The sequence below is a fragment of the Blautia massiliensis (ex Durand et al. 2017) genome, assembly GCF_051861785.1.
Taxonomy (GTDB): domain Bacteria; phylum Bacillota; class Clostridia; order Lachnospirales; family Lachnospiraceae; genus Blautia_A; species Blautia_A luti_A.
Genome location: NZ_CP146725.1, coordinates 3,313,357 through 3,774,729 on the forward strand (window position 1 = coordinate 3,313,357; position 461,373 = coordinate 3,774,729).

Annotated in this window: 419 protein-coding genes, 9 tRNA genes, 1 other RNA gene, 25 pseudogenes and 2 riboswitches (2 of these 456 cut by a window edge); of the genes and pseudogenes, 354 read left to right on the forward strand and 100 right to left on the reverse strand. The window is 44.0% G+C overall.

The window, feature by feature from the left end; genetic code table 11:
* On the reverse strand, nucleotides 1-286 hold the start of the coding sequence (locus V9W66_RS15540) for a sensor histidine kinase (RefSeq protein ID WP_144095115.1). Its footprint begins 896 nt before the window's first position; the window shows 286 of its 1,182 coding nt (coding positions 1-286); its start codon is at nucleotides 284-286; its stop codon lies beyond the left edge, outside the window.
* Between the two features lie 345 nt (nucleotides 287-631).
* On the opposite strand from V9W66_RS15540, the gene V9W66_RS15545 reads away from it, so the two are divergent.
* The 8 genes from V9W66_RS15545 (at nucleotide 632) to V9W66_RS15580 (ending at nucleotide 7,164) form a co-directional block, all read left to right on the forward strand.
* Nucleotides 632-1,561 carry an ABC transporter ATP-binding protein gene (locus tag V9W66_RS15545; protein WP_144095121.1) on the forward strand — a complete coding sequence of 310 codons (930 nt, stop codon included), beginning with the start codon at nucleotides 632-634 and terminating at the stop codon, nucleotides 1,559-1,561.
* Between the two features lie 12 nt (nucleotides 1,562-1,573).
* Nucleotides 1,574-2,698 (forward strand): ABC transporter permease, encoded by a 1,125-nt coding sequence (locus V9W66_RS15550; RefSeq protein WP_144095113.1) that lies wholly within the window; start codon nucleotides 1,574-1,576, stop codon nucleotides 2,696-2,698.
* On the forward strand, nucleotides 2,685-3,830 hold the full coding sequence (locus V9W66_RS15555; RefSeq protein ID WP_144095111.1) for an ABC transporter permease: 1,146 nt from the start codon (nucleotides 2,685-2,687) through the stop codon (nucleotides 3,828-3,830). The genes V9W66_RS15550 and V9W66_RS15555 overlap by 14 nt, the downstream gene beginning before the upstream one ends.
* A 71-nt stretch (nucleotides 3,831-3,901) precedes the next feature.
* Nucleotides 3,902-4,882 (forward strand): D-2-hydroxyacid dehydrogenase, encoded by a 981-nt coding sequence (locus V9W66_RS15560; protein ID WP_144095109.1) that lies wholly within the window; start codon nucleotides 3,902-3,904, stop codon nucleotides 4,880-4,882.
* Nucleotides 4,883-4,911: 29 nt separating this feature from the next.
* On the forward strand, nucleotides 4,912-5,511 hold the full coding sequence (locus tag V9W66_RS15565) for an NUDIX hydrolase (protein ID WP_144095107.1): 600 nt from the start codon (nucleotides 4,912-4,914) through the stop codon (nucleotides 5,509-5,511).
* 48 nt (nucleotides 5,512-5,559) lie between these two features.
* Nucleotides 5,560-5,754 carry a PF20097 family protein gene (locus V9W66_RS15570; protein WP_118609050.1) on the forward strand — a complete coding sequence of 65 codons (195 nt, stop codon included), beginning with the start codon at nucleotides 5,560-5,562 and terminating at the stop codon, nucleotides 5,752-5,754.
* Between the two features lie 153 nt (nucleotides 5,755-5,907).
* Nucleotides 5,908-6,699 (forward strand): uridine phosphorylase, encoded by a 792-nt coding sequence (udp, locus tag V9W66_RS15575; protein ID WP_144095105.1) that lies wholly within the window; start codon nucleotides 5,908-5,910, stop codon nucleotides 6,697-6,699.
* 36 nt (nucleotides 6,700-6,735) lie between these two features.
* Nucleotides 6,736-7,164, forward strand: a complete 429-nt coding sequence (locus V9W66_RS15580) for a cytidine deaminase (RefSeq protein WP_144095103.1) — start codon at nucleotides 6,736-6,738, stop codon at nucleotides 7,162-7,164.
* A 173-nt stretch (nucleotides 7,165-7,337) separates the two neighbouring features.
* Here V9W66_RS15580 and V9W66_RS15585 read toward each other — a convergent pair.
* Nucleotides 7,338-7,408 (reverse strand) — tRNA-Trp (locus V9W66_RS15585).
* 127 nt (nucleotides 7,409-7,535) lie between these two features.
* Nucleotides 7,536-7,623: transfer RNA gene (locus V9W66_RS15590), tRNA-Ser, on the reverse strand.
* A gap of 156 nt (nucleotides 7,624-7,779) precedes the next feature.
* Here V9W66_RS15590 and epsC point away from each other — a divergent pair.
* The 5 genes from epsC (at nucleotide 7,780) to V9W66_RS15615 (ending at nucleotide 9,154) form a co-directional block, all read left to right on the forward strand.
* Nucleotides 7,780-8,700 (forward strand): serine O-acetyltransferase EpsC, encoded by a 921-nt coding sequence (epsC, locus tag V9W66_RS15595; RefSeq protein ID WP_144095101.1) that lies wholly within the window; start codon nucleotides 7,780-7,782, stop codon nucleotides 8,698-8,700.
* A 125-nt stretch (nucleotides 8,701-8,825) separates the two neighbouring features.
* Nucleotides 8,826-8,896, forward strand: a tRNA-Gly gene (locus V9W66_RS15600).
* 3 nt (nucleotides 8,897-8,899) lie between these two features.
* Nucleotides 8,900-8,972 (forward strand) — tRNA-Gly (locus tag V9W66_RS15605).
* Nucleotides 8,973-9,007: 35 nt separating this feature from the next.
* Nucleotides 9,008-9,078: transfer RNA gene (locus V9W66_RS15610), tRNA-Gly, on the forward strand.
* Nucleotides 9,079-9,081: 3 nt separating this feature from the next.
* Nucleotides 9,082-9,154: transfer RNA gene (locus tag V9W66_RS15615), tRNA-Gly, on the forward strand.
* A 107-nt stretch (nucleotides 9,155-9,261) separates the two neighbouring features.
* Here the strand turns inward: V9W66_RS15615 and V9W66_RS15620 are convergent.
* Nucleotides 9,262-9,477 (reverse strand): DUF378 domain-containing protein, encoded by a 216-nt coding sequence (locus tag V9W66_RS15620; RefSeq protein WP_144093885.1) that lies wholly within the window; start codon nucleotides 9,475-9,477, stop codon nucleotides 9,262-9,264.
* Nucleotides 9,478-9,688: 211 nt separating this feature from the next.
* Complete coding sequence (locus V9W66_RS15625) at nucleotides 9,689-10,852, reverse strand: DUF5067 domain-containing protein (protein ID WP_243121672.1); 1,164 nt, start codon at nucleotides 10,850-10,852, stop codon at nucleotides 9,689-9,691.
* Nucleotides 10,853-11,092: 240 nt separating this feature from the next.
* On the opposite strand from V9W66_RS15625, the gene V9W66_RS15630 reads away from it, so the two are divergent.
* The 3 genes from V9W66_RS15630 to V9W66_RS15640 all read left to right on the forward strand — a co-directional run bounded on the left by V9W66_RS15630 (nucleotide 11,093) and on the right by V9W66_RS15640 (nucleotide 14,139).
* A complete protein-coding gene (locus tag V9W66_RS15630) occupies nucleotides 11,093-12,031 on the forward strand; it encodes an alpha/beta fold hydrolase (protein WP_144093884.1) in 939 nt (312 codons plus the stop codon).
* A gap of 97 nt (nucleotides 12,032-12,128) precedes the next feature.
* The gene (gene malQ / locus V9W66_RS15635) at nucleotides 12,129-13,673 is read left to right on the forward strand and encodes a 4-alpha-glucanotransferase (protein WP_144093883.1); all 1,545 of its coding nucleotides are present in this window, start codon (nucleotides 12,129-12,131) and stop codon (nucleotides 13,671-13,673) included.
* A gap of 37 nt (nucleotides 13,674-13,710) precedes the next feature.
* Nucleotides 13,711-14,139, forward strand: a complete 429-nt coding sequence (locus tag V9W66_RS15640; protein ID WP_144093882.1) for a hypothetical protein — start codon at nucleotides 13,711-13,713, stop codon at nucleotides 14,137-14,139.
* Nucleotides 14,140-14,268: 129 nt separating this feature from the next.
* Here the strand turns inward: V9W66_RS15640 and V9W66_RS15645 are convergent, their stop codons facing one another.
* Complete coding sequence (locus V9W66_RS15645) at nucleotides 14,269-14,799, reverse strand: VanZ family protein (protein ID WP_144093881.1); 531 nt, start codon at nucleotides 14,797-14,799, stop codon at nucleotides 14,269-14,271.
* Nucleotides 14,800-15,021: 222 nt separating this feature from the next.
* On the opposite strand from V9W66_RS15645, the gene thyA reads away from it, so the two are divergent.
* Nucleotides 15,022-15,870: a thymidylate synthase gene (gene thyA / locus V9W66_RS15650; RefSeq protein ID WP_144093880.1), complete on the forward strand. Its 849-nt coding sequence runs from the start codon at nucleotides 15,022-15,024 to the stop codon at nucleotides 15,868-15,870.
* Between the two features lie 23 nt (nucleotides 15,871-15,893).
* Entirely contained in the window at nucleotides 15,894-16,388 is a 495-nt protein-coding gene (locus V9W66_RS15655) for a dihydrofolate reductase (protein WP_144093879.1), read from the forward strand.
* 146 nt (nucleotides 16,389-16,534) lie between these two features.
* Here the strand turns inward: V9W66_RS15655 and V9W66_RS15660 are convergent, their stop codons facing one another.
* Complete coding sequence (locus V9W66_RS15660) at nucleotides 16,535-17,560, reverse strand: branched-chain amino acid aminotransferase (RefSeq protein ID WP_021651824.1); 1,026 nt, start codon at nucleotides 17,558-17,560, stop codon at nucleotides 16,535-16,537.
* 149 nt (nucleotides 17,561-17,709) lie between these two features.
* Here V9W66_RS15660 and V9W66_RS15665 point away from each other — a divergent pair, with 149 nt between their 5' ends.
* The 6 genes from V9W66_RS15665 to V9W66_RS15690 all read left to right on the forward strand — a co-directional run bounded on the left by V9W66_RS15665 (nucleotide 17,710) and on the right by V9W66_RS15690 (nucleotide 28,642).
* On the forward strand, nucleotides 17,710-18,945 hold the full coding sequence (locus tag V9W66_RS15665; RefSeq protein ID WP_144100409.1) for a 5-bromo-4-chloroindolyl phosphate hydrolysis family protein: 1,236 nt from the start codon (nucleotides 17,710-17,712) through the stop codon (nucleotides 18,943-18,945).
* A 71-nt stretch (nucleotides 18,946-19,016) separates the two neighbouring features.
* The gene (locus V9W66_RS15670; RefSeq protein ID WP_144093877.1) at nucleotides 19,017-20,165 is read left to right on the forward strand and encodes a toxic anion resistance protein; all 1,149 of its coding nucleotides are present in this window, start codon (nucleotides 19,017-19,019) and stop codon (nucleotides 20,163-20,165) included.
* A gap of 84 nt (nucleotides 20,166-20,249) precedes the next feature.
* On the forward strand, nucleotides 20,250-21,314 hold the full coding sequence (ispG, locus tag V9W66_RS15675; RefSeq protein ID WP_015524339.1) for a flavodoxin-dependent (E)-4-hydroxy-3-methylbut-2-enyl-diphosphate synthase: 1,065 nt from the start codon (nucleotides 20,250-20,252) through the stop codon (nucleotides 21,312-21,314).
* Nucleotides 21,314-25,807: a PolC-type DNA polymerase III gene (locus tag V9W66_RS15680; protein WP_144100407.1), complete on the forward strand. Its 4,494-nt coding sequence runs from the start codon at nucleotides 21,314-21,316 to the stop codon at nucleotides 25,805-25,807. The genes ispG and V9W66_RS15680 overlap by 1 nt, the downstream gene beginning before the upstream one ends.
* Before the next feature lie 99 nt (nucleotides 25,808-25,906).
* Entirely contained in the window at nucleotides 25,907-27,865 is a 1,959-nt protein-coding gene (locus V9W66_RS15685; RefSeq protein WP_144093875.1) for a fructose-1,6-bisphosphatase, read from the forward strand.
* 60 nt (nucleotides 27,866-27,925) lie between these two features.
* Nucleotides 27,926-28,642: a hypothetical protein gene (locus V9W66_RS15690; RefSeq protein WP_144093874.1), complete on the forward strand. Its 717-nt coding sequence runs from the start codon at nucleotides 27,926-27,928 to the stop codon at nucleotides 28,640-28,642.
* A 147-nt stretch (nucleotides 28,643-28,789) separates the two neighbouring features.
* On the opposite strand, the gene V9W66_RS15695 is transcribed toward V9W66_RS15690, so the two are convergent.
* Entirely contained in the window at nucleotides 28,790-29,005 is a 216-nt protein-coding gene (locus tag V9W66_RS15695) for a helix-turn-helix domain-containing protein (protein WP_015524345.1), read from the reverse strand.
* 185 nt (nucleotides 29,006-29,190) lie between these two features.
* Between V9W66_RS15695 and V9W66_RS15700 the strand changes: the two genes are divergently transcribed.
* The 11 genes from V9W66_RS15700 to V9W66_RS15750 all read left to right on the forward strand — a co-directional run bounded on the left by V9W66_RS15700 (nucleotide 29,191) and on the right by V9W66_RS15750 (nucleotide 42,174).
* Complete coding sequence (locus V9W66_RS15700) at nucleotides 29,191-30,762, forward strand: YifB family Mg chelatase-like AAA ATPase (RefSeq protein ID WP_243121671.1); 1,572 nt, start codon at nucleotides 29,191-29,193, stop codon at nucleotides 30,760-30,762.
* A 25-nt stretch (nucleotides 30,763-30,787) separates the two neighbouring features.
* Nucleotides 30,788-31,675, forward strand: a complete 888-nt coding sequence (gene dprA, locus V9W66_RS15705; protein WP_144093872.1) for a DNA-processing protein DprA — start codon at nucleotides 30,788-30,790, stop codon at nucleotides 31,673-31,675.
* A gap of 75 nt (nucleotides 31,676-31,750) precedes the next feature.
* Nucleotides 31,751-33,823 (forward strand): type I DNA topoisomerase, encoded by a 2,073-nt coding sequence (topA, locus tag V9W66_RS15710; protein WP_144093871.1) that lies wholly within the window; start codon nucleotides 31,751-31,753, stop codon nucleotides 33,821-33,823.
* A 145-nt stretch (nucleotides 33,824-33,968) separates the two neighbouring features.
* Complete coding sequence (gene codY, locus V9W66_RS15715) at nucleotides 33,969-34,754, forward strand: GTP-sensing pleiotropic transcriptional regulator CodY (RefSeq protein WP_015524350.1); 786 nt, start codon at nucleotides 33,969-33,971, stop codon at nucleotides 34,752-34,754.
* A 297-nt stretch (nucleotides 34,755-35,051) separates the two neighbouring features.
* Nucleotides 35,052-35,336 carry a co-chaperone GroES gene (groES, locus tag V9W66_RS15720; RefSeq protein WP_015524351.1) on the forward strand — a complete coding sequence of 95 codons (285 nt, stop codon included), beginning with the start codon at nucleotides 35,052-35,054 and terminating at the stop codon, nucleotides 35,334-35,336.
* A gap of 47 nt (nucleotides 35,337-35,383) precedes the next feature.
* Entirely contained in the window at nucleotides 35,384-37,003 is a 1,620-nt protein-coding gene (gene groL, locus V9W66_RS15725) for a chaperonin GroEL (protein ID WP_022426640.1), read from the forward strand.
* 113 nt (nucleotides 37,004-37,116) lie between these two features.
* A complete protein-coding gene (locus V9W66_RS15730; RefSeq protein WP_144093870.1) occupies nucleotides 37,117-37,620 on the forward strand; it encodes a DUF6106 family protein in 504 nt (167 codons plus the stop codon).
* A gap of 68 nt (nucleotides 37,621-37,688) precedes the next feature.
* Entirely contained in the window at nucleotides 37,689-39,143 is a 1,455-nt protein-coding gene (guaB, locus tag V9W66_RS15735; protein ID WP_015524354.1) for an IMP dehydrogenase, read from the forward strand.
* 112 nt (nucleotides 39,144-39,255) lie between these two features.
* Nucleotides 39,256-39,972, forward strand: coding sequence for a peptidoglycan recognition protein family protein (locus V9W66_RS15740; protein ID WP_242872606.1), 717 nt, complete (start codon nucleotides 39,256-39,258; stop codon nucleotides 39,970-39,972).
* A 97-nt stretch (nucleotides 39,973-40,069) separates the two neighbouring features.
* Nucleotides 40,070-40,151: riboswitch (ZMP/ZTP riboswitch) on the forward strand.
* 86 nt (nucleotides 40,152-40,237) lie between these two features.
* On the forward strand, nucleotides 40,238-40,951 hold the full coding sequence (locus V9W66_RS15745) for an IMP cyclohydrolase (protein ID WP_144093869.1): 714 nt from the start codon (nucleotides 40,238-40,240) through the stop codon (nucleotides 40,949-40,951).
* Between the two features lie 38 nt (nucleotides 40,952-40,989).
* Nucleotides 40,990-42,174: a phosphoribosylaminoimidazolecarboxamide formyltransferase gene (locus V9W66_RS15750; protein ID WP_144100405.1), complete on the forward strand. Its 1,185-nt coding sequence runs from the start codon at nucleotides 40,990-40,992 to the stop codon at nucleotides 42,172-42,174.
* A 164-nt stretch (nucleotides 42,175-42,338) separates the two neighbouring features.
* Here the strand turns inward: V9W66_RS15750 and V9W66_RS15755 are convergent.
* Nucleotides 42,339-42,411 (reverse strand) — tRNA-Gly (locus V9W66_RS15755).
* A 166-nt stretch (nucleotides 42,412-42,577) separates the two neighbouring features.
* Complete coding sequence (locus V9W66_RS15760) at nucleotides 42,578-43,267, reverse strand: lysozyme family protein (RefSeq protein ID WP_144093867.1); 690 nt, start codon at nucleotides 43,265-43,267, stop codon at nucleotides 42,578-42,580.
* Between the two features lie 162 nt (nucleotides 43,268-43,429).
* Between V9W66_RS15760 and V9W66_RS15765 the strand changes: the two genes are divergently transcribed.
* Nucleotides 43,430-44,509 carry a 3D domain-containing protein gene (locus tag V9W66_RS15765; RefSeq protein WP_092071426.1) on the forward strand — a complete coding sequence of 360 codons (1,080 nt, stop codon included), beginning with the start codon at nucleotides 43,430-43,432 and terminating at the stop codon, nucleotides 44,507-44,509.
* A 102-nt stretch (nucleotides 44,510-44,611) separates the two neighbouring features.
* On the opposite strand, the gene V9W66_RS15770 is transcribed toward V9W66_RS15765, so the two are convergent.
* Nucleotides 44,612-44,684 (reverse strand) — tRNA-Phe (locus V9W66_RS15770).
* A 130-nt stretch (nucleotides 44,685-44,814) separates the two neighbouring features.
* On the reverse strand, nucleotides 44,815-45,999 hold the full coding sequence (locus V9W66_RS15775) for an iron-containing alcohol dehydrogenase (RefSeq protein ID WP_144093866.1): 1,185 nt from the start codon (nucleotides 45,997-45,999) through the stop codon (nucleotides 44,815-44,817).
* Between the two features lie 312 nt (nucleotides 46,000-46,311).
* On the opposite strand from V9W66_RS15775, the gene V9W66_RS15780 reads away from it, so the two are divergent.
* From V9W66_RS15780 to V9W66_RS15790, 3 genes are all read left to right on the forward strand, one after another.
* Entirely contained in the window at nucleotides 46,312-47,214 is a 903-nt protein-coding gene (locus tag V9W66_RS15780; protein WP_144093865.1) for an NAD(P)/FAD-dependent oxidoreductase, read from the forward strand.
* A 49-nt stretch (nucleotides 47,215-47,263) separates the two neighbouring features.
* The gene (gene trxA / locus V9W66_RS15785) at nucleotides 47,264-47,563 is read left to right on the forward strand and encodes a thioredoxin (RefSeq protein ID WP_021651804.1); all 300 of its coding nucleotides are present in this window, start codon (nucleotides 47,264-47,266) and stop codon (nucleotides 47,561-47,563) included.
* A 102-nt stretch (nucleotides 47,564-47,665) separates the two neighbouring features.
* Nucleotides 47,666-49,489 carry a DUF6020 family protein gene (locus V9W66_RS15790; RefSeq protein WP_144093864.1) on the forward strand — a complete coding sequence of 608 codons (1,824 nt, stop codon included), beginning with the start codon at nucleotides 47,666-47,668 and terminating at the stop codon, nucleotides 49,487-49,489.
* On the opposite strand, the gene V9W66_RS15795 is transcribed toward V9W66_RS15790, so the two are convergent.
* Nucleotides 49,486-50,166, reverse strand: a complete 681-nt coding sequence (locus V9W66_RS15795; RefSeq protein ID WP_144093863.1) for a Crp/Fnr family transcriptional regulator — start codon at nucleotides 50,164-50,166, stop codon at nucleotides 49,486-49,488. The two genes, V9W66_RS15790 and V9W66_RS15795, sit on opposite strands and share 4 nt — an antisense overlap.
* A gap of 376 nt (nucleotides 50,167-50,542) precedes the next feature.
* Here V9W66_RS15795 and V9W66_RS15800 point away from each other — a divergent pair, with 376 nt between their 5' ends.
* The 3 genes from V9W66_RS15800 (at nucleotide 50,543) to trmL (ending at nucleotide 53,517) form a co-directional block, all read left to right on the forward strand.
* A complete protein-coding gene (locus V9W66_RS15800) occupies nucleotides 50,543-52,228 on the forward strand; it encodes a B12-binding domain-containing radical SAM protein (protein WP_144093862.1) in 1,686 nt (561 codons plus the stop codon).
* A 104-nt stretch (nucleotides 52,229-52,332) separates the two neighbouring features.
* Nucleotides 52,333-52,944, forward strand: a complete 612-nt coding sequence (locus V9W66_RS15805; RefSeq protein WP_110103447.1) for an AIR synthase-related protein — start codon at nucleotides 52,333-52,335, stop codon at nucleotides 52,942-52,944.
* A 72-nt stretch (nucleotides 52,945-53,016) separates the two neighbouring features.
* Nucleotides 53,017-53,517: a tRNA (uridine(34)/cytosine(34)/5-carboxymethylaminomethyluridine(34)-2'-O)-methyltransferase TrmL gene (trmL, locus tag V9W66_RS15810; protein WP_015524365.1), complete on the forward strand. Its 501-nt coding sequence runs from the start codon at nucleotides 53,017-53,019 to the stop codon at nucleotides 53,515-53,517.
* A gap of 101 nt (nucleotides 53,518-53,618) precedes the next feature.
* On the opposite strand, the gene V9W66_RS15815 is transcribed toward trmL, so the two are convergent.
* From V9W66_RS15815 to V9W66_RS15825, 3 genes are read right to left on the reverse strand one after another with little or no spacing between them, the layout of a single operon-like run.
* Complete coding sequence (locus tag V9W66_RS15815) at nucleotides 53,619-55,028, reverse strand: sensor histidine kinase (RefSeq protein ID WP_144093861.1); 1,410 nt, start codon at nucleotides 55,026-55,028, stop codon at nucleotides 53,619-53,621.
* The gene (locus V9W66_RS15820; RefSeq protein WP_015524367.1) at nucleotides 55,025-55,726 is read right to left on the reverse strand and encodes a response regulator transcription factor; all 702 of its coding nucleotides are present in this window, start codon (nucleotides 55,724-55,726) and stop codon (nucleotides 55,025-55,027) included. The genes V9W66_RS15815 and V9W66_RS15820 overlap by 4 nt, the downstream gene beginning before the upstream one ends.
* 15 nt (nucleotides 55,727-55,741) lie before the next feature.
* Nucleotides 55,742-58,123, reverse strand: coding sequence for an endonuclease MutS2 (locus V9W66_RS15825; RefSeq protein ID WP_144093860.1), 2,382 nt, complete (start codon nucleotides 58,121-58,123; stop codon nucleotides 55,742-55,744).
* A gap of 307 nt (nucleotides 58,124-58,430) precedes the next feature.
* Here V9W66_RS15825 and V9W66_RS15830 point away from each other — a divergent pair, with 307 nt between their 5' ends.
* The 12 genes and pseudogenes from V9W66_RS15830 to V9W66_RS15885 all read left to right on the forward strand — a co-directional run.
* A complete protein-coding gene (locus V9W66_RS15830) occupies nucleotides 58,431-59,378 on the forward strand; it encodes a 3'-5' exoribonuclease YhaM family protein (protein ID WP_022426377.1) in 948 nt (315 codons plus the stop codon).
* A 3-nt stretch (nucleotides 59,379-59,381) separates the two neighbouring features.
* A complete protein-coding gene (gene rlmD / locus V9W66_RS15835) occupies nucleotides 59,382-60,749 on the forward strand; it encodes a 23S rRNA (uracil(1939)-C(5))-methyltransferase RlmD (protein WP_144093859.1) in 1,368 nt (455 codons plus the stop codon).
* Between the two features lie 176 nt (nucleotides 60,750-60,925).
* Nucleotides 60,926-61,207, forward strand: a pseudogene (locus tag V9W66_RS15840) (ParB/RepB/Spo0J family partition protein); the annotation flags it as partial.
* Nucleotides 61,208-61,429: 222 nt separating this feature from the next.
* Nucleotides 61,430-61,795 (forward strand): TnpV protein, encoded by a 366-nt coding sequence (locus V9W66_RS15845; protein ID WP_334296073.1) that lies wholly within the window; start codon nucleotides 61,430-61,432, stop codon nucleotides 61,793-61,795.
* A 121-nt stretch (nucleotides 61,796-61,916) separates the two neighbouring features.
* Entirely contained in the window at nucleotides 61,917-62,681 is a 765-nt protein-coding gene (locus V9W66_RS15850; protein ID WP_243121670.1) for a hypothetical protein, read from the forward strand.
* Nucleotides 62,675-63,733 carry a DNA primase family protein gene (locus V9W66_RS15855; protein WP_243121669.1) on the forward strand — a complete coding sequence of 353 codons (1,059 nt, stop codon included), beginning with the start codon at nucleotides 62,675-62,677 and terminating at the stop codon, nucleotides 63,731-63,733. Before V9W66_RS15850 ends, V9W66_RS15855 begins: the two co-directional genes overlap by 7 nt.
* A 196-nt stretch (nucleotides 63,734-63,929) precedes the next feature.
* Nucleotides 63,930-64,874: a ParM/StbA family protein gene (locus V9W66_RS15860; protein ID WP_186290043.1), complete on the forward strand. Its 945-nt coding sequence runs from the start codon at nucleotides 63,930-63,932 to the stop codon at nucleotides 64,872-64,874.
* Complete coding sequence (locus V9W66_RS15865; protein ID WP_144093856.1) at nucleotides 64,871-65,323, forward strand: hypothetical protein; 453 nt, start codon at nucleotides 64,871-64,873, stop codon at nucleotides 65,321-65,323. Before V9W66_RS15860 ends, V9W66_RS15865 begins: the two co-directional genes overlap by 4 nt.
* A gap of 223 nt (nucleotides 65,324-65,546) precedes the next feature.
* Nucleotides 65,547-65,744, forward strand: a complete 198-nt coding sequence (locus V9W66_RS15870; protein ID WP_181989027.1) for a hypothetical protein — start codon at nucleotides 65,547-65,549, stop codon at nucleotides 65,742-65,744.
* A 403-nt stretch (nucleotides 65,745-66,147) separates the two neighbouring features.
* The gene (locus V9W66_RS15875; protein ID WP_167544874.1) at nucleotides 66,148-66,528 is read left to right on the forward strand and encodes a plasmid mobilization protein; all 381 of its coding nucleotides are present in this window, start codon (nucleotides 66,148-66,150) and stop codon (nucleotides 66,526-66,528) included.
* Nucleotides 66,477-67,708: pseudogene (locus tag V9W66_RS15880) on the forward strand (relaxase/mobilization nuclease domain-containing protein). The gene V9W66_RS15875 and the pseudogene V9W66_RS15880 overlap by 52 nt, the downstream one beginning before the upstream one ends.
* Nucleotides 67,709-67,721: 13 nt before the next feature.
* Nucleotides 67,722-68,353: pseudogene (locus tag V9W66_RS15885) on the forward strand (DUF6040 family protein); the annotation flags it as partial.
* Between the two features lie 214 nt (nucleotides 68,354-68,567).
* Here the strand turns inward: V9W66_RS15885 and V9W66_RS15890 are convergent.
* A complete protein-coding gene (locus V9W66_RS15890) occupies nucleotides 68,568-69,557 on the reverse strand; it encodes a helix-turn-helix domain-containing protein (protein WP_101885093.1) in 990 nt (329 codons plus the stop codon).
* A gap of 192 nt (nucleotides 69,558-69,749) precedes the next feature.
* Here V9W66_RS15890 and V9W66_RS15895 point away from each other — a divergent pair, with 192 nt between their 5' ends.
* From V9W66_RS15895 to V9W66_RS15905, 3 genes are read left to right on the forward strand one after another with little or no spacing between them, the layout of a single operon-like run.
* Nucleotides 69,750-70,334: an MptD family putative ECF transporter S component gene (locus V9W66_RS15895; protein ID WP_005333775.1), complete on the forward strand. Its 585-nt coding sequence runs from the start codon at nucleotides 69,750-69,752 to the stop codon at nucleotides 70,332-70,334.
* A complete protein-coding gene (locus tag V9W66_RS15900) occupies nucleotides 70,334-71,071 on the forward strand; it encodes an energy-coupling factor transporter transmembrane component T (protein WP_144093855.1) in 738 nt (245 codons plus the stop codon). The genes V9W66_RS15895 and V9W66_RS15900 overlap by 1 nt, the downstream gene beginning before the upstream one ends.
* Nucleotides 71,072-71,082: 11 nt before the next feature.
* Entirely contained in the window at nucleotides 71,083-72,573 is a 1,491-nt protein-coding gene (locus tag V9W66_RS15905) for an ABC transporter ATP-binding protein (RefSeq protein ID WP_144093854.1), read from the forward strand.
* On the opposite strand, the gene V9W66_RS15910 is transcribed toward V9W66_RS15905, so the two are convergent.
* The 5 genes from V9W66_RS15910 to V9W66_RS15930 form a co-directional block, all read right to left on the reverse strand.
* A complete protein-coding gene (locus V9W66_RS15910) occupies nucleotides 72,530-72,766 on the reverse strand; it encodes a helix-turn-helix transcriptional regulator (RefSeq protein WP_243121668.1) in 237 nt (78 codons plus the stop codon). The genes V9W66_RS15905 and V9W66_RS15910 overlap by 44 nt on opposite strands.
* Nucleotides 72,767-72,949: 183 nt before the next feature.
* The gene (locus V9W66_RS15915) at nucleotides 72,950-73,498 is read right to left on the reverse strand and encodes a LuxR C-terminal-related transcriptional regulator (RefSeq protein WP_330575317.1); all 549 of its coding nucleotides are present in this window, start codon (nucleotides 73,496-73,498) and stop codon (nucleotides 72,950-72,952) included.
* Nucleotides 73,499-73,532: 34 nt separating this feature from the next.
* Entirely contained in the window at nucleotides 73,533-75,098 is a 1,566-nt protein-coding gene (locus V9W66_RS15920) for a sensor histidine kinase (RefSeq protein ID WP_144093852.1), read from the reverse strand.
* Nucleotides 75,099-75,204: 106 nt separating this feature from the next.
* On the reverse strand, nucleotides 75,205-77,211 hold the full coding sequence (locus V9W66_RS15925; RefSeq protein ID WP_144093851.1) for an ABC transporter permease: 2,007 nt from the start codon (nucleotides 77,209-77,211) through the stop codon (nucleotides 75,205-75,207).
* Nucleotides 77,212-77,224: 13 nt separating this feature from the next.
* Nucleotides 77,225-77,974: an ABC transporter ATP-binding protein gene (locus tag V9W66_RS15930; RefSeq protein ID WP_144093850.1), complete on the reverse strand. Its 750-nt coding sequence runs from the start codon at nucleotides 77,972-77,974 to the stop codon at nucleotides 77,225-77,227.
* A 121-nt stretch (nucleotides 77,975-78,095) separates the two neighbouring features.
* On the opposite strand from V9W66_RS15930, the gene V9W66_RS15935 reads away from it, so the two are divergent.
* Both V9W66_RS15935 and V9W66_RS15940 read left to right on the forward strand, forming a co-directional pair.
* Entirely contained in the window at nucleotides 78,096-78,413 is a 318-nt protein-coding gene (locus V9W66_RS15935; protein WP_144093849.1) for a GntR family transcriptional regulator, read from the forward strand.
* Between the two features lie 102 nt (nucleotides 78,414-78,515).
* Nucleotides 78,516-78,698 (forward strand): hypothetical protein, encoded by a 183-nt coding sequence (locus V9W66_RS15940; RefSeq protein ID WP_144093848.1) that lies wholly within the window; start codon nucleotides 78,516-78,518, stop codon nucleotides 78,696-78,698.
* Nucleotides 78,699-78,782: 84 nt separating this feature from the next.
* Here the strand turns inward: V9W66_RS15940 and V9W66_RS15945 are convergent, their stop codons facing one another.
* From V9W66_RS15945 to V9W66_RS15955, 3 genes are read right to left on the reverse strand one after another with little or no spacing between them, the layout of a single operon-like run.
* Entirely contained in the window at nucleotides 78,783-79,586 is an 804-nt protein-coding gene (locus V9W66_RS15945) for an ExeA family protein (protein ID WP_243125600.1), read from the reverse strand.
* A gap of 2 nt (nucleotides 79,587-79,588) precedes the next feature.
* Nucleotides 79,589-80,842 (reverse strand): DDE-type integrase/transposase/recombinase, encoded by a 1,254-nt coding sequence (locus V9W66_RS15950; protein ID WP_243121639.1) that lies wholly within the window; start codon nucleotides 80,840-80,842, stop codon nucleotides 79,589-79,591.
* Between the two features lie 52 nt (nucleotides 80,843-80,894).
* Nucleotides 80,895-81,416 (reverse strand): hypothetical protein, encoded by a 522-nt coding sequence (locus V9W66_RS15955; RefSeq protein ID WP_242828381.1) that lies wholly within the window; start codon nucleotides 81,414-81,416, stop codon nucleotides 80,895-80,897.
* Between the two features lie 423 nt (nucleotides 81,417-81,839).
* Between V9W66_RS15955 and V9W66_RS15960 the strand changes: the two genes are divergently transcribed.
* From V9W66_RS15960 to V9W66_RS16030, 15 genes are all read left to right on the forward strand, one after another.
* Nucleotides 81,840-82,067 (forward strand): uracil-DNA glycosylase family protein, encoded by a 228-nt coding sequence (locus tag V9W66_RS15960; RefSeq protein ID WP_144095886.1) that lies wholly within the window; start codon nucleotides 81,840-81,842, stop codon nucleotides 82,065-82,067.
* Nucleotides 82,068-82,181: 114 nt separating this feature from the next.
* Complete coding sequence (locus V9W66_RS15965) at nucleotides 82,182-83,282, forward strand: glycerol dehydrogenase (RefSeq protein ID WP_144095888.1); 1,101 nt, start codon at nucleotides 82,182-82,184, stop codon at nucleotides 83,280-83,282.
* Between the two features lie 157 nt (nucleotides 83,283-83,439).
* Nucleotides 83,440-84,375, forward strand: a complete 936-nt coding sequence (locus V9W66_RS15970; protein WP_243121835.1) for a helix-turn-helix domain-containing protein — start codon at nucleotides 83,440-83,442, stop codon at nucleotides 84,373-84,375.
* 87 nt (nucleotides 84,376-84,462) lie between these two features.
* The gene (locus V9W66_RS15975; protein ID WP_144095891.1) at nucleotides 84,463-84,975 is read left to right on the forward strand and encodes a hypothetical protein; all 513 of its coding nucleotides are present in this window, start codon (nucleotides 84,463-84,465) and stop codon (nucleotides 84,973-84,975) included.
* A 319-nt stretch (nucleotides 84,976-85,294) separates the two neighbouring features.
* Nucleotides 85,295-86,584, forward strand: coding sequence for an ABC transporter substrate-binding protein (locus tag V9W66_RS15980; protein ID WP_144095893.1), 1,290 nt, complete (start codon nucleotides 85,295-85,297; stop codon nucleotides 86,582-86,584).
* Between the two features lie 90 nt (nucleotides 86,585-86,674).
* The gene (locus V9W66_RS15985) at nucleotides 86,675-87,574 is read left to right on the forward strand and encodes a carbohydrate ABC transporter permease (protein WP_022426329.1); all 900 of its coding nucleotides are present in this window, start codon (nucleotides 86,675-86,677) and stop codon (nucleotides 87,572-87,574) included.
* Nucleotides 87,567-88,397 carry a carbohydrate ABC transporter permease gene (locus V9W66_RS15990; protein WP_173723223.1) on the forward strand — a complete coding sequence of 277 codons (831 nt, stop codon included), beginning with the start codon at nucleotides 87,567-87,569 and terminating at the stop codon, nucleotides 88,395-88,397. The genes V9W66_RS15985 and V9W66_RS15990 overlap by 8 nt, the downstream gene beginning before the upstream one ends.
* 172 nt (nucleotides 88,398-88,569) lie before the next feature.
* Nucleotides 88,570-90,594, forward strand: coding sequence for a beta-galactosidase (locus V9W66_RS15995; RefSeq protein WP_144100545.1), 2,025 nt, complete (start codon nucleotides 88,570-88,572; stop codon nucleotides 90,592-90,594).
* Between the two features lie 89 nt (nucleotides 90,595-90,683).
* On the forward strand, nucleotides 90,684-91,799 hold the full coding sequence (locus V9W66_RS16000) for a phosphotransferase enzyme family protein (protein WP_144093259.1): 1,116 nt from the start codon (nucleotides 90,684-90,686) through the stop codon (nucleotides 91,797-91,799).
* 33 nt (nucleotides 91,800-91,832) lie between these two features.
* Nucleotides 91,833-93,995, forward strand: coding sequence for a 1,3-beta-galactosyl-N-acetylhexosamine phosphorylase (gene gnpA / locus V9W66_RS16005; RefSeq protein WP_144093257.1), 2,163 nt, complete (start codon nucleotides 91,833-91,835; stop codon nucleotides 93,993-93,995).
* Nucleotides 93,996-94,188: 193 nt separating this feature from the next.
* Entirely contained in the window at nucleotides 94,189-94,440 is a 252-nt protein-coding gene (locus V9W66_RS16010; RefSeq protein ID WP_243121613.1) for a YitT family protein, read from the forward strand.
* On the forward strand, nucleotides 94,427-94,789 hold the full coding sequence (locus tag V9W66_RS16015) for a YitT family protein (protein ID WP_439362788.1): 363 nt from the start codon (nucleotides 94,427-94,429) through the stop codon (nucleotides 94,787-94,789). Before V9W66_RS16010 ends, V9W66_RS16015 begins: the two co-directional genes overlap by 14 nt.
* Before the next feature lie 151 nt (nucleotides 94,790-94,940).
* Nucleotides 94,941-95,801, forward strand: coding sequence for an alpha/beta hydrolase (locus V9W66_RS16020; RefSeq protein ID WP_144093255.1), 861 nt, complete (start codon nucleotides 94,941-94,943; stop codon nucleotides 95,799-95,801).
* Nucleotides 95,802-95,884: 83 nt separating this feature from the next.
* Nucleotides 95,885-96,874 (forward strand): guanosine polyphosphate pyrophosphohydrolase, encoded by a 990-nt coding sequence (locus V9W66_RS16025; protein WP_144093254.1) that lies wholly within the window; start codon nucleotides 95,885-95,887, stop codon nucleotides 96,872-96,874.
* 11 nt (nucleotides 96,875-96,885) lie between these two features.
* Nucleotides 96,886-98,217 (forward strand): MATE family efflux transporter, encoded by a 1,332-nt coding sequence (locus V9W66_RS16030; protein ID WP_144093253.1) that lies wholly within the window; start codon nucleotides 96,886-96,888, stop codon nucleotides 98,215-98,217.
* Between the two features lie 145 nt (nucleotides 98,218-98,362).
* Here V9W66_RS16030 and V9W66_RS16035 read toward each other — a convergent pair whose 3' ends face one another.
* Nucleotides 98,363-98,854, reverse strand: a complete 492-nt coding sequence (locus V9W66_RS16035; protein ID WP_144093252.1) for a DUF2798 domain-containing protein — start codon at nucleotides 98,852-98,854, stop codon at nucleotides 98,363-98,365.
* A 649-nt stretch (nucleotides 98,855-99,503) separates the two neighbouring features.
* Here V9W66_RS16035 and eno point away from each other — a divergent pair.
* A complete protein-coding gene (gene eno, locus V9W66_RS16040) occupies nucleotides 99,504-100,799 on the forward strand; it encodes a phosphopyruvate hydratase (protein ID WP_144093251.1) in 1,296 nt (431 codons plus the stop codon).
* Between the two features lie 233 nt (nucleotides 100,800-101,032).
* Here the strand turns inward: eno and V9W66_RS16045 are convergent, their stop codons facing one another.
* Nucleotides 101,033-102,781, reverse strand: a complete 1,749-nt coding sequence (locus V9W66_RS16045) for an IS1634 family transposase (protein WP_439362789.1) — start codon at nucleotides 102,779-102,781, stop codon at nucleotides 101,033-101,035.
* A gap of 305 nt (nucleotides 102,782-103,086) precedes the next feature.
* Between V9W66_RS16045 and V9W66_RS16050 the strand changes: the two genes are divergently transcribed.
* The 19 genes from V9W66_RS16050 to rlmD (V9W66_RS16140) all read left to right on the forward strand — a co-directional run bounded on the left by V9W66_RS16050 (nucleotide 103,087) and on the right by rlmD (V9W66_RS16140) (nucleotide 125,729).
* On the forward strand, nucleotides 103,087-103,863 hold the full coding sequence (locus tag V9W66_RS16050) for an ABC transporter permease (RefSeq protein WP_144092736.1): 777 nt from the start codon (nucleotides 103,087-103,089) through the stop codon (nucleotides 103,861-103,863).
* Between the two features lie 12 nt (nucleotides 103,864-103,875).
* On the forward strand, nucleotides 103,876-104,613 hold the full coding sequence (locus V9W66_RS16055) for an ABC transporter ATP-binding protein (RefSeq protein ID WP_144092738.1): 738 nt from the start codon (nucleotides 103,876-103,878) through the stop codon (nucleotides 104,611-104,613).
* A 149-nt stretch (nucleotides 104,614-104,762) separates the two neighbouring features.
* A complete protein-coding gene (gene larB, locus V9W66_RS16060; protein ID WP_144092740.1) occupies nucleotides 104,763-105,506 on the forward strand; it encodes a nickel pincer cofactor biosynthesis protein LarB in 744 nt (247 codons plus the stop codon).
* Nucleotides 105,507-106,898: a nickel pincer cofactor biosynthesis protein LarC gene (gene larC / locus V9W66_RS16065; protein WP_144092742.1), complete on the forward strand. Its 1,392-nt coding sequence runs from the start codon at nucleotides 105,507-105,509 to the stop codon at nucleotides 106,896-106,898.
* A 138-nt stretch (nucleotides 106,899-107,036) separates the two neighbouring features.
* The gene (locus tag V9W66_RS16070) at nucleotides 107,037-108,065 is read left to right on the forward strand and encodes a LacI family DNA-binding transcriptional regulator (protein ID WP_144092744.1); all 1,029 of its coding nucleotides are present in this window, start codon (nucleotides 107,037-107,039) and stop codon (nucleotides 108,063-108,065) included.
* Between the two features lie 410 nt (nucleotides 108,066-108,475).
* Nucleotides 108,476-109,510 carry a 5-dehydro-2-deoxygluconokinase gene (gene iolC, locus V9W66_RS16075; RefSeq protein WP_144092746.1) on the forward strand — a complete coding sequence of 345 codons (1,035 nt, stop codon included), beginning with the start codon at nucleotides 108,476-108,478 and terminating at the stop codon, nucleotides 109,508-109,510.
* Between the two features lie 18 nt (nucleotides 109,511-109,528).
* Nucleotides 109,529-111,460: a 3D-(3,5/4)-trihydroxycyclohexane-1,2-dione acylhydrolase (decyclizing) gene (gene iolD, locus V9W66_RS16080; protein WP_144092748.1), complete on the forward strand. Its 1,932-nt coding sequence runs from the start codon at nucleotides 109,529-109,531 to the stop codon at nucleotides 111,458-111,460.
* Between the two features lie 16 nt (nucleotides 111,461-111,476).
* Nucleotides 111,477-112,262, forward strand: coding sequence for a 5-deoxy-glucuronate isomerase (locus V9W66_RS16085; protein ID WP_118513342.1), 786 nt, complete (start codon nucleotides 111,477-111,479; stop codon nucleotides 112,260-112,262).
* Nucleotides 112,263-112,400: 138 nt separating this feature from the next.
* Nucleotides 112,401-113,552 (forward strand): iron-containing alcohol dehydrogenase, encoded by a 1,152-nt coding sequence (locus V9W66_RS16090; protein ID WP_144092750.1) that lies wholly within the window; start codon nucleotides 112,401-112,403, stop codon nucleotides 113,550-113,552.
* 119 nt (nucleotides 113,553-113,671) lie between these two features.
* Nucleotides 113,672-114,619, forward strand: coding sequence for a substrate-binding domain-containing protein (locus tag V9W66_RS16095; protein WP_144092752.1), 948 nt, complete (start codon nucleotides 113,672-113,674; stop codon nucleotides 114,617-114,619).
* 304 nt (nucleotides 114,620-114,923) lie between these two features.
* The gene (locus V9W66_RS16100; protein ID WP_243121595.1) at nucleotides 114,924-116,291 is read left to right on the forward strand and encodes an MFS transporter; all 1,368 of its coding nucleotides are present in this window, start codon (nucleotides 114,924-114,926) and stop codon (nucleotides 116,289-116,291) included.
* Nucleotides 116,292-116,425: 134 nt separating this feature from the next.
* Nucleotides 116,426-118,165, forward strand: coding sequence for a cache domain-containing sensor histidine kinase (locus V9W66_RS16105; RefSeq protein WP_144092756.1), 1,740 nt, complete (start codon nucleotides 116,426-116,428; stop codon nucleotides 118,163-118,165).
* Nucleotides 118,165-119,751, forward strand: coding sequence for a response regulator transcription factor (locus V9W66_RS16110; protein ID WP_144092757.1), 1,587 nt, complete (start codon nucleotides 118,165-118,167; stop codon nucleotides 119,749-119,751). The genes V9W66_RS16105 and V9W66_RS16110 overlap by 1 nt, the downstream gene beginning before the upstream one ends.
* A 15-nt stretch (nucleotides 119,752-119,766) precedes the next feature.
* Nucleotides 119,767-120,810 carry a LacI family DNA-binding transcriptional regulator gene (locus V9W66_RS16115; RefSeq protein WP_144092759.1) on the forward strand — a complete coding sequence of 348 codons (1,044 nt, stop codon included), beginning with the start codon at nucleotides 119,767-119,769 and terminating at the stop codon, nucleotides 120,808-120,810.
* A gap of 352 nt (nucleotides 120,811-121,162) precedes the next feature.
* Nucleotides 121,163-121,423 carry a hypothetical protein gene (locus V9W66_RS16120; RefSeq protein ID WP_144092761.1) on the forward strand — a complete coding sequence of 87 codons (261 nt, stop codon included), beginning with the start codon at nucleotides 121,163-121,165 and terminating at the stop codon, nucleotides 121,421-121,423.
* Between the two features lie 139 nt (nucleotides 121,424-121,562).
* A complete protein-coding gene (gene iolG, locus V9W66_RS16125; RefSeq protein ID WP_144092763.1) occupies nucleotides 121,563-122,576 on the forward strand; it encodes an inositol 2-dehydrogenase in 1,014 nt (337 codons plus the stop codon).
* Between the two features lie 26 nt (nucleotides 122,577-122,602).
* Entirely contained in the window at nucleotides 122,603-123,502 is a 900-nt protein-coding gene (gene iolE / locus V9W66_RS16130; protein ID WP_144092765.1) for a myo-inosose-2 dehydratase, read from the forward strand.
* A 106-nt stretch (nucleotides 123,503-123,608) separates the two neighbouring features.
* Nucleotides 123,609-124,454, forward strand: a complete 846-nt coding sequence (locus tag V9W66_RS16135) for a class II fructose-bisphosphate aldolase (protein ID WP_144092767.1) — start codon at nucleotides 123,609-123,611, stop codon at nucleotides 124,452-124,454.
* A gap of 102 nt (nucleotides 124,455-124,556) precedes the next feature.
* Complete coding sequence (gene rlmD, locus V9W66_RS16140; protein ID WP_144092769.1) at nucleotides 124,557-125,729, forward strand: 23S rRNA (uracil(1939)-C(5))-methyltransferase RlmD; 1,173 nt, start codon at nucleotides 124,557-124,559, stop codon at nucleotides 125,727-125,729.
* Here rlmD (V9W66_RS16140) and eutJ read toward each other — a convergent pair.
* Nucleotides 125,726-126,550 carry an ethanolamine utilization protein EutJ gene (gene eutJ, locus V9W66_RS16145; protein WP_144092771.1) on the reverse strand — a complete coding sequence of 275 codons (825 nt, stop codon included), beginning with the start codon at nucleotides 126,548-126,550 and terminating at the stop codon, nucleotides 125,726-125,728. The genes rlmD (V9W66_RS16140) and eutJ overlap by 4 nt on opposite strands.
* A 61-nt stretch (nucleotides 126,551-126,611) precedes the next feature.
* Nucleotides 126,612-128,744: a glycogen debranching protein gene (locus tag V9W66_RS16150; RefSeq protein WP_144092773.1), complete on the reverse strand. Its 2,133-nt coding sequence runs from the start codon at nucleotides 128,742-128,744 to the stop codon at nucleotides 126,612-126,614.
* Between the two features lie 153 nt (nucleotides 128,745-128,897).
* On the opposite strand from V9W66_RS16150, the gene V9W66_RS16155 reads away from it, so the two are divergent.
* The 3 genes from V9W66_RS16155 to V9W66_RS16165 all read left to right on the forward strand — a co-directional run bounded on the left by V9W66_RS16155 (nucleotide 128,898) and on the right by V9W66_RS16165 (nucleotide 131,632).
* The gene (locus V9W66_RS16155; RefSeq protein WP_021650714.1) at nucleotides 128,898-129,587 is read left to right on the forward strand and encodes a Crp/Fnr family transcriptional regulator; all 690 of its coding nucleotides are present in this window, start codon (nucleotides 128,898-128,900) and stop codon (nucleotides 129,585-129,587) included.
* A gap of 100 nt (nucleotides 129,588-129,687) precedes the next feature.
* Nucleotides 129,688-130,431, forward strand: coding sequence for an ATP-binding protein (locus tag V9W66_RS16160; protein WP_144092775.1), 744 nt, complete (start codon nucleotides 129,688-129,690; stop codon nucleotides 130,429-130,431).
* 19 nt (nucleotides 130,432-130,450) lie between these two features.
* Nucleotides 130,451-131,632, forward strand: coding sequence for an ATP-binding protein (locus V9W66_RS16165; protein ID WP_144092777.1), 1,182 nt, complete (start codon nucleotides 130,451-130,453; stop codon nucleotides 131,630-131,632).
* Between the two features lie 20 nt (nucleotides 131,633-131,652).
* On the opposite strand, the gene V9W66_RS16170 is transcribed toward V9W66_RS16165, so the two are convergent.
* The gene (locus V9W66_RS16170) at nucleotides 131,653-132,021 is read right to left on the reverse strand and encodes a hypothetical protein (protein WP_015524421.1); all 369 of its coding nucleotides are present in this window, start codon (nucleotides 132,019-132,021) and stop codon (nucleotides 131,653-131,655) included.
* A 269-nt stretch (nucleotides 132,022-132,290) separates the two neighbouring features.
* On the opposite strand from V9W66_RS16170, the gene pap reads away from it, so the two are divergent.
* A complete protein-coding gene (pap, locus tag V9W66_RS16175; RefSeq protein ID WP_144092818.1) occupies nucleotides 132,291-133,763 on the forward strand; it encodes a polyphosphate:AMP phosphotransferase in 1,473 nt (490 codons plus the stop codon).
* A gap of 64 nt (nucleotides 133,764-133,827) precedes the next feature.
* Here the strand turns inward: pap and sigG are convergent, their stop codons facing one another.
* Together sigG and V9W66_RS16185 are read right to left on the reverse strand one after the other, a co-directional pair.
* Nucleotides 133,828-134,607 carry an RNA polymerase sporulation sigma factor SigG gene (gene sigG, locus V9W66_RS16180; protein WP_015524423.1) on the reverse strand — a complete coding sequence of 260 codons (780 nt, stop codon included), beginning with the start codon at nucleotides 134,605-134,607 and terminating at the stop codon, nucleotides 133,828-133,830.
* Nucleotides 134,608-134,873: 266 nt separating this feature from the next.
* Nucleotides 134,874-135,128, reverse strand: a complete 255-nt coding sequence (locus tag V9W66_RS16185; RefSeq protein ID WP_015524424.1) for a YlmC/YmxH family sporulation protein — start codon at nucleotides 135,126-135,128, stop codon at nucleotides 134,874-134,876.
* Nucleotides 135,129-135,266: 138 nt separating this feature from the next.
* On the opposite strand from V9W66_RS16185, the gene nrdR reads away from it, so the two are divergent.
* The gene (gene nrdR, locus V9W66_RS16190; RefSeq protein WP_021976805.1) at nucleotides 135,267-135,716 is read left to right on the forward strand and encodes a transcriptional regulator NrdR; all 450 of its coding nucleotides are present in this window, start codon (nucleotides 135,267-135,269) and stop codon (nucleotides 135,714-135,716) included.
* 191 nt (nucleotides 135,717-135,907) lie between these two features.
* Here nrdR and gdhA read toward each other — a convergent pair whose 3' ends face one another.
* Nucleotides 135,908-137,242 carry an NADP-specific glutamate dehydrogenase gene (gdhA, locus tag V9W66_RS16195; RefSeq protein ID WP_118063057.1) on the reverse strand — a complete coding sequence of 445 codons (1,335 nt, stop codon included), beginning with the start codon at nucleotides 137,240-137,242 and terminating at the stop codon, nucleotides 135,908-135,910.
* Nucleotides 137,243-137,462: 220 nt separating this feature from the next.
* On the opposite strand from gdhA, the gene V9W66_RS16200 reads away from it, so the two are divergent.
* The 5 genes from V9W66_RS16200 (at nucleotide 137,463) to efp (ending at nucleotide 141,967) form a co-directional block, all read left to right on the forward strand.
* Nucleotides 137,463-138,680, forward strand: a complete 1,218-nt coding sequence (locus V9W66_RS16200) for an aminotransferase class I/II-fold pyridoxal phosphate-dependent enzyme (RefSeq protein WP_129974430.1) — start codon at nucleotides 137,463-137,465, stop codon at nucleotides 138,678-138,680.
* A gap of 247 nt (nucleotides 138,681-138,927) precedes the next feature.
* Entirely contained in the window at nucleotides 138,928-140,289 is a 1,362-nt protein-coding gene (locus V9W66_RS16205) for a citrate/2-methylcitrate synthase (RefSeq protein WP_144092780.1), read from the forward strand.
* Between the two features lie 21 nt (nucleotides 140,290-140,310).
* Nucleotides 140,311-140,817 (forward strand): YqeG family HAD IIIA-type phosphatase, encoded by a 507-nt coding sequence (locus V9W66_RS16210; protein ID WP_144092782.1) that lies wholly within the window; start codon nucleotides 140,311-140,313, stop codon nucleotides 140,815-140,817.
* Nucleotides 140,814-141,323 (forward strand): shikimate kinase, encoded by a 510-nt coding sequence (locus tag V9W66_RS16215; protein WP_144092784.1) that lies wholly within the window; start codon nucleotides 140,814-140,816, stop codon nucleotides 141,321-141,323. Before V9W66_RS16210 ends, V9W66_RS16215 begins: the two co-directional genes overlap by 4 nt.
* 86 nt (nucleotides 141,324-141,409) lie before the next feature.
* The gene (gene efp / locus V9W66_RS16220; protein ID WP_118368419.1) at nucleotides 141,410-141,967 is read left to right on the forward strand and encodes an elongation factor P; all 558 of its coding nucleotides are present in this window, start codon (nucleotides 141,410-141,412) and stop codon (nucleotides 141,965-141,967) included.
* Nucleotides 141,968-142,019: 52 nt separating this feature from the next.
* Here the strand turns inward: efp and V9W66_RS16225 are convergent, their stop codons facing one another.
* Nucleotides 142,020-143,534 (reverse strand): response regulator, encoded by a 1,515-nt coding sequence (locus V9W66_RS16225; RefSeq protein WP_144092786.1) that lies wholly within the window; start codon nucleotides 143,532-143,534, stop codon nucleotides 142,020-142,022.
* Between the two features lie 74 nt (nucleotides 143,535-143,608).
* On the reverse strand, nucleotides 143,609-145,444 hold the full coding sequence (locus tag V9W66_RS16230) for a sensor histidine kinase (RefSeq protein ID WP_144092788.1): 1,836 nt from the start codon (nucleotides 145,442-145,444) through the stop codon (nucleotides 143,609-143,611).
* Nucleotides 145,445-145,654: 210 nt separating this feature from the next.
* Here V9W66_RS16230 and V9W66_RS16235 point away from each other — a divergent pair, with 210 nt between their 5' ends.
* The 33 genes from V9W66_RS16235 (at nucleotide 145,655) to feoB (ending at nucleotide 178,683) form a co-directional block, all read left to right on the forward strand.
* Nucleotides 145,655-146,923, forward strand: coding sequence for an ABC transporter substrate-binding protein (locus tag V9W66_RS16235; protein WP_144092790.1), 1,269 nt, complete (start codon nucleotides 145,655-145,657; stop codon nucleotides 146,921-146,923).
* Nucleotides 146,924-146,998: 75 nt separating this feature from the next.
* Nucleotides 146,999-147,868 (forward strand): carbohydrate ABC transporter permease, encoded by an 870-nt coding sequence (locus tag V9W66_RS16240; protein WP_144092792.1) that lies wholly within the window; start codon nucleotides 146,999-147,001, stop codon nucleotides 147,866-147,868.
* Between the two features lies 1 nt (nucleotide 147,869).
* Nucleotides 147,870-148,691 (forward strand): carbohydrate ABC transporter permease, encoded by an 822-nt coding sequence (locus V9W66_RS16245; RefSeq protein WP_144092794.1) that lies wholly within the window; start codon nucleotides 147,870-147,872, stop codon nucleotides 148,689-148,691.
* 185 nt (nucleotides 148,692-148,876) lie between these two features.
* Nucleotides 148,877-149,222: a transfer-messenger RNA gene (gene ssrA / locus V9W66_RS16250) on the forward strand.
* Nucleotides 149,223-149,338: 116 nt separating this feature from the next.
* Nucleotides 149,339-150,499, forward strand: coding sequence for an FtsW/RodA/SpoVE family cell cycle protein (locus V9W66_RS16255; protein WP_144092796.1), 1,161 nt, complete (start codon nucleotides 149,339-149,341; stop codon nucleotides 150,497-150,499).
* A gap of 141 nt (nucleotides 150,500-150,640) precedes the next feature.
* Nucleotides 150,641-150,874 (forward strand): acyl carrier protein, encoded by a 234-nt coding sequence (gene acpP, locus V9W66_RS16260; RefSeq protein WP_015524431.1) that lies wholly within the window; start codon nucleotides 150,641-150,643, stop codon nucleotides 150,872-150,874.
* 173 nt (nucleotides 150,875-151,047) lie between these two features.
* Complete coding sequence (gene gltX / locus V9W66_RS16265) at nucleotides 151,048-152,502, forward strand: glutamate--tRNA ligase (protein WP_015524432.1); 1,455 nt, start codon at nucleotides 151,048-151,050, stop codon at nucleotides 152,500-152,502.
* Nucleotides 152,489-154,351, forward strand: a complete 1,863-nt coding sequence (locus tag V9W66_RS16270) for an ATP-dependent helicase (RefSeq protein ID WP_330575220.1) — start codon at nucleotides 152,489-152,491, stop codon at nucleotides 154,349-154,351. Before gltX ends, V9W66_RS16270 begins: the two co-directional genes overlap by 14 nt.
* Entirely contained in the window at nucleotides 154,348-154,896 is a 549-nt protein-coding gene (locus tag V9W66_RS16275; RefSeq protein ID WP_138277301.1) for a 4'-phosphopantetheinyl transferase family protein, read from the forward strand. The genes V9W66_RS16270 and V9W66_RS16275 overlap by 4 nt, the downstream gene beginning before the upstream one ends.
* Before the next feature lie 17 nt (nucleotides 154,897-154,913).
* The gene (locus V9W66_RS16280) at nucleotides 154,914-156,128 is read left to right on the forward strand and encodes a YncE family protein (RefSeq protein ID WP_144092798.1); all 1,215 of its coding nucleotides are present in this window, start codon (nucleotides 154,914-154,916) and stop codon (nucleotides 156,126-156,128) included.
* Nucleotides 156,129-156,145: 17 nt separating this feature from the next.
* Nucleotides 156,146-157,078 (forward strand): stage III sporulation protein AA, encoded by a 933-nt coding sequence (spoIIIAA, locus tag V9W66_RS16285; RefSeq protein ID WP_138277303.1) that lies wholly within the window; start codon nucleotides 156,146-156,148, stop codon nucleotides 157,076-157,078.
* Nucleotides 157,063-157,581 (forward strand): stage III sporulation protein AB, encoded by a 519-nt coding sequence (locus tag V9W66_RS16290; protein WP_021650701.1) that lies wholly within the window; start codon nucleotides 157,063-157,065, stop codon nucleotides 157,579-157,581. The genes spoIIIAA and V9W66_RS16290 overlap by 16 nt, the downstream gene beginning before the upstream one ends.
* Before the next feature lie 58 nt (nucleotides 157,582-157,639).
* The gene (gene spoIIIAC / locus V9W66_RS16295) at nucleotides 157,640-157,834 is read left to right on the forward strand and encodes a stage III sporulation protein AC (RefSeq protein ID WP_021650700.1); all 195 of its coding nucleotides are present in this window, start codon (nucleotides 157,640-157,642) and stop codon (nucleotides 157,832-157,834) included.
* A gap of 15 nt (nucleotides 157,835-157,849) precedes the next feature.
* Nucleotides 157,850-158,236, forward strand: coding sequence for a SpoIIIAC/SpoIIIAD family protein (locus V9W66_RS16300; protein ID WP_021650699.1), 387 nt, complete (start codon nucleotides 157,850-157,852; stop codon nucleotides 158,234-158,236).
* Nucleotides 158,233-159,375, forward strand: coding sequence for a stage III sporulation protein AE (locus V9W66_RS16305; protein ID WP_144092802.1), 1,143 nt, complete (start codon nucleotides 158,233-158,235; stop codon nucleotides 159,373-159,375). The genes V9W66_RS16300 and V9W66_RS16305 overlap by 4 nt, the downstream gene beginning before the upstream one ends.
* Nucleotides 159,372-159,944 (forward strand): stage III sporulation protein AF, encoded by a 573-nt coding sequence (locus tag V9W66_RS16310; RefSeq protein WP_158526435.1) that lies wholly within the window; start codon nucleotides 159,372-159,374, stop codon nucleotides 159,942-159,944. The genes V9W66_RS16305 and V9W66_RS16310 overlap by 4 nt, the downstream gene beginning before the upstream one ends.
* The gene (locus tag V9W66_RS16315) at nucleotides 159,910-160,224 is read left to right on the forward strand and encodes a hypothetical protein (protein WP_243121596.1); all 315 of its coding nucleotides are present in this window, start codon (nucleotides 159,910-159,912) and stop codon (nucleotides 160,222-160,224) included. Before V9W66_RS16310 ends, V9W66_RS16315 begins: the two co-directional genes overlap by 35 nt.
* 11 nt (nucleotides 160,225-160,235) lie before the next feature.
* Nucleotides 160,236-161,060: a SpoIIIAH-like family protein gene (locus V9W66_RS16320; protein ID WP_129974434.1), complete on the forward strand. Its 825-nt coding sequence runs from the start codon at nucleotides 160,236-160,238 to the stop codon at nucleotides 161,058-161,060.
* 87 nt (nucleotides 161,061-161,147) lie between these two features.
* Nucleotides 161,148-162,737, forward strand: coding sequence for a peptide chain release factor 3 (locus tag V9W66_RS16325; RefSeq protein ID WP_144092804.1), 1,590 nt, complete (start codon nucleotides 161,148-161,150; stop codon nucleotides 162,735-162,737).
* Between the two features lie 80 nt (nucleotides 162,738-162,817).
* Nucleotides 162,818-163,204: an Asp23/Gls24 family envelope stress response protein gene (locus V9W66_RS16330; protein WP_144092806.1), complete on the forward strand. Its 387-nt coding sequence runs from the start codon at nucleotides 162,818-162,820 to the stop codon at nucleotides 163,202-163,204.
* 32 nt (nucleotides 163,205-163,236) lie between these two features.
* Complete coding sequence (gene nusB, locus V9W66_RS16335; RefSeq protein ID WP_015524454.1) at nucleotides 163,237-163,713, forward strand: transcription antitermination factor NusB; 477 nt, start codon at nucleotides 163,237-163,239, stop codon at nucleotides 163,711-163,713.
* The gene (gene xseA / locus V9W66_RS16340) at nucleotides 163,710-164,915 is read left to right on the forward strand and encodes an exodeoxyribonuclease VII large subunit (protein ID WP_144092808.1); all 1,206 of its coding nucleotides are present in this window, start codon (nucleotides 163,710-163,712) and stop codon (nucleotides 164,913-164,915) included. The genes nusB and xseA overlap by 4 nt, the downstream gene beginning before the upstream one ends.
* A complete protein-coding gene (gene xseB, locus V9W66_RS16345; RefSeq protein WP_021650691.1) occupies nucleotides 164,915-165,133 on the forward strand; it encodes an exodeoxyribonuclease VII small subunit in 219 nt (72 codons plus the stop codon). The genes xseA and xseB overlap by 1 nt, the downstream gene beginning before the upstream one ends.
* Nucleotides 165,123-166,010: a polyprenyl synthetase family protein gene (locus V9W66_RS16350; RefSeq protein WP_144092810.1), complete on the forward strand. Its 888-nt coding sequence runs from the start codon at nucleotides 165,123-165,125 to the stop codon at nucleotides 166,008-166,010. The genes xseB and V9W66_RS16350 overlap by 11 nt, the downstream gene beginning before the upstream one ends.
* A 22-nt stretch (nucleotides 166,011-166,032) precedes the next feature.
* Nucleotides 166,033-167,919: a 1-deoxy-D-xylulose-5-phosphate synthase gene (gene dxs, locus V9W66_RS16355; RefSeq protein WP_186289982.1), complete on the forward strand. Its 1,887-nt coding sequence runs from the start codon at nucleotides 166,033-166,035 to the stop codon at nucleotides 167,917-167,919.
* Between the two features lie 84 nt (nucleotides 167,920-168,003).
* Entirely contained in the window at nucleotides 168,004-168,813 is an 810-nt protein-coding gene (locus V9W66_RS16360) for a TlyA family RNA methyltransferase (RefSeq protein ID WP_144092812.1), read from the forward strand.
* A gap of 23 nt (nucleotides 168,814-168,836) precedes the next feature.
* The gene (locus tag V9W66_RS16365) at nucleotides 168,837-169,697 is read left to right on the forward strand and encodes an NAD(+)/NADH kinase (protein WP_015524460.1); all 861 of its coding nucleotides are present in this window, start codon (nucleotides 168,837-168,839) and stop codon (nucleotides 169,695-169,697) included.
* 16 nt (nucleotides 169,698-169,713) lie between these two features.
* Entirely contained in the window at nucleotides 169,714-170,175 is a 462-nt protein-coding gene (argR, locus tag V9W66_RS16370) for an arginine repressor (protein WP_021650687.1), read from the forward strand.
* 42 nt (nucleotides 170,176-170,217) lie between these two features.
* Nucleotides 170,218-171,903: a DNA repair protein RecN gene (gene recN, locus V9W66_RS16375; protein WP_144100332.1), complete on the forward strand. Its 1,686-nt coding sequence runs from the start codon at nucleotides 170,218-170,220 to the stop codon at nucleotides 171,901-171,903.
* A 150-nt stretch (nucleotides 171,904-172,053) separates the two neighbouring features.
* Nucleotides 172,054-173,259 carry a SpoIVB peptidase gene (gene spoIVB, locus V9W66_RS16380; RefSeq protein WP_144094421.1) on the forward strand — a complete coding sequence of 402 codons (1,206 nt, stop codon included), beginning with the start codon at nucleotides 172,054-172,056 and terminating at the stop codon, nucleotides 173,257-173,259.
* 324 nt (nucleotides 173,260-173,583) lie between these two features.
* A complete protein-coding gene (gene spo0A, locus V9W66_RS16385) occupies nucleotides 173,584-174,390 on the forward strand; it encodes a sporulation transcription factor Spo0A (RefSeq protein WP_144094423.1) in 807 nt (268 codons plus the stop codon).
* A 58-nt stretch (nucleotides 174,391-174,448) separates the two neighbouring features.
* Nucleotides 174,449-175,894 carry a glycogen synthase GlgA gene (glgA, locus tag V9W66_RS16390; RefSeq protein WP_015524465.1) on the forward strand — a complete coding sequence of 482 codons (1,446 nt, stop codon included), beginning with the start codon at nucleotides 174,449-174,451 and terminating at the stop codon, nucleotides 175,892-175,894.
* 410 nt (nucleotides 175,895-176,304) lie between these two features.
* A complete protein-coding gene (gene feoB / locus V9W66_RS16395; RefSeq protein WP_144094427.1) occupies nucleotides 176,305-178,683 on the forward strand; it encodes a ferrous iron transport protein B in 2,379 nt (792 codons plus the stop codon).
* A gap of 10 nt (nucleotides 178,684-178,693) precedes the next feature.
* On the opposite strand, the gene V9W66_RS16400 is transcribed toward feoB, so the two are convergent.
* Nucleotides 178,694-179,110, reverse strand: coding sequence for a hypothetical protein (locus V9W66_RS16400; RefSeq protein ID WP_243121764.1), 417 nt, complete (start codon nucleotides 179,108-179,110; stop codon nucleotides 178,694-178,696).
* A 21-nt stretch (nucleotides 179,111-179,131) separates the two neighbouring features.
* Complete coding sequence (locus V9W66_RS16405) at nucleotides 179,132-179,275, reverse strand: LysR family transcriptional regulator (protein ID WP_243121765.1); 144 nt, start codon at nucleotides 179,273-179,275, stop codon at nucleotides 179,132-179,134.
* A gap of 171 nt (nucleotides 179,276-179,446) precedes the next feature.
* On the opposite strand from V9W66_RS16405, the pseudogene V9W66_RS16410 reads away from it, so the two are divergent.
* Both V9W66_RS16410 and V9W66_RS16415 read left to right on the forward strand, forming a co-directional pair.
* Nucleotides 179,447-179,845, forward strand: a pseudogene (locus V9W66_RS16410) (UbiD family decarboxylase); the annotation flags it as partial.
* A gap of 19 nt (nucleotides 179,846-179,864) precedes the next feature.
* Nucleotides 179,865-180,212 carry a hypothetical protein gene (locus V9W66_RS16415; protein ID WP_243121766.1) on the forward strand — a complete coding sequence of 116 codons (348 nt, stop codon included), beginning with the start codon at nucleotides 179,865-179,867 and terminating at the stop codon, nucleotides 180,210-180,212.
* A gap of 154 nt (nucleotides 180,213-180,366) precedes the next feature.
* Here V9W66_RS16415 and V9W66_RS16420 read toward each other — a convergent pair whose 3' ends face one another.
* Entirely contained in the window at nucleotides 180,367-181,740 is a 1,374-nt protein-coding gene (locus tag V9W66_RS16420; protein WP_144094429.1) for an MATE family efflux transporter, read from the reverse strand.
* 277 nt (nucleotides 181,741-182,017) lie between these two features.
* Here V9W66_RS16420 and V9W66_RS16425 point away from each other — a divergent pair, with 277 nt between their 5' ends.
* The 3 genes from V9W66_RS16425 (at nucleotide 182,018) to V9W66_RS16435 (ending at nucleotide 185,356) form a co-directional block, all read left to right on the forward strand.
* Entirely contained in the window at nucleotides 182,018-183,508 is a 1,491-nt protein-coding gene (locus V9W66_RS16425) for an AAA family ATPase (RefSeq protein ID WP_015524474.1), read from the forward strand.
* A gap of 225 nt (nucleotides 183,509-183,733) precedes the next feature.
* Nucleotides 183,734-184,765: a LacI family DNA-binding transcriptional regulator gene (locus tag V9W66_RS16430; protein ID WP_021650674.1), complete on the forward strand. Its 1,032-nt coding sequence runs from the start codon at nucleotides 183,734-183,736 to the stop codon at nucleotides 184,763-184,765.
* A gap of 87 nt (nucleotides 184,766-184,852) precedes the next feature.
* Nucleotides 184,853-185,356, forward strand: a complete 504-nt coding sequence (locus V9W66_RS16435; RefSeq protein ID WP_144094433.1) for a gamma carbonic anhydrase family protein — start codon at nucleotides 184,853-184,855, stop codon at nucleotides 185,354-185,356.
* Between the two features lie 107 nt (nucleotides 185,357-185,463).
* Here V9W66_RS16435 and V9W66_RS16440 read toward each other — a convergent pair whose 3' ends face one another.
* Complete coding sequence (locus V9W66_RS16440; protein WP_144094435.1) at nucleotides 185,464-186,846, reverse strand: alanine/glycine:cation symporter family protein; 1,383 nt, start codon at nucleotides 186,844-186,846, stop codon at nucleotides 185,464-185,466.
* 294 nt (nucleotides 186,847-187,140) lie between these two features.
* Between V9W66_RS16440 and V9W66_RS16445 the strand changes: the two genes are divergently transcribed.
* On the forward strand, nucleotides 187,141-188,607 hold the full coding sequence (locus V9W66_RS16445) for a sensor domain-containing diguanylate cyclase (protein WP_144094437.1): 1,467 nt from the start codon (nucleotides 187,141-187,143) through the stop codon (nucleotides 188,605-188,607).
* Nucleotides 188,608-188,696: 89 nt separating this feature from the next.
* Here the strand turns inward: V9W66_RS16445 and V9W66_RS16450 are convergent, their stop codons facing one another.
* The gene (locus V9W66_RS16450; RefSeq protein WP_144094439.1) at nucleotides 188,697-190,082 is read right to left on the reverse strand and encodes an MATE family efflux transporter; all 1,386 of its coding nucleotides are present in this window, start codon (nucleotides 190,080-190,082) and stop codon (nucleotides 188,697-188,699) included.
* 571 nt (nucleotides 190,083-190,653) lie between these two features.
* On the opposite strand from V9W66_RS16450, the gene V9W66_RS16455 reads away from it, so the two are divergent.
* From V9W66_RS16455 to V9W66_RS16475, 5 genes are read left to right on the forward strand one after another with little or no spacing between them, the layout of a single operon-like run.
* The gene (locus tag V9W66_RS16455; protein WP_015524484.1) at nucleotides 190,654-192,120 is read left to right on the forward strand and encodes an aminotransferase class I/II-fold pyridoxal phosphate-dependent enzyme; all 1,467 of its coding nucleotides are present in this window, start codon (nucleotides 190,654-190,656) and stop codon (nucleotides 192,118-192,120) included.
* A gap of 5 nt (nucleotides 192,121-192,125) precedes the next feature.
* Nucleotides 192,126-192,980 carry a polyamine aminopropyltransferase gene (gene speE / locus V9W66_RS16460; protein ID WP_144094441.1) on the forward strand — a complete coding sequence of 285 codons (855 nt, stop codon included), beginning with the start codon at nucleotides 192,126-192,128 and terminating at the stop codon, nucleotides 192,978-192,980.
* Nucleotides 192,981-192,983: 3 nt separating this feature from the next.
* The gene (gene speB, locus V9W66_RS16465) at nucleotides 192,984-193,841 is read left to right on the forward strand and encodes an agmatinase (RefSeq protein ID WP_144094443.1); all 858 of its coding nucleotides are present in this window, start codon (nucleotides 192,984-192,986) and stop codon (nucleotides 193,839-193,841) included.
* Nucleotides 193,842-193,883: 42 nt separating this feature from the next.
* Nucleotides 193,884-195,143 carry a saccharopine dehydrogenase family protein gene (locus V9W66_RS16470; RefSeq protein ID WP_144094445.1) on the forward strand — a complete coding sequence of 420 codons (1,260 nt, stop codon included), beginning with the start codon at nucleotides 193,884-193,886 and terminating at the stop codon, nucleotides 195,141-195,143.
* Entirely contained in the window at nucleotides 195,143-196,360 is a 1,218-nt protein-coding gene (locus V9W66_RS16475) for a carboxynorspermidine decarboxylase (protein ID WP_144100330.1), read from the forward strand. The genes V9W66_RS16470 and V9W66_RS16475 overlap by 1 nt, the downstream gene beginning before the upstream one ends.
* A 392-nt stretch (nucleotides 196,361-196,752) precedes the next feature.
* Here the strand turns inward: V9W66_RS16475 and V9W66_RS16480 are convergent, their stop codons facing one another.
* The 11 genes from V9W66_RS16480 to V9W66_RS16530 all read right to left on the reverse strand — a co-directional run bounded on the left by V9W66_RS16480 (nucleotide 196,753) and on the right by V9W66_RS16530 (nucleotide 204,892).
* Nucleotides 196,753-197,946, reverse strand: a complete 1,194-nt coding sequence (locus tag V9W66_RS16480) for a site-specific integrase (protein ID WP_055152828.1) — start codon at nucleotides 197,944-197,946, stop codon at nucleotides 196,753-196,755.
* A gap of 79 nt (nucleotides 197,947-198,025) precedes the next feature.
* The gene (locus tag V9W66_RS16485; protein WP_009905235.1) at nucleotides 198,026-198,229 is read right to left on the reverse strand and encodes an excisionase; all 204 of its coding nucleotides are present in this window, start codon (nucleotides 198,227-198,229) and stop codon (nucleotides 198,026-198,028) included.
* Between the two features lie 431 nt (nucleotides 198,230-198,660).
* A complete protein-coding gene (locus V9W66_RS16490; protein ID WP_005933821.1) occupies nucleotides 198,661-198,921 on the reverse strand; it encodes a helix-turn-helix domain-containing protein in 261 nt (86 codons plus the stop codon).
* Nucleotides 198,902-199,342, reverse strand: coding sequence for an RNA polymerase sigma factor (locus V9W66_RS16495; protein WP_021421424.1), 441 nt, complete (start codon nucleotides 199,340-199,342; stop codon nucleotides 198,902-198,904). The genes V9W66_RS16490 and V9W66_RS16495 overlap by 20 nt, the downstream gene beginning before the upstream one ends.
* Before the next feature lie 463 nt (nucleotides 199,343-199,805).
* Entirely contained in the window at nucleotides 199,806-200,543 is a 738-nt protein-coding gene (locus V9W66_RS16500) for an ABC transporter permease (RefSeq protein WP_005933814.1), read from the reverse strand.
* A gap of 8 nt (nucleotides 200,544-200,551) precedes the next feature.
* The gene (locus V9W66_RS16505; RefSeq protein ID WP_021421426.1) at nucleotides 200,552-201,283 is read right to left on the reverse strand and encodes an ABC transporter permease; all 732 of its coding nucleotides are present in this window, start codon (nucleotides 201,281-201,283) and stop codon (nucleotides 200,552-200,554) included.
* Nucleotides 201,276-202,199 (reverse strand): ABC transporter ATP-binding protein, encoded by a 924-nt coding sequence (locus tag V9W66_RS16510; RefSeq protein WP_021421427.1) that lies wholly within the window; start codon nucleotides 202,197-202,199, stop codon nucleotides 201,276-201,278. Before V9W66_RS16510 ends, V9W66_RS16505 begins: the two co-directional genes overlap by 8 nt.
* Nucleotides 202,200-202,214: 15 nt before the next feature.
* Complete coding sequence (locus V9W66_RS16515; protein ID WP_021421428.1) at nucleotides 202,215-202,982, reverse strand: ABC transporter permease; 768 nt, start codon at nucleotides 202,980-202,982, stop codon at nucleotides 202,215-202,217.
* Between the two features lie 105 nt (nucleotides 202,983-203,087).
* Complete coding sequence (locus tag V9W66_RS16520; protein ID WP_144094449.1) at nucleotides 203,088-204,011, reverse strand: sensor histidine kinase; 924 nt, start codon at nucleotides 204,009-204,011, stop codon at nucleotides 203,088-203,090.
* Between the two features lies 1 nt (nucleotide 204,012).
* A complete protein-coding gene (locus V9W66_RS16525) occupies nucleotides 204,013-204,711 on the reverse strand; it encodes a response regulator transcription factor (RefSeq protein WP_005933804.1) in 699 nt (232 codons plus the stop codon).
* Nucleotides 204,704-204,892, reverse strand: a complete 189-nt coding sequence (locus V9W66_RS16530) for a helix-turn-helix domain-containing protein (protein ID WP_025578756.1) — start codon at nucleotides 204,890-204,892, stop codon at nucleotides 204,704-204,706. The genes V9W66_RS16525 and V9W66_RS16530 overlap by 8 nt, the downstream gene beginning before the upstream one ends.
* Before the next feature lie 160 nt (nucleotides 204,893-205,052).
* Here V9W66_RS16530 and V9W66_RS16535 point away from each other — a divergent pair, with 160 nt between their 5' ends.
* The 5 genes from V9W66_RS16535 to V9W66_RS16555 all read left to right on the forward strand — a co-directional run bounded on the left by V9W66_RS16535 (nucleotide 205,053) and on the right by V9W66_RS16555 (nucleotide 207,980).
* Nucleotides 205,053-205,406 (forward strand): helix-turn-helix domain-containing protein, encoded by a 354-nt coding sequence (locus tag V9W66_RS16535; protein WP_005933802.1) that lies wholly within the window; start codon nucleotides 205,053-205,055, stop codon nucleotides 205,404-205,406.
* A gap of 264 nt (nucleotides 205,407-205,670) precedes the next feature.
* On the forward strand, nucleotides 205,671-206,000 hold the full coding sequence (locus tag V9W66_RS16540; protein WP_105309328.1) for a plasmid mobilization protein: 330 nt from the start codon (nucleotides 205,671-205,673) through the stop codon (nucleotides 205,998-206,000).
* Nucleotides 205,961-207,310 (forward strand): relaxase/mobilization nuclease domain-containing protein, encoded by a 1,350-nt coding sequence (locus V9W66_RS16545; protein ID WP_105309327.1) that lies wholly within the window; start codon nucleotides 205,961-205,963, stop codon nucleotides 207,308-207,310. The genes V9W66_RS16540 and V9W66_RS16545 overlap by 40 nt, the downstream gene beginning before the upstream one ends.
* A gap of 60 nt (nucleotides 207,311-207,370) precedes the next feature.
* Complete coding sequence (locus tag V9W66_RS16550; RefSeq protein WP_144094451.1) at nucleotides 207,371-207,640, forward strand: helix-turn-helix domain-containing protein; 270 nt, start codon at nucleotides 207,371-207,373, stop codon at nucleotides 207,638-207,640.
* A gap of 46 nt (nucleotides 207,641-207,686) precedes the next feature.
* Nucleotides 207,687-207,980, forward strand: a complete 294-nt coding sequence (locus tag V9W66_RS16555; RefSeq protein ID WP_021423282.1) for a hypothetical protein — start codon at nucleotides 207,687-207,689, stop codon at nucleotides 207,978-207,980.
* A gap of 144 nt (nucleotides 207,981-208,124) precedes the next feature.
* Here V9W66_RS16555 and V9W66_RS16560 read toward each other — a convergent pair whose 3' ends face one another.
* The 4 genes and pseudogenes from V9W66_RS16560 to V9W66_RS16575 form a co-directional block, all read right to left on the reverse strand.
* Nucleotides 208,125-208,490 carry a cysteine-rich VLP domain-containing protein gene (locus tag V9W66_RS16560; RefSeq protein ID WP_105309325.1) on the reverse strand — a complete coding sequence of 122 codons (366 nt, stop codon included), beginning with the start codon at nucleotides 208,488-208,490 and terminating at the stop codon, nucleotides 208,125-208,127.
* Nucleotides 208,487-208,699: a transposon-transfer assisting family protein gene (locus V9W66_RS16565; RefSeq protein WP_005933795.1), complete on the reverse strand. Its 213-nt coding sequence runs from the start codon at nucleotides 208,697-208,699 to the stop codon at nucleotides 208,487-208,489. The genes V9W66_RS16560 and V9W66_RS16565 overlap by 4 nt, the downstream gene beginning before the upstream one ends.
* The gene (locus V9W66_RS16570) at nucleotides 208,696-209,640 is read right to left on the reverse strand and encodes a hypothetical protein (protein WP_105309324.1); all 945 of its coding nucleotides are present in this window, start codon (nucleotides 209,638-209,640) and stop codon (nucleotides 208,696-208,698) included. The genes V9W66_RS16565 and V9W66_RS16570 overlap by 4 nt, the downstream gene beginning before the upstream one ends.
* Nucleotides 209,641-209,643: 3 nt before the next feature.
* Nucleotides 209,644-211,506, reverse strand: a pseudogene (locus V9W66_RS16575) (YodL domain-containing protein); the annotation flags it as partial.
* A gap of 291 nt (nucleotides 211,507-211,797) precedes the next feature.
* Here V9W66_RS16575 and V9W66_RS16580 point away from each other — a divergent pair.
* The 3 genes from V9W66_RS16580 to V9W66_RS16590 are packed head-to-tail and all read left to right on the forward strand — an operon-like array spanning nucleotide 211,798 to nucleotide 215,691.
* The gene (locus tag V9W66_RS16580; RefSeq protein ID WP_118699676.1) at nucleotides 211,798-213,699 is read left to right on the forward strand and encodes a tyrosine-type recombinase/integrase; all 1,902 of its coding nucleotides are present in this window, start codon (nucleotides 211,798-211,800) and stop codon (nucleotides 213,697-213,699) included.
* Complete coding sequence (locus V9W66_RS16585; protein ID WP_118699675.1) at nucleotides 213,696-214,664, forward strand: tyrosine-type recombinase/integrase; 969 nt, start codon at nucleotides 213,696-213,698, stop codon at nucleotides 214,662-214,664. Before V9W66_RS16580 ends, V9W66_RS16585 begins: the two co-directional genes overlap by 4 nt.
* Nucleotides 214,654-215,691, forward strand: a complete 1,038-nt coding sequence (locus tag V9W66_RS16590) for a tyrosine-type recombinase/integrase (protein ID WP_118699674.1) — start codon at nucleotides 214,654-214,656, stop codon at nucleotides 215,689-215,691. The genes V9W66_RS16585 and V9W66_RS16590 overlap by 11 nt, the downstream gene beginning before the upstream one ends.
* Nucleotides 215,692-215,731: 40 nt before the next feature.
* On the opposite strand, the gene V9W66_RS16595 is transcribed toward V9W66_RS16590, so the two are convergent.
* From V9W66_RS16595 to V9W66_RS16670, 16 genes are all read right to left on the reverse strand, one after another.
* Nucleotides 215,732-217,675, reverse strand: coding sequence for an antirestriction protein ArdA (locus V9W66_RS16595; protein ID WP_439362790.1), 1,944 nt, complete (start codon nucleotides 217,673-217,675; stop codon nucleotides 215,732-215,734).
* Between the two features lie 217 nt (nucleotides 217,676-217,892).
* Entirely contained in the window at nucleotides 217,893-219,983 is a 2,091-nt protein-coding gene (locus V9W66_RS16600; RefSeq protein WP_054344402.1) for a DNA topoisomerase 3, read from the reverse strand.
* Between the two features lie 15 nt (nucleotides 219,984-219,998).
* A complete protein-coding gene (locus V9W66_RS16605) occupies nucleotides 219,999-220,184 on the reverse strand; it encodes a hypothetical protein (protein WP_015529206.1) in 186 nt (61 codons plus the stop codon).
* Nucleotides 220,181-220,906: a DUF4366 domain-containing protein gene (locus V9W66_RS16610; protein WP_162496218.1), complete on the reverse strand. Its 726-nt coding sequence runs from the start codon at nucleotides 220,904-220,906 to the stop codon at nucleotides 220,181-220,183. Before V9W66_RS16610 ends, V9W66_RS16605 begins: the two co-directional genes overlap by 4 nt.
* Complete coding sequence (locus V9W66_RS16615) at nucleotides 220,896-221,165, reverse strand: DUF4315 family protein (protein WP_105309321.1); 270 nt, start codon at nucleotides 221,163-221,165, stop codon at nucleotides 220,896-220,898. The genes V9W66_RS16610 and V9W66_RS16615 overlap by 11 nt, the downstream gene beginning before the upstream one ends.
* A 31-nt stretch (nucleotides 221,166-221,196) precedes the next feature.
* Complete coding sequence (locus V9W66_RS16620; protein ID WP_439362997.1) at nucleotides 221,197-222,984, reverse strand: CHAP domain-containing protein; 1,788 nt, start codon at nucleotides 222,982-222,984, stop codon at nucleotides 221,197-221,199.
* A gap of 152 nt (nucleotides 222,985-223,136) precedes the next feature.
* A complete protein-coding gene (locus V9W66_RS16625; RefSeq protein ID WP_035394372.1) occupies nucleotides 223,137-225,566 on the reverse strand; it encodes a VirB4-like conjugal transfer ATPase, CD1110 family in 2,430 nt (809 codons plus the stop codon).
* A complete protein-coding gene (locus tag V9W66_RS16630; protein ID WP_105309320.1) occupies nucleotides 225,514-225,918 on the reverse strand; it encodes a PrgI family protein in 405 nt (134 codons plus the stop codon). Before V9W66_RS16630 ends, V9W66_RS16625 begins: the two co-directional genes overlap by 53 nt.
* 21 nt (nucleotides 225,919-225,939) lie before the next feature.
* Entirely contained in the window at nucleotides 225,940-226,809 is an 870-nt protein-coding gene (locus V9W66_RS16635) for a VirB6/TrbL-like conjugal transfer protein, CD1112 family (protein ID WP_015529210.1), read from the reverse strand.
* A gap of 18 nt (nucleotides 226,810-226,827) precedes the next feature.
* Nucleotides 226,828-227,043 (reverse strand): Maff2 family protein, encoded by a 216-nt coding sequence (locus V9W66_RS16640; RefSeq protein WP_009906233.1) that lies wholly within the window; start codon nucleotides 227,041-227,043, stop codon nucleotides 226,828-226,830.
* Between the two features lie 185 nt (nucleotides 227,044-227,228).
* Complete coding sequence (locus V9W66_RS16645; protein ID WP_179860393.1) at nucleotides 227,229-227,399, reverse strand: hypothetical protein; 171 nt, start codon at nucleotides 227,397-227,399, stop codon at nucleotides 227,229-227,231.
* The gene (locus V9W66_RS16650) at nucleotides 227,392-229,182 is read right to left on the reverse strand and encodes a VirD4-like conjugal transfer protein, CD1115 family (protein ID WP_144094008.1); all 1,791 of its coding nucleotides are present in this window, start codon (nucleotides 229,180-229,182) and stop codon (nucleotides 227,392-227,394) included. Before V9W66_RS16650 ends, V9W66_RS16645 begins: the two co-directional genes overlap by 8 nt.
* Nucleotides 229,179-229,661, reverse strand: coding sequence for a PcfB family protein (locus V9W66_RS16655; RefSeq protein ID WP_074430170.1), 483 nt, complete (start codon nucleotides 229,659-229,661; stop codon nucleotides 229,179-229,181). The genes V9W66_RS16650 and V9W66_RS16655 overlap by 4 nt, the downstream gene beginning before the upstream one ends.
* 93 nt (nucleotides 229,662-229,754) lie before the next feature.
* A complete protein-coding gene (locus V9W66_RS16660; RefSeq protein WP_004611927.1) occupies nucleotides 229,755-229,973 on the reverse strand; it encodes a DUF5348 domain-containing protein in 219 nt (72 codons plus the stop codon).
* A gap of 24 nt (nucleotides 229,974-229,997) precedes the next feature.
* Nucleotides 229,998-230,966, reverse strand: a complete 969-nt coding sequence (locus tag V9W66_RS16665; protein ID WP_105309316.1) for a DUF6017 domain-containing protein — start codon at nucleotides 230,964-230,966, stop codon at nucleotides 229,998-230,000.
* A 703-nt stretch (nucleotides 230,967-231,669) separates the two neighbouring features.
* Nucleotides 231,670-232,125 carry an Rrf2 family transcriptional regulator gene (locus tag V9W66_RS16670; RefSeq protein ID WP_110102406.1) on the reverse strand — a complete coding sequence of 152 codons (456 nt, stop codon included), beginning with the start codon at nucleotides 232,123-232,125 and terminating at the stop codon, nucleotides 231,670-231,672.
* Nucleotides 232,126-232,516: 391 nt separating this feature from the next.
* Here V9W66_RS16670 and V9W66_RS16675 point away from each other — a divergent pair, with 391 nt between their 5' ends.
* A complete protein-coding gene (locus V9W66_RS16675; protein ID WP_144094007.1) occupies nucleotides 232,517-233,143 on the forward strand; it encodes a DUF3786 domain-containing protein in 627 nt (208 codons plus the stop codon).
* On the opposite strand, the gene V9W66_RS16680 is transcribed toward V9W66_RS16675, so the two are convergent.
* Complete coding sequence (locus V9W66_RS16680) at nucleotides 233,065-233,712, reverse strand: TetR/AcrR family transcriptional regulator (protein WP_144094006.1); 648 nt, start codon at nucleotides 233,710-233,712, stop codon at nucleotides 233,065-233,067. The genes V9W66_RS16675 and V9W66_RS16680 overlap by 79 nt on opposite strands.
* Nucleotides 233,713-233,880: 168 nt before the next feature.
* Here V9W66_RS16680 and V9W66_RS16685 point away from each other — a divergent pair, with 168 nt between their 5' ends.
* Both V9W66_RS16685 and V9W66_RS16690 read left to right on the forward strand, forming a co-directional pair.
* A complete protein-coding gene (locus tag V9W66_RS16685; protein ID WP_144100460.1) occupies nucleotides 233,881-235,110 on the forward strand; it encodes an ATP-dependent nuclease in 1,230 nt (409 codons plus the stop codon).
* The gene (locus V9W66_RS16690) at nucleotides 235,110-235,946 is read left to right on the forward strand and encodes a UvrD-helicase domain-containing protein (RefSeq protein WP_144094004.1); all 837 of its coding nucleotides are present in this window, start codon (nucleotides 235,110-235,112) and stop codon (nucleotides 235,944-235,946) included. Before V9W66_RS16685 ends, V9W66_RS16690 begins: the two co-directional genes overlap by 1 nt.
* Nucleotides 235,947-236,181: 235 nt before the next feature.
* Here the strand turns inward: V9W66_RS16690 and V9W66_RS16695 are convergent, their stop codons facing one another.
* Nucleotides 236,182-236,406 carry a hypothetical protein gene (locus tag V9W66_RS16695; RefSeq protein WP_144094003.1) on the reverse strand — a complete coding sequence of 75 codons (225 nt, stop codon included), beginning with the start codon at nucleotides 236,404-236,406 and terminating at the stop codon, nucleotides 236,182-236,184.
* Nucleotides 236,407-236,792: 386 nt separating this feature from the next.
* Here V9W66_RS16695 and V9W66_RS16700 point away from each other — a divergent pair, with 386 nt between their 5' ends.
* The 42 genes and pseudogenes from V9W66_RS16700 to V9W66_RS16905 all read left to right on the forward strand — a co-directional run.
* Nucleotides 236,793-237,683 (forward strand): Fic family protein, encoded by an 891-nt coding sequence (locus V9W66_RS16700; RefSeq protein WP_144094002.1) that lies wholly within the window; start codon nucleotides 236,793-236,795, stop codon nucleotides 237,681-237,683.
* A 20-nt stretch (nucleotides 237,684-237,703) separates the two neighbouring features.
* The gene (locus tag V9W66_RS16705; RefSeq protein ID WP_144094001.1) at nucleotides 237,704-238,786 is read left to right on the forward strand and encodes a Fic family protein; all 1,083 of its coding nucleotides are present in this window, start codon (nucleotides 237,704-237,706) and stop codon (nucleotides 238,784-238,786) included.
* A gap of 105 nt (nucleotides 238,787-238,891) precedes the next feature.
* Nucleotides 238,892-239,455 (forward strand): annotated as a pseudogene (locus V9W66_RS16710) (IS1634 family transposase); the annotation flags it as partial.
* 180 nt (nucleotides 239,456-239,635) lie between these two features.
* Nucleotides 239,636-239,800: a CD1871A family CXXC motif-containing protein gene (locus V9W66_RS16715; RefSeq protein ID WP_015541225.1), complete on the forward strand. Its 165-nt coding sequence runs from the start codon at nucleotides 239,636-239,638 to the stop codon at nucleotides 239,798-239,800.
* Nucleotides 239,793-240,761, forward strand: coding sequence for a 4Fe-4S binding protein (locus V9W66_RS16720; protein ID WP_144094000.1), 969 nt, complete (start codon nucleotides 239,793-239,795; stop codon nucleotides 240,759-240,761). Before V9W66_RS16715 ends, V9W66_RS16720 begins: the two co-directional genes overlap by 8 nt.
* A gap of 13 nt (nucleotides 240,762-240,774) precedes the next feature.
* Complete coding sequence (locus tag V9W66_RS16725) at nucleotides 240,775-241,743, forward strand: TlpA family protein disulfide reductase (protein ID WP_118513285.1); 969 nt, start codon at nucleotides 240,775-240,777, stop codon at nucleotides 241,741-241,743.
* Between the two features lie 257 nt (nucleotides 241,744-242,000).
* A pseudogene (locus tag V9W66_RS16730) lies at nucleotides 242,001-242,246 on the forward strand (ATP-binding protein); the annotation flags it as partial.
* A 205-nt stretch (nucleotides 242,247-242,451) separates the two neighbouring features.
* Nucleotides 242,452-242,922 carry a helix-turn-helix domain-containing protein gene (locus V9W66_RS16735; protein WP_144093999.1) on the forward strand — a complete coding sequence of 157 codons (471 nt, stop codon included), beginning with the start codon at nucleotides 242,452-242,454 and terminating at the stop codon, nucleotides 242,920-242,922.
* 130 nt (nucleotides 242,923-243,052) lie between these two features.
* Nucleotides 243,053-243,154 (forward strand): putative holin-like toxin, encoded by a 102-nt coding sequence (locus tag V9W66_RS16740; RefSeq protein ID WP_015524590.1) that lies wholly within the window; start codon nucleotides 243,053-243,055, stop codon nucleotides 243,152-243,154.
* Between the two features lie 199 nt (nucleotides 243,155-243,353).
* Nucleotides 243,354-248,436, forward strand: a pseudogene (locus V9W66_RS16745) (DEAD/DEAH box helicase family protein); the annotation flags it as partial.
* 339 nt (nucleotides 248,437-248,775) lie between these two features.
* On the forward strand, nucleotides 248,776-249,453 hold the full coding sequence (locus tag V9W66_RS16750) for a response regulator transcription factor (RefSeq protein ID WP_055056588.1): 678 nt from the start codon (nucleotides 248,776-248,778) through the stop codon (nucleotides 249,451-249,453).
* The gene (locus V9W66_RS16755; RefSeq protein ID WP_055056589.1) at nucleotides 249,437-250,858 is read left to right on the forward strand and encodes a HAMP domain-containing sensor histidine kinase; all 1,422 of its coding nucleotides are present in this window, start codon (nucleotides 249,437-249,439) and stop codon (nucleotides 250,856-250,858) included. Before V9W66_RS16750 ends, V9W66_RS16755 begins: the two co-directional genes overlap by 17 nt.
* A 114-nt stretch (nucleotides 250,859-250,972) precedes the next feature.
* On the forward strand, nucleotides 250,973-251,533 hold the full coding sequence (locus V9W66_RS16760) for a hypothetical protein (RefSeq protein ID WP_055056590.1): 561 nt from the start codon (nucleotides 250,973-250,975) through the stop codon (nucleotides 251,531-251,533).
* The gene (locus V9W66_RS16765) at nucleotides 251,530-252,744 is read left to right on the forward strand and encodes an FtsX-like permease family protein (RefSeq protein ID WP_055056591.1); all 1,215 of its coding nucleotides are present in this window, start codon (nucleotides 251,530-251,532) and stop codon (nucleotides 252,742-252,744) included. The genes V9W66_RS16760 and V9W66_RS16765 overlap by 4 nt, the downstream gene beginning before the upstream one ends.
* Before the next feature lies 1 nt (nucleotide 252,745).
* Nucleotides 252,746-254,185 carry an ABC transporter permease gene (locus tag V9W66_RS16770; protein ID WP_055056592.1) on the forward strand — a complete coding sequence of 480 codons (1,440 nt, stop codon included), beginning with the start codon at nucleotides 252,746-252,748 and terminating at the stop codon, nucleotides 254,183-254,185.
* A gap of 45 nt (nucleotides 254,186-254,230) precedes the next feature.
* Nucleotides 254,231-254,866, forward strand: a complete 636-nt coding sequence (locus V9W66_RS16775; protein ID WP_055056639.1) for an ABC transporter ATP-binding protein — start codon at nucleotides 254,231-254,233, stop codon at nucleotides 254,864-254,866.
* A gap of 68 nt (nucleotides 254,867-254,934) precedes the next feature.
* Nucleotides 254,935-255,348 carry a winged helix-turn-helix domain-containing protein gene (locus tag V9W66_RS16780; RefSeq protein ID WP_179979061.1) on the forward strand — a complete coding sequence of 138 codons (414 nt, stop codon included), beginning with the start codon at nucleotides 254,935-254,937 and terminating at the stop codon, nucleotides 255,346-255,348.
* A gap of 111 nt (nucleotides 255,349-255,459) precedes the next feature.
* Nucleotides 255,460-255,618: a hypothetical protein gene (locus tag V9W66_RS16785; RefSeq protein ID WP_154108127.1), complete on the forward strand. Its 159-nt coding sequence runs from the start codon at nucleotides 255,460-255,462 to the stop codon at nucleotides 255,616-255,618.
* A gap of 9 nt (nucleotides 255,619-255,627) precedes the next feature.
* Nucleotides 255,628-255,969 carry a type II toxin-antitoxin system RelE/ParE family toxin gene (locus V9W66_RS16790; protein ID WP_055056593.1) on the forward strand — a complete coding sequence of 114 codons (342 nt, stop codon included), beginning with the start codon at nucleotides 255,628-255,630 and terminating at the stop codon, nucleotides 255,967-255,969.
* Between the two features lie 219 nt (nucleotides 255,970-256,188).
* The gene (locus V9W66_RS16795; protein ID WP_144093997.1) at nucleotides 256,189-257,016 is read left to right on the forward strand and encodes a hypothetical protein; all 828 of its coding nucleotides are present in this window, start codon (nucleotides 256,189-256,191) and stop codon (nucleotides 257,014-257,016) included.
* Nucleotides 257,003-257,146, forward strand: a complete 144-nt coding sequence (locus tag V9W66_RS16800; RefSeq protein WP_186290054.1) for a hypothetical protein — start codon at nucleotides 257,003-257,005, stop codon at nucleotides 257,144-257,146. Before V9W66_RS16795 ends, V9W66_RS16800 begins: the two co-directional genes overlap by 14 nt.
* A gap of 75 nt (nucleotides 257,147-257,221) precedes the next feature.
* Entirely contained in the window at nucleotides 257,222-257,470 is a 249-nt protein-coding gene (locus V9W66_RS16805) for a hypothetical protein (protein WP_055056595.1), read from the forward strand.
* The gene (locus V9W66_RS16810; protein WP_055056596.1) at nucleotides 257,451-257,741 is read left to right on the forward strand and encodes a hypothetical protein; all 291 of its coding nucleotides are present in this window, start codon (nucleotides 257,451-257,453) and stop codon (nucleotides 257,739-257,741) included. The genes V9W66_RS16805 and V9W66_RS16810 overlap by 20 nt, the downstream gene beginning before the upstream one ends.
* 186 nt (nucleotides 257,742-257,927) lie before the next feature.
* Nucleotides 257,928-258,335 (forward strand): hypothetical protein, encoded by a 408-nt coding sequence (locus V9W66_RS16815; RefSeq protein ID WP_070102271.1) that lies wholly within the window; start codon nucleotides 257,928-257,930, stop codon nucleotides 258,333-258,335.
* Between the two features lie 283 nt (nucleotides 258,336-258,618).
* On the forward strand, nucleotides 258,619-260,316 hold the full coding sequence (locus tag V9W66_RS16820; RefSeq protein WP_243121693.1) for a MobA/MobL family protein: 1,698 nt from the start codon (nucleotides 258,619-258,621) through the stop codon (nucleotides 260,314-260,316).
* A gap of 167 nt (nucleotides 260,317-260,483) precedes the next feature.
* On the forward strand, nucleotides 260,484-260,648 hold the full coding sequence (locus V9W66_RS16825; RefSeq protein WP_155512691.1) for a hypothetical protein: 165 nt from the start codon (nucleotides 260,484-260,486) through the stop codon (nucleotides 260,646-260,648).
* 120 nt (nucleotides 260,649-260,768) lie between these two features.
* A complete protein-coding gene (locus V9W66_RS16830; protein WP_055056598.1) occupies nucleotides 260,769-262,394 on the forward strand; it encodes a recombinase family protein in 1,626 nt (541 codons plus the stop codon).
* A 28-nt stretch (nucleotides 262,395-262,422) separates the two neighbouring features.
* Nucleotides 262,423-263,190 (forward strand): annotated as a pseudogene (locus V9W66_RS16835) (DNA methylase); the annotation flags it as partial.
* The gene (locus V9W66_RS16840; RefSeq protein WP_001129922.1) at nucleotides 263,171-263,545 is read left to right on the forward strand and encodes a TnpV protein; all 375 of its coding nucleotides are present in this window, start codon (nucleotides 263,171-263,173) and stop codon (nucleotides 263,543-263,545) included. The pseudogene V9W66_RS16835 and the gene V9W66_RS16840, both read left to right, overlap by 20 nt.
* Before the next feature lie 366 nt (nucleotides 263,546-263,911).
* Nucleotides 263,912-265,831, forward strand: a complete 1,920-nt coding sequence (gene tet(O) / locus V9W66_RS16845; protein WP_000691758.1) for a tetracycline resistance ribosomal protection protein Tet(O) — start codon at nucleotides 263,912-263,914, stop codon at nucleotides 265,829-265,831.
* Between the two features lie 54 nt (nucleotides 265,832-265,885).
* Nucleotides 265,886-266,056, forward strand: a complete 171-nt coding sequence (locus V9W66_RS16850) for a cysteine-rich KTR domain-containing protein (protein ID WP_004614788.1) — start codon at nucleotides 265,886-265,888, stop codon at nucleotides 266,054-266,056.
* Nucleotides 266,057-266,545: 489 nt separating this feature from the next.
* Entirely contained in the window at nucleotides 266,546-267,055 is a 510-nt protein-coding gene (locus tag V9W66_RS16855) for a sigma-70 family RNA polymerase sigma factor (RefSeq protein WP_105116765.1), read from the forward strand.
* A 94-nt stretch (nucleotides 267,056-267,149) separates the two neighbouring features.
* Nucleotides 267,150-267,575, forward strand: a complete 426-nt coding sequence (locus tag V9W66_RS16860) for a sigma-70 family RNA polymerase sigma factor (RefSeq protein ID WP_000323895.1) — start codon at nucleotides 267,150-267,152, stop codon at nucleotides 267,573-267,575.
* An 83-nt stretch (nucleotides 267,576-267,658) separates the two neighbouring features.
* A pseudogene (locus V9W66_RS16865) lies at nucleotides 267,659-268,133 on the forward strand (RNA polymerase sigma factor).
* A gap of 154 nt (nucleotides 268,134-268,287) precedes the next feature.
* Nucleotides 268,288-269,320: pseudogene (locus tag V9W66_RS16870) on the forward strand (AAA family ATPase).
* 517 nt (nucleotides 269,321-269,837) lie between these two features.
* Nucleotides 269,838-270,803: a MobV family relaxase gene (gene mobV, locus V9W66_RS16875; RefSeq protein WP_001820668.1), complete on the forward strand. Its 966-nt coding sequence runs from the start codon at nucleotides 269,838-269,840 to the stop codon at nucleotides 270,801-270,803.
* Between the two features lie 8 nt (nucleotides 270,804-270,811).
* Nucleotides 270,812-271,666, forward strand: coding sequence for a ParB/RepB/Spo0J family partition protein (locus V9W66_RS16880; RefSeq protein ID WP_000743700.1), 855 nt, complete (start codon nucleotides 270,812-270,814; stop codon nucleotides 271,664-271,666).
* A gap of 45 nt (nucleotides 271,667-271,711) precedes the next feature.
* Nucleotides 271,712-271,942, forward strand: a complete 231-nt coding sequence (locus V9W66_RS16885; RefSeq protein WP_001206986.1) for a YdbC family protein — start codon at nucleotides 271,712-271,714, stop codon at nucleotides 271,940-271,942.
* Between the two features lie 71 nt (nucleotides 271,943-272,013).
* Nucleotides 272,014-272,205, forward strand: a complete 192-nt coding sequence (locus V9W66_RS16890; RefSeq protein ID WP_001820669.1) for a hypothetical protein — start codon at nucleotides 272,014-272,016, stop codon at nucleotides 272,203-272,205.
* A 54-nt stretch (nucleotides 272,206-272,259) separates the two neighbouring features.
* Nucleotides 272,260-274,116 (forward strand): recombinase family protein, encoded by a 1,857-nt coding sequence (locus V9W66_RS16895; protein ID WP_001820670.1) that lies wholly within the window; start codon nucleotides 272,260-272,262, stop codon nucleotides 274,114-274,116.
* A gap of 109 nt (nucleotides 274,117-274,225) precedes the next feature.
* Nucleotides 274,226-275,197 carry a helicase gene (locus V9W66_RS16900; RefSeq protein ID WP_243121689.1) on the forward strand — a complete coding sequence of 324 codons (972 nt, stop codon included), beginning with the start codon at nucleotides 274,226-274,228 and terminating at the stop codon, nucleotides 275,195-275,197.
* 54 nt (nucleotides 275,198-275,251) lie between these two features.
* Nucleotides 275,252-275,995 (forward strand): annotated as a pseudogene (locus V9W66_RS16905) (ArdC-like ssDNA-binding domain-containing protein); the annotation flags it as partial.
* A 52-nt stretch (nucleotides 275,996-276,047) separates the two neighbouring features.
* Here V9W66_RS16905 and V9W66_RS16910 read toward each other — a convergent pair.
* The 3 genes from V9W66_RS16910 to V9W66_RS16920 are packed head-to-tail and all read right to left on the reverse strand — an operon-like array spanning nucleotide 276,048 to nucleotide 279,941.
* Nucleotides 276,048-277,085, reverse strand: coding sequence for a tyrosine-type recombinase/integrase (locus V9W66_RS16910; RefSeq protein ID WP_439362791.1), 1,038 nt, complete (start codon nucleotides 277,083-277,085; stop codon nucleotides 276,048-276,050).
* Nucleotides 277,075-278,043 carry a tyrosine-type recombinase/integrase gene (locus V9W66_RS16915; RefSeq protein ID WP_118254733.1) on the reverse strand — a complete coding sequence of 323 codons (969 nt, stop codon included), beginning with the start codon at nucleotides 278,041-278,043 and terminating at the stop codon, nucleotides 277,075-277,077. Before V9W66_RS16915 ends, V9W66_RS16910 begins: the two co-directional genes overlap by 11 nt.
* Nucleotides 278,040-279,941 carry a tyrosine-type recombinase/integrase gene (locus V9W66_RS16920; protein ID WP_118699676.1) on the reverse strand — a complete coding sequence of 634 codons (1,902 nt, stop codon included), beginning with the start codon at nucleotides 279,939-279,941 and terminating at the stop codon, nucleotides 278,040-278,042. The genes V9W66_RS16915 and V9W66_RS16920 overlap by 4 nt, the downstream gene beginning before the upstream one ends.
* A 150-nt stretch (nucleotides 279,942-280,091) precedes the next feature.
* Between V9W66_RS16920 and V9W66_RS16925 the strand changes: the two are divergent.
* From V9W66_RS16925 to V9W66_RS16945, 5 genes and pseudogenes are all read left to right on the forward strand, one after another.
* Nucleotides 280,092-283,258 (forward strand): annotated as a pseudogene (locus V9W66_RS16925) (LPD16 domain-containing protein).
* Nucleotides 283,255-283,500 carry a transposon-transfer assisting family protein gene (locus tag V9W66_RS16930; protein ID WP_118252643.1) on the forward strand — a complete coding sequence of 82 codons (246 nt, stop codon included), beginning with the start codon at nucleotides 283,255-283,257 and terminating at the stop codon, nucleotides 283,498-283,500. The pseudogene V9W66_RS16925 and the gene V9W66_RS16930 overlap by 4 nt, the downstream one beginning before the upstream one ends.
* Before the next feature lie 724 nt (nucleotides 283,501-284,224).
* The gene (locus V9W66_RS16935; RefSeq protein ID WP_138277355.1) at nucleotides 284,225-286,327 is read left to right on the forward strand and encodes a penicillin-binding transpeptidase domain-containing protein; all 2,103 of its coding nucleotides are present in this window, start codon (nucleotides 284,225-284,227) and stop codon (nucleotides 286,325-286,327) included.
* A gap of 40 nt (nucleotides 286,328-286,367) precedes the next feature.
* On the forward strand, nucleotides 286,368-287,525 hold the full coding sequence (locus V9W66_RS16940; protein WP_118012902.1) for a DUF6070 family protein: 1,158 nt from the start codon (nucleotides 286,368-286,370) through the stop codon (nucleotides 287,523-287,525).
* Nucleotides 287,512-288,750: a DUF6070 family protein gene (locus V9W66_RS16945; protein ID WP_144095783.1), complete on the forward strand. Its 1,239-nt coding sequence runs from the start codon at nucleotides 287,512-287,514 to the stop codon at nucleotides 288,748-288,750. Before V9W66_RS16940 ends, V9W66_RS16945 begins: the two co-directional genes overlap by 14 nt.
* 27 nt (nucleotides 288,751-288,777) lie before the next feature.
* Here V9W66_RS16945 and V9W66_RS16950 read toward each other — a convergent pair whose 3' ends face one another.
* Both V9W66_RS16950 and V9W66_RS16955 read right to left on the reverse strand, forming a co-directional pair.
* Nucleotides 288,778-290,574, reverse strand: a complete 1,797-nt coding sequence (locus V9W66_RS16950) for a BlaR1 family beta-lactam sensor/signal transducer (RefSeq protein WP_138277357.1) — start codon at nucleotides 290,572-290,574, stop codon at nucleotides 288,778-288,780.
* A gap of 10 nt (nucleotides 290,575-290,584) precedes the next feature.
* Nucleotides 290,585-290,959, reverse strand: coding sequence for a BlaI/MecI/CopY family transcriptional regulator (locus V9W66_RS16955; RefSeq protein ID WP_138277358.1), 375 nt, complete (start codon nucleotides 290,957-290,959; stop codon nucleotides 290,585-290,587).
* A 118-nt stretch (nucleotides 290,960-291,077) separates the two neighbouring features.
* Between V9W66_RS16955 and V9W66_RS16960 the strand changes: the two genes are divergently transcribed.
* Nucleotides 291,078-291,491 carry a winged helix-turn-helix domain-containing protein gene (locus V9W66_RS16960; protein WP_138277359.1) on the forward strand — a complete coding sequence of 138 codons (414 nt, stop codon included), beginning with the start codon at nucleotides 291,078-291,080 and terminating at the stop codon, nucleotides 291,489-291,491.
* A 23-nt stretch (nucleotides 291,492-291,514) separates the two neighbouring features.
* Here the strand turns inward: V9W66_RS16960 and V9W66_RS16965 are convergent, their stop codons facing one another.
* Both V9W66_RS16965 and V9W66_RS16970 read right to left on the reverse strand, forming a co-directional pair.
* Nucleotides 291,515-292,894, reverse strand: a complete 1,380-nt coding sequence (locus tag V9W66_RS16965) for a relaxase/mobilization nuclease domain-containing protein (protein WP_144095781.1) — start codon at nucleotides 292,892-292,894, stop codon at nucleotides 291,515-291,517.
* Entirely contained in the window at nucleotides 292,843-293,184 is a 342-nt protein-coding gene (locus tag V9W66_RS16970) for a plasmid mobilization protein (protein WP_005426517.1), read from the reverse strand. Before V9W66_RS16970 ends, V9W66_RS16965 begins: the two co-directional genes overlap by 52 nt.
* Before the next feature lie 400 nt (nucleotides 293,185-293,584).
* Here V9W66_RS16970 and V9W66_RS16975 point away from each other — a divergent pair, with 400 nt between their 5' ends.
* A complete protein-coding gene (locus tag V9W66_RS16975) occupies nucleotides 293,585-293,944 on the forward strand; it encodes an MmcQ/YjbR family DNA-binding protein (RefSeq protein WP_138277361.1) in 360 nt (119 codons plus the stop codon).
* Nucleotides 293,945-293,997: 53 nt separating this feature from the next.
* Here the strand turns inward: V9W66_RS16975 and V9W66_RS16980 are convergent, their stop codons facing one another.
* The 3 genes from V9W66_RS16980 to V9W66_RS16990 form a co-directional block, all read right to left on the reverse strand.
* Nucleotides 293,998-294,336, reverse strand: a complete 339-nt coding sequence (locus V9W66_RS16980) for a type II toxin-antitoxin system RelE/ParE family toxin (protein ID WP_019162149.1) — start codon at nucleotides 294,334-294,336, stop codon at nucleotides 293,998-294,000.
* Nucleotides 294,323-294,496, reverse strand: a complete 174-nt coding sequence (locus V9W66_RS16985; protein WP_005426514.1) for a hypothetical protein — start codon at nucleotides 294,494-294,496, stop codon at nucleotides 294,323-294,325. Before V9W66_RS16985 ends, V9W66_RS16980 begins: the two co-directional genes overlap by 14 nt.
* A gap of 94 nt (nucleotides 294,497-294,590) precedes the next feature.
* A complete protein-coding gene (locus V9W66_RS16990; RefSeq protein ID WP_015541275.1) occupies nucleotides 294,591-294,854 on the reverse strand; it encodes a helix-turn-helix domain-containing protein in 264 nt (87 codons plus the stop codon).
* Nucleotides 294,855-295,025: 171 nt separating this feature from the next.
* On the opposite strand from V9W66_RS16990, the gene V9W66_RS16995 reads away from it, so the two are divergent.
* Nucleotides 295,026-295,361 carry a hypothetical protein gene (locus V9W66_RS16995; RefSeq protein ID WP_022214380.1) on the forward strand — a complete coding sequence of 112 codons (336 nt, stop codon included), beginning with the start codon at nucleotides 295,026-295,028 and terminating at the stop codon, nucleotides 295,359-295,361.
* Nucleotides 295,362-295,424: 63 nt separating this feature from the next.
* On the opposite strand, the gene V9W66_RS17000 is transcribed toward V9W66_RS16995, so the two are convergent.
* Nucleotides 295,425-295,784 (reverse strand): helix-turn-helix domain-containing protein, encoded by a 360-nt coding sequence (locus V9W66_RS17000; RefSeq protein WP_015524620.1) that lies wholly within the window; start codon nucleotides 295,782-295,784, stop codon nucleotides 295,425-295,427.
* Between the two features lie 504 nt (nucleotides 295,785-296,288).
* Between V9W66_RS17000 and V9W66_RS17005 the strand changes: the two genes are divergently transcribed.
* The 6 genes and pseudogenes from V9W66_RS17005 to V9W66_RS17030 all read left to right on the forward strand — a co-directional run bounded on the left by V9W66_RS17005 (nucleotide 296,289) and on the right by V9W66_RS17030 (nucleotide 300,875).
* On the forward strand, nucleotides 296,289-296,726 hold the full coding sequence (locus V9W66_RS17005) for an RNA polymerase sigma factor (RefSeq protein WP_005426505.1): 438 nt from the start codon (nucleotides 296,289-296,291) through the stop codon (nucleotides 296,724-296,726).
* A pseudogene (locus V9W66_RS17010) lies at nucleotides 296,713-296,985 on the forward strand (helix-turn-helix domain-containing protein). Before V9W66_RS17005 ends, V9W66_RS17010 begins: the two are co-directional and overlap by 14 nt.
* A gap of 424 nt (nucleotides 296,986-297,409) precedes the next feature.
* On the forward strand, nucleotides 297,410-297,631 hold the full coding sequence (locus tag V9W66_RS17015) for an excisionase (protein ID WP_021650362.1): 222 nt from the start codon (nucleotides 297,410-297,412) through the stop codon (nucleotides 297,629-297,631).
* Between the two features lie 104 nt (nucleotides 297,632-297,735).
* Nucleotides 297,736-298,950: an integrase DNA-binding domain-containing protein gene (locus V9W66_RS17020; RefSeq protein WP_144095777.1), complete on the forward strand. Its 1,215-nt coding sequence runs from the start codon at nucleotides 297,736-297,738 to the stop codon at nucleotides 298,948-298,950.
* A 215-nt stretch (nucleotides 298,951-299,165) separates the two neighbouring features.
* Nucleotides 299,166-299,636, forward strand: a complete 471-nt coding sequence (locus V9W66_RS17025) for a low molecular weight protein-tyrosine-phosphatase (RefSeq protein WP_144095775.1) — start codon at nucleotides 299,166-299,168, stop codon at nucleotides 299,634-299,636.
* A gap of 306 nt (nucleotides 299,637-299,942) precedes the next feature.
* Nucleotides 299,943-300,875 (forward strand): DUF5688 family protein, encoded by a 933-nt coding sequence (locus V9W66_RS17030; RefSeq protein WP_129975279.1) that lies wholly within the window; start codon nucleotides 299,943-299,945, stop codon nucleotides 300,873-300,875.
* Between the two features lie 124 nt (nucleotides 300,876-300,999).
* Here the strand turns inward: V9W66_RS17030 and V9W66_RS17035 are convergent, their stop codons facing one another.
* The 3 genes from V9W66_RS17035 to V9W66_RS17045 form a co-directional block, all read right to left on the reverse strand.
* Complete coding sequence (locus V9W66_RS17035) at nucleotides 301,000-301,794, reverse strand: ABC transporter ATP-binding protein (RefSeq protein WP_118515603.1); 795 nt, start codon at nucleotides 301,792-301,794, stop codon at nucleotides 301,000-301,002.
* A 2-nt stretch (nucleotides 301,795-301,796) separates the two neighbouring features.
* Nucleotides 301,797-302,711 (reverse strand): ABC transporter permease, encoded by a 915-nt coding sequence (locus tag V9W66_RS17040; protein WP_144095773.1) that lies wholly within the window; start codon nucleotides 302,709-302,711, stop codon nucleotides 301,797-301,799.
* A gap of 89 nt (nucleotides 302,712-302,800) precedes the next feature.
* Nucleotides 302,801-303,778, reverse strand: a complete 978-nt coding sequence (locus tag V9W66_RS17045) for an ABC transporter substrate-binding protein (RefSeq protein WP_144095789.1) — start codon at nucleotides 303,776-303,778, stop codon at nucleotides 302,801-302,803.
* Nucleotides 303,779-304,004: 226 nt separating this feature from the next.
* Between V9W66_RS17045 and V9W66_RS17050 the strand changes: the two genes are divergently transcribed.
* The 16 genes from V9W66_RS17050 (at nucleotide 304,005) to V9W66_RS17125 (ending at nucleotide 323,668) form a co-directional block, all read left to right on the forward strand.
* On the forward strand, nucleotides 304,005-304,769 hold the full coding sequence (locus tag V9W66_RS17050; protein WP_144095771.1) for an N-acetylmuramoyl-L-alanine amidase: 765 nt from the start codon (nucleotides 304,005-304,007) through the stop codon (nucleotides 304,767-304,769).
* Nucleotides 304,770-304,913: 144 nt separating this feature from the next.
* A complete protein-coding gene (locus V9W66_RS17055; RefSeq protein ID WP_144095769.1) occupies nucleotides 304,914-305,507 on the forward strand; it encodes a YdcF family protein in 594 nt (197 codons plus the stop codon).
* A 208-nt stretch (nucleotides 305,508-305,715) separates the two neighbouring features.
* On the forward strand, nucleotides 305,716-307,437 hold the full coding sequence (locus tag V9W66_RS17060) for a hypothetical protein (RefSeq protein WP_144095767.1): 1,722 nt from the start codon (nucleotides 305,716-305,718) through the stop codon (nucleotides 307,435-307,437).
* A gap of 56 nt (nucleotides 307,438-307,493) precedes the next feature.
* Nucleotides 307,494-307,844: a TIGR04086 family membrane protein gene (locus V9W66_RS17065; RefSeq protein ID WP_021650373.1), complete on the forward strand. Its 351-nt coding sequence runs from the start codon at nucleotides 307,494-307,496 to the stop codon at nucleotides 307,842-307,844.
* An 82-nt stretch (nucleotides 307,845-307,926) separates the two neighbouring features.
* Complete coding sequence (gene scfA / locus V9W66_RS17070) at nucleotides 307,927-308,067, forward strand: six-cysteine ranthipeptide SCIFF (protein WP_015524633.1); 141 nt, start codon at nucleotides 307,927-307,929, stop codon at nucleotides 308,065-308,067.
* Between the two features lie 143 nt (nucleotides 308,068-308,210).
* Nucleotides 308,211-309,575, forward strand: coding sequence for a thioether cross-link-forming SCIFF peptide maturase (scfB, locus tag V9W66_RS17075; RefSeq protein ID WP_129975275.1), 1,365 nt, complete (start codon nucleotides 308,211-308,213; stop codon nucleotides 309,573-309,575).
* A gap of 15 nt (nucleotides 309,576-309,590) precedes the next feature.
* Nucleotides 309,591-312,017, forward strand: a complete 2,427-nt coding sequence (secD, locus tag V9W66_RS17080) for a protein translocase subunit SecD (RefSeq protein WP_144095765.1) — start codon at nucleotides 309,591-309,593, stop codon at nucleotides 312,015-312,017.
* A gap of 167 nt (nucleotides 312,018-312,184) precedes the next feature.
* On the forward strand, nucleotides 312,185-313,903 hold the full coding sequence (gene recJ, locus V9W66_RS17085) for a single-stranded-DNA-specific exonuclease RecJ (RefSeq protein WP_144100387.1): 1,719 nt from the start codon (nucleotides 312,185-312,187) through the stop codon (nucleotides 313,901-313,903).
* 202 nt (nucleotides 313,904-314,105) lie between these two features.
* Complete coding sequence (locus tag V9W66_RS17090; RefSeq protein WP_021650378.1) at nucleotides 314,106-314,630, forward strand: adenine phosphoribosyltransferase; 525 nt, start codon at nucleotides 314,106-314,108, stop codon at nucleotides 314,628-314,630.
* Between the two features lie 78 nt (nucleotides 314,631-314,708).
* The gene (locus V9W66_RS17095) at nucleotides 314,709-317,033 is read left to right on the forward strand and encodes a RelA/SpoT family protein (protein ID WP_015524639.1); all 2,325 of its coding nucleotides are present in this window, start codon (nucleotides 314,709-314,711) and stop codon (nucleotides 317,031-317,033) included.
* Nucleotides 317,034-317,055: 22 nt separating this feature from the next.
* Complete coding sequence (locus V9W66_RS17100; protein ID WP_144095762.1) at nucleotides 317,056-317,685, forward strand: MBL fold metallo-hydrolase; 630 nt, start codon at nucleotides 317,056-317,058, stop codon at nucleotides 317,683-317,685.
* Entirely contained in the window at nucleotides 317,657-319,186 is a 1,530-nt protein-coding gene (hemZ, locus tag V9W66_RS17105; protein ID WP_144095761.1) for a coproporphyrinogen dehydrogenase HemZ, read from the forward strand. Before V9W66_RS17100 ends, hemZ begins: the two co-directional genes overlap by 29 nt.
* Before the next feature lie 21 nt (nucleotides 319,187-319,207).
* Nucleotides 319,208-319,843, forward strand: coding sequence for an HD-GYP domain-containing protein (locus V9W66_RS17110; RefSeq protein ID WP_021650382.1), 636 nt, complete (start codon nucleotides 319,208-319,210; stop codon nucleotides 319,841-319,843).
* Nucleotides 319,776-321,029 carry a histidine--tRNA ligase gene (gene hisS / locus V9W66_RS17115; RefSeq protein ID WP_144095760.1) on the forward strand — a complete coding sequence of 418 codons (1,254 nt, stop codon included), beginning with the start codon at nucleotides 319,776-319,778 and terminating at the stop codon, nucleotides 321,027-321,029. Before V9W66_RS17110 ends, hisS begins: the two co-directional genes overlap by 68 nt.
* A 77-nt stretch (nucleotides 321,030-321,106) precedes the next feature.
* Complete coding sequence (aspS, locus tag V9W66_RS17120; protein WP_144095759.1) at nucleotides 321,107-322,906, forward strand: aspartate--tRNA ligase; 1,800 nt, start codon at nucleotides 321,107-321,109, stop codon at nucleotides 322,904-322,906.
* Nucleotides 322,907-322,912: 6 nt separating this feature from the next.
* Nucleotides 322,913-323,668: a TSUP family transporter gene (locus V9W66_RS17125; RefSeq protein WP_186290120.1), complete on the forward strand. Its 756-nt coding sequence runs from the start codon at nucleotides 322,913-322,915 to the stop codon at nucleotides 323,666-323,668.
* Nucleotides 323,669-323,737: 69 nt separating this feature from the next.
* Here the strand turns inward: V9W66_RS17125 and V9W66_RS17130 are convergent, their stop codons facing one another.
* Nucleotides 323,738-324,871 carry a hypothetical protein gene (locus tag V9W66_RS17130; RefSeq protein WP_144095758.1) on the reverse strand — a complete coding sequence of 378 codons (1,134 nt, stop codon included), beginning with the start codon at nucleotides 324,869-324,871 and terminating at the stop codon, nucleotides 323,738-323,740.
* On the opposite strand from V9W66_RS17130, the gene V9W66_RS17135 reads away from it, so the two are divergent.
* From V9W66_RS17135 to tsf, 19 genes are all read left to right on the forward strand, one after another.
* Nucleotides 324,854-325,282, forward strand: a complete 429-nt coding sequence (locus tag V9W66_RS17135) for an LCP family glycopolymer transferase (protein ID WP_144095757.1) — start codon at nucleotides 324,854-324,856, stop codon at nucleotides 325,280-325,282. The genes V9W66_RS17130 and V9W66_RS17135 overlap by 18 nt on opposite strands.
* An 80-nt stretch (nucleotides 325,283-325,362) precedes the next feature.
* Complete coding sequence (locus V9W66_RS17140; protein ID WP_279231858.1) at nucleotides 325,363-325,629, forward strand: Ig-like domain-containing protein; 267 nt, start codon at nucleotides 325,363-325,365, stop codon at nucleotides 325,627-325,629.
* A 166-nt stretch (nucleotides 325,630-325,795) separates the two neighbouring features.
* Nucleotides 325,796-327,238 carry an efflux RND transporter periplasmic adaptor subunit gene (locus V9W66_RS17145; RefSeq protein WP_144095756.1) on the forward strand — a complete coding sequence of 481 codons (1,443 nt, stop codon included), beginning with the start codon at nucleotides 325,796-325,798 and terminating at the stop codon, nucleotides 327,236-327,238.
* Nucleotides 327,235-327,906 carry an ABC transporter ATP-binding protein gene (locus tag V9W66_RS17150; RefSeq protein WP_114002605.1) on the forward strand — a complete coding sequence of 224 codons (672 nt, stop codon included), beginning with the start codon at nucleotides 327,235-327,237 and terminating at the stop codon, nucleotides 327,904-327,906. Before V9W66_RS17145 ends, V9W66_RS17150 begins: the two co-directional genes overlap by 4 nt.
* Nucleotides 327,907-327,910: 4 nt before the next feature.
* A complete protein-coding gene (locus tag V9W66_RS17155) occupies nucleotides 327,911-329,983 on the forward strand; it encodes a hypothetical protein (RefSeq protein WP_144095755.1) in 2,073 nt (690 codons plus the stop codon).
* A 21-nt stretch (nucleotides 329,984-330,004) separates the two neighbouring features.
* Nucleotides 330,005-331,267 (forward strand): ABC transporter permease, encoded by a 1,263-nt coding sequence (locus V9W66_RS17160; RefSeq protein WP_144100389.1) that lies wholly within the window; start codon nucleotides 330,005-330,007, stop codon nucleotides 331,265-331,267.
* Between the two features lie 269 nt (nucleotides 331,268-331,536).
* Nucleotides 331,537-333,153, forward strand: a complete 1,617-nt coding sequence (ptsP, locus tag V9W66_RS17165; protein ID WP_144095753.1) for a phosphoenolpyruvate--protein phosphotransferase — start codon at nucleotides 331,537-331,539, stop codon at nucleotides 333,151-333,153.
* A 296-nt stretch (nucleotides 333,154-333,449) separates the two neighbouring features.
* On the forward strand, nucleotides 333,450-334,319 hold the full coding sequence (locus V9W66_RS17170; protein ID WP_015524658.1) for a DegV family protein: 870 nt from the start codon (nucleotides 333,450-333,452) through the stop codon (nucleotides 334,317-334,319).
* A 39-nt stretch (nucleotides 334,320-334,358) separates the two neighbouring features.
* Entirely contained in the window at nucleotides 334,359-336,125 is a 1,767-nt protein-coding gene (argS, locus tag V9W66_RS17175) for an arginine--tRNA ligase (protein ID WP_059085563.1), read from the forward strand.
* A gap of 249 nt (nucleotides 336,126-336,374) precedes the next feature.
* Nucleotides 336,375-337,640 carry a serine/threonine protein kinase gene (locus tag V9W66_RS17180; RefSeq protein ID WP_243121829.1) on the forward strand — a complete coding sequence of 422 codons (1,266 nt, stop codon included), beginning with the start codon at nucleotides 336,375-336,377 and terminating at the stop codon, nucleotides 337,638-337,640.
* Nucleotides 337,618-338,526 (forward strand): hypothetical protein, encoded by a 909-nt coding sequence (locus V9W66_RS17185; protein ID WP_144095752.1) that lies wholly within the window; start codon nucleotides 337,618-337,620, stop codon nucleotides 338,524-338,526. The genes V9W66_RS17180 and V9W66_RS17185 overlap by 23 nt, the downstream gene beginning before the upstream one ends.
* 46 nt (nucleotides 338,527-338,572) lie before the next feature.
* Nucleotides 338,573-339,220 (forward strand): HAD family hydrolase, encoded by a 648-nt coding sequence (locus V9W66_RS17190; protein ID WP_144095751.1) that lies wholly within the window; start codon nucleotides 338,573-338,575, stop codon nucleotides 339,218-339,220.
* 32 nt (nucleotides 339,221-339,252) lie between these two features.
* Nucleotides 339,253-340,047 (forward strand): CPBP family intramembrane glutamic endopeptidase, encoded by a 795-nt coding sequence (locus V9W66_RS17195; protein ID WP_243121828.1) that lies wholly within the window; start codon nucleotides 339,253-339,255, stop codon nucleotides 340,045-340,047.
* Between the two features lie 279 nt (nucleotides 340,048-340,326).
* Nucleotides 340,327-340,701: a GntR family transcriptional regulator gene (locus V9W66_RS17200; protein WP_144095750.1), complete on the forward strand. Its 375-nt coding sequence runs from the start codon at nucleotides 340,327-340,329 to the stop codon at nucleotides 340,699-340,701.
* Nucleotides 340,694-341,596 carry an ABC transporter ATP-binding protein gene (locus V9W66_RS17205; protein ID WP_144095748.1) on the forward strand — a complete coding sequence of 301 codons (903 nt, stop codon included), beginning with the start codon at nucleotides 340,694-340,696 and terminating at the stop codon, nucleotides 341,594-341,596. The genes V9W66_RS17200 and V9W66_RS17205 overlap by 8 nt, the downstream gene beginning before the upstream one ends.
* On the forward strand, nucleotides 341,571-343,754 hold the full coding sequence (locus V9W66_RS17210) for a DUF6449 domain-containing protein (RefSeq protein WP_144095746.1): 2,184 nt from the start codon (nucleotides 341,571-341,573) through the stop codon (nucleotides 343,752-343,754). The genes V9W66_RS17205 and V9W66_RS17210 overlap by 26 nt, the downstream gene beginning before the upstream one ends.
* Complete coding sequence (locus tag V9W66_RS17215) at nucleotides 343,754-344,521, forward strand: pseudouridine synthase (RefSeq protein ID WP_144100390.1); 768 nt, start codon at nucleotides 343,754-343,756, stop codon at nucleotides 344,519-344,521. The genes V9W66_RS17210 and V9W66_RS17215 overlap by 1 nt, the downstream gene beginning before the upstream one ends.
* A gap of 179 nt (nucleotides 344,522-344,700) precedes the next feature.
* A complete protein-coding gene (gene rpsB, locus V9W66_RS17220; protein WP_044960678.1) occupies nucleotides 344,701-345,444 on the forward strand; it encodes a 30S ribosomal protein S2 in 744 nt (247 codons plus the stop codon).
* A gap of 36 nt (nucleotides 345,445-345,480) precedes the next feature.
* On the forward strand, nucleotides 345,481-346,419 hold the full coding sequence (gene tsf / locus V9W66_RS17225) for a translation elongation factor Ts (RefSeq protein ID WP_144093623.1): 939 nt from the start codon (nucleotides 345,481-345,483) through the stop codon (nucleotides 346,417-346,419).
* 290 nt (nucleotides 346,420-346,709) lie between these two features.
* A riboswitch (FMN riboswitch) is annotated at nucleotides 346,710-346,824 on the forward strand.
* 117 nt (nucleotides 346,825-346,941) lie between these two features.
* Here the strand turns inward: tsf and V9W66_RS17230 are convergent.
* Nucleotides 346,942-347,184: pseudogene (locus V9W66_RS17230) on the reverse strand (DUF6783 domain-containing protein).
* On the opposite strand from V9W66_RS17230, the pseudogene V9W66_RS17235 reads away from it, so the two are divergent.
* The 25 genes and pseudogenes from V9W66_RS17235 to V9W66_RS17355 all read left to right on the forward strand — a co-directional run.
* Nucleotides 347,134-347,259, forward strand: a pseudogene (locus tag V9W66_RS17235) (DUF6783 domain-containing protein); the annotation flags it as partial. The pseudogenes V9W66_RS17230 and V9W66_RS17235 overlap by 51 nt on opposite strands.
* A 2-nt stretch (nucleotides 347,260-347,261) precedes the next feature.
* The gene (gene ribD, locus V9W66_RS17240) at nucleotides 347,262-348,389 is read left to right on the forward strand and encodes a bifunctional diaminohydroxyphosphoribosylaminopyrimidine deaminase/5-amino-6-(5-phosphoribosylamino)uracil reductase RibD (RefSeq protein WP_144093626.1); all 1,128 of its coding nucleotides are present in this window, start codon (nucleotides 347,262-347,264) and stop codon (nucleotides 348,387-348,389) included.
* The gene (gene ribE / locus V9W66_RS17245; protein WP_144093627.1) at nucleotides 348,371-349,024 is read left to right on the forward strand and encodes a riboflavin synthase; all 654 of its coding nucleotides are present in this window, start codon (nucleotides 348,371-348,373) and stop codon (nucleotides 349,022-349,024) included. The genes ribD and ribE overlap by 19 nt, the downstream gene beginning before the upstream one ends.
* Before the next feature lie 18 nt (nucleotides 349,025-349,042).
* On the forward strand, nucleotides 349,043-350,260 hold the full coding sequence (locus V9W66_RS17250; RefSeq protein ID WP_118515669.1) for a bifunctional 3,4-dihydroxy-2-butanone-4-phosphate synthase/GTP cyclohydrolase II: 1,218 nt from the start codon (nucleotides 349,043-349,045) through the stop codon (nucleotides 350,258-350,260).
* 29 nt (nucleotides 350,261-350,289) lie between these two features.
* Nucleotides 350,290-350,763 (forward strand): 6,7-dimethyl-8-ribityllumazine synthase, encoded by a 474-nt coding sequence (ribH, locus tag V9W66_RS17255; protein ID WP_006427673.1) that lies wholly within the window; start codon nucleotides 350,290-350,292, stop codon nucleotides 350,761-350,763.
* Between the two features lie 15 nt (nucleotides 350,764-350,778).
* Nucleotides 350,779-351,429, forward strand: coding sequence for an HAD family hydrolase (locus tag V9W66_RS17260; protein WP_119247934.1), 651 nt, complete (start codon nucleotides 350,779-350,781; stop codon nucleotides 351,427-351,429).
* A 104-nt stretch (nucleotides 351,430-351,533) separates the two neighbouring features.
* A complete protein-coding gene (locus V9W66_RS17265; protein ID WP_144095596.1) occupies nucleotides 351,534-352,613 on the forward strand; it encodes a tetratricopeptide repeat-containing glycosyltransferase family 2 protein in 1,080 nt (359 codons plus the stop codon).
* A 122-nt stretch (nucleotides 352,614-352,735) separates the two neighbouring features.
* Nucleotides 352,736-353,368 carry a collagen-like protein gene (locus V9W66_RS17270; RefSeq protein WP_144095597.1) on the forward strand — a complete coding sequence of 211 codons (633 nt, stop codon included), beginning with the start codon at nucleotides 352,736-352,738 and terminating at the stop codon, nucleotides 353,366-353,368.
* Nucleotides 353,369-353,488: 120 nt separating this feature from the next.
* Nucleotides 353,489-354,874, forward strand: a complete 1,386-nt coding sequence (locus tag V9W66_RS17275) for an MATE family efflux transporter (protein WP_144095599.1) — start codon at nucleotides 353,489-353,491, stop codon at nucleotides 354,872-354,874.
* Between the two features lie 269 nt (nucleotides 354,875-355,143).
* Nucleotides 355,144-355,626, forward strand: a complete 483-nt coding sequence (leuD, locus tag V9W66_RS17280; protein WP_144095601.1) for a 3-isopropylmalate dehydratase small subunit — start codon at nucleotides 355,144-355,146, stop codon at nucleotides 355,624-355,626.
* A 3-nt stretch (nucleotides 355,627-355,629) separates the two neighbouring features.
* On the forward strand, nucleotides 355,630-356,880 hold the full coding sequence (locus tag V9W66_RS17285) for a 3-isopropylmalate dehydratase large subunit (RefSeq protein WP_138277378.1): 1,251 nt from the start codon (nucleotides 355,630-355,632) through the stop codon (nucleotides 356,878-356,880).
* A 135-nt stretch (nucleotides 356,881-357,015) separates the two neighbouring features.
* Nucleotides 357,016-357,507: a 3-isopropylmalate dehydratase small subunit gene (locus tag V9W66_RS17290; protein WP_015524680.1), complete on the forward strand. Its 492-nt coding sequence runs from the start codon at nucleotides 357,016-357,018 to the stop codon at nucleotides 357,505-357,507.
* Nucleotides 357,508-357,528: 21 nt separating this feature from the next.
* Nucleotides 357,529-358,773, forward strand: a complete 1,245-nt coding sequence (locus tag V9W66_RS17295; protein ID WP_144095603.1) for a 3-isopropylmalate dehydratase large subunit — start codon at nucleotides 357,529-357,531, stop codon at nucleotides 358,771-358,773.
* 215 nt (nucleotides 358,774-358,988) lie between these two features.
* On the forward strand, nucleotides 358,989-360,428 hold the full coding sequence (locus V9W66_RS17300) for a L,D-transpeptidase family protein (RefSeq protein WP_144095605.1): 1,440 nt from the start codon (nucleotides 358,989-358,991) through the stop codon (nucleotides 360,426-360,428).
* A 374-nt stretch (nucleotides 360,429-360,802) separates the two neighbouring features.
* A complete protein-coding gene (locus tag V9W66_RS17305; RefSeq protein ID WP_144095607.1) occupies nucleotides 360,803-361,597 on the forward strand; it encodes a CoB--CoM heterodisulfide reductase iron-sulfur subunit B family protein in 795 nt (264 codons plus the stop codon).
* Nucleotides 361,594-361,983, forward strand: a complete 390-nt coding sequence (locus tag V9W66_RS17310) for a 4Fe-4S dicluster domain-containing protein (protein WP_144095609.1) — start codon at nucleotides 361,594-361,596, stop codon at nucleotides 361,981-361,983. Before V9W66_RS17305 ends, V9W66_RS17310 begins: the two co-directional genes overlap by 4 nt.
* A gap of 4 nt (nucleotides 361,984-361,987) precedes the next feature.
* The gene (locus tag V9W66_RS17315) at nucleotides 361,988-363,976 is read left to right on the forward strand and encodes a CoB--CoM heterodisulfide reductase iron-sulfur subunit A family protein (protein ID WP_114002620.1); all 1,989 of its coding nucleotides are present in this window, start codon (nucleotides 361,988-361,990) and stop codon (nucleotides 363,974-363,976) included.
* Complete coding sequence (locus V9W66_RS17320) at nucleotides 363,967-364,410, forward strand: hydrogenase iron-sulfur subunit (protein ID WP_015524686.1); 444 nt, start codon at nucleotides 363,967-363,969, stop codon at nucleotides 364,408-364,410. Before V9W66_RS17315 ends, V9W66_RS17320 begins: the two co-directional genes overlap by 10 nt.
* Nucleotides 364,398-365,372 carry a 4Fe-4S dicluster domain-containing protein gene (locus V9W66_RS17325; protein WP_144095611.1) on the forward strand — a complete coding sequence of 325 codons (975 nt, stop codon included), beginning with the start codon at nucleotides 364,398-364,400 and terminating at the stop codon, nucleotides 365,370-365,372. Before V9W66_RS17320 ends, V9W66_RS17325 begins: the two co-directional genes overlap by 13 nt.
* Nucleotides 365,373-365,375: 3 nt before the next feature.
* Entirely contained in the window at nucleotides 365,376-366,413 is a 1,038-nt protein-coding gene (locus V9W66_RS17330) for a 4Fe-4S dicluster domain-containing protein (RefSeq protein ID WP_144095613.1), read from the forward strand.
* Nucleotides 366,406-367,260, forward strand: coding sequence for an FAD/NAD(P)-binding protein (locus V9W66_RS17335; RefSeq protein ID WP_144095615.1), 855 nt, complete (start codon nucleotides 366,406-366,408; stop codon nucleotides 367,258-367,260). The genes V9W66_RS17330 and V9W66_RS17335 overlap by 8 nt, the downstream gene beginning before the upstream one ends.
* Nucleotides 367,261-367,447: 187 nt before the next feature.
* Nucleotides 367,448-368,125 (forward strand): 4Fe-4S dicluster domain-containing protein, encoded by a 678-nt coding sequence (locus V9W66_RS17340; protein WP_144095621.1) that lies wholly within the window; start codon nucleotides 367,448-367,450, stop codon nucleotides 368,123-368,125.
* A 13-nt stretch (nucleotides 368,126-368,138) separates the two neighbouring features.
* Nucleotides 368,139-369,749 carry an FAD-dependent oxidoreductase gene (locus V9W66_RS17345; RefSeq protein WP_144095617.1) on the forward strand — a complete coding sequence of 537 codons (1,611 nt, stop codon included), beginning with the start codon at nucleotides 368,139-368,141 and terminating at the stop codon, nucleotides 369,747-369,749.
* Between the two features lie 55 nt (nucleotides 369,750-369,804).
* Entirely contained in the window at nucleotides 369,805-370,647 is an 843-nt protein-coding gene (locus tag V9W66_RS17350; protein ID WP_144095619.1) for a fumarate hydratase, read from the forward strand.
* Nucleotide 370,648: 1 nt separating this feature from the next.
* Complete coding sequence (locus V9W66_RS17355) at nucleotides 370,649-371,212, forward strand: Fe-S-containing hydro-lyase (RefSeq protein ID WP_022426051.1); 564 nt, start codon at nucleotides 370,649-370,651, stop codon at nucleotides 371,210-371,212.
* Between the two features lie 399 nt (nucleotides 371,213-371,611).
* On the opposite strand, the gene V9W66_RS17360 is transcribed toward V9W66_RS17355, so the two are convergent.
* A complete protein-coding gene (locus tag V9W66_RS17360) occupies nucleotides 371,612-372,178 on the reverse strand; it encodes an IS630 family transposase (RefSeq protein ID WP_439362792.1) in 567 nt (188 codons plus the stop codon).
* Nucleotides 372,105-372,572 (reverse strand): IS630 transposase-related protein, encoded by a 468-nt coding sequence (locus tag V9W66_RS17365; RefSeq protein WP_439362793.1) that lies wholly within the window; start codon nucleotides 372,570-372,572, stop codon nucleotides 372,105-372,107. Before V9W66_RS17365 ends, V9W66_RS17360 begins: the two co-directional genes overlap by 74 nt.
* Nucleotides 372,573-372,711: 139 nt before the next feature.
* Between V9W66_RS17365 and V9W66_RS17370 the strand changes: the two are divergent.
* From V9W66_RS17370 to V9W66_RS17460, 19 genes and pseudogenes are all read left to right on the forward strand, one after another.
* Nucleotides 372,712-373,557, forward strand: a pseudogene (locus tag V9W66_RS17370) (DUF4368 domain-containing protein); the annotation flags it as partial.
* 26 nt (nucleotides 373,558-373,583) lie between these two features.
* Nucleotides 373,584-373,910 carry a TnpV protein gene (locus tag V9W66_RS17375; RefSeq protein WP_439362794.1) on the forward strand — a complete coding sequence of 109 codons (327 nt, stop codon included), beginning with the start codon at nucleotides 373,584-373,586 and terminating at the stop codon, nucleotides 373,908-373,910.
* Nucleotides 373,911-374,157: 247 nt separating this feature from the next.
* On the forward strand, nucleotides 374,158-374,778 hold the full coding sequence (locus V9W66_RS17380) for a TetR/AcrR family transcriptional regulator (RefSeq protein WP_005341829.1): 621 nt from the start codon (nucleotides 374,158-374,160) through the stop codon (nucleotides 374,776-374,778).
* A gap of 126 nt (nucleotides 374,779-374,904) precedes the next feature.
* On the forward strand, nucleotides 374,905-376,686 hold the full coding sequence (locus V9W66_RS17385; RefSeq protein WP_420313815.1) for an ABC transporter ATP-binding protein: 1,782 nt from the start codon (nucleotides 374,905-374,907) through the stop codon (nucleotides 376,684-376,686).
* Entirely contained in the window at nucleotides 376,680-378,398 is a 1,719-nt protein-coding gene (locus V9W66_RS17390) for an ABC transporter ATP-binding protein (RefSeq protein WP_144092615.1), read from the forward strand. The genes V9W66_RS17385 and V9W66_RS17390 overlap by 7 nt, the downstream gene beginning before the upstream one ends.
* A 39-nt stretch (nucleotides 378,399-378,437) precedes the next feature.
* Nucleotides 378,438-379,025: an MptD family putative ECF transporter S component gene (locus V9W66_RS17395; RefSeq protein WP_005341835.1), complete on the forward strand. Its 588-nt coding sequence runs from the start codon at nucleotides 378,438-378,440 to the stop codon at nucleotides 379,023-379,025.
* A 1-nt stretch (nucleotide 379,026) separates the two neighbouring features.
* On the forward strand, nucleotides 379,027-379,767 hold the full coding sequence (locus V9W66_RS17400; RefSeq protein WP_144092616.1) for an energy-coupling factor transporter transmembrane component T: 741 nt from the start codon (nucleotides 379,027-379,029) through the stop codon (nucleotides 379,765-379,767).
* A complete protein-coding gene (locus V9W66_RS17405) occupies nucleotides 379,764-381,257 on the forward strand; it encodes an ABC transporter ATP-binding protein (protein ID WP_144092618.1) in 1,494 nt (497 codons plus the stop codon). Before V9W66_RS17400 ends, V9W66_RS17405 begins: the two co-directional genes overlap by 4 nt.
* Nucleotides 381,244-381,616 (forward strand): annotated as a pseudogene (locus V9W66_RS17410) (metal-dependent transcriptional regulator). Before V9W66_RS17405 ends, V9W66_RS17410 begins: the two are co-directional and overlap by 14 nt.
* A gap of 437 nt (nucleotides 381,617-382,053) precedes the next feature.
* Entirely contained in the window at nucleotides 382,054-382,467 is a 414-nt protein-coding gene (locus tag V9W66_RS17415) for a sigma-70 family RNA polymerase sigma factor (protein WP_144092620.1), read from the forward strand.
* 103 nt (nucleotides 382,468-382,570) lie between these two features.
* A complete protein-coding gene (locus tag V9W66_RS17420; RefSeq protein ID WP_144092622.1) occupies nucleotides 382,571-382,912 on the forward strand; it encodes a hypothetical protein in 342 nt (113 codons plus the stop codon).
* Nucleotides 382,891-383,106 (forward strand): hypothetical protein, encoded by a 216-nt coding sequence (locus V9W66_RS17425; protein ID WP_186289976.1) that lies wholly within the window; start codon nucleotides 382,891-382,893, stop codon nucleotides 383,104-383,106. The genes V9W66_RS17420 and V9W66_RS17425 overlap by 22 nt, the downstream gene beginning before the upstream one ends.
* Nucleotides 383,083-383,490, forward strand: a pseudogene (locus tag V9W66_RS17430) (SpaA isopeptide-forming pilin-related protein); the annotation flags it as partial. The gene V9W66_RS17425 and the pseudogene V9W66_RS17430, both read left to right, overlap by 24 nt.
* A gap of 246 nt (nucleotides 383,491-383,736) precedes the next feature.
* Entirely contained in the window at nucleotides 383,737-384,219 is a 483-nt protein-coding gene (locus V9W66_RS17435) for a hypothetical protein (RefSeq protein WP_144092624.1), read from the forward strand.
* A 188-nt stretch (nucleotides 384,220-384,407) separates the two neighbouring features.
* A complete protein-coding gene (locus tag V9W66_RS17440) occupies nucleotides 384,408-385,025 on the forward strand; it encodes a DUF6088 family protein (RefSeq protein ID WP_117658865.1) in 618 nt (205 codons plus the stop codon).
* Nucleotides 385,022-386,020 carry a nucleotidyl transferase AbiEii/AbiGii toxin family protein gene (locus V9W66_RS17445; protein ID WP_144092626.1) on the forward strand — a complete coding sequence of 333 codons (999 nt, stop codon included), beginning with the start codon at nucleotides 385,022-385,024 and terminating at the stop codon, nucleotides 386,018-386,020. The genes V9W66_RS17440 and V9W66_RS17445 overlap by 4 nt, the downstream gene beginning before the upstream one ends.
* Before the next feature lie 82 nt (nucleotides 386,021-386,102).
* Nucleotides 386,103-386,420 carry a hypothetical protein gene (locus tag V9W66_RS17450; RefSeq protein WP_144092638.1) on the forward strand — a complete coding sequence of 106 codons (318 nt, stop codon included), beginning with the start codon at nucleotides 386,103-386,105 and terminating at the stop codon, nucleotides 386,418-386,420.
* A pseudogene (locus V9W66_RS17455) lies at nucleotides 386,416-386,727 on the forward strand (FAD-dependent thymidylate synthase); the annotation flags it as partial. The gene V9W66_RS17450 and the pseudogene V9W66_RS17455, both read left to right, overlap by 5 nt.
* A 143-nt stretch (nucleotides 386,728-386,870) precedes the next feature.
* A pseudogene (locus V9W66_RS17460) lies at nucleotides 386,871-387,851 on the forward strand (transposase); the annotation flags it as partial.
* Between the two features lie 607 nt (nucleotides 387,852-388,458).
* Here the strand turns inward: V9W66_RS17460 and V9W66_RS17465 are convergent.
* Nucleotides 388,459-389,735 (reverse strand): annotated as a pseudogene (locus tag V9W66_RS17465) (chloride channel protein).
* A 186-nt stretch (nucleotides 389,736-389,921) separates the two neighbouring features.
* On the opposite strand from V9W66_RS17465, the gene V9W66_RS17470 reads away from it, so the two are divergent.
* The 6 genes from V9W66_RS17470 (at nucleotide 389,922) to V9W66_RS17495 (ending at nucleotide 398,185) form a co-directional block, all read left to right on the forward strand.
* On the forward strand, nucleotides 389,922-391,715 hold the full coding sequence (locus V9W66_RS17470; protein ID WP_144092628.1) for a sigma-54 interaction domain-containing protein: 1,794 nt from the start codon (nucleotides 389,922-389,924) through the stop codon (nucleotides 391,713-391,715).
* Between the two features lie 317 nt (nucleotides 391,716-392,032).
* Nucleotides 392,033-393,241, forward strand: coding sequence for a diaminopropionate ammonia-lyase (gene dpaL / locus V9W66_RS17475; protein ID WP_144092630.1), 1,209 nt, complete (start codon nucleotides 392,033-392,035; stop codon nucleotides 393,239-393,241).
* 183 nt (nucleotides 393,242-393,424) lie between these two features.
* Nucleotides 393,425-394,609 (forward strand): YgeY family selenium metabolism-linked hydrolase, encoded by a 1,185-nt coding sequence (locus V9W66_RS17480; protein ID WP_144092632.1) that lies wholly within the window; start codon nucleotides 393,425-393,427, stop codon nucleotides 394,607-394,609.
* Nucleotides 394,610-394,646: 37 nt separating this feature from the next.
* Nucleotides 394,647-396,122, forward strand: a complete 1,476-nt coding sequence (locus V9W66_RS17485) for a sodium:solute symporter family protein (protein WP_144100643.1) — start codon at nucleotides 394,647-394,649, stop codon at nucleotides 396,120-396,122.
* A gap of 81 nt (nucleotides 396,123-396,203) precedes the next feature.
* On the forward strand, nucleotides 396,204-397,808 hold the full coding sequence (locus V9W66_RS17490; protein ID WP_144092636.1) for an N-acyl-D-amino-acid deacylase family protein: 1,605 nt from the start codon (nucleotides 396,204-396,206) through the stop codon (nucleotides 397,806-397,808).
* On the forward strand, nucleotides 397,808-398,185 hold the full coding sequence (locus V9W66_RS17495) for a RidA family protein (protein WP_117448303.1): 378 nt from the start codon (nucleotides 397,808-397,810) through the stop codon (nucleotides 398,183-398,185). The genes V9W66_RS17490 and V9W66_RS17495 overlap by 1 nt, the downstream gene beginning before the upstream one ends.
* 127 nt (nucleotides 398,186-398,312) lie before the next feature.
* Here V9W66_RS17495 and rpoN read toward each other — a convergent pair whose 3' ends face one another.
* Entirely contained in the window at nucleotides 398,313-399,632 is a 1,320-nt protein-coding gene (gene rpoN / locus V9W66_RS17500) for an RNA polymerase factor sigma-54 (RefSeq protein WP_144100641.1), read from the reverse strand.
* Between the two features lie 206 nt (nucleotides 399,633-399,838).
* Between rpoN and V9W66_RS17505 the strand changes: the two genes are divergently transcribed.
* From V9W66_RS17505 to V9W66_RS17535, 7 genes are all read left to right on the forward strand, one after another.
* Nucleotides 399,839-400,204: a TlpA disulfide reductase family protein gene (locus V9W66_RS17505; protein ID WP_186290041.1), complete on the forward strand. Its 366-nt coding sequence runs from the start codon at nucleotides 399,839-399,841 to the stop codon at nucleotides 400,202-400,204.
* Between the two features lie 169 nt (nucleotides 400,205-400,373).
* Nucleotides 400,374-400,661 (forward strand): CD1871A family CXXC motif-containing protein, encoded by a 288-nt coding sequence (locus V9W66_RS17510; RefSeq protein ID WP_144093828.1) that lies wholly within the window; start codon nucleotides 400,374-400,376, stop codon nucleotides 400,659-400,661.
* A 541-nt stretch (nucleotides 400,662-401,202) separates the two neighbouring features.
* Nucleotides 401,203-402,597 carry a magnesium transporter gene (gene mgtE, locus V9W66_RS17515; protein WP_144093827.1) on the forward strand — a complete coding sequence of 465 codons (1,395 nt, stop codon included), beginning with the start codon at nucleotides 401,203-401,205 and terminating at the stop codon, nucleotides 402,595-402,597.
* Nucleotides 402,598-402,845: 248 nt separating this feature from the next.
* Nucleotides 402,846-404,237, forward strand: a complete 1,392-nt coding sequence (locus tag V9W66_RS17520) for an alanine/glycine:cation symporter family protein (protein WP_144100639.1) — start codon at nucleotides 402,846-402,848, stop codon at nucleotides 404,235-404,237.
* A 135-nt stretch (nucleotides 404,238-404,372) separates the two neighbouring features.
* A complete protein-coding gene (gene thrH / locus V9W66_RS17525; RefSeq protein WP_144095093.1) occupies nucleotides 404,373-404,975 on the forward strand; it encodes a bifunctional phosphoserine phosphatase/homoserine phosphotransferase ThrH in 603 nt (200 codons plus the stop codon).
* A 16-nt stretch (nucleotides 404,976-404,991) separates the two neighbouring features.
* On the forward strand, nucleotides 404,992-405,840 hold the full coding sequence (locus V9W66_RS17530) for an alpha/beta hydrolase (protein WP_118752953.1): 849 nt from the start codon (nucleotides 404,992-404,994) through the stop codon (nucleotides 405,838-405,840).
* A gap of 193 nt (nucleotides 405,841-406,033) precedes the next feature.
* On the forward strand, nucleotides 406,034-407,140 hold the full coding sequence (locus tag V9W66_RS17535; protein WP_144100637.1) for a DUF362 domain-containing protein: 1,107 nt from the start codon (nucleotides 406,034-406,036) through the stop codon (nucleotides 407,138-407,140).
* A gap of 165 nt (nucleotides 407,141-407,305) precedes the next feature.
* On the opposite strand, the pseudogene V9W66_RS17540 reads toward V9W66_RS17535, so the two are convergent.
* From V9W66_RS17540 to V9W66_RS17550, 3 genes and pseudogenes are all read right to left on the reverse strand, one after another.
* Nucleotides 407,306-407,440: pseudogene (locus tag V9W66_RS17540) on the reverse strand (relaxase/mobilization nuclease domain-containing protein); the annotation flags it as partial.
* On the reverse strand, nucleotides 407,401-407,730 hold the full coding sequence (locus tag V9W66_RS17545) for a plasmid mobilization protein (RefSeq protein WP_144093951.1): 330 nt from the start codon (nucleotides 407,728-407,730) through the stop codon (nucleotides 407,401-407,403). The pseudogene V9W66_RS17540 and the gene V9W66_RS17545, both read right to left, overlap by 40 nt.
* Nucleotides 407,731-407,792: 62 nt before the next feature.
* A pseudogene (locus tag V9W66_RS17550) lies at nucleotides 407,793-408,050 on the reverse strand (helix-turn-helix domain-containing protein); the annotation flags it as partial.
* A gap of 162 nt (nucleotides 408,051-408,212) precedes the next feature.
* On the opposite strand from V9W66_RS17550, the gene V9W66_RS17555 reads away from it, so the two are divergent.
* The 11 genes from V9W66_RS17555 to V9W66_RS17605 all read left to right on the forward strand — a co-directional run bounded on the left by V9W66_RS17555 (nucleotide 408,213) and on the right by V9W66_RS17605 (nucleotide 415,611).
* Entirely contained in the window at nucleotides 408,213-408,410 is a 198-nt protein-coding gene (locus tag V9W66_RS17555) for a helix-turn-helix domain-containing protein (protein WP_005340875.1), read from the forward strand.
* Nucleotides 408,403-409,104, forward strand: coding sequence for a response regulator transcription factor (locus V9W66_RS17560; RefSeq protein ID WP_144100635.1), 702 nt, complete (start codon nucleotides 408,403-408,405; stop codon nucleotides 409,102-409,104). Before V9W66_RS17555 ends, V9W66_RS17560 begins: the two co-directional genes overlap by 8 nt.
* Before the next feature lies 1 nt (nucleotide 409,105).
* Nucleotides 409,106-410,029: a sensor histidine kinase gene (locus tag V9W66_RS17565; RefSeq protein WP_005340878.1), complete on the forward strand. Its 924-nt coding sequence runs from the start codon at nucleotides 409,106-409,108 to the stop codon at nucleotides 410,027-410,029.
* 127 nt (nucleotides 410,030-410,156) lie between these two features.
* The gene (locus V9W66_RS17570) at nucleotides 410,157-411,080 is read left to right on the forward strand and encodes an ABC transporter ATP-binding protein (RefSeq protein WP_144093949.1); all 924 of its coding nucleotides are present in this window, start codon (nucleotides 410,157-410,159) and stop codon (nucleotides 411,078-411,080) included.
* A complete protein-coding gene (locus tag V9W66_RS17575; RefSeq protein ID WP_439362795.1) occupies nucleotides 411,064-411,801 on the forward strand; it encodes an ABC transporter permease in 738 nt (245 codons plus the stop codon). Before V9W66_RS17570 ends, V9W66_RS17575 begins: the two co-directional genes overlap by 17 nt.
* A gap of 12 nt (nucleotides 411,802-411,813) precedes the next feature.
* Nucleotides 411,814-412,545, forward strand: coding sequence for an ABC transporter permease (locus V9W66_RS17580; protein ID WP_144093948.1), 732 nt, complete (start codon nucleotides 411,814-411,816; stop codon nucleotides 412,543-412,545).
* Between the two features lie 170 nt (nucleotides 412,546-412,715).
* Nucleotides 412,716-412,949 (forward strand): hypothetical protein, encoded by a 234-nt coding sequence (locus tag V9W66_RS17585; RefSeq protein WP_005340882.1) that lies wholly within the window; start codon nucleotides 412,716-412,718, stop codon nucleotides 412,947-412,949.
* A gap of 66 nt (nucleotides 412,950-413,015) precedes the next feature.
* Nucleotides 413,016-413,330 (forward strand): sigma-70 family RNA polymerase sigma factor, encoded by a 315-nt coding sequence (locus tag V9W66_RS17590; RefSeq protein ID WP_330575325.1) that lies wholly within the window; start codon nucleotides 413,016-413,018, stop codon nucleotides 413,328-413,330.
* A gap of 105 nt (nucleotides 413,331-413,435) precedes the next feature.
* The gene (locus V9W66_RS17595; protein WP_186290049.1) at nucleotides 413,436-413,645 is read left to right on the forward strand and encodes a helix-turn-helix domain-containing protein; all 210 of its coding nucleotides are present in this window, start codon (nucleotides 413,436-413,438) and stop codon (nucleotides 413,643-413,645) included.
* 535 nt (nucleotides 413,646-414,180) lie between these two features.
* Nucleotides 414,181-414,384, forward strand: a complete 204-nt coding sequence (locus V9W66_RS17600) for an excisionase (RefSeq protein ID WP_118349998.1) — start codon at nucleotides 414,181-414,183, stop codon at nucleotides 414,382-414,384.
* Between the two features lie 30 nt (nucleotides 414,385-414,414).
* Nucleotides 414,415-415,611 carry a tyrosine-type recombinase/integrase gene (locus tag V9W66_RS17605; protein ID WP_144093946.1) on the forward strand — a complete coding sequence of 399 codons (1,197 nt, stop codon included), beginning with the start codon at nucleotides 414,415-414,417 and terminating at the stop codon, nucleotides 415,609-415,611.
* A 201-nt stretch (nucleotides 415,612-415,812) separates the two neighbouring features.
* On the opposite strand, the gene V9W66_RS17610 is transcribed toward V9W66_RS17605, so the two are convergent.
* The gene (locus tag V9W66_RS17610; RefSeq protein ID WP_144093945.1) at nucleotides 415,813-416,400 is read right to left on the reverse strand and encodes an AAA family ATPase; all 588 of its coding nucleotides are present in this window, start codon (nucleotides 416,398-416,400) and stop codon (nucleotides 415,813-415,815) included.
* Nucleotides 416,401-416,700: 300 nt separating this feature from the next.
* Here V9W66_RS17610 and V9W66_RS17615 point away from each other — a divergent pair, with 300 nt between their 5' ends.
* The 11 genes from V9W66_RS17615 (at nucleotide 416,701) to V9W66_RS17665 (ending at nucleotide 428,415) form a co-directional block, all read left to right on the forward strand.
* Nucleotides 416,701-417,075 (forward strand): hypothetical protein, encoded by a 375-nt coding sequence (locus tag V9W66_RS17615; RefSeq protein WP_144096024.1) that lies wholly within the window; start codon nucleotides 416,701-416,703, stop codon nucleotides 417,073-417,075.
* A gap of 69 nt (nucleotides 417,076-417,144) precedes the next feature.
* A complete protein-coding gene (locus tag V9W66_RS17620) occupies nucleotides 417,145-419,190 on the forward strand; it encodes a M28 family peptidase (RefSeq protein WP_243121843.1) in 2,046 nt (681 codons plus the stop codon).
* Nucleotides 419,191-419,210: 20 nt separating this feature from the next.
* Nucleotides 419,211-419,846 (forward strand): GNAT family N-acetyltransferase, encoded by a 636-nt coding sequence (locus V9W66_RS17625; protein WP_015524714.1) that lies wholly within the window; start codon nucleotides 419,211-419,213, stop codon nucleotides 419,844-419,846.
* 11 nt (nucleotides 419,847-419,857) lie between these two features.
* Nucleotides 419,858-421,576: an alpha-glucosidase gene (locus tag V9W66_RS17630; RefSeq protein WP_144096026.1), complete on the forward strand. Its 1,719-nt coding sequence runs from the start codon at nucleotides 419,858-419,860 to the stop codon at nucleotides 421,574-421,576.
* A gap of 80 nt (nucleotides 421,577-421,656) precedes the next feature.
* Nucleotides 421,657-422,469, forward strand: coding sequence for an FAD binding domain-containing protein (locus V9W66_RS17635; protein WP_144096028.1), 813 nt, complete (start codon nucleotides 421,657-421,659; stop codon nucleotides 422,467-422,469).
* A complete protein-coding gene (locus V9W66_RS17640; RefSeq protein WP_015524717.1) occupies nucleotides 422,466-422,936 on the forward strand; it encodes a (2Fe-2S)-binding protein in 471 nt (156 codons plus the stop codon). The genes V9W66_RS17635 and V9W66_RS17640 overlap by 4 nt, the downstream gene beginning before the upstream one ends.
* Nucleotides 422,933-425,227 carry a xanthine dehydrogenase family protein molybdopterin-binding subunit gene (locus V9W66_RS17645; RefSeq protein ID WP_144096030.1) on the forward strand — a complete coding sequence of 765 codons (2,295 nt, stop codon included), beginning with the start codon at nucleotides 422,933-422,935 and terminating at the stop codon, nucleotides 425,225-425,227. The genes V9W66_RS17640 and V9W66_RS17645 overlap by 4 nt, the downstream gene beginning before the upstream one ends.
* 1 nt (nucleotide 425,228) lies before the next feature.
* Nucleotides 425,229-426,293, forward strand: a complete 1,065-nt coding sequence (locus tag V9W66_RS17650) for a DUF6077 domain-containing protein (protein WP_144096032.1) — start codon at nucleotides 425,229-425,231, stop codon at nucleotides 426,291-426,293.
* A gap of 34 nt (nucleotides 426,294-426,327) precedes the next feature.
* Complete coding sequence (locus V9W66_RS17655; protein WP_144096034.1) at nucleotides 426,328-427,158, forward strand: hypothetical protein; 831 nt, start codon at nucleotides 426,328-426,330, stop codon at nucleotides 427,156-427,158.
* A gap of 207 nt (nucleotides 427,159-427,365) precedes the next feature.
* Nucleotides 427,366-427,437, forward strand: a tRNA-Arg gene (locus tag V9W66_RS17660).
* 57 nt (nucleotides 427,438-427,494) lie between these two features.
* Nucleotides 427,495-428,415 (forward strand): SH3 domain-containing protein, encoded by a 921-nt coding sequence (locus tag V9W66_RS17665; RefSeq protein ID WP_243121844.1) that lies wholly within the window; start codon nucleotides 427,495-427,497, stop codon nucleotides 428,413-428,415.
* Nucleotides 428,416-428,480: 65 nt separating this feature from the next.
* Here V9W66_RS17665 and V9W66_RS17670 read toward each other — a convergent pair whose 3' ends face one another.
* A complete protein-coding gene (locus V9W66_RS17670) occupies nucleotides 428,481-429,017 on the reverse strand; it encodes an N-acetylmuramoyl-L-alanine amidase family protein (RefSeq protein WP_144096037.1) in 537 nt (178 codons plus the stop codon).
* Between the two features lie 112 nt (nucleotides 429,018-429,129).
* Here V9W66_RS17670 and V9W66_RS17675 point away from each other — a divergent pair.
* The 8 genes and pseudogenes from V9W66_RS17675 to V9W66_RS17710 form a co-directional block, all read left to right on the forward strand.
* Nucleotides 429,130-429,780: pseudogene (locus V9W66_RS17675) on the forward strand (pseudouridine synthase); the annotation flags it as partial.
* A gap of 85 nt (nucleotides 429,781-429,865) precedes the next feature.
* Nucleotides 429,866-431,827 (forward strand): NAD-dependent DNA ligase LigA, encoded by a 1,962-nt coding sequence (gene ligA / locus V9W66_RS17680; RefSeq protein WP_144096039.1) that lies wholly within the window; start codon nucleotides 429,866-429,868, stop codon nucleotides 431,825-431,827.
* Nucleotides 431,828-431,918: 91 nt separating this feature from the next.
* The gene (metA, locus tag V9W66_RS17685) at nucleotides 431,919-432,851 is read left to right on the forward strand and encodes a homoserine O-acetyltransferase MetA (protein WP_144096041.1); all 933 of its coding nucleotides are present in this window, start codon (nucleotides 431,919-431,921) and stop codon (nucleotides 432,849-432,851) included.
* A 326-nt stretch (nucleotides 432,852-433,177) separates the two neighbouring features.
* Entirely contained in the window at nucleotides 433,178-433,996 is an 819-nt protein-coding gene (locus tag V9W66_RS17690; protein ID WP_144096043.1) for a methyltetrahydrofolate cobalamin methyltransferase, read from the forward strand.
* Nucleotides 433,997-434,039: 43 nt separating this feature from the next.
* Nucleotides 434,040-434,672 carry a corrinoid protein gene (locus tag V9W66_RS17695; RefSeq protein WP_144096045.1) on the forward strand — a complete coding sequence of 211 codons (633 nt, stop codon included), beginning with the start codon at nucleotides 434,040-434,042 and terminating at the stop codon, nucleotides 434,670-434,672.
* A gap of 91 nt (nucleotides 434,673-434,763) precedes the next feature.
* Nucleotides 434,764-436,464 carry an ASKHA domain-containing protein gene (locus V9W66_RS17700; protein ID WP_243121845.1) on the forward strand — a complete coding sequence of 567 codons (1,701 nt, stop codon included), beginning with the start codon at nucleotides 434,764-434,766 and terminating at the stop codon, nucleotides 436,462-436,464.
* A gap of 16 nt (nucleotides 436,465-436,480) precedes the next feature.
* Nucleotides 436,481-437,020 carry a DUF2284 domain-containing protein gene (locus V9W66_RS17705; protein ID WP_144096049.1) on the forward strand — a complete coding sequence of 180 codons (540 nt, stop codon included), beginning with the start codon at nucleotides 436,481-436,483 and terminating at the stop codon, nucleotides 437,018-437,020.
* A 15-nt stretch (nucleotides 437,021-437,035) separates the two neighbouring features.
* A complete protein-coding gene (locus tag V9W66_RS17710; RefSeq protein WP_144096051.1) occupies nucleotides 437,036-437,818 on the forward strand; it encodes an arylamine N-acetyltransferase family protein in 783 nt (260 codons plus the stop codon).
* Between the two features lie 21 nt (nucleotides 437,819-437,839).
* Here V9W66_RS17710 and V9W66_RS17715 read toward each other — a convergent pair whose 3' ends face one another.
* The gene (locus V9W66_RS17715) at nucleotides 437,840-439,420 is read right to left on the reverse strand and encodes a PucR family transcriptional regulator (RefSeq protein WP_144096053.1); all 1,581 of its coding nucleotides are present in this window, start codon (nucleotides 439,418-439,420) and stop codon (nucleotides 437,840-437,842) included.
* 261 nt (nucleotides 439,421-439,681) lie between these two features.
* Here V9W66_RS17715 and V9W66_RS17720 point away from each other — a divergent pair, with 261 nt between their 5' ends.
* From V9W66_RS17720 to ybaK, 9 genes are all read left to right on the forward strand, one after another.
* On the forward strand, nucleotides 439,682-441,082 hold the full coding sequence (locus V9W66_RS17720; protein WP_144096055.1) for an MFS transporter: 1,401 nt from the start codon (nucleotides 439,682-439,684) through the stop codon (nucleotides 441,080-441,082).
* Nucleotides 441,083-441,136: 54 nt separating this feature from the next.
* Nucleotides 441,137-442,168, forward strand: coding sequence for a uroporphyrinogen decarboxylase family protein (locus tag V9W66_RS17725; RefSeq protein WP_144096057.1), 1,032 nt, complete (start codon nucleotides 441,137-441,139; stop codon nucleotides 442,166-442,168).
* 74 nt (nucleotides 442,169-442,242) lie between these two features.
* The gene (locus V9W66_RS17730; protein WP_144096059.1) at nucleotides 442,243-442,503 is read left to right on the forward strand and encodes an IS110 family transposase; all 261 of its coding nucleotides are present in this window, start codon (nucleotides 442,243-442,245) and stop codon (nucleotides 442,501-442,503) included.
* A gap of 104 nt (nucleotides 442,504-442,607) precedes the next feature.
* Nucleotides 442,608-442,799 carry a hypothetical protein gene (locus V9W66_RS17735; protein ID WP_186290126.1) on the forward strand — a complete coding sequence of 64 codons (192 nt, stop codon included), beginning with the start codon at nucleotides 442,608-442,610 and terminating at the stop codon, nucleotides 442,797-442,799.
* A gap of 160 nt (nucleotides 442,800-442,959) precedes the next feature.
* Nucleotides 442,960-443,556, forward strand: coding sequence for a zinc dependent phospholipase C family protein (locus tag V9W66_RS17740; protein WP_022426477.1), 597 nt, complete (start codon nucleotides 442,960-442,962; stop codon nucleotides 443,554-443,556).
* A 262-nt stretch (nucleotides 443,557-443,818) separates the two neighbouring features.
* Complete coding sequence (locus tag V9W66_RS17745) at nucleotides 443,819-445,768, forward strand: NlpC/P60 family protein (protein ID WP_144096061.1); 1,950 nt, start codon at nucleotides 443,819-443,821, stop codon at nucleotides 445,766-445,768.
* Nucleotides 445,769-445,853: 85 nt separating this feature from the next.
* Nucleotides 445,854-447,062, forward strand: coding sequence for a transglutaminase domain-containing protein (locus tag V9W66_RS17750; protein ID WP_243121846.1), 1,209 nt, complete (start codon nucleotides 445,854-445,856; stop codon nucleotides 447,060-447,062).
* A 49-nt stretch (nucleotides 447,063-447,111) separates the two neighbouring features.
* Nucleotides 447,112-448,377 (forward strand): DUF4203 domain-containing protein, encoded by a 1,266-nt coding sequence (locus V9W66_RS17755; RefSeq protein WP_243121847.1) that lies wholly within the window; start codon nucleotides 447,112-447,114, stop codon nucleotides 448,375-448,377.
* Nucleotides 448,378-448,400: 23 nt separating this feature from the next.
* Nucleotides 448,401-448,880, forward strand: coding sequence for a Cys-tRNA(Pro) deacylase (gene ybaK, locus V9W66_RS17760; RefSeq protein ID WP_144096063.1), 480 nt, complete (start codon nucleotides 448,401-448,403; stop codon nucleotides 448,878-448,880).
* Nucleotides 448,881-448,965: 85 nt separating this feature from the next.
* On the opposite strand, the gene V9W66_RS17765 is transcribed toward ybaK, so the two are convergent.
* Entirely contained in the window at nucleotides 448,966-450,606 is a 1,641-nt protein-coding gene (locus tag V9W66_RS17765; protein ID WP_144096065.1) for an ABC-F family ATP-binding cassette domain-containing protein, read from the reverse strand.
* A 341-nt stretch (nucleotides 450,607-450,947) separates the two neighbouring features.
* Here V9W66_RS17765 and V9W66_RS17770 point away from each other — a divergent pair, with 341 nt between their 5' ends.
* The 8 genes from V9W66_RS17770 to cobS form a co-directional block, all read left to right on the forward strand.
* Nucleotides 450,948-451,361, forward strand: coding sequence for an RrF2 family transcriptional regulator (locus tag V9W66_RS17770; RefSeq protein WP_015524747.1), 414 nt, complete (start codon nucleotides 450,948-450,950; stop codon nucleotides 451,359-451,361).
* Nucleotides 451,362-451,605: 244 nt separating this feature from the next.
* Entirely contained in the window at nucleotides 451,606-455,151 is a 3,546-nt protein-coding gene (nifJ, locus tag V9W66_RS17775; protein ID WP_144096069.1) for a pyruvate:ferredoxin (flavodoxin) oxidoreductase, read from the forward strand.
* 113 nt (nucleotides 455,152-455,264) lie between these two features.
* Nucleotides 455,265-458,039 (forward strand): YfhO family protein, encoded by a 2,775-nt coding sequence (locus V9W66_RS17780; RefSeq protein ID WP_144096071.1) that lies wholly within the window; start codon nucleotides 455,265-455,267, stop codon nucleotides 458,037-458,039.
* Entirely contained in the window at nucleotides 458,036-458,983 is a 948-nt protein-coding gene (locus V9W66_RS17785) for a glycosyltransferase family 2 protein (RefSeq protein ID WP_144096073.1), read from the forward strand. The genes V9W66_RS17780 and V9W66_RS17785 overlap by 4 nt, the downstream gene beginning before the upstream one ends.
* The gene (locus tag V9W66_RS17790; RefSeq protein WP_144096075.1) at nucleotides 458,964-459,392 is read left to right on the forward strand and encodes a GtrA family protein; all 429 of its coding nucleotides are present in this window, start codon (nucleotides 458,964-458,966) and stop codon (nucleotides 459,390-459,392) included. Before V9W66_RS17785 ends, V9W66_RS17790 begins: the two co-directional genes overlap by 20 nt.
* Nucleotides 459,392-460,444 (forward strand): nicotinate-nucleotide--dimethylbenzimidazole phosphoribosyltransferase, encoded by a 1,053-nt coding sequence (gene cobT / locus V9W66_RS17795; protein ID WP_144096132.1) that lies wholly within the window; start codon nucleotides 459,392-459,394, stop codon nucleotides 460,442-460,444. Before V9W66_RS17790 ends, cobT begins: the two co-directional genes overlap by 1 nt.
* Nucleotide 460,445: 1 nt before the next feature.
* On the forward strand, nucleotides 460,446-460,973 hold the full coding sequence (locus V9W66_RS17800) for a bifunctional adenosylcobinamide kinase/adenosylcobinamide-phosphate guanylyltransferase (protein ID WP_144096077.1): 528 nt from the start codon (nucleotides 460,446-460,448) through the stop codon (nucleotides 460,971-460,973).
* Nucleotides 460,970-461,373 carry the 5' portion of an adenosylcobinamide-GDP ribazoletransferase gene (cobS, locus tag V9W66_RS17805; protein WP_144096079.1) on the forward strand. It continues 373 nt past the right edge of the window, so the window shows 404 of its 777 coding nt (coding positions 1-404); the start codon lies at nucleotides 460,970-460,972; its stop codon lies beyond the right edge, outside the window. The genes V9W66_RS17800 and cobS overlap by 4 nt, the downstream gene beginning before the upstream one ends.

The following is a 461,373-nucleotide window of genomic DNA, read 5'->3' on the forward strand; positions in this document are numbered from 1 at the left end:
ACAGCAGCAGCGGGAAAAACAGAAGAAGATCCGAAAACCACAGGGAACATAATCCAAAGATCACATAGCTTCCTGCAAGAACCGGAATGATATTTCCGGCGGGTTTCAATACTGGCAAAGAATTGTGTGAACAGGATTCTGTTTTACATACCCTGCACAGATAAGTAATGCAGCAAAGGATCACCGCAAAAAGGAGGGCAAACACAAGAGCCTGATCTGCAGGCACATAAAAAAATGTTAAAGTACTGTATAAAAGCAATAGTATGGAATCTGTAAAATAACGCATAAAAAATATACCCTCCTTTCTCAGAATTACAGCATTTTCCGAAAGTCAGGCAGATAACCGGCTAAAATTATCGTATTCTGTTCCGGGAGAACCCCTTTTGCTGCACAAATTTCTGAAATCAATGTGCCTTTATTATAATATACCGGTTCCTTCCCTGTAAAGAAAATCTATCCTTCTGAAAAAGACATGACATTTGTCATTCGCAGGTGGTGACATTCAACACTTGGAGCAGACAGAAGAAAAGGATATAATGGCATCATAGAAGAAATATAAATTTCTGCAAAAAAGACATAAAAGTCCTGTTTAACGGACTGTAAAAAAGGAGGAAAACATATGCCACAGAGTATGGTCCACATAGAAAATCTGGTAAAACGATACGGTGATCTTACCGCACTGAATCATCTGGAACTGGATATCCGGGAGGGTGAGATCTTCGGATTACTTGGTCCCAACGGCTCGGGAAAGACAACGGCCATCAGCTGCCTCTTGTCACTTCTGAAATATGACAGAGGTGAAATAAAGATATTCGGAGAAGAGATGAAGCCGGACAGCTATAAGCTCAAGGAACAGATTGGGATCGTGCTTCAGAATGTAGCCGTTTTTGATGAGCTGACAGTGCAGGAAAATATCGATTATTTCTGCGGTCTTTACATACGGGACAGGAAACGGAGAAAAGAGCTGGTGGAGGATGCCATTGAATTTACAGGTCTTGAAGATTTCCGCAAAATGTACCCGAAGAAGCTTTCCGGGGGTCTTTTACGAAGATTGAACATTGCCTGCGGGATCGCCCACAAGCCAAGACTGATCATTATGGATGAGCCGACGGTAGCTGTAGACCCACAGAGCAGAAACAAGATTCTGGAAGGGATCCAGACGCTGAACAACCAGGGCTCCACCATTATCTACACATCCCATTACATGGAAGAAGTGGAGCAGATCTGTACCAGGATCGCCATCATGGATCACGGAAGAGTCATCGCTCAGGGAACAAAGGAAGAATTGAAGCAGATGATCAAAACAGGAGAGACCATCACCGTAGAAGCCATTGCCCTGGAAGAAAAAAATCTCCGGGATATCCGCACACTGGCGCATGTGTTTGATGTGCAGTATGAAAAACAGGTGCTGGTCGTGCGCTGTACCGATGCGAAGCATAACCTGATCCGTCTTCTTAATTATCTGCAAAGCCAGGATATTTCTTTTGGAAGAGTCTTTTCCGAACTGCCTACATTAAATGATGTCTTTCTGGAGATCACCGGAAAACAGCTGAGAGATTAGGAGGGATGGGAGATGTTGCATTTACTGAAATACAGTTTTCTTTCCAAGATCCGGAATTTTAACATTGTATTCTGGCCGCTGGTCTTTCCACTTGTGCTTGGAACCTTTTTTTACTTTGCATTCGGAAATATCAATGAGGCAGATTTTCAGACGGTTCCGGTGGCAGTGGTGAAGGAAGCTTCTGCGGATACGTTTTTTATGACCTATCTGGATGAAGTGGAAAAAAGCAGTCCGGATCTTTTAAAAGCAGAAGAAATGTCGGAAAAGGAAGCGCTGGAAGCACTGCAGGATAAAAAAGTAGAAGGGATTTATTATGTGGGAGAAGAGCCTTCCCTTACAGTAGCAGGAACCGGAATAGAAGAAAGTATCCTTCAGACAGTTCTCGACAGCTGCGAAAACACCAGAACGACCATCACCAATATCATGAAAAAAAATCCGCAGATGGATATGGAAAACATGAAACTCTTGTTAAGTTCCGACAGCCTGGTAAGGGAAGTCTCTCTTGGTGGCCGGACCATTGACGGAAATATGCAGTTCTTTTACGCACTGATCGCCATGGCCTGCCTGTATGGATGCTTTATCGGATTTGGCTCTGCGATCGGGATCCAGGCCAATATCACACCTCTGGCAGCCAGACGGTGTGTAACGCCGACCCACAAGCTGAAGCTGATCCTTACAGACCAGCTGACATCTTTTTCTCTGGGCTATGTGGATGTGATCATTCTGCTCCTGTATCTCCGATATGTTCTCAAACTGGATTTTCAGGGGCAGATGGGGAAAATGCTGGTGATATCTTTCTTCGGAAGTCTTATCGGCGTATCTATGGGAATGTTCGTTGGGAGTCTTGGAAAAATGCAGGAAGGTGCCAAGATCGGGATCATACTGGGAATTTCCATGGTAAGCAGTTTCCTCGCAGGATTGATGAACGGAAATATGAAGGATATCGTGGAAAAAAGTTTTCCGATTGTGAACCGGATCAATCCTGCATCACTGATCTCAGATGCATTTTACTGTATCAATGTATATGATGATATGACCAGATATTATAGAAATCTGATCACACTGGCGGTAATGTGTGTGGTGCTGGTGCTGGCATCCTTTTTCATGGTCAGGAGGGAACGTTATGACAGTATTTAAAGGCTATATGAGAATCATGAAAAAAAATACAGGGCTGATCCTTCTGTATCTGGGGATTTTTTTCGGAGTGACAATGGCATTTCAGGCAGCGGCCGGTAAGGAAACTTATACCAGCTATGAAAGCGAAAAAATAAAGATCGGAGTGGTGGATAAAGATAACGGACCACTTGCAGAAGGACTGGTAAAATGGCTTGAAGGCACGCATCACGTGACAATGCTGGAGGATGACAGGGAGAAGCTTCAGGAAGAGCTTTTTTACAGAAATGTAGAGTACATTGTGGTGATCCCTGAGAATTTTTATGAGAGCTGTATGGTAAACGGAGAAAGTATTTCTGTGACAAAGGTGCCTGGATCTTATTCGGCATATTATGTGGATCAGCAGCTTGAGAGCTGCCTGAATACAATGCGGACATATCTGAAAGCCGGTTTTTCCCAGAAGGAAGCGGCAACAGCGATCCTGGATAAAAAAAGAGGAGAAGTCACCATGCTGGATACAGATGAAAACAGTGGTACGTCCGGATGGCTCTATTATTTCCGATATATTCCATATCTGTTTCTTGCATTACTTTGCTATGTGATGGGATATGTTCTGATGGCTTTTAAAAAAGACGATATACCAAAGAGAATGCAGGCATCTGCGATCTCTGCAAGACGACAGAGTCTGGAAGGGCTTCTGGCCATGTTTATCATGGGCGGGGGCTTATGGGGAATCGGTATGGCTGGAGCCATCCTTATGTATGGAAAAATATTTCTCGGTTCAGAAAATTTCGGATACTATGTACTGAACACTCTGGTAATGATGGCAGTGGCACTTTCACTTTCCTATCTGATCGGTCTTTTTGTAAAAAACAGCAACATGTTAAGCGGGATCGCAAATATCCTGTCTCTTGGAATGTGCTTTCTGTGTGGTGTGTTTGTTCCCATGAATATTATGGACAGAAACGTCCTGAAGGTGTCTCAGTTTCTTCCTGTTTACTGGTATGAAAACGTAAATGAGACTCTTGGAAGTTATAGCCACCTAACAGGTGAGGCAGCTGTATCGGTGTGGAAAGGCATTGGACTGGAAGCTATGTTTGCGGTAGTTTTTGTCTGCATGATCCTGGCAGTGACCAGGTATCAGCGGCAGAAATAACAGAAAATAATAGCAGATGGCTGTTAATTATGGTAGGATATAGCTGATAAAGATGATTTGCGGAGAAAAACATGAAAAAAATACAAGTTTTACTAAAACCACAATGCAATGAAGAAATTCAAAATCAGTTTGCAACAAAATTCGGAGATCAGTGCGAATTTACATTTCAGGGCAAAGAAACTGAGGATGCGATCGCAGCAGCAGAAGTAGTGATCGGAGAGCCAGAGGAAGAAGAAATCCTGAAAGCAGAAAATCTTCGCTGGATCCAGCTGACCTGGGCCGGTGCGGACAAATATACAAAAATGAAAGCATTCCCGACAGGAGTTACATTAACCAATGCTTCCGGCGCTTTTGGAAAGATTATATCAGAATATGTGATCGGGAATATCATTGCACTGTACCGTGAACTTCCGAACTACTGGAAGAACAAACAGAAACACCTCTGGGTACAGAAGCGATCATCAGAAACCATATATGGAAAAAACATTCTCATCCTGGGAACCGGGGATATAGGAAGAAATATTGCCTATAGAATGAAAGCGTTTGAAACGCATGTGACTGGAATAAAAAGAACTGCAGTCCCGGAGCATTTGCAGCAGATGAAAGAGTTTGATGAGGTATATGATCTGACAGCGCTGGATCAGCAGCTCCAGAAAGCGGATATTGTGATCGGCTGTCTCCCGGGAACACCGGAAACAAAAGGCCTTCTGAATTACGAACGGCTGTATTCCATGAAAAAAGATGCAATTCTGGTTAATGTAGGAAGAGGAAGCCTCATTCCAACAGAAGACCTGATCAGAGTACTGGAGGAAGGCAACTTAAAGGGAGCGGTCCTGGATGTATTTGAAACAGAACCATTGCCGGAGACATCACCTCTTTGGAATATGGAAAACGTCCTTATCACTCCCCACATTGCAGGTCCGAGTTTCGGTGGAAATGCTGGAAACGCTGAAGTCCAGGCCATGATCTGGAACATCTGCATGGAAAATATGGAACGATATCTGAATGGAAAAAAATTAAAAAATATTGTCCGGTTAAAGGATGGGTATTAAATAAATTTAAGAAAGGGGCAGGGCGCATAATGATAACACGCCAGAAACTGATCGATCAGATAGAGAAATACAAGCCCTATAATGAGCAGGAAGAAAAAGATAAAATTCTGATCCTGGACTGGATCAGAAATAATGAGAATGCTTTTTCCAGGGAAAATGCAGTAGCCCATATGACAGCTTCTGCCTGGGTAGTAAACAGAGAACGGACGAAAATCCTTATGGTATATCACAACATATACAATTCCTGGTCCTGGCTTGGAGGACATGCAGATGGTGAGACGGATTTACTGTCCGTTGCTGTCAGAGAAGTAAAAGAAGAGTCAGGGATTTCCAATGTTCGTCCGGTGTCAGAAGAGATTTTTTCCCTGGAATCCCTGACTGTAGACGGCCATATGAAAAAAGGAAAATATGTATCCAGCCATCTGCACTTTAACCTAACATATTTCCTTGAGGCAGATTCAGAAGAGGCTGTTTCCATAAAAGCAGATGAAAACAGCGGTGTAGCCTGGTTTTCACCGGAAGAAGCATTGATGAGATCAACAGAACCGTGGTTTGTGGAACATGTTTATATTAAGCTTTTGAAGAAAATGAATCTATGTTATAATGGGATAAAGACAAAAGAGGTTTGACATTGACTGAGCAAATACGAAAAGCCGGAGGAGGAATAGAAAAATATGATGAAATGTCCATATTGCGGAGGCGAAATGTGTGAAGGCCAGATCCATTCCTTCAATTCAGGAATAGAATGGAGGAGCAGAGGTGAATCTATGCGATTAAACACCGAAAAAGGCCTGTCGAAAATGCTATATGGTGATCGGATCGAGGCTTATCGCTGCGAGCATTGTAAGAAGATCCTTATATCTTATGAATGATCTTCTGATTGTAATGCAGGATATAGTTTTGCAGAGATCGACGGGAAGCAAGGTTAAAATAAAAGAATAAAGGACTGGATTGTATGAAAATGCAGTCTTTTTTTTATTCATAATGAACAGGGAAACTGTTAGCTGAGAAAGGGGGAAACAAACATGAAAAATTATTCAGAGGATGCGGACAGACAGTATCACATTCAGGTAGCAAAAGGAGAAGTGGGACGTTACGTTATTTTACCGGGAGATCCGAAACGCTGCAAAAAGATCGCACAGTATTTTGATGATCCGGTTTTGGTAGCAGATAACCGGGAATACGTAACATACACCGGAACACTGGACGGAGTGAGGGTAAGTGTGACATCTACCGGAATCGGCGGACCGTCCGCTTCTATCGCAATGGAAGAGCTTTATCGGTGCGGGGCTGATACATTTGTACGCATCGGAACCTGCGGTGGAATGCAGCCGGAGGTAAAAAGTGGTGATATTGTTGTTGCAACGGGCGCGATCCGTATGGAGGGCACCAGTAAAGAGTATGCACCTATTGAATTCCCGGCAGTGGCAAATCTGGAAGTGATCAATGCACTTGTGGAAGGAGCAAAGAAAGAAGGATGTGAATTCCACACAGGTGTGGTACAATGTAAGGATTCCTTTTATGGCCAGCATGAGCCGGAAACCAAGCCGGTCAGCTATGAACTGATGAATAAATGGGAAGCGTGGAAACGTCTCGGCTGTCTTGCGTCGGAGATGGAATCCGCTGCTCTTTTTATAGTGGCAAGCCATTTAAAAGTACGTGTGGGCTCCTGCTTCCTGGTGCTTGCAAATCAGGAAAGAGAAAAGCTGGGTCTGGATAATCCGGTGGTACATGATACCGATAAGGCAATCCAGGTTGCAGTACAGGCGATCCGTGAACTGATCCGTGCAGAACAGGCACAGAAAAAAGAAGAATAACGTATACATGCCTGATTCAGGAAAGGTGGGAAAACTATGGAAGAAAAACAGATCAAAGAAATGATCGATCTGGCGATCAGACAGATGGACTATTCCTATGCGCCATACTCACATTTTCATGTAGGGGCGGTACTTCTTGCAAAAAACGGTACCTGTTATACCGGGTGTAACATAGAAAATGCTGCCTATACTCCAACAAATTGTGCGGAAAGAACTGCTTTTTTCAAAGCGGTCAGTGAAGGCATGAGAGACTTTCAGGCAATCTGTATCGTTGGCGGCAAGGATGGTGTTCCTACAGAGTATGCAGCACCCTGTGGAGTATGCAGACAGGTTATGATGGAGTTCTGTGATCCGGAAACCTTTCAGATCATACTGGCAGTCAGCAGAGAAAAATATGATATCTTTACGTTAAAGGAACTGTTGCCATTTGGATTTGGACCGGATAATCTGAAGAAACTGAAGTGATAAGCGCATGTGGATACGTGCAGAGATTTTCACGATATGAATGCAGTGAGAAGTAAAATATTGAAAAGTGATCGCCCGGATGTTGATATGACAGACAGGGCGATCACTTTTTCTGCCATACAATAAAAAAAACGCTGAAAATCCTTACTTAAGGTTTTCAGCGATTCTAACAGCAGGGGATGAGAGAATCGAACTCCCACCAAAGGTTTTGGAGACCCCTATCATACCATTTGACCAATCCCCTATATTAAATTGTGTTTTCATCACTGTTGCAATTATACATATAAAATATACAATTGTCAAGAGATGAGAGTGCTTTTTGTATAATAAAATATAAATAAAATTCTTCCTGTCATAAATCGGCAGAAAAACGGAGATGGAGGGATTTGAACCCTCGCGCCGGTTGCCCGACCTACCGCATTTCGAGTGCGGACCCTTCAGCCACTTGGGTACATCTCCGGATGCAAACCTTTATTATTATATAAGGTATCCGGAGAAAGGTCAATCTTTTTTAAAATTTTTCTTTTTTGTATTATTGACGAATCTTCCAGACTATAATATGATAATGAGATAAAGTGTACAGACAGAAGTGGATGTGCAGAAATGGAGGGAATTATGAGCGATAAGAAATCAGCGATTCTCAGAGCGGCGAAGGGTCTTACTGAGAATTATGCTTCAGAAGAACTTTTTATGCCGAAGAGCGGCAGACGTCTGCCGAACCGTTCGGTGATCATTGATATAGTAAGAGATCTGAAATCTATTGTATTTCCGGGATATTTCAGTACGGATACCAGTGCTACCGTATTTCCGGAGTATTATGTGGGACACAGACTGAATGATCTTTATGACAGATTGAAGAATCAGATCGAGATCGCACTTCTTTATCACGGAGAGGAACCGGAAGAAGCAGCAGCTCATGCAGACAGAACTGCCTGTGGATTTTTTGAGCAGCTTCCTGAGATCCAGAGACTGCTTCTGACAGATGTACAGGCTGGTTTTGATGGTGACCCCGCAGCCAAGAGCAAGGAAGAGATCATTTTTTCATATCCGGGATTATTTGCTATCTACGTGTATCGTCTGGCACATGTTCTTTATAAAGAAGAGATCCCATTTATCCCGCGCGTGATGTCGGAATATGCTCATGGCCGTACAGGAATCGATATCAACCCGGGAGCGACCATCGGAGAGTATTTCTTTATCGATCATGGTACCGGTGTGGTTGTAGGTGAGACTACAGAGATCGGAAATAATGTAAAACTGTATCAGGGAGTGACACTGGGAGCGCTTTCCACAAGAAAGGGACAGCAGCTTGCCAATGTAAAACGTCATCCGACGATTCGTGATAATGTAACGATCTATTCTAATTCCACAGTGCTCGGTGGTGAGACGGTTGTAGGAGAGAATACGATTATAGGTGGTAACACCTTTATCACAGAATCCATTCCTGCAAATACCAAGGTCAGTGCAAAAAGTCCGGAGCTTGTGATCAAGAAACCGAAGGCCCAGGTTTCTGCCACAAATGTATGGGATTATTGATGAAAAATCCAATAAATAAAAAAAATAAAAAATTTCAAAAAACCTGTTGACAAATAAAACAGCATGCTATATACTAATCATCGTTGCAGCGGTCAAGCGATCGGTAATCACCGAAGCGACGATGCGCGGGTGTAGTTCAATGGTAGAACACCAGCCTTCCAAGCTGGATACGTGGGTTCGATTCCCATCACCCGCTTATGCGATAGTGGCGTAGTTGGTAACGCGCGACCTTGCCAAGGTCGAGACCGCGGGTTCGAGCCCCGTCTATCGCTCTCATCGAAGGATGAAGATTTATAATTTCATAACTGCGGGTGTAGTTCAATGGTAGAACACCAGCCTTCCAAGCTGGATACGTGGGTTCGATTCCCATCACCCGCTTGTGCGATAGTGGCGTAGTTGGTAACGCGCGACCTTGCCAAGGTCGAGACCGCGGGTTCGAGCCCCGTCTATCGCTCTTCGGAACTCTGAGGATGATCAGAGTTCTTTTTTTTGTTGCGAAAAAATCCTCTGCTTTATTTTTATGCAGCAGAGGATTTTTCGCGTTATGTGTTACTGCGTAGCTTATTCAGTTGTTTCACACTGATCGATCAGAGTATAGAAGGTCAGAAGATAAAGCCCGCATAAGCCTACAAGTCCGTAGATGATCCGGGAGAGCCAGCTCATGCTTCCGAACAGGAATGCTACCAGATTAAAATTAAAGAAGCCGATCAGACCCCAGTTTATGGCACCGACCACAGCAATGGTCAGGGTGAAGTACTGCAGACATTTATTTGACATAAGTCACCATCCTTTCGTTATACAGGAAATAGTTTTTCATAGAATCGAAAAAATATACACAGGAATGAGAAAAAGAAAAACGGAAATTTCTGCCAGCCATGAAAAAATCATGAAGGAGAAATTTCCGTTTTCCTTTCATATGCAAGATAAAATGTAAATTTCCGGTTTATCGAATTTGGATCGTAAATATCCGCCAGGCGATTCCGATATCTTACTTCAGCTTCAGAATCTGAGAGGTTGTCTGTCCGCCGCTTACATTCAGAGTTTCCTTGCCCTGAAGCGTTACATCACTGGTAGTATCCTTCAGAAGAAATACCTGGCATACAGTGACGGTTTTTCCGGGATCAATGGTGCTCATGTAGTTATCTACAGCATCATCGCTGGCTTCCGGATAAGTTCCTTCCAGAATTTCTCCGTTCTGGGAAGCCTGCAGGGTGAAGTCTACAAATGCACTGGACTGGGAATCGCCGGAGTTTGTATAGTCGTAGTAGATCATCAGACAGGGATTTCCGCCGTAGTCCTTGGAAATCGCAAACTGTTTGAAACGGACGGAGAATTTGTCAGTTGTAATATCAATGGATGCACTTGTGCCCTCAGCAGAGGCCGTGCTGCCTGGGGTGGAAGAATCCTCTGCAGCGGCAGAACTGCTATCTGTGCTGTCATCCGTAAGCTGGGATGATATTTCGTCTTTTACGCTTTTGAAGTTTGCGCACATAACCTTGACTGTGGTGTCATCCAGAGAAACGATCTTCCAGTCGCTGCCGATTTTGATCAGAGGATAGGTAATATCGATCTCACTGTATTTCTCATCAGCTGTGGAAGCATTTTCGGCAAGAAGTGCAGCGAGCATTTCCTGGATATCATCCTGTGTCATTTCCTTTCCGGCATAGGCTGCGACAGCAACCTTACGGGTGTATTCCTGAATAGTTGCTGCATAGATATTGGTTCCGTCAATATATTTCATGTGAACCGTTATCCTGGCAGTTCCGTTCTGGATGTCAAATTTGTTTTTGGTGATCTTGTAGGTCATTTTTTTGTTGACGGTAGTGAAGAAATCTGTGTAAGCAGAATCACGGATATCTGCATCATCCAGAGCGCTGAGATCATGACTCTGGAGAAGGTTCTCCATTGTGGTAAAATCCATGTTCTGCATTCCTGTGAGAAATTTTTCTGTGGCTTCTACCGGTTTATGGCGCTGCATCATATACCAGGCGGTTCCGCCGGCTGCGGCAGCGATCAGAAGGATGATCAGACAGATCACGAGAGGCTTTTTGCTTTTTTTCTTTCTGTGGGGAGTGTCGTCTTCAAAATCATTGGAGATCAATGATCTGGAGAGCTCATCGTCATAAAAATCATTATTGTCTTCTGTATTCATTATTCCTCCTTACAATAAGTCATTCTGGTTTTCGGGTGGGTAAGTCAGAGGATATCTGTTTGCATTTGCGGGCAAACAGCATCACCCTGTGTTACCGTAACGATTATATCATAGGTTTACTGTTTGAGAAACCCCCTGTGTTATGATATACTGGAAGACACAGAAAAAGTGGTTGAGTACAGGTGACAAAGCGGAATGCGAATGCTCGCTTTATGCAGCAGAAAAGGTGAGGTGAAATATATGTTACGGACAATTCAGTATTCATTTCCTTCAAAAGCAGACGGATTGGAAATTTCCTGCCTGGCAGTAGTGCCGGAGTTGGAACGTAATGAGAAATACCGTGGGATCATACAGATCGTTCACGGAATGAGTGAGTACAAGGAACGCTACATTCCTTTTATGGAATATATGGCAGAGCGAAAATATATAAGTGTGATCCATGATCACCGTGGCCATGGAAAAAGCGTACGCGGTAAAGAGGATCTTGGGTATATGTACGGCGGTGGGGCGGATGCCATGCTGCAGGATATCCATACGGTGAACTGCTTGATCAAGGATCATTTCCCGGGTATTCCGCTGATCCTTTTCGGACACAGCATGGGATCTCTGGCAGTTCGTGCCTATGCAGCGCATCATGACAGCTGTATGGATATGCTGATCATCTGCGGCTCACCCAGCTATAATGTATTTCGTCCGGTCGGAGTAGCTCTGGCAAAGGCGGGAAAGACTGTTTTCGGGCCTAAACACAGTGCGGGTCTGATCGAGATGATGTCTTTTGGAAGCTATGCAATGCACTTCAAAAAAGAAAAAAACCGTTTTTCCTGGATCTGCTCTGATCCGCAGGTTGTGCAGGATTATTCGGATTCAGAATACTGTGGATTTACCTTTACGGATGATGCATATCTGGCACTTTTTGACCTGATGAAAAGAGCCTATGATGTGAAGCACTGGAAATGTACAAAGCCGGAAATGCCGGTGCTGTTTATCAGTGGGGCGGAGGATCCCTGCATGGGAAATGTGCGGCAGTTTGCGAAGTCTGTCCGTGCCATGCGTTGTGCAGGATACCGGGATGTCCGGGGAAAATTATATCCGGGAATGCGCCACGAGATCCTGAATGAGAAAGACAGGGAAAAGGTTTATCATGATATATTTACATATATCTGCAAAAAAGGACTTTGAACGCTCTGTGACAGAGTGATATAATAAAAATCTGAGTGCTCCTGCAGACATCTGTGAGAGGGCGCAACTACTGAGAAAACAGGAGGATTCGTAAATTATGAGAGCAAGTGGGATTTTATTTCCAGTATCCAGTCTTCCATCGAAATATGGAATCGGATGCTTTTCTGCGGAAGCATATGAGTTTGTAGACCAGCTGGCAAGAGCAGGACAGAAATACTGGCAGATCCTTCCTCTCGGACCTACCGGATATGGAGATTCACCGTACCAGTCTTTTTCTACCTTTGCGGGAAATCCGTATTTTATTGATCTGGAGGCTTTTGTAAAAGAGGGATATCTGGATAAAAGTGATTGCGAGGACTGTGACTGGGGTACAAACGAGAGCTATGTGGATTATGAGAAGATTTATAATTCCAGATTTCGGCTTTTGAGAAAAGCCTTTGAAAATTATGACTGTGAGACAGATCAGGAGTACCGTAAGTTTGTAAAAGAAAATGCTGCCTGGCTGGAAGATTACAGCCTGTATATGGCAATCAAGGACAGCCTGAATGGGATCAGCTGGATCGAATGGCCTACGGAACTCAAAAACAGAGAAAAAGCTGCATTGGCTGAAAAAAGGGAGAAGCTTGCAAACGAAGTGGGATTTTACTGCTTCCAGCAGTTCTGCTTTTTTAAACAGTGGACAGCACTGAAAGCGTATGCAAATGCTAAGGGAGTGGAGATGATCGGAGACATCCCGATCTACGTTGCGTTTGACAGTGCGGATGCCTGGGCACAGCCGGAATTGTTCCAGTTTGATAGGGAAAATATTCCGGTCGGCGTTGCCGGATGCCCGCCGGATGCTTTTTCCGCCACAGGGCAGCTCTGGGGAAATCCGCTTTATGACTGGGAATATCACAAGAAAACAGGCTATGCATGGTGGACACGCCGAATGGCAAATTGTATGAAGCTTTATGATGTGGTAAGGATCGACCATTTCAGAGGCTTTGATGAGTATTATTCCATTCCGTACGGAGATAAAACTGCCCAGTTCGGTCACTGGGAAAAGGGACCGGGAATGGATCTGTTCCGTGCGCTTGAAAAGAATCTTGGAAAGCTGGATGTGATCGCAGAGGATCTTGGTCTACTTACAGACAGTGTGATCGAGATGGTGGAAGAATCCGGATTCCCGGGAATGAAGGTATTGCAGTTTGCTTTTGACGAGAATGAGGACAGTCCGTATCTGACGCACAGATATGAAAGGAATTGCATTGTTTACACAGGTACTCATGACAATGAGACAACAAGAGGATGGTTCCGCAATCTGAGCCAGCATGACCGAAATTTTGCCAGGGCCTATATTGGCTGTGAGGGCAAGCATGAGACTGCGGCAGTGTGGAGCATGATACGTGCGGCGATGTCCAGTGTTGCAGATCGCTGTGTGATCCCGGTACAGGATTATCTCTGCCTTGGAAATGAGGCAAGGATCAATGAACCGTCAACTCTTGGTGACAACTGGAAGTGGCGTATGAAAAAAGGCCAGCTCAATGAAACAATTATTCAGAAGATTTATAAAATGACAAAGCTTTATGGAAGACTTGTAAAAGAAGAAACGGAAGAGAAGGAAAAAACAGAAGCTGACAGGGAAAAGATATCTGACAAATAGAGAAATATAAGGATATCAGAAAGGACAGAAATATATAATGGAAGAACAGAAAAGAGAAAATAAGGAAGAGCTGCAGCAGGAAACTGCTGAGGAAAAGAATTCCGGACATGGAAATTCTTCCACAAGAAGCAGTCTTCTGTGGATCTTTGCAGGAGGCTATCTTGTGTATACAGGATATCGTCTCTGCGCCAGTGTCATAAGCGGAGCAGAAGACTCCGGTGTGGTATTTCTGGCAGCGGGAGGTATTTTTGTTGTGATCGGAGCAGTGCTTCTGATCATGGCGATCCGTAATCTTGCAAAGGCTGGCGCACAGAAACATGAGCTGGAAGAAGCTGCTGCGAAAAAAGCGGCAGAGGAAGTTTCTCAAAATCCGGAAACCGTGGCAAAGAAAAAAATGTCGATTGCGGAGCGGGCGCATCTTGCGGAAAATCTGGATGACGCACCGGAGGAGAAAGACGAAAAATAAAACTGGATGCAGGTGAGAGTAAAATGCCTGCTGAGATATGACGATTAGTAATAGCAAAAACGGAACATCATAAGGCCAAAAAATCCTTATGTATGTTCCGTTTTTTAAATCAGGCAGATCGCAAAACAGTTATCTGCGTCTTTGCGCGTTTCTGCGTTTTTTTCGAGATTTTTTTCTGCCGGGGGTATGTAAGGTAGACCAGCAGAATGCCTGTACCAGCAAAATTCCGATTATTGCTCCGCAGCTGTCGATCCCTACATCCCTTAAGGAAGGTCCGCGGGCCTCTACAAAAGACTGGTGGTATTCATCCAGTCCGGCAAATCCCACACATACAAATCCGGCGAGGAGCATCAGCCAGATTCCCCGAACTCCGTATACATAGAGGGGGAAGGAAACAGATATGGCCAGCAGGCAGTATTCTGTCATGTGGGCAGCCTTACGGACATAAAATTCGATACCGGCAGCTTCCTGGGAAAGCTGTTCCGGGCTTTTGCCGGAAGCTAATATTTCGTTTTTGGTTTCTACGATCTGGTAGCTGATCTTGTAGCTCAGGGCACCGGAAACATCTCCGGTCTGTGCGGAAAAAGAGTAGATCACGCACATCATCAGGATCGCAGGTGCAAAAGAAAAAGGTTTTAATAATGTAATCAGTATTTTCATGGCTCTTAATATAGCACTCCCGCATGGAAAAGTCCAGAAAAATACAGAAAAAGAACAGGGAAAAGGAAAACAGGGAGAGAAGGTTAAATGGGATAGGGGTTAAAGGGGAAGTGGACAGTAAGGACTGAAATGTGTTAGAATATAAAATAAATTTCAGGGGCATTTTTAAGAAAAAAGCAGCCCGGGATCGAATAGAAGAAAATTACAGGAGGAAATCAACAAATGAGTCTTGCAGATAATATATTCATTGACATGTGCAAAGATGTCATAGAAAACGGAACCAGCACAGAAGGTGAGAAGGTACGTCCTGTGTGGGAGGATGGAACTCCGGCTTATACCATCAAGAGATTTGGTGTTGTGAACCGTTATGATCTCCGGAAGGAGTTTCCGGCACTGACTTTAAGAAAAACAGCGTTAAAGAGTGCAATGGATGAGATTCTATGGATCTGGCAGCAGAAATCCAATAATATCCATGATCTTCACAGCCACATCTGGGACAGCTGGGCAGATGAGAAGGGCTCCATCGGAAAAGCCTACGGCTATCAGTTAGGTGTGAAGCATCAGTATAAAGAGGGAATGATGGATCAGGTAGACAGAGTTCTTTTTGATCTTAAGAACAATCCGTACAGCAGAAGGATCATGACCAATATTTATGTACATCAGGATCTCCACGAGATGAATCTTTATCCATGTGCCTATTCCATGACTTTCAATGTAACCAGGGAACCCGGAAAAGACAAGCTGGTCCTTAATGCGGTGCTGAACCAGAGATCGCAGGATATCCTGGCTGCAAACAACTGGAATGTGTGTCAGTATTCTCTTCTTCTCATGATGATCGCACAGGCTTGCGATATGGAAGCCGGAGAGCTTGTTCATGTGATCGCAGACTGCCATATTTATGATCGTCATATTCCGGTAATTAAAGAACTGATCTCCAGAAAACCGTATCCTGCACCGACAGTAAAACTGAATCCGGAGATAAAGGATTTTTATAAATTCACCACCGATGATCTGATCGTGGAGAATTATGAGACATGGCCACAGATCAAAAATATTCCCATTGCAGTATAATTGCATAAAGAAAGGAAGAAAGAATGAATATTATTGTTGCAGCAGATAAAAACTGGGGAATCGGAAGAAAGAATGAACTTCTGGTAAGTATTCCGGCAGATATGAAGATGTTCCGTGAGGAAACTACAGGAAAAGTGGTTGTTATGGGAAGAAAAACACTGGAGTCTTTTCCAAACGGACTTCCTCTGAAAAACAGAACCAACATTGTGATCACCGGCAATCGGGATTATCAGGTAAAAGGTGCTGTGGTCGTTCACAGTATCGAGGAGGCGCTGAGGGAAGTGGAGAAATATCCGGCAGAGGACGTGTACTGTATCGGCGGAGACAGTATTTACAAACAGATGCTCCCGTACTGTGATACAGCTCATGTGACAAAAATCGATTTTGCATATGAAGCGGATGCGTATTTTCCAAACCTGAATGAGAACCCGGACTGGGAGATCACAGCGGAGAGTGAAGAACAGACATACTTTGATCTGGAATATGCGTTTGTAAAATACGAGAGAAAAGATAGGTAATGTGAGCACAGATCATAAAACAGAATGAGAATGCCCGCTTTGTACAGAAAAACAATGAAGAAATAATAAAAAAACAGACCACCGAAAAAATACGGCGGTCTGTTTTTTTGTGCTTAATGTTATGTATAATGACGAAAATCCGGTAATTACTCGATTACGTGGATCCATCCCTTCGGTGCTTCGATGCGTCCCATCTGGATACCGGTCAGTGTGTCGTACAGCTTCTGGATAACCGGTCCCATCTTTTCCATTCCGCTTGGGAAGCAGATTTCTTTGCCGTGATCATTGATCTTTCCGACAGGAGAGATAACTGCAGCAGTACCACAAAGACCACACTCTGCAAAATCTTTAACCTCATCGAAGTAGACCTCACGTTCTTCAGCTTCCAGTCCAAGGTATTCCTTTGCAACGTAGATCAGAGAACGACGTGTGATGGAAGGAAGGATGCTGTCAGACTTCGGTGTTACAACCTTGCCGTCTTTAGTAACGAAGATGAAGTTTGCTCCGCCTGTCTCCTCAACTTTTGTACGAGTCTTGGGATCAAGGTACATGTTCTCATCAAAGCCCTGTTTGTGAGCATCTACGATAGCATGAAGGCTCATTGCGTAGTTCAGGCCAGCCTTGATGTTACCGGTTCCGCAAGGTGCGGCACGGTCATAGTCGCTGACACGGATCGTGATCGGTTTGGCGCCGCCTTTAAAGTACGGACCAACCGGTGTTGTAAGGATACGGAACTGATATTCGTCAGCCGGTTTAACACCGATCACGGCGTTGGAACCAAACATGTACGGGCGAAGATAAAGTGTTGCGCCGGAACCATATGGCGGAACCCATGCAGCATTTGCCTTAACAACCTGCTCAACAGCGTCGATAAATCTTTCCTTCGGGAATACCGGCATTTCAAGTCTTGCCGCAGATGCAGCGATACGCTCTGCGTTCAGGTCAGGACGGAAAGTAACGATATGTCCGTCTTCTGTTGTGTATGCCTTCAGACCCTCGAATACACTCTGAGAATACTGAAGCACACCAGCACACTCGTTGAGTACGATATTGGGGTCTGTGCTTAAAGTACCTTCATCCCATTTTCCATCTTTAAAATTAGACACGTATCTGTAGTCGGTTGGCATGTAAGCGAATCCGATGCTGGACCAGTCGATGTTCTTTTTTTCCATAACGATTCCTCCGTTTACGATTTTTGCTTTTTACCATTGTAAAACTTTTACGTGATGACTTCAATAGTTTTTTGTTCCTTTTTTTCATTTGCTTGTAATTTTAATATGATTTCGATATAATAAAAAATATCTATGGACTGGAGGGAAAAATGGACAATCACGAATTTGAAGACCTTGGAAAAAAGATTCAGGATATTGTAGATAATGCAGTGAATTCAAACAGCTATCACGAATTAAGCCATACGATCAACCAGACAGTAAATAAGGCCATTGATTCTGGAAGCGAAGCGCTGAAAAATGCGCTGAATTCCGTGTTTGATCCGGGTGCTGATCCGGAATTCCGTAAGAAAAGCTATACATACCAGAGCCCTTATTACGGAAGAAGCAGAAAAGCAAAGCAGCAGGCTGCAAGGAAACAGTCGGAACTGCTCTACGGAAAGACTACCGGTGAGAATCTCAAAGGCATGATGATGGCAGTTTCCGGTGGGATACTTTTAAGTGGCATGGGGCTTGGAGCCATGGTGCTTCTGATCTGGATGGGCATTGGACACAGCGGTGCACTTGCAGCAGGTGTGCTTGGAGTGATGTGTGCAGGCGCAGCAGGTGGCGGTGCTCTTTTGGGAGCAGGAACAAGCCGTCTCGGAAGACTGGGACGTTTCCAGAAATATATCCGTGTGCTGGGAGACCACACCTACTGTAATTTTCAGAAGCTTGCCCAGGCAGCAGGAAAGAACGAGAAATTTGTAAAAAAAGATATCAGCAGAATGATCCAGAAGGGCTGGTTTCTGGAAGGCCATGTGGATGAGCAGGGAACCTGTCTGATCACCAGTAATGAGACCTATCAGCAGTATCTGGAAACACAGAAGCAGCTGGAGCTTCGTAAACAGGAAGCAGATCCTAAGGTTCAGCTGGAGGAGAATATGAGTCCGGAAGCCCAGGAAGTCCTGAGAAAAGGAAATGAATTTCTGGTAAAGATCCGTGAGAGCAATGACGCCATTCCCGGGGAAGAAATTTCCGCAAAGATTTCCAGGATGGAAATGATCGTTCAGAAAATTTTTGAGCGTGCAGGAGAGCATCCGGAGGTGATTCCGGATCTTAAGAAAATGATGGATTACTATCTGCCCATGACTGTGAAGCTTCTGGATGCTTATGAGGATATGGATGGACAGCCTGTACAGGGCGAGAATATCACGGCTTCCAAGAAAGAAATTGAAGAAACCATTGATACACTGAATATTGCTTTTGAGAAACTTCTGGATTCCATATTCCGGGATACCGCATGGGATGTATCCACCGATATTTCTGTGCTGCATACAGTTCTGGCACAGGAAGGGCTGACAGAGGATGATTTCGAAAAAATGAAACAGAATGTGGAAATGAAATAAGTACAACGAGCAGATCAGAAGCTGGAATACAGACATCTGCCGGAAGGTACAGCTGATCAAGGAGAATGCTTATGGGAGAAGAATTTAAAGACTTTGAGGTAGAAGCACCGGTGCTGACTCTGGAACCGGATCTCACGGAAGAAAAAGAAGAAATTGTAAAAAAAGAACCGGAGAAACCCCAGGAGCCTGCAGTAGAGGAACCGGTGTTATCTCCCCAGGAACAGAAAATCGTAGAAGATTTTGCAGCAAAGATCGATATTGAAAATACAAATCAGATCCTGCAGTACGGAGCCGGCACGCAGAAGAAGATGGCGGATTTTTCTGATGCAGCGCTGGTAAATGTGAAGACACAGGATCTTGGGGAGGCAGGAGAGCTTCTTGCAAATGTGGTAGGAGAATTGAAGGATTTTGATGCCACAGAGGAAAAGGGATTTTTCGGCTTTTTCAAAAAACAGACAGCGAAGGTGGAAACTCTGAAAAACCGTTACACAAAGGCCGAGGGAAATGTGACGAAGATCACGGAAGCTCTGGAGCAGCACCAGATGCGTCTGATGAAAGATTCTGCCGTGCTGGATAAAATGTATGAGCAGAACCTTGCATACTTTAAAGAACTTTCCATGTACATTCTTGCGGGTAAAAAGAAGCTTAGGGAAGTCAGAGAAGGCAAGCTCAACGAATTGCATCAGAAGGCAGCGGCAAGCGGACTTCCGGAAGATGCACAGGCTGCCAATGATCTGGAAAGCAAATGTGACCGCTTTGAGAAAAAGCTTCATGATCTGGAGCTTACCAGAACCATTTCTATGCAGACTGCACCGCAGATCCGCATGATCCAGAACAATGATACGACGATGATCGAGAAGATCCAGACAACCATTGTAAATACCATTCCTCTCTGGAAAAGCCAGATGGTGCTGGCTCTAGGGATCGCGCACTCCACAGAAGCCGCACAGGCACAACGGCAGGTTACGGATTTTACCAATGAACTTCTGAAGAAAAATGCGGAAACGCTTCACCTGGCATCTGTGGAAACTGCAAAGGAATCCCAGCGTGGTATTGTAGATATTGAAACTCTGAAAAAAACCAATCAGGAACTGATCCAGACACTGGATGATGTGATGAAGATCCAGCAGGAAGGCCGTGAAAAACGTCAGGCAGCAGAGGCAGATATGAGACGTATGGAAAAAGAACTGAAAACAAAGCTGCTGGAGATCCGACGTTAGGAGTAAGAGTAAAAAGATAGTTCGGAAAGGAAAGGCAGGGCGTTTGAAGACACCTGCCTTTCAGGATTCATAAAGGAGATTTTTATGTACAGAGATCATACAAAAGTAATAAAAATTGGAAATCGTGTTATCGGAGGAGGAAATCCGATCCTTATCCAGTCCATGACCAATACGAAAACGGAAGATGTGGAAGCAACGGTTGCGCAGATCCTTTCACTGGAAAAAGCAGGCTGTGATATTATCCGCTGCGCAGTTCCTACTATGGAAGCTGCGAAGGCTTTATCCCAGATCAAAAAACAGATCCATATTCCGCTGGTTGCGGACATCCATTTTGATTATCGCCTTGCCATTGCAGCCATGGAGAACGGTGCGGACAAGATCCGTATCAATCCGGGAAATATCGGTTCCAAAGAGAGGATCCAGGCAGTTGTGGATACAGCAAAGGAACGGAATATCCCTATTCGTGTAGGAGTAAACAGCGGTTCCCTTGAAAAAGAACTGGTAGAAAAATATCACGGTGTTACAGCCGAAGGACTTGTGGAGAGTGCTCTTGATAAGGTGCACATCATTGAAGAGATGGGATATGACAATCTTGTGATCAGTATCAAATCTTCTGATGTTCTCATGTGCGCCAGAGCCCATGAACTGATCGCAGAAAAAACACAGTATCCTCTTCATGTGGGAATTACAGAAGCAGGAACTCTGTATTCGGGAAATATCAAATCAGCTATCGGACTTGGGATCATCCTGTATCAGGGAATCGGAGATACCATCCGTGTTTCTCTGACAGGCGCACCGCTGGAAGAAGTGAAATCAGCCAAAAGGATCCTGAAAACGCTGGGACTTCGCAAAGGAGGCGTGGAGGTTGTTTCCTGTCCGACCTGCGGAAGAACAAAAATCGATCTGATCGGTCTTGCAAACCAGGTAGAGACTATGGTACAGGATATTCCTCTTGATATTAAGGTTGCGGTTATGGGCTGTGTGGTAAATGGACCGGGAGAGGCGAAGGAAGCAGATCTTGGAATTGCAGGAGGCGATGGTGTTGGTCTTCTGATCCGGCATGGAGATGTTGTAAAAAAAGTACCGGAAACGGATCTTCTGGATACACTTCGTCAGGAACTTCTTACCTGGAATGAGCAGGAGTCATAATGGAGAAAGATTTTTTTGATGTATTTCCGCATCTTAAAGTGAAGAAAGAGCTGGAAGAACTTCTGGACATGGTATTTGTGACAAAGGTTTCCATGAACCCCGGAAGAACTCATCTGAGGGTTTATATCGAAAGCAGCCGCTGGATACACAAGAAGAATATTTTTGCGCTGGAGGATGAGATCGAACGGCAGTGCTTTCCGGGGATTCCCATGACTGTAACAGTTGTGGAAAAATTTCATCTTTCCGAGCAGTATACACCGGAGAACTTTCTGGAAAGCTACCGTTCCAGTATGGAGATGGAGCTGCGCAACTATAACATGCTGGAGTACAATCTGTTCCGCAGATCAAAAATCATTTTTACAGGAAAAGATACCTTGCGTATGGAGCTTCCGGATACGGTTATTTCCAGACAGAAAAGCGAAATACTTGTTGAATATTTTCATAAGGTTTTCTGTGAACGTTGCGGTATGGATCTGAAAGTGGAACTGGATTTTGTGGAAGTGAAAGAGAGTAAATACCGGAAAAATGCTGCACTTCAGATCAAACAGGAAGTGGAAAATGTCCTGAAGCATGCCAAACTCAGCGGTGATCAGGAAAGCGAACCGAAGCAGGAGGATACAGCCAAGGAAGAGACAAAGAAAACCTCTGGAGATAAGAAGGGCGAAAAGACAAACGAGAAGAAATCCTTTGACAAAAAACAGAAGAAGGTTCAGAAGGGAGATTTCCGCGGCAGCTTCGGATTCCGCAGGGACAGCAATCCGGATGTGGTTTACGGCAGAGATTTTGATGGAGAAACGATTCCGCTGGAGAGCATTACCGGTGAGATGGGTGAGGTTATCATCCGATGTCAGGTTATGGATGTGGAAGCTCGTGAGATCCGAAATGAGAAAACGATCCTGATCTTCCCTGTGACCGATTTTACGGACAGTATTGTTGTGAAGATGTTTCTGCGTAACGAGCAGGTTCCGGAAGTGACGGAAAGTGTAAAAAAAGGCGCATTCCTGAAGCTGAAGGGAGTTACCACCATTGACCGTTTTGACAGTGAGCTTACTGTTGGAAATATTACAGGTATCAAGAAAATCGCCAATTTTACCAGCACAAGAATGGATACCAGTCCTCAGAAGCGTGTGGAGCTTCACTGTCACACCAAGATGAGCGATATGGATGGTGTCAGCGATGCAAAGGCATTGGTAAAACGTGCCTATGAGTGGGGACATAAGGCTATCGCTATCACGGATCATGGCGTGGTGCAGTCCTTCCCGGAGGCAAATCACTGCTTTGATGCCTGGGGCGGTTGTGTTCCAAAGGAGTCTGATTTTAAGGTGCTTTATGGAATGGAAGCGTATCTGGCAGACGATCTGAAGGGTATGGTCACCAATTCCAAAGGGCAGCGGCTGGATGGAGATTTTGTTGTTTTTGATATTGAGACTACGGGATTCTCAGCACTAACCTGCAGGATCATTGAGATTGGCGCGGTAAAAGTGGAAAAAGGACAGATCACAGATCGTTTTTCCACCTTTGTAAACCCGGAAGTGCCCATTCCGTTCCGTATTGAGCAGCTGACAAGCATCAATGATTCCATGGTCCTGGATGCACCTGTGATAGAGGAAGTACTGCCGAAATTCCTGGAATTCTGTGAGGGCTGCGTGATGGTGGCCCATAATGCGGACTTTGATATGAGCTTTATTATTGAAAACTGTAAACGGCAGGGGATTTCGGATGATTTTACTTATGTGGATACCGTTGGTATGGCCAGATTCCTTCTTCCTGCCCTGAACCGTTTTAAACTGGATACGGTAGCCAAGGCAGTAGGTGTTTCTCTTGATCATCACCACAGAGCTGTGGATGATGCGGCATGTACCGCAGAGATTTTTGTGCGGTTTGTAAAGATGCTGGAAGAAAGAGATATTTTTGATGTGGATGAGATGAACAGCCGGGGTGCGGTTTCACCGGATACCATCCGAAAGCTGCCCACATACCATGCTATTGTTTTTGCAAGAAATGAGACCGGAAGGATCAATCTGTACAAGCTGGTAAGCCAGTCCCATTTAAAGTACTATCACAGAAGACCAAGGGTTCCCAAAAGTGTGCTGGAAAAATACAGGGAAGGCCTTCTGGTGGGAAGTGCCTGCGAGGCAGGAGAGCTTTATCAGGCACTTCTTCGCAATGCACCGGATCAGGAGATCGCCAGACTGGTAAATTTTTATGACTATCTGGAAATCCAGCCTCTTGGGAACAATGCGTTTATGCTTGCGGATGAAAAACATGATATGATCAATTCTGAGGAAGACTTAAAAGAGATAAACCGGAAGATCGTAAAACTTGGAGAACAGTTCAAAAAACCGGTGGTTGCCACCTGTGATGTGCATTTTATGGATCCTCAGGATGAGGTTTACCGACGGATCATCATGGCAGGAAACGGATTTTCTGATGCAGATAACCAGGCCCCGCTTTATCTTCGTACAACGGAGGAAATGCTGGAGGAATTTTCCTATCTGGGAAGTGAAAAGGCGGAAGAGGTGGTGATCACCAATACCAATAAGATCGCGGATATGATCGAGAAGATATCACCGATCCATCCGGATAAATTTCCACCGGTCATTGAGAACTCCGAGCAGGATCTTAAGAATATCTGTTTCACGAAGGCCCACGAAATGTACGGAGATCCGTTGCCGAAGATCGTGGAGGACCGTCTGGACAGGGAGCTGAATTCTATTATCTCCAATGGTTATGCGGTAATGTATATCATTGCACAGAAGCTTGTGTGGAAGTCCAATGAGGACGGCTATCTGGTTGGATCCCGTGGTTCTGTAGGTTCTTCTCTGGCAGCGACCATGTCCGGTATCACGGAGGTAAACCCTCTGCCGCCTCATTATCTCTGTCCGAATCCGGACTGTAAATACAGTGATTTTGATTCCCCTGAGGTGAAAAAATACGCGGGTATGGCAGGATGTGATATGCCGGATAAGATCTGTCCGAAATGCGGTGCCAGGATGAACAAGGAAGGCTTTGATATTCCTTTTGAGACATTCCTTGGTTTTAAAGGTGATAAGGAGCCGGATATCGACCTGAACTTTTCCGGTGAATATCAGGCCAATGCCCACCGGTATACAGAGGTTATCTTCGGAAAAGGGCAGACCTTTAAGGCGGGAACCATTGGTACCCTTGCGGAAAAAACCGCATTTGGTTATGTGAAGAACTATTATGAGGAACGGGGGCAGCACAAGCGTTACTGTGAGATCAACCGTATCGTGAAGGGCTGTACCGGTGTCCGCCGTACCACTGGCCAGCATCCGGGAGGTATCATCGTACTGCCTATGGGTGAGGAGATTGAGAAATTTACACCTGTGCAGCACCCGGCCAATGATGTGAACAGTGATATCATCACCACACATTTTGATTACCATTCCATTGACGGAAATCTTCTGAAACTTGATATACTTGGACACGATGATCCGACAATGATCCGTATGCTGGAGGATCTGACCGGCATCAGTGCAAGAACAGTTCCGCTGGACCAGAGAGATGTCATGTCCCTGTTTGCGGGAACGCAGGCTCTGGGGATCAGCCCGGAGGACATCGGCGGCTGCAGGCTGGGATGCCTCGGGATACCGGAGTTTGGTACAGACTTTGCCATGCAGATGTTGATCGATACCAAGCCGAAATATTTTTCCGACCTGGTACGTATTGCTGGACTTTCCCACGGCACGGATGTATGGCTTGGAAATGCCCAGGTATTGATCCAGAATGGTACAGCTACCATTTCCACAGCAATCTGTACGCGAGATGATATTATGATCTATCTCATCGGAAAAGGAGTGGAAAGTGGTCTGGCGTTTACCATCATGGAGAGTGTCCGTAAGGGAAAGGGGCTTCGTGAGGAATGGATCCAGACTATGAAAGAGCATGATGTTCCGGACTGGTATATCTGGTCCTGTAAGCTGATCAAGTACATGTTCCCGAAAGCCCATGCAGCAGCCTATGTTATGATGGCGTATCGTATCGCCTGGTATAAAGTGTTTCATCCACTGGCTTATTATGCAGCATTTTTCAGTATCCGTGCCACATCCTTTTCCTATGAACTGATGTGCATGGGAAAAGAACGTCTGGAATATTATATGGCGGAGATCCGGAAAAAAGGTGATGATGCATCCAAGAAGGAACAGGATACACTGAAGGATATGAGGATCGTACAGGAAATGTACGCCAGAGGTTTTGATTTTGTGCCGATCGATCTTTATAAGGCAAAGGCACACCGGTTCCAGATCATCGGAGATAAGCTGATGCCTGCTCTGGATACCATAGAGGGTCTTGGAGATAAGGCAGCAGAGGCAGTTGTGGATGCTGCCGCAAAAGGCAGATTCCTTTCCAAGGATGATTTCCGTGACCGTACCAAGGTCAGCAAGACCGTTATCGATCTGATGGATGATATGGATCTTTTCGGAGATATCCCGCAGTCCAATCAGATGTCCCTGTTTGATTTTACGGGTTGATATATGATACCGGAAGGGCTTACAATAAATAAAAAAATGCTGCCGTTTGTCCTGAAGGCTGATCTGGCAGTGAAAACTCCCAGGAGGATACCAGATACTATGAAAAAAGAAGAATTAAGATACCTGCAGCGACTTGCGGAGCTGTATCCTACTATAGCAAAGGCTTCAACAGAGATCATCAATCTGCAGTCTATATTAAACCTTCCGAAAGGTACCGAGCATTTCATGTCGGACATTCATGGAGAATACGATGCGTTTTCCCATGTTCTTCGGAATGGATCAGGGGCTGTACGAAAAAAGATCGATGATGTATTCGGACATACCTTAAGCAACAGCGACAAACGTTCTCTTGCCACACTGATCTATTATCCGAAGGAAAAGATGGAGGTTGTAAAAAAACAGGAAGAAGACATGGAGAACTGGTACAAGATCACACTTTATCGTCTGATCGAAGTATGCAAGACAACGGCATCCAAATATACCCGTTCCAAGGTCCGTAAGGCACTTCCCGCAGACTATGCATATGTGATCGAGGAGCTGATCACAGAGAAAGCGGAAGTTCTGGACAAAGAAGCATATTACGATGCCATTGTCAATACGATCATTGATATCGGCCGGGCAGAGAATTTTATCATTGCCCTGGCAGAACTGATCCAGCGTCTTGTTGTGGATCATCTTCATGTGCTGGGAGATATTTATGACAGAGGTCCGGGTCCGCATTTCATCATGGATCGTTTGATGAAATATCATTCGCTGGATATCCAGTGGGGAAATCATGATGTGGTCTGGATGGGAGCTGCTACAGGACAGAAAGCCTGTATTGCAACGGTGATCCGGAACAGCATCCGTTACCGAAATATGGATATTCTTGAGGATGGATATGGGATCAATCTCATGCCTCTGGCAACCTTTGCAATGGAGGCTTATAAGGATGATCCATGTACTGCTTTTGAGATGAAGGGAGATGCCAATAACTATAGTATTCTGGAAGAAGAGCTTGGACGGAAAATGCACAAGGCTATTGCCATTATCCAGTTTAAGCTGGAGGGGCAGCTGATCCGCCGGCACAAAGAATTCCATATGGAAAAACGTTGTTTGCTTCATAGGATCGATCTGAAAAAGGGAATGATCACACTTCCGGACGGAAAAGAATATCCGCTGACCGATACATATTTTCCTACTATTGACTGGAAAAAGCCATATGAACTTACCACAGAGGAAAAGGATGTAATGGAACGCTTGGATTCCGCGTTCCGAAACTGCGAGAAACTGCAGAATCATGTCCGGCTTCTTCTGGACAAGGGAGGACTTTATAAAACTTATAATGGAAATCTTCTGTTCCATGGAAGTATTCCGCTTAATGAGGATGGAAGTCTGAAAGAAGTCCAGATTTATGGAAAAACCTACAAAGGAAAAGAATTGTACGATGTTCTTGAGACTTATGTGCGCCGGGCGTTTTTCTCTGTAAATGAGGATGAAAAGCGTAAAGGCAGGGATATTATGTGGTATATCTGGGCAGCTCCGAATTCACCGCTGTTCGGAAAAGACAAGATGACCACCTTTGAACGTTATTTTATTAAAGATAAGGAAACACATAAAGAAACTAAAAATGCCTACTATCATCTTCTGGAAAATGAGGATGTTGTAGATGATCTGCTCCGTGAATTCGAACTGGATCCGGAAAAAGGTCACATCATCAACGGGCATGTGCCGGTTCACCAGAGTGAGGGAGAGAGTCCTGTAAAATGCAATGGCAAAGTTCTTGTGATCGACGGCGGTTTTTCCAGACCATATCAGAAGGTTACGGGGATTGCCGGTTATACACTGGTTTATAACTCCTACGGGCTGATCCTGTCTGCTCATGAGCCTTTTACTTCTGCGGAAGAAGCGGTAGCCAAGGAGCAGGATATTGTTTCCAACAGGGTGGCGGTTCATTACAATAACAAACGTACACTGGTAGGTGATACCGATACCGGAACTGCTCTGAAGGAAAGGATCAGTGAGCTGATCCAGCTTCTGGAAGCTTACAGAAAAGGTATCATCAAAGAGAAAAAATAAGCAGAATTGAGAAATACAAGAAGCGTTTCCAGTATGCTATAGTAAACAGAGGTGATGCAGATGAGAAAAAACAAAAGAAGAAAAAAACGGCTGAGAGCGGTTCTGGTCCTGTTGATCATTCTGTTTATTCTGGCAGGACTGGGAGGGATGCTGTATGTTTCCCACAGGGATAAAGTGGAAAAAGAACAACGAAGAGAGGCCGCATTGGCTGCATTGGACAGTATTCCGGAGGTGACAGCAACTCCGGCAGCAACAGCAACACCGGTTCCGACAGCGACACCGACACCGTCATTGACACCGGTCCCGACAATCCTTCCGGCATTTGAACCGGAAAATTATCAGGGGATCTGGTACAGCGAAGACGGGCTGACAACGATCGATATTTATGACATCAGTCTGAAATCTGTTTCCTTTACCTATAAGAGAGTGAATGGAAAAGATCCTTCCATGACCGCAGAAGCAGATGTGACTGCAGAGGTAGCAGGAAATGCCACACAGTTCCGTTTTAAGGATTCCGAGGGGAATAAGGCAAAAGGCGAGTTTGTTTTCGATAAAAGTGGTGAGCTTTATGTGAAGGTAAAAACATATGAACGGGGAGAAGGGTCTCTGACCTATCCGAAAACAGAGTCTATTATGAACCGGCAGGAGCCATCTCTGGAAGTATCCGAAAATTCCGATGAAGATGCTTCCTATAATGAAAGCAACGAAAATTCCTATGAACAGGAATCCTACAGCGAAAGCAGTGAAAATTCTTCTGATGAAAATACAGAAGAATAGGAGATTCTCTACGGAGAAGAAGAAACCTATTATACGGAATGATCAGAAAAAATAAAACACGGTAAAATAAAGAATCCCCGGATTTTGGCAATCAGGGAATCCCGATACAGGAATTCCCGAAACTGTTCCACATTTCCGGGGATCTCTTTATTTAATCATTTTTTTGCGGTCTGTGCGGCCGACGAGATAATCGATGCTGGTGTCGTAATAATTTGCCAGCCGGATAAGCATTTCGATAGGAATATTACGGGATCCCGTTTCATAATGGGAATAAGAACGCTGACTGATATGAAGAATCTCACTTAATTCTCTCTGGGACAGATCCGCGTCTGTACGTAAATCCTGAATACGCTGAAATTTCATTGTGCTCACCTCTTCTTTCTATTGAAAGTATAAAACAGAACGAAATGCACCCTTGCAAAAGGGAGCAAAATGGACTATACTAAATTTATTATCTTCTAAAATTCAGAAAATGTCTATCTGAAAATTCCCTTGTTTTTAACTGAATGCGGATTGTGAATATCCGCCTGACCTGAAAAGACGAAAAGATGGAAAATCGGGATCCGTTTTTTTCGCAGAAAGGAATGTATTTGTTTGCGAGTGTTTTATCAGCAGCGATCTACGGAATAGAAGTACGTGAGATCCAGGTTGAGGCAGATGTCAGTGATGGTCTGCCTTCTTTTGCTATGGTAGGATTTCCCTCTGCCCAGGTGAGAGAGGCCCAGGAAAGAGTCCGGACTGCATTTAAGAACAACCGGCTTTGTCTGCCACCAAAAAAAGTAACTGTAAATTTTGCACCTGCCGATATGAAAAAGGAAGGAGCCGGTTTTGATCTGCCTGTGGCGGCTGCAGTACTTGCGGCTGCCGGAATTCTGGAACCGGATCTTCTGGAAGGAGTTATGATCGTAGGAGAGATCAGTCTGAATGGAGAGATCCATGGGGTTGCCGGAGTTTTGCCTCGGGTGATCCGCGCAAGAGAGCTGGGCTTACGCTTTTGCGTTATTCCGGAGGAAAACATCCGGGAGGGGAATCTGGTGAAGGATATGCCGGTGTTTGGAGTAAAAAGTCTGAATGACATGATCCGGTGTCTGAGAGACCCAAACACTTATACAGCTGCGTATCAGGAAAAAGAAAAAACAGAAAACAAACCGGAAATACCAAAGGTTGATTTTGCGGACATTTGCGGGCAGGAAGGAGCCAGGCGGGCGGCAGAGATCGCAGTGAGCGGTTTTCATAATATTCTTTTTATCGGACCGCCAGGATCCGGAAAGACCATGCTGGCAAGACGTCTGCCGACCATTATGCCGGAGATGACATTTGAGGAAAGCCTGGAGATCACCAAGGTATACAGTGTGGCAGGACTTCTCACGGAAAAAGATCCGCTGATCCGGCAGAGGCCTTTTCGAAGTCCGCATCATACCAGTTCCCCTCAGGCTTTGGCAGGTGGCGGCAGGATACCGGGGCCGGGGGAGATCACTCTTGCACACAGAGGTGTTCTTTTTCTGGATGAGATGCCGGAATTTTCCAGAAAAAGCCTGGAGATCCTGCGTCAGCCGCTGGAAGATAAGGAGATCCATCTGTCCAGAGCTGCCGGAACTTATATTTTTCCGGCCAGTTTTATGCTGGCGGCAGCGATGAATCCCTGTCCCTGCGGATTTTACCCGGATATGAACAGATGTCGCTGTACATCAGGGGAGATCACGCATTATCTTGGAAAGATCAGCCAGCCTCTCCTGGAGCGTATTGATATCTGCACAGAAGTTCCGGCAGTGAGTTTTTCAAAAATGAAAAAGAAAATTGCAGGGGAATCCTCTGCTCAAATAAGAAAGAGGGTGGAAGCAGTACAGGAGATCCAGAGAGAACGTTACAAAAAGGAAAAATTTTGCTTCAATGGGGAGCTTGACGGAAGAAAACTGGAAAAATACTGTGTAATGACGGGAGGGGCAGACAAACTTCTGGAACAGGCATATGAGCAGTTTCAATTCAGTACCAGAGCATATCATAAGATCCTGAAAACGGCCAGGACCATCGCGGATATGGAATCCTCCGAAAAGATAAAGGAAGAACATATCTGCGAGGCTCTGACGTACCGGGCATATGACAAGAAATACTGGTCATAAAACAGAAAAAAGGAAGGTATTTTATATGGAAGAAATACAGCAAACAAGGATCCGGTGTGCCCGGAAGGACAGTGGTGTTTATCCGGCAAGACTTAAGGAACTTCCTGGTATGCCAAAACAATTATATTACATTGGAAGCTTTCCGGATGATGCCAAACCTACAGCGGCGATCGTGGGAGCAAGGCTGTGCAGTCCTTACGGACGGATACAGGCCTTTAATTACGGAAAATTCTTAAGCGAACATGGTGTACAGGTGATCAGCGGTATGGCGGCCGGCATTGATGCTGAGGGCCACAAGGGTGCCCTGGAAGGTGGTACCCCGACCTTTGCCGTGCTGGGAAATGGTGTGGACATCTGTTATCCTTCATCCAGCAGAGGTATTTACCGGAGGATCCCCGAAAAAAACGGAGGGATCATCAGCGAATATGAACCAGGTACCAAAGGCAGGGCATATTATTTTCCGGCAAGGAACCGGATCATCAGCGGACTGGCAGATCTGGTGCTTGTGGTGGAAGCAAAAGAAAAGAGCGGATCACTGATCACAGCTGCCTGTGCACTGGAACAGGGGAAGATGGTATACGCCATTCCGGGAGCGGTAAATGATGCGCTGAGCAGAGGCTGTCACAAGCTGATCTACGACGGAGCAGGAATTGCATACTCTCCGGAAATACTTCTGGATGAGTGGGGATTATCTGTGAAAAAAAAGACAAATTTGTCTGAAAAAAGCAAGTTAGGACTTGCAACGGATTTGGATTTGGTGTATAGTTGTCTCGATTTACGACCAAAAAATCTGGATCATATTATCAGAAAAACCGGTTTTTCACCGGGAAAAACAGCCGGGATCCTGGGACAGCTTATTTTGATGGGGCTTGTGAAGGAAACCGGGAGACAATATTATATCAGACTTGAATAAATGCTTTTTTGCCCGGAGATTTAGCAGGAGTTTTTAAGCCGGACAGGAAGGCAGAATGAGATTAGGAGAGGTAAAATGGCCAAAAATCTGGTGATAGTAGAGTCACCTGCTAAAATGAAAACAGTAAAGAAATTTCTGGGGGCAAATTATACAGTAGAAGCGTCCAACGGTCATGTGAGGGATTTTCCCAAGAGCCAGTTTGGTATTGACGTGGACAATGATTTTGAACCGAAGTATATTACAATACGGGGAAAGGGTGAGCTTCTTGCAAAACTTCGTAAAGAAGCAAAAAAAGCAGATAAGATCTATCTTGCAACTGACCCTGACCGTGAGGGAGAAGCAATTTCCTGGCATCTGATGCAGGCTTTGAAGACAGATACTGCAAAGATGCACAGGATCACATTTAATGAAGTAACAAAAACAGCAGTTAAGGCGTCCATCAAGCAGGCCAGGGAACTGGACATGAATCTGGTAGATGCACAGCAGGCAAGGCGTATGCTGGATCGTATGGTAGGTTATACCATCAGTCCGCTGCTCTGGGCCAAGGTAAAAAGAGGCTTAAGTGCAGGCCGTGTACAGTCTGTGGCACTGCGTATCATCTGTGACAGAGAAGATGAGATCAATGCATTCATTCCTGAAGAATACTGGAGCCTGGAGGGTGAATTTCAGGTAAAGGGTGAGAAGAAACCGCTGACAGCCAAGTTCTATGGAACAGATAAAAAACTTCCCATCAGAAACCGTCAGGAAATGGATGATATCCTGAAAAATCTGGAAGACTGTAAATATGAGATCACAGAAGTAAAAAAAGGTGAGAGGATCAAAAACGCTCCTCTTCCGTTTACCACCAGTACTCTGCAGCAGGAAGCTGCCAAGACACTGAACTTTTCTACGCAGAAGACCATGCGCCTGGCGCAGCAGTTATATGAAGGTGTGGATGTGAAAGGCAGCGGTACGGTAGGTCTGATCTCCTATCTGCGTACAGATTCCACCCGAATTTCAGAGGAAGCAGATGCAGCAGCAAGAACTTATATTTCTGAGCAGTATGGTTCAGATTATGTTTCTCAGACAGAGAAGGCGATCAAAAACGGACAGAAGATACAGGATGCTCATGAGGCGATCCGTCCCACAGATATTGCGAGGACACCAGTTCTGGTGAAGGAATCCCTGACCAGGGATCAGTTCCGTTTATATCAGCTGATCTGGAGACGTTTTGCGGCAAGCAGAATGGCACCGGCACGTTATGAGACCACGTCTGTCAAGATCGGAGCAGGTGAGTATGTGTTCACGGTTGCGGCATCCAAGGTTGCCTTTGATGGTTTTATGTCTGTGTACACAGAAGAGGGCGATGACAAAAAGGGCAATGTTTTAAGTCAAAGTCTGGAAAAGGGTATGGAGCTGAAGCTGAAAGAACTGAAGCCGGAGCAGCATTTTACACAGCCGCCGGCACATTACACAGAGGCTTCACTTGTAAAGACTATGGAAGAGCTTGGAATCGGACGTCCAAGTACGTATGCGCCGACCATCACAACGATCATCAGCAGACGCTATGTATCCAAGGAACAGAAAAATCTTTACGTCACAGAGCTTGGAGAGGTTGTTAATAATATTATGAAACAGGCTTTTCCAAGTATTGTGGATGTAAACTTTACAGCAACTATGGAGGGGCTTCTGGACTGCGTGGAAGCAGGTACCGTACAGTGGAAAACGGTTGTACGTAACTTCTATCCGGATCTGAAGCATGATGTGGATGAGGCTGAGAAAGAGCTTGAGAAAGTTGATATACAGGATGAGGTTACGGATGTGATCTGCGACAACTGTGGCCGCAACATGGTGATCAAGTACGGTCCTCATGGAAGATTTCTTGCATGCCCCGGATTTCCGGACTGCCGTAATACAAAACCATATTATGAGAAGATCGGTGTTGCATGTCCGAAGTGCGGCGGCGAAATTGTCATGAAAAAAACGAAAAAAGGCAGAAAATATTACGGATGTGAGAATAATCCGGAATGTGATTTTATGTCCTGGCAGAAACCTTCTGCAAAGAAATGTCCGAAATGTGGTAATTATATGCTCGAAAAGGGAAATAAGCTGGTTTGCAGCCAGGAAACCTGCGGATATGTGGAACAAAAACCAAAAGATGAAGATTGATTGAATAAATGCTTTTCTATTAATTTTCAGAAAATCCCGTTAAAAATAAAAAAATATAAAAATGTCTTGTAAATTTCCAGAATAACGTGTAATATTAGACTAGAAAAACGATTTCTTTCAAGGTACGAAAGTGAAAGGAGGAAAAATGAGCGTTCAGTTGCTAGATAAAACTAGAAAAATCAATAAGCTTCTGCATAACAGCAGCTCAAGCAAGGTAGTGTTTAACGACATTTGCCAGGTGCTCATGGAAACCTTAAGTTCCAATATCCTGGTACTCAGTAAGAAAGGTAAGGTTCTGGGAGTCAGTATCTGCCCGGGTGTGGATGAGATCACAGAGCTGATCGATGACAAAATCGGCGGACATATCGACCCGTTATTGAATGAGAGATTTCTTGGTGTTCTTTCCACAAAGGAGAATGTCAATCTCCAGACACTTGGCTTTGAGCATGTACCCGGAAATTATCAGGGAATCGTGAATCCGATCGATATTGCAGGTGAGAGACTGGGAACGTTATTCATGTACCGCAATGATCATCCCTATGATATTGAGGATATTATCGTCAGCGAGTATGGTACAACAGTTGTTGGTCTGGAAATGATGCGTGCGGTTCATGACGAGAACGCAGAAGAAGACAGAAAACAGCAGATTGTCAAATCGGCATTCAGTACACTGTCCTTCTCAGAACTTGAGGCGATCATCCATATCTTTGATGAGTTGGATGGGGATGAGGGTATCCTGGTTGCCAGCAAGATCGCTGACCGTGTAGGTATCACCAGATCCGTGATCGTAAATGCACTGCGTAAATTCGAGAGTGCAGGTGTGATCGAATCCCGTTCATCCGGTATGAAGGGAACTTACATTAAAGTTCTTAATGAAGTGATCTTTGATGAGCTTGAGGAGATAAAAGCACAGAGAAGCAAGAAGGCATAATGTGATCAGCACTGTCAGATGCCTGATATAGGATAAAGAACGTGACAAAAGAGACTGCCCGTTATCACGGGAGTCTCTTTTTTGTCTGTTTTATAAAATGAAAATAAATAATGAAATTAAGAAAACAAGAGAAAACAAGAGTATAAAAGAGATAAAGTCAGAATAATATAGAAAAACCATGTCTTAAAAGGGTTGCGAAAATATGCGAAATTCACTAATATAGCCATAGTGATTAGCACTCGTATAAAGTGAGTGCTAGCAGACGAAGATGGAACTTATAAAGGAGGAACATAGATCATGAAGTTAGTACCTTTAGGCGACAGAGTAGTATTAAAACAGGTTGAAGCAGAAGAGACAACAGCATCCGGAATCGTGCTTCCGGGACAGGCACAGGAGAAACCACAGCAGGCAGAGGTTATTGCAGTTGGACCTGGCGGAGTTGTAAACGGAAAAGAAGTAAAAATGGAAGTAGAAGTCGGAAATACTGTTATCTATTCCAAATATGCAGGAACAGAAGTAAAGATGGATGGAACGGATTATATTATTGTAAAGCAGGAAGATATCCTGGCAATCATTAAATAATATAAACATCTTATCGTATATCAATATAAATAGGAGGTCATTTTATCATGGCAAAAGAGATCAAATACGGCGCAGAAGCAAGAGCAGCACTTGAAGCTGGTGTAAATAAACTTGCAGATACAGTAAGAGTAACACTTGGACCGAAAGGAAGAAATGTAGTACTTGACAAATCTTTCGGTGCTCCGCTTATCACAAACGATGGTGTTTCCATTGCAAAAGAGATCGAGCTTGAGGACGGATTCGAGAATATGGGCGCTCAGATCATCAAAGAGGTTGCATCCAAGACAAACGATGTAGCTGGTGATGGTACTACAACAGCGACTGTACTTGCACAGGCAATGGTACATGAGGGAATGAAGAACCTGGCAGCAGGAGCGAACCCGATCATCCTCAGAAAAGGAATGAAAAAAGCAACGGATGTTGCAGTAGAAGCAATCAAGAACATGAGCCAGGCAATCAACGGAAAAGCTCAGATCGCTAATGTAGCCGCAATCTCTGCAAGTGATGAGCAGGTTGGACAGCTGGTTGCAGACGCTATGGAGAAGGTTTCCAAGGATGGTGTTATCACTGTTGAGGAGTCCAAGACCATGCATACAGAGCTTGACCTTGTTGAAGGTATGCAGTTTGACCGTGGATATATTTCCGCATACATGTCTACAGATATGGAGAAGATGGAGGCAACTCTTGATGATCCGTATATTCTGATCACAGATAAGAAGATCAGCAACATCCAGGAGATCCTTCCGCTTCTTGAGCAGGTTGTTCAGGCTGGTGCAAAGCTTCTCATCATTGCAGAAGATGTTGAGGGTGAGGCTCTCACAACCCTGATCGTTAACAAACTGAGAGGAACCTTCCAGGTAGTAGCTGTTAAAGCACCTGGCTATGGTGACAGAAGAAAAGAGATGCTTCAGGATATTGCGATCCTGACAGGCGGACAGGTGATCTCTGACGAGCTCGGTCTTGATCTGAAGGAAGCTAAAATGGAGCAGCTCGGACGTGCAAAATCCGTTAAGGTTGCAAAAGAGAATACAGTTATCGTTGACGGCCTTGGCGATAAAGATGCCATCGCAAAACGTGTTGCTCAGATCCGTGCGCAGATCGAGGAGACAAAATCCGAGTTTGATAAAGAAAAACTTCAGGAAAGACTTGCAAAACTGGCAGGCGGCGTAGCTGTTATCCGTGTAGGTGCTGCTACTGAGACAGAGATGAAAGAAGCAAAGCTTCGTCTTGAGGATGCTCTTGCAGCAACAAGAGCAGCTGTTGAGGAAGGTATCATCGCAGGCGGCGGATCTGCTTACATCCATGCTTCCAAAGAGGTTGCAAAACTTGCAGCAACACTTGAGGGAGATGAGAAGACAGGTGCTTATGTGATCCTGAAAGCCCTTGAGGCTCCGTTGTTCCACATTGCTGCAAACGCAGGACTGGAAGGCGCTGTTATCATCAACAAGGTAAGAGAGTCTGAGGTAGGTACAGGCTTTGATGCTCTGAATGAGAAATATGTAAACATGGTTGAGAATGGAATCCTTGATCCTGCAAAGGTTACAAGAAGTGCACTTCAGAACGCAACAAGTGTTGCATCTACACTTCTTACAACAGAGGCTGTAGTTTCTACGATCAAAGAGGATACTCCTGCTCCGGCACCAAACCCGGGAATGGGAATGATGTAATTTCAAGCAGGCAGGTAAATAATTTACAAAATGAGAGGGCCTGCGTCATGGACGCGGCTCTCTTTTTGTGCTATAATCAAAAGAAATCAGTAAATTACGAAAGGAAGAAGCAAATGAGTGACTTATATTCAGAACTTCTGGTAAAGAAGAAACAGACAGGGAAGGATCTTGCTATAAAATACGGTCTTATTGCACTGACCGTGATCATGGTTCTGGGAGGTCTGGTGCTGAATGCACTTCTTCTGGTTCCGGCTATCGCTCTTGGTGTTGCATGCTATTTTGTAATTCCGAAAACAGACCTGGAATATGAATATCTGTTTGTTAACGGGGAACTGGATATTGATATGATCATGTCCAAGTCAAAGAGGAAAAGAGTAAAATCACTTCAGCTTGCGGAGGCTGATCTTGTGGCACCTCTGAAATCCCACAGAATGGATTATTACAACGGAAATCAGAAGATGAAAACCGTAGACTTTTCCTCAGGTATTGAGGATCATAAGCGCTATGCCATGATCGTAAGAGACAGCGGAGAAACCTGCAAGGTGATCCTGGAGCTGGATGATGAACTTGCCAATACCATGAAAAATTCTGCACCGAGTAAAGTTTTTTTGGATTGACATGAATCTTGTTTTTTGTTACACTAGTTCACAAATTTAAAATATCTTACACAAAGGGAGGAAATGCAATGGGTACTATTATTGGTGAAGGCATTACGTTTGATGATGTCCTGCTGGTTCCGGCTTATTCTAAAGTAATTCCGAATCAGGTTGATGTTTCAACGTATTTAACCAAGAAAGTAAAGCTGAATATCCCCATGATGAGTGCGGGAATGGACACAGTTACAGAGCACAGAATGGCAATTGCTATGGCCAGACAGGGTGGTATCGGTATCATTCACAAGAATATGTCCATTGAGGCACAGGCAGAAGAGGTTGACAAAGTTAAACGTTCTGAGAACGGTGTTATCACCGATCCATTTTATCTTTCAGCAGAGCATACACTGAAGGATGCCAATGACCTGATGGCGAAATACCGTATTTCCGGTGTTCCGATCACAGAAGGCAGAAAACTGGTAGGTATTATCACAAACCGTGATCTTAAATTTGAGACAGATTTCAGCAGAAAGATCAAGGAGTGCATGACTTCAGAAGGACTGATCACAGCTAAGGAAGGAATCACACTTGAGGATGCCAAGAAGATCCTTGCGAAATCCCGTAAGGAGAAATTACCCATTGTAGATGATGACTTTAATTTAAAAGGACTTATTACCATCAAGGATATCGAGAAACAGATCAAGTATCCGCTTGCAGCCAAGGATGCACAGGGAAGACTTCTCTGTGGTGCTGCGGTTGGCATCACAGCAAATGTGCTTGCACGTGTTGATGCGCTTGTGAAAGCTAATGTAGATGTGATCGTAATTGATTCTGCACATGGTCATTCAGAAAACATTCTAAAAGCAGTCCGCGAGATCAAGGCAACATATCCGGAGCTTCAGGTAATCGCAGGTAATGTTGCAACAGGCGAAGCTACCAAGGCTCTGATCGAGGCTGGAGTAGATGCAGTCAAGGTTGGTATCGGACCGGGATCTATCTGTACAACACGTGTTGTTGCAGGTATTGGTGTTCCGCAGGTTACTGCAGTTATGGATTGTTATGAAGTGGCTAACAGCTACGGAATTCCGATCATTGCAGACGGTGGTATCAAATATTCCGGAGATATCACCAAGGCCATCGCAGCAGGTGCCAATGTCTGCATGATGGGAAGCATGTTCGCAGGATGCGATGAGAGTCCGGGAACATTCGAGCTTTATCAGGGCAGAAAATATAAAGTATATCGTGGAATGGGATCTATCGCAGCTATGGAGAATGGCAGCAAGGATCGTTATTTCCAGGAGAATGCAAAGAAGCTTGTGCCGGAGGGTGTTGAGGGCCGTGTTGCGTATAAAGGACATGTTGAGGATACCGTATTCCAGCTGATCGGTGGTTTAAGATCCGGTATGGGTTACTGTGGAGCAGAAAATATTGAGAAGCTTAAGACAACAGGCAGATTCATCAAGATTTCAGCTGCATCTCTTAAAGAGTCACATCCACATGACATCCACATCACAAAAGAGGCTCCAAACTACAGTGTAGATGAATAATAAAGGAAAAAAAGGTAAGACCGGTAAAAAGTCACCCAGGCCGTCCCATAGCGGGCGGCCTGTTTCCGTAAAGAAAACTTCCTCCGGGTCTTCCAGAAGAAAAAAGAAGTCTTTGAGAAAAAAGAACCCGATCAAGATCCTGCAGAGGATTGTGCTGATATGTATCATTGTGATCGTTGCTTTTGCTGCGTGTGCGTTAGGATACGCATTTTTTGAGATGCGCATGGAACAGAGTGAAACTCAGTCCGGACAGGAAGAAATATCCGGGAATGCCAGCGGAAATGGCGGACCGGAACAATGGCAGGCAGAAGGAGCACCTTTTATTGATGTGGAGCTTCTGACACCGAATTCCTATTCCAGACCACAGATTTCTATGGAACAGGTAAATTATATAGCCATTCATTATACGGCCAATCCGGGATCTACTGCCGTATCCAACCGGAATTATTTTGAAAATCTTGCGACAACGCAGGACAACAAAGTCAGCAGTCATTTTGTGATAGGGTTGGAGGGAGAAGTGGTACAATGTATCCCTACTTCGGAAATATCCTATGCCACAAATTCCAGAAATGTAGATACCATATCCATTGAATGCTGCCATCCGGATGAAACAGGGCAGTTTAATACAGCAACCTATGATTCGGCGGTAAAGCTGACAGCGTGGCTTTGTACACGCTTTGGACTGACTTCGGATCAGGTGATCCGTCATTATGATGTCACAGGTAAAGACTGTCCGAAGTATTATGTGGAAAATCCCGATGCATGGATCCAGATGAAATCAGACATTGCAGCACAGATCCAGACAGATTATGCATTACAGGGGAAATAAAGTGTTATTGTTTATTTTGTGAGCAACAAGAAGTCTGGAAAAATAATTTCTGAAAATAGGGGCTTGAAAATTAAGAAGAAGTATTGTAGTATAACAGCAGAAGCTGCATGACTGGCGGAAAGTAGGATTACCTACAGGGAGTGCAGTGAAGTGAGAAGCCGACCGCCTGGGCAGCCTGATAAGGGGTGTCCAGGCGGTTTTTTGTTACCGTTCATATCCTGGGGTAAACCCCGGGCCTTACATTAGACAAGGAGGACTGTGAAAAATGACGACATTTTCACTTGAAAAAGAACTGAAAGAAAATTCCTATCCGGGAAGAGGAATTGTGATCGGACGTTCCGCTGACGGGAAACATGCAGTTACTGCATATTTTATTATGGGAAGAAGCGAGAACAGCAGAAACCGTATTTTTGTTGAGGATGGGGAAGGAATCCGTACACAGGCTTTTGATCCATCCAAGCTTACAGACCCGAGCCTGATCATTTATGCACCGGTACGTGTCCTTGGAAATAAGACCATCGTAACAAACGGTGATCAGACAGATACGATCTATGAGGGAATGGACAGACAGCTCACCTTTGAACAGTCTCTCCGCAGCAGAGAGTTTGAGCCGGATGCGCCGAACTATACACCTCGTATTTCAGGCGTTCTTCATGTTGAAAACGGTAAATTCAATTATGCGATGTCTATTTTAAAGAGCAATAACGGAAATCCGGATTCCTGTCTTCGTTATACATTCGCCTATGAGAATGCGGCGGCAGGACAGGGACGTTTTATCCATACTTATAAATGCGATGGAAATCCACTTCCAAGTTTCGAGGGAGAGCCGAAGCTGGTAGAGATCCCAAACGATATTGATGAGTTTACGGATCTCCTCTGGAAGAGCCTGAACCAGGATAATAAAGTTTCTCTCTTTGTTCGTTTTATTGACATTGAGACAGGAAATTATGAATCCAGGATCGTAAACAAGAATAAATAAGAAAATAGGGATATCACAGAGAACGGAGGAGCTTTTTCATGAAAGAATTACAGTTAAAATACGGATGTAACCCAAATCAGAAACCATCAAAGATCTATATGGCAGATGGAAGTGAGCTTCCGATCCAGGTACTCTCCGGAAGACCAGGATACATCAACTTCCTGGATGCCTTTAATGGCTGGCAGCTGGTACGTGACCTTAAGAAAGCAACCGGACTTCCGGCAGCAACTTCATTTAAGCATGTATCTCCGGCAGGTGCTTCCATCGGACTTCCGCTGAATGAGACACTGGCAAAGATCTACTGGGTAAATGATATGGACTGGAAGAATTTTTCCCCGCTTGCATGTGCGTATGCAAGAGCAAGAGGTGCAGATCGTATGTCATCATTTGGTGATTTTATTTCTCTTTCTGATGTCTGTGATAAAGATACCGCAATGCTGATCAAGAGAGAGGTTTCTGATGGTGTGATCGCACCAGGATATACAGAGGAGGCTCTTGAAATTCTGAAGCAGAAGAAAAAAGGCAATTACAATGTGATTCAGATCGATGAAAACTATGTTCCGGAACTTTTGGAGCACAAACAGGTATTTGGAGTCACCTTTGAGCAGGGCCGTCAGGAGCTGGCAATTGATGATGCGCTGATCTCCAATATTGTAACAGAGAATAAAGATCTTACGGAAGAAGCCAAGAGAGATATGAAGGTTTCTCTGATCATCCTGAAATATACACAGTCCAATTCTGTATGCTTTGTTAAGGACGGACAGGCTATCGGCGTTGGTGCAGGACAGCAGTCTCGTGTACATTGTACACGCCTTGCAGGCCAGAAAGCAGATAACTGGTATCTCCGTCAGTGCCCGAAGGTACTGGAGCTTCCGTTTAAAGACACGATCACACGTGCGGAGAGAGATAATGCCATTGATGTTTACATTGGTGAGGAATATATGGATGTCCTTGCAGATGGTGCATGGGAAAAGACATTCACAGAGAAGCCGGAAGTGTTCACAAAAGAAGAGAAGAGAGCATGGCTGGATGGTCTTACCGGCGTGACACTGGGATCCGATGCATTCTTCCCGTTCAGTGATAATATCGAGCGCGCATATAAGAGCGGTGTAAAATATATTGCAGAGCCGGGTGGATCTGTACGTGATGACGCAGTTATCGATACATGTAATAAGTATGGAATGGTGATGGCATTTACAGGAATCCGCCTTTTCCACCACTAAAAGATGCAGGCCTTGGCCATGATATGCAGCTGAAATAAAAGATAAAAATATAAAGTCCCGAATCTGGATTTCTGGAAAAAAGAGATCAGACTCGGGACTTTTTGATCGAAAAAGGATAGTTTTAAAAATAAAAAAAGAACTCTGAAAAACTCAGAGTTCTGAAGAGCGATAGACGGGGCTCGAACCCGCGGTCTCGACCTTGGCAAGGTCGCGCGTTACCAACTACGCCACTATCGCATATGCTTTATCGCTTCAAGTATTTCCCTCAGCGACAAGACATATATTAGCATAAATTTTATATTCTGTCAAATGTTTTTTGGAATTTTTTTGAAATTATATACAACATATAAAGTTTATTCCAGACATCTGAAATAGAACTTGTATATGACAATATTTCGGTGGTTTATGAGTTATTGTCTAAGTGGTAATAGCGCAAAACATGATCCGGATAGTATTGGTCACCATAGTCCCATGGACCGGCAGGATCATGAAGGGGATCATCTTCATCACGTTGTGTGTTGCCGCTTGCCATCTGAGCAAAGGCCTGAGCACTTTGGGCCGTCCACACAGTCTGACCGTTTTCTTCCAGATAAGCAAAATAGGAATCGGCTCCGAAATTGTATGCCTGCAGAGCCAGACGGATTTTGGAAAGATCAGTCGGACCGGTACAGCCGGCTTTATCCAGAGCATATTTCAGTTCCTGGATGCCACAGGAAATAGAGTAAGAAGGATCTGTGATACCATTGGGCTGCTGCGGATATCTGGTGTTGTAGGCTCCTTCTGAGGACTGCATGGGATCGGTACCCTGTCCGGAGCTTTCCTGCATCATCACAGCCAGGATCAGGTCTACATAGTCGGACATATCATATTGTGCTGCTTCGCTGGAAACCTCATCGCGATAAGCTTCACAGGCTGCATTGATCTGATGGGCTTCCTCCTGCCTGCCGGAAAATTTGGAAAAACGCAGAAGGATACAGCCCACGATCAGCAGAAAAAGACATGTCAGAAAGATCTTCTGCCTTCGCACCTGCTGTACACGGAGTCTGTGGCGCTGTTTTTTAGTAAGGGTTGGTTTCTTGTGTTTTATATTCATATAAGTATTGTATCCGTTACGGATAGATTTGACCAGTTAAAAAATATGATCTTTTTGTTAAAAATTTCTGAAGACTGTCCTGTGAAATTGCAAAATATGATCTGATATGCTATGATAGTCGGGACAAACCGTAGAATGCCGGAAGAAAGGAGGCAAGATTTCATGCGAAAAAAGCTTCTGGCAGTTATTTTATGTGCTTCTATGCTTTTCCCTGCATCCGTATCAGCAGAGGTACTGGGATATGAAGCAACACTGGATACATATACAAAGGAGAAAAAAACACCTCAGCAGTTTCAGATCGATGATGGGGCGGGAAATACAGTAAATGTTTTGGCGAAGAGTGATACGCTTTATGTTACAGCGAAAAATACGGAAATCCGGTCCAATCCGGGAGACAGTGGTACAGAGCTGCGTTCTGTGATCCTGGGAACGAAACTTGAAAGAGTTGCAGTCTGTGACAATGGCTGGAGCAAGGTGACCTTCCAAAAGAAAGGTGAGGACAAGATCATCGGTTATGTTTCGGACAGCGTGCTCAGTGATACGGAGATCGTAAATAAATTTACGGATACAGTTACAGCGGCACAGGACAGTGATATCCTGGATTATCCCGGCAAGAAGGACGGAGAGGTTGTAGGAGAGGTCCTTCAGGATGATGAACTGAAAAGAACAGGTACGGTAGATGCTATCTGGAGTAGGATCGTTTACACAGATGACAGTGGTTCCGATCACGTCGGCTATATTCCGACCAGCTGTCTGGAAGGTTATCAGGCTACGGAAGTGGCCAAGGCAGAGCAGGAAAAGAATACAAAAGCAGGATCCCTTACCAAGAGTTCCGGGGAGGGCGTTTTTGCGGATGCGGTGGATGGTGTAACTTCCACAGGTGGTTCCGGAAGTACCGCAGCTGGCGTACAGATCGGAACGCCGGTATCAGTATCTTCTGACGCGACATTGAAACCACTGGGAACATTCCGGATCACGCATTATTGTCCGTGCAGCATCTGCTGCGGACCATGGGCGAATGGAATTACTTCCACAGGAGTAACGGCCACTACCAACCGTACGATCGCAGTGGATCCGAGTCAGATCCCATACGGTTCCAAAGTAGTGATCAATGGACAGGTTTATGTTGCAGAGGACTGCGGAGGAGCGATCCGGACCAATTGCATTGATGTATATGTGGCAACACACTCCGAAGCAGAGCAGAAGGGCGTGTTTTATACAGAAGTTTATTTGCTTCAGTGATCAGAAAAAGACTGCTGTAGATTCCACAAGGGATTTGCAGCAGTTTTGTATAAAAAAACTCTGACCAGCAGAGGCTATTCTGCGATCAGAGTAAAAAAATAATGCCCAGAGCCGGAATCGAACCAGCGACACGAGGATTTTCAGTCCTCTGCTCTACCAACTGAGCTATCTGGGCATGTCTCTTTCGAGTACTTTGTTACTTTAACACATTTATGTAGAGAATGCAAGGAAAAAATAAAAAAAGCAGATGTTTTTCTGAAAAATCTGATTTTCAAAAAAACATCTGCAATATTATGGCTACAGATTTATCTGGCAGCGAGATAGATTTTTTCCATATCTTTCATGTTCAGCTGTTTGAACACACCGATGGTACGGGTGTCTTCAAAGCTGCATTTAAACGCCAGATCATGGATCTCCTTTTCTGTAAGATCAAGACCAAGCTCATGAAGGCTGGTAGGCATCTGGATGGAGCGGAAATAATCTTCCATGGCTTCTATGCCGGCAAGTGCAGTTTTGTTGAAGTCGGTACTGCAGGGAATGTCAAAGATATTGACTGCAAACTGGGCAAAGCGTTCCGGATTTGCATCATAAACGTAACGTGCCCAGCTTCCCCACAAAGCGGCAAGACCGGCTCCGTGAGCCACATCGTAGGTGCCGCCCAGTTCATGCTCCAGCTGGTGACAGGCCCAGTCACCACCGCCGGTTCCGCAGCCGGTAAGTCCATTGTGGGAAAGACTGCCGGCCCACATGATCTCTGCCCGTGCAGTATAATTATCCGCCTCCTTCATCAGGATCCGGGAGTTATAGATCACGGTCTGCATCAGAGATTCGCTGATACTGTCGGTGATCTCCATGGTTTCGATATTTACAAAGTACCGTTCCATAGTATGCATCAGGATATCCACACAGCCGCTTTCGGTCTGATATTGCGGCAGGGTATAGGTGAGGCGGGGATTTAAAATAGCAAAACGTGGGCGGCACAGATCGTTGCGGGCACTACTCCGTTTCAGCCAGCCCTCTTCATTGGTGATCACACAGGATCCGCTCATTTCACTTCCGGAAGCTGCGATCGTCAGGATAACGCCTACAGGAAGACAGGCTTTTGGGGTTTCGGTGCGGAGAAAAAAGTTCCATACATCTGTATCCGGATTGGCAAGTCCATAGCCGATGGCCTTGCAGGAATCAATAACGCTGCCACCGCCAACAGCCAAAAGAAAATCAACCTGTTCTTTGCGGCAAAGCTCAATACCCTCACGTACCTTGGAGAGACGGGGATTGGGAACCACACCGCCAAGAGTGACATAGGAAATTCCAGCTTCATCCAGAGAAGATCGGATCTCATCGATCAGACCGGAGCTTACTGCACTGTGGCTGCCATAATGAATCAGTACTTTGCTGCAGTTCTGCTTTTTTAGAACAGTGCCGATCTTAAGGTGTGTATCTTTTCCGAAAATAACCCGGGTAGAGGTAAAATATTCAAAATTTCTCATAGAGATTAGGCTCCTTTTTATGATTCATGATCTATTGATAAATATAAGGAATCCGTTTCCTTACAGGTCAAGCAGATATTTATGATCCCGCAGGGGTATCATCTTGATTCATTTAATTGGCTTAAAGTCGTTATAATAATAGCATAGAAGAGAAACAGACGCAAATAAAAGCCATTGAAAAAAAGGTGTAATTTTGGGGGAATGTGGTATAATGACTTCTGTGAAGGAAAAGTGACCTGATCACAGAAACAGACCAATGCGAAGCGTATATTATAGAACAGATCCAAACGAAGAAGAAAGCAGGTGTCTGGAATGGAGAATATCATTATCATAGGAGCAGGTCCGGCCGGGATCTCGGCAGCACTTTATGCGGCAAGAGGAAATATGGATCCGCTGATCATAAATACAGGGATCGGTTCACTGGAAAAAGCGGAGAAGATTGAGAACTATTACGGACTGGAGCAGCCGCTGTCCGGCAGAGAGCTTTTCGAAAGAGGTCTTGCCCAGGCAAGAGCACTTGGAGTACGGATCCTGGATGCCCAGGTTGTGGGAATGGGTGGTTTTGATACTTTTGAGGTGAAAACTACCGCAGGAGATTTTGAGGCACGCAGCGTGATCCTGGCAACCGGAAGCAGGAGAGCTTCTGCCAGGATTCCGGGAGTAAAGGAATTTGAGGGAAAAGGTGTCAGCTACTGCGCAGTATGTGACGCATTTTTTTACAGAGGAAAAGAAGTGGCAGTGCTTGGAAACAGTGATTTTGCTCTTCATGAAGCAGAAGAACTTTCTCATACCGCTTCCCGTGTGACGATCTTTACAGATGGAAAGAAACCGGAATTTTCAAGAGAAAATCCGCTTCCGGTTAACACCATGAAGATCCAGGCGATCGAAGGGGATGAGCGTGTTTCCGGCATCCGCCTGAAAAGTGATGTGTCCATGCAGGAAGCAGGTACCGGAGCAGATTCTTTTGTGCCGGCAGATGGAGTCTTTGTAGCACTTGGTACAGCCGGAAGCTCGGAGATGGCACGCCAGATCGGAGCGGAACTGAATGAAAAAGGAAATATCCGGGTCAATGAAGAGATGGAGACTACAGTTCCGGGACTGTATGCAGCAGGTGATTGCACCGGTGGACTTCTCCAGGTGGCAAAAGCTGTTCATGACGGTGCCCAGGCAGGACTTTCCGCCTGTCAGTATGTGCGGAAGCTTCTGAAGGCGTAAGCATAAGCTGATACTAAAAATAAATACAGGATCAAGGAGGAATTTTATCATGGCAAAAGTTTTTACAACAGACAATTTTGAAACTGAGGTATTAAAGGCAGAAAAGCCGGTACTGGTAGATTTTTGGGCAACCTGGTGCGGACCATGCAGACGTCAGGCTCCGGTCGTGGAAGAGCTTGCAGAAGCCGGATATGAGGTTGGCAAGGTTGACGTAGACAAAGAGCCATCACTGGCACAGCAGTACAAGATCATGAGTATCCCCACACTGCTGGTATTCAAAGAAGGAAAAGAGACTGCACGTTTTGTGGGACTGACATCAAAGACAGAGCTTGAGGCAGCGCTTCAGTAACCAAAACAGAAAACAGAAAAAACAGATACAGCTCTGGGAACCGAAACGGTTTCCGGAGCATTGTTGGTTTACTGAAAATTTTAGACAAGGGTTAATAAAAATATGGATGAGAAAATAATAAAAAAGAATGCAGTGCCTGTGATCGCGGCAATGATCACAGCGCTGGCCCTTTCTTTTACGGGCCTTCCAATGGATGGAAATACTTCTGCAAAAAAAGTGAGCGATATTTATAATGGATTGGGATGCACGAGCTTGCTTGCATGGATCCTGCTTCTTATTTTATACGTGAAAGGATGGGAGGGCTACCGGAAATACAGAAACTGGCAGGCACATGTTTTGGCAGTGATCTTTTCGGCGGGAATGCTTCTTGGAACTTCTTATTTTACAAATGAAAACTGGGATTTTCTGTTTGGCGCAAAGAAACAGATCCTGATCTCAGCCGGATGCTTTATAGGATTTTATATTATCTGTGATATGGGAATCACTTATTTCTGGAGGATTCCTGAGATGGAGTTTTTCCGAAAGGCCTGCGGGCGTATTCCGGCCAGAGAGGAAGAAGTAATGTGGTTCCGCCTGGCAAAGATATCTATGATCATTGGATGGACACCGTTTATCCTGGCATTTCTCCCAGGTTCGATCCCGGCAGATGGATTTCGGCAGCTGGATGTATTTTTGGGAGCTATGCCGCTGGACAATCATCATCCATGGGTCCTGACGATGATCATGGGTGGACTGCTGACACTTGGAAAAACTATCTGGTGTTATAATTTTGGAGTATTTCTGATCATCATTGTGTTTACTTCTGTGGAAATCTGGTGTTACAGTGCGGTAGTCCGCTATCTGTACAGATGGAAGGCTCCAAAATGGATACTTTTTGGTACTGTTCTGCTGTTTGCATTTGTTCCCATATTTGGAAGCTATGCGCAGGCAGTGATCAAAGATGGATTATATACGGCAGTCATTACTTTGTATTTTGCAGTGTATATAGATATTTGTCATTCCTTTTCCAAGAGAAAGGCAGTATATTTATTTCTTCTGGGAATCAGTGTTTGTCTTACCCGAAATAATGGCATTCATCTGATCCTGCCTTCTTTGATCCTTTTGTTTTTCTTCCTGGTAAAGGGCGCGAGGAAATATGCATTTATTGTGGCTGTCTGTGTTTTTGCCTGTTATCTGGGCGTAGAAAAGGGGGCAGCACCTGCCCTTGGCGTGGCACCTGGATCCCGATGTGAAATGCTTTCGGTACCGTTTCAGCAGACTGCCCGATATCTGAGAGAATATCCGGATGATGTAACCGCAAGTGAGAAGAAAGCGATAAACAGGATTCTGGATTATGATGTTCTTGCCGAGAAGTATAATCCGGAACTGTCGGATCCTGTGAAAAACACATTCAGATTCAGAGATAATGACGAGGATCCTAAATTGGATGGATACATGAACGATTATTTTAAAGCCTGGTTTGCCATGTTCCGTCGTCATCCGAGAGTATATGTCCAGGCGACATTGAATAACACCTACAGCTATAATGATCCGTTCCATATGGGAAGAGGACAGCAGGGCGTGTACCGGTTTTACATAGATAAACTGTATCAGAAAAAATCCGGGATCGATGTCAGCTATGTGGGCCCAAAAAAGATTCAGTATCTATTCAGGCTTTATGATGAATTATGGATGCGTGCACCTGGGCTGGGACTTATCTTAAGTGCAGGAACGTATACCTGGCTTACTCTGTTGCTGATGGGGTATCTTCTGGTGAAGAAACAATGGAAAAAACTCCTGATCTTTGCCATACCGGTGCTGAATATACTGATATGTCTTGTTTCTCCGGTAAATGGACTGATCCGTTATATGTGGCCGGTAATGCCTATTATGCCGATGCTGTTCTGGTGGATCCTGCAGCCGGCACCTAAAACATCTTCAAATTAAAAAGTATTCATCATTTCATAAAGACGTCTTTTATCCAGAATGCGGATCGATCCCCGTGAGATCTGGATAGAGCCGTCTTTATTCATTTTTTTAAGGCTGCGGCTGACAGCTTCTCTGGCACTTCCGATGGAGCGGGCGATGGCTTCCTGTGTGAGAGCGAGCTCATCGGAACCGGTATCTGCAGCTTCATCCAGAAGAAAGGCTGCGATTCTCTGAGTCAGGGTCATAAAAAATGTCCGTTCGATTCCTGCGATCACATCTGAGAAATGTTCAGTTGTCCGTTTGTAGATGAAATTTTCCAGATAGATATTGTTTTTCATCAGCCGGGAAAAAGGAACTGCCGGAAGCAGAAGCAGATCACAGTCTGTTTCTGCATCGATCTGTACATCAAATGTAATGGCAGAAAGCATGCAGGAGGCGGAAAGAGTGCAGATGTCACTGTTCCTTAAACGGTACAGGGTAGCCTCTTTTCCCTGAGCGGACAGTAGATAAACACGGAGAACTCCCTTCAGAAGAAAAAGAGTTCCCAGGCACTGGCGCTCTTCAGACTGTATGGCAGCACCTGCCGGGTAATGAAGCTCGCGAATGTTATCAAGAAGAAAATTCCGATCTTCTTCCGTCATATGTTCCCAGAAGGGAAACGCCTGAAAATAATTCAGACAGCTGTTTCGATCCATAAAAAGATTACTCCTTCATAAAAATATATAGTACTCATTTTAACGCTGTTTGGATGGAAATACAACAAAAACGGTATTTTTGCGGCAGGAGGGAAATCCCTGTTTGTTACTGTTCACTCCGTTCTCAGCAACACGCTTCGCGATGCACAGAATTTATGCTGATCGCATAAATTCGCGCGGTATGTCTCGGGTTTTCTGTGACCTTCGCTCACAAAAAACACCTCGCGGAATATTACCAGTGAACAGTAACCCCTGTTTTTCTATTTACATCCGGTGGCGGGAACGTTATAATCATAAAGCGAAAAGGATCAACAGAGAAATAATGAAAACTGCCGGGGAAAGAAATTATCCGACAGAAGTTAGGAGAATATAAAATTTGAAAATCTTACTTGCAGCATGCAATGCAAAATATATCCATTCCAATCTTGCGGTATATAACCTGAAATCCTGTTCCGGAGAATACAGCTCCAGGGTTGTGGTCAAAGAGTATACGATCAATCAGATCAGGGATGACATTTTAAAAGATATTTATCTGGAGCAGCCGGATGTGATCTGCTTTTCCTGCTATATCTGGAATATTTCCTTTGTCAGGGAGCTGGTGCCGGATCTTAAGAAAATCCTTCCACAGGTGGAGTTCTGGGCAGGAGGCCCGGAGGTATCCTACGATGCGGTGGAATTTCTGAAAAAGAATCCTGCGTTTTTTGGAGTAATGGTGGGAGAAGGAGAGGAAACCTTCCATGAACTGGCAGGTTATTATATAGAAAGAAAACCGGAAACTTTGAGCGGGATCTGCGGAGTGGCTTTTCGTGATGAAAACAAAGGCAGGGATATTGTACACACGGGCTGGCGGGAATTGATGGATTTAAGTAAAGTTCCGTTTGCATACAGCAATCTTACAGAGTTTAAAAACCGCATTATTTATTATGAGAGCAGCAGGGGATGCCCCTTTTCCTGCAGCTACTGCCTTTCTTCCATAGATAAGAAGCTTCGGTTCCGTGATATTGAGCTTGTAAAAAAGGAATTGCAGTTTTTTATTGATAATAAAGTTCCTCAGGTCAAATTTGTGGATCGTACCTTCAACTGCAAGCATGACCATGCCATGGAGATCTGGAGGTATATTACGGAGAATGATAACGGGATCACCAATTTTCATTTTGAGATTTCAGCAGATCTTCTCCGTGCGGAGGAGCTGGCGCTGATGAAAACCATGCGTCCGGGACTGATCCAGCTGGAGATTGGTGTACAGTCCACCAATCCTCAGACCATCAAAGCCATTCGGAGAACCATGGATTTTGAAAAGCTGAAAGGGATTGTAGAGCAGATCCACAGCTTTGGAAATATCCACCAGCATCTGGATCTGATCGCAGGACTTCCCTATGAGGGATACGACAGCTTCCACAAGTCCTTCTGCGATGTTTGCGCACTGCGTCCGGAACAGTTTCAGCTTGGTTTTCTGAAAGTGCTGAAGGGATCATACATGATGGAAATGACAGGGGAATATCAGATTCTTTACAAGGATCGGGAACCCTATGAGGTACTTTCCACAGCCTGGCTGACCTACGGGGAGATTTTAAGGCTGAAAATGGTGGAAAGTATGGTGGAAGTGTATTATAATAGTGGGCAGTTCAAAAATACCCTTGTATTTCTGGAGAAGTATTTTGACGATCCTTTCCGGATGTATGAGGCACTTGGCAGATTTTATGAGAAAAAAGGATACTCGGAGATCTCTCATTCCAGGATGAGGCGCTATGAGATTCTTATGGAGTTTGCCGGAGAACAGAAAGAGATCCCGTCGGAAGCACTTTCCGATGTAATGCTCCTGGATCTTTATCTTCGAGAGAATTTAAAGAGCAGGCCATCCTTTGCTTCAGACCAGAAGCCGTATGAGCGGCTGATCTGGGATTACCGGAAAGCGAAAAAAATCCCGAAAACCGCCCATATCGAGGTGTTCCGGGACGGAAAGAAGCTTCTTTTTGATTATACAGACAGGGATCCTTTGACCAACAATGCGCAATTAACGGATATTACAGATGAGGTGAATGATAATTATGGGAATGTTTGATCCGAAAAAAAGAAAAGTGATCACAGCGATCATCGCAGTTATTCTGGTACTGGCAATGGTAGTTCCGACTGTGCTTTCGCTTATCATTTATTAAGGCGGCAGTTATGAAACTTGGAAAAAAAGCACTGGAGGCGCTTCAGGCAGAGATAGACGGACGGCTTATGCCGGGAGACGAGCTGATCGTGGCAGGCCCTGTGGCAGCAGAAGGAACTGCATGGATCACAAAGAATTATCATGACAGGCTGCGGGAGTTTTTTGCAGAACGGTTTCTCGAGGATGCTGTAAAGCTTCCTGAGGTTTACGGAACAGGAACAGAGAATGATAAAATTTGGAAAATGGCGGAAGAATCCGGAGCCAGTGCCCGATATCGGATGGGAGAAGGCGGCTTTCTTGCTGCCCTCTGGAAAATGGCGGAGGCATCCGGAGTAGGTCTTAGTGCAGATCTTCGAAGTGTGCCCATCCGACAGGAAACCATAGAGATCTGTGAGATCCTTGATGTGAATCCGTACAAGCTGCTTTCCGGCGGAAGTATTCTTATGGGAATCCATGGCGGTGATGCGTTTGTGCAGCAGTTGCGGCGAGAGGGAATCATGGCAGCAGTGATCGGGCAGACCGATTCCGGAAATAACAGGCTTCTTTACAGCGGCGGAAATGCCAGATATCTGGAACGCCCGGCAGAAGATGAGACCAAAAAGCTTGGCTTTTTGATCTCATGAGCAAGCAGCGAAGCGGATTGCGAATGCATATTTTGTATATTTAATGCTATGTAGAAAAGAGGAAAAAAATAAATGGGAGTTTTGAACATTGTGCTCCATGAGCCGGAAATTCCGGCAAATACAGGAAATATCGGAAGAACCTGTGTGGCAACAGGAACCAGGCTGCATCTGATCGAACCGCTTGGTTTTCGCCTGAATGAAAAGGCCATCAAGCGTGCAGGTATGGATTATTGGGAACATCTGGATGTGACCAGATATCTGGACTATGAGGATTTTCTCAAAAAGAATCCGGGAGCAAAGATTTATTACGCAACCACCAAGGCACCTCAGACTTATACAGATGTGCAGTATGAGGATGACTGTTTCATTATGTTTGGCAAGGAGAGTGCGGGAATCCCGGAGGATATCCTGGTAAACAATCAGGAAACCTGCGTGCGGATCCCGATGATCGGAGATATCCGTTCCCTGAATTTAAGCAATTCAGTTGCCATTGTGCTTTATGAGGCGCTGCGACAACATAATTTTACGCATATGAATCTGGAAGGCCATCTGAGAAATTACGACTGGAAATAAGCCTGCAAAGAGTAAATAAAAACCTCTGATCCGGAAATACTGTAGGAGATATTGAGAGATATTTCTTTTACAGCCTTCCGGATCAGAGGTTTTTTGATGTTTTATTTTGCTTTTTCCAGTGTAAAGATAAATTCTGTTCCAACACCTACGGTGCTGATCACATTGATATTCTGCTTATGAGCGTTGATGATCTCTTTTACAATGGCAAGGCCAAGCCCGGTACCCTTGCGGTCTTTTCCACGGGAGACATCGATCTTATAGAAACGGTCCCAGATCCTGGAAAGACTTTCCTTTGGAATTCCGCTTCCATGGTCTTTGACTGAGACAAAAACCTTGCCATGATTGACTGTGGTTTCCAGTGTGATAGAAGAATTGTCGCTGCTGAATTTTGCTGCATTGTCCAATAAATTGTATAGTACCTGCTGGATCTGTTCCATATCTGCACGGACAAAAAGCTCTTTTCCCGCAAGGAGGAGCTCCAGACGGATGTTTCGTTCCGAACAGGTTCCCTCAAAGGTGGCGGCTGTGGTACGGATCGTTTCATTGATATCAAAACGCCGCATATGCATCATACGCTTTTTGACATCCAGTTCGTTTAAGGTAAGGAGACTTCGGGTAAGCTTCTCCAGACGGGTGGATTCAAAAGCAATGACTTTCAGATAACGTTCCTGCATTTCCGGTGGGATGGTACCGTCCAGCATGGCTTCCACATAGCCTTTGATGGAGGTCAGAGGCGAGCGGAAATCATGGGACACATTGGAAATGAACTGTCGTTGATACTCTCCGTTTTTGTTCAGCTTGTCTGCCATGTAATTCAGGGAGTGGGAAAGATATCCCATCTCATCTTCAGAATCTACGGGGATCGTGTAGGTAAGATTTCCGTTGGCAAATTCCAGGGCACCCTTTAAGATTTCTTTCAGAGGTTTGTGGACCCTGTAAAAATAGATCAGGAGAAAACTGAAAAACAGTGCATAGATCACAATAAAGATCAGGATCATAACCTCTACGATATTGCTGCGGCTTTCGTAGAGGTTTTTCATAGGGTAGTGGATCACCAGATAACCAGTCACCAGATCCGTATCTTTTATGGGAACGACTGTGCTTAGTTGTGTGGTTTTTAATGTCCCGTAAAACGTACCGGAGGAATAGCAGGTATCTTCGTAATCTTCCGGTCGGAAGTTCCTGACGGTGATATCACCGGAATCGGAGGACTGCTGGTTTGTGTTTATCAGAACGTTCCCATATGTATCCATAACCCAGAAATCTGCATTTTGAAAGGATGCTGCAGAGGAAAGAGCCAGGGTGAGGGATTCGTTTTTGGGGCTTTTTACAGCCTGACGAAGTTCATTTTTGGAAACCAGCTGGCTGGCAGTGCGGTAAAGGGACTCTCCGGTAGAGCGCTCCAGCCTTTTTTCTACCAGGTAGGAGCCACCGGAGGAAAGCAGCAGAAAGCAGATTCCGCCCAGCATAAAGTACAGGATCAGCAGTTTAGTATAAAGATGCTGTTTCATGAATCCTTTACCTCAAATTTGTAGCCGATCCCCCAGACTGTGGAAAGAGCCCAGTTTGGATTATCCTTGATCTTTTCACGGAGACGTTTGATGTGAACGTCTACGGTTCTGGTATCGCCAATGTATTCATAGCCCCAGATGTGATCCAGAAGCTGTTCTCTTGTGAAAACCTGATTGGGAGAAGCTGCCAGGAAATAGAGAAGCTCAAGCTCCTTTGGCGGCATATCGATCTGGTGTCCCATATAAGTTACAGAATAGTTGGTCAGGTTGATCACCAGATCCGGATAGGAAACACATTTTTCCTTTGGCGCGGCAGACGGAGATTTTACATGAAATCTGCGCAGTACCGCACGGACACGTGCCACCAGCTCTTTGGAGTCAAAAGGCTTGATGATGTAATCATCCGCTCCAAGTTCCAGTCCCAGGACTTTGTCAAAGGTTTCTCCCTTGGCGGAAAGCATAATGATCGGTACATCGGAGGTGTGACGGATCTCACGGCATACCTGGTATCCGTCAATGCCCGGAAGCATGAGATCCAGAAGGATCAGATCCGGGTGAAAAATATGGAACTGCTTCAGGGCTTCCTCGCCGTCATTTACGATCTTAGTCTCAAAGCATTCTTTTGTGAGATAGAGAGCAACCAGCTCTGCAATGTTGTTGTCATCGTCAACAATGAGGATTTTCTGTTTTGTAGCCATGGCTTCAGCTCCTTTTTATTTCTTGAATTCTACAATGGTCACGCCGGCATCGCCTTCTCCGAATTCGCCGAGACGGAAGGAAGCTACGTGCTTTTGGCGCTTCAAATAATTGTGGACACCTTTGCGGAGGGCACCGGTACCTTTTCCGTGAACGATACGGACGGATTTCATGTGTGCGATATAGGCGTCATCCAGATATTTATCCAGCTCTGCAACTGCCTCATCTACGGTTTTTCCCAGAAGATTGATCTCTGTGGAAATGCTGGCTGCCTTGGACATACGGATTTTTCCGGCGCCGGTACGCTGCATGGACGGAGTGGTGATCACCGGTTCGTCCACAAGCTCAAGATCGGAGATATGAACCTTGGAACGGATGATACCCATCTGCACAAAGAGATATCCTCTGGAATCCGGATGACTGGAAACTGTTCCTTTCAGATTCAGGCTGAGAACCTTTACAGTATCGCCAAGAGAAAGATCGGATGGCTTCAGCTGTTTCTTTGGCTTTTGCTTCTGCTGCTTGGAAGACATTCCATTTTCGGCTTTTGACATACGTTTTTTCAGGTTCTGGCGCTCTTTTTCCACGGAAGCGGTATCTACGTGATCCTTCTGGAATTTATGGAAAAGCTTCATGGTCTGATCTGCGTATTCCTTGGTATCGCGGAGGATCGCATGTGCCTGTTCATTGGCTTCTCTGAGAATCCGCTCTTTACGTTCATCCAGCTTTTCTTCTTTTTCCTGAAGAGATTTTTTCAGCTCTTCTACCTGTTCTTTGTAACGGGCAATTTCAGCACGCTCGTTTTCGATGGTGACACGGCTCTGCTCCAGGGATGTCAGAACATCTTCAAAAGATTCATCCTGCTCGCTGATCTGTTCCTTTGCTTTGGCGATGATGAAATCCGGAAGCCCCAGCTTGGAAGAAATGGCAAATGCGTTACTTTTTCCCGGAACACCGATCAGAAGGCGGTAGGTCGGACGTAAGGTTTCCACATCGAATTCACAGCAGGCATTTTCCACACCTGGAGTGGAGAGGGCATAAATTTTCAGTTCGCTGTAATGGGTGGTTGCCATGGTACGGATACCCTGGTCGTGAAGATGTGACAGGATCGCAATGGCAAGAGCGGCACCCTCTGTAGGGTCCGTACCTGCACCAAGCTCATCGAAGAGGACCAGGGAATCCTGATCTGCGGATTTCAGGAAGGAAACCACGTTTGTCATATGAGAGGAGAAGGTACTTAAGGACTGTTCAATGCTCTGCTCATCTCCGATATCAGCATAAACCTCGCGGAAAAGTGCAAGTTCGGAACGATCCAGCGCCGGGATATGGAGACCCGACTGTCCCATCATGGTAAGAAGACCTACGGTTTTCAGAGAAACAGTTTTACCACCGGTGTTTGGTCCGGTGACAACCAGGAGGTCAAAATCATCCCCGAGACGGATGTCAATAGGAACGGCTTTTTTCTTATCGATCAGTGGATGACGGGCCTGGCGAAGCCGGATCCGGCCTTCTGTGTTGAAAACAGGTTCACTGGCGTTCATGTCCATGGCAAGTGCGGCACGGGCAAAAATAAAGTCCAGCTGTACCATGATGGAAAGATCTGCGTGAATAGCCTCCAGCTCAGCAGCTACCTGCTGGCTTAAGGATGCAAGGATCACTTCGATCTCTTTCTGCTCTTTCAGCTCCAGCTCGCGGATGTCGTTGTTCAGCTTGACAACAGCCATAGGCTCAATGAAAAGAGTGGAACCTGTGGCGGACTGGTCGTGGATCATACCGGGAACCTGGCCTTTATATTCAGCCTTTACCGGGATACAGTAGCGACCATCGCGCATGGTGATAACAGAATCCTGAAGATAATTCCTGGCACTTCCTGCAACCAGAGAAGAAAGCTGGGTGTGTATCCGGTCGTTGGTGGCTTTGATGCTGCGGCGGATCTGACGAAGCGTGCTGCTGGCATCGTCACTGATCTCATCCTCAGAAAGGATACAGCGGCGGATCTCTGTGCTGAGTGGTGTCAGAGGTTCCAGTGCCGCAAACATTCCGTCAAGGGAATCGGTCATTCCGTCATCACGATCACTTCTGGAATAGGCCTTTACACGACCGGTATTCTCAAGAAGACTGCAGACAGAAAGCAGCTCCGGTGCATTCAGGGCGCTGCCAACAGTAAGACGTTTTAATGTGCCGCGGATGTCCTTGACGCTGCCGAAGGAAATGCCGCTTTTTTTGAACAGGCGTGCAAGGGCATCGTGTGTCTGCAGCTGCATGGACCGGATCTCCTCAATGTCTGTGGAAGGGGTAAGCTTTCGACAGAGATCTTTTCCCATGGGGGAGGAGGCCTTGTCTGTGAGCAGATCTATGATTTTATAGTATTCAAGTGCTTTGTATGCTTTTTTGTTCATTGTTGCTGTAGTTACTCCTTTTTGTTACTTCTGTTGATTCCGTGTTTTTCTGCGTAACACAGGATATGCAAAAAAACACTTCGTTTCCTATTTTACATGATTTCCATAGCAAAGGAAAGTAAAATGTGTTATGATACTGAATAAAGCCCGGAAGTAAGTGGAAATTGTGCAGAAATGCCAGAAAGCCCGGACCGGGATGCGGCCAAAGATCATAAAGAAAGTCTGGCTATGAATGCAAAGTGTGAAGCGGATGTGTTCGTGAGTATGTCTGCTTTGAAAGTAAAAAGAACAGAAAGGCAAGAATTTTATGCGTTTTTTAAATGAATTACATGAGGGAGACAGAGTAAACGGGATCTATCTCTGCAAACAGAAACAGGCAGCTACAACGAAGAATGGCAAGCCCTATGAGAATCTGATCCTTCAGGATAAAACAGGTGTGATCGATGGTAAGATCTGGGATCCCAATTCTCTGGGAATTGATGAGTTTGATGCGTTGGATTACATTGAGATCATGGGCGATGTGACAAGCTTTGCAGGCGCCATGCAGCTGAATATCAAGAGAGCACGCAAGGCAGGAGAAGGGGAGTATGATCCGGCAGATTATCTTCCTACCAGTGAGAACAGTGTGGATGATATGCAGAGCCAGCTGCGAGAGCTTATCAACAGTGTGAAGAATCCCTATCTTTCCCAGCTTCTGAAGAAGCTTTTTGTAGAAGATCAGGAATTTATGAAGATATTTGAGGGACATTCTGCAGCCAAGACCGTACATCACGGCTTTATCGGCGGACTGATGGAGCACACTCTTGGTGTGACCCGTCTCTGCGATTATATGGCGAATGCATATCCGCTATTGAACCGAGATCTTCTGATCACAACCGCACTTCTTCATGATGTGGGCAAAACGAAGGAACTTTCTGCTTTTCCGATGAATGATTATACAGATGAGGGACAGCTTCTGGGACATATTGTGATCGGGGCACAGATGGTACATGATCTTGCAAAAGAAATCCCGGATTTTCCGGAGAAGCTTGAGAATCAGGTGATCCACTGTATTCTTGCACATCATGGTGAGCTGGAGTACGGTTCTCCCAAGAAACCGGCACTTGCAGAGGCAGTTGCCCTGAATCTGGCAGACAATACAGATGCAAGGATGGAGACACTGACAGAAATTTTCCACGCAGACAAAGGCAAAAAAGAATGGCTTGGTTTCAACCGGCTTTTTGAGTCCAATTTAAGAAGAACAGGAGATATTTAATACATGGAATTCCGTAAAAACGATATACTCACTTTAGATATAGAGGATTGCGGAGTTGACGGTGAAGGTATCGGGAAAGCCGATGGCTTCACCGTTTTTGTGAAAGACGCCGTGATCGGAGACCGGATCAAAGCCAAGATTATCAAGGCAAAAAAGAACTATGGCTATGGCCGCCTGATGGAGGTGATCACACCGTCTCCATACCGTGTGAAACCTGCCTGCTCTATTGCCCGCCAGTGCGGAGGATGCCAGCTTCAGGCATTATCCTACGAGCAGCAGCTGAAATTTAAAGAGAAAAAGGTTCGTGGACATCTGGAAAGAATCGGAGGTTTTCAGAATCTTGATATGGAACCGATCATGGGGATGGAAGCCCCCTATCATTATCGAAACAAGGCACAGTTTCCGGTAGGAAAAAATAAAGACGGAAAGATCATCACAGGCTTTTATGCAGGAAGAACCCACTCCATCATTGATAACCGAGAATGTATTCTGGGAGTGAAACAGAATAAAGAGGTTTTGGACCGTGTGATCGGACACATGGAAAAATATCATGTACAGCCCTACGATGAGGCCACGGGAAAAGGTCTTGTACGTCATATTATGATCCGTTATGGCTTCCATACAGATGAGATGATGGTCTGTCTGATCTTAAACGGAGATAAGATCCCTGCAGAAAAGGCTCTTGTGGAATCACTCTGTGAAATTCCGGAAATGACCAGCATTACCATCAATGTTAATAAAAAACGGAACAATGTGATCCTGGGTGATCAGCTTCGCCTCCTTTGGGGACAGTCCTATATAACGGATAGCATCGGAGATATTTCCTATCAGATCTCTCCCCTGTCCTTTTTCCAGGTCAATCCCATCCAGACCGAAAAACTGTATGGAAAGGCTCTGGAGTACGCCGGCCTTACGGGAAATGAAACTGTCTGGGATCTGTACTGCGGAATCGGAACTATCTCCCTGTTCCTGGCCCAGAAAGCAAAATTCGTCCGCGGCGTGGAGATCGTACCACAGGCCATTGACAATGCAAGAGAGAATGCGAAGCTCAATGGCATTGAGAATGTAGAGTTTTTTGTCGGAAAAGCAGAGGAAGTGCTGCCGAGAGAGTATGAGAAGAATGGCGTTTATGCAGACGTTATCGTGGTAGACCCGCCACGGAAGGGCTGTGATGAGGTACTTCTGAATACGATCCTTAAAATGAAGCCGGAGAGGGTTGTGTATGTGAGCTGTGACAGTGCGACACTGGCGAGGGATCTGAAGGTGCTGTGTGCGGAGGATTATGAACTGGTGCGGGTTTCTACTACTGATATGTTTCCGCAAGGAGTCCATGTGGAAGTCGTGTGTTGTTTACATCGGGTGAATTCGTAGAAGTCCTTAATTTAAGGCACTTTGCGAGGTATATGAGTTTCAAACCAACTTTCAGAACTTCTGGAAGATGAGTGTCCTTTTCTTTTATTCAAAGGCAAAGGAGAAAATAAAAAATGGCAAAGAAGAAAGAAATGTGTTCATTAGAGAATCACGAGTCGGGTGCAGGCATTGTACTGATGAAATTAGAAGAGCTGCACAGCTTTGAAGGACACCCGTTCAAAGTAGAACGAAATCAGGAGTTGTTTGAATTGAGATGCAGTATTGAGAAAGAAGGGGTATTAGTTCCGCTTCTGGTGAGAAAGAATCCGCATGGTGATGGATATGAAATCATATCCGGGCACAGACGGAAAGAAGCAGCACTATGGGCAGGGCTTACAAAAGTGCCGGTTATTATTCGGGAACTGGATGATGACCAGTCGGTTATAGCGATGATAGATAGCAATCTCCAAAGAGAGAAGATACTGCCAAGCGAAAAAGCATTTGCCTATAAGATGCGTCTGGAAGCAATGAAGCATCAGGGCAGATTAGAATCGGATACTTCGGACCCACTGGAACCGAAGTGTAAGACAGAACTGGTGAATGTATCAGAACTGGAAGCAGAATTACAGAAACTTGGAAAAGTAAAAATCCAGAAAAAAGGCGGAGCAGAAGGCAAGCGAAGCAATGAACAGCTCGCCAGTATGGTTGGCGAAAGTGTGACACAGATCAAGCGATATATCCGGTTAACCCATCTGATTCCGAACCTCACCTATAAATCCAGTGAGCAGATGGAACAACTTGGCAAGTATGGATTCTTACGCAGAGATTATCTGAAGAACCATCGAAATTCAACGTATCAGGTGATGCTTTTACAGGATACGATTGGTGAGCATCTTCTGGAAGTGGACAAGGCAGCTAGGCAACGGGAGGAAGTGATTCTGAAACAGTTGGAAGAAAAAGAACCACTGCCGGATAAGGAAAAAGATCAGATGGCATGGGTAAGAGCTGCCAATCAGCACAGAGCGATTGCAGAAGAGATTATCCTGAAAGAATTGATTTATGTATAAGGATTGCCAGGAATCAATCTGGCAGGTAACTGATAAAAATAGAATATTGTGAGCGAAGTAAGGCGTGAGTCATAGAAATGTGGCTTGCGTCTTTTTCTTTGCCTGAAAGGAAGTGATAAGTTTGAACAAGAAGTTTTTGAAGCATTATATGGAAACCAATCCAGAAGGGACAGCACAGACCTATATCTTTCTGGTGGACAATCAGGATATCGCACTGAATATTGTGATGTCAGGTTATCAGGCACTTTGTCTGGTGCAGGAAGATGACGGATATTATTTCAGTGCAGATTCCTTTATAGAAGAAATGAGAGCTATTCAGTTTACAGGAAGCTGTCAGAGTGCCTATCATTATGTGACTGCCTGTACGGTGAAGTGGATGAATGATAAGTTACAGACATTTTTCAAAGACGCTGGTCTTGATGGAAAAACAGGCTGGCAGTTGTTCAAAGAGAAGGAGTACCTTGGCAAACTGGATAATCAGAAAGAAGTTGAGAAATTACTGGAACAGTATATTCTTCGGTTTGAGCGAGATCCAAAAGAAGAACCGGAACTAAGCCGTTTTCACTTATTTGATGCAAAAGGAAATGTGAAAGGTGTCCGGGATATGGAGATTGTAGATTATCTGGTGGAGAATGTTCAGTTTTTTGTGGTGGGAATCACACCGTATTATTATGAGCATGGTGTTTTCCTGGAAGACCATGATGGGGTAAGAATGAAATACCGTATCCAGAAGCTGATCTATCGTGACCAGGTACAGAGTGGAGTGATCAAAAGAATCTATAATCTACTGATCACGCAGCCGAAAGTTCACCGGGAGGCATATGAACTAAATAGTGGATTAATTTTAAAAATGGATATTATGATCCGGTTACGGGTGAAATGCTAGAACACAATCCGGATTATCTGACAATCAATCAGATTCCATTTCCCTATTATCCAGAGGATTGTGAGCAAGTGTTACAAGGTGGAGAAAATATCAAAAAGTATCTGGCATCGTCTCTTCCTAACAAAGAAGAACAGCAGACATTCTGGGAGTATTTTGGATACTGCATGACACAGGATACGCAGTTTCAGAAATTCCTTACACTGAAAGGAAATGGTGGAACCGGAAAGTCTGTGGCAGTATCGCTGATCCAGCATGTAGTTGGAATCACCAATATGTCCAGTACTTCTTTACAGGATTTAAATAAACGATTCTATGCGACTGGAATGTACGGAAAGCTGTTAAATGCCTGCGCAGATATTCCCTGCAAAGCAATGGAGAACACAGATGTATTAAAGAAAGCAGTCGGTGAAGATACACTGATCTATGAGAAAAAGGGACAGGATGCAATCCATTTTCACTCTTATGCGAAGCTGCTTTTTTCTACCAATGAAATGCCGCAGAATCTTGAGGATAAATCAGATGCTTTTTATCGTAGACTACTGATTCTTGATATGAACCGGGTAGTAAAAAGTGCTGAAAAAGATCTGCACTTAAAGGAAAAGGTACAGGCAGAATCCGATTATGCAATTCATATGGCGATGATTGCATTGAAAAATCTGTACGAACAGGGAAAGTTCACGGAGAGCGAACACAGCAAAGAATGTGTAAGAGAAGTGCAACGGACGTCAGATAGTATCTGCGCTTTTATTGATGAGTCATTGGTGCGTGCCAAAGGGAAACGTTTGAAACGAAGTGAAGTGTTCCATATGTATGAGGAATACTGCAAAGAGAATGGCAGACAGGGGCATGGTAAGTCCAACTTTTTCAGGAATATGACGGATAAAGGTTTCCTTCTGAAGCAGTACAATGGTGAGTTCTATTATCAGGATATTGCAGTTAAGGAAGAAGATTTTTGTCCTGTAGATCCAGAAGAAAGAATACCTTTTGAAGAAACAGATATAGATTATAAACAGTTACAATTAAATATGAATCAGGGAATTAAGGGCATTTAGGGCAAAATAAGCAAAAAGAAATGTTACCGGAGCAGGAGAAATAACAAAGATAGCTGCCAGAGTACATAAAATTTTGCTTTTTTTACACTGATTGCCCTTTTTCATGTATCAACGTTTTAGCTGATACAAATATAGGTTTTTCCCGAATTTGGGAAAAAGTAAAAAAATAAAAATTAAGAAAGTGTGAGGTATGATTATGAGAATGATGAAAAACAACAATAATGAAACAGTTATGGTGATCGGGATTGATCATGGTTATGGAAACATGAAAACAGCCACCAGATGCTTTCCATCCGGTGTAGCCAGATATGACAAGGAGCCAATCTTCAAGAATAATCTTCTTGTTTACAATGGTATGTATTACCAGATCGGAGAGGAACACAAGGAGTTCTGTGCAGAGAAAACGCAGGACGAGGACTATTATGTGCTGACACTGGCGGCTATAGCAAAGGAACTTGATGGGAAAGAAATGAATCAAGCAAAGGTACACATTGCAGCCGGACTTCCACTTACCTGGGTAGCTACACAGAAAGAAGATTTCCAGAAATATCTTCTCCAGAATGAAAGCGTGGATTTTATATTCCGCAATAAAGAGTATCATGTGGAGTTTGCAGGTGCTGACATTTACCCACAGGGATTTGCAGCAGCCTTTTACCGCTTACAGGATTTCAAAGGAATCAACATGCTTGTGGATATTGGAAACGGAACTATGAACATCATGTATATCAACAATTCCCGTCCATTAGAGAAGAAATGCTTTACAGAGAAATATGGAACGCATCAGTGTGTGCTTGCTGTAAGGGAATCCCTGCTGAAAGAACTGGGAACAGTGGTGGACGATCTGGTGATTGAGCAGGTGATCCGTACCGGGACAGCAGATATTGGTGAGAAATATCTGACAGTCATTCGTAAAGCTGCCGGAGATTATACGAAAGAAATCTTCCATAAGCTGAGAGAACGGGAATATAATCCAGAACTGATGCGTCTGTATGTGGTCGGCGGTGGCGGTTGTATGATCCAGAATTTTGGAGAATATGACAAGAGCCGGGTGACAATTGTACGGGACATCTGTGCCACAGCGAAAGGCTATGAAGCAATGACCGTAAGGAAAATCCAGAGAAACGGAGGGATGCTTGTATGAGAAAAGAACGGAAAATCATCAATACAAATATCCGTTTGAACTTTTGTGATGAACAGGACAGGCAGGCATGGGAATATTTGCAGACGATGGACAGGGAAAAATATAAATCGTACACCAGAGCAGTTGTAGTTGCTTTAAACGATTATTTTTCCAGAGAGTACAGGAATGAAGCAGATCCGTATCTGGAAACCAGAGAAAAGGAAGATGCGTTTTTGGAAAGAGTGGAAACAGCTATCCGGGATGGAGTGAAAGAATCTGCCCCGATGGCTATAGCGAAGAATCTGATGGAAATGCTTGTACCGTTTGTAAAAGAATCGGTAGGAGAAAGTAAGCTGTCGGACAGAATACTAACAATGGAAAAAAAGGATGGAGAGATTACAGAAGATAATCTGGACTGGGAGAAAGAAGCTGATATGGATGCAGCACTGGATTTTGCGGACAGTTTTTAGATGGTTATGAAATAGCAGTAACAGGAAAACAGACTGACAGTAAGGAATAGCTTTACAAAAACAGAATAGCAGAAAAAGACAATGGCAGTGGTGACATTTCAGACATTATGAATTGGAGAAATGTTTATGACTGCTATTTTTATGTCTTTTAGCAGAAATGGAAAGAGATCCAAAAAAAGAAAGACAGAAATAACAGGAAAATACAACAGAAAAGCGTTGGCAAATGGGTGAATTGAACAAGCAAGGCGAAGAAAAGAATAGAGTGCCGGATACGGCACATGATTGTCCGATACTTCGCATCGGAGTGATGCATGAACAGCCAGTTTCAGAAAGAGAAAATCTATCGAAATGGGAGCTTTTCTATTTCTTCCACAGTCTGTCCCTGCACCACAAAACCACCGTCATCTCCATTTTGATCTGATAACGTAGGGTGGAAAATATGGCTTGGTGGGTGTCGGTTCAGTGGTGGGGAGATGACAGGCAAGTTTCGCAAAGTGGCAAGCCACTCTGCACCGGAGCCAGCCTTTGGGCTGTTCCTAAACTTGCCAGAGGGCACGTCTCCGCTCTGCTCCGGTCCGCACAGAGCTAACGTCCACTGGACGTTATGTGCCCCCTTGGAACCCCGGCACGTCAATGACGTAAGTATTTCTGCGAAATGTCTACTGGACATTCCTACGGAATACTTACTGATTGACTAGGACTCTGTCCTGCACCTGTATAAGAGAGCGTTGCACTCTCTTATAAATCTCCTGCCAATATGCCGCCAGAACGCTGTGGCTGTTAACAAAGAATGAAAATCAAGCAATGAAAGGAGACAAAAGCCTATGAGAAAACGAAATCATACAGTAACCATACGGATGAATAAAGAGGAATACGATTTGTTTCAGAGCAAGGTTAAAGAATCCGGAAGAACACAGCAGGAAGTTGTGATAAAAGCAATCGCAGACTTGAAGATAGCATCGGCAGAGGAAATAGAAGAACTGAAAAGACTGAACCAGATGTTTGCGGATATCCTTTGTCAGCTCCGGGGAGCTACGACAAATATCAACCAGATTGCAAGAAAACTGCATACAGATGGAGAAATCCCAAACGACAGTATGTTGTATTTCCTCAATAAAAATATTCTCAAGTATCGGAAGGAGAGTGAAAGGATATGGCAGTTAATAAGACGATTAATAAGCGGACAAATACACATGGAGCAATGAGAAATTGTATTGAATATGTTTTACGGCAGGACAAGACAAGTGAGCTGCTTACTTATGTAACAGGCCCGTACTGTCACAATGAAATTAATTATGATCTGGTGTACAGAACCTTTTTGGAAGAAAAGAAGATGTGGAATAAAGATACAGGGAGAATGTATGCCCACAACATTATTTCCTGGCATAAGGATGAGCAGATCACCCCGGAGCAGGCATTTGAATTTGGAAAAGAGTTTGCAGAAAATTGGTTCAGTGGATTCCAGACCTTAGTGGCTGTGCATAAGGATAAAGACCATGTCCACTGCCATTTGGTTACTAATTCAGTGAGTTATGAAGATGGGAGAAAGCTGCATAACACCAGAAAAGATCTGGAACGTATGAAACAGCTTACCAATCAGATGTGCCGGGAACGAGGACTGACCGTTGCTGAAAAAGGAAAGCATTTTGATGGAAGTCAGATTGAAAAAGGGGAAGTCATTGCATGGAGCAAAGACAAATATAATCTGTTCCGTCAGCAGGTAAAGGATAGCTTTGTAGCGGACTGTGCAATGGCAGTGTTAAAAGCACTGGAAAATTGTATCAGCAAAGAAAAGTTTATAGAAAAAATGAAGCAGTTCGGATGGAACGTAAACTGGACAGAGAAACGGAAGCACATTACTTTTCAGAACCAAGAGGGAAAGAAAGTACGTGACAGTAATCTGTTCAAAACATTTCATTTGGATATCAGCAAGGAGGGACTAGAGAATGAATTTAATGGAAATAGGAAAAAATCCAGAGATATTGAAATCAGAGACAGCAGAGCAGCCGAAGAACTCAGAAATTATTACAGAGAACTTGACACAGACATCGCAGCTGCCGGAGGAATCACCGATCAAGCTCAAAGTAGAAAGAGATCTCCTAATGCAGAGTTTCGAGAGAGCGAAAGAGTTCATGCGGACACAGAAAAAGCAGATACAGATGCTGGAAGAAGAGAAACAGACGATCTTATCCGACAGGCAGAGATTGCGAGAAGAAGTTCGGAAATCAACCGTAGAAATTCAGTGTCTGACAACCGAACTGTCCGAAACGCAGAAGCTGAATCAATCGCTTCAGCAGAGCAACGACGATCTGAGGAACAGAAATGGATTAATGAGCAGGAGCAGCTCGAAGAAGAAATAAGAGACGTTCGGGACCAGAACTCTAAACTACAAATACAGGTGAACAAATCATCTGTTGAAGCAGTAGATGATGCACAGAAGAAACAGAAAGAAGCAGAGGAAAAGATGGAACAGGCAGAAGCAAAAGCCCGTAATGAAAAGAAACGTGCAGAGATGGAAATCCGTAAAACGAAAAAAGAAGTAAAGGCCAGAACCGAAAAAATGAGGGACGCAGAATATTTCTGGGGAATAGGATACATTACAGTAATCCTGTTTGCAATCATACAGAATGGTGCTTTTCAGCATGATTTCATAGATTTTTTTAGGATTCCATTCACATGGTATGTTCGATTTTGTGAATGGTTGGTATATCCGACTTATGATAATGGGTTCAATCAGAAAATAGCTTATACGGGGGGAGAAGCCTGGGTTATCAGGATTTTGGCAATCGTAGCTATAATTTTTATATTGGCAATTATGATAGTAATGATTGTAGAAGCAATAAAACGATACAAAAAATGTGGGATGAAATTTCACAGATGTTTTTAATTGGAAGTCTTTCAGGAATAACAGTGCTTGGAGATGTAACTAGAAAATATCTGCCGGTGAATTTGATTTTGCTATTTATACTCATTAATATGGGTATCATGCTACTCAGAATATATCTTCGGAAGAAGTTTGATTATATGTAATTTGTTATTTTAATGACCAGTGGGTGGTACCTGACAAATGATAAAGCTGTTATTATGATTGCACACCGCCTAAAAACAGTACAGAAAGCTGAACGGATTTTCGCTCTGGAGAATGGAAAACCGTACAGCAGGGAATACATGAAGAACTTGTGAGACAGGATGGGATTTATCGTCATTTTATTGTTGAAAGAAGAGAGGCAACAAAATGGAGAGTTTAGGAGTCTAAATGTCTGGTGCGGCGATATTCCAAAGGTGATACACCAAAATGCTTTTTAAACACAGAGGCGAATTTGCTCTGATTCAGATATCCGACCTGTGCTGCAATCTCAGCTACAGACAGTCGTGTTGAGGCAAGCAGTTCGCCTGCTTTATTCATACGCATTTCACGCAGATAGACAGAAATATTCTGTCCGTAAACACCGCGAAAATAATTTTTTAGACTGGTTTCGCTGATAGAAAAATATTCAGCCAATTCCCACGCAGGATGATGCAGCCTTAGGTCTGAGGTGATGATATTTTCGACCTTTTTAGCAATATTAACCTGAGATTCAGTAAAGAAAGTGCAGGCCTGAGACTTAGGGATAGCCTCCAAATTTTGTAGTACTGAGAATAAAGCGAGCGTATATATTTTCATTTGAATGACTGCAAAAGAGGCCGGAAAATCATATAATTCCCATAGTTTTTTGAGAATTTCCTCAGTTTCGTGGGTCGCTGTCGATATATAAGTGCTTCCATGAGGACAAAACATCTCTGAGATTTTTCTGAAATCAATGCTAAATTCATTTTGTACCCATGTATTTTCTAAAGTAAATGTATCTATATCAATAAAGAATTCAAGCCCCTCATAGATGCGCTTTGGATAAACATATTCTTTTTGGGCGAAGCATTCTGTGAGAGAAAGTTCTCTGTCTTTGATGTAGACAAAATTTTTGTTGTTCAGGATCATTTCACAACGACCTGTCACACAATAGTTAAGAAGCAATGGACCTTTTGTAATGGAGCTGTCTGATCGAAGGTCGGGAGCCGTCCAGGTTGGAGAATTTATAAAAATATATGCCAGAGACAGACCGGGAAAAAGTGAAAAAAAGGTCATCGAACCTTTACCTTCCTTCGTATTTAATATAAGCTCCATACTATATTCAGCCTGTTTTATGGATATACCTGGTATTTTGATACATTTTTTGATCACGTCGTTAATTTTCATAGAAGATCTTCCTGATATAAGTACTTTTGCCCTGTAACAGATAATATTATAGGATTTGAAGAGAGCAGAGTCAACAATAAAACCAAATGCTGTTTGGAGCTAAAATGATATTTGGTTGTAGAGATATAACAAAACATATGGTATTTTATGGAGTAGTTAGATAGAGCTAATTATACAAGGGAGGTATTCTGTATGAATAACAAATTACAGGCGAAGGACCTGATTAATCTGGGACTTTTCACAGTCCTTTATTTTGTACTCGGATGTTGTGTGGCAATTCCGATTGGCTTTGTTCCGATATTTCTTCCGATTCTTGGTGCATTGTGGACACTGATCACAGGAATTCCATTTATGTTATTCCTGACAAGGGTAAAGAAGTTTGGTATGGTAACGCTGATGGCAATTCTGAGTGGCCTTTTGATGGGACTTACCGGAATGGGATATTGGGGTGTACCTTTGGGGCTTATCTTTGGGCTGCTGGGAGATTTGATTCTGAAATTTGGCAATTATAAAAGTGCTAAAAGGAGCCTGATTGGATATGCAGTATTCAGTCTCTGGATGGTTGGTACATATATTCCAATGTACTTCATGGTAGAAGATTCAAGAGCCAGCTTCGCAGCCAGTTTTGGTAAAGAGTATGCAGATAAAGTAATGGCTGTCATGCCTATGTGGAGCATTGTTCTTGTGATTGCAGGTATCTTTATCTGCGCAATCATTGGAGGAATGATTGGAAAAGCGTTGCTCAAAAAACACTTTGTAAAAGCAGGAATCGTGTAATGGATGAGATATTATCTGCTACTGTTGACAGCAGAAATGGAATTGTTTTAGATCCTAGAACAAAATTGTTTATGCTTATAACGATTACAACATTGATGTTCAGTACCAGCAATGATGGAATCATGAATATAGTGAAACCAATACTAAGCCTTATACCATTTGCATTGATTTTGTCAGAGCACAAATTCAAAACAGCCGGTAAATATGCAGTTCTCTATGCAGTATGCTTTGTACTGGAGCGGCTGGCATTGAATGTTTGGAGTGGTATGATTTCTTTTCTGATATTGGCAGCAACATCAATTATGACGCGTTTTGCACCGGGAATTATGACAGGTGCATATCTGATTTCTTCTACATCTGTAAGTGAGTTTATCAGTGCAATGGAGCGGATGCATGTCACAGAAAAAATCATTATACCGTTGTCAGTTATTTTCCGTTTCTTTCCTACAATCAAGGAAGAATATCAGGCAATCAGGGATGCAATGAAAATGAGAAATATCCGTTTTGGTGGTAAAAATCCATTCCTTATGATTGAATACCGGCTGATACCATTGATGGTATCCGTAATAAAAATTGGTGATGAGTTGTCTGCAGCAGCTCTAACAAGGGGACTTGGTGCACCGATCAGAAGAACCAATGTCTGCGAGATTGGCTTTCATGTACAGGATTTTATTGCCATTGTTGTTTGCTTTGCATGCTTTATATTGTTCTTTTTGCATCAGTATATTGTTTTTTGAGGTAGTACATTATGATAAAAATAGATCATGCAACATTTACATATGGAGAAAATAATGAATATTCTGTGGGAATCCGGGATATTGATCTGGAGATAGAAGATGGTCAGGTTATTGTGCTATGTGGGGAGAGCGGTTGTGGAAAAACAACACTCACTCGAATGATCAATGGGTTGATTCCACATTATTATGAAGGAAAATTAACTGGTGAGATATGGATAAATGGGATAAATGTTTCGCAGCAGCCACTGTATGATACAGCAAAAATTGTTGGAAGTGTTTTTCAAAATCCACGGTCACAGTTTTTTAATGTAGATACAACAAGCGAGATTACTTTTGGATGTGAAAATCTTGGAATGCCAAAGGAAGAAATCAAAGATCGATTGCAGGCTACAATTCAGGAGCTGCATCTGAAAAAATTGATTGGACGCAATATTTTTCAGCTTTCAGGTGGAGAGAAGCAGAAGATTGCCTGTGCAGGGGTTTCTATCATGAAACCGGATATTTTTGTCCTGGACGAACCCTCTTCTAATCTGGATGCAGCTTCAATCATGGATCTGCGAAGAATAATCGCCCACTGGAAGGAACAGGGAAAAACGATTATTATATCGGAGCATCGCCTGTATTATCTGCGTGGGCTGGCGGATCGGTTTATTTATATGAAAGAGGGACAGATTATTCAGGATTATTCAGCCACAGAGTTTGAAAATCTGACAGAAGAAAAGCGGGGAGAGATGGGACTGCGGGCTTATGTTCTGGAAAATCTCCTTATGCCAGAGATGTTGATATCAGAAAGAACCACAATGGAGCTTCATGATTTTAATTTTGCATATAAGAATGGCCCACAGATTTTATATATCAGAGAATGTGAGATTCCGGCAAATCGGATTGTCGCAATTACGGGCAATAATGGAGCTGGAAAATCTACTTTTTCCCGTTGTTTCTGTGGTTTGGAAAAACAATGTGGCACAATCATCTGGAATGGAAAAACTTACAGACCAAAAGAAAGGCTGAAAGCCTGTTATATGGTCATGCAGGAAGTAAACCATCAGCTTTTTACAGAGACAATACAGGATGAAGTTATGATCAGCATGAAAGAAGAAAATGAGAAAGAAGCAGACAAATTTCTTGAAATGCTGGATCTGATAAAAGTCAAAGACCGTCATCCAATGTCACTTTCCGGAGGTCAGAAGCAGCGGGTGGCTATCGCATCTGCAATTGCCTCTGGGCGCTCTGTGCTGTTTTTGGATGAACCAACCAGTGGTCTTGATCATAAGCATATGCTGGAGGTTGCAGAGGTTCTAAGAGAAGTGCGGGATGCCGGAATTTCGGTTTATGTGATCACACATGATTTGGAACTGATTATAGAGTGTTGCACTGATGTCATTCATTTTGAAAATGGAACTATTGCAGATCAGTATCAGATGGATGCAGAAGGAATGGAGAAGATAAGAAAATATTTTATGCAGGGAAAGTGTTGTGGCAAGTGGAGTAAATCTGACTGATGGCAAAGGATATTGTAAATAGCTCGATACTTGGATACTGCCCCTCGTTTTCGATAGACTGAATATGTCTGGGAGCATAGCCGATTATTCCAGATAGTTGCTCCCTTGGCATCCCTCTGGCTTCACGGGCTTTTTTGATAGCCTGTCCTATCGGAGTAAAATCGAAGTCAAAATTATTGTTCCTTTCGTCCATTAGCTCACCACCTATTCTCTGAAAATGTTACTCTTATATTTTACAGAGATGTAGCTTCCAATTAAACGATGTAAAATCTCTTATAATGAGATATATAATCTCTTGTTATTAGAGGTATGGTTTCGTGTAACTAAATAGAGCCGATGAACTTGTAAACTGTTTCACAAGCTCATCGGCTCTTAATTAACATATTGGCGGGATGTATCCGAGTTGAATAGCTTTTGTCACGGCTTCAACCGCTGATGCAACATCAAGTTTTTCAAATATATGCTGCAAATGATTTGATAAGGTACGTTCACTAATATAAAGTGTGCTTGATATGTCTTTTCGCTTTTGTCCCTCTGCTATAAGCTGTATAATTTGTTTCTCACTATCGGTCAATCCTTCTATGGATGGAATTTTCCTGTCAAAATAAAGTATCCCCTGCATTATTTTAGAAAGAATAGATATGAGCTTTTCAGGTTCAATATTTTTATTAACAAATCCTTTTGCGCCTATTTTTCTTGCTTCACTTCGATATACAGGCAAATCATAACCAGACAGAATTACAACCCTTTGTTCTGGATAGCAACTTAGTATTTGTTTGGCTAATTCCAGACCATCCTCAGAAGATATATTCTTCAAGTTTATATCCATAAGGATGATGTCTGGTTTCTTAGATACAATATAATTGTCTAATTGAGAAACATCATTGATACTATCAAAGGTTTCAATTTCTGAATAATCTGACAATGCAATCTCCAAACTTTTAGAAAATAAAGCATGGTCATCTACTAACAAAATGTTGATAAGAAACATCTCCTTTCATCGGCAATATCGTTTGTACGCAAATCCCATGTGGATGGTTATTAGATATAGTTACAGAGCCATCCATGTCATTCACTCGTTCCGTAATCATTGCAAGTCCTCGATGTTTTAACCTGTCAGCAGATAAGAGAACATCTGCATCAACAGTTCCATTGTCACTCACACTCAGTATTATAATCCTATTATCCTGCGTAAGGGTTATCCATGCTTTTTCCCCTGTCGAATGTTTGTAAACATTCGTGACAAGTTCCTTCAGCAGGCGGTACACAAAGATATTGTATGGCTCAACCAGAAATAAGGAGTCTGAACAATCAAAGGAGACACAGATATTACGATTCGGAAAAGATTGCGAAATACCATCAAGCAAGTTTTGGTAGTTTTCCTTTATAGTAAGTTTTGGAAGCAACGTAGGATGGTAATCCTGCATTTGCTCACGAATATAAGTATTCATATTATCGAGAGTTTCCGTGATAATTTTCTGTACTTCAGGGCGGTCTGCTTTTTTCATCATATTTTTTACAGAAAGCAGGTCTTGAAGAATATCATCGTGGAGAAAGTTTGCAAATTCAAGATTTAATTGTTCTTCCCGTTGTAATTGTTGTAGTGCGACATGGTATTTGCTTTCCTTGATTATCTTATTATGTCCTTTCTTGAAATTGAAATCCAAAGCAATATTGCAAACATATAAAAACGCAAACAGGGCATCCAGCATAATAAAAAGCAAAGAATATCCACCATCTAAAATTATTGCTATTAAACTAAAAATAATTACTCCTGAAAAAATAAGTAATGTTAATTGGCGATTATTGAATACGACAGATAATGGAAGGCTGTTATGTTCTTTCAGTATGATACCGTGGATGCTTACCCAAAACAATAGTATAGGAATATATACACCAAAATTTGAAAGATGTTCAGGAACTCTCATTGTTGAAAAATAATAAGTAAGGAATAAAACTATAACTGCTATAAGGGAGAAAATGATATGCCTCCATTCTGACTTAAAAACAAAAGCAACTCTTTTTCTATGATATATCACTGTAAAAATAAAACACAGCCAGCTTGCCATAAATTGTATGAAATAGAGAAGGAAAAATATTTTACTTGACACCAATACGCCAATAAGAGCAAAAATACAAGTTCCCGTCAGGCAGAGATTAATTAATTTCTGATATTTGTATCCGCTGTTTTGGAACAAAAACATTAGTATGAATTTAATGGAAACACACCATATTACCGGGCTTAAAGCGAAAAAAATATTGTTTGTGATGGAGTTGCCCGAAGCAGCTAAGAGTATATACCAACTTTCCAATGCTAATAAACCACAAAATAGGGAAATAGTTTTATTTTCCCTAATGTTGCAGGAACTTACATAAGTAACATCTATTAGCAGCAAAGACGATAAAAATAAGGGAATGACACCTCTGGTGTTTAAATGAAAATCTGCATGAGCGGTCAGTCCCATATATGCAATGAGTAAAATAGAATTTATAAAAAGCAGTAGCTTTAAAATTGTTTGCTTCATGTTTTGCCTCCTTCCTATTTTCTCATTAAATTATACTATCTCTCTGTGAACAAATAAAGTGTATGAAATCGCCGAGCTATAAAACTCGATGATTTCATATAGCTTTTTATTTCTTTAGAACTGTTTTACAGCAAGTATGGACAGTCATACAGTAATATATCATATAAATTATAAATGTAAGCAGAATAGCGATAAACGTAGGAATATACAGAATAAGGCTTTCTTTCAGAATGTTCTGCATAAGGGCTGTCCTGTATACTAATGTTGCAAAGACACAGTCTACCAACCCGAATAAAAACGGAATACTAAAAAAGGATATCGTCTGCTTCTTTATTATTTTTTTCACCGTTCTGTCTGTGTATCCCATTTTTCTTAAGATTTCATAATCAGCCTTCGAATCGCTTATGGCAGAAAGATTATTAAAATATAATATGCTTCCAGTTGCGATAAAAAACAAGATTACAAGAAATCCAAGCAGTAAGAAGGTTGAACTGCTTAGGAAAAATATCTCATGTATCCTATGCGAGTTTCCCTGTAAATAAGGACTATCATTTAAATATTCGGATAAATCAAGAAACAGAGCTTCATTATCTTTGATTGACTGCCCATTTATACTCAGGACTTCCGTTTCGGGGCTAATTTCTTCTGCTATTACATCATATAAGTCGTCACTTACAATCAAAGTACCAATGCTATTTGCAAATGAAATGGGATTATCTAAAGTAGTTGCGATGACTGTTACAGATATTTCTTCATTACCTATAAGCAAAGGATAAACATTACCCGTTTCGTCATTGTCTGAAGCTGGCTGGTATTTTACTAAAATACACTCACTATCGTGTAGCTCGCCAATTTGTTCCAAAGCCCTTTTTTTTCCTTGCGCTTCTAAGAGAGCTATATAGTTTGAATAAGAGATACATTCAAACCCTGCATTTCGCAGAATTTTTTCGTTGTCTGAATCACCTTTAGAGCTTCCTGCACTATATTCCAAAGGAACTTGTTCGGAAGTAGATGTAACTTTATAAATATTCGTTTGCAGGAATGAAACATCATTTTTGGACGAATGCTCATTTACAATTTGTTTGATTGCATCTATTTCGCTTTCATTTTCAATTCTACATTCAATTTCTGACGGTGCCATACGTGCCACAGCAGCTATTGGATAGTATAAAGATAAAGCCATAACGCTGGAGACGGTAAGCGTTGCTGCGGATAACAGTGTAAGCATGATTAAAGTCTTAGAGTTTGAACGCATACGGTATATGAAATTCGGGGAAGTAATTATTTTTGTTTCTGTATAAAACTTCCGTTTGTTGTTTTTACTTATTTGTACTACAAAAGGAAGAAAGGATGAAATAAAAAGTATTGTTCCCACAACTACGAGTACAAGTGTCAGCATGGCAATGGGGGTATAACCAATCGAAAACCAAACAGATTTATCTCCTCTGAAGATATCCAATGCAAGAACATACCCCAAAATAATGCAGCAAAAGCCAACGATGGCGGGAACAGCATGAAATTTCATTTTTTGTTCAGCACTTTTTTCAAATCTAACTAATCCCATAAGCGATGTCTTGAAAAGAAACCTGCTGTTAGACAGCATCAATACAATCACGATAGCAAAAATAAAGCAAGCTGTTTTTGCAATGGCATTGATATTGAAAAAGGGTATTTTTGAATTATTGATAGATAAATCCAGTAACTTGGTTATGCCAAAAACAATGCCTTTATGAAAAAAACTACCGAGAAGTATTCCTACTATAAACGCTCCAAAACAAACCAGTAAATTCTCTGTTGTCAGCAATGACAACACTGTGGTTTTTCTATATCCTAATAATGCGTAAACACCAAGTTCTTTTGTTCGACGACGTAAAAAGAAACGGTTGGAATATGACATATAAAAAACAACAAAAGCCATTAGGAATACAGAAATTACGTTACACATCATTTCAACCCGCCCGTTACCAGATATCTTTTCAAGCATAACTGTATTCATTGAGAATGAAGTAAATGCAAAAAAGACAGTAATTACAAATGATACAGAAAGCAGGTAAAGGGCGTAAAATGAAAAATTTTTTCTAAGATTTTTAAGTGCCATTGATAAATTATTCATAAATTTTGCCCCCTTATCTTTCCGTATCTAATTTGGTTACTTCCTGTGCAATGGTTTCATAGAATGTTCGTCTATCGGCATCCTGTTTAAGAAGTTCGTGTATAATGCTTCCGTCTTTGAAAATCAGAATACGGTTAGCAAAACTTGCAGCGTATGCATCATGTGTGACCATTAGTATAGTGGTATGCAATTCTTCATTTGCTTCTTTCAAAGTTTTTAATAATTCGGTAGCAGAGTTTGAGTCCAATGCTCCTGTCGGTTCATCAGCAAATAAAATACTTGGCTGTTTTACAATGGCTCTTGCCGCCGATGCCCGTTGTCTCTGCCCGCCAGACAGCTCGTTTGGATATTTGTCTAACTGAGAGGCAATGCCAAAGCGTTCTGCTAAACTTCGCACCATTTTTTCGATTTTTTTATGCGGAAGCTTTTGTAAAGTGAGTGGAACAGAGATGTTTTCTCGGATGGTAAGGCTGTCAAGTAAAAAGTATTCCTGAAAAATAAATCCAAGATTATCCCTGCGGAAATCCGCTGCACCTGTGTCGCTCAATTGTTTTAAATTAACACCATTAATTACAATGCTGCCACTTGTAGGGGTATCAATAGTGGAAAGAACATTAAGCAATGTAGTTTTTCCAGAGCCAGAAGCACCCATAATAGCGATAAATTCACTTTCTGCTACATTGAAAGATACTTTATTTAGGCTTGGACGTTGCCCTTTGGCATAAATTTTTGTTACCTCATTTGCTTTTAATAATGTTGCCATATTTTAATCTCCTTTTCGTTTGATGGTTTCATTGTACTTTTTCTGGTCAAAAAGCGAATGAGTAAATCAGGCAATTTTTTTTATCGTATTGTCTGTTGGTGTGATAAAGGAGATAAAATCTATGATTTATGATGAATGGGTGTTTCACGATGTGGAACATATTTATTTGCAACTTATAAAAAAAATAAGGTGTGCGATTTATAGTGGACAACTTTCAGCAGGCGAAAAAATCCCATCTGTTCGAGAAATGGCAAAGATACTGCATATCAATCCGAATACTGTTATGAGGGCTTATAAGATTGTGAGTAATGATAAATTGATTGTGTCATACCGAAACGGTCAATATTCTGTAACCACAGATGAACAGTACATAGCAAAGAGCGAGAGGATACTGCAAAGGTACTTTGTTGTTCTTACTTCGATAATATGTTTGCATTAGGATTTTCCAAAGATGAAGCAATAAGATTTATTCAAGACTATTCTAAGAGATTGAAACTACGGACTAATTTACAGTAGTAGAATGAAAAGGACAGAGAACACCATGAAAAAACGATTATCTAAAAAAACTTTGATTTCTGTATGTACGTTGATTGCTGCTTTGATTATTTGGACTATGTGGAGCAATACAGCTTTGATGTTGAGTACGGTTGTTATTCGGCAAATTAAACGCTGCCGTTTCCATCAGATTAAAACGGGTCTTTCAGAGCACCTAACGATGGGATGAAGCATATATTTTTGGACGCTTCAGGCACGTTATTTTATGAGAAAAAACCATCATGCAGATTATCTTACATGATGGTTTCTAAAGCTATCCGAGTTCACAGTCATTGATTGCCTGCATGACGGCATCGGCGGTTATGATATTTAAATTTGAGCTGTTTCCAACCAACAGACTTGCATTACACAGTTTGTTGATCATACGTGGGGTCCCATTCGCTGCATTGAGGATTGCTTCCAGTGCATTGTCTTCGAATACCGTTTGTGTGCATCCTGCGCCATTCAGCTTGGCAGTAACATAGGAATGTCCTTCTGCTTTTGTCATACCTTCCAGGTTATAATTCATGACAATCCTTTGGCGGAAAGGTTCGTGGATGCTCAGGCGCAGGGTGCTGTTGAGCTGTGGCAGACCAGAAAGAAGAACAACTGCCCGGTCTTTGGAATCCATTTCAAAGTTGAACAGCATTTTTAAGTCATTGAGCACTGCGTTTCCGATATAGTTCGCTTCATCTATGATAATGACAGGCGTCTGTCGTTTTTCAAGTACGAGACGGTTGATCTCATCCTGGATGATCTTGAAGTTATCGGTCTTGCGGAATGCAGGCTGGGCTCCGAGCTCAGTGGCAAGGTTCCGGTAAAAATCATTTACGGTCAGGGTGGAAAGACTGGAATACATCACTTTATAAAGGGAAGTGTTCAGTCCCGAAGCCCAGTTCCTGACTGCGGTGGTCTTTCCCCTTCCGGCGCTTCCGGTGAGGAGCCCGAAACCTTTTGTGGTAAGCAGGTAGTCCAGCCGGAACAGAACCTCCTTGTACTCCTGTGTTTCTACGAGGACTTCCTTTGAGTTTTTCAGGAAAGGATTGAATTCCAATCCGTATCTTGCAGTATAATCCATGCTCATTCGTCTCCTTTACATAAGTGTACTTTTTCTCTTTTTATCAATGCGTTTTCCGTTTTGTTCAGAAGTCGGATCGGGGTTAGTGTTCCATCCGATTCCACGATGAAGATCTCTTTCATATCCGGAGAATAGCGCAGACGGATGCGCTGCCGTGCAAAACGGTAATCAACTTCGTATTCAATCTGGTCGATGACGATCACACTGTCAGCAGATACCCGGCGTTCAATCTCCAGAAGGAAGTTTTGGGTGATGTCTTCCTCAGAAAGCCTGCGGATCTGTTCCGGTTCCGAAAAGAAGCGGTCCTGTGGGGACAGCCCGTGGAGGGAAGAATGGGGGGATTGGTTGTATCTCTGGACAAAAGCATGCAGGCTTCCCCTCAGTTCTTCCAGTGAATGGAAATCCCGCATATCAAGGGCTGCCATCCACTGATCCTTCATGGTCCGGAACCATCGCTCGATCTTGGCTTTTCCGGTAGGAGTGTATGGCTGGCAGTAACTGAGTGTTGTACCGATCCTTGCAGCCAGGAGTTCCATTTGTTTGTTCTTATAAGATTTCCCATTGTCAAAGTTGAAAACTTTGGGGCGCCCGTACTTTGCTATGGCTGATCTCATAACGGACATCAGATTGATAAAGTTATCATTGTAGAACACATCGATCCCGGTAATGAACCGGCTGGCATCATCGATCAGGGCAATGATATAGACCCGGTGTTTTTTTCCGTCCGAATCTGTAAGGCGGGGACCGACACTGCTGTCCCCGCACCAGACTTCGTTGATATGGGGGCGTTCATATCGGCGCATATCCTTGTTCGGTGTCTGCCGCAGTTCCGACTGAAGCCGTTTCACAAAGCGGCTGACGGTGGATTCGGATACCTGTCCGTTTATTACAGAGCCATCGGATTTCAGCTGCCTGTAAATAGCGGCCGCAGACATGCGTGGATAGTTGGTCTTGAAATACCGGATTCTCTCCTGAAGTTCTTCGTCAAGCTTGCGGCTCATGCCGGCATCTGAGCGCCCTTTCGGGACGAGACCTTCAAAACCATGGTTCTGATAGTCCAGATACCATTTTTCAATGGTGGCGGGAGCATAATGATGGAGCTTCCCGTCGGGTCCCATGAGTCCTTTTGCAGAAATTTCCGTGTAAAAAGCGGTCTTGCTTGGATAACGTTCATCAAGTCCTGCAATAATCGGTGCGATGGTGCCATAGCGCATCAGTGCGATTTCCTGTTGTTTTTCTTGTTTCATAGATTTCATCTGCCTCCTTTTTCTAAAGGATAAGGGATAAAACCAGACCTGTCGTGTAAGGTTATGTTGGCAGGATAAAAAGTTTATTGGAGGTTGATTTAATCTGCATGAACTGTCTGGAAAAGAGGGAAAAACATCCTGAAATCAGGCTGGGGATATCGGGGAGGTGAAGCCTCATGGAGAGCAACCGTTGCTTCCAATGTAAACGGTAGTTCCGGATGATGGATTTCAGGTTGTTTTCATCCACGAGGTACTGTTCTGCCAGTATGTTTTGGAATCCGGTCTCATGCTCATAAGCATGGATCAGACGGACGTGCAGAACCAGAGGGATCTGGGAATACGGGATCATGGATGAAAGTAACAGCGCATGGGTATGCCCACATGCTTTGCAGTACACACGAACAACAGAAAGGGAGATGATTCTGTCAGCAAGCTGGACACTGCGTTTATAAGAGCCATGGCGGATGAGACAGCCGGAGTGACCGCAGGTACATGAAATAAGGTTCAGATCGAGAGAATCCATTGTTTTATTGTAAAAATCCTGAGAAATAAGGTTGTAGTTTTCTGTATTAACTGTTATCATAGGTATGCATGAATGTAGCGTAAGCTATGTTTGGGTGAAAGCAGAAATCGAACTTTGGTCGGGGAGGTTTCTGCTTTTTATTTCGTGGTTACAAAACCATATGATAACACAAGAGGTCTCAGGATAAAATAATCTGATGGAAAATACGTCAGATTCCTTTATGCCAGGATCTCTTTTATTTTGCATGAAAAGTAAAAAATCGGTTTGTTATAGTGTAGCTGATAATATACGGTGACTGTTTCAAGCAATCGTATCCCTGCCGCATTTAATGGTTTTCGGATAGCTCAAATATCCGACCTGCACAATGCAGTGTTCGGAGAAGACAATAGAAGAAACCGAAGCTGAAGCAATCCGAATTATATTTGATAAGTTTGCCAATTCAGACATAGGGCTTGGCGGAGTTGCAAAATATCTTAATTTGCAATGTTGATTCAAAAGATAGAGGAATTGTGTGGAGAGGTAATCACATATAAAACAAATTTAGTAAAATGCCTTCCTTTAACAGAGGAACAAAAATTGCGTTATCCTAATAGAAAAGAAATCGATAGTTGTTTTGAACATTTGGTTGGTGAAATTCAGGCAATGTCTCCGAAAATAGTTTTTTTGTTGGGAGAAAAAGAAAATTGCTTAACAGCTTTTCAGATCAGGTGATGCTGCATAAATCCTCAAATAATCCTTGCAATAAAAAAGTACAGCAATTATAATATAAATACAAAAGCCGGATGTGGAGGCTGACTTCTGAAAACAAAGAAAGGAAGTATAAAAATGGCGAAAATTTTAATCAGTCCGTCCAAATATTTACAGGGTGCGGGAGAAATGAAGAATCTTGGAACTTATGCTGCAAAGAGCGGAAAAAAAGCGTTGGTTCTGATCAGTAAAGGCGGATATAAAAGAATCGGTAAAACGATCGAAGAGAGTTTTGCTGAGAGTACCTGTGAGGTGATTTTTGATTATTTTAACGGAGAATGCTGTAACAGTGAGATTGATCGTCTGGTAAAGATCGTAAAAGATGAGCAGTGTGATCTTACTATTGGTATTGGTGGAGGAAAGATCTTTGATACAGCGAAGGCAGTTGCATACTATGCGGGAACACCGGTATTTATCTGTCCGACGATCGCATCTACAGATGCCCCTTGCAGTGCTTTGTCTGTTATTTATACAGAAGAAGGAGTTTTTGAAAAATATCTGTTTCTTCCGGCGAATCCGAATCTTGTTCTGATGGATACAGATATCATCACCAAATCGCCGGTTCGTCTTACTGTGGCTGGTATGGGAGATGCACTGGCAACATATTTTGAGGCAAGGGCATGCAAGAGAAGCGGAGCAACTTCCTGTGCAGGAGGTAAGACAACAGAGGCTGCCATGGCACTGGCTGAACTTTGCTTTAATACCTTGATGGATGAGGGCGTAAAAGCTAAGATAGCTCTGGAAGCAGGCGTATGCACACCGGCAGTTGAGAAAGTGATTGAGGCTAATACACTTCTTTCTGGAATTGGTTTTGAAAGTGCAGGACTTGCAGGTGCACATGCGATCCATAACGGATTTACTGTACTGGAAGAATGCCATCATATGTATCATGGAGAAAAAGTTGCATTCGGAACCATCACACAGCTGGTACTGGAGAATATTCCCCAGGAAGATCTGGAAGAGATCATCTTATGGTGCATTGAAGTAGGACTTCCTGTTACTCTGGCAGAGCTTGGAGCTGGGAAGGTAACTGATGAGCAGCTTATGGAAGTTGCCACAACTGCATGTGCGGAGAATGATACACTTCACAACATGCCATTTGAAGTTACACCGGAAACTGTATTTGCAGCAATCAAAGCGGCAGATGCATATGGAAGATATTACCTGGATGAGGAATAAACAGATAAAAAGTAAATAGCTGATATAAAAATTGCAATCTGCAGAAACAAGAGTTATCAAGTATTGTTATCCTGCAGGTTGCTTTTTTCTATGTATGGCTGTAATATAACAGAAAGATCAGTAAATATTGGAACAGAAAATATACGGAGGAATATTTGTGGCAAAAAAACGAAAACCCAAAATGGAGCTTCGATATTATAAGATGCCGGAGGGGAGCCCCATCCTTGCATTGCTTGGACAGAAGGGGGTTCAGAATTATGGGAACGATATCGATTATCTCCATTTTCATAATTATCTGGAAATCGGATTCTGCTATGAAGGACAGGGATTTATGATACTTGGAGAGGATAAGGTACAGTTTCATGACCGGGAATTTACGGTGATCCCATCCAATTATCCACATACCACAAACAGTGATATCGGAACTATCAGCCGCTGGGAGTATCTTTATATTGATGTAGAAGGATTCATGGATAAATTTATTAATAATTCGGTAAAAAAAGAAAAAATCGTTCAGCGGATCAACTCCAGATCACTTTTTCTGAATGAAAAAGAAAACCGATCCATGGCAGGTAAGATCCTTAAGATCCTGGATATCATGCGGGATGGAGAGGAATTTTATCTGGAAGAAGCTAAGGGAGTTTTGGCATCGCTTCTTGTGGAAATCGCAAGGATAAACCGGGATTCAGGCGAAGAACGTTACAGCGAAGGCAGAGGAAAAGTCATGGATATGATCTCTAGGTTTCAGGATTATATTTCTGATCATTACATGGAGGATCTTCGTATTGACGAACTGGCAGAATACTGTCATATCAGTGAAACTCATTTGCGCCGGATATTTACGACTTATATGAAGATGAGTCCGCTGGAATACATCAATACGATCCGTATCCAGGCGGCCTGTGATTATCTGAAAAAAACAGATCAGCCAATTGCAGATATAGCACATAAGTGTGGTTTTATCACCAATTCCACATTTAACCGGAATTTTCGTCAGGTTACGGGAATGACACCTCTGGAGTGGAGAAAACGTCCGGAGAACTATGAACAGCAGCTTCTTAAGTTTGACATCCATTCAGAGGAAGGCTGGTAAAACAACAAAGCCAGATCTGTGGATCTGTCACGACAGAATAGAAATATCAGACTGTATGCGGATCGGGCAGATAGAAAGAGGTAAGAAATGTACGATTACAGGATTGTGGAGCAGGTCTCCAGAAAAAAGAAACATATGTCAGGAGCTCTCAGAAAAGTAATGGTGATCTTTGCGGCAATTTTTGTACTGATGGGTATCACGATCTCTCAGGCATTTATGCTTCCGGGATTTCTTCTGGCGCTGCTTTACTTTGCTTATGACATATTCAGCCAGAGAGACTATGAATATACTATGGAAAACGGACAACTGACCATAGATGTGATCTATGGAAAAAAATATCGTAAAACAGCTCACGTGCTGAATCTTGAGGAGATGGAAGTGACAGCACCTCACTATCATGAAAAAGTGGCAAAATATAAAAAGAATACCGGAACGGAGAAACTGAAAAAATACGATTATACCTCTTATGAAGATGATGTGCCTTACTATACCATGATCATTCAGGAAGATGGACGTAAAATAAAACTTCTTCTGGATCTGACAGAGGAAATGCTGCATACGATGAAAACACAGTTCCCTGAAAGGGTTTATTTTGCATAATATGTAGAAATGTTTGTGAAATATGTATGAAAAACAATATGAAATTTTATGAAATAGAAACAAAAACCTTCTTTTTTGACGAAAAATGTTTGCATAATGACGAAAAAGGAGGCTTTTTTTGGCATCCTGACGAATATAAAAAAAGGAAACCATCAAAATGCATATTTTTTATGGAAATATAGCGGAGTAATAGTGTATAATTAATAAAATGGTTGAAAATGCATATTATATGAACGGTTCTGCAAACTACGGCCGGAATGCGGGTGCTATAATACACTCATAAGCAAACGGGAAGTGTTTAATAAAGGAGGAAAAGTAAATGAAGAAAAAATTACTCGCAGTGTTAATGACAGGTATCATGGCAATGTCTTTTGCTGCAACAACTACAGCAGTATATGCAAAAGGTAATGATGATAACACACTGACCGTATGGGCGTGGGATCAGAATTTCAATATCAAATCCATGAACATTGCTGGTGAGCAGTATGCAAAGGATCATGAGGGTTTTAAGGTGGATGTTGTCGAGACATCTTCTGATGACTGCCAGACCAAACTTACAACAGCTGCAAACGCCGGAGATTACAGTACACTTCCGGATATCGTCCTGATGCAGGATAACAGCTATCAGAAATATCTGAAGAGCTATCCGGACGCATTTACAGATCTGAAAGATATGGATATCAACTGGGATGATTTCGGAAAGCTGAAACAGTCCTACTCCATGATTGATGACACACATTACGGAGTTCCGTTTGATAACGGTGCAGCAATTGCCTGCTATCGTACAGATATCCTGGAAGAAGCAGGATATACCATTGATGACCTTACAGATATCACATGGAGTAAATTCATGGAGATCGGTAAAGATATTCATGAAAAAACAGGTAAATATCTCCTTACAAGTGAAGCAACAGGCGGCGATACTCTGATGATGATGATCCAGTCCTGTGGAGCAAACTTCGTAAATGATGACGGAGAGGCTTATATCGTTGGCAACGATGTAGCAGAAAAATGTGTAGATCTTTATGTGGATCTTGTTAAGAACAATGTTGTTAAATTAGTAAATAACTGGGATGAGTACATTTCTACGATCACAGGCGGAGAGGCTGCCGGTATCGTTAACGGTAACTGGATCACAGCTACACTGATGGGAACTGAGGATCAGAAGGGTCTGTGGCAGATCACAACAATACCGAAGGTCGATGGCGTTGATACAGCTACAAACTATGCAAACAACGGTGGATCTTCCTGGTACATTACATCCAATTGCAAGAATGTAGAGCTCGCTGAGGACTTCCTTGCAAGTACATTTGGTTCCAGCACAGACTTCTATGATACGATCCTTCCGGAAACGGGTGCGATTTCCTGCTACCTGCCTGCTGGTGAGTCTAAGGTTTACAATGAGCCAAGTGAGTTCTTTAATGACCAGCCGATCTTTTCAACAATTGTAGAGTACTCTTCACACATTCCGGAATTTACAAAAACTCCGTATCATTATGAGGCAAGAGAGTGCATCAACACAGCTGTTGTCAATATCGTAAATGGCACAGACAAAGAATCTGCACTTCAGGAAGCACAGGATACACTGGCATTCAAGATGACAGAGTAAAGCTGAAATATTAAAGAAATACATAGCAGGGGACTGCATGCAGTCCCTTGTCTTATGTAAAGGTTTAGATGTTTGAAAGGAGGAGTTCCTGTGAATTCCAAAAAAAGTGGCATGTCTCTGGTAGCGAAACAGAGAGCGGCGGGCTGGATCTTTCTGGCACCGGCAACGATCATGATCGCTGTCATGAGTTTTTATCCGATGATCCGTGCATTTATCATTTCTTTACAGACAGGTGCCGGAGCAAACATGAGGTTTGCGGATCCGATCTTCAGTAACTATAAACGTATCATGATGGATAAGGTATTCCAGCAGTCCATCGTCAATACTTTCCTGTATCTTATTATTCAGGTACCGATCATGCTGGTCCTTGCGATCCTGCTTGCACAGCTTCTGAATAACAAGGATCTGAAATTTAAAGGCTTTTTCCGTACATGTGTATTTCTTCCATGTGCAACATCTCTTGTATCTTATTCTCTGATCTTCCGTTCTATGTTTGCAACAGACGGTCTGATCAACAGCATCCTGATCAAACTTGGAATTTTAACAACTGGCTATAATTTCCTGGGTAACTCCACAAGTGCAAAGATCGTGATCATCATCGCACTGATCTGGAGATGGACAGGATATAACATGGTGTTCTATCTGGCAGGTCTTCAGAATATTGAATATTCTGTATACGAGGCAGCAAAGATCGATGGTGCCAATGGCTGGAAGACCTTCTGGAAAATTACCGTACCACTTCTGAAACCAACAATTATCATGACATTTATTATGTCGATCAATGGTACACTGCAGTTGTTTGATGAGTCTGTCAACCTGACAAAAGGTGGCCCGGCGAACTCAACCATCACAATGTCCCATTATGTTTATAATACATGCTTCATCAACGTGCCAAACTTCGGATATGCGGCAGCAATGTCATTTATCATATTTATCATGGTAGCGATCTTGGCCTTTATCAATTTGAAAGTAGGTGATACACGTGACTGAGAAAAAGAATAAATCCGCAATTCAGAGAAGATTGATCCCTACATATATTTTTCTGATCATCGTATCATTTATCTCTGTATTTCCACTGTACTGGATGATCTCTGCGGCAACCAATACATCCACAGATGTATCCAGAGGCCGTATCCTTCCGGGTACATATTTTATGCAGAACTTTAAAAACCTGACTGCACAGCAGCCGCTGTGGAGAGCTCTTGGAAACTCTCTGTTTTATGCAGTTCTTACTACAGTGATCTGCCTTCTGATCTGTTCTATCGCAGGTTATGGCTTTGAGGTATATCATGACAGATGGAAAGACAGACTGTTTTCCATCCTGCTTCTTGCCATGATGGTTCCGCAGGTTGCAACGATGGTTCCTTTATTTAAGATGTTTTCAAAAGCCGGACTCTTAAATACAGCGGTAGGCTTTATCCTCCCGATCATTTCCACACCATTTATGATCATGATGTTCCGTCAGAATGCCAGAGCATTTCCTATCGATATCATTGAGGCAGCACGGATTGACGGATTAAGCGAGGTAAGGATCTTTTTCCAGATGTTTATCCCGACTATGAAATCTACTTATGCGGCGGCAGCAGTTATCACATTTATGAATGCATGGAATTCCTATCTGTGGCCGAAGGTAATCATGACAGATAATAAGGCGATGACCATGCCGATGCTGATCGCCAATCTGATCACAGGATATGTAACGGATTACGGCATGCTGATGTGCGGCGTATTATTCTGTTCCATTCCGACCATGATCGTATTCTTCGTATTACAGAAACAGTTCGCAGAGGGTATTACTGGAGCTGTAAAATAATTTTAAAACAAAAAGGATGCTGCTGAAATCTTTAGGTATATTGTATAATATGCTTTAACTGAATTATGCAGTATCCTTTTCTTAACCAGAGCAGTTGTCTGGTATAAAGCTTCGTAGCGAAGCGGATGCTTTTATCCGCTTGATGCGAATCAAATCATAAGGAGATAAAAAAATGGCAGAGCAGATCAGATATGACCATTATCTGCACGGCGGCGATTACAACCCTGAGCAGTGGCTGGACAGACCGGATATTCTGAAAAAAGATATCGAATATTTCAAAAAAGCTCATATCAATACCGTTTCCATGGGAATGTTTTCCTGGGCAGTGCTGGAGCCGGAAGAGGGAAGATATAACTTTGACTGGCTGGAAGAAGTGATCGATAATCTGTATAAAGAAGGAATTTATACGATACTTTCCACACCATCCGGAGCAAGACCGAAATGGATGGCAGATAAATATGAAGAAGTTCTTCGCATGGATCCGGATCGCACAAGAAGATTTTTCGGTGGAAGACATAATCACTGTTATACTTCTCCAGTATACAGGGAAAAAGTCTACAATATTAATAAGAAGCTTTCTGAACGTTTCGGAAAACATCCCGCAGTGCTTTTGTGGCATATTTCCAATGAATATGGCGGAGAATGCCACTGTCCTCTGTGCCGGGAAAAATTCCGGGAATGGCTGAAAGAAAAATACGGAACCATCGAAAATTTAAATTCCAGCTGGTGCACAACGTTCTGGAGCCATACCTATAACAGCTTTGATCAGATCGAAAGTCCTTCGCCAAAGGGGGAAAATGCTCTTCATGCACTTACCTTGGACTGGAAACGTTTTGTTACAGACAGGACTGTGGATTTTATGAAGCATGAGATTTCTGCGATCCGTGCAGGTGGTTCCGAGCTTCCGGCAACCGCCAATCTGATGTATGACTACAACGGACTGGACTATAAAAAATTTAAGGATGTTATGGATATTGCATCCTGGGATAATTATCCAAGCTGGCATAAAAAAGATAATTATACCACAGCGTTGGACGGAGCCATGCAGCATGATCTTATGCGAAGCATCAAGAAAGCACCGTTTCTTCTGATGGAATCCTCTCCCTCTGCGACCAACTGGAAGCCTATCAACAAGCTGAAAAAACCAGGAATACATCTGGCTGCCTCTCTGCAGGCAGTTGCCCATGGCTCAGACAGTGTTCTGTATTTCCAGCTTCGTCAGAGTCAGGGAGCCTCTGAGAAATTCCATGGTGCGGTGATCGATCACTACGGTGGGGATGATACCCGTATTTTCCGCGAAGTGACAGAGGTAGGAGAATCGTTGGGGCAGATCCGGGAAACTGCTGGAAGCGTGACGAAGTCTCCGGTGGCTGTTCTCTATGACCGGGAAAATGACTGGGCGCTGAAGGATGCGCAGGGGCCTCGAAACGAGGATATGCATTATCAGGAAAATGTGCAGAAACAATATCGTGCCCTCCGAAGAAAAGGCTATAATACAGACATCATCAATATGGAACATGATCTGTCCCAGTACCGTCTGGTAACGGCACCGATGGCCTATATGTTTTATCATGGATATGCCGAAAAGCTACGCACTTTTGCAAAAAACGGTGGTACTTTGGTAATTTCCTACTGGTCCGGACTTGTAGATGAAACAGATAAATGCTATCTGGAGGGAACCCCTCACGGACTGATGGAAGCAGCCGGTATCCGTGCGGAAGAGATCGATGCACTTTATGACTGGGAAGAAAACGCAGGTATCCCGGAAACAGGAAATCATCTCAGGATTACAGAAAGCTATACCTGCAAAAATCTCTGTGAGCTTGCAAAGGTTTCCGATGCGGAAGTGCTGCTGCGTTATGGAAAAGATTTCTATCAGGGGTATCCGGTGCTGACTCACAAGAAATACGGAAAGGGCCATGTTTACTATGTAGCGGCAGATATGGAAGCAGCCTTTTATGAGGACTTTCTGGGAAGGGCAGCAGAGGAAGCAGGCGTGAAGATGCCGCTTACATTTATACCGGAAGGTATTTCTGTGACAACCAGAGAAAATGAGGATACGGAATATCTGTTTATCCAGAATTTTGGAGAAAAGACAGAAACAGTTTCTGTCCCGGGGGATTACGAAGTTCTCTACGGATCAACAGATGAAAATATGGCTCCGCTTGCCACCAGGATCTTAAAGCGGAAAAAATAATCACAGTAAAAAAACGCAGCAAAAAGTATAAAGCATATTTGTTTTCGGACGGTATGCTTTTTACTGCTGTCTGGGAAAGAGAAGGTAAAATGACAGGTACACCAAAAGAAGAGATAAAAAGAATAGCGGATCAGTTTGCATTTACCGGAGAACTGGTTTCCTGCGGCCCCTGCGGAAGCGGGCATATCAACGAAACCTATATGCTGAGATATCGGATCGGAGAGATGGGGTCCATTAAGGTGATCCTCCAGAAGATCAATCGGGAGATCTTTCAGAAACCGGAAGAACTGATGGAGAACATTGCCGGAGTCACCGGGCATCTGAAAAAGAAAGTTCTTCAGAAGAGCGGAGATCCGGAACGGGAGGTTCTGAACCTGATTCCGACGAAAGAGGGGAAGGCATTCCTGACAGATGAAAACGGAGAATGCTGGAGAGCTTATATTTTTATTACCGATGCAGTAAGCTATGATCTGGCGGAAAAACCGGAGGATTTTTATGAAAGTGCAGTTGCATTTGGAAAATTCCAGGAAATGCTGGCAGATTACCCGGCAGAGACTCTGCATGAAACGATAAAGGATTTCCATGATACAAAGAAACGTTTTCAGACTTTGAAAAATGCCATAGAGAAGGACAGCTGCCATCGTGCCGCATCCGTAAAAGAAGAGATCGCATTTGCGCTTCAGCATGAGTACCTGGCAAATGTATTCGGTGAGCTTCTGGCAAAAGGTGAGGTGCCCCTTCGGGTAACGCACAACGATACGAAGCTGAATAACGTTATGATCGACCTGGAAACAGGAAAGGGAATCTGCGTAGTGGATCTGGATACGGTTATGCCGGGACTTGCCATGAATGATTTTGGGGATTCCATTCGTTTCGGGGCCAGCACTGCATTGGAGGATGAGAAAGACTTAAGCAAAGTTTCCTGTGATATGGAACTCTATGAAATCTATGTAAAAGGCTTTCTGGAAAGCTGTGGAGATAAGCTCAGTGCAAAAGAGATCGAGATGCTTCCCATGGGAGCTAAGGTGATGACTTATGAATGCGGCATTCGCTTTCTTACCGATTATCTGGAAGGAGATCATTATTTTAAGATCGACCGGGAAGAACATAATCTGGACCGCTGCCGCACACAGTTTAAGCTGGTGGCTGATATAGAACAGAAATGGGATACTATGCAGACGATCGTGAAAAAATATCAGAAATAAAAAAACAGGGGTTTTTACGATGGAGGTAAAGTGATGAGTGAAACAAAAGGAAGAGTGACCATTCCGACAGATCTGGATGTGATCCCGGAGACACTGAAAATGCTGGATGAGTGGGGTGCAGATGCCATCCGTGACTGTGACGGAACGGAATTTCCGGCAGAGCTGAAGAAAACCGGCGCAAAGATTTATGCAACTTATTATACCACCAGAAAGGACAATGCCTGGGCAAAGGCCCATCCGGAAGAAATCCAGCAGATGTATATCATGACATCCTTTCACACGGCAGTGTCGGATACTCTGGAGATCCATCTGATGGATCATCTGTATCCGGATATGCTGGCGGTGAATACAAGAGATGATATCAGAAGATGGTGGGAAGTCATTGACCGGACTACAGGGGAAGCTGTCAGTACAGAGGAATGGTCATACGATGAAAAAAACGGAAATGTTGTGATCAGGCCGGCGAAAGAGTTTCATGAGTATACGGTAAGTTTTCTTGCATATATCATGTGGGATCCGGTACATATGTACAATGCAGTTGTCAATGACTGGAAGGATGTAGAGCCTCAGATCACTTTTGATGTGCGTCAGCCCGCAACACGTGCACATTCCATGGATCGCCTCCGCAGATTTCTGGATTCCCATGATTATGTGAATGTAGTACGATTTACTACCTTTTTTCACCAGTTCACACTGATCTTTGATGAGATGGCACGGGAAAAATATGTAGACTGGTTTGGATATTCCGCTTCGGTGAGCCCCTATATCCTGAAACAGTTTGAGCAGGAAGTGGGATATAAGTTCCGTCCGGAGTTTATCATTGATCAGGGATATATGAACAACACCTACCGTATCCCGTCAAAAGAATTTAAAGATTTCCAGGCTTTCCAGAGACGGGAAGTGGCGAAGCTTGCAAAGGAAATGGTAGACATTGTCCATGAATACGGAAAAGAGGCCATGATGTTCATGGGCGATCACTGGATCGGTATGGAGCCCTTTATGGATGAGTTTGCTTCCATCGGGCTGGATGCGGTAGTGGGAAGCGTCGGAAACGGAGCGACCCTACGTTTGTTCAGTGATATTAAACATGTAAAATATACAGAGGGAAGATTTCTGCCGTACTTTTTCCCGGACACCTTCCATGAGGGCGGAGATCCTGTAAAAGAGGCAAAAGTAAACTGGGTGACTGCAAGAAGAGCTATCCTTCGAAGTCCGATCCAGAGAATTGGATACGGCGGTTATTTGAAGCTGGCTCTGAAATTTCCGGATTTTGTACGGTATATCAAGGAAGTCTGCCAGGAATTCCGTGTGCTCTACGACAACATCCGGGGAACTACACCGTACTGCGTAAAACGTGTGGCTGTTTTAAATTGCTGGGGAAAAATGCGCTCCTGGGGCAACCATATGGTACATCATGCCATCTATTACAAGCAGAATTATTCCTATTTCGGAATTATCGAGGCATTAAGCGGTGCGCCTTTTGATGTGTCCTTTATCAGCTTTGATGATATCCGTCAGGATAAAGATCTGCTGAATGATTTTGATGTGATCATCAATGTAGGTGATGCGGACACTGCACAGTCCGGTGGTGAGAACTGGGCAGATCCGAAGATTCTTACAGCTGTGCGGAAATTTGTCTATAATGGCGGCGGATTCATTGGAGTGGGCGAGCCGGCAGCTCATCAGTGGCAGGGGAAATTCTTCCAGCTGGATGACATCCTTGGTGTAGAGGAAGAAAGAGGATTTAATCTTAATACCGATAAATACAACTGGGAAGAGCATAAAGAGCATTTTATCCTGAAGGATACAGACGGAACCGTAGATTTCGGTGAGGGGAAAAAGAATATCTTCGCACTTCCGGATACGAAGATCCTTATCCAGAAGGATCAGGAAGTCCAGATGGCAGTAAAAACCTTCGGAAAAGGCAGAGGTGTTTACATCAGCGGACTTCCGTACAGCTTCTGCAACAGCCGTATCCTTTATCGTGCTGTACTTTGGTCAGCGGCGTCAGAAGATGAGCTTTACTGCTGGTTTTCTTCCAATTATAATGTGGAAGTCCATGCTTATGTGAAAAATAAAAAGTATTGTGTGGTAAACAACACCTATGAGCCACAGGACACTACGGTTTACACAGGAGATGGAAAGAGCTTTGACCTTCATCTGGAAGCTAATGAGATCCGCTGGTATCAGATCTGAGAAAGCAGGATACAGGTTTACTGATAAAGAAAAGCTGTGAAATTGTCTGAGGGCGTTGACAGAGAAAAAAACTTATAATATAATAAATCCATTCTAAAAGTAGGAAAACAAAGCTGTTGCAATAGAGAAAATCTATTATAACAGCTTTTTGTTATTGTTGACAAACAATTTTACTTACAAAGAGGAGGACTTTATGAACAAAAAGATCAAAACCCTGTTTTCGTATCTGATGATCATTGTGGGAGCGATCCTGGCCAGTTTTTCTGTTGCCTGTATTTTGCTTCCCAATGATGCCATCGATTACGGAACTGCCGGAATCGCCATTATCATAAGCAAGCTGACAGGGTATAATCTGCCGTTATGTGTGCTGCTTGTGTTTCTGCCGTTTCTCATAGCTGGGGTCATTCTTATCGGTAAGTATTTCCTACATATTGATTGCATTTAATGCGTGTGTATATGGAGCTGTGTTTGTACTTCTTGACAGAGATTCCGCACTTTTAAGTCTTCTGGTGTACATCGTGGCAACTTCCATTATCGATCATTTTACAGATCATTTTGAGGCGCTGAAACAGGTGACCATCATCACAAAAGATCCGGATGCGATCATCTGTGATATTAAGGAGGAACTGAATAAAACCTGTACCATCATCAACTCTTCCGGCGTGATCGCAGGAGAGAACATGACTCTGATCTGCTATGTGAATTATTTTGAACTGCAGAAAGTAAAAGAGATCATTTCAAGGAATAAGGGTTCATTCAGTACTGTATCTACCATTGACGAGATCCTGCGGTAAGGTATGTCTGTAAATAAGAATGCAAATATATCTTTTGCAGAAAAAGAGATGTTTTCTCCGAAAAATAAAAGCAGAAAAAGCAGTATTGTGATAAAATAAAAGAAAAATATTTCAAAGATAAAATGATCAGAAGAAAAGAGGCAGATAAATTATGATAAAAGCAGAAAAAAAGACACTGAAGCTTTCTGCAGAGAAGCCCCAGTATATTACAGTAAATGATATTACTTACGCACAGGTGGATTCCTGGTTCGGACATTGCAGGCGGGATCTGAAACTGGATATAATCTACCCGGAAACAAAAGATGGAAAAATCTATCCCTGCATCCTCTGGATCTGTGGAGGCGCATGGCTGATGATGGATAAATCCGCACATAATCTTTATCTGAGCAGACTGGCATCCAGTGGCTTTGTAGTGGCAAGTGTGGAGTATCGTACTTCCAATCAGGGCCCGTATCCCATGCCGCTGCAGGATGTAAAGGCAGCTATCCGTTATCTGAAAGCCCATGCAGACCGGTTCCGCATCAACAAAGAGCAGATAGGAGTTATGGGAGAGTCTGCCGGAGGATATCTTACCTGTATGGCAGCGCTGGACAATGATCCGGCTCTGGATGTGGGAGAGTATCTGGAAGAATCCAGTAAGGTACAGGCTGCCTGCCCATGGTATCCGCCTACGGATCTTTCCGCATTTCCGTGTGAATCTGCAGAAAAATGTGCTTCTTCCGCAGAATCCCTTCTGCTTGGATTTAATTCCATGTTAAATAAAGAAAAGGCATACCAGAGCAGTCCGGTTTCCAAGGTTACGAAGGATGCACCGCCATTTCTGATCATCCATGGCAACTGCGATCAGGTCGTTCCTTATGTTCAGTCGGAAACTTTATACGGACTTCTGGAGAAAAAAGACTGTGATGTCACTTTGCTGACACTGGATGGTGCAGACCATGCAGATATCCAGTTTTTCCAGGATGAGGTGTGGAACCGGATCGCAGAGTTTTTCCATGAAAAACTGAAATAAATAAAAGACAGGAGCACAGATCGTCCAGCAGTTGTTGTAAATATGTGATCCTGAAAAGACTAAAATAGAAAAGAGAAACACAAATGATAACATTAAACGATTATCTGTATTCCGGAGATACTCTTCTCCGGATACTGAAGAAATACATTCGGGATCTTAGGACAGAGGCGAGGGAAAAACACAATGAGATCGATCTGGTACACTGTAATTTTTTGATCCAGATCCAGGAGCTTCTGGAGCATAATGATTTCCTCACTGCCCAGTCTCAGAAGATCCGGGAATTTTATAAATATATGGCAGGGGAATATCCGTTTCTGGCGTTTACCTTCAAGGGAAGAATCAAATCCCTGATCCGTGCGGAGGAAAAATTTAACGGATATGTAGTAGAATTTATTTATGACTACTATAAAGAATATGGGGAATATCCTTCCGTATCCCAGATCAAGGAACGGTTAAGCTGTTTCCGCGATTTTATTGCCTACAGGATCGTTATCGCCATGCCCAGATGTCATCTGAAAAATGGTGAGAATGTCAGAGAAGAAGAGCTTCGTTATCTTTATGAGATCGCCAATGTACTTCCGGGATTTCTGGAAGAAAGAGGATTTACCGCAGAGCCGGCCAGAGGAGTACAGGAAAGCACTTCTCCGTTGCTCAGCGAGGAAGCCAGACCGTATTACCGAGATTACATCTGTAACAACAGTGAGGATGATTATCAGTCCCTGCATATCACGTTTTATGATAACAGTTCCCGAAGCTATATGGAAGTACAGCTGCGGACCAAAGACATGGATGATGTTGCGGAGATTGGTTCCGCCAACCATTTAAGCTATGAGAAAAAACAGGAAAGTGAACGCAGGAGAAGGGACGCGATTCCCCATGGGGAATGTATCTATTTTGATGAGGCTTATGAGCGGGGTATGCGACTTCTTGGACTGGATCTTGCTGCGCTGGACGTTAATATGTTTGGTGCGGTAAACAACAGCCTGATCAATGATGGCTGCGGACTGTTCCGCGGAAGGATGATCCTTCCTTATGAGCATCTTTCCCGTTTTCAGAATGATATCGTTGACTGAGGGAGGATGACATGAAAGACTTGACAAAAGGGAAGCCTTCCACATTGATCCTGTCCTTTGCGCTTCCTGTATTTCTGGGAAATCTCCTGCAGCTGACGTACAGCCTGGCAGATACCCGGATCGTGGGAAGCTTTCTTAAAGAAGATGCGCTGGCTGCAGTAGGGGCCACCAGTCCTTTAAGCGGGCTGATCATCGGTTTTCTGATGGGCCTTGCAAATGGCTTTGCCATTGTCACCGCACAGAAATTCGGTGCCGGAAACCGGGAAGAAGTACGAAAATCCTTTGCGCTGTCTCTTGTAATGGGCAGCGTGATCTCGCTGGCACTGACTGTTCTGGGACTTTTGCTTCTGCATCCGATCCTGGGATTTCTGAATGTTCCGGATCATTTGACGGAAACCGCCAGGCAGTATATCTTTATTATTATCGCAGGTATGCTGGCAACGTTTCTTTATGATACCTGCGCGGCATCTCTGCGCGCACTTGGGGATACGGTGACGCCTCTTGTGATCCTGGCAGTGTCTGTAACTTTAAATATCGCAGGAGATCTGTTTTTTATTCTGGTAGTAAAAGCAGGAGTTCAGGGAGCGGCTGTTGCCACGGTACTTTCACAGACGCTGGCATTTCTTGTATGCTGGTTTTACATGATCCGCAGGTATGAGATCCTGCGGCTGAAAAAAGAGGATTTTTTCGGTCTTGAAAGAAATATGATGAAAAATATGCTGAGTGCCGGACTTTCCATGGGACTTGTAAGCTCTCTTGTAAATCTTGGTACACTGGCACTTCAGACATCCATCAACCGGCTTGGAAGAGATATCATTGTGGCACATACAGCAGCCCGTAAGATCACAGAGATGTTTATGATCATGTTTGGCGTGTTCGGCCAGACCATGGCGATCTTCTGTGGGCAGAACGCAGGCGCAGGGAGGATGGACCGGGTACGCCATGGAATCGGTCTTGCAGTTCTGTATACCTGTATCTGGTCCGTGATGACTGTGATCTTCAGTTTTACCATTGGAAAACAGCTGATCTATCTGGTCACAGGAAGCCATAATGAAACGGTGATCCGCAATGCCGCCAATTATCTTAAATTTGATACGATCTTTTATTTCGTAACGGCTGTGATCAGTGTCCTCAGAAATGCTATGCAGGGCCTTGGAGAAACGGTGATCCCGCTGGCTTCCAGTGCACTGGAGATGATTGGAAAAGTAGTGATCGCAGTGACTCTGGTGCCGCTTCTCGGATATACCGGGGTGATCGTAGCAGAACCGATAGTCTGGATCATTATGGTGATCCCGCTGATCGTGAAGATCCTTAAGATGCCGGAATTAAAGAGAACAGTCTGAGAGATCCAAGGATCAGATGAGAAAGATCTGCGAAAAATATAGTATATAAAAGTATAGTATAAAAAAGCACATTGTATGGAATGAGACATCCTCGGAAAGTATGACTTTTGGGATGATTCAACCATAACAATGTGCTTTCTTTATTTTACATAGTTGCTGCAGTTCCCTTTGCGTTTTCTTTTTCAGGAAAGATATGTCTGAAAATAAAACGTACGATCGGACCTGCATAGATCAGCTGCCAGAAGAATGCCATAGGAAAATTAAAGGCGGTTGTCTGAAGCCATACAGCTACGAACTGATTTCCGGCATCCTTAAAGAGAATGGTTGCGGCAAGACTCATTAACGGGCACATGAAAGCAACGGAAGGAACGGAGATCGCAAGGATCCTGCTGAACGGATGGCAGTTTTTGAAATCTACCATGCGCATTGCACAACCAAAGGCAAGCTTGGATACAAGGAAGAAGTCAAGGATAAATGCGATCGGTCCCATGATCACCAGCTCATGAAAAGCGTCAAGGAACACGCGGTTTGTCATACTCCCTGTGTTCAGGGAAATGTTGTAGCAGATCATGGCGTAAACCATGAAAAATACCATGATAATGGTAAAGATAACTTCCTGAAATTTGTTTTTTGGCATAAAAAATCCTCCTTTAAAATGATCAAGTGATAAGTGATAATGTAAAACTTTAGAGCATGTGTTGTTCGTTAATCATTCAGGAGAATGTGCGTTTCCAATATATGACAGGATTTTGTCATAAACCATATTCGATTTTTGGCCAAATCAAACTGCAAAGCAGTTGTTTGGTTATAAGCAGGTAACAGAGCGGCTTGAGAAAATCCGCTTGATACCGGCGGTTATAATATCATAATCAGCAAAGACTTGTCAATACGTAAAATTTGCACATTTCCTCTGAATATTCTGAAAAAGATACTGTTCACTCCGTTCTCAGTAAAACGCTTCGCGATGCACAGAATTTATACTGATCGCATAAATTCGCGCAGTATGTCTCGGGTTTCCTGTGACCTTCGCTCACAAAAAACACCTCGCGGAATATTACCAGCGAATAGTAACCTGAAAAAGACATCGGGAATAAAGGGTGAGTAACTGAGAAAAAAATAGCAGTAACGTCTCTTGACTACAAAAGTTAGATAATGTAAACTTATAAACAGTTAGTAGATTCTAACTATTGCGTAAATAATTGTGGTGGGCCGCAATTCCCTGACAATGTGGCCTGGGCAAGGCTTACGTACAGGGCAAAAAGGCCAGACAGGAGGATAAATATCAAATGGAATATTTAGAGATCGAGAAAGTCATTGGAAGAGAGATCATTGATTCAAGAGGAAATCCCACCGTAGAGGCAGAGATTTATCTGGCAGATGGAACTATCGGAAGAGGAGCAGCACCAAGCGGAGCGTCCACAGGAGAATTCGAAGCACTTGAGCTGAGAGATCAGGATAAAAGCCGTTTTGGAGGAAAGGGTGTTTCAAAGGCCGTTGAAAATATCAATACAGTAATTAATGATGCGCTGACAGGAATGGACGCATCTGATATTTATGCAGTGGATTCTGCCATGATCAAAGCAGATGGAACAAAGGACAAATCAAAACTGGGTGCAAATGCCATTCTTGCGGTTTCTATTGCGTGCGCACGTGCGGCTGCGATTTCTCTTGACATTCCCCTTTACAGATTTCTTGGTGGGGTGAACGGAAACAGACTTCCGGTTCCGATGATGAATATCCTAAACGGTGGTGCACATGCTGCGAATACTGTTGATGTTCAGGAATTCATGATCATGCCGGCAGGAGCACCAAGCTTTAAAGAGGGACTTCGCTGGTGTACAGAGGTATTTCATGCTCTTGCCGCACTTCTGAAAGAAAAAGGCCTTGCAACAAGCGTTGGAGATGAAGGTGGTTTTGCACCAGATCTTGGAAGCGATGAGGAAGCCATTGAGTACATCCTTGAAGCGGTGAAAAAAGCAGGATATGAGCCTGGAAAAGATTTTGTACTTGCTATGGACGCTGCATCCAGTGAGTGGAAAGGAAGCAAAAAGGGGGAGTATGTTCTTCCGAAATGCGGAAAGAAATTTACATCTGCGGAGCTTGTTGAGCACTGGAGAAATCTGATCGAAAAATATCCAATCTATTCTATTGAGGATGGCCTTGACGAGGAAGACTGGGAAGGCTGGCAGATCATGACAAAAGAACTTGGAGGAAAAGTACAGCTTGTAGGTGATGATCTGTTTGTTACAAATACAGAGCGTCTGGAGAAGGGCATTAGTCTTGGCTGCGGAAACTCTATTCTGATCAAACTGAATCAGATCGGTTCCGTATCCGAGACTCTGGAAGCTATCAAAATGGCACATAAAGCTGGTTATACCGCGATTTCCTCTCATCGTTCCGGTGAGACAGAGGATACAACCATCGCAGATCTTGCAGTAGCACTGAATACCTGCCAGATTAAGACAGGAGCTCCTTCCAGAAGCGAACGTGTGGCAAAATATAACCAGCTTCTCCGTATTGAGGAAGAGCTTGGTGATGCAGCAGTATATCCGGGATTTCAGGCATTTAACCGAATCAAGTAAGTGCCCTGATCCAATTGCGAATATCCGCTTGACTATCAAGAGATAAGATCATAACTAACACATTTCTCAAAAAGGTGCGCTTTGGCGTGCCTTTTTTTGGCGAAAATAAGGTTGCCAGATTTATAAAAATAGTATATTCCTATCTTTGACAGTTGTAAGGTGACAAAACGGCTACAAACCCAGTAAATATGGGTGTTGTGGCCGTTTTTCTTTTTGCAGCGATATGTACTATATTATCCTTGCTTTGATTTTATCTGTTTTGTATTCTTGATGAGAGTCCGCATATCTGCTTTAGTAATGAATTCATGATCCGTTCTAAAATCAAATATTTTATGTAAGGCATCGGTTAGTTCGGTTCTTGTATAAGAGGGGATATATCCGCTCGCTGTGTTCAGCAGAGTCATTTGCATAGAGCGTAATGTTTCCAATATCTGGTCTGCTGTATAAAGATTCCCAAGTTTCTTTTCCAGTAGACGGTAGAGTAAAAGGCTGATGTAACAAGTCATGAAATGGGCTTTTATCCGATCTTCTCTTCTGACATAGATTGGTCTTGCTTCGAATTCTGTCTTCATGATCCGGAAGTTTTCTTCGATTTCCCAACGTTGTTTATTGATCCTTATGATCTCTGAAACATCACCTTCCAGGTTTGTGATAACTGCATAAAACCCATCATACATTTCTTCTTTCTGGATCTGTTCTTCATCAAGATCATAAACTTGTTTTTCAGCAATCTCACCATCAGTAGTAACGGAAGTCTTTTTCACGAAACGCATAGGATCGTTTTGGCTCTTCCCTTTTCTTTTGCGCCCAGGTGTTGTGATTATCCGTTCAGCCCTTTCAATTTGTCGGGTGCGGATCTTTCGCTGGTAGGCTTTGTACTTAGGAGAATAAGTGACAATTAAAGTCTCATCCATGTCCCCTGTAACAACTGGTACTTCCTTGTAGTAGATCGTGTTATAGACTTCTTCATCTGATTCGTCTAGCGTACGGATGTCTATAAATTTATCCGCTCCGATCCTGCGGAACTGAGTCGGGTTCAGAGCAATCTCACGATCCTCTTTTTTCATTTTTTTCAAAGAATGTGTGATGATATAAGCACGGTTTCCTAAGGAATTGAATCTTCGGTTGGATGTACTTCCAAGTCCCGAATCCGAACAGTAAATGAATTCACTACAATTAAAATCTTGAAGGATTTTAGACTCCAATGATTTCAAAGTCGTCTGTTCGTTCTGGTTACCCGGAAAGATGTCGAAGGCAAGAGGAAGACCGTCTGCATCCATAAACAATCCCATAGTTACGATTGGATTAGGACGGTTTTCTTTACTTTTTCCATAGCGTCGGAAATCATCTTCTTCTTCGATTTCAAAGTAATAATTCGTGCAGTCATAATAAAGGACACGATCGTTTCTTGGATAGAGGAAATTTGTATTTTTATAAAGTTCACTCTGTATAAAATCAGATTCCCCTGCAATCACGGAAAGAGAACGATATACGTCCTGGAGACTGTATTTAGGCGGTTCCAACAAAGACTGACAGTACTCATAGCTGGCTAGCTTGCTGGCTGGGGAAAGAATCCTGGCATAAACGAGATCTGTGAGTATCGCATTCAGATCATATTTAAATTTATGTCTGCTTTTGATTGTTCGACAGACTTTGTCTAAACGGAGCTGAGTGCACAGTTCCTGAAGAAACAGATATCCAACATTGAAAGAACGACGCTCATTCATAGGGATAGTTGCCGCTTTGGAGAACTCTACAGACACTTTTCCGGTATGCTGCTTATAAAGTTCTGTTTCTTTTGCTGCCTGTTCCTTTGCCCACACCATCAACTTGTCTTCATTCCCATCAAACTGTTCCAGAAGGGCATTGTACTTCCCAAGTTTTTTATAAATACATGAAGAGGCTTTTCCGTTTTCTTTGCGGAAAGAACGATAAATATATACATCTTTATTATTTTTACTGCCTGTGATTGCGATATACATGATAAATAAATCCTTTTTTTTTATTATACCACACTATTATAAACAAGTACATATAAAAACGTAAAAATTGACATAAAAAATGCAGGTTTTATAAGGCCTGCAGGGTGATTTTTAATTATTCAACTGTCAAACTCCCGCGAATATCCGCTTGACTATCAAGAGATAAGATCATAACTAACACATTTCTCAAAAAGGTGCGCTTTGGCGTGCCTTTTTTTGGCGAAAATAAGGTTGCCAGATTTATAAAAATAGTATATTATGATTTACAGCCGTGTGAAAAAATAAAATTGAATATTGGAGATGCTATGAAAGAATACGTAAATACTTTTATGCGTTACAGGTTTCTTCTGGGAGAGCTTGTAAAAAAAGGAATCAAACTGAAGTACAGACGTTCCTATCTTGGTATCATCTGGTCTCTTCTTGAGCCTCTGCTTACTATGATCGTACTGACGATCGTATTCGGTACCCTGTTCGGAAACAAGGATCGGACATTTCCTGTATATATCCTGACAGGACGTCTTCTGTACACATTCTATTCCAGTGCCACAAAAGCGGCATTGAAATCAGTAAGAGCGAATTCGGCAATGATCAAGAAAGTTTATGTGCCAAAATATCTCTATCCGCTGTCAAGTGTACTTTTTAACTATGTGATCTTCCTGATCTCGCTGATCGTGCTGGTTCCGGTAGGAGCAGTACTTGGTGTGGAGCCGACACTTTATATGCTCCAGATCCCGATCGCGTTGATCCTGGTATTTCTGCTGTCTTATGGTTGTGGAATGATCCTTGCTACGATCGGCGTTTTTTTCAGAGATATGGAATATCTGTGGTCAGTAGCGCTGATGCTGATCATGTATACCTGTGCGATCTTTTATTATCCGTCCAGATTGCTGAAAAGTGGTTTTTCATGGATCCTGAAATATAATCCGCTGTACTGTACCATCGATGTTTTTCGTTCAGGAATGTTCGGAGAGCCGATGAACCTGCATTATGCGGCATACGCACTGTTATTCAGCCTTGTGACGATCGCCATCGGAATGTTCTGTTTCAAGAAGAAACAGGATGAGTTTATCCTTTATATTTAACAGGAGAAAAATATGGAAAAACCTGCAGTAGTTGTAGATAATGTAAGTATGAAGTTTAATCTCAGTAAAGAAAAGGTAGACAGCCTGAAGGATTACGTGATTAAATTCTTAAAAAAAGAAATTAAATATAATGAATTCTGGGCTCTTCAGAATGTTGATTTTGAGGTAAAAAAAGGTGACCGTGTAGGAATCCTGGGACTTAATGGAGCGGGAAAAAGTACTCTGCTCAAAGTAATTGCCGGTGTATTCAAGCCTACCGAAGGCAAGGTAGTCCGAAACGGCCGTCTGGTCCCCCTTCTGGAACTGGGAGCCGGTTTTGATTCGCAGTATACAGGACGTGAGAATATTTTTCTGTATGGTGCGATGCTCGGATATTCCAAGAAGTTTCTGGAATCGAAATTTGATGAGATCGTTGAGTTTTCTGAACTGAAGGAATTTATCGATGTCCCTATTAAGAATTATTCTTCCGGTATGAAGGCAAGACTTGGATTCTCCATTGCCACACTGGTATCACCGGATATCCTGATCCTGGATGAAGTCCTTTCTGTAGGAGATGCCAAATTTCGGAAAAAGAGTGAAAAGAAAGTCTTAAGTATGTTTGATAAGGGCGTTACGGTACTGTTTGTATCCCATTCTCTGGAACAGGTACAGCGCTTGTGCAATAAAGCAATGATACTTGAAAAAGGAAAATTGATCGCATATGGAGATATTGATGAGATCTCGGCCAAATATACGGAGATGATCGGATAAAGAACAGAAGGTGGCCCAGGCAGTCGCATAAATAAAAAGAACCGGACAGTGAACGGTTTGAATAGCAGATAGCCAGACGATTTGCGGAAATGATGCAAATGTCTGGCTATTGTGTTATTATATTACGAAGAAAACAGGGAGGCAAAAAGATGACTTTACAGCAGATCCTTGAAGAGGTAAAAAAAGGCCAGCTCTCTGTGGAGCATGCAGAGGACCTTCTGAAAAAAGAGGGATATGAAGAAATGGATTATGCGAAGCTGGATACTACCCGAAAAGCGAGGACCGGTTTTGCGGAGGTAGTTTACTGTGCGAGAAAAGCAGACGAACATCTTTTGAATATCTATCAGAAGCTTTATGAGGAAGATGGAGAAGTTTTTGGAACAAGGGCGTCAGAACATCAGTATGAACTGGTAAAAAAGGTTCTTCCTGATGTGGTTTATGATCCTGTTTCCGGAATTTTGAAGATTGAAAAGGAGAAGGAGCATATCGGAAAGGTGGCAGTGTGTACAGCCGGAACAGCAGATATTTCTGTTGCGGAGGAAGCTGCCCAGACAGCAGAGTATTTCGGCACACATGTGGAGAGGATCTATGATGTGGGAGTCAGTGGTATGCACAGACTCTTTTCCAGGCTGGATACCATCCAGGAGGCTAACTGTGTGGTTGCGGTAGCAGGAATGGAGGGTGCGCTGGCAAGTGTTATGGGTGGTCTTGTGAAACGTCCGGTGATCGCGGTACCTACTTCTGTGGGATATGGCGCCAGCTTTCATGGATTGTCAGCACTTCTGACAATGATCAATTCCTGTGCCAACGGAATTGCAGTAGTAAATATTGACAACGGATTTGGGGCAGGATATCTGGCAACCCAGATCAATCGGCTTGCGGAGGGAAAATAAATGAGAGACAAATTATATCTGGAGTGTACCTCCGGGATCAGCGGAGATATGACAGTTGCGGCTCTTCTGGATCTGGGGGCGGATCAGAAAAAACTGGAGAAAGCTCTTGAAAGCCTGCCGGTAAAAGGGTTCGACATAAAGATCAGCCGTGTGATGAAATCAGGGATCGATGCCTGTGATTTTGATGTACTGCTGGATCATGATCATGAGAATCATGATCATGATATGAAATATCTGTATGGGCATGATGGAGATTCTCACAGCCAGGATCATGGGGAACATCATTATCAACATAGTCATGAAGCCCTGGAAGTCCATGAGCATCCCCATTCTCATGAACATCATGTACAGGAAACCTATGGAAACAGTCATACATATACAGAAACGATGCATTCCCACCACGGACACCATCACCATGAACACCGTGGCCTTAACGAGATCATGGAGATTATCGACCATGCAGATATGACAGATCGTGCAAAATCCTATGGAAAAAGGATTTTTAAGATTCTTGCCGAGGCAGAAGCAAAAGCCCATAATGTACCGGTGGATCAGGTCCATTTCCATGAAGTGGGTGCAGTGGATTCCATTGTGGATATTCTTTCTGCTGCAATCTGTATGGATGATCTGGATGTGGAGGAAGTGATCGTTCCAAGACTTTGTGAGGGTAGCGGAACGATTCGCTGTCAGCACGGAATCCTTCCGGTGCCGGTACCGGCGGTAAGTAATATTGTAAGTGCTCATCAGCTGAAGCTGCATATCACATCGGTGCAGGGTGAACTGATAACGCCTACAGGAGCAGCCATTGTGGCTGCATTCCTTACATCAGAAAAACTGCCTGAAGATTTTACGGTGGAGAAGATCGGTATCGGAGCAGGCAAGCGCCAGTATGAGTGCCCGGGAATTCTCCGTGCCATGCTGATCCGGGAATCCGGGGATGAGGCTTCAGGCAATGATGCTTGTACGGAAACAGACACCATTATAAGGCTGGAATCCAACATTGATGACTGTACAGGAGAAACGCTTGGCTATGTTATGGAGCTTCTGTATGAGGCAGGAGCCAGAGAGGCCAATTACATGCCTGTGTTTATGAAGAAAAACCGTCCGGCATGGCTGCTTACCGTTCTATGTAAAAAAGAACAGGTTTCAGCGATGGAGCAGATCATTTTCAGAGAAACAACAACCATTGGGATCCGTCGCCAGGAGATGGAGAGAACCATTCTGAAAAGAGAGAAAAGAACGGTTACAACCCCGCTGGGAAATGTAGAAGTGAAGGTCTGCACTTTTGACGGACAGGAATATTATTATCCGGAATACGAAAGCGTAAAAAAACTTTGTGAAAAAACAGGGATTTCTTATAAAGAAGCATATCATATGGCTGTGCGGGGATAAGATAGAGTTGGTTGCCTTGTATAATGCACTTACATATTGACACCTTTTCGAAAAAACTATATAAATGTATATAGAAAGATTATTGCCGGACAGAACAGTTGGCAACGACACAGTAAGGCAGAGGCAGGAGAAGGATTTATGGCGGTAACAATACAGCAGATTGCAGAACAGGCAGGGGTTTCCAGGGGAACCGTGGACAGAGCATTGAACCACAGAGGACGGATCAATCCGGAGGTGGCAGAGAGAATCTGCCGTCTGGCGGACGAGATGGGATATGTACAGAAAGAACGGAAACATTCCAGAATAGCTAAAGATGAAAGACTGAAGATCGGAGTGGTGACACAGCTTGCCAGATCTTCTTTTATGCAGGAAGTAAACCGTGGTATTGAGAAGGCAGCCGTGGAACTGAAAGAAAAAGGAATCCAGCTGATTCTGAAAGAGGGGCTTTCCGTTGATGAAGAGGAACAGCTGCAGGCTATTAAGGAACTGGAACAGGAGGGAATCCGGGGACTTGCGGTCATGCCGGTAGACAGTGAGGCTGTCCGGGAGAAACTGAACGCTTTGATCGAAGAGAAGAATATCCCAGTAGTAACCTTTAACTCTGATATTGTAGGAACGAGAAGAACCTGTTTTGTGGGAATGGATAACCGCAAGAGCGGACGTACTGCGGCCGGACTCCTTGGAATGCTGACAAGAGGAATCGGAAAGATCCTGATCATCACCGGATATTTCAGCAATCATGTTGATAATCAGCGAGTGGATGGCTTTGTGGAGGAAGCCAAGCGGGCTTTTCCTCATCTGGAGATTGCAGGTGTTCACGGAAGCTTTGATGAAGCAGCTGAGGTGGAGCACATTATAGAAAATGCCATGATGAGTACTTCAGGGATCAGCGGGATCCTGGTGGTATCCGGAGGCCAGGCAGGAGTAGGTAAGGCATTTGAAAAGCTGAGACTTGACCGCAGGCCCTACGTTGTGATCTACGATCAGACTCCCAAGAATGAACAGGCACTGAAGAATGATCATGTGGATTTTCTGATCGACCAGAATGGATATGTCCAGGGGTATGAACCGCCAAGGATCCTGGCGGATATCCTGACAAAAGGACAGGAGCCGGAGAGAGAATATCTCTTTACAGATATCAAGATCAAAACAAAATATAACCTTTGAACATGTATTGTGCAAAGTATCATATAAAATAGTCTGCAGGATGAAAACTGCAGGCTTTTTTATATTACAGGAAATCTGTAAGATACTACGATATGAAATATAGATTCCAAGAAAACAACTGTCTGGATACATTTGATTGCGTGCTAATAGCGTGCTAAAAATATCAACACGCAAATGCATATGCAGATAATAGCTACTTTGAACAAAACAAAACTACAAAAATTGTATAGAATAACTGAAAAAAAGAAAAATGAAAAGAAGTACTTGCCCAAATTGTAAAACAGTGCTATATTAACATCATAAGAAACACGCAAGAAAGCACGCTAAATAAAAGAAAAAAAGCACGCAAAGCAAAAAAGCACACAAAAAAGAAGTAAAAAATAAACCATCAAACAAACGGAGGTAAGATCATGAAGTATATCGAATTTGATGAATCCAGACCAATGGACCTGGTGCTCCTTGGAAGAGTTGCCATTGATTTTAATCCTGCTTACAACGATCAGGTAAAGGAGGAGTTCAAACCCCTGAAGAAGGTACATATGTTTGAGAAATTTGTAGGAGGATCTCCTGCAAACATCGCTGTAGGTGTTACCAAGCATGGCCTGAAAGCAGGATTTATCGGAAAGGTTTCTGATGATCAGTTCGGTGAGTATGTTGTAGATTATTTTGATGAGAGAGGAATCGATACCTCACAGATCACAAAATGTACAAACGGAGAGAAGCTGGGACTTACCTTTACCGAGATGCTTTCTCCAAAGGAAAGCAGTATCCTCATGTATCGTAACCGTATCGCAGATCTGCAGCTTCATGTAGACGACATCCACGAGGATTATATCAAAAATGCAAAAGCGATCCTCATTTCCGGAACTGCTCTTGCAGAGAGCCCTTCCAGAGAAGCAGCGATCAAAGCAGTTATGCTTGCTAAGAAAGTAAACACAAAGATCATTTTTGATATTGATTACAGAGAGTACAACTGGAAGAATGCAGATGAGATTTCCATCTACTATTCCATCGTAGCTAAGGAAGCTGACATCATCATGGGCTCCAGAGAAGAGTTTGACCTTACAGAGAAACTGATCAGAGAAGGCATGACTGATGAGGAGAGCGCAGCTTACTGGCAGGCAAAAAATGCAAAGATCGTTGTCATCAAACACGGTATGAAGGGTTCCACAGCCTACACAGTTGATGGACAGAAGTTCAGCATCAAGCCATTCCCGGTTGAGGCAAGAAAAGGCTTCGGCGGCGGCGACGGATACGGCTCCGGATTCCTGTATGGACTGTATCAGGGCTGGGAGATCATTGACTGCCTGGAGTTTGGTTCTGCTGAGGCATCCATGATGGTTAAGAGCAACAACTGCTCCGATTCCCTTCCGGGACCGGATGAAGTTCACGCATTCATTAAAGATGAAAAAGAAAAATTCGGCGAAATGATCGCAAGAGTATAAAGAAAAGGAGTGGAAAAAATGGCAAAGACAGTAAGAATGACAACTGCACAGGCAATTGTGAAATTTCTGGATAATCAGTATGTTTCCATGGACGGAGTGGAGACAAAATTCGTAGAAGGATTTTTCACGATCTTCGGACACGGTATTGCTGTAGGACTTGGTGAGGCACTGGATACAAATCCGGGACAGCTGAAGGTTCTTCAGGGAAGAAATGAGCAGGGTATGTGTCACGTTGCTACCGCTTTTGCAAAACAGAGCAACCGCAAAAAAATCATTGCATGCGCTTCCTCCATCGGACCTGGAGCTGCAAATATGGTAACAGCATGTGCAACAGCAACTGTAAATAATATTCCGCTTCTTGTATTCCCGGCAGATACTTTTGCATCTCGCCAGCCTGACCCGGTTCTCCAGCAGCTGGAGCAGAGCAGCAGCCTTGCCGTCAGTACGAACGATGCATTCAAGCCAGTCTGCAAATACTGGGATAGGATCACAAGACCGGAGATGGTCATGACCGCTCTGATCAATGCAATGAGAGTTCTTACAGATCCGGCTGAAACAGGTGCATGCTGCATCGCACTTTGCCAGGATGTTGAGGGTGAGTCCTTTGATTTCCCGGAGTACTTCTTCAAGAAGAGAGTGCACAGGATCACAAGACCGGTTGCAGTAGAGGAAGAGCTTGAGGATGTGGCAGAGGTCATTGCAGGAGCGAAGAAACCGCTTATCGTTGTTGGTGGTGGTGTCCGTTACTCAGAAGCCGGAGAAGCTGTTGAGAAATTCTGCGAGGAATTCAAGATCCCATTCGGCGAGACACAGGCCGGAAAGAGTGCCTGCCAGTCCGGCAATCCGTACTGTCTTGGCGGTATCGGTGTAACAGGAACCTACGCTTCCAACATCATCGGTAAAGACGCAGACGTGGTAATTTCTATCGGTTCCAGAATGTCTGACTTTACAACAAGCTCCAAGCATCTGTTCCGGAATGAGGATGTTCAGTTTGTAAGTATCAACAACTGCAGATTCCACGCATACAAGATGGATGCAGTAAAAGCAGTGGGTGATGCAAAAGTTACCGTAGAAGCACTAGCAGAAAAGCTTCGTGCAAGAGGATATAAATCTGCATACACAGGTGAGATCGAGAAAGCAAAAGCTGCATGGGATAAAGAGATGGAGCGCCTTGGAAGCATTGAGTACACAGGAGATGATTTTGAGCCGCTGATCAAGGCAAGAGATCCTCGTACGATTCCGGAATATGTAAAGCTTACAAACGGAAAGATCACACAGACAGCAGCACTTGCAGCCATCAACAGAACTATCGACAAAGATGCAACCATCATCACAGCAGGCGGTTCCCTTCCAAGCTGTATGCAGCGTATGTGGAGAACAGACAAACGTGGCGGATATCATGCAGAGTACGGATATTCCTGTATGGGATATGAGGTTGCCGCTACCCTCGGTGTGAAATTTGCAGAGCCGGATAATGAAGTATATTGCGTAGTTGGAGATTCCAGCTTCCAGATGCTCCACAGTGAGATCATGACTATCATGCAGGAGAGACAGAAAGTCAATATCATGATATTCGATAACTGCGGATTTGGCTGCATCAACAACCTTGAGATGAACCACGGAATCGGAAGCCTTGCAACAGAGTTCCGTTATACAGACGGCAAGAAACCGACCGGAGATCTGATCCCTGTAGATTATGCAAAGATCGGCGAAGGCTATGGTCTGAAGACCTATACCTGCCGCACCATCCAGGAGCTGGTAGACGCTCTGGAAGATGCCAAAAAGCAGGAGATCGCATGCCTCTTTGATCTGAAGGTTATCCCGAAGACCATGACAGACGGATATGAGTCCTGGTGGGATGTAGGAATCGCAACAACATCTGAGAAAGAAAGTGTAAGAAAGGCCTGCGAAGGAGTTATGAAAGGCCGTGAAGAGGCAAGACTGTACTAATCTGGGAGGTAAGAAAATGAGTAAAGTATTTGGTTATCCGGAATATGACGAAAAAGGCGAAAAGATTCTTACAACATACGATAATGAGTACAAGGCCATGATGATGGACATCCGTGTTTACCGTATGAAGGCAGGGGAGACAAGAACATTTTTAAGAGAGGGTGAGGAGACAGCAGTTCTCCTCCTCTCCGGAAATATCACCTATAAATGGAACGGAAACGAAGCAGCAGCAACCAGAAAAGATGTGTTCACAGAGGGTCCTTGGTGCGTTCACGGATGTACAGGAACTGAGATCGCAGTTGTGGCAAATGCGGAGTCACAGATCCTTGTCCAGTGCACAAAGAATGAGAAAGATTTCGGTGCAAGGCTTTACAAACCGGAAGACGCTCCATGGGGATATTCCAGCGTAGGAAAATTCGGAAACGTGGCAAAGAGAAGAGTAAACACGATTTTTGATCACGACATTTCACCGGAGTCCAATATGGTACTTGGCGAGGTTCTCAATGACAGAGGAAACTGGTCCGGATACCTGCCGCACAGACATCCGCAGCCTGAGACATACTTTTTCAAATTTGATCATCCGGAAGGATTTGGAGCAAGCTTTGTCGGTGATCAGGTATTTAAGAGTACAGACGAGAGCTTTTCCGCAATTCCAGGAGGAGAGCTTCATCCGCAGGCAGTTGCACCTGGATATCAGATGTATACATGCTGGATGATTCGCCACATTGACGGAAATCCGTGGCTGCAGACAGACCGCTGCGAGGATGAGAGATATACCTGGCTTCATGACGCCGAGTTTTAAGGATTCGGAAATACTGATACTGGATCGTAAATAACAGGCAGCAGGAAGAGGAGAATGCTGTTGTCCGTGAGGAGCGGACAGCAGTAGACCTGCTGCTATTATGAAAAAAATTGTACTGACTGAAGGGAGATTTTGACAATGGCAAGAGAATTTATTGTACCTGGAGAAATTATTTCCGGTTCCGGAGCACTGGACATGGCAGAAGGAGCACTGAAACTCCTTGGTAAAAAAGCTCTGATCGTAACCGATAAAGTAATGATCGACCTGGGAAACTGTGCAAAAGTTGAGAAGGCGCTGACAAATCAGGGCATTGAATACAGCATTTATTCTGACATCTGTGGTGAGCCAACAGATACCATGATCGAAAAAGGCTTACAGATCTATAAGGATGAGAACTGTGACTTCCTGGTAGCTCTGGGAGGCGGAAGCCCCATTGACTCCATGAAAGCCATCGGCTCACTGGTAGTAAACGGTGGAAGCATTTCCGACTACATGGGAAAAGTGATCGATGTAAAGATGCCGCCAATGGCAGCAATCCCTACCACAGCAGGAACGGGATCTGAGGCAACACAGTTCACGATCATCACGGATACCAAAAAAGACATCAAGATGCTTCTTAAAGGCAAAGTTCTCATGCCGGATCTTGCCATTATCGACCCGCAGTTTACTATGACTGCACCTCCAAAGATCACAGCAGCAACAGGTCTTGATGCACTTTGCCACTGTGTGGAAGCTTATACATCCAGAAAAGCACAGATACTTTCCGATACTTTTGCAGTATCTGCAGTAAAGAGGATCTTTAAATACCTTCCGGTTGCATATAAAGACGGAAAGAATGAAGAGGCCCGTGTACAGATGTCTGTCGCTGCTCTTGAGGCAGGAATCGCATTTAACAATGCATCTGTTACCATTATCCATGGAATGAGCCGTCCGATCGGAGCACTGTTCCATGTAGCACACGGACTTTCCAATGCCATGCTTCTGAAGGAGTGCCTTACCTTTGCGCTTCCCGGAGCATACGACAGATTCGGAGCGTTGGGACGTGATATTGGTGTGGCGGATGCAACTGATTCTGATCAGGAAGCGGCTGAGAAATTCCTGAAAGCAGTAGAGGCACTTGTAAATGAACTGGATACTCCGACTCTGGAGCAGTTCGGTATCAATAAAGAAGAGTTCTTCAACGTCATCGACAAAATGGCACATGATGCCATGGACAGTGGAAGTCCTCAGAATACCATGCGTGATGTAACAGAAGAGGAAGTAAAAGAAATCTACAGAAAACTCTGGTAAAATGTAAATGTAAACCCTGCATTGCCAGATAGGAAAAGACTCCGGACCGGAGAAAAAGGCTCCGGAGTCTTTTTTCCCGTGGTAAATACAGCTGCAAAAGAAAAGGAGGCATATCCTTCATGAGAAAAAAGTATATCTGTATTCTGGTGGCAGTCATAGGAGTTTGCAGCCTTTCCGGATGCGGGTCTTCTGCAAGGAAAACAGAAGAAGAGCAGGTAACGATCGGTGTTGTTACAAAATCTAAAAGCAGTGAATATTGGTTGTCTGTCTGCGACGGAATGAAAGATGCGGCAGAAAAATATCATGCAGATGTGGTAATCCTGTCCCCGGATTCCGAAACAGAAGAAGAGGTTCAGAAAAATATGATCCGGGATCTTCTGAAAACCGATATCAAGGCGATGGCAGTTTCTCCTATAGATTCCTATGAATGCGAAGATTATTTAAATTTCGCAAGAGAAAAGGGGATTTCTGTATATGCCTGTGATACTCCCATAGAGGATTCAGAAATCCCTTATATTGGAATTGACAATGAAAAACTAGGCTATGAGCTGGGCGAGCAGCTTGCAAAGGCTCTGGATCATAAAGGAAAGATTGGCGTGATCGCCGGTGATTTTAAGCAGGCCGGACACCGGATGCGTGTTGCCGGATTTGAAAAATATATGGAAAAAGAGCCTGGGATCACCATTGAAATGGTTCGGAACGGATACAGCAATATGCGGGTTTCCCAGAAGGATGTGGATGAGATCCTGGTGAAGTATCCGGATCTTAACGGAATCATGGCCACAAGTGCAGTGACGGCCCTGGGGCTTTCAGAGGCAACTGAAGGACGGGAGATTTCTATTGTTTCCGTAGATGCTCAGGAAGATGCCTTGAAAGCGGTTCAGGATGGGCGTATCGTGGCGCTTGGCGCACAGTCCGGTTATCAGATCGGTTATGAAACCATCCGGTATATTGTGAAGGATCTGGAGGGAGAGGGAACAGGAGAAGATGAGATTCTGGATTCCCGGGTGCTTACCGAAGAAAATATCGATACATATATGAAGGATGACGGACATTCTCATCCCTGATACAAGCAGGTTTCCATCCGCTGCTTATTATTTTTTACAATCCGGCAGAGGCATTGACTGATTCGGTAAAAAGTCAGGCTGGTATCCAAAAATAAAACACAAAACATAAAAATAGGACAAAAGAAGGATGTAGAGATATCAGAATCAGAAAAACTTTGGTACAGATTTAACAGTCAGGTAAAAATAATACCGAAAAAACTAAAATTTCTCATACTATGATAATCCCGTATTTTCGATAAAATAGAATCATCAAAAGGAAAGCGAAAATAAAAATCGAAAAGAAATGAAAGGGCGGGATAATAAGATGGAGAAGAAAAAACTTTCGGTATCAACAGGGCTGTGTTATGCTGGAGGAGATGTAGGATGTAATATTGTGTTCGGAATGATCGGAACACTGCTGACGCTGTTTTACACAGATTATGTAGGGATAAGCGCAGCAACAGTAGGACTGGTAATGTTACTTTCCAGATGCTTTGATGGATTTTCCGATCTGGTCATGGGTGTCATTGTAGAGCGGACCAATTCCAAATGGGGAAAATCAAGACCCTGGCTTCTGTGGATGAGCATTCCGTTTGCGCTGTCAGCAGTACTGCTTTTCACAGTGCCGCGTACAACAGGGATGCTTCAGTTTCTGTATCTCTTTGTAACCTATAACTTCTGTACGACCATATGCTATACAGCGATCAATCTTCCATATGGAAGCCTTTCTTCAATGATGATCCGCGAATCATCAGAGAGAGATAAACTCAGTGTATTGAGAATGGGACTGTCACCTCTCGGAAAGATCGTTGCAGCAACCTGTACACTGCCGCTTGTTAAGCTTCTGGGGAATGACCAGGCTGCGTGGATCAAGGTTATGAGTGTATGGGCAGTGCTTGCACTTGCACTTCTGCTTCTCTGTTTCTTCAAATGTGAGGAAAAGGTTCAGATCGAAGCAAGAAAGAAAGATGAGAAGCTTCCGATTCCGACAATGCTGAAGGCACTTTTTGCAAATCAGTATTTCTGGGCAGTAATGCTTCTGTGGACAGTACAGAGTGTATCCTTTACGATCACAGGAACCATTCTTCCGTACTACTGCAAATATATTTTCAACAATGATACATGGATGTACAGCGCACTGTTCCTTACAGAAACCCTGGTTCTGGTAGTGGGAATCTTCATCTGCTCACCGTTGATCAAGAAATTCGGAAAAAGAAATATCGCATTTGTCGGCGGATTTGTTGCACTTGTCGGCCAGATTCTGTTTTTCCTGAATCCATACAGCTTCGGCTTCATGGTTATGAGCTGTGTCACACGTGCCATCGGACTTGCTCCACTGAACGCAGTTGTATTCAGTATGGTTGGTGATGTAGTAGAGTTCGGACAGTGGAAAAACCATATCCGTCAGGAAAGTCTGATCTTTGCAGGCGGTTCCATCGGAACAAAAGTTGGCGCAGGTATTGCCTCCGCAGTGATCACAGGTCTTTTAAGCAGTTCCGGATATGTAAGTTCATCTGCAGGAATAACTGCACAGCCGGAAACAGCACTGGAGATGATCGTTTCTCTTTATAAATTTGGACCGATCCTCATTGCAGCAGTGATCATTGTAACGCTCTTCGGATATAAGCTTGACAAAATGTATCCGGCGATCATGCAGGAGCTTACCGAGCGCGAGGCACACGGACAGTTATAAACATTTTATTGTAAAACATATATTCAACCGCAAACAGGAAATCAGGCAGGGGTAGGATACTCCTGCTGTTTCCTGCGTTTATGGGCATATAGCATAGAGAGGCGTATATCCGCTTTACGGAAGGGAGGAGTTCTATGTTAAAAAGTATCCGGGCAAAGATATTACTGGCGATCCTGACAGTAACCATGTTTACTGCCTGTTCTCTTGCGGTGGTATTTTATTTTCGGGCAGCAGGGATGATCGAAGAAAATTATTCAGGTATCCTGTATGAACGGATGCGGCAGACTATAAAAGATCTGGACGAATCCCTGAAAGAGATTTATTATGTGAATACGAGAACTGCCTGGGATACAGATATACGGAATAATGCGAAGGAATACAGCTGTACAGGAAATGAAAACAGCCTGGAAAATATGGCCGTGTTTCTCCGGGAACACAGTCGGGAATATAAAGATATCAACTCCCTTTACTTTGTCTTTCCAGACAAAAAAATGGCTGTGACTTCTGAGGAATTTCCGGTAAACAAGCAGGGGATTTCAGGAGAACATATCGAGGAATTGGAAAAAATACAGGAACTGGATTCCTTTCCGGTTCTTGTGGAATCTCCGATCCATGAAAACGTCAGCTTTCTTTCTGTGATCCAGAAGGTAGAGGATGATAACGGAGAGATTCTGGGGTATGTTGTCGCAGATATCAGGGAACGGGCAATTTATTACGAATATCTGGAAGCTGTCAATGATGAAAAGATCACCAGAATAGTTCTGGTAGACAGAAATGATGAAATCGTGACATCCGGAGACTACAGTGACATTGGAAAAACATTTCCGGAGATTACAGACCAAAATATTCCGAAAATGGAAGGCTATGCAGAAAAAAACGGTGTGATCTCTTTTTTCAGCAGAGGTAGCTTTTCAGACTGTGGCTTATATCTGGAGGTACCGAAAAAAGAAGTTTTAAGCGGACTTTCCCGGATGCGGCTCTTTCTGATCGGAATATTTGGTGCAGTTTTTGTGGCAGCTGTGCTGCTGGCACTGTGGCTCTCCAGAGTAGTCTGCGGACCGCTCAGATCCATGACTGGCACGGTTGAGAAGATTGGTGAGGGAGATCTGAGCCTCCGTACAGAAGTGACTACTGCTGATGAGATCGGAACCCTCGGAAAAGAATTCAACCACATGCTGGATTATATCGAAGCTCTGATCGCCCAGGTGATCGAAGAGGAACAGCAGAAAAAAGATGCAGAGCTGGAAGCACTGCAGTATCAGATCACACCGCATTTTATGTATAATACATTGAACTCCATCAAATTTGCGGCATTTCTGAAAGGAGAAAAAGAGCTGGCGGGGCTTATTGGAGATTTCGTGGAGCTTCTGCAGGCCAGTATCAACAAAAAGGGAAGCTTCCTTTCTGTTGCCGATGAGATCCATATACTGAAAAATTATATCCATCTGCAGGATTTTCGCTATCAGGGAAGCTTTCAGGTGAAATATGAGATCTCTGAGGAAGCATACCGGTGCTATATTCCGAGACTGATCCTTCAGCCGCTTGTGGAGAATGCTCTTCTTCACGGGATCGACATCAAGCGGCAAACAGGAAAAATCTGGATCAGCGGAAACGTAAGTGAAGGAAAGCTGATCCTCATAGTAAAGGATAACGGCAGAGGAATGACAAAAGAGCAGATCCGAGATCTTTTTAACAGTCATGCAAAAAAAACAAACGGACTTTCCGCAGTGGGGATTCCAAATGTAAAAGAACGCCTGGAGCTTTATTACGGGACACAGGGAGGAATGGAATACGTAAGCAGTGGAAACGGTACGGAGGTCACGGTATTTCTGCCTGCGATCTATGATATGCCTGAAGAAGGGAGAAATAATTAATGTACAGAACACTGGTGGCAGATGATGATTTTCTTGTAAGGAGCTATCTCAAAACCCTGGATTCCTGGGAAAAAGCAGGATATGAGATCGTGGATGATGCAGAAGACGGGGAGGAAGCTTATGGATTCCTTCAGAAAGAAAAAATCGATGTTCTTGTGACGGATCTTACCATGCCTGTGATGGATGGAATTGAGCTGATCAGAAAGATCCGTGAGGAAAACAGGGATATCTATATTATCGTGCTCAGCTGTCATGATGATTTTGAATATGTAAAAGAGGCCATGCGCCTTGGGGCGGATGAATATGTATTAAAGAACAGTCTGGATGGGGACAGTCTTTATGATACTCTGGAAAAATCAGCCCGGCTGATCGAGAACCGCAGAAAAAAAAGCCAGGAACAGGCACGGACGAGAAAGCTGATCCATCTGGGAAGTCACGCTCTGAAGTATTATTTTTTTAACGGACTGATCTCGGGGATGCTGAAAAATCAGGCACGTGAGGAAAAGCGTGTGGAAGCCGGAATCGCCGGGAAATATTTTAACAGTGCTGTGATCTGTATGTTTATGGAGAACTGGGCAGAGAGGGAAAGACAATGGACGCCGCTGGAAGTGGAACAGTATTCCCATCATTTCCGTCACAGACTGCTGGAACGTACGGAGGAGCTTCTTGGGACAGAAAGTGAATTTACGGAAGTGGTCTATCTTGGCGCAGGGATTTTTTGCTGTTTTCTTGATCTTTCCGGAGACTGCAGGACATCGGCTATGCAGCAGAGACTGACTGAGGCAGCAGCGATCTGCTACCGGCACTGTCAGGAGGATCTTTGTGATTTTGGTATCAGTGTCAGCAGTGTCAGCATGGGAGAGGATGGGATCCGCCAGGCTTATCAGCAGGCCAGAGAAATGATGAAGCTGCATTTTTATGAGAAAAAAGAGATCCTTTATTTTGAGGGGCGGAAGAAAGCGGACAGTGTTCTGCCGGAAAGTGCTGAGAAGCTGGAAGGGCAGATATCCAGGCTGAAGGCAGGGAAAGACCGAAAGAAAGCGGAGGAGCTCTGGACACAGGTTCTCGCTGACTGTCAGGATCGCTATACCGATGGAAGACTTCTGGTACAGTGGCTTAAGAAATTGAATCAGACAGCCGGAATTGAGAAAGAGCCCATCTGGTATGGAGATATCGAAAGCTTTGAGAAATTCAGGGAAAAGGGCAGTGCCTGTATTTCACAGCTTTTTGTGGGGGAAGAGGATGCTGTTCCGGAGGGAATCTCTGCTGCTGTGAAAAAAGCACTGGAGTTTATCCGGGAACATTATGAAGCGCCGATCAGCCTTCAGGATGCAGCAGATGCGGCGGAGGTGAATCCTGCTTATCTCAGTTATCTTTTCAAACAGGAGATGAAGATCGGTTTTTCCAATTATGTACAGGAGATTCGGATCGACTGTGCAAAGAAGCTTCTTTCAGAGACGAACTGTAAAGTTAAGGATGTGGCGTTGCGTTCCGGTTTTGGAGATTATCATTATTTTTCCAAGACATTTAAGAAGTTTACGGGCTTAAGTCCTGCGGAATACAGAAAAGAATCCGGATTATCATAGAAAGAGGTGCTGAGTATGGGAGTTACTATAAGGCAGATCGCGGAAGCTGCCGGTGTTTCCAGAGGTACTGTTGACAGAGCGTTAAATAACAGGGGCAGGATCCGTCCGGAGGTTGCTGAGAGGATCCGTGCCATCGCTGATGAGATGGGGTATAAGCCGAATCAACTGGGCCGTGCTCTATCCATGAGCAGAAATAATATTAAGATCGGCGTGATCCTGCAGGGTGCGGAAACACCTTTTATGAAAGAAGTTCTGAAGGGAATCCAGGAGGCGTGCGCTGAGGTGGATAATCTTGGTGGTACAGTCCTGGTCCATAAGATCGAGCATCAGAATGCGGAGGATGTTATTCTCGCCATGGAGAAGATGCGGATGGAAGAGGTTCGTGGTATTGCCATGGTTCCTTTGGATGAGGAACGTGTGAAAAGGGAAATTGACCGGTTTGTGGAGGAATTTCGGATCCCGGTGGTGACGTTTACTTCGGATGTGGAGGATACGAAACGGCTTTGCTTTGTAGGGCAGAACGGTGTGCAGTGTGGCCGTGCGGCTGCGGGGCTTATGGGGGAGCTGACCGGTGGAAAAGGAAAGGTTGCTGTGATTTCCGGCTATAGTACCAATACTTCTCTGAGCAGCAGGGTGGTTGGATTCTGTGAGGAAATTGCGCGGAAGTATCCTGGGATTGAGATCATTGGGCCGGAGTATTGCTTTGAGGAGAATGGCAGGGCCAGGGAGATTACGGAAGGGATATTTAAGGAGGTTCCGGATCTTGACGGAATATATCTTACTTCTCATGGTGAGGAGGGGGTGTGTGAGGCAATCGCCGGAGCGGGGAAAGCTGGTCAGGTGAAGATGGTTGCCAATGATTTTATGGGGCGGAATTATGAGCTGATGAGGGAAGGGTTTATTCATTTCCTGATCGGGCAGGATGCCAGGATACAGGGGTATGAGCCGGTGATGATTTTGTTCCGGCTGCTGTTTAATGGGGAAGCGCCGGAGAGGGCGAAGATTTTTACGGAAATATATATAAGGAATGAGTATACGATTCCGGAGGGGAGACACTGAAGTGGGGGTGTCTCCTTTTTTGTGCGGAGGGACGCCGCGGAAGGGGATGCTGTCTGGTCTGCGGCTTCGTCGGGGGCTGGCTTCTAGGACGCCGGAAATCTGCTAAAAGCGTTTTTCAAAAGTCCGAACTCGCAGCCTGCTGCCGCTCAGACAGCGGACTTTTGAAAAACAACGCAGATTTCCGCCGTCCAAGAATCAGCTCCCCTCCTGCAGAAGCAGAGCCAGACAGCATCCCCTTCCGCGGCTGGTGCTTCCAGCGAGAAAAAATGTCGTTTGACGATAGGTTGTGGGTCGTCAGCGCTGCGCTGGACGACTGCAAGGGCTGAGTTTGCGCCTGTTTGCCGGGAGAGTTGTGGGCATCGGCGTGGGCATCGGCGCTGCGCTGGATGCTTGGAGGGATGTGAGCTGTGATGCTGTGCTGGATGCTGGAAGGGATGTAAGCTGTGATGCTGTGCTGGAAGGGGGGGGCATCGGCGTTGCGCTGGATGCTGGAAGGGTGGTGGGGTGTGGAATGATTAGGGTGATTGTATGGGAATGTGTTGGAGATATTTTCGGTGAAGTTGACCTAAAGATATTACATATTGTGGCTAAAAATAGTTCTCGTCATTTTTAATAGAAAAAAGATGGTAATATTGTACAATATTAGGGGTTGCGATTTGTGTGTTGCGATGATATTATATTAAGCATAAAGAGCGTGTTCGGACACGCAAAGAGATTACATTGGGAAAATAAATCAAAAGGAGATCAAAACTATGATTAAAGTTGGTATTATCGGAGCAGGTAGAATTGGTAGAGTTCATATTACCAGTATCACAACAAGGGTACCGGATGCGGTGATCAAGACGGTTGCAGATCCTTTCTTAAATGATGAGACTGCTGCATGGGCTAAGAGCATGGGTGTTGAGCACACGACTAAGGATTATAGGGAGATCATCAACGACCCTGAGATTTCCGCAGTTCTGATCTGTTCTTCTACAGATACTCATTCTCCGATTTCTGTAGAGGCTATCAAGGCTGGCAAGCATGTTTTCTGTGAGAAACCGATTGATCATGACATTGCCAAGATCAAAGAGGTTATCGATGCTCTTAAGGGCACAAATCTGAAATATCAGGTTGGTTTTAACAGAAGATTCGACCATAACTTTGAGTCTCTTCAGCAGGCTGTTGCAGCTGGTAAGGTTGGTAAACCGGAGATCATCAAGATCACTTCCCGCGATCCTGAGCCGCCTAGCATTGATTATGTTAAGGTTTCCGGTGGCATGTTCCTGGATATGACAATTCATGATTTCGATATGGTTCGTTATCTTGCAGGCTGCGATGCTACAGAGGTTTATGTTCAGAGCGCAAATCTGGTTGATCCGGCTATTGGTGAGGCTGGGGATGTTGATACAGCTGTTATCACTCTTCAGATGGAGAATGGCGCTATTGCTGTTATTGATAACTGCAGAAGAGCTTCTTATGGCTATGATCAGAGAGCCGAGGTTTTCGGTTCGGATGGTATGGCTGCTATTTCCAATGACAGCCAGTCTTCCACAGTGATCAGCAATGCTGAGGGTGTTACAGGTGAGAAGCCGATGTTCTTCTTCCTTGAGAGATACATGGACGCTTATGGTAAAGAGGTTGCAGCATTTATTGATGCGATCGTTAATGACAAAGAGACACCTCTTAATGTTTATGATGGTCTGAAGCCGGTATTAATGGGTCTTGCAGCTAAGAAATCCAGTGAGGAGCACAGACCGGTTAAGATTTCTGAGATTATGGAATAATTCAAATAAAAAAGGAGAATTGACCAATGTTTGATAAGAATAAAGTAAAGCTTGGTATTGCACCAATTGCATGGACAAATGATGATATGCCAGATCTTGGCAAAGAGAATACTTTTGAGCAGTGCGTCAGTGAGATGGCTCTTGCCGGTTTCACAGGCTCCGAGGTTGGTAACAAATATCCGAAAGATCCGGAAGTTCTTAAGAAAGCCCTTGAACTCCGCGGTGTTGAAATCTGTAACCAGTGGTTCTCAAGCTTCCTCATCACCAAACCATTTGAGGAAGTTGAGAAAGAGTTCCGTGCACAGCTTACATTCCTGAAAGCTATGGGAGCCAAGGTTATCGGTGCTTCTGAGCAGAGCTACAGTGTTCAGGGTCAGCTGGATACTCCGATCTTCGGCCATAAATATGTGATGAATGACCAGGAGTGGGATACTTTTTGCACAGGCATGAACAAACTTGGTAAGATCGCAAAAGAGGAGTATGGTATTGCCCTTACCTTCCATCACCATATGGGTACTGTTGTACAGAGCCTTGCTGAGGTTGACCGTATGATGGAGAATACAGATCCCGAGTATGTAAGCCTTCTTTTTGATACCGGTCACTTTACATACTGTGGAGAGGATCCGCTTGAGGTTGTTAAGAAGTATGTTCACAGAATCAAACATGTTCATCTGAAAGACATCCGTCCGGAAGTTGTTGAGCAGGTTAAGAAAGAGAACATGAGCTTTCTTGCAGGCGTAAGAGCCGGTGCGTTCACAATTCCTGGAGATGGATGTATCAATTATGATCCGATCTTCAAAGTTCTGGAAGAGGCTGGCTATGAAGGATACATGGTTGTAGAGGCTGAGCAGGATCCGGCTAAGGCTAATCCGCTTGAGTATGCGATCCGTGCAAGAAAATTCATCGCCGAGAAGACAGGACTCTAAATAATAAATAATATAAATCAGACGGAAAAAGCGGTATCGGCCAGAAGTGCGTGGACACCGCTTTTTCTGTAAACAGTGTACGATTAACAGGACAGGAGGATCAATCATGGCACTTGTGAAAATGAAAGATCTGCTGAAACGTGCCGAGGAGAAGAATATTGGCTGTGGTGCTTTCAGCGTTGGTAATATGGAGATGGTGAAAGGTGCGATCCGCGCCGCAGAAGAATTGAACACACCGATCATCCTTCAGATCGCGGAGGTTCGTCTCAAGAATTCCCCGCTTCATCTGATGGGGCCGATGATGGTACAGGCTGCAAAAGAAGCCAAGGTGGATGTGGCTGTCCATCTGGATCACGGTCTTACTTTTGAGACGGTTGACAAGGCTCTGGAGCTTGGATTTACATCCGTTATGCTGGATGCTTCTACGCTTCCTTTTGAGGAAAACATCGCCGGAGTAAAGGCCGTTGTGGAGAAAGCACGTAAATACGGCGCTACAGTTGAGGCTGAGCTTGGACTTGTGGGCGGAAGTGAGGATGGAAGCTGTGACCACGGTATCCGCTGCACAGATCCGGATGATGCGGTCGTTTACGCAAGAGAGACAGGTATTGATGCGCTTGCAGTTGCCATCGGTAATGCCCATGGTAATTATCCGGTAGCGCCGACGCTTGCTTTTGATGTATTGGAGAAGATCCATGAGAAAGTGGATATTCCGCTGGTTCTTCATGGTGGCAGTGGCATCACTGATAAAGATTTCCAGAAGGCGATCTCTCTTGGCATCCGTAAGGTGAATATTGCCACAGCAAGCTTTAACAGCCTGACAGCTCATGTGGAGAAATATATGGAATCAACAGACAAGCATAATTTCTTTGACCTCAATGAGGCTATGGTCCAGGGTACTTACGAGAATGTGAAGAGACATATTCTTGTATTTAATGAGCCATATCAGGAGTAGGCCAAGGATTTTCTTGTAAAAAAAGAAAAGGTCTGATAAGATGTTCTCAGTGAAAATAACTGGGAACATCTTTTTTGTGCCCATAATAGAGGAGAGATAAAAATGGAACAGAAAGAGACTGTCTGTTCAGTTGCGAAGAAATGCGGCGGTTGCCGTTATCAGGGTGTATCCTACCAGGAGCAGCTTCGCAGGAAACAGAGAATTACAGAAGGCCTTCTGAAAAAATTCGGAAAAGTAGAGCCGATCATTGGAATGGAAGATCCCTATTATTACAGAAACAAAGTTCATGCAGCTTTTGGCCGTGACCGGAAGGGAAACGTAATTTCCGGGATTTATGAGGAGAAGAGTCATAGGATCGTTTCCGTAGATGACTGTATGATCGAAGATAAAAAAAGTCAGGAGATCATCCGTACCATACGTGGTATGCTGAAATCCTTTAAGATCAAGACCTATGATGAGGATACGGGATATGGACTTCTCCGCCATGTGCTTGTGCGGAGAGGCTTTTCCACAGGAGAGATCATGGTGGTATTAGTTACGGTTTCTCCAATACTTCCATCTAAGAATAACTTTGTAAAAGCTCTCCGTAAAGAGCATCCGGAGATCACTACGGTGGTTCTCAATGTCAATGACAGACAGACAAGCATGGTACTTGGAGATCGCAATATCGTACTTTACGGACCGGGATTCATCAAAGATCGACTTATGGGACTGACCTTCCGTATTTCTCCATCTTCTTTTTATCAGGTAAATCCTGTGCAGACAGAAGTACTTTACGGAAAGGCTATGGAGTTTGCGGCAATGACAGGAAAAGAGAGGGTGATCGATGCTTACTGCGGCACAGGTACTATCGGGATCATCGCTTCCGGGAATGCCAGGGATGTCATTGGTGTAGAACTGAACCGTGATGCTATCCGTGATGCCAGAATGAATGCCAGGGAAAACAAGATCCGTAATGTTCGTTTTGTTCCGGGAGATGCAGGATGGTTTATGGAAGGAATGGCAGCAGAGGGAGAGAAGGTGGAGGTTGTTCTCATGGATCCGCCACGTTCCGGAAGTGACCGTAAATTCCTTCACTCCCTTTTGACTCTTTCACCGGAAAAAATTGTTTATGTATCCTGCAACCCGGAAACTCTGGCAAGAGATCTTGCCTGCCTTACTAAGAGAGATTACTTGGTAAAGAAGATGCAGCCGGTTGATATGTTCCCGCTCACCGATTCAGTGGAGGTTGTTTGCCTTCTGGAGAATCGTAGGACCAGACCGGGAAGAGCTTAGATTTTTGGCAGCTCACAGTGATATGCGATGCCAAGGGGCGTAACAAGAAGCGGATGGACCGGACGGTATACCGGAAGCTTCAGTCTCTTTTCAAAAACGGTAGTAAATTCCTTAAACATGGAAGAACCGCCAACTACATAAACAGCCGGAACCTGATATCCCTTTAGAAATTTCTCGGTGATCACAGCCATTTTTTCTACAGTGGCCTTGATCACAGGGAAAATTTCGTTTTCTTTTTCCGGAGTAGTTTTCAATACTTCGGCTTCCTCATAAGGGATCTTATAGTGACCGGCGACTGTCATGGTCATATGGCTGCCGCCAGTAGCCTCATCATCGGTGTAGATAACTTTTCCGTCTTTCAGGATGCTGATACCGGTTGTGCCGCCACCCACATCCACAACAGCACCGTCTGTGATCTTAAGGACAGCAGCTGCGGCAGTAGGCTCGTCCACGATATTTGTAACCTCGAAACCGGCACCCTCCAGAACATAGCCGATGCTTTTGACACTGCCTTCAGAAACTCCCGGAGGGATGGCAGCAGCACCGTAAGTAAGTTCTGTGCCAAGCCTTTCCTCCAGCTCATTTTTAAGCTTTGTCACAAGCTGGACAGATTCATAGTAATTGACGATCACTCCATCCTGGATCGCATGGGATGGTGCGGAAATTCCGGCTATAGGACGGTTATTCCGGTCGACAACGGCAAGAACGGTATTGGCAGTACCAAGGTCGATGCCTGTCTTCAGACGACCGCGGAATTTTTTACATTCACCTGTTTCTACAAGTTCTGCAAAATTGCACAAAGTTCTGTTTTTTAATTCCATTCAAAATACTCCATTTCTTTCAGACAGGGACAAAAAGAATTTTGCCCCCCTGATATAAATTTTAATAATTGCGGCCGGTAAAGATGGCAACGGATCTGGGCCGCATGCAGAAATCGTGTTCAATGCGTGGCTCCTGGCCTTTTTCGTAGAAATAACGGCTATTTCCGTCACCGAACGTGTTGACACAGAGATACCATGCACCGGGACGGGCAAGCTCCGGAAGTGTGACCGTTACGTCCTCCCAGTATGCGTTGATCACAATGTAGATCAGGTCATCAGTGCCTTTGCTCTTATCATAGCCTGCAAAGCTTACAGCGAAGGTGTGGGCATCTCTTGGAATGGTCACATCCCTTGCGTCAATGTTATGAGTGTGGATATTTTCCATACCGCATACTGCATTGGGAAGCTTCCGGGAGATAACAGGGTGGTCCTTACGGAACCGGATCATAAATTTGAAAAATTCAAAAAGATCGTGATTTTTCTCCAGAAGTTTCCAGTTGATCCATGAGGTTTCGTTGTCCTGACAGTAGGTATTGTTATTTCCGTGTTTTGTGTTTCCGAATTCGTCACCTGCAAGGAACATCGGGGTTCCGCGGCTGGACATCAGTACAGCACAGGCATTTCGTATCATGCGGAAGCGGAGGGAGAGCACTTCAGGGTTGGTGGAATCGCCCTCTTCTCCGCAGTTCCAGCTGCGGTTATCGTTGGAACCGTCGGTGTTATTCCAGCCGTTTGCTTCGTTGTGTTTTTCATTGTAGGAATAAAGATCATACATGGTGAAGCCATCGTGGCAGGTAAGGAAATTGACACAGGAATTGTATCCTGCATAATTGTCATTATGATCAGAATAAAAGCCACCGTACAGATCGCCGGAACCGGAAATACTCCACGCAGCGTCCCAGGCATTCCAGAAATCTCCCTTCAGGAAGGAACGGAGACAGTCACGGTAACGGCCATTCCATTCAGCCCATCTGCGGCTGGCAGGGAAAGAACCAACCTGATACAGCCCGCCGGCATCCCAGGCTTCTGCGATCAGTTTGACATTTCTAAGGACCGGATCGTAAGCCAGAAGCTCCAGAAGAGGCGGATTGTTAAGTGGAGAACCGTCCTCATGGCGTCCGAGAATGCTGGCAAGATCGAAGCGGAAGCCGTCCACACGGTAGTTGATGGTCCAGTAACGTAAGCATTCAAGGATCATCTGACGTACAATGGGATGATTACAGTTCAGAGTATTTCCACATCCGCTGAAATTGTAGTAATTTCCCTCTGGAGTCAGCATATAATAAACCTTATTGTCAAAGCCCTTAAAGCAGAAGGTTTTTCCCAGCTCGTTTCCTTCGGCAGTATGATTGAATACAACATCAAGAATTACTTCGATGCCATTTTCGTGAAGTTCACGGATCAGTTCTTTCAGCTCCGTTCCCTCGCAGTTATGTTCTGCCTTGGAAGCATAACTGGTGTTTGGAGAAAAGAAGTTGACAGAATTGTATCCCCAGTATTCCAGAAGCCGTTTGCCATTTACAGTACGGGCATTCATATTTTCGTCGAACTCGAAGATCGGCATCAGCTCTACGGCGTTGATTCCCAGTTCCTTGAGATAAGGGATCTTTTCACGAAGACCGGCAAAGGTTCCCGGGTGCATAACACCGGAAGAAGAATCCTGTGTAAAGCCGCGGACGTGAAGCTCATAGATGATCAGGTCACTGATCTTACAGGTGGACTGCGGCATGTCTTCCCAGTCAAAGGAATCACGTACCACACGGGCATGATAGCTTCCGATCTTTTGCTGGCCCCATTCACGCTGACCGGCAACGGCTTTGGCATAAGGATCAAGAAGAACCTTTGTCTTATCGAAGATGTGACCCTTTTCCGGTTCGTAAGGACCGTCAATGCGGTAGCCGTACTCCAGATCTTCGATATCCAGTCCCATGACGATCATGGAGTAGACATCACCGATACGACAGGCATTGGGAAAAGGAAGGACTGCGAAGGGTTCCTCTTCTCCGGAGTGGAAAAGAAGAAGCTCGCAGGATGTACCGTGGCGGGTATGTGCGGTAAAGTTGACTCCGTTGGAAAGAGGAGTAGCGCCATTTAATTCAAAAAACCCGGGACGTACAGGAAATCCCGCAATAATATCTGTGGGCCGGGATGTCAGTGTATTCTCAGAGAGCATAGTCTGATTCTGTGTTTTCATTTCCGGTATCCTCCTTGGTAGAATTTTTTACAAACAAAAAATATTATAACTGATTTTCAGAAAAAAGTACAGGCTGGGAACCTATGAAGTTCACGGGAGTTGACAGAGATTGCAGAAATGTGATAAAAACCTGTACAGAGATGAGGTGAAAAAGTGGAAGAAAAAAGAAGAGAAGAATGGATGGCCATTTTAAGACAAAGCCGGCTCTGCAGAAACCTGGAAGAAAAAGAACTCCTAAACCTCATGGAGCAGGAAGGAACGGTGCGGACTTATTCCAGAGGGGAGCGGATCTTTCAGGAAACAGACCGGCCGGATTCGGTTTATATGCTTCTTAACGGAAGTGTGATCATCGCAAAAGAGACGTTTTCCGGAAAAAGGATCCTTCTGGCGCAACTGGAAGATCCAGGGGCTCTGTTCGGGGAGGTTTATGCCTTTATGGAGAAAGCTTCCTATGACATGTATGTGGAAGCGCTGACGCAGGTTTCCGTTCTGATCATGAGCAGCCGGATCTTTACAGACAGGGAAGAAAATAGTTTAAGCCGGAAACTTCGGGAAAATCTTCTTGAGGTTTTTGCCGGGAAGGCTTACAATATGAACCGGAAGCTTCGGATCCTTGGAAGTGGCAGTCTCCGGGAGCGGATCGTCCGTTTCCTTGTAGAATGCCAGGACAGTGAAGGACAGATCCACATGAATCTTTCCAGAGAAGAGATGGCGGATTATTTAAACATTACCAGGCCGTCTCTTTCCAGAGAACTGGGAAAGATGCAGGAAGAAGGAATCCTGGAACTTGACAGGCGTCAGATCCTTGTGAAAGATCAGGAAAAAATGGAATTATATCTGTAAGGTAACATATGTTACCGAAGAATCTCCGGGATTTTTGTATGATGTCAGTGAAAACAAAAAAACATTTGCAGAAATATAAAAATCAGGGAGAGATGATATCATGATAAGAAAGATCGTACACATTGAGGAAGAGAAATGCAACGGCTGCGGTGCCTGTGCAGCTGCCTGCCACGAAGGGGCTATTGCCATGATAGATGGCAAGGCGAAACTGATCCGGGATGATTACTGTGACGGACTGGGAGACTGTCTTCCGGCCTGCCCTGCCGATGCGATCCGTATTATAGAGCGGGAAGCCGCAGATTATGATGCGGAGGCAGTGGAAAAAAGAATGAAGCTTAAGAAAACAGAGGTTTCGATGCCAGAAGGGATGCCACACGTGTGTCCCGGAAGTATGGCAAGAAGCCTGAAAAAGAAACAGGAACCGCCGGTGCAGGCAGAGAAGAAAGAAGTTCTCCGGAATATAGGAGAACAGATAAGCCGTCTTGCCCAGTGGCCGGTACAGATCAAACTGGTTCCTGTCAATGCACCATATTTTGAAAAGGCACAGCTTCTGATCGCAGCGGACTGCACGGCCTACGCTTATGCAGATTTTCACGAGAAATTCATGAAAGATCATGTGACGCTGATCGGTTGCCCCAAACTGGATGAGGGAGATTACGCGGATAAGCTTACAGAGATCATACGGAATAATTCCATCCGGAGTATCCGTATTGTCCGTATGGAAGTTCCCTGCTGCGGAGGTATCGAAAATGCAGTGATCCGCGCCATGGAGCGCAGCGGAAAGATGATTCCATGGCAGGTAGTGACCATTGCCTGTGACGGCACGATCAGGGAGGAGCTGTAAGGAAAGGAATAAAAACAGCATGAGTGAAGAAACATTGGAGATTTCTTTTGATGAAATAGAGAAGGAACGGGAAAAATATCTCCTGGTAGATACCCGTGATAAAGTAACTGTGGAATATGGAATGATCCCGGGAGCGATTTCTGTTCCGGAACAGGAACTGGAAAAGCGGGCAGAAGAACTGAGGGGGGATAAGATACCGGTCCTTTACTGTACAAGAGGGCTTTTCAGCCAGGAGGGTGCAGAGATGCTCCGGGAAAAAGGAATTCCCGCACTGAGCCTGAAAGGTGGATATACAGGATGGCTTTTTCAGCAGATGCAGAAAGAATCCGGTAAAGAGGACAGTGAAGAAGAGGAAAATGATGCAATGGAACAGCGGCGGAAGGATATCGAGCTGAGTATCCGCAAAAAGTTCCATAAGCAGCTGTTTTCCAGATTTGCCAGGGGAATCAACGATTATGAGCTGGTGAAGCCGGGAGATAAGATAGCAGTCTGTATTTCCGGTGGTAAGGATTCCATGCTGATGGCCAAACTGTTCCAGGAACTGAAGCGTCATAACAAGTTTCCCTTTGAACTGGTGTTTCTTGTGATGGATCCGGGATATAATGAGGCAAACCGTGCGGTGATCGAGCACAATGCCAGGCTTCTCGGGATTCCGATCACAGTGTTTGAGACTGAGATCTTCGATGCGGTTTATAATATAGAAAAATCCCCATGCTATCTCTGTGCCCGTATGAGAAGGGGCTATCTTTACAGCAAGGCAAAGGAGCTTGGCTGCAACAAGATCGCTCTTGGACATCACTATGATGATGTGATCGAGACGATCCTGATGGGAATGCTTTACGGAGCGCAGGTACAGACTATGATGCCGAAGCTTCACAGTACAAACTTCGAAGGGATGCAGCTGATCCGCCCGATGTATCTGATCCGGGAGGCAGATATCAAACACTGGAGAGATTATAATGACCTTCATTTTATCCAGTGTGCATGTAAATTTACCGATACCTGTACTACCTGCCGTACAGATGGTACCAGTGTTTCCAAGAGAATGGAGATCAAGAATCTGATCGCAGAACTTAAGAAGGTAAATCCACATGTAGAAAGTAATATTTTCCGAAGTGTGGAAAATGTTAATCTTCATACAGTTATTGCATACAAAAAAGATGGAGTGAAACATTCTTTTCTGGAAGGGTATGAGGACTGACAGATATAAATAAAAGCTGCTCAGGCGTTAGCCCGGGCAGCTTTTACTTTTTCCCGCTGTTTGGTAAGATCATAATATTCATCAGAGATGATCCCGCGACTGGAAAGTGCTTCGTAGGTTTTCTGCTGTGCGGGGGTCATCTTCATTCCGATCGTGGAATTGACATCGGTCAGTACGCAGCTTGTTTTTTCTACCAGCCAGAAAAGTGCGGAATCATCATCGGGGATCATTTTCCAGATTTCGTTTTCTGTATATGGAAGAAGGGACATGAGAGTTTTTAAGTGTCCATCCTGGATCAGACGGTAATCTCCGTCCGGCATGATGATGCCATCGCCATAGAGTTCTTTTTTCTGTTCCATTTTCTGCAGAAGTTTTTCTGTGAGTTTCATGATCGGCTCCTTGATCTTTATTATTTCAACAGTTTTCAGGCACTGCTTTTTTATGAAGTTAAAAAATAACAATCAGCGTCTATTGTATGAAGCGGTGACAAAAATGTCAAGAGGTTAAAAAGATTTTCGAAGCTTATGAATGAATTTGGTTGTGCAATGTGTTTGTTTTTGTGAGGATTAAAGGTTAAAAATATGTAAAAATTATCGTAAAATAAGATCTTCTGTGGTATAATATGAATATTCAAAAAATTCAAGGAAGGACGATGCAGATGTTGAAAAACTGGAACCAGGAACAGATTCGGGAAAAAGAGGATATCAAAGTGCGTTTAAGCGCTGCAAGAACCAGATTATATGAATTGCAGATGGCTCTGAAAGAGCATAAGATTCCGGTGATCGTACTGTTTGAAGGCTGGGGAGCTTCCGGAAAAGGAAGTACCATAAGTAAGGTGATCAAGAATATCGATCCTCGTTTCTTCAAAGTTGCGACTATGTCAGCACCTACAGAGGAAGACCTTCGGAAACCATTTCTTTACCGATATTTCAGGGAAATCCCGGAAGCGGGCAAGTTTACATTCCTGGATTCAGGATGGATGGATCAGACCTGTCGTGAACGTATGGATAAAAAGCTGAAGGGTGACAATTATTCAAAACGGATTGACAGTATTCGGAGATTTGAACGTCAGCTGACGGATAATGGATATGTACTCCTGAAATTTTTTATGCAGATCGACCGGAAAGAACAGGAAAAACGTATGGGCATCCTTCTGGAAAGCAAGGATACCAGATGGAGAGTCAATGAATATGATCTCTGGCAGAATGATCATTATAAGAAGTGCAGAAAGATTTTTGACCAGTATATGCAGGATACCAATACATCTGCGGCTCCATGGTATATTGTCGATGCCGGTGACCGGAAGTGGGCAGAGCTGCAGGTACTGGAAACCATGATCAGCAATATAGAGGTTGCCATGGAAAACAGCAAACATGCCGTGCCGATTCTGCAGAATGTTTTTCCTCTGGTGGAGATGCCCAGATTAAGCGAGATTCCTCTGGATGGAAAAGAAGTGGGGGATGAAGAGTACAAGGCAGAGCTTAAGGAACTGCAGGCAAAGCTTGGAAGCCTGCATAACCGTCTTTACCGAAAAAGAGTGCCTGTGATCATCACCTATGAAGGCTGGGATGCTGCCGGAAAGGGAGGAAATATCAAGAGGATCACGGAGGCTCTTGATCCCCGTGGATTTGAGGTACATCCTATTGCAAGTCCGGAGCCTCATGAAAAAGCCCGTCATTATCTGTGGCGTTTCTGGACAAGGCTTCCCAAGGATGGTCACATTGCCATCTTTGACCGGACGTGGTACGGAAGAGTGATGGTAGAACGTCTGGAGGGCTTCTGCAGCGAGAATGACTGGAGACGTGCCTACAATGAGATCAATGAATTTGAGAAGGAGCTTTCTGACTGGGGCGCTGTGATCGTGAAATTCTGGGTCCACATTGATAAGGACACCCAGCTTGCCAGGTTCAACGACCGCCAGAGCAATCCGGAAAAACAGTGGAAGATCACGGATGAGGACTGGAGAAACCGTGAAAAATGGGATCAGTATGAAACAGCAGTAGATGAGATGCTTCAGAAAACCAGTACTGCTTATGCACCATGGCACATTCTGGAATCCGTAGATAAGAAATATGCAAGGCTGAAGGCGCTTCGGATCGTGATCGAAGAAATTGAAAAAGCGCTGAAATAAGAGATAAAAGCTGCGGCAGGATAACAGATATTCTGCTGCAGCTTTTTGTCTGAAGAGAGATGGATCAATTCCGGAGATAGTTTCGCATACTGCGAAGAGCATGTTTTTCCAGTCGGCTGACCTGAGCCTGGGAGATACCAATCTCATCAGCTACCTCCATTTGGGTTTTTCCCTCGTAGAAGCGGAGATCGATAATGTGACGTTCACGCTCTCCAAGCCGGTTCATGGCATCTCGAAGAGAAATATCCTCCACCCAGTTTTCTTCCAGGTTCTTTTTATCACTGATCTGATCCATAACATATAGGGTATCTCCGCCTTCGGAATACACGGGCTCAAAAAGGCTTACCGGGCTCTGAATCGCATCCATGGCATAGACGATCATTTCCTTGTCGATACCGATCTCATCAGCGATTTCTGCAATGGTAGGCTCTTTGAGATGCTGCCGCATATAGTTTTCCCGGGTATAGATGGTTTTGTAAGCGATATCCCGCAGAGAACGGCTGACCCGTATGCTGTTGTTATCACGGAGATATCTTCGGATCTCTCCGATGATCATGGGAACTGCATAGGTGGAAAATTTTACCTGAAGAGTGGTGTCGAAATTATCGATCGCTTTGATCAGGCCGATGCAGCCGATCTGAAAAAGGTCATCCGGATTTTCACTGCTGTTCTGAAAACGCCGGATCACGCTTAAAACAAGCCGCAGATTGCCTTTGATGTACAATTCCCTGGCTTCTTCATCGCCAGCTTTGATTCTTTTAAAGAGCTCCGCCTTTTCTTCCTGATCGAGAACGGGAAGGGTTGAGGTATTTACTCCGCAGATTTCAACTTTATTCAGTGCCATCTTAGAATCCTCCTTGTCTTGTCAGTACATTAAGATGATTCTCAGAGGGCGGTTGAAATATACTTTTTCAGGAAAAATATAAAAAATAAAGGGCCTTGACAACAAGGAGGTATTTATTCGTTACTGTTCATTGGCGATATCCCGCGAGGTGTTTTTTGTGAGCAAAGGTCACGGAAAACCCGAGACATACCGCGCGAATTTATGCGATCAGCATAAATTCTGTGCATCGCGAAGCGTGTTACTGAGAACGAAGTGAACAGTAACATTTATTCTCCGGACAGCAGTTTTTCATTACGGAAATCAACAAGGATGATATCCTCGCCGATCTGGCGGATGCAGTCCCATGGAATGGAATATTCATTTTCTTTGGAAAAACACCAGCAAAATTTCCCCGGTTCCGGCATGATCAGGGCTTTCAGACGTGCGGTTTCACAGCAGAATTCCACATCAAGAGGGCAGCCAAGACTGCGGCAGGTATGGATATTGATCACTTCTTTTTGTTTCAGCTCACAGATGCGCATAAATTCATCACCTGGTATGATTTTATGGAAAATCTGTAAAATTTATGCAAGTCCGATTATTGACACATTATGTGCATTTATTTTATAATAAAAACGAATTTAGTAATGATTTACTGATCCGGAAAGGGGGAGAGTTCCGTGAGATGTCCGTTCTGTAACCAGGATAATACAAGAGTTGTAGATTCCAGACCTGTAGAGGATACCAATTCCATCCGCCGCCGCCGTCTCTGTGATGCCTGCGGAAAGCGTTTTACAACTTATGAGAAGGTGGAAACGATTCCGCTGACTGTGATCAAGAAGGATCAGAACCGGGAAAGCTATAAACGTTCCAAGATCCAGGATGGTGTTCTTCGTGCCTGCTATAAGCGTCCCATTCCCATTGAGAGAGTAGAAGAGATGATCGATTCCATAGAAGGAGATATTTTCCGGTCAGAAGACCGTGAGATCAGCAGTACCAAGATCGGAGAGATCGTTATGGAGCATCTGAAGGATCTGGATGCGGTGGCGTATGTACGCTTTGCGTCTGTATACAGAGAGTTTAAAGATGTCAGTACCTTTATGGATGAGCTGAAGAAGCTGATCAATTAAGAGATTAAATGAATAGACCGCAAATGCAGGAGATTTCAGGCCGATTGTCAAAAGACAACCGGCCTTTTTTGAAACATGAATGTTCGATTTTTCAGAGATCGTAAAAGTGGATACAAAAAAACAGGAACCGCCTGGGAAAAATCCTCTGCGGTCCCTGCTATAAATATACATTAATGATTCAGGAAACTTAATTAAACAATACCCTGAGCTTTCATAGCGTCAACAACTTTTTCGAAGCCGGCGATGTTTGCACCTACAACATAGTTGTCTTCCATACCGTAACGTTTAGCAGCGTCATCAGCTTTGTGGAAGATATCGATCATGATGTTGTGGAGTTTCTCATCAACCTCTTCTCTTGTCCAGGAAAGTCTCATGGAGTTCTGGCTCATCTCAAGTGCAGATGTGGCAACACCGCCAGCGTTTGCGGCTTTACCAGGCATGAAGAGAACACCGTTCTCCTGAAGGTATGTTGTTGCATCAAGAGTAGTAGGCATGTTTGCACCTTCAACGACGTATTTGCAGCCATTTGCAACCAGTGTTTTAGCTCCGTCAAGACCAAGCTCGTTCTGAGTAGCGCATGGAAGGTAGATATCACATTTGATATTCCAGATGCCAAGTCCCTCAGTGTAGGTAGCACCCTCAACACGGTCTGCATATTCTTTGATACGTCCACGTTTTACTTCTTTGATATCCTTTACGACGTCAAGGTTGATTCCGTTCGGATCGTAGATGTATCCGTTGGAGTCGTTCATTGCAACAACCTTGGCACCAAGCTGAGTAGCTTTCTCAACAGCGTAAATAGCTACATTACCGGAACCTGTTACAACGATTGTTTTTCCTTCTACGGAATCATTGTGAGCTTTGGCGATCTCGTTGAGCATGTATACAACACCGTAACCGGTAGCCTCTGTACGGATCAGGGAACCTCCGAAGGAAAGACCCTTTCCTGTAAGGACACCCTCATAAAGGCCACGGATTCTCTTATACTGTCCGAAGAGATAACCGATCTCACGTCCGCCGACACCGATGTCACCAGCCGGAACATCTGTATCTGCGCCGATATATTTGCAAAGCTCTGTCATAAAGCTCTGGCAGAATGCCATAACCTCTCTGTCAGATTTACCCTTAGGATCGAAGTTGGAGCCACCTTTTCCTCCGCCGATCGGAAGGCCTGTAAGAGAGTTTTTAAAGGTCTGCTCAAAACCAAGGAATTTCAGGATACCCTGATTTACAGAAGGATGGAATCTTAAGCCGCCTTTGTATGGTCCGATGGCGCTGTTGAACTGAACACGATATCCCTTGTTAACCTGTACAGTTCCGTTATCATCGATCCACGGTACTTTGAAGGAGATGATCCTCTCTGGCTCTACAAGACGCTCAAGAATGGAAAGTTTACGATACTCTTCCTCATTTTTGTCAATTACGACTTTAAGGGAATCGAGAACTTCCTTAACTGCCTGATGGAATTCTGGCTCGCCAGGATTCTGTGCTACAACTCTTTCATAAACTTCTTCTGTGTAAGACATTGTTGTTTCCTCCTCATCACATATTAAATTGCGTTGAAAACTAAATCCGAGTGCTATTATACATTAACATGCTAAAAAAGGGAAGTGCTAAATTTATTTTTTTTAAATTTTTATTTCTTGCGTTGAAAGCCTAAATGTGAGATGATATAGAATAAATATTTTTTGACTATGAAATTAAAATGGTTGAATAATAGTGAAAATTAGAAGAGGAGTGGTTTTTATGAGAACATTCGGGAAATCATCAAAGCTTGACAACGTGCTGTACGATGTGCGCGGACCGGTTGTGGATGAGGCTGCCAGAATGGAAGAAGATGGAATGGAGATTCTGAAGCTGAATATTGGTAATCCGTATCCGTTTGGGTTTTCAGCACCTCAGGAAGTGATCCTGGATATGCTGAGTAATGTTCGTACTTCCCAGGGATATTCCGATTCCAAGGGCATTTTTTCTGCAAGAAAAGCGATCATGCAGTATGCACAGCTTCGCGGGATCCCGGGAGTTACCATTAATGATATTTATACGGGAAATGGTGTCAGTGAACTGATCAACCTCTGTATGCAGGCTCTGCTTGATAACGGGGATGAGATCCTGATCCCGGCTCCGGATTATCCGTTGTGGACAGCTACTGCAACACTGGCAGGCGGAAATGTAGTTCATTATATCTGTGACGAACAGTCTGACTGGTATCCGGATATTGAGGATATCAAGAGCAAGATCACACCAAGGACCAAGGCGATCGTTATCATCAATCCCAATAACCCTACAGGTGCAGTATATCCGAAGGAAATCCTGGAACAGATCGCAGACATTGCAAGAGAAAATGAGCTGATCATCTTTTCTGATGAGATCTATGACCGTCTTGTTATGGATGGATATAAACATACTTCGATTGCATCCCTTGCACCCGATGTGTTCTGTGTAACATTTTCAGGATTGTCCAAGTCTCATATGATCGCAGGTTTCCGCATCGGATGGATGATCTTAAGTGGTGCAAAAAGTAAGGCAAAGGGTTATATAGAGGGAATCAATATGCTCTCTTCCATGCGTCTCTGTTCAAATGTTCCGGCACAGTCCATTGTACAGACTGCACTTGGCGGATATCAGAGTGTCAATGAATATACGCAGCCGGGCGGACGTGTTTATGAGCAGAGAGACTTTATTTACAAGGCACTGAATGATATTCCGGGAATTTCCGTTGTAAAACCACATGCGGCATTTTATATATTCCCGAAGATCGATACTGAGAAATTCAATATTTTCAATGATGAACAGTTTGCTTTGGATTTTCTTCATGAGAAACAGGTGCTTGTTGTTCCGGGCAAGGGATTCAACTGGAATCAGCCGGATCACTTCCGTATTGTTTATCTGCCGGATATCCGCCAGCTTGACAAGGCAATGAAGAAGATGAAAGAGTTTTTTGCTACATATAAGCAGGTCTGATTGCAGATAGACAAGAGGAGATTTGCGATCCGCATTCGCTGCCTGCTCGTAACCGATAAACTGTAAAGCAGGTATTCGGTTATATTTTCAGCATAGACCGGAACCGAAAAAAATGTTATAATATATCTGAAATATCCCGGCCAGCTACGCCGGGATATACAAATAGGATCAGAATTGCTTGAGAGGGGAATGAGGAGGGACCGTTATCGAACAGCAATAAAACAGAAATCGAAAGGGGAAATAACTGATGAGCAAATTCAACATGAAAGTGACACCTGAGATTGAGAAACTTACCCAGATCTGTCGTGAGAATGACAAACTGGATCTGTCTTTATATGGCAAATACGATGTCAAGCGAGGCTTGCGTGACCTGAATGGAAAGGGTGTCCTTGCAGGACTGACCCAGATTTCCAATGTCCAGGCGACGAAGATCGTGGATGGAAAAGAGGTTCCCTGCGCAGGTAAGCTTTCTTATCGCGGGTATGATATTAAGGATCTGACAAATGGTTTTATCAATGACCGGCGCTTCGGCTTTGAGGAAGTAACCTATCTGCTCCTTTTCGGAAAGCTTCCGGATCAGGAAGAACTGAATGAATTTTCCGGGATTCTTGCGAACCAGCGTATGCTGCCGCGGAATTTTGTAAGGGATGTCATTATGAAGGCGCCGTCCAGAGATATTATGAACGCCCTGTCAAGAAGCGTGCTGACACTTTATTCCTACGACAAAGACCCGGATAATATTGAACTGGAGAATGTGCTCCGTCAGTGTATCAACCTGATCAGCGTTTTCCCATTGTTATCTGTTTATGCATATCAGGCCTATAACCACTATGAGAAAGGCAAGAGTCTTTATATCCATCAGCCTAAAAAGGAGCTTTCCACAGCTGAGAATATCCTGCGTCTGTTAAGGCCGGATAAGAAGTATACGGCACTTGAGGCGGAGATCCTTGATATTGCTCTGATCCTTCATATGGAGCATGGCGGTGGTAATAACTCTACATTTACTACACATGTGGTTTCCTCTTCCGGGACAGATACGTATTCTGCGATCGCGGCAGCACTGGGCTCTCTGAAAGGCCCGAAACACGGCGGTGCCAACATCAAAGTCGTAAAAATGTTTAACGATATGCGTAAACATGTACATGACTACAGTGATGAAGAGGAGATCAGTGCATACCTCAAGAAGCTTCTTCATAAAGAGGCCTTTGATAAACGTGGACTGATCTATGGTATGGGACATGCGATCTATTCTGTTTCAGATCCACGTGCAGAAGTCTTTAAAGGCTATGTGGAACAGCTTGCAAGAGAAAAGGGCAGAATGAAGGATTATCAGCTGTATGCTGCAGTAGAGCGTCTTGCACCAAAGGTTATCGCAGAGGAGCGTAAGATCTATAAGGGTGTCAGTGCCAATGTGGATTTTTACAGCGGATTTGTTTACAGCATGCTGGATCTGCCGCTGGAGCTTTACACACCGATGTTTGCTATTGCACGTATCGTGGGCTGGAGCGCACATCGTATGGAAGAGCTTATCAATGTGGATAAGATCATCCGTCCCGCATATAAGAATGTCCTTCCGGAAGCAGAGTATATTCCTCTTTGCGAGCGATAGGAAAGGACTGAGGTGGAATAGATGTTCAGATGTTTTTTTCCGGATGAATATCTGGATTCTGCGTATGGGATCGATTATGAGAAGCTGTACAAAGAAGGATACAGAGGGCTTCTCTTCGATATCGATAATACTATTGTTCCCCACGGGGCACCGGCAGATGACCGGGCAAAGAAACTGTTTGAAAAGCTAAGGGCTCTCGGTTTTCGATACTGTTTTGTATCCAATAATCAGAAACCTCGTGTGGAGCCCTTTGCCAAAGCAGTAGAGGGGGATTTTATAGAAAATGCCCATAAACCGGCTGGAAAAAATTATAAAAAAGCCTGTCAGGTGATCGGAATCGATCTTGACAGGACGATCTTTATAGGAGATCAGCTGTTTACGGATATTTATGGAGCAAAGCGAGCAGGGATCCGGACGATCCTTGTGAAACCGATTCATCCAAAAGAGGAGATCCAGATCGTGCTGAAGCGATATCTGGAAAAAATAGTATTACATTTTTACCAAAAAGAGGAGGGAAAGAATTCATGAACCATATTGTAATCATCGGCTTTATGGGTTCAGGAAAGACACGAGTTGGAAAGAGACTGGCGAAGGACCTGGGGTTTCCGTTTATTGACGTGGACAGACTGATCGTGAAAAAAATGAACATGTCAGTAAAGGAGGTATTTGAACGCTTTGGAGAAGCATTTTACCGTGCGCTGGAGACTATGGCAGTCAAGGAACTGTCCACAGACAGTGAACGGAAGGTAATCTCTGTAAGTGCGGGATTGCCTCTTCAGGAGCAGAACCAGAAATATCTCCAGAGTATGGGAACGATCATCTATCTGAAGGGATCTGCTGCAACGCTGATCAAACGTCTGGAAGGAAGCAACAATCCTACACTGGAAGGAACTGAGAATAAAGAAGAGAAGATCAAGAAACTTCTGAAACAGAGAGATCCGGTTTATGAGAAGTTTGCGGACATTAAAGTTGTCACAGGAGTGAAGTCTTTTGATGAACTGATCGCAGAAATTGAAGAAAAATTGAAGGCTTAAACAAAAAAACAGTTGAAAAATGGCAAAAGGTATTATAGAATAATCCATAGCGAAAAAGAACCGCATATATTAAGGAGGAAATATTTATGATTTCAGCAGGTGATTTCAAAAATGGTATCACACTTGAAATTGATGGAAACGTATGTCAGATCGTTGAATTCCAGCATGTAAAACCAGGAAAAGGCGCAGCCTTTGTAAGAACAAAATACAAGAACGTTATCACAGGCTCTGTATTAGAGAAATCCTTCCGTCCTACAGAGAAATTCCCTGCAGCACGTATTGAGCGTGTAGATATGCAGTATCTGTATCAGGATGGTGGTTTATACTACTTCATGAATACAGAGACATATGATCAGGTTGGTCTTACAGAGGATCAGGTTGGCGATTCTCTGAAATTCGTTAAGGATAATGAGATGGTTAAGGTTTGCTCTCATAACGGCGAGGTATTCGCAATCGAGCCACCTCTTTTTGTAGAACTTGAGGTTATTGAGACAGAGCCGGGATTCGCAGGAAATACAGCACAGGGTGCTACCAAACCGGCAACTGTTGAGACAGGTGCACAGGTTCAGGTTCCTCTGTTCGTAAATCAGGGCGACAAACTGAAGATCGATACAAGAACAGGTGAGTATCTCTCACGTGTATAATGCAGCAAAAAACCCGCGTAAGCGGGTTTTTTTGTGCCATAAAATAGAAAGCTCATTTTTTAAGCTGCTTCAGATACTGGCTGGGAGACATCCCCTCATGAGCTTTAAACACCCGGCTGAAGTAAAAGGCATCAGAAAAGCCTACCATTTCTGCTACATCCTTGGTAAGAATATCAGGGTTGTTCTGCAATAATGTCTTAGCCATTTTCAGGCGAAGTTCACTGATATATTTACTGGGAGAGATACCGAATTCTGATTTGAAAAGTGTGGAAATATATTTCTCATTATAGCCAAAAATATCCTGAAAAGATTTCGTGATGATCTGCTGCGTAAAATTTCTGTCCAGATAATTGCGTACCTGACGTGCCAGAGAGGGAAGCTCTTCTCCGAAAGCAGGAGTGTGGAAACCACAGATTTTGGAAGTTTCGTACTGAAGTTCCCGTTCTAACTCTTCATAGGAATGACAGGCAGAAATGATCTCAGCTATATCCGGATAAATGATATCTTTGTGACAGTTCTGGATCACTGAAGAGAAGTAATATCTCAGGTTGGCAGTTAGCTGGAACTGGGAAAGTTCGCTCTGATCCTGCATGATGATCAGAGAATGGATCATATGGTACAGGCTTTCCTGGTCAGAAAGAGAGGTGATCCCTGCACAAAGCTGCTGGACATCCGGAGAAACGATCATCTTTTGGTTAGATAAAATACTGCATGTCTGCAAAGAACTGGATCCGAATCTGTTTTTGAACAATGCAAAAAGATAAGTGTCTTTAATAATGTCAGAAACAGATCCGGAATCCGGTGATTGCAGTGACAGTACTGTGTTGATCCATGATTCCGGATGCTGGGCGGATAGATCAAGGCTGCTATGGATCCTGCCGGCAAGTCTTTTTATATCCGGATGCCTGGAAGCTGGGTAAGTGACGGCATATACCTGTTCATTAAAATGTCTTCCGTGAAGAAGAATGAGGGAAACCTGAAATTCATTTTCTAGCGTGGTCATATATTCAGAAGAAATCGGTGCAAAATCCGAATCAGGAATGGTCTCGCTGTATATACTGGGACGCAGTGGACCCTGAAAAACAAAAATAAAAGAACAGGATGTATTCTCCATAAAATCAGGGGCAGATTCCGCAGGATTATCACTGCGCAGGGCACATTGCAGATATTCTTTCTGAAGCAGATGTATCTTTGCATTTTGCTGTTCCAGACAGGAATGCAGGATGTCCTCCAATGTTTTGGGCACAATAGGTTTGAGAAGATAATCGGAAACACCGAGATGGATCGCCTTTCTGGCATATTCGAAATCAGCATATCCGGTAAGAATCACAAAACGGGTGTGAAAATGAGCTTTCTGTACTTCTTCGATCATATCAAGACCATTCATTATAGGCATGGTAATATCCGTAAATACCAGTTCAGGCTTCTGTTCCAGGATATTCTGAAGGCCGTCTCTACCATTTTTACAGATGCCAAGAACTTCAAAGTCCGTATAATTTTTTGTGATGAGAAGAGAAAGTCCTCTGGCAAGGGCTGGTTCATCTTCAACAATAAGTACGCGTATCATAAATCCTCCTTTACAGATCAGAAAAAATTTACATATGTTTTAACCGAAGCTACGGGGCAGTTATTCGGTTTGTATCAGTGAGAATTCCGGCTGAAGGATCTTTCGGGTTTTAACGGGCCACCAATAGTTACGGTGGTCTGCTTATTTTCATTTTCGGAAACATGGAAATATTCTTCGCCGTGATAGTAGATATGAAGGCGGAGAATGGTATTTTCCAGACCATAGCCCTGATGCCGGAAAATGGATTCGTGATCCATATCCTGATTCCCGGTAAAAGTAAAGCCTGCAATCTTGCTGCGTAAATTGGAAAGCTTTTCTTCCTGGAAAGGCGCCCCGTTGTTGGCAATGGAAAGATACCATCTGTTTTTGTCGCGGTGAGAACGGATCTGTATTTTCCACGGGGGAAGGATTTCCGTGCCAGCCTGATGGAAACCATGCTGAAAGCAATTCTCGATCAGAGGCTGGAGGATCAGTTTCGGGACAGTGATGGCATTTAGGGAATCATCCAGCTGCCATTCATACTCCAGATCATCTTCGTAGCGGATCTTCATAATATAGAGATAATGTCTCGCATTTTCGATCTCCTGGGACAGAAGAACAGACTGCCCTGTATAGGAAAGGGAGTAGCGGAGAAGCTGAGACAGTTCTGTGCACATATCGGAGACATCCGTGTTTCCGGAGGCTAACCCGGTCATTCCTATAACAGACAGGGTATTATAAAGAAAATGCGGGTTCAGCTGCGCTTCCATAGCATCATAATGGGCGATCAATGTACGGCGCCGTTCTTCTGTAAGACGCTGGTTCTGGTCATAAATTTCAGAAAGATATCCCTGGATCGCATTGGTGAGAAAGATGATCTCATTGTCGACGCTTCCGGGGAGAGCAGGAATATTTTCACCTGGTTTGAGCCTGATCAGCTTATCCGTTAGCTGACGGAGCGGCTGTGTAAGATTTTGGGTCAGACACATAAGGAAAGCGGACATAACTGCAAACATAATTACAAAAAGCAAGGTACTGATCACAAGAAGCCGTTTTATGGATGCGGCAAATATGGATGAGTTTTCGCTGAGGATCACAGTCCATCCGGTCTGCTGAGAAAGATGATAGCTGGAAACAGATAGATTTCCATTGGAAAAACTCCCGCTGTCAGGAGAAGCCTGAGTAGCAGTGCGCCAGCTGTCCAGAAAAGTCCTGCGATCCATTGAAGCTCCGCTTGTATAGACAAGGTTATGATTGCTGTCCAGAATGGTGATATCATAATCTTCCGGAGTGTCAAAGTCAGAAAGGAGCTGACTGGTCAGGGTATCCATATCAAAATCGGCAACGAGAAGTCCATATTGATGATAAATATCACGCATGGAACGTACAACCGAAATTACGGTACGATTGTATCCCCAGTAATCCTTATGGGGTGGGATATAGAAAAAATAGTTAATGTTATCCATAACCCTGGTAAGATTGGGATTGTTTTTCAGAGTGGATTTTGCTGTGTAGCGGGTACCGTTTGGAGAAAAAATTCCCAGGTGATCGTAATATTTGCTTACATAGTTAAGAGAGATATCCAGATTTGAAGATATCAAAGCAGTACGAAACCGGTCTTGAAAAGCGAATCTTGCTGTGATATGGGTTGGCAGGTAATTGTTTTCTCCCTCTGGAATATTTCTGGCAGTATCAAGAAGCGTGGTATTTAACTGTAATTCTTTCAGTGTGTTATCGGCATCATTCAGGAATGTGTCCAGATTAGTCTGTATCATGGCTGCGCTGCCGCTTAAGGTACTGCGCATATTTTCGCGCAGAGAGTTTGCTGAATAATAATAGAAAAACAATGAAAATCCGGCAAGCAGCAGAGAGTTCAGTATGATACAGGAAATAAAGAGCTTTTTCTGAAAAGGAAATTCATGAAATTTCATAGTCGGACCTCCGGGGAAGTGTTGTATCTATTTTATATGAAACGAATAAAAGAAACAAGTGAATTGTGCAAATAGATGAATCGACATAAAAAACGGAAAAAAGTACATGTTGAATTAAACAAATGTCCATGGATTCAACAGAAATGTTTTTGTATAATGTAAACATATTAAGAACGAAAGAAAAAGTTATACAAAGGGAGGATTTGTACAATGAAGAAAAAAATGTTTGCAGCACTTATGGCAGCGTGCATGACAGTATCTGTATTCGGAAGCGTGGCAACGGTCAGCGCAGCAGATGGAGTGACACTGACACTTTACGGAAATGCAGATGACCTTGCAAAACCGTATATGCAGAAGATCATTTCTCTGTGGGAAGAGTCATCCGGAAATAAGATCGACCAGCAGGGTCTTGATACAGACAATGCCGAGACTATCGCGCTGACAAAATTTACAACAGGTGATATCCCGGATCTTTATATTCATTTCGGAAACAGCAATCTGAAAAACTTCAATCCGGAAGAGAATTTTGTAGACTGGTCTGATGCTGACTGGGTGTCCGATATTCAGGACTCTGTTCTTCCTCAGGCAACTTACAATGATAAAGTGATCGGACTTCCGTTCTGGGAAGCATCCAATTCAGGCTGCTTCTATAACACAAAGATCTTTGAGGAGCTGGGAATCAAGCAGCCGATGACACAGGAAGAATTCAATGCAGCTTGTGATACTCTTCTTGAGAATGGTGTGCAGCCAATCTACCTTGCGGCAGCAGATGCATGGCCGATCCTCTACCAGTTCGCACTGGATCCGGTACTTGAGGAGCATCCGGAATATATCGAGAAGCTGAATGCAGGAGAAATGTCCTATGCAGATATCCCGGAATTCGCAGATATGTGTACCTGGTTTAAAGAAGCGGCAGATAAAGGATACTTTGGAAAGAACTTTGCATCTGATACATGGGATTATACAAGTGAGGTTCTCGGAACCGGTGAAGCAGCAATGCTCTTTTGCTGGGATACCTGGTTTGATACAGATTATGACAGTGAATCCTACGATTATGTAGGCGATGATTTTGGAATCATGCCGGTATTTATGGGAACCTGTGATGAAGGAACTTATGAGGGTGGTAACGTAAACCTGATGCTTGTAAATAAAAATGGTGATAATGTAGAGGCTGCCAGCGATTTCGTAAACTTTATGGCAGATCCTGAGAATTATAATCAGGCATTTGATGGTGTTTCTACAGCAGCAGTTTTCAAACAGGAGACAACCAATGTGAATTCTTCTCAGTATGACGGAAATAAAGACAGCGTGGATAAGCTGATCCGTGCATCTTCCGCTCAGCCTAAGATCGTAGGCTTCAACCAGCAGGAAGGTGGTAAAGCACTGCTTCAGCTTATGAATGGAGACATCAGTGTAGAAGAATGTGTGAAGCTGATCGATGACGACAGAGTAGCAACACTTGAATCTTTTGCCCAGTAAATAAACATCCGTTTTAAAGATGGTTTCAGGTTTGGGGGTAAAACTTCAAACCTGAAGCTGTTTAAGGAGGAAATTATGAATCGAAAAAAAATATATCCACTGTACCTGGCACTGATCCCGGCTGTGGTATTTTTTATCTTTTTTATTGTACCATCCACAGTTGGATATTATTATGCATTTACAAACTGGAGTGCGGCCAGAACAACGAATCTGAAATTTGTAGGATTTGACAATATCATGTCTATTCTCAGCAGTACAAAAGTTCCGGTGGCTTTTGTAAATACGCTGATCTATGCAGGGGTAAAAACTGTTACCGTAACACTTCTGGGCTTTGTCTTTGCTTATATCCTCAACCGCGAGATCAAAACCCGTACTGCTCTGAGAACGGTTTATTTTATTCCGTCCATTTTTTCCTGCCTTGTTGTAGGACTTATCTTCAGCGCTGTATTCCAGACTCGTCATGGTACCATCAACAATATCCTGAATCTTATGGGAATTGCAAATATACAGTGGTTAGGACAGAGAGGAACTGCTGTTTTTGCTATTTGTGTAGCTGAGGTATGGAGAAATGTAGGTTATGCGATCATCATCACATTGGCAGGCCTTCAGTCAGTATCTTCGGATTACCTGGAAGCAGGTAAGCTTGACGGGGCATCTGAATGGCAGCTTTTCCGCCATATCACATTGCCGCTGATCATGCCTACCGTAAATGTAAACATCCTGTTCAGCCTGATCTATGGCCTCAAAATGTTCGACCTGATCTATGTTATGACAGGCGGCGGCCCCGGAAATGCAACGGAGAGCTTTGGTACTTTGATGATGAATGAAATGTCAGCGGGACGTTATGCGCAGTCTGTAGCTGTCAACCTTGTATTTACAGTACTTTTGGTGATCGTTTCAGTTGTTTATCAGAAGTTTTCATCAAGATGGGAGACGGTGTTATAGTATGAATAAGAAAAAAACTAGAATCAATCTGCTGCTGGAGATCATACTCTGGCTTGTGAGTATCGTAACGATTTATCCGATGCTGATGGTGCTTCTCACTTCCTTTAAGAATAAAGGAGAAGCTGCTTATATGAATATCAGTCTGCCTAGTGAGTGGCATCCGGAAAACTATATAGCAGTTCTGGAAAAAGATTTTATGCGCTCACTCGGGAACAGTGTGTTCATTACATTTATATCTGTGGCGCTGATCGTTTCTCTTTCTGCATTTTTAAGCTTTATTATTGTTAGAAGAGATACAAAAGGATGCAGGATCGGATATAAGATCATTACGCTTGGAATTATTGCACCCTTTGCAGCACTTCCTACGATTCAGCTGATGCAGAAAATGGGAATTTACGGATCAAGAATTGGTCTCTGTTTTGTGTATTCTTCTCTGTATATGCCATTTACAACGATGATGTTCAGCGGATTTATCAAAGGAATCCCGAAAGAGTTGGATGAGGCGGCGGTTATGGATGGCGCAGCGGGTGGAAGGCTTTTCTGCACAGTGATCCTGCCACTTTTGAAGCCGGTCCTTGCAACAACAGGTGTTCTGAATTTTATGTGGGTATGGAATGAACTTCAGATTCCGATGTACCTTTTGAATTCTTCATCCAAATGGACATTGCCTCTTTCTGTATACAATTTTTACGGACAGTTCAGCAGAAGCTGGAATCTTGTATGTGCCGATGTTGTACTGGTTTCCCTGCCGGTGATCCTGGTATACATTTTTGCACAGAAATGGGTGATCGCAGGTATGACAGCCGGCGCAGTAAAAGGCTGATCTGTTAGGAAATTATATTCCAGACTGCACAGGTAAGAAAAAACTGTACAGTCTGGACTTTTTTTGAAATATCCTTGACACGAAAAATCATTCTGGTATAATTAAACCCAGTCAAAAAACTGACTAAGAAGTTCGTCTGTCCACCAGAGATGACCGGGAATGATCCGGTCACAGAAGTCTTTTAAGGGCTTGTACTGGTTTCGACGGGGGCTTTGAAGTTAGGGAAGCCATCCGCAGACTCCTGGACTGCGTACCAACCGGGAACTAAATATAAACGCAGACGAAAAGTTAGCGTTAGCAGCCTAAGCTGCTCGTCAGCCCCGTTGCACTCACACATCGGGAATCTGGCGTCGACCATGTGAGAAACCTTGCCGGGTAAGCTTTGCCCCGGTAGATGTATCATGAAGCTACTGAAGCAGTAAGCCTGTCGGTGGGCGTATTGCCGAGGGAATGTTAAATCAGCGACTGTGATGGGAGATGCCTTAAGGGATAGGCTTTCGGACAGGGGTTCGATTCCCCTCAGGTCCATTTATGGAACGTCCCGGAAAGACAGCATTTATGCGGCTTTCCGGGAATTTTTTTTACTTTCTTTATTACTCGTGGATATCAGGAAATTCTTCGCAGATACAGAAAGCGATGGTGATAGAATGAAAAAAACTCTGCTTAACAGAAAAAAGCAGAATAAGAAAGCTGATTATTATGATTATAATCTGGTAGCTGTTATTGTACTGCTGGTGTGCTTTGGACTGGTCATGCTTTACAGCACCAGTTCATATATGGCAGAAGTGAATTATGGCAACGATATGTTTTATTTTAAGAAACAGGCACTGATCAGTGCAGCATGTCTGATCGGAGCGTTATTTATTTCAAAAATACTGGATTATCATATCCTTCTTCCTTTTACAACTGCGTTGTATGTGGCTTCGCTGATCCTTATGGGACTTGTGCGGACTCCGCTGGGACATTCCTCTCATGGTGCTACCAGATGGCTGTATATCGGACCGATCAACTTCCAGCCTGCCGAGCTGGCAAAGATCGCAGTTATTATCATGATGGCTTACATGATCGGAAAAATGGGACGAAAGGTAAAGACTTTAAAGAGCTGTATGATCCTGGGACTTCCGGGAGCAGGACTTGCGCTTGCAGCTTATATACTTACAGATAATCTGAGTACAGCCATGATCATTCTGGGAATAACAGTTGGAATGGTGTTTGTGGCACATCCGGATATGCGTCCGTTTATTGCTGTGGCAGCGGCAGGAGTGATCCTTATTGTGATCGGAGTACTTTTTCTGGTTGCGACGACCAGGGACAGTGACAGCTTCCGTGTTATGCGAGTACTTGTATGGCTTCAGCCTGAGAAATATTCCGATGAAGGCGGTTATCAGACGCTGCAGGCATTGTACGCCATTGGCTCCGGAGGGCTTTTTGGCCGCGGGCTTGGAAATAGTATCCAGAAGCTTGGAAGTGTTCCGGAAGCACAAAATGATATGATCTTTTCCATTATCTGTGAGGAGCTTGGAATTTTCGGAGGGATTTTTGTACTGGCCCTGTTCGGATATCTTTTGTACAGGTTGTTTTTTATTGCGCAGAATGCACCGGATCTGTTTGGCTCACTGATCGTTACCGGGATTTTTATACATATTGCGCTGCAGGTGATCCTGAACATTGCTGTTGTACTGAATCTGATGCCCAATACAGGTGTTACCTTGCCCTTTATCAGTTACGGAGGAACGTCCATTGTGTTCCTGATGCTGGAGATGGCAATAGCTCTCAGTGTGGCCCGTCAGATAAAATTTCAAGAGTAAAATAGTTTTAAAATCAAAATATTTTTGTTCCGGAGCCATTTTTTGGGAAAATCCTCTTGACAACTGTTTTGGCAGACTATATACTTTGCTCAAAAAGAGGAAACAGATTCGATCTGTAATGATTAAAGGAGAGAATAAGACATGTTAGAAAAAATGAAAGAAATGCTTGCAGAGCAGTTAAATTGTGAGGCATCTACAATCACACCGGAGACATCTTTCAAGGATGATCTTGGTGCAGATTCTCTTGACCTGTTTGAACTGGTTATGGCTCTTGAGGATGAGTACAATGTTGAGATCCCGGCAGAGGAGCTTACAGATCTGAACACAGTTGGAGATGTGATTGATTATCTTAAGAACAAAGGCGTAGAAGCATAAACAGGAATTAATGATCCTCTGGGACGACAGTGTCTCAGGGGATTTTTCTGTATATATGAAGATATGGGAGCGGTATGGCAGGGGGTTCCGTCGGAAAACCTATGGACATTTTGAAGGATTTGGGTATATAATAGCACCTATAAAGAGAAACAACAAAAACGAGGAGAAAAGAAATGACAAAGATCAGAACAAGATTTGCACCGAGCCCTACAGGAAGAATGCATGTGGGTAATTTAAGAACAGCTCTTTATGCTTATTTGATCACAAAACATGAAGGCGGAGATTTTATCCTCCGTATTGAAGATACAGACCAGGAACGTTATGTGGAGGGAGCTGTAGATATCATCTACCGTACTCTTGAGAAAACAGGACTTCTCCATGATGAGGGACCGGACAAGGATGGCGGATTTGGCCCGTATGTACAGAGCGAGCGTCAGGCAACAGGCATGTATCTGAAATATGCCAAACAGCTTATTGAGCAGGGAGATGCATATTACTGCTTCTGCGGCAAGGAAGAGCTGGAAAGCATGAAACGTACTGTTGCGGGTAAGGAAATCTCTATTTATGACAAGAGATGTCTCCATCTTTCCAAGGAAGAGGTTCAGCGCCGTCTGGATGCAGGTGAGCCGCATGTTATCCGCTTTAATATGCCAACAGAGGGAACCACTACATTCCATGATGTTATTTACGGAGATATCACCGTTAACAATGAGGAGATGGAGGATCTGATCCTGATCAAATCTGACGGTTATCCGACCTACAACTTCGCAAATGTAATTGATGATCACCTTATGGGAATCACACATGTTGTAAGAGGCAACGAATACCTTTCCTCTTCACCGAAGTATAATCGTATTTATGAGGCATTCGGATGGGAAATCCCGACCTATGTTCACTGTCCGCTGATCACAGACGAGACACATCAGAAGCTTTCCAAGAGATGTGGACATTCTTCCTATGAAGATCTGATCGATCAGGGATTTGTGACAGAGGCGGTGATCAACTATGTTGCACTCCTTGGATGGAGCCCGGCAGACAACCGTGAGATCTTTTCTCTTCCGGAGCTTGTGGAGGCATTTGATTATCATCATATCAACAAATCACCGGCAGTTTTTGATATTGCCAAGCTGAAATGGATGAATGGTGAGTATATCAAGAAGATGGATCCGGAGGCATTCTATGAGAGAGCACTTCCGTATCTGAAAGAAGTTCTGAAAAAAGACTTTGATCTTAAGAAGATCGCGGGAATGGTTCAGACCAGAATTGAAGTATTCCCGGATATTCCGGAGCTTGTAGATTTCTTTGAGGCAGTTCCGGAGTATGACAGTGCGATGTACCGCCACAAAAAGATGAAAACAACAGAGGAGACTTCTCTTGCAGTTCTCAAGGAAGTGCTTCCGGTACTGGAAGCACAGGAGGATTATACCAATGATCCGCTGTATGCATCTTTAAGCGCTTTTGTAAAGGAGCACGGATATAAGAATGGTTATGTTATGTGGCCGCTTCGTACAGCAGTATCCGGCAAGCAGATGACACCGGCCGGTGCAACAGAGATCATGGAGATCATTGGCAAGGAAGAGACACTGAAACGTGTACATGCAGCAATCGAAAAGCTTGAAAATAAATAAGAGTGTGATCGATAATCCAGTTATGAAACGAAATCCATCTCAGAAAAGGGCGATCGCCCACCTGTCAGGACCTATGATGGTTCTGGCAGGCCCCGGTTCGGGGAAAACTTCCGTCATAGTAGAAAGAACAGCACATATGATCCAGGAAGGGAAGATACCGGCTTCCTCTGTTCTTGTTGTGACTTTTTCCAGGGCAGCAGCAGTGGAAATGAAAGAACGGTTTCTGAAATTTACCGGTGTTCAGCGAACCGGCGTTACTTTCGGGACTTTTCACGGAGTGTTTTACGGGATCCTCAAACAGGCTTATGGTCTGAATGGAGGAAATATCCTGTCAGAAGAAGAAAAATATGCGATCTTAAGAGAACTGGTGGTAAACTGTGCTGCGGAGCAGTCCCAGGAAGGGGATTTTGTGGAAGATATTGCCAAGGAGATCAGTGTTGTAAAGGGTGGAAGGATCGCTCTGGAGCATTATTATTCTTCCTGCTGCCCGGATGAAGTGTTCCGACAGATCTTTCAGGGATATCGAAAAGTCCTGAATGAAAGAAGAAAACTTGACTTTGATGATATGCTGTTGAGCTGTTATGAACTTCTGAAAAAACGAAAAGATATCCTGTCTGCATGGCAGAAAAAGTTTCACTATATTCTGGTGGATGAGTTTCAGGATATCAATCATCTTCAGTATGATATCGTGAAGATGCTGGCAGCACCGGAGAACAATCTGTTTGTGGTGGGAGATGATGATCAGTCTATCTATCATTTCCGTGGCGCTCGCCCGGAGATCATGCTGAATTTCCCGGAAGATTTTAAAAATGCGGAGACGGTGATCCTGAATATCAATTACCGGTGCAGTGGAAATATCCTGGATACAGCTATGAAGGTGATCAATTACAATGAAAACCGTTATGCAAAAAAACTTTCCACACCAAATGAACCGGGAGAGCCGGTGCAGATAAAAGAATTTCGAAATCCCAGAGACGAATATATGGCAGTTGCAGGCCTGCTGCGGAACCGGATGGAAGAAGGGGATAATATTGAAGATACAGCGCTGCTTTTCAGGACTAATCAGGAAACCGAAGGACTGGTCGCTGCGTTGATGGAGTATGGGGTTCCTTTCACTATGAAGGAAAAACTGCCCAACCTGTTCCGACACTGGATCTGCCGGAATATGATCGCTTATTTGAAAATGGCAAAAGGAGACCGGAGCCGCAGTACATTTCTGGAGATCATGAACCGGCCAAACCGATACATAGCCAGAGACGCTCTGACAGAAAAAAACGTTGATTTTAAAGCATTGGGAGAGTTTTACAAAGACAAGGACTGGATGTGTGACAGGATCACAACGATGGAGACACATCTTCGGATCTTAAAGACCATGGCCCCTTATGCAGCCATTAATTTTATCCGGAATGGCATGGGATACGAAGAATACTTGCAGGAATATGCAAGGTATCGTAAAATAAAACCGGAAGAGCTTATGGAAACCCTGAACCGGATCCATGAAAGTGCCAGAGGAATGAAAACATTGGAAGAATGGATGGCCTATATGGACGAGTATACCAGAAAGCTGGAAGAACAGGCGAAGAAACAGGATGTGAAACGGGAAGGAGTGGTGATATCCACTCTTCATGCGGTCAAAGGTCTGGAATATGACAATGTATATATCATGAATGTAAATGAAGGCAGCATGCCTTATCGGAAGGCAGTCCTGGAGGCACATCTGGAGGAAGAACGGAGGCTTTTCTACGTTGGTATGACACGGGCAAAGAAGAAACTCTGCCTGTATTATGTAAGACAGCAGTATGAGAGGGAACGGGAACCGTCCCGTTTTCTTGAGGAGGCCGGATTATGAATGGGATTATTTATTATACGAAGATCAGAGATGAATATAACAGCAAGAACATGGAGCATATGATCGGGGAAAAGCTTCTGGAAATCGGACTTGAGCGGGAATTTGGACGGAAGCTTGCTTTTGAGCCTCGGTCAAAGGGGGAACATGGGAAACCGTTTTTTACCCTGCTTCCAAGAATTCATTATAATATCACACATTCCGGAAAATATGTGATGTGTCTGTTTGCCGGAGAAGAGGTGGGCATTGATGTGCAGATCCACAAGAAGGTAAATTACGAACGGATCCTTGAAAGACTGGTACCGGCAGATATGATACGGGAAATCCTGGATGCAGATGATATGGAGAAAGCCTTTTTTGCCCAGTGGGTTTTGAGAGAGGCATATATCAAATGGACCGGAGAGGGATTGTCCAGGGATCTGCGTACGATTTCCATGGATAAGGGAAATTACATAATGCTGGAGCTGGAACCGGGATACAGTGGTGCGATTTGGTCCAGGGACAGCCTGGAATTACGATTTGAATACGAAGACATCATTTTGAAATAGCAAATAGAGACGATAAAATGAACAAAGAGATGAAACACAGCTTCAGGATTTTCATTCTGAAGATCCTGGCAGTTGTTTTTGTGCTGTGCATATGTTATTTTTTATATGCATTTGTTTACCGTGCAAAAACTGAGCTGCCCACAAAAGCTGTGGTGACAAACCGAGGTGCTGCAGTGTATACACTGCGGGGACAGAAACAGATGCTTTCCCAGAAAGAGGATTTTTCTTATTTTGCCTTTGATGGGAGAGAAAAAGAGAAGGAATATGGAACATATGTCATTCCCGGGCTGAAGAATACCAGGACGCTGCTCACAAAAAAAGGTGCCACTCCTGCCATGTGTACATCCATGACGCCTCAGGGACTGGCGGTTACGGAGGATTATGTGCTGATCAGCGCTTACTGCAGCACACAGAAACATAATTCGGTCATTTATGTGATCGATAAGGAAAAACATAATTTTATTAAAGAAGTGATACTGCCTGGACAGCCTCATGTGGGAGGACTTGCCTATGACCCGGAGCATAAGTTATTATGGTATTCCTCCAATATCAACGGGATCGCACAGGCAGTGAGTATAAAGATGGATACAATAGAAGCCTACGATTATGATGACAGCCATCTGCCGGTGGATACTTTCCAGATAGTCAGTCTTTATGGGATCGTGAGAGATTCTTTTATGACCTTTTATGAGGGGTGTCTGTATGTAGGCTGCTTTGAAAAATATAACGAAAGTGTAATTGCACGATACGGAGTTGACGAAGAGGGAAAACTGATCAATACCATGGACGAGAAACTGGGCATGGATTTTGAAATGGCAGTTCCGTTGGATTATTCCACCATATCGGAGCAGGTTCAGGGAATTGCTTTTTATAATGATAAGCTTTTGATCTCTCATTCTTTTGGAATCCTGCCATCCAGGCTGGTGTTTTATGAACAATCCGATAAGCGTTTGTATGTAAACGAGAATTCTGCCAGAACTTATCGTTTTCCGGAACGACTGGAACAGATCGTGGTGGAGGGTGACAGCCTTTATGTGATGTTTGAATCCTGTGCCTATGCATACCGTGCGTCCTCCGTAAATATTGTGGATCGGGTCCTGAAGCTGAGTCTTTCGAAGATGGAGACCTATGACGAAGAAGAGAGTCTTTTTTTCTGTCGGAATAAAGAAAAAACGAGAGAGCATCAAAAAAGACAACAGGTACTAAATCCGGCATGTCCGCAATATATTTAAGTGTAAGAGGTGAAAACATGGACGCAAACCAGATCCAGAACCTGTTTGCCAGTAATGTCCGCCAGCTTCTGGTGGATGCAGACCTTGATTATGATAAATTATATGAGATACGTCTCCGCGTGGGAAGACCTCTGTTCCTCACTTATGATGGGGGAGAATGTTTCCTCCGGCAAAAAGATACAGAACCTTATCTGGTTACGCGGGAAGATCTTAAGGAAACACTGGAGTATGTCAGCGGCTATTCCCTGTATGCTTATGAAGATGAGATTCGCCAGGGGTTTTTGAGTGTACAGGGTGGGCACCGTGTAGGAGTTACCGGAAAGGTGATCCTGGACGGAAACCATATCCGTGGGATGAAATATATTTCCTGCATCAATGTCCGTCTGGCACATGAGATCCAGGGATGTGCAGAAGAAGTGCTGCCATATATCCAGACAAGAGAGCAGATCATGCATACCTTGATCGTTTCTCCGCCCAGATGTGGGAAGACCACGCTTCTTCGGGATATCATCCGGCAGATGAGTAATGGATGGGGAAATATTTCCGGTGTTACGGTAGGAGTAGTCGATGAGCGCAGTGAGCTGGCCGGATGCTATCAGGGGATCCCTCAGAATGACCTTGGAATGCGTACGGATATCCTGGACGGCTGTCCGAAAGCAGAAGGGATGCAGATGCTGATCCGGTCAATGTCGCCGGTTGTGGTTGCTGTGGATGAACTTGGAAAAGAAGAAGATTTCAAGGCTGTGGAATCAGTTATTCACTGTGGATGTCGTCTGATCGCAACTGCACATGGAGCTTCCATGGAAGAAACATTATCCCAGCCGTTTTTCCGGAAATTGTGGGAAGCGCGGGTTTTCCAGAGATATATTTTTCTGGGAAAGCATGAACGTGCAGGAATCGTGGAAGGAATCTATGATGAAAACGGGAAATGCCTATGTACCGGATTGTAGGATGTATTCTGGTAGTGGCGGCAGGAGCCGGAATGGGATTTTCCGGAAGTATGAGACTTTCGGAGCAGATCCGCATACTGGAAAAACTGCTTCAGATGGTGATCTGCCTGAAAGGCGAGATCCGCTGCGGGAATGCATCACTGCCGGATGCTTTTTATGGAGCAGCAGGAAGAATGAATGGAAAATACAGAGAGTTTCTCATCAGTGCCGCGGACAGGATGAAAGCGGGAACAGGAGAAAAACTTTCACAGATATGCAGGGAATGTGCGGAAAGCGCCCTGAAAAAAAGCTGCCTTACCCATGGGGAAAAGGACGCTTTTTTTTCTTTCGGAGAATATCTGGGCTATATGGATCTGGAAATGCAGATGCGGCAGCTTTCCCTGTATGAAAATAATCTGGAAGCAGAGATTTTGAAGCGGAAAGCGGAGGTTTCCGGAAAGAAAAAACTGTACCAGGGAATTGGGATTCTTGGAGGCCTGCTGCTGGCGGTTCTCCTGGTATAGTATTGTTTATCAGACAGTAGTAGGAAGGACAGGCTTTCATAAGAAAAGGAGGGATCATTTGGAGGTCAGTATCATATTCAAGATCGGTGCAGTAGGGATCCTGGTCTCTGTTCTTTCTCAGATCCTGAAACATAGCGGAAGGGAGGAACAGGCTTTTCTGGTGAGTTTTTCAGGACTTCTTTTAGTACTGTTCTGGATCGTGCCGTATATTTATGAGCTTTTTAAAAATATCCAGCAGCTTTTTGTACTGTAGGGGAGGGAAAGAACTGTGGATATTCTGAAGATTTCTGTTCTGGGAGCGGCAGGGGTTCTTCTGGGGATTCTTCTGAAAGACCGCGCACCGGAGTATGTAAGCCTTGTTACGATGGGAATAGGTCTTGTGATACTGGGATTAGCGGTAGGGAAGATCAGCTATCTGTTCCAGTCCCTGGAGAGACTGAAACAGAGTCTCCCGATTGATGGAAGCTATATCACTACTTTGCTGAAGATGATCGGGATCACCTATATTGGACAATTTTCATCCGGTATATGCAGAGATGCAGGATATTCCTCCACTGGTGCACAGATCGAACTGTTCTGCCGGTTATCTGTAATGGTTTTAAGTATGCCGGTTCTTCTGGCACTGCTGGATACCATACAGGGATTTCTTGCATGAAAAGATATTGGTCAGAGATTTGTGCAGCCCTGTTTCTGGCTGTAGTTATAAGCTGTTTTGGAGGTGTGATCGTTTATGCTTCTTCGGCGGAACAACAGATCACAGATCAGATGGAGCTTACCGACCTGCAGTCCATGGTAGATGAGATGCTTGGAGAAAAAACATTTTCTGTTACAGAAGCGTTTCACAGACTGTTGTCAGGGGAAGAGGTGCTTTCGGAGGAGAGTGTGCGGGAATTTTTGCACAGTCTCCTTTTTTATGGTATTGAAAGAGAAAAAGAGCTGATCGTGAAGTTGTTGCTTCTGCTGTTGTTCGCTGCCGTTTTTTCCGGGTTTGCCGGTGCCTTTGATAACGGGCAGGTGGGAGAGATCAGTTTTTATGTGGTGTATCTTCTTGTTTTTACTCTTCTGATGAACAGTTTTTCCGGTTTGAGTGCATCACTGCTTTCAATGCTTGCGTGGATCACGGAGTTTATGAAGGAACTCTCACCGGTGTATTTTATGGCAGTGGCAGCAGCGTCAGGTGCATCCAGTGCAGCTGCCTTTTATCAGGGAGTACTGCTTCTGGTGTGGCTTTTTCAATGGATCCTGGAACGAGTACTGCTTCCCGGAGTGAGTTTATATATTCTTCTGAGATTTGTGAATCATCTTTCCAGGGAAGAAATGCTGGGAAAAATGGCTGAGCTGATCGAGACTGTGATCTCCTGGGGGCTTCGGACATTACTTGGAGTGGCAGCAGGACTGCAGGTGGTGCGTGGGCTTGTAGCTCCGGTAATGGATTCTCTGAAGCGGAGTGCTGTGGGAAAAACTGCAGGTGCTCTTCCTGGGATCGGGAGCGCGGTAAATGCAGTTACGGAACTGGTCCTTACCACAGCTGTTCTTGTAAGAAACAGTCTGGGCATTGCGCTTTTACTGGTGATCCTGGCGGTGGGGGCGGGACCATTGGTCCGATATGGACTTTTGTCACTGACCTATCGCTTTCTGGCGGCTGCGGCGCAGCCTGTATCAGACAAACGGCTGGTAGAAGCCTTTGGCACCATGGCAGAGGGATGTGCACTTCTGATGAGAATCCTGTTTACTGCGGAAATTTTATGTATGCTTACATTTCTGATCCTGATGGCAGGAGGAGGCTTGGGATGAGAACAGAACTTTATCAGTGGATGAAAAGCCTGGCTTTTTTTCATGTACTTACTACAGCACTTCTGCATATTCTGCCTGATAAGCGTTATGAGCAGTATATACGGCTGTTTATGGGGCTTCTGTTGGTGCTTTTGATCTGTACGCCTATATTTGCCGTAGTGGGAAAAAGTGAAGAACTTCTGTCCGGATTCAGCAATAATTATGGGAGAGAAGAACAGGTACGTATGAAGACAGAAGCAGAAGGAATAAGGGAAACATTTCTTAAAGGAGCATATGAACAGGAGTTGAAGGATCAGGTTCAGGGTATCCTCAGGAAAGAAGGGGTTTTTTCGGCAAAAACAGAAGTAGATATGGAGAAAGAGCTTCAGCTGACCATAACACTTTATGGAACAGTCACAGAAAAACAGAGGGAGGCGGTGAAAAATGAGCTCGAAAGAATCTGCGGACTCAGGAAAGGACAATATCAGATCTTGGCTTCTGAGGATGGGATGGAAGGAGTGGGGAGTTTTCCTTCTTCTGGGAATCCTTCTTCTGGTGGCAGGACTTCCGGTAACCCGAAAGAACAGTAAAACAGCAGAGGATCAGAATGCGGAGAAAACCCGCCTGGAGAGCCGCCTTGAGGAACTGCTTTCCAATGTGGAAGGAGTCGGAGAAGTGGAAGTGATCATTATGACCGGGGATGAGGGAAATACGGAAAACTTTTCCATAGGCAGCAAAAATGAAGTTACCGGTGTGCTGGTGGCGGCTCAGGGAGCAGGCAGCGCAGTGACAGTCCAGAATATTCAGCAGGCAATTATGGCATTATTTCAGATCGACGCTAATAAAATTAGAATAATGAAAATGAAATGAGGAGAGTAGAAGTGAAAAAGATCATGAAGAAAAATCAGGTAATCATCACCTCGCTGGCCATTCTCATTGCTGTGGCCGGATATCTGAATTTCGCAGATGTGGATCTGGGATTTAAGGATAAGGAGACGAGTACAGACAGCAGCAGTATCCTGGACGATGTGGATTATGATCTGACCGATGAAACAGCCCTTCTGGATGAGAACGGGGCAGATGGCACAACCCAGTCGGAGGTGATGGATACCGCATCCCCGGGCGAGGCCGTACTTACCGGTGCTTCGGATTTTGCAGCACAGGCAAAAGTCAGCAGGGAGCAGGTGCGTTCCCAGAACAAAGCGGACCTGCAGGCAATCATCAGTAATAAAGACATCAGCGATGAGGAAAAACAGAATGCTATTAACACAATGGTTTCCATGACAGATCTTACAGAAAAAGAGGCGGCTGCAGAGCTTCTTCTGGAGGCGAAGGGCTTTGAAAATGTGATCGTAAATCTGACGGGTGAAACTGCGGATGTTGTGGTGCCGGATGCAGATCTGGAGGATGCAAAACGTGCACAGATCGAGGATATTGTAAAGAGGAAAACCGGTGTGGCAGCAGAGAGCATTGTGATCACGCCTCTGAGTCAAAGTAAAAATGCATCGGATGTCATAAATACTGCAGATGAAGCTGAAAAAAATACGGGAGGTGCAGAGGATAATGCGGAAAGTACAGGTGATGAGGTGCAGGATACCGCTGCATCTGTGGAAAGCGATCCGGCGGATCAAACATCTGAGGACGCAGAGACGGCTGCAGATATCCAGAACGATCAGACTATTGATACAGAGGGAATTTACGACTGAATTGCCTTGACAGCAAAGCCTTGTCTATACTAGAATAGGAAAGGTTATAGTAAAATAGAGATATCAGAGAATATACAGGAGGCTCACGTGTCGAAGTATACGAAAGAAATAGAAAAAAGAAGAACATTTGCCATCATCTCTCACCCGGATGCGGGTAAAACAACATTAACAGAAAAATTTCTGCTGTATGGAGGGGCCATCAATCTGGCCGGAAGTGTAAAGGGTAAGGCTACGGCCCGCCATGCAGTATCAGACTGGATGGAGATCGAGAAGGAAAGAGGTATTTCCGTTACTTCATCCGTTCTTCAGTTCCATTATGACGGATATTGTATAAACATTCTGGATACCCCTGGACATCAGGATTTCTCCGAGGATACCTACCGTACATTGATGGCTGCGGATTCAGCAGTTATGGTCATCGATGGATCCAAGGGTGTTGAGGCACAGACCCGTAAGCTTTTCAAGGTCTGTGTTATGAGACACATTCCGATCTTTACTTTTATCAATAAGATGGACAGAGATGCCAACGATACTTTTGATCTTCTGGATGAGATCGAAAAAGAGCTTGGTATTGCAACCTGTCCGATCAACTGGCCAATCGGTTCCGGTAAGAAATTCAGGGGTGTGTTTGATCGTAATACAAAGAAGATCCTTACCTTCTCCGATACACAGAAGGGCACCAAGGAAGGTGTGATAGAAGAGATTGATATTAATGATCCCCGTGCAGATGAGGTCATGGATCCTGAGCAGAAAGAGCAGCTGATGGAAGAAATCGAGCTTCTGGATGGCGCAAGTGCGGAGTTTTCTCAGGAAGAGGTCAGCAAAGGACAGCTGACACCGGTATTTTTCGGTTCTGCTCTTACCAACTTTGGTGTGGAAACATTTCTGGAGCATTTCCTGAAGATGACCACTTCTCCGCTTCCGAGAACTGCAGACTGCGGACCGGTAGATCCTATGAGTGATGATTTTTCAGCTTTTGTATTTAAGATCCAGGCGAATATGAACAAGGCTCACAGAGACCGTATCGCATTTATGAGGATCTGTTCAGGCAAGTTTGATGCGACCAAAGAGGTTTATCATGTGCAGGGAGACAAGAAGATGCGACTTCTTCAGCCGCAGCAGATGATGGCAGAATCCCGTCATGTTGTGGAGGAGGCTTATGCAGGTGATATCATCGGTGTCTTTGACCCGGGTATTTTTTCTATTGGAGATACCATCTGCGCACCTGGAAAGAAATTTGCCTTTGAGGGGATCCCGACCTTCGCGCCGGAGCATTTCGCACGTGTGCGTCAGATCGATACCATGAAGAGAAAACAGTTTGTAAAAGGTATCAACCAGATCGCTCAGGAAGGTGCGATCCAGATATTCCAGGAGTTTAACACCGGTATGGAAGAGATCATTGTGGGTGTTGTCGGTATCCTGCAGTTTGATGTCCTGAAATACCGTCTGGAGAATGAGTATAATGTAGATATCCGCCTGGAAACACTTCCATATGAGCATATCCGCTGGATTGCCAACAAGGAGGCTGTAAAAGTAGACAAGATCGTGGGAACTTCTGATATGAAGAAAGTCACAGACCTTAAGGGAAATCCGTTGCTGCTCTTTGTCAATGCATGGAGTGTTGGCATGGTTGAGGACAGAAACCCTGATCTGGTACTGACAGAATTCAGTAAATAAGCCCTTTTATTTCATAACTTTTTTTGATATAATAGTATAAAATTACGAACAAAAATATTATATCCGTAGGAGGGTTTCCCATGGCAGAAAAAAGAACAACATATAAGATACAGGATCTGGGCAGAATCGGTGAAGTTCACATTGCAGATGAAGTTGTTGCGATCGTTGCAGGACTTGCAGCAACAGATGTGGATGGAGTTGCTTCCATGGCAGGAAATATCACCAATGAGCTGGTAAGTAAACTTGGAAAGAAGAATCTGTCCAAGGGCGTGAGAGTAACCATTCTGGAAGGAGTCGTTACCGTGGATCTGTCACTGAATATCGAGTATGGCAGAAACATTCTTGAGACAAGCAAGAAGGTCCAGGAGAAGGTTAAATCCGCTATTGAGAATATGACAGGACTTGAGGTTGCAGATGTAAATATTCATATTGCCAGCGTGGATATGGAGAACGAAAAAGGAAAGTAAACCTTTCCTTTTTTCCGTCTTAGGAGGAAATTATGAGAAGAAGAGAACAGAGAGAACATGTATTTAAACTTATGTTTATGACAGAGTTTAATTCAGAAGAAGAGATGACAGAACAGCTCTCTCTTTATTTTGAAGGTCTTGGAGAACTTTCAGAACAGGACCAGGAATATATGAAGAAGAAGTACGCACATGTGAAAGAACATCTGGAAGAGATTGATGCACAGCTGAACAGTGCAAGCCGTGGATGGAAGACAAAGCGTATGAGCCGTGTGGATCTTGCGGCACTTCGTCTGGCAGTATATGAGATGGAATATGATGCAGACGTACCGACAGGAGTAGCTATCAACGAAGCGGTAGAACTTGCCAAAAGATTTGGCGGAGATGCTTCCGGCTCCTTTGTAAATGGAGTACTGGGTAAGATCGCATCTGAGAAGGATGAGAAGAAAAACGAGGAGGAGACTGCTGACACAGAAGAGAAGGCAGCAGAAGCCCCGGAAGAGAACGCATGAGAAACGTCTATTCTGTCGGTCAGGTAAACCATTATGTCAAAAATATGTTTACCCAGGATTACTTTCTCCGGAAAGTCTATGTAAAGGGAGAGGTATCCAACTGTAAATACCATACCAGCGGACATATTTATTTTTCCCTGAAGGATGAAACAGGCACATTAAGCTGTGTGATGTTTGCGGGACACCGCAGGGGTCTTGCTTTTCGCATGAAGGACGGGGATAAGGTAGTTGCAGGCGGAATTGTAGACGTATATGAGAGAGACGGGCGTTATCAGCTTTATGCAAAAGAGATCACACTGGAGGGTGCTGGTGCCCTCTATGAGCGGTATCTGGCACTGAAACAGGAACTTGAAGATATGGGGATGTTTGCCCAGGAATATAAGCAGCCCATTCCTCATTTTATTCATACCCTTGGCGTGGTGACAGCACCTACTGGTGCAGCAGTACAGGATATCCGCAATATTGCAGGCAGAAGGAATCCATATCTGCAGGTGATCCTTTATCCGGCACTTGTGCAGGGAGAGGGAGCGGCGCAGAGTATCGTAAAGGGAATCCGGATGCTGGATGAAGCAGGGGTGGACGTGATCATCGTCGGCCGTGGAGGTGGCTCTATTGAAGATCTCTGGGCCTTTAACGAGGAGAGCGTTGCCCGTGCTATTTTTGAGTGCAGGACACCGGTGATCTCGGCAGTGGGACATGAGACGGATTTTACCATTGCGGATTTTGTAGCAGACCTGCGGGCACCTACACCATCTGCTGCAGCAGAGCTGGCAGTGGATGATTTTCGCAGTGTTCTGGAGAGCTTTCATATGTACGGAGACCGTCTGCAGCGTGCCATGAACAGTAAGACAGAACTTTTTGCCGCAAAACTTAAGGCCTATGAGAACAGATTCCAGTATCTGAGCCCGGAGTCCATGTTACGTGAAAAACGTCAGTATGCATCGGAGCTGGAGGAATGCCTGCGTTCTTCCATGGAACAAAAGCTTACAGAGAAAAGACATGAACTGGCAATATGGATCCAGCGGTTTGAGGGACTTTCTCCATTAAGAAAGCTAAATGGAGGATATGCATTTGTGTCCGACTCAGACGGACATGCGGTGACAGAGATCAGTCAGATAAAAAAAGGTGACAGGATCTCCATTGCAGTAACCGATGGAGTCATAGAAGCAGTTGCGGATCGCATCAGGAAGGAAGAGCGATAATGGCAGAAGCAAAGAAAGAAGAGAAATCCATAGAAGATACTTTTGGGGAGCTTGATCTGCTTGCCCGGAAACTGGAGGATAAAGAAACACCTCTTGAGGAGTCTTTCCGCCTTTACAGACAGGGAATGGAGCTCCTTAAGGATCTGAACGGAAGACTGGATACTGTAGAAAAAAAGATGCTTCAGATGAATGAGGATGGGACATTTCGTGAATTTTAAAGAAGAACTGAAAAGAAGAACAGAAGAAGCGGAACATGTGATCCGGGAATATCTTCCGGAAGAATCCGGTTTTGCAAAAACCATGGCAGAGGCCATGAATTACAGTATGACGGCAGGCGGAAAGAGACTCCGCCCGATCCTGATCAGGGAAACCTACGAGCTGTTTGGAGGAAAGGATAAGCTTTGTGAGCCTTTTATGGCGGCTATGGAGATGATCCATACACATTCGTTGATCCATGATGATCTCCCTGCACTGGATAACGATGATTACCGAAGGGGAAGGCTGACCACACATAAAGTATACGGAGAGGCCATGGGCGTTTTAAGCGGTGTGGCACTCCTTAACAGAGCTTATGAAGTGATGCTTTCCGCCTTTGATCTGACCGGGGATAAAGACCGTGTGATAGCCGCCATGCGGATCATTGCAGATAAGACCGGCATCAACGGTATGCTTGGTGGACAGAGTGTTGATGTGGAGAATGATGGGAAACCTCTGGAACACAAGATGCTGGATTATATTTACAAAAACAAGACCTCCGCATTGATTGAGGCTTCCATGATGACCGGTGCTGTGCTGGCAGGGGCATCTGAGAAAGAACTTGAGGTTGTGGAGCAGGCTGCAGAAAACATCGGGCTGGCTTTTCAGATCCAGGATGATATCCTTGATGTGACCAGTACCCAGGAGGAACTGGGAAAACCGATCCACAGTGATGAAAAAAACAACAAGGTTACTTATGTAAGCCTTATTGGAGCCCCGGCAGCAGCCAGCAGGGTTAAAGAACTTTCTGACCATGCGGTAGAACTTTTAGACGACCTTGACAGGAAGAACGGATTTCTGGATCTTCTTGTGGAAAGTCTTGTCAGCCGCAGGAAATAGAAAGAACAAAGGAAGGGTACAAATGATTCTGGAAAAAATTAAAAAGCCAAATGATATTCATAAAGTTTCATTGGAGGATTTTCCGCGTCTTGCTGAGGAAATCAGGAGCTTTTTGATCCAGAGTGTAAGTGAGACAGGTGGCCATCTGGCATCCAATCTGGGTGTGGTGGAGCTGACTCTTGCTCTGCATAATGTGCTTGATCTTCCACAGGATAAGCTGATCTGGGATGTGGGACATCAGGCTTATACACATAAAATCCTTACAGGAAGAAAAGACGGCTTTAAGGATCTTCGTAAAGAAGGAGGTTTAAGCGGTTTTCCAAAAAGGAATGAAAGTAACTGTGATTCGTTTGATACCGGACACAGTTCCAATTCCATTTCCGCAGGACTTGGCTATGTCCGTGCCAGAGACCTGATGGGAGAGAAATACCATGTGGTTTCCGTGATCGGAGATGGTGCGCTTACCGGTGGGATGGCTTATGAAGCATTGAACAATGCGGCTGAGCTGAAGACTAATTTTATTATTATCATCAATGATAATAACATGTCTATTTCCAAGAACGTAGGAGGAATGTCCACCTATTTAAGCGCTCTGCGTACAGCTGAGACTTATACAGGAATGAAGATCGGCGTGACAAAAACACTCAAAAAGATTCCCCATGTTGGAACCGCCGTGGTAGATACGGTCCGAAAGACCAAGAGCAGCATCAAGCAGCTGATCATTCCCGGAATGCTTTTTGAAAATATGGGGCTGACTTATCTGGGACCGGTAGATGGCCATAATATGCGCCAGATGATGAAGCTTTTTAATGAGGCAAAGAGAGTGGAGGGACCGGTTGTTGTCCATGTCCTTACAGAAAAAGGCAGAGGCTATGGACCGGCATCTTCCCATCCGGAGCGTTTTCACGGAACAGGTCCTTTTGACATCCAGAGTGGCAGACCTCTTGCAGCAAAAACAGCGCCGACATATACGGATCATTTTTCCGGTGCAATATGTTCTTTGGCAGAGAAGAACAAAAAAGTAGTTGCTATTACAGCTGCTATGCCAGATGGAACCGGACTGAACCGATTCCGGAAGAAATTCCCGGAGCGTTTTTTTGATGTGGGTATTGCGGAAGAACATGCAGTAACCTTTGCGGCAGGCATGGCACTTGGGGGAATGATCCCGGTTTTTGCGGTATATTCTTCGTTCCTGCAGAGAGGGATCGATCAGATCCTTCACGATGTATGTATGCAGGATCTTCATGTAATTTTTGCCATTGACAGGGCAGGATTTGTCGGAGCAGATGGTGAAACACATCATGGATGCTTTGATTTTTCCTATCTGTCCATGATTCCCAATATGACAGTTATGGCTCCCAAGAATGGAAAAGAGCTTGAGGAGATGTTGAAATTTGCAGTAGAAGAGCTGGATGGCCCCTGTGCGATCCGATATCCGAAAGGATCGGCATGTACCGATATGGAAGAATGTCATGAGCCACTTAAGAAGGGCAGAAGTGAAGTGATCACTCCAGGCAGTGAGATTGCAGTTCTCGGGGTTGGCAGCATGGTTTCTGTCTGTCAGAAGGTCTGTGAAGAGATAAGAAATCACAAAATAGCAGGAGCTACGTTTGTAAATGTCCGTTTTGTAAAGCCTCTGGATACAGAGCTTCTTGATCGGCTTTCGCAGAACCACAGTCTTTTGGTCACTGTGGAGGAGAATGTAAAAAGCGGTGGGTTCGGAGAACATGTATCTGCTTATATGGAAGCCTGTCATCCGGAAGTAAGAGTTCTTCCACTGGCAATACCGGATCATTTTATTGAGCATGGAACGGTGGACCGTCAGCGAATGAAAATAGGTTTAAATGTACAGGGAATCCTGGATGCGGTAGAACAGAGCTGGGAAAATCTTGTGAATAACAGAAAATAAAGGACATAGCCTTTGCAGAAGAATACGAAGCTGTGAGGCATTTTACAGCCCGGCACATAAGGAGCCGGGCTGTTGGAGGATAATATGAAAAAAAGACTGGATATCATGATGGTGGAACAGGGACTTGCACCGTCACGCGAAAAAGCAAAAGCGTATATCATGGCCGGGGAAGTATATGTCAACGGTCAGAAGGAAGACAAGGCTGGCTCCATGTTTGCTGAGACTGTCAAGCTGGAGGTAAGAGGAAAGACTCTTCCTTATGTCAGCAGAGGCGGACTGAAGCTGGAAAAAGCCATGAAAAATTTTGGCGTGACGCTGAAGGACAAGGTGTGCATGGATGTAGGCGCATCCACCGGCGGTTTCACAGATTGTATGCTTCAGAACGGAGCGGTCAAAGTCTATTCTATTGACGTGGGATATGGACAGCTGGACTGGAAACTCAGGAATGATCCAAGAGTTGTATGCATGGAAAAAACAAATATCCGCTATGTGGTACCGGAAGATCTGGAAGACCCGGCAGCATTTTCTTCGATCGATGTTTCTTTTATCTCCCTTACAAAAGTGCTTCTTCCTGTAAGAAATCTTCTCACAGAGGACGGAGAGATCGTATGTCTCATCAAACCTCAGTTTGAGGCCGGCAGAGAAAAAGTCGGAAAAAAAGGCGTTGTCCGTGATCCGAAGGTCCATGAAGAAGTCATTGAGAAAGTCAGAGATTATGCCATGAGTATTTCTATGGAGCCCTGTCATCTTTCTTTTTCTCCCATCAAGGGACCTGAAGGAAATATTGAATATCTCCTTCATCTGAAAAAACATCCGGAAGGAACAGAAGTATCTGTGAGTCTTGACGTATCCGTAGAGGATGTGGTAAAGGAAGCCCACGGACAGCTGGACTGATGTTTGGAAAGGACTGAAGCAATATGGACAGATTTTATATAATTCCAAACAGTGCCAAGGATCCGGAACTGACATTTTCTAATAGAATCATTGCCTATCTGGAGAAGCATGGTGCCAGGTGTCATGTGCAGAAGATCACCGAAAAAATGGAGGGACCGTATCATTATACGGACCCGGATGGGATTCCGCAGGATACACAGTGCATTATTGTACTGGGAGGAGATGGAACACTTCTGCAGGCTGCAAGGGATGTGGTGCATCTGGATATCCCTCTTCTTGGAATCAATCTGGGAACTCTGGGATTTCTTGCCGAGGTGGATAAAAATTCCGTGTATCCGGCTCTGGATCGGCTTCTGTCAGATGACTATGAGCTGGAAGATCGTATGATGCTGGAAGGAAAGATCTATCGGGGAGAAGAACTTATTGGAAAAGATATCGCATTAAATGACATTGTGATCGGAAGAGAAGGACATCTCCGTGTGATCCGTTTCAAGAATTATGTTAATGATGCATATATGAATTCATACAATGCAGATGGTATCATCATTTCCACGCCGACCGGTTCTACCGGATATAGTCTGTCAGCGGGAGGTCCCGTGGTTTCTCCCAGTGCCAGTATGATGATCATGACCCCCATCGCTCCCCATACCATGAACACCCGAAGTATCATTCTTTCCGGGGAAGAGGCAGTTACAGTAGAGATCGGTGAGGGAAGACATAATACCATTGAGAAAGCGGTGGCCTCTTTCGACGGGGATACCCAGATATCCATGGTCACCGGTGACCGGATCGTGATCCGGAAAGCCACAGTCAGGACAAAAATCCTCAAGCTGAACCATCTGAGCTTTGTGGAGGTTCTGAGACAGAAAATGAGTAACAGCTGATGCAGGAGGTTCAATTTTGAAAGTAGCAAGACATGAAAAAATTATCGAACTGATCCGTCAGTACGAGATCGATACACAGGAAGAACTTGCAGCAAGACTGAATGAGGCCGGTTTTAAGGTTACGCAGGCTACCGTATCCAGAGATATCCGTGCTCTGAAAATGACAAAGGTTGCAGGCAGCAACGGAAAGTCCAGATATGCGATCCTGGAAGAACATACACCGGATGTGTTAAGTGATAAATATTCCAGAGTTCTGAAAGATGCAGTGATCGCTATGAACATCGGACAGAATATCGTAGTGGTAAAAACAATTCCGGGAATGGCCATGGCGGCAGCAGCAGCTCTTGATGCCATGAAATGGCCGGAAATCCTGGGATGTATTGCCGGAGATGATACCATTATGTGTGTGGTGAAAACCTCTGAACAGGCACCGGGTGTAGTTCAGAAGCTTGGCGGGATCTTATCCAGAGGAAAATAAAATGACAGAATATGTAAATGCTTTATACCAGAAAGGAAATCAATGTTAGTACATCTGCATGTAAAAAATCTTGCACTGATAGAGGAATCAGAGGTGGAATTCGGACCAGGCTTAAATATCTTAACTGGTGAGACCGGAGCCGGAAAATCCATTCTGTTAGGATCCATACAGCTTATCCTGGGCGGAAAAACTTCCAGAAGCATGATTCGTGAAAATGCTTCCTATGCCCTGATAGAGCTGCTGTTTCAGGTTGAAAACACGAAAGCCAGAGAGTCCCTTGCGGCGCTTGACATCTATCCGGAAGACGGACAGGTGCTGATGTCCCGTAAGATCATGGACGGCAGAAGTATCAACAAGATCAACGGAGAGACAAGTACTGTCAGCCAGATGAAAGCAGCAGCAGCCTGTCTTCTGGACATTCACGGACAGCATGAGCATCAGTCGCTTCTTTATGGAGACCGCCAGCTGGCTATTTTGGATGTATACGGAAAAGAACAGATCCTTCCTGCCAGGGAGAAGGTCCGGAAAGCTTATCAGGAGTATCGGAACTGTGTGGATCAGCTGAAAGCACTGGATATGGATGAGGAACAGCGCAACCGTGAAAAAGCCTTTCTGGAATTTGAGATCAATGAGATCGAGGAGGCAGCTCTTATTCCGGGAGAGGACGAAACACTGGAGGATCGCTACCGGAAGCTGAGCAATGCCAGAAGGATCATGGAAACAGCACAAATGGTCCGTGTGATGACCGGATATGAACAGGGCGCCGCAGATATGACCGGAAATGCCCTGAAAGAGTTTTCAAGAATTGCAGATTACGATAAGGATCTTGCACCTTTACAGGAAGCTCTTGTGGAAATCGATTCACTTCTCAGTGACTTCTGCCGTGATCTGTCCTCTTATATGGATAGTCTGACTTTTGACGAAGAAACTTTTTTTGAAACAGAAAAAAGACTGGATCTGATCAATAGTCTGAAGGCAAAGTATGGACAGACGATCCATGAAATTTTGTCTTATCAGAAGGAACAGCAGGAAAAATTAGAAAAACTTCAAAGATTCGAAGAAAATTTCCGGTTACTGAAAGAAAAACTTATGCAGGCAGAAAAGATTCTTGAGGAAGCTTCGCATGAACTTTCAGAGATCCGGAAAGAATACAGTAAGCAGCTGGATGAAAAGATTATCGAAGGATTGAAGGAACTGAATTTTGAGGATGTGGATTTTTCTATCCGTTTTGACCGCAGAAAAAATTATACAGATAATGGTTATGATGCGGTGGAATATGAGATTTCCACAAATCCAGGTGAAAGCAGAAAACCGCTGGGACAGATCGTATCCGGTGGTGAGCTTTCCAGGATCATGCTTGCCATCAAAGCGATCCTTGCAGATAAAGATCAGATCGATACACTGATCTTTGATGAGATCGATACAGGGATCAGTGGGCGTACTGCACAGAAGGTCTCTGAAAAAATGGCAGTGATCGGACAGCACAGGCAGGTGCTTTGTATCACACATCTTCCACAGATCGCAGCAATGGCAGATACCCATTTTGAGATTGAGAAACATGTAGAAGGAACAGAAACCATCACCCAGATCCATCCTCTGGAAGGAGAGGAATCTGTTCGTGAGCTTGCCAGACTTCTGGGCGGTGCCCAGATCACGCCGGCTGTTCTTGGAAATGCAAGAGAGATGAAGGAATTGGCACAGCAACAAAAAAATACAAGACTGAAATAATTTATACGTTACATACTAAGAGAGGACGGCCGAAAGGTCGGTCCTCTTTTTTAACCGAATCAAGTCAGTCTCCTGCTTCAGTTGCGAAAAGCAATAAGCAGTGGGTGGGGATTTGCTTGTATCAGAAAATTACAAAGGATGTGACGTAAGATGAACAGAAAAAGAAAATACCGATGTTGGCTCCTTGTATTTCTTGCGCTGGATCTGATTCTGATGGGATGGCTGGGCTACCGGCTTCTGGACAGAAAGATCCCGGATCAGATCCTGATGGATCATGAGGACAGCCGGGAAGTAGCCAATCTTCTTAAACGCCCTTTTATCAGCTTTGATGATGCAATCACCGTTTCAGGAAAAGACAGCTATAAGTTGCACTGCAGACTCTTGGGAGTGATCCCTTTTAAGGATGTGAAGGTAAAGAATATAACTGCAAAAGAAGTATATGCAAGCGGAGATGCAGTAGGTATTTATATGCAGACGAAAGGAGTTCTGATCATTGATACAGGCGAGATCCTTTCGGAAAGTGGTGAGATGGAAGAACCGGCCCGGGACATTGTAAAGCCGGGAGATTATATTGTGGCTTTTGATCAGAACCGGATCCAGTGCAAGCAGGATCTTCTGGAGGATCTTGCAGATCTTTGCGGAGAATCTGTAACACTGAAGGTCCGCCGGGGAAAAGAGACGATTCCCCTGTCCCTGACGCCTGTGAAAGATGAAAAAGGAAACTACAAGCTTGGCATCTGGGTGAGGGACGATACACAGGGAATCGGAACCCTGACTTATGTGGACGAAAATGGAGGGTTCGGTGCTCTTGGCCACGGGATCAGCGATGTGGATACCGGCGAACTTTTAAGTATCGCAGATGGAAATCTTTACAACGCCCAGATCCTGGGGATCCGGAAAGGAGAAAAAGGAAATCCCGGAGAACTATCCGGGCTGATCCGATACGAAGCTGACAATATCCTGGGTGAGATTTCCGAAAACAGTAAAAACGGCATTTTTGGAACTGTGGATGCTGACCAGGTGAAAAATCTGGATCTGAAGAAGATTCCTGTAGGTTACAAACAGGATCTGAAAATTGGACCCGCATCTGTTCTCTGCTGCACAGACGGCGAAGTAAAAGAATATGCCGCGGAGATCACCAGGATCGATATGAACCATGAGGATTCTAATAAGAGCTTCGTGATCCAGATCACAGATAAAGAACTCCTGGAAAAAACAGGTGGGATCGTTCAGGGAATGTCTGGAAGTCCTGTGCTTCAGAACGGAAAACTCTTTGGTGCCGTGACGCATGTATTTGTGCAGGATTCTACCGGCGGATATGGGATTTTTATTGAAAATATGACAGGCAATGCATAATCTGCAGTTGAGGAAAGAGGCACAAAAACATGGAAAAAGTCCGGGAAAAGTGCCTCTTTTTTATATGGGGAAAAATGCCGGATACAGAGTGAAATACCTGCATTTTAGTGAATTTTGTGATATATAAGAGAAAAAATGTCGAAAAATATCGTACGAAAGTGTGATAAAATAACTATTTTTATCTTGATTTTACTACAGGATTTCCACTATAATAATTTTGTCGCCAGCAAGGGGAAAGCGCAGGCAGCTAACAGTGTCGGTTACTGCCGTGGTGACAGGGGGTATGTCTGGAAACCCAAGGAGATAGAAGTTAGGAGGGTCCTCATGGACAAATTAAATGTTGCAATTGCTGATGATAACGCGAAAATGACAGACATGCTCGGTCAGATGATCGAAGAAGATAAAGACCTTGAACTGGTCGGAAAAGCACACAACGGAGAAGAAATCTGTAACATAATCAAAGATAAGGAGCCGGATGTGGTGATTCTCGACATCATTATGCCGAAGATGGACGGCCTTTCCGTTATGGAGAAATTTTCCCATAACGCAAATGTCAAAAAAGTTCCAGTGTTTATCGTATTATCTGCAATTGGACAGGAGAGGATTACAGAGGATGCATTCAGTCTTGGAGCAGACTATTATGTTTTGAAGCCTTTTGACAACACCACACTTTTAAACCGGATCAAACATATTCGGAAGATTGGGGACAGGAGAGTGCGGGAGATTGCAAGGCCAGGTGTCACGGAAACCAAAAAGCCTCAGCCGGAAAGGAATCTGGAAACCGATGTGACGAATATCATTCATGAGATCGGAGTTCCGGCACACATCAAGGGGTATCAGTATTTAAGGGATGCGATCATTTTGTCTGTCAATGACATGGAAATGCTCAATTCCATTACCAAGGTATTATATCCAACCATTGCGAAACGCCATCAGACAACACCGAGCAGAGTGGAGCGGGCGATCCGACATGCGATTGAGGTGGCATGGAGCCGGGGAAAGATGGATACCATTGATGAATTGTTTGGATATACTGTAAGCACCGGAAAAGGGAAACCCACGAATTCTGAATTTATAGCACTGATCGCAGATAAAATCAGACTGGAATATAAAAATCGGTCTTTAAATTAGATGAATTTTGGAGTATAATCATAAATAAAAACGGGTGTACCCAGGGAGGGGAATACAGATGAAAAAAATTCTGTTTGCTACATCAGAAGCAGTACCTTTTATCAAAACAGGAGGACTCGCTGATGTTGCCGGCTCACTGCCTAAGTGCTTTGACAAAAAATATTTTGATATCCGCGTGATCTTACCGAAATATGCCTGTATGAAACAGGAATGGAAAGACAAAATGGAGTATGTGACCCATTTTTATATGGATCTGGGATTTAAGAACTGCTATGTAGGCATTATGCAGATGCAGTATGACGGGATCCAGTTTTACTTCATTGATAATGAATATTATTTCAGTGGTCCGAAACCATATGACAGCGCACCATGGGATCTTGAGAAATTTGCTTTCTTTTCCAAAGCTGTGTTATCGGTTCTTCCGGTGATCGGATTCAGACCGGATATCATCCACTGTCATGACTGGCAGACAGGACTTGTTCCGGTTTACCTTCACGATTCTTTCCAGGAGAATGAATTCTTCCGTGGAATCAAGACTGTTATGACAATACATAACCTGAAATTCCAGGGTGTATGGGATGTTAAGACTGTTAAAGATATCACAGGCCTTTCCGATTACTACTTTGCGCCGGATAAACTGGAAGCATACAAGGACGCAAATTTCCTGAAGGGCGGTATGGTATTTGCAGATGCCATTACCACAGTAAGTAATACCTATGCAGAAGAGATCAAGACACCGTTTTATGGTGAGAAGCTGGACGGACTTCTCAATGCGAGAGCCAACAGTCTGCGTGGTATTGTAAATGGTATTGATTACAATGAATTCAATCCGGAGACAGATCCGAATATCACCAAGAACTACAATGCAAAGAACTTCCGCAAGGAGAAGATTAAGAACAAGATCCAGCTGCAGAAAGATCTTGGACTTGAGCAGGATCCGAAAGCTATGATGATCGGTATTGTATCCCGCCTGACAGATCAGAAGGGATTTGATCTGATTGCTTATATCATGGACGAACTGTGTCAGGATGCGGTTCAGATCGTTGCTCTTGGTACCGGTGAGGAACGTTATGAGAATATGTTCCGTCATTTTGACTGGAAGTATCATGGCAAGGTATCTGCACAGATCTACTATGATGAGGCAATGTCTCACAGAATTTATGCAGCATCTGATGCATTTCTGATGCCGTCACTGTTTGAGCCATGTGGCTTAAGCCAGCTGATGAGCCTTCGTTATGGAACTCTTCCGATCGTCAGAGAGACTGGTGGTCTGAAGGATACAGTTGTCCCGTACAATGAATTCGAGGGAACCGGAACAGGATTCTCCTTCGTAAATTACAATGCACATGAAATGCTTGCTACGATCCGTTATGCAGAGAGTGTATATTATGACAAGAAACGTGAATGGAATAAAATGGTAGATCGCGCGATGGCTGCAGATTTTTCCTGGAACAATTCCGCACGTCAGTATGAGGAAATGTACAATTGGTTAATTGGTGAGTAAGGATTCACCGAAGCGGCTCCCGCAATAAAAAGGCGCAGACGACAGATAATATGTCGTTTGCGCTTTTTTATTGCGGGAATATATATGGATGTTATTGTATGTCTGCAAAAAAAAATATGAAGATGTTTGTTTATCAAACAGGAATTGTGCTAAAGTGAGAAAAAATATAAATGTTAATGATAAATAACTTTCGAATTTGTATTATTTATACGAAACTTATCAGATTAATCAGTTATTGTCAAATAACTTAAATTGTGTTACATTTATATTAATACATCGTTTTTGGAATAACTATACCATTCACTTGTCTGTGAATCCGATTGATATAGTTATTTACGAAACGATGTACCAGTGGATAATACAGATATATGTATTGACCATGTAAATTGTACTTATGATGAGGTGACAATATGACACTGGACAAATTAAAGACTGGAGAATGTGGCAGAATCATCAGTGTTCGTGGTGAGGGGGAGCTGAGACATCATCTTCTGGATATGGGGCTTACACCGGGGACAGAAGTGTCTCTTCGTAAAACAGCTCCTATGGGAGATCCGGTACAGCTTGTGTTGCGCGGATATGAGCTGACATTGCGGCTGGCGGAAGCTGCAAAGATTGAGATCGTATCAATCGAATCCATGACGGAAACGAAGAAAGAAAATGAGCGGCATCAGCCGATTGCTCATCCTGGTGTGGGAGAACTTGGAAAGGCTCGAGATTATCATAAGAACCGGATCGGTGATACGATTCCCAAAGGGGAACCGATCACGTTTGCACTGGCAGGTAATCAGAACTGTGGAAAGACAACTCTTTTTAATCAGCTGACAGGTTCCAATCAGCATGTTGGTAACTTTCCGGGTGTAACTGTTGACAAGAAAGAAGGAAGCATCCGAAGGCATCCGGAGGCAACGGTAACGGATCTTCCTGGAATCTATTCACTTTCCCCGTATTCCAGCGAGGAGATCGTAACAAGAGATTTTCTGCTGAATGAGAAGCCGACAGGAATCATTAATATTGTAGATGCTTCCAATATTGAGAGAAATCTTTATCTTACCATGCAGCTGATGGAGCTTGGAATCCCAATGGTGCTGGCCTTAAATATGATGGATGAGATAAGGGCAAATGGAGGCTCTGTTCGGATCAATGAACTGGAGGAGATTTTAGGAATTCCGGTTGTACCTATTTCAGCAGCGAAGAATGAAGGAATTGATGAGCTGATCGATCATGCAGTCCATGTTGCAAGATACAGAGAAGCACCGGGAAGAATTGATTTCTGTACTGACAATCAGTCACCGAAGGATCCGGTAGGCGCACTTCACAGATGTATCCATGCAGCCGTTCATCTGATCGAACCCTATGCAAAAAAAGCAGGACTTCCTGTACGTTTTGCAGCTACGAAGATCGTAGAGAAAGATTCTCTGATTGAAAAACGTCTGGCTTTGCCTGAAGGTGAAAAAAAGGTTCTTGATGGGCTGGTACATGTTATGGAGAAGGATGGCGGTCTGGACCGTGAGGCAGCTCTTGCGAACATGCGCTTCAATTTTATTGAAAAGCTTTGTGAGAAAACTGTGGTAAAACCGGCAGAAAGCCGTGAACATAAACGAAGTGTCGCCATAGATCGTATCCTTACCGGAAAATATACAGCAATTCCCTGTTTTATGGGAATTATGGCAATTGTATTTGTGATGACGTTTAATTATCTGGGAGCCTGGCTTTCAGACGGAATGACTATGGTCGTGAACTGGGTAATTGCACTTATTGGCAGGGGACTGGAGGCGGCAGGTGTCAGCTCAGTACTGCAGTCACTGGTTGTGGATGGAATTTTAAGCGGTATCGGAAGCGTGATCGGATTTCTTCCCACGATCGTTACTTTGTTTTTCTTCCTGTCAATCCTGGAAGATACCGGATATATGGCTCGTGTAGCCTTTGTTATGGACAAGCTCCTTCGAAAGATCGGACTTTCCGGAAGAAGCTTTGTGCCGATGCTGATCGGATTCGGCTGTTCGGTGCCGGCCATTATGGCAACCAGAACATTATCCAGTGAACGTGACCGGAAAATGACGATCCTGCTTACTCCGTTTATGAGCTGCAGTGCCAAGCTTCCGATCTACGGACTTCTCACCAGTGCATTTTTCCCGAAGCAGTGGAGAGGAGTTGTGATGATCAGCCTTTATTTTGCAGGAATTCTCTGCGGGATCCTGTATGCGCTGATCCTGAAAAAGACGAAATATAAGGGAGAGCCGGTTCCGTTTGTCATGGAGCTTCCCAATTACCGGCTTCCTTCTGCAAAAAGTGTAGGACAGCTGATCTGGGAAAAGGCGAAGGACTTTATCCAGAAAGCGTTTACAATTATTTTTGCAGCAACGCTGATCGTGTGGTTCCTGCAGAACTTTGATGCAGGTCTTAACCTTGTTACCAGCACAGATCAGAGCCTTCTGGCAAAGATCGGAAGCATCGTGGCACCACTTTTTGCTCCGCTGGGCTTTGGTGACTGGAGAGTATCCACCGCATTGATCACGGGCTTTATGGCAAAAGAGAGTGTTGTGTCTACGCTGACAGTCCTTCTGGGTGGAAATACGGCGTTGCTTCAGACTTTATTTACACCGTTTACTGCTTACGTGTTTTTAATCTTTACCTTGCTCTATACACCCTGTGTTGCAGCTATTGCAACTGTGCGTCGGGAGATGGGAACTGTAAGAGCTGCCGCTGGTATTGTAGCAGTACAGTGTGCCACTGCATGGATCGTTGCGTTTGCGGTACATGGTGTGGGAATGATGCTTGGATTATAGAAAAAATACCTTACATATGGCTTTTCACAAACTGCAGAAAACATTCTGCAGAGGTTGTGAGAGCCATATTTTTTTTATGGGCAATTCCAACAGATAGCTTTTCCAGTCCGTTAACCGGGACAGCAGCAAGAGAAGGCTGACGAAAAAGCTGAAAGTTGCTTTTTGTAAGAAGGCTGATCCCTTCGCCAATTTCCACTGCGCTGACAATAGATTCTGCGCGGGCAGTACGCAGAAGCTCCGGGTGTGTATCACAAAAACTGTGTATCACAGAAGTAAGATGGTACTGAGAAAGAAAAGGAAGTGTTCCAATATGAAGTGCCTGGAGCTTACTGTCCTTAAAGTGGTACACTGCTTCCAGAGAACGATGATACTGTCTGGAAATCTTAAGTGCTTCTTTGTAAAAAAACTCTCCTTCAGGAGTAAGCACAGCAGTACGCTTGCTGCGGTCCTATAAGGTAAGCTCCAGTTCTTTTTCCAGTTTCATGATCTGCTTGGAAAGGGAGGACTGGGAGATATGCATAGCTTCTGCAGCATCAAAAAAAGTCCGGGACTGAGCTGCACAGATAAAATAGTCGATCTGTTCAAGAGTCATGGTAACACCTGCCTTTTAGAAAATAGTGACGAATCATTCCATATTGGAAACAATTATATCATAGAAAGAATTGATTCACCATGTAAAAAAGAGATAAAATAACATAAGAAAATAAAGATGTTACTGAGAACGGAGTGAACAGTAATATAAAGATAACGCAGGAGGTTTTTTATGGCAGAAAAAGTAAGAGATCTGAGAAGTGCTCTGGCACTTCTGGAGCAGATGCCAGATCAGCTGATCGAAACAGAGGTGGAAGTTGATCCGATGGCAGAGCTTGCAGGGGTATATCGTTATGTAGGAGCCGGTGGAACGGTGAAGTGTCCCACAAAGGAAGGATCTGCTATGATCTTTAATCGTATAAAAGGACACCCGGATGCAAGGGTAGCTATCGGTCTTCTGGCAAGCAGAAAAAGAGTTGCTGCTTTACTTGACACTCAGCCGGAAAATCTTGGAAAGGTGCTCTGCAAAAGCGTGGAGAATCCAATTCCACCGGTCGATCTTGAAGGCGATGCACCGTGTCAGCAGGTGGTGCATAAGGCAGCAGATTCGGATTTTGACCTCTATAAGCTGAAGCAAAGGAGTATCGCAGATGGAATGGATTATAACAGAGTGTGTGGAGACTGCAGGCTGTGAGCTGGAGGTCAGTGCTGCATTTATCGGAGAGGATGTGCTTATCTGTCTGAAAGGCGGGGAGAGGCCCCACCTGGGATGTGTGGTGCAGACGGAACCGAGAGTGTCTCTGACAGGGGATGGTTCTGTGAGTGTGACTTCTTCAGTTTTGAATTTTCCGGGACATAAGGACGAGGTGATCTGCCGGTGGATGGCGGAGAAGGTTTCGAAAGAGCTGGGAAAGAGAGTGGTTTGCACCGGGGATTTCATAAGGATGGTATTTCGGAGAAGGAGATCCGGGAGGTGCAGGGAAGTGTTGTGCGTCTGACAGAGATGGTGATAGAAGGACTGCAGCGGTAGTTGAGTAACGAACGGCTGGAACCTGCTAAAGTTATTTTCCAAAAGTCCGAGATTTTCTTCGCTCAAACAGCGAATTTTTGAAAAATAACGCAGATTCCAGCCGTCTAAAATGTTTCTGTATTCTATTTATTTTCAAATATATTCTCGCGGGTAATATTCTTAGCCCACTTCCCACTGAGATACCTTTTGATCACCCATGGCCACTTCACAAATTCATCCGTACAGAGCAGAAAATACACCCACATAACCGGCAGCTTCAGTACAAAAGCAGCGAAGAATCCAAGGGGTACTGCATATACCCACATATCAATGGTATCACAGATCAGCCCAAACTTTGTATCACCACCTGCCCGGAACACACCGGCGATCAGGGTTGTATTTACGGCAGACCCCATAATATAGTAGCTGTTGATCAGAAGCATATATTTCAGATAATGCATGGCAGTGGGTGTCAGGGACGCAAATCTCATTACGAACGGTGTGATGGCAAGAACGATAAGTCCGCCCAAAAAACCTGCAATAACAGTAAGCTTCAGTGTTTTGGAAGCATAACGCCTGGAACGTTCCAGATCGCCCTGCCCCATAACATTGCCTAGAAGGATACCTCCTGCACTGGCAATACCGAAACAGAAAACAGAGCCGATATTACGGACTACTACAACCAGAGAATTGGCAGCAACCGCATCCGTACCAAGATGCCCCAGGATCACAGAGTACATGGAAAAACCAATACTCCAGGAAATATCATTACCAAGAGCCGGCAGGGAAAGCCGCACGAAATCACTGAACAGCAGTTTGTTTTTTGTGAACATACATCGGAGATCCAGTCGGACATTTTTGCTGAAAGCAGAAACAATAAAACAGGCGATCAGCTCGATCATTCTGGAAAGTGCAGTAGCAATAGCCACACCGGTAGCACCAAGCTTGGGTGCTCCGAACAATCCGAAGATAAAAGTCGCATTCAAAAGGATATTCAGTCCAAATGCCAGCATATTCATCGCCATGCTGGTAGTTACCCGGCCAATGCTTCGAAGAACAGCCAGATAAACCTCCGTCATACCCCAGCAGATATAGGTGATACCCATAATGCGGATATAGGAAGAACCAATGGCCAGAAGCTTCGGATCATTGGTGAACAGTTTCATCATCATCTGCGGCATGGTAAATGCAACGAGCGCCACGAGAACAGAGATGATCATGGAAAAACGAAGAGCGATTCCCTCGATGATCTGAATGGCTTTGTAATCTCCCTTTCCATAATACTGGGCACAAAGCAGGGTGGCTCCCGTACCAAGACCGTAATATACCATAAACAGGACATTGGAATAATTCGCTGCCAGGGATACTGCGGAGATGGATGACTGACCTACAAAGTTCAGCATGATAACATCGGCGGAATTGACCGCTGCACTTAGCAGATTCTGAATGATGATGGGGATGACAAGCTTAACGATCTGTGGATAAAAATCATCCCGCTGTGAAAGTTGATTTCTCATTTCCTCCTCCAAAAAAATACAATTACAATGACGTGAAAAACAGTAAATCACATACATGGTAACTGTGTCAGCTTTTGTAAAAATGAAAGCAGACATGATTGCACGATAACATAGTTTACAGGCAGTGTCAATCGGCAAACTGCAAAATTGTTTAAACAACTTACGGAAAAATGACGAATACAAAAAATGCATAAAAAATTATATCAGCAGTTGTTGAGATTTCCAATCCATGATAAACTGAATGGAGATATTTTTCAGAGAAAGAGGAGTAAAAAATATGCCAGTTTTTGATTTCAGCGCAGCGCCGGCAGATAAAAAAGAGACAAAAAGCCAGTGCACATATACAACATTTCGTTCCAATGAAACAAAAGCCACACCGGAGAAACCGGTGCTGATCCTGGATAACAGCAAAAGAGAGTGGAAACATCATTCCTGCGGATATTTTTCCAATCCTGCGAAGCAGACTGCATTTGAGTTTAAGGAAGAGGACGGTGTTTTTCCGGCAGACATCCTGAAGATCGATTCCCGTTTTACAAGCCTGATCAAATGGCTCGGAGAAAATCATATCAACATCCGTCTTTCAGGACAGAATACAGAAGAAGGATATGCTGTTTACAAAATCCGTGAGATCGCTTTTGGCGGAGGCACCAAGCTTTCTGCTGAGGACGGATTTCTTCAGTTTATGATCGAGCGTCTGTTTGCAAGCAGTGCGCCGGCAGAAGAAAATGAGAACGATGAGGAGGAAGAAGACGGTGACGATATGAAGCTTACCAGTATTCAGAGTATCACCGACTTTATGAACTGTGCCGGAAAGACTATGCCGGATAATATCCGTCTCTGGGCAAGAAGAAATCTGGCAGTTGCCCGTTCTCATGAGGTTTCTCAGGAGGAAAGACGCCATGCCCAGAGAGCACTTTCCATCATGATGAATATTCAGTGGAAGCATAATTATTTTGAGTCTATTGATCCGAAGGAAGCACGCCGTATCCTGGATGAGGAGCTTTATGGAATGGAGCGTGTAAAACAGAGGATCATTGAGACGATCATTCAGATCAATCGTACTCATACACTTCCTGCTTACGGACTGCTTCTTGTAGGACCGGCAGGTACCGGTAAATCTCAGATCGCTTATGCAGTTGCAAGAATCCTGAAAATGCCGTGGACAACCCTGGATATGAGTTCGATCAATGATCCGGAACAGCTTACAGGAAGCTCTCGTGTTTATGCAAATGCCAAGCCTGGAATCATCATGGAGGCTTTTTCCATGGCAGGAGAATCCAATCTGGTATTTATCATCAATGAGCTTGACAAGGCTGCATCAGGTAAAGGAAACGGAAATCCGGCAGACGTGCTTCTGACACTGCTGGATAACCTTGGTTTTACAGATAACTATATGGAATGTATGGTTCCGACAGTTGGTGTCTATCCTATTGCCACAGCCAATGATAAGGCACAGATCAGTGCACCTCTGATGTCACGTTTTGCAGTGATCGATATTCCCGATTACACACCGGAGGAAAAGAAGATCATCTTTTCCAGATTTGCGCTTCCCAAGGTTCTGAAACGTATGAGTCTGAAACAGGAAGAATGTATCGTAACGGATGAGGCGCTGGATGCAGTAATTAAGAAATTTGAAGATACCACAGGAATCCGTGATCTGGAGCAGGCTGCGGAGCATATTGCGGCCAATGCCCTGTATCAGATCGAGGTGGATCATGTGAAGGCTGTAACCTTTACCCCCGAGATGGTACAGGAGCTTCTGGACTGACAAGGGAACCAGTTTTGCAATGATAAAAATGCTTCCGGAGATTTTTTCGGAAGCATTTTTGGCTGAGGGAATGCACCTGTTTATGCCGGGCCTGTCTGATCGTAAAGGGAAATTATAAAAATAATGAAATCAGGGATTGCCTGAGAAAGTGTAAATGTGTATAATGGGACAAAAGAGCGTGCGCGTGAACACAAAGCACACAGGAGAGGTTTTGGAGGGTAAAATATGGCAGTAACATTACAACAGATTGCGGAAGCAGCAGGAGTTTCAAGAGGCACTGTGGACAGGGCACTGAACAACAGAGGCCGTATCCGCCCGGAAGTAGAGGAAAGGATCAAAAGGATCGCCCGGGAGATGGGATATCAGCCCAGCCGTGCCGGTCGTGCCCTTGCCATGGCAAAGAGGAAAATCCGTATCGGTGTGATCCTTCAGTATATGGAGACTCCTTTTATGCAGCAGGTTTTAAAGGGAGTCCTGGAAGCAAAAGAAGAAGTGGAGAGCTTTGGCGGAACAGTAAAGATCTATGAGATCGAGGGCGTGGAACCGGAAAAAGTAATGGCTGCAATGGAAGAACTCCGGGAAAAGGGGTTTAATGGAATCGCGCTGACTCCATCAGAGGATCAGCTTTTGAGAGCGAGGATCGATCAGTATCAGGAAGAGTATGGAATTCCGATAGTTACCTTTAATGCGGATCTGGAAGATACAAAAAGATTATGCTTTGTGGGACAGGATACCTTTCAGGCCGGTCGTACGGCAGCAGGCCTGATGTGGGAGATGACAGGCGGAAACGGGCAGGTTGCCATAATTTCCGGACAGGTTGCCAATCCTGGTCTGATCAGCAGGCAGAAAGGATTTACGACAGAGATTAAAGAAAGCTTTCCGGGAATCGAGATCGTGGATATAAGGTATTCTTATGATGACGAATGGGTGGCATCCAAGATCGTGGAAGAATTTCTGGAGCTTTATCCGGAGCTGACCGGGATCTATATTACGGGTCATGGTGTAAAGGGTGTCTGCCAGACCTTGCAGAAGCTTGGAAAGGATAAAACCATGCATGTGATCGCCAATGATTTCCTGGAAGAAAATCTGAAATGGCTGAAAGAGGGGACGATCAATTTCCTTATCGGTCAGGATGCGGCTGTACAGGGACATTCTCCGGTGATTATTTTGTTCCAGCTTCTCTTTGACAGCAAGGCACCGGAAAAGGAATACCAGTATACAGATATTGTGATCCGGACGAAATATAATATGGGTTAAAAAGGAATTGCTGTTGCGTATAGAACCCATGATCAGAAATATCATATGGCAGGATCCTGTACAGGGAAAGCAGATTCAGGAGGAAAAATGAATTATAAAAATGTAAAGATCGCAGAAGGTGCTAGGATCGCAAAGCAGTCTGTGATCCTTGGAAATGTAACGATCGGCCGTGACAGCTGTGTATTATATTATGCGGTGATCCGCGGAGATGATGCGCCGGTAGTGATCGGAGAAGAAACAAATATCCAGGAAAACTGTACTATTCATGTGAGCCACAACATGCCGGTCCATATCGGAAACAACGTTACTGTGGGACATAATGCGGTGATCCATGGATGTACCATCGGAGACCGGACATTGATCGGAATGGGAGCCGTGATCCTGGATGGTGCAAAGATCGGAAACGACTGTATCATAGGAGCCGGAAGCCTTGTGACTAAAAATACGGTGGTCCCGGATGGTTCTCTGGTAATGGGAAGTCCGGCCAGGATCAAACGAAACCTTACCTGGGAAGAGAAGCTTGGTATCGTGGAAAACAGCAAAGAATATCTTACTGTGTCCGAAGAGATGAAAGCGCAGGATGTATTATAAAAAAGTGAAGAAGACATTTGTAAACGGACAGCTCCGACTGCTTTGTAATATGAGAAGCAGTCGGAGCTGTAACTTTGTTATATAAAATGCTTATATTTATCGTTTTTTTATTTATCGATCACTTCCACCGGTGTGTCATCCCGTGCATCCAGATCGTTGATATATTTTTTGGTCTCTTTTACGATCACATTGGAAAGCAGTAATACTGCGATCAGGTTTGGAATAGCCATCAGTGCATTCAGGATATCCGCTACGGTCCATACCAGGTTCAGAGAAATAACAGAGGAGATGGTAGCTACCGCAATGTACAGCACACGATAGGGAATGAGTCCCTTTTTGCCGGAGAAATACTCTACGCATCGCTCTCCATAATATGCCCATCCGAGGACTGTAGAATATGCGAAGGAAATGATACCCACTACAAGGATCACAGGACCAAGAACCGGGATCTGCTGAAAAGCCAGTGTAGTAAGAACACCGCCATCAGTGATATTTCCCATGTCGATCGAAGGATTTTTCATAATACTGGTTACCAGAACAAGACCGGTCATCAGACATACCACAACGGTATCCCAGAATGTACCGGTGCTGGAAACGAGAGCCTGACGAACCGGATTTCTTGTCTGTGCGGCAGCAGCGGCGATGGGGGCAGAACCCATACCGGATTCATTGGAAAAAAGTCCTCTTGCGATTCCATACTGCATGGCCATCATGATACCACGTCCTACAAGACCTCCTGCAGCAGCACCAGGGGTAAAAGCAAATTTGCAGATGGTTTTTACTGCGGGAATGATAAAATCGAAATTGATCCCCAGGATGATGATACATCCGATCACATAGAAAAATGCCATAAACGGAACAAGACGTTCACATACATTGGCGATGGATTTGATCCCGCCAAAAATAACAAGGGCAGTAAGAACTGCCACAGCAATGCCGATCGCTGCCGATGGAATATGAAGGTTCTCATTGCATACCGTTGCAATGGCATTGACCTGGGTAGCACATCCGATTCCAAAGGAAGCAAAGCCACCGAAAAAGGCAAAGATCAGACCAAGCCAGCGCATATTTAATCCGCGCTCCAGGGCATACATAGCACCACCCTGCATACGGCCGTCTTTGGTTTTGACGCGGTATTTTACAGCGATGAGAGACTCACAGTATTTGGTGGCGATTCCGAAGACACCGGTAAGCCAGCACCAGAGGACTGCACCGGGACCGCCAAGAGCAATGGCAGTACCGACCCCGATGATATTTCCGGTTCCAATAGTGGAAGCAAGGGCTGTTGTCAGGGCGCCAAACTGGCTGACTTCACCTTCCGCATTGGTATCTTTGGTGACAGACAGGCGAATGGCGGTACCGATCTTACGCTGGATCACACCGGTACGGATGGTCATGAAAATATGGGTGCCCAGAAGTAAAATGATCATCCACCAGCCCCACACCAGACTGTCGATCTGGTTTATCACACTTCCGATTGCATTTATCATAGAAATCTCCTCCCTTTCTCAAAGCGAAATATCCGCAGGACTGCAGAAATAACACAAGGGCGTACAGACACAGGAAATATGTGCTGTACGCCCTTGTACGTTACGCTCTTAAGTTTTGATTATTGTGCTAATTATACAGGAATATTCAGAATAATGCAACAAAAATATTTCATCTGAACAGGAGGTTTTTCTGAAAACCAGATAATCACAGGAGATTTTTTGTTATAGAGAAAAAACAAAAATCATGGTAAAATAAAAATGCAGGACAAAAAAGGTTAAATCAGGAGAAAACGTATGAAAAAGAATCACTTTGAATTAAAAAATTATGTTATGGCAACCGGCGTTTTTATCTTGGCGGTTATAGCAGGGATTCTTATTTTTTTCGAGTGTTTGCAGAGGGCTGTACAGGTGAATTCTCAGAATACATTGAAGATAAATGTGCAGAGACAAAGTGAACATTTGCGGACGATACTGGATATTAATTATCAATATCTGAATGAGATTGCCTCTGCAATGGGAAGATCAGAAGAACTTTTTTCAGAAGAAAATAAAGAACGACTGATATCCATTTATGAAAGGACAGACCTGGAGAGGGCTGCTCTTATTGATAAGAATGGAGATGCATACTACGACAATGGAGTAACCAAGAATGTTTCTCATCGCAGATATTTTCAGGAGGCTATCAGTGGAGAGCAGACCATCAGCGATCCCCTGGAAAGCAGTGTGGACCATAAGGTGCGGGTGGTTTTAGGTGTGCCGGTATACAAAGACCATAAAGTGATCGGTGTGTTGGGCGGATCCTGTAATGTTACAGCGCTGAGCCATATGCTTTTTAATGATCTTTTTGATGGAGAGGGAAACAGTCTTCTGGCTACAAGTGATGGAGAGATCATTGCCTTTGACAGTGGTTCGGCGTCTGGTACGGAGATCACATATGGAATCAATCTTTTTAAATATTACGGAGAAAAAAATCTCAAAGGAAAGAATACTCTTCAGGATATTCAGGAAGATTTTACAGTTGGCGAAAGTGGTCTGGTGAAGCTTAGCCTCAAAGAGAGAAAAGAAGCAGACCGGTATCTGGCATATATGCCTCTTGGATACAACGACTGGATGATCTGTTATGCAATTCCTGTAAAAAGTGCACAGCAGGCTTATGAATTCATTTCCGGTTATGAAATCCTATTTATGGGAAGCTTCTGTATTCTGGTGCTTCTCCTGCTCCTGTATATTGTTGTAAGAAATAATCAGGAGAAAGCAGAGTTGGTACGTTCTGCCCAGAAGGATGCGCTTACAGGCGTTTATAACAGAGAGAATACGCAGAAGGTGATCGATGCTATTCTGAGAGAAAAGGCTCCGGAAGGCTTTCATGGCTTCCTGATCTTGGATATGGATCATTTTAAAGAAGTGAATGATGTTTACGGACATGTCATGGGAGATAATGTATTAAAAATGCTGGGAGGTTTTCTTAAAGAGCAGTTCCGGGAACAGGATGTGATCGGGCGTATCGGCGGGGATGAGTTTGTGATCCTGCTCTGTAATATCGGTTCACAGGAAAATATGGAGAGCAGAATAAAAAAACTTCATGAAAAGCTCAGAGAGATCCGTATGGAAGGCATGGGAGAGCATACATTTACTTTTAGTGCAGGAATTGCTTTTGCACCACAGGATGGAGATACCTTTATGGAACTGTATCAAAAAGCAGATTTTGCCCTTTATCAGGTAAAACGCTCCGGAAGGGATGGCTACCGGATCTATAAATAACAATAAAAAAGACAGAAGATATCCTGAAGAGAAAAAGGAAATCTTCTGTCTTCTTTTTGTATAAATTGGAATGGGAAGCTTTGATGTCCTTAGGCTTCCGGAATTTTTTGAATGATCGTTCTGTTTATGACAACCAGGAAAGCTACGGAAACGATCAGAGAAATAATCTCCGCAATGGGGAAAGACCACCATACTGCGTGAAGTCCGCCGATGGAAGCAAGGATATAAGCAGCAGGTACCAGGACAAATAGCTGACGCATGATAGATACGATCATACTGAATACAGCTTTTCCGAGTGCCTGGAATACAGTTCCCGCAATGATACAGAACCATGCGATCAGATAGTGGATTCCTATGATACGAAGTGCAGGGATTCCGATGGTAAGCATATCTTCGGAAGCACTGAACAGCCCCAGCAGTGTTTTCGGAATAGATTCAAAGGCAAGAAAACCAATGAATGTAAAACAGAATGCGATGAACATGCTGACTTTGACAGTTTTAAGCATACGCTTTCTGTGGCGTGCACCATAATTATAGGCAATGATCGGTGTAATGCCGTTGTTAAGTCCAAATACAGGCATGAAGAAAAAACTCTGCAATTTGAAGTAAACACCAAATACTGCAGTTGCAGTGACTGTGAACTGTACCAGGATCAGATTCATGCAATAGGTCATGATAGAACTGATGGACTGCATGATGATTGATGGAATACCTACTGCATAAATATGGCCGATGATCTTAAGGTCAGGACGGAAGCCCCTGAAGCTGAGCCGGACTTCATGATTAAATTTATAGTTGCAGGTTCCTGCAACGATGCAGGCTACACACTGTCCGATCACAGTAGCTACAGCAGCTCCGGTAACACCCATTTTCGGAGCACCGATCAGACCAAAGATCAGGATCGGGTCAAGGATGATGTTGGTGATGGCACCGCACAGCTGGGAAGTCATGCTGAATATGGTTTTTCCTGTGGATGTGAGCAGACGTTCAAAGAAAAACTGTCCAAGCAGACCAAAGGAGAATATCATAACTGTGCTCAGATATTCAATCCCAAATTTAAGGATCTCAGGGTCTGCGTTATGTACCTGGCTGGCATAAAATGGTTTTACTACTGTAAATCCAAGGATCAGGAAAACCAGATAGCTTAAGCTATACAGGAAAGCAGCATTGCTGGCTGTCCGATCAGCTTTTTCAAAGTTCTTTTCTCCAAGGGATTTGGAAAGCAGTGCGTTCATACCCACACCGGTACCTGCACCTACTGCGATCAGAAGTGTCTGCAGTGGAAAAGCCATGGAAACTGCCGTCAGAGCATTTTCGGAAAGCATGGCAACGAAAACACTGTCTACAATATTGTACAATGCCTGCACCAGCATGGAGATCATCATTGGCAGAGACATGTTTAGTACAAGCCTTCCTACGGGCATGGTCCCCATTTTGTTTTCTGCTATGGGAGCAGATGTACTTTTTTGATTCATATTTCCTCCATTTTGTATTTTGTAGTTTTTGACCTAATTATACATATTAGCATGAAAAAATGAGGGATTCAAGAAAAGAATATCCTTCTGACATTATATAAATGGTTCATACTATAAATATCTAAACGATTTTGATAGTTGACATGAATTTTCAGATATGCTATGCTTATGAAGATTTTGAAGGACAAGAAAGAGTCTTTTCAAAGCAATTATTTTGGATCACTCCATTTTGGGGTCAAGGCCATACGGACAGCCGGGTCCACTGCCGCTGATGGTAACTTTGGTTGCCTTATTGATTGAGTTAGAAGCTCAAATTTTATAAGTTGGTTCCTTTGATAACCGTCATGCGCCTGTTGCGCAGACTTGTGAAACGGTCAATAAGAGTAGTAAAAGTATGATTGCTATATAGACTCTGACATATATCATCCGGATTCTGATCTCATGTAAATATGGGGATTCTCATATTTATATGCGATGAAAATAAAATCAGGAAGAATGATCTAAGCAGGTTTACGGTTTTGTATCGGCCTGCTTTTTTTGTGCGGATAAAGGAACTGGAAATGGAGAAGCAATGAACAGAAGTCGTTTTAAACTGGACCAGAATCATGCTCCAATTCATGAAGCTCTGGAAAAATTCCTGCGTATGAGAGTAGTACCTTTCGATGTGCCGGGACATAAAAGAGGGAGAGGAAATCCGGAGCTTACTGAATTTCTGGGACAAAAATGTGTAGGTGTGGATGTAAACAGCATGAAGCCGCTGGATAATCTCTGTCATCCTGTATCCGTGATCCGGGAGGCGGAAGAGCTGGCCGCAGATGCCTTTGGGGCAGCGCATGCATTTCTTATGGTTGGAGGAACTACAAGCTCAGTACAGACTATGGTGCTAACTGCCTGTAAGAGGGGAGATGAGATCATTCTTCCCCGAAATGTCCACAGAAGTGTGCTGAATGCGCTGGTTCTGTGCGGAGCAATCCCGGTCTATGTGAATCCGGAGGTGGATCAGAGACTTGGGATTTCTCTTGGAATGCGACGTGAACAGGTGGCAAAGGCAATTAAGGAGCACCCAAATGCGGTGGCTGTGCTGGTGAACAATCCCACCTATTATGGAATCTGCAGTGATCTTCGCGCAATTGTACGCATGGCTCATGAAGCAGGAATGCTGTGTCTGGCAGATGAGGCACATGGAACTCATTTTTATTTTGGCGGAGGTCTGCCGGTTTCGGCAATGGCAGCTGGTGCAGATATGGCGTCTGTATCCATGCATAAAAGCGGCGGAAGCCTGACCCAGTCCAGCCTTCTTCTTACAGGACCAGGTGTTCATGCCGGTTATGTCCGTCAGATCATCAATCTGACTCAGACTACTTCCGGCAGCTATCTTCTGATGTCAAGTCTTGACATTTCGCGCCGGAATCTTGCACAGCGAGGACGCCAGATTTTTCATCAGGTAGCAGATATGGCAGAGTATGCAAGGGAAGAGATCAATGCTATTGGCGGCTATTATGCATTTGGAAAAGAGCTGGTGAATGGAGATTCGGTTTTTGATTTTGACATTACGAAATTAAGTGTACATACCCTGGATATCGGACTTGCAGGGATCGAGGTTTACGATATACTGAGAGATGAATATGATATTCAGATCGAATTTGGTGATATTGGAAATATTCTGGCTTATCTGTCGATCGGAGATCGTGCCCAGGAAATAGAGCGGCTGGTAAGTGCTCTTGCGGAGATCCGCAGACGATTCCAGAAGGATAAATCAGGATTGCTGGATCAGGAATATATCGATCCTCAGGTAGTGACAAGTCCTCAGGAAGCTTTTTATGCAGAAAAATGCAGCCTTCCTCTCAGAGAAACCGAAGGCAAAGTATGCAGCGAGTTTGTAATGTGTTATCCTCCGGGAATCCCGATTTTGGCTCCGGGGGAACGAATCACTCCGGAAATCCTGGATTATATTGAATATGCCAAGGCAAAAGGATGCAATATGACAGGCCCTGAAGATCCGGATATATTGCGTTTAAACGTACTGGCAGGGAGGTAAAGAAAATGGAAATGTGGTTTTCGGAATTTCATACACCGGATGTGAAGCATAGTATCCGGGTAAACCGTCAGCTTTATTCAAAGCAGAGTGACTATCAGAGAATTGATATTTTTGAGACACCGGAATTTGGCAGGGTGCTCACACTGGACGGTAATGTAATGCTCACAGAGCGTGACGAATTTATTTATGACGAAATGATCACGCATGTACCTATGGCTATTCACAAAGAAGCTAAAGATATTCTTGTGATCGGAGCAGGAGACGGCGGAGTTGTACGTGAACTGACCAGGTATGACCGTGTCACCCATATTGATCTGGTAGAGATGGATCCTATGGTAGTAGAAGCCTGTCGCGCATATCTTCCGGGAAATGCCTGCAGGCTGGATGACAGGAGAGTGCACCTTCATTATGAAAATGCGTTGAAATATATACGCCGCTGCGAAAATAAATATGATCTTATTATTGTAGATTCTTCGGATCCCTTTGGCCCATCGGAGGGATTATTTACCCGTGAATTTTATGGAAACTGCTATAATGCGCTGAAGGCGGATGGAATCATGGTTAATCAGCAGGGAAGTCCTTTTTATTCCGAGGATGCGCATGCCATGCAGCGCAGTCACAAAAGAATTGCCAGTACTTTCCAGATCAGCCGCGTTTACCAGGCTCATATTCCTACCTTTGCTGCCGGCTACTGGCTGTTTGGCTTTGCAAGTAAAAAATATCATCCTGTGGATGACCTGGATTCGAAGGCATGGAATTCACTGAATCTTCGCACCCGTTACTATACTACAAGGCTTCACAAAGGTGCATTTTATCTTCCGGCTTTTCTGGAGGAAATGCTTCAGGAGGTGGAGGACTGATTTATGATCTTACCAAATATTGAAAATTTTATCGGTTGTGACAGCAGCTTTGAGGAAGCAGAAATTGTTCTTTACGGAGCTCCCTTTGATTCGACCACAAGCTTTCGTCCGGGAGCCAGGTTCGGTCCTTCTGCCATTCGTCATGAAAGCTTTGGACTGGAAACCTACAGCCCTTATCAGGATAGAGATCTTATGGATATCCGGGCATTTGACAGTGGAGATCTGGAGCTTTGCTTCGGCAGCAGTGAAAAGGCGCTTGCTGATATACAGGATCGTGCAGAGGAAATCCTGAAAGAGGGAAAAATGCCGCTGCTTCTGGGGGGAGAGCATCTGGTGACACTGGCTGCTGTGAGAGCTGTCGCCGGGAGATATCCGGGACTTCATATTATTCATTTTGATGCGCACGCAGATTTAAGAGACGATTATCTTGGTGCCCATTTAAGTCATGCGTGTGTTATCCGCAGATGCTATGATATTCTGGGAGATGGGAGGATACATCAGTTTTGTATCCGAAGCGGGGAGAGAGAAGAATTCCGGTTTGCAAAAGAGCATACAGATTTTCATCCCTTTACCTTTGAAGACCTGGAAGAAACCGTACAGGAATTGGCCAGGAAGCAGGTTCCGGTATATTTTACCATTGATCTGGACTGTCTGGATCCATCTGTATTTCCGGGAACCGGTACACCGGAGGCAGGGGGCGTAAGCTTCCTTGAATTGCTCGCTGCTATCCGGAAGGTATCAGAATTAAATATTGTGGGAGCAGATGTCAATGAGCTGGCACCTATGCTGGATCCAAGCGGTGTTTCCACAGCTACAGCATGTAAGGTGGTCAGGGAACTGCTGCTGGCGGTGGCAAAATAAAAACAGTTACGAGAATTGAGTATAAAAAAGGAGACAAAAAACATGAGCAGAGTACTTGTAATCGGCTGCGGCGGAGTAGCCAGTGTAGCAATTCAGAAGTGTTGTCAGGCAGATACTGTATTTACAGAACTGTGTATAGCAAGCAGGACAAAAGAAAAATGTGATGCACTTGCCCGGAAACTGGAAGGAAAAACAAAAACAGTTATTACCACCGCAAAGGTGGATGCGGATGATGTAAACCAGCTGATCCAGCTGATCAATAGTTACAAACCGGATCTGGTAATGAACATTGCGCTTCCGTATCAGGATCTGACTATTATGGATGCATGTCTGGCATGTGGTGTAAACTATATGGATACGGCAAACTATGAGCCGGAGGATACGGATGATCCCAAATGGCGTGCTATTTACGAAAAACGCTGCAAGGAAGCGGGATTTTCCGCATATTTTGATTATTCCTGGCAGTGGGCATACCGGAAGAAATTTGAAGAGGCAGGACTTACAGCACTTCTTGGCTGCGGCTTTGACCCGGGTGTTACCCAGGCATATTGTGCATATGCATTAAAGCATGAGTTTGACCAGATCGATACCATTGATATTCTGGACTGCAATGGAGGAGACCACGGATATGCATTTGCAACCAACTTTAATCCGGAAATCAATCTTCGTGAGGTAAGTGCGCCCGGAAGCTACTGGGAGAATGGACACTGGGTGGAAATTCCTCCGATGGCGATCAAGCGGGAATATGATTTTGATCAGGTCGGCGATAAAGATATGTATCTTCTGCATCACGAGGAGATCGAGTCCCTTGCCCAGACAATTCCGGGTGTAAAGAGAATCCGTTTCTTTATGACCTTCGGACAGAGCTATCTGGATCACATGCGCTGTCTGGAGGATGTGGGAATGCTTTCTACTACTCCGATCAACTATAATGGACAGGAAATCGTTCCTATCCAGTTTTTGAAGGCTCTTCTCCCGGATCCGGCCAGCCTGGGTCCACGTACTAAGGGAAAAACTAATATTGGCTGCATTTTCACCGGGGTAAAGGATGGAAAAGAGAAAACCTATTATATTTATAATGTCTGTGACCACCAGGAATGTTATAAAGAGGTTGGAAGTCAGGCAATCAGCTATACGACAGGCGTTCCGGCTATGTGCGGAGCATTAATGATGCTTACCGGAAAATGGATCCGCCCGGGAGTGTACACAGTAGAAGAATTTGACCCGGATCCGTTCCTGGAAGCACTTGACAAATATGGACTTCCACGCAGCGAAAATCATAATCCGGAGCTGGTGGATTAATGGAAAGAACAGATACAAGACCACCCTTTGCAGCGTCCGGCGGAATTATTCCGCCGGAGCTGCGGAAGATCAAAACACCTTGTTATGTTCTCGACGAAGCGGCGCTTATAAAAAATGCAGAATTAATGGGGAATATTGCCAAGAGAACAGGCTGCAAAATGCTCCTGGCACAGAAGGCTTTCAGTAATTATGACTGCTATCTTCTTTTGGAACCATATTTGACAGGAACAGAAGCAAGCGGACTGTACGAAGCCAGGCTTGGTGCCCAGGAGATGCCCGGAAAAGAGGTGCATGTATTTTGCGCCGGATATCGTGAGGATGAATTTGAGGAGCTGCTTAGCTTTGCAGATCATATAGTGTTTAACTCTCCTTCTCAGCTTCTTCGCTTTGGAAAAAGAGTGAAGGAGGCCGGGAAAAGTGCAGGGCTTCGGATCAATCCGGAATGCTCTACCCAGGAGGGACATGCTATTTATGATCCCTGTGCCCCAGGCAGCCGCATGGGTACCACAAGAGCACAGTGGGAGACTGCTGTGAGAAAGCATCCGGAGCTGATCGGATTATTGGATGGTATTCATTTTCACACCCTTTGTGAGCAGGACTCTTCTGATCTGGAAACTACTCTTACAGCAGTAAAGACGAAATTCGGAGATCTGATTTCTCAGATGAAATGGCTGAACCTGGGAGGAGGACATCATATTACAAGACCAGGCTATGATATTGCACGGCTTGAGAAGTGCATTAGAGCAGCAAAGGAAGAATGGAAGGTAGATGTTTATCTGGAGCCCGGAGAGGCATGGGCCTTAAATGCAGGATTCTTTTTGACAACTGTTCTGGATGTGCTGCAAAATGGTGATACCCGGCTTGCAATTTTGGATGGAAGTGCTGCCTGTCATATGCCGGATGTTCTGGAAATGCCTTATCGTCCTCCTCTTCTTGGAGCAGATGAACCGGGAGAAAATGCAGTCACAATCCGGCTTGGAGGACCAACCTGCCTGTCAGGAGATATCATAGGAGATTACAGCTTTTCAGAGCCGTTGAAGTACGGAGATATCCTCATGTTTGGTGATATGGCCATTTATACAACCTGCAAGAACAATACCTTTAATGGAATGCCTTTGCCTGATATATGGCTGAGACATGGCGATAAAACCATGGAACGTCTTACTGATTTTGGGTATGAAGATTTTAAAGGCAGACTTGGACGCTGCAGGAAATAAGAGCAGTTTTTTTGAAAAATAATATTGACAGGTTTAATGAAAAATGGTGCTGAACATAATATCCAACACCATTTTTTATATAGTCTGGTCCAATGATCATAATCTGACATGGTGTAGCTATTGGTGTTATAAATACAGGAAATACTGGGATTATTTCATGTTTCAAAAAGGTGTGGATCTGCATTTAGTTAAGATAATTTGACAGGTTTGGGGAAAAATCACAAAGTAATTTTTGATTATCTTTTCAAAAGTTCTTATATGCCGGTATAGCCTATTGTTACAGGCTTTTCCGGCATTTTTTGTTATGGAAGATACTCTCAAATCTTCTTATATCCCCGTATGTTTTGATGTTCAAAAGTAGTATGTGGAGTAGTAAATTCTCCGTTTACTACTTATGCAATTAGCCGCTTCATTTCTGTTATCGACGTTTCGGAAGTCGTATGCGCGTAATAGTTCAGCGTCATATTGATGTTGGAATGTCCCATGATGTACTGCAATGCTTTGGGGTTCATTCCCGCATTTGCTAACGTGGTGCAGAATGTGTGGCGTAAGGTGTGCGGTGTCATTACTTTTGGCAATGCTACCTTTTGCGTTTTGTTGTATTTCCTCACAAGTCCTCGGAACATACTTTCATAGTTGACCGCCACTTTTGGCAAGCCGTTCCGGTTAAGGAACAGAAATTTTGTGTAGCCCTCTAAAATAATAGGCTGTGCATATTTCCGTTTGTTCAGCACCCGCTGAAATGCTTCCAACACTTTTTCACTCATAGGAATAACCCGGTTGCCGCTTTTCGTCTTAGGTGTTTCCACATAGTAGCCCACGTCTGCAATTTTCAAAAGTTGGTGGTCTACATTGATAAGCTGTTTGTCTAAGTCAATGTCAGCTTCCGTCAGTCCGCAGAGTTCCGAAATGCGAAGCCCTGTCCCTAACAGTATGATAATCTCGTCGTAGTATTTCTGATAGACTTTATCATGCTGCACAAAGGACAGAAAAGCCGCTTCCTGCGTAGGGGATAGAGGTTCCTTTGGTTCCGTATCATCTTCAAGGACGGTGTTCAACTGGAAGTCAAATGGATTTTTACGAATACAATCGTCCTGTATGGCTGTGTAAAAGGCAGCCTTTAAGGAACGCTTGTGGTTGTTAATAGTCTTGAAGCCGTAACCTTTTTCTTTCATGCGTAACGCCCATTCCTTTGCGTCGGAGAGCTTCACATTTTCAATCCGACAGGCTCCAAGTTTATCCTCCTGCAAAATCCGCATGAGCTGTTTTCGCCCCTGCTTTGTACCATGCCGCACATTTGCCCGGTGGCGTATCTGCTTTGCGTAGAGTTGGCAGACCGTCATTTTCTTTCCGATATGGTCGATACCGTCGTCAAGGTCTTTTTGGATTTCTTTCTCTTTTTCCCTCAACGCTATATCGTCGCGCTTTCCTGCCGGGGTTTTGTCCGTAGGCACTAACTTCCAAGAATAAACAAACTGCGGTTTCCCAAAGGTATCTATATATTTGTAGGCATATCTTCCGTCTTTTCTCTGGCTCTCTCCGGTTCGGAGAATACGATTTTTATTATCCCGTCTTTTTTCCGACATCGTTATGCTCCTTTCCATAATGGAAAGAGCCTTGATATGCTTGACTACATTGTACCACATTCAAGGCTCGATTTCACTATCAGATTGCGTCCACCGTATCAATCATTTTTTCAAACTGCTTACGCTTAATCTGAATACGGTTTCCGTTCATCATTACCCAGTCCGGGACGGGATTTTCTTCTGCCAGTTTCCGCAGCTTGCTTTCTCCGATACGGAAATATTTTGCTGCTTCTTCTATGGTAAGCGTGTACTTTTCCCAAATCGGCACGTCGTTATTGTTCAATTTGTCGTCCCCCTTTCTTAACGGGTCAAAAATCAATCTGTGACATAGGCTTTAATCGGACGGCTATTAGCGTAACCTCATGGGAGTTGCACCCCTCCGGCGGTCTGCCGAAGCCCTACCCATTGCCTGCGACGCTTCTAACGCTCGGACTATGGCTGTAAGGAAGTATCATTATATATTCTGTGCGTTATCGCCCGCAGGGTGCTATCCCTACTTTACGGTGTGGTATTTCTCGCTCGCTTTTCGGTTAAGAAAAAGGTCATGGCGTACCCACCGCATGGCTCGGCACAAAAGGAACGTATCCGATTTGCCTTATGCTGCGTCGCCGTTCTCTTGCGTCGCTTTCTTTGTCAAGGTTCAAAATGGCTGTGCTGCCGCGTCAGCAGCGGAACGGAAAAGGGGGAGTAAAGACGTTCCACCGCCGATTGCGGTTATTTCTCTGTTCTAAAATTGAGGACAGCCATCATCAGTTTGGCTTGCAGCCGTTCCCGAATGTCGTTGTCTATACCAAAATAAACATTTCCACGCTCGTCATATAACTTTCGCATGGATAAACGGGCTATATAACCGCTGAAATGCTGCAAGACCATTTTCATAGCGTCCGGGTCGCCCTTTGTCGCTGCCACAATGACAGGATAAGGAACAAGGGCATTTTCAGGGTAGCCGGGTTGATTACCATTCGTCCCATTCATCAGCATTTTCCTCCAAATATTTTCTTAATTGTTCAAAAGAGCTTGTCCGTCTGTACTGTATTGTACTTCTCGGTGTATTGAGCAACTCTGCAATTTCTGTATCGCTCATTCCCTCGAAATAATACAGCAATATGGCTTTGCGCTTTTCTTCCGGCAAAGTACGGATTGCTTCAAGAAGCAACTTCGGCGTGATTTTCTTTCCGGCTTTTTCAAAGACGGTTTCAGCAGTTTCCCGTTTGAAATATTCATCAAAGGTATGTAGCTGTCGCGCTTCATCTAAGGTCATGTCGGAAAAGGTTACTTCCTTTGCCTTATGTGTACGAAGCTCTCTATGAGCGTCGCACGCTTCATTGTGCAATACCGCATTGCAATACTTCTGAAAAGAACATTGCTTATAAAACTCCCTGCTATTAGGTTCCACATTCTCACCTCCTTTCTCGTTGAAAGTTGGTGGTGCTTCCCCCTTTTCGCGGGGTAATACGGAGCTTTGAAAAAATGCCAAATATTTTCGGAAATTTTTTCAAAAATTTTTTTAAGCATACAAAATGCGCCCGTCCGCAAAAAAACGCGGACAGGCGCATAGGAATAATAAAAAGTATTTAGATGATTTAATAGTTCATATCTAAGGGTAGGAATATCCCCGGTGGCGGTCGGGCTTTTTTTGATAAATCAAAGAATGTAAGAATTTGTTGTTGTGGTTTATAACTCATGGCGGCTACCTCCTAAAGCCGCCATGTCTACATGGTTAAGGGTCGTCGTACAGACAAAAAGAAACGGCGGCTCTGAAAATCAAAGCCGCCGAAATAGAATAGGCGCGTGAAAATATGGCTGCTCTGCGACGGCTTTTTTTCTTTGCCGTCGTCCGGCAGATGTTGGTTGTATCATTACTTATTTTTGATTGTTTTTTTAGATATTAAAATCAAGACAGAAAACAATCCACAAAAGAACAAACTCATAAGGCTAATAATGATTTCTCCAAAGGTGGCAGAATAATAGCCGGAAATATTGAATGTAGCAGTAATAGGATAGCAAGCCGAAAGAACATCGGATATACTTGTGAATAATCCTGCAAAAGAATAAATTACTGTAAAAATCAAAGCAAGCCAATAGCCTTTCTTTATTCTTGATACAACCGCAATAACAGGTGCAATAGCAAAGAAAATCCCAATGCCGTCAAGTAAATAGATTTTGAAAAAACTTAAAATCATTTTGATAGACAAGCCCCTAAAATGTAAAATAACTTCAACTAAAAATGTAATGCCGAAAAGCAGCAAATAAAAGAGTACGCTAAATGCAAAAGTAATAAGTAATTTTGCAATCGTCATTTTAGCTTCACTTATAGGAATTAAACGTAATGATTTAATAGTATCTTCTTGTTCCTCACGACAAATCATATAGCTCCCCAAAAGTGCAATAACCGCAGGAAGAACAAAAAAAGTTGCTAAAGACTGTGCTGCGTTCATAAACCACCCTGCGTCATCTATATAGCGTTTTTCCCCAAAAGAAAACTGCCCTTGAGTAAAAACAATAATTGCAACCATAATAACTGCGAATATGGCGACCAACACAATTTTTGAACGTCGGAGTTTTTGATGTTCTGCCCAAATCAATTCTTTCATCATTCAATCACTCACTTTCTATGCTTTAAGGAAATGTACGCAAATACGATAGAAACAATAGTCCATATACCGATACAAAAAAGTGCAGCCGGAATATTGACTTCCTGTGCCAAAATAACACCGGGAATATCTCGCATGATAATTGCTGTTGCACTGGATAGAGGGTGTAGGTACATATTAACCATAAGCAAAATAAAGCTAAGAAAGGTGTAAACCAGTGTCACACATACAGGGAGTATATAGTTCTTCCCGGCAGCTGCAACCGCTAAAAGTGGTAATATGGAAAATGCGGTAAGTATGGCGATTTCAATACATTTCTTAAATAGATAACTGATACTATTCCATTCAAAGGTTATATAACCGGGAAGCATACCGAAAAATACAGACGCTATGGCTGTAAGCAACATAAAACAAACGGAATAAGACAGTACAACAATAAATTTGCTAAAAAAATATCCTGTCTTGCTAATCGGTATAATCCACAACTGTTTGAGCATATCGTTTTGATTTTCGTCATACATGAGCATAGTAGAAACCAAACCCAATACAACAGGAAGTATAATCCAAGCTGTATAGCTGAATGTAGTCCACTTATAAAATTGTAATGGTTCAATAACTGTTTTATCAGCACTTCTGAAATAAAAAACTGCAAGAAGTGGCATGAAAAGAGCGGATAACAGCATTAACACAATAAATTTTTTTCGACGCAGTTTAAGAAACTCTGCCTGTATCAGCCTAAGCAATTCCTTCTCCTCCTGTGATTTTTTTGAAATAGTCCTCTAATGTATCATTGCATAGCTGAGAACTGATAACAGCTATATCCTGTACCACAAGAGCTTTATTGACAGCAGCCATATCCAACGAAGTGTCATAAATCCGCAGGGTGTGTTCGTCCTGTACGGAATATTCGGTAACCCCAAACTGCCTTTCCAAAACAAGAGAAGTTTTCGGTATATCAGAAACTTGCAGAAGTATATACTTACTGTTTTTCTTTTGTAGCTCATTCATGCTGTTTTCTTCCAGTAGTACACCATGGTCAATAATGCCGATGTCATCAGCCAGTAGTGCAATTTCGGACAGAATATGACTGGAAATAAGAATTGTTTTTCCGCGCTCGATACTTAAAGTCTTAATAAAGTCCCTTACTTCTGCAATGCCTATCGGGTCAAGACCGTTTGTGGGTTCATCTAAGATTAGCAGTTCAGGGTCATGTAAAATAGCATTTGCTATTCCAAGACGCTGCTTCATTCCAAGAGAATACTTGCTAAACAATTTTTTGTCCCGATAAGGCAGACCGACAATCTCCAAGGCGTTTTTTACTGCATTTGGCGCAGCAGTACCGCGCAGTTTTGCAAATATCTCCAAGTTTTCCGTACCTGTTAAATTCGGATAAAAGCCGGGTGTTTCAATAATAGCACCAATCCGGGGATATACTCTTTTTTCCCTCCCTTTGATATTTTGACCGAATACGTCTACTTCGCCGGAAGTAATATCGGTCAACCCCAAAATCATTTTCATAATTGTGGTTTTACCCGCCCCATTACGCCCCAACAGCCCATATATCTGTCCTTGTTTCACATGGATATTAACAGAATTGACTACCGTTTGCTCTCCATAAGTTTTTGTCAGTTGTTTTGTTTCAATTACATATTTATTCATCATATATCCTCACTTTCAATAGGTCTGTTTCCGCAATGCAAGTACGGAAACAATGGCTGAAATACTTCCAATTACCAAAAGAGAAATTAAACAGATATTCGGAGATATAGTTATTTCTATTCCTCCCGCCCATTTCTTAACCATTTCTGCTGCGTCAGATGAAATATAGGGATAAATTCCCATAACACTCGCCAGTGGGTGCAGTCCCATAATCCCCGACGGAATAAGCACGACAGGCACAAGATAAAGTAATGCAGCCCCAATCGGTAGAACATATCCCTTTGCCAATGTTGCTAAAAAAATAACGGGGAGCATTGCAAGTGGAACTAACACGCCACCGGCTAAAAATAATAATCCCGCCTGTAAAATTGTTTCCGTATTCAAATCTGTAAAGCCGCCTGCAAGAAAGCCGCCAAGAATACAGATTGCAAAAGTAAGCAGACATAGTGCTAATGACATAAAAATTACCACTGCTATCTTTGAAAAATAAAGTTGCGTTTTGGAAATCGGAATAATCAGAAGTCCTTTTAAGGTATCATTTTTCTGTTCATCAAAGAACAATGTGGTTGCAAACATACTCAACACAATAGGCAGAAACAAACTTGTAAGGTTCTTAAATGCCAATGTGTATAAATCACTAAAACTATTCATTAGTGAGCTACTTCTTGATATACTGAAAGCACGTTCAACTGCGAATATTCCTAAAATTGCAGTTAGAATAAAGATACCTAAGACTGTCTTATTGCGTTTCCATTTCAGCATTTCAGTAGAAATGATAGTCATTGTCTTTTCCTCCTTTCTACCTCCCATTATATAGTATCAACCTTGCCATAACCTTGCCGAAACCTTGCTTTTTTCTTGTTTTATAGCAGGAAAGCCCCGCATTATTTACAGGGCTTCGGGAAGCAATATAGTAAATACAGTCCCTTTATCAGAGCTGTTTTCAGCGGTAATGGTTCCTTTGTGAACACTGATAAGCTCTTTAGCAATCGCCAGTCCTAAACCATTTCCCTTTGCAGACCGCGACTGGTCGCACTGGTACATTCTTTCAAAAATATGTGGCAGCTTATCGGGAGCTATTCCTTTTCCATTATCTGAAATTATAATTTTAGCTTGTTGTATATCTTCACAAATATGCAGTGCCATTTTATCTCCCGCACTATGGATAATAATATTTTGAAAAAGATTGTTAAGTACGCGGGTATATGCGTTTACATCTATGTGAATAAAATACTCTGTTTCGGGTATGACAAACTCATATTCAAAATGATTGCTTTCTAAGACGGGAATCCAATCCGCTATAATGTTGCGGGATAACTCGTTAAGGTCAAATTTTTCAAAATGAAAAATCTGCTCTCCGGAATCCAGTTTTACCCATTCAAACAAATTTTCCACAAAGGATTTCATATAGTGGGCTTTTTCATGTGCGACATGGATATATTCGTCCTTTTCCTCTCCAATAACAATTTTGTTTTCAACCGCTTCCAGATAACCTACAAGAGAAGCAAGCGGGGTCTTTACATCATGTGAAAGACTTGTCATCAGCCGTTTATATGCCTGTTCAGATTGTCTTTGCCGTATAAGCTGCGCCTGACTGTTTACTGCTATTTTGTTAATGTCATAGCAAATTGTTTTTGTCATATCGTTTTCGCCTGCTAAAATACGTCGGTTCAAATTCCCGCCCTTTATATCCTCTAAGGCGTCTTTTATCAGCGCAAGCTGTGTCCGCACACGCCGTAAGACAAAAAGGAGATACATAATAATAAGCAGCATAAGGGCTATCACTATGAAAAGATAAACATTTATATCCATGTTACGCCTCCTTGTTAAAACGGTAGCCGACACCCCGGACAGTTAAAATGTAAAAGGGGTGGTCGGGGTCTGGCTCAATCTTTTTCCTTAATTTGCTAATAAAAGACATAATATTGCTATCATCAAAAGCGTATTCTTCCTCCCATACCTGTGAATAAATTTGTTTTTTGGTAAATACTCGTCCTTTGTTGGAAGCAAGAAAGAGAAGTAAATCAAATTCTTTTCCTGTAAGCAAAACGGGAATATCTTTGACCGTAACTGTACGATTTAATTTGTCAATTACCATATCTTTCAACGATATGCTGTCTATGTCTGCCGTAAAGGGGTTTAAGGTGGTATATCGCCGGATAAGGGAATTGACACGCGCCAAAAGCTCGTTAATACCAAATGGCTTTGTCAAGTAGTCGTCTGCTCCCAGTCGCAGACCGAAAACCTTATCTTCTTCGCTGCTTTTTGCAGTAAGCATAAGCACCGGGATATTGCTTGTATCTCTAATTTTTTGGAGAATCTGAAACCCGTCTATATCCGGCAGCATTACGTCCAAAATAATAAGGGAATAGCTATCTTTATTTTCATCAATTAGACGAACCCCCTCAATACCGTTATATACAGTTACGGCTGATAATTTTTCCTGCTCTATGCACTTTTTCATAAGAGCGCAAAGCTCTTTATCATCATCTATAATCAAAACTTTATTCATGGTGCAGCTCCTTTCCTCGTTTTGTTCTCCCGTCAATCGGTTTTTCAGCGTCCTTTGGTATCAGCCACATATATCCAAGTTTTGAAACACCCGGTATGCGGTTTTCTCTGCAAAGTACCTGTACCCGCCTTTCAGAAATTCCCCATTTCTTCGCTGCTTCGGGGCAAGACATATATTCCATAACACCCAAGTCCTTTCTACAAATCATATCAGTATAATTATAGTCGGACATACGAATAATAGCAAGTATATAAATATGAATTATTATGGCTAATTAGTGGAACTGTATAGACATATCCAAGAAGAAAGGGGAACAGTAAAATGTAACTGGGTGAATAAATATGGCAAAAAGACCAGTAGAAAAATATGACTTCAAAGCCTTTGGAGAAGCGATAAAAGCTGCGCGGACAGGACGCAAGGAAAGCCGCAAACAGGTAAGTGATGAAATGTATATTTCCCCTCGCTACCTTGCGAATATTGAGAATAAAGGACAGCACCCCAGTCTGCAAATCTTTTTTGAGCTTATGCTCCGTTACAATATATCCGTAGACCAGTTTCTTTTAGATACGCCCGTCGGAAAAGATACAAAGCGGCGGCAGCTCGACGCTCTGCTTGATGATATGAGCGATAACGGCATACGGATTGTAACAGCAACCGCAAAGGAAATTTCAGAAGTCGAAAAAGAGGACAAATAGAAACGTCCGGCAAAATTGAATATGGATTTTCGGAAGCGTTGTAATCTTTTTTGAGATTGCAGCGTTTTTCTTTTGCATAAGTTCGGCAAAATGGTTTTTTCTCCGTAGAGGGAAATAAGGACATAAAAGATAAAAAACTTTCTTAGCAAGCATAGGAAAAGAGTACCCTTTTCCGTATTTTCGCCCTCCCGCCCTGCGGTGCGTCGGTTAAAAATTGCTTGTTGGGAAGTGTCCCAAACCCTCGGAATGGAAAGGAACGATTGCATGAACGGACGCAAAAGAAAAGTACAAATCAAATTCTATGTAACAGAGGAAGAACGGGCATTGATTAAGCAGAAAATGAAGCTCGTCCCTACCCAAAACATGGCGGCGTATCTTCGCAAGATTGCCATTGACGGCTATATCATTCAGACAGACCATAGCGATATAAAAGCCATGACAGCGGAGATACAGAAAATCGGGGTCAACATCAATCAGATTGCAAAGCGTGTCAATGCGACAGGCAGCGTCTACCAAGAGGACATAGAGGAAATAAAGGGGGTGCTTGCGGAGATATGGCGGTTACAAAGATTAAGCCTATTAAAAGCACGTTGAGCAAAGCCCTTGATTATATCCAAAACCCGGATAAGACAGACGGGAAAACACTTGTGTCCTCCTTTGGGTGCAGCTATGAAACGGCAGATATTGAGTTTGAATATACTTTGTCGCAGGCTCGGCAGAAAGGGAACAACTTAGCCTTTCATCTGATACAATCGTTTGAACCGGGAGAGGTGGACTGTGAGAAAGCCCATGCAATCGGAAAGCAGCTTGCCGACGCAGCAACAAAGGGACAGCACGAATACGTCCTAACTACCCACATAGACAAGGGGCATATCCATAACCACATCATTTTTTGCGCGGTCAACTTTGTTGACTACCATAAGTACAATTCCAATAAGCGCAGCTACTACGGCATACGGAATATGAGCGATAAGCTGTGTCGGGAAAACGGGCTGTCCGTCGTCGTTCCGGGCAAAGGCAGCAAGGGAAAAAGCTATGCAGAATATCAAGCGGAAAAGGTCGGTACAAGTTGGAAAGGCAAGCTAAAAATTGCCGTTGATACGCTTATCCCCCAAGTGGCAAGTTTTGAAGAATTGTTGCAGCGGTTACAAGCTGCGGGCTATGAGATAAAGCCGGGAAAATATATCTCCTGCCGCGCTCCCGGACAGGAACGCTTTACCCGTCTGAAAACTCTCGGTGCAGATTATACAGAGGAAGCAATCAGAGAACGGATAGAGGGCAAACGCACAAAGGCGGCGAAAGCTCCCAAAGAGCAGCGCGGCGTATCGCTGCTTATCGACATTGAAAATAGTATCAAGGCACAAGAGAGCCGGGGGTATGAACAGTGGGCGAAAATCCATAATCTGAAACTGGCGGCAAAGACCATGAATTTCTTGACGGAACATCAGATTGAGCAGTACGCGGATTTAGTCAGCCGGATTGAGGAAATAAATGCGGAAAATGAAAAGAAAGCAGACGCATTAAAGAATGTGGAAAAGCGTCTTGCTGATATGACGGTGCTGATGAAGCACGTTGCCACCTATCAAAAGACAAAACCAGTCTATGAAGCATACCGCAAGGCAAAGGATAAGGACGCATACCGGGCAAAGCAGGAAAGCGGTCTGATACTCCATGAAGCAGCGGCAAAGGCACTGAAAGCGGCGGGCATTACCAAACTCCCCAATCTCGCTGCCATGCAGGAAGAATACGGGAAGCTCCAAGCGCAGAAAGAAGCCCTTTACGTTGATTATGATAAGCTGAAAAAACAGGTCAAGGAATACGACATTATCAAACAGAACATAGACAGTATTTTAAGACTGGAAAAAGAACCGGAACGGGGCAGGGAAGCCGAACACTTACAGTAGAAATATCTATAAAAGCGTGGTAGGATAAAGGTATTCCAATACAGACAGGAGCGTGAAAACATGGCAGACCAAACAATACCCGATTATGAAACCATACGCGCCGCCGTTGCCGGAGAAACATGGGCGGTGGAAAAGGTGCTTATGTGCTACAAGGACGAAATCGACAGGCAGGCATCTGTAAAGAAACGTCAGCCGGACGGAACATTCAAACTGGAAATTGATGAAGATATGCGCCAGTATATCACAATGAAGCTGATAGAAGCCCTCCCCCAATTTCCCCTTGAAGAAATGGAAAGAGAGGAACAAAGAAATCGGGACAAAAAATCATAAAAAGGTAGACGGGAAGCTGCTGCGGACAGATAAGCAGTTCCGACATTTGAAGCAACGGCAAAAAGAAACTATCAGTACATGGCTTTATGAAGAATACCGCCGCCTTTGGATAGAAAAGGGACAGGAGCCGCATAAACGCAACAACCGGGAAATCGTTGCCGCTGTTATGGAACGGATAGAAGCAGCGGGGATATGGCTGCCGGAACAGGAAGTAACAAAATATTTTTACCGCAGGAAAACCCATTACCGGAACCGGATAGAAAAAGAATTACAGCCGAAGCCGGAAATGCAGGATAAAGACAGTCAGACACAAAAAGAACAGGGCGCAGGAAGCCAGTAATGACCTCCCGCACCCTGTTCTTTTATAGATACTGATTTTAAAATGTTACGCAGTAGAACCCTAATTTTAATGGAAAAGGTATTCTGTATCGCCTATGCCAGTTTCACGTCATTTATGCCCTGTAAATCAAGGCTTTTTTTGCCCTTATTGCGTAACCGCCGCACGCCGTTTCCTCATGCGCTCGGCTGCCTGTCTGCGGGTAATCCGCTTCCGGCAATCCGGGCAGTATTTGACGCTGTTTGATTTTGATACAAAGAACGTGCCGCACTCACTACAACGCTTTTTATCCTCGGTCTTGAAAAGCTCTGCATACAGCAGCTTATCAAGGGGAAGTACGGCGGTCTGAAACCACTTGCATAGAAGTGAATAGGAAATAAGCTGCGGGCAGACACATTCCTCCCCGTCGTCCAGTAAGATACAGTGTCCGCGCTCGCAGTTGCAGCACTCCTTTTTTACAAGGCTGTTGACTTTCCGGCTCTGTGGCGGCGTGAGCCGCTTACCCCCGGTCATACCTCATCAGCGGCGAAAATGGCAAGCTCCGCATACTCGTTTTCTGTTAGCGGGGAGATTTTTTGTAAGGTGCGCTCTGCAAAGGGGCGCATATCCTCGTCCATGAACGGCAGCGCAGCCGTCATATTTTCCATAAGCTGTGCCTTGCTTCCCTCATGGTAAATACTCAACAGGTTCATTTCTTCAACGGTCAGTCTAATCATGCTCATACCTCCAATTCGTGATGTTTTGATTTTGCTGTCTTTTTCGGGACTTTTGGGGATTTTTCTGTTTGTAACTGCGCCCGGACAGAGGGACGGGACTGTTTCATCTCTTTCTTCCTCTCGCTTTTATCTATCAGCGCATAAATGCCATGCCTGCCCTCCAACGTGGAAAAAGAAAGGTTTTTGTAAGGGAGCATGGAAAACAGGCGTTCCATGTCCTTATCCGTTGCCAGTGGAACAAAATAGGGAGAAAGCTCTACTGCACAATGGGTCTTTTCGGGGCTGTCCGGTTCTCCAAGTCCTTTTACATTTTCTATAATCCGGCGGGCTTCCGTTTCAATCCGTCTGTCGTGCAGGGCGGCGATATGTAACTGAAAATCCCCCTGCGTATGCGGTGTTCGTTTTTTCTGCTGTTCCCTCAAAAGGCTTTTTAAGGCTTCCGGGTCGTTTGGCTGTGCTTTAAAACGTATAAACTTTCCAAGTTGCGGGTCAGTGTCCCCGTCAAAATATTGTCCGGCAGGCTTTGTCAGCTCCCCATGCTCATAAATCAGCGTGTAGTTGTCGGCAGGGATTGATTTTTCGATTACTTCCCGGAAATGCTGCAAATAATCCAGTTCATAAAGATTGCCCTTGATTTTTTCCTGCTCTGTGCCTGTCAGTTCCACCGCATAGGCAAGGATAGTATCGCGGGTCTGTTCCCCGTAAAACCGCCATGTATTATGCTGCCTTGTGTCCTTTAGAAAAACGTCCCGTTCCCGGAAGCAGCACGTCCCGGACGGGCGGGAAAACCACAAAAGCCGTTTGTCCTCCGGGATAGGGCTTACCGCCGCTTTCTGCAAAATCTGTTTGTCTATGTCAAAATCGCTCTGATAAAAAGCGGTGTTCTGTTTCATTATGGCTTCAAGGGAAGCGATAACGTCCACATTTTCAAATTTTTGTAACTTCATAGGTCAGCTCCTTTCCAAATCCTGTGTTTTCTGTTTTGCCTGTTTCTTCGGTGTCTGTTCTTTCGCTGCTTTAAGCTGCGCCCGGATAGAGGGCTTTTCCTGTTTAGCAGGCTTGCCGCGTCCTTTATCGGTTTTCAATGCTTCGGCGTATTCTGCAAGGGAAATCTGTTCCCCGGCTTTTGCTTTTTCTTCCAGTTCCGCAGCGGTCGGGGTGTTGTTTATCTGTCTGTCAATCATGTTGTAGTTTTGCTCGGTGGTCTGTTCGGCAGCTTTCAGATAGTTTTCCGGCTGCAAAAACTCCGGCACTTCCTTATAACCGAAGCTGTCTACATAGTGGGCGGTGTCCTGTCCGTTCTGATGAAGCACCACCACGTCGGAAACGGAAAGGCTGTGTCCCTTAAAATCTTTCGGGTGGTCAATATTAAAGCGGGTGTAAATATCTTCAAGAGAAGTCCCCGGCGTAAGAGGTGCGGAATAGACAAGTGTATAGTTTTTCGCGTCTACCCGGTGTCCGGCGGCAGTCAGACGGTCGTAAGGTTCAAAGTGCAAATCCCTTGTTTCGTCCCCGCCCTTAATCTGATAAATGGAAAAGGTGTCTTTGTCCTGTGGGGCTTCCTGTTCCGGCTGCTCCTGTACGGGTTGTTCTTGTGCAGCTATCTTTTGCGCCCGGATATGCGCCCGTTGTAACTCGGTAGGCTTTTCCCCGGTAAGGGGTGCAATCGCTTTGATATAATCAGCCGCATAGTAGGCATTACTGGTAAGCTGCCGCTGCCATACCCCGGCTTTTGGCGACCAACGGAAGCCGTTGCTTTTTAAGGCTTCCCGCGTAGCTTCGTCCGGCTTATCCTCAAAGAAGATTTGCAGACGGTTCGCTTCGGTGTTTGCTTCCACCTTGCCGCCGTCGAATTCCCAACCCACAAAACCGATTTCTTTTTGCTGTGAAAGGGATTTGATACGGTCTTTCACGCGCCGGATTTCCGCGCTGTTGTTGGATAACGCCCAAGTCGCAAAGGGCTTGTCCCCCAAATGCCAACTGCTCGCCATGTCCGCTTTTAATTTTTCAAGCTGTTCCGGCAACAAATGCGGGCAGCCGTCAAGGGTCTTGTGCTTACGGTAATAGGCGTTTACGGCTTTCATGGTTTCCTGTGATTTTTCAAGGCTTTCCAGTTTCTTTTCTAACTTCTGTACTGCCTGCGGGTCGTCTGCACTGATACCGCCCATGCCGGTACTGCGGATTTTATCAAGAAGTCCTTGTATGTCCTGCCATTCCCGGTAATTGCTGTCGCGGGCTGCGTTCTGCTTTTCTTTCTTCCTTGTGGGGAAGTTAGAGCCGCCCGCAATGAGGATAGAGGGAACACGCGCGTCAATCTCATAGCCTTTGTTCATGTTCGCCGCCAGTTTCCGGGCGTAGGTGTCAAGCAGGCTGTCGATTTTCTCATGGTACATCGGGTCTACCCGCTGTTTCTGCCTTTCTGCAAGCTGTACGGCTTCATCTACATAGTGCCTGTATTCAGCCGTCGCGCTGCCTTGCTTATAATCGGAAAAACTGTTTGCGTCCTTTGCACGTTTGGCGGCAGCTTCGTTGATTGTGTAATAAGGTGCGGCGGGTGCAGCTTGTTCCGGCTGTGGTGCTTCGCTGCTTGCGCCTGTATCAGCTTCCGGCTCGGTCTGTGCTTCTTTTTCCTGTACCGGGGCTGTTTCTTCGGGAAGCTCCGGCGCGGCTGCTTCTGCTTCGGGCTGTATGGTAGCTTCCTGTGGGGTCTGTGCCTGTTCGGTGGTCTGTTCCTTATCCTGTGCCTTTTGGATTTCTGCAAAATGTCCGTCTATGGTATCAATCAGACTTGCGGCGGTGCTGCGGATTGTTTCAAGAGAGCCTTTCAGTTCTGCAAGTTCTTTTCCGCTGCTCCACCCGGCGATATATCCAAAGGAATAGTCCGACGTATCAAGCCCGTAGTGTTGGCAAACGACATAGGCGACGCTTTCTGCTTCAAATGTTAATGTTTCCATTTGAAGCATTATACCCATGTTTTTATAATGTTGATCTTTTAAATTATTTTCCATAAATCCTCACTTTCTTGTAAAAAAGATGAGCATTATCAGATACGCTATTATCAGGTTTTCCCCTCGAATGGGAAACCGGAAAGGAGCGCATTTGATATGCAAATAAACTATTTAGATGCTATTTCATCAGTTCTCAATATGATGAAACAGCCAGACAGTGCATGTAAAAATATAGACATGCACAGAACCTGTTATGCTACACTCTTCAAGTACCTGATGGATAAGGGCATTCCTTTTTCAATGGATGCCGCACTGGATTGGCTTGAGATTAAAAAACGGGAAATTTCCTATGAGACGTGTTCTCAATATAGAAATGCCCTGTTCCGCCTCGAGCATTACCTGCTCTTTGGAGATATCAAAAGTTCTTTCTGCCGCTCAGAAGACAGTTTTTTCTGCCGGAGCGGAATATCGGAATCCTTTTTTCGCCTGACATATGAGCTGGAAGAATACTATGCGACCACACAGAATCCCTGCTATTACCATACGTATTCTGTTGCCATCAAGGAGTTCTTCAGGCTTGCTACTTCCCTGGGAGTTACAGAGCCGGAAGCAATAACCATAGATACTCTTATCGAATACTGGAATACTTACTGCAAATCCTGTAAATCTCTTGCCAGACGTCAGAACGCCGTATGTGCCATGACAGCACTTATGAAATATCTTCACCGCAGAGGTGATGTGCCAGAGTGTTACCAGCGGGTTCTTTTTGGTGAGAACGTTGAAATACTGCTTGAGATGAGACTTTCTAAAACAGGTACCGCATTTCATCCGAGTATACCTCTCGCTCTTAAAGCTGATGAATATCTTGACGCTTTGGACGATTGGAAATACATGAAATCATCAAAAGCTGTTTATCGCAATGATTTCACATGGTATTTCATGTTCCTGGAACTTAACCATCTGGAACACTCGGCAGAAACTGTGACATCATGGATAGGTATACTCCCGGATTGCCCGAATCAGATCAAAGCCAGCAGTTCCGGATCAGCTCATCGTTCACACACTATCAGAATGTTTGAAAAGTATCTCCAGGGCATAATGGAATCCAATATAATCGCTGAGCCGATGCGTGCATCTGATCATCTTCCATCATGGAGCAAAAGCATCCTTGATGGTTTCATAGAAAGCCGCAGGCGGGATGGAATGACCGATAAGACACTTACCATGTGCAGGGCAGCCGGATGCAGTTTCTTCAAATATCTTGAAGATAATGGAATAGATAATCCAGTCTCCATAACACCCGATGTGGTTAAAGCATTTCATAACCATGATGTCCACTCGACCCCGGAAAGTAAAAATGCATATGGAACCAAGCTTCGTCAGCTTCTACGGTACATGGCTGACCAGGATCTGATTTCACCAACACTTGCTTTTGCAGTATCTGCAAGCTGTGCGCCTCATCGCAGCATAGTTGATGTTCTGAGCGATGCTATAGTCGAGAAAATATATGAATATCGTGAGAGAGCTTCTACTCCCATGGAGCTCAGGGACACAGCCATGGTCATGCTTGGACTTCGAATGGGTATCAGGGGAGCAGACATCCTAAAGCTTCAGGTAAATGATTTTGACTGGAAAAACAAAACTGTTTCCTTCATTCAGCAGAAAACAAGCAAAGCAATAACGCTTCCAGTCCCAACGGATGTAGGTAATTCAGTATATAAATACATCATGAATGGACGTCCGGAATCAGCTGTCACAGGCAACGGTTATATATTTATCCGCCATCAGGCACCATATATTCCGCTTAAAGTTACAACGGCGTGCCGTGGAGCTTTAAAAAGAATACTTGCTGAATATGGATTTGAATTATCTGCTGGTCAGGGCTTTCATATGACACGAAAAACATTTGCCACAAGAATGCTTCGGGCAGACAACAAACTTGATGATATTTCCAATGCTCTCGGACATGCACGTCAGGAAACAGCAGAGGTATATCTTGAACGTGACGAAGATAAAATGAGGCTCTGCCCTCTGGAATTTGGAGGTGTTTTATCATGACATACATTTTTGAGAGCGGTCTGGCACATCATATCGAAGGACTTATACAGCAAAAACGAGCTGATGGATATGCCTATAATTCCGAAGAAAAGCTATTAAAACGCTTTGATACCTTTTGCGTACAGAATTATCCGGAACTGACAACAGTCACCTATGAAATGGCAGCCAAATGGTCAGAAGCCAGACCGGGCGAAGGAGAAGCCTATCATAATCGCTGTATGTCGATGGTGAAGGTGCTGAGTGAATATATCCTTTCCCTTGGTCAGGAAGCATATATTCCTAATTTTTTCTGCAAGGCTTACCGTCCTGTTCTTTACATTCCATCAAAAGAGGAAGTTAAGGAACTGCTGCAGAAAATGGATATCCGCACGTCTCATAATTCAGAGCAATTTAGACTCGATAGAGAGTGCAAGATTCTTTTTCTCCTATATTTTTGCTGCGGTCTGCGTCTGTCAGAAGGGCGATTGCTAAAATGGGAGCACATAGACCTGGATAAAGGAATCCTTACTGTCCTTGGCTCAAAGGGTAACAAGGACCGCCTTGTATATCTTCCGCAGGATAGCCTTCCGGTACTTAAAAACTATAAAGAACGTCAGGAAATGCTTTTCCCCGGAATTGACTGGGCTTTTCCGGGAAAAGATCCACATAAGCCTGTTTCGTGCTCTGGAGTAGAATCAAGTTTTAACCGCCATTGGGCCATGCTTCCGGTTGCCAAGACAGTTGATAAACATCCGACACCCCACTGTTTACGCCATGCTTTTGTAGTGGAGAGATTTAATGAGTGGATGCATCAGGGAATTGATACAAACACTATGCTCCCATATTTAAGCAGATACCTTGGACACAAAAGTCCTGACGAAACGTATTATTACTATCATCTTGCAGAAAAGGCATTTGATACTATCCGAGAGAAAGATTCAGTGTCTGGAAAGGTCATTCCGGAGGTGCTTCCCTATGAAGAATAAATCAGCAAAGATATCGACTGACCAGCTGTTCTTTTCTCACACATGGAACTTTCTAAATGTTTATTTGGTAAAGCAGGTCGGACGCAGTCAGGCTACAGCAGAATCCTACAGAGATTCCCTTACAATATTTAAAAACTACCTTGTAGGTGAATTAGGTAAATCCATAAGCACCTTTCAGTTTTCTGATTGTACCAAAGAATGTATTTATAATTTCAGAGAATATCTGCTTGCAAATGGCAGCCAGCCATCAACTGTAAATGTAAGAGTTGCGGCTATCCGTGCCTATCTGAACTATGCCTCGGATATGGACATATCAGTCCAGTCAGTTGCCCTGGCGATCAGTCAGATCTCACCATGCAAAACCATTAAAAAGGAAAAACCTATTCTGTCCGATGATGCACTTGCTGCAATACTGTCTGCACCGCTGAATACGAAATTCGGTGTACGAGACCGTGCTATTTTGATTCTTCTCTACGATACAGCTGTAAGAGTCAGTGAGCTGCTTAACATCCGCTTATGTGATATCACGGCAGAAACAAAATATCCAAATATTTTCATAACCGGCAAAGGTAATAAAGAAAGAACCATACAATTAACAGCTAAAGCAGTCGAACACCTTAGGGAATATATACGTGTATATCACAGTAATTCTTCCAAAGAAGCATACTTATTTTCCACAACAATAAAAGGTGTAACAGACAGGATGTCCGTTGGAAATGTCCAGCGGATTATAAAAAAATATGCAGCTCTGGTCAGTGAAAAAGGGATTAGTCTTCCAGATTCGGTTCACTGTCACATGTTCCGCCGAACCAGAGCCACAAATCTTTATCAGGATGGAATCGCTATTGAGCTTGTTTCTACAGTGTTAGGACATGCCAGAACTGATACAACCAAAAGCTACTATGCAAAGCCATCTGTTGAACAGCTTAGAGACGCAATGGAATCTGTTCCAACACCTGTATCTGATGAAGCACCAATGTGGGAGGGCAACGAAGATGAAATGGCAAGACTTTGTGGATTGCGCTAACGAATAATGCTCATCTTTTAGTAGAAAAACGTCTTATTTCTCAGCATTCTTTAAAATGATTAACATTTTGGAATGCTGAGTATAATGCCTGTACCTCGCGGGTGCGGCGGTCGGGACGTTCCGGCGCGTCTTTGTCTATGTCATGGAGTGTCGCATGGGCAATTTCATGGATAGCGGTCTTGATATTCTGCAATTCGTCCATGCCCTCGTTGATGAGAATACACTTTTCCTCATAATTGCAGCGTCCTTTTATACTGCCGCTTAGTGCTTCAAATCCCATAGCAAAGGGGGAAGTTTTTTCAAGGGCAGCGAAAAAATCCTGATACTGTTCCACGTCGCCCGTAAGCTCCTTTATCCCAAGGTCGGGCAACTCCTTACCCTCGGTCTGCGACACGTCAAAAACAGATACCACACGAAAGGCGGGGATTTGGATTTCCTTTTCCTCGGTAACGGCTTTCCCGTTCTTATCGAAAACAGGCTTTTGCGTGTCCGGGTCGATTTTTTCCACCTGTTTCTTAACGGTAAAGGGCGCGGGCGCAATTATCTTGATAGCTTTTTCCCCCGGCTTTACATGGCGGTCAAATTCCTTTTCCCATTGTTTATAGCCTTTTACAAGGTTGCCGCCCTGCATGGCGATAAGGATTGTATTGTTTAGGCTGTAATCATGGAATTTAGACATAGTACGCAGATAGTCGGCGTAACGGTCGCTTTCATAAATCCCCAAAATGCCCTGTTCCAGTCGGTCGGTAATCTCTTTCATTTTGTTGGCGGGCTTTTCGGAAGATAGGATAATCGGGAGAACCGGGGGCTGCTCTGTGGCAGTGGTCGGTATGGCTGCGGCAGCGTCAAGGTCTGCCTGTTCCTTTTCCTGTACTGGCGGCTGCGGTGTTACCCGATATTCCTCCGGCACGTCCCGTCCGTCATACCACTGTGTAAAGGTGTTGCGGTTGTTGTAGATATATCCCTGCTCGGTAAATCTGCCCCCGTCATTGATAGCAGCGTCCCGCCCGTATTCCTCATAGAGAAAATAGTTTTTTGCTTCTTCCGGCAGCTCCAACTCGTCCAGTTCTTCAATCAGATAATGCCCGTAATCTTCCTCGGTTTTTACGGACGGATAAATCCAGTAACAGTCAAGATTTTGTGCAAGGTTTATAATGTCCTGCAAGTCCCTTGTATGGTCGCCGTATGTGATAGCCGCAGCAAATTTTTCCCGGTCGTCGTCAAACTGCATTTTCAAAAGCTCGCCCAAATAGTTCAGTTCGTCAAGGCTTTCAAGCTCGGTCAATTTCCCTGCCAGTCCCGGAATAGAGGACTGATATTCTGTGATGTGCAGCTCCCCGTAGTTTTTGCCGTCTATCCCGATACGGTCAAAGACTTCTTTCAAATGTTCAGCAGTCGTGGGGAATGATACCCATTCGCCCGCAGGTCTGCCCTCGGTGTACTTTCCAAGATTAGAAAGATACCCGCTTAAAATCGTTTCTTCCATGCGCTCACTCCTTTCTTTCTCAATCATGCGGTGCATAAGCTCGTAGTCCTCCATGCTCATGCTCCCGTCAAATAGATAGGGGTCGGGTTCTTCGCCGCCCCGGTAGGCTTTTTCAGAAAAAGGCAGCCCCGCAGCGTGGGCGGCGGCTCTTGCTTCCTCGATAAGCTCCGGCGGCAGCCTGTCGTCGTGGGCTTCGATAAATTCCCCGATATTGCTATATCCGTTTTCGTAGTGGCGGCGCACCCCGGCGGTCAGTTCGTCAAGGTTCCTGTCCTCGCCAAGATAGCCGGAATAATAGCCGTTTACCACAACGGCGGCAGGGTCAGCCTGTTTGATTTCTTCCATGCGGCTTCTGTCCTCCGGGTAGAGAATATCGCCCATTTCAAGGTGGAAATATTCCGCGTTCCAAGAACGTCCCGTTTTCCAAAACGCCACCCAAGCGATACCGTCCCTTAATTCTTCTTGATAGTCTTTTACGGTGTCCCGTAAATTTGCCATGTGTAACCTCCTTTCCCAAAGGCAGCGCGGACGCTGCGCTTTCCAGTTTCATCATTCAGTACCCCGCGCCCGCGTTTTTGCCAAAGAGTTTAGATATTTTTTCAAGATTTCAGAGGGTTTGGGAAACTTCCCAACAAGCAAAAATCCCCGCCGTTCTCGGTAGAGAAAGCAGGAATTTTACGGAAAAGGGTACTCTTTTCCTATGCTTGCTATTCAGTTATTTTTTCTTCGGAAGCTCCACCCGGTAGTTGACATATTTCCCGCCCGTATCAGCCAATACGATAGTTCCGTCGTAGGTCTTGCCCGTCTTTGGGGAATAGAGCTTTTTCACATTTACCTTGCCGGATTGTAAGAGCGCGGCGGCAATCTTCGGGGTAAAGGTTACTTTTCGTTCTTCAAAGAAACGGTCATTTTTCCACATGGTAAAGATACATTCCTTATTGCTGCAATAGTAATTCTTCTTGCCCTCATAGACAGGAGAACCGCAGCGGGGGCAGCTTCCCAACGCTTCCCGTTCCGGCTTGAACATCTGCGCTTTATCATCAGAAAGAAACGGGTACGTCTTTACCAGTTCCCGCGCCATATTCTCAATACCCTCCATAAATGCGGCGGGGTCTGCCTTGCCTTTTGCAATCTGTGTCAGATTGTTTTCCCATTCTGCGGTAAGCTGCGGGCTTGTCAAGGTGTCCGGCAGGACGCACACAAGGTTGATACCGTCCTTTGTGGGAAGTAGCTGCTTGCCTTTTCGCTCCACAAAACCGCCCTTTACCAGTTTTTCAATGACGGCGGCGCGGGTGGCGGGAGTTCCAAGCCCTTTGCGTTCTGCGTCCGGGTCGGTGTCCTCGCTTCCGGCGTGCTCCATAGCAGAGAGCAGCGACGCTTCGTTGTGAGGTTTTGGCGGTGTTGTGTCATGTTCCGTTACCGTTGCCGCCGGATTTTCAAAGGTCTGTCCCTCGGTAAATGGCGGCAGGGTCTTTTCTGTGTCGCTGTCTGCGTCGTCCGTTTCGGGCTTGTTCTTTAAGGCTGCCCGGTAACGGCGGTCAATCTCTTTCCACCCGTCGTACAGCACTGTTTTTCCCTTTGCGGTAAAGGACTGTCCGGCACATTCAAATGTAGCCGTAACCGCTTCAAAGGTATGTACTGCGGCGGTCGCCATGAGCAGACGCGCCCCGGCAAGGGTAAGGATATTCCTTTCGCTTTCCGGCAGCGCGGCAAGGTCGGTCTTTGCAAGCTCCATAGTCGGGATAATGGCATGGTGGTCTGATACCTTTTTACTGTTCAGCACTTTTGCAAGCTCCGGCGCAAAGTCCATGCCCGCCATAAAAGAAAATTTCCCACAAAGCAGCTTGATAATGCCCGCCGCTGTGTCGCCCATGTCGTCGGTCAGAAATGCGCTGTCGGTTCTCGGATAAGTAAGCAAACGCTTTTCATACAGGGCTTGTGCAAGGTCAAGGGTCTGCTTTGCGGTATATCCGAACAGGCGGTTTGCTTCCCTCTGCAAAGAAGTAAGGTCAAAGAGCTTCGGCGGGGCTGCGGTCTTTTTCTCTTTCACAAGGGAAGTACAGACTGCTTTTGACGCTTCACAAGCAGCTTTCAGCCTGTCAGCTTCGGAACGGTCAGACAGTTTTTCGCTTGCAGCTTCCGCGCCGGATAAGGACAGGCGCACATGATAGTATTTTTCTTTCTTGAACGTGGTAATCGCCGCGTCCCGGTCAACAAGCATTTTTAAGGTCGGGGTCTGTACGCGTCCCACATTCAAGGTATGGTTGTAAAGGACAGAAAAAAGACGGGTGGCGTTGATACCGATTAGCCAGTCAGCCTTTGCCCTGCATAATGCGGAAGCAAAGAGCGCGTCGTATGCTTCGCCGTTCTTCAGATGAGAAAAGCCCTCTTTGATAGCAGCTTCTTCCATTGAGGAAATCCACAAGCGGCGCGTGGGCTTCCTGCACCCGGCAACTTCGTAGACAAAACGGAAAATGAGTTCTCCCTCGCGCCCCGCGTCGCAGGCATTGACGACTTCGGAAACGTCTGCCCGGTGCATAAGTTCCTTTAAGGTCTTGAATTGCTTTTCCTTGTCAGAAGCAACGGTGTACTTCCATTCCTGCGGCAAAATCGGTAAGCTGTCATAGCTCCACTTTTTATACTGCTCCCCGTAGGCGGCAGCTTCGGAAAGCCCTACCAAATGTCCCACGCACCAAGAAACGATATAGCCGCTTCCTGTGAGAAATCCGTCTTTCTTTTCCTTTGCCCCAAGTACGGCAGCGATTGTCTGTGCCACACTGGGCTTTTCTGCGATAACTAAAATCAATGATAATTCCTCCTTTTATCGTTCGGTCTGTCGTTTGTTTTCCAGTTTTCTCATACAGTACCCCACACAAGGGGACTGCCCCTTGTAAGGGCAGCCCGCGCAGCGTGGGGAAGAAAGCTCCGGCGGGGATTTTTCCCGTTTGCCATAGTCCGGCTTCTGTATCATCATCTTTTCAAAGGGATTGTCGGTAAACAGGGTCATACTTCCTTGTCCTCCGTTTCTTCCTCTTTGGAAACTTCCCCGGTATCTGCTTCCGGCTCGTCCTCGTCGTAATCCTCAAAGTCAAAATCTTCAAGGTCGGTGCTTCCTTTCACGTTATGCTTCGGTTTTACAAACTTAAAGTAGTAGAACGCCGCGCCGCCACCAAGCAGCACAAAGAGGACTAAGGCAAGCACCGCGCCGGGATTGCCGTCTTTTTCTTTGGGTTCTTCCGGCTGCTCGGTGGGTGTTGGCGTGGGTTCCTTGCCTGTGCAGCCTGTCAGAGTAGTTGCACATACCGGGCAGGACGTATTTACTTTTCCGGCTTCGCATTTCTCCGTACAGTTGCAGACTTCCGGTTTTTTCGTGGCTTCCCCAGTTTCGGTCAGTGCCATAAGGTCGGCTTCGTCCACTTGATTAAGGAAATGTACGGTCTGTTCCCCCTCGGCTGCCCGGTCAATGAGGATATAAAAGTAGTTGCCGCCTTTGGTGGTAACAGTGATAAGCTGCTTATTGCCGCCGAAATCGTCCACCAGTGTTGCGTTGCCCTTTGGGGTAAGGGGCGGCGTTTCCGGTTCTTCCACCACTACATTGCTGTCGTTGGTCGCGTCCTCTGTGGGTGGCTCTGCGGCTGCTCCCTGTGCATAGGCAGGGACAGAAAAACCGCCCATAAGGATAAGGGCGGCACAAAGGGCAGTCATGGTCTGTTTGAGTTTATTTTTCATCTGCATTTTCCTCCTGTTCTTCGTAGTCTGCCGCTTCGGTAGCGGGTGCGGCGTTCATGCCGGGAATACCGCCGCCGGACAGCATAGCATTTAATTCCTGCGGGGTAAGTCGCATAGCGCGTACAAGCTGCACGATTTCAAGGTTTTCCGCTTCGGTTTTCTGCGCTTCCAGTCCTTTTAACTTGTTCTGATACTCTGTGATTTTCTCGCGGGTCTTTGCGATTTCCTTATTGATACGGTCGATTTTGTTGTTTGCCATAAAATAAATTCTCCTTTCTTTTCGGGGCTGCTTACCAGTTCATCAGCCCGTAGCCTTTGATACATTGATAGTTGAGGTCATAGCTTTTAATCTTGCAGGCGTCGCCGGAATTGCCCTCAACGGTATAGACGCGGCTTCCGTCCCTGCCAAGCACAAGCCCCACATGGTCGGCAACGCCGTCTAAATCCCAGTCGAAAAAGATAGCGTCGCCCGGTGCGATATTCTCATAGCCGCGTGCGCCCCATTGTCCCCTTGACTGGAACCAAGGAACGCCCTGCCATTCGCAGCCCGCAAAGCGGGGTTCGCTTTTTCCGGCTTGATTGTAGCACCATGACACAAAGCAGGCGCACCATTCCACGCGGCTGTTAAAGCCGTACCAAGACCAGTAAGGGTAGCCGCCCACGTTTCCGACCTGCTGTTTTGCAAGCTCCATAAGCTCCGGGTTTCCGGGACGTGTGCCGTTTACAAACTCCACGCCGCTTAAATCCTCGGACGGGCTTCCGTCGGGAGAGCCGCCGCCAAAAATCAACGGTTTGTTGCCCTGTGTCTGTAAGTACACCTTGAACATTTCAAACTGCTGTGGGTTCAGCAGTTCTTCCGCAAGGGAAGCAATCGGCTTGTTTGTCAGTTTCACATTTAAGATACGGTATTCGTATTCTTCCTCGTTGCCCTCCTCGTCGGTGGTGGTGCGTATCTCGATTTCTTCCGTCAGCGTCAAGGTGTACTGTAAGCCGAACAGCCGTTTTAGCTCTGCCTGTGCGCTCTGCGGGGTGTAACTCTGCAAAAGGGCAGTCAAGTACGACGCTAATTCGTGGGGGTTATGCCCGATAGTATCAAGGTCATAGCGGTATTCATCATAGCCGCTGTGGGTGCTTTCGATATTGTCAATTTCCTGTTGCAGCTCATTTTCCATTGCAGCATAGCTCTGTTCCGTTGCCACAAGGTCGCTGTCCTCGGACGTGTAGGAAGTCCCTAACACGCTGTTCATGCTGCCGGAAAACATTGCCCCACAAGAGGAAAGCCCTACGGATACCATGATGAACAGAAGCAGCGCGGCGATAGCGATTATCACGCCTGCCGGGTGTCGTCCTGCAAAGGCAGCCGCTTTCTTTGCTGCTGTTTGGGACGCTCCGGCGGCAGCTTTGGCGGTGGCTGAGCCGCTTTTCTTTACGGTTTTTGCATACTGGCGTTTGATTTTCTGTTTCTGCATGAACCGGGAAAAGGGATTGCTTGTAAGCTGCGGGTTCTCCTGCAAGGCTTTGTGATACTGAAAATTGACGTTTGCCTTAAACGCTGCCTGTTCTGCCTTTGCCGCTTCCCGGTAGGGTTTCAGCTTATGGCTGCGGTAGCCCTGTTTTAATTTTCTTGTCCCGTACCTTGCGCCGCGCTCGGCAAGTTCCTCCGATTTGTGCGCGCCCTCCACACCGGAATTATCTTTCTCGACGCTATGGATTTTGTTGTGAACAAAAATACCCGCTTCCTGCGCGGGGTGGGATAACGGGTTACTGTGGGCTTTGCCGCCGGGTATCGGCTTTTCCTGTTCTTCAAAGCGTAAACGGGTCTTTGCCTTTCCGGTGGTTTCCTCAAAGGTGCGCTCTTTTACAAGTTTCTTCTGCTTCGGGAGAGCTGCCTTTGCTGCGTCCAGTTTGTCGGCTGCTTTTTCCGATTTTTTGATGTAGGGTTGCAGTTTTGGCGTTTCCCGTTCCTCGTCGGTAAACTGCAAGCGTGAAGTGGAAGTACGCAAAACAGCCGCTTCCTGTGCTTTCTTGACTGCCTTTTTGCTTGCCTTTCGGGTATGGGCTGCGTCAAGGTGTTCCATGACACGCTCTGCGGTAGCGGTGTCCGGCTGTGAAAAGTCGCTGTCTGCTTCCCGGCTGCTGATACGCTCGGCAGTCTGCTGTGTTTCATTGATTTCCACCGCACCGTCGCGGGTCATTTTCTGCGTGATTTTATCGCGTGGTTTTAACTGTTTCATAGGCTGCTCACTTCCTCCGGCTTCGTCGTCATAATGCGGTAAAGCTCGGTATCTTTCGGGAAATGGTCTACAAAGGGAAGCACCACATTCCCATAAAAGATAAGTCCCTCGCCTGCTTCGGTGTGGGTTACATACTTCATCTGCTGTGGGCTGATATTTAACTGCTTTGCAAGGATAGCCCGGTCGCCCTGTGCCTGATTGAGCATGAGGACAAAATCAGAGTTTTCAAAGATATTTTCCACCTCGCGGGAAGCAAGCAAGTCCTTAATGTTCTGCGTGATAGCTGTGGGTATGCCTCCCCATTTTCTAAAACGCTTCCAAATCTCCACACTGTAAGCGGCGGTCTGTTCCTCTTTTAAGAGCAAGTGAAATTCGTCCATATAGTAGCGGGTAGATTTCTTTTCTGCCCGGTTAATGGTAACGCGGTTCCATATCTGGTCTTGCACAATGAGCATACCTAACTTTTTGAGCTGCTTCCCAAGCTGCTTAATGTCAAAGCAGACAAGGCGGTTAGAAAGCTCCACATTCGTTCTGTGGTTGAATACGTTAAGACTGCCGGAAACATACAGCTCCAATGCCGCTGCAATGCGGGCAGCTTCCGGCTCCGGCTGTTTTAACAGCTCGTCGTAAAGGTCGCCCAAGATAGGCATTTTTGCCGGGTCGGGGTCAGCAAGGTAGTCCCGGTACACATTCCTTACGGCGCGGTCAATGACGGTCTTATCAACGGGCTGCAAGCCCTCCTTGCCGCCAATGACAAGCTCGCAGAGGGACAGGATAAAATCACTTTTCAGTGCAAGGGGGCTGTCGTCCTCGCTGTAATTAAGGTTCATATCCATAGGGTTCACATACTGGGGCTTGCCGTCCATGCCTTTCCCGGTCGGGGATAAGCGTATCACTTGCCCGCCAAGCCGCTTGACAAGGGCAAAATACTCGGCTTCCGGGTCGCAGATAAAAATATCATCGTCAGTAATGAGAAAGGCGTTTGTGATTTCCCGCTTTGCCGCAAAGGATTTTCCGCTGCCCGGTGTTCCCAAGATAAGCCCATTCGGGTTTTTAAGCTGCTTGCGGTCGCAGAGTATCATGTTGTTGCTTAAAGCGTTCAGCCCATAATACAGGGCAGACCCGGTCTGAAATAGCTCCTGCGTGATGAACGGGATAAAAATAGCGGTGCTTGATGTGGTAAGTCCCCGTTGTATCGGGATAAGGTTCTCCCCCAAAGGGATAGAGGACATCAGCCCCGCTTCCTGCTGATAGTCAAGACGGGTCAGGGCGCAGTTGTATTTCTGTGCAATGCCTGCCGCCGCGAAAATGTCATTTTCCAGTTTCCGCTTCGTGTCTGCCATGTTTACCACAAGGAACGTGAGAAGAAACATTCGCTCGTTGCGGCTCTGTAAATCCTGCAACAGGTTCTTTGCTTCATTTCCAAAGGTGGCAAGGTCGGACGGGATTATATCCATATCGTAACCGCTTCTAACCGCTTTTTTCTGTTCCTCAATCTTCATCTTGTCAAGGTCAGTGATTTTGCGCTTAATGGTCTTGATTGCTTCCGACTGGTCGATACTTTTAATGTGGAGATTGACAATAACGCCTGTTTCCAAGTCCAACATATCCGCTAAGATACGGTCGTTTAACTCCGGGGCAAGGATTTCAAGGAACGATACCGCCCCCGTCTTTTTCCCCATAGCAAAGTAGCGTCCCTCCCCGAACTTGAAAGAGGACGGGGCGATAAAGTCCTTTGTGGTAAGCCCCGTCGGGGTCAGCCAGTCATAAGAGAATGAGAACGGCTCGCCTGCCGGGTGGAATACCCCATGCAGCACCTTTAGGCGTTCATAGCCGGATAAGGGGTGCGCCGATACCCCAAGCACCTTAAAATTATTGAGTACGTCTGTTTCAATACGGGAAAGCCGCGCCCTTGCTGCCGCCGGATTGTCCGCTTCAATGGAAAATGTGATGTACTTATGCTTGACAAGCCCGTTGTTCCCTTTGGCAAGCTGCGATTTCAGCATATCGGAATACTCAGTGCGGATAGAGTTAAAATCGTCATTTTGCAGCGGGATATGGATTGCCAGCGCTGCCTGTTCCTGCTGTGAGCCTTGATTGATGAAAGAAAGCTGCACGTTCACGCTTGCGTCAAAGTAGTTGAGAAAATCGCACCAGTTTTCAAAAATGGCGGTCTTATCGTCTGCCTGTGCAAGCTGATAGTTGATGTCCTCAAAGGCAATGCTCTTTGAATATTTCCGCTGTGCCACTTTGCAGATACCGTCCGGGTACATGGCAAGGTAGGGAATGGTCTGCTGTGCGGTGTGGGCTTTGCCGTCCCCCTTTGCCTGCCGGATAACCGCCGCTATCTGTTTCTTTTCCGCGCGGGTCAGCTTACGCCTGTTTCCTGCGGCTTCCCGCGTCTTTTTTGTCTGTCCTTTTGACAATCGCTGATACCTCCTTTTCTAATGCCCGCTGTTTCTCCAAGAGTGCATACAGGTTTTTCGTCTGATACGGTCGCACTTTGGGGCGGGTCAATTTTGTCTGAATGATGTTCTTTACAACCACTTCAAGGGGCTGCCCATGCTTTTCATACATGGCAACCAAGAAGCAGGGAAGCATGACGACAATCATTGCCATTGCCGCAAGGCTCGTCCCTGCGCTGTCTTTGAACAAAAAGAAAAGTGGCAGTCCCATAAGAAGTGCCACTGAAAAACAAAGGATTTGCCGCTTTGTCAGATTGAAAGCGACTTTTGTTTTGACTTTGGATAAGTCTTTGGGTACAGGTACATACGCCAAGAAAAAACCTCCTTTCTGCCCTTAGTGGGCGTTGAATATAGATTTTGCCAGTGCGCCGGATTTGAACAGGGAGAAACAGAGGATAACGGTATAGGCTGCAAGGGAAAAAATCGCGCTGTGCAGGTTGTCCGCTAAGACCATTTCGCCTACCAAAACCGCATAAATGCCGACGCATATCATAATGAGGAAGCCTTGAAAACCAAGTGCAAACAGCCCCTTTAGGTAGTTGTTCCCAATCTGTCCCCATTCCCGGTTTGTCATGGTGGCAAAAGGGATAGGGGAAACGGAACAGTAGGCGTATATCTCAATCATTCTGCCGTAGAGGATAACGGTTATCAGTACGGACATGATTTTCATACAAAGGCTTACAAGGCTCGTTTCCATGACAAGTAACAGTAGTTCGGGGATTTCCATATCTTTTAGTCCCTCCTGCATGGCGGCAAGGGCTTCGGTTACGTCGATATTCGTATCGCCGCCGATTACCCCCGCCGCGCCGGACACAATATGCTGCGCCATATCAAACACCGCCATAGTAATATCAAAGGTATGTGTTACCAAGAAAACGGCAACAAAGGCTTTGAAAAACCACTTAAAGAACATGAATGTGTCAACGTCGTGCATATTGTTTTTTTCCGTTACCATGCTGATAAGCTCATAACAGAGGACATAGGTAATGACAAGCCCCGCAATGGGTACAATCACATTTTCGGACAGATTTTGTATCATGTTGAAAATGTTCGCGTTCCACCCCTGCGGGGTCTTGCCTACCTCCGCTGCAATGGTGCCTACTTTTTCGTTTACGTCCCCGAACATCGTTGACAGATTACCGTTTATCGCGCCGATAAGGATTTCCTTTATCCATTCGTTAATCGCGTCAAGTATGCTCTCCATAGGCTACCCTCCGTAAACTTATCCGAACAGACCGGAAAGAAGCGGTACAAGGATAGTGCCAATAAGGGCAACGCCGCCGCCCGCCATAAGCTGCTTAATGCCCTGTGATTTTGCACCTGGGTTGTCGTTTCCATATCCCTCTAAGAGGTTGATAACGCCCCAAATGCCTAAGCCTGCGCCCAGTGCGATAACAAGGGTCTGTAATACGTCGATAGCAGAGTTAAAAAATTCCATAAAGCTCCTTTCTGCCGCAAATGCGGCTTGCCCCATAAAAGGGCATAAAAAACGGCGGTCAGTTTTGTAACTGCCGCGGTCATAAGTCCCCGCGCTGCCTATGTGTCTGCCGCGCGGCGGTATTCAGTTGTTAGCGATAGGAATTTTTGTAGGGGCGCGTATTCTGTAAGTTATCTGTTTCTTTGTTACTGCGTCAATTCCTCCTTTCGCTGCTGCTCATACAGGGTTTCACACCGTTTTACAAACTGCCGGATAGCTGCCTGTCGCTGTTGCTCCCGTCGCTCGGCAATGAAAATAAGCCCGTTTATGGCTTCTGTGATTTTCTTATCCTGTTTCTTTCGGATACGTCTATTCATGGGCGGTGTCCTCCTGCAAATCTGCTTCGCTGATTTCGTAATAGTCAAAGGGTTCGTCCGGCTTCACAAGGGCGGGTCTGCGTCTTAAATGCTTTTCCATATCAAAAGTATTTTTCTTGTCATAGTCGGACAGGTATTTATAGTTGGGGTGTTTTGTAATGTCGTACTTATCAGAGAAGAACGGGCGCACCCCTCGTAGCTGCAAGATACATTTCCCGCCGTCCATGACTGCTATTTCATCTTCCGTCATAAGCTGCTTGCCTAACTTCTGATAGTTCAGTCCATGTGATACCTCCCGCCCCCGGTTCTCGGAAGTGTTGAAGCTGTCAATGGTTTCTTTCCCCAAGATTTCCGACATTTCTTTGAGGGTGGTTTTCTCCTTGCCGCCCAAGAACAGGGTGGTGTCGCAGTTGCCGGCTATGGTATCGGCGTTGTCCTTGTAAATGGCTTTTAGCTGCGACTGGCTCTGCAAAATGATTGAAGCGGAGATTTCCCGGCTTCGTATGGTGGCTATGAGCTTTTCAAACTTCGGTATCTGCCCGATATTTGCAAACTCGTCTAACAGACAGCGCACATGGACTGGCAGCCTGCCGCCGTATTCATCATCTGCCTTGTCGCAAAGCAGATTGAAAAGCTGCGTGTAAAGAATACTCACAACAAAGTTAAATGTATCGTCGGTGTCGGAAATGATAACAAACAGGGCGGTCTTGCGGTCGCCTATGGTGTCAAGCTCCATTTCGTCGGTTTCCATAAGGTCGCGCAGCTCTTTAATGTCAAAGGGGGCAAGCCGCGCACCGCAGGAAATGAGGATAGAGCTTCTTGTCTTTCCCGCAGATAACAAAAATTTCTTATACTGCCGGACGGCAAAGTGTTCCGGGTCTTTTCCCTCCAACCGTTCAAACATAAGGTCAACGGGGGACTGAAATTCCGGGTCGTCCTCGCGGGCTTCCGACGCATTTATCATTTCAAGCAGCGTCGTGAAGTTCTTTTCTTCCTCCGGGGCTTCGTACCAAATGTAGCCGATAAGGGCGCAGTAAAAGAGCCGTTCCGATTTTACCCAAAAATCCTCCCCGGCTTTTTCCCCGTCCCCTTTGGTGTTGGCAATCAAAGTGTTTACCAGTTTCAAAATGTCTTTCTCGCTGCGGAGATAGGCAAAGGGATTGTATTTCATGCTTTTTTTGAAGTTAATCGTGTTCAGCACTTTTATCCGGTAGCCGCCCCGATGCAAGAGCCTCCCGCACTCGACTAAAACCGTACCTTTCGGGTCAGTTACAACGTAGCTTGAGTGCATTTGCATTAAGTTGGGCTTCACGAAAAATCTCGTCTTGCCGCTGCCGCTTCCCCCGATAACAAGGATATTTTTATTCCTTGCATACTTCGGCTGCTTTGGGCGGCTGTTCATGGTAAGCCGTTCCGTCTGTGTCAGCAGCACATTATTTTGAAATACCGGGTCGGTGTAGGGCTTAATATCTTCGGCAGTCCCCCAACGGGCAGAGCCGTATTCGATACCTTTGCGGTATTTCTTCGCGTTCTTGCCTTTTACATAGACAATCAGCCGGATAAGGACAGCCCCCACAATACCGATAAGCAAATCCATACGGGCAAGGCTCGGAAGCGGATTTGTAAAGGCAGCGGAAAAGCCGTCTGCAAGGGAAAGCACCTTGCCGGACAGGTCAGCCCCCGGCGCAAGGCGTACCACCTGCCCGACTTTATCAAAGAGATACACAAAGAGCAGATAGGGAATGTTGGGAAGCAGCAGCTTTTTCCAGTTGATAGCGTTCATCTTGCAATCCCCCTGTCTTTGTTTTTTACTTTGTCCCGCTGCGCGTTCAGAGCCGCCGCCTTTTCTTTGAGGGAAACAATCAGCTTGCGGATAGAGGGCTTTTGTTCCTGCGTCAGCTTCTTTGCGGAAAACTCCTTAAAGGCTGCGGTCAGTGCGTCCGCGTCCCGTCCCTTGAAAAACACAAGATAACGGGGCGGGGTTTCGGTGCTGTCTTTCTTTAGGGCAAAGTCAATCCCGTATTTTTTCGCCGTACTCTCAAAGGCTTTGATATTGTCCTTTGTGATTTCAATGTTGGAAACGCCCGCGTTCTGCTTCATAAGCTGCTTTAGGGTCTGCTTTCCATGCGGGATTTTCTGTCTGTCATGCTGCTTTTTCATCTGTGCAAGCAGGGCTTTCATAGCCTTTTGGAGCTGCTGTGCCGTCAGCTTCCCGGTCTTGATGTAAAGGGCTATGGTCTTTTCGTTAGTTTCCTCCTGCAATGGGTGTCCTCCTTTCGTGTTCTATGGTGGTATGTCCGCCGCCGGGAAGCGGGGCGGGCATGAAAAAAGAGCGTCCGCTTTCACGCCGCCCTGTTAAATCCGTACCCGCAGCCCGGAAAGGTCTGCCGCCCGAATACCCACAAGATACCAGTTGTCCCCGTACTCCATACGGGTCGGCTTCCATTTGCCCCGCACAAAGACCTCCATGCAGTCGCCGCAATGCAAGCCCCCGTAATAGTCGTTTACGTCAAAGCGAATGTCGTAGCGGTCAGCGGTTTCATCAAAAATCAAAGCTCCTGTTTTCTGTGTCATCATAAAATCCTCCTTTGGGTTGGTTTACAGGCTTTCGCCCTCGTTGCAGGTGTAATCGGGTATGCCCTTGCTTCTTGCCGACTGGATAGTACGCCCGCCGTACATATCGTGAGATACAAGGGACGTGTAATAGTTGCCAATCGTAGACGGGGCATTGAAAAGGGCAGCTTTCATGTACTGCTTGATGTTGCGGATTTTGGTGGTGTTTTCCTGCATACAGTCCAGTACAAAGCGGATATGTTCGCTGTTCAGTTTCATAAATTTTGCTTTTACAAGCTCTGCCGGGTGGTCGTCCCCGGCGATACGGATTGTTCTTCGTTTGGTGCAGACAGTTTCAAGAATAAGGGCAAGGATTTCCTCTATCCTGTCCCGGTCAAGGTATCTATCCTGTATCAGATAGTCGTACTCGATATTGTCCTTGATGATTTCCTCATACACGCTATATGCGTCTGTCGTTTCCTTTCGCTTCCGTTCCGGCGGCTGTGCCGCGTCCTCTAAGGGAGAGGGATTTAGGGAATGGAAAGGAATGGAATGGGTACTTGATATATCTGTATTTAATTTTTCTTTTGTTGGTAAGTTAATCTTTAATAGTTCTTTATTTAATTGCGTTGGATTTTCCAACGTAGGTTTTTCCAACATAGGCTTTTCCAATGTTGGATTATCCAATGTTGGTTTTTCCAATGTTGGTAAATCCAACTTAGGCGGCTGCTCATAGATAACATACGTTGTACCGCGTAAGCATCCTTTCTCATCACGTTCCCTTGAACGCTGTATATATCCGGCATTTTCCAGTTCCCGTACTGCTTCCCGGATAGCGTCAATCTTTTCCCGGTTGATAAGGGACAGTCCTGCAAGGGTGTAGTCCCAATCTTCGGGAAGTGAGAGCATTTGCGACAACAAGCCCTTTGCCTTTAAGGAAAGCTCCTTGTTGCGTAAATGGTGGTTGCTCATAACGGTATAACCTTTGTTCTTTTCCACGCGGAAAACTGCCATAGCTTCGTCACTCCTTTTCGTTGGATTTGTTACGCAGTAGAAACGCGGTTTTGAGGGAAAAGGTATCAACCCTTGTCTTTCTCATTTCCACGCTCTAAGAGCCGCATAAATCAAGGCTTTGTTTGCCCTTACTGCATAACACGAGGGCATAAAAAAAGCAGCGTTCCTGTTCTCCTGTGTAGGAGTGAGAAACGCCGCCTTATAGGTGGTGCTTATTTTATTTTTTCTTTTCGACGTGCCGCGTAAGGTGGTGCAGCGGTCTATCCGGCAGTCCGCAGGTGCTTTTTGCATATCAAGGCTCAATTCATTAAAAGTAGTAAATGAGTAGTAAAATCAATCTGCAAACCTGCGAATATGCCTGCAAATCAAGCATTTTTCAAGACAATCAACTAATTTTTATAAAATAAATAAAATTGATAAAATATGTAAAGTTTTAGGACAATAAGCGGGAATCCTCGGCAATTCAATTACCGAGATGAAAGCGTAAACTGTGCATGTCTACACTCATAATAAATGAAAAGATTGCAGAAAAGTACAACACAACACCAGAAGAGGTACGCAGAGAAATGCAGATAGCCATAGATGCAGGATTTGATAATCCTGATCCGGCTGTGCAGGAAGTATTTATGGGAAACCTGAATCCGGTCATAAAGAAGGTGAACCGGATGTAGTAGGAACATTTTCCGTAAATCGGGATGAAAATTTAACCGTGATGGCTAACCGGGGAGATATTGAGGATTGATGTTCGCTGATAATAGGTATCTATTATATCCTGTAAAGTAATCATATTCATTTTTTCTTCAGCAGTTTTTTGGATTTCATTATAGAATTCCTGTAAAGACAACTGAATATTAATGCCAACGCCGCAATCAGGGTTGGTATGAGTATCTAAATGGAGCAGCGGCTTCTCGCCTTCAACTGCTTTATAAATATCCAGCAATGTAATCTGATCTGCTGGTTTTGAAAGAGAAGGACGGGCATGTCCGGCTACACTGGTCATAAGTCCAGCTTTTTTTAGTTTTAACATAAGCTGGCGTACAAAGCCGGGATTTGTATGGACACTTTCTGCAATTGAGGCACTGGAGAGAGATTTTTCCTGGTTGATAGCAATCAGAACCATCACATGAACAGTATCGCTTAATTTTGTTGAATATTTCATGATAAGAAACTCCTTATAGTATGATATAATGATTTTTTTTCACATTTTTGAGATAAAAATATTTCTGGTTTGGCTAAAACATTTCAAGTTCTCAACAGTTCTTTTTAATGTGTTGAGAAACTGTGCATATTTATTATTTTGATGCTTGTAAATAATATAATTACAACTATAATGAAATTTAAAGGAAAAGTCAACACAGTAATGAAACTTACGGAGGAGTGTATAATATGCTGATCGTAGACAAATCTATGAAACTATGACTGAGGTAATGAGTTTTGTCCAGGAATGGATAAAAGAGAATCCGGACAAAGTTAGATTTATGAGAATACTAAAATCCTTGTATAAACATTGATTATTACATGATACTATAAATGTTCACAAAGGAGAGCTTATGGAATACAAAAATCAAACAGAAAATCGTGCATTTCAGGAAATGTTGCAGGCGGCAGTAAAACGGCTGCAAAATCGTTCCGGAGAGGATCTTGCTGCAAAAAGTGGGGCTGTTTTTCATAGCAGTCGAAATGTGCTTGAAGTACTGAGCTTTTATGAAACGATTGAAATTCAACTCCCTGAGTTTCGTATTAACTCAAACATGGACGAATGGCATTATCTGATATTGCTGCATTATCTGGATATGGCCGATGGAACAGAAGTTTCACAGGAGCTCATCACTTTTGGTAACTTGAAAGATGGATTGATTCGAGGAACCAAGTTTGACCGGACTGCAGAGCAGAAACTGGAAAAGCTTTTGCAGGATAAAGATCCTGAGAAAATTCAGAAAGCATGTAAAAACCTAGGTGCAGAATTCACAGAGACAAAGGCGGATTTGTGTGCTGTTTTTCCAGTTCTGCCAAGATATCCGGTAACTTTAAAGATATGGTTTGCAGATGAAGAATTTCCTGCATCTGGCAAAATATTTCTTCAGGATCATGCCGATCATTATCTGAGTGTAGAAGATGCGGTAACAGTTGGAGAAATTTTGCTGCAAAAATTATCGGAAGCATTTTCTTCCCTCTGATCATGGATCAGAAAACTTTCCAGTCCGGCTTTGATAAATTTGTCAATGGTTGTCTGAATCTGTTTCCAGTCATTACAGTGATTGCGGAGCATCAGTCTGTTGATGGAAAGGCAGCCATTCATTTGAAAATAAAAAACCGATTCTGCCTGCTCAAAGGTCAGGAGGCTGTGTGACATAAGCCAGGTCACATAGCCTCCTTTTGTATTTTCTGCTAATTTTTCCAGAAGAATGGGGGCAATTGTATCATCCAGAAACAGTGCCCTGTATTGTGATTCCATCTGTATTTTCTGACAGAATGGATAAGAACAGCTTTTTTGATTTAGACAGAATAAATGATCTACAGTTGTTAACATATCCTGAGTCATATCATTAAAAATATCTGATAATACATCATGGATATCGTAGTAATGAAGATAAAAAGTGCCACGGTTGATTTCAGCATTTTTGCAGATCTCTGTAACTGTAATTTTCGTAAAACCCTTCTGCTTTAACAATTCTAAGAACGTATCTTTTATGGTTTGCCTGGTATAGCGGGTACGGCGATCTTGTTTTCTCGTTTTTTCTGACATTATATACTCCTGTATTATTTGTTATCATATGATTCCTCAACAATTTTTCTGATGTGTTGAGTAGCCATACAAATCTCACAGATTGATTATTGTAATTTATATAGTAACAACTATAATGAGATTTAAAGAAAAAGTCAACAGATTGTTCAGAATTTTAGGAGAAAAAACATGGGACATGTAATTGCTGTATCAGGAAAAGGCGGTGTAGGGAAAACAACCCTTGTAAATGACAAAGAACAGGATAAAGAAATTTTAGAAAACATACAGAAAGCCTGTGACGATCTAAACACCCAGATCTCTGGTCTGTCTGGTATTAAAGCATTTGAGGAGAGAATTGCCCCTGAATACAAAAAATACAGACACGAAGATGTCTCCGTATCTGTCAAATCAGAAATTGCAGTGAAGGGCTTATACTCTAATATTGTGCCTTATATTAAGCAGGATTCTGATAATTCGTTATACCCAACTTCTGGTGAAGGTCGAAAAAAATTACTGGTATATGCTATTTTTGATTTATTGTCAAAAGAGGAGGAAGAAAAGAAGATCAATCTTTTTCTGATTGAAGAGCCAGAAAATCATTTGCACAGATCTATGCAAATTGCACTGTCGCATATTCTCTTCCACGATGAAAAATATCAGTATTTGTTTATGACAACCCATTCCCCTTATGTGTTGGCAGAAATGGATCGTGTAAATCTGATTCGTATATATAATGCTGATAAGATTGTGAGCAAAAGTGCTCTCTATAATGTACCAGAAGAATTTAAGACCCAGAGAAAAATGCTGAATCGTGGATTGGTAGAAGCAGTGTTCGCAGATAAGGTATTACTTGTTGAAGGACCTTCTGAAAATGTATTGTTCGGTAAGATTTTGTCAGAACTAAACCCGTTTTTTGAAGCAGACGGTATTTATATACTTCCGGTTGGTGGCTTTGGGTTTAGACCATATTTTGAAATATTAGATGCATTAGAGATTGATAATATTATTAAGACTGACAATGATTTAAGAAAAATTACGGGTAAGGAAAAATATAGTGTGCTGGGGTTCTCCAGACTAAACAACTATATCGGTGAAAACCTTCTTCCTACGGAGCCTATTGACGAAAGTGGCGTGGAATCAAAACGAAAGCTATATGACAGCAACAGAGAAACTCTGGATCAAATTAGAAAAGAACATGAGTTATATTTATCGAGATGCAGTTTGGAAGAAGATTTGGATGAAGTTTTTCATGATAAAATGGTTGAATATCTTCCACAAGCAGGCGGAGATGTAATTGGATACTTGCAAGATGCCAAAAATAATCATATGGTAGAACTTGTCGAAAAGCTTACTCCAGAGGACTGTACCCGTATTTTTGAACACTATAATTTCGCTTGTTTGAAGGAGGTAACACTGTAATGCTGTCTCCCATACAAAAAGAAATCGTAGAGTTACCGGGAAACCTAATAGTAAGAGCGAGTGCCGGTACCGGAAAGACTCATACTATGGTATCTAAAATTGAATATGATATAGCTCATTGTCACACGCATAAAGCAGTTGCTGCAATTACATTTACAATTAAGGCGGCTGCTGAAATCAAAGATAGATTAACCATCGATACGAGCAATCATTTCATTGGAACAAATAATAGTTTTGCAATTGAAGAAATCATTAAGCCTTTCATGAAAGATGTGTTTGGAAGAGCTTATAAGTTGGATATGAGTACAGATTATTCTGTAAAAATAAAAACATTTGCAGAAGGCTTGGTAAAAATAAAGGATGAACAAATCCTTTGCTCATATGCAAATAGCAAGGAGAACTTCATATTTCAACTTGCATTAGAGATTTTACAGAAATCAAAGGCGTGTCAATTGTATTTAAAGGCTAAGTATTTTAAAATCTATGTAGACGAATATCAAGACTGCGATAAGGATATGCATGCATTGTTCATGTATATCTGTGAAAGTCTAAATATAGATACTTTTGTAGTAGGTGATGAAAAGCAATCAATCTATATGTGGCGTGGTGCATATCCAAAAGCTTTTATGAGCATTTGGAACAGAGAAGATTTTTCAAAGAAGTTTATGAGAGATAATTTCCGATCCTGTCAACAGATACAGAATTATTCGAATCTACTCTGTGATGAAACGAGGGATCTCTATAAGACTGTCGATGATCTAGCTTCCGTAATTGTGATATGCACGACACGGTCAAATTGGGTTGCTTCCGTAATACAACATTTCATTATTGCGTAAACCGCAACAGTAGATCATCCGAAACAGGACTTTATATTCGGTTGCCATTCGGTTAAAAGAATTAACAGTTGAGTGTGGATTATAAAAGTCAACCTGCTCAAAAAAAGCATGTATGTCAGTATCTTCCATAAGATAAGGGAAATTCTTTTCTGCTTTTGGAAGGACATGTGGTATGTAACTGCTGATTCCAATTGCGTTTAGATAAACAGAAAATCCTCGTAACGCCTGTAATCGGTTATTTTGCGTGACTTTTGTTTTTAAATCCGATAAAGAAGCCCATTCTTGATACAGTTTTTTTTGAAATAGAAGCTTCCTGTATCTTATTATCTGAGCAGTACTGGTCAAACCGATACAGCCAGTAGGCCGGATTGTCAAACATAAATCCTGCATTACGGCGTTCGGAAATATACTGTGTTATCAATTCAGAAAAACAGCTGTTGTATTCGTAGACTTTATGCATGGAAGGCACCTCCCTTCCATGAGATACCTGTCTCCTCTAAAGACAGAGGACATAAACGCATATCTCTTATCACAGCGGCCAGACGATGAAATGTCAGATGAGCAGTTGGAACAGCTTGCCCCATGGAGCGAGACTGCGAAAATGAACTGTCAAAACTAAAATAGAGTAAAACGCTTGCATCTATCATTTTGGTGCAAGCGTAATTCATGAGTAACGTAGCAATATTTTGCGCTTACTTTTATGGAATATCGAAAACCTAAGTATCCCGTGACGGCAAAAATGTAACAGCCAAACTCGAAAAATGTTGATATTTTTGCCGATGATGTGGTATACTATGTAATAGATTAACGTAGTTTTTTGATGGATTTTATGGTGGAGGATCATAGATGCGATATCTTTCAGTTGCTGAAATAGCGAAAAAGTGGGATGTGTCAGAGCGTAGTGTCAGAAATTACTGCGCCCAGGGGCGTGTGAATGGTGCGTTTCTTACCGGTAAGACATGGAACATTCCGGAAAACGCAGAAAAACCGGAGCGTACCAATAAAAGAAAAGAGGAGCCGATTACTCTGTTGGATATCCTGAAAGAACAGAAGGCAAGTAAATACTCCGGCGGGATCTACCACAAAACACAGATTGATTTGACATACAATTCCAACCATATAGAAGGAAGCCGACTGACGCACGATCAGACTAGATATATCTTTGAAACCAATACCATCGGTGTAGAAAAAGAAGTTCTGAACGTGGACGACGTGATTGAAACAGCAAATCACTTCCGCTGCATTGACATGATCATTGATCATGCAAAAGCAGCGCTGACGGAAAAGTTCATCAAAGAGCTTCACTTGGTTTTGAAGAACGGCACCAGCGATTCCAGAAAAGATTGGTTTGCTGTTGGCGATTATAAGAAACTTCCGAATGAAGTCGGTGGTATGGATACCACCCTTCCGGAAGAAGTTGCCGATAAAATGAAGGCCCTGCTGACGGAATATAACACCAAAGAAGAAAAAAACTTTGAGGACATTCTGGACTTTCATGTGAAGTTTGAGCGGATTCATCCGTTTCAGGACGGCAACGGTCGTGTAGGCAGACTCATTATGTTCAAGGAATGCCTGAAATACAATATCGTTCCGTTCATCATTGAGGACAATCTGAAGATGTTCTATTACCGTGGATTGAAGGAATGGGATAATGAAAAGGGCTATCTGACCGATACCTGCCTGACCGCACAGGACAAGTATAAAGCATATTTGGATTATTTTAGGATTGGATATTAAGCAAGAAGTGAGGTACAGCTATGTCGGCAGAAAAGAACTGGCAATTTGAACTTGAAGAATATATCAAACAAGGCGAGCCCGGTCAAATCGAAAAGAGTGAAGCGTGGCAGACTGCAATCGGCTTGCAGGCGGTAGATGGTTTGAAGACCTCTGCGTATCTGTTAGATACTGCCAAGGAACATATCGAGGGAAAAATCAGTATTGATGAAGCGCAGAAACGCATTCAGAGCTATTATGAGCAGTGTACTGATCGTACAGAAGTTGAGAACAATACCAAGGAAGCAGATATTGTGTCCGTAAGAATAGCGAAGCTGTTGGGCGAGAAAGCATTTCAGTTTTCCCCGGCTGAATGGCTGACGATTCATCGCAGACTGTTTGAGGGCGTGTTTACCCATGCCGGTCAGATTCGCCAGTATAATATTACAAAAAAGGAATGGGTATTAAAAGGCGATACCGTAACCTACGCAGCGTGGAACAGTATCAAAGACACGCTTGATTATGATTTTGCAACGGAGAAACAGTATTCTTATGAAGGCTTATCCGTAGAGCGTTGCGTAAAACATCTTGCCAAGTTTGCTTCGGATATCTGGCAGATTCATCCGTTCTGTGAAGGCAACACCAGAGCTACGGCTGTTTTTATAATTAAGTACATGAAAACATTCGGGTTCAAAGTAAACAACGATGCTTTTGAGAAGAACTCTTGGTATTTCCGCAACGCCTTGGTAAGAGCAAATTATAACGATCTGCAAAACAGCGTTCATGCCACAACAAAGTTTTTGGAAATGTTCTTCAGCAATTTAATTTTGGGAACGGAATATGAGCTGAAAAACAGATATATGCACGTGGACTATGTGGATGATAATTCCCAAAGTGTCACTCCAAAAGCTCCAAAGTCTCAATTTGACACTTTGGAATGTACTTTAGAGGAGCTGGCGTTCTTGGAGTTGATTTACAAGAATCCGTCAATTAAGCAGAAGAATCTTGTTGCTGAGACCGGAAAATCGCTCAGCACCGTAAAACGAATTATGGAGTCCTTGCAGAAAAAGGAATATATCCGTAGAGTGAACGGAAAAAGATATGGAAAATGGGAAATATTGATTTGAATAAGTATTAAGAAAGAGGAACTGCACCTCATTTGTTAGACAGTATGGTATACTATCTAATAAGTGAGGTGCAGTTTCATAATTGCGAGGGATTTAAGGAGCGCTGGTACGATAAAGAAGGAACGTGGAAATCCAAATGATCCTGCTCGATTCATAGGGAAAGTCGCAGTAACTGAAGATGGAGAAACTGCAAAGATCTACAATTATCTGGACACAGAAAAGATCGAACAGGAAGCCTTATATGATGGGATGTATGCAGTAACTACAGACCTCTTAGATGATGACGTAAAAGATATCTTAAAAGTCAGCGAAGGTCGTTGGGAAATCGAGGAATGTTTCCGTATAATGAAAACTGATTTTGAAACAAGACCAGTTTTTCTTCGAGATGATATACGCATAAAAGCCCATTTCCTTATCTGTTTCCTTGCATTAGTGATATATCGTTACCTCGAAAGAGACCTGAAAAATGCCTTCAGCTGCGAAACGATCTTGGATAAATTAAGAACAATGAATTTCGCCGATATACAAGAACAGGGTTTTATTCCACTTTACACACGAGACAAGCTAACCGATGCATTGCACACAGTTTGCGGCTTTGGAACGGATTATAAATTTATCACCAAAAGGCAAATGAAAAACATTCAGAAAAAAAGCAAAGGCCGGGAATAAAATACTATATTCCAAAACGGCACAAAAAATCGCCGAACCCCAGTAAATTCAAGAGGTACAGCGATTTTTTTGTTTAGCAACTGTCAAAGACAGGATTATAGCACAAAAACATAAAATCTGTGTTAAATTTCTGTTCTTAACGAAAATTTTATATCCGATGTGCTACAATGACGCCAGAAAATGAAAGGAGTGATTGAATTGACCAGAGCAAAAAAGGCTTTATCACAGGCAGTACTGCTTATTTCGGGAGCTATTATGCTCGGCTTCGGTGCGATGCGTGGCGAAGTTGAAACCGTTTTGAGCAAGGCAATCAGGCTTTGTTTGGAGTGTGTAGGAATTGGATAAAAAGAAAACAAAGAATAAAAACCATAATGAGAAAAAACATTCGGCATCTAACCAATTAGCCAAATTCCGAGGATGGATTCAGGCAGGAGCAACTCTGCTGACAAATATTCATCTGCCAAACTTTTTTAAAGGCGAAATTTATCAAGGCAAAGGCAAGGCCGTTTGTGTGCCTGGTCTGAACTGCTATTCCTGTCCTGCCGCATCGGGTGCTTGCCCAATCGGCTCATTTCAGGCGGTAGTCGGCTCGTCAAAATATAAGTTTTCCTATTATATAACAGGATTTCTCATTTTGTTGGGAGTTCTGCTCGGACGCTTTATCTGCGGATTTTTGTGTCCGTTTGGTTGGTTACAGGATTTGTTGCACAAAGTCCCGACCAAAAAGTTTTCAACAAAAAAACTCAAGCCACTGACATATATCAAATATGCAGTACTGCTGTTGGCAGTTGTTTTATTACCGGTGCTCATAGTAAATGATTTGGGGATGGGCGACCCATATTTCTGCAAATATATATGTCCGCAAGGTGTGCTTGAGGGTGCGTTGCCACTTTCGGCAGTCAACGAAGGTATCCGTTCGGCATTGGGAAAACTGTTTTCGTGGAAACTTGTTGTGCTGATTTCGGTAGTCGTTTTGAGCGTGCTGTTTTACAGACCGTTCTGCAAATGGATTTGCCCACTCGGTGCATTCTATGCACTGTTCAACAAGGTTTCGCTGTTTGGGATGAAGGTAGACGAGCACAAATGCGTTTCGTGCGGAAAATGTGCAAAGGTGTGCAAAATGGATGTTGATGTTACAAAAACGCCTAACAGCACCGAATGTATCCGATGCGGAAAGTGCATAAGTGCCTGTCCTACCGACGCAGTCAGCTTTCAATACGGCTTTGGCATGCTTGGAAAAACAGTAGACGAAAATGCAAAAATCGAAAACAAAACAAACAAAAAAGAAACAAAAGAGGAATTATAACGGAGGAATAATTATGAAGTTTTCAAAACTTTCAAAAATCTTAACAGTAGTATTATTAGTTTCTGTGTTGGCAATCAGCCTTATTGCTTGCTCAACATCAAAGGACAACAAAGACGAAAAACAATCAACAGATTCAAGCATTTCAACCTTGATGGCAACAGAGCCAAGTGATGCTGATGAAGCTTTAAAGCTCTACAATCAGCTTATGAAAAAAGAAAACGAAATTTTGTCAACAGACAAAGCCCTTTGGGAAAAAGTATTTATGGCTTCAAACAAGGAAACCCCAATGATTGAGGACGGCACAAACTACGGCGACTTTCTTCTCAAGACAATCGAAAGTGCAAAGGACCAATTCACAGATGAGGAATACAAAAAACTCGTTGCCGGTGCAGAACAAATCAAGGAAATTGAGGGCAAGCTCACAATCTTGGAACAAAAATATCCTGAATGTGCAAAGGCTCCGGGCAACGGCGACAGCGTTCCGGCTGACAGTAACGGCGTTGTTTCAAACAGCAGTGACGCAACAAGTTTTCCGTCATTTGACGGCAAGGACCTTGACGGCAACGATGTAAAGAGCAGTGAACTTTTCGCAAACAGCAATGTAACAGTTGTTAACTACTGGTTCAGCACTTGTAAGCCTTGTGTCGGCGAACTTTCCGAATTGGAAGCACTCAACAAAAAGCTTGCAGAAAAAGGCGGTCAGGTTGTCGGCATCAACACTTTTACACTTGATGGTGACAAGACAGCAATTTCAGAAGCAAAAGACATCCTTTCAAAGAAAGGTGTAACCTACAAGAACATCTGGTTTGATTCAAACAGCGATGCAGGCAAGTTTACATCAGGTATCTTCTCTTACCCAACAACATATGTTGTCGACAAGAACGGCAACATTGTAGGCGAGCCGATCGTTGGTGCAATCACTGAAAAAAATCAAGCAAAGACACTTGAAAAACTCATAGACCAGGCTTTACAGGTTAAATAAGAATAAAGCATAAAGTGATAATCTCTCCCGAATTGAACTGCCACAAGTTGTTCAGACAGCACAAAAAAAACAGGTCTATGGTAGAATAATTAAATTTTAAGCAACAAACTGATTTCGTTTTTCTAACGGAGTCAGTTTTGTTTGAATACGGTAATTGTTGTGCGAGATTGAGAACAAATTAAAAACTATTATATCTGGTAGTCTTCAGGAATATTTTGGTACATCTTGGCTAGTTAAAGGCCTTCCTAAAAACACCTATATGGGTAGGCAGTGATGGTTTGCAATACTGCAAAGTCTGTGGGGAAGCGAAAGAAGCTTTTTTCCCCGAGGGTGGCTTTATGGGGATGAAAAAACATTCCAGGCAATGTGCCTGTGACAGAAAAGCGTACGAAGAAGAACAAAAATATTTTAAAGAGAAAGAGCACCGGGAATTAGTCAGCAGAAATGCGAGCATCTGTTTTGACGAGAGCAGAATGGAAGAGTGGACATTTGAGAATGGGAATGAATTATTTTCCAGCAAAAGTGATGTTTTATAAGACTAATGGAAAGTATTATGCAGATATACTTTGAATATCAGGGAAATTTATAGATTTTTAGTAATGCAGATGTGTATATTTATTGCTATACACATCTGTATTTTTGTTTAAGCGTAGATTATTGTTTGTGAGCTGTGATTATCGAACAGCTCCTTTTGAAAAGGAGAAATAAGTGAATTTAGGAGCAAGAATAAGAAAAATCCGTATGTTTCGCAACATAACTCAAAAAGAACTGGGGCGCAGGTTAGGGTATGGAGAAAATAGTGCAGATGTGAGAATTGCCCAATATGAAAGTGGACAGCGTACACCGAAGCAGGAAACGCTTATCCGGATAGCAGAAATATTGGAAGTTGATGTCCGAAATTTTTTAAGTCCTGGAATTGCGACAATGGACGAATTAATGGAAACTTTATTCTGGATGGATGAAGAAAATAGAGGGCTTTTTCATCTGTTCCTGCTAAATGATTCAGAAAGTGAAATAGTTGGAATCACAATGAGGGATAAAAAAACAATGTCTTATCTGCAGGAATGGATGGGGAAAAAGCAGAAACTGGGCGATGGAAGAATTACAGAAGAGGAATATCTGGAATGGAAACTGCATTGGCCAGAGGATAAGAGAAAAACAGAATATAAAACCGTATGAAGTAAAAAGGAATTGCTTTGCGGAGAGTTACCTGTTAGAATATTACTGGAGCAACCGTGTACAGGGTTGGTAAAAACCTCCTGGATTTTCAGATTCCGTTAAGGGATACAGAAGAAGGGAGGTGGAGCGAATGGATACATACGAAGTCTTGAGCTTATTGTTCTTAGGCGGTACGTTTCTGATTGCTTTGCTTGCCTATTTGGATAATAGGGACAACAAGCGAAAAAAATAGCCTACCCTGTCTGCCAACAGGATAGGCAGCTCTCTTTGAGAGCAAAATAAATTAAAACCTAATCCAGGAGCATCCACCTTGTGGGCGGTTACTCTTTTCAATTAGAATATAGCATTTTCTCTCCGAAAAGTAAAGTACATTTTATGCAGCCAATTCTAAAAAGAGTGGGCTGTTTTTTTATTGACAGGAGGGAAGTTAAATGTCTAAACTACAGGACATCCGAAACTTGGTGCAGGAACATGCCGTATTGGTGAGTAGTTCGCCAGGGGATTGGATGGATTATATGGACACAGCATCAAGGTTATATCGTTATTCTTTTTCAGACCAGCTTCTGATCCATGCACAGCGTCCAGACGCAACAGCCTGTGCATCACTGGAACTATGGAATGAAAAGATGTTACGATGGGTAAATCGTGGTGCAAGAGGAATTGCCCTGTTTGATGAAACTTGGCAGAATACCAAACTTCGTTATGTGTTTGATATTTCGGATACCCACATGGTAGCCGGAGGCAGAAGCCCGTATCTTTGGAAGATGCAGGAGCACCAGAGAGAAGAGATCCTCACCCATCTGGCAGAGGTCTATGCTCTGGAAGAAAAGGATACAGCAACTTTGCAGGATGCATTGATGGCGGTCGCAAGGGAAATGGTCAATGACAATCTGGAAGAATACCTGGATGGATTGGAATATGCTGTAGAAGGTACTTATCTGGAAGATCTGGATGAGGTGACGATCCGCAGTGATTTTCGTCAGCTGGCAACAGACAGTGTTTACTATCTGCTTTCCAGGCGATGCGGGCTTGACCCGATGGAACTTCTGGAAGAAGAGGACTTCATGCATATCACAGATTATAACCGTCTGTCAGTTCTCACCTTCCTTGGAAATGCGGCAAGCCAGCTCAGTGAGAGTATTCTGATTGATATTGGAAAGACCGTACATAAAATTTCTCTGGAAGAAGCGAGAAAAGAGGTTGAAAATTCCAATGAAAGGAATTATAATAACTTTACCACGTTAATACACGAAATTAAAAACCAGGATGCAGAAACGAAAAAAGAAGAAAATATTGAAAATGAAGGAGGAACCGATTATGGAACTGACATATCATCGCAAGGGAGATTACCTGTTTCCGAATCTGACCGTCGAAGAGGAAGAAGTGACGATCGGGAAATATGGGATGCTGCGGAGGACATTTCTGAAAGAACACAAGAACAGCCTTTATCAGAGCCTGTTCCTGACCGGGAAGCTGAACAGCCATCTGGAACAGATCGAGAAAGCAGCACAGGAGAGAATGGACAGCCAGATGGAGAAACTGCTGGAGAAGAATCCGGCACCGGACAAGGAAGCAGATCCGATGGCATGGACAGCACACATGAACGCACTGATGGCAACAGCGGAAGAGAGCATCTTGACGGAATTGGTATACAGTTAGTCGAAGATACAAGAGAAGATGGATTGAGTAAAGCAGAGGAAGAGATCGCCTCTGCTTTATCTTTGCCCGAATATCCCACCGCAGATGAACAAAGGCGGCAGATCGAGGAAAGAGCAGCTGCCCTTTATGCCGGAGAAATCCAGATTCCAGAGGAAGTTGTCGATGAGATTTTACGGACAGGAGGAAACCGGAAAGCCAGCCAGCTCCGGATCATCTATAATTTCATGAGTGAACAGACACCGGAGGAATATACGGAGTTTGTGAAGCGTGAATACTGCAAAGGGGGAAAAGTTTTTCAGATTGATGGAAATGAATATTCGGTCTGGTTTGATGAAACCGGGATGCAGATCGCAGTAGGGCATACAGTTACAGACCATATCTTAGATAAGGCATTTTTATCATGGGAAGATGTCAGCGGACGTATCCATCAGCTTTTAGACCAGGGTGAATATGCACCGCAGTCTGTATTGGATGCGGCAAGAAGTAATGCAGTAAAAGAACACGCCCAGGCTCTTGCCTATATGAAAGGGGATATGGCAGAAGGAGTAGCGGAGATTGTTTTCGATGAGGAGGATTTACCACATCTTCGCAGTATCTATCCGGAGATCACGGATTATCTGGAAGAAAAGCTGGAGGATCTCCAGTGGCTTTCGGAACTGAATGAAAGACTGGATGCACCGGCAGAAGCCTATGAAGAAAATCATTTTATTATGCGTTTCCATCATTATAATCCTATAAATATCTCAAAGCAGTTTCAGAAGTTTGCGGATGAGGTGATTCCTTATCAGGCTAGGGAGGGCTTTGCCTGGAAAGAACATCCGATGTTCATTACACAGGATGAGATTGATGCTTATCTTGCAGGAGGTGGAGCGTATTCGCAGGGCAGGCTTAGGACGTATTCCTTTTATCTGCTGCATGAAGATGAAAGATCGAGGACAGGTTTTATCAAGGAACAGTATGGGATCGGTGGAAGCAGTCATGCACTGTCTGGTGCCGATGATTCACACGCAAACTATGATGGAAAAGGATTGTTTCTTGCAAGAGGTGCTTATGGGAATCCATATACGTCAATTTTATTATCCTGGAATAAAGTTGCAAACAGAGTAGATTATCTGATAAAGAATGACCAGTTCCTGCAGGCAGAAGATTATGCTCGTATGCCGGAATATGAACGGGAGCAGATGGCGAATAAGGTACTCCGCTTTTATGACCGTCTTCCGGAAGAGATAGACAGACCATTTACGGATGATTTCTTCTGGAAAAAACCAGGAAAAGAAATGGTGTCAGTTTTAGAGAATCCAGAGCAGACAGAAGAACTGTTACAGAAGATGGATGCAGCATTGGCAGCTCTTCCATTGGATTTTGAAGCGTATGGGACAAATTACCAGCAGAAAACAGAACTTCTTTCAGAACTTCACCAGTATGCAGAAGGAACCTATACGATTTTCCCGACACCGGAAGCAGAACCGTCTTTTGCGGAACCATCCGGACACCAGATGACCATGTTTGATTTCTTGGATACGAAGGCAGTGGCAGAACCGACCGTAGTAGATATGTCAGATGTGGAGGAAATAGAAGAGGAAGAGGTTACTGCCGAAGAAGATATTACGGAAAGTCAGGAACAGGAAAAAGCCGTGATAGAACCACACAACTTCCGTATCCAGGATAATGACCTTGGTGCAGGCGGTCCGAAGGCAAAGTATTACCTTAGAAGAACAGTTAAAAGAAGCGATTAGGAATATCCATGGCACGATCACGGAACTGGAACTTTCGGATACAGAGTTAGAAGAGGATGTTGTCTCTATCCCGGCAGACCCGGATGTAAAGAATTTCAGTTTTACCGTAGTGAATGAGGAAGTCTATTACCGGGAAAATTCTGTGATGAACCGCATGGAGCTTCCGGCAATGACAGCGGAACGTGTCAAAGGGATGGTGAAGATCCGTGATGTTACGAATGAACTGATCCGGTGTCAGATGGAAGAGGGAAGCGATGAGCAGATCACAAAGCTGCAGGAAAAACTCAATGAAGAATACGATACCTTTACAGCAAAATATGGTCTTATCAGCAGCAATGCCAATAAGAGGGCATTTAGTCAGGACAGTAGTTATTGTCTTTTGACTTCTCTGGAATTTCTGGATGATAAGGGAGAACTGAAACGGAAAGCGGATATTTTTACCAAAAGGACAATCCGCAGGGCAGAAACGGTGACTTCTGTGGATACTGCCAGTGAAGCCCTTGCTGTTTCCATTGGTGAGAGGGCAGGTGTTGACCTTTCCTATATGTCTCAGCTTTCCAGGAAAACAGAAGAGGAGCTTACCGAAGAACTGGCAGGGGTAATCTTTAAGAACCCGATTGGTGAAAAATGGGAGCCGTCGGACGAATATCTTTCTGGAAATGTGAGGGAAAAACTTCAGACCGCCAAACAGTTTGCAGAAGATCACCCGGAATATCAGGTGAATGTGCAGTATTTGGAGCAGGTACAGCCAAAAGATCTGGATGCGTCAGAGATTGAGGCAAGACTTGGGGCAACCTGGATCTCCGAGGATTACATTACACGGTTTATGGCAGAGACATTCCATACACCAAGATATTATGTAGGGAGCAAGGTCAAAGTCCAGTATGCCGAAGTGACCGGACAATGGAATGTTATGGGAAAGAATGTGGACAGCTACGGAAATGCCCTTGTTACTTCCACATATGGAACGCAGAGAGCCAATGCCTACCGCCTTTTGGAAGATGCCTTAAACCTTAGGGATACCAAGATTTATGACACGGTACAGGATGCCGAGGGGGAACACCGGGAATTAAACCGGAAGGAAACGATGTTGGCACAGCAGAAGCAGGAGCTGATCAAAGAGGAATTTAAAGAGTGGATATTTAAAGACCTGCACCGACGGGAAGATCTCTGTAAGATCTATAATGAACGATTTAACAGCATCCGTCCACGGGAATACGATGGAAGCCATATTCAGTTTGTCGGCATGAACCCGGAGATCACCCTGATGCCGCATCAGAAAAACGCAGTGGCTCATGTGCTGTATGGAAATAATACGTTACTGGCTCATTGTGTAGGAGCAGGGAAAACGTTCCAGATGATCGCAGCCGGTATGGAATCAAAACGGCTGGGACTCTCACAGAAAAATCTTTATGTTGTGCCAAACCATCTGACCGAGCAGTGGGGCAGTGATTTCCTACGTCTCTATCCGGGAGCAAATATCCTGGTGGCAACGAAGAAAGACTTTGAACCAGCAAACCGAAAACGGTTCTGTTCCCGTATTGCGACAGGGGATTATGATGCCGTGATCATTGGACATACACAGTTTGAGAAAATCCCTCTTTCAAAAGAACGGCAGATTGCCATGTTGGAAGATCAGATTGCGGATATTACGTTTTCCATTGAAGAAGCGGCACATCAGGCAGGACAGAATTATACCATCAAGCAGTTGGAAAAAACAAAGAAGAGTCTGCAGGCGAGGATGAAGAAACTCAATGACCAGACCAGAAAGGATGATGTAGTAACTTTTGAGCAGTTGGGCGTAGACCGGCTGTTTGTGGACGAAAGTCATAGTTTTAAGAACCTTTTTTTGTATACAAAAATGCGGAATGTGGCGGGTATCTCACAGACGGATGCACAGAAAAGTTCGGATATGTTTATGAAATGCCGGTACATGGATGAACTGACCGGCGGCAGAGGGATCACCTTTGCTACAGGTACTCCCGTATCGAACAGTATGACGGAGCTTTACACTATCATGCGTTATCTCCAGTATGACACACTCATGCGTATGGGTATGGGACACTTTGATTCCTGGGCGGCAACGTTCGGGGAGACAGTAATCGCAATCGAGTTCGCTCAAGTATTATAGGCATATGGAAGCAATTTTAATTCCATACAGAAATACGCTAAAAAACAAAGAAAAAGGAAATGTTGGAACAGACAGGAAGCAAGGAAGCCAGAAATAGATATGGATTAGCAAAGAAAAAAGGCAATAAATGAAGCATAAGTGAAAAGCGACAGAAGGTGCGAAAAGCATTTTCTGCTACCTCTTTCAACATTTAAAATGATAATGTAAAAGTAAGTGTTTGTTTAAGATAGTAATTTGAAAAAAGTTGATACTAAAAAAACGAAATACACAAAAACTACAAGAAAAACTGATAAAATAAAAAAAACGGAAAATAAGAGGTAGCTAAGAATGAAAAAAATTTTAATTATAGAAGATGATTTGGATATTCAAGAGCTGATACAGTTTTTTTTAGAGGATCAAGGGTATGAAGTGATTACGGCATCTGATGGAATAGATGGTATTGCGGTTTTTCTGAAAGAACAAATTGACTTGATACTGCTCGATATTTTACTTCCTAAAATGGATGGGTATGCAGTTTGTGAACTAATACGAAAAGAATCGGAAGTACCAATCATTATGATAAGTGCATTGGGAAGAGAAGAAGACCAGATAAAGGGATTTGAAATGCAAATAGATGACTATATCCCCAAGCCGATTTCTCTTCCAATTATGATAAAAAAAATAGAAGCTGTTCTGCGTAGATATGAAGGAGTAGATATAACAAAAGATCACGAGTTAAAATACAGAGAGATAATATTGATTGTAGGAAATTATCAAGTGAAAATAGGGAAAAAGTTAATTGATTTGACACAGAAAGAATATGAAATTTTGAAAGAATTGATTGAAAATCAGGGATGCGTGATAACAAGAGAGAGCTTTTTAAATCGTCTATGGAAATATGAATTTGAAGGTGAAGAACGTGCAGTTGACAATCATATCAAAAATTTGCGGAGAAAATTGGGAAAAGCAGGGGATTATATAAAAACGGTAAGAGGGGTGGGGTATCGAATTGATAAAGCTAATTAGAGAACATTTGTCTACAAAAATATTTATAATTACAGTATGCTTATTGATTACTGTTGGTAGTGCGATTTATGGAATGGTTGCATTGGGGATGTCACGGAGCTATTTTTTAGAGTTGGATAGAAGTTTGAGTAATCAGACGGAAAAAATGGTACTTCAATTATCGAATACTTCAGTGCAGGAAATAGATGGAATATTAAAAATGTTTGCATTGGAGCATGGGATTTCTATTGTCTTAAAAGATAGTGACGAAAAGGTACTTGGTATATATGGAGATATGGAATATTCACTGGCTCCTGGAACAGATGTAGAAGATATTCTGTTAGGCAGTGGGATAACGGAATCTTATTCCTGTAAGTTAACGAATGGAAAAACATATTGGATTCAAGTGTTTGGAAACAAGGAGAAAGTAAATATTGGACTGGAATCATTAAAAAGAATTTTACCTATGTTGGGGGCTATTACTTTTTTGGCAGCATTAGCTATTGCTGCTTTATACACAAAATATATTACGCGTTCAATTTTAAAGGTGAGTGAAGTTTCAAAAAAAATGGCAAATCTTGATTTTCGAGTTCGATATACAGAAGACCGGAGGGACGAGATTGGAATTTTGGGAGAAAATCTGAACGAACTTTCGGAAAAATTAGAGAGTGCTTTGGATGAATTGAAAGAAAAAAATACTGATTTAGAGAAAAGCATCAAACTTGAGCAGCAACTGGAACAACAACAAATGGCTTTTTTTTCAGCTGTTTCGCATGAATTAAAAACTCCGATTACAATTCTAAAAGGACAAATTCAGGGAATGTTATTAGAAGTAGGGGGATATAAAGACCGAGATAGATATTTAAAACGTTCTTTTGAAGTAGCTAATTCCATGGAGAATATGGTGCAGGAAATTCTGTATGTTTCAAAAATTAGAACATCGGGATTTGAGTTGAAATTGATAGATATACCACTTCACCAACTTGTTGAGAATGTGATTAAGGAACAGGAAGATATGGCTATTGATAGGGGATTACAGTTTCATATACGAATAGAAGAATCAACTTGGATACGGGCAGATGAAGCTCTTTTCACGAAGGTCATAAGTAATGTGGTAGGAAATGCAATTAAATATACGAATGAGGATGGAAATATATGGGTTGGAGTGTATAAAAGAGGTGAAGAAATAATTTTTTGGATTGAAAATGAAACGGAATCTATTGATGAGAAAGAAATTCCAAAATTATGTGATGCATTTTATCGTATTGATAAATCCAGAAATAAAAGAACTGGTGGAAGCGGCTTGGGATTATATATTACAAAAATGATTTTAGAACAGCATCAGTTTCCTTATTGTATTGAAAATACAGAAAAAGGCATAAAAGTGGAAATAAGATGTTATGAACCAACCAGAAGGCTGTTGTGACGGAAAATCACAACAGCCTTTTTATACATATAAAATACATAAAAAAAACGGGAAAATCATACATTCAATTTTTATAATATAAAGAAAAAATATGTAATGGAGGATTTTTTATAAATGAAGAAAAAAATATGTATAGTATTATGTTTGGGTTGTATAGGAACCGTATCAGTTGTTGGGTGCAGCAATAAAAATTTTGATTCAAAAGTAACAGGGGATAATCAGACAACTACCGAGAATGTATCTGATATACTGAATGATCAAGAGAAAAAAGAAGGCGGTTACGAGAACGAGTCAAGTAGTAATGCTGATGACAAAGAGAACTCAGCGGACGATTCAGAAGTGTTGGCAAATGCAGATTTGCGTGGAGCTGTTTTGGAATTTTCAGACACAGGATGTAATATCAGCATAGGGACGCAGACGGATGATGCAGAAATGGTTCCTGCTCCGGGAGCGGTTGTTGAAGAAATGAATCAGGTGAAAATAGTATATGGAGAAAATACCTATTTTCAGATTTCTCATTCAACGATGACGGGTATTACGCTTGAGGATTGCCGGAAAGAAGAAGTGAAAAAGCAGTCAATGCTCTATCTGTATGGGGATTACCAGGAGGATGGTACGTTTTTGGCTAAAAGGGTAATTATTGACCGATTTGAAAAGGAAGGAGAATGGGAATGAATTTTGCAGAAAGAGCATTCCGCTACCTTTTCAGGAAAAAAGGAAAAGCGATTATCTTGTTTTGGGTATTGCTTATTACCGAAACAATGATTTTATCTACTGTCACTATATTACGGGCATCCGAAGTAGCAAGAATTGAACTATTAGGGAAATCAAAAGCGAAATTGTTGATCGAACGGGAAAAAGCGGAGGAATTGTTTACGGATGATGAATACAAAAAACTTGAGAAACTGGAAAATGTGAAGGCGGTAAATCGAGTAGCAGAAGTGCAGTTATATCCAATGGATTTTAAAATTATAACGAAAAGTGAGAGTGTTGATGCAGACAACCAAAAATTGCGCATAATGGCCTACGATAGCCTTGAAGATGATGGCCCATTTGCTGACGGGCAAATTCATCTGACGAAAGGAAAATATCCTCGCAAAGAAGGTGAAATAGTAGTAAATCAGTTTCTTGCAGAAGTAAATCAATGGGAAATAGGGGAAACTGTTTGTTTCAAATCTCATTCAGGTGAACAATCACAGGCAAGCATATCAGGAATCTATATTTCGGGTATAGAAGAAAAGCAAGGGAAGGAACCATTAGCAGTAAACAGAATTGAAAATACAATTTATGGAAAACCCGAGTTCGTATGTCATTTACAAGAAACGTGCGGATATGAAAACTTAATCGTATATGTAGATAATCCAGAGCAGTTGAGCAGAACACAGCTAGAAGTAACACGCATTTTGAAAAACTATAGAGTGATGAAAGCAGATAACCTGTTTCAGAAAATGGAAATTCCGCTCTTACAAGTTGTTAGGGTTGTAAAAATGATGTTGGGATTATCGGTTGTATCGTCTGTACTTGTAATAACATTGCTTTTGTCTATGTGGATGAGAGCCAGAAAGAAAGAAATAGCAATTTATGTGAGTCTTGGAAAAACAAAAGTAGATTTGTTTATGCAGATTATTTTGGAATGCTTTTCAGTATTTGGATTTTCTACAATAATAGCTCTTTATACTGGAGATAAGATGCTGATAGTATTGGAAAAGTTTTTAGATTGGAAAAGTATTGGGGCTTTTACATCTATGCAAATATATGCACAAAATAAAGATATATGTTATCTCATATTATCAGGAACAATAATTTTATTGCTTTCTATTTCTATTTCACTTTTTCCAATATTATGTACAAAGCCAAAAAAAATTTTAGCAGAAATGGAGGGATAACATGAATGTTTTACAAAGAGGAGTACGTTCAGTGTTAAGAAAACCGATAAAAAGTATTATTCTATTGTTTATTGTAATTGTTATGAGTGGCCTATTTTTAGGTGCTATGGCAAGCCGTTCAGCAAGTATTTATACACAAGACGCTACAAGACAGGCAATAGGGGCTACCTTTCGCATAGAAGGAAATGAGGAGAATAGGAGAAAGCGATTAGATCAGGCAATGGATGTACTGGGTGATCGGGAGGGCAGTTATGGAGGAGTTACTCATAAATGGTTAGAAAATGGGGCGGATATGGTAGTTACAGATAACTCATTTGAGACGGTTAAGGAAGATGATGTAAAAAAAATAGCTCAGGTGGAGGGGATTGAGGAATATAATTTGATAACAATAGCAACTGTTGTGAATCCGGTCAATTTTTCGAGAATAGAAGATTCAGATATGGATCAAAGTACGGATGTAGGCGGTGTCAACCTACGAGGTAATCGCATAATGGAAATGGATATGGACGTATCTGCAGGTAAGATTTCACTGATTGAAGGAAGAATGATTGAAAAAGATGACAGGGATGTTTGTGTCATCTCGAAAGAATTGGCAGAACTAAACCATTTAAAAACTGGGAACTTATTAAAGTTTAATGATTACCATGACAAAGAACATTCCACAATATACAGTGCCGAGATTATCGGAATTTATGAAACAAAGCAAGAACGAAAATCTATTATGTATGGGGATTCTTATCGTCCAGAAAATACAATATTTACGGATATGAGTTTCCCGGAAAAACCATCCGGAAATGAAGGAAATCCTTTCTATCAGTATGCTATATTCAAAGTCCAAAATGCAGGGAAGTACGATCAAGTTAAAAAGTCTGTACAGAAAGCGAATATAGATTGGTCACGATATGACTTAATTGATAATAATGGAAATATTAAAAATATGACAGAAAATTTTGGGCAGATGGATCAGATGAGTATGGGATTATTACTAATAGTTTCAGTGTCAGGTCTTGTGATTTTAGTTTTAGTTTTTCTGTTTTGGATAAAAAATCGTACGCAAGAAATAGGAATTATGATGTCACTTGGAAAGTGCAAATTTGAAATATGGGTACAGTTTTTATGGGAAGCAGTAATGATAAGTATTATAGGGATGTTGTTATCCTTTGCAATTTCCCCAATTATTGCAGAGACTTCAGCTTCATATTTAGCGAAAGAAACGCAGACCTTAAGGTTAGAACAGCAGGAACAGGAAAATACTGGTACCTATATAGATGGATATATTGCACCGGATTTAAAAATACAAGATGTGGAGGTTCATATAACGAAAGAAATGGTTCTGATGGATATTGGGATGATATCAGGTATTTTGATTATTGCAGTATTAGTAGCAGGAATCACGATAATGAAGAAAAGGCCGAAGCAGATATTAAGTGAAATGAGCTGAATAACGGGGTAGGAGGTTATAGAAATGAGTAAAAATGCAGGAAACATTGTTCTTGAGGCAAAGAATGTTGTCTATTACTATAAGGCGAATAAAGGCAAAAAAGTTTTAGATGATATATCATATGGCTTTGAGATAGGAAAAATGTATGCCATTTTGGGACCAAGTGGTTCCGGTAAGACAACTTTTTTATCGCTTTTGGCAGGTTTGGATTCTCCGACGGATGGGGGAATTTATTATGAAGGGGTAAATATAAGAAAAAAAGGACTACACAACTATCGAAAGAAAAATATGTCATTGGTTTTTCAGAATTATAATCTGATAGATTATTTGACTCCAGAAGAAAATGTGATGCTGGGTGGAAAGAAAGACATAGAGAAAATTTTGGAAGCGGTTGGAATACCGAGGGAAGACTGGAAACGGCAGGTCTTACAGTTATCAGGAGGACAGCAGCAGCGAGTGGCTATTGCAAGAGCATTAGCAAGTCCTGCGAAGGTATTGCTTGCAGATGAACCTACAGGAAATCTGGATGAAGAAATTGCAGACGAAATTATTAAGATATTGATGAAAAGTGCGCATGAAATGGGAAAAAGTGTAATTGTCGTAACACATAGCAAAAAAATAGCTGATGCTGCAGATGTGGTACTTAAAATCCATGAGGGGAAATTGTATCATTTGGTTTAAGTGAATGTAAAGTTATAGTGTTTTATAGCATGAAATAATATGAGGTGAGCTGTATAGGAAAAATTTTATTGCTATCTTTTGATGGAGATGAAGAAAATTTAATAGAATCTGTTATTTCCATTTTGGATGCTGGTAGAGAAAAATTTATATTTCAAAAAATGAATCTAAAATCGAACTTACAACACAAGGGAATAATGCTTGACTTAGAGCGACGAGAGGTTATGCGGAATAATGATAAAATTGCCTTGACTTATACAGAGTTTGAAATCCTCCAGCTTCTCGCTCAAAATCCCGGCAGGGTATTCAGTAAAGAACAGATTTATGATATGGTCTGGCAGGAACCGTATTCCGGTGATTACAACATTGTGATGAGCCATATCAGCCATATTCGGGAAAAAATAGAGGATGATCCGAGTCATCCGGTCTATATTCAGACTGTGTGGGGAGTTGGTTATAAGTTTAATGAAAAAATGTGTGAATAATTAAATCAGATCCAGTGTTGTGTGACTGTCAAAAAATGATAGATATTTCTGATGGTTCGTGGTATGATAAAGACAGAAACATGAGTGCTATTTTAAGAAAGGGTGATGGTTATGGCATTGGCACAGGCAACGAAATCCCGTGAAACAACTTATACGATCAACGATGCAATGGATGTCCTTCTGTCAAAGCTGGATGAAGCCATTGACGATATGGAAAATGGCAGAGTGCAGACAGTGGAAGAAGCATGGGCAGAAATTGATGCAGTATAAGGGGTACGGATGGAAAACAAAAAATACAAAGTTGTCATTGCCCAGAGCGGCAAGCTGGATGTGAAAGAAAAAAAGAAATATATCCTTCAGCAATTTAAGTACCGGGAATATGCAGAAAACTTTTCCAAAAAGATTAAAAAAGCGGTTCTTGCACTTGATACACTTCCGACCGGGTATAATACAACAGGCTTCCGGTATCGTGGTTATGATATTTACATGAAACCGTGTGAATCCTATCTGCTGTTTTATACTGTGGATGAAGCAGTGAAAACAGTTACAGTTCTGCGTGTCATGCAGGATGGAATGGACTGGCAGTATATCATCAATCGGTGGCTGCGGGAAAACGCATAGGATATACAAAAAGATTATAGTGACAGGCAGTATTCAAACAGATTGGGTACCGCCTGTTTTTATGTCCGCTGAAAACAGATGGACAGCAGAAGAAAAATATTAGAAAATAACGGACAGATTGTGAAATTTAAAAGAGAAAAAACTTTTTCAAAAATATTCAAAAATATTGGAACATTTTAATGGGACTTCTGCCATGTATCAGTAGGGGGGTGATTTTGGATGAAAGATGTAAAAGAACAGAAGCAGAATGACAATGGAGAAATCATTGAAATGAAGCAGGGACAGGTGATAAAAATTCCAAAGAACAGCGGCAAAGCATGGCTGACATTATTTTATAGTCTGCCGCAGGAGTTTGTCAGCAAACGTCCTGTTTATCTGAACTTCCCACGCTGCCCTTATGAGGTGCTGCGGACGGATAAATATGACAGTATGATAAACAATGATACATTTCTGGAACTGGTATGGGATTGTGTGGCATGGAGCGCATGGCAGTATTTTGAAGTTCCATATCAAAAAGGCGGCTACCGGGAGATACCCGGCAGTGCGGCGCAGTATTCCGGGGACTTTCCGTTGTGGCGGCTCTCTTACTCTATGCTTCCGCTCCTGCGTGACAAATTTGAGGTCAGCGGATTTTCTTTCCAGCAGCTTTACAACGTGCCGGAGGGAACGGAACTTCCGTGGCTTACTTATCAGCAGTTTGGCAACCTGATCGGTACCCTCGTGCCGGAAATTATACAGGAACAGAACTGGCAGCCTATGATCGATGAAATCTGGAACAACCGAACCATTGAGGACTTCGATAAAAGGGGAAGTCAGGTAAAACTGGACTTCATGCGTTCGTGGGAACACAGCCGTTCCAGGAAAAAGGCGGTATCCATAGAGCAGCTTGCAGAGGATGCAGAAGAAAATAGCATAGACTTTGATATTCCGGATACAAGGAGTGCGTTTGAAAATTCGGTGTTGTCAGAGCTTCAGATTGCGGAGTTTGCTGCAGGGCTTTCCGAACGTGATAAAAAAGATTCTGGAAATGAAAATGAAGGGGCATAGGTTACAGGAGATTGCGGAAGCTGTAGGCTATAAGACACACGGTGCGGTGCTGAAAAGAATCCGCCATATTGCAGACTGTTATGAGGATTTTATCTCGGAAGAATATCAAAAATATCTGGAAACATTCTAATCCATCCATCCCATCGGCGGCTATCCTTACGATAGCTGCTTTCTTTTACCCATTTCCGGACAGGGGGTGATTTTTGTGGGGAAAGAATTATTTGAAACGCTGCCGGACGTGCTGGATGCAAAACTGCTGGCATCGGCCCTTTCTATTTCAAAGGCAGGAGCGTATCAGCTATTAAACCGTCCGGATTTTCCAACCTTGCAGGTGGGAGGGCGGAAACTTGTCACAAAGCAGAAGCTGGCTTTGTGGATGGAACAGCATACAAATAAAGCAAAACAGGCGGGAGCCGGAAAGGAGAAAAAAGCAGATGAAACTGACAAAGTATGAGCAGGAAACGATTATCAATTTTAATAATGATGAACAGGAAGCCAGTATTTATACAGCCAGCCCGCAGATGATGCGAAAACTGGATGCACTGGCTGCAGCTTATCCGGAGCATTACCAGGTGGTAGAGCAGACCGAAGTGAGTAAAACCTATTCCTGTGAAAAACACCTCATCAATCTTCGGAAACCGAGAAAGGTAAACGAGGAGCACAGCCAATGGGCAAGGCAGAGGATGCAGGAAATGAACCGCCATAAAAATGCGGGAAATTTATGAAAGAACCGCACACAGAGGTGACAGCTCTGTGTCAGGAAGAAAGCTGTCCGTGAAAATACGGAAATTAAGAAAAATAGAAAACCAAATGGCAGGAGAGCGGCTATGGACATGGAAAAGGTTCAGGCTGTTTTTTTATGCCATAAAATAAAAAATCAAACAGAAAAATGAGAAAAGGAGTATAAACACATGATAAAAAACAGGAATGAAACCAGTGCTGCAATGGATAAGGCACTGAAAAATCTGGAACAGGCAAAGGCAAGATATGAGGCAGAGCGCAAAAAGGAGAATGAGAAACGCAGGAAAGCACAGAACCATCATAAATATCTGATGGGCGGCATTGTTGCAAAGTATTTCCCGGAATGTTATCAGTATGAAGAAAAAGAACTGAATGTGATCTTGTCAGCGGCTCTTGCTTCGGCAGAGTGCAGGCAGGCGGTGGAAAACGTAAAAAGGATGGAGAAAAATGCGGATGAGATGGAAGATGAAAAAGACAGAAACGGCGGTCACGCCGATGAAACGAAGACAAAAGAAAACAGCGGCGGATACGCCAATTCAAAAGATTTTGCGGGTGGCAGTTTTTCGCAGGGAGTGTAAGCAGTATCTCCGGGAGTATGGGTTCACCCCAGTTATGGGGTGCGCACAGATAGACCACACTCCGTATGGTCTTGTGCGCTCTCCGAGGGCACCTGCGGTGGGCGTTGCCTGCCTTGCACCAGTCAAGAGGGGCAATAACCTTTCCCCTCCGTCCGCTGCGCTTCCTACCCCCTTGTATCCTTTGCATCTGCCCGTAACCCGGAAAACACACCCGGCTTTCGTCCATCTGCAAAGGCTTTTCTTGCAGCCCTCTATTTTACGGTAAGGGAGGAACTTTGTGAGTATGCGCACGAAATATGCCAGCACAAGGTTCAGCATTGTAAAGCGGAGCAAAGGGCAGTCGGCGGTAGATGCAGCTTCTTACATCAGCAGGAGTGTTCTTGTCAGCGAGTATGACGGGAAAACGTATCGCCCGAAATACCATGAAGATTTGGTGCATTGTGAAATCAATCTCCCGGAATATGCACCGGAGGAATGGCTGGACAGGGCAGTGCTGTGGAACTCTGTGGAGCTGAATGAGAAACAGAAAAATGCCCAGCTTTGCCGGACACTGAAAGCAGCACTTCCAAATGACTGGAGCTATGAGCTGGCAGAAGAAACGGTGCGGGATTATGTGCAGCGGAATTTTGTTTCCAAAGGGATGTGTGCGGACTGGGCAATCCATGATTCTGTTAATCAAAATGGCATCCATAACCTGCATTTCCATCTTATGCTCACCCTGCGCCCGGTGGAAGAAAACGGGAAGTGGGGAGCCAAGCAGAGAAAGGAATATATCCTTGATAAAGACGGCAATAAAATCCGCAATAAGTCCGGACGGGGATTTAAGAGCAGGGCGGTAGATGTGAATGACTGGAATGAAAAAGGTAATTCCCGGAAATGGAGAAAGGATTTGACGGACACCATCAATGTGGTGAATGACCGGATCGGACTGCCGGAGTACTGGGAACACCGTTCTTTTAAAGAGCTGGGACTGGAGCAGGAGCCGACCAGGCACTTAGGTCCGATTGCCAGTGCATTGGAGAGGAAAGGCATCCGTACCGAAAAAGGGGATGCGAACCGGGCAATCATGGAGCATAACCAGACGCTGCAAAGGGCAAGGATGTTCTATGATATTGCATGGAACAGTGTGAAAAATTTGGAGAAATGGGAACAGGAAAAAGCTGCGGAAGCTGCAAAGAATGCCGCAGAAAAGAAAGCAGGAAAAATGGCAGGAGACATCCTTGCGGCACAGGAAGGTGAAGCAGAACAGACGGCAGTTGGTTCGATACAGAAAGAAACTTCCGGTACAAAGGAAGTCAGCGTATTTGCAGCGATGAAAAATGAGGTTCTGGAAATGCTGGAATGTATTCTTGCAGCATTTGGAAGGCTTCATCTGCCGCTGATACAGGCACCGAATTTAAAAAAGGTAAGTAATCGTGCAGCACTGATGGATATTGAAAACGTGCGGAGGTTCGTGGAAGAAAAAGGCATTGACAGCTTTGAAGCACTGGAAACCTTTGCAGTACAGCAAGAAGCTTCCAAGAAAGAAGCAGAGGAAATCTGCAACAGAGATGGAAGGGAAATCCGGCGGTTAAAGGAACTGTCAGAGGCTTATGCCGCCTATGCTCCATACATTCCCATCCGTAATGAATATCTGCAGAAGAAAGGAATCGCACAGGCAGTTTATCACAGCCAGCATAAGAAAGAACTGGAAACGGCGAAAGAACTCCGTATTCCGGTCTATGAACTTCTTCGGGAAGGAGAAAAATTCACACCGAAAAAGTGGGAAGCACAGATCAAAGAGCTGACACAGGAATACGAGAAACAGTCCAGACGTTACGGCAGGAGTACCGTCAATCTTGCCTATGTGGAGTTGCTTCGTCATAACCGGAAGATAGATGAGCGGGAGCAGAAGAACAAAGACCAGTCCCAGAGCCGACAGCATGAAAAGATGGACAGGGGGCAGGAGCAAAAGAAGAAACGTCAGGAAATGGGACTTTAGATTTATACATCGTTAAGGAAAATCTGCCGGGATGTCCCCCGGCAGGCAGAAAGGAGATTGCAATGAGTAAAGATTGCAGGACTACGAAAAACAGAAACAATAGTTTGACATTTGGTGTGCTGGCAGGGATAATCCTCTGCCAGCATTGGTATTTATGGAGGGATTTTATGCAGAGAAAAGCAGGGAACCGCCGGAGAGAACCGATCCGCTATGTGGTGGAACATGTTTATTCCGGCAAGGAGAGCATGGAAAAGGTACTGACTGCCGTTAGTGAAGAAGCGGCGAAACAGAATGTAAAGGAGAAGCTGGAAAATCAGAAAAAGGTGGGATGAGAAAAGATGCAGATTTCACCGGAAAAATAAAATCAGCAGTTGCAGGAGGTGGCAGGAATCGCTATAATAAAGACAGCGTATTTCTGTCACTGGATATTGAAGAAACCACAGGAGGTCAATATGCAGACAACAGAAATCAGAGAAACATGGACAGCACTTTATGCAAGATTATCATTGGATGACGGCAACGTGGGCGAGAGCATGAGCATCCAGAGCCAGAAAGCGATCCTGACAAGAAAAGCAGAGGAACTGGGGATTTATAATTATCAGTTTTATGTAGACGATGGTTATTCCGGTACGAATTTCAACCGTCCGTCCTTTCAGCAGATGATAGCGGACATTGAAGCAGGAAAAGTTACCTGTGTGATCACGAAAGATCTTTCAAGGCTAGGTAGGAACTATCTGGAGAGTGGCGCTTATATCGAGGTATTTTTCCCAAAACATCAGGTACGGTATATCGCCGTCAATGACGGTGTGGATTCTGCAAACAGCGGGGAGATGGATATTACCCCGTTTAAGAACATTCTTAATGAGTTTTATTCAAGGGATGTTTCCAAAAAGGTGAAGTCAGGTAAATACATCCGGGCAAGCCAGGGAAAATTCATGGGAACACACGCACCATTCGGGTATCAGAAAGACCCGGAGGACAAAAACCACCTGATTGCCGATGAGGAAACCGCACCAACCGTCCGTTATATTTTCCAGCTTGCACTTCAGGGAATGGGAAACAATAAAATCGGGAAAATCCTTTATGAACAGAAAATCCCAAAGCCGGCATATTATAAGCCGGAATACTTCGGAAAGTTTCTGGTAAAAGAAGATGATGCCTATAACTGGAAACAGGAGACCATCATCCGGATTTTACGAAACCCGCTTTACAAAGGCTATTTCTGGGTGCAGAAATATGATAAGAAGCATTTCAAGCAGGAAACAAGGGGGTATATCCCCATGAGTGAGCGTACCATTATTCCCAGTGACCATGATGCACTTGTTGATGAACACACATGGGATACGGTGCAGGAAATCCTTGACCGTCATACGAAAGTCAAGCCCTGTACTTCCGGGTATGAGAATAAGTTCCGGGGCATTTTAAAATGTGCCGACTGCGGAAGTACCCTGATGGTGCATACCGATGGCAGGAATAAGGAGAAGCCAGTCATTGAACGGACTTTTTACCAGTGCCGCATTTACCGTGTGAGGGGAACCGGGTTCTGCAGCCAGCACCGCATCAATGCGGACGATCTGGAGGAACTTGTACTTGCGGACATCCAGACCCATGCAAAAAGGGTCATAAAAAACAGGGAGAAATTCATGCGGAAGGTATTGGGGCAGATGGATACGACAGCGGCGAATAACCGGGAAAATATCCAGAAAAAGCTGGAGAAACTGGAGAAAAAGCTCCTCGAATCGGACAGACAGTTCATCAAGCTGTATGAGGATTTTACAAAGCAGCTTGTGTCAGAACAGCAGTTCCGGATGTTGTCCACTCATTTTGAACAGGAAAAGAAAGAAACAACCGAAGAAATTGAAAAACTGAAAACTACGGCTGACAATCTGAAGGACAGCACCTGCAAAGCGGAACAGCTTGCCAATGAAATGGTGGAATGTGCAGAGATCAAAGAGCTGACCACAGCCATAGTAAATCGTCTTATCGAAAAGATTGAGGTATCTGAACCTCAGACCATCGACGGAGAGAAAGTCCAGAATATCAGGATTTTCTACAAGTTCGTTGGAGAAATCAATTAAATTTCCATAATGTACCTATAATTCAAGAGCCATTGAATTGTCACCGGAAGGGACGGGCTATCGTGCAAAAACACGGTTTGCCCGTTTTTTTAATCTTCCAGAGCTGATCTCCATTTTTAAGGAAGCTGCTGATATTCAGACATCGGATATGCTGAATCTTCCTGTACCGGAAGCAGAGTTTATCAATGAAGTCTTAAAACCAAGTGAAGAACAGCAGGAAATGGTCAGTGCCTTTTCGGAACGTGCGGAAGAAGTAAGAGCCGGTCTTGTGAATCCAACGGTGGACAACATGCTCAAGATTACCAATGACGGAAGAAAATGTGCATTGGATCAGAGGCTATTAAATGAACTCCTTCCGGATGCAGAAAAAAGCAAGGTCAATACCTGTGTGGAAAATGCTTTTCAGGTATGGGACGAGGGAAAAGCAGATCGGACAACACAGCTGATCTTCTGTGACTTGTCTACTCCAAAAGGGGATGGGACTTTCAATGTATATGATGATGTCCGAAACAAACTGGTTGCCAGGGGAATCCCGAAAGAAGAGATTGCGTTTATCCATGAATACAACACGGAGACAAAGAAAGCAGATTTGTTTGCAAAGGTACGGGCCGGGCAGGTGAGAATCCTTATGGGTTCCACTCCAAAACTCGGTGCTGGTACCAACGTACAGGACAGGCTCATTGCCCTCCATCACCTTGACTGTCCGTGGAAGCCGTCTGATGTAGGACGGATTTTGCGGACATTCAAAATAAAAAAGAATGTGGAGGTAACAGACAATGGCAAAATCATTATTTGAGGAACTGGGCGGCAAATACGAAAGGCAAGGGGATTATTTGATACCGTGCTTAACTGTACCCGCCGAAGAAGAACAGGCAATAGGCATCTGGGGGCAACGGCATTTAGATTATCTAAAACAGTACCGTAAAGTTACATACACCAATCTTCTTACAAGCGGCAGGCTAAACGCCTACCTTGCCGACATCAACAGACAGGCACAGGAACGCTTTGAAAGGCTCATAGAGGGTATGAAACAGGCACAGGGCATAACGGAACAGCTAAAGGCAGAAAACGCCTTAGAATGGACAGGATGCCTCAATAACATAAGGGCTTGTGCGAGGGAGATTGTGGAAAAGGAAATTATTTTTGCATAAACAGATGATTAGTGGCAGGGGGAAATCCTGCCGCTTTTTCTGCTTTAGTTTGTCAGCTTGACAAATAAAGGGTTAAGGAATATAATTAGATTCAGTATTATACAAGGAGTTAATAAATATGCGGCAAGGTATTCTTAAATAAACTGTCAATTTGATAGTGGGAACAAAAAGTAGCAGTCCCGTTTCACTTTTAATATGGGGCTTAGTTTTTTGTACCCAGTTTAAGAATACTTTTATCATGTAATTTTATATGCCCGAAAACATATAAGTGTTTTGGGGCTATTGGAGTTATTTACCCAGTGATAGGAGTATTTATCACTGGGTATTTTTATGCCCTTTTTTGGGTGTTGATAGGAGGAAAATCACATGAAAATAATTAACTTAGGCATTCTGGCTCACGTTGACGCAGGAAAGACAACATTAACGGAAAGTTTATTGTATACCAGTGGTGCAATTGCAGAACTAGGGAGCGTAGATGAAGGCACAACAAGGACAGATACAATGAATTTGGAGCGTCAAAGGGGAATCACTATCCAGACAGCAGTGACATCTTTTCAGTGGGAGGATGTAAAAGTCAACATTATAGATACGCCAGGCCATATGGATTTTTTGGCGGAAGTATACCGTTCTTTATCCGTATTAGACGGAGCAGTATTATTAGTTTCTGCAAAGGATGGCATACAGGCACAGACCCGTATACTGTTTCATGCACTACAGATAATGAAGATTCCGACAATTTTTTTCATCAATAAAATTGACCAAGAGGGGATTGATTTGCCAATGGTATATCGGGAAATGAAAGCAAAGCTTTCTTCGGAAATTATAGTGAAGCAAAAGGTTGGGCAGCATCCCCATATAAATGTAACGGACAATGACGATATGGAACAGTGGGATGCGGTAATTATGGGAAACGATGAACTATTAGAGAAATATATGTCAGGGAAACCGTTTAAAATGTCAGAACTGGAACAGGAAGAAAACAGGAGATTCCAAAACGGAACGTTATTTCCCGTTTATCACGGAAGCGCTAAAAACAATCTGGGGATTCGGCAGCTTATAGAAGTAATTGCCAGTAAATTTTATTCATCAACGCCTGAAGGTCAATCTGAACTATGCGGGCAGGTTTTTAAGATTGAATATTCAGAGAAAAGGCGGCGTTTTGTTTATGTGCGTATATATAGCGGAACATTGCATTTGAGGGATGTTATTAGAATATCTGAAAAAGAGAAAATAAAAATCACAGAGATGTGTGTTCCGACAAACGGTGAATTATATTCATCCGATACAGCCTGCTCTGGTGATATTGTAATTTTACCAAATGATGTTTTGCAGCTAAACAGTATTTTGGGGAACGAAATACTGTTGCCGCAGAGAAAATTTATTGAAAATCCTCTCCCTATGCTCCAAACAACGATTGCAGTAAAGAAATCTGAACAGCGGGAAATATTGCTTGGGGCACTTACAGAAATTTCAGATGGCGACCCTCTTTTAAAATATTATGTGGATACTACAACGCATGAGATTATACTTTCTTTTTTGGGGAATGTGCAGATGGAAGTCATTTGTGCCATCCTTGAGGAAAAATATCATGTGGAGGCAGAAATAAAAGAGCCTACTGTTATATATATGGAAAGACCGCTTAGAAAAGCAGAATATACCATCCACATAGAAGTCCCGCCAAATCCTTTCTGGGCTTCTGTCGGGTTGTCCATAGAGCCGCTCCCTATTGGAAGCGGAGTGCAGTATGAAAGCAGAGTTTCACTTGGATATTTAAATCAATCGTTCCAAAATGCGGTTATGGAGGGGGTTCTTTATGGCTGCGAGCAGGGGCTGTATGGATGGAAAGTGACAGACTGTAAAATCTGTTTTGAATATGGATTGTATTATAGTCCTGTAAGTACCCCCGCAGACTTTCGGCTGCTTTCCCCTATCGTATTGGAGCAGGCTTTAAAAAAAGCAGGGACAGAACTATTAGAGCCATATCTCCACTTTGAAATTTATGCACCGCAGGAATATCTCTCACGGGCGTATCATGATGCTCCAAGGTATTGTGCAGATATTGTAAGTACTCAGATAAAGAATGACGAGGTCATTCTGAAAGGAGAAATCCCTGCTAGATGTATTCAAGAATACAGGAACGATTTAACTTATTTCACAAATGGGCAGGGAGTCTGCTTGACAGAGTTAAAAGGATACCAGCCAGCTATTGGTAAATTTATTTGCCAACCCCGCCGCCCGAATAGCCGTATAGATAAGGTTCGGCATATGTTCCACAAGTTAGCTTAACAGCTTGCAAAAGTCATATAAAATGAGATTTGAAAGGATTAGAGACTAATTATGATGAAATGCGAATGGATATTGTGTCCTGTTTGTGGGAGCAAAACCCGTAATAAAATTAGGAAGGACACTGTTTTGGAGAATTATCCCCTTTATTGTCCAAAATGCAGACAAGAAAGATTGATTAAAGTTGACAACTTGAAGATAACTGTCATCAAAGAGCCAGACGCTTAAGACGCAGAGCCGATGAAATTGTGGAACAATTCACGAATCATCGGCTCTTTTTGTTTCGTATTTGAAAGAACAAACTCACCAAATAAAAAAAACGATATTCGGGTGGGTTATTTTGTTATACCCTAAATTACCCTCTGAATTTGTTTTTAAATTTGGAGGGATTTTTTTATGTCCTTTTTTCGGGCAGTTATCTATCTGCTCATACGAAGCAAAATTTATCAATACATAGCATATCAGAGAACGGCAGGAAACCAGTTAAAAAATTTCTGCCAGTGCAACGGTACTTCTCACCTTGAAAGTAGAAGTACAATCTCCATACAATAGAATTACTATTTCCTATAACCGTAAAGGTCACAGAGCCTTTGCGGTTTTTCTTTTGTCGATTTTTGTTGGAAAGTGCCGTAGGGCTGTTTCTGATATGCGGTGTCGTTCTCCGCCTCTCCATCTGGATTTTTTACATTTCAAAAATTCAGATGGGAGGTATTTATGGTGAAATATGCACCAAGAAAGGTATATATCAGAGAAAGTGGCGGCTATGTGGAATTATCCTACACGGAGTTCTGCCGTTGCAGGGAATCCGACCAGACCTATATGGACAAGCTGTTTATCCCCATTCAAGGCTGTCTGCTTGAAGTCGTGAGGGAGCAATACACAGACTTCTACCGTGACAAGGAACGGTGGCGTTATCTGCAAAAATTAGATACAAAGAATAGACTGCTATCTCTCGACGGATTTACGGACAGCGAGGGGAATCCTCTGGACTTTATCACTGATGAAGCGGTGGACATTGCAGAAACCGTTGTCAATGCGGTCATGGTGGACAGGCTGAAAGCCGCCCTGCCTTTGCTGTCGGATAGTGAACAGGAGCTGATACAGGCAATCTTTTTTGACGGACTTTCCGAGCGTGAAGTCGGGGCGAGGTTGGGCATAACCCAGAGCGTTGTAAACAAACGCAAAGCCAGAATCCTAATAAAACTAAGAAAGATAATAGAAAATTAAAATTTAAGGCGTTCAGCCCCCTTGTTTTTTCCTTTGGGAAGATGAGGGGGCTTTTCTCTGCCCTCTCAATCAATTCTGATTGGAGGAAGTAAGAATGGCATACAACCACGGACGGGAGGACAGGAAATGGCGTATCTGGAAAGAAGCGGAGGAAAAGCTGCTGCGTGAGTGCGGCGTTGATGAAGCGACCATTGAGCAGATACGCATGGCGGACAGGGCAGACTTCAATTCCAACAGGCGGTTTTACCGATGGACGAATGACGTTGCGGAATATCTTGAGGACATGGCAGGCAGGGAGCGGCAGGCGGAAGTGGGTACGGTTGCGGAGTTACTGGAAGAGATTGAGAGCGAAAATCTCTATCAAGTATTAGTCACGGTGGACGGGCGTACCTTGAAAATCGTCCTGCTGAAAATGCAGGGGTATTCCACAAAGGAGATTGCCCCGCTTGTGCATTTGACGACTGGTGCCATCTATGCGAGGTTAGACCATCTGCGGAAGAAGCTGCGGAAAATTTTATAGCTTCTAAAACAGCCTGCCATCCTGCGGGCTACTGGGTGAGGGATGGAAATCCCCTCACTCATTTTTTGCAGGAGGACAACAGGATGGCATACAGGGTTAAGGCATACACGCTTCGGGAGGAATCCACGGAAAGCGGCACAAGGTATTTTATCAGCTTTAAGGACGGGCAGGGCAAATCCCACGAGTTGGAAGTGTCGGAACAGTTCTTTATGGAGTTTCGGCAGATGGAGCGCAGGAACAGGAATCTTTTCTAATGGGACGAGCGGCACAGGGAGTTTAACGAGGTATGGGACGAAACCCTTTACAGACGGGCGTTGCGTGTGCCTAAGAGCCTTGATGAACGCATGGTTGAGGAAGAACGGAATGAAACGCTCTATAAGGCGGTTGGGAGCCTTCCAGAGATACAAAGGCGGCGTTTCCTGCTCTACTACGAGTATGAGTTCAATTTTTACCAAATCGCCGCTATGGAGCATTGCACCGCTTCGGCAATACAGAAATCTGTTGCGATTGCAAAGGAGAAAGTAAAGGCGGAAATTGAAGAAATATCTCCAACCGTGACCGACACCGCCCGAAAAAGAAATCTGTTTTTTATTTGTGTGGGATTGGCGGCATTACATACTCTCACTTTTTTCCGTGGGAGTAAATCTATTTTTAAGGAGGTCAACGCCTATGTGCAACGAAAACAAAGACACCGCCCGAAAGGAGGAAAGCCATGCAGAAGTTACAGACAGTCAACGCCGAAACGCTCCTTTATGAACCGCTTGAGAAACCATCCTTTGTGGTGGACAGCCTTATCCCGACAGGCTTATCGCTGTTCTGCGGCTCACAGAAGATAGGCAAAAGCTGGCTCATGCTGAAGCTATGCTTATGCGTGTCGCAGGGAATCCCTTTATGGGATATGCCGACAATGGAGGGCGATGTGCTTTACCTCTGCCTTGAGGACACGTTCTGCCGCATACAGGACAGGTTATTTCGTTTGACGGACGAAGCAAGCGGGCGGCTCCACTTTGCCGTGGCAAGCTGCAAGCTGTCAGACGGTCTTATCGTGCAGCTTGAAGATTATCTGAAAGATTACCCAGACAGCAGGCTCATTGTCATTGATACCTTGCAGAAAGTCCGTACAGCTTCAAAAGACAATGCCTATGCAAGCGACTATGGGGACATCTCCCTCATCAAAGACTTTGCCGACAGGCACTCTCTGGCGGTCATTGTCGTACACCACATCCGAAAGCAGAATGACAGCGACGTGTTCAACAAGGTGTCTGGGACGACAGGATTAACGGGGAGTGCGGACGCTACCTTTGTTCTGGAAAAGGAGAAACGTGCGTCTGACACCGCCAAGCTGTATGTGACGGGCAGGGACACGCCTTATCAGGAATACACGCTGCGTTTCCGTGATTGCCGTTGGGAGCTTGTGGAGCGGAAAACGCAGGAGCAGCTTGCGAAAGAAACGATACCAGATGTCCTTTTTCGGTTGGTGGATTTTATGAGGGATAAGGAAGAATGGATAGGCACGGCAACGGAACTGTTAGCCGCTATGGGGGAAACGGAAACCATACCCACGGTGATTACGAAATGGCTGAATGAATACCGCACCACATTTTTAAGCGAGAACCGTATCTGCTACCAGTACAGCCGCAGGAAAGACGGCAGGCGGATTGCCCTTGCAAGGAGGGCGGGTGACAGCGGTGATGGTGGTGACAGCGATATTAGGATACCCCCCTGTTACTGTCATTGACGCTTAAAGCCATGTAAAGCTGGCGGCTCTGCCCTGCGGGTGACAGCAGTGACGGTGGTGACAGTGATTTTAGGATACCCTGCCGCTGTCATCCCTACGGGAGAACACCCCGTAAACGCAAAATGCAGGCGTGAGATTTACTCGCCCTTTTCGGTCGTGTAAAACCACCCCTGCGGTCAGAAAAATCATTCCGATTTTTCCGACTGCGTTTACAGGGTGTAACACACTACACTTTGCCCTGCAAAGTCGTGTGCCAGACGTTCCCTCTGGACTCCCTTAAGGCAGGGCTGTGCCCTGCTATCCTACGCCTTACGGCTTCGGATAAAAGAATGGCGGCATGACGGTGACGGCTCTTGCGAGGGGGGTATCCCAAAAACACCGTCATCATCGACATGACCGTCATGCAGGGGGTGAGGGTGACAGTTGCGGCAGTCGGCAGGGGGTATCCCAAAACTGCTGTCACCACCGTCACCGCTGTCACCCCAAAGGACGGTCACCCGCCGAAAGAAAGGAGGAATCCGCCTATGCCTTATGCAATCCTGCGTTTCCAGAAACGAAAAGCGGGCGGCGTTGCGGCTTGTGAACGCCACAACGAGCGGAAGAAAGAAGCCTACAAAAGCAACCCAGATATAGATATGGAACGCTCTAAAAACAATTACCATCTCATAGCACCACCAAAGTACACCTACAAGAAAGAGATTAACCGCATGGTAGCCGAAGCGGGGTGCAGGACAAGGAAAGACAGCGTGATGATGGTGGAAACGCTCATCACAGCTTCACCAGAATTTATGAACCAGTTACCGCCCGAAGAACAAAAAGCGTATTTCCAGACGGCTCTTGACTTCATTTCGGAGCGTGTTGGAAAGCAGAATATCCTCTCCGCTGTCGTCCATATGGACGAGAGAACGCCCCATATGCACCTCTGCTTTGTGCCGATTACGCCAGACAATAAGCTGTCAGCGAAAGCTATCTTAGGCAACCAGAAATCATTATCCGAGTGGCAGACCGCCTACCATGAGCGGATGTCCTCACGGTGGAATCAGCTTGAACGGGGGCAGTCCTCAATGGAAACCAAGCGGAAACACGTCCCCACATGGCTCTATAAATTAGGCGGCAGGCTTGATAAACAGTATGAAGAAATCGTGTCTGCCCTATCCGACATCAACGCCTTTAACGCAGGGAAGAAAAGGGATAAAGCGTTAGATTTACTCTCTGCATGGCTGCCAGACGTGGAGAAATTCTCTAAGGAAATCGGGAAACAGCAGGCGTATATCGACAGTTTGAAAGAGAGAATTGGGCAGGAATCAGACTATGCGGGGCGTATGCGTGATGAAAAGTACGAGCAGGAACTAAAGGTGCAGAAAGCGAATCAGAAGATATTTGAATTGCAGAGAACCAACGAGCAGATGGGGCGGCTGCTGTCAAAAATACCGCCCGAAGTGTTGGAAGAATTGCAGAAAAATCATAGAAGCAGAGCGAAAGAAAGGTAGATATGTGAATGAAGAAACAGGATTTTAAGGTGTTAAAGACCAAAGACTTGTACCCGTTCCCCGACAATCCGTTTCATGTGGCAGAAGATGAAACACTGTCAGAGTTAGCGGAAAGCATCAAGGAATTTGGCATTGTCACGCCGATAATCACACGCCCGAAAGAGGACGGGGACGGTTATGAAGTGATTGCAGGACAGCGGCGTGTCCGTGCTTCTGAACTTGCAGGGATAAATACCGTGCCTGCGTTTGTCCTGCCCTTAGACCGTGACCGAGCCATCATCACCCTTGTAGACAGCAATTTGCAGCGTGAGAATATCCTGCCATCGGAGCGGGCGTTTGCTTACAAGATGAAATCCGAAGCCATGAAGCGGCAGGGTTTCCGCACAGACTTAACCTCGTCACAAGTTGTGACGAAGTTGCGGACGGACGACAAGGTGGCACAGGGCTTCGGCGTGGGCAGGATGACCGTGCAGCGTTTTATCCGCCTGACGGAACTGATACCGCCGATTTTGCAGATGGTGGACGAGGGGAAAATCGCCCTCACGCCTGCGGTGGAACTGTCCTTCTTGAAGAAAGACGAGCAGGAAAACCTCTTTGCCACGATGGAGAGCGAAGAAGCAACGCCCTCACTCTCACAGGCACAGCGGATGAAACAGTTAAGCCAGAGCGGGCGGCTTGACATGGATACGATATTTGCGATTATGACGGAGGAAAAGGGCAACCAGAAAGAAACCTTGAAAATCAACACAAGCAAGCTGAAAAAATACTTTCCGAAGAACACAACGCCGAAGCAGATGGAGGAAACCATCATCAAACTTTTGGAGCGTGAGTTGCAGAGGAAACGCAACCGTGACAGCCGCTAATCTTCTTTTTTCGGGAAGTAAATACAGAGAGTTGAGGTATGGAGAATGAGAGAAATCCAGTATGAAATCGTAAAGGAAATCGCAGTATTGTCTACGGGCGACAGTGGCTACACAAAGGAAATCAATCTCATTTCATGGAATGGGAAAGAGCCGAAGTATGACATCCGCAGCTTTTCCCCGAACCGTGAAAAGTGCGGCAAGGGAATCACGCTGAACGCTGATGAAGCGGCGGCACTCCTTAAAGCATTACAGAAAGAATTAAACAGCGAGGATTAATGGTATCTGATTGGCAGGGCGGGGACATTTCCAAACTCTTCCCTGCCCTGTCTGGAAAGGAAGATTTAAGTATGGGCGAGGATAAGAAAGCAGATAAAAAGAGAAAGCGTATCGTGCCAAAAGCACCAGTGCAGATGATAATCAGCCGTGAATATGTCGGCACACAGACCGTTACAGAAGCGTTTGTCCCGATTATCTCCGAGGATATTCGGAAGAAGATTGCCGAGGGCGACACCTTCGACAATGAGGGGCTGTCCGCTTAGAATGTACGCAATGGGACATGAAAACAGATAGGACAGATACGGAGGTTTTACAGTATGGCAGGAATCAAAGAAGAAAAGAAAATCTATTTAGTCGGCATTTATTGCCGCTTATCTAAAGACGATGGTACGGATAACGAGAGTGCGAGCATTGCGACACAGAAATCCATCCTCACGGATTATGTGAAAAAGCAGGGATGGCACATAGCAAAAACGTATGTGGACGATGGTTATTCTGGTACAAATTTCCAAAGACCAAGTTTCCAGAATATGATAAAAGACATTGAAAGCGGTCTGATAAACTGCGTGATTACGAAAGATTTATCCCGTCTGGGGAGAAACTATCTTGATTGTGGGTTATATCTGGAAGTTTTCTTCCCAGAGCATAACGTGAGGTATATAGCGGTCAATGACGGCGTAGATACCTTGAATAAATCTGCTATGGACATCACGCCTTTCCGCAACATTTTAAACGAAATGTATGCCGCTGACATATCTGTTAAGATAAAATCGGCATATCGGGCGAGGTTTCAACAGGGGAAATTCATGGGAACTACCGCCCCTTATGGCTATATCAAAGACCCTGCCGACCACAACCATCTGCTGATAGATGATAAAGTGGCACATGTTGTAAAAGAGATATTCGACCTTGCATTAAAAGGGAATGGAGTTGCCAAAATTTGCAGACATCTTAATAAACAGCATATCCTACGCCCTGCCGCTTATGCGGCGGAGCGTGGCGAAACAGGCTTTGAACGTCATTTTGAGGGGAACGAGGACAAACGCTATATTTGGAGTGGGAACAGCGTGAGGAGCATTTTAAGAAGCCCGATATATGCGGGAAATCTTGTAGGCTACAAACGGATTGCCGCCAATATGAAAAGCAAGAAACGCCCCTCTAAGCTGCCCGAAGAATGGGAAGTGATACCCAATACCCATGAGGGAATAGTCACGCAGGAGGAATTTGATATTGTCCAACAGCTTATTACAAGTCGTAGGCTTCCACAGAACAAGGGAGGATTTGTAAATATTTTTGCAGGCGTTATCAAGTGTGTGGACTGCGGATGTGCTCTGCGGGCAATGAACGTACACAGGAGGAAACGCCCAGAGATTATCGACTGTGTACAGTATTCATGTAATAATTATGCAAGAAACGGAAGAAGCGAGTGTAGTGCCCACAATATAGAAGCAAGGGATTTATTCAATGCCGTTCTTGCCGACATCAACTGTTTTGCGGATATGGCAGTGAATGATGAAAAGGCGGTCAGGGCCATAGAAAAGCGGCTCACGGAAACAGACCAGAGCAGGGCGAAAGCATTAGAGAAAGAACGTAAGAAGCTGAACAAACGCCTTGCGGAACTGGACAGGCTGTTTTCCTCTCTCTACGAGGATAAGGTCATGGAGCGTATTACCGAGCGGAATTTTGAGATGATGTCGGGGAAATACCAGAAAGAGCAGCTTGAAATTGAAGCAAGGCTGAAAGAGGTGACGGAAACTCTTAATGAAAGCTACGAGAAATCACGGGGAATCCGTGACTTCCTCGCCCTTATCCGAAATTATCAAGGCTTAAAAGAACTGGATGCAACAGTTATAAACGCACTCATAGACAAGATACTTGTTTCGGAGCGTGAGAAGATGGCAGACGGAACAGTGAAGCAGGAAATCAAGATTTACTATAAATTCATCGGCTTTGTCGATGAATTACATATCATACCTACAAAACGGTGGGCAGCAATGCCCGCTAAAAATTGTACGGTGTGCGGCGTTGAATATGTCCCGGGCTCTGGTGCATCAAGGTATTGTCCTGCTTGTGCCAAGAAGATACGGAGGGAGAAATCAAACGAGAGCAAACGCAGGAGCAGAGAACAGAAAAGGATAGCATGTATGAACTGTCCGCAAAAAATGACCGACTGATCTGGAACAGCAGGAAGGACGTATTTTAAGACAGGGAAACCAGAATGACAAAGTAAAGATATTCCGGTATGTGACGGAAAATACTTTTGATGCGTATATGTGGCAGATTTTGGAGAATAAGCAGAAGTTCATCAGTCAGATCATGACCAGTAAATCACCAGTCAGGGCATGTGAAGATGTGGATGATACCGCACTGTCCTATGCAGAGATCAAGGCACTTGCTACAGGCAATCCGTATATTAAGGAAAAAATGGATCTGGATGTGCAGGTGAGTAAGATGAAACTTCTAAAGGCAAACCATACCAGTCAGATTTACCGTCTGGAATCCGATATTGCAAAGAATTTCCCGGTACAGATCAGTGCATTGAAAGAGCGGATTGCCGGGATGCAGGTGGATTCGCAGGTAGTAAAAAGCGTGGATTTACAGGATAATGACACGTTTGCCATGACGGTAGGGAATGTTCTTTATGAAGATAAGAAAGAAGCAGGCGAAGCGTTGATCGCCTCCTGTGCAGGTTTAAAAACCGTCAGCACCGGCGGAAAGGTCGGGGAATATCATGGGTTTACGTTATCTGCTTCCTACAACATGTTTTCCAATGCGTTTGAACTGACGATCAAAGGAAAATGCTCTTATAAGCTGGAGATCGGAAAAGACCCAGTAGGAAATATGCAGCGTATCCATAACACGCTTTCTTCTATCGACAGGAAGCTGACGGAAAGTGAGCAGAAGCTAGAAACCGTACAACAGCAGTTTGCTACTGCACAGGAAGAGGTAAAAAAGCCATTTCCGAAAGAAGCAGAACTGAATGAAAAGATGGAACGGTTATCCGAGTTAAATGCATTGCTGAACATGGATGAAAAGGGCAATGAGACGATTATGGCAGATGAGGATATTGGCAGAGAAGGAAGCAGCATAGACAGCAGGGATGCCGTAGAAGAAAAAGAACTTCCGGAAACAGCAGACAGAATCCATAAGCCTTCTATTCTGGAACGATTAAAGCAGGAGAAGGCACAGCAGAATACAGCGGAACAGACCGTTACACAGAAAACTGCAAAGAAAAAACACGAACAGGAGTTATAAAAGATTTCCCGTCAGAGTTTTCTCTGGCGGGGACATAAAATGGAGGGTTTGTTTATGGCAAATAATATAGAAAAACAGTTAAAAGAAATATCGGAACGGCTGGAGCAGGGAGTAAAAGAAATCTTTACTTCGGAGAGATATACCGAATATCTGAATACCATGTCAAAGTTCCACAATTACAGCTTTAATAACACGCTGCTGATCACCATGCAGAAACCGGAAGCAACACTGGTGGCCGGGTATCATGCATGGCAGAAGAAATTTAACCGTCATGTAAAACGTGGAGAGAAAGGAATCCAGATCATCGCACCAGCACCGATACGGGAGAAACAGGAGATTGAAAAGATCGACCCGGTAACAAAAGAGCCTGTGATCGGGGATGATGGACAGCCGGAAACAGAGATCGTGGAGATGGTGATACCGAGATTCCGTGTAACGACAGTGTTTGATGTCAGCCAGACAGAGGGGGAACCGATCGCAGAACTGGAGGTGCCGGAGCTTACCGGAAGTGTACAGTTTTATGATACGTTCATGCAGGCATTGCAGAATATTTCTCCTGTGCCGATCCGTATGATGAATGTGGAAGGGGATGCAAAAGGCTATTATCACCAGACAGAAAAATATATTGCGATAAAGGAAGATATGAGTAATGTACAGACGATGAAAACCGGAGTCCATGAGGTGAGCCACGCATTGCTGCATGACCGGGAAGTAATGGATGCGGAAGGAGTCTTAAAAGACCAGACAACAAAGGAAGTGGAAGCATTATACTCAGTATTCCAAAATGTTAATCATTTTAAAGAATGCTGAGAAATAAGACGTTTTTCTACTAAAAGATAAGCATTATTCGTTAGCGCAATCCACAAAGTCTTGCCATTTCATCTTCGTTGTCTTCCCACATTGGTGCTTCATCAGATACAGGTGTTGGAACAGATTCCATTGCGTCTCTAAGCTGTTCAACAGATGGCTTTGCATAGTAGCTTTTGGTTGTATCAGTTCTGGCATGTCCTAACACTGTAGAAACCAGCTCAATGGCGATTCCATCCTGATAAAGATTTGTGGCTCTGGTTCGGCGGAACATGTGACAGTGAACCGAATCCGGAAGACTAAACCCTTTTTCACTGACCAGAGCTGCATATTTTTTTATAATCCGCTGGACATTTCCAACGGACATCCTGTCTGTTACACCTTTTATTGTTGTGGAAAATAAGTATGCTTCTTTGGAAGAATTACTGTGATATACACGTATATATTCCCTAAGGTGTTCGACTGCTTTAGCTGTTAATTGTATGGTTCTTTCTTTATTACCTTTGCCGGTTATGAAAATATTTGGATATTTTGTTTCTGCCGTGATATCACATAAGCGGATGTTAAGCAGCTCACTGACTCTTACAGCTGTATCGTAGAGAAGAATCAAAATAGCACGGTCTCGTACACCGAATTTCGTATTCAGCGGTGCAGACAGTATTGCAGCAAGTGCATCATCGGACAGAATAGGTTTTTCCTTTTTAATGGTTTTGCATGGTGAGATCTGACTGATCGCCAGGGCAACTGACTGGACTGATATGTCCATATCCGAGGCATAGTTCAGATAGGCACGGATAGCCGCAACTCTTACATTTACAGTTGATGGCTGGCTGCCATTTGCAAGCAGATATTCTCTGAAATTATAAATACATTCTTTGGTACAATCAGAAAACTGAAAGGTGCTTATGGATTTACCTAATTCACCTACAAGGTAGTTTTTAAATATTGTAAGGGAATCTCTGTAGGATTCTGCTGTAGCCTGACTGCGTCCGACCTGCTTTACCAAATAAACATTTAGAAAGTTCCATGTGTGAGAAAAGAACAGCTGGTCAGTCGATATCTTTGCTGATTTATTCTTCATAGGGAATCACCTCCGGAATGACCTTTCCAGACACTGAATCTTTCTCTCGGATAGTATCAAATGCCTTTTCTGCAAGATGATAGTAATAATACGTTTCGTCAGGACTTTTGTGTCCAAGGTATCTGCTTAAATATGGGAGCATAGTGTTTGTATCAATTCCCTGATGCATCCACTCATTAAATCTCTCCACTACAAAAGCATGGCGTAAACAGTGGGGGGTCGGATGTTTATCAACTGTCTTGGCAACCGGAAGCATGGCCCAATGGCGGTTAAAACTTGATTCTACTCCAGAGCACGAAACAGGCTTATGTGGATCTTTTCCCGGAAAAGCCCAGTCAATTCCGGGGAAAAGCATTTCCTGACGTTCTTTATAGTTTTTAAGTACCGGAAGGCTATCCTGCGGAAGATATACAAGGCGGTCCTTGTTACCCTTTGAGCCAAGGACAGTAAGGATTCCTTTATCCAGGTCTATGTGCTCCCATTTTAGCAATCGCCCTTCTGACAGACGCAGACCGCAGCAAAAATATAGGAGAAAAAGAATCTTGCACTCTCTATCGAGTCTAAATTGCTCTGAATTATGAGACGTGCGGATATCCATTTTCTGCAGCAGTTCCTTAACTTCCTCTTTTGATGGAATGTAAAGAACAGGACGGTAAGCCTTGCAGAAAAAATTAGGAATATATGCTTCCTGACCAAGGGAAAGGATATATTCACTCAGCACTTTCACCATCGACATACAGCGATTATGATAGGCATCTCCTTCGCCCGGTCTGGCTTCTGACCATTTGGCTGCCATTTCATAGGTGACTGTTGTCAGTTCCGGATAATTCTGTACGCAAAAGGTATCAAAGCGTTTTAATAGCTTTTCTTCGGAATTATAGGCATATCCATCAGCTCGTTTTTGCTGTATAAGTCCTTCGATATGATGTGCCAGACCGCTCTCAAAAATGTATGTCATGATAAAACACCTCCAAATTCCAGAGGGCAGAGCCTCATTTTATCTTCGTCACGTTCAAGATATACCTCTGCTGTTTCCTGACGTGCATGTCCGAGAGCATTGGAAATATCATCAAGTTTGTTGTCTGCCCGAAGCATTCTTGTGGCAAATGTTTTTCGTGTCATATGAAAGCCCTGACCAGCAGATAATTCAAATCCATATTCAGCAAGTATTCTTTTTAAAGCTCCACGGCACGCCGTTGTAACTTTAAGCGGAATATATGGTGCCTGATGGCGGATAAATATATAACCGTTGCCTGTGACAGCTGATTCCGGACGTCCATTCATGATGTATTTATATACTGAATTACCTACATCCGTTGGGACTGGAAGCGTTATTGCTTTGCTTGTTTTCTGCTGAATGAAGGAAACAGTTTTGTTTTTCCAGTCAAAATCATTTACCTGAAGCTTTAGGATGTCTGCTCCCCTGATACCCATTCGAAGTCCAAGCATGACCATGGCTGTGTCCCTGAGCTCCATGGGAGTAGAAGCTCTCTCACGATATTCATATATTTTCTCGACTATAGCATCGCTCAGAACATCAACTATGCTGCGATGAGGCGCACAGCTTGCAGATACTGCAAAAGCAAGTGTTGGTGAAATCAGATCCTGGTCAGCCATGTACCGTAGAAGCTGACGAAGCTTGGTTCCATATGCATTTTTACTTTCCGGGGTCGAGTGGACATCATGGTTATGAAATGCTTTAACCACATCGGGTGTTATGGAGACTGGATTATCTATTCCATTATCTTCAAGATATTTGAAGAAACTGCATCCGGCTGCCCTGCACATGGTAAGTGTCTTATCGGTCATTCCATCCCGCCTGCGGCTTTCTATGAAACCATCAAGGATGCTTTTGCTCCATGATGGAAGATGATCAGATGCACGCATCGGCTCAGCGATTATATTGGATTCCATTATGCCCTGGAGATACTTTTCAAACATTCTGATAGTGTGTGAACGATGAGCTGATCCGGAACTGCTGGCTTTGATCTGATTCGGGCAATCCGGGAGTATACCTATCCATGATGTCACAGTTTCTGCCGAGTGTTCCAGATGGTTAAGTTCCAGGAACATGAAATACCATGTGAAATCATTGCGATAAACAGCTTTTGATGATTTCATGTATTTCCAATCGTCCAAAGCGTCAAGATATTCATCAGCTTTAAGAGCGAGAGGTATACTCGGATGAAATGCGGTACCTGTTTTAGAAAGTCTCATCTCAAGCAGTATTTCAACGTTCTCACCAAAAAGAACCCGCTGGTAACACTCTGGCACATCACCTCTGCGGTGAAGATATTTCATAAGTGCTGTCATGGCACATACGGCGTTCTGACGTCTGGCAAGAGATTTACAGGATTTGCAGTAAGTATTCCAGTATTCGATAAGAGTATCTATGGTTATTGCTTCCGGCTCTGTAACTCCCAGGGAAGTAGCAAGCCTGAAGAACTCCTTGATGGCAACAGAATACGTATGGTAATAGCAGGGATTCTGTGTGGTCGCATAGTATTCTTCCAGCTCATATGTCAGGCGAAAAAAGGATTCCGATATTCCGCTCCGGCAGAAAAAACTGTCTTCTGAGCGGCAGAAAGAACTTTTGATATCTCCAAAGAGCAGGTAATGCTCGAGGCGGAACAGGGCATTTCTATATTGAGAACACGTCTCATAGGAAATTTCCCGTTTTTTAATCTCAAGCCAATCCAGTGCGGCATCCATTGAAAAAGGAATGCCCTTATCCATCAGGTACTTGAAGAGTGTAGCATAACAGGTTCTGTGCATGTCTATATTTTTACATGCACTGTCTGGCTGTTTCATCATATTGAGAACTGATGAAATAGCATCTAAATAGTTTATTTGCATATCAAATGCGCTCCTTTCCGGTTTCCCATTCGAGGGGAAAACCTGATAATAGCGTATCTGATAATGCTCATCTTTTTTACAAGAAAGTGAGGATTTATGGAAAATAATTTAAAAGATCAACATTATAAAAACATGGGTATAAAGCCTCAAATGGAAACATTAACATTTGAAGCAGAAAGTATTGCTTATATTGTCTGCAACCATTTTGGTCTGGATACTTCAGAATATTCGTTTACCTATATCGCCAGCTGGTGCGAGAGCAGGGATATGAAGGCGTTGAAAGCATCTATGGATACCATCCGAAAAACATCTGCAGAGATCATTGGGAATATTGAGGAGCAGATGCATGAGCTGGAAAGAGAAAATACCATGCAATATGAAGAAAAAGAAGCATCTGCCACCAGACAAGAAAAACTGGAACAGGACAGTGCGGAAATGATTGATGAAACTTTGCTTTTTCATGGAGAAAGCGGTCGTTTTGCAATCTATCAGATGGATACGGGCGGAGAGCATACTTATCAGTTTATGGGGTTTGAATCGGCTAAAAAATTAGGCTATACCATTGAGGGGAAAGACTACAGGATGGTGTATGCGGCTCCGTGGACACCAACGATCACATTAGAGGATATTTTTGAGAGATTTAATATCAACCGCCCGAACGATTTTCATGGACATTCCTTATCGGTAAGCGACGTCATAGTTATAAACCGGACGGCGGAGACAAAGGCTTATTATGTGGATTCTTTCGGCTTTGAGGAACTTCCGGACTTTGTACAGCAGAGAATGGAGATGCTGGAAAATAATCATACCAGAGCCTATCCCCCAGTCTATAAAGGAACACTTGCTCAGGCAATGGAAGAAAGGGATGTAGATGCCTATCTGGATTCCAGAAAGTTAAACATTGATTGTAAGAAAGCAATCGAGGAAGCGATCGCATTAAAATTTGACGGATTGCATTTAGAGGAAGATGCCGCAACGCAAGTGTTAGAGCAGTTTGGAGAAGAACGTATGACGTTTGTTATGGCAAATACGCTCCGGGAACTTTCTTATGACGGCAGATTTTCCAGGCAGAACAAAGACTGGGCAGAACATATCGAAATCCCGGAAAATATCAATCAGGGGAAGAATCTGAATCAGGATTATGTGATAGAAAGCCATCCAGCAGTGTTAGATGGTTTTATTGATATGGCAAGGGCAGAGATCCGGATGCAGAAGATTGAACAGGCGTTAGATGAAGCGGAAGTTACCATTACAGCAGATACCAGAGGATTTGAAGCAGATGGACATGCGGGAACCTGGCATACGGTGGATGAAAGAGAGTATGCAGGGGAGAAGTTTTTCTTCATGGAACATGATGAGTATGGTTCAGATGTGGCAGGGATTATCGTATCGGAACATGGTCAGCTTATTGCAGAAGATCTCTGGAATGGGTATGATGCAGGAGCATTGGAAGCTATTTCAGAATATCTGCAGGAGAAAGGGATTTCTGTAGAGGGACTTATGCCGGAACTGGAGCCGGATGAACTGGCATATAAGATTGACGATAGGTATTTTGCAATCCAGAGAACAGAGGAAGGCTATGATTATACCTTTTATGCTTTGGATTATGATGAGATCGACGGCGGTGCCTATGATAATCCTGATATTTCTATGCGTCAGGCAATGGAAGATATTCTTGAAGATGAGGATATGTCCCTGGAAAATGCCGTTCCCGTTGACTATGAGGATTTGATGGCAGAAGTGGAAGAAGCAGGCGAACGGCAGATGCAGCTGGCACAGTTATTAAAGAATTGTCCACCAAGTATTTTTGAGGATTATGACAGGGAAAGAGCAGTGGATACCTGTGAGGGAATTGTAATGCAGTTTACCAAGAGCAAAGGGTATCTGACCGTACAGGCAACGGAAGAAGGCTATTTTTATATTTTTATGATTCTGACCTGCACGAAATCCATTCCAATGATTATGACGATCCCAAAGTATCTGTTCAGAAAGCTACTTATGAAATCTTAAAAAGTGAAAGAATGGATGATATGGAATGTGTCAAAGTGGACTATAAAGAATTTGAGGCAATGACCATCCAACATTCAAAGGATTTACTACAGGCAGGTGAGCTTCGTGCGACTTCTGAGATTGGAAGAGATGAGGTTGCATTAAATGGTCTTAGCAGGGCAGAAGTGGAACGGGGTGTCTTGTATCACGCACAGGGTATTCTGGAAGATATGGGATTAGAAAATGAAGTAGAGCTACTTGCAGCAAGGGTGCATGGTTCCAGAAGCAGAGAGGAACTTTACAGAGATGATTCTGACCTTGATGTGGTGCTTTCTTATCGTGGCAATATCCGGGAGGACAGTTTCTTCAATGAATTAAATGCTCATGGTATGGCAATGGCAGGTATTAAGGTAGACATCAATCCTATTGCAGAAGAAAGAATTACTCTGGCAGAATATATGAGGGAATCCGAAGCCTATCTTGATCAGCAGGAGATCAAAAAGCTGGCGGTGGATTTAGATAATTTCAGCTATGAATATGACACTTACGAATATAAAGATACCGTTGAGAACAGGGAAGAACAGGTGGAGAAAATCACAGAGGACATCCTGAATAAGAAAACAGAGTGTTTAAAGGACTGGCTCGTTGAAGTATCGGAAGAATCTGATATAGACAGTGATGTGATAACTGCCCGGTCATTACTTTCCCGTCTGGAAAATGCAGAAACCCTTTCTATCTTTACCAGACAGCCTGAGCAGGAACAGCCAGAAGCTACGATCAGTTTCTATGTAGCAGAGTGCATGGAGTTCCCGGTCATGGGTGAGTACCATAATAATCTTACTCTGGAAGAAGCAATCAAAATCTATGAAAGTATTCCGGCAGAACGCCTGCATGGAATCAAAGGGATTGGTTTTGATCTGCAGGACGGGGATGAGGATTATTCCGGGGAATACGGACTTATGAGTGGAGACAGGATAGAAAGGAATCTGATTGATATGATTCCACATTATAAGGAAAGTCCATTGGTACAGAAAGCAATCAACGATATGGAAAAATATCTGAACGAGAAACATGAAAAGGTGCAGGAAACAAAACAGACTGTGGAAGTGAAACAGGAAGTTCCAGAAGCACCAGTCAAGAAAGAATCCGGATCAGTGGAACCGAACCAGACACAAAAGAAAGAGCCGGCAAAGGGCGAAAAAGGGGAACTGAAAAAATCTGTGTTGCAGTCGTTGAAAAAGTTTCAGGCAAGGGCAAAAGCACAGGAACAGAAAAATAAAGAAGCAGAAAAAACCAAAGCACATAAGAAGGGGGATGTAGAATTATGATGGATCTGACAATGAACTTTGATACAGACGAATGTTTAGTAACCGCAATGTTTGATAAAGGAAACAGAAATGACACAATGGAAGCAATCGACCATATCATTCCATTTCTAAAAGGGGATGCGGATATGATCGGGCTTGTCTGCAATACCCTAAGAAAGCTGTTATGCATGAGTGATGAAGGCTATGAGACTTTTCTTATAGACTTGGAAGATTATAAATCGGAACTGGAAGAGGGGGAATGAATTCAAGCCAGAGTGCAGTATAGCAGGTGAAAGATGAGAAGCGAAGGAAAAAGTGTCAGCATTGAGAAATGTTAACAGGTATATATTGGAAGAATTCAGCCAGGGGAACTCTGGCTGATATAAAAACACATCTGCAGAAATAGTGACTGAAGAAATTTTGAGTAGTGGAATTGGGAAGAAGTATTTAGATACTATAATAAAGAGATTAGCTGGCTTGTATACTAACAGAGAAGACATAGTAAACAGATTTGCGTTATTATCAGGGATTGTAGGGAGATTCCGAAGAGCTTTTGTTCAGATGATGAAACAATAGGATTGGTACAGGAAATATATGGAACAAAAGTTAATAAAGGGATTTGTTGCGTTTTCCGCTATAATAATCTGCCAGCAAAGAATGTGTTGCCTGAATATGTTTGTGATTATAAGAAACGAGCAGGGTTATTTCAAAGATCAGCAGATTTAGAGTAGTTCTTTTTTTCTGAGAGAAAATTAAAAATCGTTTTTGGTTCTTCTGGAGAGTGATTATAGCGTTTGGGAAACATCCGGAGAAACCATTACCTCAGGGTGTCGTAAAGTTCTTTATCAAAGAAGCTTTGAGATGCCCTTTCTTTTTTATCCAAATCTTTTCTTTTGTTTACATATATAAACCTAAGAAAAAGCTTGACGTTTAAATATTACAAGTGTAATATTTAAGAAAATATGAAAAAAGGAGAAATAAAACTATATGAGAAAAAAGAAAAGAAAAAAACACACGAAGATTATCACAAAAATAGTTTTATTTAGCGGTATATTGATTGGTGGTGAAATCGGTATTGTAACAATAATGAATTGTAATGTTCCTGAAAAAAGACTAATGGAATATATGAAATATATTGAAAAAGGGGAATATGAGCAAATGTATGCCATGCTGGATCAGAAAAAAAGCAGCATGAACAGTAAGGAAGAATTTATAGAACGAAATTCTAAAATATATGAAGGCATTGAGATGTCTGATCTGTCCATAACTGATATTACAGTAAAAAGACAAGAAAACGGAAATGCGGCGGTTTCCTATACAACAAATATGCAGACTGCTGCAGGAAATGTAGAATTTACCAACGATGCGGTATTTTCACATGATTGGACAGGATATCATTTAATCTGGCAGGATCAGTTGATTTTTCCAGAGTTATCTGCAACGGATAAAGTTCAGGTAACGTCAGAAGAGGCAAAGAGAGGAGATATTTTAGACAGAAATGGTCGTCAGTTGGCTGGAGAGGGAACTGCATCTTCGGTAGGAATTGTTCCGGGCAGGATGGAGAACAGAGAAGATACAATAAAAAAACTGGCAGAGTATCTTGGAATTGGAGCAGACGAAATTGAGGATAAGTTAAAAGCCGATTGGGTAAAAGCAGATTCTTTTGTACCAGTAGCAACAATTCCTAAAATACAAGAGGTCGATCTTCTGACAGTGAATCCGGATGAAACTGTTCTGGAAGAAAAAGAAAAGCAGGACACATTATTGAAGATTCCAGGTATTATGTTATCTGATGTAAAAGTACGAACTTATTATCTAAAAGAAGCTGCCTCTCATCTGGTAGGGTATGTACAGGCGGTTACAGCCGAGGATTTGCAGGAACATAAAGGGGAAGGGTATCGTACAAACAGTGTGATTGGAAAGACGGGACTGGAAACGCTTTATGAAAAAGAACTAAAAGGGACAGATGGGTGTGAGATCTGTATTGTAGATGCAAATGGAAATAAAAAAAGTGTTATTGCATATGAGCCTAAAAAAGATGGAGAAGATATCCATACTACGATTGATGGCGATCTTCAAAGTACTCTTTATGAACAATTTAAAGAAGACAGAGGATGTTCTGTAGCCTTGAATCCTTATACAGGGGAAGTACTGGCGTTGGTAAGTACGCCATCTTATGATAATAATGATTTTGTACGTGGAATGGACAACAGCCAGTGGAGTGCATTAAATGAAAATGAAGACAGGCCTTTATACAACCGCTTTCGCCAGACATGGTGTCCTGGCTCAACTTTTAAATCTGTAATTGCTGCAATTGGATTAAAAGTGGGGGCATTTACTGCAAATGACGATTTTGGAAATGAGGGTCTGGCGTGGCAGAAAGATTCCTCGTGGGGAGATTATACAGTGACTACACTTCATGATTATGCACCTGTGATCTTGAAAAATGCGCTTATTTATTCAGATAATATTTATTTTGCAAAAGCAGCATTAAAAATTGGTGCGGATCAACTGATGCAGTCTCTAAATCAAATAGGATTTAATCAGGAACTTCCATTTGATATTAAAATGTCAGAGTCCCAATATTCTAATACGGACAAGACAGAAACAGAAATCCAGCTTGCTGACAGTGGGTATGGACAGGGACAGATTCTGGTAAATCCTTTGCATCTTGCAAGCATTTATACGGCTTTTCTAAATGATGGAAATATGATAAAGCCATATCTTCACGCGGATGGTGGAAGCACTTCCGGTGAAATCTGGATAAAAGATGCTTTTTCACCACAAATTGTTTCGGAGGTTATGGAGGGGTTAGAGGGTGTAGTGAATAACCCGGAAGGAACTGGTTATGGAGCATGCCGGGAAGACATTAGATTAGCAGGAAAAACCGGAACAGCGGAACTGAAAGCTACAAAAGAAGATACATCTGGAACAGAAATTGGCTGGTTTACAGTTTTTACTACAGATAGAGATGCAAAGAATCCTATTTTGCTCATCAGTATGGTAGAGAATGTGAAAGATATTGGAGGAAGCGGTTATGTGGTGGAAAAGGATAAGGCGATACTGGATGAATATCTTGGTAATGAATAATTTTTACCTTTAAATATTACAAATGTAAGAGGAAAATGATATGAAAAAAATTTGGAAAATATTTGTGGGAGTTATTTTTCTTGCTGTCTGTAGTGGATGTGGCATAAAGAAAGAGCAGAAAAAGACAATTGAAGATACGAAAGAAAAAATTTACAGAGAGTGTGAAATGCTAGCAGAAGGCTATCAGAGCATATATGAGAATGCTGTGAAAGAAAATGCACTATATGAGCTGAGTACAATACAAAAAAGTATGGATTATTTTGGAAAATATGGATATGCAGTAATTGATTCCTACAATCAGCTGGATATGGTTCAAAGTATTAAAGTAGATGATTTTTTGAAAAAAGCAGAAAAAGAGAAAAATGGAAAAACTACTATATTTCAAGTTATAGCAGGGGATCATTTTATTCGGTATGATCTGAAAACCAAACAGGGGAAAATAGACGTTGAAGTAAGCTCTTTTAAATGGAAAGAGGATACTTGGCAGGAAACATATTATCATGAGTTTAGAGCTAATTCATGGAAATATACAGAAAACGGGTATTTCTTTATGGAAGAATATCATCCGGCTGGATATGATGGACCGTCTGGATATCGGGCCTTTCGGGTAGTGCCGTTAAATAAAAAATGCAGGGAGCTGAATCGAAAATATATACTTCCTTTTGGATATACACTTAATAAATTGTTTACTTCTAATTGGAGTGAAAAAAATTATGATGGAATAAATTTTTATGATGTTTTTGACCGTTTACTTTCAATGGAAGAAAAAGCTGATGAATTTAAGGAAGGAAAGACTTATGAAATCCCAAAAGAATCATTTGAAGCGATATTTCAAAAATATTTTAATATAAGCGCAGAGATACTGCAGACAGGAACGGTATTTCACACGGAAACACAGACATATCGGTATCGAACCAGAGGAATCGTATATGATTTTGCTCCCACACCATATATTCCATATCCGGAAGTTGTTTCCTACATAGAAAATCAAGATGGAACAATAACACTGGAAGTAAATGCGGTATGGCCACAAAAAGAATTAGATCAGGCGTTTTGTCATAGCGTAACCATTCGGCTGTTAGATAAAGATAGATTTCAATATGTATCCAATTATGTATCAAGGTCAGAAATAGAGGTTACCTGGTATACGGAAAGATTATCAGACGAAAAGTGGGAGGAATGTTATGGAGATAATTGATATGAGTACAAAAAGAAAACTGAAAAAGATGGTGAGTGTTTTATTTATTTTGGGATGCTTTTTCATAGGAAATACAAAATGTAAAGGGGCTGATTTAGAATATATTTCACAGGAAACTGCGAATTATGCTGTACAAGAAAGAGGATATGATTTGCCAGTAGATGAAGTCGTGAAAGAAGAAGCTATTGAAGATTGTAAGAATGTTATGAATCAGATGAAAGCCATTTATCAAAAGGCGGATAAAGGAACTTCATCGAATGTAGTAGTTTCTGAGACAGTAATGGAAGAAATGCAGGAAGTATTAAAGGAAAAAAATGTCCCTGTTATTACATCAGCGCCGTATTCAAATATGGCTAATTATTCTAAAATGGAAGAATTTCTTTTCAGGGCAGAACAGGATCTGCCAGGAGATATCGTCTTATATAGGATTAACAGGGATGGTGGGATAGAAAGACTCAAATTCAATTATGATGGGACAGATATGTATTTGCTGGCTGCGAAAGCTGTTTGGGGTATGAACGACAATCCATCTATTGTATATGTTTCGTATACAAGGATAGAAGAATGGAAATATACAGAAAAAGGCTGGTTTGGTTATACGCTATGTGTTCCAAAATATCCGGAAGTATCAGAAGCGGTTGATGGCAGTTCTATGATAAGAATTAAACCTTTAAGTGATGAATGCAGGGAAGTTTCAAAGAGGTGTGTGTATTGGCTTGGATATCAGGGGAATAATCTTTTATGTTCTGATTGGGATAGATCTGATATGGAAGGGTTAGATTATAATGGTTTATATGAATATTTATATCGAATGAAATACGGGGAGAGATATGAGTTTTCAGGTAACTCAAGTGGAATTCCGGCAGAAGAGTTTGAAAATCTGATAATGGAGTTTTTGCCGATAACAGCGGAGCAAATTAAAAAATGGGCAGTATTTGATTCGGAACATCAAACTTATGACTGGGAACAATTTGGTTGTTTTAATTATAGCTTTGGAACATCTTTACCGGAGGTCGTTGAAATAAGAGATAGCGGAGAGGGAAACAATGTGCTGGTTGTTGATGCTGTATGTGATACATTTATATGTAATGATGCCGTTATTACAAGTGAGCTGACTGTTAAGTTCAACGATGATAAGAGTTTTAAATATATGGGGAATAAAATTCTGAATAATGGTACGAAAGAAATTCCCAAATATCAATATAGAATAAAAAGAAAGAACTGATAACAACTATCAGCCCTTTCATATTTGTTAATTCCATATATGTAATTTTTTTAAGATATCAGAAGTGATTTCAAATGCCTTTTTGCCAGTTGCATTAGAATCACTTTGGATATTGGTTGCAAAATAATAGCTGTTATCGGAAGTTTCTACATATCCGATAAACCAGCCGTTGATATCCTGTCCGTTGACACGACCGGTTCCAGTTTTTCCGTAGAAATTACCATTAGGTGTACTGGCAATTTTTATAGCATTTTTAACAGAAAATACATTTTGGGAATTTAGATGGAATTCATTTGTGTTAAATTTTTTCAATAATGTTACTTGCTCTAAAGGCGAGATTTTTAATGAAAAATCGGACCAGTATAAATCCAGATTTGAACTGGTTGTCTGGTTTCCATATTCTATTTTATTCAAAAATTCCTGGACTCTGTTAATTCCGAGCTGCGAATCAATTGCCTGGAAATACCAGTTAACGGAATTTTGCATAGCAGAGTTTAAATCCTGATCAGCTTCCCAGGATGGAAAAGGAAAGGCATCACCATTCCATGTCATGGAAGAGTGTTCTGGTGTGATGATTCCGGATTCCAACCCTAATAATGCATCGTATATTTTGTAGGTAGACTCTGGCGGAATACGTTTGGTGGCTTCTTCAAGATCGTATATTTTCCAGGAATCCAAATTATTGTCATACAAAACAAATGATCCATCATATGTTCCAAATGTTTCGGATATATCTAACAGGGAGATATTTTTGTCTGTATCACTAAAATGATATACGCTTTGAGTAGAGGCATCAATGGATAAAATGGGTGTACATCCAATAAAAACAGCACTAATGACCAGATAAATTATCAATGCTCTCATTTTTTGATAAAGAGTTTCTTTCCTAAAAACGGCGATGTTGAGAATACGTCGTTTCATCTGCCTGAAATTTCCGGACATTCCAACTGCCAGTGGAGAGGAAAAAGAGGATATTTTTTCTGCAAAATTAATCAGTGTAGTTCCATAAGCTTGGTATTCATCAGCAGAAATCATCTGCAATACAGCAGAATCACAGGCTATTTCACGGTCACAGAAAATTTCTTTTAAAGTGTACCAAACAAAAGGGTTAAACCAGTAGAGTATATTACTTATGACCATGAGGAAGCCAATAAATGTATCTTTGTGACGGTAATGCTGTAATTCGTGTAGCAGCATAAAACGCATATCATCAGGATTCAGTTCGGAAATTAAATGGATGGGAATGTAAATCCTGGGATGTATTATTCCGATTAAAACTGGTGATTTTAAAAATGCAGTACTGTAGACTGATACTGGGTAAGAGATTTTAAGTTCCTTTAAACAATTGTAATAAATAGTTTTTACCTGCTGATTTTGAAGCGGGAGAGCAGATCTTTTTATGGAACGTACATAGTTTAATGAATGAAGGGTGAGGACTGACATAATCATAACACCCGTTATCCATATTAGAAAGAGTATGGTATTCAAGCCTCCAGAAAATTGACTACTGATGGAAACTGAAAAATCATTCACCTGGTTTAACAAAATATTTTGTGTATTACTGGTAAGTTCGGATAGCGTGTCGGTACCAGAGTTAAGTCCTGAGTCAGTTTGAAAAAAATGTAACCATGAAAAAAGTTGTGAGCCATGAATCTGTACAGGAAAAAATGGCACGGCAAGTAATAAAAATAAAAGAAAACAGAGATGGTACTGTGTAGCCGCAGATAAATATTTTTTCAGAAGTTTTTTTGTTCCGATTATTACAAGTGTAAAAATACATATGAAGATATTACTGATTAAAAAGTGGATGATCCAGTTGCTCATTGAAAACCTCCTATTTCTGATGTTTTGATAATAAATGGCGTAAGTTATCAATTTCTGTTGAAGAGAGCTTATCGTCTTCAAGGTAAGAAGCCAGCATAGAAGAAAGATTTCCATTATAATATCGCTTTAAAAAAGAATTGCTTTCCTGGCGTATATATTCATCTTCTTGGACTAATGGAGTATAGACAAATACCCGGCTTTGTTTTTCGTAGGAAAGAGCTTTTTTGGAAACAAGTCTCTTGATAAGAGTTTGAATTGTTTTTGGACTCCAGCTGATAGTTAGAGTAAGTTTTTCTGTAATTTCATTTGTATTGATGGGAGCATATTTCCATACAATTTTCATAACTTCAAATTCGGCTTCTGAAATCTGGGGTAGTGACATAATAAAATCCTCCTGCTAAATCCTACATATGTAATAAATATATTATATTACTTGTAGAAGAAAAAAGTCAAATGGCAGATGATATATAGAATATAAAATTAATAATGTAGAGGCAATAAAGGTGAAAAAGGTAGAAATTATTGAGAGAATCACAGATGCTAATGGAAGCATAAGTGAAAACATATTGACTAGCTGGGAACATAAAAACCAATTCATACCGGAAATTATAAGGTTTGGAGAATTAAAAATATATCTACAGGAACGAATTGTTAAAAAGAATGATAGTGATGTTCATCTTTCAAAATATGAATATGATATTTTACTTTTTTTAGCGAAAAGTCCAGGTAGAATATTTGGAAAAGAAATGGTTTATGATCTGGTATGGAATGAACCTTATTCCGGTGATTATAATGTGGTTATGCGACATATCTGCAATATCAGAGAAAAAATAGAAGATGATCCTGGACAACCATTATATATACAAACAGTACGAGGTGTAGGATATCGGTTTAATGGGAATTTAGGCAGCGAGTGAAATCGCTGCCTATTATTATGGTTTTACAAAGAAGGGAGTTGGTTATGAGAAGATCTTTGTATTTCAGGAGCATCCTGTTTGAGATATTTGGACAGGTTTTGATGTATCAATTCCAACTCTTTTATTTCTTGCTTAAAAGAAACGTATTGAGTATTTAGAGATTCTTTTCTGGAAATAAGATCTGCAATTTGCTCTTGCAACTTATTGGAATTAAGATGTTTCAGGTTTATACCATTTTCCTGTAAAATATGTTCAGCACCCGCGAAAAGAATAATTTGAGATTCATATTTACGGAAATAACGATCTGGATCTTTGGAGCTTTTATAATGGTCGTCGTAAATTTTATTTTTCTGATATTGTTCGGCATATTTTAGCATTTCTCGAAGATGGCGTATCTGAGACTCGAGAGAAACAACAGAGGTATTTACCTCTTTTTGCTGCATATGTAACAAGGCTATGCGGTCTTCAAGTTCTGAAAAATTATGTAGATTATGTGTGAACATCTTGTTATATTCAGCAGAGACAATTTTTAAATTTTCCTTATTTGCCCATTTCTGAAGTCCAATGTTTCCTGCTATATTGGGAGCATTGGTATCTATTAATTTGTTATGAACAGAAGGAAAAATAGCTTTCTGACGTTTATTTTCAATGCGTTCTTTGATACGTTCCTTAGTAAAGTTTTTTCCTAAAGATTTAGCACTTCCACGCACTGGACGGGACATATCGTGAGAACGAAAGGTAATGTATTTTCTGCTGTTTTCGCCAAATTCTGCGTTTTTTATTTCATATCCTTTAGCTTCCATAAATGTAAGAAATTCTGAATAAGTGGAAACGATCCGGATTGTCTGGTTGATATCTTTTCGCAGCTGCGTTTTTTTACTGGATTCAGATTTATTTGCAGCCCATTCATTGTATTTCATTCCCTTTTTACCATCTGGCATAATTGTGGACAGGTTATGTTCCAGGCATAAAGTGTCGCTGAGATTTCGTATTTTCCAGTAATTCTTTTTACAGTCATGGTAATGAGAAAAAGTGATGTTATCTGCAGAACAGAAAATTAAATGGTTATGTACATGACCTTTATCAGTGTGTGTTGTCAGAACATAGGAGTATTTTCCCTCCAGTAAGCGATCCGCAAGTTCTTTGCCAATTTGATGGGCTTCTTCATAGGAAACTTCACCAGGGGAAAATGCCTGAATCAGATGAAATGCCTTATTTGTATTGTGCGGATCTCTGCAGTCATGTGTATGATCCAAAGTGTATTTGAAGTCAAGAACGGCTGTTTCGGGAGAGCAGGCAAAGGAAGAAATATATAGATTCTGGCCAGTTTTATCTGGATTGCAGATGTATTCTATTGCTTTATCAACGGTTGTTTTGATACCATGGATTTTTGTAACTGCCATATTTTTTCCATTAACTCCTTTATATCGTCCAGGTCCTTTGGGTAAACTGTATTGGTACTGTTTATACGATGGGTGATCTGATTCAAATTGCTGCTGATATTGCCCAGCAGGGTATTCATTTTTCGGATATGAGAGTAGTCTACTTCATATACAAATCCATATAAGATCATTTTCCGTAGAAAGGCAGATTTGCTTTTCATCCTGGAAAGACGATATTTTTCTTCTAAAATGTATTGTTCGTCATCATTCAAATAAAATTGTACGGGATGAATTCTGGTACGTTTGCTCATTGAAATCCTCCAATTCGTTTTTTTCTATAAAAAAGAGTACAAAAAAACTGTCTAACCAGTTCGGCTATGACAGTTATGGTACTTGGTTTTTTGTTGGTTTGGACAGATGTATCTGTAAGTTATTTTAACAGGACTGGGTGAAAGCGTCAAATTAAGAAATTATAAAATATGAGAGGGCCAGGGATACTCCCTGATACATTTTGGTAGAATGAACCGGAAAGGGAATTTGACAAAATGAGCCAGTTGTCATGACACTGGCAGTGCTTGCTTCTTTTGGGGTGTAGCCTGCAAAGCAGGCTATGCAAAAGCTATAAAACATAAATAGAACTGTGAGAAGTGGTTGAGAATATAATCCTGATAGCGTATAATCAGAGCAAGAAATCGTAAGTGAGGGATAAATTTGAAACGTGAGGAAATTTTTCAATATGTGAAAGAGCAATATGGAACGGAACCGGAATATTTATGGAAAAAAGATCCTGATTCTGCGGTGCTTCGACATAAAAATGGAAAATGGTATGCTATAATTATGGCAGTGGAAAAGAAAACACTGGGATTAGAAGAAGATGGAAAAATTAATATCCTGGATGTAAAATGTGACCCTGATCTGGTTGGGATGTTAATTGAAACGTATGGATTTTTACCGGGGTATCATATGAATAAGCGACACTGGATTACGATTCTTTTGGATGAATCTGTCAGTGAAGCTAAGACGCTAGATTTTCTGGATATGAGTTATGATTTAATTGACAGTGGGAAGTAATTAAAATTAAAAAGGAAGCCTTTCAGAAAAATCTCTGATCGGCTCCCAGGTATTCATTCTGGATATGTATAAGTTGATCTTTGCAACAGGATATTTTCCCAATCTCGTTCATGGCGCAGCACTCGGAGAATATGAATCTCTTTTGTTTCTTCCATTATAATATAAAAAATAATAGATGGCGGAAAAGATCTTTTATGTATGGAATATCCTCTGTACAGAATTTGAGTTCGGGGAAAGGCAGTACTGAACTGGCCTAAATTCTGCATTTGTTCTTTCAGATCAGATTGAAAACGGTCAGCACGTTGCTGGCCGAATTCTTCTTCAATATAATCTGCAATGTCTGTGACATCGTAAATTGCTTCCCAGGTTAAAATAATTTTATATTCTTGCATTTCTTCGTGCATCCCTTAATTCTGTGATTTTGCGAAAAGCATCTTCCAGTGGCAATTCACGACCAGCTTCCATATCATCAATTCCCCGGTCTAACATGCGGAGAAGATGATTGTTTTCCTGGTTTTTATCGGTTGTAGGGACTTTTTTTGTTAATTCCATGAAATCACTCCAATCATACGGTTTATAAATAGTGTATGTTGTTCAGAAGTATCTATCCATAGTTTAGCATAGAATGGGCAGCAATACAATTGAATTATTTTGCAGGAGCGTCCGTCAGACCAAGAAGATATTCGCAGGAAACATTAAATACTTCGGCCAGTGCGACAACTTCGTAGTCGGGAACGAAACGTGTGCCTTGTTCAATTCGCAGGATTGCCAGATCATTAAAATCATATCCTGCAAGTTGTAATTTGGCAGCGAGTGTTTTCTGAGTAAGATTATGAGCCTTTCGTAATTCTTTTACCCGTTGTCCTATTCTGTTTTTACTGTTCGTTTTTTTATCCCAATAAATAATCATTCTGATCCTCAAAAGTTTCTAAAGATGAAGTATTATTATTGATTTTAAGGAAAAATATTGTTACTATACTTCTAAAGATGAAGTTTTTGGAAAGTTTATTTGATTTTTGAAATAAGAAAATGATAATGCTGCCTGTAATGAGAAATAATTCTAATGAGAGGTGGAAAGAAGATGAATGAATTTTATGAAGCAGTATCGAATTTATTTGAGGAATTGCGCTGTGACTTCGGAGAAAGAGAATATACAGTACAGCCGGAAGAATGGAAAGAAGCAGAGAAGAATTTGAAACAAATACAAAAGAAGCTGCCACTACATCTGGAAAAAATCCCAGAGCGTGAGCAGAATTTCTGGAATAAATATCTGGATCAGTTAGAACATTTCCATTATGAAGAGGAGCAGCGGGCTTATTACCAGGGAATGATGGATGTAGTTGAGTTTCTTATTAATATAGGGGCAATAAAGAAATCCACGAATGTTAAGAGAATGATAGAAAAATATGCACGTTAAGAGTGGCGGTATGGGAAACCATACCGCTTCTTCAGAATAATTCAGATAGAATTCAAATGAATTTCAGGGATCTTGTTTATCGTGGTCTGTAGGAATTTTGTATGTGCGCAGGTATGCTTCTACGATGGCAAGGATAGCGGTAATTTGCTCATCGTTGCATTTTGATAGGTACATGAGCAGGCGTTGATAATCAAGATTATCTGTATGATTGTTTGGATAAAACAATGGTTCAGGAGGAACATTTAAAGCGCGTACCAGTTTTCTGATTTTATGAAAACTGGGAACTCGGCCCCCATTTTCAATTTCCTTTAAATATCGGCTGGACATTTCTGCTTTTTCAGCTAATTCTTCATAAGTCAATTTTTGCTCGTGTCGGGCGTTCTTAAAAAACAATCCCAGTTCTTTATCTGTTTGTTTTGGCATATGATACACCTCCATGTTTAGTGTATAGTTCCCTTTCTTGAAAGAAAATGAACTAATATTTCACTAAAAAAGAGGGTGATATTTCACTTTTTAAAAGACATATAAAATTCTGAATTTCCGTAAAACAGATCCGGAGGTATAGGAAAGATTAAGAATTTTATTGTCTGGTATCATATCCGTCATTACGTGACGGATGAAATAGATAAATAGTTCAAAAAAGCAAATAAATTTCTTTACCTCAAAAAGTGAATTATATGCCACAAAAAATGATGGCAAAATATTATCTTTTGATATAAATAGCGTCCGATGGGCTAAAAACTACCCATTAGGACGTTTTTTATATACCTCAAAATACAGGAAAAACAATTTTCTCGTATTTATTAAGAAATTTTTTAAAAATTTCTTCCCACACCCCGACAAATGCACTCATCCGTTTGGGATATGTGTGAAGGGGAAGCAAGAACTTTGCTTATTGCCTACCGGCGGGGAAGGAGGTGAACTCTTATGGAGCAATCCTCTTTTCAAGATGAGCAGACAGTCAGACATCAGTTTGATTCTCTGTGCAAGCTGGCATTGAAAAGTGAAGTTATTAATTATGAAAAGCATATGGCATATCGCCAGAAGTATGAAGTGATGTTGTCAGAATTATCAGAAAAGGAGTTGAGCAGACTTTTTATAATGGATGAGCATGAAATGGAAACACATCGTTTTCAGGTCCTGGGTTACGACATAGAAGTCAAAGATGCATTGATTGCTGAAGCACTGCAGACACTTACTGAAAAGAAAAGGAATGTTGTGTTATTATCATATTTTATGGATATGAGTGATGCAGACATTGCCAGAGAAATGAATCTTGTACGCAGCACAATTAATGAGCATCGTAGACGATCACTGGAACTGATGAGAAAAAATATGGAGGAATCTGCAAATGAAAAAAAGTAAAAAACAGAAATGCGCATTTGATTTGCTGCCATTCCATGTTATTGAGGCAGCATCAACTGGTGATACTGAGGCAATCCAGGCAGTGTTGAAGCATTATGAAGGGTACATAACAGTTTTGGCTACCAGAAAAATGTTTGACGAATTTGGATAGGTGCATTACTGTGTAGATGAAACTCTGCGTCAACGCCTGGAAGCAAAACTGATTACTAAGACCTTGGGATTTGATACGAAATCATATGTAAGGAAAAGTAATCAGTAAAGGGAGTATTTAATATAGATTCCTTTTCCCCTTCAGGAATTTTTGTACCTTGAAAATTGTATATTGTTTTACATACAGGACGTGAAGATATGTAGAGCCACTAGGTAAATCCGCCATGATATATCTGCTCTGTTAATGGAGTAAATACGAGGAAATGCTGAAATATAACATTGAAGTAAAGGTATGGAGCGAGAAGAATTTGACAAAATGTGTAGCAGCTGCACAGGGCGACGAAGCATATCTGTGATAATGATACTTCCAGAAAAAATCTGGTCATATTTAATGACGGTGCAAAACCGATGTGGGCAGAGTACTGAACTGCCACCTGTATTGTAATTTTATCTGCCGATGACAGTGTATAAAATTGTAAATTGTCATGGGCAGATAAAAATGTTTTGTCCAAAGAGAAAAGGAGGAGAGAAGAGTGGCGATTAAAATTGAAAAAGGTAAGATTCCAATTTGGGAAAAATATATGCTTACGGTGGATGAAGCAGTGCAATATTTCGGAATAGGTGAAAAGAAAATAAGGATGCTTATTTCGGAACATCTAAATTCAGAATGTTGCTTTACAGTCCAGGTGGGGTGTAAGTCATTGATTAACCGTAAGAAATTTGAGGCCTTTCTGGATCAGACTACGTCTTTGTAAAAAATATACGAACAATTTAGCACTTTAAAGTGGAAATGTTAGCCCTGGTATGATATAATACCTATATCGTGCTAGGGCTTCTTCGTAGAAAGGGGCGAAGACGTTTGGGTAAAACAAAACGTGACCAAAAACGACGAGATAAAAAAGGTCGAATTTTACGAAACGGAGAAAGTCAGAGAAAAGATGGAAGATATGCGTTTGTATATACAGATTGTTATGGAAAGCAGAAGTTTTTGTATAGTTGGAAATTAGAGCCAACAGATTCTCTGCCAACTGGATGCAGACCATGCTTAGCTCTAAGGGAAAAAGAAAAAAATATCCAAAGAGATTTACATGATGGTATAGTACCTTACGGAGGAAATTTAACAGTTTTGGATTTGGTTCAAAAATACATTGGACAAAAAAAGGGGATTCGTCATAACACTCAGGCGAACTATGATTTTGTGATCAATATAATAAAAAAAGAAGAATTCGGAACCAGAAGAATAGATAAAATAAAATTGTCGGATGCAAAAGCATGGTTTATTAAGCTGCAAGCAGATGGAAGAGGATACAGTTCCATTCACAGTGTGCGTGGAATTGTAAGACCTGCATTTCAGATGGCAGTTGAAGATGATTTACTGCGCAAGAATCCTTTTGAATTTCAATTATGTACAGTTGTCGTAAATGACAGTGTTACAAGACAGGCAATTACAAAAGAACAGGAAGAGTTGTTTCTGGAGTTTATCCGAAATGATGACCATTACTCAAAATACTATAATGGAATGTTTATTTTGTTTAAGACTGGACTTCGTATTTCTGAGTTTTGTGGATTGACAGTGAAAGATATTGATCTTCAGGAGAGAAAAATCAATGTGAATCATCAGCTTCAGAGAACCAGAGGAATGCAGTACGTCATTGAAGATACCAAAACTTCAAGTGGAACACGAATGTTACCGATGACAGATGAAGTTTATGAATGTTTTGAACAGATTGTGAAAAATCGTAAAAAAGTAAGGGTTGAGCCGATTATAGATGGATATAGTCGATTCTTATTTCTGGATAAAAAAGATATGCCTGAAGTAGCACTTCATTGGGAAAAACATTTTCAGTGGGCGTTAGGAAAGTATAATCGTACTCATGAGGAACAAATGCCAAAGATCACGCCTCATGTATGCAGGCATACATATTGTTCCAATATGGCGAAAGCTGGAATGAATCCGAAAGCACTCCAATATTTAATGGGACATTCTGATATAGGGGTTACGTTAAATGTATATACGCATCTGGGATTAATTGATGCAAAAGAAGAGATGAATAGGATTGCAAAACTGGCATAGTATGATAAAATAATAGAAAAAAGAATTAAAAATAATCTGATTATAAGGTTCTTAGAAAGCCTGTTTTCCAGGCTGGTTATTACTAAGAAGTTACTAAATTTGGATAAGAAAATATACGAATTTATGCTGTGATATACAGGAAAATGACAGGATTGAAGATTATCGGAAAATGCCTGTAAACAGCGTAAATACAGCATTTCAAGGAGTTTTAAGCAATGATAAGTGTGTTATTTGTCTGCCACGGCAATATCTGCAGATCAACCATGGCCGAGAGTGTTTTTACGCACAAGGTAAAAACGCTCGGCCTTTCAGATCAGTTTTTGATCGACAGTTTTGCAACAAGTACAGAAGAGATTGGGAATCCGCCTCACAGGGGAACAGTGAACAAGCTGAGAGAAGTGGGAATACCACTGGTTCCGCACAGAGCGAAGCAGATTACGTGGGCGGATTATGAAAAAGCCGATTATATTATTGGTATGGATTCTGCTAATATGCGTAATCTTAACAGGATGCTGAAGAATGATCCGGAAGAGAAGCTTTATAAGTTTCTGACTTTTGCCGGATCAGGACGGGATATTGCGGATCCTTGGTATACAGGAAATTTTGATGAAACTTATGAAGATATACAGGAAGGTTGTGAGGGATTTCTGGATTATCTGGAGAAACATGGAGAAATCCATTACTGATATTTCGGAATGAGACACAAATCTGAAATAATACAAAAGGTATGACAGTAAAAGGCAGCGGAAGCTGCTTTTTCTGTCGATGAAAACTTCTTTACAAATCTGAAAACTTCTATTATACTTGTCCATACAGCAAGCAACTCAGATTCAGCAGAGAAATCTGCTCTCTGCAATTCTACAGTGGAAGTTCTTTCCACAGAAATATCTAATTATATTATCAAATCAGAATCATTTTGTGTGTCGTTGTGAGAGCGCACAGGATTTTGTCGGGACATTCGTCCGCTTTGTTTCACAGAAAGGAAATTAAATATGGAAAAAAGTTATGAAACTTTTGTCACGGACCTGAGAAAGCTTCTTCTTGCGGCTATGGATCTGAAGGAAGAAGAAATTTATTTTTCAAACGATGGAGAAAAATATGGCTGTTTGGGAGATAGGCTATTTGTAGAAAGTGGTCATATGGAAAAGGCAAAAACAGTCTGCGGGTTGCATACAGAAGAGCTTTATAAAAGGTACTGTCAGGAACATTCTTTTGAAAATATCGTTCATGATTGTGTTAGGGAGATAAAAAAAGTCAGTGAAAATTGTGTGCTATGTGATTTGGACGATCTGAAAGATTATGAGAAGGTAAAAAGCAGACTTTTTATTCGACTTCTGAATGCAGATAAAAACAGGACTATACTGAAGGAGCTGGTTCATCACAAAATCGGAGATATTGCTTTAGTGGTTTATTATCTTGCAGGAGAAAAAGAGGGATATGTTCTGAGTGCAAAGATCAAGAAAAGTTTTGTGGAGAAATGGGGAAAAGATGCGGATACTGTTTTCGAAGCTGCTCTAATAAATACATATTTTATCAGCCCACCAAGAATCTATCATTGGGAAAAAATGCTGTTTGATAAGACGTACGAAGGAGATAATTTCATGGATATCCTTGGAACATACCATCCAAATAAAGGGATTGCCGGGAATTGCCTGAGTACAGAAAAGCGTACTAATGGAGCGGCAGCAATCTTTTTGCCCGGGGTAGCCAGACGTCTTTCTGAACTTCTGGGGTCAGACCTGTATCTGGTTTTTACCAGTGTTCATGAAGTAATGGTCCATAATGCAGATGTAGTTTATCCGGAAGATTTGAAAGAGGTTCTAAGTGATACGCTCGAGAAAGCAACTCCGGAAGAGGATTATCTGACATCTTCCATTTATCGATACAGCAGAAGGAGTGGTGAATTCTCTGTGGAATTGAAATGAGCTAAAGAAAAGTGTCATATGGAAATTAAGGCCGGAATCCATCATAAAGAATGAAATTCCGGCCAGGTTCTTTCTCTGTGTTATGCTGTTTGTCTAACTATTATTATAAAAGCTTTTTTGTGGTTTAGCTGAGAAGTGCGGAATCGTTGGAAAATTCTTCACCGCTGGCTTCTTCGAATTTGTCTAGAAGATCTTTGACTGTAAGCTTTTTCTTTTCTTCACCCTGGATATCCAGAATGATCTTTCCCTCCCACATCATGATCAGACGGTTGCCGTGAGTGATAGCATCACGCATGTTATGGGTGATCATCATGGTTGTCAGATGATCGCGGGTTACGATCATGTCTGTGATCTCGAGAACCTTGGCTGCAGTCTTCGGATCAAGGGCAGCAGTGTGCTCATCCAGAAGAAGAAGCTGAGGCTTCTTTAAAGTTGCCATCAGAAGTGTCAATGCCTGTCGCTGGCCACCGGAGAGGAGTCCGACTTTGGAAGTGAGGCGGTCCTCAAGACCAAGACCGAGAATCTTCAGGAGTTCGTGATATTCTTCTCGTTCCTGACGGGTAATGCCCGGACGGAGAAGGCGGGATTTTCCGCGGCGTTTGGCAAGAGCGAGATTTTCTTCAATTCCCATAGTTGCAGCAGTTCCGGTCATAGGATCCTGGAATACACGGCCAAGATACGCGGCTCTTTTATATTCGGAAAGTTTTGTGACATCGGTTCCACCGATAATGATCTTTCCGGAATCTACAGGCCAGGCACCTGCAACTGCATTCAGCATAGTGGATTTTCCGGCGCCGTTTCCTCCGATGACTGTAACAAAATCACCTTCGTTCAGATGAAGATCCACGCCGTTTAAAGCAACCTTTTCATTGATGGTGCCCGGATTAAATGTTTTATGTATATCGATCAGTTTCAGCATGATCATTTACCTCCCTGTTTGGCTTTTGTAAAGTATTTGCCCTTCCAGTATGGGAAAGCAAGGAACAATGCAACGACGAGTGCGGAAAGCATTTTCAGAAGGTCTGTATCAATTCCCATCCAGATAACAATCTGAAGTACCAGATAATAAAGAATAGAACCAAATACAACGCTTAACAGCTTCAGTGCAAAGTTGCGGAAAATACGGCTGAAGATCGCTTCACCGATAATTACTGCAGCAAGACCGATAACGATGGAACCACGTCCCATGTTGATATCTGCAAATCCCTGGTACTGTGTAAGAAGAGCGCCGGAAAGAGCAACAAGTCCGTTGGAAAGCATCAGTCCCAGAACCTTATTGCGGTCTGTGTTGATACCCTGTGCACGGGACATGCTTGGATTACATCCGGTCGCACGCAGGGAACATCCGAGTTCAGTTCCGAAGAACCAGTAAAGGACTGCGATCAGAATAGCGATCATAATTGCTACGATAAAAAGCGTATTCTGTGTCAGAGCAACACCCTTGACACGTCGAAGGGATACCAGAAGATTAAATTTATCAACATTGATCGCCTGGTTTGCTTTTCCCATGATCTTCAGGTTGACAGAGTAAAGGGAAAGCTGTGTCAGGATTCCGGCAAGGATAGCCGGGATACCCATAAAGGTATGAAAAATACCGGTGGCAAGACCGGCCAGAAGTCCGGCTCCTGTTGCAGCCAGCATGGACACCCATACATTGTGTCCGCTGAGCATCATCATGATGCAGACAGCGCCGCCTGTACATAAAGTTCCGTCAACGGTAAGATCCGCAATATCAAGAATGCGGAATGTAATGTACACACCGATCGCCATGATTCCCCAGATAAGCCCCTGTGCGGCAGCTCCTGGAAGTGCGGTTATTAAACTCATAATCTGCATGTTAAATTATCCTCCTCTTTTTTATGCACGAACAGCGAGAAGGGGAACTCCCTTCTCGCTGTATCAGTGTATAATAGGTTTTTTACCGATTATTCAGCTGCTTCTTCTGTTTCGATTACTTCATATCCATCCGGAATTTTAATACCAAGCTCGTCACAGATGTCTTTGTTGTATTCTTTTGTGAATTTTGGTGCATATTCAATCGGCATTTTGGAGATATCTTTACCATCCTGAAGGATGCTGACTGCCATTTCGCCGGTTTTGTATCCAAGATCATAGTAGTCGATGGAAAGTGTTGCAACACCACATGCCTGGCAGATACCTTCTTCACCAGCGATTACCGGAACCTTTGCCGGAAGACAGATGTTGTTGATGATCTCAGTATTGGATGCTACAGTATTATCTGTAGGTGCATAGATCACATCACTGTCATTGGCAGCTGTAGTAACAACGGATGAAAGATCGTTGGAATCAGAGAATGCATAATATTCACAGGTATAACCAAGCTTCTCAAGAGCATCCTTTACAGTATCTACCTGATATTGGGAGTTCGGCTCTGCTGAGCAGTAGAGAAGTCCGACATTTTTTGCATCCGGGAAAAGCTCATGGAGCATATCGGCCTGCTCATCAAGAGGTGCAAGATCAGAAGTACCGGAAATGTTCCCGCCTACTGTTCCGTCAAAGTCATCGATTCCAAGAGCAACACCATACTCGGTAACGGCTGTTCCGAGAATCGGGATATCGGAAGTTCCGGCAGCTGCAGCCTGAAGAGATGCGGTTGCATTTGCAAGGATCAGGTCTGCCCCCTCTGAAACAAAGCCGTTGATAATGGTAGAACAGGTATTAGAATCACCCTGTGCATTCTGCTCGTCGAATTTTACGGAATCTCCCATTTTCTCAGTGATGGCATCCTCAAAGCCCTTGGTTGCGGCATCCAGTGCATCATGCTGGACCAGCTGGCAGATACCTATTGTGTAAGTCTTTTCTTCTTTGGCGCTTACTGTGGCAGCACAGGTTCCTGTTACAAGAGCTGCTGCGAGTACAGCTGTTAAAATACGCTTTTTCATATTGTTTTCCTCCTCACGATGTTGCTGCATTTTTGGATTATTTAAAAATACAACGCTGATTGTGTTAATATAACACTTTAACGCTTAAAAGTCAAGAAGAATTAACGTGAAAATATGTTGAGTAAACAGATCCGGAAAACAAAATAAAGCATGAAATGAAATGCAGGCACAGGAAAAAACATACAATCATATCATATTGTGAATGAAATTCTCAAGGAGAAAGAACATGGCATATAAAATCGTTCTGGATGCCGGACATGGTGGAGAAGATCCGGGTGCTGTTTATAAAGATCGCAAGGAAAAGGATGACAATCTGAAACTGACCCTTGCAGTAGGAAAGATCCTGGAAGAGAACGGCGTGGATGTGGTTTATACCAGGACTACAGATGTTTATCAGACTCCTTTTGAAAAAGCGAAAGCTGCAAATGAAGCTGGAGCAGATTTTTTTATTTCTTTTCATCGCAACAGCAGTTCCAAGCCGGAACAATACAATGGAGTTGAAGTACTGGTCTATGATAAGAAAGGCATTAAATATCAGATGGCACAGAATATCCTGGGAGCATTGGGAGAACTGGGGTTTCGGGAACTGGGCGTAAAAGAACGTCCGGGGCTGGTAGTGCTCCGGCGCACAAAAATGCCGGCACTTTTGGTCGAGACCGGATTTATAAACTCGGAAAAGGATAATCAGCTTTTTGAAAAAAAATTCGAAGAGATTGCCAGAAGCATCGCAGATGCCATTCTGGGAACATTGAATGAGGAAACGGTAGAAGAGCCATTGTATTATCGGGTACAGACAGGAGCATTTCGAAATCGGGAAAATGCAGACAGGATGTTGTATCAGCTGACAGATCAGGGATTTCCGGCGTTTATCCTGAGAGAGAATGATCTTTACAAAGTTCAGGTAGGAGCATATATGCAGCTTGGAAATGCGGTCAATATGGAACAAAGGCTGAGGGACAGTGGATATAGCACAGTGATCGTTACAAAATAGAAAACAGATGATCTGTTAGTGCATTTGCCACGAAAGAGTGATATGATTAGGCAATACAAAAAGCTGGATAAGAGATATCTGTCAGATAAATATCTTTTGATCCGGGATTTAGCTGCAGATGGTAAAGAAAGGACATAGAAAATAATGTACGAAGAGTTTTTGAAACAGATAGAAGATTTCATGTTTATAGAAGATAAGCCGGAAAAAGCGGATGTGATCTTTGTTCCGGGAAACGGATATCCTCAAATGGCAGAAAAAGCAGCGGAGCTTTACAGGAATGGGTTTGCACCAAAGATTCTGCCCAGTGGAAGATACAGTATCACAGCAGGGAGATTTACAGGAGTTCTTGACAAGAAAGAATGTTATTGTGGGGCATACAAAACGGAATGGGATTTTTTGAAAGATGTTCTGATGCAGAATGGTGTACCGGAAGAAGCAATTCTGAAAGAAGATCAGGCAACCTACACTTATGAGAACGCAATTTATTCCAGACAGGTAACAGACAGAGAACACCTGGATATCAAAAAGGCGATTCTCTGCTGTAAAACCTGTCATGCAAGACGTGCGTTGATGTATTACAAGTTGCTTTATCCGGATACGGAATTCTTTGTGAGTTCGTGTTGTGTGGATTCTATAGATAAAAATACGTGGATTATGACAAATGATGGAATTGATGAGGTAATGGGGGAAATAACTAGAATAATTAAACAAATTTCATTGATGCTCAAAAAAAATTAATTTAGGGGTGTCGTAAAAAAAAGAATTGTGTTATAATGCATTTGACGAAAAAAAGAAATATCTGTTACGAAAGATTAACAAGATATTAATTTTTGGAGAAATATTGGTTCGAGCGCATGTTACATGCGTTCGATATTTTATATAACTGAATTTTTTGACAAAAGGCAAATATGAATCTTAGATTTTGAATATAGAGGTGCAGATTATTATGAAAAAGAACACAAAGATTACATTTAGCAGAAGCTTTTCAATACTGGCAGCAGCGGCATTGTCCATGACACTGATCGGAGGACAGACCTTTCCGGCATATGCGGAGAACTCTTCAGGTATAGAATCCGGTGCTGTGATCCCGGATAATATAACTATTGACAGCCCTACAGCTCTTGCTAACATTGCGCTCCCATCTAATGCGTATGGAACTCTTTCCTGGGCAGATAGTTCTTATGTTCCGGACAAACGTGTGCAATCTTGTGGGGTAGTGTTTAAACCTGCTGCAGGTGCTGACCTTTCAGGCCTTCCGGGGTGGGACAGTAATTCAGGAACACTTACAGGTTCCGTGACAGTTGTGGTCAGCAGCATTGACAGTACAGAGGAAAATTCCGAAAGTGAGGAAAGTTCCGATTCTTCTGATTCAGATTCAGGAAAATCCTATGGAACCGATGATAAAGAGGAAAATGGAACCGACGTCAATGAGAGTGATGCAGATACTTCTGTAAAAGAAACAGAGGACAGCACTGCAGAGAATGAAGGGAAGAACGAAGGTCTGCAGGCTGACAGTGTTCAGGAGAATGAAAATAAAGAAGATCCGGAGACAACAGGAAAAACGGAGCAGTCTTCTTCAGATTCTTCAGATACAACAGATGCCAGTGAAGAGGAAAACAGGGGTCCGGAGATAACAGAAGCTCCGGAGGTAACAGCTGCACCATCTGAGGATAATAAAACTCAGGATGGGGAAGAGGCAGAAGCTACGGAAACTCCTGCTGTAACGATAACTCCGGCGGCAGAAGATGGTATGGATCCTGATGCAGCATCTGAGAACAGAGACGATGAAAATCATGAAAAAAATAATGATGCTGAAATTACCGCGATCCCGGAAATCACGGAGACTCCTGATGCTGAAGAAAACAAGAATAATATTTTTGACAGGAAAGATGATACAGAGGATAAACGCCCTCAGAATGCAGCTACTGATCTGACAGAAACAGAAAAAGAGGAAATTGCGTCTCAAAATCATACCTGTGATGGAATAACTGTATCAGGAATCGATCTTCCGTGGTATGTACAGTTTCGTGTTTCTGGTGGTGAGGACTATCAGTTTACCAATGAAGAAGATGCAACAATCTTTAAATCCTATGAGTTTGAACTCTGGGATACACAGAATAATACAGAGTATAAAATTCCGGATGGGGAGTATATCAGTGTGACTGTACCTGTAAAGGCCGGCTATACATATTCGATTGAACACCTTCTTGATAATGGCGCAATGGAGACCATCATTCCAAGCATGGATGGTGACACAATGACTTTCAGTACACATTCATTCAGCCCATTTGGCATCGCTGGAAGTAAATCTCTGGTAGGGCCAGATGCTGAAAGCAATACAGGTGCAACGGTTACACCTGCAGCTGATGCTTCATCTTCGGATACTGCATCTTCAGGTACTGCAGATTCTGCAGAAACAGACAGTACAGACACCAATACGGCAGAGACATCTCAGAATCTGACTTCAGATAGCACAGATCAGGAACAGTCTTCTTCTCAGAACAGTGATACGGCGGAGAATGAGGCTGAAGAACAGTCTTCTGCAACAACATCCAAGAAACAGGTAAATACCGGAGATAATACTCAGATCCTTCCGTTTGTGATCTTGTTTGTGGCAGCGGCAGTTGTATCTGGTGTAGCAGTGTTTTTTAAGAAAAGAAAGAAGTAATGAATAAGAATAAGAAAAAAAGCTCTCCCATATAATGACTGTGGGAGGGCTTTTTTATGAAGGGAAAAGCAATATTACGATCATTGCTGCTAGCCTATGGAGTGACAGGACTTTTTCTTCTGATACTGGCGTTTCTGCTCTTTCAGTTTGAGTTTGGAGGAGGGACGGCGGCGGTGGGGATCATTATTATTTATGTAGTATCCTGCCTGGTCGGAGGTTTTATGGCGGGAAAGATCATACGGAAAGATCGATATATATGGGGGATCGTTACCGGGCTTTCCTATTATGTTCTGCTGCTTCTGGTATCTTTTCTGGCACAGGGGAAATGGGATATGACCTTTGCCCATGCGTTGACTACTTTTTTCATGTGTCTTGGTGGCGGAGCCATTGGTGGGATGCTGTCGTAAAAGCTTACAAAAAAATGCTTTGAAAATCGATGATTTTATGCTATACTAGGCGAAGAATAGAATACATAAAGGAGGATATATCATGGAACATATCAAGACATTAAATACAAAGAACCTTCAGAACACGGTTAAGAAGGGTGGATGTGGCGAATGTCAGACATCCTGTCAGTCTGCTTGCAAGACTTCCTGTACAGTAGGAAACCAGAGCTGCGAGCATAAATAAGAAGCAGCCGTTGAATGAGTAGAAAGCAGCGGGAGATCCGCTGCTTCACTTGTTTTATCTGAAAGTAACAGGTATCCAGCAAAACGCGCCGGAGGGCGCGTTTTGTCGGGTTATAAAAGAATTTTAGAAAGGATTGCGGGAAGATGAGTCTGATTCACCGTTATCAAAGTAATGGATATAATATTGTGCTGGATATCAACAGCGGCTGTATCCACCTAGTAGATGAAGTAACCTATGAGGTGCTGCCGTATCTTGAAGAAGGCATGGAAGCGGCTGCCATTGCTGAGAAGCTTGGCGACCGTTTTAAGAAAGAGGATGTGGAAACCTCTGTAACTGAATGCAAGAAGCTTCAGGAACAGGGAATGCTTTTTACAAAAGATATTTATGAGAATATCATTGATGAATTTACCAAAAACCGCCAGACCGTTGTAAAGGCTCTTTGCCTTCATATTGCTCATGACTGTAATCTGGCATGTAGATATTGTTTTGCAGAAGAAGGAGAGTATCACGGAAGACGTGCGCTGATGTCTTTTGAGGTAGGAAAAAAAGCGTTGGATTTCCTGATCGCTAATTCCGGCTCCAGAAAGAATCTGGAAGTGGATTTCTTTGGCGGCGAGCCTCTTATGAACTGGCAGGTTGTAAAGGATCTTGTGAAATACGGAAGAGAACAGGAGAAACTTCATAACAAAAAATTCCGCTTCACACTGACAACCAACGGCGTTCTTTTAAATGATGAGGTGATGGAATTCTGCAATAAGGAAATGGGAAATGTTGTCTTAAGCGTGGACGGTAGAAAAGAAGTTCATGACTACATGCGCCCGTTCCGTAAGGGTGCAGGAAGCTATGATCTGATCATGCCGAAATTTGAGAAATTTGCGGAATCCAGAAATCAGGACAAGTATTATGTAAGAGGAACCTTTACTCATCATAATCTTGATTTCTCTCAGGATGTTCTGCATCTGGCAGATCTTGGCTTCAAGCAGATTTCTGTTGAGCCGGTCGTGGCAGCAGATACAGAAGAGTATGCGATCCGTGAGGAGGATATCCCACAGATCCTGGAACAGTATGATATTCTTGCAAAAGAAATGATCAAAAGAGAAAAAGAGGGAAAAGGATTCAACTTCTTCCACTTCATGATAGACCTTACCGGTGGTCCGTGTGTATACAAACGACTTTCCGGATGCGGCTCAGGAACCGAGTACCTGGCTGTTACTCCGTGGGGAGATTTTTATCCATGTCACCAGTTTGTGGGTGAGGAACAGTACCTTATGGGTAATGTAGACGAGGGAATCACAAAGCCTGAAATCGTAAAAGACTTTGGAAGATGTAACGTCTATACGAAACCGGACTGTAAAGACTGTTTTGCCAGATTCTACTGCAGCGGCGGCTGTGCGGCAAATGGTTACCATTTCGGCGGAGATATCCGGGGGAATTATAAGATCGGATGCGAACTCCAGAGGAAGCGTGTGGAGTGCGCTATCATGATAAAAGCCGCTTTGGCGGAATAAGAGAGGAAAAAGAAAATGAAGAAAAGTAGAGGAATTGCAGTGCTGCTTCTGACAGCAATTGTCACAGTATTCTTCTGCTATGTGGCTGCGGTAGGCATTGGTCCTACAGGAACAGGTTCGGCTAAGAATATCAACACCGGACTTGATCTTGCCGGCGGTGTCAGCATCACATACCAGGCTAAGGACAGCAATCCGAGCAAGGAAGACATGTCCGATACTGTTTACAAGATGCAGCAGCGTGTTTCTCAGTACAGTACTGAGGCACAGGCATATCAGGAAGGTTCCAACCGTATCACCATTGAGATTCCAGGAGTATCAGATGCAAATGCGATCCTGGAAGAACTTGGAAAGCCAGGTTCTCTGTATTTTATCGATCAGACAGATGCAGACGGAAACCAGAATTTTACAAAAGGAAACAGTGAGAGTGGATATGTTCTTGCAAGAAGTATTGAGGATATCCAGAAAGCCGGATCTGTTGTACTGGAAGGTACAGACGTTGCAGACGCTGAGGGAGGTGCTTATCAGGATTCATCCACAAGCTCCCAGAAATATGCAGTCAGTCTGACTCTTACAAAGAATGGAAAAACCAAATTTGCGGAAGCTACCAAGGCAAATGTTGGAAAGCAGATCGCAATCGTATATGACGATCAGGTTTTAAGCGCTCCGAATGTAAATGAGGAGATTTCCGGCGGAAAAGCTCAGATCACCGGAATGGCAAGTACAGAAGAGGCACAGAATCTTGCTTCTTACATAAGAATCGGTTCCTTAAGTCTTGAGCTTACCGAGCTTCGTTCCAGCGTAGTTGCTGCACAGCTTGGTGAAGAAGCCATCGCAACAAGTGTAAAAGCCGGAGCGGTCGGTCTTGTGATCGTTATGCTGATCATGATCATCGCATACCGTATCCCAGGTCTGGTTGCATCTGTTGCACTGGTTCTTTATACAACCTTAATGCTGATCACGCTGAATGCCTTTGATATCACCCTTACGCTTCCGGGTATTGCAGGTATCATCCTGGGCATTGGTATGGCAGTGGATGCCAATGTTATCATCTACGCCAGAATCCGTGAGGAGATCGCGGCAGGTCTTTCTGTCCATGCAGCGATCAAAAGTGGATTCGGCAAAGCGTTTTCCGCTATTTTTGATGGAAACATCACAACACTGATCGCGGCTTGTGTGCTGATGTGGCTTGGCTCCGGTTCTGTTAAGGGGTTTGCCTACACGCTGGCAATGGGTATCGTGATCTCCATGTTTACAGCACTGGTTATATCCAGGCTTGTTATTAATGCGGTATACGCAATTGGTGTTCGTGACCCGAAATTCTATGGCATTGCCAAGGAACGTAAGGCTGTGGATTTCGTTGGAAAGAGGAAAATCTTCTTTGCTGTTTCCATTATCCTGATCCTTTGCGGACCTGTAGGAATGCTGGTTCACAGTAATGTGATCGGTGACAAAGCCATGAATTACAGTCTGGAGTTTTCCGGCGGTACTTCTACCAATGTAACCTTCAATAAAGAGATGGATATCAAGGAGATCGATTCCGAGGTAACACCGGTTGTTGAGGCAGTGACAGGTGATAAGAATGTACAGCCGACCAAGGTGCAGGGAACCAATCAGGTAGTGATCAAAACACGTTCTCTGGATCTTAAGGAACGAGAAGCACTGAATAAGGCATTGGAGGAAAATTTTGATGTAGATACAAGTCTGATCACATCGGAGAATATTTCCGCTACTGTCAGCAATGAGATGAGAAGAGACGCTATCGTAGCGGTTATCGTAGCTGCGATCTTCATGCTTCTTTACATCTGGTTCCGTTTCAAGGATATCCGCTTTGCAAGCAGTGCAGTACTTGCACTTCTTCATGATGTCCTGGTCGTACTTGCGTTTTATGTTATTTCCAGAATATCTGTGGGAAATACATTTATTGCGTGTATGCTGACGATCGTAGGTTATTCCATCAATGCTACTATTGTCATCTTCGACCGTATCCGTGAGAATATGAGAGGCAGAAAGAAAGTTGAGGATGAGGAACTGAAAGAGATCGTAAATACCAGTGTCACAGAAACTCTGACACGAAGCATTTACACATCCCTGACAACATTTGTAATGGTTGCAATCCTTTATGTAATGGGTGTTTCCTCAATTAAAGAATTTGCAGCACCGCTGATGGTAGGTATCATCGGTGGAGCATATTCTTCTGTATGCATCACTGGTACTCTGTGGTACACTATGAAAACATTCAGAAAAAATCGTGTTGCAGCACCGGCCGCTGCAGCAGCTTCCGCAAAGATTTCTTCCGAGAAATCTGAGAAAAAGGTAAAACAGCCATCCGGACAGCAGACAGCTCAGCAGCAGCCGAAGAAGAAAAACCGTAAAAGAGTTGCCGAGCGCCTTGCAGCGCAGGAGGCAGCAAAGCAGCAGAATGATGAGGAGAAATCTGAATAAAATTGCTGAATAACAGAAACGTTCCGTACCGGGAAAGAATATTTCCTGGCGGAACGTTTTTTTTGTGTGGCATAAAAAACTTGCAGCCATGCAGGAGTATGAGTTACAATACGGTTATTGCGTTGCTTTGAAGAAAGAAAGCGGCAAAGCATCAAGGAGGAAACAACATGGAACGATGGGTTGTTGCTGCAAAACGGGCGGATTTTGCGGCAATTGGAAAAGAGTTCGGAATTGATCCGGTGATCGCCAGACTGATCCGAAACCGGGATGTACAGGACAGGGATGAAATTCGCAGATATCTTTATGGAAAGGTGGACGAACTGGCTTCTCCGCATTTGATGAAAGATGTGGATAAGGCAGTGGAGATCCTGCGGAATAAAATAAAGGAAAAAAAACGCATTCGTATTATAGGCGATTATGACATTGATGGGGTAGTATCGACCTTCATTCTGATTAAAGGACTGAAGCGTGCAGGAGCTCTGGCAGATACATATATTCCGGACCGTGTGGCAGATGGATATGGAATCCATGAGCACCTGATCGAAAGAGCAGTGAATGATGGGATTGACATAATTGTTACCTGTGATAATGGAATTGCGGCGTACAATGAAATCACTATGGCCAAAGAGAAGGGAATGACGGTGATAATAACCGATCATCATGAAATTCCCTATAAAGAAACGGAAGATGGAAGAGAACTGATCCTTCCGCCGGCTGATGCCATTGTAAATCCAAAACAGCCGGACTGTAATTATCCCGAGAAAAGATTGTGCGGAGCAGTTGTTGCGTTGAAGCTGGTGACAGCTCTCTATGAGGCATGTGGGATTCCGGAAAAAGAGCTGGAAGATTTTCTGGAATTAGGAGCCATTGCCACGGTGGGAGACGTGATGGATCTTCAGGGTGAAAACCGCATCCTTGTAAAGGAAGGCCTGAAACGACTTTCCCACACTTCTAACAAAGGTCTCCGTGAACTGATCCGTGCCAATGGCCTGGAGGATGGGCCGATCACTGCCTATCATGTAGGGTTTGTGCTGGGACCATGTATCAATGCCAGTGGAAGACTGGATACCGCTGCACGTTCTCTGAAACTGCTCTGTGCGGAGACGGAAGATGAAGCAGCAAAACTTGCCGGTGATCTGACTGCGTTGAATCAAAGCAGAAAAGCTCTCACAGAAGAGGGAAAGGAAGCAGCGATCCGTATTGTGGAAGAGACAGAAATCGGACAGGACAGGGTTCTTGTGATCTATTTACCGGACTGTCATGAAAGCCTGGCCGGAATTATTGCGGGACGTATCCGGGAAAAGTACAATAAACCGGTCTTTGTCCTGACGAAAGGTGAAACAATGGTGAAAGGCAGCGGACGTTCCATAGAAAGCTATTCCATGTTTGAGGAACTGGTAAAATGCGGAGATCTGATGGAACAGTATGGCGGTCATCCTATGGCGGCAGGATTATCCATTAAAGAAGAAAATGTGGAAGAGTTCCGCAGACGGTTAAACGAAAACTGTACTCTGACAGAAAAGGATCTGGCTCCAAAGATCCTGATCGATGTGCCAATGCCGGTTTCCTATATAAATAAGGAACTTGTGGAAGAGATATCCCTGCTGGAGCCTTTTGGAAAGGGAAATACCAAACCGATTTTTGCACAGAAGGGACTTCGGGTTTTAAGCAGCCGTATTCTTGGCAAAAATAGGAATGTGGCAAAGCTTCAGCTGTCAGACAGTACCGGCTGTGTAGTGGAAGCAGTATATTTTGGAGAAGCAGATGAATTTGTTGATAGAATAAAAAACTGTGGAAGTGTTGCGGTCACATATTATCCTGAGATCAACCGTTATCAGGGAAGAGAGACCTTACAGATCGTAATCCGAAATTATATTACAGAATAACAGGAGAAGGTATCACTAAAATGCAGATCCTGATAGCGAGGAATTGACTGTAAAACAGGAAAGAAGGCTCTGTACTGGGCAATATGCAGTCCAGGGCCTGTCGTAATTCCGCGAGTTCTGTCGGGTTGCACATTGATTCCCTACAGAAAAAGTGCTATACTATCTAACATCTGATTGACAAATTAAACCATTGGAGGTTATTATGAAAAAAATAGAAGAATATGTAAGAAGTATCCCGGACTTTCCAGAGCCAGGGATTATTTTCCGTGACGTTACCAGCGTCCTTCAGGATGCGGATGGATTACAGCTTGCCATTGATTCTATGCAGGATTGTCTGGAGGGTGAGGAGTTCGATGTGATCACCGGTCTTGAATCCAGAGGTTTTATCTTTGGTATGCCGATCGCATATAATCTTCACAAACCCTTTGTTCTGGTCCGCAAAGCAGGAAAACTTCCATGTGAGACCGTTTCCAGAACCTATGAGCTGGAGTATGGAAGTGCAACTATCGAAATGCATAAGGATTCCATCAAGCCGGGACAGAAGGTTGTTATTGTGGATGACCTGATCGCTACGGGCGGAAGCGTGGAAGCAGCCATCAAGCTTGTGGAGGAGCTTGGCGGCGAGGTTGTCAAGGTGGTTTTCCTTATGGAGCTTGCAGGTCTGAAGGGGCGTGAGCGTCTCAAAGGTTATAATGTGGCATCTGTGATCTGTTACGACGGAAAATGATTTTTTGTCGATGGAAGGGGATGTGAACTGTTGTAGTCATACGGCAGTATGAAATTGTGCACAGGCAGGTGGGATTTAATGGCAGAGACAAAAAATACGGAAAAACAAAACATTGAGATACAGAAGGAAGAAGAAAAAAGAGAGTCTGTCCGGAAGGCAGATGCGGCGGTGAAATCCATGCATGATTTTACAAGCCCTGAGGTTCTTTATCAGGAGCTGATAAAAAGTGTGAAGAAATATCATCCGTCTACAGATATTTCCATGATTGAAAAGGCCTATAAAGTGGCCAGTGAGGCACATAAGGATCAGAAACGTAAATCCGGTGAACCTTATATCATTCATCCTCTCTGTGTTGCGATCATCCTTGCGGATCTTGAGCTGGATAAGGAGACCATAGTGGCAGGTCTTCTTCATGATGCGGTAGAAGATACCTGGATGACGTATGAAGAAGTAGAAAAGGAATTTGGTTCTGAAGTAGCGCTTCTGGTAGATGGTGTTACCAAACTGGGACAGCTGTCTTATTCCAAGGACAAGGTAGAGGTTCAGGCTGAGAATTTAAGAAAGATGTTCCTTGCAATGGCTAAGGATATCCGCGTTATCCTGATCAAGCTTGCGGACCGTCTTCATAATATGCGTACCCTGCAGTATATGAGACCAGAGAAACAGCAGGAGAAAGCAAGAGAAACCATGGATATCTATGCTCCCATCGCGATGCGGCTTGGTATTTCCAAGATCAAGGTGGAACTGGATGATCTTTCTCTTAAGTATCTGAAGCCGGATGTTTACTATGATCTGGTAGAAAAGGTTGCTCTTCGCAAAAGCGCCCGTGAGGAATTTGTTAATTCTATCGTGAAACAGGTAAAGCAGCATATGGAGGATGCCAATATCAGGGCGCAGGTGGATGGCCGTGTGAAGCATTTCTTCAGCATCTATAAGAAGATGGTCAATCAGGATAAAACCATTGATCAGATTTATGACCTGTTTGCTGTACGCATCATTGTAGATACTGTGAAGGACTGTTATGCAGCTCTTGGTGTTATCCATGAGATGTATAAGCCGATCCCCGGCAGATTTAAAGATTATATCGCAATGCCGAAGGCCAATATGTATCAGTCTCTGCATACAACACTGATCGGCCCTAACGGACAGCCTTTCGAAATCCAGATCCGTACATTTGAAATGCATAAAACCGCAGAATACGGTATTGCGGCTCATTGGAAATATAAGGAAACTTCCGATGGTAAGAAACCTGGAAAGAGTGAGGAAGAGAAGCTGAACTGGCTGCGCCAGATTCTGGAGTGGCAGCGCGACATGTCCGATAACCGGGAGTTCATGAGCCTTCTGAAAAATGATCTGGATCTTTTTGCGGACAGTGTTTACTGTTTCACTCCCCAGGGAGATGTAAAAACGCTTCCCAATGGTTCTACACCTATTGATTTTGCATACAGCGTGCACAGTGCAGTAGGAAACAAGATGGTAGGTGCCAGGGTCAATGGCAAACTTGTTCCTATTGAATATAAGATCAAAAACGGTGATCGTATTGAGATCATAACATCCCAGAATTCTCAGGGTCCCAGCCGTGACTGGCTGAAGATCGTAAAGAGCACACAGGCTAAGAATAAGATTAACCAGTGGTTTAAGAAAGAACTGAAGGAAGATAACATCCTGAAGGGTAAGGACATGCTGAATCAGTATGCCAAGACCAAGGGCTTTAAACCAGGTATATATACCAAGCCACAGTATATGGAATCGGTAATGCATAAATATGGTTTCCGAGACTGGGATTCTGTATTGGCAGCGATCGGACATGGCGGCCTGAAAGAAGGTCAGGTGTTTAACAAGCTGGTAGAAGCCTATGAGAGGGAGCATAAGAAGAATCTTACAGATGAACAGGTCCTGGAGGCAGCTTCCGAATCACAGGAGAAGCTTCACATTGCCAAGAGTAAGAGTGGCATTGTGGTAAAAGGCATTCATGATGTGGCAGTTCGTTTTTCCAAATGCTGCAGTCCGATCCCGGGAGATGAGATCGTAGGCTTTGTAACAAGAGGAAGAGGGATCACCATTCATCGTACAGACTGTGTGAATGTGCTCAACATGCCTGAGATTGACCGGAAACGTCTCATTGAAGCAGAGTGGCAGATGCCGGACAGAGCGGATTCCGAGAAATACGAAGCGGAGATCCAGGTTTATGCAAATAACCGTACCGGACTTCTGGTGGATATTTCCAAGATCTTTACAGAGAGGAAGATCGATCTTCGTTCCATTAACAGCCGTACCAACAAGCAGGAACGCGCCACGATTTCCATGTCCTTTAATGTATGCAGCAAACAGGAACTGAATTCTCTGATCGAAAAGATCCGTCAGGTTGAAAGTGTTCTTGATGTAGAGCGAACAACGGGCTGACCCGATAAACGGAGGAATTTTTATGAGTAAACTTGAAATGCAGCAGTGTGTGCTGGGCCAGGTGTTTACCAACTGCTATTTTCTGAAAAATAAAGAGACCGGAGAACTGCTGATCGTAGACCCGGGAGACTATGCAGAAAAAGTTTTTCAGAAAGTATCTCTTATGCAGGGAAAACCGGTGGGGATCCTTCTGACACATGGTCATTTTGATCACATCATGGCTGTAAAGGAAGTGAAGGAAAAATATCAGATCCCGGTTTATGCATGCATGCAGGAAGAAGTGATGCTGGCAGAGCCCACGATAAATATGACTGCTGTTTATGGAAGTGCCTGTTCAATTAAGCCGGATGTTCTTCTGGATGACGGGCAGATTTTCGAAGCGGCCGGATTTTCCATCCAGATGTTCCACACACCGGGACATACCAAAGGTAGCTGCTGCTATTATATCAAAGACGAAGGTGTGCTTTTCAGCGGAGATACATTGTTTTGCGGCTCTGTGGGAAGAACCGATTTTCCTGGAGGAAGTTCAGCTGAGATCGTAAGAAGCCTTCACAAGCTTGTGGATACTTTGCCGGAGGATACAGAAGTATTTCCGGGGCATGGCGCATCCACAACCATTGGTTATGAAAAGAGGTATAATCCATTTGTATAAGATTGGCATTTTGTTTCAGAACAGAGATTTTGAGCATGATGTGTATGAACTGATCAAAGCGTTTTATCCCGGAAATGAGATCGTTTCTCTTTATGAAGAGGATGATGCGGATTATGATATCCGCTTCCGGGTCTCACGTGATGAAGAAGGTTATACCATCAGTTACAACAACGGAATAGAGAAAAAAACAGCTCATGGGGCTGGGATAGAAGGGCAATCCAGTGGAGAAGCTTCGGATGCCCTTATTTCTTGCAATGATGCCCATGATATCCGCAGAAAAAATAAAGACGCGATCAAATACGCCCTGTATCAGATGCTTTCCAAAGCTACAGGAAAGATACTTCCCTGGGGAAATCTTACAGGCATCCGTCCTGTGAAAATGGCTATGGGAATGCTGGAGTCCGGAATGAAAAATACGGAGATCGCCAGATATATGAGAAATCAGTATCTGGTAAGTCCGGAGAAAACAGCTCTTGCAGTTACCATCGCAAATCGTGAGCGGGATATCCTGAAAAACATTGATTATGAAAACGGTTACAGCCTTTATGTTGGCATTCCTTTCTGTCCGAGTATCTGTCTATACTGTTCATTCAGTTCCTATCCGCTGGAGAGATGGCGTAAATATGTGGAGGCGTATCTGGATGCGCTGGTAAAGGAAATCCGGGCTGTTTCCGGGATGATGAAAAACCGGAAGCTGGATACGGTCTATATCGGTGGGGGAACACCTACCACACTGGAGCCGGATCAGCTTCGGAGACTTCTTGGCGCGATCACGGAATATTTTCCCTGTGAGGAGCTGGAAGAATTTACAGTTGAGGCAGGAAGACCGGACAGTATAACCTTGGAAAAGCTTCAGGCGATCCGGGAGTTTCCGGTTACCAGGATTTCCGTAAATCCACAGACCATGAATCAGGAAACCCTGGATATCATTGGCAGACGTCATACAGTAGAACAGACAAAGAATGCGTTTCATCTGGCAAGAAAAGCCGGATTCGACAATATCAATATGGATCTGATCGTGGGTCTTCCCGGCGAAGATATCACAAAAGTGCAGCATACACTGGATGAGGTAAAAGCTCTCGGGCCGGACAGCCTGACCGTGCATTCTCTTGCTGTGAAGCGTGCGGCAAGACTGAATATTTTCCGTGATAAATACCAGGAGATGACCTTTGAAAACAATCAGGAGATCATGGATCTGACTATGAAAACGGCCTACGAGATGGGAATGGGTCCTTATTATCTGTACAGACAGAAGAATATGAAGGGGAATTTTGAGAACGTCGGGTATTCTGAGGTTGACAAAGCAGGGATTTACAATATACTGATTATGGAGGAAAAGCAGCCGATCATCGCACTGGGTGCAGGTGGTTCCTCCAAGCTTGTGTTTGATCACGGACAGCGCATTGAGCGTGTGGAGAATGTGAAGGATGTTGTCAATTATATCACACGTATCGATGAAATGATCGAGAGAAAACGAGAGGGCATTGCAAAATGGCTGTAAACGGAAAGGAGAGACGGATCCTTGAAAAGCGTACAGAAGATAAGTGAAACTACGCAGGACCGGATTCTGGAAATGGATCTTTCCGCAGAGCTGAAACATGGGGTTGTTGTCAGTAACCTTGCCTATGATGTGGCAAAGGAGCTTGGTCTTGGTGAGAAAGAATGTTATCAGCTGGCTATTGCCGGAATGCTCCATGATATAGGCAAGCTGAAACTGGAAGGATACATTAATGGCCAAGAGCAGAATCCGATGGTCATTGAAGAATTGAAGTATGTCCGCATGCACTCCACATTAGGTTATGAGATCCTGAAAGACCAGGGATATTCCGATTATGTTCTGGAAAGTATTCTTTATCATCATGAGAATTTTGACGGCAGCGGTTATCCCAGCAACAGAAGCGGAAAGGATATCCCTATGGGTGCAAGGATCCTGAGAGTATGTGATGTATATGCGGCTTTGAGTATGGACAGACCATATCGGAAAGCTCTGGAAAATGATGAAGTTTTAAGACTGATGATCGATGAGATTAAAAACTTTGACATGCAGGTGTTTCTTGCATTTCAGAGGGTGATTCATAAAGGAGGAAACTATGGCATTAAAAAAGAAACCGGTTACAGGAATGAAGGACATTTTACCGAAGGAAATGGCAATCCGTAACTATGTGATGAATATGATCAGAGAGACGTACGGAACCTTTGGTTTTTCCGCAATTGAAACTCCCTGTGTAGAACATATTGAGAATCTCTGCAGCAAGCAGGGCGGTGAAAATGAAAAGCTGATCTTCAAGATCATGAAGAGAGGCGAGAAACTGAAACTGGATACTGCAAAAACAGAGAATGATCTGACAGATTCCGGACTTCGCTATGACCTGACCGTACCGCTTTCCAGATATTATTCCAATAATGCAAACGAGCTTCCGGCTCCGTTTAAGGCACTTCAGATGGGAAATGTATGGAGAGCTGACCGTCCGCAGAGAGGTCGTTTCCGTCAGTTTATGCAGTGTGATATCGATATCCTGGGTGAGCCGACCTATCTTGCTGAGATCGAGCTTGTACTTGCAACTACAACACTTCTTGGAAAACTGGATTTCCAGAACTTTACGATCCGTATCAATGACAGAAGGATCCTGAAGGCAATGGCTCAGTACAGCGGATTCCCGGCAGAGAGCTTTGATACTGTCTTTATTATTCTTGACAAGATGGATAAGATCGGCATCGAGGGAGTTGCAGAGGAGCTTGAGAAAGAGGGCTTTGAGAAAGAGAGCATTGACACTTATCTTGGACTTTTCCGTGAGATCACCAACGATGTTGAGGGTGTCCGTTATATTAAAGAAAAACTTTCTGATGTTCTGGAAGCAGGTATTGCAGAGGATCTTGAAACGATCATCAACACTGTAGAATCTGTAAAAACAGCAGACTTCAAAATGTCCTTTGACCCTACACTGGTACGTGGAATGTCCTATTACACAGGTCCGATCTTTGAGATTTCCATGGATGAGTTCGGCGGAAGCGTCGGTGGAGGCGGACGTTACGATGAGATGATCGGTAAATTTACAGGAAATAATACCTGTGCTTGTGGTTTCTCCATTGGATTTGAGAGAATCGTTATGCTGCTTCTTGAGAGAGGCTATGAGATTCCAACCAAGAATGGCAAGAAAGCATATCTGATCGAGAAGAACATGCCGGCAGACAAGCTTCTGAACATCCTGAAACAGGCAACTGAGGAAAGAAGTGCAGGTACGCAGATCAATATCTCTATCATGAAAAAGAACAAAAAATTCCAGAAAGACCAGCTGGCAGCAGAGGGTTATACAGAGTATGTAGAATTTTTCAACAGAGACTGAAACTGCCCGTCTGAAAACGGAGATAGCAGAGTAAATTAAAATGACTATGAAAAAAATAGTCAGAGGAGGATAAAGAGATGGCTGAAAGCATGCAGGGACTGCACAGAACCTGCCGATGTGCAGAAGTGACCACAGAGATGGTCGGAAAAGAAGTAACATTAATGGGATGGGTGGCAAAAGCCAGAAATAAAGGAGGTCTTGTATTTGTGGATCTTCGTGACCGTTCCGGGATCATGCAGCTGATTTTTGAGAATGGCAGCATTGACGAGGAAGGCTTTACAAAAGCAGGTAAACTGCGTAGTGAGTTTGTTATTGCTGTAACCGGTACCGTAGAGAAACGTGGAGGAGCAGTAAACGAGAATCTTGCAACTGGCGAGATCGAGCTTCGTGTAAAATCCCTCCGTGTTCTTGCTGAGGCAGATGTTCCTCCATTCCCGATCGAGGAGAATAGCAAGACAAAAGATGAGATCCGACTTAAATATCGTTATCTTGATTTAAGAAGACCGGATCTTCAGAGAAATATCATGATGAAGAGCAAGGTTGCCCAGCTTACAAGACAGTTCTTTACAGAAGAGGGATTTCTTGAGATTGAGACACCGATGCTTGGAAAGAGTACTCCTGAGGGAGCCAGAGACTATCTGGTACCATCACGTGTTCATCCGGGAAGCTTCTATGGCCTTCCACAGTCTCCGCAGCTGTACAAGCAGCTTCTGATGTGCTCCGGATTTGATCGTTATATCCAGATCGCAAGATGCTTCCGTGATGAGGATCTTCGTGCTGACCGTCAGCCGGAATTCACACAGATCGATATGGAGCTTTCCTTTGTTGATGTAGACGATGTTATCGATGTTAACGAGAGATATCTTGCATTCCTGTTCAAAGAAGTTCTGGATATCGATGTAAAACTCCCGATCCAGAGAATTACCTGGCAGGAAGCTATGGATCGTTTTGGTTCCGACAAGCCGGATATGCGTTTCGGTATGGAACTTCATGATGTCAGTGATATCGTAAAAGACTGCGGATTTGGTGTGTTCACAGGTGCGCTTGAGAACGGCGGAAGTGTTCGTGGTATCAATGCAGAAGGTCAGGGCGCAATGCCGAGAAAGAAGATCGATAAGCTTGTTGAGTTCGTAAAAGGTTATGGTGCAAAAGGTCTTGCATACATTGCCATTGCAGAGGACGGAACCAGAAAGTCTTCTTTCGCCAAGTTTATGACAGATGAAGAGATGGATGCTCTTGTAAAAGCTATGGACGGCAAGGCGGGAGATCTTCTTCTTTTTGCAGCAGATAGGACAAAATTGGTATACGATGTACTGGGAGCACTCCGTCTTGAGCTTGCAAAACAGATGGATCTTTTAGATAAAAATGAGTATCGTTTCGTATGGGTAACAGAGTTCCCGCTTCTTGAGTGGAGCGAGGAGGAGAACCGTTTTACAGCAATGCACCATCCGTTCACCATGCTTATGGAGGAGGATCTTCCGCTTCTTGACACAGATCCGGGAAAGGTTCGTGCAAAAGCATACGACATCGTTCTTAACGGAAATGAGATCGGCGGCGGCAGCGTGCGTATCCATCAGGATGATATTCAGGAAAGAATGTTTGAGGCACTTGGCTTCACAAAAGAAGCTGCACATGAGCAGTTCGGATTCCTTCTGGATGCCTTCAAATATGGAGTTCCGCCACACGCAGGACTTGCATATGGCCTTGACAGACTTGTTATGCTTATGGCAAAGGCAGATACGATCCGTGATGTTATTGCATTCCCGAAGGTTAAGGATGCCTCCTGTCTGATGACTCAGTCTCCTAGCCAGGTAAGTGAGGCACAGCTTCATGAGCTGGGACTTGACCTTGAGCCGCAGAAAGAAGAGGAAGAATAAAAGATCATGCAGCCGACAATCTATACATTTCTGATCGTTTGTCCACTTGTATTTCTTGCCGGATTTGTAGATGCTGTAGCAGGCGGGGGAGGACTGATCTCCCTGCCTGCTTATCTTTTGGCCGGAGTTCCTGTACATAATGCTGTTGCCACCAACAAGCTGTCATCAGCAACAGGAACATTGATCTCAACTGTCCGTCTGTGCAAAAATAAATTTGTGGACTGGATCCTGGTGCTTCCATGTATTCCTATGGCGCTTCTGGGATCTTCCATAGGAGCTCACCTTGCTCTTATAGCCAGTGATAAGCTCCTGCGTTATATGCTGATCCCGGTTCTTCCGGTGGTTGCTTTTTATGTGCTGCGCAAGAAAAATATGGATGAGAAGGGTGGCGAGATCGCCAGAAAAAGACAGCTCCTGCTTTGTGCCGTATGCTCTCTTGCTGTAGGATGCTATGATGGCTTTTATGGACCAGGAACAGGAACTTTTCTCCTGCTTTTGTTTACAGGATTGGGAAAAATGAGTGTGGCAAAAGCTTCCGGTACCATGAAGGTTACTAACCTCTCTTCTAATGTAGCAGCTCTTGTTGTATTTCTGCTCAGCGGAAAGATTGTGATCATGCTTGGAATTGCAGCGTCAGTGTTCTCGATCGCAGGACATTATACCGGTGCAGGTATGGTTATGAAAAACGGAAGCCGGATCATACGGCCTATTATTCTTATAGTCCTTGCATTGCTTTTTATAAAGATCATATCCGGAATATAAAAAACCCGTGAAGATCACGCTTTCCTGTCAGAGAAAGCAGATATTCACGGGTTTTCTAGCTTTTATTCTTTATTCGTTATCTTCGGTAGAATCTTCAGGAACCGGTGAAGCGGTAAGAGTTCCGAAGATGGCATTGCCCAGTTCGGTACCTGCATTCTCAAGCTTCCAGGATGCACCATCGTTTGTGAGATGGAAGGTAGCAGTGGCAGTTATGGTTGCCTGATTATTTCTGATACTCTCCAGCAGCAGTTCATGTGATTTGTTGTAACGCTTCTGGGAACCGTCGATCACTGCATCAGCAGAAGCCAGATAAGTATTCAATTCTTTTTCGTACTGTGTAAGAATGGAATTACTGTCAAATGTGGTAAGCTCTGCGTCCACCTCAGCAAGATATCCGGAAACAGAGGTGCTTGATATTTTGTAGTTAAAACAGGAGTGAAACTGTTCCATAAGGGCAGAGGCAATGGCGTTTTTTGCCGGATCTGAAGTGTTCAGAATGGAATCCAGCCCTAAATAATTAGCCATCTGCTTTACATCCATTTCCTGAAGCGTTTTCAGATAGACGGTAAGCGTTTCGGCAGGCGGCACAAGATCAGGATCGGACAGATAGGTGATAAGGCCACCGACCAGATCATTTTCGAGAGAGGAATTGTGCGTAATCTCCCAGTCAGGTTCTGAAGAAGATCCAAGATTGTTTAGTTGGATGGAAGTATTGCGTTCTGCAGAACTGTACGTGTTATTCTTGAGAAGCTTGTACAGGAGCAGATAACGCTGCTCCAGGGAATTTCCGTTATCATTTTCTTTACCGGAGGCGGTTTCCAGTATTTCTTCCTGAAGGCTTGCAGAAACAAAATCACTGGCAAGAGCCTCAGCATCCAGAGTAGTAAGCTTAAGCTGCGCAGAAGCATTTTTTTCGTCGCTATCAACGGATATACCCAGGATTTTGTAATCGAAATTCTGAAAGAAGAGAGAAAATACTTCTTTTATGTCAGCAGAAAGCTTGGTGCTGTCATCAGAATCCGGAAACAGTTCCTGATAGGATATGTACTGCATGGTTGTTTCAGAGTCCAGATTTTTAAGAAGATCCAGATCTTTTTTGATCACTTTCTCCGCATGAGCTTTGGCCGACTGGGAGCAGCTACATAAAAAAACTGAGAGAAGAATGATCATCAAGAAAGCCAGCAGATGTTTCACTGTCTTCATATTGTTCTTTCCTTTCAAAAAAAGTTATATTATAACATTTTAGCAGATAAAGCACTGAAAGTCAAAATATCGCAAAAATGGAGAAAGCTTCTTTCTGTTGACCGGAATACTGGCACACCTGTCAGAAGCCTTGCTGATGACGGAACCTATCTGGCAACAACAGATATCCAGCTGTCCCTTGCGCATTCCATGGGGCCTGATCAGAATATGAGGGCTGAAAACACGGTGGATGCAGTGTCCACTCTTCTGAAGGGACAGAAGATCGATGGCTATGCAATGATCAACATGAGTGCAATCCAGGTAGTGAATGATATGGTCGGAGGTGTGACTGTTACCATCGAGGGTGATTTTTCGGAGAGAGATAAAAGAAAACTACAACTTACAATGGAAAAACCCAGCATCCGATATTAACTGTAAAAGCCGGTAAAAAAACAGTTTATATCAACGGTATCGGCCGTTATGCAGGTTTCTATAAAACTGTAGCATATACGATCAACCCTGCTGTTCAGAAAAATGTAAAAGTTTCCAGGAGCAGTGTTGCAGTTAAAAGAGGAAAAGCTACAACCATCAAGCTTACAAAGGCAAAATCTGCAAAAGCAACATGGACTTCCAGCAACTCCAAAGCTGTAAAAGTAAGTAAAACAGGTAAGATCACAGTAGCAAAAAATGCTAAAAAAGGCAAATATACTGTAAAAGTTACTGTTAAGCTGGCTAATCACAAGACTGTAACAAGGACAGTTAAAGTAACAGTTAAATAATCATTATTACATAAAAAAATCTCCTGGCCACGAAGGGGATTTTTTTTATGAAAAATCTGTGAAATCTGCATCGTTTTCTTCAGGGACTTTTCTTTTTAGAGTGAATCTGCTATGATGTTTGAAGCAACAGATAGTTTCAGTACGATGCTGAGAAAAGGGGACAGATATGAAAAAACGTATTTTGATCGCACTTGGGGTCCTTGTACTTGCAGCCGGTATCGGAGCCGGTGGATGGTATTATTATACACATCATGCAGGGCCCGCAGGAGGCAGCGATATTGTATATGTAACAAAGATAAGCAAGCTTTCGGAAATGGATTCCGGAGTGGAAAACCGATATGCAGGTGTTGTGGAACCGCAGGAAACGGTTCAGGTAAAGATCGAAAGCGGCCGAAAGGTAAAAGAAGTTCAGGTAAAGACCGGTCAGGAAGTCAAGAAAGGGCAGCTTCTTTTTCAGTATGATCTTGGAAGTATCCAGCAAAGTCTTCAGGAAGCACAGCTGGCCTTGGACCGCCTGAAAAACGAACAGTTAAGTATATCTGATCAGATCACCACACTGGAAGCTGAGAAAAAGAAAGCTACAGCAGATAATCAGCTTTCCTATACAATAGAGATCGAAACACAGAAAATGAATCTCAAGAAGAATGAATATGATCAGAAAAGCAAACAGGCAGAGATCGATAAGCTTTCCCAGGCAACGCAGAATACCGAGGTGCGCAGTGAAATCGATGGAGTGATCCAGAAGATCGATACCTCCAAGATGGGCGGTGATGATTCCAATGGCGTGGAGGATACGCTGACAGAAGGCACGACGGATTCCACAGATTCCAGTTCCGGAAACAGCTCCGACAATGCATTTATCACGATCCTGAGTACAGGTGCTTATCGTGTAAAGGGAACGGTAAATGAAATAAACCGCGATTCGATCATAGAGGGAACTCCTGTGATCATTCGTTCCAGAGTGGATTCTTCAAAAACCTGGAAGGGCACCATGGGCTCTGTTGACATGGATAATTCTACCAGCAACAGCAGTTCGGATATGGCAATGTCCGGAATGTCCAGTGCCAGTGATGATCAGACATCATCCAGTACCTATCCGTTTTATGTGAATCTGGATTCATCTGAGGGTCTGATGCTGGGGCAGCATGTGTATATTGAACCGGACGAAGGACAGGATGAGAAGAAGTCCGGTATCTGGCTGAACGATTATTTTATCGTGGATGCGGATACAGACAGCCCATATGTCTGGATCGCAAACGGTCAGAACAAGCTGGAGAAGAGAAATGTCATATTAGGACAGTATGATGAAGATCTTGGGGAATATGAGATCGCAGACGGACTTTCTGAAAAAGATAAGATCGCATTTCCGACAGATGAGCTGAAAGAAGGTATGCCTGTCACAGAAGGTACTGCAGATCAGACTACAGCGGCTATGTGGGATGATTCTGAGGATGATGGAGGTTCTGATGATTCTGCGTACACGGAAAGTGATGGCTCAGAGCCTGAAATGATCGAAGATGGAGCGATCGACAGTGACATGATGGATGCGACAGACGATATTTCTTCGGGAGATGACCTTGTTCCGATGGAAGGAGCGCCGACAGAATGATTTTGGATTTAAAAGGAATATATAAGGATTATCAACAGGGGAAAATGACGGTACCTGTATTGAAAGAGGTAGATTTTTCCATGGAGGAGGGAGAATATGTGGCGATCATGGGACCTTCCGGTTCCGGAAAGACTACACTGATGAATATTATCGGATGCCTGGACAAACCTACCAAGGGAACTTTTCTCCTGAATGGAGAAGATATTGCCAAATGTACAGAGAATGAGATGTCAGATATCCGTCTGAAAACGATCGGATTTGTATTTCAGAGCTTTCATCTCCTTCCAAGGCAGAGTGCGCTGACAAATGTGGAACTGCCGCTGAATTATGCAAGGGTTCCCAAAAAGGAGCGCCGGGAACGTGCACGAAAAGCTCTGGAGCGTGTAGGCCTTGCCGACAGGGTGGATTTTAAGCCCAACCAGCTTTCCGGAGGACAGATGCAGAGAGTGGCTATTGCAAGAGCGATCGTAAACAATCCCAAGCTTTTGCTGGCAGATGAGCCTACCGGGGCACTGGATACGAAATCGGGAGCACAGGTTATGGAACTGTTTCAGAAGCTGAACGATGAGGGAGTTTCTGTGCTGATGATCACACATGACCCGGAGATCGCGGCACATGCCAAACGGGTTGTTATGATCCGTGACGGTGAGCTGCAGGAAAAGAGGTGATAGAATGAAAGTGGTGAAGAGAGTGATCGTTGGTGTAATGGTTGCGGCATTGGCAGCCGGAGGAATCTACACAGGGCTTATGCATGTGAAAGAATCCAAGGTAACAGAGGTGCCGGTAACCAGCGTCAGTAATCTTCAGACGGACTGGTATTCGGAGACAACACTGGATGGAACCATCACCACGAATGTTTCTCAGAATGTAAATATGGATAAAGATATGATCATCGAGAAAATATATGTATCCCAGGGTGATGATGTAAAAAAAGGAGATAAACTGATCTCCTTTGATATGACACTTGTAGAGATGGAATTGAATATTGCAAAGCTGAAACAGCAGAAGCAGGAGCAGGATCTGACCAAAGCACAGAACCGTCTGACAAGTCTTCAGAATGGAGGTCCCATCGGAGACAGTACAGACAGTACTGATGATACGGACCTGAATCTTACAGGTGGTGATAAAGGAAATGACGGAGAAATGACAAATACCGATACACCTTCCGGAAGTGACGGAGACGATGATATGCAGTCAACTACCGGTTCCGCGGCTACTGCAGATGGCAGCTATCTTGCAGCGGCTTCCTCCAGACCATTACTTCTCAGTGCCTTTACAGATACAGAAGGAGATCTTGAAGATTCTGCAGAGAAAGTTACCGAAGAAATGCCGTCCGGAGAAACGACGGAGCAGATGACCGGAGATGACACAGCGGATATGGAAGAGGATACAACTGCATCCGATGAGGATCTGATCATGGATCCGACCTACCAGGATCCTACTGCCAATGATATTACAGACGGAGAGACTACGGACTGGGGTTCCGGAGAAGATGACACTCCAACGGTATCTCCGACACCGACTCCCACACTGGGACCCAATGAGCTTCCTGATCCCAATATAACAGAACCGGAAATTCCGGGGATCACAGATGGTGAACCGGAATTTTATCAGAAGCTGGATTATACTTCTCAGCCGTTTACAGGAACCGGTACGAAAGAAGATCCCTATGTTTTTCTTGTAAGCAGTGCCAAAGGCAAAGTTACGGTGATGGGATCCTTCTTTAACAGAATGGCGGGATACAGTGAGGATGGAACCAAAGTGGTCCAGAAAGGCGGCAGCTGGTTCCAGCTGGAGTTTCATGAGAATGATACTATTGCTGATTTTCAGGACAGAACACTTTCCTGTACAGGATATTATCTGATCGATGGAAGTCTTCTTGAAAATCCGGTATATATGTATGCGGAAACAGAATTTACACTGGACGAGGCTTCCAAATATGACAAAAATGATGATGAGATACCGGATGACAGCGGTGATGGAGATGACGGTACTGATGGCACAACCATGTCAAGAGAGGATGCGATCAAGATCCAGAAAAACAAGATCGCAAGTCTGAAACTGGATATTGAGGAAAATAATCTGAAAATCACCAAGCTGGAGAACAAAATAAAAAACAAGCTGATAACAAGCAAACTGGATGGAACGGTTGCTTACATCGGAGATGAAGTCACAGGTTCTTATAGTGGAGATGCTTTTCTGAAAGTAAAAAGCAAAGATGGTTTTTATGTTACCGGGACGGTCAGCGAACTGATGCTGGATCAGATGAAGGAGGGAACCCTTCTTCAGTGTACCAGTTATAATTCCGGCAGCTTTGAGGCGAAGGTACTGAATGTATCCGATTACCCGGTGGATTCTTCAAATGCTAATTATTATGGTGGAGATTCTAATCCCAATGTATCGTATTACACCTTTAATGCAGAGATCACAGATCGTTCGCTGCAGTTTACCGACCAGGATTATGTGACGGTATCTCTGAAGTCAAATAAACTTGCAAAAGGCAGTCTGGTTGTGATGAAGGCATTTATCCGTACGGAAAATGGAACCAGCTATGTATACAAAGATGTGAAGGGAACACTGAAAAAGCAGCAGATCACAGTGGGAAGCATTGTGAACAGCGGATATTATGCAGTTGTAACTTCAGGTCTGAAATCCGATGATCTTCTTGCTTTCCCATATGGTGATGCCGTGAAGGAGGGAGCCAAAACAAAAGAAGTGACGTTGGATGATATGTACAATGAATAAATAACAGGAAGGAGAAATTTCATGTTTGAAAATATACGCCTGGCTTTTCAGGGAATATGGTCACATAAGATGAGATCCTTTCTGACCATGCTGGGTATTATTATTGGTATTGCATCTATTATTGCAATTGTATCTACGATCAAAGGTACCAGTGAGCAGATCAAGGAAGATCTGATCGGGTCCGGAAACAATACCGTACAGGTTCTGCTCTATGACGGAGACAGTACATACGATATGGATTATGGTTCTTACGAAAGCTCGGCCAAACCGCCGGTTATTTCTGATTCCCAGAAAACGGCGATCGGAGACTTGGATCATGTGATCAGTTCTACATTTTATTACAGCAGCCAGTCTGCCGGTGTTTATTATAAAAACACAAGCTTTCAGGGCGGAACCGTGTACGGGATCGACAGCAATTATCTGAAAACGATGGGATACCTGGTCCAGTCCGGGCGGGGATTTGTACAAAAAGATTATGACAGCTACCGAAAGGTTGCTCTTGTGGATTCCAATGCTGCACAGAATATTTTCGGAAGTGAGAGCCCTGTAGGGAAAACCATTGAGGTGGGATCAGAACCGTATATCATTGTAGGTGTGATCACTCAGAGTGAGGACAACATGCCGAAGATCAATACGATTTCTGAGTACGAAGAATATTCGCAGGCGATCATGGGAAGCGTGATGATCCCGGATACTACCTGGCCTGTTGCATTTAAATTTGATCAGCCGCAAAATGTGACAGTCCGTGCAGACAGCACAGATAATATGAGTTCTGTAGGAAAAGCAGCAGAGGATATTCTGAATACAGGGATCCAGAATGAAAAAAACAAATCGAACTTTAAATATAAAGCGGAAGACATTATGGAGAAGGTCAAGAATCTCCAGAAGCTCAGCGAAAGTACCAATCAGCAGCTGATCTGGATTGCAAGTATCTCCCTGCTTGTTGGTGGTATCGGTGTTATGAATATCATGCTTGTATCTGTAACAGAACGTACCAGTGAGATCGGACTGAAAAAAGCTATCGGAGCAAGAAAAAAAGTAATCCTGGGACAGTTTCTGACGGAAGCTTCGGTGCTGACCAGTATCGGAGGAATCATTGGTGTGGTCCTTGGAATCATCCTGTCAAAAGTGGTGTCTCAGGTGTCCGGGGCACCAACGGCCATCAGCGTTCCGGCAATTATCGGTTCTGTGGTATTTTCCATGCTGATTGGTCTGATCTTCGGACTTCTCCCATCTGTAAAGGCAGCTAATCTTAATCCGATCGATGCCCTTCGCAGTGAATAAAAAGATATACATACATATAGCATCTGCAATTGCCGGAAGGATTCCGGCGGCAGATGCTTATTTTTATATCTGAAAGTATTGTTCAGGTTTTATGAAGCTCTGCGGTCTTTATTTTGTCACTTTTGCTGTATATATGACAAAAAAAGAAAGTATAAATAGAGTTTTTACAGGTTTTTTAGAGATCATAAAAAAATCGTGGCAGAATCTTTGGATAGTGTGATATAATGCATCATAAGTGGGCAAATATAAAAACAGAAGGAGATAATTTCATGAAGGTTTTGGAAGGTAAATCTGTCTTTTCCGGTATTGCGATCGGTAAGATCTCAATCCTCCAGAAAGTTGACGCCAGTGTTAAACGTGTTCACGTGGAGAATCCGGAAGAAGAGGTAAAGCGTGTGGAGGCAGCCAGAGAGCAGGCTGTGGCACAGCTTCAGAAGCTTTATGACAAGGCTCTTCAGGAAGTTGGAGAGTCCGGAGCGGCAATCTTTGAGGTTCATCAGATGATGCTGGATGATGATGATTATCTGGATTCCATCCACAACATTATCCGTACAGAGTCTGTAAATGCAGAATATGCGGTTGCAACAACTGGTGATAACTTCTCATCAATGTTCGCACAGATGGACGACGATTATATGAAAGCAAGAGCAGCTGATGTAAAGGATATCTCAGACCGTCTGGTACGTGTGCTTTCCGGCCATGGAGATGGAGCGCTTGAAGTATCCGAGCCGGTGATCGTAGTTGCAGAGGATCTTGCACCAAGTGAGACTGTACAGATGGATAAGAGCAAGGTTCTTGCTTTTGTCACAAGAAAAGGTTCTTCTAACTCACATACTGCGATTCTTGCGAGAACCATGAATATTCCGGCGCTGATCAATATTGAATACGATGAGTCCATGGACGGTAAGATGGCAGTCGTAGACGGAAAGAGCGGAAATCTGATCGTTGGGCCGGATGCAGAAACCCTAAAAAAATATGAGGATATGCGTGCCGATGAACTTGCACAGCGTGCGATGCTCAAAGAGCTGAAAGGTAAAGAAACTGTTACCAAGAGCGGTCGTAAGCTCCACCTTTATGCCAACATCGGAAGTACAGGTGATGTTGCGAATGTACTTGCCAATGATGCGGAAGGCATCGGACTTTTCCGAAGTGAGTTCGTATACCTGGAAAAAGAAGACTATCCTACAGAGGAAGAGCAGTTCCAGGTTTACAAGACCGTAGCTCAGAATATGGCCGGCAAGAAAGTTATCATTCGTACTCTGGATATCGGAGCGGACAAGCAGATCGATTATTTTAATATGGCGCATGAGGAGAACCCTGCAATGGGATATCGTGCGATCCGTATCTGCCTGGACCGTCCGGAAGTATTTAAGACACAGCTGAGAGCGCTTTTCCGTGCAAGCATGTTCGGAAATATTTCCATTATGTATCCGATGATCATCTCTGTAACAGAGGTGAAGCAGATCAAGGCCATTGTAGCAGAAGTAAAAGCAGAGCTTAAGGAACAGGGGATCCCGTTCCGTGATGACGTGGAGCAGGGTATCATGATCGAGACTCCGGCAGCTGTTATGATCAGTGATCTTCTTGCAAAAGAGGTTGATTTCTTCAGTATCGGAACCAATGATCTGACCCAGTATACACTGGCTATTGACCGTCAGAATGCAAAGCTTGACAACATTTATGATTCCCATCATGAGGCAGTTCTCCGTATGATCCAGATGGTTGTGGATAATGCACACAAAGAAGGTATCTGGGCCGGAATCTGTGGTGAGCTTGGTGCGGACACTACACTTACTGAGAAATTTGTAGAGATGGGACTGGATGAGTTGTCCGTATCTCCGACATTTGTTCTTCCGGTTCGAAAGATCGTAAGAGAAATGAAATAAGACACAGATCATAAATAGATAAGGATATTTTTGATAAATAGTGTGACAGCTGCTGTGCATAAATATTTGTATGGCAGCTGTTTTTTTAGTTATTGTTTGCGGTTACTGTTCACTGGTAATATTCCGCGAGGTGTTTTTTGTGAACGAAGGTCACAGAAAATTTCCAATTGTGGTATAGAAAAAAATATGATACACTAACATCATGGCTTACTACAGCAGTTCAAAGAATTAGTCCATCAGGGGCTGATGCATTAATTCTTTGAACTGTGAGATAACAGACCAGGAGGAGAGAAAGAATGGGCAAAATTGCCATTGTAACAGACAGCAACAGCGGTATCACACAGGCACAGGCAGAAGAGCTTGGCGTTTATGTGATACCGATGCCGTTTTATATTAATGAAAAAATGTATCTTGAAGGTGTAACTCTCACACAGGAAGAGTTTTATGAGAAGCTTAAGAAGGATGAACCGATCTCCACATCTCAGCCAAGTCCGGCTGATCTCTGTGATCTGTGGGACAAGCTTCTGAGAGATTATGAGGAAATCGTTCATATTCCGATGTCAAGCGGACTGAGTGCATCCTGTTCTACTGCAATGGGACTTGCTATTGATTATAATGGTCGTGTTCAGGTAGTGGATAATCAGCGGATTTCCGTAACACAGAGACAGTCTGTAATGGATGCTAAGATGCTTGCCGAGGCAGGAAAAAGTGCCGCAGAGATCAAAAAGATCCTTACGGATCAGAAACTCGATTCCAGTATTTATATCACACTTGACACCCTGAAATATCTGAAAAAAGGTGGCAGGATCACACCGGCAGCCGCAGCCATCGGAACGGTTCTGAACCTGAAGCCTGTACTTCAGATCCAGGGAGAGAAGCTGGATGCCTACGCCAAGGTCCGTGGCAAGAAGCAGGCCAAACGTGCCATGCTGAAGGCAATGAAGAATGATTGGGAAACACGTTTTAAGGAATACGCATCTGACGGTGAGATGTGTCTTCAGGCTGCTTATACAGGAAATCTGGAAGAAGCAGAAGAATTTAAAAAAGAGATCCAGGAGGTATTTCCGGGAATGGAGATACATATGGATCCCCTTTCCTTAAGTGTTGCCTGCCATATCGGTTATGGTGCCCTTGCAGTCGCATGTTCAAGAAAAGTGACGTTATAAGCATAAAATACAGAAACAAAGATATGAGGAGTTTGAAACATGAAGAAGATTATGGAGCAGATGGCGGAAGAACTTTCCGCAGCATTTGAAAAAGCAGGTTATGATCCATCCTACGGAAAAGTTACTGTTTCCAACAGACCGGACTTATGTGAGTATCAGTGTAACGGTGCTATGGCAGGAGCCAAAGCATATCACAAGGCACCGTTTATGATCGCTGATGATGTGGTAGCACAGCTGTCAGACAGCCGGATCTTTTCCAGAGCAGAAGTTGTAAAGCCTGGATTTATCAACCTGGATGTGAAACCGGAATTTGTTGCAGAATACATGAATAAGATGGCAGAGGATGAGAAGCTTTCTGTTGAGACTGCCAAGAATCCGAAGACGATCATTATCGACTATGGCGGACCAAACGTTGCCAAGCCGCTTCACGTAGGACATCTCCGTTCTGCAATCATCGGTGAGAGCATCAAGCGTATCGGACGTTTTGTAGGACATAAGGTGATCGGTGATGTACATCTTGGAGACTGGGGCCTTCAGATGGGACTGATCATCACCGAGCTGAAACACCGGAAACCGGAGCTGGTATATTTTGATGACAGCTTTACCGGTGAATATCCGGCAGAGGCACCGTTTACTATCAGCGAGCTGGAAGAGATCTATCCATGTGCCAGTGGGAAGTCCAAAGAGGATGAGGCTTACCGTAATGAGGCACTGGAGGCAACCCATCTTCTTCAGCAGGGTAAACCCGGATACATGGCTCTCTGGAACCACATCATGAATGTATCTGTAACTGATCTGAAGAGAAACTACGCGAACCTGAACGTAGACTTTGACCTCTGGAAAAAAGAATCCGATGCACAGCCTTACATCCCGGATATGGTAGAGGATATGAAGAAGCGAGGATTTGCCTATGAGGATCAGGGCGCTCTTGTTGTAGATGTAAAAGAAGAGAGTGATACCAAGGAGATCCCTCCATGTATGCTTCTGAAATCAGACGGAGCTTCTCTCTATACGACCACAGACCTTGCTACTATCGTAGAGCGTATGAAACTCTTTCAGCCGGATGAGATCCTTTATGTTGTTGACAAGCGTCAGGAGCTGCATTTTATCCAGGTATTCCGCTGCGCAAGAAAAACCGGTCTTGTAAATCCGGAAACCAAGCTTTCCTTCCTTGGTTTCGGTACCATGAATGGAAAAGACGGTAAACCGTTTAAGACAAGAGAAGGCGGTGTTATGCGTCTGGAGAACCTGATCGCAGATATCGATGAGGAAATGTATCGTAAGATCGTGGAGAATCGCAGTGTAAAAGATAAAGATGCAAAGGATACTGCCAAGATCGTAGGACTTTCTGCGATCAAATACGGAGATCTTTCCAACCAGGCGACCAAGGATTACATCTTTGATGTTGACCGCTTTACATCCTTTGAGGGAAATACAGGTCCGTATATCCTTTATACTATCGTTCGTATTAAGTCGATCCTGAACCGTTATGTACAGGAGGGAGGAGATTTAAGTACAGGTAAGATCCTTCCGGCAGTCAATGCCAGTGAGAAGAACCTGATGCTTCAGCTTTCCGGCTTTGCGGCAATGGTTGAGAACGCTTTTGAAGAAAAAGCACCACATAAGATCTGTGCATATATCTATGAGGTATCCAATGCATTTAACAGCTTTTACCATGAGACCAAGATCTTAAGCGAAGAGGATCAGGCACAGAAGGAATCCTTCCTTCAGCTGCTCCAGCTTACAAGAAGAGTGCTTGAGACAAGCATCGATCTTCTTGGATTCTCTGCACCGGATCGTATGTAAGGTATAGTTTTACAGATACAAACACTATGAATAATGACAGACCGCCGGATAAAGAGACATTTTTTGTCTGCTATATCCGGCGGACTTTTTTATATAGAAAGTTCTTTGCAAAAAGAACAGGACGTGCTATAATAGGACTTATCCTAAACGAGGGCAGATCATGAATATCTGCCTGACTATAAGTTATCTGTTTTTCAAACCGGAATTCACCGGATTATCCCAAATCAATAAGAAATGTAAGCATAAATATTGTCTGACAGAAATGAGAGGAAGGTGATCTGTCTGATCGGAAATGTTCTGAAAGAACGTTATTGCATTGTAGAACAAATTGGACATGGCGGCGGTGGAAGCCTTTATCTGGCAAAAGATATGGAGCTTGGTATCTGCCGTGCAGTGAAAGAGATACCGATCGCAAAGAAAAAAGAAGCCAGACTCATGCAGCATCTGGAATATCCTGCAATACCGAAGATCATCGATTATGTGGAAACAGGGGAGTACTGTTATCTGATCATGGAATATATCAAGGGTCAGTCGCTGGGAGAACTTCTCCGTTCAGGAAAACGGTTTTCTTTACGGGAAATCCTTGCTCTGGGAAAGGAGATTGCCAGAGTATTGGAATATCTTCACAGTCGGAAGCCACCGGTCTGTTACGGGGACCTGAAACCGGATAATCTTATGTTTTCTGAAAACGGGCATCTGTATCTGATAGATCTTGGAAGTGCCACGTTCGATCATGGAAAAAGAAAACAGATCTGTGAAGGAACGAAAGGCTATGCGTCGCCGGAGCAGTATCAGGGCTACTTAAGACCGGGAAGTGATATTTATGCTTTGGGGAAGACCCTGGAAAAGCTTTGCGGAAAAAAGAAATGGCAGTGGATTTTATATCCGGATTTTTTCTGGCTTCTGTTCCGATGTACCAGAAAACAGGAAAAATACAGATATTCGGATATGTCAGTGGTTCAGAAGAAAATCCAAAAGCTGGAAAACAGATATCGGATGATCACCTGGAGAAAACGATTTCTGGAAGCGGCAGCTGCAGGGATTCTGATAGGAACACTGATCTTGATAGCAGGATTGCTGAAAACGGAAGAATTTTCTGTGGCGATCTCAGAAGTAACAGATTTGTATTACGAAGCCAGACAGTATCCGGAAGACTCAAAAGATCGGGAAAAGTGCTGTATGGCAGCGGAAAAGAGACTCCAGAGGTTAAGTAGAAATTATGGGGAAAAAGAACAGCAGCGTCGTATTGAGCTATTACTGGCATGGAATGCGGAGCTTTTGTGTGAACCGGAAAAAGCGGCTTTATATTATGAAAATCTTCTTCTGTATGATGAGGAATATCCTGTGGCCTACGGGGAATATGGGATGTTTCTTATTCGGACCGGTCAGAAAGAGGCCAGCAGAAAGCTGTGGGAAGATTATAAAGAGAAAGAAAAAGCGGAATTACTGGATGACAGCGAAAGCAGAAATCTGCAGCTTTGGGAGGAGATCAATGAGAAAAAGAAGAGAAAGTGATCAGATAAAACCAAAAGAAATGAAAATTCCTAGTAGGAAAACCTGTTTTATTATTTTGTTTCTGCTGGTCTTATGCAGCTGGATGATCCCTTCTATTGCTGTCTATGGATTTGATGTGTCAGGAATGGATAGTTTTGATACCGGCGGATTTGATATGAATGTGGGAGAAGGAACCGGACAGCTGCCGGAAGACTGGGAAGAAAGCTATGCAGGAGAAGGAAGTGATGATAGTAATTGGAACAGAGAAGAAGGAAATACCGAGGAGTATTCCGCTGCCTGGGCAGAATCAGAGAATGATCAGGAGGAGTCTGCACAATGGAATTTAGATTTTCAGACAGATGAGGTACGTTCTCAGGAAGAAAGCTTTATGGAAAATGGAAATACTGCGGCAGAAGTAGAGATAGCTGATACACCTGCGGAAAAACGGACGGAAACGCCGATACCAACAAAACTGCCAATACTGACTGAACAACCGATCCCCATACAGACAGTGACAGCAAGTCCATCTGTAACGTTGACTCAAAAACCAGTTCGAAAGTCAGTGACAGATGCATCAAAGAGGGAGAAGAAGCAAAATCCGGCATTATCTTACTATCGGACAGAACCAACAGGAACGTCGGATAGGAAAAAAGAAAAAGAGCAAAAACCGGTGATCCGAATGAAAACAGACGGTAACAGGATCCGGATAGAGATCAGTCCGGATATTCCGTTCCAGATCCTTTCATTTCGGATCAATGGAAAAGAATGTGCTTTTTACTGGCAGGGAAAAAGGCTTCTGGCGGAATTACCGAAAAAAAGCAGAAATTCCTGGAAAGCAGAACTCCTGGGTTTTGTGAAATCCGGTAAGCTGTGCTATGAAAGCATGGACTTACCAGAAAAACAGTGATACAATAGGCATACTTACTGATTATTTTATACAACAGGAGGAATTTATGTATAAGGCAATCTTTTTTGATCTGGACGGAACACTGACAGAATCCGGAGAGGGGATTACGAAATCTGTACAGTATGCACTGGAGAAGCTTGGAGTTTCGGCACCGGAGCTGGAGCCATTGAAGGTTTTTGTGGGTCCGCCGCTTCTGGAACAGTTTATGAAATATGCGGGATTTGATAAAGAGACAGCGCAGAAGGGAATCGAATATTACAGAGAACGGTATTCAGAAAAAGGAATGTATGAGAACAACGTTTATCCGGGCGTGGAAAACACTCTGGCAGAACTGAAACGTCGTGGCTACCGGCTGGCAGTGGCATCTGCGAAACCGACCTTTTACGTAACACAGATCATGGACCATTTTAATCTGAGCCGGTATTTTGAGGTGATCGCCGGGACGGACCTCAATGGACCGAAAGTAACCAAATCTCAGGTGATCGAGGAAGCTCTGGAAAGAATGAGCTTTTCTGACCACCGTGACCAGGTGATCATGGTGGGTGACAGAGAACATGACATTCTCGGAGCCAGACGATGCGGGATCCAGTGTGTGGCTGTATCTTACGGATATGGAAGCAGAGAAGAACTGGAAAAGGCACAGCCTCTTCAGATCGTAGCTTCCGCAGATGAGCTGCTGAATTTTTTCGTCTGACCCCTCTGCACAGACAGAATATTTTTCAAATAGTGTGGAGGGAGCTTTATCCGGCAGGAATCCATTATCTTATCGGACAGATCCTCGGAAGCGCCGTGCTTCTCTGGCTGGCAGGGCATGTCGGCAACGCACAGGAAAGGTACTATAGTTATACGCTGGTGATCACCGGACTTACCGGAGTGCTGGTTATGTTTCCGGCAGTATATTTTTACCGGAAGGATCGTATAGGAAGGCTGATCGGCGGTTTAACTTCCGTTGAGGAACAAAGGCTATCTATTCCTGAAATGCTGCTTCTTCTTGCTGCTGGAGCCGGATTTGCCCAGTATGCCAATGTGCTGGTGGCGATCCTGCAGAACTGGATCTCATCCAGCTATGGAGAGACGATGACGAAGATCACCTCAGGAAAGAGTTTGTTTATGATGATCTTCTGGATGGGTATCATAGCGCCTGTTGCGGAAGAAATGATCTTTCGCTGGCTGATCTATCTGCGACTTCGGGATCATTTTTCTGTGCTGGTTTCCGCTGTGATCTCTGCGGCGTTTTTCGGAATTTATCACGGAAATGTCCTGCAGGCTGTGTATGCGTTTGTCTTGGGAGGGATTTTTGCGTGGTTTCTGGAGATGGGCGGTAATAAGTGGACCAGCGTGCTGATGCACATCGGAGCCAATACCTGGATACTTATTTTCAGTGAATATGCCCAGACTCTGGTGGAAAAAGCCGGAGCAGGAAGCCTTCTGATGATCTATGGTGTTTTTGCGGCAGCGATGATCGGAGGATATCAGTATTTTGCACGCCGGGGAGAAAAGCGTGGCTACCGGGCTGTCTGATCCAATGTGGATCACGAAGGTCCGCCTGCTACTGGATCAGGCAGAGTGATAGATAAATATTTGCTTTACAGAGAATCTGTAATGGGATCATAGTATAAGGATGCCATTACAGATTTTTTTGTAAAAATATGCCGGAATCTTTTGCTGCCGGTAAATTTATATAGATTTTATATTTATTTAAGAGACCATTTCTTGCGTACCTTTGTATCACGTGCTATCATAAGTGTATTAAAAGAATTAATACACTTAATACACAGATTACAGAGAAAGGAGCGTCGTATGTTATTCTTGGACTATCAGGACAGACGTCCCATTTACGAGCAGATCGTAGAGAAATTCCGGATGCTGATTCTGTCAGGAGCTGTGGAGCCATCTTCCAAGATGCCGTCTGTGCGGCAGCTGGCCGTGGAATTATCCATCAATCCCAATACCATCCAGCGGGCATATATGGAACTGGAGCAGCAGGGGCTGATCTGTCCGGTGAAGGGAAAAGGCAGTTTTGTCACAGACAGCAGCAGGATCATGCAGATCGGTATGGAAGAAACCTTAAGTGAGCTGAAAAAGATCACAGAAAAGGGAATGACTCTGGGAGTAGGGGAGGAAGAAATGATCGGTGTGATCCGCTTATGCTATAAGGAGGGAAACAATGATTGAGATAAAAAACTGCAGCAAAGCTTTTGGTAAGATACAGGCAGTAAATAAGGTCACTATGGATATCGGGGAACGGGAGGTTTTTGGACTGATCGGTTCCAACGGTGCGGGAAAAAGTACTCTGCTCCGTATCATGGCCGGGATCATCCGTCAGGACAGAGGAGAGGTGCTGATGGATGAAGAACCGGTTTTTGAAAATGAAAGGATCAAAGAGCATTTTTTCTACATCCCGGACGATGCATATATTCCGGCAAATTGCAATGCTCTGGACATGGCAGAATTTTACCGTTGTATTTATCCGGGATTTCAGCAGGCGCGTTTTGAGACAATGATGAAGCAGTTTCATCTGGATGGAAAACGAAAAATCAGTACTTTTTCCAAGGGAATGAAGAAACAGCTTCTGGTGATCCTGGGAATCAGTACAGGAACGAAATATCTGTTTTGTGATGAAACCTTTGATGGCCTGGACCCGGTAATGCGCCAGGCAGTAAAAAGTATTTTTGCATCGGAGATCATGAGTCGTGAATTTACGCCGGTGATTGCTTCCCATAATCTCCGTGAGCTGGAAGATATCTGCGATCACATCGGGCTTCTTCATCAGGGAGGAATTCTCCTTTCCAGAGATCTGGAGGATATGAAATTCCACATCCATAAGATCCAGTGTGTACTTACTGACAAAAAGAAAGAAGAAGAATTAAAGAAAGAGCTGGAGGTTTTGAAAACAGAGCATCAGGGCTCCCTGCTGCTTATTACTGCAAGGGGAACAAGAAGAGAGATCATGGAGAAGATACAGGCAAAAAATCCTCTTTTCTGCGAAGTGCTCCCACTGACTCTGGAAGAAATATTTATCAGCGAAACGGAGGTGGCAGGCTATGAAGTCAAAAATTTATTCCAGTGAGTATATGAAATCCTCTTCTAAAGGACAAAGATGGATTCCGGCATTTGCCATGATCGCATTTCTCCTTGCATTTCCGGTAGCGGAACTTATTCTGATGGGAAAATGGAATGAGCGCAGTTATACTCAGAGTCAGCTTTCCTATCTGTATTCCAGCCTGTGGAGCAGTGACTTTCTCACAATGGGAGCAGCTGTGGCTGCGGTAACCGCATTTTTTGCAGCAGTAAGCGGCTTCTGGTATCTGTATTCCCCGAGAAAAGTGGATTTCTATCACAGCCTTCCGGTAAAGCGAAGTGCACTGTTTCTGCACAGAGTATTGTTGGCTGTTCTTTATTATCTGGTGCCATATGTGATCATGGAATTTGCTGCGGTATGCATCGGGGCAGCCAGAGGATATTACAGCCTTTCCATTATGAAAAAGGCACTGATCCTGCTGGTACTCCATCTCCTGATGTATCTTCTGGTGTATTTTTCCACAGTGCTGGTGATCGCCTGCACCGGTACCATGTTGATGGGAGCACTTGCATGGGCAGGGCTGTTTACCTACAGTATCATTCTGGCAGTGATGCTGCAGTTAAGCGGACATTTATTTTTTGATACCTGGTACGAGGGCAGTTACGGAATTCTGGCAGCAGTGCGGGAGCTGGGATCTCCTCTTATGGTGATCGTAAGCTTTATAGATAGATACAGCAGCGGAAGCTTTGGAAAGCAGTTGCTGATACTGATCCTTACGCTGTTTATCATGGCAGCACTTTCCTGGATGGCATTTTGCAGACGAAGGTCAGAGAATACCGGAAAAGCTCTGGTATATACCTGGATGGAGCCGGTCTTAAGTGCCCTGATTACAATACCATCCGGACTGGGGATCGGTCTGATCTTTTATATGATTCCGGAAGATTCATCCAAAACAGCATGGTGGATCTTCGGAATGATACTGGGAACGATCCTGGTTCATGGAATTCTGGAAGTGATCTATGAAATGGATTTTCGCAGATTTTTCCGCAGAAAAGTGCAGCTTATGATCTTTGGAGGTGTTGTGGCAATCTGTGCGCTGACCATGAAAATGGATCTTCTGGGATATGACAGTTATTTTCCGGCTTATGACAATCTTCAGGGAGTTGTGATAAATGTAAGCAATCTTTCATATACAGAGCAGCTTTGCAATGTGGAAAAAAAAGAAGACGGAATCTATAAGATCCGGTATACTGCCACCTCAGACAATAGTTCCGGTCTGGTGGATCAGCCGGTGATGAAAAGTAAAGCATTATATAACAGTCTGGAGGATATCAGGCTTCAGAATGAAAAAGGAAAAAAATCAGGAAAGCGCGTGTATGTGCGCTACATAAATAAACAGGGATTCAGTGTATGCAGAAGCTATAATGTATCCTCTGCGCAGGCACAGAATCTTATGGAAGCCCTGTATGATGAGCAGACATGGAAAGAAGACAGATATTCATTTTTCCAGCTGGACAAACAGTATCTGAAAGAGGTCACCGGTACTTTCTGTGACGGAGATATTCAAACATTATTTGAGAAAAATGCAGAGAAGCGTCAGGCACTGGCAGAGGCGCTGAGAAAGGACATTCTGGAAAACGGCGGTCAGACAGTAAAAGACCAGCCATGTGCAATGCTGATGTTCGATTATGCGGGAATTCCCTCAGAAGGATACATGAATGAATGGGGAATGAATGTACCGGCTGTTCAGGAAGGAGAGAGGGTGTCTACCTCCGTTCTGGTGTATCCGGCATATAAGAGAACACTTGCAATTTTGGAAGAAACAGGATATCCTCTTTCTATGGATGAGCTGTCTGTTGAGTATATTGATGTTTATTACTTCAGCTCCGAAGCTGTCGGCGAAGATGAGGAAGCTTTTTCCGACACTGAGCCCCTTTCGGATCTTGAAGAAACAGAGAACGGTTATAAAGTCCGTTACGATAAAAAGGAACAGCTGGAAGTCCTGAAAAAATGTATCCGTCCATCACAGCTGGTAAACGGATGGACTATCTGGAATGCAGATGTCACAATGGAAGTGGTTCTGGAAGGACAGGAGAGCACCGGCGGGGATTCCGGACTTTATATGACATTTGCCGGTGAGATCCCGGATTTTATCAGAGCAGATGCAAAGGCAGCCCATGTAACAGAATGGGAGGTAAATGATTAATGGAAAAACCAGTCCGGCTGGATAAATTTCTGGCAGATGCCGGCGCAGGTACAAGAAGCGAGGTAAAAAAATACATACAGAAGGGTCAGGTGCAGGTTAACGGGAAATCTGTGAAGAAACCGGAGCTGAAAGTAACAGAAGAAGATCAGGTGGTTATGAACGGGCAGGAGATCCATGCTGCACCGGAATATATATACTATCTTTTTAACAAGCCGGCAGGCTGTGTCAGCGCAACGGAGGACTCCAGAGATAAAACGGTTCTCGACTACATTGAAGAGAAAGACAGAAGAAAGGGTCTTTTTCCGGTGGGACGCCTGGATAAAGATACAGAAGGCTTTCTTCTGATCACAGATGACGGTCTTCTGGCACACGAGCTTCTTTCTCCGAAAAAGCATGTGGATAAGACCTACTATGCAAAAGTATCCGGGAAAGTGACAGCAGAAGATGTCGTGAAGCTGGCAGAAGGCGTGGATATCGGGGAAAAAGATCTCACACGACCGGCAAGGCTGGAGATCCTTTCTACCTGGGAGTCCGGTACAGAATCTGCAGAAGCCGGTAAAAACTGGGAATCTGAGATCCGACTTACCATCCACGAGGGAAAATTCCATCAGGTAAAACGGATGATGGAGGCACTGGGAAAAAAAGTAACTTATTTGAAAAGACTATCCATGGGGCCGCTGGCGCTTCCTTCAGATCTTCCGACAGGAAAATATCGTTCGCTCACCGAAAAAGAGCTGGAGCTTCTGAAGTCTGCCGGAAACCGCTGAAAAACAGAAAAAAATTGGAAAAATCCCCTTTACATAAGGGGATTTTCTATGCTATAATTCAGAAGTTGCAAAAATAAGCACGCACGGCGATTCTATAAGGATGGTGCCCTACGGTGTGAGGATGGGTCCAGAGAGAAGGCGACCTGTGCGGAAGAATTTAACCAAAAAGGAGAAAAGACATGAGCGTTATTTCAATGAAACAGCTTTTAGAGGCAGGTGTTCATTTCGGACATCAGACAAGAAGATGGAACCCTAAAATGGCTCCGTACATCTACACAGAGAGAAATGGTATCTATATCATCGATCTTCAGCAGTCTGTAGGAATGGTTGACGATGCTTACAATGCAGTAGCAGATATCGTTGCCAACGGTGGACACATCCTTTTCGTAGGAACTAAGAAACAGGCTCAGGATGCTATCCGTACAGAGGCAGAGCGTTGTGGAGAGTTCTTCGTAAATGAGAGATGGCTTGGTGGTATGCTTACAAACTTCAAGACAATCCAGAGCCGTATCGCAAGACTGAAAGAGATCGAGACAATGGAAGCTGACGGAACATTCGACGTACTTCCTAAGAAAGAAGTTATCGAGCTTCGCAAAGAGCTTGTTAAGCTTCAGAAGAACCTTGGCGGAATCAAAGAGATGAAGAGAATCCCGGATGCTATCTTCATCGTAGATCCTAAGAAAGAGAGAATCTGCGTACAGGAGGCTCATACACTTGGAATCCCGCTTATCGGTATCTGCGATACTAACTGTGATCCGGAAGAGCTTGACTATGTGATCCCGGGAAATGACGATGCTATCCGTGCAGTAAAACTCATCGTTTCCAAGATGGCTGACGCTGTTATCGAGGCTAAGCAGGGAACTGCTGAGGCAGATGGCGAGATTGAGGCTGAGTCTGAGGAGTTTGCAGCTACAGAGGAATAATTCGTATAAACAGAATATTTCAGGAGGAAACGAACAATGGCTATTACAGCAGCACAGGTAAAAGAGTTAAGAGAGATGACCGGCGCCGGAATGATGGATTGTAAGAAAGCTCTTACATCTACAGATGGTGATATGGATAAAGCAGTTGAGTTCCTGCGTGAGAAGGGTCTTGCTACAGCACAGAAGAAAGCAAGCCGTATCGCAGCAGAGGGTCTTTGCAAAACTCTGGTAACAGAGGATGGAAAGAAAGCAGTCGTTGTTGAGGTTAATGCTGAGACAGACTTCGTTGCAAAGAACGAGAAGTTCCAGAGCTATGTTGCAGATGTTGCAGCACAGGCACTTAACACAACAGCAGCTGATATCGATGCTTTCCTTGCTGAGGCATGGGCACTTGATACAACTAAGACTGTAAAAGAGGCTCTTGCAGCTCAGATCGCAGTAATCGGCGAGAACATGAACATCCGTAGATTTGCTCAGGTTGAGGAGCAGAACGGATTCATCGCTTCCTACACTCATATGGGTGGAAAGATCGGCGTTCTTGTAGACGTTGAGACAGATGTTGTTAACGATGCTGTTAAAGAGATGGCTAAGAACGTAGCTATGCAGATTGCGGCTCTGAAACCGCAGTACACAAGCGACAAGGAAGTAAGCGCTGACTATATCGAGCATGAGAAAGAGATCCTTATGGCTCAGATCCAGAACGATCCGAAGGAGTCCCAGAAACCGGCTAAGGTTATTGAGGGAATGATCACAGGACGTATCAAGAAAGAGCTCAAAGAGATCTGCCTTCTTGACCAGACATACGTAAAAGCAGAGGACGGAAAACAGTCCGTTGCTAAATATGTAGAGCAGGTAGCAAAAGAGAACGGCGCTAAGATCCAGATCAAAGGCTTCGTTCGCTACGAGACAGGCGATGGTCTTGAGAGAAAAGAAGAGAACTTCGCTGAGGAAGTTGCAAAGCAGATGAACGCATAATCTTACAGTTCACATAAGAATTTGAATCGTAATTTTATCATGTAAATCAATGAAAAACCTTGAATTTCCTATGAAAATGGGATGATTCAAGGTTTTTTTGCGTATTGGGGATTAAATTCGAGACTGTGAGAAAAAGTCTGTAAATAAGATTCTTCTATGATATGCAAGGGTGGCAAGCCTGAAAATCAGGCTTCTCACCTTGTTTTATATATAACAGTGGTAGGGCGGTGGAATTTAAATAAAAAATTTACACTTTACAAATAACAGATAAAGTATTAAAATAAACAAAAAGATATCTTCAGGGCAGGGTGTGATTCCCTACCGGCGGTAGAGCCCGCGAGCCGAAAGGCATGATCCGGTGAGATTCCGGGGCCGACAGTATAGTCTGGATGGAAGAAGATGATAGTACAGTTGATTTTTGTATGAATGAATGTAGTATCAGAGCTCTGAGATGGTGATCCATTTCAGAGCTTTTTATGTAGGAAATAATCAGACATTCATTTATTGATCATATGTAACAGATCAATTCCACCCTGCAGATATTTCTGCAGGCTTTTTTTGTATTCGGCACATCGTTTTCGAAATAAATATACCACTCACTTGTCTGTGAATCCGATTGCACAGGTCTAAAAGCCTTGGCGTACCAGAGCGTGTTTGAAAAATCATTCCTGCAATCTGCACGCCCCACTTTGCGGTATATTTTGCCCGAATTCAGTTGCCGTAGCCCGCTACGGCGCCCTCATCCGGACAAAATCTCCCACAAATTGTGACGCACATCTTACAGAAAGCCTTTTTCAAACACGCTCTAGACAAAGAACAGGAATAAGAAAGAAGGAATAGAAATGACGGATCAGGAATATATGCTTCGGGCGGTTCAGCTGGCCAAAAAAGGAGAAGGCTGGACGAATCCCAATCCGATGGTAGGGGCAGTGATCGTAAAAGACGGAAGGATCATTGGGGAAGGCTATCATAAAAAGTATGGAGAACTTCATGCGGAGCGTAATGCAATTGCTTCCCTCACAGAATCAGCAGAAGGTGCGGTGATTTATGTTACGCTGGAGCCTTGCTGTCATCATGGAAAAACACCTCCATGTACGGAAGCGATCATTGAACAGAAGATCAAAAAAGTGGTGATTGGTTCCCGGGATCCGAATCCGAAAGTGGCAGGAAAAGGTGTACAGATGTTAAGGGAAGCCGGTGTAACAGTAGTTGAAGATTTTATGAGAGCAGAATGTGATCAGCTGAATCCGGTGTTTTTCCATTATATTACTACGAAAACCCCATACGTGGTGATGAAGTATGCCATGACACTGGATGGGAAGATCGCAACGAAGACAGGAGCATCAAAATGGATCACCGGAGAAGCGGCAAGAAAAGAAGTACAGCATATGCGGCATCAGTACATGGGGATTATGGCAGGTATTGAAACTGTGCTTGCAGATGATCCGATGTTAAACGTCCGGGCAGAAGGCTGGAAAAGTCCTGTCAGGATTGTGTGCGACAGTAAGCTCAGGATCCCCCCGGACAGTCAGATCGTAAAAAGTGCGGAAAAGTACCGGACGATCGTGGCTTATGCAGATCAGAAAAATACAGAAGAAAAAATAAAAATATTACATACCATGGGAGTTGAGACCATTTACTGTCCGGATGAAAAGGATCAGATAGACCTTAAGAAGTTGATGACAGATCTTGGAAACAGAGGTATTGACAGCATCCTCCTGGAGGGAGGCGGTACGCTAAATGACAGTGCCCTGCGAGCCGGAATTGTAAAGGAAGTACAGGCTTTTGTGGCACCAAAGCTGTTTGGTGGTGTGGCCGGGAAGACACCGGTAGAAGGTATCGGAGTTGAATTCCCGTCTGAAGCAGTAGAACTGAAATATACAGATATCTGCCAGATCGGTGAGGACATCCGGATAAGATGTCAGGTGTGTGAGAAAAAACAGGAGGAATCATGTTTACAGGAATCGTAGAAGAGAAAGGAAAAGTCCGTTATATACAGCTGACAGGAGAATCAGGGATCCTGGCAGTGAAAGCCCGGAAAGTCCTGGAAGGGACAAGGATCGGTGACAGTATTGCTGTGAATGGTGTGTGTCTGACAGTTACGTCGATCCAGCCGGACGGATTTACTGCCGATGTGATGGCAGAGACGATCAGAAGAAGCAGTCTTGGCAGTTGTAAAGCTGGAAGCCAGGTAAACCTGGAACGTGCAATGGCTGCAGATGGCAGGTTCGGGGGACACATAGTAAGCGGCCATATTGATGGGACTGGAGTGATACGTTCCATGCTCCGGGAAGAAAATGCCATCTGGGTATCAATTGAGACATCGCCACAGATCTTGCATCTGATCGTGGAAAAAGGATCCGTTTGTATTGATGGGATCAGCCTGACAGTTGCAAGGGTTGATGAAGCTGGTTTTCAGGTGTCGGTCATTCCACATACAGGAGGAGAAACCACTCTTTTGGAAAAGGTGCCGGGGGATCTGGTTAATCTGGAAAATGATGTGATCGGAAAATATGTAGAAAAACTGCTTGGCATCAGAAAAAATGAAGAAGAGAAAAAAGAATCCGGAATTACGATGGAGTTTCTTGAAGAATTCGGGTTTTAGAACAGGAGGATATACACTATGTCACAAAATTATCAGTACAACACAATTGAAGAGGCACTTAGGGATCTTAAGGAAGGAAAAATAGTTCTGGTCACAGATGATCCGGACAGAGAAAATGAGGGAGATCTGATATGTGCGGCAGAGTTTGCGACCCGGGAAAATATTAATTTCATGGCGACTTATGCAAAGGGTCTTATCTGTACACCGATGAGTGCAGAAATTGCGGCGAGATTGAACTTTCCGCCGATGGTTGCTGAGAACACGGACAATCACAGTACAGCATTTACCGTGGCAGTGGATCACGCAGATACAACCACCGGTATCTCTGCGGCAGAACGCTCCTATACCATTATGAAGTGTGTGGATGATCAGTCAAAACCGGAGGATTTCAGAAGACCGGGACATGTATTTCCGCTTATTTCCAGAAAAGGCGGGGTTCTGGTACGAAATGGCCATACGGAGGCAACAACAGATCTTATGAGACTTGCCGGACTGAAAGAATGCGGCGTGTGCTGTGAAGTTATGAAAGAAGATGGCACGATGATGCGTACATCACAGCTATGGGAAATGGCAAAAGAGCATAACCTTACATTTATTACGATCCGTGATCTGCAGGATTATATAAGAATACATGAAAAGCATGTAAAGGAGGAAGCAGCTGCAAACCTCCCAACGCAGTACGGTGATTTTAAAATGTATGGCTATATCAATGACATTACAGGAGAGCATCATCTGGCACTGGTAAAAGGTGATCTGGGAGATGGTGAGGATGTGCTTTGCCGTGTACATTCGGAGTGCCTGACAGGAGATGCATTCGGATCGCTCAGATGTGACTGCGGCCTGCAGCTGCAGACAGCGATGCGCCAGGTAGAGGCGGAAGGCAGAGGGATCATTCTGTATATGAGACAGGAAGGCAGAGGGATCGGACTGATCAATAAGATCAAAGCCTATGCGCTTCAGGAACAGGGATATGATACCGTGGAGGCTAATGTGAAGTTAGGGTTTGCACCGGATCTCAGAGAGTACTGGGTTGGGGCGCAGATACTGTCAGACCTTGGTGTGAAATCATTAAGATTACTGACCAATAACCCGGATAAAGTCTATGGGCTTGGTGAATTCGGGCTGAAGATCAATGAGAGAGTACCTCTGGAGATTCCGGTACAAAAGTATGACCGGAAGTATATGAAAACGAAGCAGGAAAAGATGGGTCATATTTTTAAGGAAATAAATTTATAAAAAACAGCAAATAGCAGGAGGAAGAAAAAATGAGACAGATCAATTTGGTAGAAGGAAAAGTAGTAGCACCGGAGGGAATGAAGGTTGGTATCGTGGCAGCGAGATTCAATGAGATCATTGTGAATAAATTATTGGGAGGGGCAGTCGACGGACTGGTAAGACATGGAGTAGAAGAAGAGAATATTACTGCAGCATGGGTGCCGGGAGCATTTGAGATTCCGCTTACAGCACAGAAAATGGCACAGTCAGGAAAATATGATGCAGTTATCTGCGTGGGAGCTGTCATCCGTGGAGATACTTCACATTATGATCTGGTGTGCAATGAATCTGCCAAGGGGATCGCACAGGTTGAACTTGCAACAGGGATCCCGGTCTTATTCGGAGTGATCACGACTGAGAATATCGAGCAGGCTATTGCGCGTGCAGGAAGCAAAGCGGGAAATAAAGGCTATGACTGTGCATTATCTGCGATCGAAATGGTCAATCTGATGAAGCAGCTCTAAAAGACAGGAAAATAAATGATGACAAAAACGATCATATTCGATTATGATGGAACGATCCATCATACCCTTGGAATCTATGAACCGGCATTTCGTGAAACCTATCAGTGGCTGACAGAACAGAAGGCTGCAGAAGAACGGGAGATAGGCTCGGCGGAAATTGCCGGCTGGCTGGGATTTAACAGTAAGGAGATGTGGAATACATTTTTGCCGGAGCTGGATCAGAGCTATAAAGAGCAGGCGAGCAGGATGGTAGGAGAACTGATGGTCAGACAGATCAGGAAGCATAAGGCAGTGTGGTATCCGGGAGCAGAGGAGATGCTTACAGCCCTGAAGAACCGGGGATATCATCTTGTGATCTTAAGTAACTGTAAAGCTTCCTATCGTGAGGCGCACTGGAAGGAATTTGGGATGGAACGATGGTTCGATCATTTTTATGACTGCGAATCGTATGGATTCCGTCCAAAGACAGAGATTGTGCAGGAAATCATCCGGGAATATACAGGCCCTTATCTGGTGGTCGGAGACAGGAGGCAGGATCTGGAATGTGCCAGAGCCTGCAAAAGCCCATTTATAGGATGCCTGTATGGATATGGTGAGAGAGGGGAGCTGAACGGGGCAGATCATCTTGCAGAACATATAGAGGATATACCACAGTTGGTGATATGAGGATGAGCTCAGCTTTATCCGAAAGCAGAAGCTGTACACTGACAGAAGGCATAGGACTGACGGGAACGGCATAAATATTATAAAAATCCGAAGGATCCTGAAATATGATTTCCCTCAGTCTATGTATGATCGTAAAAAATGAAGAAGCAGTTCTTGAGAGGATCTTGAAGCCGGTTTCTCAGGTGATGGATGCGATCCTGATCGCAGATACCGGTTCTTCAGACAGAACAAAAGAGATCGCGGAGCAGTATACGTCGCAGGTGTTTGATTTTCCCTGGTGTGATGATTTTTCTGCTCCGCGTAATTTTCTTCTGGAAAAAGTCCGCACCGATTACTGGATGTGGCTGGATGCGGATGATGTCCTGGATGAAGAAAATCTGGAAAAACTGAAGAGTCTTAAAGAAACTCTGAATCCCGGAACAGATGTTGTAATGATGGAATATGCGGCAGGGTTTGACCAGAGCGGGAGAACAACATTTTCTTATTTTCGGGAGCGGATAATGAAAACATCCAGAAATTTCAGATGGAATGGGGCAGTTCATGAAACTGTGATTCCGGAGGGAAATATCATTTATTCAGATGTGGTGATCCGACACCGGAAATGTGGAAAAGGTGATCCGGACCGTAATCTTCGCATTTATGAAAAAATGCTGGCAGGAGGAGAAACGCTGGAACCCAGACATCAGCTTTATTATGGGAGAGAACTGTATTATCATCAGCGGTATCCGGAGGCAGAGGCTGTGCTGGTGGAGTTCCTGAAAAATCCGTCCGGATGGCTGGAAAATAAGATCGATGCCTGTTTTGTACTTGGACAGTGCTACCGGAGAATGGGAGAAAAAAAGTACGCACTGGAAGCTTTTCTGTACAGTCTGACTATGGATGTGCCGAGGGCGGAAATCTGTTGTGAGGTCGGAAAGATTTTTCTGGAAAGAGAGCTTCCCAGACAGGCTGGCTACTGGTACGGGCAGGCGCTTACTGTGCCGTCAGATAAGAAAAAATGTGGATTTTTTATGGCTGAGTGTCATGGATTTGTGCCATATATGCAGCTTTGCGTTTGTTATGATAGGATGGGATGTCCGGAGCAGGCATTCTTTTTTCATAAGAAAGCGAAGGGACTGAAGCCGGAAGATCCGGGAGTATTGTATGATCAGAAATATTTCCGGGAAAAATATGGTCTGGCATAAAAGAAAAGATATCTTTATTGTATTTTTCTGGCAGGGTACAAGCTTGCGGGGATCCTATGCACAGGTAAAAGCTGTTGTCATATACTGTAGGGATAGTTATTTTCCTATGAGGTGATCGAAGAATGCTGTTCAGGCATCGAAAACGTAAGGAAATGGAAATGCAGCAGGACAGTCATGAGGATTTGTCCTGTATGTCCTGTTATGGAAATCATAGTTCCTGTGGATGTGACAGATGTGGAACAAGAGGCTGCCCAGGCCCTGTGGGACCTACAGGACCAACCGGTCCCAGAGGCTGTCCGGGAGTTCCGGGTCCTATGGGTCCTCAGGGACCGCAGGGGGAACCGGGAATACAGGGATATACGGGAGCCACCGGTCCGGTTGGAGCGGCAGGAGCAACAGGAGCCACCGGTCCGGCAGGAGTAACAGGTCCGACGGGAGCAACGGGAGCCACGGGTCCAGCGGGAGCAATGGGAGCGACAGGAGCAACAGGAGCCACGGGTCCAGCGGGAACGACGGGGGTAACAGGTCCGGCTGGTGCGATCGGAGCCACGGGTCCAGCAGGTCCAACAGGAGCCACGGGTCCAGCAGGTCCAACAGGAGCCACTGGTCCTGCAGGAGCAGCCGGAGCCACCGGCCCTGCCGGAACAGTAACCCCGGCAGCTGCTGTTGGAAATGCAACAACGGTAGATGATATTGTGGAGGATTTTAATGCACTTCTTGCAAACCTTCGTGATGCAGGACTCCTGGAAAGATAGTGAAATGATAAACACACGTTACTGTGCGGCTGCGTATTTTATGCAGCCGCTGCATATTCTCCATAAAAATATTTCATTGTAGCTTTCTGACGAAAGGTGCTATAATATTTTTATCTAAGTATGATTATAGGGGATGAAATCGTGAAAAAAAACAAGTATGAGATCGATATGTGCAATGGGTCGATCATGGACAAGCTGATCTCGTTTTCACTGCCGCTGATGCTGTCCGGTATCTTGCAGCTGATGTTCAATGCAGTGGACATTGTGGTAGTGGGACGTTTTAGCGGAAGTGAGGCACTGGCGGCAGTAGGTTCCACCACAGCGTTGATCAATGTGTTTACCAACCTTTTTATCGGGATTTCTCTTGGTGCTAATGTACTGGCAGCCAGATTTTATGCTGCCGGTAAGGATGACGAAATGTCAGAAACAGTACATACATCGATCCTGCTGGCTCTGATCAGCGGGATCATCATGGCAGTTCTGGGAGTGATCTTTGCCAGAATCTGCCTGGAGCTGATGGATACGCCGGAGGATGTGATCGATCTTTCTACTCTTTATATGCGTATCTATTTTCTGGGAATGCCGTTTTTTATGCTGTATAACTATGGCGCAGCAATTCTGCGTGCAGTGGGAGATACCAAGCGGCCGTTGGTGTTTTTGATCATTTCCGGTTGCGCCAATGCGCTTCTGAACTTGTTTTTTGTGATCATTTGTCATTTAAGTGTGGCAGGTGTCGGAATCGGAACCGTGATTTCTCAGCTGATCTCCTGTATCCTTGTTCTCCGATGCCTGTATCAGACAGAGGGAAGCTATCAGCTGCGTTTTTCGAGTCTGTCCATAAATATGGAATATCTGAAACAGATCTTTCAGGTAGGACTTCCTGCAGGAATCCAGAGTACAGTGATCAATTTTTCCAATGTGCTGCTCCAGTCCTCTGTAAACTCTTTTGGCTCCATCGCAATGGCAGGATATACGGCAGCAAACAATATCTTCGGATTTCTGTATGTGTCTGTAAATTCAGTTACCCAGGCCTGCATGAGCTTTACCAGTCAGAATTATGGTGTGCGAAAACCGAAACGTATGGACCGGGTACTTGTTGACTGCATGATCCTGTCCTTTGTCGTATCCTTTGCCATGGGCTGTGGTGCATACTTTTTCGGTCCGCAGCTTCTGAAGATCTATACGGAAGACCCTAAGGTTATCCAATGCGGAATGGAGATTCTTGCCTATACCACAGTTACCTATTTCCTCTGCGGACAGATGGATCTGTTTCCGGGAGCACTGCGCGGAATGGGACGCTCCGGTGTCCCCATGATCCTGTCAATCATCGGAACCGTCGGACTCCGGATCGTATGGATATTCGGAATTTTTCCGGCACACAGATCATTGAAGGTACTGTTTATTTCCTACCCGGCATCCTGGATCTTTACGATCGTTATGCAGGTGATCTGTTTCTGGTTTGTAAGACGGAAGGTACACAGGCAGCTTTTGGGAGAAAATGCATAATAAAAATGATGAGTAGAATATCAGAGAAAGCGGACATAGTTCCGCTTTTCTGCATTTACAGGGGAAATAAAATAAGCCGGTTCAGCGTCTGCTCCTGGACAGCAGACAATGCTTACAGCCTGGAAATTAACTTTATAATCTGAGATTATATTAAGTATCAAAAATATACATTTTAATTATATGATGTTTTGTGTTAGAATATAGGACGAATAGGGCAGCAGAGGAATGACTGCCCTGAAATGGATAACGATCAGAAAGGAACTTGTTTTATGGATAAGGGAACAATTTTTAAATTTCATAATGACCTTGATACCGATCAGATCATTGCATCCCAGTATCTGCTTCTGCCGAATCTGGATGAAATGAAGGGCCACACATTTGAATCACTGGATCCGGATTTTTCCAAAAAGGTTAAACCGGGAGATTTTGTAGTTGGAGGAGAGAACTTCGGATGCGGATCCTCCAGAGAGCAGGCACCGGGTGTTCTTAAGGCACTTGGAGTAAAGGCAGTTATTGCGAAATCTTTTGCCCGTATTTTTTTCCGCAATGCCATTAATATCGGACTTCCGGCAATTGTCTGTAAGGATCTTCCGGATGCTGTGAAGACAGGAGATACCCTGGAGCTTCATATGTCCGAGGGAACTGTTGTTGCCAATGGTAAGACTTATTCCTGCACAAAACTGCCGGAATACATGCAGAATATACTGAATCAGGGCGGCCTTATCGCTTCTCTGAACCGTGAGGAGGAATAAGAGATGGGAATGACGATCGCAGAAAAAATCATCGCGGCAGCGGCTGGAGTGGACAGTGTAAAACCCGGAGATATCTATACAGTTTCACTGGATCATCTGATGAGCAATGACGGAACCACACATCTGACTGTTGATATGTACAACAATAAATTAAAAAATCCTCATATTGCAGATACAAAGAAGCTGGTATTTATCGTAGACCATAACGTACCGTCTGACAGCCCGAAAACAGCGGCATCCCAGAAAAAAATGAGAGATTTTGCAAGAGAAAATAATATTGATTTCTGGGAAGGAAAGGGTGTCTGCCACCAGATCATGATCGAGAATTATGTCCGTCCGGGACAGCTGATCTTCGGTGCTGACAGCCATACCTGTTCCTACGGAGCACTTGGTGCTTTCGGTACCGGTGTAGGATGCACAGATTTCCTTTACGGAATGGTAACCGGAACCTCCTGGGTCATGGTTCCGGAAACCGTAAAATTTAACTTGACAGGGAAGCTTCCTGAGGGTGTTTACGCAAGAGATCTGATCCTTACCATTATCGGTGAGATTGGAGCAAACGGCTGCAACTATCAGGCAATGGAGTTTACCGGTGAGGGCGCCAGAACGTTAAGCATCAGCGACCGTATGGCACTTTGCAACATGGCTGTTGAGGCTGGTGCGAAGACAGGAATCTTTGAGGCTGATGATAAAGCTCTGGAATATCTGAAAGAGCATGGACGTGAGCCAAAAGCGGTATATCACAGCGATCCGGATGCCGTTTACGCAAGAGAGTATACCTTTGATCTTTCAAAAGTCCGTCCGGTTGTAGCGAAGCCAGACTTTGTTGACAATGTGGTTCCGGCTGAGGAAACCTGCGGCATCAAGATCAACGAAGCGTTCCTTGGCTCCTGCAATAACGGCCGTATTGAAGACCTCCGTGTAGGCGCAGAGGTGATCAAAGGCAAAAAAGTTGCAGAGGGAGTTCGTTTCCTGGTTGTTCCTGCAAGCCAGACCATCTATCGTCAGGCATTAAAGGAGGGGCTTATCGATATCTTCATGGAAGCAGGGGCTATTGTTATGAACCCGAACTGCAGTGTATGCTGGGGAAGCTGCCAGGGTGTTATCGGCGAGAATGAGGTTCTGATCAGCACAGGAACCCGTAATTTCAAGGGACGTGCAGGTCATCCGAGCTCCAAGGTTTACCTGGGATCTGCGGCAACAGTTACTGCATCTGCCGTTGCAGGTGAGATCGCAACTGCTGACAGAGTATAAGAGTTTCAGAAAAGATTTAAATAATATATTCAGAAATTATCAGAGGATGATCCGTTTCGGCGTGGGTTCTTATAACAGGGCAGACAGAAAACATTTGCCTGATGATACGGAACGGAATAAACAGGAGATATACATATGGAAGCATTTACAGGAAAAGTATGGGTACTTGGTGATGATATTGATACGGATATCATTATCCCGACGGAGTACCTTGCACTGAAAACCATTGACGATATGAAACAATACGGATTCAGCCCCCTTCGTCCGGAGCTGGCCGGACAGATCCAAAAGGGCGACATTATTGTAGCAGGAAAGAACTTCGGATGCGGATCCTCCCGAGAGCAGGCACCGGAGATCATCAAGGCACTGGGTGTGCAGTGTGTCATTGCGAAATCTTTTGCCCGGATCTTTTTCCGCAACTCCATTAACAACGGCCTTCTTCTTATTGAGCAGCCGGATCTTCATGACAATGTAAAAGAGGGAGATCAGGTTACGGTAGTAATGAATGAGCATGTAGAGCACAATGGAAAACAGTACCCGATCGCTTCTCTTCCGGAGAATCTGATGGATATCATCCAGGCTGGCGGACTGGTAAAAGCCATGCGTAAGCTGAACGGTCTGGACTAAAAAACGGAGAGGAGAGAAATAATGGGCGAGACGATCATTGAAAAAATTATCAGACATAATACAGGCAAGGCAGTAAAGCCTGGTGATATCGTGACGGTCAATGTGGACAGAGTGATGATCCATGATATCTTTATTCCGTTTGTAGCGGAAAAATTTGAGGAGATGGGCTTTCAGAAGCTGTGGGATCCGGACAAGGTTGTTCTGATCTATGACCATCTTGTACCGGCAAGTCAGCAGGATGATACCAGACATTTCCATGTGGGAGATGCTTTTGCAGCTAAATATGGCATGAAAAACGTACACAGAAGTGACGGTATCTGTCATCAGCTTATGACTGAGGCAGGTTATGTTAAACCCGGTAATATTGTATTTGGCACAGACAGCCATACCACGACTTATGGATGTGTCGGTGCGTTTTCTTCCGGCATCGGTTACACAGAGATGGCCAGCATCCTGGGAACAGGAACCATGTGGATCAAGGTTCCGGAAACCATAAAGGTTGTGATCGACGGAGAACTTCCGGAGAATGTCATGTCCAAGGATATCATTCTCCGCCTGATCGGTGACCTTCGTGCAGATGGAGCTACTTACCGTGCTCTGGAATTTTCCGGAAGCACCATTGAAAATATGTCTGTGGCAAGCCGTATGACTATGGCGAATATGGCAATTGAGGCCGGTGCGAAATGTGCACTTTTCACACCGGATGAGAAGACAGCTGCTTACTGCAACGTAGAGCTTGATGATTATCAGAAGAGTCTTGTGGGAGATGAGGATGCTGTCTGCATGAAGACCATAACTTATAAGGCAGAGGATTTTGTGCCGGTAATGGCATGTCCGTCTCAGGTGGACAAGATCCGTGATGTCAGTGAGCTTCAGGGCGAGACCATCGATCAGGTATTCATCGGTTCCTGCACCAACGGACGTCTGGAGGACCTTATGGCGGCAGCAGAGGTGCTGAAGGGCAAAAAGGTTGCAGACTTTGTAAAGCTGATCGTGACTCCTGCCAGCCGCAAAATTTACCGTCAGGCTATTGAGCTTGGCATTCTGGATACTCTTGCGGAAGCAGGGGCTATCATTACACATCCGGGCTGCGGACTTTGCTGCGGAAGGACCGGCGGAATCCTGACAGACGGTGAAAAGGTCGTGGCAACCAACAATCGTAATTTCCTGGGACGTATGGGAACTTCCAAGGTTCAGATCTATCTGGCATCTCCGAAAACAGCAGCCGCCTGTGCCGTTGCTGGCAAGATCGTAATGCCGGAATAAGAAGCAGAAGATCCTGAGAGAAATACTGCTGCCAGAAACAGATAAAGAAACGTATGAGAAAGACAGATTTTCGCAGAGGCGTCAGTCTGTCTTTTTTTACCGGATCAGAGGGATTCGGGATAAGTCATTTTTACAGAAAATGGGATTTATTGTATTATAATAGCAGCCAGTGTGACAACATAACATATATTACATAAGACTCGAGGGATAAGGGTATGGAGAAAAGATCAACCATCAGTAAAAAGACACTGAAGATCATACTCGGGATCTGCATTGGCGTAACGATCCTGGCAGTGGCAGGGTTATTTGTCTATACATACTTGGCAGATCACAATACGCTGGGACGGAAGATTTCCATATGGGGAGTGGATGTTTCCGGACTGGATGCAAAGCAGGCAGAAGAAAAGATCACTGCGGAATTTGCAGATCGTCCGGTATCCTTTCAGGAAAATGATCAGGAAGTTTACAGTATAACTCTGAAAGATCTTGGATACAGTCTCAATGAAGAAGATCTTTTGAATAAGCTTACAGAACTTCAGAAACAGAGAGAAGAGAACCGGAAAATTTTCCCAAAGGAAGAAAATGTCAATCTGGAATGTCAGATCGAGGAAAATGAGGAACAGGAAAAACAGGCTCTGGATCTTTCCAATTTTGGTGCAGAAGGAAGAAAAGCTTCCACCGATGCATCTATCCAGTACAATGAGGAGAAAAAAGAATTCACGCTTGTAAAACAGACGCAGGGTACAGAAATTGATCCAGATAAACTGGAAACTACGGTAGACACAAACCTGGATGCGGCATTTGATACATCTCTTCTGGGGGATGTCATCACAGTGCCATTGAACAAACATGTATATGTCAGTCCAACAGTAACAGCAACAGAAGATATGAAGAATAAAGTCACAAGCCTGAACAGCCAGCTGAAAAAATATCGGAGTGCCACAGTGACTTACACATTTGGAAGCGAGACTGTTGTGCTGGATTCCGATACCATCAGTTCCTGGCTGAAAGCAGAAGGAGATACACTGACACTGGATGAAGACGCTATCAAAACTTATATCAGTGACCTCGCTAACAAATATAATACCATTTATGTTCCACGTACGTTCCATACATCTGCAGGAAAAGATGTGACAATTGAGGGAAATGAGTATGGATACCGGATTGACCAGGACGGAGAGTACACACAGCTTATAGAAAATCTGAAAAGCGGTACCGCAGTTACCCGGGATCCCGTTTACAGCAAAACCGGTTATCAAAGAAATGGAACAGACGATCTTGCAGGCAGCTACATAGAAGTCAGCCTGGATGCTCAGCATCTGTGGCTTTACAAGGATGGAAACCTTGTGACAGAAACAGATATTGTCAGCGGCAAGCCGGTGAAGGGGCGTGAAACATATCGTGGTGCATGGCCGATCGCATACAAAGCAAGTCCCTATAATCTGTCAAGCTCTGAGTATGGATACAACGTAAAGGTTAATTACTGGATGCCTTTTGTCTACGGACAGGGACTTCATGATGCGTCCTGGCAGTCATCCTTTGGTGGGAACCGTTATAAAACCAACGGAAGCCACGGCTGCATCAATCTGCCTAAGGATCAGGCAGCACTGATCTATAACACTATTGATGCTGGTTATCCGATCATTATTTACTGATAGGAGCAAAAAAGCTTCGGAGAGATCCGGAGCTTTTTTTATGCCCGAAAATGAAAATTATCATGGAAGTAGGATCGTAAATGATAAGGTTTTTCAAAAGTACGTTAAAAAAAACACAAAAAATATCGAAAAAGCCTTGTCGAAACAGAAATAACGTGATATGATGATTTCGGAAATCGAGCTAATACACTTCTTAATTGCGGAGGAAGAGTGTTTTTCTCTTTTATTTGGGTGAAAATTGATAAAAAAACTCAAATAAGTGTTAGTTGAGATTTCATTTTTTTATTCATGTATTGTTAAAAAAAAGACAATATATGAACGAGAATATCTACTATAAACGTCAGATTTTAGACTAAGAAAGGATAATGAAAGGTATGAAGTACAGTTATTATCCGGGTTGCACCCTGAGAACAAAGGCCAGAGATCTGGATGAGTATGCCAGAGCCAGTGCCACAGCCCTTGGGTTTGAGCTTGAGGAGATCGAGGACTGGCAGTGCTGTGGTGGTGTTTATCCACTTGGCACAGATGAGATTGCCACAAAGCTTTCTTCCGTCCGTGCGCTGAACCAGGCAAAAGAAAAAGGCCAGGATCTGGTGACGATCTGTTCAGCCTGTCATCATGTGATCAAGCGTGTCAATGATGATATGAAAAATGTGGAAGATATCCGGACCAGAGCCAACAATTATATGCAGCTGGAAGCTCCCTATGAAGGAGAGACAACCGTTCTCCATTATCTGGAGGTTCTCCGGGACAGAGTCGGTTTTGATAAACTGAAAGAAAAAGTAGTAAATCCTCTTACCGGAAAGAAGATCGGAGCCTATTACGGATGTCTGCTTCTGAGACCTGGAAAGATCATGGCATTTGATGATCCGGAAAATCCAAGGATCATGGAAGACTTTATCCGTGCTCTTGGCGCTGAGCCTGTGATCTATCCTTACAGAAATGAATGCTGTGGAGGATATATATCCCTGAAAGAAAATGAAATGTCACAGAATATGTGTGAAAAGATTGAAGAAAGCGCAGCAGGCTTTGGCGCAGATATGCTGATCACTGCCTGTCCGCTCTGCAAATACAATCTGAATAAAAATTCCGGAAATAAAATGCCGGTTTACTATTTTACAGAGCTTCTGGCAGAAGCCCTTGGCGTCAAAGAGGAGGTGGCAAAATGAGAGATAACCATTCTGCTGCGGAAAAAATAAAGGAGATCAGCGGGACCAATCCTCTGAAATGTATGAAGTGTGGCAAATGCTCTGCTACCTGCCCATCCTTTGACGAGATGGATATCAGGCCTCATCAGTTTGTGTCCTACGTGATCAGTGAAAATATCGAAGCACTTGTAAATTCAGCATCCCTGTGGAAATGTCTTTCCTGTTTTGCCTGTGTGGAGCGCTGTCCGCGAGACGTAAAACCCGGAAAGATCATTGACGGGGCAAGACAGCTGGTTGTTCGGGAAAAGGGCGGAGACTATCTTTCACCAAATGAAATTCCGGAGCTTCTTGATCCGGAGCTTCCTCAGCAGCTGCTTGTAAGTGCGTTCAGAAGATACAGGAGGTGAGAAAGTGCAGAGAATCGGTGTATTTGTCTGTCATTGCGGAAGTAATATTGCCGCTACGGTAGACGTGAAAAAGGTTGTGGAGATCATTGCAAAAGAGCCAGGAGTTGTCCATGCAGAAGATTATCAGTATATGTGTTCCGAAGCAGGACAGTCCAGGATCCAGGAAGCCATCCGTGAAAAAAATCTCACAGGAGTGGTTGTCTGTTCCTGTTCTCCGCGTATGCATGAGGCAACTTTCCGTAAAGCAGCGGAAAAGGCCGGCCTGAATCCATATATGGTGGAGATCGCAAATATCCGTGAGCATTGTTCCTGGATCCACAAGGATATGCAGGAGGCTACGGAGAAGGCCGTGATCCTTGCAAGAGCAGCAGTAGCAAAGGTAAATTTAAACGCTCCTCTTCAGCCGGGAGAAAGCCAGGTTACAAAGAGAGCCCTGATCATCGGAGGCGGTATCGCCGGAATCCAGACGGCTCTTGATATTGCCGATGCAGGCTATGAAGTTGATATTGTGGAAAAAACACCAAGTATCGGCGGAAGAATGTCACAGCTTGACAAAACCTTCCCTACTCTGGATTGCTCCGCATGTATCCTTACTCCAAAAATGGTGGAGGCTGCAGCTCACGAAAAGATCAATATCTATACATACAGTGAAGTAGAAAAAGTTGCAGGTTTTGTAGGAGATTTTACTGTTGATATCCGCAAAAAAGCGCGAAGTGTCAACATGGACAAATGTACAGGCTGTGGAGTCTGCCAGGAAAAATGTCCTTCCAAAAAGATTCCAAATGAGTTCAACAGAGGGCTGAACAACCGGTCAGCTATTTATACTCCGTTTGCACAGGCGATTCCAAATGTTCCTGTGATCGACAGAGAGCATTGTCTGAAATTTAAGACAGGCAAATGTGGTGTCTGTTCCAAAGTATGTCAGGCAGGAGCCATTGATTACGATCAGCAGGATGAGATCGTAACACAGAAATACGGAGCGATCGTGGTGGCAACCGGATTTGATACCATCAAGCTTGACAAATATGATGAATACGCATACAGCCAGAGCAAGGATGTGATCACATCTCTGGAGCTGGAGCGTATTATGAATGCTGCAGGACCTACAAAAGGACATCTTGAGCGCCTTTCCGATGGAAAAGCACCGAAGGAGATCGTATTTATCCAGTGTGTTGGAAGCCGTTGCTCCGATGACCGTGGAAAGCCATACTGTTCCAAGATCTGCTGTATGTACACAGCTAAGCATGCCATGCTGATCCGTGATAAATATCCGGATACCAATGTGACGGTATTTTATATTGATGTCCGTACACCTGGTAAAAACTTCGATGAGTTTTACAGAAGAGCAGTTGAGCAGTATAGCGTAAACTACATCAAAGGTCAGGTAGGAAAAGTAATCCCGCAGCCGGATGGAACACTTCTTGTTCAGGGCTCGGATCTTCTTGATAATAAGCAGATCTTCAAGAAAGCAGATATGGTAGTTCTTGCAACAGCCATTGAGCCAAATCCGGACGTACGTAAGATCGCTACCATGCTTACTGCAAGTATTGATACCAACAATTTCCTTACAGAAGCTCATGCAAAGCTTCGTCCTGTAGAATCACCGACAGCAGGAATTTTCCTTTCCGGTGTATGCCAGGGACCAAAGGATATACCGGAGACAGTTGCCCAGGCAGGAGCTGCGGCTGTAAAGGCCATAGGGCTTCTTGCAAAGGACAAGCTGACAACCAATCCATGTACGGCAAGATCCGACGAGCTTCTCTGTAACGGATGCTCTACCTGTGCAAATGTATGTCCTTACGGAGCGATTTCCTATGAGGAGAAACAGGTCAACGATCACGGTATCCGTGAGACAAGAAGAGTTGCGGTTGTCAATACAGCACTTTGCCAGGGCTGCGGTGCCTGCACAGTAGCCTGCCCGTCAGGAGCCATGGACCTTCAGGGCTTCTCCAACAGACAGATTATCGCGGAGGTGGATGCAATATGTCGATAGAAACAAAGGAAGAATTCAGACCAAAGATCGTGGCATTCTGCTGTAACTGGTGCAGCTACGCCGGAGCAGACCTTGCCGGAAGCAGCCGTTTGAGCTATCCGGCGGATGTAAAGATCATCCGTGTTCCATGTTCCTGCCGTGTCAATCCCATGTTCATCCTCCGTGCCTTTGAAAAAGGAGCCGATGGTGTGATCATGTGCGGATGCCATCCGGGAGACTGCCATTACAGTACCGGAAACTATTATGCAAGAAGACGTATGACACTTCTGTTTTCAATGCTGGATTATATTGGGGTGGAAAACGGAAGAACACGTGTGGAATGGGTATCTGCCGCAGAAGGCGTGAAATTTTCACAGACTATGAATGAGTTTGTTGAGAAGATCCATTCACTTGGTAAAAACGTGAGATTGGAGGATATAAGATGCAGGAGCTGATAAAACGTGCAAAAGAACTGCTTGCAGATGGCACGGTAGTCCGGGTTCTTGGGTGGAAAGCCGGAGATCTTGCCTTTAATCCGGAACCAGCCTATTTTGAAACACCGGAATCTCTGGAGGATTTTGTCTATGATGGATTCTGCGGTGCCAATTTAAGCAAATATATGATCGAAGCTTCCAAGCTGGAAGGAAAAACCATGGTCTGTCTGAAGCCCTGCGATACATACAGCTTTAACCAGCTTCTGAAAGAGCATCGTGTAGACAGAGAAAAAGCCTATATCGTAGGTGTTGGCTGTAAAGGAAAGCTGGATATTGAAAAGATCCGCAAAATGGGGGTCAAGGGTATCCGGGGAATTTCCGGAGCAGAGATTACCGGAGATGCAGAGACCTTGACTGTGGATACTGTTTACGGAGAAAAAACCTGTGCATACAAAGATGCCATGCTGGAACGCTGCCATGTATGTAAAGGAAAAGAGCATAAAATTTACGATGAACTGATCGGTGAGTCAAAGGAGACAAAGGACGCTGACCGTTTCGCAGAAGTTGAGCGGATCGAGGCAATGAGTCCGGAAGAAAAATTTGCATTCTGGCAGAGCGAGCTGAGTAAATGTATCCGCTGTAATGCCTGCCGTAATGTATGTCCGGCCTGCAGCTGCCGCAAATGCGTTTTTGACAGCAACAAGTTCGACAGCGCCCAGAAGGCAAACGTGGATTCCTTTGAGGAAAAGATGTTCCATGTGATCCGTGCCTTCCATGTAGCCGGAAGATGTACGGACTGTGGCGAGTGCAGCAGAGTCTGCCCGCAGGGAATTCCCCTTCATCTGTTTAACCGTAAGTTTATCAAGGATATTGATGCGTTTTACGGTGAGTATCAGGCAGGCGAGGATGCGGAGTCAAAGGGTCCGCTTACCAGCTTTACCTTTGAGGATGTAGAGCCAGGGATCGTGGCAGAAAGGGGATAATGTATGTATAAGATCGCAGTAGAAAATCTGCCGGCATTATTCCGGAAAATTGCCGCAGACCAGGAATTATATTTACCGTTAAAGGTAAGTGAGCAGGTGAACTTCAAGGCATGGAGTGAGGATGCAGAAGTTTCCCTTGAAACACTGAAAACCGTGAAATCACCGAAGGATGCATTCTTTCCGCAGAGTGAAAATCTCTATACCTGTAAAAAAGACGGAAAAAATATCAGCATTGAGCCTCAGGCACTGAAAGACCAGAATTTTGTTGTATTCGGAATGAGAGCCTGTGATGTACAGGGTGTGAAGGTTCTCGACAAGGTATTCCTTGGGGATCCGGTGGATACTTTTTACCAGGCAAGAAGAGAACACGGAACCATCGTAGCTCTTGCCTGTCATGAACCGGAGGAAAGCTGCTTCTGTAAAGTATTTGGCATTGATGCCGCAGATCCGGAAGCAGATGTTGCAGCCTGGATCATCGAGGGAGAGCTTTTCTGGAAGCCTCTCACAGAAAAGGGAAATGCTCTGACAGAAGCTGTGAAGGAGCTTTTGGCAGATGCTGATGAGACAAAGGTAGAAGAGGAGAAGAAGGCGATCCGTGGCATTATCGAGCTTCTTCCATATACACATCTTTCACTGGAAGGATGGGCGCAGGAAGAATACATGGACCGTTTCAATTCTCCTGTATGGGAGAAACTGTACAAGCCTTGTCTTGCCTGCGGAACCTGTACCTTCGTATGTCCGACCTGTCAGTGCTATGACATTAAGGATTACGACACAGGGCACGGTGTTCACCGTTACCGCTGCTGGGATTCCTGCATGTACTCTGATTTTACCATGATGGCTCACGGAAACAACCGTACCAGCCAGATGCAGAGATTCCGTCAGAGATTTATGCATAAGCTTGTTTATTATCCGTTAAATAATGACGGCATGTTCTCCTGTGTTGGCTGCGGCCGCTGCGTGGAGAAATGTCCGGAATCTTTAAATATCGTAAAAGTCATCAAGGCCTTTGAAAAACAGGGAGGTGAAAAGAATGAGTGAATGTACCTGTCATAAAAATTATACACTGGATACGCTGATCCCAAAGGTTGGCGTGATCACAGATATCCGTCAGGAGACACCGGATGTAAAAACCTTCCGTGTGGAAGCTCCGGAGGGTGGAAAGCTTTTCGAGCATATGCCAGGACAGTGTGCCATGGTCTGTGTGCCAGGCGTCAGTGAAGGTATGTTTTCCATTACTTCTTCTCCGACTGTAAAGGATTATCAGGAATTCAGCATCAAAAAATGCGGATCCCTTACCGATTATCTCCACAGCCTTCAGGTTGGAGATGAGATCGCAGTCCGCGGACCATACGGAAATCATTTTCCGGTGGAAGATAAGTTAAAGGGAAAAAATCTCCTGTTCATCGCAGGTGGAATCGGTCTGGCACCTCTTCGTTCCGTGATCAATTATGTGCTGGATAACCGTGAGGATTACAGAACAGTAGATATTCTCTATGGTTCCCGTTCCGCAGATGATCTGGTGCAGCTTAAGGAAATCCAGGAAGTATGGATGAAAACAGAAGGTGTAAATGTATATCTTACCATTGACCGCGAGCAGGAAGGCTGGGACGGTCATGTGGGATTTGTTCCGAATTATCTGAAGGAGATTGGTTTTGATACCAATAAGACCGCTCTGGTCTGCGGTCCGCCGATCATGATCAAATTTGTTCTGGCAGGACTGGAAGAGCTGGGCTTCTCCAGAGATCAGGTATATACCACACTGGAGCTTCGTATGAAATGCGGTGTCGGAAAATGCGGCCGCTGCAACATCGGAGACAAATACGTCTGCAAAGACGGCCCGGTATTTAGGTGTGATGAGGTTGATGAATTACCTAATGAGTACTAAGTTATAGATTGCACTTTAAGAAACTTTCAAATATATGCGCTGGTTATAGCCAGTACACAGCCATGTGGAACAGCCATCTCGCTAAGATGCCCATTTTAGGAGCGGTTTCAGCAGAGCGTTGCGACGGGCACGTGTGAGATGGCTGTTTCACATGGCGTACGATTTGGATAAAAGAAAGGACACCAACATGGAAAATAATATGGTAAACGTATATTTTTTCGGTAAAAAATACAGCGTTCCCGGTGATCTGACCATTATGACAGCTATGGAATATGCCGGTTATACATTAAAAAGAGGATGCGGCTGCAGACACGGATTCTGCGGTGCCTGCGCGACCATCTACAGGATCAAGGGACAGAATGAGCTGAAAACCTGTCTCGCCTGTCAGACACAGGTGCAGGAGGGAATGTATGTGGCAAGTATCCCGTTCTTCCCTACAGACAAGAGACTTTATAATATAGAAGATCTTAAGCCGAACCAGCAGGTAATGATGGAGCTTTATCCGGAGATCTACAGTTGCATCGGATGCAATGCCTGCACAAAGGCCTGTACACAGGACTTAAATGTCATGCAGTATATTGCATATGCGCAGAGAGGCGAGTTTGAAAAATGTGCAGAGGAATCCTTTGACTGTGTAAGCTGCGGCTGCTGTTCCGTAAGATGTCCGGCAGGAATTTCCCATCCGATGGTAGGCCTTCTGGCAAGACGTCTCACCGGAAAATATATTGCGCCGAAAAGCGAGCATCTGGAGAAACGTGTGGAAGAGATCCACGAGGGCAAATTTGACGATATGATCGAGAAGATCATGCAGAAGCCGATCACAGAGATGCAGGAACTTTACAACAGCAGAGAAATCGAGAAGTAGGAGGGCGTAAAACATGTATGCACCATATCCAGAAAATATGATGGAATCCATCAAAAAGGTAGAGGCTACAAGAGCGGAGCGTATGGCAACAGAGCCAAGACGTCTGAGTGCAGATGAGAAAGATGCTCTTCTCAAAAAATTCCATCCGGACTATAACCCGGATGCATTTGCAGAGATCAAGGTAGGACCGAACAAGGGACAGAAAGCACCACTGGAACTGACAAAAATGCTCCATTCAGAAAGCCGTCTGCTCAACGAAAAAATCGATCTTACAAAAATTGATTATGATGTAGATGTACTGATCATCGGCGGTGGTGGAGCAGGCTCTTCCTGTGCCATCGAGGCTCACAACGCAGGTGCCAACGTTATGATCGTTACAAAGCTTCGTATCGGTGATGCCAACACCATGATGGCAGAAGGCGGGATCCAGGCAGCAGATAAAGAAAATGATTCCCCGGTACAGCATTATCTGGACTGCTTTGGAGGCGGACATTTTGCCGCAAAACCGGAGCTGGTAAAAAGACTGGTAATGGAAGCTCCGGATGCGATCAAATGGCTCAACGACCTTGGTGTTGAGTTTGATAAATCAGAAGACGGAACCATGGTCACTACACATGGCGGCGGTACATCCAGAAAGAGAATGCATGCTGCAAAGGATTATTCCGGATCAGAGATCATGCGTACTATCCGTGATGAGGTCTTAAATCTTAAGATCCCGGTAGTGGAATTTACCTCCGCTGTAGAACTTCTGAAGGATGAAAAAGGTCAGACTGCCGGTGCAGTTCTTCTCAACATGGAAACCGGAGACTATTCCGTTGCAAGAGCAAAAACAGTTGTAATTGCAACCGGTGGTGCAGGAAGAATGCATTACCAGGGATTCCCGACCTCCAATCACTACGGAGCAACTGCTGACGGACTCGTACTTGGCTACAGAGCAGGTGCTTCCCTTCTTTACCAGGATTCTATCCAGTATCATCCAACAGGTGCGATCTATCCGTCACAGATCCTTGGTGCACTGGTAACAGAGAAGGTTCGTTCCGTTGGTGCACAGCTTGTTAACGCAAACGGAGAAGCTTATATTCATCCGCTGGAAACCCGTGACGTAAATGCTTCCGGCGTTATTCGCGAGTGTGAGGAAGGCCGTGGCGTGGAAGTGCCAGGTGGACGAAAGGGTGTATGGCTGGATACTCCGATGATCGAGATCCTGGGCGGTGAGGGAACTATCGAAAAGAGGATCCCTGCCATGTTCCGTATGTACATGAATTACGGCATTGATATGAGAAAAGTCCCGATCGTGATCTATCCGACCCTTCATTATCAGAACGGCGGACTTGAGATCAACGGAGACGGCTTTACAAAAGAAATCCCGAACCTTCTGGTTGCAGGAGAGGCAGCAGGCGGAATCCACGGAAGAAACCGACTGATGGGCAACTCTCTTCTTGATGTAATTGTATTCGGACGAAATGCAGGTAAAAAAGCAGCTGCCAAATGCAAAGAGGTAGAGCTTGGTACAATGAACCTGGATCATATCAGAAAATATGAAGAGGAACTGAAAAATGCAGGAGTTGATACAGGAGACGTATCTCCCATGCTTCTGCCGAAATATGCCCGCCACGAACGTTAAGTTAAAAATATGTTATGATAATAAAAACATATGAGATAAGCGAAAGGAGTCTATTATGAGAGAAATCGAAGTAAGCAGACTTACAGAGATTATCGAAAAACTCTGTATCGAAGCCAATGAACATCTCCCGGAAGATGTGAAGGATGCTATCAAAACCTGCCGTGCCTGCGAGGACGGCGAGATCGCAAAAGGTGTCCTTGATAACATTATCGAGAATTTTGATATTGCAGACAGTGAGAATGTTCCGATCTGTCAGGATACCGGAATGGCATGCGTATTCCTTGAAATTGGTCAGGATGTCCACTTTACAGGCGGAGATTTAAATGATGCCATCAATGAAGGTGTACGCCGCGGATACGACAAAGGTTACCTGAGAAAATCCGTTGTCAGGGATCCGGTACGCCGTGGAAACACAGGTGACAATACACCGGCTATGATCTATACAGAGATCGTTCCTGGAGATCAGGTGAAAGTAACTGTAGGACCAAAAGGCTTCGGAAGCGAGAATATGAGCCAGATCCGTATGTTCAAGCCATCTGCAGGCCTTCAGGGAATCAAGGATTTCATTCTTGAGGCTGTAGAAACTGCAGGTCCGAACCCATGTCCGCCTATGGTAGTTGGTGTTGGTATCGGAGGAACTTTTGACAAATGTGCACTTCTTGCAAAGAAAGCGCTGATGCGTCCTCTGAATACAGAGAATCCGGATCCTTACTATGCAGATCTTGAAAAAGAGATGCTGGAGAAGATCAACAAGCTTGGTATCGGACCTCAGGGCTTTGGCGGAAAGACCACAGCTATCGGTCTGAACATTGAGACTATGCCTACCCATATCGCAGGTATGCCATGTGCAGTTAACATCAACTGCCATGTAACACGTCATAAAACGGAGGTGCTTTAATATGGAAAGAAGAAAGATCACACTGCCTCTGACAAGAGAGCTGGCAAGAACTCTCCATGCAGGCGACCAGGTTTTACTGACAGGAACCATCTATACATCCCGTGATGCAGGTCACAAGAGAATGTGCGAGGCCCTTGCAAAAGGAGAAAAGATTCCTTTTGACCCTACAGATGCTACCATTTACTATGTAGGTCCGACTCCGGCAAAACCAGGCGAAGTCATCGGCTCCGCAGGCCCTACAACCAGCGGCCGTATGGATGCCTATGCACCGACCATGATGTCCGTAGGCGCCAGAGGAATGATCGGAAAAGGCGCCCGCCTTCCGGAAGTCGTAGATGCAATGAAAAAATATGACGGTGTATATTTCGGAGCTATCGGCGGTGCAGGAGCACTTCTTGCAAAATGCATCAAAAAAGCAGAGCTTATCGCTTACGAAGACCTGGGTGCAGAAGCACTCCGCAAGCTTTATGTGGAAGACATGCCGCTTGTAGTCATCATTGACAGCGAGGGAAATAACCTTTACGAAGAGGGACGTGCAGAGTACCTGAAAGACCACGCAGAATAATCTTTTGCCCCAAAATGTGATATTGTGATATATTTCAAAAAGGAATAAAAAAAGGATAAAAGTCCGACAGTAAATGCTGAAGATCCGTGCAGAAGCATTTATTGTTGGACTTTTTAATTTTATCATTTCACTTTCAATTTAATCATTCTTGCGAAAATGATCAAATTAAAGTTGACAATGATAAAACTGATTTATTTACTTGAAGTAAATAAAATCCAAAAAGAGTGATAAAGAAGGTGATGAAAAATATATGAGACGGTTTGATTATCAGGAAAAGTGGAAAAATCTGTTGACTCCTGAAATTGTATCTTATCTGACACAGATACATGAATTTAAAGGAGAACAAACTCTTTTTATTGAGGCCAAAGCAGATACTCTTACACAATTATAGCTATCCTCTTAATTAACGCAAATTCCAGATGCGAGGAACCACCCTTTGCAATCGTTCGTACTTATTGTTTTTAAGGCCGCTTTTACAGCCTTAGGTAGTTCAGCAGCAACACGGACTTTCCTCTTTCTGAGAAAGGATTTCATTTTTGACCACATTTTTTCAATAGGGTTCAAATCTGGACTGTATGATGGCAAATATAGATAGGAGATCCCTGCCTTGTCTAAAAGTTCCGTCACTATTTTGGCATGATGAGAACGCATGTTATCCATGATTACAACATCGTTTTTCTCAAGGCTCGGTATCAATTGTTTTCCAATATATTCACGAAATCGCTGTGCAGTTGTTCCACCTTGGTACGTAGTATATACCAGACTGCCGTTAAGCCGGATGGATGACAAAACAGTTGTTCCGGCAGGCGTGTTGATCGGAGTAGCATCCATGGCACGTTTCCCATGTACTGCATGTGCATAGTGTCTTGTGAGGTTTGTATTAATACCGCTTTCATCGAGATATATTTGATGTTCTGCATTTGCACCAGATATAGTTTCTATCCATTGACTGCGTTTTCTCTGCACATCGGGGACGCTCCTGTTCTTTTGCATGCAAAGACTTTTTCTTATAAGTGTAACCTTGTTTTATCAGAAAACGCCTGACGGCTTCATCGCCGACAGGTAAATGAAGCGTTTCGACAATCTCCTTCATTGTGATATCTGGTTGTTCTTGCACAAGTTCCAGAATATCGTGGTGCTGTTTTTCTGTAAGAATTGTTTTCCGGCCTCTCATCTGCGTTCTGGTCTCATAACTGCCAGTGCGTGCACGCTCTTCTACAAGGCGGTATACGGTGCTTTCATTTACTGAAAAATATTTTGCAATTTCCCTGGCATTGTGAGTTTTATCCCAGGTTTCCAATACTAGTTTTCTAGCTTCATAGTGTAGCATACTATCATCTCCTACACTATATTTTATCACCGCTGTAAAGGAACTGCATTATTTAAGAGGTTTGCTATAGATACGCTGCGGCAGGATATAAAAAGAAATATCCTCTATCCCTGCGGCGTCAATATCGAACGCAAAGATGGTTCAGCGGATACGGTCAGCCTGAAAGAATAGTAAGTACCCTATCGGCTCCCTTTGCCCAACACAACACCGCATCCGGCCGAGGCCGTCCTAACCCTGATAACCGATATGCTCCGGGCCATCGCGGAGTATTCCAAGAATGACCGGGCCGAGTTTATCCGCACTGTCCAGGAAACGCAGGCCGCCCAGCAGACCGCCGATGTATCCAAGAAGCGGAAACGGCTGGCCGCCGCCCAAAAGCGGGCCGGGGAACTGGAAAAGCTGATTTGCAAAATCTATGAGGACAATGCCCTGGGTAAGCTGCCGGACGCCCGGTATGAGGCCCTGGACGCGCAATATGCCAAAGAGCAGGAAGCTTCTCAATGCGGAAATCGTGGAACTGGAAAAGGCCGTTACCGGCTATGAGCAGAGCCGGAAATCTGCGGAGAAGTTTATTGCCCTGATTGACAAGTATGAAAATTTCGACACGCTGACAAATACCATGCTCAACGAGTTTGTAGAGAAAATCCTTGTCCATGAACGCGCCTGCAAAGGCAGCCAGGACACCACGCAGGAGGTTGAAATCTATTTCAATTTTGTGGGCCGGTATATCCCGCCCGCCTTGCAGCCTGTTCCCCTGACCCCGGAGGAACAGGAAGAACTGCGGAAGAAGGAGGAGCGCAAAGACCGGCTTCACCAGAACTACTTACGCCGTAAGGCAAACGGCAAGCAGAAGGAATGGGAAGAACGCTACACCGCCAAACGCAAGGCCCAAGTGGAGGCGGCAAAGGTCGCGATCCGGGCTGAGGACATGGAGAAAGGCATTTTTACCACCATCAGCCAGTTACCCAGGCAGGAGCCGCGCAAGGCCACCTTACCGGCCAGCGCCGCAGTTTAACCATCACAGTGCAAAGGAGGACGAACATGAACGAATTGACTTACACCCGCTGCGGGGATTACTACATCCCCGACCTGAAACTTTCCGAGCAGCCGGAGGCCCCCATCGGCAAGTATGGCCGTATGCGGCGACGCTACTTGAAGGAACACCGGCCCGGTCTTTACAGCAGCTTGATTTTGAGCGAAAAGCTGTACCCGCACCTGTTGGAGATTGACCGGGCGGCGCATGAACGAATGGACGCCATGCTGCCCCGTATGATGGAGGCGGCAGGCGTCACCGAGGAACTGAAAGCCCGTGACCCCATGTGCTGGGTGGGGCTGATGAACACGCTGAAAGTGCAGGCGAGGAAATAGTGAACGATGAATTGATTTGCAAGAAACGTCAAATATAGTGGACGTTAGCGTACTATATTTGACGCTTTGTGAATTTTTCATATGATTAACTTTTCCATGGCAAACACACTATGCGGAAGAAAACTTAAAATTCAAAATTTGTAGGCATCAAATGCGTAAAGTTAATACTACAAGACTTGACAATAAACAGGAATGAGTGTATGATTATAACTAAGTTAGCTTTCTTTGTTCACTAAGGGGTGGGAAAATGGGATATGGAACATATGAGACTACACATGAAAATGTTATTAAAAGTGGAAAACGATTATTTATGCAAAATGGATATGAAAGAACGAATCTCCGAGAACTATGTAAAGAAGCGGGAATTACCACTGGTTCGTTTTATCGACATTTTGCAAGCAAGGAAGAACTCTTTGGATATTTGGTGCAACCTGCAATTGATGGTCTTTATAAAATGTATGATGCATCAAAAGAACTTTGTTTTGATTCTATTGAGACAGAACGTATTAAAGAACTTTGGAAAATCAGCAATGATACATTACAGAATCTGGTAGACTTTATTTATCAGAATTTTGACAGTTTCAAATTGCTGTTAGAATGTGCAGATGGAACGAAGTATAGCTCTTTTGTTAATGACGTTGTCACTATGGAGGTGCAGAATACCCTTAAAATGCTGGATGTCATGCACGAACGAGGAATTATTGTAAAGGATCTGTGTGAGAATGAATTTCATATGTTGTCTCATGCATTTCTTTCCTGTGTTTTTGAATCTGTCATGCATAATTATGGAAGAGAAGATACACTGGCGTATGTTCATACAATGGTAGAGTTTTTTAATGCCGGCTGGCAGAAGGTTCTTGGCCTTTGAGAATAATCAAGGGCCAAATTTTTATAATAAAAGCTGACAAAGTAAGCATACTTTGTTTTTAAAGTGTATCTTGTTTTTTGATACGAAGTTAGCTATATCTAACTTTGTCGTGTTGTTCAAGGAGGAATGAAAATGAATGAAAAGCCCAAAATTCAGACTGGAACAGTAGGAAAATTGATTGTATTTGCCCAAGATTGTTATGGGAAAATGGCAGCTTCCGTGTTTCTGGCAGTCATAGGGATTTTATGCGGAATGATTCCCTATTTCTGTGTGGCAAGATTAACAGCAGATTTCTTTTATGAAGAACAAACGATGAAAGCGGTTGTTGGGTGGTCAACACTCGCTGTTCTTGGTTTGTTGCTAAAAATGACTCTCACCACATGGTCATCTATGAAATCTCATGAGGCTGCATTTACTGTACTAAAAAATATTCGTGAAAAGCTCACAAGAAAGATGGAACGTGTGCCTATGGGAGTTATGATAGATACTCCTACGGGCACGTTGAAATCACTTGTGGTTGATACCGTTGATAAATTGGAAAAGCCACTTGCCCATATTCTGCCGGAGATGATTTCTAATATTTTTGCCCCGATTGCTATTTTGGTTATGCTATTTGCCATGGACTGGAGGATGGCACTGGCCACTTTAGCAACAGTTCCGATTGGATTTGTAATTCTTATGGGACAGATGATTGGGTATAAAGAAAAGTCCGAACGGTACATCAGAGCAGGAAATGAAATGAACAATGCGATTGTGGAGTATGTGAATGGTATCGAGGTGATTAAAGCTTTTAACCAGTCTGCATCTTCTTATGGAAAGTTTACGGATGCTGTAAAATTCTTTCGGGATTCGACTTTAGATTGGTGGAAAGGATGCTGGCTGTTTTCTTCGATTGGATATACAGTTATTTCTTCTACCTTATTATTTTCTCTACCATTGGGGGCATATTGGTTTAGAACTGGTATGTTGGATTTCTCAACGTTTATTACCTGTATTATCCTTTCTATGGGAATTGCCGGGCCGATTATGGCGGCAACACAGTTTGTAGATGATTTTGCGGTTATATATCAAAGTGTGGAGCAGGTAGACACATTTTTAGGGCAAAAAGAAATGGATAGACCTTCCGCACCCGTTATTCTTTCTGATTCAGAATTTGAATTTCAGGATGTATCCTTTGCCTATAAGGATACAGAAGTCCTTCATCATATCAATTTAAAAACTGTTCCGCATGGAGTAACGGCCATCGTTGGCCCTTCTGGAAGCGGAAAGTCTACGATTGCAAAATTGATGGCAGGATTTTGGGAGGCTACTTCGGGAAATATTCTTTTAGGCGGTCAAAACATAAAGGATATTCCGTTTCCGCAGTTGATGGAACATGTTGGTTATGTGGCACAAGACAATTTTCTTTTTGATACTTCCATTATGGAAAACATTCGTTTGGGCAGAAAAGACGCATCCGACGGAGAAGTTATAGCCGCAGCAAAGGCAGCAAACTGTCATGAATTTATACAGAAGCTGGAATACGGGTACGACACAAAAGCAGGCGATGCGGGTAGCAAACTGTCTGGAGGTGAAAGGCAGAGGATTACTATCGCAAGAACAATGTTGAAAAAATCAGATGTGATTATTCTTGATGAGGCCACAGCATTTGCAGATCCAGAAAGTGAGTCTATGGTCCAGTCTGCAATCAATAAATTGATTGCGGGAAAAACGTTAATTGTTATTGCACATCGTCTGTCTACGATTAAAAATGCGGATAAAATTGTGGTTATGGACAGTGGAGAAATTGTTGCCGAGGGCAAACAGGAAGAGTTACTGAAGAATTGTTCGTTGTATAACCGTATGTGGAGAGATCATATTACGGCAATGGATGGATCTGTGTTGGAACAGGAGGTGGAATCATGCTAAAAACTATCAAGCGTATTTTAGACTTATGCGGCTCTTATAAATCTCGGCTGATTGCCGGTATCGTGTGTAGCTTGATTTATTCTGTTTGTACAGCTTGCTCGATCTTTGCAATTTTAAATATTCTGTTAAATATCCGGGAGCTTACGAATGATCACATACGAAACAGTATTTGGATTCTTTTGGTCAGTATTGTTGGAAAATGCATTATGAAGTATCTTATCAGTATCTATATGAGCGCAAATGGATACAACGTTTTTTGTGAAAAACGTATGGAAATAGGTGATAGAATGAAACGAGCGCCTATGGGCTTTTTCTCCGAACAGAACTTAGGTATGATTAACACAGCATTAAGTTCCGCTACAACAGAACTGGAAAATTTCTCAATGGTTGCTGTGGAGAATATGGTAGGCGGCATTATTCAGGCAGTGTGTGTGATGATTGTCCTCTTGTTTTTCAACTGGAAAGTTGCATTACTCTCACTGATTGGCTTGCTTTTATCATCTGTTACACTCAAACTGATAAAGATCCGGACGACAAAACAGGCTCCTCGACGGGAAGCATCTCGCGAAATAATGGTCACAAAAGTGCTTGAATACATTAGAGGTATTTCCGTAATACGTTCCTTTGGACGCCAGCCGGATGATGAAATACATCAGGTATTAGAAGAAACAAAAAATGCAAATATTACGATGGAAAAACAGGTAATGTCTGTTGTTAATCTCTATAAGGGAATTCTTGAGGTGTTCAGTGGGCTGATTATTGGTTATTCAGCGTGGCTTATGCTGATCGGGCAGCTAACATTTCCTATAGGAGTAATGTTTTTGGTATCATCGTTTATGATTTACGGGCAAATGGAAACGATGGGGAATGGAGCATTTTTGTTGCGTGTTCTTGACAGTTCACTAAACCGAATGGAGAAGGTTATGAACATTCCTGTCATGGACGAGGGCGCGAAAAAGATTGAACCTGCGAATTGTGATATAGAATTGAAAAATGTATCTTTTGGATATGATAGCCGCCCAATCATTAAAAAGGTTAGCCTAAAAATTCCTCAAGGAACTTCTACCGCTATTGTTGGTTACTCTGGTTCTGGAAAGACAACCTTATGCAATTTGATTACCCGGTTTTGGGATGTGGATTCTGGAGAAGTGTTGTTTGGAGGGCATAATGTGAAAGAATATGCCTGTGACGATCTGCTCTCTAACATCAGCATGGTATTTCAAAATGTTTATCTTTTCCACGATACGATTGCAAATTGTATCAAATTTGGTAAACCGGATGCAACACGAGAAGAAGTGAAAATTGCTGCAAAGAAAGCCTGCTGTTATGATTTTATTATGAAGTTGCCGGATGGCTTTGATACTATCATCGGAGAAGGAGGTTCTACTCTCTCAGGCGGTGAAAGACAGCGTATTTCTATAGCAAGAGCGATTCTAAAGGATGCCCCCGTAATTATTCTGGATGAAGCAACTTCGAGTGTCGATCCAGAAAACGAACATGAATTGTTAAAGGCGCTTGAAGAATTGACAAAGGGTAAAACATTGATCAGTATTGCCCACCGTATGACAACGGTTCGGAAAGCGGATCAGATTATTGTATTGAGTGATGGTGAAATTGTACAGCAAGGCACTCATAAAGAACTGATAGCACAGGAAGGAGTTTACAAGAACTTTCTAACAATCCGTACACAATCTGTTGGTTGGCAGATTTAGCAGTAAAACCAATATTTATACTTGGAAAGGACAATGAAAATGGAAAAAACAAACAAACTTAATTCAAAGGACTTAATTAACATCGGTATCTATACCGCTATGTACCTGGTAGTATTCTTTGTAGTTGGGATGATGAATGCGGTTCCTATCCTTTATCCGATTTCCTTGTTTTTTGTGCCGATTGTCACAGGAATACCATTCATGCTTTTTGCTACAAAAGTAAAGAAATCAGGTATGGTTTTTATTATGGCTTTGATACTTGGTCTGTTCTGGTTTGCTCTCGGATATACTTGGACACCACTTGTTTCTTATATTGTTGCTGGTATTTTAGCCGAAATTTTCTTTAAAGTTGCGAAATTTCAGAATTTTAAACTTATTGTTATGGGATATTGTGTCTTTAGCTGGGGTGCAATCGGTTGCTGTATGCCTATGTGGGTTATGACAGATACCTATATGGCGCACATTGAAGAAGAAATGGGTTCTCAGTATGTAACACAACTCATGCAGTATATGCCATGGTGGATGGGAATTGCCGGTCTTGGGATTATTTTTATCGGTGGTTTGATTGGAGCAGCTTTGGGAAAGAAAATGCTGAAAAAGCATTTTAAGCGTGCAGGAATTGCGTAAAATGATGCAGTATCCGGCTTACATACCAGAAAAGAGGAAAGGCTTTTCCCTTGATCCCAGGACAAAGTTACTTTTCATGGTGCTGATAGCAACATTAATGTTTGTTGTTTATAACAACATACCTTACATCTGCGTATTGGCAGGACTACCCTTTTTGCTCCTTATTGTTAACGGTCAGAAAAAAACAGCAGTGATTTATGGTAGCTTATTTGTTTTGGCAGTGATTGCCAATTATATAAAGGACATTGCCACTCTGCCTCAACTGTTAAACGGTATTGTTGTCCTTCTAATTGCATTGGTCTTGCGGTTATTTCCAACCTTTATGATGGGTTATTACATCATAAAGTCTACGAAAGCGGATGAATTTGTATCTTCTATGGAGCGTTGGCATGTTTCTAAAAAGGTGCTGATTCCGATTGCTGTGGTATTTCGCTTTGTACCAACCATGCAGGAAGAATCCCAATCTATTACTGAAGCTATGCGGATGAGGGGAATTCAATTTGGTACAAAAAAGTTCTGGAAGTCTCCCGGTACTATTTTGGAGTACCGGCTGATACCGCTTCTGATCTCCGTTGTAAAAATAGGAGATGAATTATCAGCCGCTGCTTTAACTCGCGGATTGGGTAACTCAGTTAAACGAACCAATATTGCACAAATCGGATTCAGCAAAAATGATGCTATTGTATTGATAATATCAATATTTCTGTTATTATGGGCATTTGCATTGGGGGTGATGTCGTGATTGAATTGGACAATGTATCTTTTACCTATAATAGTTCAGAGCGTGAAAGCGGCGTACATAATATTTCTATCACGATTCCTACAGGTCAGGTAGTCTTATTTTGTGGAGAATCCGGCTGTGGAAAAACAACACTGACGAGAATCATCAATAAACTTATCCCAGAGTATTATGAGGGGAAAATGTCAGGTAAAGTAATAATCGATGATAAAGATGTAACAGGACAGACCATTTATGATTTTAATGGAAAAATAGGAACCGTATTCCAGAATCCTCGCAGCCAATTTTTTAATGTGGATACGACCAGCGAGATTGCTTTTGGGTGCGAAAACTATGGTATCGAACAACAGGAAATATTAAGACGAATAGGACAAGCCATTGGAGAAATGAAAATCCAAAATCTTATGGGACGTAACCTTTTTGCTTTGTCCGGGGGTGAAAAACAGAAGGTGGCCTGCGCTTCTGTATCTGCGATGGAACCAGATATATTTATATTGGATGAGCCTTCCTCGAATTTGGATGTTGCTACCATTTGGGATTTGAGACAGGCAATCATTGGGTGGAAGAAAAAAGGAAAAACGATATTGATTGCGGAACATAGGCTGTATTACCTAATGGATGTTGTGGATCGAATTATAATTTTACAGAATGGACAGATCGAAAGAGATATAGATGCCGCATCATTTTGGAAGTATGACGATACGGAAGTTATACACATGGGGTTACGTTCACGGAATCCGACAGTGTTTCAAAAAAATACCTTCCATAAGTCAAAAAAAGGTGTTATCAATATCTATGACTTTTCCTTTGCATATGACAAGAAGCATTCCCTATTAGATATTCCAATGCTATCTATTCCTAAAGGAAGTATTGTGGCAGTTCTTGGGCATAATGGAGCAGGGAAAACCACCTTTGGAAAATGCCTGTGTGGACTGTTGAAAGGTGCAAAAGGAACGGTTGAGATGGATGGAGTTTCTTATGATACAAAGGAACGGTTGAAAATCAGCTATATGGTTATGCAAGATGTAAACCATCAGCTTTTTACGGAAAGTGTTCTGGATGAGATTCTGTTAAGCATGTCTGGAGAAGATGAAGAATTAGATAGAAACAACGCTATAAGCATATTAGATAGTCTAAATCTGGAAGCGTTCTCGGAATATCATCCTATGTCTCTTTCAGGAGGGCAAAAGCAGAGAGTGGCTATTGGCAGTGCAATCGCCTCAGCTAAGTCCATTCTCCTATTTGACGAACCTACCAGCGGATTAGACTATCATCATATGCTGGAGGTTGCAGATAATCTACAACAACTTAGTAATATGGGAAAAACAGTTTTTGTGATTACTCATGATCCAGAGTTGATCGGAAAATGCTGCAATTATTTCGTCTTTATAGAAAATGGGAAAGTTAAATGGAGCGATGGCTGGAATTATATTAGTAAACAAAAACTATCGGAGTTTTTTGTACCTGTAGATAGAAACTATGAAGCTACATAAATCAGGGGAGGACTACCTGGAAACCATCCTTGTTCTCCATAAGAAGATGGGCATGGTGCGCTCCGTAGATGTGACCCGGCACATGGAGGTGTCCAAGCCCAGTGTGTGTCATGCGGTGGCAACCCTACGGGACGGGGGGCTTTCTCACGATGGACGAGGATTACTTTCTCCATCTGACCGATGTAGGCCGCGAGGTTGCCGAAAAAATCTATGAGCGCCATTGCTTCTTTACTGAGCAGCTTATCGCAGCGGGCGTCGACCCTGAAACTGCGGAGGCCGACGCCTGCCGGATTGAACACATCATCAGCGACGAGAGCTTTTCACGGTTGAAAGAGGCAGCCGCACAAGAGCAAGAATAAACTGAATAAGGCAAGCTATCCTGCCCCGCCAGACGGGAAAGAAAAAACCGTTGCAGGGCAGGTAGCTTCGTGCGCTCATAATGAATTATCAGAGTATTGCGGCGGTTTTGAGAAATCAAAGCCGCCGTTTCTTTATGCCCTCGACAAAGGAGTGACGCCTATACGCTGACACGGCGGCTTTAGGAGGGAGCCGCCATGAAGCACACTGACTGCCGACAAATTCAGACGAACTTTGCACTACCGTCAAAAAAAGCTCGGCCACCGGACAGCCCCCGTCTGACAGTCCGTGCGAAAATTGTCATAATGTAGTTGAATATCGTATTTCTCACGCCCGAATAGCTTCATGCTGTCCGGGCGTTTTTCTATGTCAGCCTCGGTGTCGTTCCCCGCCGCCCCGTTCAGATTTTCTCACAAAAATCTGAACGGAGGAAAGGCAGATGGAAGTCACCATCAATTATAACGGACAAGCTGTGGCCGTGGAGGTCACGCTGGAAGTCTATGAATTTCTTGACCGGGCCGACCACAAGACTGAAAACCTGCTGCACGAACAGCGGCGGCATTGGGATGGCCGGGAGTTTGACGAATACATAGTTGCCACCGAAGGCATGGGCATCTACGGCGAAACGCCGGAAGAATACCTTTGCCGCATGGAAACGCTGGACGAACTGCTGGCCGTCCTGTACACCTGTACCGAGGCCCAGCGCCGCCGGTTCTCGCTCTATGCGCTGGACGGACTGACCCTTGCGAAGATTGGGGCAATGTGTGGCTACTCCAAAGTATCCGTCTACGAGAGCATTCTCGCGGTTCGGAAAAAGTTCTTGAATTTTTTCGCAAACCACCCTAACGATTGACCTCTTTTGAGGCTACCAAGTGAAAGGGATTGTTTCCCTTATACCAGCGAGAGACGGACAGCGGACAAGCTGCCCGTCTCTCCCATTTTCAGGAGGTAAGCCTATGAAAACAATCAATTTGCGGTGGATTTATCCCCACTACCGGCACGACGAGTTTGTGGAGGTCAGCGACGAGGTATGGGAGGCCATGCGGCAGGCCCAGCGGGAGTACCGACTTACCTTAGTGAGATTGGCGGAGGCAATCAACCATTTGTCGGAGACACAGGCCCGCCGCATTCGTGCAAGGTATCTGCTGGGGATGAAAGTAATTGAGATCGCCGCCATTGAAGGAGTAATTCCCAGCTGTGTCGGCTCTTCCATCAGGGCGGGACTAAAGAACATTCGCAAGTATTTTGAAAAGAAGAAATGGAGGGTGTCCAGAGAATGGGAACAGTGGAACAGCTGAACGCCGAGAAGGAAAAAGTGCAAAAAGAACTGCGCCAGTTGGAGAACCGCCAGAAAGCCCTGCTGAACAGCAGCGTGACGCCGAGCGCCGAGCCAGAACCCGCCGCCTATCGCAGCGGAACCAAGCTGACAAATGAGTGGGACGGCCTGACTCATGACTACACCCACAAGGGCAGCGTGATCCCGGCAGATTGACTTCTGGAAGTGGTCTCTGTTTCGTCTGATGAATCCGGCGGTTACAGCGCTTCCTTCGCCTCCGACCTGTCTTTTGGCAGCTATTATGTCAAGGAACGCACGACCAATGGCGCCTATATCCTTTCGGATCAGAAATATCCGGTCGTCTTTGAATATGCCGGACAGGAAACCGCCCTGATACAGATCCTTGTCAATGAAGGCGAGGCTGTTTCCAATGAACTTCTTCGTGGGCGTGTAGACGGTGTAAAAGTTGGGGAAAACCCGGAAGGCGGCGAAGATGTCACGCTGGCCGGTGCGCTCATGGGACTGTTTAGACTTGATACAGAAGAATTTACTGAAGAAAATGCGCTGCTTACTGCTGTTACCGGAAAAGACGGCAGCTTTCCTGGAAGGATGACGGTGCTTATACTACCTGGCTTACAGCTATGAAGGAACGTTCTGCGGTGGAAAGTGATGTGACTATGACCTCTGCAGCGATAAGGTACTGACCCTTTCTACCTGTACGCCGGGCGGCACAGGACGCTTCCTTGTCATGGGAAAACTCGTGAAAGTAGATAACGAAATATAGATTTTAGACGGTGCGGGGGCAAAAGCTCCCGCACCTGCTGTTTACAAGGAGGATTTTATTTTATGGTAAATACCATGATTTCCATTCCTGGCTATGTCCATCTTTACCGCTCGCTTTTGCGTTTTTACGACATGCCGGAAAATGAAGTCCGGGAAATGCTCTATCTTTTGAATACGGCAAACCTGGACTGCTACGAGTATTATCACCCGGACCGCAGTGTGATCCAGAGCGGACCGGTCGCTTTTTGCGGATGGTTGGAAACGAAAGACTGCCGCCCTTACCGCACAGAGGTACAGCTTTACAAATCGCTGCTGTTTTTGAAGCGCAGCATTGACCGTGACCTGATCATATCAGCTCAGAGGGAGGCTCTGCAAACCCTGCGCTGTATTATCTCCAATCTGGAATACCGCTTTTATAAAGCCTATGACATGGAGATTGAGGATAAACGCACGGTCTACGGGGAATGTACCTACCATCTGGTTCCCAGGGAGGACGAACCCAGCGTGTGCCTGATGCACGACTGGATCTACCTGCCGAGTACTTAAAATGTCCCGAATAATACACAATATTCGGGACAAAATAAGAATACGATAGTTCCCATCTCCTGACATAGAATTTGAAACTGATGTATAAATTCTGTTCTATGTGGAATACTATTGCTAAAACTTTTGAAGTCTATTGAAAATTTGTCCCGAATAATATATAATATTCGGGACAAAAGGAGGTGAGCAATATGGCAAATGGCTATTCCAAACAGATTCAGGAGCAGATCAAAGCAGCGGCGGAAGGAACTATTTTCATCAGTTCTGATTTTGCGGATATTGCCGATACGGAAACCATAAGACGGAACTTAAACCGGCTTACACAGGCAGGTATGCTTCGCCGCATTTTGAAAGGTGTTTATGAAAAACCAAAATATAGCAAACTTCTGGATGAATATGTGGCAGCAGACCCGGAAGCAGTGGCGAACGCATTGGCACGAAGTTATCACTGGACGATTGCTCCATGTGGGAATACAGCATTGAACCTGTTAGGTCTTTCAACACAGGTAACAGCAGTATGGTCCTATATCAGCGATGGTCCATATAAGACCTACGAGTGGAACTCTACAAAGCTGGAATTTAAGCACCGGACCAATAAAGAGATTACCGGATTGTCCTATATGACAAGTTTGGTTATACAGGCATTAAAAACGCTTGGCAGATCGAATGTTACGCCAGAAGTCATACAGATGCTTTCCGAAAAACTGACAGACAAGGATAAACAGGCTTGTTTGAAGGAAGCAACAGAGTCTACGGATTGGGTTTACGATACGATACGGCAGATTTGTGGAGGTGAAAAGGTACAATGAGAAATATAGCAAGACTTTCAGATAACGACCGCAGGGAGCTGTTCAGAAATACAGCAGATAAAATGGGACTGAATGATGCCATCGTGGAAAAAGACTTTTGGGTATGTTTTACGCTGGATTTTTTATTTCACCGCTCACTATGGAAAGAGTCCATCACCTTTAAGGGCGGTACCAGCCTTTCAAAAGCCTTTCACCTGATTAGCCGGTTTTCAGAAGATATTGATTTGATTCTGGACTGGCGTGTATTGGGATATGACAAAGATGAACCATGGGAGAAACGTTCCAATACAAAACAGGATGCTTTTAACAAAGAAGCCAATGCGCGTGCGGAGGTATTTCTGTCCGAAACATTCTGCCCGGCAGTCAAATCCGGCTTATCCCAGGAAATCGGTTGTGAAGCAAATGTCTACATAGATGAAAAGGATAAACAGACGGTCATTTTCGCCTATCCGCACCTTTTTACAAATACGGCGACCTTACAGGTGATCCGTTTAGAGATTGGTGCGCTGGCAGCGTGGACTCCTGCAAAAACAGCGCAGATCGAACCATACGCGGCAAAATATTATCCGAAGATTTTTGAGCAAAAAGAAACTGCAATCCTTACCGTTGCCCCGGAACGGACCTTCTGGGAAAAAGCCACAATCCTGCACCATGAAGCGAACAGACCGGAACATTTGGAAATGCCGCAACGGTATTCCAGACATTATTATGATCTCTACCGCATGGCTGCAACACCGGTCAAAGAAGCTGCTTTTTCCAGGCTGGATCTCCTGAAGAAAGTTGTAGATTTCAAAATGAAATTCTATCCCAGAGCATGGGCGAAGTACCCGGAGGCTGTGCCGGGCACATTAAAATTACTCCCGCCGGAATACCGGTTCGCAGCATTGGAAGCGGACTATAACTCTATGCAGGATATGTTGTATGGGGATGTTCCGACATTTGAGACAGTCATAGCAGCGGTCCGGGAACTGGCAAAAGAGATCAATACATTATAACAATTACATATCCGTTTATTTGCCGGCTATTCTAAGATGCTTTAGAATAGCCGGTTTCTTGTTTTCAAAGGAGGGATGCTATATTACGCAAAATGAAGTCAATGCCGTTTTTGACGAACAGGTACGGCTCTGTGCTGATACCTTGAAACGAAAAACCAAAGAATACACCGGGGATGACCCGGACCGGCTGGGTGCATTTAAGGCAGCGGCAGCTTTACAGCATACAACGCCCCAGCGTGCCCTTGCCGGTATGCTGGCAAAGCATATTGTTTCTCTGTACGATATGTGCTTTGACGAGGAAGCGGTTTACCCGATGGACACATGGGATGAAAAGATCACAGACAGTCTTAACTATCTGTTCTTACTGAAAGCGATCGTAAAGGAGGGACATACCAATTAAACAGATCGAAGTAAAAATTTTGAACTGCCAGGCGGTGGCGGAAGCAGAAAAAAACATGGTCTTTGCGGCAAGACTTACCCAGCATGGACATAAGATTGCCTCAATGGATGACCTGATGGAGCTCTACGAAAAATCATTCAGTGTTCAGACAGTAGCAGCTGTGGGGGCGTTTCCCCATCCTACCATCCAGAAATTTGCGGTGATCACGGTAGCCATTGTCGGCGCCAGCAGGCGTTTTCTGGCGCAGATCACCCGCCACCAGAACGAAGTAAAATTTATGAGTGCATCGCTGCAGTACAGCAACTATGGGGCTGTCGGGAAATAGATAGTTCCAGAGCAGGGAGGGTATGACTCACAACGAGTCATACCCTCTCTGAATTTATCTGAAAAAAGAAAAAAAGATGGCTAACGACAACCATCTTTCTCTCCGTTACATGTTATAATGCAACTATGCTAATAACTAATTATTATAACGATTTTTTTGAGTTTGGGCAACAGAAAATTAACTTTAGTTTCTTCGAATTGAGTTTACCTGACGACGATCCAGTCTATACCCTGAAAAAAGTGATGGAGGAATTAGATTTTTCTGGCTTGTTATCCAATTGTTCAAATAAGGGAAGAACCGGGTACAACCCAATTATGATGTATGCTGTAGTTACCTATGCAAATATGCGGAGAATACGTTCTGTTGACCGTATTGTCGATCTGTGTGAAAGAGACCTTGCTTTTATCTGGCTGACGCGCGGACAAAAACCGAAACGAGATGCTTTTTATGACTTTAAAAACAGGAAGTTGACATCTGATGTCCTGGATGACCTGAATTACCAGTTTATGCGGCGGCTGCAGAAAGAAGGGCTGGTCACATTAAAAGAACTTTTTATTGACGGTACAAAGATAGAGGCGAATGCGAACCGTTATACTTTTGTATGGCGCGGAAGCATCAATTACCATCTGGCAGGACTTCTGGAGTCTATCGACCAGCTTTTTGAAAAATATAATTCTTTTTTGCAGGAGAATGATTATGGGACAAAGTACGAGCTGGGAAATGCACAGATGTTTGTGATCGAAGGGATGGATAAAGTCCGGGAAGTGATCGAAAAGAACAGAAAACGAAAGCTTGTAAAACATAAAAAGCTTTCAAATAACCGTATTATAGAGATCGATAACTGTTCACCGCTTGAAATACGGAAACTCCAGAACAAACTCACGATGATCGCAGACAACGAGGGAATCGAATTCGTTTACGGAAAAGGAAAAAGAAAACCTGCACTTCAACAGTTGCATGAGGAACTGGAACAATGCGGAAAACGACTGATGGAATATAAAGAATGCTTTGAGATCATGGGAAAAGACAGAAACAGTTATTCCAAAACAGATCTGGAAGCGACTTTTATGCGTATGAAAGAAGATCACATGCTGAACGGACAGTTAAAGCCAGCATATAATGTTCAGATCGCGGTAGAGAATTATTTTATCGTACATGGATATGTAAGCAGCGACCGCACCGATTATAATACCCTGATCCCGGTCCTTGAAAAACATAAGAATGCTTTCGGGAGTATTCTGGAAGAAGTAACTGCGGACAGCGGGTACTGTAGTGAAAAAAATCTGCTTTATTTAAAACGGAATGAAATATCCAGTTATATAAAACTGCAGGATCATGAAAAGCGAAAAACACGCGCTTATTCAGAAGATATCAGTAAATATTACAACATGAGGACAGGGATCTTTGAAGATGAACAGTTCTATATCTGACATGACGGACGTGAACTGCGGCATCTCAGGACAGAGAGCAAAGAATTTGAAGGAAAAACTGCCTAGAAAAAAAATGCAGCTGAAAAAATCCAAACAAGGATTTTTTGCGGCCAAAAACAGAAAGTATTTATCAAAATAAAAATATCCTGAACAAGTTGCAGAGCCAGAAAGCTCTGTAACTGTCAGGATATTTTTGTTTGGTGCTGTCAGCTCTAAAAAACGTTATTTACCGACAGTCCCTTTTTCCGTAGAGAGTGTTATTTCACAGCCCCTTTTTTGGCTATTATTCTTTGGTTCTTGTATTAATGAACTGCAGTTTTGGCTTGGAGTACAGAATTTTCTGGCTGTGATATAGTCCGAAGTATCCGGATTCCAGATATCCGATACCGATGGCCAGCAGGAAAAATGGCATGCAGTCGAAGCCAAACAGCTCAAAGCTGAGGAACAGGCTGCTGATTGGGCAGTTGTTCACACCGCAGAAGACAGAAACCATACCGCAGGCTGTAGCCAGGGATGGATTAAAGCCGGTCAGCTGACCGAAGATGCATCCAAAGGTAGCACCCACAAACAGGGTAGGAACAATCTCGCCACCCTTGAAACCACAGCCAAGGGTGATGGCGGTAAAGATCATCTTCAACAGAAAAGCAGTGGGAACCACTTCGCCGGAGATTGCCTTTGTAATGATATTCATGCCGGTACCCAGATAGTCAGTAGTGTGAAGGAGATTTACCAGCAGGATAATCAGCAGCGCACCGGAGACTACGCGGATCCATTCATTTGGTACATACTTCTGATACAGATGTTCTGTGCGGTGCAGGACAGCACAGAATAAAATACTGACGGCTGCACAGAGTAAAGCGAGAATAATTACCAGCGTGATATTCTTCGCATTCATAGGAATGCCAGCCGGAATAGTGAAGTGTTCTCCTTCCGCACCCACCAGAATAGCCATTTCCCGGGCGGTCAGTGCTGCGATAGAGCATGGACCAGCGCAGCATATTGCATGATGCCGACACTGACGACTTCCATAGAAAAAACGGTAGCTGTCAGCGGGGTACCGAACAATGCAGAGAAAGCGGCACTCATACCGCACATAATCATAATCTTTTGATCGTGCTCATCCATTTTGAGCCATTTGCCAAGGGTACCACCGATACTGCCGCCCAGCTACAGGGCAGCACCCTCTCTTCCGACAGAACCACCAAAGGCGTGAGTCAGCACAGTGGAAATCATGATGAGTGGAGCCATACGCAGAGGAACATATTTCCCACCAGAGATACCTTCCAGTACTCTGTTCGTTCCAGATTTGGAAGGATCTAATCTGTACATGACTACGATTGCGAGGCCGGAAACAGGCAGCAGATACAGCATCCATGGATGTGTGATACGAAATCCGGTTACGATGGTGATACAGCGGGCAAAGCCTCCTCCGATCAGTCCAAGCACCACACCGGCAGCTCCGGCCAGAACGATCCACCGCAGCAGAATGCCGATTCTGGCAAGACATTTCCAGATTCCTTCTTTTAAAAGACTGAATAGTTTATCTGTAGTGATATTCATAACAATTCTCTCCCATAGTTTTGTAGAGGGTCTGAAAAACAACAGAACCCATCATTTCCGGTATAATGAAAAGAAAGTATTTCTGCAATAAGAAGAGAAGAAAAAATGCGTATGCCTTGCGGAAGATGTGTGGGTTTGATAAAATGTAGAAAGCCGATGGGTTAGATCATACGAAAGAGGGCTGACATGGAAAGTATTTTAGTAAAAATTCAGGATACAGTAGCAAAGTACGCGGATGTGTTATCCAAGATTTCCCGTGTGGATGTGGAAGTGGTGGATAATCGTCTGTATCGTGTGGCAGGGACAGGGATGTTCAGTGAACTGGTGAATCAGGATATGTCAGCAGAGGGATATGTATATCGACAGGTGCTGAAAACCGGGCGCCGTCAGATTATTTATTCTCCAGGGCGGGAACTGATCTGTCAGAATTGTCCTCATTGTAATGACTGCCAGGAAGAGATTGAGATCTCCATGCCAGTACGTATGGGGATGGAGATTATCGGGATCATTGGCCTGGTCGGCAGCAGCCGGGAACAGAAAGAACGAATCCTGGGGGATGAGCAGCTTTATCTGGAATTTTTGGAGCAGATTGCGGATTTTATTTCAACTAAAGCCAGGGAATATCGTGAGATGGATAACAAGAACCGACTGCTGGATACACTGGATTGCACGATCGGATATATTGATCAGGGAATCGTCATTATCGGGGATGACCATGTGATCACCACGTCCAATGAAGTAGCGAAAAAGCAGCTGGAACTGGATATGCCGGAAGGAACCTATGTGGAGATCGAGGCAACCGGTGACCGCATGAATTACCTGAATGAATATAAAATGAAAGTTGGGGACAGGGAGTTCTCGATCATGGGACATCTTTATGACCTGCCACAAAAAAAAGGCAGATATGCCAAACTGCTTCTGTTTGAGAACAGTAAAGCCATTCAGAAAAAGTATTATGAAATGACCTCCACGGTTCATAAACTGGACTGTAGCAATATTATCGGTGACAGTGAGGTAACACAGAAGATGAAGCGGGAGATCATGCAGGTGGCTCAGAGTAGTTCTACCGTACTGATTACCGGTGAGAGTGGTACGGGAAAAGAGATGGTGGCGACAGCAATCTGGAATGCCAGCAATCGTCGTTCCGGAAGATTTGTAGCGATTAACTGTGCAGCGATTCCGGAGGCCCTGCTGGAATCTGAACTGTTTGGTTATGTAAAGGGAGCCTTTACCGGAGCTGATCCTCATGGTCGAATTGGAAAGTTCGAGCTGGCCAATAAAGGTGTGATTTTCCTGGATGAGATCGGAGATATGCCGCTGTATCTGCAGGCGAAGCTACTGCGGGTGCTACAGGAGCGGAAGATCACCCGAATTGGTTCCAATCAGGTGTTTACCATTGATGTGCGGATTCTGGCAGCAACCAATCGAGATCTGAGGGAGATGATTCGGGAAAAGAAGTTCCGGGAGGATCTCTATTATCGATTGAATGTCATCCCATTAGAGATAGCACCGTTAAGAGAGCGTATTGAGGATATTCCACCTCTGGCAGAGCATTTTGCCACTCATTATGCAAAGCTTTTTCAGAAATATTTCTGGAAGATTACGGAACCGGTGCTGAATTGTCTGAGACAGTATCCCTGGCCAGGCAATGTGCGAGAACTGGAGAATGTGGTGGAATTCATGGTGAATATGATGGGAACGGATGGAGTCCTGGATGAAAAGACCTTGCCGCGGGAAGTAAGAGAACGGGGAGGAAAAAGTGAGGAGAAAAACAGCTCATCAGATGGAGAAGAGGACGAAAGAACAGTACATTCTGAGACTGGGCGCGGGACAGAAGAAGTGTTGACCTTAAAAGAACTGGAACAGAGAGCCATTCGTCAGGCCATTGCCAGATATGGAGACACCACCCAGGGAAAAAAAGAAGCGGCCAGACAACTGGGCATCGGACTTGCCACCCTGTACCGAAAAATTGGGGAATAAAGCTAATGGGGACGGAGAGCCAGAAAACACCGTCCCCATTGTTTTCTCAGAATGAGAAAAAGAGAATGAAATTCTCATTCTGAGAATAAATAATTCCCAAAATGAGAAAAAACAGCGAATCGAAAAGAGAATATAAGAACCGAAAAAGATTCATACAAAAAACCAGGTGATGAAAAAGCCTTGTATTTCATGGATCTTTTTTGTTTTTTAAAATTTTTTATATTTTTTTAGAAACGGGAACGGAACTTGCTGTATAGATAGACAGAAAGCGAAAATACCAGATAAATAAATCTGGTACGAAAGAAAGGAAGGAACGCATGAAAGAATCATTTAAGATGGTGACACGGAAGCATGAAAAGAACAGAGGATGTGACCTGAAATTATTCAGCAAAGAGTCTGCTGATAAAATCCGTGAATTTCACAAAAGCTTTCCAGTATATGCACCGACACCACTGGCACATCTGGAAGAGACTGCAAAATGCCTTGGACTAAAAGATGTATATGTAAAGGATGAATCCTGGAGATTCGGATTAAATGCATTTAAGGTGCTGGGCGGAAGCTATGCAATCGGAAATTATCTGGCAGGTCGTCTGGGAAAAGATATTTCAGAAGTAAATTATGAAACCCTGATTTCTGATGAAACAAGAAAAGAACTGGGAGATATCACTTTTGTAACTGCTACCGATGGTAATCACGGAAGAGGTGTGGCTTGGACAGCCAATCAGTTCAAGCAGAAATCAGTTGTATATATGCCAAAGGGCAGCGCACTGGAACGTCTGAACAACATCAGGGCAGAGGGGGCAGAAGCAAATATCACAGATCTGAACTATGACGAAGCCGTTCGTCTGGCTAACAGCCAGGCAGAGCAGAAGGGTTGGGTAATGGTACAGGATACTGCTTGGGAAGGATATGAAGATATTCCGACCTGGATCATGCAGGGATACGGAACCATGGGACTGGAAGCACAGGAACAGCTTCCTGAGAAACCGACTCATATCTTCCTTCAGGCGGGTGTTGGATCCATGGCCGGAGCAGTAACCGGATTATTCTCCGCAATCTATGGCGAAGACAGACCGGTGATTACCATTGTAGAACCGAACAAGGCAGACTGCCTGTATCGTACCGCAGAAGCAAATGACGGCGAACGTCATTTTGTGACCGGTGATATGAACACCATCATGGCAGGTCTTGCATGTGGCGAACCTTGCAGTATTGGATGGAAGATCCTTTCCGATTACGCAGATCACTTTATTTCCTGCCCGGACTATGTGGCAGCAAAGGGAATGCGTATTCTTGGTAATCCGGCAAAAGGAGATGACCGTGTGATCTCCGGAGAAAGTGGAGCAGCAGCATTCGGATGCGTGGCAGAGATCATGACCAATCCGGAACTGGCAGATCTGAAGAAAGAACTTGGCCTTGATGAAAATTCCCGCGTACTGTTCTTCAGCACAGAAGGGGATACCGATCAGGAAAACTATAAAGCAATTGTTTGGGATGGAAAGTATCCAAGTACTCATAAAAACTAATCATATTTGTTCAGTGACTTCACAGATACGAAGCCAAAATTCAATAAAATCGCCTTTGGCGATAGAATTCTGGCGTGCGTGTCTCGGATTTTGGCATATTCATGCCAAAACATCTCGCGGGACAGTGGGTTCTGAACAGTTACAACTAATCATATAAAAAAGGCACAGGAAAAGGAGGACATTATGTTAAACAAAGAAAGACAGGAAGAAGTAGTAGAATTATGTCAGCATCTGATCCAGAAGCAGAGCTATTCTGGACATGAAGACGGTGTGGCAGGTGTTCTGGAAGAACAGTTAAAGAAAAAAGGATTTGATTCTGTAACCGTAGACAAATACGGAAACGTCATCGGATGTATCAAAGGTAACCGTCCAGGTAAAAAAATCCTGTTTGACGGACATATCGATACTGTACCGGTAACAGATGAAACAGAATGGCAGTACCCGCCTTTCGCAGCTGAGATCCATGATGGAAAGATCTACGGAAGAGGAACCAGTGACATGAAAGGTGCCGTAGCAGGATTTGTAACTGCTGCAGCTGCATTTGCAGAAGACACGAAGAAAGATTTCGCAGGAGAAATCTATGTAGCAGGTGTGGTTCATGAAGAATGCTTTGAAGGTGTGGCAGCTCGCGAAATCAGCAGCTTTGTAAAACCGGATTATGTAGTCATCGGTGAAGCTTCTCATCTGAACATCAAGATCGGACAGAGAGGACGCGGCGAAATCGTTCTGGAAACATTCGGAAAACCTTGCCATTCTGCAAACCCGGAAAAAGGTATCAACGCAGTATATAAGATGGCAAAAGTGATCGAAGCAATCCGTGCTCTGGAGCCGACACATCACCCGGTACTGGGCGATGGTATTCTGGAGCTGACCGATATCAAGTCTGCGCCATATCCAGGAGCATCTGTGGTACCAGAATACTGCCGTGCTACTTATGACAGACGTCTGCTGGTTGGCGAAACAAAAGAAAGTGTTCTGGCACCGATTCAGGCACTGCTGGACAAGCTGATGGCTGAAGATCCTCAGTTAAAAGCAAAAGTTTCCTACGCAGTTGGAAAAGAACAGTGCTACACAGGAAATGAGATCACAGGCGAGAGATTCTTCCCAGGATGGCTGTATGATGAAAGAGATGCATTCGTACAGGATGTAAAGAAGGAACTGGAAGGAATGGGATACACACCGGAAATCACACAGTACAACTTCTGTACAAACGGAAGCCATTACGCAGGGGAAGCCGGAATCAAGACCTTTGGCCTTGGACCATCCAAAGAAAATCTGGCACATACGGTAAACGAATATATCGAAATCGACCAGCTGACCAAAGTAACAGACTGCTACTATGGAGTCATGAAAGCACTGTTAAAATAAGCAGTGGGGATTTTGATCAGGAGAAGGGATTATAGACATGAGTGGAAAACAGACAACAGCGTTAATTATTATCTTTATTTATATGGCACTGACCATTGTATTAGGTCTGGTAGTGTCCAAAAGAAAAGCAGCAAAGCAGGCAAAACAGAGTAACGAAGATTTCCTGATGGCAGGAAAGTCCTTAGGACCTTTAGTACTGGCAGGAACATTGTTCGCAGCGAATACCGGTGGTGCTAGTACAACCGGTATTGCAACCAATGTTTACAGCTATGGTATTTCCGCATGCTGGTATGTGATTGCAGCCGGAATCGGATTTGTACTGGTATCTTTTATTGCACCATATTTCCGTAAAGCACAGGCAAGTACTGTGCCACAGATTATCGGAAAACGTTACGGAAAAGCTTCCCACATTTTTACTGCATTTACTTCTATCGCAGCTCTGTTCATGGCAACAGGAGCACAGATTATTGCAACAGCGTCCATTATTAATGTAGTAACCGGGATGGATTTCTGTACAGCAGCGATTGTTATTACAATTGTAGTTATTATTTACACTATGATTGGTGGTTTCCAGTCAGTAGCAGCAGCAAACCTGATGCACGTATTTGTTATTACTGTTGGTATGGCAGTAGCTATGTTTGTTATGCTTGGCAACCAGCAGGTAGGCGGCTTTGCAGGACTGTTTGCAAAAGCAAAAACAGTGACAGATTCTACAGGAGCTTCTCTGGATCTGCTTAGTATGACAAAGATTGGTGTACCTACTGTAATTGGTTACATCGCAATGTATTTTATGACATTCCCTACCGGACAGGAAATTGTTCAGACCTACTGTTCCGCAAAAGACGGAAAATCCGCAAAGTTTGGTTCCCTGATTGCAGGTGTTCTGTCTGCTGTATACGCAATTGTGCCTGCAATCATCGGTCTGATGGCTTACGTATGCATCGATGGATATGCAAGTGGTCCACAGAAAAATGCACTGGCTGATGCAACCATGAATTTTGCACCGGCAGTAGTAGCAGGTATCGTACTGGCAGCAGTAGTAGCAGCAACCATGAGTTCCGCATCCGGAAATATGATTGGTACTGCAACCATGTTTACAAATGACGTATTCCGTCCATATATCAATGGTGGAAAACAGGATGATGCAAAAGAAATCTGGATTTCCAGAGTGGTTATGGTAATCGTTGGAGGCGTAGGTCTTATTGTAGCATTGACAGCATCCAATATCATCAGCGTTATGATGGGTGCATTTGCACTGAGAAGTGCAGGTCCGTTCGCTGCATTTATCTGTGGTCTGTTCTACAAGAACGTAACACAGAGAGCCGGATTTATCTCTATCGTATCCGGAACAATCGTAGCAGCTATCTGGATTTATGGTTTACATACACCATGGGGATTAAGCGCAATGGTTCCAGGCGGTATCGTAGCTTTAATCGTAATCTTTGTAGTATCAGCAATTGAACGTGGTATCGGTGTTGCTCCGGCTCCGGAACTTGAGCTGGAAGAAGATTAAAAACAGTCGGTTGTCTGTGGGGCATGCATTCGATCCGCAGACAACTGCCGAAATTTTAATAGAAAGGCATGGGTGAAGCAAATGAAAAAATTAATCAAAGGCGGTTTAGTAGTAGATGGAACGAAGAAGCCTGGTTATAAAGCAGATGTATTGGTGGAAAATGATAAGATCGTAAAGATTGGTGATATTGATACAACAGAAGATATGGAAGTGATTGATGCAACAGGGCTGGTAGTAGCTCCTGGATTCATCGATACACACAGCCACAGTGATCTTCAGATTCTGGTAGATCCGGAAGTAAGACCTAAGATCATGCAGGGTATCACAACAGAAGTATTGGGACAGGACGGTATCTCTATGGCACCACTCCCACCACAGTATATCAGTCCATGGAGAAAGAATCTGGCCGGACTGGATGGAGACAGCGATGAGATCGACTGGAACTATCAGACGACAGAAGGATATCTGAAGATGCTGGAGCATGTAAAACCAGGATTAAACGAATGCTATCTGGTTCCGCACGGAAATATTCGTATGGAGGCAATGGGACTGGAAAACCGTCTTCCAAATGAAGAAGAACTGGAAAAGATGCGCCAGATTACCAGACGTGAAATGGAAGCAGGAGCAATCGGTTTATCTACCGGTCTGATCTACATGCCTTGTGCATATTCTGAGTCTAAAGAAATAATTGAAATGTGTAAAGTGGTAGCAGAATATGACGGAAGATTTGTAATCCATCAGAGAAGTGAAGCAGATACTATTCTGGACTCCATGGAAGAAGTTATTAAAATCGGAAGAGAATCTGGTGTAAAGATTCATTATTCACATTTCAAGGTATGTGGTAAGAAAAACTGGGATAAGATTGATGATGTGGTACGTCTTCTGGAAGCAGCCGAAAAAGAAGGTATTGATGTATCATTTGACCAGTATCCATACGTGGCAGGAAGCACCATGCTTGGCGTAATTCTTCCTCCTTGGGTACACGATGGCGGAACAGATAAAGTTCTGGAACGTCTGGCTGACAAAGAACTTCGCAAAAAAATGGTTTATGATATTGAACATGGAATCCCAGGATGGGATAACTTCGTAGAGTTTGCAGGTCTGGATAAGATTTTTGTAACCAGTGTAAAGACAGAGAAGAACCAGGATGCAGTAGGTTTAAGCCTGACACAGCTGGGAGAACTTCGCGGAAAAGATCCATATGAAGCAACCTTTGATCTTCTTTATGAAGAAGAAAATGCAGTTGGAATGGTAGACTTCTACGGAACAGAAGAACATGTACAGCTCTTCATGAAACGTCCTGAGATGAATGCCTGCACAGATGGTCTGCTTGGTGGAAAACCACATCCTCGTGTATATGGTGCATTCCCAAGAATCCTGGGAAAATATGTGCGTGAAGACAAAGCTCTGACACTGGAAGAAGCAGTATATAAAATGACAAAGAAACCGGCAACAGCATTTAACATGACAGATCGTGGAGAAATCCGTGAAGGCGCATACGCAGATATCTGTATTTTCAACCCGGATACTGTCATTGACAAAGGAACCTTTACCGATCCGATTCAGTATCCGGAAGGAATTGAATACGTTATGGTAAATGGCGAACTGGCAGTGAAGCACGGAGAACATACTGGTGTAAGAAACGGATCTGTTCTGAAAAAGAAAGGAAAAGAGGTAGTAAAATAATGGCAAAAGAGATTATCGCAACAACCAATGCTCCGGGAGCAGTTGGACCATATGTACAGGCAGTAAAAGTAAACGGGATGGTATATTGTTCCGGACAGCTGGGAATTGACCCTGCTGTTGGAAAAATGCCGGAAGGCGTAGAAGCACAGGCACACTGTTCTATGAAAAACATGGGAGCAATCTTAAAAGAAGCAGGAAGTGATTACAGCAAGATTGTAAAGACCACCATCTTCCTGGCAGACATGAATGATTTTGCAAAAGTAAATGAAATCTACAAATCATACTTTGGTGAAGAATATCCTGCACGTTCCTGTGTACAGGTAGCAAAGCTTCCACTGGGTGGACTGGTAGAAGTAGAATGCATCGCTTACGTATAAAAAGCAATTATCTGACAGTTTTTATATCTACACTCTCAGAAAAAGCCAGTTCCGGTGATAAAAATCATCGGAACCGGCTTTTTTAGCTGCCGGATCATATTCAGATAGTGTAATAATCTGTTTCGTGTTATTTCTCGTAAAATCTGCGTCCGCTCATGGCAGGAATTTGCATGGCAGTACGATACTTGGTAACCAGACGTTTGGAGACATTCGTTCCCTCTGCGGCCAGCAGATCAGAGATCTTCTGATCTGAGTATGGGTGAGATTTATCTTCTTTTTCAATAAAATCACGTATCTTATTTTTCACTTCATCTTTCTGATCCATTCCCTGTACAAAAAAGTAAGAAAGGGGAAATATTCCATACTGACACTGCAGATATTTGTCACGGGCAGCACGGCTGATGACAGATTCATGAACTCTCAGTATGGATGCGGCAGTAGTCTGAAGAAACGTGTGCAGATGACCTGGACCATGTAAAAAGAAATCCTGCTGATGCTCCACGATCAGCTTTCCAAGAGAAAGCAAAGTACCGGACCGCTGGCGGATACTAGACTGAATCTGTTCCAGTTCTTCTTTCTTTTTCCTCAGATACCGGGCAGTATCTTCCGTTTTCCCCTCTTTTAACAGCTCCAGATAGTAGGAATTCATGCGAAGCGCAGGGATAGAAGAAGCATTTAGCAGAATATCAAAGTAACCGTCAAATCGGATAATGACCAGCTCCGGACGGATGTATGGCATATAATGACGGTCATCAAAGGAAGAGCCTGGCTTGGGATTCAGAGAGCGGATCAGACTGCAGGCTTCCAGTACCTCTTTTTGTGGCCGATGCAGGGCACGGGCCATAGCCGGGATCTGATTCTTCCCCAGCAGATCAAGATAGTCCTGAACAATCCGCAGAGCCAGTGCCTGATCTGGGGCAATTTTTTTCAACTGAATGGACAGACATTCTCCTAATGTCCTGGCACCAACGCCATCCGGTTCCAGAGTCTGCAAAAGGGCAAGCGCTTCCGCTGCTTCCGTAAGAGAACAGTGGCAGACGCTGGCAATCTCTTCTAATGGAGTGGACAGATAGCCATTGTTCTCCAGACTCTGAATCAGAAAATGCAAAATACGAACCTTTTCATCTGGGAGATCCAGTCCGTTGACCTGAAGAAGCAGAGATTCTTCCAGTGTTTCTGTCATGGCTGTATCCAGATTCCAGGGATCAGATGCCTCCTGCCGTTCCTGTTTTTCATAGAACCGGTTTTGTTCATCCAGTGTATTCAGCCATTCCTTTTTCCGTATATCTTCTTCCGGGGGCTCTTCAAAATCCAGCAGAGGATTCTCCAGTGCCAGATTCTGCAGATATACTTCCAGTTCCATATTATTCATCTGTAAAATCTCGGAAAACTGAATCATCTGGTGAGTGATTGTCTGCTTCAGAGATGGACGTAATTCCATATTCATAATCAATGCTCCTGTAGAAAAAACATATTGTCTGTTCTTATAGTATTATAACACTTCTGCCCATAGAGTGCCAGCAGTTATCGGTACATTACAGTGGAATGAAAAAGTGCTTTTTCTGTGAATTCATCAAAAACAGAGCCTGTTTCAAACCATGCGATAAGGCATGAAAAAGAAAAGGAGCAGACATATCGTTTAACAATCAGCAATTGGCGTTCGATCTGCCTGTAGAAGGCGCTAATCTGGGTGCAGAAAATGTAGGCACGTCTGAGACTGCCGATATTAATGGAAATACGTATACAGAATCTGTATTCAGTGACTATGATCTGACTCTTGTGAATGCATTTACGACCTGGTGTTCCTCATGTGTCAATGAAATGCCGGAACTGGAGCAGCTGTATCAGGATATGAAAGATCAGGGGGTTGGAGTAGTCGGAATGATCATTGATGCTGTCGATGAAGAAGGAAATACGGACGAAGCTGTGCTGGAAAAGGCAAAAGTATTGCAGGAAAAGACAGGTGTGACCTATCCGCTTCTGAACCCGGATGCAGGAAAGCTGAACGGACGTATTTAGGGCTTACAGTCTTTCCCGGAATCTTTCTTTGTGGATAAGAATGGAAATATTGTAAGTGATCCGATTATGGGAAGTAATGATCTGGAAGGGTGGAAAGCTGCGGTAGAAGAACAGATGAAAGAACTGCAGACCAATCAGCAACTGCCACAGCAGAGGAACAGGAGTATCTATGAAAAAACTGACACAATCAAGAGGAACCGGACTTGCACTGGCAGCGGTGGGCGTCCTGATGATGGCATTTGGAATATACCGTGGAGAAATGATGGTGGTTCTGACAAAATCCATAAATATCTGCATGGAGTATATTGTTCATAATGGAATGATGAAGGATCTTTCTGTTTTGCTGGAATCTCCGTTTACGGATCGTGGGAGCATTTCGGAAATCTTTACAGATATGGGTGTTTGGCTTGGAATAAAAAAAGTCATTGATACGATCAACGCAAATGCTGCTGCATAAACATCCACCTCTGTAAAACATAAAATTTAACCGGATTTACAATAAATTTAACCATAAATCCGGTTGACAAAACCCGGCCGGGAACGTTATAATGACCAAGTTGATAATAAAATTTAAGAAAAAAAGGCAGGTGAACAGAATGGACAGTTGTGATTCTCATGGGCGAAGTTGTAGTTTTCGGAGTGAAAGATGGAAAGAACAGAGAGGGATGAGAATGTTCCATTCTGTTTTAAGTGTACAGAATATCTGTGAGAATATTATGTCTGTATATCAGAGGGATATATATAACAGGATATATAGGTGACACCAGAATCTGTACGGTATTATTACATTATAATTGTAGCAGGATTATAATAGATATCTTTTTCATTCTTCTCATTCTGAGAATCTTACAGTAAGGCGATCATGTATAAATTCATTTCGCTTTATACTCAAATCCCAAGGAAACACAATCAAAAATCAAACAGCACATAGACATGCTTTAACATGTCTGTTTTTGGTGTGCGTGTTTTGTGCGATATTATGTGAGGAGGATGAGAAAATGACAAAAAGAAATCAGGATTTTTCAAAAGATATTCTGAGTCTGATCCGAAGCAGTGTTTCTCCGGCAGTTTTAAGTGAAAGGCTGCAGGGTTTCCACGAAAACGATCTGGCGGAAGTATTAAGAGAATTAAGCACTGCGGAGCGCAGCAGACTATACCGTATCCTGGAAAGCAGTATGCTGGCAGATGTTTTTGAATATCTGGAGGAAGAAGAAACTGTACAATATCTGGAAGAGATGGATGTAAAAAAAGCGGCAGCCATTCTTTCCAAAATGGAAACCGATGCCCTGGCAGATGTTTTAAAGCAGATCGATAAAGAAAAACGCAAGCTTCTGATCCAGCTTCTGGATGAACAGGTGCGGAAGGATATCGAAATGATCCGTTCCTTTGATGAGGATGAGATCGGAAGCAGAATGACAACGAACTGCATTGTGATCCGTGAAAACCTGACCGTAAAGCAGGCCATGAGTGAGCTGGTTTCCCAGGCGGCAGATAATGATAATATTTCTACGATCTTTGCAGTGACGGACAGAGGAGAGTTTTATGGAGCCCTGGATCTGAAGGATCTGATCACAGCAAGACAGGATCACCCTATGGAAGAGCTGATCGTAACTTCTTATCCATATGTGTATGGTACTGAGCAGATCGACGACTGTATGGAACGACTGAAGGATTATTCTGAAGATTCCATTCCTGTACTGGACGATGACAATCGTTTCCTTGGAGTGATCACATCCGCAGGGATCATTGATCTGGTAGACGATGAGATGGGAGAGGATTATGCGAAGCTGGCCGGTCTGACTGCAGAGGAAGATCTGAAGGAACCTCTTTTTGAAAGCATGAAAAAAAGAATGCCATGGCTGATTGTTCTTCTGGGCCTTGGTATGGTGGTATCTTCTGTTGTGGGAATGTTTGAAAAAGTAGTTACCTGTCTGCCAATCATCATGTGCTTCCAGTCTCTGATCCTGGATATGGCAGGAAATGTTGGAACCCAGTCCCTGGCTGTAACCATCCGTGTACTGATGGATGAGACGCTGACAGGCAGACAGAAGGCGGAGCTTGTGCTGAAGGAAATGCGGATCGGTCTTTGCAACGGTGGTTTACTCGGTATGCTGTCTTTTGTACTGATCGGATTGTATATTTTCTTATTCAAAGGAAAAACACTCGTATTTGCCTATGCGGTATCCGGCTGTATCGGATTATCCCTGCTGGTGGCCATGCTGATATCCAGTGCAGTAGGAACCTGCATACCGCTGTTTTTCAAAAAGGTTGGTGTGGACCCGGCAGTAGCCTCAGGTCCTCTGATCACTACGGTGAATGACCTTGTAGCCGTGATAACATACTATGGAATGAGCTGGATCTTCCTGATCGAGATGTTCCACCTGGCTGGCTGAGAGTAAAATGCAGCTATGCTTATAAAAACAGACAGATATCAGAAATCTGTCGGATAACAGAAAAGTTACCGATACAAAAAAATTCCGGATCGAAAGATTCGGGATTTTTCTTTACATACAAACAGAAAGCTATTATAATGAAAGATACGCTTTGCCCGTTTAAAACGTTGCAGAAATAAATACAAACAACGGGCAGAAAAAGAGAACAAAACGATCACATGTGGTGATTGGGGAAGGGAAACAGTAACATGATAGTAACAATGATCGAAAAGGTCTATACATTTCTGTGGGGAGATCTGATAAGGATCCCGCTTCCGGGAGGAAGTACGCTGGGAATCTCACTTCTGATCCTGCTTCTGATTCCGACCGGTATCTATTTTACCATCAGGACAAAGCTTCTGCCGATCCGTCTTTTTCCGGATATGGTACGGGCCCTGTCAGAAAAGAAAAGTGACAAAAATAATCTTTCAGCATTTCAGACGCTGATCGTATCTACAGCTACCCGTGTGGGAATGGGAAACCTGGTCGGTGTGGTAGCTGCGATCTCGGCAGGAGGTGCAGGAGCGGTATTCTGGATGTGGATCACGGCGCTGATCGGTTCCTCTACTGCTTTTATCGAAGCGACCCTGGCACAGCTCTATAAAGAAAAGGATCCTCTTTACGGTGGCTACAGGGGCGGTCCTGCCTACTATATCCATCGCTACTGGGAAGAAAAACAGGGCAGAAAACGAAAAAAGGTTCTGCTTTCCGTTCTGTTTGCCATTTCCGGCCTGATCTGCTGGTGTGGGATCAGTCAGGTTATCAGCAATTCCGTCACGGCGTCTTTCAAAAATGCTTTTGATATTCCGCCGCTGTATACTACCATCGTGCTGGTAGTGATCGCAGCTGTGATCGTGCTTCGGAAGAATGCAACGGTTAAAGTTCTGGATCTTCTGGTGCCGGTGATGGCAGTGCTTTATTTTGTGATCACGCTGTTTATTATATTCACAAATCTCGGAAGTATGCCGGGAGTATTTAAACGGATTTTTGAAGAAGCTTTCGGATTTCGTCAGGCTGCTGCCGGAGGATTTGGCGTCGTGCTGATGAACGGAGTAAAAAGAGGTCTGTTTTCCAATGAGGCGGGAAGCGGCTCCGCTCCCTGTGCAGCAGCGGCAGCAGAATGTGACAGTCCGGTAAAAGCCGGATTTGTCCAGGCCCTGGGTGTATTTGTGGATACGATCGTGATCTGCAGCTGTACAGCCATGATCATGCTTCTGGCCCCGGAAGATCTGGTACAGGGGCTTTCCGGAATGGAACTTCTTCAGACTGCCATGCATTATCATATGGGGCAGTTTGGAGTGATCTTTATTGCTGCAACACTGTTTATGTTCAGCTTTTCCACATTCCTGGGAATCCTGTTTTATGCAAGAGGCAATGTGGCTTATCTTTTTGGTGATAACTGGGGTTCACAGACAGGATATAAGGTGCTGGCACTGGTGATGCTGTTTATCGGTGGGATCGCGGCTTACACATTTGTATGGGATCTGGGAGATGTAGGAATCGGCCTGATGACGATCTTTAATATTTTCATGCTGTATCCTCTTGGGGAAAAAGCACTGAAAGAGCTGAAGATCTATGAATCGGAAAAGAAGAAAAAATAAAACTGTTTACAGACCTTGAGAGCATATGGTAATATCAGGGTAAAGCGCTAAAAGAATAAAGAGTTCTGACAGCCGGAAGAAGTCAGACTCTGTGAAATATCAACGGTAAGTTGGATCAAGAGGAGGATATGAAAGATGTATATTACATGTCTGGACGTAGAAGGTGTACTGGTACCGGAGATCTGGATCGCATTTGCAGAGGCAAGCGGAATCCCGGAGCTCAAGAGAACAACCCGTGATGAGCCGGATTATGATAAGCTGATGAACTGGAGACTTGGAATTCTGAAAGAACATGGTCTGGGACTGAAAGAGATCCAGGAGACTATTGCAAAGATCGATCCCCTTCCGGGAGCAAAGGAATTTCTGGATGAGCTGAGATCTTTTTCCCAGGTGATACTGATCAGTGATACCTTTACACAGTTTGCAACTCCGCTGATGGAGAAGCTTGGACGGCCGACACTTTTCTGTAATTCCCTGGAAGTAGCAGAGAACGGAGAGATCACAGGCTTTAAGATGCGCTGTGAAAAATCCAAGCTGACAACTGTGAAGGCACTGCAGTCCATGGGATGTGAGACTATCGCAAGTGGAGATTCCTACAATGATCTTGGAATGATCCAGGCAAGCAAAGCAGGCTTCCTTTTCCGCAGTACAGAGCAGATCCGTGCAGATCATCCGGAAATTCCGGCTTACGAAGAGTACGATGAACTTCTTGCAGCGATCAGAGAAGCAATGAAATGAAGAAGGGAAAACCGGAATGATCAACGAAAGAATTGTGATCGAAGAAAAAACAAAGGACTATAATGAGGCATGGATAGAGACCTATTTCTGGCAGGAGTCGGAAGAACTCTATCCGGGACAGAAGCGTCCGGTCATAGTGATCTGTCCGGGCGGAGCTTATGGCATGACTTCTGACAGAGAGGCAGAAGCCATTGCTGTCCGGTTTATGGGAATGGGCTATCACGCAGTGGTACTTCGTTACAGTGTGGCACCTGCCAGATATCCGGTGGCTCTCCGTCAGCTGGCAAAAACAGTAGCTCTTCTCAGAGAGAACAGTGATAAGTGGCATATTGAAAAGAATAAGATCATTGTATCCGGCTTTTCAGCAGGAGGCCATCTGGCAGCTTCTCTGGGAGTATTCTGGAATACGGAGGAGCTTGCCGGGATCACGGGAATGGAAAACGAGAGGATCCGTCCCAATGGCATGATCCTGAATTATCCGGTGATCACTTCAGGGGAAGCTGGTCATGAAGAGAGCTTTCGAAATCTTCTGGGAGATCGTTATGAGGAGCTGAAAGATCGGATGTCTTTGGAATTTCAGGTTACGGAAGATACACCCAGAACCTTTATCTGGCATACCTTTGAGGATCAGACGGTGCTGCTGGATAATACACTTCTCTTTGTTCAGGCACTCTATAAAAAGGGCATTCCAGTGGAGTATCATGTTTTTCCGCAGGGACCCCATGGGATCGGCCTGGCAAATGAGCTGACTGCCAACGAAAACGGCAGAGGGATCGCAAGAGCCTGTGAACCATGGAGTGAGCTTGCAGGAAAATGGCTGAACCGAGAATTCCCATGGTGGAACGGGGCAAAGATCGAAAGATAATACGAGACTGCTGTGTCGGATAAAATATCCTTTTTACCGGGAAACCGGTAGAGAGGGTATTTTTTATGATTGTGATGAATGCTGTATTTGTCGGCTGTTTTGTCTGGCTTATCTGATGATAAAAGCTTTGCAGGGCTTTGGTGTGGATCTGGATCAACATTCACATTGCAGAAAGAAAGGAATTTTGATAATTATGGATAAAAATCAGATTTTTATTACCAGTGGTACGGAATATAAAAGAATGACAAAGGAGCTTCTGGAAAAAGCGGATCTTCAGTCTCATATCGGGGACAGAAAGAAAAAAATCGGGATCAAGCCGAATCTGGTTTCTCCTTCAGAGGCTTCCTGGGGTGCAACGACTCATCCGGAAGTGGTTGCAGGAATTATCGAGTATCTGAAGGAGCATGGCTTCCGGGATATGGTGATGCTGGAGGGATCCTGGGTAGGAGATAAGACAAGGGAGGCTTTTGAGACCTGTGGCTTTGACAGGCTTGAGGAAGAGTATCAGGTGCCGTTCTGGGATATGCAGAAGGATAAAGGTATTTCTGTGGACTGCGGCGGAATGGAGCTGAATGTCTGTGAGCGGGTAAAAGAGCTTGATTTTCTGATCAATGTGCCGGTTCTGAAAGGCCATTGTCAGACAAAGATCACCTGTGCCCTTAAGAATATGAAGGGGTTGATCCCAAATAAGGAAAAGAGACGGTTTCATTCTCTGGGGCTTCATAAACCCATTGCTCATCTGAATATGGGGATACAGCAGGACTTTATTGTTGTGGATAATATCTGCGGGGATCTGGATTTTGAGGATGGCGGAAATCCTGTCGTGATGAACCGGGTGATGGCTGCCTGTGATCCGGTTCTTGTGGATGCATATGTGTGTCAGATGATGCATTATGAGGTAGCTGAGGTTCCTTATGTGAAGCTGGCAGGTGATCTTGGCGTGGGCTGTTCAGATATTTCCAAAGCAGATGTCAGATTTCTGGAGGATGGTGCGGATCAGAGGATGCCGGTATCCAGAAAGGTTGTGGAGCTTGCGGATGCCGTGGAGGAAGTGGAATCCTGCAGTGCCTGCTACGGGTATCTGATCCCGGCATTGGAGATGCTGAAGGAAGAGGGGCTTTTTGAGAAGCTGGATGAAAAGATCTGCATCGGACAGGGGTATCGTGGTAAGACGGGAGTGCTTGGTGTGGGACACTGTACCTGTAAGTTTCAGAATTATGTGGAGGGGTGTCCGCCGTTGGAGGGGGATATATATGAGTTTTTGAAAGAGTATATTGGTGAACGGACGCCGGGGAAGTGACAGTCCTCCGTAGCAGCCCGGAGGACTGTCACTTCCCCGGCTGACGTTTCAGACGGAGGGGTGGAAGCGGACGCATGGTGTCCTGTCCTTACGTTTTGATGAGTTGAGCGTCCGCAGTTGGAGGTGTGGGAAGAATATGTCTGGTCAATAAATATTTTGGTGTTGCTCAATATCTGCCGTTTCATAGCTACACCCAAAGGAGGACACAAGCATTTTCCCGTCCGTCTTATCGGGATTTTGGATATAGTCAAGGGCTTTGCTCAACGTGCTTTTAACAGGCTTAATCTTTGTAACCGCCATATCTCATTAAGCACCCCCTTTATTTCCTCTATGTCCTCTTGGTAGAAGCTGCCCGTACTGTTCACACGCTTTGCAATCTGATTGACGTTGACACCGATTTTCTGTATCTCCGCTGTCATGGCTTTAATGTCGCTATGGTCTACTTGGATAATGTAGCCGTCAATGGCAATCTTTCTAAGATATGCCGCCATGTTCCGGGTGGGGACGAGCTTCATTTTCTGCTCAATCAACGCCCGTTCTTCCTCTGTCACATAGAATTTAACTTGTATTGTTCTTTTGCGTCCATTCATGCAATCGCTCCTTTCCATTCCGAGGGTTTGGGACACTTCCCAACAAGCAGTTTTCAACCGACGCGCCGCAGCGTGGACTTTTCCGCTTCCCTTTCCGAAAAAAGGAACTGATCTACCGATATATCATAGCGGAGCATAAGCTCAAAGAATATCTGTACGCTGGGGTGCTGTCCCTTGTTCTCAATATTTGCAAGGTAGCGCGGAGAGATATACATTTCGTCGCACACCTTTTTCCTGCTTTCCTTACGTCCTTTACGCGCCGCTTTGATTGCTTCACCAAAAGCCTTAAAATCGTATCGTGGTACTGGTCTTTTTGCCATATCCATTCACCCTATTACATTTTACTGTTCACCTTTCTTTTTGGATATGTATACACAGTTCTATAAATTAGCCAAAATAATTCACAAACTTAGCAAAAAGTATCTTGAAGTTATTCGGTTGGACGAATATAATTATACTGATTGAGGTTAGAGAAAGGGTGAATGACGATGTTAGAGTTTATTTCTGTCCCGGAAGCGGCGAAAAAATGGGGCATTTCAGAAAGACGGGTACAAAAGCTATGTGAGGAAAACCGCATACCGGGTGTGGCAAAATTTAGTCGGCTATGGCTGATACCAAAGGACGCAGAAAAACCAACAGATGCCCGGTTGAAAGCAGAAAGGAAGAAAAAACATGAATAAAGTTTTAATTATTGATGATGATAAAGAGCTTTGCACACTTATGAAAAAATGCGTAGAGCAGGAAAACCTTACTGCGGTTGTTGCAGGCGGCGGTATAGAGGGCTTGCATATATTGGAGGAAAGCAAAAATGCCTGTTCACTTATCATTCTTGATATTATGATGCCCGATTTAGACGGATTTCAAGTGCTGCAGCAAATACGGCAGACAAGCAATGTTCCCGTCCTTATGCTCACTGCCAAAAGCGACGAGGAAGATAAAGTGTCCGGCTTGCGAATGGGGGCAGACGATTATCTGACAAAGCCATTTAGCATTAACGAGCTTATGGCGCGTGTAAATTCCCTTATCCGGCGTTATACCCTGCTCAATCCAACTTCCAGCACCGAAACGGATTGTATGGTGTTTCAAGGAATGACGATTGATAGTCTTAATCGTCTTGTTTTTATGAATGACGTACAAGTGGAGATTACAGGAAAAGAATTTGATCTGCTCTCTTTTCTTGCGGCGAACAAAGGGAAAGTATTTACGAAAAAGCAGATTTATACCCATGTATGGGAGGAAGAATATGCTTTTGATGATAGCAATATCATGTCTTTTATCAGCAAATTACGAAAAAAAATTGAACCAGACCCGGAACATCCTTTTTATATTTTAACCGTCCGTGGTGTTGGCTATCGTTTTAACATGGAGGCATAACATGAATGTTAATCTGTTTTTATTGATTGCGTTTTGTATCGCAATTCTATTTATCTTGTTTCTTGTCACAAAACTTAGGCGTGTACGGGGACAACTATCTATTATCGAAGAAGCCCTCGAAGATATAAAATCCGGGAATTTAAACCGCCGTATGTTGGCTAAAAAAAACGATATGACAAGAAAAATCTGCTATGGTATAAACGATATTGCAATGAACAGCCAAACGCAGCTTATTAGGCAAAAACAATCTGAACAGGCATACAAACGGTTAATGACAAGTATTTCCCATGATGTAAAAACTCCCCTTGCTTCTTTGGTTGGTTATTTGGAAGCAATAGAGTGTAAGATAGTTGCAGGAGAAGAAAAAGACGAATATGTTCATGTCGCATTTGAGAAAGCTCACTATCTAAAGCATTTTGTGGAAAATCTCTTTGAGTGGGTAAAACTGGACTCCGGGGAACAGATTTTTCATTTTGATATTTTAGACTTAAACGAATTATCCCGGAATATTATAGTTGACTGGATTTCTGTTTTAGAAAATAGTAATTTTGACTATGCGTTTGATATACCGGAAACAGAATATCTTATGCGTATAGATACAAACGCTTATAGCCGCATCCTCAACAATCTGTTGCAGAATGTCCTTATCCATAGCAAGGGAACTAAAATAATATTCCATGTTTTTGAAGATGACCTGCAAGCTAAAATCACTATAACAGATAATGGAAAAGGAATATCCCCCGATCATCTTCCACATATTTTTGAAAGAATGTACCAATGCGATCAGTCACGGTCTGCTGGGGGAAATGGATTAGGCTTATCAATCGTAAAAGAACTTGTAGCTGTTCACAAAGGAACGATTACCGTTGACAGCACTCCCAACAGAGGGACTACATTTACCTTATTACTTCCAAAATCCCTGTAATAATACGGGGATTTTTCAGTTTTATCAAACTTTGCCTAACTGTAAAAGCATGAAAAAAGCAAGGTTTCGGCAAGGTTTTGGCAAGGTTAGCGTGATAGAATAGCAAATATGAAAAGGAGGTTTCGCAATGAGTAAATATGTAATTGAAACAAAAAATCTTACAAAACAATACGGAACACAAAAAAGCGTTGCAGATTTGAATATCCATGTCCAGCAAGGGCGTATCTATGGTCTGCTTGGCAGAAACGGAGCCGGAAAAACAACAACAATGAAAATGCTGCTTGGGTTGACACAGCCCACTTCCGGGGAAGTGGCAATATGGGGAAAGCCTTTACGGACAAATGAGAAAAAGCTACTGCCCCGGATTGGCAGTCTGATTGAATCCCCCGGATTTTACCCAAATCTGACTGCCACAGAAAACCTGCGCATTTTTGCTACCCTGCGGGAAGTGCCGAACCGCAATGCAATTAAAAATGCACTTGATTTAGTGGGGCTTCCCTATAAAGACAAAAAGCTGTTCTCACAATATTCACTTGGAATGAAGCAGCGACTGGCTATTGCCCTTGCCATTATGCACGACCCGGAGCTTTTGATTTTAGACGAACCGATTAACGGTCTTGACCCGATTGGAATTGCAGAAGTGCGCTCTTTTATCCGTGATCTCTGCACGGAAAGAGGGAAAACGATATTGATTTCCAGCCATATTCTTTCCGAGATTGCATTGCTGGCTGATGATATAGGAATTATTGACCACGGTGCATTATTGGAGGAAGAAAGCCTTGCAGAGCTGGAAGCAAAGAGCAGCAGACATATCCGTTTTACCGTTTCCAGTACAACACAGGCGGCAAGAATTTTAGAACGTAATTTCCATGAAACGCAGTTTACCATACAGGACGATTACAAGATGCGTTTGCATAATTTAGATATTTCTGTCGGGGAAATTGTAACCGCCTTTGTCGAAAACGGACTTACCGTATCAGAAGCTTATATCTGCGAAGAAAGCCTTGAAGATTATTTCAGGCGTGTAACAGGGGGTGAAGGGATTGCTTGATCTTGTAAAGTGTGAGTTTTGGAAATTAAAGCGAAAAAAATTCATATTTTTAACTATTCTTGCAGCCGCCCTGTTTCCTATTCCTATGACCGCATTTGCCGCGAAAAGCAATTTAGGCTTTGACTGGCTTTATTTGAATATTGGTGTGTTTGGATATTTCTTACTATTACCAACGGTTTTAGGGATTTTGGGAGCTATCTTGTTCTTTTCGGAAGAAACGAATGGAACACAAAAGAATATTAACACAATTCCAATTTCAACAGCCGCCTTGTTTACTGCAAAAGTAATTACAATATTGATATTTTCCGTTGTATATTCTCTTGCAACGAATGGCGCAACTTTAATAGGGGGATTGATAATAGGCAGTACCGACCATATTCTTTACAGGCTATTGATCGGACTTCTCATTGGTGTTATGGTGGCAATCTCCATACTTCCTATTATCGCCATTGAATGTATTAGCAAGAAAGGGTATGTTTTTTCGATAATCTTATCATTTGTTTATGCAAGTGCAAGTTTTGCTATTGTATTTGCTATGGCAAACGTATTGTCCCCTCTGTCTGCTGTTTTTAGATGGGCTCTACCTCATATGACTACAGGGCCTACTTACGGATTGGATGACTGGTTTTTAAGCTCTCCCGCATGTATAGGTATTTTGATACTAACCGCTATTGCTTCATTAACGCTTGCAATTATCTATAAAAGCAAGCAGGAAATTTAGGGGGTGCTAAAAATGATACGACTAATAAAAACAGAGTTCTTAAAATATAAAAGATACAATATTCTTTGGCTTGGAATTGTATCTGTACTTTTTTCAATTATTTTAGCGACATTTCAATTAGCTGGAACCAATAACAGCATTGTTAGTTACACAGGACTTTCGGAAGGAGTTATTTGGAACCATTTTAGTTTATTTCTTCCTTTCACATTCACGTTGGTAATTGGATATTCCATTAACCGGGAATATACCGACTTCACATTAAAAAATATACTGGCTGTTCCGGTTTCAAAACTTAGGTTAATCTTATCCAAAATAATAGTAGGTTATGGCTTGGTAATTTTTGAATGGATTTTTAGCTTTATTGTCACTCTGATAATTGCTAAAGCAATGAGTTGCACAGATATAAATATCAATTCCTGCATTATAAGTCTTAAACAGTTATTCATTGTAAGTACCTGTTGTTATATTGCGGTTCTTCCAGTCATTGTTATAGCAACGAGAAAGCAGGACAAATTCTTGTCTGGGGTTATTTTCTCATTCTTCTATGGGTTTTGCGGAATATTCCTTGCTGACGGAAACCTTATCAATTTATACCCTATGACAACAGGATTAGTGCTTTCAAATTATGCACATGATGATAAAATTGTATATTCTCCGCTATTGAGCATAAGCATTGTTATCATTGTTTGCATCGGTGCCCTTATTCTTCTTAAAGTGTTCAATCGAAAACGTAATGACATATAATCTGCCGCACGACGGCAAAAGAAAAAAAGCCGTCGTTCAGCAGAGATATTTTCACACGCCTATTCATACACGGCGGCTTTTGAGAGATCAAAGCCGCCGTTTCTTTTTTATCTTCTCAAGGAATGACGCGGTTTCACTGTTAAAAGCGGCGGCTAAAGGAGGTAGCCGCCATGAAACACATACTGTATCGACAAAATCCGACGGTCATTGACATATCAAAAAAAGCCTGTCCACCGCCGGGGAAAATTACGCTTATCAGTATGAACTGTCTAATCATCATAATACGGTTTTCAATGCCATTTTGCCTGTCCGCATTTTTTGTGGGCGGGCTTTTTTTGCGCCTTTCGGTTTTCTTAAAAAGCTGTTTGGAAAGCGCAACAAAAGAGCCTTTTCCATACGGATAGGGCGTGAAAGGGGACGGAAGGACAAGCCTTTTGTCTTTTACACCACGAAGGAAGGAGGTGAACTCTATGGAGCTATCTTCTTCTGAAATGAAAACGATCCAACATCAGTATGACGCACTTGCAAAAAAAGTCCTCAAAGGCGAAGCAAGAAGTTATTACCGGGAGCTTTCCAAACGCGCTGCCCTTGAAGTGAATTTTTCGGAAATGAGCGAAGCCGATCTCTTACAGCTTTATACGCTGGACGAGTACGAGAGCGATTATTACCGCTTTGAAGTGTCCGGCTATGATGTGCTTGTGAAAAATGAGCTGCTTGGCGAAGCCTTACAAGCCCTGCCCGAAAAGAAGCGTGACATTATCTTTTGTCATACTTTTTGGATATGAGCGACGAGGAAATAGGCGGTCTGCTGAATGTTGTGCGCAGTACGATTTTCCGGCACAGGAAAACCGCGCTTGAAAAAATCAAACTGTATATGGAGGGAAAAACAGATGAACAGAAATAAAAAATCCGTTGCCCTGTTGCCGTTCCCTGTTATTGCAGCAGCGGCGGGCGGCGACACGGAAGCCATGTGCGCAGTCTTGAAGCATTACGAGGGTTACATAGCGACACTTTGCACCCGGACGCTGAAAGACGACGCGGGCAATACTTATTCCTACGTTGACGAGGAAATGAAGAACAGGCTGCAAGGGTGCGGCTGATTACCCGCACCCTTGCCTTTAACGTAGGCTAAACACAGGCTGCCCCCAGCGGGGCGCATCCCCCTTTCCGCGCTTCCGCTTATGAGCTGCTTGTCGTTTCACCGGGGCATACCGCCCAGCGCGGTATGCTTCCGTGAGCCGACAAGCTCTTGATTTTGAACCTTGACAAAGAAAGCGGCGCAAGATAACGGCGGCGCAGCATAGGGCAGATCGGATACGTCCCTTTTGCGCCGAGCTATACGACGGGTGCGCCATGACACTATCCCGGCGGTTTTTTCCCCCGCTGGGACAGCCGAGCGACCAACACCACGCCGGGGAGCAAGTTTAGCAGCTTGCGGGCGACGATCGCGCAGAATATATAATGATACTCCCTTACCGCCACAGTCCGAGCGTTAAAAGCGTCGCAGGCAATGGGTAGGGCTGCATGAGAACCATGCAGGGGTGAAACTCCCGTGAGGTTACGCTATTAACCGTCCGATCACAGCCCCTTTTCACTATTAACCTTTTACCCATTTTTGAAAGGGGGATTTATAGAATGAACAATGCTGATGTGCCTATTTGGGAAAAGTACACGCTTACCATTGAGGAAGCGTCAAAATATTTCCGCATTGGAGAAAACAAACTGCGGAAACTTGCAGAGGAAAATCCCACGGCGGGCTGGATATTTTTGAACGGCAACCGTATTCAGATCAAGAGGAAACAGTTTGAAAAAATCATTGACACACTGGACGCAATTTAGCGAAAAAGATAGTGAAAAGGAGCAAAAACAATGTCGGAGAAAAGACGTGATAATAAAAACCGCATTTTGCGTTCGGGAGAGAGCCAGAGAAAAGACGGGAGATATGCTTACAAATATACCGATACTTTTGGTAAAGTGCAATTTGTCTATGCGTGGAAGTTAGTACCTACGGACAAAACCCCTGCCGGGAAGCGTGACGATATATCCCTTAGAGAAAAGGAAAAAGAGATACAGAAAGACCTTGACGACGGGATAGACACAATCGGAAAGAAAATGACCGTCTGCGAGCTTTACGCGAAGCAGAACCGCCACAGGGGAAATGTAAGGCACAACACCACAAAGGGGCGCGAACGGCTGATGAAGCTGCTGGAAGCGGATAAACTTGGTTCCTGCCCCATTGACAGTGTGAAGCTGTCCGACGCGAAAGAATGGGCGTTGCGCATGAAAGAAAAGGGAATATCCTATAAGACCATAAGCAACGACAAGCGTTCCTTAAAAGCCGCGTTCTATACGGCGATACAGGACGATTGTATAAGGAAGAACCCCTTTGACTTCCAACTAAACACCGTGATTGAGGACGACACAGAGCCGAAAGTACCTCTCACAGCAGAACAGGAAGAAAGCCTTTTATCCTTTATGCAAAGTGATAGCGTCTATCAGAAATACCGTGACGAAGTTATCATACTGCTGGGGACAGGGCTTAGGATTTCCGAACTCTGCGGACTGACTGAAACCGACCTTGATTTTGAAAACAGGATAATCAATGTAGACCACCAGCTTTTACGGAGCGCGGAAACAGGCTACTACATAGAGAAACCCAAAACGAAGAGCGGTATCAGACAAATTCCAATGAGTGAAAAAGTGTATGAAGCGTTGGGGCGCGTGTTGGAGAACCGCAAGGGAACGAAACAGATCACCATTGACGGTTACAGCAACTTCCTTTTCCTCAACCGGGACGGCTGCCCGAAAACGAATGTGAATTATGCGACCATGTTCCGGGGGCTTGCGAAAAAGTACAACAAGTGCCATGAGGAAGCCTTACCCAAAGTAATGACACCCCACACCCTGCGCCATACGTTCTGCACCAACTTAGCCAATGCCGGAATGAACCCGAAAGCGTTACAGTATATCATGGGACACTCCAATATCACCATGACGCTGAACTATTACGCACACGCAACTTTCGCTTCCGCAAAGGCTGAAATGGAAAGGCTGATTGCAGCATAGCCGCAGAACAATTTACTACTTCTTTTACTACCATTGAGAGGGAAAACCTAAGAAGTTATAAAGGTATATGTGAACTTCTCCCCGTATCTAAAATGCCGGGAAAGCCCGAAAATACGGGCTATACCGACATATAAGAACTTCTAAAGAGATAATCTAAATTCACCATAAATTTTCAGAAAAAAAATTCAGAAAAAAAGAATCCTAAAGACATCTCTTTATAATCTCAATAATCTGCTCCATAGAAAAACGGCTGCTGTCAATACAGAGATCATACTGTGTCATATCCAGCCATTTGCTGTCTGTAAAGTATTCATAGTAAGCTTTTCTCTCTTTATCCATTTTTTTGACCAGCTTCCGTGCGCTGGCTTCTTCTCTGCCGGTACGGCGTATCACATTCTGAACTCTTTCCTCAAAAGGTGCATGGATAAAAAGTTTAAGTGATTTATCCTTCAGGATACTGGTCGCACAGCGGCCGACAATTACGCAGTCCTCTCTCTGCGGAAGGGACAGGATGATCTTTCTCTGGAGATCATAGAGCACATCGTTCATTGGTACAAAAGAGAAATTATCTGTAAACTGCAGCTCACTGTCAACGGGAAATACCCACTGACTGGCTTTTTTCTCGTCTACCTTTGCCAGGGTGTCGAAGGGGATATTGTTTTTCTTGGCAGCCATGTCGATCAGTTCTTTATCATAAAAACCGATGTCCAGGTTTTCAGCCAGAGTCTTGCCGATAAGGCGTCCGTTGCTTCCAAACATACGATTGATGGTGATAATACGTTTTGCCATAAAGATACCTCCTTTATCTCGGACCGGAAGCAGGAATATCTGATTTCCGGTAGTTTTTCTTACTTCTTTTATAACATATTTCGGTAAAAAATACCAGAAAATAATATATAATTTTTAAAATAATATTTAATATATACAAAAAATAATGGAAACAGACAGAAAATATAATTAATTATCCGTATTTGTATATGAAAAATATCATACCTTTTTCACAGATCACACAAAGACTTTACACGTTTTTCTTTTAAAATATTTTTAAAACAGAGAGAACATACATAGCATATTTGGAGGTTAAGGAAAATGAAACGACGGCGTAAAAGGCTTATGGTGATTATCTCGGTGGCGACTGTCTGTGTGGCAGGTGCGGGAACTGTGGGATATTTTAAAGTGGCGCATACGAAGCCGGCGCAGAAAACAGCAGCGAAAACGCAATCGGCGGAGGCGAAAAAAGGGAATCTTTCCAAGACAATTGTGGGTACCGGTAATCTGGACCTGGCAGAAAATGCGCTTACAGAGCTCCTGATGGAACGCTTTGAGCAGGACGAAGACGCTTTTTCCATTGTGGATCAGTCAGAAATCATGGAAGTCATGTCCGGTGTCACCAATACCATGTCTCTGATGATCAGAACAAATCGCGGTTTTTTATCTGGAAATCCGCACATTGATAAGGTATAATCTATAACAGTTAGAGGAATATCTCTGCCGGGAGGACGGAACTGCCGGCAGGGAACTGCCGAGAAAGGGATGACAGTAAATTTGAACATCGTGGAGAAATGTGTTTCATGCCTGAATATAAAAGAATCTTATGATCTGGCCAGGCGCATGGAACAGGAAAAAACAAATCCGGTTCTGGGATACCGTACAGCAGGCTCCCTGGCAGAGCGAAAAACCGGAGATATGCTTTTGGAAGAAATGAAAAAAGCCGGTCTCACACAGGTAGAAAAAGATAAGATCCGTGTGGATGCATGGGAATTTAAAAAAGCGGTGATGCGCTGCCATGACAGAGAGGGAACCTGCCGGGAGATCCAGCTTGGCGCATATCAGACAGATTTTAAGACCAATGGCTTTCAGAGGTTTGATCTTGTATATCTTGGAAAGGGTACAGCTGACGAATATAAGGATATCAATGTGAAAGGAAAGCTGGTTCTTATCGAGATCAATCAGAGAGAAGAATGGTGGATCAACTACCCGGTGTATCAGGCACACCTGAAGGGTGCAGCAGCTCTGATCGCCGTACAGAGCAGAGGATACGCACAGATCGATGATACGGCTTTGAATGCACAGGATATCGCAGGACCTTCCTGTGCGCCTGCATTTTCCATGTCACGGGCAGATTTTCTTATGATCCGTCAGCTGATGGAGGAAAAAAATGAGAATGGGAATCGTGTTCCGGAGCTTTCCGTGGAATTTGATGCGGACACAGAGGTGATCAAAGACCAGTATACCTACAATATCGTTGGCAAAATCCCGGGAACCGATTCGGATTCCATGATCCTGTTAAGTGCTCACTATGATTCCTATTTTGAGGGATTTCAGGACGATAATGCGGCAGTGGCCATGATCATTGGAATTGCCAGGGCGCTGCTCCGTGGTGGCTATAAACCTCGCCATACTATTGTGGTATGTGCTCTTGCAGCAGAAGAATGGGGGATTTCCGACACAAAATATGACTGGTCCACAGGTGCTTACCGCCAGGTATTTGAGGCGAGACCGGAGTGGCAGGGGCACGTGATCGCAGATCTGAATTTTGAGCTTCCGGCTCATGCACACAGTACCAGAGATGCAGTACGATGTACCTATGAGTATGCGGATTTTGTGCGCAGCTTCGTGGATGCTGTGCAGATGCCGGAGGGGATTTATCCGGAAGGCATGACCACGTTGTATCCCATTGAAACCTGGTCTGATGATTTTACCATGGCTATTTCCGGGATCCCGTCCATGGTCAATGATTTCAGCGGTGGCCCGTTTATGGAAAATTATTATCATTCCCAATACGATAACCAGGATGTTTATGAGGAAGAGGTATACAGATTCCATCATGAATTTTATCTGAAACTTCTTCTGGCTATTGACAGCCTTGCTCTGCCGCCGATGGATTTCGGGCGGGTACTGGACCAAAGTATTAAGACCCTGGATACGGATCTGTGTATGCAGACCGGCGCCGACAGTACACTCCTTCTGAAAAAAACAGAAGAGGCAAAAAAAGCGGCTGCTATCCTTGCAGAGCAGGTACGGCGCTTCAACAGCCTTCCGGAAGAAAAACGTGACTGGAAAAAAGCCGATGCCATTACCGAAAAGCTTCTCGGTGTATTCCGGAAATCCCAGGATTATCTGGTACGTCTGGACTGGGATGACAATGTGATCTTTCCGCAGCAGGCAGTGCAGAACAATCTTTATGCACTGAAGAAAGCGATGGGATATCTGGAAAAAGGAGAGGTCGCACCTGCGCTGGAGGCTTTTTACAGTATTGACAACAACTGTTATGCTTTTCAGTTTGAGCGGGAAGTCTTTTATCATTTTACGGAATATATCTTGAAGCAGTCCCCGGATCGCCTGATGTGGGGAAAGAGCAGGATCATCCACCATGAGAACCTTTATGATCTTGTGGAAAGCCTGAAGGAAAAGAAGCCGGGTGACAGCCTGGAGGCAGAAAAGCAGAGCCTCAAGGAAGCCTGGGAAAGACAGAAGTGTTATTATGCCGATGATATTGAATATCTGATCCGTGCAGTGGAAAAGCTCAGGAATCTGATCTGCGAGGTCAGTGATATGTTTGAAAAAGGAACAGAATAAAACCATACCTGGAGGAAAGAATGGAAAGCCATAATTTATACCGAGTGAAAGAAGAAGATCTGGATAAGCTGATCCGGATATTGACCGTATGTTTTTCGGAGGATCCTCTGTATCATGCACTGATCCCGGACAGGGATACCAGAGAACGGCTGATGCCGGAGCTTTTTACCTGTGATCTTACGGAGTTTTTTGAGACCTGCGAGATCTATGCAGACAGCAGTGAGCTGAACAGTATCCTGGTAGTATCCGACGGAACGGAGCATGAAGCAGCCTTACATAATCTGATGGTGGATTTTTTTGCCCTTCTGAAAACAGATGGCTATCTGATCAAAGAGGATCCAAGTCTTGCGACCCTGCGGAAATTCATCCAGGGAAAAGACTATCTGAATTCCAGCTGGACTTCCCAGCTTCATACAGCAGAAAGGCTTCATGTGATTTATCTGGCAGTGGCGCCGAAGATGCAGCATCACGGTCTTGCTGAAAAGCTGATGGATGAGGTGATCGATTATGCGGACAGACATAAGCTGATGATCTCTCTGGAAACCCATAATCCGGCAAATGTTTCCATGTATGAGAAATTCGGATTTAAATTATACGGCATTGTACAGAAAAAAGGATTTGATCTGAAGCAGTACTGCATGATCAAACAGGCATAGGAGGAATTACGATGCAACGAAAATGGTGGCATGACAAGGTGGTATATCAGATATACCCCAAGAGCTTTTATGATTCCAACGGAGACGGGATCGGAGACATCCCGGGAATCATCAGCAAGCTTGATTATCTGAAGGAACTGGGAGCAGATATCCTCTGGCTTTCCCCGATCTATAGATCTCCCCTTGCAGACCAGGGATATGACATTGCAGATTATTATGCGATTGATCCGAGGTTTGGGACCATGGATGATATGGATCGTCTGATCGCAGAAGCAAAAAAAAGAGAAATGTACATCCTTATGGATCTGGTGGTAAATCACTGCTCCGATGAGCATGAGTGGTTTCAGCAGGCCATTAAGGATCCGGACGGAAAGTATGGAAATTTCTTCTATATCCGGGACAAAAAGGATGATAAAGTTCCCTGCAACTGGAGAAGCTATTTCGGTGGTCCGGTATGGGAAGAGCTTCCGGGACATCCGGATAAACAGTATCTCCATGTATTCCACAAGAAGCAGCCGGATCTCAACTGGGAGAATCCTGAAGTAAGAGAGGAAGTCTACAAAAACATCCGCTGGTGGATGGAAAAAGGGCTTGGCGGATTCCGTATTGATGCCATTATCAATATCAAGAAGAAGCTTCCGTTTTCCGATTATCCTGCCGATCGTGCAGATGGGCTCTGCAGCATCGAGAGGATGCTGGAGGAGGCAGAAGGGATCGGAGAATTTCTGGGAGAGATGGCTGAGAAGTGCTTTCATCCCTATGATGCTTTTACTGTAGGAGAGGTCTTCAATGAAAAGGAAGATGAGATCAAAGATTTTATCGGAGAAAACGGATATTTTTCATCCATGTTTGATTTTGAAGAAACCTGTTACGGAAAGAGCGAGGATGGCTGGTATGCATCCAAACCGTACCTGACTCCGGAAGAGTACAAGAAGTGTATTTTCCATACGCAGAAAAAGATCGGGGATACCGGCATGATCTCCAACATTATTGAGAATCATGATGAGCCAAGAGGTGTCTGTCACTATATTTCTCCGGAAGACCGCTGTCCGGATTCCAGGAAGCTCCTGGCAGGTGTTTATTTCCTGCTGAAGGGAATTCCGTTTATTTATCAGGGCCAGGAGATCGGTATGGAAAATATGGAGTTTACTTCTATGGACCAGATCGATGACATCAGTACCATCGATGAATACCAGGTAGCGCTCCGTGCCGGATGCAGTGAAAAAGAAGCGCTTGATGCTGTTTCCGCATTTTCCAGAGACAATGCCAGAACTCCGGTCCAGTGGAGCGCAGAGAAAAATGCGGGATTTTCAGAAGGAGAGCCGTGGCTTGGGGTCAATCCCAATTATAAGGAGATCAATATAGAGTCTCAGTTAACGGACAGTAACTCCCTCCTTTCTTTCTACAAAAAGCTGACTGCACTGAGAAAAGCTCCGGAATATACAGAAACGCTTGTATACGGAACATTCGCTCCATATCAGGAAGAACAGAAGAATCTGATCGCATATACAAGAAACGGTGAGAAAAATCTTCTGATCCTGGGAAATATGCAGGCACAGTCACAGAAGGTATCTTTGCCTGGAGAAGTAAAAGAGGTGCTTCTGAATAATCAGAAAGCTGTGGAGATCACAGAAAAAGAGATCATTTTGAAACCGTATCAGTTTATCGTTCTGGAGACCGCTGACGAATGCGGCGTCAGAACAGCAGAGAAAAAAACAATAGCTATTTAGCTGACAGTCTGTTAAAATAAATGTTCGGTTGAAAAAACAGCCGTAAAGAAAGAGAATGAGAATTCAGAAGGGAATAAAGTATGCTGAAGATAAAGAATTACGTAAAGGCAGAAAGCCTTGAACAGGCATATGAACTGAACCAGAAAAGAACAGCCTGTGTGCTGGGCGGTATGGTCTGGCTGAAAATGGGAAACCGGAACATCATGACAGCCATTGACCTGTCAGGTCTTGGGCTGGATACTATTACAGAAACAGAAGAAGCATTTGTGATCGGCTGCATGACACCACTTCATGCGCTGGAAACCCACAAAGAGCTGAATGCCTATACAAACAGTGCTATCCGTGAAAGTGTACGGCACATTGTGGGTGTGCAGTTTCGAAACTGTGCCACAGTGGGCGGAAGTATTTTCGGAAGATTCGGGTTTTCCGATGTACTGACCATGTTTCTGGCACTGGATACCTGGGTGGAGCTGTACAATGGCGGAACCATTCCGCTGGCACAGTTTGCATCCATGGAAAAGGATAACGATATCCTGGTAAATATCATTGTAAAAAAACAGCCGCTGAACAGTGTGTACTTAAGTCAGCGGAACAATTCCACAGATTTTCCTGTGCTCACCTGTGCGGCCGCTCTTATTGACGGAAAAGCAAGAACTGTCATTGGGGCCAGACCCGGAAAAGCAATGATCGTGGAAGATGAAGAGGAAATCCTAAAAGATTTTGTACAGATGAATGCACAGCAGAAAAAGGATGCAGCAGCATCTTTTGCCGCATATGCGGCGGAACATGTTTCTACAGACAAGAACATGCGTGCTTCACAAGAATACAGAAGTCTTCTTGTGAAAGTCCTTACAAGAAGAGCCTGGGAAGAGATCGGAGGGAGAGCAGAATGAATATCACTTTCTGGCTGAATGGTGTAAAACGGCAGGCAGAGGTACGTCCGGATGAACTGCTTCTGGATTTTCTGCGGAAAAACAGCTGTTACAGCGTAAAACGTGGCTGTGAGACTGCAAACTGTGGTCTCTGTACTGTGCTGATGGATGAACGTCCGGTACTGTCCTGCTCCATGCTGGCTGCCCGCGCAGACGGGAAACGGATCGTGACTCTGGAGGGAATGCAGGAGGAAGCAAAGGAATTCGGCGCTTTTATGGCAAATGAGGGAGCAGAGCAGTGCGGATTCTGCAATCCGGGATTTATCATGAATGTATTTGCCATGTTAAAGGAACTGGAGGATCCCACAGAAGAGGATATCCTGGAGTATCTTTCCGGAAATCTGTGCCGTTGCTCGGGATTTGTGGGACAGACCAGAAGTATCCTGAAATTTCTCGACTATAAAAAAGGACAGGAGGAAGGAAAATGAAATACGTAAACAAGCCGGTGCCAAAAACAGATGCAATGTCGCTGGTAACCGGAAAACCGGTCTATACCGATGATCTTGCACCTTCTGACTGCCTGATCGTCAAGATCTTAAGAAGTCCTCATGCCAATGCCTGGGTGGAAGAGATCAAGACAGATGCTGCAAAGAAGATCGAGGGGATTGCCTGTGTGCTGACCTATGAGGATGTTTCCCACAAAAGATTTACCCTGGCCGGGCAGACAGCGCCGGAGATCAGTCCATGGGATCGCTATATCATAGATAAGCATGTGCGTTTTGTAGGGGATCCGGTTGCCATCGTAGCCGGTGAGACAGAAGAGGCAGTAGATAAAGCACTGAAGCGCATTAAGGTAAAATATCGTGTGGAGAAAGCGGTTCTGGATATCCACACAGCCAAGGATAATCCCATTCTGGTGCACCCGGAGGATGACTGGTATATGCCGATCCCGGCCGGCGGAGATAATAAGCGTAATCTCTGTTCCTCCAATGTAGAAGAAGTGGGTGATGTGGATGCCATGCTGGAAAAATGTGCGTATACAGTAGATCAGGTTTACCACACAAAGGCAAATCAGCAGACCATGATGGAGACCTTCCGTACCTACTGTTATATGGACCATTTTCAGAGACTGACGGTGGTTTCTTCCACCCAGATCCCGTTCCATATCCGAAGGATCGTAGGAAATGCGCTGAACATTCCGTCTTCCAAAGTTCGTGTGATCAAGCCTCGTATCGGCGGGGGCTTTGGTGCAAAACAGTCTTCTGTCAGTGAGGTTTTCCCGGCACTGGTAACATGGGTTACCGGGCGTCCGTCCAAGATCGTTTTTTCCAGAAAGGAATCCATGATCGCGTCTTCTCCGCGTCATGAGATGGAAGTCCATATCCGTATGGGTGCAGACGAAAACGGTATTGTAAAGGCAATCGATCTTTATACTCTTTCCAACACCGGTGCCTATGGAGAGCATGGGCCTACAACCGTAGGACTTTCAGGCCATAAATCCATTGCGCTGTATCGTCATACGGAAGCCTACCGTTTTGCTTATGATGTTGTTTACACCAATATGCAGGCAGCTGGCGCTTATCGTGGCTATGGTGCCACACAGGGTATTTTTGCTGTGGAGTCCGCAGCAGATGAGCTGGCTCATAAGATGGGAATGGATCCGGTAAAATTCCGTGAGCTGAACATGCCTATGGAGGGAGAGGCACTTCCGGGATATCCGGATGTACCGATCAACGGCAGCTGTACCATGGATAAATGCCTCGCCCGTGCAAAGGAAATGATCGGATGGGATGAGAAATATCCGTTCCGTGATATGGGTAACGGCAAAGTACGGGGTGTCGGTATCGCTATGGCCATGCAGGGCTCATCTATTGCAGGGATCGATGTCGGCGGAGCAGACATTAAATTAAATGAGGATGGTTCCTATACCCTGGCACTTGGATGTTCTGATATGGGAACCGGCTGTGATACCATTCTTGCTCAGATGGCAGCAGACTGTCTGGATACAGATATGAAAAATATCGTGGTATTCAGTGTGGATACGGATATTTCTCCCTATGATTCCGGTTCTTATGCATCTTCCACAACCTATGCAACCGGAAATGCCGTGATCCAGGCCTGCGGAGAACTCAGAAAGAGAATCCACGCTTTTGGCGCACAGATGCTTGGAGTATCTGCAGAGGATTCTGATTTTGACGGAGAAAAAGTCCGCACAGAAGACGGAAAAGAGGTAACGCTGCAGCAGATCGCAGGAAAAGCGACCTGTGGAGTCTGCAGTGAGCTTCAGGTTGTAAAAGAATATTCTTCTCCGATCTCTCCGCCACCGTTTATGGTAGGTGCCGCTGAAGTGGAAGTCGATAAAGAGACCGGACAGATCGATGTCATTGATTATGTGGGCGTGATCGACTGTGGAACTCCGATCAATCCAAATCTTGCCAGAGTGCAGGCAGAAGGCGGTATCGGTCAGGGAATCGGAATGGTTCTGTATGAGGATGTGCAGTATACAGATAAGGGAAAGATCCGTAACAATTCTTTTATGCAGTATAAGATCCCCAACCGTATGGATATTCCGAGGGTGCGGATCGAGTTTGAGAGTAGCTACGAGAAGACAGGTCCTTTCGGCGCAAAATCCATTGGTGAGCTTGTGATCGATACACCTTGTCCGGCTATTGCCAATGCAGTTTATAATGCAACAGGTGTACGTGTCAGAGAGCTCCCGATCACTCCGGAGAAGGTTGCAATGGGAATCCTTGCCAGAGAAGCCGGAGAGAAGGTGTGAAATGCAGGAGCTGATACTGGCAATTGTCGGACTGATCCTGGAGCTGCTGGTATTTTTCTGTGCAGGAAGTCTGCTGACACGGATACTGAAAATGAAGGCGGAAGTAACCATGGAACTGGTCTTGGGATATCTTCTGTATTTTGCGGTTTTTGAGATACTTGCAGTTCCTATGACACTGAAATGGGTAAAACTGAGTACCTTTACGTATCTGTGGATGGTGATCATGGCAGCTTGTGTACTGGCAGCATGTCTGTTTGCGCATAAACTCTGGAAGGGACAGCTGAACCGGATAGGAGAAATATTACGGAAGCATTCACTGCTGCTGCTTTTGACCGCTGCGGCAGTGATCCTGCAGTGTTTTCTGGTGGCTGCATATCAGGACGTTACTGCAGATGCAACACATTATATTGGTGAAGTAAGCACTTCCGTGTATACAGACACTCTTGCCCGATACAGTCCGCTTACCGGTGTTATCCAGAGAAATTTTAATCTCCGCTATGATCTTTCTGCATATCCGATGAACAATGCGGTGTGGTGTGTCCTTCTGGGCATCCACCCGATTGTTCAGTCCAAGGTCGTGATGTCTGTGATCAACATGCTGATGATCAATCTTCTGATCTACCAGATCGGAAAAAGCTTTTTTCGTGGAGATGAAAAAAAAGCAGACCTGATGGTTCTTTTTGTGTGTCTGATGCAATTGTTTTCTTTTTCTATCTATACAACAGGAACCTTTGCGTTTATGCGGGTTTATGAAGGGAAGGCCCTGCTGGCAAATATTTCCATTCCGGCAGCGCTTCTGGTAAGTATACGGCTCTGGCTCAACAAAGATGGCAGAAATAAAGAGAGCTGGGTGCTGCTTTTCATTGCTGCAGTCAGTGCGTTGACGTTTTCAGGATCCTCCCTTATTTATCCTGCAGTAGTCAGTACGGCAATCCTTCCGGTGATGGTGCTGAAGAAAAAGCTTTCCTACGCGCTTCCCTATGCGCTTTGTATGCTGCCGGGATTTTTGTATGCCCTGGTTTATTTTTCGGCGAAGCTTGGATGGATCGCATTTCCGGCATCATAGGAAACTGGGAAGATACCATAGATAGGAGAAGAAAATGGCGGGAGTAACGATCGAAGAACTGGGACTGCGTTTTGTGCAGATCTGTATGGAAAATTACTGGAGCGGCTGTCTGCTGCCTGTATTTTTTCTGGCAGGTATACTCTGGGATATTTTTTACCGCAGGAGAAAAGAATCCAGAGTATTCCTGTATTATCTAGTCTTTCTGGCACTTACGGTATATAATCCGGTTCTTGTAAAATATGTGATACCAAAGGTACATTTTGAAAATGAATATTATCGTTTTATCTGGATCCTTCCGGTGATCCCGGGTGCTGCCTATTATGCTGTACGGATCGTGGAAGTGGTAAGGTTTCGATGGCTGAAGGCTGTAACAGCGCTGATCCTTGCGGCAGTGATCGTCACTACGGGGACACCTGTTCCCGGCATTGCAAAAGATTATGTGATGGCGGAAAACATCTATAAAGTCCCGAATGAGCTGCGCTCAGTATGCGATGTGATCCATCAGGACTGCGATAAAGAACAACCCAAGGTTGTTTTTGACAATGAGCTGAATCTGGTGGCTAGACAGTATGATCCGTCACTGATCCTTGTTCTGGATCGTAATTTTATCCTGTATCGTGCAGGAAGTACTGTGGTAGGAAACTACGAAAACAGCAAGGCCTACCAGATCCAGAAAGTGATCATGGATGTGATCAGTTATCAGATGGATGTGGGAATCGATAAGTTCCGGCAGGTATTGAAAAGAACGGAAACCGATTATCTCGTTCTTCCGGTAGATCTTACAAATCATGACTATATCCGTCAGGCAGGATGTACCCCTATTGCGCAGACAGAAAAATATGTGGTATACAGGTTTGAAGGGTGACTGTGTTCGCCCTTCTGGCCTGGAAAAATGACTAAAGTGCGTAAAATGATACGGAGAACGGAGTGAACAGCAACCATAAAATGTGTGATGAATATGTACTGTTTAAAAAAATCTTTACAATTTCATGGATTTGTGTTAAAATCATAAACAGTGTAAACCTACTTTGATAATTTCATACCTGAATTTAGAAGTTATGTTTTTCATTATGCACCTGTAGCTCAGTGGATAGAGCAGTGGTTTCCGGTACCATGTGCGGGGGTTCGATTCCCTTCAGGTGTGTTACCCGGAACAGTGGGAATTGTTCCGGCGTGTTGTTATGATAAGGAGGACAAGAACTTGGATGATTTCAGAGAATGGTTATCAGATAACCTTCGCTATTTTATGTTAGGCGGAGCCATTCTGGTGATCGTGCTTGTTCTGATCTTTGGCGTCCGCGCCTGTGTTGGAGGTAAGAAGGGGAATTCCAATAAAGATCAGACAACAGCCCAAAGTAACCAGGAAAATGATCCTTCTTCTCCGGCAAATGATGGGGAGACAGACGAGAAGAAAGACGCCAGTTCCGCGGCAGATACGGATGCGGAGACAACCATGGAAAAAGCCAGCACGGAAGTAACCGAGCTGATTCAGAGCTATTATAAAGCTTTTGGGGAAAAAGACATTGCAACACTTAAGACGATTGAGGACGGATTTACGCCGGCTGACGAGTCGCAGATTAATTCAAGGGATTATATTGATGGGTATGAGGTACAGAATGTTTACGCTAAGAAGGGACTGACGGACGATTCGTATGTCGTTTATGTAGTCTTTAATTATATCTGTACTGGAATTGAGACTCCGGTTCCGGCACTGAGCCAGTTTTATGTGGAGACGGGCAGTGACGGCAATCTGAAGATCAAAGGTGGTGCTGATGACGATGCAGATATCAGTGCCTATGTGAAAAAACTGGAATCTGAGAAGGATGTGCAGGAGCTTATCAGAAAGGTAAAGACGGACTATGAAGCTGCGCAGGAGAGTGATCCCTCTCTGGCAGAATTCCTTCAGGGCCTTGGTGAAGATGCCAGTGCTTCCGCAGATGCAGGAACAATGCTTACAGTTACAGAGGATTGTAATGTTCGTGCTTCCGCAGATTCAGAGGGTGAGGTTATCGGTGGTTTTTCTGCAGGAACGGAAGTTGAAAAGAAAGGGCAGGAAGGCGACTGGATACAGGTTGATTATGATGGACAGACCGGTTATGTCTATAGTGGTCTGTTAGAATAATAAGGGTTAATAAAATGCAGGTTCCGGAAGAACCTGCATTTTTGTTGTTTATATATAACGAAAGATCATTTTTTGAGTGAACCGTCTGCTGCCAATGTGTATTTTTTTCCATTTACGGTGATGGTTCCGGTCTGCATGATTCCGTCTTCGTCCAGATAATAACGTTTTTTGCCTAGGGTGATCCAGCCGGTCTGCATGATCCCATCCTTGTTGAAATAATAACGATGACCATCTGTGTCGGTAAGCCATCCGGTATAGGCGGTTCCGTCAACCATAAATTTCCAGTTGGTGCCATCCGGTGTCCAGACTCCGTTTTCTGCCTCCGGCGAACCCTTTTCTGTTTCGGGAATCTCTGTGGGAACAGGAGACGGTGTGGCGGAAGGTGAAGGAGTGCCGGAAGATATCGATGCATCTGTATGGTGATCGCGATCTGAACTTGGTTCAATAGTCGAAATATCGCTGGTATTTATGGAAACTACGGAAGTACTGCTGCTTTCAAAAGGACCGGCCGATGACTGGGTAAAGAGAATACCGCAGATCAGACACAGGAAAACAGCGACAAAGATCAGCAGCCGGTTCATACGTGGAGTATGCTCTGACATGATTTTCCTCCTGATATTTAAGTATATTTCTGTTTATCATACAATAATGAGAAAGAAAATACAAGAAAAATAACCGGTTGCGAACGCATGAGAAAAAATATATAATAGAACAATGGACGAAAAAATCAGAATCAATAAATATTTAAGCGATATAGGAGTCTGCTCAAGAAGAGAGGCAGACCGACTGACAGAAGCGGGGAGAGTTACTGCCAATGGAGAACTGGTTTCCACAGGAATGAAGGTCCTTCCGGATGCGGAGATCTGTATTGACGGAAAGACTGTAAAAAAACAGGAAAAAAAGATCCTGCTTCTTTTTCATAAACCAAAAGGGATTGTCTGCAGTACCAAGCAGCAGCGGAAAGAGGTAACAGTAACAGAATATCTGGATTATCCGGTGCGGATCTATCCCATAGGACGGCTGGATAAAGATTCCGAAGGACTGCTTCTCCTTACCAATGAAGGAGATCTGGTGAACCGTATCATGAAGGCGGGGAACTACCATGAAAAGGAATATCAGGTGACCGTGAATAAACCGGTGACAGAAGAATTTATCCGTGGTATGGGCGGCGGAGTGCCGATCCTTGATACGGTCACACGTCCCTGCAAGGTTACAAAAACAGGGAAAAACAGTTTTTGTATCATCCTTACCCAGGGTCTGAACCGCCAGATCCGTCGTATGTGTGAATATTTCGGATATAAAGTCGTAACACTGAAACGTGTTCGGATCATGAATCTGTATATTGATGGCCTGGAAGAGGGGAAATATCGTGAGATCCGGACGGAAGAACGAAAAGAACTGGAGGAGATGCTTTCCTCCGAAAAATCAGAAAAAAGGACGGGAGGAAGCCATGAACGAATCATCCATAAAAAAAATGAAAGAGCTGGGAGAAAAGCTCCGGGAAGCGTCCAGGGCCTATTATCAGGAAGACAGGGAGATCATGTCCAACGTGGAGTACGACGCCCTGTACGACACTCTGAGCGCACTGGAGAAAGAAACAGGGATCGTTCTGGCAGACAGTCCAACCGTTAATGTAGGATATGAGGCAGTGGAGCAGCTCCCCAAGGAGGAACATGAGAGACCGATGCTGTCTCTGGATAAAACCAAAGAGAGAGAAGCTTTGAGAGAGTTTATCGGGGAACATCCTACACTTTTATCCTGGAAGCTGGATGGCTTAACGATCGTGCTTACCTATGAAAACGGAGAGCTTATAAAGGCAGTTACCAGAGGAAATGGTATTGTGGGAGAGGTTATTACCAATAATGCCAGAGTATTTAAGAACATACCTCTGAAAATTTCTTTTAAAGGGAGACTGGTACTTCGCGGAGAAGCCATCATTACTTATTCGGATTTTGAAAAGATCAACAAAACTATCGGAGATGCAGATGCCAAATACAAAAATCCCAGAAATCTCTGCAGTGGTTCTGTCCGCCAGCTGAATAACGAAATTACAGCGAAGAGAAACGTACGGTTTTATGCTTTTTCTTTAGTGAGTGCGGAAGGCGTGGATTTCCGGAATTCCAGGGAGGTGCAGTTCCGGTGGCTGAATGAACAGGGTTTTGAGGTTGTGGAATATCGAAAAGTCACAGCGGAAACTCTGGATGAAGCGATGGATTACTTTGCGGAAGCAGTTACGACCAATGATTTTCCGTCAGATGGGCTTGTGGCATTGTATGATGATATTGCTTACGGAGAATCTCTGGGAACTACGGCCAAGTTTCCAAGGAACGCCATGGCATTTAAATGGGCCGATGAGATGCGTGATACAAGACTTCTGGAGATTGAGTGGAGCCCGTCCAGGACCGGACTGATCAATCCGGTAGCAATCTTTGAGCCGGTGGAACTGGAAGGAACCACAGTGAGCAGGGCCAGTGTGCATAACATCAGTATCATGAAGGAACTGAAGCTGGGGATCGGAGATACCATTCGTGTATACAAAGCAAATATGATCATTCCTCAGATTGCGGAAAATCTGACCGGAAGCGGTAATGCACCGATCCCGCACACCTGCCCGGCCTGTGGACAGGAAACGGTAGTAAAGAAAGAAAACGATGTGGAATGTCTTTTCTGCGTCAATCCGGGGTGCCCGGCCAAGAAAATCAAATCCTTTGGGCTTTTTACAAGCAGGGATGCCATGAATATCGACGGACTTTCCGAGGCAACGCTGGAGAAATTTATTGCCAGGGGATTTATCCATGACTTTGGCGATATTTTTGAGATCAGCCGGTATAAGGATGAGATCGTGGAAATGGAAGGCTTTGGGCAGAAATCCTATGATAATCTTATGGAAAGCCTGGAACGGGCGAAAGAGACTACACTTCCAAGGGTGATCTACAGTCTTGGGATCGCAAATATCGGTCTGGCTAATGCAAAGGTGATCTGCCGTCATTTTGACAATGATCTGGACAGGATACGTCATGCCAGTCTGGAAGAGTTCAGTGATATTGATACCATCGGGCCGGTCATTGCCGGAAATCTGGTAGCTTATTTTAAGGATGAGGATAACAATCGCCGCCTGGATCATCTGATGAACTTTCTTCATATTCAGGAGGACAGTCCCAAACAGGAACAGATCTTTGAAGGAATGAATTTTGTGATCACAGGAAGTCTGGTGCACTTTGGAAATCGAAGTGAGGCCAAAGAGCTGATCGAATCCCTGGGAGGCAAGGTTACCGGTTCAGTTACCAAAAAGACCAATTATCTGATCAATAACGACATCCAGTCCAATTCATCCAAAAACAAAAAGGCAAGAGAACTGGGGATTCCGATCCTTTCAGAAGAAGATTTTCGGAAACTTGCCGGAGTGCAGTAAAGGCCGTACAGACTGGAGATACTTTTTATCTGAAGAAAAAAGCCGAGCGGCTCCTTTATAAGAGACGCTTCATATATAAGGAGGGCAAACAATGCCGATCAAAACACAGGGGGATCTTCCGGTAAAGGAGATCCTGGAGAGCGAAAATATATTTGTAATGGACGAAAAACGTGCCATGCACCAGGATATCCGTCCGATCCAGATTCTGATCCTGAATCTGATGCCGCTGAAAGAAGAAACAGAGCTGCAGCTTCTGCGTTCTCTTTCCAATACACCGCTGCAGGTGGATGTGACATTTATGGCTGTGGAGAGCCATGAAGCCAAGAATACATCTCTCAGCCATCTGAACAAGTTTTATGAAACATTCACCGATATAAAGAAACGTAAATTTGATGGAATGATCATCACAGGAGCACCGGTGGAGCAGATGCCTTTTGAGAAAGTGGATTACTGGAATGAGCTGACTGAGATCATGGATTGGACTGAGAAGCATGTGACTTCCACGATCTTTCTCTGTTGGGCAGCGCAGGCCAGTCTTTATCATTTTTATGGCCTGGAGAAAAAACCTCTGGATAAGAAAATGTTCGGACTTTTCCAGCACAGGGTACTGAACCGTAAGATCCCGCTGGTCCGGGGCTTTGATGATGTATTTCTTGCGCCGCATTCCAGACACACAGAAGTTCCTATTGCAGATATCCATGCATGTAAAGACCTTACGGTCCTGGCGGAAAGCGAAGAGGCTGGTCTGTTCCTTGCAATGGCAGAGGGAGGACGTAAAATCTTTGTTATGGGACATCCGGAATACGACCGCGTGACTTTGGATGGCGAATATAAGAGAGACCTTGCCAAGGGTCTGCCTATTGAAATCCCGAAGAACTATTACAAAGATGACGATCCAAACAACAAACCACTCCTCACCTGGAGGGCCCATGCCAACAACCTGTATACGAACTGGTTGAATTATTACGTATACCAGAGTACTCCGTATGACCTGTACGGGACACCGGATTTCAGGGAAATTTAAGGAATATGAAATAAGTGTTAGCATAAGCTCATAAATCGTAGACAAAGCTATGATTTATGGGCTTATTTTAGATTGCTGCTTACGAAGGTCTTTCCTGAAAAACATTCCTACAAAATGTAGGAATAAATGCAATGTTTATGGTATGAAATGCGGCTGGTTTTTTGCATTTATTTTGATACAATCATTATATAAAAGACATGGAACTGAAATAAGAATTCCTGGTTACTGTTCATTGGTAATATTCTGCGAAGCGTGTTACTGAGAATGGAATGAACAGTGACAATTCTTGATGCAGGCCAGAATATGTTAACGGGAGGATAAATAGTATGATAATCATAGGTGAAAAAATCAATGGATCCATCCCCTCTGTGGCGGAGGCAATCGCAAACAGAGATGCAGAATTCATCAAGCAGCGGGCACTTGCTCAGGCAAACGCAGGAGCAAGCTATATCGATTGTTGCGCATCTGTTCCGGAAGCAGAAGAAGTAGAAACCTTGAAATGGATGATCGACTGTATTCAGGAAGTGGCAGATCTTCCGATTTCCGTAGACAGTCCCAGCGCAGATGTTCTTACAGAAGCTTACAAATTCTGCAGAAAACCGGGTATTTTTAACTCTGTATCCGGTGAAGGAGATAAGATCGATAAGATTTTTCCTCTTATGGCACAGCCTGAAAATAAAGGGTGGCAGGTTATCGCACTTCTAAGCGATGATACAGGTATCCCCAAAAGTGCGGAAGACAGGCTGAAGGTATTTGACAAGATCATGGCAAAAGCAAAAGAGTACGGAATTTCACCGGATCGTATCCATATTGATCCACTGGTTGAGATGCTCTGTACATCTGAAGATGGTATTGCGATGAACGTGGAAGTAATTTCAAGTGTCCGTAAACAGTATCCGATGATTCACATTACAGCGGCGATCAGCAACATTTCCTTCAATCTGCCGGTACGTAAGCTTATCAATTTCGGATTTGTGGTACTTGCAATGAATGCCGGCCTTGACAGCGCGATCATGGATCCTACAAACAGAGATATGCTTGGACTTGTATATGCAACAGAGGCATTGCTTGGTCTGGATGATTACTGTATGGAATACATCGGAGCATACAGAGAAGGCCTGATCGGACCTGTAAAAAATAAATAAAACGCATATGCGGAATGCGGATAAAAAGCGGAGGTGTTTGATTATGTCAAAAATCACAGAAGTAGCAGAATTGGTAGAAAAAGGAAAAGCAAAACTTGTAGGTGCAGCTGTACAGTCAGCTCTTGATGAAGGCTGTGAGGCAACAGAGATTCTTAACAGCATGATCGATGCAATGGCTGTTGTAGGTGAAAGATTTAAAAACGGAGAAATCTTTGTTCCGGAAATGCTGGTAGCAGCCCGTGCAATGAAAAAGGGTGTTGAGGTTCTGAAACCACATCTTGCATCCGGCGCTACAGGAAGTATGGGAAAACTTATCATCGCTACTGTAGCAGGAGATCTTCATGATATCGGAAAGAATCTTGTTGCAATGATGATCGAAAGTGCCGGCTTTGAAGTTATTGATCTCGGTGTTGATGTACCTGCATCGAAGGTTATTGAATGTTACAAAGAAAATCCGGATGTTAAGGTAATTGCACTTTCAGCGCTGCTCACAACTACAATGCCGGCTCTGAAGGATACAGTTGCAGCACTTAATGCGGAAGATTTCAGAAGCAATGTTAAGATCATGGTTGGAGGAGCACCGATCACGAAGAAATTTGCAGATGAGATCGGCGCAGATGGATATTCAGAAGATGCAGCAAGCGCAGCAGTTCTTGCAAAAGCTTTGGCAGCATAAGGGAAAATAAAACAGGCCGCTCTGTATTGTCTGTGCATGGCATAGACGGCAGAGCGGCTTTTGCTTTACAGTGACCATCGGAGGGATGAGAATGTACCGAATAAAATTTATCAGGGAGGAAAAGGAGATCCTGGTGGAACCGGGTACCAGGATCCTTGAGGCGGAAAGAAAAGCAAAGCTGGTTCCTGATGCACCTTGCGGAGGCCGGGGAAAGTGCGGGAAATGTCGTGTTAAAATAGAGGATCACATGGTGCTTGCATGTCAGACGGAAATCCACAGTGACCTTGAAGTAGATACATTGTCCGGATGCCAGGAAGAGGAGATCCTTACAGAAGGAATGCAGAGACCGGTTGCGTTCAGGCCTGATCTGAAACAGAAAAAAGTGATTCTTGAGAAACCGGAGACAGGAGACAACCGCTCTGAATGGGAGCGGCTGACAGAACAGCTGGATGTGGAAAAACCTGTTCTGCCTGATACTGAAATTGCATCGAAGCTTTACGGCTGCAGAAAAGAAGCAGAAGAATGGTATGTGATCTGTGCAGGAAATGAGATCCTGGATATCAGCAGAGAAGAGAAAAAAATCTGTTTTGCGGCTTTTGATATAGGTACAACGACGGTGGTCGGCTATCTTATGGATGCGTTGACCGGGAAGCAGCTGGCTCTCAAGAGCAGAATGAACCCACAGACTCAGTATGGCGCAGATGTGATCATGCGGGCGGATCATGCTCTGGAGCATGGCGTAGAGCAGCTGACTGGCTGCATACGGAATGCGGTTGATGAAATGCTCCAGGAACTGACAGAGGAAGCAGGAAGAAGCAGATCAGATATCTGTCAGGTATCTGTGGTAGGAAATACCTGCATGCATCATCTTTTTCTTGGGATTTCTCCGGCATCGCTGGTCCATGCACCGTATAATCCGGCGATCAGTCAGGGGCTTACACTGAATGCAGAGCAATATGGGCTCCATATCCACAGAAAGGGGCAGCTGTTTATGCTGCCTGATATAGCCGGGTATGTAGGGGCAGATACCTGTGGCTGCATTTTGACGCTCAGACAGGATCAGCAGAACGAGATCAGCCTTATGATCGATATTGGAACGAACGGGGAGATGGTCCTTGGAAATAAAACGGGATTAGCCTGCTGTTCAACAGCTGCCGGTCCGGCATTTGAAGGTGCAAAGATCGAATGCGGGATGCGCGGAGGAGCAGGAGCAGTGGATCATGTAGTATACAAAGATGGAAAATGGGAATACACGACCATAGGAAATAAGGCTCCGGCAGGCTTATGCGGTTCAGGTCTGATCGATCTTGTGGCACAGCTGTACCTGGCTGGCTTTATCGATGAAAGTGGTCATCTGGAAAGCGGCCAGGAAAAGGCGGGAGTGTTTGTGCTGGTACCTCCGGAAAAGTCGGGAAATGACAGGGGCGTTTATCTGACACAGAAGGATATCGGAGAGGTACAGCTGGCAAAAGCGGCTATCGCAGCGGGAATCTTTCTTCTTATGAAAAGACTGGAGATCACGGAAAAGGATATTAAACAGGTCTATCTTGCCGGTGCATTCGGCAATTACATGAATCCGGAAAGTGCGGCGACGATCGGGATGTTCCCGGCTGAGCTGCTGCCCAGGATACAGCCGGTGGGAAATGCAGCCGGAGAAGGTGCCAGGATCGCGCTTCTGAATGAAGAGGAAAGAAAAGAAATGGATCGGACTGTCAAAAATATGGATTTTGTGGAGCTGGCAGCCTCGCCGGAGTTCCAGGACTGTTTTGTGGATGGCTTATGCTTTCCGTAATGCGAGGAGAATGGATATGCTTAATATAAAAGAACTGGAAGAAATGGGAAAAAAGGCAGGATTTTCTCATGTAGCGCTTCTGAAGAGCGATTCGATCCAGCTTATGCCGGAGGTAAGGGAAATGTGCAAAAATAATATCTGTCATATGTATGCAAAACGCTGGAGCTGTCCTCCCGGATGCGGAGATCTTGAAGTATGCAGAAAAAAGATAGAAAAGTACAGGGAAGGCATTATTGTCCAGACAGTGGGGAAACTGGAGGATCCTCTGGACGGAGAGACGATGATGGAGACAGAAGCGGTTCATAAACAGAATTTTTATGAATTTGAAAAAGTGCTCAGAGAAAGATGGCCGGGTATGCTCCCCATAGGGGCCGGGTGCTGTACAAAATGTAAAACGTGTACATATCCGGATGCTCCATGCCGTTTCCCCGAACAGGCATTTTCTTCGATGGAAGCCTATGGAATGCTGGTAACACAGGTATGCCAGGCAAATGGTCTGGAATACTATTATGGTCCCTGTACGATCGCCTATACCAGCTGCTATCTTCTTGAATAGAACAGGAGTGAAAAAATGAATGACAGAGAACGGGAGGCATATCTGAGCAGGATCGGATATGAGGGTGAATTAAGAACAGATAAAAAATGTCTGGAAAAGATAATGGAACTTCATCTTTGCAGTATTCCCTTTGAAAATCTGGAAGTTTTTGACGAGGGAAGGATTCCTTCTCTGAGGTCGGAAGATATTTATGAGAAGATCATTGTCAGAAAACGAGGCGGATATTGCTTTGAGCTGAATAAATTGTTTTATGAGTTTCTGAAAGCTTTGGATTTCCGTGTGATCCCTGTGGCGGTAAGGATATTGTGGAACCGGGAAGAGCTTCCGCCGGTCCTGCACCGGGCAACCCTTGTTATTTTTGAGGAAGGAAGCTATTACTGTGATGTAGGATACGGAGGTCCCGGACCCAAGAAGCCGGTTCTTATGAAGGATGGTATCCACAGAGAAAAAAACGGATGGTACCGTGTTAACATGAAACCGGGAAATACAAACGGAGAGATTCTTGTTGAACGAAAGAAAAAAGAAAAATATCTGCCAATACTCAGATTTTCACAGATTCCTGCAGTAGAAGCAGATTTTGAACTGCTGAATTTCTATTGTGCAAAATCTCCGGATGTATTGTTTACCAGAAAAAGAGTGGTGAGCATCTGCAGACCGGAAGGAAGTGTTGCGCTGACCGGGAATGTTCTTACGATCCAGAAGGAAGATGGATCCATTGAAACGAAAATAAGCGATTCGGAAGAAACCATCAGGCTATGGATGGAACATTATTTCGGATTGGAGTTTTTACAGATATAAACAGAAAAAAGGACCAGGTTGTCAGGTGACAGTCTGGTCCTTTTCCTGCAGAAGAAAGCAGAGCTGCAGAAGAAGCCGGTCTTTCGGATTATCCAGATCAACCTTTGTGAGTTTCTGGATGCGCTCCAGACGGTAGGTCAGGGAACTTCTGTGTATAAAAAGCTCACGGGCTGTCTGAAGAGAATTGCGTTCATGCTCCAGATAGACCTTGAGTGTGTGATACAGTTCAGTATTGTTTTTGCGGTCATAATTCTGCAGTGCATCCAGCCGTGAAGAAACCAGAAGCTCGGGACAGATCTGATGGCTGATCTGGGAAAGCATATATTCCAGAAGATAAGCATCAAAATGATAGCACCAGGCCATGCTCTGACTTTTTTTGCCCAGGCGCAAGGCGGAAACAGCCTGAATATATCCCTGAGGGATCAGGAGAAAATCACGAAATTCAGAGCTTACTCCCATTTTAAAAAGCCCTTCGCGCAGGATGATCGCAAGTGAACGGATAACATCGGAAGATACAGAGTGCTTAAAGGACAGATTAACGATCACAACGATTCCCTGCTGATAGGTAAAAGCCAGACCTTCCGGGATCTGGGCTTCAATGTGTCCCAGTGTGGCGATGGAAGAGTGCATACGGTCATCCTGTTGCTGGGTTTCCAGACGAAGTACAAGATACCGGTCATGGCGATTCCAGTTCAGATACTGGATCTGATCGGTAACTGCCTGTAGTTCTGTGAGCTTTCCGGAAAGATATTCCGTGAAAAACTGCCGGGAGTCATTTCCCATTGAAATTTGGAACAGATTGTGCCGACGGATGCACAGCTCGATAAAGGAGCCAAGATACTCAAGAGCAGAAAAATGTCCGGGCTGTATCTCCGTCTGGAGCTCATCCACACAAAGCCGGCCCTGATAATTGCCGCTGACCCAGAGATTCATGTAGAGGATACGGTAACCACGGAGCTCTTCGGAATAAATATTGGCGCCGTGGGTGATAAGTGTGCGCTGGTATTCGGCGTCAAGCTTGAAATCCTGAATCAGGCTTAAAGGTGCGATGAGTCTTCCTGTACGCTGGTCATGGACCCATTCGGACATACCGGTTACGTGCCGGGGAGAAGAAAGAATATAGAAGTTGGTGTCATGGGCAAAAACCGGATTATGAAATATATCCAGACTGGCTTCCAGCATTTCGTTCAACGGATCGATACTTCCAAGTGCAAGCTGGAGTTTACTGTCCCAGTCAGAATATCTGTCAAAGGTCTGCTGTATCTGGTTGAAAATCTCAGAAAAAGAAAGGGTTCCCTTAATGTGAAGGATCCTGCAGCTTTCGGAAAAGCAGGAAAGATCACCGGAGCCCACCACTACAAATGCGATGTTCTGGTATCGCAGAAAGCTTTCGGAAAGAGAATTGCCGAAGACAAGATAAAGGTAGCATGGCTTCAGCAGGGCTCCTGCCTGATATATGCGAAGACCATCCAGCGTCAGGGGGTCTTCACGGCAGAGGATGGAAACATCCTCTTTTTTCTCCGCAAAATCGTCAGCAATGATCTGGAGATTAAGATGGAAGCCGGTATGCGGGCTATTCACGAAATGCTCTCTTTTATTCAAAGTATTTCCTCCAATTCATAAAAGCCTTGTATTTATAGGAAATTATAACATATTAGACGGAAAATAAAAAGAAAACGGAGAGAAAATTATTTGTGCATATTTACAATAATAACTGTGCAAAAAGTATGAAGCATTGGAGAAAGAATGAAGAAGTGTGCGGATTTACGAACAGGAAAAAAACAACTATACTATAACCATCAAAGGTAACGTGAAGTTGTGGAAATGGCCGGCCCCACAAAAAACAGCGAAGGGGGAAAGAAAATGAGTAAAAATGAAATACCGAAACAAAATCCGAAACAGAAAAAGGGTCTTACAAATGCCCTGAAATATTTCTTTGGTGTTGGTGATGCCGGATTTGTTCTTATGAGTAATATCGAGACATTTTACTTTATGACATTTCTAACGGATCTGGCAGGCTTTGCAGCTGGTGTAGCTGGTGTGATCAATTCCGTATTTACCATTGTTGATGCCTGTCTGTCCTGGCTTTACGGAGGAATCATCAATGGCACAAAAGCAAAGAAATGGGGGCGTTATCGTTCCTGGCTGATCATGGTTCCGTGGATGGTGCCGTTTCTGTATGCATTCATGTTCATACGTGTCAGCGATAATGAATGGGTTTCGGCAGTGGTGATCATTGCCGCATCCATCGCATCTCATGTGGCATGGAATTTCAGCTATGTTGCCAACGCAACTCTGATCAGTATTGTTGGCAAAACACCGGAAGACAAAGCAACGCTTGCATCTTCCAGGGCAACCTGGAATAACATAGGCGGTCTGTTGTTTTCCTATATGGGTCTTCCATTTGCAACACTTCTTGCCGGATATGTCGGTGAGAAAAATAAATTTGCAGCAGCAGCTTTCTGCCTGGGTATTCTGATGGTCGTAACCTATTTTGCCCATTTCAAGATGACGGAAGGCTATGAAGAGATTGAAACGGAAACAGCAGGAAAGAAAAATGACAAAACAAAGATCACGATCAGAGAGATGTTTGCTTCCCTGTTTCAGAATCCGCCTCTTATGGTCCTGATGCTGGCAGACCTTGCAAAATGGTGTGTGAAATTTGTAACAGCAGCATCTGCTATTTACTATTTCAGGGATGCAATGGGAAATCCGGGACTGATGACCACTTATCTTCTCTGTGTTGCCATCGGTGCCATCATCGGAGCTTTTTCCATGAGATACATTGCAAAAGCAATATCGTCCCGTACAACTATGATCATTGCTTATGCAGGAATGGCAGTATCCCTGTTCCTTGTATATATTTTCTATGGAAATGCAATGACAGTGATCGCTCTTATGACACTTGCCCAGTTTTTTTATGGCATGGCTTTTGCAGCTTCACCTGCACTTTATGCTGACACTGTAGTGTATGCAACATGGAAGAGCGGAAAAGATGCATCCGGATGGATCATGGGATTACAGAATCTTCCGCTGAAGATTGCCGTGTTCTTAAGAGGAATGATCCTCAGCGCCTGTCTTGTGGCGGTAGGCTGGAAATCCGGAGTTGTTCTTGAGGGGACGGCTCGTCAGGGAATGACGATTTCCTTTGCACTTGTTCCGGCTATTTTTTGTCTGGCAGGTCTTCTGCTTCTCATGTTTGGATTTAAGATCACAAAGGAAAAGGTTCTTCAGTATCAGGCTGAGATTGACGCAAGATCATAAAGATAAGTGATCGGGTATTTTGAAAGATCACAGGATAATAAAGGAGGAAGCATTATGTTGAAAGCATCGGAGATTTTACTTGAAACGATAAAAAAGGACGGCAGGCCGGAACGACTTCTGAGACAGTATGAGGGTGCGACCTTTTACCCGCCGAACCCAGCAAATAATTATGTGCGTGGAAACCGTCACCGTGGTATGGAGCCTATGAAGGATCTTTTCGGAACTGAGATCCTCTGGCCCCAGGAACAGCTGGCTGCAATGCCACATGTAACAGAGGACAACAAAGTCATTGATGATATCACAGAATGGAAAGAGCAGCTGGTGATCCCGGATATTGTCGGTCAGTGCTCGGATCCGGCTTTATGGGAACCATTTAAACAGAAGGCACAGGAGATAAAGGATTCAGGAAGCCTTTTCATGGCATTTATGCCTACAGGTGTTTTTGAGAGGCTTCACTTCCTGATGGGATTTGAGGATATGCTGGTGAACTTCCTTCTTGAGCCGGAGGATATGATGGATCTCTGCAATGCCATTGGGGAGTACCGTTTTCAGCTTACAAAGCTGATCGTTGATAATCTCCACCCGGATATCATCCTTTCCCACGATGACTGGGGTTCCAAGCAGTCCCTGTTCATCAGTCCGGACACATGGAGAGAATTTATCAAACCACAGTATGAAAGATCCTATAAATATATGAAAGACCATGGAGTAATCATCATGCATCACGCAGATTCCTTCATGGAACCGATCATAGAGGATATGGTTGATCTTGGGATTGACATCTGGCAGGGAACACTTCCGCAGAATGATATTCCGAAGCTCCAGAAACAGCTGAACGGAAGAATGACACTTATGGGCGGAATCGATGCTTCGATCGTAGACCGTGTGGATTCCACAGAAGAAGAGATCCGCAAGGAGGTCAGAAGAGCATGTGAGGAGTATGCACCACACGGACATTTCATTCCATGTATTACCTATGGAGGTCCCGGTTGTCTGTTCCCTCATGTAGATTCAATTATTGATGACGAGATTGAAAAATATAATAAGGAGCATTCCTGCAATTTATTAAAAGCGCCAATTGAATAAAAAAGAACCTCAAGGTATGATTGAGTTGCATCTTGGCGGATGTAAACAAAACAATCAAGCACTGGAGGTTCCAAATGAATTATACACAGAATGAAAAGATTGAGCAAGTAACAGATTCAACAATGGTTGTCGGAGTTGATATCGGAAGCCAGATACATTATGCAGGAGCTTTTGATAACAGAGGACGCGAACTTACAAAACGTATTTTTTCTTTTCATAACGATCTGGAAGGGTTCAATTCTTTCAACCTTTGGGCAGAGACACTTAAGACTGAGAATAAAAAGACTGCAGTTCTGATAAGAGACCTGGTATATACAGCCGTGACAGAATCATAAAGCAGCACAACATATCTGCAAACAGGATCCAGAGATGGCTTGCAATACATTTCCCGGAATATCTGGGATTATACACACGATTTGATGCAATAAGCGGCCTGGCAGTGCTTGAAAAAGCACCATTGCCAAAAGATATTGCGCACAACAGTGTTGGACTTGACGGAGGGATTGGAACAAAAAGTGAATTATATATGCTGCTTGGTTCCAGCACGGTTTATCTTTACGGAGAACCGAAGACAAGTAACGTCTGGGCATCTATTGATCTGAAGCAGCGGCGGCTTTTTGATCTGGATTAAAATTCACATAATCTTTATTTGATTATTTGAAAAAACAGTGCTATAGTAAAGTTGGTTCCGGTAAACGGATGATTTATGGATCCCAGAAGAGGACCGGGCGGAACCAAATTACTGTTGACCGGTCAGGATCTGGATCAGGAAAGAAGGAAGAGGGAAAAAATTGCGTAAAAAATCACATATACTGTTAGGCAGATACCTGGCTGACCAGATGTCTGAGGTGTACAGTCTCCAGCAGCACAGAAAAGCGTTTTGCCTGGGCAATATCATGCCGGATCTGAAACCATCGTTTCTCACCACCAGACATGAGTTTTTCGGAACATTCGATCACCTCCAGAATAAGATGAGGGCGCTTGTCGAGAAGAACCCGGAGGAAGAGAATGCCAGAGTATACTGGAGAAGATTCGGTGAGGTCATGCATTATATGGCTGATTATTTTACTTTTCCTCATAACAAAACATACAAAGGAAATCTTGCAGCACATAATTCTTATGAAGCTGAGCTGAAAAACCGCCTGAGAGAATGCATCCTCAGCGGCGCAGCAGACAGCCAGCTGGAAGAAGCGAAGCAGTTTGAAAGCTTTGAGGAACTTGTGGAATATATCCGTGAGCGTCATGCATATTATCTGGAAAGCCCACGATGCATTGCCGATGACATCCGTTTTATCCTTCGGGTGTGCTATCAGGTTGTACAGGGGATTTTTCAGCTCTGTGTCAGAAAACAGTTTCATATGGGCGGACAGCCGGCAGTGACTGTCTGACAGTATATAAAAGCCGCAGTGTGTGAGAGCACTGTGGCTTTTTTACGTTATGGTAAACTCTAAAAAATCTTACAAAAATGTGAATAAAAAGTGAAAAATAGATGAATTAAAGGAGATATCCTACCAGAATGGTTGATTTCACGATTTTCGTATGCTAAAATGAATTGAATTAAACTTTAAGTTATCAAACGGTTTAAGGCAGACCTTTATTATAGGGGAAGTAAAGGGATGTTCAAGGAAAGAAGGGAGCATCTTAATAAATATGAAGAACAAGTACCTGAATAAGTTTTTTTGCATCACGATGTTATCAGCTATGGTACTGGCAGTTCCAACCGGAGTAAAAGCCGCCGAGGAAGCAGATAATGTTGTTGCTGAGGAAGGTGTTTTAGGAGACGGGAGCGAGGTAAGTGAACCGGAACCGGAAGCTCCGGCAGATCCGGTGCCGACAGCTGCGCCGGAACCGGAAATAACTGCTGCACCTGACCCGGAACCAACTACAGCGCCGGAACCAACGGATACACCGATACCTGCACCGACGGAAACACCGGAGCCAACCGCAACACCGGCACCGACAGCGACACCGGAGCCAACAGCAACTCCTGCGCCGACAGCGACACCTGCACCAACCGCAACACCGGCACCGACGGAAACACCGGACAGGGATGACTCTGCAAAGGTACAGGCGGTGATCCGGAAGATCAAAGCACTGGCAGGCAGAACGATCACAGCAGCAGATAAAGCGGAGATAGATAGCGTACGTGCAGCTTATGAGGCACTGTCTAATACAGAAAAGGCCAAGGTTACGAATTATAAGATCCTGACTGAGGCAGAAGCCAAGCTTGCAGCTGCCGACAAGAACAACAGTGATAACAGCAAGGAAGATAACAAGAATACAGAGATCACAGATGGAAATAACGCCACAGCAACACAGATCGGAGATCCTGTTTATGTGACAAATATGGTATCCAATCTCCATGCGGGCAAGGATTTTTATCTGGATAGTCTTAAGAGCAATTATCATCTGTCCTTCTCCGATGATTTTGCTTCTGTAATGGAAGAGATCGAAAGAGAATATAAAGAGAAGAACAAGCTTACCGATACGGAGAATACACTTCTGGTAAGAAACTGGCAGGATATCCTTGCTGTTTATATTTACGAAAAGAGCAAAGCAGGAGCAACGTCATTTACATTGGATGCATCCTGCAAGGATGATCTGGCAAGGATTTTTGCGGAGATGAACCCTATCGTCAGGGACAAGCAGGATATTACCAAGATATCCTACGGAAATCGCAAGATCAACTACTACATCAAGAAGAACAATATTGCAAAGGAAGACAGAAGCGTCCTTAAGAAATATGTGGAAACAGACTGTAAGCTTCTCTGTGCGGTAGTTACCGCATCCAAAGGCTTTGTCCGCGAAAGCGTGGGAGACAATGTTTCTGAGGATCGTGTAGATGTTATCACCGCAGCGTATTCACTGGTTGGCAAGGTCGGATATTTCTGGGGCGGTAAATCTACGGTGATCGGAGAAGATCCAAGCTGGGGCTCCGTTGAGAAGGTATCTGCAGACGGCAGCAGAAGCTCCGGTACGCTCCGTGCATATGGTCTGGACTGCAGCGGCTTTGTTACCTGGGCAGTGATCAATGGATATAAGGATCAGGGAATGCAGGCAGCAGTTGGAGACGGAACCTCTGACCAGTGGGAGAAGGCCGGTGTTGTCAGCGAAGCAGATGCACAGCCAGGAGATCTGGTATTCCAGAGAGGACCGGAAGCAGGAAGCAACAACCACGTTGGTATCCTGTGCGGAAAGACGGATTCCGGCGACTGGATCGCAGTACATTGTTCCTCAAGCAAGAATGGTGTAACGGTTGGTGAGGCATACAGTGCAAGCTTCCGTTATATCAGAAAGCCATCCTTCTATCAGGATACAACGGCGGAGGAAAATGAGACCACAGCTACAGAGAATGATGTTCTGACAGAGGAGAGTGCAGAAAAGCTCCTCACGGATGTGGTTAGATCTGATGCACTGAAGGATGCACTGGCATCCGGGGATACTGTTTCCAGTGACCTTCTTGCAGATTTTAAGAATACGGCTTTGCAGGAGGATGAGGAAGAAGATGAAGTTGAGACGCTGACTCTGGATCAGGAGACCATGGACGATGCAGTGGATACATTTGATAATGATGTAGAAACACTGGAAATGGAAAACTAAGGGACAGCGATTGAAGATAAGGGCAGTCTCCCACGGGAGGCTGCCCTTTCTTACAATCGCTGCTTCAGACAGAGGACATGAGATTATGAAAAAAAGAAATTTCTGCCCCATGGCAGCCGCAGTGCTTACAGCCGCAGTGATCCTTCAGCCCTTTAGCGCTTCGGCAGGGGCACTGGATCAGATCCGCTCCATAGCAAAGAGCATTATTTCAGGCGAACCAAAGGAAGTAGAGGAACTGCGTCAGATGGAGGTTGCCCAGAGCGAAGAAGGGCATCAGGAATATTATTTCAAACAGCTTACGGAAGAAGAGCAGAGAGTATATCGGGAGCTGCTGAAAGGAATCCGTGCCCGGGAAAAGGAGTTTTATCTGACAATCTCTGATGATGACAGTATTGACAGAAGCTATCATGCAGTATTGAAAGACCACCCGGAGATATTCTGGGCCCACAATCGTGAAAAAATCTACAAAACTACGTATTCAGACAGTGATTACTGCGTTTTTACTCCGGGCTATACTTATACAGACGGCGAGATCGATGAGATACAGACGGCGATGGAGCAGAGCTTTCAGGAGGTCAGAGCCCTGATTCCGGAGGATGCCGGTGACTACGAGAAGGTACGCATTGTTTATACGTATGTTATTGACCATACCCAGTATCAGACCGGGGAGGATGATCAGAGCATAGCAGGCGTTTTCTGGAAAAAATCCGCAGTCTGCGCCGGATATGCAGGAGCTGTCCAGTATCTTCTGGAAAGGCTGGATATTCCCTGTATTTATGTGGACGGAAGCACAAAGGGAAGTACAGAGGGTCATGCATGGGATATTGTAAAAATAGGCCAGGAGTATTATTATGTAGATGCCACCAACGGGGATCAGCCGGATTTCCTCAATGGAGATGCCGTACAGCTGGAAGAACATAAGACGATCCTTTACGATTATCTCTGCCCTTTCCCGGAAGAATATGAAAAAACCTATTCACCATCGGAAGAACTGACCGTTCCGGCATGTACTGCGAAGGATCTGGATTTTTATGTGCTGAACCAGGGGTACTTTGAAGATTACAGCTGGCAGGACATATATGATTATTGTAAGATGAGACTGGATAATGGTGTGGCTGTAGTGCGTTTCAAGTTTGGCAGTCAGGAAGCTTTTTCTGAAGCCTGTCAGGAGCTGCTGGATGATGGCGTGGTACAGAATGTGGCACAGTATTATATGAAGCTTCACGGACTTGGTCAGGTGGAGTATCATTATGGAGTGATGGATAATTTTTATACCATATATTTTATTTTCTGAAACATCTTCGGGAAGATTTTCGAAGGTTTTGGAAAGAGAGGAGTAAGTTATGGATATGGATATGTTGTCAAGAGGATTTGACATACTGCAGAGAACAGGAGGGATAGAACAGATCGGCCAGCTTATGGTGATCGTATACGGAGTTCTCTGTGTCTTCGGACTTTTGAACTGTATCCTGGGATACCGTATCCTCCGGCTCTGGATGATGATCTTTGGATTTATCATCGGAGCGGGCGCCGGCTTTGGTGTAACCTATATGTCCGGTGTTCAGGATAAAATGGTGATCGCAGGTGCTATGGCGGGACTTGGGATCGTACTGGCTGTTGTTTCGTTTCTGATCTACAGGGCAGGAATCTTTGTGCTGGGATTTGGTATCGGAATAACACTGAGTATCTATCTGGTCCATCCGACCAGCTCTTTTTCCTTTTTTCTGTGCATCCTTATCGGCGTGGGACTGGGAGTGCTTGCCATGCGTTATGCAAAAGGCGTGATCATTGTCGGAACCAGTGTGCTGGGTGGTGTACTGGCAGGGCTTTCCATTGCAAAGATCGCAGGGCTGGCGCAGTTTCCATATGGCGTCGGCATGGCAGCGGGAATTGCGCTCCTTGGTATGCTGATCCAGTTCGCCATCAACAAAGATCGATACGATGAGGAAGATGACGAAGAAGAGGATGACGATGATGGAGCTCTGCCGGAGAAGACCAGGAAGCCGGCAGGAAGGGACCGTAGAGGAAACGACCGTGGATACACCTCTGACCGTAACAGGGACGATCGCAGATATACATACGAAAACCGGGCAGACGATGAACGGGAAAGCCGGGTGGAAAAACATTCCCGCAGAGCATCTGACAGAGAAGAACGCAACTCTGACAGAAGAGAAAGAAATTATGCAGACAGCCGAAAAAGATCCGGAAGCGAAAGAAACAGCAAAAGCAGTTCCACTGAAAGAAGAAGCACTTCCGGAACCTCCGGCAGCAACAGAACCTCCGGCAGAAGTTATGCTTCGGATGACAGAAGAGGCCGCAGACACAGCCAGAGCAGCACCAGAGAACGAAGGAATGCAGGAACGGGAAGCAGATCCCGCTATGCAGATCCGGAGGATCATGAAGGCTATGAAGAATATGATCGCTTTGATGAGCCAAAAAACAGGGACGACTATGAAGATCTTGAAAAACTGCAGCAGAAAAGACGCCGGATGGATATTGAAAATATGGCGGATTTTGATGAGCAGGAAGAATATGGAAATTACAGGGATGATCCGGATCTGATGAATGATGAGGATCTGGATGAGCTTGATGAGTGGAAAGACAACTGAGAAAAATCCGAGGAGTGACAGAAATGGGAAAAGAAGCCAAAACAAACGCGATGAGAATGCTGGATCGAAAAAAAGTAAAATATGAAGCGATCGCATATGACTGTGGAGAGTTCATAGATGGGATCCACTGTGCAGACATCACAGGAGCCCCTCATGATCAGTCCTTTAAGACCCTGGTCATGGAAGGGAAAAGCGGCGGCTACTATGTGTTTGTAGTTCCGATCGAGAAAGAGGTGGACCGTAAGGCAGCCGCAAAGTCTGTAGGCGAAAAAACAGTAGATATGATCCATGTAAAGGATCTTACAAAGATCACGGGCTATATCCGCGGAGGCTGCAGCCCTCTTGGAATGAAAAAAAATTATCCGGTGGTGTTTGACCAGTCTGCCAAAAACTTTGATGAGATCTATGTAAGCGGTGGAAGAGTAGGTCTTACCCTGAAGGTACCGCTTAAAGATCTTCTGGATGTAACACAGGGCAAGCTTGCTCCGATCACCATGGAGTAAGCGTATATAAAACAGATAAAAAAACTCCCCTGACTGCCTGTAAAGGCGGAAGCAGGGGAGATTTTTTGTTACAGAAGCATGGGATTTAGTTATCCTGTGCGTCCTCTTCGTTAACCTGGAATACGTGACGCTTCTTGGCCATTTCGTCGCTGGCAAGATACTCGTCGTAAGTGGTGATCTTGTCTACCAGCTTGCCGTTAGGAAGGATCTCCATGATGCGGTTTGCAGTTGTCTGTACAAACTGGTGATCGTGTGAGGTGAAAAGGATCACTCCCGGGAATTTGATCAGTCCGTTGTTCAGTGCTGTGATAGACTCCATATCCAGATGGTTGGTTGGCTCATCCAGGATCAGGATATTGGCACCTGAGATCATCATCTTGGAAAGAAGACAGCGAACCTTTTCACCACCGGAAAGAACACGGACATGTTTTACACCATCCTCACCAGGGAAAAGCATACGGCCAAGGAATCCACGGACGTAGGTTGCGTCCTTGATCTCGGAGTACTGTGTCAGCCAGTCGGTGATAGTAAGGTCGTTATCGAATTCCTGTGTGTTATCCTTCGGGAAATATGCCTGGGAAGTGGTAACGCCCCATTTGTAATTTCCTTCATCCGGCTCCATTTCACCTGTAAGGATCTTGAAGAAGGTTGTGATGGCCTGCTCGTTGGCACCCACAAAGGCAACCTTATCTTCACGACCAAGCGTGAAGGAAAGGTTGTCCAGAACCTTTACTCCATCAATGGTCTTGGACAGATTTTCCACCATGAGGACCTCGTTTCCGATCTCACGGTTCGGGCGGAAGTCGATGTATGGATATTTACGGCTGGAAGGACGCATGTCATCCAGCTGGATCTTTTCCAGGGCACGCTTTCTGGAAGTCGCCTGCTTGGATTTGGAAGCATTGGCGCTGAAACGGGAGATGAACTCCTGGAGCTCTTTGATCTTCTCCTCTTTCTTTTTGTTGGCCTCTTTCATCTGCTTGATCAGAAGCTGGCTGGATTCAAACCAGAAGTCGTAGTTTCCGGCATAAAGCTGGATCTTGCCATAATCGATATCAGCAGTATGTGTGCAGACCTTGTTCAGGAAATAACGGTCATGGGATACTACGATAACCGTATTGTCAAAATTGATCAGGAACTCCTCCAGCCATTCGATGGCAGGAAGATCCAGGTGGTTGGTCGGCTCATCAAGAAGAAGGATATCAGGATTTCCGAAAAGAGCCTGTGCAAGAAGAACCTTGACCTTCATACTACCGGTAAGGTCTGCCATCTGTGTATAGTGGAACTCGGTATCGACTCCGAGACCGTTGAGAAGAGTAGCAGCATCGGACTCTGCTTCCCATCCGTTCATTTCTGCAAACTCACCCTCAAGCTCGCTGGCACGGATGCCATCTTCGTCTGTGAAATCTTCCTTTGCGTAAATGGCTTCTTTCTCTTTCATGATCTGATAGAGTCTTTCATTACCCATGATGACAGTATCCAGAACCGGATAAGCGTCATATTTGAAGTGATCCTGCTGCAGGAAAGAAAGTCTCTGACCGGGGGTGATCACAATGTCGCCCTTGGTAGGCTCAAGCTGACCGGAAAGGATTTTGAGGAATGTAGATTTTCCTGCGCCGTTGGCGCCGATCAATCCATAACAGTTACCCTCTGTAAATTTGATGTTAACGTCTTCAAACAGCGCTTTTTTTCCAACGCGCAGTGTGATGTTATTTGCTGAAATCATATCATACCTCTTTTTTCATTAAATAAATATCGTTTCAATTACATACGAAAGCATTACAATCGTTTCCTATTGTACCGTAAACTGAAAAATTTGCAAGCTGTATTTTCCTTTTTTCGGCTAAATAAAGGAAAAACAGGGGATTCCTATGAATCACAGGAAAATAATAACCTTTTATTATATAAAAAAATAGGTTATACTGTCGTATGTGGTAATGAAGTATTCCGGGGATATGGATATCCGGCTCTCTGGCACATCAGAAACACCCAGGAACGTGGCAGATCGGATGGAATGCGGAAACTATCATAAATCAGCAGCTTAGTTGAACAGAAGAGAGGTTAAAAATGTTTATCACCAGAGAAAGCGATTATGCGATGCGGGTTATCCGCGCATTGATGTGGGAGCCGCGTTTGAGCGTCAGCGAGATCTGTGAGAGGGAATCGATCACAGCACCCTTTGCATACAAGATACTGAAGAAGCTTCAGAATGCAGGGCTCGTGGAAGGATACCGCGGAGTTCATGGCGGTTACGCGCTGAAGAGAGATCCGGAAGAACTGTCATTATATGAGATATACAGTGCGATCGATCCGGATATGTCCATCATTGAGTGCCTGAACGGCACATATCAGTGTCCAAGGAACGGACAGGACGGAGTTCCCTGCCATGCACATGATGAGCTTCAGGAGATCCAGGATCAGCTGTGGACAATGCTCCGTCGGAAATCCATGAAGGATCTTTTCGGAAAAGAGGAGAAGTGATTCCCGGATGTGAGTTGGGATAAGCGTATGAGATGATAAGGAGAGCAGTTTGGAGAGGGAAAATTCCGAACAGCTCTTTTTTATTTGTGAAAAAGATAACGGCGTTTGTACAGGATAATATACAAAAAACAATGAAAGAAAATGGACATAACTGGGAATCTATGATATAATAACCAATGGAATTTTAGGCCTTCATAAGCCTAAATAATATATTTTTTAACAAACCTTTAAGGAGGAAAAAACAATGGCAAGAAAGATGAAAACCATGGATGGTAACCATGCAGCCGCTCATGCATCATACGCTTTTTCTGATGTAGCTGCTATTTACCCGATTACCCCTTCATCTGTAATGGCTGAGGCTACAGACGAGTGGGCAACTCAGGGAAGAAAGAACATCTTTGGACAGGAAGTACAGGTTACAGAGATGCAGTCTGAGGCAGGTGCAGCAGGTGCCGTTCACGGTTCTCTGGCAGCAGGTGCCCTGACTACAACCTATACAGCTTCCCAGGGTCTTCTGCTTATGATCCCGAACCTTTACAAGATCGCCGGTGAGCAGCTTCCGGGAGTTATCAACGTATCTGCCCGTGCACTTGCTTCTCACGCACTTTGTATCTTCGGAGATCATTCCGACGTTATGGCCTGTCGTCAGACCGGATGTGCAATGCTTTGTGAGTCTTCTGTACAGGAGGTTATGGACCTTACACCGGTTGCTCATCTTGCAGCGATCAAAGGAAAAGTTCCGTTTATCAACTTCTTCGACGGATTCCGTACATCTCATGAGATCCAGAAGATCGAGACATGGGATTACGAAGATCTGAAGGATATGGCAGATATGGATGCGATCGCAGAGTTCCGTAACCGTGCTCTGAATCCGAATCATCCATGTCAGAGAGGTTCTGCTCAGAACCCGGATATCTTCTTCCAGGCAAGAGAGGCATGTAATCCATATTATGACGCTCTTCCGGCAGTTGTTCAGGAGTACATGGACAAAGTTAACGAGAAGCTCGGAACAGATTACAAGCTGTTCAACTACTACGGAGCTGAGGATGCTGAGCATGTTATCGTAGCTATGGGTTCCGTAAACGATACCATCGAGGAGACCATCGATTACCTTATGGCAGCAGGCAAGAAGGTTGGTGTTGTTAAAGTTCGTCTTTACAGACCATTCTGCGCGCAGGCTCTTATCGATGCACTTCCGGATACAGTTAAGCAGATCTCCGTTCTTGACAGAACAAAAGAGCCAGGAGCACTTGGCGAGCCTCTGTATCTTGATGTTGTTGCAGCTCTTCGTGACAGCAAGTTCAGTGATGTTAAGATCTTTACAGGACGTTACGGACTTGGTTCCAAAGATACAACACCTGCACAGATCGTAGCAGTATACGAGAACACAGAAAAAGAGAAATTCACCATCGGTATCGTGGATGATGTTACAAACCTTTCTCTTGAGACAGGTGCACCACTTGTTACAACACCAGAGGGAACAACAAACTGCAAGTTCTGGGGACTTGGAGCTGATGGTACTGTAGGTGCTAACAAGAACTCCATCAAGATCATCGGTGACAACACAGACATGTACGCTCAGGCTTACTTCGACTATGACTCCAAGAAGTCCGGCGGTGTTACAATGTCTCACCTTCGTTTCGGTAAGAAACCGATCAAATCCACATACCTGATCCACAAGGCAAACTTCGTTGCATGTCATAATCCGTCCTATGTTAACAAATACAACATGGTACAGGAGCTTGTTGACGGAGGTACATTCCTTCTGAACTGTGCCTGGGATATGGAAGGACTTGAGAAACATCTTCCGGGACAGGTTAAAGCTTTCATCGCTAACCACAATATCAAATTCTACACCATCGACGGTGTTAAGATCGGTATTGAGACCGGCATGGGACCAACACGTATCAACACGATCCTTCAGTCCGCATTCTTCAAGCTTACAGGAATCATTCCTGAGGAGCAGGCTATCGAGCTTATGAAGGCTGCTGCTAAAGCTACTTACGGACGTAAAGGTGATGACGTTGTCAAGAAGAACTGGGCAGCTATCGATGCCGGTGCTAAACAGGTCGTAGAGGTTCAGGTTCCGGAGAGCTGGAAGAACGCTGAGGACGAGGGACTCTTCATGTCTCACGCATCCCACGGTGCTCAGGAAGCTCAGAACTTCGTAAACAACATCCAGTGCAAGATCAACGCTCAGGAAGGTAACAGCCTCCCGGTATCTGCATTCAGGGATTATGTAGATGGTACAACACCATCCGGAACAGCTGCATATGAGAAACGTGGTATCGCAGTTAACGTTCCTGTATGGGCTCCGGACAACTGTATTCAGTGTAACCGCTGTGCATATGTCTGCCCGCATGCTGCAATCCGTCCGGTTGCTATGACAGCAGATGAGACAGCTAACGCTCCAGAGGGAATCAAGACACTTCCTCTTACAGGAATGAAAGACTATACATTCACAATGACTGTATCCGCTCTTGACTGTACAGGATGTGGTTCCTGCGCAAATGTCTGCCCAGGAAAGAAAGGCAACAAAGCTCTTGAGATGGCTCCGCTTGAAGCTAACACAGAAGAACAGAAATTCTTCGATTACGGTGTAACACTTCCTCAGAAGGAAGACGTTATCGCTAAATATAAAGAGACAACTGTAAAAGGCAGCCAGTTCAAACAGCCGCTCCTTGAGTTCTCCGGCGCTTGTGCAGGTTGTGGTGAGACACCATACGCTAAGCTGATCACACAGCTCTTTGGTGACAGAATGTACATTGCAAATGCTACAGGATGTTCCTCTATCTGGGGTAACTCTTCACCATCTACACCATACACAACAAACGCTAAGGGACAGGGACCTGCATGGTCAAACTCTCTGTTCGAGGATAACGCAGAGTTCGGTTATGGTATGCTTCTTGCACAGCGTGCGATCCGTGGCGGTCTGAAAGAGAAGATCGAAGACCTTGTAGCTAACGGAACAAACGAGGATGTTAAGGCAGCTGGTCAGGAATGGCTGGATACTTATGCTGTAGGCGCAACAAATGGTGCAGCTACAGAGAAACTCGTTGCAGCTCTTGAGGCTTGCGGATGTGACAAGGCTAACGAGATCCTTGCACAGAAAGACTTCCTCTCCAAGAAATCCCAGTGGATCTTCGGTGGTGACGGATGGGCTTACGATATCGGATTCGGTGGTGTTGACCACGTTCTTGCAAGCGGACGTGACATCAACGTTATGGTATTCGATACAGAGGTTTACTCCAACACAGGCGGACAGTCTTCCAAATCTACACCGACAGGTGCGATCGCTCAGTTCGCAGCAGGCGGAAAAGAGACTAAGAAGAAAGATATGGCATCTATCGCAATGAGCTATGGCTATGTATATGTAGCACAGATTTCCATGGGTGCTGACTTCAACCAGACTGTAAAAGCAATCGCAGAGGCAGAGGCATATCCGGGACCATCCCTGATCATCGCTTACGCTCCATGTATCAACCATGGTATCAAGAAAGGTATGAGCAAAGCTCAGACAGAGGAAGAGCTGGCAGTTAAGTGCGGATACTGGCACAACTTCAGATTCAACCCGGCTGCTGAGAACAAGTTCAGTCTTGATTCCAAGACACCGGATATGGAGAACTATATGGACTTCCTGAACGGTGAGGTTCGTTACAATTCTCTGCAGCGTCAGAATCCTGAGAAAGCTGCAAGACTGTTTGCTAAGAACGAGTCTGAGGCTCAGGCTAGATATGAGTATCTGCAGAAACTTATCACTCTTTATGGAGCAGATAAGAAAGAAGACTAATTATTGATCAATAGTTACTGTTTATACAGTGTGCTTGCTGATTAAGCATTAGGTGACAGGCCTGCGGTGTTTAGCGCACCGCAGGCCTTTTTTCATATACAGGAGAGACATACATGAAGAGATTTTTTTCGAAGGAGAAATCCCGGAAAGAGGAAAAAGCAGATTTTTATATTCTGTATACGATTGTTTTTGCAGCGATCTCGCTGTTTATTTACAGTTGTTTCTGTTTTAATGGAAAATCCCTGATCTGGAGTCATGACGGTGTTCCGCAGCACATCAATGCACTGGCTTATTACGGAAAATATCTGCGGAATGTTCTGCAGACACTGGTGACGGAGCATAAGCTTTCCCTTCCTATGTGGGATATGCATATCGGATACGGTTCCGATATCCTTACAACACTTCATTATTATGTGATCGGTGATCCGCTGACCTTACTGTCCGTTTTTGTACCGGAAAAAGACACAGAGATCTTATATGAGCTTCTGATCTTTCTCCGCATTTATCTGGCGGGTATCACATTCAGCATTTACTGCTTTTACCGCAGGAATCCCAAACAGGCCACATTTCTTGGAAGCCTTGTTTATATTTTTGCAGGATGGACCATTTATGCGTCCATGAAGCATCCATATTTTTCCAATCCCATGATCTATCTGCCGCTGGTCCTTATGGGAATTGAAAAGATTTACAAAAAAGAAAAGCCACACCTTTTTATCTGTGCGACGGCTGTAGCGGCAATGTCTAATTTTTATTTCTTTTATATGATCAGTATCTTTATGGTGCTGTATGCGGCTTTCCGGTATTTTGGAATATTCCGGAAACGTTCAGTAAAAGATGTATTTCAGTGGTTCCTGAAATTTGCAGGCTTTTATCTGGTCGCACTTATGATCGCTGCACTGATCTTTTTACCTGTGGTCATGACGCTGTTTGGAACAGAGCGCTTCCAGGCACAGAATTATGTTCCGCTGTTATATGACCGCATTTACTACGAAAAATATCTCGGCTGCCTGATCGGCGAAAATATGATCCAGTGGGGAGTTGCTGGATATTCCGCAGTCGCAATGGCAGGTGTGTTTGTGATCTTTTCCAGAAAGAAAAAATATACGGGTCTGAAGCTGGGCTTTGTGCTTCTGAACCTGTTCTTGCTGATCCCATTTGCAGGCCATGTACTGAATGGATTTTCATACGTGTCCAACCGATGGATCTGGGCATATGGAATGCTGATCGCATATATCCTGGTACAGGCATATCCGGAACTGTTTACGCTGGGCATCAGGGAAAAACGACGGATATTTGTAATGCTGCTGGTATATTGCGGGTTGGCACTGTTTTCAGAATCCGCCCGCACGGAACGCAATATTATGGCTCTGATGATGCTGGTCCTGGCTGTGTTTACCGTGGTTTCCTACGGAAACATATTTACACAGGGAAAATATCTCTGTGGAATGATCGTCGCCGTGCTTGTGACAAGTATCCTTCTGAATGTTTCGTACCAGTATTCTTACGAAAAGAATTATCTGCCAGAATTCGAGGAAAAGAATCAGGCATTGGAGAAGCTTCAGTCCGGACCGGACAAAGCGATCCTGTCAATGGACGATTCAGCGGTTACCAGATATGATCAGTACAAAACGGGCTCCTATGCGAATACGGCCATGTATATGGGAACCAACAGTACTTCCTATTATTTCAGTGTGGCAAATGGAAATATCAGCCGTTTCTTTGATGAAATGTATCTGAATACCCCCTGGGATTATCATTACAGCAGCCTGGACGGACGGAGTATCCTGGACCGTCTTGCCTCGGTAAAATATTTTGCCATCAAAAAAAGTGGATATGGGTTTCTGCCATACGGCTATGACAGCGAAGCGGCAGTCACAAAAAAATACAGGATCTACGAAGACGAGGATTCCCTTCCTCTTGGTTATACCTACGATTCCTGGATCTCCAGAGAAAAGTATGAAAAGCTTTCTGTGACCGAAAAGCAGCAGGCACTTCTGCAGGGGGCAGTTCTGGAGGACAGCAGTCTTCCTGAGACAGACCTCACCTTTGATGATAGGAAAGCAGATTTTACACTGGAAGCAGGAAAAGGCTGTAAGATCAAAGACGGAAAGATCATTGTGACCAAAGAAGGAGCAACGGTACAGATCAGATATCAGGGAGAGCCTGAGGCTGAGGTCTATCTTGTGGCAAAAAATCTGGATTTCGATGCCTATTCTCCACGTGCAGCGGTCAGTGATAAAAAATGGGATTCCATGACAGAATATAAGAAGAATACCGTGCGCTATGAAGACAATAACTGGCGCTACTGGAAAGAAAGCAAGGAATCCGCAGTGGATGTTTCGCTGAGCTCCGTGGACAAGACTATCCGAATCTTTACAGATAAATACAACGGCTACAGCGGAAGACATAATTTTCTTCTGAATATGGGATATAAAAACTATTCTGCAGGAACTATGACACTGACATTCTCCATGCCGGGAGAATATACCTTTGATGATCTGTATGTGGTATGTCAGCCCATGGCTTCTGTTGAAGAACAGACAGAGGAGCTTGGAAAAGAAAGCCTTCAGAATATCAAAACGGAGACCAATTGCATTCGTGGAAACATCACGACCACTTCCGATAAGATCCTGGTATTTTCCATTCCCTACAGCGCAGGTTTTACCGCCTATGTGGACGGAGAAAAAACAGAACTTGTGCAGGCAAACAGTATGTATATGGGACTGGAACTAAAAAAAGGCAGGCATACGATCACGCTCAGATACTGTACGCCATACATCGTGCCAGGAATGATACTGACAGTAATCGGCCTTATCCTGTTTGCCGGGATCGTGATATCTTACCGGCACCAGGGAAAACAAAAAGAAAGGGGAAAACAGGAGAAATGAGCCGATTATCGGTAGTTTTGCCTGCCTGTAACGAGGAACCGATGGTGGAGAAAACCTGCCGGACTCTCAGAGAGCTCCTGGGGCAGGCCGGGATCCGTTATGAACTGGTCCTGGTAGATGACGGTTCCTCTGACGGGACCTGGGCAGCCATAGAAAAAGTATCCAGGGAAGATAAAAATGTGACAGGTGTGCATTTTTCCAGAAATTTCGGGAAAGAAGCAGCAATCGTGGCCGGCCTTGCACAGGCATGCGGAGATGCGGTGGCTGTGATGGACTGTGACCTGCAGCATCCGCCGGAAATCCTTTTGGAAATGTACCGGCTCTGGGAACAGGGCTACGAGGTTGTGGAGGGCATCAAGAAAAACCGGGGAAAAGAAACTCTTTTTCACAGAAAAAGTGCCGGATTTTTCTATCGGATCATGTCCCGTGCCACCGGCTTTGATATGGAAAATGCTTCCGACTTCAAGCTGCTGGACAGGAAAGCGGTGGAGAGTGTTCTCGCCATGCCTGAGCGCAGCATGTTTTTCCGGGCGGCATCATCCTGGATAGGCTTCAAAAGCATCTCCGTACCTTTTGAGGTGCAGGAGCGTGAGGCCGGAGAATCCAAATGGTCTGCAGGAACGCTGATCAGATATGCGTTTCGGAATATCGTGGCATTTACAACACTTCCGCTGCAGTTTGTAACAGCCGGTGCCGTGGGCTGCTTTGGGTGCTCTCTGCTCCTTCTGGTCTATTCTCTGGTCCGGTATTTTTCCGGGCATGCGGTGGAAGGCTATACCACACTTCTGATCGTGATGCTCTTTATCGGAAGTGCTGTGATGATGAGCCTTGGGATCATCGGATATTATATCGCCAGGATCTATGAGGAAGTAAAACGTCGTCCAAGATATATCGTATCAAAGATCATACGAGGAGGAGATACCAATGAAAAAGTGGATCCTTAAATTCTATGAAAATGATGTGATCCGTTATATTTTCTGGGGTGGTTGTACGACTCTCGTAAATCTGTTAAGCTTTTATATCATGAGGGCAATGGGAATCCCGCTGATGAGTGCCAACATCATATCGATCATCCTGGCGATCCTGTTTGCCTATGTTGTGAATTCCAGATTTGTATTTCATGACCGCTGTGAAACATGGAGGGATCATATACGGCCCTTTCTGAAATTTATAAGTGCCCGTCTGGTGACCATGGTCATTGAGGCAGGTGGCGTATGGCTTCTGGCGGAGATCCTGGGATTCCGGGATATGTCTGCAAAATTCTGCACACAATTTATCGTGCTGGCGTTGAATTATATCTTTAGTAAATTTATTATTTTTACCACAGGTAAAAGGATTGGAGGTAGCAAATGATGACTTTGGATGAGGCAGTGAAGAAAGTCCGCCCCCTGGATGAAAAGGCCATGGAGGGGGCGAGAAAGAGATGGGACAGTATTGCAAAGCCCCTGCATTCTCTGGGAGAGCTGGAGAATATGCTGACACAGATCGCCGGTATCACAGGTACACCGGAGGTACGTGTGGAAAAAAAAGCAGTGGTTGCCATGTGCGCGGATAACGGAGTTGTAGAAGAGGGGGTGACCCAGACCGGGCAGGAAGTGACGGCTGTTGTGGCTGAGAATTTTCTGGAAGGGACTACTACCTGCTGTGTGATGTGCCGTCAGTGTGGAGCAGAGCTTTTTCCTGTAGATGTGGGAATGGTCACAGATACAAAGGTCCGTACAGATCTTAAGGTTGCCTATGGGACCAGAAATATGACCAGAGAGCCGGCAATGACAAGAGATCAGGCGATCCGTGGCATCGAAGCCGGAATTGCCATGGCAGAGGAGCTGAAGGAAAAAGGCTATCAGGTTCTTGCAACCGGCGAGATGGGCATCGGAAATACTACCACCAGCAGTGCTGTAGCAGCTGTGCTTCTCGGAAAACCGGTGGAAGATATGACCGGACGTGGTGCCGGATTGACCAGTGAAGGGCTTGTCCGGAAGATCAATGCGATCAAAAAGGCGATCGCCCTGAATAATCCGGATCGTTCAGATGCCATTGACGTCCTGGCAAAGGTAGGTGGACTGGATATTGCAGGAATGGCAGGAGTATTCATTGGAGGAGCAGCACTTGGAATGCCGGTTGTCATGGACGGATTTATTTCCTGCGTATCTGCACTGATCGCAGTAAAGATCTGCCCGCAGGTAAGTGATCATATCCTTGCGTCTCATGTATCCAAAGAGCCTGCAGCACAGCTGATCCTGAAGGAGCTTGGCAAGGAAGCGATCATCCACGCAGGCATGTGCCTGGGCGAGGGAACCGGAGCTGTGGCACTGTTTCCGATGATGGATCTGTCCTGTGCAGTATATAATTCCATGAGTACCTTTGGTGATATCAATGTAGAACAGTACGAGGAGCTGAAATAATATGCTGGCTGTTGTAACAGGAGGCAGCGGAAGCGGAAAATCTGCTTTTGCGGAAGAAACCGTACTTTCCCTTGGCGAAGCCAGAAGGATCTATATCGCCACCATGCAGGCTTTTGACGAAGAAAGCCACAGGCGCATCCGCAGACACCGGCACATGCGTGCAGGAAAAGGCTTCGAGACAATAGAAAGATATACAGAGCTGGATGAGCTGCTCATCCCGAAGGACTGCGTGGTCCTTCTGGAGTGCATGTCCAATCTGGTTGCAAATGAGATGTTCCGGGAAGGCGGCTTCCACCCGGAGGTGGCAGAAAAGATCACAGAAGGCGTGAAAAATCTTCTTTCCCAGGCAAAGCATGTGGTGATCGTCACCAACGAGATCTTTTCAGACGGGATCCTCTACGAGGAAGAATCAGAACAGTACAAAAAAGAGCTGGGACAGATCAACCAGAAGCTGGCAGAGATGGCAGAAGAGGTTGTGGAAGTCGTATACGGGATCCCTGTATGGCATAAAGGAGGAAAGGAAGCATGAAAAGCTTATGGAACAGTTTTAAGGCAGCCTTTGCAATGTTTTCAAAGATTCCTATGCCCATGGTGGACTGGAAGAAGGAAAACATAAAATATATGATGTGCTTTTTCCCCTTTGTGGGTACTGTCATCGGTATCCTGACCTGGCTTGCAGGAGGGATCCTCGGAGTGCATGCAGCTCTGGAACCATTTTTTCTCGCTGTGATCCTTACTGTGATCCCGGTATTTGTTACCGGCGGCATTCATGTAGACGGGCTTCTGGACACATCGGATGCATTAAGCTCCTGGCAGGAACGCACAAGGAGGCTGGAGATCCTGAAGGATTCCCATGCAGGTGCATTTGCCATTATCACAGCCTGTGTATATTTTATCCTCTGGCTGGGAGCCTGGGATCAGCTCCTTGG

Excerpts from the sequence above, each read along its gene's own strand:
- V9W66_RS15545 (WP_144095121.1), top strand. The coding sequence starts at position 632 with ATGGTCCACATAGAAAATCTGGTAAAACGATACGGTGATCTTACCGCA.
- V9W66_RS15550 (WP_144095113.1), top strand. The coding sequence starts at position 1,574 with ATGTTGCATTTACTGAAATACAGTTTTCTTTCCAAGATCCGGAATTTT.
- V9W66_RS15555 (WP_144095111.1), top strand. The coding sequence starts at position 2,685 with ATGACAGTATTTAAAGGCTATATGAGAATCATGAAAAAAAATACAGGG.
- V9W66_RS15560 (WP_144095109.1), top strand. The coding sequence starts at position 3,902 with ATGAAAAAAATACAAGTTTTACTAAAACCACAATGCAATGAAGAAATT.
- V9W66_RS15565 (WP_144095107.1), top strand. The coding sequence starts at position 4,912 with ATGATAACACGCCAGAAACTGATCGATCAGATAGAGAAATACAAGCCC.
- V9W66_RS15570 (WP_118609050.1), top strand. The coding sequence starts at position 5,560 with ATGAAATGTCCATATTGCGGAGGCGAAATGTGTGAAGGCCAGATCCAT.
- udp (WP_144095105.1), top strand. The coding sequence starts at position 5,908 with ATGAAAAATTATTCAGAGGATGCGGACAGACAGTATCACATTCAGGTA.
- V9W66_RS15580 (WP_144095103.1), top strand. The coding sequence starts at position 6,736 with ATGGAAGAAAAACAGATCAAAGAAATGATCGATCTGGCGATCAGACAG.
- epsC (WP_144095101.1), top strand. The coding sequence starts at position 7,780 with ATGAGCGATAAGAAATCAGCGATTCTCAGAGCGGCGAAGGGTCTTACT.
- V9W66_RS15620 (WP_144093885.1), bottom strand. The coding sequence starts at position 9,477 with ATGTCAAATAAATGTCTGCAGTACTTCACCCTGACCATTGCTGTGGTC.
- V9W66_RS15625 (WP_243121672.1), bottom strand. The coding sequence starts at position 10,852 with ATGAATACAGAAGACAATAATGATTTTTATGACGATGAGCTCTCCAGA.
- V9W66_RS15630 (WP_144093884.1), top strand. The coding sequence starts at position 11,093 with ATGTTACGGACAATTCAGTATTCATTTCCTTCAAAAGCAGACGGATTG.
- malQ (WP_144093883.1), top strand. The coding sequence starts at position 12,129 with ATGAGAGCAAGTGGGATTTTATTTCCAGTATCCAGTCTTCCATCGAAA.
- V9W66_RS15640 (WP_144093882.1), top strand. The coding sequence starts at position 13,711 with ATGGAAGAACAGAAAAGAGAAAATAAGGAAGAGCTGCAGCAGGAAACT.
- V9W66_RS15645 (WP_144093881.1), bottom strand. The coding sequence starts at position 14,799 with ATGAAAATACTGATTACATTATTAAAACCTTTTTCTTTTGCACCTGCG.
- thyA (WP_144093880.1), top strand. The coding sequence starts at position 15,022 with ATGAGTCTTGCAGATAATATATTCATTGACATGTGCAAAGATGTCATA.
- V9W66_RS15655 (WP_144093879.1), top strand. The coding sequence starts at position 15,894 with ATGAATATTATTGTTGCAGCAGATAAAAACTGGGGAATCGGAAGAAAG.
- V9W66_RS15660 (WP_021651824.1), bottom strand. The coding sequence starts at position 17,560 with ATGGAAAAAAAGAACATCGACTGGTCCAGCATCGGATTCGCTTACATG.
- V9W66_RS15665 (WP_144100409.1), top strand. The coding sequence starts at position 17,710 with ATGGACAATCACGAATTTGAAGACCTTGGAAAAAAGATTCAGGATATT.
- V9W66_RS15670 (WP_144093877.1), top strand. The coding sequence starts at position 19,017 with ATGGGAGAAGAATTTAAAGACTTTGAGGTAGAAGCACCGGTGCTGACT.
- ispG (WP_015524339.1), top strand. The coding sequence starts at position 20,250 with ATGTACAGAGATCATACAAAAGTAATAAAAATTGGAAATCGTGTTATC.
- V9W66_RS15680 (WP_144100407.1), top strand. The coding sequence starts at position 21,314 with ATGGAGAAAGATTTTTTTGATGTATTTCCGCATCTTAAAGTGAAGAAA.
- V9W66_RS15685 (WP_144093875.1), top strand. The coding sequence starts at position 25,907 with ATGAAAAAAGAAGAATTAAGATACCTGCAGCGACTTGCGGAGCTGTAT.
- V9W66_RS15690 (WP_144093874.1), top strand. The coding sequence starts at position 27,926 with ATGAGAAAAAACAAAAGAAGAAAAAAACGGCTGAGAGCGGTTCTGGTC.
- V9W66_RS15695 (WP_015524345.1), bottom strand. The coding sequence starts at position 29,005 with ATGAAATTTCAGCGTATTCAGGATTTACGTACAGACGCGGATCTGTCC.
- V9W66_RS15700 (WP_243121671.1), top strand. The coding sequence starts at position 29,191 with ATGGAAAATCGGGATCCGTTTTTTTCGCAGAAAGGAATGTATTTGTTT.
- dprA (WP_144093872.1), top strand. The coding sequence starts at position 30,788 with ATGGAAGAAATACAGCAAACAAGGATCCGGTGTGCCCGGAAGGACAGT.
- topA (WP_144093871.1), top strand. The coding sequence starts at position 31,751 with ATGGCCAAAAATCTGGTGATAGTAGAGTCACCTGCTAAAATGAAAACA.
- codY (WP_015524350.1), top strand. The coding sequence starts at position 33,969 with ATGAGCGTTCAGTTGCTAGATAAAACTAGAAAAATCAATAAGCTTCTG.
- groES (WP_015524351.1), top strand. The coding sequence starts at position 35,052 with ATGAAGTTAGTACCTTTAGGCGACAGAGTAGTATTAAAACAGGTTGAA.
- groL (WP_022426640.1), top strand. The coding sequence starts at position 35,384 with ATGGCAAAAGAGATCAAATACGGCGCAGAAGCAAGAGCAGCACTTGAA.
- V9W66_RS15730 (WP_144093870.1), top strand. The coding sequence starts at position 37,117 with ATGAGTGACTTATATTCAGAACTTCTGGTAAAGAAGAAACAGACAGGG.
- guaB (WP_015524354.1), top strand. The coding sequence starts at position 37,689 with ATGGGTACTATTATTGGTGAAGGCATTACGTTTGATGATGTCCTGCTG.
- V9W66_RS15745 (WP_144093869.1), top strand. The coding sequence starts at position 40,238 with ATGACGACATTTTCACTTGAAAAAGAACTGAAAGAAAATTCCTATCCG.
- V9W66_RS15750 (WP_144100405.1), top strand. The coding sequence starts at position 40,990 with ATGAAAGAATTACAGTTAAAATACGGATGTAACCCAAATCAGAAACCA.
- V9W66_RS15760 (WP_144093867.1), bottom strand. The coding sequence starts at position 43,267 with ATGAATATAAAACACAAGAAACCAACCCTTACTAAAAAACAGCGCCAC.
- V9W66_RS15765 (WP_092071426.1), top strand. The coding sequence starts at position 43,430 with ATGCGAAAAAAGCTTCTGGCAGTTATTTTATGTGCTTCTATGCTTTTC.
- V9W66_RS15775 (WP_144093866.1), bottom strand. The coding sequence starts at position 45,999 with ATGAGAAATTTTGAATATTTTACCTCTACCCGGGTTATTTTCGGAAAA.
- V9W66_RS15780 (WP_144093865.1), top strand. The coding sequence starts at position 46,312 with ATGGAGAATATCATTATCATAGGAGCAGGTCCGGCCGGGATCTCGGCA.
- trxA (WP_021651804.1), top strand. The coding sequence starts at position 47,264 with ATGGCAAAAGTTTTTACAACAGACAATTTTGAAACTGAGGTATTAAAG.
- V9W66_RS15790 (WP_144093864.1), top strand. The coding sequence starts at position 47,666 with ATGGATGAGAAAATAATAAAAAAGAATGCAGTGCCTGTGATCGCGGCA.
- V9W66_RS15795 (WP_144093863.1), bottom strand. The coding sequence starts at position 50,166 with ATGGATCGAAACAGCTGTCTGAATTATTTTCAGGCGTTTCCCTTCTGG.
- V9W66_RS15805 (WP_110103447.1), top strand. The coding sequence starts at position 52,333 with ATGAAACTTGGAAAAAAAGCACTGGAGGCGCTTCAGGCAGAGATAGAC.
- trmL (WP_015524365.1), top strand. The coding sequence starts at position 53,017 with ATGGGAGTTTTGAACATTGTGCTCCATGAGCCGGAAATTCCGGCAAAT.
- V9W66_RS15815 (WP_144093861.1), bottom strand. The coding sequence starts at position 55,028 with ATGAAACAGCATCTTTATACTAAACTGCTGATCCTGTACTTTATGCTG.
- V9W66_RS15820 (WP_015524367.1), bottom strand. The coding sequence starts at position 55,726 with ATGGCTACAAAACAGAAAATCCTCATTGTTGACGATGACAACAACATT.
- V9W66_RS15825 (WP_144093860.1), bottom strand. The coding sequence starts at position 58,123 with ATGAACAAAAAAGCATACAAAGCACTTGAATACTATAAAATCATAGAT.
- V9W66_RS15830 (WP_022426377.1), top strand. The coding sequence starts at position 58,431 with ATGCGTTTTTTAAATGAATTACATGAGGGAGACAGAGTAAACGGGATC.
- rlmD (WP_144093859.1), top strand. The coding sequence starts at position 59,382 with ATGGAATTCCGTAAAAACGATATACTCACTTTAGATATAGAGGATTGC.
- V9W66_RS15845 (WP_334296073.1), top strand. The coding sequence starts at position 61,430 with ATGGTTGGCGAAAGTGTGACACAGATCAAGCGATATATCCGGTTAACC.
- V9W66_RS15855 (WP_243121669.1), top strand. The coding sequence starts at position 62,675 with ATGCTAGAACACAATCCGGATTATCTGACAATCAATCAGATTCCATTT.
- V9W66_RS15860 (WP_186290043.1), top strand. The coding sequence starts at position 63,930 with ATGAGAATGATGAAAAACAACAATAATGAAACAGTTATGGTGATCGGG.
- V9W66_RS15865 (WP_144093856.1), top strand. The coding sequence starts at position 64,871 with ATGAGAAAAGAACGGAAAATCATCAATACAAATATCCGTTTGAACTTT.
- V9W66_RS15870 (WP_181989027.1), top strand. The coding sequence starts at position 65,547 with ATGGGTGAATTGAACAAGCAAGGCGAAGAAAAGAATAGAGTGCCGGAT.
- V9W66_RS15875 (WP_167544874.1), top strand. The coding sequence starts at position 66,148 with ATGAGAAAACGAAATCATACAGTAACCATACGGATGAATAAAGAGGAA.
- V9W66_RS15890 (WP_101885093.1), bottom strand. The coding sequence starts at position 69,557 with ATGAAAATTAACGACGTGATCAAAAAATGTATCAAAATACCAGGTATA.
- V9W66_RS15895 (WP_005333775.1), top strand. The coding sequence starts at position 69,750 with ATGAATAACAAATTACAGGCGAAGGACCTGATTAATCTGGGACTTTTC.
- V9W66_RS15900 (WP_144093855.1), top strand. The coding sequence starts at position 70,334 with ATGGATGAGATATTATCTGCTACTGTTGACAGCAGAAATGGAATTGTT.
- V9W66_RS15905 (WP_144093854.1), top strand. The coding sequence starts at position 71,083 with ATGATAAAAATAGATCATGCAACATTTACATATGGAGAAAATAATGAA.
- V9W66_RS15910 (WP_243121668.1), bottom strand. The coding sequence starts at position 72,766 with ATGGACGAAAGGAACAATAATTTTGACTTCGATTTTACTCCGATAGGA.
- V9W66_RS15920 (WP_144093852.1), bottom strand. The coding sequence starts at position 75,098 with ATGAAGCAAACAATTTTAAAGCTACTGCTTTTTATAAATTCTATTTTA.
- V9W66_RS15925 (WP_144093851.1), bottom strand. The coding sequence starts at position 77,211 with ATGAATAATTTATCAATGGCACTTAAAAATCTTAGAAAAAATTTTTCA.
- V9W66_RS15930 (WP_144093850.1), bottom strand. The coding sequence starts at position 77,974 with ATGGCAACATTATTAAAAGCAAATGAGGTAACAAAAATTTATGCCAAA.
- V9W66_RS15935 (WP_144093849.1), top strand. The coding sequence starts at position 78,096 with ATGATTTATGATGAATGGGTGTTTCACGATGTGGAACATATTTATTTG.
- V9W66_RS15940 (WP_144093848.1), top strand. The coding sequence starts at position 78,516 with ATGAAAAAACGATTATCTAAAAAAACTTTGATTTCTGTATGTACGTTG.
- V9W66_RS15945 (WP_243125600.1), bottom strand. The coding sequence starts at position 79,586 with ATGGATTATACTGCAAGATACGGATTGGAATTCAATCCTTTCCTGAAA.
- V9W66_RS15950 (WP_243121639.1), bottom strand. The coding sequence starts at position 80,842 with ATGAAATCTATGAAACAAGAAAAACAACAGGAAATCGCACTGATGCGC.
- V9W66_RS15955 (WP_242828381.1), bottom strand. The coding sequence starts at position 81,416 with ATGATAACAGTTAATACAGAAAACTACAACCTTATTTCTCAGGATTTT.
- V9W66_RS15960 (WP_144095886.1), top strand. The coding sequence starts at position 81,840 with ATGTTGATTCAAAAGATAGAGGAATTGTGTGGAGAGGTAATCACATAT.
- V9W66_RS15965 (WP_144095888.1), top strand. The coding sequence starts at position 82,182 with ATGGCGAAAATTTTAATCAGTCCGTCCAAATATTTACAGGGTGCGGGA.
- V9W66_RS15975 (WP_144095891.1), top strand. The coding sequence starts at position 84,463 with ATGTACGATTACAGGATTGTGGAGCAGGTCTCCAGAAAAAAGAAACAT.
- V9W66_RS15980 (WP_144095893.1), top strand. The coding sequence starts at position 85,295 with ATGAAGAAAAAATTACTCGCAGTGTTAATGACAGGTATCATGGCAATG.
- V9W66_RS15995 (WP_144100545.1), top strand. The coding sequence starts at position 88,570 with ATGGCAGAGCAGATCAGATATGACCATTATCTGCACGGCGGCGATTAC.
- V9W66_RS16000 (WP_144093259.1), top strand. The coding sequence starts at position 90,684 with ATGACAGGTACACCAAAAGAAGAGATAAAAAGAATAGCGGATCAGTTT.
- gnpA (WP_144093257.1), top strand. The coding sequence starts at position 91,833 with ATGAGTGAAACAAAAGGAAGAGTGACCATTCCGACAGATCTGGATGTG.
- V9W66_RS16010 (WP_243121613.1), top strand. The coding sequence starts at position 94,189 with ATGAACAAAAAGATCAAAACCCTGTTTTCGTATCTGATGATCATTGTG.
- V9W66_RS16020 (WP_144093255.1), top strand. The coding sequence starts at position 94,941 with ATGATAAAAGCAGAAAAAAAGACACTGAAGCTTTCTGCAGAGAAGCCC.
- V9W66_RS16025 (WP_144093254.1), top strand. The coding sequence starts at position 95,885 with ATGATAACATTAAACGATTATCTGTATTCCGGAGATACTCTTCTCCGG.
- V9W66_RS16030 (WP_144093253.1), top strand. The coding sequence starts at position 96,886 with ATGAAAGACTTGACAAAAGGGAAGCCTTCCACATTGATCCTGTCCTTT.
- V9W66_RS16035 (WP_144093252.1), bottom strand. The coding sequence starts at position 98,854 with ATGCCAAAAAACAAATTTCAGGAAGTTATCTTTACCATTATCATGGTA.
- eno (WP_144093251.1), top strand. The coding sequence starts at position 99,504 with ATGGAATATTTAGAGATCGAGAAAGTCATTGGAAGAGAGATCATTGAT.
- V9W66_RS16045 (WP_439362789.1), bottom strand. The coding sequence starts at position 102,781 with ATGTATATCGCAATCACAGGCAGTAAAAATAATAAAGATGTATATATT.
- V9W66_RS16050 (WP_144092736.1), top strand. The coding sequence starts at position 103,087 with ATGAAAGAATACGTAAATACTTTTATGCGTTACAGGTTTCTTCTGGGA.
- V9W66_RS16055 (WP_144092738.1), top strand. The coding sequence starts at position 103,876 with ATGGAAAAACCTGCAGTAGTTGTAGATAATGTAAGTATGAAGTTTAAT.
- larB (WP_144092740.1), top strand. The coding sequence starts at position 104,763 with ATGACTTTACAGCAGATCCTTGAAGAGGTAAAAAAAGGCCAGCTCTCT.
- larC (WP_144092742.1), top strand. The coding sequence starts at position 105,507 with ATGAGAGACAAATTATATCTGGAGTGTACCTCCGGGATCAGCGGAGAT.
- V9W66_RS16070 (WP_144092744.1), top strand. The coding sequence starts at position 107,037 with ATGGCGGTAACAATACAGCAGATTGCAGAACAGGCAGGGGTTTCCAGG.
- iolC (WP_144092746.1), top strand. The coding sequence starts at position 108,476 with ATGAAGTATATCGAATTTGATGAATCCAGACCAATGGACCTGGTGCTC.
- iolD (WP_144092748.1), top strand. The coding sequence starts at position 109,529 with ATGGCAAAGACAGTAAGAATGACAACTGCACAGGCAATTGTGAAATTT.
- V9W66_RS16085 (WP_118513342.1), top strand. The coding sequence starts at position 111,477 with ATGAGTAAAGTATTTGGTTATCCGGAATATGACGAAAAAGGCGAAAAG.
- V9W66_RS16090 (WP_144092750.1), top strand. The coding sequence starts at position 112,401 with ATGGCAAGAGAATTTATTGTACCTGGAGAAATTATTTCCGGTTCCGGA.
- V9W66_RS16095 (WP_144092752.1), top strand. The coding sequence starts at position 113,672 with ATGAGAAAAAAGTATATCTGTATTCTGGTGGCAGTCATAGGAGTTTGC.
- V9W66_RS16100 (WP_243121595.1), top strand. The coding sequence starts at position 114,924 with ATGGAGAAGAAAAAACTTTCGGTATCAACAGGGCTGTGTTATGCTGGA.
- V9W66_RS16105 (WP_144092756.1), top strand. The coding sequence starts at position 116,426 with ATGTTAAAAAGTATCCGGGCAAAGATATTACTGGCGATCCTGACAGTA.
- V9W66_RS16110 (WP_144092757.1), top strand. The coding sequence starts at position 118,165 with ATGTACAGAACACTGGTGGCAGATGATGATTTTCTTGTAAGGAGCTAT.
- V9W66_RS16115 (WP_144092759.1), top strand. The coding sequence starts at position 119,767 with ATGGGAGTTACTATAAGGCAGATCGCGGAAGCTGCCGGTGTTTCCAGA.
- iolG (WP_144092763.1), top strand. The coding sequence starts at position 121,563 with ATGATTAAAGTTGGTATTATCGGAGCAGGTAGAATTGGTAGAGTTCAT.
- iolE (WP_144092765.1), top strand. The coding sequence starts at position 122,603 with ATGTTTGATAAGAATAAAGTAAAGCTTGGTATTGCACCAATTGCATGG.
- V9W66_RS16135 (WP_144092767.1), top strand. The coding sequence starts at position 123,609 with ATGGCACTTGTGAAAATGAAAGATCTGCTGAAACGTGCCGAGGAGAAG.
- rlmD (WP_144092769.1), top strand. The coding sequence starts at position 124,557 with ATGGAACAGAAAGAGACTGTCTGTTCAGTTGCGAAGAAATGCGGCGGT.
- eutJ (WP_144092771.1), bottom strand. The coding sequence starts at position 126,550 with ATGGAATTAAAAAACAGAACTTTGTGCAATTTTGCAGAACTTGTAGAA.
- V9W66_RS16150 (WP_144092773.1), bottom strand. The coding sequence starts at position 128,744 with ATGAAAACACAGAATCAGACTATGCTCTCTGAGAATACACTGACATCC.
- V9W66_RS16160 (WP_144092775.1), top strand. The coding sequence starts at position 129,688 with ATGATAAGAAAGATCGTACACATTGAGGAAGAGAAATGCAACGGCTGC.
- V9W66_RS16165 (WP_144092777.1), top strand. The coding sequence starts at position 130,451 with ATGAGTGAAGAAACATTGGAGATTTCTTTTGATGAAATAGAGAAGGAA.
- V9W66_RS16170 (WP_015524421.1), bottom strand. The coding sequence starts at position 132,021 with ATGAAACTCACAGAAAAACTTCTGCAGAAAATGGAACAGAAAAAAGAA.
- pap (WP_144092818.1), top strand. The coding sequence starts at position 132,291 with ATGTTGAAAAACTGGAACCAGGAACAGATTCGGGAAAAAGAGGATATC.
- sigG (WP_015524423.1), bottom strand. The coding sequence starts at position 134,607 with ATGGCACTGAATAAAGTTGAAATCTGCGGAGTAAATACCTCAACCCTT.
- V9W66_RS16185 (WP_015524424.1), bottom strand. The coding sequence starts at position 135,128 with ATGCGCATCTGTGAGCTGAAACAAAAAGAAGTGATCAATATCCATACC.
- gdhA (WP_118063057.1), bottom strand. The coding sequence starts at position 137,242 with ATGTCTTACACAGAAGAAGTTTATGAAAGAGTTGTAGCACAGAATCCT.
- V9W66_RS16200 (WP_129974430.1), top strand. The coding sequence starts at position 137,463 with ATGAGAACATTCGGGAAATCATCAAAGCTTGACAACGTGCTGTACGAT.
- V9W66_RS16205 (WP_144092780.1), top strand. The coding sequence starts at position 138,928 with ATGAGCAAATTCAACATGAAAGTGACACCTGAGATTGAGAAACTTACC.
- V9W66_RS16210 (WP_144092782.1), top strand. The coding sequence starts at position 140,311 with ATGTTCAGATGTTTTTTTCCGGATGAATATCTGGATTCTGCGTATGGG.
- V9W66_RS16215 (WP_144092784.1), top strand. The coding sequence starts at position 140,814 with ATGAACCATATTGTAATCATCGGCTTTATGGGTTCAGGAAAGACACGA.
- efp (WP_118368419.1), top strand. The coding sequence starts at position 141,410 with ATGATTTCAGCAGGTGATTTCAAAAATGGTATCACACTTGAAATTGAT.
- V9W66_RS16225 (WP_144092786.1), bottom strand. The coding sequence starts at position 143,534 with ATGATACGCGTACTTATTGTTGAAGATGAACCAGCCCTTGCCAGAGGA.
- V9W66_RS16230 (WP_144092788.1), bottom strand. The coding sequence starts at position 145,444 with ATGAAATTTCATGAATTTCCTTTTCAGAAAAAGCTCTTTATTTCCTGT.
- V9W66_RS16235 (WP_144092790.1), top strand. The coding sequence starts at position 145,655 with ATGAAGAAAAAAATGTTTGCAGCACTTATGGCAGCGTGCATGACAGTA.
- V9W66_RS16240 (WP_144092792.1), top strand. The coding sequence starts at position 146,999 with ATGAATCGAAAAAAAATATATCCACTGTACCTGGCACTGATCCCGGCT.
- V9W66_RS16245 (WP_144092794.1), top strand. The coding sequence starts at position 147,870 with ATGAATAAGAAAAAAACTAGAATCAATCTGCTGCTGGAGATCATACTC.
- V9W66_RS16255 (WP_144092796.1), top strand. The coding sequence starts at position 149,339 with ATGAAAAAAACTCTGCTTAACAGAAAAAAGCAGAATAAGAAAGCTGAT.
- acpP (WP_015524431.1), top strand. The coding sequence starts at position 150,641 with ATGTTAGAAAAAATGAAAGAAATGCTTGCAGAGCAGTTAAATTGTGAG.
- gltX (WP_015524432.1), top strand. The coding sequence starts at position 151,048 with ATGACAAAGATCAGAACAAGATTTGCACCGAGCCCTACAGGAAGAATG.
- V9W66_RS16275 (WP_138277301.1), top strand. The coding sequence starts at position 154,348 with ATGAATGGGATTATTTATTATACGAAGATCAGAGATGAATATAACAGC.
- V9W66_RS16280 (WP_144092798.1), top strand. The coding sequence starts at position 154,914 with ATGAACAAAGAGATGAAACACAGCTTCAGGATTTTCATTCTGAAGATC.
- spoIIIAA (WP_138277303.1), top strand. The coding sequence starts at position 156,146 with ATGGACGCAAACCAGATCCAGAACCTGTTTGCCAGTAATGTCCGCCAG.
- V9W66_RS16290 (WP_021650701.1), top strand. The coding sequence starts at position 157,063 with ATGTACCGGATTGTAGGATGTATTCTGGTAGTGGCGGCAGGAGCCGGA.
- V9W66_RS16305 (WP_144092802.1), top strand. The coding sequence starts at position 158,233 with ATGAAAAGATATTGGTCAGAGATTTGTGCAGCCCTGTTTCTGGCTGTA.
- V9W66_RS16310 (WP_158526435.1), top strand. The coding sequence starts at position 159,372 with ATGAGAACAGAACTTTATCAGTGGATGAAAAGCCTGGCTTTTTTTCAT.
- V9W66_RS16330 (WP_144092806.1), top strand. The coding sequence starts at position 162,818 with ATGGCAGAAAAAAGAACAACATATAAGATACAGGATCTGGGCAGAATC.
- nusB (WP_015524454.1), top strand. The coding sequence starts at position 163,237 with ATGAGAAGAAGAGAACAGAGAGAACATGTATTTAAACTTATGTTTATG.
- xseA (WP_144092808.1), top strand. The coding sequence starts at position 163,710 with ATGAGAAACGTCTATTCTGTCGGTCAGGTAAACCATTATGTCAAAAAT.
- xseB (WP_021650691.1), top strand. The coding sequence starts at position 164,915 with ATGGCAGAAGCAAAGAAAGAAGAGAAATCCATAGAAGATACTTTTGGG.
- dxs (WP_186289982.1), top strand. The coding sequence starts at position 166,033 with ATGATTCTGGAAAAAATTAAAAAGCCAAATGATATTCATAAAGTTTCA.
- V9W66_RS16360 (WP_144092812.1), top strand. The coding sequence starts at position 168,004 with ATGAAAAAAAGACTGGATATCATGATGGTGGAACAGGGACTTGCACCG.
- V9W66_RS16365 (WP_015524460.1), top strand. The coding sequence starts at position 168,837 with ATGGACAGATTTTATATAATTCCAAACAGTGCCAAGGATCCGGAACTG.
- recN (WP_144100332.1), top strand. The coding sequence starts at position 170,218 with ATGTTAGTACATCTGCATGTAAAAAATCTTGCACTGATAGAGGAATCA.
- spoIVB (WP_144094421.1), top strand. The coding sequence starts at position 172,054 with ATGAACAGAAAAAGAAAATACCGATGTTGGCTCCTTGTATTTCTTGCG.
- spo0A (WP_144094423.1), top strand. The coding sequence starts at position 173,584 with ATGGACAAATTAAATGTTGCAATTGCTGATGATAACGCGAAAATGACA.
- glgA (WP_015524465.1), top strand. The coding sequence starts at position 174,449 with ATGAAAAAAATTCTGTTTGCTACATCAGAAGCAGTACCTTTTATCAAA.
- feoB (WP_144094427.1), top strand. The coding sequence starts at position 176,305 with ATGACACTGGACAAATTAAAGACTGGAGAATGTGGCAGAATCATCAGT.
- V9W66_RS16405 (WP_243121765.1), bottom strand. The coding sequence starts at position 179,275 with ATGACTCTTGAACAGATCGACTATTTTATCTGTGCAGCTCAGTCCCGG.
- V9W66_RS16415 (WP_243121766.1), top strand. The coding sequence starts at position 179,865 with ATGGAATGGATTATAACAGAGTGTGTGGAGACTGCAGGCTGTGAGCTG.
- V9W66_RS16420 (WP_144094429.1), bottom strand. The coding sequence starts at position 181,740 with ATGAGAAATCAACTTTCACAGCGGGATGATTTTTATCCACAGATCGTT.
- V9W66_RS16425 (WP_015524474.1), top strand. The coding sequence starts at position 182,018 with ATGCCAGTTTTTGATTTCAGCGCAGCGCCGGCAGATAAAAAAGAGACA.
- V9W66_RS16430 (WP_021650674.1), top strand. The coding sequence starts at position 183,734 with ATGGCAGTAACATTACAACAGATTGCGGAAGCAGCAGGAGTTTCAAGA.
- V9W66_RS16435 (WP_144094433.1), top strand. The coding sequence starts at position 184,853 with ATGAATTATAAAAATGTAAAGATCGCAGAAGGTGCTAGGATCGCAAAG.
- V9W66_RS16440 (WP_144094435.1), bottom strand. The coding sequence starts at position 186,846 with ATGATAAATGCAATCGGAAGTGTGATAAACCAGATCGACAGTCTGGTG.
- V9W66_RS16445 (WP_144094437.1), top strand. The coding sequence starts at position 187,141 with ATGAAAAAGAATCACTTTGAATTAAAAAATTATGTTATGGCAACCGGC.
- V9W66_RS16450 (WP_144094439.1), bottom strand. The coding sequence starts at position 190,082 with ATGAATCAAAAAAGTACATCTGCTCCCATAGCAGAAAACAAAATGGGG.
- V9W66_RS16455 (WP_015524484.1), top strand. The coding sequence starts at position 190,654 with ATGAACAGAAGTCGTTTTAAACTGGACCAGAATCATGCTCCAATTCAT.
- speE (WP_144094441.1), top strand. The coding sequence starts at position 192,126 with ATGGAAATGTGGTTTTCGGAATTTCATACACCGGATGTGAAGCATAGT.
- speB (WP_144094443.1), top strand. The coding sequence starts at position 192,984 with ATGATCTTACCAAATATTGAAAATTTTATCGGTTGTGACAGCAGCTTT.
- V9W66_RS16470 (WP_144094445.1), top strand. The coding sequence starts at position 193,884 with ATGAGCAGAGTACTTGTAATCGGCTGCGGCGGAGTAGCCAGTGTAGCA.
- V9W66_RS16475 (WP_144100330.1), top strand. The coding sequence starts at position 195,143 with ATGGAAAGAACAGATACAAGACCACCCTTTGCAGCGTCCGGCGGAATT.
- V9W66_RS16480 (WP_055152828.1), bottom strand. The coding sequence starts at position 197,946 with ATGTCGGAAAAAAGACGGGATAATAAAAATCGTATTCTCCGAACCGGA.
- V9W66_RS16490 (WP_005933821.1), bottom strand. The coding sequence starts at position 198,921 with ATGAATGGGACGAATGGTAATCAACCCGGCTACCCTGAAAATGCCCTT.
- V9W66_RS16500 (WP_005933814.1), bottom strand. The coding sequence starts at position 200,543 with ATGATGAAAGAATTGATTTGGGCAGAACATCAAAAACTCCGACGTTCA.
- V9W66_RS16510 (WP_021421427.1), bottom strand. The coding sequence starts at position 202,199 with ATGAATAAATATGTAATTGAAACAAAACAACTGACAAAAACTTATGGA.
- V9W66_RS16515 (WP_021421428.1), bottom strand. The coding sequence starts at position 202,982 with ATGACTATCATTTCTACTGAAATGCTGAAATGGAAACGCAATAAGACA.
- V9W66_RS16520 (WP_144094449.1), bottom strand. The coding sequence starts at position 204,011 with ATGGATATAAATGTTTATCTTTTCATAGTGATAGCCCTTATGCTGCTT.
- V9W66_RS16525 (WP_005933804.1), bottom strand. The coding sequence starts at position 204,711 with ATGAATAAAGTTTTGATTATAGATGATGATAAAGAGCTTTGCGCTCTT.
- V9W66_RS16530 (WP_025578756.1), bottom strand. The coding sequence starts at position 204,892 with ATGGAATATATGTCTTGCCCCGAAGCAGCGAAGAAATGGGGAATTTCT.
- V9W66_RS16535 (WP_005933802.1), top strand. The coding sequence starts at position 205,053 with ATGGCAAAAAGACCAGTAGAAAAATATGACTTCAAAGCCTTTGGAGAA.
- V9W66_RS16540 (WP_105309328.1), top strand. The coding sequence starts at position 205,671 with ATGAACGGACGCAAAAGAAAAGTACAAATCAAATTCTATGTAACAGAG.
- V9W66_RS16545 (WP_105309327.1), top strand. The coding sequence starts at position 205,961 with ATGGCGGTTACAAAGATTAAGCCTATTAAAAGCACGTTGAGCAAAGCC.
- V9W66_RS16550 (WP_144094451.1), top strand. The coding sequence starts at position 207,371 with ATGGCAGACCAAACAATACCCGATTATGAAACCATACGCGCCGCCGTT.
- V9W66_RS16560 (WP_105309325.1), bottom strand. The coding sequence starts at position 208,490 with ATGACCGGGGGTAAGCGGCTCACGCCGCCACAGAGCCGGAAAGTCAAC.
- V9W66_RS16565 (WP_005933795.1), bottom strand. The coding sequence starts at position 208,699 with ATGAGCATGATTAGACTGACCGTTGAAGAAATGAACCTGTTGAGTATT.
- V9W66_RS16570 (WP_105309324.1), bottom strand. The coding sequence starts at position 209,640 with ATGAAGTTACAAAAATTTGAAAATGTGGACGTTATCGCTTCCCTTGAA.
- V9W66_RS16580 (WP_118699676.1), top strand. The coding sequence starts at position 211,798 with ATGCAAATAAACTATTTAGATGCTATTTCATCAGTTCTCAATATGATG.
- V9W66_RS16585 (WP_118699675.1), top strand. The coding sequence starts at position 213,696 with ATGACATACATTTTTGAGAGCGGTCTGGCACATCATATCGAAGGACTT.
- V9W66_RS16590 (WP_118699674.1), top strand. The coding sequence starts at position 214,654 with ATGAAGAATAAATCAGCAAAGATATCGACTGACCAGCTGTTCTTTTCT.
- V9W66_RS16595 (WP_439362790.1), bottom strand. The coding sequence starts at position 217,675 with ATGGCAAATTTACGGGACACCGTAAAAGACTATCAAGAAGAATTAAGG.
- V9W66_RS16605 (WP_015529206.1), bottom strand. The coding sequence starts at position 220,184 with ATGACCCTGTTTACCGACAATCCCTTTGAAAAGATGATGATACAGAAG.
- V9W66_RS16610 (WP_162496218.1), bottom strand. The coding sequence starts at position 220,906 with ATGAAAAATAAACTCAAACAGACCATGACTGCCCTTTGTGCCGCCCTT.
- V9W66_RS16615 (WP_105309321.1), bottom strand. The coding sequence starts at position 221,165 with ATGGCAAACAACAAAATCGACCGTATCAATAAGGAAATCGCAAAGACC.
- V9W66_RS16620 (WP_439362997.1), bottom strand. The coding sequence starts at position 222,984 with ATGGAACACCTTGACGCAGCCCATACCCGAAAGGCAAGCAAAAAGGCA.
- V9W66_RS16635 (WP_015529210.1), bottom strand. The coding sequence starts at position 226,809 with ATGGAGAGCATACTTGACGCGATTAACGAATGGATAAAGGAAATCCTT.
- V9W66_RS16640 (WP_009906233.1), bottom strand. The coding sequence starts at position 227,043 with ATGGAATTTTTTAACTCTGCTATCGACGTATTACAGACCCTTGTTATC.
- V9W66_RS16645 (WP_179860393.1), bottom strand. The coding sequence starts at position 227,399 with ATGAATAGACGTATCCGAAAGAAACAGGATAAGAAAATCACAGAAGCC.
- V9W66_RS16650 (WP_144094008.1), bottom strand. The coding sequence starts at position 229,182 with ATGAACGCTATCAACTGGAAAAAGCTGCTGCTTCCCAACATTCCCTAT.
- V9W66_RS16660 (WP_004611927.1), bottom strand. The coding sequence starts at position 229,973 with ATGACACAGAAAACAGGAGCTTTGATTTTTGATGAAACCGCTGACCGC.
- V9W66_RS16665 (WP_105309316.1), bottom strand. The coding sequence starts at position 230,966 with ATGGCAGTTTTCCGCGTGGAAAAGAACAAAGGTTATACCGTTATGAGC.
- V9W66_RS16670 (WP_110102406.1), bottom strand. The coding sequence starts at position 232,125 with ATGAAATATTCAACAAAATTAAGCGATACTGTTCATGTGATGGTTCTG.
- V9W66_RS16675 (WP_144094007.1), top strand. The coding sequence starts at position 232,517 with ATGGAATACAAAAATCAAACAGAAAATCGTGCATTTCAGGAAATGTTG.
- V9W66_RS16680 (WP_144094006.1), bottom strand. The coding sequence starts at position 233,712 with ATGTCAGAAAAAACGAGAAAACAAGATCGCCGTACCCGCTATACCAGG.
- V9W66_RS16685 (WP_144100460.1), top strand. The coding sequence starts at position 233,881 with ATGGGACATGTAATTGCTGTATCAGGAAAAGGCGGTGTAGGGAAAACA.
- V9W66_RS16690 (WP_144094004.1), top strand. The coding sequence starts at position 235,110 with ATGCTGTCTCCCATACAAAAAGAAATCGTAGAGTTACCGGGAAACCTA.
- V9W66_RS16695 (WP_144094003.1), bottom strand. The coding sequence starts at position 236,406 with ATGCATAAAGTCTACGAATACAACAGCTGTTTTTCTGAATTGATAACA.
- V9W66_RS16700 (WP_144094002.1), top strand. The coding sequence starts at position 236,793 with ATGCGATATCTTTCAGTTGCTGAAATAGCGAAAAAGTGGGATGTGTCA.
- V9W66_RS16705 (WP_144094001.1), top strand. The coding sequence starts at position 237,704 with ATGTCGGCAGAAAAGAACTGGCAATTTGAACTTGAAGAATATATCAAA.
- V9W66_RS16715 (WP_015541225.1), top strand. The coding sequence starts at position 239,636 with ATGAAAGGAGTGATTGAATTGACCAGAGCAAAAAAGGCTTTATCACAG.
- V9W66_RS16725 (WP_118513285.1), top strand. The coding sequence starts at position 240,775 with ATGAAGTTTTCAAAACTTTCAAAAATCTTAACAGTAGTATTATTAGTT.
- V9W66_RS16740 (WP_015524590.1), top strand. The coding sequence starts at position 243,053 with ATGGATACATACGAAGTCTTGAGCTTATTGTTCTTAGGCGGTACGTTT.
- V9W66_RS16750 (WP_055056588.1), top strand. The coding sequence starts at position 248,776 with ATGAAAAAAATTTTAATTATAGAAGATGATTTGGATATTCAAGAGCTG.
- V9W66_RS16760 (WP_055056590.1), top strand. The coding sequence starts at position 250,973 with ATGAAGAAAAAAATATGTATAGTATTATGTTTGGGTTGTATAGGAACC.
- V9W66_RS16765 (WP_055056591.1), top strand. The coding sequence starts at position 251,530 with ATGAATTTTGCAGAAAGAGCATTCCGCTACCTTTTCAGGAAAAAAGGA.
- V9W66_RS16770 (WP_055056592.1), top strand. The coding sequence starts at position 252,746 with ATGAATGTTTTACAAAGAGGAGTACGTTCAGTGTTAAGAAAACCGATA.
- V9W66_RS16785 (WP_154108127.1), top strand. The coding sequence starts at position 255,460 with ATGGCATTGGCACAGGCAACGAAATCCCGTGAAACAACTTATACGATC.
- V9W66_RS16790 (WP_055056593.1), top strand. The coding sequence starts at position 255,628 with ATGGAAAACAAAAAATACAAAGTTGTCATTGCCCAGAGCGGCAAGCTG.
- V9W66_RS16795 (WP_144093997.1), top strand. The coding sequence starts at position 256,189 with ATGAAAGATGTAAAAGAACAGAAGCAGAATGACAATGGAGAAATCATT.
- V9W66_RS16800 (WP_186290054.1), top strand. The coding sequence starts at position 257,003 with ATGAAGGGGCATAGGTTACAGGAGATTGCGGAAGCTGTAGGCTATAAG.
- V9W66_RS16810 (WP_055056596.1), top strand. The coding sequence starts at position 257,451 with ATGAAACTGACAAAGTATGAGCAGGAAACGATTATCAATTTTAATAAT.
- V9W66_RS16815 (WP_070102271.1), top strand. The coding sequence starts at position 257,928 with ATGATAAAAAACAGGAATGAAACCAGTGCTGCAATGGATAAGGCACTG.
- V9W66_RS16820 (WP_243121693.1), top strand. The coding sequence starts at position 258,619 with ATGCGCACGAAATATGCCAGCACAAGGTTCAGCATTGTAAAGCGGAGC.
- V9W66_RS16825 (WP_155512691.1), top strand. The coding sequence starts at position 260,484 with ATGCAGAGAAAAGCAGGGAACCGCCGGAGAGAACCGATCCGCTATGTG.
- V9W66_RS16830 (WP_055056598.1), top strand. The coding sequence starts at position 260,769 with ATGCAGACAACAGAAATCAGAGAAACATGGACAGCACTTTATGCAAGA.
- V9W66_RS16840 (WP_001129922.1), top strand. The coding sequence starts at position 263,171 with ATGGCAAAATCATTATTTGAGGAACTGGGCGGCAAATACGAAAGGCAA.
- V9W66_RS16850 (WP_004614788.1), top strand. The coding sequence starts at position 265,886 with ATGAAATGCGAATGGATATTGTGTCCTGTTTGTGGGAGCAAAACCCGT.
- V9W66_RS16860 (WP_000323895.1), top strand. The coding sequence starts at position 267,150 with ATGGCATACAACCACGGACGGGAGGACAGGAAATGGCGTATCTGGAAA.
- mobV (WP_001820668.1), top strand. The coding sequence starts at position 269,838 with ATGCCTTATGCAATCCTGCGTTTCCAGAAACGAAAAGCGGGCGGCGTT.
- V9W66_RS16880 (WP_000743700.1), top strand. The coding sequence starts at position 270,812 with ATGAAGAAACAGGATTTTAAGGTGTTAAAGACCAAAGACTTGTACCCG.
- V9W66_RS16885 (WP_001206986.1), top strand. The coding sequence starts at position 271,712 with ATGAGAGAAATCCAGTATGAAATCGTAAAGGAAATCGCAGTATTGTCT.
- V9W66_RS16890 (WP_001820669.1), top strand. The coding sequence starts at position 272,014 with ATGGGCGAGGATAAGAAAGCAGATAAAAAGAGAAAGCGTATCGTGCCA.
- V9W66_RS16895 (WP_001820670.1), top strand. The coding sequence starts at position 272,260 with ATGGCAGGAATCAAAGAAGAAAAGAAAATCTATTTAGTCGGCATTTAT.
- V9W66_RS16910 (WP_439362791.1), bottom strand. The coding sequence starts at position 277,085 with ATGAAGAATAAATCAGCAAAGATATCGACTGACCAGCTGTTCTTTTCT.
- V9W66_RS16915 (WP_118254733.1), bottom strand. The coding sequence starts at position 278,043 with ATGACATACATTTTTGAGAGCGGTCTGGCACATCATATCGAAGGACTT.
- V9W66_RS16920 (WP_118699676.1), bottom strand. The coding sequence starts at position 279,941 with ATGCAAATAAACTATTTAGATGCTATTTCATCAGTTCTCAATATGATG.
- V9W66_RS16930 (WP_118252643.1), top strand. The coding sequence starts at position 283,255 with ATGATGGATCTGACAATGAACTTTGATACAGACGAATGTTTAGTAACC.
- V9W66_RS16935 (WP_138277355.1), top strand. The coding sequence starts at position 284,225 with ATGAGAAAAAAGAAAAGAAAAAAACACACGAAGATTATCACAAAAATA.
- V9W66_RS16940 (WP_118012902.1), top strand. The coding sequence starts at position 286,368 with ATGAAAAAAATTTGGAAAATATTTGTGGGAGTTATTTTTCTTGCTGTC.
- V9W66_RS16945 (WP_144095783.1), top strand. The coding sequence starts at position 287,512 with ATGGAGATAATTGATATGAGTACAAAAAGAAAACTGAAAAAGATGGTG.
- V9W66_RS16950 (WP_138277357.1), bottom strand. The coding sequence starts at position 290,574 with ATGAGCAACTGGATCATCCACTTTTTAATCAGTAATATCTTCATATGT.
- V9W66_RS16965 (WP_144095781.1), bottom strand. The coding sequence starts at position 292,894 with ATGGCAGTTACAAAAATCCATGGTATCAAAACAACCGTTGATAAAGCA.
- V9W66_RS16970 (WP_005426517.1), bottom strand. The coding sequence starts at position 293,184 with ATGAGCAAACGTACCAGAATTCATCCCGTACAATTTTATTTGAATGAT.
- V9W66_RS16980 (WP_019162149.1), bottom strand. The coding sequence starts at position 294,336 with ATGCAAGAATATAAAATTATTTTAACCTGGGAAGCAATTTACGATGTC.
- V9W66_RS16985 (WP_005426514.1), bottom strand. The coding sequence starts at position 294,496 with ATGGAATTAACAAAAAAAGTCCCTACAACCGATAAAAACCAGGAAAAC.
- V9W66_RS16990 (WP_015541275.1), bottom strand. The coding sequence starts at position 294,854 with ATGATTATTTATTGGGATAAAAAAACGAACAGTAAAAACAGAATAGGA.
- V9W66_RS16995 (WP_022214380.1), top strand. The coding sequence starts at position 295,026 with ATGAATGAATTTTATGAAGCAGTATCGAATTTATTTGAGGAATTGCGC.
- V9W66_RS17000 (WP_015524620.1), bottom strand. The coding sequence starts at position 295,784 with ATGCCAAAACAAACAGATAAAGAACTGGGATTGTTTTTTAAGAACGCC.
- V9W66_RS17005 (WP_005426505.1), top strand. The coding sequence starts at position 296,289 with ATGGAGCAATCCTCTTTTCAAGATGAGCAGACAGTCAGACATCAGTTT.
- V9W66_RS17025 (WP_144095775.1), top strand. The coding sequence starts at position 299,166 with ATGATAAGTGTGTTATTTGTCTGCCACGGCAATATCTGCAGATCAACC.
- V9W66_RS17030 (WP_129975279.1), top strand. The coding sequence starts at position 299,943 with ATGGAAAAAAGTTATGAAACTTTTGTCACGGACCTGAGAAAGCTTCTT.
- V9W66_RS17035 (WP_118515603.1), bottom strand. The coding sequence starts at position 301,794 with ATGCTGAAACTGATCGATATACATAAAACATTTAATCCGGGCACCATC.
- V9W66_RS17040 (WP_144095773.1), bottom strand. The coding sequence starts at position 302,711 with ATGCAGATTATGAGTTTAATAACCGCACTTCCAGGAGCTGCCGCACAG.
- V9W66_RS17045 (WP_144095789.1), bottom strand. The coding sequence starts at position 303,778 with ATGAAAAAGCGTATTTTAACAGCTGTACTCGCAGCAGCTCTTGTAACA.
- V9W66_RS17050 (WP_144095771.1), top strand. The coding sequence starts at position 304,005 with ATGGCATATAAAATCGTTCTGGATGCCGGACATGGTGGAGAAGATCCG.
- V9W66_RS17055 (WP_144095769.1), top strand. The coding sequence starts at position 304,914 with ATGTACGAAGAGTTTTTGAAACAGATAGAAGATTTCATGTTTATAGAA.
- V9W66_RS17060 (WP_144095767.1), top strand. The coding sequence starts at position 305,716 with ATGAAAAAGAACACAAAGATTACATTTAGCAGAAGCTTTTCAATACTG.
- V9W66_RS17065 (WP_021650373.1), top strand. The coding sequence starts at position 307,494 with ATGAAGGGAAAAGCAATATTACGATCATTGCTGCTAGCCTATGGAGTG.
- scfA (WP_015524633.1), top strand. The coding sequence starts at position 307,927 with ATGGAACATATCAAGACATTAAATACAAAGAACCTTCAGAACACGGTT.
- scfB (WP_129975275.1), top strand. The coding sequence starts at position 308,211 with ATGAGTCTGATTCACCGTTATCAAAGTAATGGATATAATATTGTGCTG.
- secD (WP_144095765.1), top strand. The coding sequence starts at position 309,591 with ATGAAGAAAAGTAGAGGAATTGCAGTGCTGCTTCTGACAGCAATTGTC.
- recJ (WP_144100387.1), top strand. The coding sequence starts at position 312,185 with ATGGAACGATGGGTTGTTGCTGCAAAACGGGCGGATTTTGCGGCAATT.
- V9W66_RS17090 (WP_021650378.1), top strand. The coding sequence starts at position 314,106 with ATGAAAAAAATAGAAGAATATGTAAGAAGTATCCCGGACTTTCCAGAG.
- V9W66_RS17095 (WP_015524639.1), top strand. The coding sequence starts at position 314,709 with ATGGCAGAGACAAAAAATACGGAAAAACAAAACATTGAGATACAGAAG.
- V9W66_RS17100 (WP_144095762.1), top strand. The coding sequence starts at position 317,056 with ATGAGTAAACTTGAAATGCAGCAGTGTGTGCTGGGCCAGGTGTTTACC.
- hemZ (WP_144095761.1), top strand. The coding sequence starts at position 317,657 with ATGAAAAGAGGTATAATCCATTTGTATAAGATTGGCATTTTGTTTCAG.
- hisS (WP_144095760.1), top strand. The coding sequence starts at position 319,776 with ATGGCATTAAAAAAGAAACCGGTTACAGGAATGAAGGACATTTTACCG.
- aspS (WP_144095759.1), top strand. The coding sequence starts at position 321,107 with ATGGCTGAAAGCATGCAGGGACTGCACAGAACCTGCCGATGTGCAGAA.
- V9W66_RS17125 (WP_186290120.1), top strand. The coding sequence starts at position 322,913 with ATGCAGCCGACAATCTATACATTTCTGATCGTTTGTCCACTTGTATTT.
- V9W66_RS17135 (WP_144095757.1), top strand. The coding sequence starts at position 324,854 with ATGTTTCACTGTCTTCATATTGTTCTTTCCTTTCAAAAAAAGTTATAT.
- V9W66_RS17130 (WP_144095758.1), bottom strand. The coding sequence starts at position 324,871 with ATGAAGACAGTGAAACATCTGCTGGCTTTCTTGATGATCATTCTTCTC.
- V9W66_RS17145 (WP_144095756.1), top strand. The coding sequence starts at position 325,796 with ATGAAAAAACGTATTTTGATCGCACTTGGGGTCCTTGTACTTGCAGCC.
- V9W66_RS17150 (WP_114002605.1), top strand. The coding sequence starts at position 327,235 with ATGATTTTGGATTTAAAAGGAATATATAAGGATTATCAACAGGGGAAA.
- V9W66_RS17155 (WP_144095755.1), top strand. The coding sequence starts at position 327,911 with ATGAAAGTGGTGAAGAGAGTGATCGTTGGTGTAATGGTTGCGGCATTG.
- V9W66_RS17160 (WP_144100389.1), top strand. The coding sequence starts at position 330,005 with ATGTTTGAAAATATACGCCTGGCTTTTCAGGGAATATGGTCACATAAG.
- ptsP (WP_144095753.1), top strand. The coding sequence starts at position 331,537 with ATGAAGGTTTTGGAAGGTAAATCTGTCTTTTCCGGTATTGCGATCGGT.
- V9W66_RS17170 (WP_015524658.1), top strand. The coding sequence starts at position 333,450 with ATGGGCAAAATTGCCATTGTAACAGACAGCAACAGCGGTATCACACAG.
- argS (WP_059085563.1), top strand. The coding sequence starts at position 334,359 with ATGAAGAAGATTATGGAGCAGATGGCGGAAGAACTTTCCGCAGCATTT.
- V9W66_RS17185 (WP_144095752.1), top strand. The coding sequence starts at position 337,618 with ATGAGAAAAAGAAGAGAAAGTGATCAGATAAAACCAAAAGAAATGAAA.
- V9W66_RS17190 (WP_144095751.1), top strand. The coding sequence starts at position 338,573 with ATGTATAAGGCAATCTTTTTTGATCTGGACGGAACACTGACAGAATCC.
- V9W66_RS17200 (WP_144095750.1), top strand. The coding sequence starts at position 340,327 with ATGTTATTCTTGGACTATCAGGACAGACGTCCCATTTACGAGCAGATC.
- V9W66_RS17205 (WP_144095748.1), top strand. The coding sequence starts at position 340,694 with ATGATTGAGATAAAAAACTGCAGCAAAGCTTTTGGTAAGATACAGGCA.
- V9W66_RS17210 (WP_144095746.1), top strand. The coding sequence starts at position 341,571 with ATGAAGTCAAAAATTTATTCCAGTGAGTATATGAAATCCTCTTCTAAA.
- V9W66_RS17215 (WP_144100390.1), top strand. The coding sequence starts at position 343,754 with ATGGAAAAACCAGTCCGGCTGGATAAATTTCTGGCAGATGCCGGCGCA.
- rpsB (WP_044960678.1), top strand. The coding sequence starts at position 344,701 with ATGAGCGTTATTTCAATGAAACAGCTTTTAGAGGCAGGTGTTCATTTC.
- tsf (WP_144093623.1), top strand. The coding sequence starts at position 345,481 with ATGGCTATTACAGCAGCACAGGTAAAAGAGTTAAGAGAGATGACCGGC.
- ribD (WP_144093626.1), top strand. The coding sequence starts at position 347,262 with ATGACGGATCAGGAATATATGCTTCGGGCGGTTCAGCTGGCCAAAAAA.
- ribE (WP_144093627.1), top strand. The coding sequence starts at position 348,371 with ATGTTTACAGGAATCGTAGAAGAGAAAGGAAAAGTCCGTTATATACAG.
- V9W66_RS17250 (WP_118515669.1), top strand. The coding sequence starts at position 349,043 with ATGTCACAAAATTATCAGTACAACACAATTGAAGAGGCACTTAGGGAT.
- ribH (WP_006427673.1), top strand. The coding sequence starts at position 350,290 with ATGAGACAGATCAATTTGGTAGAAGGAAAAGTAGTAGCACCGGAGGGA.
- V9W66_RS17260 (WP_119247934.1), top strand. The coding sequence starts at position 350,779 with ATGATGACAAAAACGATCATATTCGATTATGATGGAACGATCCATCAT.
- V9W66_RS17265 (WP_144095596.1), top strand. The coding sequence starts at position 351,534 with ATGATTTCCCTCAGTCTATGTATGATCGTAAAAAATGAAGAAGCAGTT.
- V9W66_RS17270 (WP_144095597.1), top strand. The coding sequence starts at position 352,736 with ATGCTGTTCAGGCATCGAAAACGTAAGGAAATGGAAATGCAGCAGGAC.
- V9W66_RS17275 (WP_144095599.1), top strand. The coding sequence starts at position 353,489 with ATGATTATAGGGGATGAAATCGTGAAAAAAAACAAGTATGAGATCGAT.
- leuD (WP_144095601.1), top strand. The coding sequence starts at position 355,144 with ATGGATAAGGGAACAATTTTTAAATTTCATAATGACCTTGATACCGAT.
- V9W66_RS17285 (WP_138277378.1), top strand. The coding sequence starts at position 355,630 with ATGGGAATGACGATCGCAGAAAAAATCATCGCGGCAGCGGCTGGAGTG.
- V9W66_RS17290 (WP_015524680.1), top strand. The coding sequence starts at position 357,016 with ATGGAAGCATTTACAGGAAAAGTATGGGTACTTGGTGATGATATTGAT.
- V9W66_RS17295 (WP_144095603.1), top strand. The coding sequence starts at position 357,529 with ATGGGCGAGACGATCATTGAAAAAATTATCAGACATAATACAGGCAAG.
- V9W66_RS17300 (WP_144095605.1), top strand. The coding sequence starts at position 358,989 with ATGGAGAAAAGATCAACCATCAGTAAAAAGACACTGAAGATCATACTC.
- V9W66_RS17305 (WP_144095607.1), top strand. The coding sequence starts at position 360,803 with ATGAAGTACAGTTATTATCCGGGTTGCACCCTGAGAACAAAGGCCAGA.
- V9W66_RS17310 (WP_144095609.1), top strand. The coding sequence starts at position 361,594 with ATGAGAGATAACCATTCTGCTGCGGAAAAAATAAAGGAGATCAGCGGG.
- V9W66_RS17320 (WP_015524686.1), top strand. The coding sequence starts at position 363,967 with ATGTCGATAGAAACAAAGGAAGAATTCAGACCAAAGATCGTGGCATTC.
- V9W66_RS17325 (WP_144095611.1), top strand. The coding sequence starts at position 364,398 with ATGCAGGAGCTGATAAAACGTGCAAAAGAACTGCTTGCAGATGGCACG.
- V9W66_RS17330 (WP_144095613.1), top strand. The coding sequence starts at position 365,376 with ATGTATAAGATCGCAGTAGAAAATCTGCCGGCATTATTCCGGAAAATT.
- V9W66_RS17335 (WP_144095615.1), top strand. The coding sequence starts at position 366,406 with ATGAGTGAATGTACCTGTCATAAAAATTATACACTGGATACGCTGATC.
- V9W66_RS17340 (WP_144095621.1), top strand. The coding sequence starts at position 367,448 with ATGGAAAATAATATGGTAAACGTATATTTTTTCGGTAAAAAATACAGC.
- V9W66_RS17345 (WP_144095617.1), top strand. The coding sequence starts at position 368,139 with ATGTATGCACCATATCCAGAAAATATGATGGAATCCATCAAAAAGGTA.
- V9W66_RS17350 (WP_144095619.1), top strand. The coding sequence starts at position 369,805 with ATGAGAGAAATCGAAGTAAGCAGACTTACAGAGATTATCGAAAAACTC.
- V9W66_RS17355 (WP_022426051.1), top strand. The coding sequence starts at position 370,649 with ATGGAAAGAAGAAAGATCACACTGCCTCTGACAAGAGAGCTGGCAAGA.
- V9W66_RS17375 (WP_439362794.1), top strand. The coding sequence starts at position 373,584 with ATGAACGAATTGACTTACACCCGCTGCGGGGATTACTACATCCCCGAC.
- V9W66_RS17380 (WP_005341829.1), top strand. The coding sequence starts at position 374,158 with ATGGGATATGGAACATATGAGACTACACATGAAAATGTTATTAAAAGT.
- V9W66_RS17385 (WP_420313815.1), top strand. The coding sequence starts at position 374,905 with ATGAAAATGAATGAAAAGCCCAAAATTCAGACTGGAACAGTAGGAAAA.
- V9W66_RS17390 (WP_144092615.1), top strand. The coding sequence starts at position 376,680 with ATGCTAAAAACTATCAAGCGTATTTTAGACTTATGCGGCTCTTATAAA.
- V9W66_RS17395 (WP_005341835.1), top strand. The coding sequence starts at position 378,438 with ATGGAAAAAACAAACAAACTTAATTCAAAGGACTTAATTAACATCGGT.
- V9W66_RS17400 (WP_144092616.1), top strand. The coding sequence starts at position 379,027 with ATGATGCAGTATCCGGCTTACATACCAGAAAAGAGGAAAGGCTTTTCC.
- V9W66_RS17415 (WP_144092620.1), top strand. The coding sequence starts at position 382,054 with ATGGAAGTCACCATCAATTATAACGGACAAGCTGTGGCCGTGGAGGTC.
- V9W66_RS17420 (WP_144092622.1), top strand. The coding sequence starts at position 382,571 with ATGAAAACAATCAATTTGCGGTGGATTTATCCCCACTACCGGCACGAC.
- V9W66_RS17425 (WP_186289976.1), top strand. The coding sequence starts at position 382,891 with ATGGGAACAGTGGAACAGCTGAACGCCGAGAAGGAAAAAGTGCAAAAA.
- V9W66_RS17435 (WP_144092624.1), top strand. The coding sequence starts at position 383,737 with ATGGTAAATACCATGATTTCCATTCCTGGCTATGTCCATCTTTACCGC.
- V9W66_RS17440 (WP_117658865.1), top strand. The coding sequence starts at position 384,408 with ATGGCAAATGGCTATTCCAAACAGATTCAGGAGCAGATCAAAGCAGCG.
- V9W66_RS17445 (WP_144092626.1), top strand. The coding sequence starts at position 385,022 with ATGAGAAATATAGCAAGACTTTCAGATAACGACCGCAGGGAGCTGTTC.
- V9W66_RS17470 (WP_144092628.1), top strand. The coding sequence starts at position 389,922 with ATGGAAAGTATTTTAGTAAAAATTCAGGATACAGTAGCAAAGTACGCG.
- dpaL (WP_144092630.1), top strand. The coding sequence starts at position 392,033 with ATGAAAGAATCATTTAAGATGGTGACACGGAAGCATGAAAAGAACAGA.
- V9W66_RS17480 (WP_144092632.1), top strand. The coding sequence starts at position 393,425 with ATGTTAAACAAAGAAAGACAGGAAGAAGTAGTAGAATTATGTCAGCAT.
- V9W66_RS17485 (WP_144100643.1), top strand. The coding sequence starts at position 394,647 with ATGAGTGGAAAACAGACAACAGCGTTAATTATTATCTTTATTTATATG.
- V9W66_RS17490 (WP_144092636.1), top strand. The coding sequence starts at position 396,204 with ATGAAAAAATTAATCAAAGGCGGTTTAGTAGTAGATGGAACGAAGAAG.
- V9W66_RS17495 (WP_117448303.1), top strand. The coding sequence starts at position 397,808 with ATGGCAAAAGAGATTATCGCAACAACCAATGCTCCGGGAGCAGTTGGA.
- rpoN (WP_144100641.1), bottom strand. The coding sequence starts at position 399,632 with ATGAATATGGAATTACGTCCATCTCTGAAGCAGACAATCACTCACCAG.
- V9W66_RS17510 (WP_144093828.1), top strand. The coding sequence starts at position 400,374 with ATGAAAAAACTGACACAATCAAGAGGAACCGGACTTGCACTGGCAGCG.
- mgtE (WP_144093827.1), top strand. The coding sequence starts at position 401,203 with ATGACAAAAAGAAATCAGGATTTTTCAAAAGATATTCTGAGTCTGATC.
- V9W66_RS17520 (WP_144100639.1), top strand. The coding sequence starts at position 402,846 with ATGATAGTAACAATGATCGAAAAGGTCTATACATTTCTGTGGGGAGAT.
- thrH (WP_144095093.1), top strand. The coding sequence starts at position 404,373 with ATGTATATTACATGTCTGGACGTAGAAGGTGTACTGGTACCGGAGATC.
- V9W66_RS17530 (WP_118752953.1), top strand. The coding sequence starts at position 404,992 with ATGATCAACGAAAGAATTGTGATCGAAGAAAAAACAAAGGACTATAAT.
- V9W66_RS17535 (WP_144100637.1), top strand. The coding sequence starts at position 406,034 with ATGGATAAAAATCAGATTTTTATTACCAGTGGTACGGAATATAAAAGA.
- V9W66_RS17545 (WP_144093951.1), bottom strand. The coding sequence starts at position 407,730 with ATGAATGGACGCAAAAGAACAATACAAGTTAAATTCTATGTGACAGAG.
- V9W66_RS17555 (WP_005340875.1), top strand. The coding sequence starts at position 408,213 with ATGACGATGTTAGAGTTTATTTCTGTCCCGGAAGCGGCGAAAAAATGG.
- V9W66_RS17560 (WP_144100635.1), top strand. The coding sequence starts at position 408,403 with ATGAATAAAGTTTTAATTATTGATGATGATAAAGAGCTTTGCACACTT.
- V9W66_RS17565 (WP_005340878.1), top strand. The coding sequence starts at position 409,106 with ATGAATGTTAATCTGTTTTTATTGATTGCGTTTTGTATCGCAATTCTA.
- V9W66_RS17570 (WP_144093949.1), top strand. The coding sequence starts at position 410,157 with ATGAGTAAATATGTAATTGAAACAAAAAATCTTACAAAACAATACGGA.
- V9W66_RS17580 (WP_144093948.1), top strand. The coding sequence starts at position 411,814 with ATGATACGACTAATAAAAACAGAGTTCTTAAAATATAAAAGATACAAT.
- V9W66_RS17585 (WP_005340882.1), top strand. The coding sequence starts at position 412,716 with ATGAAACACATACTGTATCGACAAAATCCGACGGTCATTGACATATCA.
- V9W66_RS17590 (WP_330575325.1), top strand. The coding sequence starts at position 413,016 with ATGGAGCTATCTTCTTCTGAAATGAAAACGATCCAACATCAGTATGAC.
- V9W66_RS17595 (WP_186290049.1), top strand. The coding sequence starts at position 413,436 with ATGAACAGAAATAAAAAATCCGTTGCCCTGTTGCCGTTCCCTGTTATT.
- V9W66_RS17600 (WP_118349998.1), top strand. The coding sequence starts at position 414,181 with ATGAACAATGCTGATGTGCCTATTTGGGAAAAGTACACGCTTACCATT.
- V9W66_RS17605 (WP_144093946.1), top strand. The coding sequence starts at position 414,415 with ATGTCGGAGAAAAGACGTGATAATAAAAACCGCATTTTGCGTTCGGGA.
- V9W66_RS17610 (WP_144093945.1), bottom strand. The coding sequence starts at position 416,400 with ATGGCAAAACGTATTATCACCATCAATCGTATGTTTGGAAGCAACGGA.
- V9W66_RS17615 (WP_144096024.1), top strand. The coding sequence starts at position 416,701 with ATGAAACGACGGCGTAAAAGGCTTATGGTGATTATCTCGGTGGCGACT.
- V9W66_RS17620 (WP_243121843.1), top strand. The coding sequence starts at position 417,145 with ATGACAGTAAATTTGAACATCGTGGAGAAATGTGTTTCATGCCTGAAT.
- V9W66_RS17625 (WP_015524714.1), top strand. The coding sequence starts at position 419,211 with ATGGAAAGCCATAATTTATACCGAGTGAAAGAAGAAGATCTGGATAAG.
- V9W66_RS17630 (WP_144096026.1), top strand. The coding sequence starts at position 419,858 with ATGCAACGAAAATGGTGGCATGACAAGGTGGTATATCAGATATACCCC.
- V9W66_RS17635 (WP_144096028.1), top strand. The coding sequence starts at position 421,657 with ATGCTGAAGATAAAGAATTACGTAAAGGCAGAAAGCCTTGAACAGGCA.
- V9W66_RS17640 (WP_015524717.1), top strand. The coding sequence starts at position 422,466 with ATGAATATCACTTTCTGGCTGAATGGTGTAAAACGGCAGGCAGAGGTA.
- V9W66_RS17645 (WP_144096030.1), top strand. The coding sequence starts at position 422,933 with ATGAAATACGTAAACAAGCCGGTGCCAAAAACAGATGCAATGTCGCTG.
- V9W66_RS17650 (WP_144096032.1), top strand. The coding sequence starts at position 425,229 with ATGCAGGAGCTGATACTGGCAATTGTCGGACTGATCCTGGAGCTGCTG.
- V9W66_RS17655 (WP_144096034.1), top strand. The coding sequence starts at position 426,328 with ATGGCGGGAGTAACGATCGAAGAACTGGGACTGCGTTTTGTGCAGATC.
- V9W66_RS17670 (WP_144096037.1), bottom strand. The coding sequence starts at position 429,017 with ATGTCAGAGCATACTCCACGTATGAACCGGCTGCTGATCTTTGTCGCT.
- ligA (WP_144096039.1), top strand. The coding sequence starts at position 429,866 with ATGAACGAATCATCCATAAAAAAAATGAAAGAGCTGGGAGAAAAGCTC.
- metA (WP_144096041.1), top strand. The coding sequence starts at position 431,919 with ATGCCGATCAAAACACAGGGGGATCTTCCGGTAAAGGAGATCCTGGAG.
- V9W66_RS17690 (WP_144096043.1), top strand. The coding sequence starts at position 433,178 with ATGATAATCATAGGTGAAAAAATCAATGGATCCATCCCCTCTGTGGCG.
- V9W66_RS17695 (WP_144096045.1), top strand. The coding sequence starts at position 434,040 with ATGTCAAAAATCACAGAAGTAGCAGAATTGGTAGAAAAAGGAAAAGCA.
- V9W66_RS17700 (WP_243121845.1), top strand. The coding sequence starts at position 434,764 with ATGTACCGAATAAAATTTATCAGGGAGGAAAAGGAGATCCTGGTGGAA.
- V9W66_RS17705 (WP_144096049.1), top strand. The coding sequence starts at position 436,481 with ATGCTTAATATAAAAGAACTGGAAGAAATGGGAAAAAAGGCAGGATTT.
- V9W66_RS17710 (WP_144096051.1), top strand. The coding sequence starts at position 437,036 with ATGAATGACAGAGAACGGGAGGCATATCTGAGCAGGATCGGATATGAG.
- V9W66_RS17720 (WP_144096055.1), top strand. The coding sequence starts at position 439,682 with ATGAGTAAAAATGAAATACCGAAACAAAATCCGAAACAGAAAAAGGGT.
- V9W66_RS17725 (WP_144096057.1), top strand. The coding sequence starts at position 441,137 with ATGTTGAAAGCATCGGAGATTTTACTTGAAACGATAAAAAAGGACGGC.
- V9W66_RS17730 (WP_144096059.1), top strand. The coding sequence starts at position 442,243 with ATGAATTATACACAGAATGAAAAGATTGAGCAAGTAACAGATTCAACA.
- V9W66_RS17745 (WP_144096061.1), top strand. The coding sequence starts at position 443,819 with ATGAAGAACAAGTACCTGAATAAGTTTTTTTGCATCACGATGTTATCA.
- V9W66_RS17750 (WP_243121846.1), top strand. The coding sequence starts at position 445,854 with ATGAAAAAAAGAAATTTCTGCCCCATGGCAGCCGCAGTGCTTACAGCC.
- V9W66_RS17755 (WP_243121847.1), top strand. The coding sequence starts at position 447,112 with ATGGATATGGATATGTTGTCAAGAGGATTTGACATACTGCAGAGAACA.
- ybaK (WP_144096063.1), top strand. The coding sequence starts at position 448,401 with ATGGGAAAAGAAGCCAAAACAAACGCGATGAGAATGCTGGATCGAAAA.
- V9W66_RS17765 (WP_144096065.1), bottom strand. The coding sequence starts at position 450,606 with ATGATTTCAGCAAATAACATCACACTGCGCGTTGGAAAAAAAGCGCTG.
- V9W66_RS17770 (WP_015524747.1), top strand. The coding sequence starts at position 450,948 with ATGTTTATCACCAGAGAAAGCGATTATGCGATGCGGGTTATCCGCGCA.
- nifJ (WP_144096069.1), top strand. The coding sequence starts at position 451,606 with ATGGCAAGAAAGATGAAAACCATGGATGGTAACCATGCAGCCGCTCAT.
- V9W66_RS17780 (WP_144096071.1), top strand. The coding sequence starts at position 455,265 with ATGAAGAGATTTTTTTCGAAGGAGAAATCCCGGAAAGAGGAAAAAGCA.
- V9W66_RS17785 (WP_144096073.1), top strand. The coding sequence starts at position 458,036 with ATGAGCCGATTATCGGTAGTTTTGCCTGCCTGTAACGAGGAACCGATG.
- V9W66_RS17790 (WP_144096075.1), top strand. The coding sequence starts at position 458,964 with ATGAAAAAGTGGATCCTTAAATTCTATGAAAATGATGTGATCCGTTAT.
- cobT (WP_144096132.1), top strand. The coding sequence starts at position 459,392 with ATGACTTTGGATGAGGCAGTGAAGAAAGTCCGCCCCCTGGATGAAAAG.
- V9W66_RS17800 (WP_144096077.1), top strand. The coding sequence starts at position 460,446 with ATGCTGGCTGTTGTAACAGGAGGCAGCGGAAGCGGAAAATCTGCTTTT.